Source organism: Kangiella koreensis DSM 16069 (assembly GCF_000024085.1).
Lineage (GTDB): Bacteria > Pseudomonadota > Gammaproteobacteria > Enterobacterales > Kangiellaceae > Kangiella > Kangiella koreensis.
On record NC_013166.1, the window covers coordinates 1,786,529 to 2,247,901 of the forward strand.

At 43.5% G+C, this 461,373-nt stretch carries 425 protein-coding genes, 9 tRNA genes, 1 other RNA gene and 1 pseudogene (2 of these 436 only partly in view); 159 read left to right on the top strand and 277 right to left on the bottom strand.

The features are described 5' to 3' along the window. From KKOR_RS08275 to ribF, 16 genes are all read right to left on the bottom strand, one after another. Positions 1 to 2,850, bottom strand: partial view of a PilC/PilY family type IV pilus protein gene (locus tag KKOR_RS08275; protein WP_015780668.1) — the 5' portion only. Its footprint begins 111 nt before the window's first position; only the first 2,850 of its 2,961 coding nucleotides appear in the window; the start codon lies at positions 2,848 to 2,850; its stop codon lies beyond the left edge, outside the window. Between the two features lie 11 nt (positions 2,851 to 2,861). Further along, positions 2,862 to 3,419 carry a pilus assembly PilX family protein gene (locus KKOR_RS08280; protein WP_015780669.1) on the bottom strand — a complete coding sequence of 186 codons (558 nt, stop codon included), beginning with the start codon at positions 3,417 to 3,419 and terminating at the stop codon, positions 2,862 to 2,864. 4 nt (positions 3,420 to 3,423) lie between these two features. Beyond that, positions 3,424 to 4,191 carry a PilW family protein gene (locus KKOR_RS08285; protein WP_015780670.1) on the bottom strand — a complete coding sequence of 256 codons (768 nt, stop codon included), beginning with the start codon at positions 4,189 to 4,191 and terminating at the stop codon, positions 3,424 to 3,426. Next, positions 4,188 to 4,790 carry a type IV pilus modification protein PilV gene (pilV, locus tag KKOR_RS08290; protein WP_015780671.1) on the bottom strand — a complete coding sequence of 201 codons (603 nt, stop codon included), beginning with the start codon at positions 4,788 to 4,790 and terminating at the stop codon, positions 4,188 to 4,190. The genes KKOR_RS08285 and pilV (KKOR_RS08290) overlap by 4 nt, the downstream gene beginning before the upstream one ends. Next, positions 4,787 to 5,353 (bottom strand): GspH/FimT family pseudopilin, encoded by a 567-nt coding sequence (locus KKOR_RS08295; RefSeq protein ID WP_015780672.1) that lies wholly within the window; start codon positions 5,351 to 5,353, stop codon positions 4,787 to 4,789. Before KKOR_RS08295 ends, pilV (KKOR_RS08290) begins: the two co-directional genes overlap by 4 nt. 169 nt (positions 5,354 to 5,522) lie before the next feature. Then, positions 5,523 to 5,933 carry a type IV pilin protein gene (locus KKOR_RS08300; RefSeq protein ID WP_015780673.1) on the bottom strand — a complete coding sequence of 137 codons (411 nt, stop codon included), beginning with the start codon at positions 5,931 to 5,933 and terminating at the stop codon, positions 5,523 to 5,525. Next, positions 5,927 to 6,427, bottom strand: a complete 501-nt coding sequence (locus KKOR_RS13340; RefSeq protein ID WP_015780674.1) for a GspH/FimT family pseudopilin — start codon at positions 6,425 to 6,427, stop codon at positions 5,927 to 5,929. The genes KKOR_RS08300 and KKOR_RS13340 overlap by 7 nt, the downstream gene beginning before the upstream one ends. Beyond that, positions 6,417 to 9,515, bottom strand: coding sequence for a pilus assembly protein (locus tag KKOR_RS08310; RefSeq protein ID WP_015780675.1), 3,099 nt, complete (start codon positions 9,513 to 9,515; stop codon positions 6,417 to 6,419). The genes KKOR_RS13340 and KKOR_RS08310 overlap by 11 nt, the downstream gene beginning before the upstream one ends. A 9-nt stretch (positions 9,516 to 9,524) precedes the next feature. Beyond that, positions 9,525 to 10,070, bottom strand: coding sequence for a pilus assembly PilX family protein (locus KKOR_RS08315; RefSeq protein WP_015780676.1), 546 nt, complete (start codon positions 10,068 to 10,070; stop codon positions 9,525 to 9,527). 16 nt (positions 10,071 to 10,086) lie between these two features. Then, positions 10,087 to 10,839, bottom strand: a complete 753-nt coding sequence (locus tag KKOR_RS08320) for a PilW family protein (RefSeq protein WP_015780677.1) — start codon at positions 10,837 to 10,839, stop codon at positions 10,087 to 10,089. Positions 10,840 to 10,850: 11 nt separating this feature from the next. Continuing rightward, a complete protein-coding gene (gene pilV, locus KKOR_RS08325) occupies positions 10,851 to 11,510 on the bottom strand; it encodes a type IV pilus modification protein PilV (protein WP_015780678.1) in 660 nt (219 codons plus the stop codon). A gap of 157 nt (positions 11,511 to 11,667) precedes the next feature. Continuing rightward, complete coding sequence (ispH, locus tag KKOR_RS08330; protein WP_015780679.1) at positions 11,668 to 12,603, bottom strand: 4-hydroxy-3-methylbut-2-enyl diphosphate reductase; 936 nt, start codon at positions 12,601 to 12,603, stop codon at positions 11,668 to 11,670. A gap of 3 nt (positions 12,604 to 12,606) precedes the next feature. Beyond that, complete coding sequence (gene fkpB / locus KKOR_RS08335; protein WP_015780680.1) at positions 12,607 to 13,044, bottom strand: FKBP-type peptidyl-prolyl cis-trans isomerase; 438 nt, start codon at positions 13,042 to 13,044, stop codon at positions 12,607 to 12,609. Next, positions 13,044 to 13,577, bottom strand: coding sequence for a signal peptidase II (gene lspA, locus KKOR_RS08340; protein ID WP_015780681.1), 534 nt, complete (start codon positions 13,575 to 13,577; stop codon positions 13,044 to 13,046). The genes fkpB and lspA overlap by 1 nt, the downstream gene beginning before the upstream one ends. 14 nt (positions 13,578 to 13,591) lie before the next feature. Then, positions 13,592 to 16,408, bottom strand: a complete 2,817-nt coding sequence (ileS, locus tag KKOR_RS08345; RefSeq protein WP_015780682.1) for an isoleucine--tRNA ligase — start codon at positions 16,406 to 16,408, stop codon at positions 13,592 to 13,594. Positions 16,409 to 16,461: 53 nt separating this feature from the next. After that, positions 16,462 to 17,403, bottom strand: coding sequence for a bifunctional riboflavin kinase/FAD synthetase (ribF, locus tag KKOR_RS08350; protein WP_015780683.1), 942 nt, complete (start codon positions 17,401 to 17,403; stop codon positions 16,462 to 16,464). A 177-nt stretch (positions 17,404 to 17,580) separates the two neighbouring features. On the opposite strand from ribF, the gene KKOR_RS08355 reads away from it, so the two are divergent. Beyond that, positions 17,581 to 18,159, top strand: coding sequence for a hypothetical protein (locus tag KKOR_RS08355; protein ID WP_015780684.1), 579 nt, complete (start codon positions 17,581 to 17,583; stop codon positions 18,157 to 18,159). 62 nt (positions 18,160 to 18,221) lie between these two features. Here KKOR_RS08355 and murJ read toward each other — a convergent pair whose 3' ends face one another. After that, on the bottom strand, positions 18,222 to 19,754 hold the full coding sequence (gene murJ, locus KKOR_RS08360) for a murein biosynthesis integral membrane protein MurJ (protein WP_015780685.1): 1,533 nt from the start codon (positions 19,752 to 19,754) through the stop codon (positions 18,222 to 18,224). A 205-nt stretch (positions 19,755 to 19,959) separates the two neighbouring features. Between murJ and rpsT the strand changes: the two genes are divergently transcribed. Further along, complete coding sequence (gene rpsT / locus KKOR_RS08365; RefSeq protein WP_015780686.1) at positions 19,960 to 20,220, top strand: 30S ribosomal protein S20; 261 nt, start codon at positions 19,960 to 19,962, stop codon at positions 20,218 to 20,220. 160 nt (positions 20,221 to 20,380) lie between these two features. Here rpsT and KKOR_RS08370 read toward each other — a convergent pair whose 3' ends face one another. Further along, a complete protein-coding gene (locus tag KKOR_RS08370) occupies positions 20,381 to 20,824 on the bottom strand; it encodes a MarR family winged helix-turn-helix transcriptional regulator (protein WP_015780687.1) in 444 nt (147 codons plus the stop codon). Positions 20,825 to 21,076: 252 nt separating this feature from the next. Here KKOR_RS08370 and KKOR_RS08375 point away from each other — a divergent pair, with 252 nt between their 5' ends. Together KKOR_RS08375 and KKOR_RS08380 are read left to right on the top strand one after the other, a co-directional pair. Beyond that, positions 21,077 to 22,423 carry a DUF1329 domain-containing protein gene (locus KKOR_RS08375; protein ID WP_015780688.1) on the top strand — a complete coding sequence of 449 codons (1,347 nt, stop codon included), beginning with the start codon at positions 21,077 to 21,079 and terminating at the stop codon, positions 22,421 to 22,423. Between the two features lie 137 nt (positions 22,424 to 22,560). Continuing rightward, positions 22,561 to 23,112, top strand: a complete 552-nt coding sequence (locus KKOR_RS08380; protein ID WP_015780689.1) for a DsrE family protein — start codon at positions 22,561 to 22,563, stop codon at positions 23,110 to 23,112. 52 nt (positions 23,113 to 23,164) lie between these two features. On the opposite strand, the gene cgtA is transcribed toward KKOR_RS08380, so the two are convergent. The 3 genes from cgtA to rplU all read right to left on the bottom strand — a co-directional run bounded on the left by cgtA (position 23,165) and on the right by rplU (position 25,420). Beyond that, positions 23,165 to 24,439: an Obg family GTPase CgtA gene (gene cgtA, locus KKOR_RS08385; RefSeq protein WP_015780690.1), complete on the bottom strand. Its 1,275-nt coding sequence runs from the start codon at positions 24,437 to 24,439 to the stop codon at positions 23,165 to 23,167. A 129-nt stretch (positions 24,440 to 24,568) separates the two neighbouring features. Beyond that, entirely contained in the window at positions 24,569 to 24,823 is a 255-nt protein-coding gene (gene rpmA, locus KKOR_RS08390) for a 50S ribosomal protein L27 (protein ID WP_015780691.1), read from the bottom strand. Between the two features lie 3 nt (positions 24,824 to 24,826). Continuing rightward, entirely contained in the window at positions 24,827 to 25,420 is a 594-nt protein-coding gene (rplU, locus tag KKOR_RS13785; protein ID WP_015780692.1) for a 50S ribosomal protein L21, read from the bottom strand. Positions 25,421 to 25,700: 280 nt separating this feature from the next. On the opposite strand from rplU, the gene ispB reads away from it, so the two are divergent. Both ispB and pckA read left to right on the top strand, forming a co-directional pair. Then, on the top strand, positions 25,701 to 26,672 hold the full coding sequence (ispB, locus tag KKOR_RS08400; protein ID WP_015780693.1) for an octaprenyl diphosphate synthase: 972 nt from the start codon (positions 25,701 to 25,703) through the stop codon (positions 26,670 to 26,672). A gap of 244 nt (positions 26,673 to 26,916) precedes the next feature. Further along, the gene (pckA, locus tag KKOR_RS08405) at positions 26,917 to 28,518 is read left to right on the top strand and encodes a phosphoenolpyruvate carboxykinase (ATP) (protein ID WP_015780694.1); all 1,602 of its coding nucleotides are present in this window, start codon (positions 26,917 to 26,919) and stop codon (positions 28,516 to 28,518) included. A gap of 81 nt (positions 28,519 to 28,599) precedes the next feature. Here pckA and KKOR_RS08410 read toward each other — a convergent pair whose 3' ends face one another. From KKOR_RS08410 to KKOR_RS08420, 3 genes are read right to left on the bottom strand one after another with little or no spacing between them, the layout of a single operon-like run. Further along, positions 28,600 to 30,951, bottom strand: coding sequence for a sensor domain-containing diguanylate cyclase (locus KKOR_RS08410; protein WP_015780695.1), 2,352 nt, complete (start codon positions 30,949 to 30,951; stop codon positions 28,600 to 28,602). Positions 30,952 to 30,971: 20 nt separating this feature from the next. After that, positions 30,972 to 31,859 carry a TolB family protein gene (locus KKOR_RS08415; protein WP_015780696.1) on the bottom strand — a complete coding sequence of 296 codons (888 nt, stop codon included), beginning with the start codon at positions 31,857 to 31,859 and terminating at the stop codon, positions 30,972 to 30,974. Positions 31,860 to 31,862: 3 nt separating this feature from the next. Further along, the gene (locus KKOR_RS08420; protein ID WP_015780697.1) at positions 31,863 to 33,614 is read right to left on the bottom strand and encodes a pentapeptide repeat-containing protein; all 1,752 of its coding nucleotides are present in this window, start codon (positions 33,612 to 33,614) and stop codon (positions 31,863 to 31,865) included. Positions 33,615 to 33,753: 139 nt separating this feature from the next. On the opposite strand from KKOR_RS08420, the gene KKOR_RS08425 reads away from it, so the two are divergent. Next, positions 33,754 to 34,113 (top strand): carboxymuconolactone decarboxylase family protein, encoded by a 360-nt coding sequence (locus KKOR_RS08425; protein WP_015780698.1) that lies wholly within the window; start codon positions 33,754 to 33,756, stop codon positions 34,111 to 34,113. Positions 34,114 to 34,126: 13 nt separating this feature from the next. On the opposite strand, the gene hda is transcribed toward KKOR_RS08425, so the two are convergent. Genes hda through KKOR_RS08440 form a run of 3 tightly spaced genes read right to left on the bottom strand, consistent with a single transcriptional unit; the run spans position 34,127 to position 36,504 of the window. Next, the gene (hda, locus tag KKOR_RS08430) at positions 34,127 to 34,816 is read right to left on the bottom strand and encodes a DnaA regulatory inactivator Hda (protein WP_015780699.1); all 690 of its coding nucleotides are present in this window, start codon (positions 34,814 to 34,816) and stop codon (positions 34,127 to 34,129) included. Positions 34,817 to 34,840: 24 nt separating this feature from the next. Beyond that, a complete protein-coding gene (locus KKOR_RS08435; RefSeq protein ID WP_015780700.1) occupies positions 34,841 to 35,473 on the bottom strand; it encodes a CDP-alcohol phosphatidyltransferase family protein in 633 nt (210 codons plus the stop codon). Positions 35,474 to 35,499: 26 nt separating this feature from the next. Then, on the bottom strand, positions 35,500 to 36,504 hold the full coding sequence (locus KKOR_RS08440) for a DUF2066 domain-containing protein (protein WP_228638564.1): 1,005 nt from the start codon (positions 36,502 to 36,504) through the stop codon (positions 35,500 to 35,502). Between the two features lie 350 nt (positions 36,505 to 36,854). Here KKOR_RS08440 and KKOR_RS08445 point away from each other — a divergent pair, with 350 nt between their 5' ends. The 6 genes from KKOR_RS08445 (at position 36,855) to KKOR_RS08470 (ending at position 41,304) form a co-directional block, all read left to right on the top strand. After that, the gene (locus KKOR_RS08445; protein ID WP_015780702.1) at positions 36,855 to 37,418 is read left to right on the top strand and encodes a hypoxanthine-guanine phosphoribosyltransferase; all 564 of its coding nucleotides are present in this window, start codon (positions 36,855 to 36,857) and stop codon (positions 37,416 to 37,418) included. Positions 37,419 to 37,586: 168 nt separating this feature from the next. After that, positions 37,587 to 38,252 carry an OmpA family protein gene (locus KKOR_RS08450; RefSeq protein ID WP_015780703.1) on the top strand — a complete coding sequence of 222 codons (666 nt, stop codon included), beginning with the start codon at positions 37,587 to 37,589 and terminating at the stop codon, positions 38,250 to 38,252. Between the two features lie 170 nt (positions 38,253 to 38,422). Further along, positions 38,423 to 39,460: a phosphoribosylformylglycinamidine cyclo-ligase gene (gene purM / locus KKOR_RS08455; protein WP_015780704.1), complete on the top strand. Its 1,038-nt coding sequence runs from the start codon at positions 38,423 to 38,425 to the stop codon at positions 39,458 to 39,460. Positions 39,461 to 39,471: 11 nt separating this feature from the next. After that, positions 39,472 to 40,095: a phosphoribosylglycinamide formyltransferase gene (purN, locus tag KKOR_RS08460; protein ID WP_015780705.1), complete on the top strand. Its 624-nt coding sequence runs from the start codon at positions 39,472 to 39,474 to the stop codon at positions 40,093 to 40,095. A gap of 106 nt (positions 40,096 to 40,201) precedes the next feature. Then, the gene (locus tag KKOR_RS08465; RefSeq protein WP_456152084.1) at positions 40,202 to 40,870 is read left to right on the top strand and encodes a DUF3108 domain-containing protein; all 669 of its coding nucleotides are present in this window, start codon (positions 40,202 to 40,204) and stop codon (positions 40,868 to 40,870) included. 20 nt (positions 40,871 to 40,890) lie between these two features. Beyond that, on the top strand, positions 40,891 to 41,304 hold the full coding sequence (locus tag KKOR_RS08470; RefSeq protein WP_015780707.1) for a hypothetical protein: 414 nt from the start codon (positions 40,891 to 40,893) through the stop codon (positions 41,302 to 41,304). A gap of 82 nt (positions 41,305 to 41,386) precedes the next feature. Here the strand turns inward: KKOR_RS08470 and dcd are convergent, their stop codons facing one another. Together dcd and apbC are read right to left on the bottom strand one after the other, a co-directional pair. Beyond that, positions 41,387 to 41,953 (bottom strand): dCTP deaminase, encoded by a 567-nt coding sequence (dcd, locus tag KKOR_RS08475; protein ID WP_015780708.1) that lies wholly within the window; start codon positions 41,951 to 41,953, stop codon positions 41,387 to 41,389. Between the two features lie 76 nt (positions 41,954 to 42,029). After that, positions 42,030 to 43,118 carry an iron-sulfur cluster carrier protein ApbC gene (apbC, locus tag KKOR_RS08480; RefSeq protein WP_015780709.1) on the bottom strand — a complete coding sequence of 363 codons (1,089 nt, stop codon included), beginning with the start codon at positions 43,116 to 43,118 and terminating at the stop codon, positions 42,030 to 42,032. Between the two features lie 179 nt (positions 43,119 to 43,297). Between apbC and metG the strand changes: the two genes are divergently transcribed. Together metG and KKOR_RS08490 are read left to right on the top strand one after the other, a co-directional pair. After that, entirely contained in the window at positions 43,298 to 45,322 is a 2,025-nt protein-coding gene (gene metG / locus KKOR_RS08485) for a methionine--tRNA ligase (RefSeq protein ID WP_015780710.1), read from the top strand. 39 nt (positions 45,323 to 45,361) lie between these two features. Then, a complete protein-coding gene (locus KKOR_RS08490) occupies positions 45,362 to 45,898 on the top strand; it encodes a toprim domain-containing protein (protein WP_015780711.1) in 537 nt (178 codons plus the stop codon). Positions 45,899 to 46,037: 139 nt separating this feature from the next. Here the strand turns inward: KKOR_RS08490 and KKOR_RS08495 are convergent, their stop codons facing one another. From KKOR_RS08495 to ggt, 4 genes are all read right to left on the bottom strand, one after another. After that, positions 46,038 to 46,997 (bottom strand): hypothetical protein, encoded by a 960-nt coding sequence (locus KKOR_RS08495; RefSeq protein WP_015780712.1) that lies wholly within the window; start codon positions 46,995 to 46,997, stop codon positions 46,038 to 46,040. Between the two features lie 6 nt (positions 46,998 to 47,003). Further along, positions 47,004 to 49,862 carry a toxin VasX gene (locus KKOR_RS08500; RefSeq protein WP_015780713.1) on the bottom strand — a complete coding sequence of 953 codons (2,859 nt, stop codon included), beginning with the start codon at positions 49,860 to 49,862 and terminating at the stop codon, positions 47,004 to 47,006. Positions 49,863 to 49,867: 5 nt separating this feature from the next. Beyond that, a complete protein-coding gene (locus KKOR_RS08505) occupies positions 49,868 to 50,998 on the bottom strand; it encodes a DUF4123 domain-containing protein (RefSeq protein ID WP_015780714.1) in 1,131 nt (376 codons plus the stop codon). A gap of 192 nt (positions 50,999 to 51,190) precedes the next feature. Continuing rightward, positions 51,191 to 52,933 carry a gamma-glutamyltransferase gene (ggt, locus tag KKOR_RS08510; RefSeq protein ID WP_015780715.1) on the bottom strand — a complete coding sequence of 581 codons (1,743 nt, stop codon included), beginning with the start codon at positions 52,931 to 52,933 and terminating at the stop codon, positions 51,191 to 51,193. Between the two features lie 684 nt (positions 52,934 to 53,617). Here ggt and KKOR_RS08515 point away from each other — a divergent pair. The 3 genes from KKOR_RS08515 to KKOR_RS08525 are packed head-to-tail and all read left to right on the top strand — an operon-like array spanning position 53,618 to position 55,799. After that, positions 53,618 to 53,914, top strand: a complete 297-nt coding sequence (locus KKOR_RS08515) for a chorismate mutase (protein ID WP_228638568.1) — start codon at positions 53,618 to 53,620, stop codon at positions 53,912 to 53,914. An 8-nt stretch (positions 53,915 to 53,922) separates the two neighbouring features. Further along, a complete protein-coding gene (gene ubiU, locus KKOR_RS08520; protein WP_015780717.1) occupies positions 53,923 to 54,912 on the top strand; it encodes a ubiquinone anaerobic biosynthesis protein UbiU in 990 nt (329 codons plus the stop codon). 5 nt (positions 54,913 to 54,917) lie between these two features. Continuing rightward, positions 54,918 to 55,799 (top strand): U32 family peptidase, encoded by an 882-nt coding sequence (locus tag KKOR_RS08525; RefSeq protein ID WP_015780718.1) that lies wholly within the window; start codon positions 54,918 to 54,920, stop codon positions 55,797 to 55,799. Here the strand turns inward: KKOR_RS08525 and ubiT are convergent. The 3 genes from ubiT to KKOR_RS08540 all read right to left on the bottom strand — a co-directional run bounded on the left by ubiT (position 55,769) and on the right by KKOR_RS08540 (position 59,388). Then, positions 55,769 to 56,311 carry a ubiquinone anaerobic biosynthesis accessory factor UbiT gene (gene ubiT, locus KKOR_RS08530; protein ID WP_228638571.1) on the bottom strand — a complete coding sequence of 181 codons (543 nt, stop codon included), beginning with the start codon at positions 56,309 to 56,311 and terminating at the stop codon, positions 55,769 to 55,771. The genes KKOR_RS08525 and ubiT overlap by 31 nt on opposite strands. 444 nt (positions 56,312 to 56,755) lie before the next feature. Then, a complete protein-coding gene (locus KKOR_RS08535) occupies positions 56,756 to 58,756 on the bottom strand; it encodes a TonB-dependent receptor domain-containing protein (RefSeq protein WP_228638575.1) in 2,001 nt (666 codons plus the stop codon). Positions 58,757 to 58,932: 176 nt separating this feature from the next. Further along, positions 58,933 to 59,388 carry a very short patch repair endonuclease gene (locus tag KKOR_RS08540; RefSeq protein WP_015780721.1) on the bottom strand — a complete coding sequence of 152 codons (456 nt, stop codon included), beginning with the start codon at positions 59,386 to 59,388 and terminating at the stop codon, positions 58,933 to 58,935. Between the two features lie 216 nt (positions 59,389 to 59,604). On the opposite strand from KKOR_RS08540, the gene KKOR_RS08545 reads away from it, so the two are divergent. Then, positions 59,605 to 60,744, top strand: coding sequence for a phospholipase D-like domain-containing protein (locus tag KKOR_RS08545; RefSeq protein ID WP_015780722.1), 1,140 nt, complete (start codon positions 59,605 to 59,607; stop codon positions 60,742 to 60,744). Positions 60,745 to 60,950: 206 nt separating this feature from the next. On the opposite strand, the gene KKOR_RS08550 is transcribed toward KKOR_RS08545, so the two are convergent. The 13 genes from KKOR_RS08550 to thrS form a co-directional block, all read right to left on the bottom strand. Continuing rightward, the gene (locus KKOR_RS08550) at positions 60,951 to 63,323 is read right to left on the bottom strand and encodes a DUF2357 domain-containing protein (protein ID WP_015780723.1); all 2,373 of its coding nucleotides are present in this window, start codon (positions 63,321 to 63,323) and stop codon (positions 60,951 to 60,953) included. Positions 63,324 to 63,342: 19 nt separating this feature from the next. After that, positions 63,343 to 65,598, bottom strand: a complete 2,256-nt coding sequence (locus tag KKOR_RS13605) for an McrB family protein (protein WP_015780724.1) — start codon at positions 65,596 to 65,598, stop codon at positions 63,343 to 63,345. Position 65,599: 1 nt separating this feature from the next. Then, a complete protein-coding gene (gene dcm, locus KKOR_RS08560; protein ID WP_015780725.1) occupies positions 65,600 to 66,859 on the bottom strand; it encodes a DNA cytosine methyltransferase in 1,260 nt (419 codons plus the stop codon). Between the two features lie 257 nt (positions 66,860 to 67,116). Further along, positions 67,117 to 67,207 (bottom strand) — tRNA-Ser (locus KKOR_RS08565). A gap of 142 nt (positions 67,208 to 67,349) precedes the next feature. Continuing rightward, positions 67,350 to 67,426 (bottom strand) — tRNA-Pro (locus KKOR_RS08570). 96 nt (positions 67,427 to 67,522) lie between these two features. Then, positions 67,523 to 67,873 carry a MerR family transcriptional regulator gene (locus tag KKOR_RS08575; protein ID WP_015780726.1) on the bottom strand — a complete coding sequence of 117 codons (351 nt, stop codon included), beginning with the start codon at positions 67,871 to 67,873 and terminating at the stop codon, positions 67,523 to 67,525. Then, positions 67,851 to 68,153 carry an integration host factor subunit alpha gene (locus tag KKOR_RS08580; protein ID WP_015780727.1) on the bottom strand — a complete coding sequence of 101 codons (303 nt, stop codon included), beginning with the start codon at positions 68,151 to 68,153 and terminating at the stop codon, positions 67,851 to 67,853. Before KKOR_RS08580 ends, KKOR_RS08575 begins: the two co-directional genes overlap by 23 nt. Positions 68,154 to 68,184: 31 nt before the next feature. Beyond that, entirely contained in the window at positions 68,185 to 70,563 is a 2,379-nt protein-coding gene (gene pheT, locus KKOR_RS08585) for a phenylalanine--tRNA ligase subunit beta (protein ID WP_015780728.1), read from the bottom strand. A gap of 146 nt (positions 70,564 to 70,709) precedes the next feature. Continuing rightward, the gene (gene pheS, locus KKOR_RS08590; RefSeq protein WP_015780729.1) at positions 70,710 to 71,756 is read right to left on the bottom strand and encodes a phenylalanine--tRNA ligase subunit alpha; all 1,047 of its coding nucleotides are present in this window, start codon (positions 71,754 to 71,756) and stop codon (positions 70,710 to 70,712) included. Positions 71,757 to 71,898: 142 nt separating this feature from the next. Further along, positions 71,899 to 72,258 carry a 50S ribosomal protein L20 gene (gene rplT / locus KKOR_RS08595; RefSeq protein ID WP_015780730.1) on the bottom strand — a complete coding sequence of 120 codons (360 nt, stop codon included), beginning with the start codon at positions 72,256 to 72,258 and terminating at the stop codon, positions 71,899 to 71,901. 15 nt (positions 72,259 to 72,273) lie between these two features. Next, on the bottom strand, positions 72,274 to 72,471 hold the full coding sequence (rpmI, locus tag KKOR_RS08600) for a 50S ribosomal protein L35 (protein ID WP_015780731.1): 198 nt from the start codon (positions 72,469 to 72,471) through the stop codon (positions 72,274 to 72,276). A 154-nt stretch (positions 72,472 to 72,625) separates the two neighbouring features. Further along, on the bottom strand, positions 72,626 to 73,159 hold the full coding sequence (gene infC, locus KKOR_RS08605) for a translation initiation factor IF-3 (protein ID WP_041296035.1): 534 nt from the start codon (positions 73,157 to 73,159) through the stop codon (positions 72,626 to 72,628). Positions 73,160 to 73,184: 25 nt separating this feature from the next. After that, positions 73,185 to 75,104, bottom strand: coding sequence for a threonine--tRNA ligase (gene thrS / locus KKOR_RS08610; RefSeq protein ID WP_015780733.1), 1,920 nt, complete (start codon positions 75,102 to 75,104; stop codon positions 73,185 to 73,187). Between the two features lie 267 nt (positions 75,105 to 75,371). Here thrS and KKOR_RS08615 point away from each other — a divergent pair, with 267 nt between their 5' ends. Beyond that, the gene (locus tag KKOR_RS08615) at positions 75,372 to 75,824 is read left to right on the top strand and encodes a GFA family protein (RefSeq protein ID WP_015780734.1); all 453 of its coding nucleotides are present in this window, start codon (positions 75,372 to 75,374) and stop codon (positions 75,822 to 75,824) included. A gap of 89 nt (positions 75,825 to 75,913) precedes the next feature. On the opposite strand, the gene KKOR_RS13590 is transcribed toward KKOR_RS08615, so the two are convergent. Further along, positions 75,914 to 76,057 carry a hypothetical protein gene (locus KKOR_RS13590; protein WP_187287319.1) on the bottom strand — a complete coding sequence of 48 codons (144 nt, stop codon included), beginning with the start codon at positions 76,055 to 76,057 and terminating at the stop codon, positions 75,914 to 75,916. 112 nt (positions 76,058 to 76,169) lie between these two features. Between KKOR_RS13590 and KKOR_RS08620 the strand changes: the two genes are divergently transcribed. Next, positions 76,170 to 76,460: a GIY-YIG nuclease family protein gene (locus KKOR_RS08620; protein ID WP_015780735.1), complete on the top strand. Its 291-nt coding sequence runs from the start codon at positions 76,170 to 76,172 to the stop codon at positions 76,458 to 76,460. A 254-nt stretch (positions 76,461 to 76,714) separates the two neighbouring features. Here the strand turns inward: KKOR_RS08620 and KKOR_RS08625 are convergent, their stop codons facing one another. The 13 genes from KKOR_RS08625 to gloA all read right to left on the bottom strand — a co-directional run bounded on the left by KKOR_RS08625 (position 76,715) and on the right by gloA (position 91,021). Continuing rightward, a complete protein-coding gene (locus KKOR_RS08625; RefSeq protein ID WP_015780736.1) occupies positions 76,715 to 77,470 on the bottom strand; it encodes a sulfite exporter TauE/SafE family protein in 756 nt (251 codons plus the stop codon). A gap of 25 nt (positions 77,471 to 77,495) precedes the next feature. Then, on the bottom strand, positions 77,496 to 78,200 hold the full coding sequence (locus tag KKOR_RS08630; RefSeq protein ID WP_015780737.1) for a pirin family protein: 705 nt from the start codon (positions 78,198 to 78,200) through the stop codon (positions 77,496 to 77,498). A gap of 100 nt (positions 78,201 to 78,300) precedes the next feature. After that, positions 78,301 to 78,495: a CPXCG motif-containing cysteine-rich protein gene (locus tag KKOR_RS08635; RefSeq protein ID WP_015780738.1), complete on the bottom strand. Its 195-nt coding sequence runs from the start codon at positions 78,493 to 78,495 to the stop codon at positions 78,301 to 78,303. 36 nt (positions 78,496 to 78,531) lie between these two features. After that, entirely contained in the window at positions 78,532 to 79,563 is a 1,032-nt protein-coding gene (locus tag KKOR_RS08640; RefSeq protein WP_143715058.1) for a diguanylate cyclase, read from the bottom strand. A gap of 257 nt (positions 79,564 to 79,820) precedes the next feature. Next, positions 79,821 to 80,213, bottom strand: coding sequence for a VOC family protein (locus KKOR_RS08645; protein ID WP_015780740.1), 393 nt, complete (start codon positions 80,211 to 80,213; stop codon positions 79,821 to 79,823). Between the two features lie 21 nt (positions 80,214 to 80,234). Further along, a complete protein-coding gene (locus KKOR_RS13430) occupies positions 80,235 to 80,363 on the bottom strand; it encodes a DUF2474 family protein (protein ID WP_015780741.1) in 129 nt (42 codons plus the stop codon). Further along, positions 80,363 to 81,379, bottom strand: coding sequence for a cytochrome d ubiquinol oxidase subunit II (cydB, locus tag KKOR_RS08650; RefSeq protein WP_015780742.1), 1,017 nt, complete (start codon positions 81,377 to 81,379; stop codon positions 80,363 to 80,365). The genes KKOR_RS13430 and cydB overlap by 1 nt, the downstream gene beginning before the upstream one ends. Then, a complete protein-coding gene (locus KKOR_RS08655; RefSeq protein ID WP_015780743.1) occupies positions 81,376 to 82,809 on the bottom strand; it encodes a cytochrome ubiquinol oxidase subunit I in 1,434 nt (477 codons plus the stop codon). Before KKOR_RS08655 ends, cydB begins: the two co-directional genes overlap by 4 nt. A 197-nt stretch (positions 82,810 to 83,006) precedes the next feature. Beyond that, the gene (locus KKOR_RS08660) at positions 83,007 to 83,384 is read right to left on the bottom strand and encodes a hypothetical protein (RefSeq protein ID WP_228638579.1); all 378 of its coding nucleotides are present in this window, start codon (positions 83,382 to 83,384) and stop codon (positions 83,007 to 83,009) included. Between the two features lie 57 nt (positions 83,385 to 83,441). Then, positions 83,442 to 85,394 (bottom strand): TonB-dependent receptor, encoded by a 1,953-nt coding sequence (locus tag KKOR_RS08665; protein WP_143715059.1) that lies wholly within the window; start codon positions 85,392 to 85,394, stop codon positions 83,442 to 83,444. A gap of 83 nt (positions 85,395 to 85,477) precedes the next feature. Beyond that, complete coding sequence (locus tag KKOR_RS08670) at positions 85,478 to 90,073, bottom strand: carboxypeptidase regulatory-like domain-containing protein (protein ID WP_228638583.1); 4,596 nt, start codon at positions 90,071 to 90,073, stop codon at positions 85,478 to 85,480. A gap of 200 nt (positions 90,074 to 90,273) precedes the next feature. Continuing rightward, complete coding sequence (locus KKOR_RS08675; RefSeq protein ID WP_015780747.1) at positions 90,274 to 90,573, bottom strand: hypothetical protein; 300 nt, start codon at positions 90,571 to 90,573, stop codon at positions 90,274 to 90,276. A 55-nt stretch (positions 90,574 to 90,628) separates the two neighbouring features. Next, a complete protein-coding gene (gloA, locus tag KKOR_RS08680) occupies positions 90,629 to 91,021 on the bottom strand; it encodes a lactoylglutathione lyase (RefSeq protein WP_015780748.1) in 393 nt (130 codons plus the stop codon). 111 nt (positions 91,022 to 91,132) lie between these two features. Between gloA and pyrC the strand changes: the two genes are divergently transcribed. Both pyrC and rnt read left to right on the top strand, forming a co-directional pair. Further along, a complete protein-coding gene (gene pyrC / locus KKOR_RS08685; RefSeq protein ID WP_015780749.1) occupies positions 91,133 to 92,173 on the top strand; it encodes a dihydroorotase in 1,041 nt (346 codons plus the stop codon). Beyond that, a complete protein-coding gene (rnt, locus tag KKOR_RS08690; RefSeq protein WP_015780750.1) occupies positions 92,166 to 92,768 on the top strand; it encodes a ribonuclease T in 603 nt (200 codons plus the stop codon). Before pyrC ends, rnt begins: the two co-directional genes overlap by 8 nt. Before the next feature lie 13 nt (positions 92,769 to 92,781). On the opposite strand, the gene KKOR_RS08695 is transcribed toward rnt, so the two are convergent. After that, positions 92,782 to 93,030 carry a hypothetical protein gene (locus tag KKOR_RS08695; protein ID WP_015780751.1) on the bottom strand — a complete coding sequence of 83 codons (249 nt, stop codon included), beginning with the start codon at positions 93,028 to 93,030 and terminating at the stop codon, positions 92,782 to 92,784. A 188-nt stretch (positions 93,031 to 93,218) separates the two neighbouring features. Here KKOR_RS08695 and KKOR_RS08700 point away from each other — a divergent pair, with 188 nt between their 5' ends. The 3 genes from KKOR_RS08700 (at position 93,219) to KKOR_RS08710 (ending at position 96,703) form a co-directional block, all read left to right on the top strand. Further along, on the top strand, positions 93,219 to 94,241 hold the full coding sequence (locus tag KKOR_RS08700; protein ID WP_041296197.1) for an isoaspartyl peptidase/L-asparaginase family protein: 1,023 nt from the start codon (positions 93,219 to 93,221) through the stop codon (positions 94,239 to 94,241). A gap of 30 nt (positions 94,242 to 94,271) precedes the next feature. After that, positions 94,272 to 94,706 carry a hypothetical protein gene (locus KKOR_RS08705; RefSeq protein WP_015780753.1) on the top strand — a complete coding sequence of 145 codons (435 nt, stop codon included), beginning with the start codon at positions 94,272 to 94,274 and terminating at the stop codon, positions 94,704 to 94,706. Positions 94,707 to 94,990: 284 nt separating this feature from the next. Beyond that, positions 94,991 to 96,703: a GMC oxidoreductase gene (locus KKOR_RS08710; protein WP_015780754.1), complete on the top strand. Its 1,713-nt coding sequence runs from the start codon at positions 94,991 to 94,993 to the stop codon at positions 96,701 to 96,703. A 304-nt stretch (positions 96,704 to 97,007) separates the two neighbouring features. Here KKOR_RS08710 and KKOR_RS08715 read toward each other — a convergent pair whose 3' ends face one another. Together KKOR_RS08715 and KKOR_RS08720 are read right to left on the bottom strand one after the other, a co-directional pair. Beyond that, positions 97,008 to 97,613 carry a peroxiredoxin gene (locus tag KKOR_RS08715; protein ID WP_015780755.1) on the bottom strand — a complete coding sequence of 202 codons (606 nt, stop codon included), beginning with the start codon at positions 97,611 to 97,613 and terminating at the stop codon, positions 97,008 to 97,010. Between the two features lie 134 nt (positions 97,614 to 97,747). Next, positions 97,748 to 98,707, bottom strand: coding sequence for a LysR family transcriptional regulator (locus KKOR_RS08720; RefSeq protein ID WP_015780756.1), 960 nt, complete (start codon positions 98,705 to 98,707; stop codon positions 97,748 to 97,750). Positions 98,708 to 98,790: 83 nt separating this feature from the next. Here KKOR_RS08720 and KKOR_RS08725 point away from each other — a divergent pair, with 83 nt between their 5' ends. The 3 genes from KKOR_RS08725 (at position 98,791) to bfr (ending at position 100,641) form a co-directional block, all read left to right on the top strand. After that, positions 98,791 to 99,357, top strand: a complete 567-nt coding sequence (locus tag KKOR_RS08725; protein WP_015780757.1) for a flavodoxin family protein — start codon at positions 98,791 to 98,793, stop codon at positions 99,355 to 99,357. A gap of 332 nt (positions 99,358 to 99,689) precedes the next feature. Further along, entirely contained in the window at positions 99,690 to 99,920 is a 231-nt protein-coding gene (locus KKOR_RS08730; protein ID WP_015780758.1) for a bacterioferritin-associated ferredoxin, read from the top strand. A gap of 241 nt (positions 99,921 to 100,161) precedes the next feature. After that, positions 100,162 to 100,641: a bacterioferritin gene (bfr, locus tag KKOR_RS08735; RefSeq protein ID WP_015780759.1), complete on the top strand. Its 480-nt coding sequence runs from the start codon at positions 100,162 to 100,164 to the stop codon at positions 100,639 to 100,641. Between the two features lie 59 nt (positions 100,642 to 100,700). On the opposite strand, the gene KKOR_RS08740 is transcribed toward bfr, so the two are convergent. The 3 genes from KKOR_RS08740 to grxD form a co-directional block, all read right to left on the bottom strand. Further along, positions 100,701 to 101,381, bottom strand: a complete 681-nt coding sequence (locus KKOR_RS08740) for a glycerophosphodiester phosphodiesterase (RefSeq protein ID WP_015780760.1) — start codon at positions 101,379 to 101,381, stop codon at positions 100,701 to 100,703. A gap of 1 nt (position 101,382) precedes the next feature. Next, complete coding sequence (locus tag KKOR_RS08745; RefSeq protein ID WP_015780761.1) at positions 101,383 to 102,093, bottom strand: NYN domain-containing protein; 711 nt, start codon at positions 102,091 to 102,093, stop codon at positions 101,383 to 101,385. Between the two features lie 73 nt (positions 102,094 to 102,166). Continuing rightward, the gene (grxD, locus tag KKOR_RS08750) at positions 102,167 to 102,496 is read right to left on the bottom strand and encodes a Grx4 family monothiol glutaredoxin (protein ID WP_015780762.1); all 330 of its coding nucleotides are present in this window, start codon (positions 102,494 to 102,496) and stop codon (positions 102,167 to 102,169) included. A gap of 218 nt (positions 102,497 to 102,714) precedes the next feature. Between grxD and KKOR_RS08755 the strand changes: the two genes are divergently transcribed. The 3 genes from KKOR_RS08755 (at position 102,715) to KKOR_RS08765 (ending at position 108,377) form a co-directional block, all read left to right on the top strand. After that, positions 102,715 to 103,785, top strand: a complete 1,071-nt coding sequence (locus KKOR_RS08755) for an ABC transporter ATP-binding protein (RefSeq protein WP_015780763.1) — start codon at positions 102,715 to 102,717, stop codon at positions 103,783 to 103,785. Between the two features lie 305 nt (positions 103,786 to 104,090). Further along, the gene (locus KKOR_RS08760; RefSeq protein WP_015780764.1) at positions 104,091 to 106,964 is read left to right on the top strand and encodes a ribonucleoside-diphosphate reductase subunit alpha; all 2,874 of its coding nucleotides are present in this window, start codon (positions 104,091 to 104,093) and stop codon (positions 106,962 to 106,964) included. A gap of 147 nt (positions 106,965 to 107,111) precedes the next feature. Further along, complete coding sequence (locus tag KKOR_RS08765; RefSeq protein WP_015780765.1) at positions 107,112 to 108,377, top strand: ribonucleotide-diphosphate reductase subunit beta; 1,266 nt, start codon at positions 107,112 to 107,114, stop codon at positions 108,375 to 108,377. Between the two features lie 298 nt (positions 108,378 to 108,675). Here KKOR_RS08765 and KKOR_RS08770 read toward each other — a convergent pair whose 3' ends face one another. From KKOR_RS08770 to KKOR_RS08780, 3 genes are all read right to left on the bottom strand, one after another. After that, the gene (locus tag KKOR_RS08770; protein WP_015780766.1) at positions 108,676 to 109,011 is read right to left on the bottom strand and encodes a hypothetical protein; all 336 of its coding nucleotides are present in this window, start codon (positions 109,009 to 109,011) and stop codon (positions 108,676 to 108,678) included. A 90-nt stretch (positions 109,012 to 109,101) separates the two neighbouring features. After that, positions 109,102 to 110,883 carry an Ig-like domain-containing protein gene (locus tag KKOR_RS08775; RefSeq protein ID WP_015780767.1) on the bottom strand — a complete coding sequence of 594 codons (1,782 nt, stop codon included), beginning with the start codon at positions 110,881 to 110,883 and terminating at the stop codon, positions 109,102 to 109,104. A gap of 138 nt (positions 110,884 to 111,021) precedes the next feature. Next, positions 111,022 to 111,552, bottom strand: coding sequence for a hypothetical protein (locus tag KKOR_RS08780; protein WP_015780768.1), 531 nt, complete (start codon positions 111,550 to 111,552; stop codon positions 111,022 to 111,024). A 422-nt stretch (positions 111,553 to 111,974) separates the two neighbouring features. On the opposite strand from KKOR_RS08780, the gene KKOR_RS08785 reads away from it, so the two are divergent. Beyond that, positions 111,975 to 112,622 carry a nuclease-related domain-containing protein gene (locus KKOR_RS08785; RefSeq protein ID WP_015780769.1) on the top strand — a complete coding sequence of 216 codons (648 nt, stop codon included), beginning with the start codon at positions 111,975 to 111,977 and terminating at the stop codon, positions 112,620 to 112,622. Positions 112,623 to 112,655: 33 nt separating this feature from the next. On the opposite strand, the gene KKOR_RS08790 is transcribed toward KKOR_RS08785, so the two are convergent. Next, entirely contained in the window at positions 112,656 to 113,099 is a 444-nt protein-coding gene (locus tag KKOR_RS08790; protein WP_015780770.1) for a hypothetical protein, read from the bottom strand. Next, a complete protein-coding gene (locus KKOR_RS08795; protein WP_015780771.1) occupies positions 113,096 to 113,644 on the bottom strand; it encodes an RNA polymerase sigma factor in 549 nt (182 codons plus the stop codon). Before KKOR_RS08795 ends, KKOR_RS08790 begins: the two co-directional genes overlap by 4 nt. Before the next feature lie 122 nt (positions 113,645 to 113,766). On the opposite strand from KKOR_RS08795, the gene KKOR_RS08800 reads away from it, so the two are divergent. Then, positions 113,767 to 114,099: a DUF6249 domain-containing protein gene (locus KKOR_RS08800; protein WP_015780772.1), complete on the top strand. Its 333-nt coding sequence runs from the start codon at positions 113,767 to 113,769 to the stop codon at positions 114,097 to 114,099. A 74-nt stretch (positions 114,100 to 114,173) separates the two neighbouring features. After that, entirely contained in the window at positions 114,174 to 115,610 is a 1,437-nt protein-coding gene (locus KKOR_RS13345; protein WP_015780773.1) for a serine hydrolase domain-containing protein, read from the top strand. A gap of 86 nt (positions 115,611 to 115,696) precedes the next feature. Here KKOR_RS13345 and KKOR_RS08810 read toward each other — a convergent pair whose 3' ends face one another. From KKOR_RS08810 to KKOR_RS08825, 4 genes are read right to left on the bottom strand one after another with little or no spacing between them, the layout of a single operon-like run. Further along, positions 115,697 to 117,196: a putative bifunctional diguanylate cyclase/phosphodiesterase gene (locus tag KKOR_RS08810; RefSeq protein WP_015780774.1), complete on the bottom strand. Its 1,500-nt coding sequence runs from the start codon at positions 117,194 to 117,196 to the stop codon at positions 115,697 to 115,699. Positions 117,197 to 117,220: 24 nt separating this feature from the next. Continuing rightward, positions 117,221 to 117,892, bottom strand: coding sequence for a hypothetical protein (locus tag KKOR_RS08815; protein WP_015780775.1), 672 nt, complete (start codon positions 117,890 to 117,892; stop codon positions 117,221 to 117,223). A 21-nt stretch (positions 117,893 to 117,913) separates the two neighbouring features. Continuing rightward, positions 117,914 to 118,477: a GDYXXLXY domain-containing protein gene (locus tag KKOR_RS08820; RefSeq protein WP_015780776.1), complete on the bottom strand. Its 564-nt coding sequence runs from the start codon at positions 118,475 to 118,477 to the stop codon at positions 117,914 to 117,916. Continuing rightward, positions 118,474 to 119,808, bottom strand: a complete 1,335-nt coding sequence (locus KKOR_RS08825; protein WP_015780777.1) for a DUF2157 domain-containing protein — start codon at positions 119,806 to 119,808, stop codon at positions 118,474 to 118,476. The genes KKOR_RS08820 and KKOR_RS08825 overlap by 4 nt, the downstream gene beginning before the upstream one ends. Before the next feature lie 114 nt (positions 119,809 to 119,922). On the opposite strand from KKOR_RS08825, the gene KKOR_RS08830 reads away from it, so the two are divergent. Then, positions 119,923 to 120,369 carry a potassium channel family protein gene (locus KKOR_RS08830; protein WP_015780778.1) on the top strand — a complete coding sequence of 149 codons (447 nt, stop codon included), beginning with the start codon at positions 119,923 to 119,925 and terminating at the stop codon, positions 120,367 to 120,369. A 61-nt stretch (positions 120,370 to 120,430) separates the two neighbouring features. Here the strand turns inward: KKOR_RS08830 and sodB are convergent, their stop codons facing one another. Further along, complete coding sequence (sodB, locus tag KKOR_RS08835; protein WP_015780779.1) at positions 120,431 to 121,012, bottom strand: superoxide dismutase [Fe]; 582 nt, start codon at positions 121,010 to 121,012, stop codon at positions 120,431 to 120,433. A 210-nt stretch (positions 121,013 to 121,222) separates the two neighbouring features. On the opposite strand from sodB, the gene KKOR_RS08840 reads away from it, so the two are divergent. From KKOR_RS08840 to KKOR_RS08850, 3 genes are all read left to right on the top strand, one after another. Beyond that, the gene (locus KKOR_RS08840) at positions 121,223 to 121,846 is read left to right on the top strand and encodes a fused MFS/spermidine synthase (protein WP_015780780.1); all 624 of its coding nucleotides are present in this window, start codon (positions 121,223 to 121,225) and stop codon (positions 121,844 to 121,846) included. 7 nt (positions 121,847 to 121,853) lie between these two features. Further along, a complete protein-coding gene (locus KKOR_RS08845; protein WP_015780781.1) occupies positions 121,854 to 122,765 on the top strand; it encodes a spermidine synthase in 912 nt (303 codons plus the stop codon). Between the two features lie 116 nt (positions 122,766 to 122,881). Further along, positions 122,882 to 123,307, top strand: coding sequence for a helix-turn-helix domain-containing protein (locus tag KKOR_RS08850; RefSeq protein ID WP_015780782.1), 426 nt, complete (start codon positions 122,882 to 122,884; stop codon positions 123,305 to 123,307). A gap of 68 nt (positions 123,308 to 123,375) precedes the next feature. Here the strand turns inward: KKOR_RS08850 and KKOR_RS08855 are convergent, their stop codons facing one another. The 3 genes from KKOR_RS08855 to KKOR_RS08865 are packed head-to-tail and all read right to left on the bottom strand — an operon-like array spanning position 123,376 to position 125,853. After that, positions 123,376 to 124,551, bottom strand: coding sequence for a trans-sulfuration enzyme family protein (locus KKOR_RS08855; RefSeq protein WP_015780783.1), 1,176 nt, complete (start codon positions 124,549 to 124,551; stop codon positions 123,376 to 123,378). 34 nt (positions 124,552 to 124,585) lie between these two features. Beyond that, a complete protein-coding gene (locus KKOR_RS08860) occupies positions 124,586 to 124,888 on the bottom strand; it encodes a hypothetical protein (protein WP_015780784.1) in 303 nt (100 codons plus the stop codon). Further along, positions 124,888 to 125,853 (bottom strand): PLP-dependent cysteine synthase family protein, encoded by a 966-nt coding sequence (locus KKOR_RS08865; RefSeq protein WP_015780785.1) that lies wholly within the window; start codon positions 125,851 to 125,853, stop codon positions 124,888 to 124,890. Before KKOR_RS08865 ends, KKOR_RS08860 begins: the two co-directional genes overlap by 1 nt. 177 nt (positions 125,854 to 126,030) lie before the next feature. On the opposite strand from KKOR_RS08865, the gene KKOR_RS08870 reads away from it, so the two are divergent. Together KKOR_RS08870 and KKOR_RS08875 are read left to right on the top strand one after the other, a co-directional pair. After that, complete coding sequence (locus tag KKOR_RS08870) at positions 126,031 to 128,268, top strand: thiamine pyrophosphate-dependent enzyme (protein ID WP_015780786.1); 2,238 nt, start codon at positions 126,031 to 126,033, stop codon at positions 128,266 to 128,268. 492 nt (positions 128,269 to 128,760) lie between these two features. Next, a complete protein-coding gene (locus tag KKOR_RS08875) occupies positions 128,761 to 130,614 on the top strand; it encodes a S8 family peptidase (RefSeq protein WP_015780787.1) in 1,854 nt (617 codons plus the stop codon). 337 nt (positions 130,615 to 130,951) lie between these two features. On the opposite strand, the gene KKOR_RS08880 is transcribed toward KKOR_RS08875, so the two are convergent. After that, on the bottom strand, positions 130,952 to 132,499 hold the full coding sequence (locus KKOR_RS08880; protein ID WP_015780788.1) for an AbgT family transporter: 1,548 nt from the start codon (positions 132,497 to 132,499) through the stop codon (positions 130,952 to 130,954). Positions 132,500 to 132,676: 177 nt separating this feature from the next. Between KKOR_RS08880 and KKOR_RS08885 the strand changes: the two genes are divergently transcribed. Both KKOR_RS08885 and KKOR_RS08890 read left to right on the top strand, forming a co-directional pair. Further along, entirely contained in the window at positions 132,677 to 133,498 is an 822-nt protein-coding gene (locus KKOR_RS08885; RefSeq protein WP_015780789.1) for a M90 family metallopeptidase, read from the top strand. 220 nt (positions 133,499 to 133,718) lie between these two features. Beyond that, entirely contained in the window at positions 133,719 to 134,273 is a 555-nt protein-coding gene (locus KKOR_RS08890; RefSeq protein ID WP_015780790.1) for a hypothetical protein, read from the top strand. 35 nt (positions 134,274 to 134,308) lie between these two features. On the opposite strand, the gene KKOR_RS08895 is transcribed toward KKOR_RS08890, so the two are convergent. Then, complete coding sequence (locus KKOR_RS08895; protein ID WP_015780791.1) at positions 134,309 to 135,496, bottom strand: BaiN/RdsA family NAD(P)/FAD-dependent oxidoreductase; 1,188 nt, start codon at positions 135,494 to 135,496, stop codon at positions 134,309 to 134,311. Between the two features lie 124 nt (positions 135,497 to 135,620). Here KKOR_RS08895 and KKOR_RS08900 point away from each other — a divergent pair, with 124 nt between their 5' ends. Further along, positions 135,621 to 136,505, top strand: coding sequence for a DMT family transporter (locus KKOR_RS08900; RefSeq protein ID WP_041296201.1), 885 nt, complete (start codon positions 135,621 to 135,623; stop codon positions 136,503 to 136,505). Between the two features lie 10 nt (positions 136,506 to 136,515). Then, positions 136,516 to 136,968, top strand: coding sequence for an OsmC family protein (locus tag KKOR_RS08905; protein ID WP_015780793.1), 453 nt, complete (start codon positions 136,516 to 136,518; stop codon positions 136,966 to 136,968). A gap of 88 nt (positions 136,969 to 137,056) precedes the next feature. On the opposite strand, the gene KKOR_RS08910 is transcribed toward KKOR_RS08905, so the two are convergent. The 12 genes from KKOR_RS08910 to KKOR_RS08965 all read right to left on the bottom strand — a co-directional run bounded on the left by KKOR_RS08910 (position 137,057) and on the right by KKOR_RS08965 (position 148,833). Beyond that, complete coding sequence (locus KKOR_RS08910) at positions 137,057 to 138,946, bottom strand: M14 family zinc carboxypeptidase (RefSeq protein WP_015780794.1); 1,890 nt, start codon at positions 138,944 to 138,946, stop codon at positions 137,057 to 137,059. Beyond that, positions 138,934 to 140,010: a hypothetical protein gene (locus KKOR_RS08915; RefSeq protein ID WP_015780795.1), complete on the bottom strand. Its 1,077-nt coding sequence runs from the start codon at positions 140,008 to 140,010 to the stop codon at positions 138,934 to 138,936. The genes KKOR_RS08910 and KKOR_RS08915 overlap by 13 nt, the downstream gene beginning before the upstream one ends. 64 nt (positions 140,011 to 140,074) lie before the next feature. After that, positions 140,075 to 141,439 carry a class II fumarate hydratase gene (locus KKOR_RS08920; protein ID WP_071818311.1) on the bottom strand — a complete coding sequence of 455 codons (1,365 nt, stop codon included), beginning with the start codon at positions 141,437 to 141,439 and terminating at the stop codon, positions 140,075 to 140,077. 87 nt (positions 141,440 to 141,526) lie between these two features. Further along, entirely contained in the window at positions 141,527 to 141,754 is a 228-nt protein-coding gene (locus KKOR_RS08925) for a SlyX family protein (protein WP_015780797.1), read from the bottom strand. Between the two features lie 62 nt (positions 141,755 to 141,816). Continuing rightward, entirely contained in the window at positions 141,817 to 143,118 is a 1,302-nt protein-coding gene (locus tag KKOR_RS08930) for an ABC transporter permease (protein WP_015780798.1), read from the bottom strand. After that, complete coding sequence (locus tag KKOR_RS08935) at positions 143,118 to 143,963, bottom strand: ABC transporter ATP-binding protein (RefSeq protein ID WP_015780799.1); 846 nt, start codon at positions 143,961 to 143,963, stop codon at positions 143,118 to 143,120. Before KKOR_RS08935 ends, KKOR_RS08930 begins: the two co-directional genes overlap by 1 nt. An 88-nt stretch (positions 143,964 to 144,051) precedes the next feature. After that, complete coding sequence (locus KKOR_RS08940; protein ID WP_015780800.1) at positions 144,052 to 144,537, bottom strand: YchJ family protein; 486 nt, start codon at positions 144,535 to 144,537, stop codon at positions 144,052 to 144,054. Positions 144,538 to 144,568: 31 nt separating this feature from the next. Then, on the bottom strand, positions 144,569 to 144,853 hold the full coding sequence (locus KKOR_RS08945; RefSeq protein WP_015780801.1) for a YdeI/OmpD-associated family protein: 285 nt from the start codon (positions 144,851 to 144,853) through the stop codon (positions 144,569 to 144,571). Positions 144,854 to 144,910: 57 nt separating this feature from the next. Next, entirely contained in the window at positions 144,911 to 145,774 is an 864-nt protein-coding gene (locus KKOR_RS08950) for a prenyltransferase (protein WP_015780802.1), read from the bottom strand. 357 nt (positions 145,775 to 146,131) lie between these two features. Further along, on the bottom strand, positions 146,132 to 146,422 hold the full coding sequence (locus tag KKOR_RS08955) for a GIY-YIG nuclease family protein (RefSeq protein WP_015780803.1): 291 nt from the start codon (positions 146,420 to 146,422) through the stop codon (positions 146,132 to 146,134). Between the two features lie 77 nt (positions 146,423 to 146,499). Then, positions 146,500 to 147,924, bottom strand: coding sequence for a hypothetical protein (locus tag KKOR_RS08960; RefSeq protein ID WP_015780804.1), 1,425 nt, complete (start codon positions 147,922 to 147,924; stop codon positions 146,500 to 146,502). 3 nt (positions 147,925 to 147,927) lie between these two features. Continuing rightward, positions 147,928 to 148,833: a recombination-associated protein RdgC gene (locus KKOR_RS08965; RefSeq protein WP_015780805.1), complete on the bottom strand. Its 906-nt coding sequence runs from the start codon at positions 148,831 to 148,833 to the stop codon at positions 147,928 to 147,930. A gap of 182 nt (positions 148,834 to 149,015) precedes the next feature. Here KKOR_RS08965 and KKOR_RS08970 point away from each other — a divergent pair, with 182 nt between their 5' ends. Beyond that, positions 149,016 to 149,636 carry an FKBP-type peptidyl-prolyl cis-trans isomerase gene (locus tag KKOR_RS08970; RefSeq protein ID WP_015780806.1) on the top strand — a complete coding sequence of 207 codons (621 nt, stop codon included), beginning with the start codon at positions 149,016 to 149,018 and terminating at the stop codon, positions 149,634 to 149,636. 150 nt (positions 149,637 to 149,786) lie between these two features. On the opposite strand, the gene KKOR_RS13735 is transcribed toward KKOR_RS08970, so the two are convergent. Continuing rightward, complete coding sequence (locus tag KKOR_RS13735; protein WP_015780807.1) at positions 149,787 to 151,916, bottom strand: pilin; 2,130 nt, start codon at positions 151,914 to 151,916, stop codon at positions 149,787 to 149,789. 189 nt (positions 151,917 to 152,105) lie between these two features. Here KKOR_RS13735 and KKOR_RS08980 point away from each other — a divergent pair, with 189 nt between their 5' ends. After that, positions 152,106 to 152,957, top strand: coding sequence for a DUF6279 family lipoprotein (locus KKOR_RS08980; RefSeq protein WP_015780808.1), 852 nt, complete (start codon positions 152,106 to 152,108; stop codon positions 152,955 to 152,957). On the opposite strand, the gene KKOR_RS08985 is transcribed toward KKOR_RS08980, so the two are convergent. Continuing rightward, positions 152,954 to 153,691 carry a DUF3307 domain-containing protein gene (locus KKOR_RS08985; RefSeq protein WP_015780809.1) on the bottom strand — a complete coding sequence of 246 codons (738 nt, stop codon included), beginning with the start codon at positions 153,689 to 153,691 and terminating at the stop codon, positions 152,954 to 152,956. The genes KKOR_RS08980 and KKOR_RS08985 overlap by 4 nt on opposite strands. Before the next feature lie 34 nt (positions 153,692 to 153,725). Then, positions 153,726 to 154,355, bottom strand: a complete 630-nt coding sequence (locus KKOR_RS08990) for a hypothetical protein (protein ID WP_015780810.1) — start codon at positions 154,353 to 154,355, stop codon at positions 153,726 to 153,728. Positions 154,356 to 154,852: 497 nt separating this feature from the next. Between KKOR_RS08990 and sugE (KKOR_RS08995) the strand changes: the two genes are divergently transcribed. Further along, positions 154,853 to 155,170 carry a quaternary ammonium compound efflux SMR transporter SugE gene (gene sugE, locus KKOR_RS08995; protein WP_015780811.1) on the top strand — a complete coding sequence of 106 codons (318 nt, stop codon included), beginning with the start codon at positions 154,853 to 154,855 and terminating at the stop codon, positions 155,168 to 155,170. A 99-nt stretch (positions 155,171 to 155,269) separates the two neighbouring features. Here the strand turns inward: sugE (KKOR_RS08995) and KKOR_RS09000 are convergent, their stop codons facing one another. Then, the gene (locus tag KKOR_RS09000; protein ID WP_015780812.1) at positions 155,270 to 156,160 is read right to left on the bottom strand and encodes a LysR family transcriptional regulator; all 891 of its coding nucleotides are present in this window, start codon (positions 156,158 to 156,160) and stop codon (positions 155,270 to 155,272) included. A 109-nt stretch (positions 156,161 to 156,269) separates the two neighbouring features. On the opposite strand from KKOR_RS09000, the gene KKOR_RS09005 reads away from it, so the two are divergent. The 8 genes from KKOR_RS09005 to KKOR_RS09040 all read left to right on the top strand — a co-directional run bounded on the left by KKOR_RS09005 (position 156,270) and on the right by KKOR_RS09040 (position 159,674). Then, positions 156,270 to 156,878 carry a short chain dehydrogenase gene (locus KKOR_RS09005; protein ID WP_015780813.1) on the top strand — a complete coding sequence of 203 codons (609 nt, stop codon included), beginning with the start codon at positions 156,270 to 156,272 and terminating at the stop codon, positions 156,876 to 156,878. A gap of 151 nt (positions 156,879 to 157,029) precedes the next feature. Beyond that, positions 157,030 to 157,461, top strand: a complete 432-nt coding sequence (locus tag KKOR_RS09010) for a hypothetical protein (protein ID WP_015780814.1) — start codon at positions 157,030 to 157,032, stop codon at positions 157,459 to 157,461. Between the two features lie 99 nt (positions 157,462 to 157,560). Beyond that, on the top strand, positions 157,561 to 157,878 hold the full coding sequence (gene sugE / locus KKOR_RS09015; RefSeq protein WP_015780811.1) for a quaternary ammonium compound efflux SMR transporter SugE: 318 nt from the start codon (positions 157,561 to 157,563) through the stop codon (positions 157,876 to 157,878). 75 nt (positions 157,879 to 157,953) lie between these two features. Continuing rightward, the gene (locus tag KKOR_RS09020) at positions 157,954 to 158,310 is read left to right on the top strand and encodes a VOC family protein (protein WP_041296038.1); all 357 of its coding nucleotides are present in this window, start codon (positions 157,954 to 157,956) and stop codon (positions 158,308 to 158,310) included. 1 nt (position 158,311) lies between these two features. Then, positions 158,312 to 158,566, top strand: coding sequence for a hypothetical protein (locus KKOR_RS09025; protein ID WP_015780816.1), 255 nt, complete (start codon positions 158,312 to 158,314; stop codon positions 158,564 to 158,566). A 53-nt stretch (positions 158,567 to 158,619) separates the two neighbouring features. Beyond that, entirely contained in the window at positions 158,620 to 158,895 is a 276-nt protein-coding gene (locus KKOR_RS09030) for a hypothetical protein (RefSeq protein WP_015780817.1), read from the top strand. A gap of 117 nt (positions 158,896 to 159,012) precedes the next feature. Beyond that, on the top strand, positions 159,013 to 159,360 hold the full coding sequence (locus tag KKOR_RS09035) for a hypothetical protein (protein WP_041296039.1): 348 nt from the start codon (positions 159,013 to 159,015) through the stop codon (positions 159,358 to 159,360). Positions 159,361 to 159,425: 65 nt separating this feature from the next. Further along, positions 159,426 to 159,674 carry a TIGR03643 family protein gene (locus tag KKOR_RS09040; RefSeq protein WP_015780818.1) on the top strand — a complete coding sequence of 83 codons (249 nt, stop codon included), beginning with the start codon at positions 159,426 to 159,428 and terminating at the stop codon, positions 159,672 to 159,674. Positions 159,675 to 159,786: 112 nt separating this feature from the next. Here the strand turns inward: KKOR_RS09040 and KKOR_RS09045 are convergent, their stop codons facing one another. Both KKOR_RS09045 and KKOR_RS09050 read right to left on the bottom strand, forming a co-directional pair. Continuing rightward, positions 159,787 to 160,614, bottom strand: coding sequence for a MipA/OmpV family protein (locus KKOR_RS09045; protein ID WP_015780819.1), 828 nt, complete (start codon positions 160,612 to 160,614; stop codon positions 159,787 to 159,789). 179 nt (positions 160,615 to 160,793) lie between these two features. Further along, on the bottom strand, positions 160,794 to 161,444 hold the full coding sequence (locus KKOR_RS09050) for a hypothetical protein (RefSeq protein WP_015780820.1): 651 nt from the start codon (positions 161,442 to 161,444) through the stop codon (positions 160,794 to 160,796). Between the two features lie 296 nt (positions 161,445 to 161,740). Here KKOR_RS09050 and KKOR_RS09055 point away from each other — a divergent pair, with 296 nt between their 5' ends. Beyond that, positions 161,741 to 162,733 carry an OmpA family protein gene (locus KKOR_RS09055; RefSeq protein WP_015780821.1) on the top strand — a complete coding sequence of 331 codons (993 nt, stop codon included), beginning with the start codon at positions 161,741 to 161,743 and terminating at the stop codon, positions 162,731 to 162,733. A gap of 81 nt (positions 162,734 to 162,814) precedes the next feature. On the opposite strand, the gene KKOR_RS09060 is transcribed toward KKOR_RS09055, so the two are convergent. After that, the gene (locus tag KKOR_RS09060) at positions 162,815 to 164,722 is read right to left on the bottom strand and encodes a GGDEF domain-containing protein (protein ID WP_015780822.1); all 1,908 of its coding nucleotides are present in this window, start codon (positions 164,720 to 164,722) and stop codon (positions 162,815 to 162,817) included. Between the two features lie 279 nt (positions 164,723 to 165,001). Between KKOR_RS09060 and KKOR_RS09065 the strand changes: the two genes are divergently transcribed. The 4 genes from KKOR_RS09065 to KKOR_RS09080 all read left to right on the top strand — a co-directional run bounded on the left by KKOR_RS09065 (position 165,002) and on the right by KKOR_RS09080 (position 169,671). Beyond that, the gene (locus tag KKOR_RS09065; protein ID WP_015780823.1) at positions 165,002 to 166,714 is read left to right on the top strand and encodes a L,D-transpeptidase family protein; all 1,713 of its coding nucleotides are present in this window, start codon (positions 165,002 to 165,004) and stop codon (positions 166,712 to 166,714) included. A gap of 95 nt (positions 166,715 to 166,809) precedes the next feature. Next, positions 166,810 to 167,805, top strand: a complete 996-nt coding sequence (locus tag KKOR_RS09070) for a D-Ala-D-Ala carboxypeptidase family metallohydrolase (RefSeq protein WP_015780824.1) — start codon at positions 166,810 to 166,812, stop codon at positions 167,803 to 167,805. A 199-nt stretch (positions 167,806 to 168,004) separates the two neighbouring features. Then, positions 168,005 to 169,003: an amidoligase family protein gene (locus KKOR_RS09075; protein ID WP_015780825.1), complete on the top strand. Its 999-nt coding sequence runs from the start codon at positions 168,005 to 168,007 to the stop codon at positions 169,001 to 169,003. Beyond that, positions 168,988 to 169,671: a gamma-glutamyl-gamma-aminobutyrate hydrolase family protein gene (locus KKOR_RS09080; RefSeq protein ID WP_015780826.1), complete on the top strand. Its 684-nt coding sequence runs from the start codon at positions 168,988 to 168,990 to the stop codon at positions 169,669 to 169,671. Before KKOR_RS09075 ends, KKOR_RS09080 begins: the two co-directional genes overlap by 16 nt. 125 nt (positions 169,672 to 169,796) lie before the next feature. On the opposite strand, the gene KKOR_RS09085 is transcribed toward KKOR_RS09080, so the two are convergent. From KKOR_RS09085 to KKOR_RS09125, 9 genes are all read right to left on the bottom strand, one after another. Then, complete coding sequence (locus KKOR_RS09085) at positions 169,797 to 170,936, bottom strand: DUF4785 domain-containing protein (RefSeq protein WP_015780827.1); 1,140 nt, start codon at positions 170,934 to 170,936, stop codon at positions 169,797 to 169,799. A gap of 10 nt (positions 170,937 to 170,946) precedes the next feature. Then, on the bottom strand, positions 170,947 to 171,762 hold the full coding sequence (locus KKOR_RS09090; RefSeq protein ID WP_407635487.1) for a lipase family protein: 816 nt from the start codon (positions 171,760 to 171,762) through the stop codon (positions 170,947 to 170,949). Between the two features lie 516 nt (positions 171,763 to 172,278). Then, complete coding sequence (locus tag KKOR_RS09095; RefSeq protein WP_015780829.1) at positions 172,279 to 175,284, bottom strand: immune inhibitor A domain-containing protein; 3,006 nt, start codon at positions 175,282 to 175,284, stop codon at positions 172,279 to 172,281. A gap of 1 nt (position 175,285) precedes the next feature. Next, a complete protein-coding gene (locus tag KKOR_RS09100) occupies positions 175,286 to 175,606 on the bottom strand; it encodes a hypothetical protein (protein ID WP_015780830.1) in 321 nt (106 codons plus the stop codon). A 182-nt stretch (positions 175,607 to 175,788) separates the two neighbouring features. After that, positions 175,789 to 175,875: transfer RNA gene (locus KKOR_RS09105), tRNA-Leu, on the bottom strand. Between the two features lie 317 nt (positions 175,876 to 176,192). Next, on the bottom strand, positions 176,193 to 177,608 hold the full coding sequence (locus KKOR_RS09110; protein WP_015780831.1) for an alpha/beta hydrolase family protein: 1,416 nt from the start codon (positions 177,606 to 177,608) through the stop codon (positions 176,193 to 176,195). 161 nt (positions 177,609 to 177,769) lie between these two features. Beyond that, positions 177,770 to 177,982, bottom strand: a complete 213-nt coding sequence (locus KKOR_RS09115) for a helix-turn-helix transcriptional regulator (RefSeq protein ID WP_015780832.1) — start codon at positions 177,980 to 177,982, stop codon at positions 177,770 to 177,772. Positions 177,983 to 177,985: 3 nt separating this feature from the next. After that, positions 177,986 to 178,456 (bottom strand): hypothetical protein, encoded by a 471-nt coding sequence (locus KKOR_RS09120; RefSeq protein ID WP_015780833.1) that lies wholly within the window; start codon positions 178,454 to 178,456, stop codon positions 177,986 to 177,988. A 187-nt stretch (positions 178,457 to 178,643) separates the two neighbouring features. Next, positions 178,644 to 180,440: a DUF885 domain-containing protein gene (locus KKOR_RS09125; protein ID WP_015780834.1), complete on the bottom strand. Its 1,797-nt coding sequence runs from the start codon at positions 180,438 to 180,440 to the stop codon at positions 178,644 to 178,646. A 153-nt stretch (positions 180,441 to 180,593) separates the two neighbouring features. Between KKOR_RS09125 and KKOR_RS09130 the strand changes: the two genes are divergently transcribed. Then, a complete protein-coding gene (locus KKOR_RS09130) occupies positions 180,594 to 181,079 on the top strand; it encodes an RDD family protein (protein WP_015780835.1) in 486 nt (161 codons plus the stop codon). On the opposite strand, the gene KKOR_RS09135 is transcribed toward KKOR_RS09130, so the two are convergent. The 3 genes from KKOR_RS09135 to lptF form a co-directional block, all read right to left on the bottom strand. Continuing rightward, positions 181,076 to 181,738, bottom strand: a complete 663-nt coding sequence (locus tag KKOR_RS09135) for a class I SAM-dependent methyltransferase (protein ID WP_015780836.1) — start codon at positions 181,736 to 181,738, stop codon at positions 181,076 to 181,078. The genes KKOR_RS09130 and KKOR_RS09135 overlap by 4 nt on opposite strands. A 114-nt stretch (positions 181,739 to 181,852) precedes the next feature. Beyond that, the gene (gene lptG, locus KKOR_RS09140; RefSeq protein WP_015780837.1) at positions 181,853 to 182,917 is read right to left on the bottom strand and encodes an LPS export ABC transporter permease LptG; all 1,065 of its coding nucleotides are present in this window, start codon (positions 182,915 to 182,917) and stop codon (positions 181,853 to 181,855) included. After that, the gene (gene lptF / locus KKOR_RS09145) at positions 182,918 to 184,030 is read right to left on the bottom strand and encodes an LPS export ABC transporter permease LptF (protein WP_015780838.1); all 1,113 of its coding nucleotides are present in this window, start codon (positions 184,028 to 184,030) and stop codon (positions 182,918 to 182,920) included. A 137-nt stretch (positions 184,031 to 184,167) separates the two neighbouring features. Between lptF and KKOR_RS09150 the strand changes: the two genes are divergently transcribed. The 5 genes from KKOR_RS09150 to KKOR_RS09170 all read left to right on the top strand — a co-directional run bounded on the left by KKOR_RS09150 (position 184,168) and on the right by KKOR_RS09170 (position 189,955). Continuing rightward, on the top strand, positions 184,168 to 185,658 hold the full coding sequence (locus KKOR_RS09150; protein WP_015780839.1) for a leucyl aminopeptidase: 1,491 nt from the start codon (positions 184,168 to 184,170) through the stop codon (positions 185,656 to 185,658). Positions 185,659 to 185,661: 3 nt separating this feature from the next. After that, the gene (locus KKOR_RS09155) at positions 185,662 to 186,090 is read left to right on the top strand and encodes a DNA polymerase III subunit chi (protein ID WP_015780840.1); all 429 of its coding nucleotides are present in this window, start codon (positions 185,662 to 185,664) and stop codon (positions 186,088 to 186,090) included. A 71-nt stretch (positions 186,091 to 186,161) separates the two neighbouring features. Further along, on the top strand, positions 186,162 to 186,701 hold the full coding sequence (locus KKOR_RS09160) for a class I SAM-dependent methyltransferase (RefSeq protein ID WP_015780841.1): 540 nt from the start codon (positions 186,162 to 186,164) through the stop codon (positions 186,699 to 186,701). A gap of 129 nt (positions 186,702 to 186,830) precedes the next feature. Beyond that, positions 186,831 to 189,602: a valine--tRNA ligase gene (locus KKOR_RS09165; protein ID WP_015780842.1), complete on the top strand. Its 2,772-nt coding sequence runs from the start codon at positions 186,831 to 186,833 to the stop codon at positions 189,600 to 189,602. Continuing rightward, entirely contained in the window at positions 189,599 to 189,955 is a 357-nt protein-coding gene (locus tag KKOR_RS09170) for a hypothetical protein (protein WP_015780843.1), read from the top strand. The genes KKOR_RS09165 and KKOR_RS09170 overlap by 4 nt, the downstream gene beginning before the upstream one ends. A gap of 81 nt (positions 189,956 to 190,036) precedes the next feature. On the opposite strand, the gene KKOR_RS09175 is transcribed toward KKOR_RS09170, so the two are convergent. The 5 genes from KKOR_RS09175 to guaB all read right to left on the bottom strand — a co-directional run bounded on the left by KKOR_RS09175 (position 190,037) and on the right by guaB (position 197,378). Further along, entirely contained in the window at positions 190,037 to 190,462 is a 426-nt protein-coding gene (locus tag KKOR_RS09175) for a phospholipase D-like domain-containing protein (RefSeq protein ID WP_015780844.1), read from the bottom strand. A 90-nt stretch (positions 190,463 to 190,552) separates the two neighbouring features. Next, positions 190,553 to 193,114 carry a bifunctional aspartate kinase/diaminopimelate decarboxylase gene (locus tag KKOR_RS09180; RefSeq protein ID WP_015780845.1) on the bottom strand — a complete coding sequence of 854 codons (2,562 nt, stop codon included), beginning with the start codon at positions 193,112 to 193,114 and terminating at the stop codon, positions 190,553 to 190,555. A gap of 236 nt (positions 193,115 to 193,350) precedes the next feature. Next, positions 193,351 to 193,830, bottom strand: coding sequence for a tRNA adenosine(34) deaminase TadA (tadA, locus tag KKOR_RS09185; protein WP_015780846.1), 480 nt, complete (start codon positions 193,828 to 193,830; stop codon positions 193,351 to 193,353). Positions 193,831 to 194,183: 353 nt separating this feature from the next. After that, complete coding sequence (guaA, locus tag KKOR_RS09190; RefSeq protein ID WP_015780847.1) at positions 194,184 to 195,761, bottom strand: glutamine-hydrolyzing GMP synthase; 1,578 nt, start codon at positions 195,759 to 195,761, stop codon at positions 194,184 to 194,186. Positions 195,762 to 195,914: 153 nt separating this feature from the next. After that, the gene (gene guaB, locus KKOR_RS09195; protein ID WP_015780848.1) at positions 195,915 to 197,378 is read right to left on the bottom strand and encodes an IMP dehydrogenase; all 1,464 of its coding nucleotides are present in this window, start codon (positions 197,376 to 197,378) and stop codon (positions 195,915 to 195,917) included. Between the two features lie 111 nt (positions 197,379 to 197,489). Here guaB and xseA point away from each other — a divergent pair, with 111 nt between their 5' ends. Then, the gene (xseA, locus tag KKOR_RS09200) at positions 197,490 to 198,845 is read left to right on the top strand and encodes an exodeoxyribonuclease VII large subunit (RefSeq protein WP_015780849.1); all 1,356 of its coding nucleotides are present in this window, start codon (positions 197,490 to 197,492) and stop codon (positions 198,843 to 198,845) included. Here xseA and KKOR_RS13350 read toward each other — a convergent pair. The 22 genes from KKOR_RS13350 to KKOR_RS09310 form a co-directional block, all read right to left on the bottom strand. Beyond that, complete coding sequence (locus KKOR_RS13350) at positions 198,842 to 199,354, bottom strand: DUF2846 domain-containing protein (RefSeq protein WP_015780850.1); 513 nt, start codon at positions 199,352 to 199,354, stop codon at positions 198,842 to 198,844. The genes xseA and KKOR_RS13350 overlap by 4 nt on opposite strands. A gap of 9 nt (positions 199,355 to 199,363) precedes the next feature. Continuing rightward, positions 199,364 to 200,767, bottom strand: coding sequence for a ribosome biogenesis GTPase Der (der, locus tag KKOR_RS09210; RefSeq protein ID WP_015780851.1), 1,404 nt, complete (start codon positions 200,765 to 200,767; stop codon positions 199,364 to 199,366). Positions 200,768 to 200,772: 5 nt separating this feature from the next. Then, positions 200,773 to 201,939 (bottom strand): outer membrane protein assembly factor BamB, encoded by a 1,167-nt coding sequence (gene bamB, locus KKOR_RS09215; protein ID WP_015780852.1) that lies wholly within the window; start codon positions 201,937 to 201,939, stop codon positions 200,773 to 200,775. 25 nt (positions 201,940 to 201,964) lie between these two features. Beyond that, entirely contained in the window at positions 201,965 to 202,588 is a 624-nt protein-coding gene (locus KKOR_RS09220; protein ID WP_015780853.1) for a YfgM family protein, read from the bottom strand. A gap of 41 nt (positions 202,589 to 202,629) precedes the next feature. Then, complete coding sequence (gene hisS, locus KKOR_RS09225) at positions 202,630 to 203,901, bottom strand: histidine--tRNA ligase (protein ID WP_015780854.1); 1,272 nt, start codon at positions 203,899 to 203,901, stop codon at positions 202,630 to 202,632. 111 nt (positions 203,902 to 204,012) lie between these two features. After that, positions 204,013 to 205,152, bottom strand: a complete 1,140-nt coding sequence (ispG, locus tag KKOR_RS09230) for a flavodoxin-dependent (E)-4-hydroxy-3-methylbut-2-enyl-diphosphate synthase (protein ID WP_015780855.1) — start codon at positions 205,150 to 205,152, stop codon at positions 204,013 to 204,015. A gap of 46 nt (positions 205,153 to 205,198) precedes the next feature. After that, the gene (locus tag KKOR_RS09235; RefSeq protein ID WP_015780856.1) at positions 205,199 to 206,110 is read right to left on the bottom strand and encodes a RodZ domain-containing protein; all 912 of its coding nucleotides are present in this window, start codon (positions 206,108 to 206,110) and stop codon (positions 205,199 to 205,201) included. A gap of 3 nt (positions 206,111 to 206,113) precedes the next feature. Then, the gene (pilW, locus tag KKOR_RS09240) at positions 206,114 to 206,905 is read right to left on the bottom strand and encodes a type IV pilus biogenesis/stability protein PilW (protein ID WP_015780857.1); all 792 of its coding nucleotides are present in this window, start codon (positions 206,903 to 206,905) and stop codon (positions 206,114 to 206,116) included. A gap of 136 nt (positions 206,906 to 207,041) precedes the next feature. Continuing rightward, on the bottom strand, positions 207,042 to 208,166 hold the full coding sequence (locus tag KKOR_RS09245; protein ID WP_015780858.1) for a bifunctional tRNA (adenosine(37)-C2)-methyltransferase TrmG/ribosomal RNA large subunit methyltransferase RlmN: 1,125 nt from the start codon (positions 208,164 to 208,166) through the stop codon (positions 207,042 to 207,044). 254 nt (positions 208,167 to 208,420) lie between these two features. After that, a complete protein-coding gene (ndk, locus tag KKOR_RS09250; RefSeq protein ID WP_015780859.1) occupies positions 208,421 to 208,852 on the bottom strand; it encodes a nucleoside-diphosphate kinase in 432 nt (143 codons plus the stop codon). Between the two features lie 207 nt (positions 208,853 to 209,059). Then, complete coding sequence (locus KKOR_RS09255) at positions 209,060 to 210,034, bottom strand: BsuPI-related putative proteinase inhibitor (RefSeq protein WP_015780860.1); 975 nt, start codon at positions 210,032 to 210,034, stop codon at positions 209,060 to 209,062. 287 nt (positions 210,035 to 210,321) lie between these two features. Further along, a complete protein-coding gene (queC, locus tag KKOR_RS09260) occupies positions 210,322 to 210,996 on the bottom strand; it encodes a 7-cyano-7-deazaguanine synthase QueC (protein WP_015780861.1) in 675 nt (224 codons plus the stop codon). Positions 210,997 to 211,578: 582 nt separating this feature from the next. Beyond that, a complete protein-coding gene (gene queE, locus KKOR_RS09265) occupies positions 211,579 to 212,220 on the bottom strand; it encodes a 7-carboxy-7-deazaguanine synthase QueE (RefSeq protein ID WP_015780862.1) in 642 nt (213 codons plus the stop codon). 111 nt (positions 212,221 to 212,331) lie between these two features. Continuing rightward, positions 212,332 to 213,063 carry a tol-pal system protein YbgF gene (ybgF, locus tag KKOR_RS09270; protein ID WP_015780863.1) on the bottom strand — a complete coding sequence of 244 codons (732 nt, stop codon included), beginning with the start codon at positions 213,061 to 213,063 and terminating at the stop codon, positions 212,332 to 212,334. Further along, positions 213,063 to 213,581, bottom strand: coding sequence for a peptidoglycan-associated lipoprotein Pal (gene pal / locus KKOR_RS09275; protein ID WP_015780864.1), 519 nt, complete (start codon positions 213,579 to 213,581; stop codon positions 213,063 to 213,065). The genes ybgF and pal overlap by 1 nt, the downstream gene beginning before the upstream one ends. 35 nt (positions 213,582 to 213,616) lie before the next feature. Further along, complete coding sequence (gene tolB, locus KKOR_RS09280) at positions 213,617 to 214,981, bottom strand: Tol-Pal system beta propeller repeat protein TolB (protein WP_015780865.1); 1,365 nt, start codon at positions 214,979 to 214,981, stop codon at positions 213,617 to 213,619. Between the two features lie 40 nt (positions 214,982 to 215,021). Next, a complete protein-coding gene (gene tolA, locus KKOR_RS09285; protein ID WP_015780866.1) occupies positions 215,022 to 215,936 on the bottom strand; it encodes a cell envelope integrity protein TolA in 915 nt (304 codons plus the stop codon). 21 nt (positions 215,937 to 215,957) lie between these two features. After that, on the bottom strand, positions 215,958 to 216,386 hold the full coding sequence (gene tolR / locus KKOR_RS09290) for a protein TolR (protein ID WP_015780867.1): 429 nt from the start codon (positions 216,384 to 216,386) through the stop codon (positions 215,958 to 215,960). An 8-nt stretch (positions 216,387 to 216,394) separates the two neighbouring features. Then, a complete protein-coding gene (gene tolQ / locus KKOR_RS09295; protein WP_015780868.1) occupies positions 216,395 to 217,108 on the bottom strand; it encodes a protein TolQ in 714 nt (237 codons plus the stop codon). Then, positions 217,095 to 217,514, bottom strand: a complete 420-nt coding sequence (gene ybgC, locus KKOR_RS09300; RefSeq protein WP_015780869.1) for a tol-pal system-associated acyl-CoA thioesterase — start codon at positions 217,512 to 217,514, stop codon at positions 217,095 to 217,097. The genes tolQ and ybgC overlap by 14 nt, the downstream gene beginning before the upstream one ends. A 106-nt stretch (positions 217,515 to 217,620) precedes the next feature. Then, the gene (ruvB, locus tag KKOR_RS09305; RefSeq protein ID WP_015780870.1) at positions 217,621 to 218,640 is read right to left on the bottom strand and encodes a Holliday junction branch migration DNA helicase RuvB; all 1,020 of its coding nucleotides are present in this window, start codon (positions 218,638 to 218,640) and stop codon (positions 217,621 to 217,623) included. Positions 218,641 to 218,750: 110 nt separating this feature from the next. Then, complete coding sequence (locus tag KKOR_RS09310; RefSeq protein WP_015780871.1) at positions 218,751 to 220,724, bottom strand: ATP-binding cassette domain-containing protein; 1,974 nt, start codon at positions 220,722 to 220,724, stop codon at positions 218,751 to 218,753. A gap of 186 nt (positions 220,725 to 220,910) precedes the next feature. Between KKOR_RS09310 and KKOR_RS09315 the strand changes: the two genes are divergently transcribed. The 6 genes from KKOR_RS09315 (at position 220,911) to KKOR_RS09340 (ending at position 224,153) form a co-directional block, all read left to right on the top strand. Then, on the top strand, positions 220,911 to 221,333 hold the full coding sequence (locus KKOR_RS09315) for a hypothetical protein (protein ID WP_015780872.1): 423 nt from the start codon (positions 220,911 to 220,913) through the stop codon (positions 221,331 to 221,333). 185 nt (positions 221,334 to 221,518) lie between these two features. After that, on the top strand, positions 221,519 to 221,956 hold the full coding sequence (locus KKOR_RS09320; RefSeq protein ID WP_015780873.1) for a PaaI family thioesterase: 438 nt from the start codon (positions 221,519 to 221,521) through the stop codon (positions 221,954 to 221,956). A gap of 50 nt (positions 221,957 to 222,006) precedes the next feature. After that, complete coding sequence (locus tag KKOR_RS09325; RefSeq protein WP_015780874.1) at positions 222,007 to 222,675, top strand: hypothetical protein; 669 nt, start codon at positions 222,007 to 222,009, stop codon at positions 222,673 to 222,675. A 41-nt stretch (positions 222,676 to 222,716) separates the two neighbouring features. After that, a complete protein-coding gene (locus KKOR_RS09330) occupies positions 222,717 to 222,986 on the top strand; it encodes a hypothetical protein (protein WP_015780875.1) in 270 nt (89 codons plus the stop codon). A 194-nt stretch (positions 222,987 to 223,180) separates the two neighbouring features. Further along, positions 223,181 to 223,435, top strand: a complete 255-nt coding sequence (locus KKOR_RS09335) for an RNA recognition motif domain-containing protein (RefSeq protein ID WP_015780876.1) — start codon at positions 223,181 to 223,183, stop codon at positions 223,433 to 223,435. A 211-nt stretch (positions 223,436 to 223,646) separates the two neighbouring features. Beyond that, the gene (locus tag KKOR_RS09340) at positions 223,647 to 224,153 is read left to right on the top strand and encodes a hypothetical protein (RefSeq protein WP_015780877.1); all 507 of its coding nucleotides are present in this window, start codon (positions 223,647 to 223,649) and stop codon (positions 224,151 to 224,153) included. On the opposite strand, the gene KKOR_RS09345 is transcribed toward KKOR_RS09340, so the two are convergent. Further along, positions 224,137 to 224,619, bottom strand: coding sequence for a hypothetical protein (locus tag KKOR_RS09345; protein WP_228638593.1), 483 nt, complete (start codon positions 224,617 to 224,619; stop codon positions 224,137 to 224,139). The two genes, KKOR_RS09340 and KKOR_RS09345, sit on opposite strands and share 17 nt — an antisense overlap. A gap of 191 nt (positions 224,620 to 224,810) precedes the next feature. Between KKOR_RS09345 and KKOR_RS09350 the strand changes: the two genes are divergently transcribed. Next, positions 224,811 to 225,842, top strand: coding sequence for a sensor domain-containing diguanylate cyclase (locus tag KKOR_RS09350; RefSeq protein ID WP_015780879.1), 1,032 nt, complete (start codon positions 224,811 to 224,813; stop codon positions 225,840 to 225,842). Between the two features lie 26 nt (positions 225,843 to 225,868). Here the strand turns inward: KKOR_RS09350 and ruvA are convergent, their stop codons facing one another. The 4 genes from ruvA to aspS all read right to left on the bottom strand — a co-directional run bounded on the left by ruvA (position 225,869) and on the right by aspS (position 230,414). Then, the gene (gene ruvA, locus KKOR_RS09355) at positions 225,869 to 226,486 is read right to left on the bottom strand and encodes a Holliday junction branch migration protein RuvA (protein ID WP_015780880.1); all 618 of its coding nucleotides are present in this window, start codon (positions 226,484 to 226,486) and stop codon (positions 225,869 to 225,871) included. Further along, a complete protein-coding gene (gene ruvC / locus KKOR_RS09360; RefSeq protein ID WP_015780881.1) occupies positions 226,483 to 227,013 on the bottom strand; it encodes a crossover junction endodeoxyribonuclease RuvC in 531 nt (176 codons plus the stop codon). The genes ruvA and ruvC overlap by 4 nt, the downstream gene beginning before the upstream one ends. A gap of 606 nt (positions 227,014 to 227,619) precedes the next feature. Beyond that, on the bottom strand, positions 227,620 to 228,363 hold the full coding sequence (locus tag KKOR_RS09365) for a YebC/PmpR family DNA-binding transcriptional regulator (protein ID WP_015780882.1): 744 nt from the start codon (positions 228,361 to 228,363) through the stop codon (positions 227,620 to 227,622). Between the two features lie 290 nt (positions 228,364 to 228,653). Then, entirely contained in the window at positions 228,654 to 230,414 is a 1,761-nt protein-coding gene (aspS, locus tag KKOR_RS09370) for an aspartate--tRNA ligase (RefSeq protein WP_041296210.1), read from the bottom strand. Positions 230,415 to 230,700: 286 nt separating this feature from the next. On the opposite strand from aspS, the gene KKOR_RS09375 reads away from it, so the two are divergent. Continuing rightward, positions 230,701 to 232,407 (top strand): lysophospholipid acyltransferase family protein, encoded by a 1,707-nt coding sequence (locus KKOR_RS09375; RefSeq protein WP_015780884.1) that lies wholly within the window; start codon positions 230,701 to 230,703, stop codon positions 232,405 to 232,407. A 40-nt stretch (positions 232,408 to 232,447) separates the two neighbouring features. Here KKOR_RS09375 and KKOR_RS09380 read toward each other — a convergent pair whose 3' ends face one another. Beyond that, complete coding sequence (locus KKOR_RS09380) at positions 232,448 to 234,553, bottom strand: TonB-dependent receptor (RefSeq protein WP_015780885.1); 2,106 nt, start codon at positions 234,551 to 234,553, stop codon at positions 232,448 to 232,450. 83 nt (positions 234,554 to 234,636) lie between these two features. Further along, positions 234,637 to 235,866, bottom strand: coding sequence for a succinyl-diaminopimelate desuccinylase (gene dapE / locus KKOR_RS09385; protein ID WP_015780886.1), 1,230 nt, complete (start codon positions 235,864 to 235,866; stop codon positions 234,637 to 234,639). Between the two features lie 171 nt (positions 235,867 to 236,037). On the opposite strand from dapE (KKOR_RS09385), the gene KKOR_RS09390 reads away from it, so the two are divergent. Beyond that, positions 236,038 to 237,687 (top strand): amidohydrolase, encoded by a 1,650-nt coding sequence (locus KKOR_RS09390; RefSeq protein WP_015780887.1) that lies wholly within the window; start codon positions 236,038 to 236,040, stop codon positions 237,685 to 237,687. Positions 237,688 to 237,815: 128 nt separating this feature from the next. Here the strand turns inward: KKOR_RS09390 and KKOR_RS09395 are convergent, their stop codons facing one another. Continuing rightward, entirely contained in the window at positions 237,816 to 238,058 is a 243-nt protein-coding gene (locus KKOR_RS09395; protein WP_015780888.1) for a hypothetical protein, read from the bottom strand. A gap of 153 nt (positions 238,059 to 238,211) precedes the next feature. Between KKOR_RS09395 and KKOR_RS09400 the strand changes: the two genes are divergently transcribed. Genes KKOR_RS09400 through KKOR_RS09420 form a run of 5 tightly spaced genes read left to right on the top strand, consistent with a single transcriptional unit; the run spans position 238,212 to position 243,408 of the window. Then, positions 238,212 to 239,927 carry a proline--tRNA ligase gene (locus tag KKOR_RS09400; protein WP_015780889.1) on the top strand — a complete coding sequence of 572 codons (1,716 nt, stop codon included), beginning with the start codon at positions 238,212 to 238,214 and terminating at the stop codon, positions 239,925 to 239,927. A gap of 20 nt (positions 239,928 to 239,947) precedes the next feature. Then, positions 239,948 to 240,526: a transglycosylase SLT domain-containing protein gene (locus KKOR_RS09405; RefSeq protein ID WP_228638596.1), complete on the top strand. Its 579-nt coding sequence runs from the start codon at positions 239,948 to 239,950 to the stop codon at positions 240,524 to 240,526. A 5-nt stretch (positions 240,527 to 240,531) separates the two neighbouring features. Continuing rightward, complete coding sequence (locus KKOR_RS09410; RefSeq protein WP_015780891.1) at positions 240,532 to 241,758, top strand: patatin-like phospholipase family protein; 1,227 nt, start codon at positions 240,532 to 240,534, stop codon at positions 241,756 to 241,758. Positions 241,759 to 241,776: 18 nt separating this feature from the next. After that, complete coding sequence (locus KKOR_RS09415; protein WP_015780892.1) at positions 241,777 to 242,832, top strand: Rossmann-fold NAD(P)-binding domain-containing protein; 1,056 nt, start codon at positions 241,777 to 241,779, stop codon at positions 242,830 to 242,832. Between the two features lie 51 nt (positions 242,833 to 242,883). Then, on the top strand, positions 242,884 to 243,408 hold the full coding sequence (locus tag KKOR_RS09420) for a hypothetical protein (RefSeq protein WP_015780893.1): 525 nt from the start codon (positions 242,884 to 242,886) through the stop codon (positions 243,406 to 243,408). 23 nt (positions 243,409 to 243,431) lie between these two features. Here KKOR_RS09420 and tilS read toward each other — a convergent pair whose 3' ends face one another. Further along, complete coding sequence (gene tilS / locus KKOR_RS09425; protein WP_015780894.1) at positions 243,432 to 244,703, bottom strand: tRNA lysidine(34) synthetase TilS; 1,272 nt, start codon at positions 244,701 to 244,703, stop codon at positions 243,432 to 243,434. 9 nt (positions 244,704 to 244,712) lie between these two features. Further along, positions 244,713 to 245,672, bottom strand: coding sequence for an acetyl-CoA carboxylase carboxyl transferase subunit alpha (accA, locus tag KKOR_RS09430; protein ID WP_015780895.1), 960 nt, complete (start codon positions 245,670 to 245,672; stop codon positions 244,713 to 244,715). Positions 245,673 to 245,924: 252 nt separating this feature from the next. Between accA and KKOR_RS09435 the strand changes: the two genes are divergently transcribed. Together KKOR_RS09435 and KKOR_RS09440 are read left to right on the top strand one after the other, a co-directional pair. After that, complete coding sequence (locus KKOR_RS09435; RefSeq protein WP_015780896.1) at positions 245,925 to 247,310, top strand: DNA-3-methyladenine glycosylase 2 family protein; 1,386 nt, start codon at positions 245,925 to 245,927, stop codon at positions 247,308 to 247,310. Between the two features lie 12 nt (positions 247,311 to 247,322). Beyond that, positions 247,323 to 247,805, top strand: coding sequence for a methylated-DNA--[protein]-cysteine S-methyltransferase (locus KKOR_RS09440; RefSeq protein ID WP_015780897.1), 483 nt, complete (start codon positions 247,323 to 247,325; stop codon positions 247,803 to 247,805). A 539-nt stretch (positions 247,806 to 248,344) separates the two neighbouring features. On the opposite strand, the gene KKOR_RS09445 is transcribed toward KKOR_RS09440, so the two are convergent. Further along, a complete protein-coding gene (locus KKOR_RS09445) occupies positions 248,345 to 248,989 on the bottom strand; it encodes a Vat family streptogramin A O-acetyltransferase (protein WP_071818312.1) in 645 nt (214 codons plus the stop codon). 270 nt (positions 248,990 to 249,259) lie between these two features. On the opposite strand from KKOR_RS09445, the gene KKOR_RS09450 reads away from it, so the two are divergent. Both KKOR_RS09450 and KKOR_RS09455 read left to right on the top strand, forming a co-directional pair. Beyond that, positions 249,260 to 249,844, top strand: coding sequence for a putative metal-binding motif-containing protein (locus KKOR_RS09450; RefSeq protein ID WP_015780899.1), 585 nt, complete (start codon positions 249,260 to 249,262; stop codon positions 249,842 to 249,844). A 23-nt stretch (positions 249,845 to 249,867) separates the two neighbouring features. After that, positions 249,868 to 250,470, top strand: a complete 603-nt coding sequence (locus tag KKOR_RS09455) for a putative metal-binding motif-containing protein (RefSeq protein WP_228638599.1) — start codon at positions 249,868 to 249,870, stop codon at positions 250,468 to 250,470. Positions 250,471 to 250,536: 66 nt separating this feature from the next. Here KKOR_RS09455 and KKOR_RS09460 read toward each other — a convergent pair whose 3' ends face one another. The 3 genes from KKOR_RS09460 to KKOR_RS09475 form a co-directional block, all read right to left on the bottom strand. Beyond that, entirely contained in the window at positions 250,537 to 250,809 is a 273-nt protein-coding gene (locus KKOR_RS09460; protein ID WP_015780901.1) for a DUF4242 domain-containing protein, read from the bottom strand. A gap of 255 nt (positions 250,810 to 251,064) precedes the next feature. After that, on the bottom strand, positions 251,065 to 251,742 hold the full coding sequence (locus tag KKOR_RS09465) for a type 1 glutamine amidotransferase domain-containing protein (protein WP_015780902.1): 678 nt from the start codon (positions 251,740 to 251,742) through the stop codon (positions 251,065 to 251,067). Positions 251,743 to 252,330: 588 nt separating this feature from the next. Beyond that, positions 252,331 to 252,711, bottom strand: coding sequence for a VOC family protein (locus KKOR_RS09475; protein WP_015780903.1), 381 nt, complete (start codon positions 252,709 to 252,711; stop codon positions 252,331 to 252,333). A 123-nt stretch (positions 252,712 to 252,834) separates the two neighbouring features. Here KKOR_RS09475 and KKOR_RS09480 point away from each other — a divergent pair, with 123 nt between their 5' ends. Further along, positions 252,835 to 253,518, top strand: coding sequence for a hypothetical protein (locus tag KKOR_RS09480; RefSeq protein ID WP_015780904.1), 684 nt, complete (start codon positions 252,835 to 252,837; stop codon positions 253,516 to 253,518). 17 nt (positions 253,519 to 253,535) lie between these two features. Here KKOR_RS09480 and KKOR_RS09485 read toward each other — a convergent pair whose 3' ends face one another. From KKOR_RS09485 to KKOR_RS09505, 6 genes are all read right to left on the bottom strand, one after another. After that, positions 253,536 to 254,825 carry an amidohydrolase family protein gene (locus KKOR_RS09485; RefSeq protein WP_228638603.1) on the bottom strand — a complete coding sequence of 430 codons (1,290 nt, stop codon included), beginning with the start codon at positions 254,823 to 254,825 and terminating at the stop codon, positions 253,536 to 253,538. A 342-nt stretch (positions 254,826 to 255,167) separates the two neighbouring features. Further along, a complete protein-coding gene (locus KKOR_RS09490; protein ID WP_015780906.1) occupies positions 255,168 to 255,569 on the bottom strand; it encodes a hypothetical protein in 402 nt (133 codons plus the stop codon). 14 nt (positions 255,570 to 255,583) lie between these two features. After that, the gene (locus tag KKOR_RS13790; protein ID WP_083777363.1) at positions 255,584 to 255,763 is read right to left on the bottom strand and encodes an MAPEG family protein; all 180 of its coding nucleotides are present in this window, start codon (positions 255,761 to 255,763) and stop codon (positions 255,584 to 255,586) included. After that, a complete protein-coding gene (locus KKOR_RS09495) occupies positions 255,763 to 256,797 on the bottom strand; it encodes an NADP-dependent oxidoreductase (protein WP_015780907.1) in 1,035 nt (344 codons plus the stop codon). The genes KKOR_RS13790 and KKOR_RS09495 overlap by 1 nt, the downstream gene beginning before the upstream one ends. A 75-nt stretch (positions 256,798 to 256,872) precedes the next feature. After that, positions 256,873 to 257,457 (bottom strand): hypothetical protein, encoded by a 585-nt coding sequence (locus KKOR_RS09500; protein WP_015780908.1) that lies wholly within the window; start codon positions 257,455 to 257,457, stop codon positions 256,873 to 256,875. A 46-nt stretch (positions 257,458 to 257,503) separates the two neighbouring features. Next, positions 257,504 to 257,734, bottom strand: a complete 231-nt coding sequence (locus KKOR_RS09505; RefSeq protein ID WP_015780909.1) for a hypothetical protein — start codon at positions 257,732 to 257,734, stop codon at positions 257,504 to 257,506. A 384-nt stretch (positions 257,735 to 258,118) separates the two neighbouring features. Here KKOR_RS09505 and KKOR_RS09510 point away from each other — a divergent pair, with 384 nt between their 5' ends. Next, positions 258,119 to 258,646, top strand: coding sequence for a helix-turn-helix domain-containing protein (locus KKOR_RS09510; protein WP_015780910.1), 528 nt, complete (start codon positions 258,119 to 258,121; stop codon positions 258,644 to 258,646). Positions 258,647 to 258,702: 56 nt separating this feature from the next. Next, entirely contained in the window at positions 258,703 to 259,089 is a 387-nt protein-coding gene (locus KKOR_RS09515; RefSeq protein WP_015780911.1) for a hypothetical protein, read from the top strand. Positions 259,090 to 259,132: 43 nt separating this feature from the next. Here KKOR_RS09515 and dnaE read toward each other — a convergent pair whose 3' ends face one another. From dnaE to rpsB, 16 genes are all read right to left on the bottom strand, one after another. Further along, positions 259,133 to 262,618, bottom strand: coding sequence for a DNA polymerase III subunit alpha (gene dnaE / locus KKOR_RS09520; protein WP_015780912.1), 3,486 nt, complete (start codon positions 262,616 to 262,618; stop codon positions 259,133 to 259,135). Positions 262,619 to 262,800: 182 nt separating this feature from the next. Beyond that, positions 262,801 to 263,376 (bottom strand): ribonuclease HII, encoded by a 576-nt coding sequence (gene rnhB / locus KKOR_RS09525; RefSeq protein ID WP_015780913.1) that lies wholly within the window; start codon positions 263,374 to 263,376, stop codon positions 262,801 to 262,803. 31 nt (positions 263,377 to 263,407) lie between these two features. Then, positions 263,408 to 264,601 carry a lipid-A-disaccharide synthase gene (gene lpxB / locus KKOR_RS09530; protein ID WP_015780914.1) on the bottom strand — a complete coding sequence of 398 codons (1,194 nt, stop codon included), beginning with the start codon at positions 264,599 to 264,601 and terminating at the stop codon, positions 263,408 to 263,410. Between the two features lie 90 nt (positions 264,602 to 264,691). Next, complete coding sequence (gene lpxA, locus KKOR_RS09535; RefSeq protein WP_015780915.1) at positions 264,692 to 265,450, bottom strand: acyl-ACP--UDP-N-acetylglucosamine O-acyltransferase; 759 nt, start codon at positions 265,448 to 265,450, stop codon at positions 264,692 to 264,694. Continuing rightward, positions 265,447 to 265,917: a 3-hydroxyacyl-ACP dehydratase FabZ gene (fabZ, locus tag KKOR_RS09540; RefSeq protein WP_015780916.1), complete on the bottom strand. Its 471-nt coding sequence runs from the start codon at positions 265,915 to 265,917 to the stop codon at positions 265,447 to 265,449. The genes lpxA and fabZ overlap by 4 nt, the downstream gene beginning before the upstream one ends. Further along, positions 265,907 to 266,956 (bottom strand): UDP-3-O-(3-hydroxymyristoyl)glucosamine N-acyltransferase, encoded by a 1,050-nt coding sequence (gene lpxD / locus KKOR_RS09545; RefSeq protein ID WP_015780917.1) that lies wholly within the window; start codon positions 266,954 to 266,956, stop codon positions 265,907 to 265,909. Before lpxD ends, fabZ begins: the two co-directional genes overlap by 11 nt. Before the next feature lie 84 nt (positions 266,957 to 267,040). Next, positions 267,041 to 267,541 (bottom strand): OmpH family outer membrane protein, encoded by a 501-nt coding sequence (locus tag KKOR_RS09550; protein ID WP_015780918.1) that lies wholly within the window; start codon positions 267,539 to 267,541, stop codon positions 267,041 to 267,043. A 27-nt stretch (positions 267,542 to 267,568) separates the two neighbouring features. Next, positions 267,569 to 270,040, bottom strand: a complete 2,472-nt coding sequence (gene bamA, locus KKOR_RS09555; protein ID WP_015780919.1) for an outer membrane protein assembly factor BamA — start codon at positions 270,038 to 270,040, stop codon at positions 267,569 to 267,571. A 10-nt stretch (positions 270,041 to 270,050) separates the two neighbouring features. Continuing rightward, the gene (gene rseP, locus KKOR_RS09560) at positions 270,051 to 271,388 is read right to left on the bottom strand and encodes an RIP metalloprotease RseP (RefSeq protein ID WP_015780920.1); all 1,338 of its coding nucleotides are present in this window, start codon (positions 271,386 to 271,388) and stop codon (positions 270,051 to 270,053) included. Positions 271,389 to 271,438: 50 nt separating this feature from the next. Then, positions 271,439 to 272,638, bottom strand: coding sequence for a 1-deoxy-D-xylulose-5-phosphate reductoisomerase (ispC, locus tag KKOR_RS09565; protein WP_015780921.1), 1,200 nt, complete (start codon positions 272,636 to 272,638; stop codon positions 271,439 to 271,441). A 2-nt stretch (positions 272,639 to 272,640) separates the two neighbouring features. Beyond that, positions 272,641 to 273,531 carry a phosphatidate cytidylyltransferase gene (locus tag KKOR_RS09570; RefSeq protein WP_015780922.1) on the bottom strand — a complete coding sequence of 297 codons (891 nt, stop codon included), beginning with the start codon at positions 273,529 to 273,531 and terminating at the stop codon, positions 272,641 to 272,643. A gap of 3 nt (positions 273,532 to 273,534) precedes the next feature. Then, the gene (locus tag KKOR_RS09575; RefSeq protein WP_015780923.1) at positions 273,535 to 274,257 is read right to left on the bottom strand and encodes an isoprenyl transferase; all 723 of its coding nucleotides are present in this window, start codon (positions 274,255 to 274,257) and stop codon (positions 273,535 to 273,537) included. 87 nt (positions 274,258 to 274,344) lie between these two features. Next, the gene (gene frr / locus KKOR_RS09580; RefSeq protein WP_015780924.1) at positions 274,345 to 274,902 is read right to left on the bottom strand and encodes a ribosome recycling factor; all 558 of its coding nucleotides are present in this window, start codon (positions 274,900 to 274,902) and stop codon (positions 274,345 to 274,347) included. 102 nt (positions 274,903 to 275,004) lie between these two features. Next, the gene (pyrH, locus tag KKOR_RS09585) at positions 275,005 to 275,721 is read right to left on the bottom strand and encodes a UMP kinase (protein WP_015780925.1); all 717 of its coding nucleotides are present in this window, start codon (positions 275,719 to 275,721) and stop codon (positions 275,005 to 275,007) included. Between the two features lie 59 nt (positions 275,722 to 275,780). Next, positions 275,781 to 276,650 carry a translation elongation factor Ts gene (tsf, locus tag KKOR_RS09590; protein ID WP_015780926.1) on the bottom strand — a complete coding sequence of 290 codons (870 nt, stop codon included), beginning with the start codon at positions 276,648 to 276,650 and terminating at the stop codon, positions 275,781 to 275,783. Positions 276,651 to 276,757: 107 nt separating this feature from the next. Further along, positions 276,758 to 277,492, bottom strand: a complete 735-nt coding sequence (rpsB, locus tag KKOR_RS09595) for a 30S ribosomal protein S2 (protein WP_015780927.1) — start codon at positions 277,490 to 277,492, stop codon at positions 276,758 to 276,760. Positions 277,493 to 277,765: 273 nt separating this feature from the next. Here rpsB and KKOR_RS09600 point away from each other — a divergent pair, with 273 nt between their 5' ends. From KKOR_RS09600 to KKOR_RS09670, 15 genes are all read left to right on the top strand, one after another. Beyond that, complete coding sequence (locus tag KKOR_RS09600; protein ID WP_015780928.1) at positions 277,766 to 278,107, top strand: hypothetical protein; 342 nt, start codon at positions 277,766 to 277,768, stop codon at positions 278,105 to 278,107. Positions 278,108 to 278,245: 138 nt separating this feature from the next. Then, positions 278,246 to 279,145 (top strand): acyl-CoA desaturase, encoded by a 900-nt coding sequence (locus KKOR_RS09605; protein WP_015780929.1) that lies wholly within the window; start codon positions 278,246 to 278,248, stop codon positions 279,143 to 279,145. A 25-nt stretch (positions 279,146 to 279,170) separates the two neighbouring features. After that, positions 279,171 to 279,722 carry a DUF7010 family protein gene (locus tag KKOR_RS09610; protein WP_015780930.1) on the top strand — a complete coding sequence of 184 codons (552 nt, stop codon included), beginning with the start codon at positions 279,171 to 279,173 and terminating at the stop codon, positions 279,720 to 279,722. 52 nt (positions 279,723 to 279,774) lie between these two features. Further along, on the top strand, positions 279,775 to 279,975 hold the full coding sequence (locus KKOR_RS09615; protein WP_015780931.1) for a hypothetical protein: 201 nt from the start codon (positions 279,775 to 279,777) through the stop codon (positions 279,973 to 279,975). 234 nt (positions 279,976 to 280,209) lie between these two features. Further along, positions 280,210 to 280,824 (top strand): toxin-antitoxin system YwqK family antitoxin, encoded by a 615-nt coding sequence (locus KKOR_RS09620; RefSeq protein ID WP_015780932.1) that lies wholly within the window; start codon positions 280,210 to 280,212, stop codon positions 280,822 to 280,824. A gap of 11 nt (positions 280,825 to 280,835) precedes the next feature. Next, the gene (locus KKOR_RS09625; RefSeq protein WP_015780933.1) at positions 280,836 to 281,036 is read left to right on the top strand and encodes a hypothetical protein; all 201 of its coding nucleotides are present in this window, start codon (positions 280,836 to 280,838) and stop codon (positions 281,034 to 281,036) included. Positions 281,037 to 281,115: 79 nt separating this feature from the next. Beyond that, a complete protein-coding gene (locus KKOR_RS09630) occupies positions 281,116 to 281,466 on the top strand; it encodes a DUF1428 domain-containing protein (RefSeq protein WP_015780934.1) in 351 nt (116 codons plus the stop codon). Between the two features lie 194 nt (positions 281,467 to 281,660). Further along, positions 281,661 to 282,497, top strand: coding sequence for a type I methionyl aminopeptidase (gene map / locus KKOR_RS09635; RefSeq protein WP_015780935.1), 837 nt, complete (start codon positions 281,661 to 281,663; stop codon positions 282,495 to 282,497). 3 nt (positions 282,498 to 282,500) lie between these two features. Further along, entirely contained in the window at positions 282,501 to 285,149 is a 2,649-nt protein-coding gene (glnD, locus tag KKOR_RS09640; RefSeq protein WP_015780936.1) for a [protein-PII] uridylyltransferase, read from the top strand. Positions 285,150 to 285,187: 38 nt separating this feature from the next. After that, complete coding sequence (dapD, locus tag KKOR_RS09645; protein WP_015780937.1) at positions 285,188 to 286,012, top strand: 2,3,4,5-tetrahydropyridine-2,6-dicarboxylate N-succinyltransferase; 825 nt, start codon at positions 285,188 to 285,190, stop codon at positions 286,010 to 286,012. 28 nt (positions 286,013 to 286,040) lie between these two features. Then, positions 286,041 to 286,406, top strand: a complete 366-nt coding sequence (locus tag KKOR_RS09650; RefSeq protein ID WP_015780938.1) for a Spx/MgsR family RNA polymerase-binding regulatory protein — start codon at positions 286,041 to 286,043, stop codon at positions 286,404 to 286,406. Positions 286,407 to 286,418: 12 nt separating this feature from the next. Next, the gene (dapE, locus tag KKOR_RS09655; protein WP_015780939.1) at positions 286,419 to 287,564 is read left to right on the top strand and encodes a succinyl-diaminopimelate desuccinylase; all 1,146 of its coding nucleotides are present in this window, start codon (positions 286,419 to 286,421) and stop codon (positions 287,562 to 287,564) included. 21 nt (positions 287,565 to 287,585) lie between these two features. Continuing rightward, on the top strand, positions 287,586 to 288,299 hold the full coding sequence (locus KKOR_RS09660; RefSeq protein WP_015780940.1) for a M15 family metallopeptidase: 714 nt from the start codon (positions 287,586 to 287,588) through the stop codon (positions 288,297 to 288,299). A 43-nt stretch (positions 288,300 to 288,342) separates the two neighbouring features. Continuing rightward, positions 288,343 to 288,573 (top strand): hypothetical protein, encoded by a 231-nt coding sequence (locus KKOR_RS09665; RefSeq protein WP_015780941.1) that lies wholly within the window; start codon positions 288,343 to 288,345, stop codon positions 288,571 to 288,573. A 47-nt stretch (positions 288,574 to 288,620) separates the two neighbouring features. Next, positions 288,621 to 290,015 carry an SLC13 family permease gene (locus tag KKOR_RS09670; RefSeq protein ID WP_015780942.1) on the top strand — a complete coding sequence of 465 codons (1,395 nt, stop codon included), beginning with the start codon at positions 288,621 to 288,623 and terminating at the stop codon, positions 290,013 to 290,015. A 69-nt stretch (positions 290,016 to 290,084) separates the two neighbouring features. Here KKOR_RS09670 and KKOR_RS09675 read toward each other — a convergent pair whose 3' ends face one another. Genes KKOR_RS09675 through KKOR_RS09690 form a run of 4 tightly spaced genes read right to left on the bottom strand, consistent with a single transcriptional unit; the run spans position 290,085 to position 292,711 of the window. Next, on the bottom strand, positions 290,085 to 290,825 hold the full coding sequence (locus tag KKOR_RS09675; protein WP_015780943.1) for an enoyl-CoA hydratase-related protein: 741 nt from the start codon (positions 290,823 to 290,825) through the stop codon (positions 290,085 to 290,087). A gap of 1 nt (position 290,826) precedes the next feature. Beyond that, positions 290,827 to 291,528, bottom strand: coding sequence for a DNA polymerase III subunit epsilon (gene dnaQ / locus KKOR_RS09680; protein ID WP_015780944.1), 702 nt, complete (start codon positions 291,526 to 291,528; stop codon positions 290,827 to 290,829). Positions 291,529 to 291,546: 18 nt separating this feature from the next. After that, positions 291,547 to 291,996, bottom strand: coding sequence for a ribonuclease HI (gene rnhA / locus KKOR_RS09685; RefSeq protein WP_015780945.1), 450 nt, complete (start codon positions 291,994 to 291,996; stop codon positions 291,547 to 291,549). Between the two features lie 4 nt (positions 291,997 to 292,000). Continuing rightward, on the bottom strand, positions 292,001 to 292,711 hold the full coding sequence (locus KKOR_RS09690) for a methyltransferase domain-containing protein (protein WP_015780946.1): 711 nt from the start codon (positions 292,709 to 292,711) through the stop codon (positions 292,001 to 292,003). A 75-nt stretch (positions 292,712 to 292,786) separates the two neighbouring features. Between KKOR_RS09690 and gloB the strand changes: the two genes are divergently transcribed. Both gloB and KKOR_RS09700 read left to right on the top strand, forming a co-directional pair. Next, complete coding sequence (gene gloB / locus KKOR_RS09695) at positions 292,787 to 293,617, top strand: hydroxyacylglutathione hydrolase (protein WP_041296043.1); 831 nt, start codon at positions 292,787 to 292,789, stop codon at positions 293,615 to 293,617. A 9-nt stretch (positions 293,618 to 293,626) separates the two neighbouring features. Next, complete coding sequence (locus KKOR_RS09700) at positions 293,627 to 295,177, top strand: lytic transglycosylase (protein ID WP_015780948.1); 1,551 nt, start codon at positions 293,627 to 293,629, stop codon at positions 295,175 to 295,177. A gap of 106 nt (positions 295,178 to 295,283) precedes the next feature. Here the strand turns inward: KKOR_RS09700 and KKOR_RS09705 are convergent, their stop codons facing one another. From KKOR_RS09705 to KKOR_RS09760, 12 genes are all read right to left on the bottom strand, one after another. Beyond that, the gene (locus KKOR_RS09705; RefSeq protein ID WP_015780949.1) at positions 295,284 to 296,528 is read right to left on the bottom strand and encodes an ABC transporter permease; all 1,245 of its coding nucleotides are present in this window, start codon (positions 296,526 to 296,528) and stop codon (positions 295,284 to 295,286) included. A gap of 1 nt (position 296,529) precedes the next feature. Then, positions 296,530 to 297,324, bottom strand: coding sequence for an ABC transporter ATP-binding protein (locus tag KKOR_RS09710; RefSeq protein WP_015780950.1), 795 nt, complete (start codon positions 297,322 to 297,324; stop codon positions 296,530 to 296,532). Next, positions 297,311 to 298,393 (bottom strand): YcjF family protein, encoded by a 1,083-nt coding sequence (locus tag KKOR_RS09715; protein ID WP_015780951.1) that lies wholly within the window; start codon positions 298,391 to 298,393, stop codon positions 297,311 to 297,313. Before KKOR_RS09715 ends, KKOR_RS09710 begins: the two co-directional genes overlap by 14 nt. Then, entirely contained in the window at positions 298,390 to 299,811 is a 1,422-nt protein-coding gene (locus KKOR_RS09720; RefSeq protein WP_083777364.1) for a YcjX family GTP-binding protein, read from the bottom strand. Before KKOR_RS09720 ends, KKOR_RS09715 begins: the two co-directional genes overlap by 4 nt. Positions 299,812 to 299,930: 119 nt before the next feature. Then, positions 299,931 to 301,808: a hypothetical protein gene (locus KKOR_RS09725; protein ID WP_015780953.1), complete on the bottom strand. Its 1,878-nt coding sequence runs from the start codon at positions 301,806 to 301,808 to the stop codon at positions 299,931 to 299,933. Positions 301,809 to 301,841: 33 nt separating this feature from the next. Beyond that, entirely contained in the window at positions 301,842 to 303,140 is a 1,299-nt protein-coding gene (locus KKOR_RS09730) for a tetratricopeptide repeat protein (RefSeq protein WP_015780954.1), read from the bottom strand. Between the two features lie 20 nt (positions 303,141 to 303,160). Next, on the bottom strand, positions 303,161 to 303,790 hold the full coding sequence (locus tag KKOR_RS09735; RefSeq protein ID WP_015780955.1) for an energy transducer TonB: 630 nt from the start codon (positions 303,788 to 303,790) through the stop codon (positions 303,161 to 303,163). A 1-nt stretch (position 303,791) separates the two neighbouring features. Then, positions 303,792 to 304,193: an ExbD/TolR family protein gene (locus tag KKOR_RS09740; RefSeq protein ID WP_015780956.1), complete on the bottom strand. Its 402-nt coding sequence runs from the start codon at positions 304,191 to 304,193 to the stop codon at positions 303,792 to 303,794. Positions 304,194 to 304,210: 17 nt separating this feature from the next. Further along, positions 304,211 to 304,723 (bottom strand): MotA/TolQ/ExbB proton channel family protein, encoded by a 513-nt coding sequence (locus tag KKOR_RS09745; protein WP_015780957.1) that lies wholly within the window; start codon positions 304,721 to 304,723, stop codon positions 304,211 to 304,213. Positions 304,724 to 304,732: 9 nt separating this feature from the next. After that, positions 304,733 to 306,076: a MotA/TolQ/ExbB proton channel family protein gene (locus KKOR_RS09750; RefSeq protein ID WP_015780958.1), complete on the bottom strand. Its 1,344-nt coding sequence runs from the start codon at positions 306,074 to 306,076 to the stop codon at positions 304,733 to 304,735. Continuing rightward, on the bottom strand, positions 306,073 to 306,849 hold the full coding sequence (locus tag KKOR_RS09755) for a DUF3450 domain-containing protein (protein ID WP_015780959.1): 777 nt from the start codon (positions 306,847 to 306,849) through the stop codon (positions 306,073 to 306,075). The genes KKOR_RS09750 and KKOR_RS09755 overlap by 4 nt, the downstream gene beginning before the upstream one ends. 292 nt (positions 306,850 to 307,141) lie before the next feature. Then, the gene (locus tag KKOR_RS09760; RefSeq protein WP_015780960.1) at positions 307,142 to 308,359 is read right to left on the bottom strand and encodes a TonB-dependent receptor; all 1,218 of its coding nucleotides are present in this window, start codon (positions 308,357 to 308,359) and stop codon (positions 307,142 to 307,144) included. A 297-nt stretch (positions 308,360 to 308,656) separates the two neighbouring features. On the opposite strand from KKOR_RS09760, the gene KKOR_RS09765 reads away from it, so the two are divergent. Genes KKOR_RS09765 through KKOR_RS09785 form a run of 5 tightly spaced genes read left to right on the top strand, consistent with a single transcriptional unit; the run spans position 308,657 to position 313,925 of the window. Beyond that, on the top strand, positions 308,657 to 310,333 hold the full coding sequence (locus tag KKOR_RS09765) for an ABC transporter substrate-binding protein (RefSeq protein ID WP_015780961.1): 1,677 nt from the start codon (positions 308,657 to 308,659) through the stop codon (positions 310,331 to 310,333). Next, complete coding sequence (locus tag KKOR_RS09770; RefSeq protein WP_015780962.1) at positions 310,333 to 311,292, top strand: ABC transporter permease; 960 nt, start codon at positions 310,333 to 310,335, stop codon at positions 311,290 to 311,292. The genes KKOR_RS09765 and KKOR_RS09770 overlap by 1 nt, the downstream gene beginning before the upstream one ends. Further along, the gene (locus tag KKOR_RS09775) at positions 311,289 to 312,152 is read left to right on the top strand and encodes an ABC transporter permease (protein ID WP_015780963.1); all 864 of its coding nucleotides are present in this window, start codon (positions 311,289 to 311,291) and stop codon (positions 312,150 to 312,152) included. The genes KKOR_RS09770 and KKOR_RS09775 overlap by 4 nt, the downstream gene beginning before the upstream one ends. Before the next feature lie 4 nt (positions 312,153 to 312,156). Next, positions 312,157 to 313,137 carry an ABC transporter ATP-binding protein gene (locus KKOR_RS09780; RefSeq protein WP_015780964.1) on the top strand — a complete coding sequence of 327 codons (981 nt, stop codon included), beginning with the start codon at positions 312,157 to 312,159 and terminating at the stop codon, positions 313,135 to 313,137. Then, positions 313,137 to 313,925, top strand: a complete 789-nt coding sequence (locus KKOR_RS09785) for an ATP-binding cassette domain-containing protein (protein ID WP_015780965.1) — start codon at positions 313,137 to 313,139, stop codon at positions 313,923 to 313,925. Before KKOR_RS09780 ends, KKOR_RS09785 begins: the two co-directional genes overlap by 1 nt. A gap of 75 nt (positions 313,926 to 314,000) precedes the next feature. On the opposite strand, the gene KKOR_RS09790 is transcribed toward KKOR_RS09785, so the two are convergent. From KKOR_RS09790 to clpX, 6 genes are all read right to left on the bottom strand, one after another. Continuing rightward, positions 314,001 to 315,917, bottom strand: a complete 1,917-nt coding sequence (locus tag KKOR_RS09790) for a SurA N-terminal domain-containing protein (RefSeq protein ID WP_071818313.1) — start codon at positions 315,915 to 315,917, stop codon at positions 314,001 to 314,003. Positions 315,918 to 316,113: 196 nt separating this feature from the next. Further along, positions 316,114 to 316,190: transfer RNA gene (locus KKOR_RS09795), tRNA-Asp, on the bottom strand. 48 nt (positions 316,191 to 316,238) lie between these two features. After that, positions 316,239 to 316,314 (bottom strand) — tRNA-Val (locus tag KKOR_RS09800). Positions 316,315 to 316,327: 13 nt separating this feature from the next. Then, positions 316,328 to 316,600 (bottom strand): HU family DNA-binding protein, encoded by a 273-nt coding sequence (locus KKOR_RS09805; protein ID WP_015780967.1) that lies wholly within the window; start codon positions 316,598 to 316,600, stop codon positions 316,328 to 316,330. 170 nt (positions 316,601 to 316,770) lie between these two features. Beyond that, the gene (lon, locus tag KKOR_RS09810; protein WP_015780968.1) at positions 316,771 to 319,179 is read right to left on the bottom strand and encodes an endopeptidase La; all 2,409 of its coding nucleotides are present in this window, start codon (positions 319,177 to 319,179) and stop codon (positions 316,771 to 316,773) included. 106 nt (positions 319,180 to 319,285) lie between these two features. Then, entirely contained in the window at positions 319,286 to 320,554 is a 1,269-nt protein-coding gene (gene clpX, locus KKOR_RS09815; protein ID WP_015780969.1) for an ATP-dependent Clp protease ATP-binding subunit ClpX, read from the bottom strand. Positions 320,555 to 320,862: 308 nt separating this feature from the next. Between clpX and KKOR_RS09820 the strand changes: the two genes are divergently transcribed. Further along, positions 320,863 to 322,758 (top strand): metallophosphoesterase, encoded by a 1,896-nt coding sequence (locus tag KKOR_RS09820; protein ID WP_015780970.1) that lies wholly within the window; start codon positions 320,863 to 320,865, stop codon positions 322,756 to 322,758. A 32-nt stretch (positions 322,759 to 322,790) separates the two neighbouring features. Here KKOR_RS09820 and KKOR_RS09825 read toward each other — a convergent pair whose 3' ends face one another. The 7 genes from KKOR_RS09825 to KKOR_RS09855 form a co-directional block, all read right to left on the bottom strand. Next, the gene (locus KKOR_RS09825) at positions 322,791 to 324,125 is read right to left on the bottom strand and encodes an NTP/NDP exchange transporter (RefSeq protein ID WP_015780971.1); all 1,335 of its coding nucleotides are present in this window, start codon (positions 324,123 to 324,125) and stop codon (positions 322,791 to 322,793) included. 207 nt (positions 324,126 to 324,332) lie between these two features. Next, complete coding sequence (gene clpP / locus KKOR_RS09830) at positions 324,333 to 324,950, bottom strand: ATP-dependent Clp endopeptidase proteolytic subunit ClpP (protein WP_015780972.1); 618 nt, start codon at positions 324,948 to 324,950, stop codon at positions 324,333 to 324,335. Positions 324,951 to 325,035: 85 nt separating this feature from the next. After that, complete coding sequence (gene tig / locus KKOR_RS09835) at positions 325,036 to 326,334, bottom strand: trigger factor (RefSeq protein ID WP_015780973.1); 1,299 nt, start codon at positions 326,332 to 326,334, stop codon at positions 325,036 to 325,038. Between the two features lie 158 nt (positions 326,335 to 326,492). Beyond that, positions 326,493 to 326,577 (bottom strand) — tRNA-Leu (locus KKOR_RS09840). Between the two features lie 91 nt (positions 326,578 to 326,668). Beyond that, positions 326,669 to 326,744: transfer RNA gene (locus KKOR_RS09845), tRNA-His, on the bottom strand. 44 nt (positions 326,745 to 326,788) lie between these two features. Continuing rightward, positions 326,789 to 326,865 (bottom strand) — tRNA-Arg (locus KKOR_RS09850). A gap of 33 nt (positions 326,866 to 326,898) precedes the next feature. Beyond that, positions 326,899 to 326,975, bottom strand: a tRNA-Pro gene (locus KKOR_RS09855). Positions 326,976 to 327,153: 178 nt separating this feature from the next. Between KKOR_RS09855 and folD the strand changes: the two genes are divergently transcribed. Continuing rightward, a complete protein-coding gene (folD, locus tag KKOR_RS09860; protein WP_015780974.1) occupies positions 327,154 to 328,008 on the top strand; it encodes a bifunctional methylenetetrahydrofolate dehydrogenase/methenyltetrahydrofolate cyclohydrolase FolD in 855 nt (284 codons plus the stop codon). A gap of 89 nt (positions 328,009 to 328,097) precedes the next feature. Here folD and KKOR_RS09865 read toward each other — a convergent pair whose 3' ends face one another. The 4 genes from KKOR_RS09865 to KKOR_RS09880 are packed head-to-tail and all read right to left on the bottom strand — an operon-like array spanning position 328,098 to position 330,931. Then, entirely contained in the window at positions 328,098 to 328,637 is a 540-nt protein-coding gene (locus KKOR_RS09865) for a hypothetical protein (RefSeq protein ID WP_015780975.1), read from the bottom strand. A 41-nt stretch (positions 328,638 to 328,678) separates the two neighbouring features. Further along, positions 328,679 to 329,329 carry a lysophospholipid acyltransferase family protein gene (locus KKOR_RS09870; protein ID WP_015780976.1) on the bottom strand — a complete coding sequence of 217 codons (651 nt, stop codon included), beginning with the start codon at positions 329,327 to 329,329 and terminating at the stop codon, positions 328,679 to 328,681. 20 nt (positions 329,330 to 329,349) lie between these two features. Beyond that, complete coding sequence (locus KKOR_RS09875) at positions 329,350 to 330,309, bottom strand: phosphatidate cytidylyltransferase (RefSeq protein ID WP_015780977.1); 960 nt, start codon at positions 330,307 to 330,309, stop codon at positions 329,350 to 329,352. A gap of 31 nt (positions 330,310 to 330,340) precedes the next feature. After that, positions 330,341 to 330,931, bottom strand: coding sequence for a CDP-alcohol phosphatidyltransferase family protein (locus KKOR_RS09880; RefSeq protein WP_015780978.1), 591 nt, complete (start codon positions 330,929 to 330,931; stop codon positions 330,341 to 330,343). Between the two features lie 118 nt (positions 330,932 to 331,049). Between KKOR_RS09880 and KKOR_RS09885 the strand changes: the two genes are divergently transcribed. Next, a complete protein-coding gene (locus KKOR_RS09885; protein WP_015780979.1) occupies positions 331,050 to 331,793 on the top strand; it encodes a helix-turn-helix domain-containing protein in 744 nt (247 codons plus the stop codon). A gap of 29 nt (positions 331,794 to 331,822) precedes the next feature. Here KKOR_RS09885 and cysS read toward each other — a convergent pair whose 3' ends face one another. Then, positions 331,823 to 333,220 (bottom strand): cysteine--tRNA ligase, encoded by a 1,398-nt coding sequence (cysS, locus tag KKOR_RS09890; RefSeq protein ID WP_015780980.1) that lies wholly within the window; start codon positions 333,218 to 333,220, stop codon positions 331,823 to 331,825. 167 nt (positions 333,221 to 333,387) lie between these two features. Between cysS and KKOR_RS09895 the strand changes: the two genes are divergently transcribed. After that, positions 333,388 to 333,903 carry a peptidylprolyl isomerase gene (locus KKOR_RS09895; protein ID WP_015780981.1) on the top strand — a complete coding sequence of 172 codons (516 nt, stop codon included), beginning with the start codon at positions 333,388 to 333,390 and terminating at the stop codon, positions 333,901 to 333,903. Between the two features lie 91 nt (positions 333,904 to 333,994). Then, positions 333,995 to 334,711, top strand: a complete 717-nt coding sequence (locus tag KKOR_RS09900; RefSeq protein WP_015780982.1) for a UDP-2,3-diacylglucosamine diphosphatase — start codon at positions 333,995 to 333,997, stop codon at positions 334,709 to 334,711. A gap of 6 nt (positions 334,712 to 334,717) precedes the next feature. Here KKOR_RS09900 and KKOR_RS09905 read toward each other — a convergent pair whose 3' ends face one another. From KKOR_RS09905 to KKOR_RS09935, 7 genes are all read right to left on the bottom strand, one after another. Continuing rightward, positions 334,718 to 335,284, bottom strand: coding sequence for a DUF924 family protein (locus KKOR_RS09905; RefSeq protein WP_015780983.1), 567 nt, complete (start codon positions 335,282 to 335,284; stop codon positions 334,718 to 334,720). A gap of 19 nt (positions 335,285 to 335,303) precedes the next feature. Beyond that, a complete protein-coding gene (locus KKOR_RS09910; protein ID WP_015780984.1) occupies positions 335,304 to 336,830 on the bottom strand; it encodes a hypothetical protein in 1,527 nt (508 codons plus the stop codon). Between the two features lie 194 nt (positions 336,831 to 337,024). Further along, the gene (gene pepE, locus KKOR_RS09915) at positions 337,025 to 337,747 is read right to left on the bottom strand and encodes a dipeptidase PepE (protein ID WP_015780985.1); all 723 of its coding nucleotides are present in this window, start codon (positions 337,745 to 337,747) and stop codon (positions 337,025 to 337,027) included. 33 nt (positions 337,748 to 337,780) lie between these two features. Then, positions 337,781 to 338,392, bottom strand: coding sequence for a tRNA-(ms[2]io[6]A)-hydroxylase (gene miaE, locus KKOR_RS09920; RefSeq protein WP_041296218.1), 612 nt, complete (start codon positions 338,390 to 338,392; stop codon positions 337,781 to 337,783). Positions 338,393 to 338,473: 81 nt separating this feature from the next. Next, on the bottom strand, positions 338,474 to 340,450 hold the full coding sequence (locus tag KKOR_RS09925; protein WP_041296219.1) for a transglutaminase family protein: 1,977 nt from the start codon (positions 340,448 to 340,450) through the stop codon (positions 338,474 to 338,476). A 17-nt stretch (positions 340,451 to 340,467) separates the two neighbouring features. Beyond that, positions 340,468 to 341,418: a DUF58 domain-containing protein gene (locus KKOR_RS09930; RefSeq protein WP_015780988.1), complete on the bottom strand. Its 951-nt coding sequence runs from the start codon at positions 341,416 to 341,418 to the stop codon at positions 340,468 to 340,470. A 10-nt stretch (positions 341,419 to 341,428) separates the two neighbouring features. Beyond that, positions 341,429 to 342,346, bottom strand: coding sequence for an AAA family ATPase (locus tag KKOR_RS09935; protein WP_015780989.1), 918 nt, complete (start codon positions 342,344 to 342,346; stop codon positions 341,429 to 341,431). 126 nt (positions 342,347 to 342,472) lie between these two features. Between KKOR_RS09935 and KKOR_RS09940 the strand changes: the two genes are divergently transcribed. From KKOR_RS09940 to KKOR_RS13595, 3 genes are all read left to right on the top strand, one after another. Then, positions 342,473 to 343,003, top strand: a complete 531-nt coding sequence (locus tag KKOR_RS09940; RefSeq protein ID WP_015780990.1) for a hypothetical protein — start codon at positions 342,473 to 342,475, stop codon at positions 343,001 to 343,003. Positions 343,004 to 343,120: 117 nt separating this feature from the next. Next, a complete protein-coding gene (locus KKOR_RS09945) occupies positions 343,121 to 343,741 on the top strand; it encodes an outer membrane beta-barrel protein (RefSeq protein WP_015780991.1) in 621 nt (206 codons plus the stop codon). A gap of 221 nt (positions 343,742 to 343,962) precedes the next feature. After that, positions 343,963 to 344,121: a hypothetical protein gene (locus tag KKOR_RS13595; RefSeq protein WP_015780992.1), complete on the top strand. Its 159-nt coding sequence runs from the start codon at positions 343,963 to 343,965 to the stop codon at positions 344,119 to 344,121. Positions 344,122 to 344,239: 118 nt separating this feature from the next. On the opposite strand, the gene fadJ is transcribed toward KKOR_RS13595, so the two are convergent. Together fadJ and fadI are read right to left on the bottom strand one after the other, a co-directional pair. Continuing rightward, positions 344,240 to 346,387, bottom strand: coding sequence for a fatty acid oxidation complex subunit alpha FadJ (gene fadJ, locus KKOR_RS09950; RefSeq protein WP_015780993.1), 2,148 nt, complete (start codon positions 346,385 to 346,387; stop codon positions 344,240 to 344,242). After that, positions 346,387 to 347,706 carry an acetyl-CoA C-acyltransferase FadI gene (gene fadI, locus KKOR_RS09955; RefSeq protein WP_015780994.1) on the bottom strand — a complete coding sequence of 440 codons (1,320 nt, stop codon included), beginning with the start codon at positions 347,704 to 347,706 and terminating at the stop codon, positions 346,387 to 346,389. Before fadI ends, fadJ begins: the two co-directional genes overlap by 1 nt. Before the next feature lie 250 nt (positions 347,707 to 347,956). Here fadI and KKOR_RS09960 point away from each other — a divergent pair, with 250 nt between their 5' ends. From KKOR_RS09960 to KKOR_RS09990, 7 genes are all read left to right on the top strand, one after another. Then, a complete protein-coding gene (locus KKOR_RS09960; protein ID WP_015780995.1) occupies positions 347,957 to 348,916 on the top strand; it encodes an AAA family ATPase in 960 nt (319 codons plus the stop codon). A gap of 9 nt (positions 348,917 to 348,925) precedes the next feature. After that, positions 348,926 to 349,909 (top strand): DUF58 domain-containing protein, encoded by a 984-nt coding sequence (locus tag KKOR_RS09965; RefSeq protein ID WP_015780996.1) that lies wholly within the window; start codon positions 348,926 to 348,928, stop codon positions 349,907 to 349,909. A 9-nt stretch (positions 349,910 to 349,918) separates the two neighbouring features. Continuing rightward, positions 349,919 to 350,461 carry a DUF4381 domain-containing protein gene (locus KKOR_RS09970; RefSeq protein ID WP_015780997.1) on the top strand — a complete coding sequence of 181 codons (543 nt, stop codon included), beginning with the start codon at positions 349,919 to 349,921 and terminating at the stop codon, positions 350,459 to 350,461. Further along, entirely contained in the window at positions 350,454 to 351,500 is a 1,047-nt protein-coding gene (locus KKOR_RS09975; protein ID WP_015780998.1) for a vWA domain-containing protein, read from the top strand. Before KKOR_RS09970 ends, KKOR_RS09975 begins: the two co-directional genes overlap by 8 nt. After that, a complete protein-coding gene (locus KKOR_RS09980) occupies positions 351,493 to 353,229 on the top strand; it encodes a VWA domain-containing protein (RefSeq protein ID WP_015780999.1) in 1,737 nt (578 codons plus the stop codon). The genes KKOR_RS09975 and KKOR_RS09980 overlap by 8 nt, the downstream gene beginning before the upstream one ends. A gap of 31 nt (positions 353,230 to 353,260) precedes the next feature. Continuing rightward, positions 353,261 to 354,985 carry a BatD family protein gene (locus tag KKOR_RS09985; protein WP_015781000.1) on the top strand — a complete coding sequence of 575 codons (1,725 nt, stop codon included), beginning with the start codon at positions 353,261 to 353,263 and terminating at the stop codon, positions 354,983 to 354,985. Between the two features lie 93 nt (positions 354,986 to 355,078). Continuing rightward, positions 355,079 to 355,837, top strand: coding sequence for an SDR family NAD(P)-dependent oxidoreductase (locus KKOR_RS09990; RefSeq protein WP_015781001.1), 759 nt, complete (start codon positions 355,079 to 355,081; stop codon positions 355,835 to 355,837). A gap of 53 nt (positions 355,838 to 355,890) precedes the next feature. On the opposite strand, the gene KKOR_RS09995 is transcribed toward KKOR_RS09990, so the two are convergent. From KKOR_RS09995 to KKOR_RS10040, 10 genes are all read right to left on the bottom strand, one after another. Next, entirely contained in the window at positions 355,891 to 356,133 is a 243-nt protein-coding gene (locus tag KKOR_RS09995) for a hypothetical protein (RefSeq protein ID WP_015781002.1), read from the bottom strand. A 181-nt stretch (positions 356,134 to 356,314) separates the two neighbouring features. Continuing rightward, positions 356,315 to 361,153: an NAD-glutamate dehydrogenase gene (locus KKOR_RS10000; protein ID WP_015781003.1), complete on the bottom strand. Its 4,839-nt coding sequence runs from the start codon at positions 361,151 to 361,153 to the stop codon at positions 356,315 to 356,317. Positions 361,154 to 361,307: 154 nt separating this feature from the next. Beyond that, entirely contained in the window at positions 361,308 to 363,956 is a 2,649-nt protein-coding gene (locus KKOR_RS10005; RefSeq protein WP_015781004.1) for an efflux RND transporter permease subunit, read from the bottom strand. 32 nt (positions 363,957 to 363,988) lie between these two features. Then, complete coding sequence (locus tag KKOR_RS10010) at positions 363,989 to 364,996, bottom strand: WD40/YVTN/BNR-like repeat-containing protein (RefSeq protein WP_015781005.1); 1,008 nt, start codon at positions 364,994 to 364,996, stop codon at positions 363,989 to 363,991. A 79-nt stretch (positions 364,997 to 365,075) separates the two neighbouring features. Then, complete coding sequence (locus tag KKOR_RS10015) at positions 365,076 to 366,458, bottom strand: DUF1329 domain-containing protein (protein ID WP_015781006.1); 1,383 nt, start codon at positions 366,456 to 366,458, stop codon at positions 365,076 to 365,078. A gap of 19 nt (positions 366,459 to 366,477) precedes the next feature. Then, entirely contained in the window at positions 366,478 to 368,391 is a 1,914-nt protein-coding gene (locus tag KKOR_RS10020; RefSeq protein ID WP_015781007.1) for a DUF1302 domain-containing protein, read from the bottom strand. Positions 368,392 to 368,707: 316 nt separating this feature from the next. Continuing rightward, a complete protein-coding gene (locus tag KKOR_RS10025; protein WP_015781008.1) occupies positions 368,708 to 368,887 on the bottom strand; it encodes a hypothetical protein in 180 nt (59 codons plus the stop codon). 30 nt (positions 368,888 to 368,917) lie between these two features. Beyond that, on the bottom strand, positions 368,918 to 369,874 hold the full coding sequence (locus tag KKOR_RS10030; protein ID WP_015781009.1) for a hypothetical protein: 957 nt from the start codon (positions 369,872 to 369,874) through the stop codon (positions 368,918 to 368,920). Continuing rightward, complete coding sequence (locus KKOR_RS10035) at positions 369,871 to 370,728, bottom strand: ABC transporter ATP-binding protein (RefSeq protein WP_015781010.1); 858 nt, start codon at positions 370,726 to 370,728, stop codon at positions 369,871 to 369,873. The genes KKOR_RS10030 and KKOR_RS10035 overlap by 4 nt, the downstream gene beginning before the upstream one ends. Beyond that, positions 370,721 to 371,095, bottom strand: a complete 375-nt coding sequence (locus KKOR_RS10040) for a GntR family transcriptional regulator (protein ID WP_015781011.1) — start codon at positions 371,093 to 371,095, stop codon at positions 370,721 to 370,723. Before KKOR_RS10040 ends, KKOR_RS10035 begins: the two co-directional genes overlap by 8 nt. 277 nt (positions 371,096 to 371,372) lie before the next feature. Here KKOR_RS10040 and KKOR_RS10045 point away from each other — a divergent pair, with 277 nt between their 5' ends. The 3 genes from KKOR_RS10045 to KKOR_RS10055 all read left to right on the top strand — a co-directional run bounded on the left by KKOR_RS10045 (position 371,373) and on the right by KKOR_RS10055 (position 373,834). Further along, positions 371,373 to 372,329 carry a YeiH family protein gene (locus tag KKOR_RS10045; protein WP_071818328.1) on the top strand — a complete coding sequence of 319 codons (957 nt, stop codon included), beginning with the start codon at positions 371,373 to 371,375 and terminating at the stop codon, positions 372,327 to 372,329. A 26-nt stretch (positions 372,330 to 372,355) separates the two neighbouring features. Next, positions 372,356 to 373,246 carry an NAD(+) diphosphatase gene (gene nudC, locus KKOR_RS10050; RefSeq protein WP_015781013.1) on the top strand — a complete coding sequence of 297 codons (891 nt, stop codon included), beginning with the start codon at positions 372,356 to 372,358 and terminating at the stop codon, positions 373,244 to 373,246. 228 nt (positions 373,247 to 373,474) lie between these two features. After that, positions 373,475 to 373,834 (top strand): hypothetical protein, encoded by a 360-nt coding sequence (locus tag KKOR_RS10055; RefSeq protein ID WP_015781014.1) that lies wholly within the window; start codon positions 373,475 to 373,477, stop codon positions 373,832 to 373,834. Between the two features lie 27 nt (positions 373,835 to 373,861). Here the strand turns inward: KKOR_RS10055 and epmA are convergent, their stop codons facing one another. Together epmA and efp are read right to left on the bottom strand one after the other, a co-directional pair. Beyond that, positions 373,862 to 374,812 carry an elongation factor P--(R)-beta-lysine ligase gene (gene epmA, locus KKOR_RS10060; RefSeq protein ID WP_015781015.1) on the bottom strand — a complete coding sequence of 317 codons (951 nt, stop codon included), beginning with the start codon at positions 374,810 to 374,812 and terminating at the stop codon, positions 373,862 to 373,864. 376 nt (positions 374,813 to 375,188) lie between these two features. Then, the gene (gene efp, locus KKOR_RS10065) at positions 375,189 to 375,752 is read right to left on the bottom strand and encodes an elongation factor P (protein ID WP_015781016.1); all 564 of its coding nucleotides are present in this window, start codon (positions 375,750 to 375,752) and stop codon (positions 375,189 to 375,191) included. 26 nt (positions 375,753 to 375,778) lie between these two features. On the opposite strand from efp, the gene epmB reads away from it, so the two are divergent. The 3 genes from epmB to KKOR_RS10080 all read left to right on the top strand — a co-directional run bounded on the left by epmB (position 375,779) and on the right by KKOR_RS10080 (position 380,901). Then, positions 375,779 to 376,828 carry an EF-P beta-lysylation protein EpmB gene (gene epmB / locus KKOR_RS10070; protein WP_015781017.1) on the top strand — a complete coding sequence of 350 codons (1,050 nt, stop codon included), beginning with the start codon at positions 375,779 to 375,781 and terminating at the stop codon, positions 376,826 to 376,828. A 110-nt stretch (positions 376,829 to 376,938) separates the two neighbouring features. After that, positions 376,939 to 378,711 (top strand): hypothetical protein, encoded by a 1,773-nt coding sequence (locus tag KKOR_RS10075; RefSeq protein WP_015781018.1) that lies wholly within the window; start codon positions 376,939 to 376,941, stop codon positions 378,709 to 378,711. 120 nt (positions 378,712 to 378,831) lie between these two features. Beyond that, positions 378,832 to 380,901: an EAL domain-containing protein gene (locus KKOR_RS10080; protein WP_015781019.1), complete on the top strand. Its 2,070-nt coding sequence runs from the start codon at positions 378,832 to 378,834 to the stop codon at positions 380,899 to 380,901. An 18-nt stretch (positions 380,902 to 380,919) separates the two neighbouring features. Here KKOR_RS10080 and serB read toward each other — a convergent pair whose 3' ends face one another. Further along, on the bottom strand, positions 380,920 to 381,801 hold the full coding sequence (serB, locus tag KKOR_RS10085; RefSeq protein ID WP_015781020.1) for a phosphoserine phosphatase SerB: 882 nt from the start codon (positions 381,799 to 381,801) through the stop codon (positions 380,920 to 380,922). A 154-nt stretch (positions 381,802 to 381,955) separates the two neighbouring features. Between serB and KKOR_RS10090 the strand changes: the two genes are divergently transcribed. Continuing rightward, positions 381,956 to 383,017, top strand: a complete 1,062-nt coding sequence (locus KKOR_RS10090; protein WP_228638608.1) for a hypothetical protein — start codon at positions 381,956 to 381,958, stop codon at positions 383,015 to 383,017. An 84-nt stretch (positions 383,018 to 383,101) separates the two neighbouring features. Here KKOR_RS10090 and parC read toward each other — a convergent pair whose 3' ends face one another. From parC to KKOR_RS10115, 5 genes are all read right to left on the bottom strand, one after another. Then, positions 383,102 to 385,342 carry a DNA topoisomerase IV subunit A gene (gene parC / locus KKOR_RS10095; RefSeq protein WP_015781022.1) on the bottom strand — a complete coding sequence of 747 codons (2,241 nt, stop codon included), beginning with the start codon at positions 385,340 to 385,342 and terminating at the stop codon, positions 383,102 to 383,104. 27 nt (positions 385,343 to 385,369) lie between these two features. After that, positions 385,370 to 387,259 carry a DNA topoisomerase IV subunit B gene (gene parE, locus KKOR_RS10100; protein WP_015781023.1) on the bottom strand — a complete coding sequence of 630 codons (1,890 nt, stop codon included), beginning with the start codon at positions 387,257 to 387,259 and terminating at the stop codon, positions 385,370 to 385,372. A gap of 148 nt (positions 387,260 to 387,407) precedes the next feature. Beyond that, positions 387,408 to 388,232, bottom strand: coding sequence for a 3',5'-cyclic-AMP phosphodiesterase (cpdA, locus tag KKOR_RS10105; protein WP_015781024.1), 825 nt, complete (start codon positions 388,230 to 388,232; stop codon positions 387,408 to 387,410). A 39-nt stretch (positions 388,233 to 388,271) separates the two neighbouring features. Next, the gene (locus KKOR_RS10110) at positions 388,272 to 388,748 is read right to left on the bottom strand and encodes a DUF1249 domain-containing protein (RefSeq protein WP_015781025.1); all 477 of its coding nucleotides are present in this window, start codon (positions 388,746 to 388,748) and stop codon (positions 388,272 to 388,274) included. A gap of 30 nt (positions 388,749 to 388,778) precedes the next feature. Further along, positions 388,779 to 389,423 (bottom strand): NUDIX domain-containing protein, encoded by a 645-nt coding sequence (locus KKOR_RS10115; RefSeq protein WP_015781026.1) that lies wholly within the window; start codon positions 389,421 to 389,423, stop codon positions 388,779 to 388,781. Positions 389,424 to 389,600: 177 nt separating this feature from the next. Here KKOR_RS10115 and KKOR_RS10120 point away from each other — a divergent pair, with 177 nt between their 5' ends. Both KKOR_RS10120 and KKOR_RS10125 read left to right on the top strand, forming a co-directional pair. Beyond that, a complete protein-coding gene (locus KKOR_RS10120) occupies positions 389,601 to 390,269 on the top strand; it encodes a protein-L-isoaspartate O-methyltransferase family protein (protein ID WP_015781027.1) in 669 nt (222 codons plus the stop codon). A gap of 61 nt (positions 390,270 to 390,330) precedes the next feature. Further along, entirely contained in the window at positions 390,331 to 391,704 is a 1,374-nt protein-coding gene (locus KKOR_RS10125; RefSeq protein ID WP_015781028.1) for a TolC family outer membrane protein, read from the top strand. A 38-nt stretch (positions 391,705 to 391,742) separates the two neighbouring features. On the opposite strand, the gene waaA is transcribed toward KKOR_RS10125, so the two are convergent. The 3 genes from waaA to KKOR_RS10140 are packed head-to-tail and all read right to left on the bottom strand — an operon-like array spanning position 391,743 to position 393,756. Then, positions 391,743 to 392,990, bottom strand: a complete 1,248-nt coding sequence (gene waaA, locus KKOR_RS10130; protein WP_041296045.1) for a lipid IV(A) 3-deoxy-D-manno-octulosonic acid transferase — start codon at positions 392,988 to 392,990, stop codon at positions 391,743 to 391,745. Positions 392,991 to 393,030: 40 nt separating this feature from the next. Further along, positions 393,031 to 393,324 carry an RnfH family protein gene (locus tag KKOR_RS10135; protein WP_015781030.1) on the bottom strand — a complete coding sequence of 98 codons (294 nt, stop codon included), beginning with the start codon at positions 393,322 to 393,324 and terminating at the stop codon, positions 393,031 to 393,033. Then, positions 393,325 to 393,756: a type II toxin-antitoxin system RatA family toxin gene (locus KKOR_RS10140; RefSeq protein WP_015781031.1), complete on the bottom strand. Its 432-nt coding sequence runs from the start codon at positions 393,754 to 393,756 to the stop codon at positions 393,325 to 393,327. 138 nt (positions 393,757 to 393,894) lie between these two features. On the opposite strand from KKOR_RS10140, the gene smpB reads away from it, so the two are divergent. Both smpB and KKOR_RS10150 read left to right on the top strand, forming a co-directional pair. After that, on the top strand, positions 393,895 to 394,368 hold the full coding sequence (gene smpB / locus KKOR_RS10145; protein WP_015781032.1) for an SsrA-binding protein SmpB: 474 nt from the start codon (positions 393,895 to 393,897) through the stop codon (positions 394,366 to 394,368). Between the two features lie 196 nt (positions 394,369 to 394,564). Next, positions 394,565 to 395,509: a LysM peptidoglycan-binding domain-containing protein gene (locus KKOR_RS10150; RefSeq protein WP_143715062.1), complete on the top strand. Its 945-nt coding sequence runs from the start codon at positions 394,565 to 394,567 to the stop codon at positions 395,507 to 395,509. Positions 395,510 to 395,611: 102 nt separating this feature from the next. On the opposite strand, the gene KKOR_RS10155 is transcribed toward KKOR_RS10150, so the two are convergent. Genes KKOR_RS10155 through KKOR_RS10165 form a run of 3 tightly spaced genes read right to left on the bottom strand, consistent with a single transcriptional unit; the run spans position 395,612 to position 398,695 of the window. Further along, a complete protein-coding gene (locus tag KKOR_RS10155) occupies positions 395,612 to 397,324 on the bottom strand; it encodes a serine/threonine protein kinase (protein WP_015781034.1) in 1,713 nt (570 codons plus the stop codon). A 6-nt stretch (positions 397,325 to 397,330) separates the two neighbouring features. Beyond that, positions 397,331 to 397,879, bottom strand: a complete 549-nt coding sequence (locus tag KKOR_RS10160) for an FHA domain-containing protein (RefSeq protein WP_015781035.1) — start codon at positions 397,877 to 397,879, stop codon at positions 397,331 to 397,333. A 12-nt stretch (positions 397,880 to 397,891) separates the two neighbouring features. Continuing rightward, positions 397,892 to 398,695, bottom strand: coding sequence for a PP2C family protein-serine/threonine phosphatase (locus KKOR_RS10165; protein WP_015781036.1), 804 nt, complete (start codon positions 398,693 to 398,695; stop codon positions 397,892 to 397,894). Between the two features lie 136 nt (positions 398,696 to 398,831). Between KKOR_RS10165 and ssrA the strand changes: the two genes are divergently transcribed. Then, positions 398,832 to 399,179, top strand: a transfer-messenger RNA (tmRNA) gene (gene ssrA, locus KKOR_RS13440). Between the two features lie 530 nt (positions 399,180 to 399,709). On the opposite strand, the gene KKOR_RS10170 is transcribed toward ssrA, so the two are convergent. The 5 genes from KKOR_RS10170 to KKOR_RS10190 all read right to left on the bottom strand — a co-directional run bounded on the left by KKOR_RS10170 (position 399,710) and on the right by KKOR_RS10190 (position 406,911). Next, positions 399,710 to 400,282, bottom strand: a complete 573-nt coding sequence (locus KKOR_RS10170) for an SCO family protein (RefSeq protein WP_015781037.1) — start codon at positions 400,280 to 400,282, stop codon at positions 399,710 to 399,712. Positions 400,283 to 400,297: 15 nt separating this feature from the next. Continuing rightward, positions 400,298 to 401,107: a formylglycine-generating enzyme family protein gene (locus KKOR_RS10175; protein ID WP_015781038.1), complete on the bottom strand. Its 810-nt coding sequence runs from the start codon at positions 401,105 to 401,107 to the stop codon at positions 400,298 to 400,300. A 26-nt stretch (positions 401,108 to 401,133) separates the two neighbouring features. Continuing rightward, positions 401,134 to 402,546 (bottom strand): copper-containing nitrite reductase, encoded by a 1,413-nt coding sequence (gene nirK, locus KKOR_RS10180; protein ID WP_015781039.1) that lies wholly within the window; start codon positions 402,544 to 402,546, stop codon positions 401,134 to 401,136. Between the two features lie 384 nt (positions 402,547 to 402,930). After that, positions 402,931 to 405,498 (bottom strand): EAL domain-containing protein, encoded by a 2,568-nt coding sequence (locus KKOR_RS10185; protein ID WP_015781040.1) that lies wholly within the window; start codon positions 405,496 to 405,498, stop codon positions 402,931 to 402,933. Positions 405,499 to 405,501: 3 nt separating this feature from the next. Then, positions 405,502 to 406,911 carry a GGDEF domain-containing protein gene (locus KKOR_RS10190; RefSeq protein ID WP_015781041.1) on the bottom strand — a complete coding sequence of 470 codons (1,410 nt, stop codon included), beginning with the start codon at positions 406,909 to 406,911 and terminating at the stop codon, positions 405,502 to 405,504. 260 nt (positions 406,912 to 407,171) lie between these two features. Here KKOR_RS10190 and KKOR_RS10195 point away from each other — a divergent pair, with 260 nt between their 5' ends. After that, a complete protein-coding gene (locus KKOR_RS10195; RefSeq protein ID WP_015781042.1) occupies positions 407,172 to 408,140 on the top strand; it encodes a calcium/sodium antiporter in 969 nt (322 codons plus the stop codon). Positions 408,141 to 408,142: 2 nt separating this feature from the next. Here KKOR_RS10195 and KKOR_RS10200 read toward each other — a convergent pair whose 3' ends face one another. The 8 genes from KKOR_RS10200 to KKOR_RS10235 all read right to left on the bottom strand — a co-directional run bounded on the left by KKOR_RS10200 (position 408,143) and on the right by KKOR_RS10235 (position 415,055). Next, positions 408,143 to 409,600 carry an efflux transporter outer membrane subunit gene (locus KKOR_RS10200; RefSeq protein ID WP_015781043.1) on the bottom strand — a complete coding sequence of 486 codons (1,458 nt, stop codon included), beginning with the start codon at positions 409,598 to 409,600 and terminating at the stop codon, positions 408,143 to 408,145. 6 nt (positions 409,601 to 409,606) lie between these two features. After that, on the bottom strand, positions 409,607 to 410,083 hold the full coding sequence (locus KKOR_RS10205; RefSeq protein WP_015781044.1) for a cytochrome c: 477 nt from the start codon (positions 410,081 to 410,083) through the stop codon (positions 409,607 to 409,609). Positions 410,084 to 410,100: 17 nt separating this feature from the next. Beyond that, on the bottom strand, positions 410,101 to 410,814 hold the full coding sequence (locus KKOR_RS10210; protein ID WP_015781045.1) for an ABC transporter ATP-binding protein: 714 nt from the start codon (positions 410,812 to 410,814) through the stop codon (positions 410,101 to 410,103). A 1-nt stretch (position 410,815) separates the two neighbouring features. Then, the gene (locus KKOR_RS10215; RefSeq protein WP_015781046.1) at positions 410,816 to 412,018 is read right to left on the bottom strand and encodes an ABC transporter permease; all 1,203 of its coding nucleotides are present in this window, start codon (positions 412,016 to 412,018) and stop codon (positions 410,816 to 410,818) included. Further along, a complete protein-coding gene (locus KKOR_RS10220) occupies positions 412,015 to 413,196 on the bottom strand; it encodes an efflux RND transporter periplasmic adaptor subunit (RefSeq protein WP_015781047.1) in 1,182 nt (393 codons plus the stop codon). Before KKOR_RS10220 ends, KKOR_RS10215 begins: the two co-directional genes overlap by 4 nt. Then, positions 413,193 to 413,801: a TetR/AcrR family transcriptional regulator gene (locus KKOR_RS10225; RefSeq protein WP_015781048.1), complete on the bottom strand. Its 609-nt coding sequence runs from the start codon at positions 413,799 to 413,801 to the stop codon at positions 413,193 to 413,195. The genes KKOR_RS10220 and KKOR_RS10225 overlap by 4 nt, the downstream gene beginning before the upstream one ends. Before the next feature lie 307 nt (positions 413,802 to 414,108). Beyond that, on the bottom strand, positions 414,109 to 414,555 hold the full coding sequence (locus KKOR_RS10230) for an Rrf2 family transcriptional regulator (RefSeq protein WP_015781049.1): 447 nt from the start codon (positions 414,553 to 414,555) through the stop codon (positions 414,109 to 414,111). Positions 414,556 to 414,605: 50 nt separating this feature from the next. Further along, a complete protein-coding gene (locus KKOR_RS10235) occupies positions 414,606 to 415,055 on the bottom strand; it encodes a YbaN family protein (RefSeq protein ID WP_228638614.1) in 450 nt (149 codons plus the stop codon). A gap of 234 nt (positions 415,056 to 415,289) precedes the next feature. Here KKOR_RS10235 and KKOR_RS10240 point away from each other — a divergent pair, with 234 nt between their 5' ends. The 3 genes from KKOR_RS10240 to KKOR_RS10250 are packed head-to-tail and all read left to right on the top strand — an operon-like array spanning position 415,290 to position 419,501. Next, complete coding sequence (locus KKOR_RS10240; protein WP_041296225.1) at positions 415,290 to 416,543, top strand: NnrS family protein; 1,254 nt, start codon at positions 415,290 to 415,292, stop codon at positions 416,541 to 416,543. Then, entirely contained in the window at positions 416,530 to 417,219 is a 690-nt protein-coding gene (gene ytfE, locus KKOR_RS10245) for an iron-sulfur cluster repair protein YtfE (RefSeq protein WP_015781052.1), read from the top strand. Before KKOR_RS10240 ends, ytfE begins: the two co-directional genes overlap by 14 nt. Before the next feature lie 2 nt (positions 417,220 to 417,221). Further along, positions 417,222 to 419,501 carry a nitric-oxide reductase large subunit gene (locus KKOR_RS10250; protein ID WP_015781053.1) on the top strand — a complete coding sequence of 760 codons (2,280 nt, stop codon included), beginning with the start codon at positions 417,222 to 417,224 and terminating at the stop codon, positions 419,499 to 419,501. A 149-nt stretch (positions 419,502 to 419,650) separates the two neighbouring features. Here the strand turns inward: KKOR_RS10250 and KKOR_RS10255 are convergent, their stop codons facing one another. The 5 genes from KKOR_RS10255 to KKOR_RS10275 all read right to left on the bottom strand — a co-directional run bounded on the left by KKOR_RS10255 (position 419,651) and on the right by KKOR_RS10275 (position 427,695). After that, positions 419,651 to 421,813 (bottom strand): TonB-dependent receptor, encoded by a 2,163-nt coding sequence (locus tag KKOR_RS10255; RefSeq protein ID WP_015781054.1) that lies wholly within the window; start codon positions 421,811 to 421,813, stop codon positions 419,651 to 419,653. Positions 421,814 to 422,002: 189 nt separating this feature from the next. Continuing rightward, positions 422,003 to 423,346 (bottom strand): lysine N(6)-hydroxylase/L-ornithine N(5)-oxygenase family protein, encoded by a 1,344-nt coding sequence (locus tag KKOR_RS10260; protein WP_015781055.1) that lies wholly within the window; start codon positions 423,344 to 423,346, stop codon positions 422,003 to 422,005. Between the two features lie 26 nt (positions 423,347 to 423,372). Further along, positions 423,373 to 425,235 (bottom strand): IucA/IucC family protein, encoded by a 1,863-nt coding sequence (locus KKOR_RS10265; RefSeq protein WP_015781056.1) that lies wholly within the window; start codon positions 425,233 to 425,235, stop codon positions 423,373 to 423,375. Beyond that, a complete protein-coding gene (locus tag KKOR_RS10270) occupies positions 425,232 to 425,855 on the bottom strand; it encodes a GNAT family N-acetyltransferase (protein WP_015781057.1) in 624 nt (207 codons plus the stop codon). Before KKOR_RS10270 ends, KKOR_RS10265 begins: the two co-directional genes overlap by 4 nt. A 10-nt stretch (positions 425,856 to 425,865) precedes the next feature. Further along, the gene (locus tag KKOR_RS10275; protein WP_015781058.1) at positions 425,866 to 427,695 is read right to left on the bottom strand and encodes an IucA/IucC family protein; all 1,830 of its coding nucleotides are present in this window, start codon (positions 427,693 to 427,695) and stop codon (positions 425,866 to 425,868) included. A 160-nt stretch (positions 427,696 to 427,855) separates the two neighbouring features. Between KKOR_RS10275 and KKOR_RS10280 the strand changes: the two genes are divergently transcribed. The 3 genes from KKOR_RS10280 to KKOR_RS10290 are packed head-to-tail and all read left to right on the top strand — an operon-like array spanning position 427,856 to position 430,950. Next, on the top strand, positions 427,856 to 429,103 hold the full coding sequence (locus KKOR_RS10280) for an MFS transporter (RefSeq protein ID WP_015781059.1): 1,248 nt from the start codon (positions 427,856 to 427,858) through the stop codon (positions 429,101 to 429,103). A 34-nt stretch (positions 429,104 to 429,137) separates the two neighbouring features. Continuing rightward, positions 429,138 to 429,389 carry a hypothetical protein gene (locus KKOR_RS10285; RefSeq protein WP_015781060.1) on the top strand — a complete coding sequence of 84 codons (252 nt, stop codon included), beginning with the start codon at positions 429,138 to 429,140 and terminating at the stop codon, positions 429,387 to 429,389. Next, positions 429,382 to 430,950 carry a PepSY-associated TM helix domain-containing protein gene (locus KKOR_RS10290; RefSeq protein ID WP_015781061.1) on the top strand — a complete coding sequence of 523 codons (1,569 nt, stop codon included), beginning with the start codon at positions 429,382 to 429,384 and terminating at the stop codon, positions 430,948 to 430,950. The genes KKOR_RS10285 and KKOR_RS10290 overlap by 8 nt, the downstream gene beginning before the upstream one ends. Before the next feature lie 39 nt (positions 430,951 to 430,989). Here KKOR_RS10290 and fghA read toward each other — a convergent pair whose 3' ends face one another. From fghA to KKOR_RS10325, 7 genes are all read right to left on the bottom strand, one after another. Continuing rightward, on the bottom strand, positions 430,990 to 431,841 hold the full coding sequence (gene fghA / locus KKOR_RS10295; protein ID WP_015781062.1) for an S-formylglutathione hydrolase: 852 nt from the start codon (positions 431,839 to 431,841) through the stop codon (positions 430,990 to 430,992). Between the two features lie 9 nt (positions 431,842 to 431,850). Then, positions 431,851 to 432,975 carry an S-(hydroxymethyl)glutathione dehydrogenase/class III alcohol dehydrogenase gene (locus tag KKOR_RS10300; protein WP_015781063.1) on the bottom strand — a complete coding sequence of 375 codons (1,125 nt, stop codon included), beginning with the start codon at positions 432,973 to 432,975 and terminating at the stop codon, positions 431,851 to 431,853. 369 nt (positions 432,976 to 433,344) lie between these two features. Next, a complete protein-coding gene (locus KKOR_RS10305) occupies positions 433,345 to 433,650 on the bottom strand; it encodes a hypothetical protein (RefSeq protein WP_143715063.1) in 306 nt (101 codons plus the stop codon). Positions 433,651 to 433,808: 158 nt separating this feature from the next. Continuing rightward, the gene (gene asnB / locus KKOR_RS10310) at positions 433,809 to 435,821 is read right to left on the bottom strand and encodes an asparagine synthase (glutamine-hydrolyzing) (protein ID WP_015781065.1); all 2,013 of its coding nucleotides are present in this window, start codon (positions 435,819 to 435,821) and stop codon (positions 433,809 to 433,811) included. A gap of 118 nt (positions 435,822 to 435,939) precedes the next feature. Next, complete coding sequence (locus KKOR_RS10315; RefSeq protein WP_015781066.1) at positions 435,940 to 437,010, bottom strand: aspartate/ornithine carbamoyltransferase family protein; 1,071 nt, start codon at positions 437,008 to 437,010, stop codon at positions 435,940 to 435,942. Positions 437,011 to 437,127: 117 nt separating this feature from the next. Beyond that, positions 437,128 to 438,549, bottom strand: a complete 1,422-nt coding sequence (locus tag KKOR_RS10320; RefSeq protein ID WP_015781068.1) for a sodium:solute symporter family protein — start codon at positions 438,547 to 438,549, stop codon at positions 437,128 to 437,130. Between the two features lie 3 nt (positions 438,550 to 438,552). Then, complete coding sequence (locus KKOR_RS10325) at positions 438,553 to 439,068, bottom strand: hypothetical protein (RefSeq protein ID WP_015781069.1); 516 nt, start codon at positions 439,066 to 439,068, stop codon at positions 438,553 to 438,555. Positions 439,069 to 439,213: 145 nt separating this feature from the next. On the opposite strand from KKOR_RS10325, the gene KKOR_RS10330 reads away from it, so the two are divergent. The 7 genes from KKOR_RS10330 (at position 439,214) to KKOR_RS10360 (ending at position 446,561) form a co-directional block, all read left to right on the top strand. Then, the gene (locus KKOR_RS10330) at positions 439,214 to 440,464 is read left to right on the top strand and encodes a Zn-dependent hydrolase (protein WP_041296046.1); all 1,251 of its coding nucleotides are present in this window, start codon (positions 439,214 to 439,216) and stop codon (positions 440,462 to 440,464) included. Positions 440,465 to 440,730: 266 nt separating this feature from the next. Further along, positions 440,731 to 441,279, top strand: a complete 549-nt coding sequence (locus KKOR_RS10335; RefSeq protein WP_015781071.1) for an RNA polymerase sigma factor — start codon at positions 440,731 to 440,733, stop codon at positions 441,277 to 441,279. Further along, entirely contained in the window at positions 441,276 to 441,971 is a 696-nt protein-coding gene (locus KKOR_RS10340; protein ID WP_015781072.1) for an anti-sigma factor, read from the top strand. Before KKOR_RS10335 ends, KKOR_RS10340 begins: the two co-directional genes overlap by 4 nt. 169 nt (positions 441,972 to 442,140) lie before the next feature. Continuing rightward, positions 442,141 to 443,682 carry a DUF4331 domain-containing protein gene (locus KKOR_RS10345; RefSeq protein ID WP_222831918.1) on the top strand — a complete coding sequence of 514 codons (1,542 nt, stop codon included), beginning with the start codon at positions 442,141 to 442,143 and terminating at the stop codon, positions 443,680 to 443,682. A 10-nt stretch (positions 443,683 to 443,692) separates the two neighbouring features. Beyond that, positions 443,693 to 444,223 (top strand): Ig-like domain-containing protein, encoded by a 531-nt coding sequence (locus tag KKOR_RS10350; RefSeq protein WP_015781074.1) that lies wholly within the window; start codon positions 443,693 to 443,695, stop codon positions 444,221 to 444,223. A gap of 3 nt (positions 444,224 to 444,226) precedes the next feature. Further along, the gene (locus tag KKOR_RS10355; RefSeq protein WP_015781075.1) at positions 444,227 to 445,384 is read left to right on the top strand and encodes a tetratricopeptide repeat protein; all 1,158 of its coding nucleotides are present in this window, start codon (positions 444,227 to 444,229) and stop codon (positions 445,382 to 445,384) included. Further along, positions 445,377 to 446,561 (top strand): HupE/UreJ family protein, encoded by a 1,185-nt coding sequence (locus tag KKOR_RS10360; RefSeq protein WP_015781076.1) that lies wholly within the window; start codon positions 445,377 to 445,379, stop codon positions 446,559 to 446,561. Before KKOR_RS10355 ends, KKOR_RS10360 begins: the two co-directional genes overlap by 8 nt. A 129-nt stretch (positions 446,562 to 446,690) precedes the next feature. Here the strand turns inward: KKOR_RS10360 and KKOR_RS10365 are convergent, their stop codons facing one another. From KKOR_RS10365 to tcdA, 3 genes are all read right to left on the bottom strand, one after another. Then, entirely contained in the window at positions 446,691 to 447,170 is a 480-nt protein-coding gene (locus KKOR_RS10365; protein ID WP_015781077.1) for an Hsp20 family protein, read from the bottom strand. A gap of 200 nt (positions 447,171 to 447,370) precedes the next feature. Continuing rightward, positions 447,371 to 449,338, bottom strand: coding sequence for a prolyl oligopeptidase family serine peptidase (locus KKOR_RS10370; protein ID WP_015781078.1), 1,968 nt, complete (start codon positions 449,336 to 449,338; stop codon positions 447,371 to 447,373). A 190-nt stretch (positions 449,339 to 449,528) separates the two neighbouring features. Further along, positions 449,529 to 450,365, bottom strand: a complete 837-nt coding sequence (gene tcdA / locus KKOR_RS10375; RefSeq protein WP_015781079.1) for a tRNA cyclic N6-threonylcarbamoyladenosine(37) synthase TcdA — start codon at positions 450,363 to 450,365, stop codon at positions 449,529 to 449,531. A gap of 83 nt (positions 450,366 to 450,448) precedes the next feature. Here tcdA and KKOR_RS10380 point away from each other — a divergent pair, with 83 nt between their 5' ends. After that, positions 450,449 to 451,216, top strand: a complete 768-nt coding sequence (locus tag KKOR_RS10380) for a TIGR04219 family outer membrane beta-barrel protein (RefSeq protein WP_015781080.1) — start codon at positions 450,449 to 450,451, stop codon at positions 451,214 to 451,216. Positions 451,217 to 451,311: 95 nt separating this feature from the next. Here the strand turns inward: KKOR_RS10380 and KKOR_RS10385 are convergent, their stop codons facing one another. Beyond that, positions 451,312 to 452,649, bottom strand: a complete 1,338-nt coding sequence (locus tag KKOR_RS10385) for an AmpG family muropeptide MFS transporter (RefSeq protein ID WP_015781081.1) — start codon at positions 452,647 to 452,649, stop codon at positions 451,312 to 451,314. A gap of 48 nt (positions 452,650 to 452,697) precedes the next feature. Between KKOR_RS10385 and KKOR_RS13475 the strand changes: the two are divergent. The 3 genes and pseudogenes from KKOR_RS13475 to KKOR_RS10395 all read left to right on the top strand — a co-directional run. Beyond that, a pseudogene (locus KKOR_RS13475) lies at positions 452,698 to 453,579 on the top strand (ketopantoate reductase family protein); the annotation flags it as partial. Positions 453,580 to 453,606: 27 nt separating this feature from the next. Then, the gene (gene msrB / locus KKOR_RS13795) at positions 453,607 to 453,996 is read left to right on the top strand and encodes a peptide-methionine (R)-S-oxide reductase MsrB (RefSeq protein ID WP_049756778.1); all 390 of its coding nucleotides are present in this window, start codon (positions 453,607 to 453,609) and stop codon (positions 453,994 to 453,996) included. Between the two features lie 27 nt (positions 453,997 to 454,023). Next, on the top strand, positions 454,024 to 454,515 hold the full coding sequence (locus KKOR_RS10395) for a thioredoxin family protein (protein WP_015781083.1): 492 nt from the start codon (positions 454,024 to 454,026) through the stop codon (positions 454,513 to 454,515). A gap of 23 nt (positions 454,516 to 454,538) precedes the next feature. Here KKOR_RS10395 and KKOR_RS10400 read toward each other — a convergent pair whose 3' ends face one another. After that, complete coding sequence (locus tag KKOR_RS10400) at positions 454,539 to 455,282, bottom strand: SPOR domain-containing protein (RefSeq protein WP_015781084.1); 744 nt, start codon at positions 455,280 to 455,282, stop codon at positions 454,539 to 454,541. A gap of 83 nt (positions 455,283 to 455,365) precedes the next feature. Then, on the bottom strand, positions 455,366 to 456,184 hold the full coding sequence (locus KKOR_RS10405; RefSeq protein WP_015781085.1) for a tetratricopeptide repeat protein: 819 nt from the start codon (positions 456,182 to 456,184) through the stop codon (positions 455,366 to 455,368). A gap of 140 nt (positions 456,185 to 456,324) precedes the next feature. Between KKOR_RS10405 and KKOR_RS10410 the strand changes: the two genes are divergently transcribed. Both KKOR_RS10410 and KKOR_RS10415 read left to right on the top strand, forming a co-directional pair. Beyond that, positions 456,325 to 456,927, top strand: coding sequence for a malonic semialdehyde reductase (locus KKOR_RS10410; RefSeq protein WP_015781086.1), 603 nt, complete (start codon positions 456,325 to 456,327; stop codon positions 456,925 to 456,927). Between the two features lie 34 nt (positions 456,928 to 456,961). Beyond that, positions 456,962 to 457,849 carry a BPSS1780 family membrane protein gene (locus tag KKOR_RS10415; RefSeq protein WP_015781087.1) on the top strand — a complete coding sequence of 296 codons (888 nt, stop codon included), beginning with the start codon at positions 456,962 to 456,964 and terminating at the stop codon, positions 457,847 to 457,849. 75 nt (positions 457,850 to 457,924) lie between these two features. Here the strand turns inward: KKOR_RS10415 and KKOR_RS10420 are convergent, their stop codons facing one another. Continuing rightward, positions 457,925 to 460,345: a S9 family peptidase gene (locus tag KKOR_RS10420; protein WP_015781088.1), complete on the bottom strand. Its 2,421-nt coding sequence runs from the start codon at positions 460,343 to 460,345 to the stop codon at positions 457,925 to 457,927. Between the two features lie 210 nt (positions 460,346 to 460,555). Here KKOR_RS10420 and KKOR_RS10425 point away from each other — a divergent pair, with 210 nt between their 5' ends. Then, positions 460,556 to 461,373, top strand: partial view of a M28 family metallopeptidase gene (locus KKOR_RS10425; protein ID WP_222831897.1) — the start only. It continues 901 nt past the right edge of the window; the window shows 818 of its 1,719 coding nt (coding positions 1-818); the start codon lies at positions 460,556 to 460,558; its stop codon lies beyond the right edge, outside the window.

A 461,373-nucleotide genomic window follows, 5' to 3' on the forward strand; every position in this document is an offset into this window, starting at 1 on the left:
GACCAATGAAATTGCTTCCCCAGCCTGCCCTTGCCCATCGCTAGGAAATAGAACGGTCAATTCTGGAGCGATACCGACATAGCCAAGCTCTCTTGAGCGAACATATTCAGCTGTCTCGCCTGGCGGCAGTGGATCAGTTTCATCTTGGAAAAATACCGGTTTACCATCCAGAATACTCAATGAATAAAGCTTATTAAGGCCAACCGATGCTTTACAAGTATTGGGCTCATTCTGTGGTGAATAAGTGGTAAAGAAGACACGATAGTTAATGGTACTCGCATCCGCAAGAACCTTCTCACCGCCCGCTAATCTCAAGTACCAACCATTATTTTTTGTCTCATCTTTCAGAATATCAAAGATACCTGCGTAACGCTCTTCACTTAACCCAGTATCGGGGTCTACAACACTAATCTTATCAGTAACATCAAATAGGCCTGACTCTGTGATAACTGTTTCAGGAATACCTTTTGATAAGATGTTTTTATCGTAAAAGACATAGAAGCGATCTGTAATGGCTTCCTCTAAAGGGTGAGCGCGATAACCGGAGCCAATAGCTATAAGTGCCATCGTGTTGCCCGCCAGCCTAACAAAAGATATATCCGGACGATTATAGAATCGTCGATTTCCTTCCACACCTGTACCTTGAATGTCCGCTATTTTGGCACCAAATATTTGGGTATTATCATTAATATCTTTTTGAATGATATCAAAGCGGAATAATTGGCCACCGGTATCTGTAGCATAAAGATGTTCGATCGTACCACTACCAGATAAATCCCCGCCTGAAAGATTTGAAGCGAAGCTGTTGGTTAGCAAACTATCAAAATCGCCGCCACGATAATCAACCGCATCGTCTTTTGCGTTCCAAAGCATCTGCCCAGACACAGCATCAGCTATGAATATGTTATTGCCTATGGTGTCAGAAGCACCCGCTTCAAGTTTTGACTTGTCCTGATTTTGGGCATCGTAACCACCACCAAAAATCATGACGAGTTTCTTACCACCTTTCCATTTTATGTGTCCAACCACTGGCTTCGACCACGTTTGAGCTAGGCCTTCATAATAATGAACCTTGTCCCAACTCAAGCCACCGGTAATTTCTTCGGATGTTTCACGATCACCAGTAATGGTGAACATTAATTGAGGCCTTTCAGAATCCGAAATATCAATAGCATAATAATTACGGCCACCGCGACGCATACCTATATATAAATAAGCCTGCTCTCCATTATCGATTTTTCCATTTTTATTGCCGTCACTATGATAAACCGATATATCACCATCTAAACCGTATACCCTGCTGGATACTGTTGCTAAATTTTTATTTATAACCAGTTCAGCAGTATTCTTCAATAACTGTCGCGGTATAAATGACCACTCTTCAGTGCCACTGTTATCATCTGGGTTTATAGCATGTAAATAACCTTCATTATCGCCCATAAACAGCAAGCTTTTATTCGCATAATTAACTACAACAGGTTTAGAATGAAGCGGGTCCGAAAAACGATTTATATAGGTGTCTAATGTTCCATCATCATCCGTATCAATTTGAACTTTGCCTTGATATAACCAGTTTATATGATTGGTTAATTCTGCATCGCTAGCAGCATTACTCAGTCCTAGGTGTGACTTAGTGATCTTATTGTTTGCTGTAGAGATATGGTTTTTCTGTGTCCACAGATTCTTTTCCAAAATATTAGAATAGACGGTTCGCGGCATAGGCATAACTTGAGCCGCTCCGCCTATTGCCAATTTATTGCCATCATACTGACTCCATGCACTGGAGGCTGTCTCAAAGAATTGTCCATTGCTGTCTACGGCTTCGAATCCATTCTTATCAACAATTTTGCTTCCTTTAACATAGTATTTTTTCAGGTTTCCGTGCCAAAACTGTGTCTGTGCTGGCTGGAACATCGCAAGATACAATTCATTACTGCTGTTCAAGCGGTTGCTCTGGCTCAACGGAACACTCGGGGTCACCATCATGCTCTGCTCAATATCAGTTTGAATAGATGATTTAAACGCATCAACCAGACCATCTGTACTATCAGCAGTGTAACTTTGACCATTACCTGCGTCGGCTACATTTTCAAGGAAAGTTCTGGCGTTATTATCTTCTAGGGCGAATGCAATGGTATGAGTTTTTACTTTTGATGGCGTTAAATCTTCAATCTGATCAACAGTTGACAAAAAGCCAGCTAGCTTTTCGGAACATTCCTTGCCATCATCGCTTCGAGCACAACTACTTCCTGTCATATTTATTATGCTATTACGATAAGAATAGCCATTATAAGACATACTATTCGGCTGACCATCTGTAAGAAAAACAATGTTACTAGCGTTACTACATCCAGGAGTTATCGGTGAAGGAAGGTTGTCATACTGACCACGAAAGTAGCTACCTGCTTCGTATAGCGCGCCCGCGGTTAAAGTACCACCATTAGCTTCAAGACCATCGATTGTTGTTAACAATGTTGCCTTATGATTATTATCGCTCAGTTGCTTTACTTCATGTAGAAGGTCAATATTGTTTCCAGCAGAGTAAGTTAATATTCCAACTTTTACATTATCTGGCAAGTCATCAAGAAAAAGCTCCAAAGCTTCCTTCATAATATCTAATCGAGATTTCTCACCATTACCTGGATAACAACTTGGGTAGGGCTGGCCCCAGCGGTTTAAGCGACATGCGTCGGTAGTCCAAGCCATAGAGCCAGAAACATCCAACACTAGTAATAAGTTTACAGGTTGAGATTGTCCGAAATAAACTTCTGTATCATCCGCATGCAATAAAGCAGGTACTGAGCCAGCAACAATCAATAGGGCTGAAATTAAACATTTTTTAATACACATAAGTCCCTCACTTAAAGCGTTTTATTGCAACTGCGAACAACACTCACCCACTCTTCAATATGGGTCTGTGCTTCGCCAGCGTCTGCTACGTCATTCTTATTAACATCAAGGTTACCTTCTCCGATCAACTGAAAAGAGTGACACCCCAACCCTGTGTTATCCCAGGAGTTCCCAAGACATCTCAATGCGGCTGTTTCACAATCATGATAAAACGCCTCAACTCTTGCTTTTAATATTTTGTCGGATTCAAGCCTTGCATCAGCATTACAGTCAACTAAATCACCTTTTTCATCAACGCACTGCACATAGCCAACCTTGGGAGCTGTCAGAGTATCCCAGTAAGCATTGTTTGCGGTGTCCAACAGGTGTGAAGCATCATAATGATAAGTGCTGACATAGGAACTATTGGCGGTCTGAGCAGCATGAAAAACCATAGTATCCTCCTGGTTAACTACCGCAATTTTCTGCGATGAAATACCTGAGGACATGATTGAAACACCTAGCAAAGCCATAATGGCCAAAATGATAAGGCCCATAATCAAAGAAAAACCGTTCTGATTACTAGTCATATAACTACTCCGAAACCAATAACGAATCTGGCGGTTGATTACCATTGTTGTTAAGAACAATGGTACTTGTGAATACTTTACGATAGCGCCCATCATTAAATGCATATGGCCCTTCGTTTAAAACTCCATTTAAAGTGACGTTTTTGTCGATGACATTTTGTTCATCCGATGCAACCGAAAATGCAATTTGTAGAGTTTGCAATAAAGATATATCTGTTACTTCCCCAGCATCAACATACTGCAAACCATTGCTGTTTAGAACTCCATATCTGACCTGGAAACTTTCTACATTTTTAATAAGGCTAGCGCCATTACAGCGTAGTTCAGGTAACCCTTCTGTAGTCACAAGACTATAAGTATTTTTTACAATGCCATCTGCCGGGGTGTCACCGATGCAGTCTTCCCCTCCATAGTAACGAACAGTCAAACTATCCGATGGTTTTCCGCCTTCTATATCAGTGTTATCAGCCAACTCGTCTAGTGGTATGGACAGGCTCAAACCATCAAGCGTTTCTATATCGCTATCCACCCAGCCAGCTTTTCTTAAGTCACTAACCAAGTAACTCATTGCAAAACGACCATTATCATGAACATGGGTCATACCCGTATTAAGGCGATAGGTATGTTTGCTTGATACGAACAACATAACAATGCCGGCAATAATGATGAGACCTATCAGCATTGCCACCATCATCTCTACCAAGGTAAAAGCTTTGGTATTTGCTTGATTTAATGATCTTACGTTAATTCTTCTCACGGTAGACTTTCTCATGGCACTAGCTCCAACTGCACACAGGCGTACTCATCCGATAAACCAAGCTCACTTTGACAACGTGTATCCTGTGCATACTCAACTTTTCCACTAACATCCTGTCTTTCAGTCCCCTTCCACGCTAAAAACAACGATATGCGGGAGCCGTAACTGCAATTATCAGTATCACCGGTTTCACGGTCAAAACAGCTGGAACCTATAATTCCTGTAGGTATTTTGGTTCCAACCAGACTTGAACAAATCTCATAAATATCATGTTTAGCAAGATCGCTCATAGAGCAATTAGAGCCTGTGCTGCAAGATGCTTCAGGGACAATTCCATTTTCAATATCACACCATGTGTGAATTGAATCCACATCAAAATCTAAATCACCGACATAAGCATTAGGTACACCAGTATCATTACGAAGATACTCTTGGTTGCTTCGTATTCGTGAAGCGGCATCCTGTAAAATGATAGTTGCTTGAGAGCGCGAAAAAGAATCCATTGAGCTATTCAATGCACCCATTTGTAGGGCTGCATAACCTAACAGCCCAATGCTCACCAAAAGAATCGTGATGAGCACTTCCATTAAAGAAAAACCTGTTTGCTTATTCATTGGGATATACCACACTCTTGCTTAATATCAGTTACATGTACCTGACCTGATGCCAGCATGGTCAAATGTCGGCCCTTGCCACCTGGATTACATATTGCCATACCATTTTTACCCAGAGGACTTAAGTTGGTTGTCATGCCATTTGGCATAAAAGTAATTGTTAAATTTTCTTCACCTGTCACGCTTAGCTTTTGTTTTAATTCTACATGTCGGTGGATTAACTCTTTGCTTTCAGCACTATCTAAACCACGAGACGTCACCGTTAATACTTCCCACCCTTCGGACCAGTTGTCATTTACCGGCTTGATAGTAACTTTACTATTGGTATCAATTGCTACCTGTCTGGCGAACTGTAACGAATCAATCAACTGAGAAGCAGTTTGGTCTAATATTTTTGAGGAAAAGAGGGTAAAAAACAGATGACAGCCGCTTAATAAAAAGCCCGTTAAGAAAAGAATACTAAACATAGTTTCCACAAGGCCAAATCCAGATTGTTTGCCCCGAGAAAATGTATCCGTTGCCTTATTAGGCACATTAATGTTTATACCACTACCCCAGCTCATAGCTCCCTCGATTGAAAAGGTTCCACCAATTGCCGGATATATACTATAGAAACAAGGATCGTGTACTATTTGAGATGTGTATTGAAATTGTAGGCTTTTGTATAAAAAACAACCCGTTCACAGAACGGGTTGGATACAATATTGCTTGTGGATATAAAGAGTTTATCGGTTAGTCAGGCCAGCCGGAAGCACCTTTGTATTCTTTTTGCCCAGCTTGATTAATCGTCAGATCACCATCACCTTCCATTGATCCGGTGTCTGCAGCACGAATGGTATAAGTTGTTGCAGATAAATCTTCAAGCGACAAGGTGTAATATGCCGCACCACCATCTACGGGTACTTGAGTATTGAAAAAATTACCCAAAACTGCGCCATCATAGGAAAAGTTAGCTGCTTTATATCGTTCCATAGCCTCTGAAGCAGCAAGCAGTGCTTGCATGGCATCGTTACGCTTACCTTTTTTTATCTGCTCGGTATACGCTGGAACCGCGATGGCTGCCAAAATACCCACGATAGCCACAACTATCATCACTTCCATTAAGGTAAAAGCTTTAGTTTTGTTTCTATTCAAGACTAACATCCCCCAACATTAATTTTACTTACTGTAACATTGCCTGCACCTGCAATATTAATCGAGCGTCCCGCGCCACGGTCATCACAAAGAGTCAATGTTCCCCAGCCACCTAAGTTACTCATAATACCTCTTGAGGTAAACACGATATTAGTGCCTGGCGAAGCATTTTCACTCATGGAACTAGGGTAGGCCTCTATTTCTCTTACAATTTCCTCACCTGCATCGAAGGTTCCACTATCGTTAGCATCGACGAAGACCAGCCAACCTTGTGACCAATCACCACCGCTTGCTTCAATTCCAACCTGTTGGCGAGAGCCAATCGCTTCATTTCTGGCCGCAGATACTGAACTGACAAAATCGTTACTAAAGCCCACAAGGCGATTGTTCATTACAAGATTTCTCATGCCCGGAACAGCAATTGCAGCCATAATTGCTACAATTGCTACTGTTGTCATCAGTTCAATGATTGTAAAGGCTTTTACTGCTTGCTTACTCATCATCAGGTTTCTTCCGCCAATTAACACGTATGACACCATCATACCCCTTGGTCAAGGCTTCAGTAAAGGCGTCGTCTATGACCTCGTTACCAACTAGGCCAATAAATGCAGCTTCATCTCCACCCGAAGTATTTGCACCAGAGGTATACAGTAGCTGGAACATTGGCGGGATGCCGTCACTAATTAAATCGATAGTTCGAGTATTATCATCAAAGAATGAGGTGCCATCAATTAGATTTACACCGTACAACTTACCACTACCAACTACTGGTGAACAGATTAGTTTACTGGTATCAAGAGTCGGCACGTATGATGTGAAAACAATCTTTCCGAACAGGATTCGCGCCTCTGAGATTACCTTCTCACCCGTGAAATTAACACCATCGATCTCCAGCCCTGTCATTTTGATGTACCAACCATTACTGCCTGTTGCAGTTGGATCTGAAGGCTCTTGAGCTTCTACTATATCTGGACTGTTACTTGGATTAACCAGATTAGTAACATCCAGCAAGTCACCGCTTGTCTCCCCTGATTTAAAAGTAATCAAATCATAGGTTGGCGTTTCTTGCAGCACGCCAACATCACGCAACATAAAGAAGTGATCCTGTATCGTTGTATTCAGCGGGTGAGCACGGTAGCCAGTCCCGACAGCAACGGCTACAAAGGAATTACCGTTGGGACGTGGAATAAAGGCAACGGAAGGCGCGTAATAGAATCTAGCCTTATCTTGCTCACTCAATACCCCATAATTAGCATCAAATATCTTACCACCTGCAATCGCGAAGCCATTAGTCTCATCCTCAGAGATGTCTAATCGGAAGATTTGCCCTTCAACATCACTAACATATAAATGATCAACCGTTGTATCGTTATTCAACGAAATGGCACGAATATTGGCAGGTACTGCCGACAAATCAGTGTAAAGAGTTGGCAATTTATCTGATAATCTCCAGATGACAGATTTGCTGTTTATATCATAGATGTAAACATCATTACCTTTTGTAACCTCACCGTTGAAAGCATCGCCATCTTGATCTTGGTCGAAAACATCATCAACCGCAGGATCATAACCCCCACCAAAGATTACAACGGTTCTAACTCCGCTATCTTGACTCGAGTCCTCAATATTAGTCACTAAGGGAGTCGACCAGGTCTGACCTAGTGTTTCAAAGCCAGTTGAGCCGCCTTCAATTTTAAACAAATACTTAGGCTCATTAGGTGTGCTGATATCTAGTACATAGTAATTACCACCACCACGACGCATACCAATGAATAATAGTGCTTTTTCTGCCGTCTCTACAGCTTCTGTTGCAGGATTATCACCCAAGTCTACTCGAGTGTTTCCATTACTATCTGCATGGGCAATAAAGATTTCACCATCCAAGCCATAGTTATGCTTTGTAGGGTCACCATCGATAGGAATATCTACCAGAAATTCCTTCATTTTACCCAGCAACTCGTACGGAATATAGCTCCAGAGTTCACCACCGCTATTGATATTTATGGCGTGTAAGTATCCCAAATTAGTACCCATAAATACGATAGACTTATCCTCTGTCGTGTCATCGTAATCATTATACTGAACAACTTTAGGCACACTATGCAGAGGGTCACCGATTAATCTTTCTGACCGAGCAACATCCTCAATGACATATTGTGTTTCTGCTACTAATACACCATCTGCATCATATATAGGAGTATCTAGTTGGATTGCCACATCTTTACGACTGTACCCTAAAGTTCTATCTTTAATATCTTGATAAGCCTCATCAGTTTCGGCGTCCATCAAGAAGTCACTCTTGGTTGTATCATCTTTTACTGACACAAGCCCACTATCAATGTCGGTGAACAGGTTACGAGTCCAATCTTGATAGGTTTGGTATTGGGGGAAATAAGGGTCCTGATTACTAACCAGAAACTGGTCCAGCTCAGCTGCCGCACCACCAAGCTCCACCTGGTTACCATCAGCAGCCTCAGACCACATACTCCAGGATGTTGTGATTTGATTGGTATCTGGATCTCTTACTTCATTGAATAACCCAGTGTCAGGATTAACAGCTAGATCGCCTGGATCATCCACCAAGTTACCACCGCTAATTTTGTATTTCTTAAGGTTGCCAGGCCAGCGAGCAATGTTATCAGCCTGAAACTGCGCGAAATATAAGTGGTTATCATGATTCAAACGGTTCTGTTGACTCACTGTCACACCCGCCTGAACGAAACTAGTACCTTGTGCTGCAACTTGCTCAATAATATCGCGCAAAATTTGGCACAAACCACCCTCTGCTTCACAAGCCACATTTTCGTTGTAATCAATCGCTTCTTGAGTACCACCTTCCCTTGCCCAATTATCTAAGTTAGCAGCATTTCTACCTGTTGCACCAGGGTCAATAGAGTAAGTTTGAACATTGAGTACTTCACGCATATAACGAACGAGATCGGAGTCATCGCACTCACCACCACAATAAGATTCAGGAACAATACTTGCGACATCTCCAGGCCATTCATTACCATTAATTTGACCTCGAGAAAGAACAACCATTGCATTAGTACACCCAGGGTCGTTACTGCCAGCATATCTACCATCGAAAAGAGCTCTAGAATGCGTCAACTTGGTATCGTACTTAGGGTTGCTTCCAGTAAAGTATCGTGCAATTTCCGACATGCCTTGCACTGTTGGTGTATTACCCGAAATAGTATCTGAGAGAGTTAATGAATCGACTACCTCTTGGAAGGTTGGGCTGGTTGAGGCATTAAAAGCAATAGTAGGATAAACCACGGAAGCTTGAGGCCCTGCGTTACCCTGCCCTTTACCGATTAATGTTAAGCCTAGGTCTACTTTTTCATTGACTGAAGGATCATTGGCTAATGTATTTAAAGCCGACTTCAATTGTTCAAGTAAGCCGCCACCATTCATTGCGGAAGAGTAATCCAGACCAATCATAATTTTTGGCTTTGGCAACGCCAATGAAGCCCCGTCTAGGAAGTAAACTTCCGTATCATCAGCTTGTGCCGATGTAAAAGCAAAAGGTGAAGCTACATAAAGTCCGAGTAGCGCACCTTTAAGCAATTGCGATATAAACTTTTTCATAGCAACACCTTATAGAGTTAATTCTAAATCTTTGCCTGCAGTAAAGCAGCCACCCACTTTTGTGACCCAGCTTTGCACAGCAACATTCGTTTTTTCAGCAACGGTCGCATCACCTGTTATTTTCCAGGCATTACAACCGATACTAGGCGACACACCCAACTCAAAATTGGGGCAAGTACCACAGCCTAAATACTCGACTCGCGAATAGGCAATAACATTTGCATAACCTTCAAACGCCTCTGCACAACTTGCTCCATCATCAACTGGAGTCAGGATGCCACTGTCTCCTAAACAATACTCTTGCCCGACATTTGTCTCTGAAGTATTGGTACCATACAAAGCATTACCAGCAATCTCATCCCAATAGATGGTTGCACTTACAGCACTTTCTGCCACATGGAATGCTTCGTTTTCAAGGTATACGTTTGTGGATGATTTCTGTTGAATCACCGAGTCTGACATACTGGCAACGCCTAACACGGTCAGTATTAATAAGAAGATGAGCACCATTGCTAGTGTGACACCTTGGTTTTTTGGTAACTGTTTTCTCATCATAGCTCTACTCACTATTTTAAGTCGTAATTATGAATTCTGGTTTGTTCGGGACCGATATGGTCGTCGAAAATATTTTACGAGCTTTTTTGTCGCTAACATCATAAGTGTCGTCATGCCCCATAACGCTAAAGCTCTGAGCGCTTGTATCGGGACGAATATCATTGCTGGATGATAAAATCAGCATCACTTTTACAGCAGCTATAGATTCACGTTCGTTAGAAGCGATCTGGTCTGCTCTTATAAACTTATTAGGAACTGTGTCACCATCAGTATCGACACCGTATAAGAAGTGTAATGCATCAACGTTACTGATTAGCGGCTGTGGCGTACCTGCAACACCTTCACACATCAATTGTCCATCTTCGACATAGTAACGATTCTCTACAATTCCTCCGCTAGCATTACCCAAGCAGTCTGCTGGAGCCTCATAGCGAATTTTTATCGAATCACTAGCCGCGGCACTACCTCCGTCGGCTGTCCCGCTAGCAAAATCAAAAGCAGGTGAAGTATAAAAACCGTAACCTTTTTCTTCGACATTAGCCCAACCGGCATATTGAATATCATTGGTTAAATAGTACATAGCAAAGCGCCCACTTTCCTGCATCTGCGCAATGCTTGATTGAGTTTCGTTTGAGCGCTTCATACCAATGAATAAATAAGTTAAACCGCCAAGAAGAATTAAGCCAAGTAAAATAGCAACCATATACTCAATTAAGGTAAATGCCTGCTGCTTACTTTTAAGAGAGTTCATCATTTTAGAATTTGTCATTTGGTGTTTCCTCATGGCATTAAATCAATAACGGTACAGTCAAAGTCATCACCAGGCGCCAATGCGTCACAACGAGCATTCCTGATGATACCCTGAGTTTGCCCTACATCTTCTCTAAGGGCTCCTGCTTGCCAGTAGGTATAAATACTAAATGTTGAACCAGGCGAACAAATGTCTCCATCAAGAGTATCTCTATCTTTACAAGAAACAAGCACTTGACCACCAATCATTGGATTGTTAGCGACAGTATTAGCTGCAGACCCATCAAAGCCACTGAGAGTTGCGCACACTTTCCACACATCAAACTCCGCTTGCTGAGTGGCAGTACAATTTGAACCAGCACCTCCACAAGCCTGAGGTGGCTCTGTAGTACAGTCGTTATACGCATCATTGTTAAGGTAAGGGTTAAGTGTACCGTCAACCTCATTAATGAACTTTCGATTACCACGCATAGATGCGGCCAAATCTTGACCTACTAATGTCGCCTGGGTGCGAGCCATTCCTTCCTGATTGGAGTTGACTGACGCAAGTTGTAAAGAAAGGAAGCCTAACAAACCAATTGCGATAATAATCATTGCAATTAAGACTTCCATTAAACTGAAACCCTGCTGTTTAGAGAAAGCAGGCTTCACTTTGGGGTATCCGGATGTTTTGAGTTTTTTCTTTAACATTAATCTGGTCCAAAATAATTTTTTCACCAGTATGTTATACGAAAATGAAGGAGCAAGAGCACGAACTAATAGACAAACGGTAAGATCTAGCCGATAAACGGTAAACTTATCGGCTCAAAGAAAGGAAAATTATAATAATCAGGAGCTTAAGTACAGGTTACTCTGTTCTTAATTCTGCTGGAAGTACGAATACAATGCTCTCTTCCACGCCTTCAGATTCGAAAGCCGTTGACCCGCCCTGTGACTCAAGATATTTAATCACATCTTGAACCAGTATTTCTGGCGCTGAAGCCCCGGCTGTAACGCCAACCTTGTTAACGCCATTAAGCCAGGATGAATCAATTTCAGTCGCATTATTAATCAAATAAGAACGGCAACCTTGATTCTCCGCGAGCTCTTGCAAACGGCTTGAATTCGAGCTGTTCTGCGCACCAACCACCAAAATGAGATCACACTCTGCAGCTAGCTGTTTAACTGCGTCTTGTCGGTTTTGTGTCGCATAGCAAATATCGTCTTTTTTAGGCCCTTGAATATTCGGGAATTTAGCCTGTAGAGCCTTCACCAAGCGCTGGGTATCGTCAACAGATAACGTCGTCTGAGTCACGTAAAACAAGGAATTAGCATCGTTCACCTCCAGTTGAGCCACATCTTGCTCATCTTCAACCAGGTAGATACCAGCACCTGTGTTGTCATATTGCCCCATAGTACCTTCGACTTCTGGGTGACCTTTATGACCAATTAAGACACACTCTTCGTTACGGCGGCTGTGGCGCGAAACTTCCATATGAACTTTTGTCACTAAGGGACAAGTGGCATCAAATACTTTTAAATTACGCTCTTTAGCTTCATGTCGAACCTGCTGAGAAACACCGTGTGCGCTGAAAATCAAAGTGGCATTTTCAGGCACATCATTCAGATCTTCGATAAAAACCGCACCTTTTTCACGCAGTCCATCCACAACGAATTTATTATGGACAACTTCATGCTTGACATAAATCGGAGCCCCAAAAATCTCAATCGCACGATTAACGATTTCGATGGCTCGGTCTACACCGGCACAAAAACCACGAGGATTAGCTAAAACAATGTCCATCTTTTATTCCTGGTGTCGAATATCGACAACTTCAATTTCTACAATTATGTCCTGGTCAGCTAATGGATGATTAAAATCCACCTTAACTGAATGGCCTTTTACTTCACGAACCATACCAGGTATTGCTCCACCACCCATTTGTTCAAAGGCAATAATAGAGCCTTCTTCCAACTTCAAATCTACCGGAAATTGGTTAATATCCATAAAGTGAACATTGTCAGGGCTGGAAGGACCAAAAAAATCCGAGCCATGAATGTCCAGCTTGCGGGTTTCGCCTTTTTCCGAGCCGAGCAATTTAGACTCAACTTTATCAGTTAAACTACCGTCACCAAAAATAAACCACACTGGTTTACCATCTACACGCGTACTGTCCGCTGCTGAGCCATCCTTAAGCAAAATATTAAAATGCACTAAAGCCTTTGAGTTTGCTTCAATTTTCATTAATTCTTCTCGTCTATTTTAGCTTTGGATTTTTCTTCTGGATTAACGAATGAGTCAATCAATAAAAGCCCAACGCCTATCAGGATTACGCTATCAGCAATGTTAAACGTTGGCCAATGGTAACCGTCTATGGATACATACCAGTCAATAAAATCGACCACATAACCATAAGCCATGCGGTCAATTAAATTACCAAAAGCACCACTCAGAATCAGTGCCATGCCGACATTTGGCAGTTTCTTGCTGGATTCAGTACACCACATCCAGAACAACAACAGTAAGCTGATTCCAATCGCTACCGCAGTAAAAAACCAACGTTGCCAGCCCCCAGCATCGCCGAGAAAGCTGAATGCCGCACCGTAGTTATAGGCAAGGTTTAAATTAAAATGCGGCATCAGCTCAATGATCGGTCCGCCATGAACCGGAGCCAGCGCCGAATTAGCCCAAATTTTGGTTACCTGATCGATAATCAATAAAATCACGGTTAACCACAACCACACCAGGCCTGACTGTTTAAATGGCAATCTTTTCATAGTCGTTAATGGCCTTAAGCGTAATGACGAATTTCGCCATTACCGGCGACGTTTTCAACGCAACGAATACAAATGGTTGGATGCTCAGGATTTTCACCTACATCATGACGATGATGCCAGCAACGTTCGCACTTCTCTGCTTCAGATTTTGTAATGCTCAACTGCAAGCCTTTCATTTCAGTAGGTTCTCCGCCCTCACCTTTTTCAAGACGAGCCTGCGAGGTTATGAATACAAAGCGTAATTCATCTTCCAGTTTAGATAAAACTGCATACAGTTCATCATTGGCATAAAGAGTCACTTCAGCCGCTAACGAGCCACCAATAGCGCCATCTTTACGCTTAGCTTCTAACGCACGGTTCACTTCATCTTTAACTTGCGAAATGAGCGCCCAGTCAGCTTGAGTAATCTTGGCTTGCTCCATCGGGAATAAGTCTTGATACCACTCGGCAATAAACACATTGGACTCGCGCTTACCCTGAGCTGGCTCAGGTAATAAAGGCCATATTTCGTTAGCAGTAAAGCTCAACACAGGTGCCATCCAACGAACGAGTCCTTCGATAATATGATACAGAGCCGTTTGGCAAGAACGCTGCGCACGCGAACCTGTTTTTGCGGTGTATTGGCGATCCTTAATGATATCCAGATAGAAACTGCCCATATCAATTGAACAGAAGTGATGAATTTTTTGCGCCACTAACCAGAAGTTGTATTCGTCATAAGCCTTGATAATTTCCTGTTGCGCCTGATAAGCACAATCCACTGCCCAACGATCCAGTGGCAACAAGTCATCTTTAGCCACCAAGTCCGTAGCTGGGTTAAATCCCTCAAGGTTGGATAACAGGAAGCGCGAGGTATTACGCAAACGACGATAAGTATCACCGGTGCGCTTTAAAATTTCGTCGGAAACCGCCATCTCACCGCGATAGTCCGCAGAAGATACCCAAAGACGCAATACATCAGCACCTAGCTTGTTAATGACATCGTTCGGAGCCATCACGTTGCCTTTGGACTTGGACATTTTTTCGCCTTTACCATCAACCACAAAGCCATGGGTCAAACAGTGCTTGTAAGGCGCATGACCGTACATACCCGTTGCAGTTAATAGCGAAGACTGGAACCAGCCGCGATGCTGATCCGATCCCTCTAGATATAAGTCTGCTGGCTGACGTAAATAATCGCGTGCTTCAAGCACACAATAATGGGTCACGCCTGAATCGAACCAGACGTCCAATGTGTCATCAATTTTTTCGTACTTGTCAGCATCAACAAACTCAGAAGCGTCTAAGTCATACCAGGCCTGAATGCCCTTCTCTTCGATATAAGCAGACACTTTTTCCATCAAGTCAGCCGAGTCTGGATGCGGCTCGCCGGTCTGCTTATCAATGAACAAACACAATGGCACACCCCAGGTACGCTGACGTGAAATACACCAGTCAGGACGTGAGCCAACCATACTTTCGATACGTGCTTCACCCCATTCCGGCACCCACTTCACTTTTTTGATTTCTTCCATGGCTTGCGCCTGCAAACCATTTTGGCTCATCGATATAAACCATTGCGGAGTGGCGCGATAAATCAATGGCGTTTTAGTACGCCAGCAATGCGGATAACTGTGACGCAACTTGTCTTGATGGAGTAAGCGCCCTTTTTCGAGCAAATGGTCAACCACCGGCTGATCAACTTTATAAACATGCTGACCGGCAAACACTGGCGTATCATCGGAGAAAACACCGTTAGCCATCACATAGTTCAATAAGCCAATGCCATACTTCTTTCCCACCACAAAGTCATCAGGACCATGATCCGGTGCAGTATGCACAAGACCCGTACCGGCATCAGTGGTGACATGCTCACCGATGATCACGGGCACTTTTTTGTCGTAGAATGGATGGTTAAGCTCGAGATTTTCAAGTTTAGAACCTTTGCTTGAAGCAAGAATTGTATACTGCTCAATCTCTGCTTCCTTCATAACGCTCTCAACAAGCTCCTGAGCAAGTACAAAGCGTTCTTTACCAGACTCACGCTCAACCTGAACTAACACATAGTCCAAATCTTCGTGAACGGTAACTGCCTGACTAGAAGGCAGCGTCCAAGGAGTTGTTGTCCAGATTACAACTGAAACTTCGCCTTCGCCCTGTTCACCAGCAAAGTCAAATGCCTGTAAAAATTTCTGCTCATCGCTAACCGGATAATTCACATAAACGGAGAATGACGTTTTATCTTGATATTCAACTTCCGCTTCCGCCAAAGAAGAGCCACCGACCACACTCCAATAAACAGGCTTTTCACCTTTAAAAAGGTGTCCATTACGAACCAGTTTTGATAAGGCGCGTACGATATTGGCTTCAAATTTGAAGTCCATAGTCAAATAAGGATTGTCCCACTCACCTAAGACACCGAGGCGAATGAAATCAGTTTTCTGGCCATCAACCTGTTTCGCTGCATAGTCACGACACTTTTGACGAAACTCAGCGTGTGATACTTTTGCGCCAGCTTTACCGACTTTTTTCTCAACATTATTTTCAATCGGCAGACCATGGCAATCCCAGCCAGGAACATAAGGGCTGTCGAAACCACTCAAGGTTTTGCTTTTAACAACGATATCTTTAAGAATTTTATTTACAGAGTGTCCGATGTGAATATTGCCATTCGCATACGGAGGGCCATCGTGCAAAATGAATTGCTCACGACCAGCACGCGCTTTACGAATCTCGCCGTAAAGATCGTTCTTGCTCCATTCGGCCAACATTTTTGGCTCGCGTTGTGGCAAATTTCCACGCATTTCAAAACGTGTTTTCGGTAGGTTTAATGTGTCTTTATAATCGCTCATTTAAGCTACTACTCTGTTTTATGTGAAATTAAATTAATACTTTGTTAATAAGATCAAAGCTGGTTGTTAAAAAGCGCTCTCGCTTTTTCAATATCTCGGTTAATCTGTTCGATCAACTCATCTTTACCATTGAACTTCTGTTCGTCACGAATTTTAGTAATTGGTTCAATAGTCAGATGTTGTCCGTAAACATCACCCTCAAAATCAAATAAATGTATTTCAAGTCGCTCTTTGCGTTCATTCAACGTCGGTTTCTTGCCAACGTTAGCAACGCCATTAATGGCCTTATTCCCAATACCCAGCACCTTAACTGCATAAACACCCTGCAATGGGCTTTTTAAACGTTTTAACGCAATGTTCGCAGTTGGAATACCAATTGTTCTGCCCTGCTTATCACCATGTGCAACTCGTCCACTAAACCGATAAGGACGACCGAGCAACTTTTCAGTTCGTGTAAAGTCACTATCAGCTATAGCCTGTCTTACGAGACTGCTGCTAATACGCACATCACCGCCGTCAACTTCTTGCACAACCGTCTGGTTTGCTTCAACTGGAAAATGACCAGCCTGATTCAATAAAGCAAAGTCACCCTGTCGCTGATAACCAAACTTAAAATCATCACCTATAAATAGATGCTTAACCCGTAAGGTTTCCACCAGCACACGGCGAATAAAATCTTCAGCACTTAACTCTGCCAGCTCTTGATTAAAACGCAAACATAATACGTAATCCACACCTAAGTCTTTCAATGCAAGCAGCTTATCAGTCAGCTTAAACAAACGCGCTGGCGCAGCATCGGGGCGGAAAAATTCTTGCGGGTGAGGCTCAAAAACAATAACAACACTAGGCACGGATAAAGCTTCAGCCTTAACCGTTAATCGCTTGATGATCGCCTGATGGCCTAAGTGAACACCGTCAAAGTTACCAATGGTTGCCACACTGCCCTGCGCAAACAGGTTCGGCGGACAACTGTAAAGACCACGAATTAAGCGCATGAACGCAATGTTCTCCAAGCGACTAGAGCTATTCAAAGCGGGCAATTATAGCGGACTATGGGTCAGGAATTAACCACCTTTCAACAAATTAGGCAATTTTCATTCAATTTGAATCCAAGTAAGGAAAGTGCCAAGATATGGACTATCTTCAAAATTCCATAGGAAGCGCCTAACCTCATGAAAACGCAACTAAAAACTACAACAGTCTTAGCATCGAGCTTATTGCTTGCTAGCTGCGCCTGTTTTTTCTCACCCGATTATGACTTAACCGATGAAGAGGCGGCCTTCTTTGATAACCTTGCCCGTATGTGTGGCAGTCAGTTTATCGGTGAATCCACCTACCCTGATGATCCTGACCATGATTTTGCCGGCAAAAAGCTGGTAGCCACTATTGATGGCTGTGGTCCACGTTACGTTTCTATTCCATTCCATGTTGGAGAAGACAAGTCCAGAACCTGGTTAATCTACAAGACTGATAACGGCTTGAGATTACGCCATGATCACCGTCATGAGGATGGAACCCCAGACGAACAGACCCTTTATGGTGGTTATTCGGCACCGTATAAAGGCGAGAAACCGACCCAGTACAAACAGTTTTTCCATGCCGATGACTATACCTTTGAGATGATTCCTGAAGCTCAAAGCAATGTCTGGATGCTGGAATACAATCCAGAAACCGAAGAGCTAACTTACTACCTGGAGCGCCATCAACAACCACGGTATAAAGCTGTGTTGAAGCTGGTTGAGGAAAAGTAATTTAGCTACAACACCATTAAAAAAGGGAAGCAGAGGCTTCCCTTTTTATTGTAAGGCGGATATCAACCAATCCTAAAATCTTTACGTCTTAGCCCTAATATAACTAAAAGAACGGCGTAAGCGGCGATGGTTGCAGTGATGATAAAACTGATCATGCCGATAGCTTCCATTCGCGACCAGGCTTGCCACTGTTCAACACTAAAGTCTGTATACCAAAGCCCTAATAACAATAAACCGCTGGCCACAATCAGCTTGCCAATCCATAACTTACTTTCTCTGGAAAGCTTTAAGTGGTTATCTTTGCTCAAGTAATGGTACAACAAAATAGCATTAACGAAAGCTGAAACACTGGTTGCCGCAGCCAGTCCCACATGACCAAAAGGCTTAAACAGAGCAAGGTTCAAGACAATATTAGTGACCACCGCCACTACCGCAATTTTGACAGGAGTTTTAGTATCCTGACGCGAATAGAAACCGGTCAAAAACACTTTTACCATCATGAAAGCTATCAAGCCCGAAGAATATGCCTGCAAACTCTGTCCGGCTTTAAACGAGTCGTATTCGGTGAAAGCTCCATGTTGAAACACCGTAATCATAATAGGCTCTGCTAACCAGAAAAGGCCAATGGCTGCTGGAATACCAATCATCAGCACCATTCGCAAGCCCCAGTCCAAAGTCCCTGAATAATGCTGCATATCTTTCTTGGAGAAGAACTTGGACAAAGTCGGCAGTAACACAGTCGCAATGGCTATGCCGAAAATACCCAAAGGAAATTCCAGTAATCGGTCAGAGTAATACAGCCATGAAATACTACCTTCAACCAGCAGCGAAGCAATCTGAGTATCGATTAGCAGATTGATTTGGCTGACAGATGCACCAAATATCACCGGGATCATCAATTTGATAATGCGTTGTACCGCGGTGTCTTTCCAGGCCCATTGCGGTTTTGGCAAATAACCCGCTTTCCACAAAAATGGAAAATGTAAAAACAACTGCAAAGCACCAGCAATAAAAATAGCCCAGGCCAATGCAACGGTTGGTTCTTCCATGGTCGGGGCATAGACTATCGCGGCTGCGATAATCGACAGATTGAGCAGAATAGGCGCAAAAGCAGGCACTGCAAACTTATTCAGCGTATTGAGAACCGAACTGTACATCGCAACCAGCGAGATAAAGAAGATATAAGGGAATGTGATCTTCAACAGGTCGCTGGCCAGGTTAAACTTTTCGGGCTCATCAAGAAAACCGATACCAAAAATGGCAATAACACCTTGCGAACCCAACACACCGACAATGGTGACGATCGCTAGAACACCGCCTAAGGTACCCGACACCTTGCTTAACAGTTGGACCGTTTCTTTTTGGCTTCGATTGGAATAATACTCAGAAAATACCGGTACAAATGCAGTGGCAAAGGCACCCTCACCAAACAACCGGCGTAAAAAGTTAGGGATTTTTTGTGCCACCAGAAAGACATCCGCCTGGAATGAGGCACCTAAAAGATTGGCTAGAACCACATCGCGCACTAAGCCCATAACGCGCGAGATCATAGTCCAAAAACTGACGATGGTACTTGATTTTAGTAAGCCTCCCATCGATTCCCCTAATCTGTTGTTTGTTGTAGAAATTGGCGCAAGTTTAAGGGATAATTAGACCTGCGACCAGACAATCGCTTTAAAAGCCTCCAAATTGCCAGAATTCTGCCGTTTTTGGTGGTTTTTACTTGATAAGGACGTGCAAAGACGGTATATTTCGCGACCTTAAATTTTGAATTAACTATTACGTTGTTAGGAGTTCACCTTGGCTAACATTAAATCTGCCAAAAAACGTGCTCGTCAAGCTGAAGCTCGTCGCCAGCACAACGCTAGCCGCCGCTCTATGTTGCGCAGCTACATTAAAAAAGTTGTTTATGCTATTGATGCAGGCAACAAAACTGACGCGCAAGCTGCTTTCGAGCGTGCTATCCCTGTGATTGATAAAGCCGCAAACAAAGGCATTATCCACAAAAATAAAGCTGCTCGTCATAAGAGCCGCCTTACCGCACGTATCCAAGCTCTATAATTGCTTGGTTTGCTGGTTATTTGAGTCAATTCAACAACCAGTAGTTAGACAGTAAGAATTGTAAAAGCTGCTTCTCTTTTGAGTCGCAGCTTTTTTTGTTGCTGTGTAATATGCCTTCTAGGCAACAAGCGCCTCTATCAATCACGCGCAACACTTTATTTTATAAGACATTATTCACTATTTGTTTTTCCAGAATAATCATTGCTGCCTTCAATTGCTTTAAATCCTCTTCGGCTGCCCCCTCAAGCAAGTGCTCTATTCTATCTACCCTCTTACGCTGCGTTTCATCCAGTAATTGCTGGCTTTTACGGGTCGGTGCAACATAGACAACCCTTTGATCGGTCTTTGATCGAGATTTGATTACATAACCCTGCTTCTCCAGACTTTTCACAGTTCGAGTGATCGCCGGCGCTGATACCTGTTCCATCTCAGCCAGACTGTTTATGGTCTGCGGACCAATGTAGACGAGGATAGAAAGCAAGGAAAGCCTTTCAGGGGTTAAACCGCTTTCCTGATCATGCTTCTTGGTATTTCGAAGTAAATAAATGGCTACGCGATGTAACTTTTCCGCTACTTCGGAATGTTTGTTTATAGAGTCAGGCATTTAGCTTATTATCGTTAAATATTAACATTGGTTAAATATATTCACCTTGGCTGTATATTTCAACAATTCATTCATAAAAAGATAGAAACTAACTATGAGAATGTAAAATCTTCACAGGCATATACGTGCAATATCAGGCAGTTAAAATGCAACCTTATTAGTTTCACTCTATGAGGTATGACCAGTTATTGACTTTATTGATCGGATGAGTAGAATTGCGCCACATTTTCAGTACCTTCTTGAGGCATTTTAATGAGAAAGGTCTTCATATCCGCAGTTGTTACGACCCTTAGTATTCTTTCAATTACTCCAAGCCAGGCCAAAGTTACAGCCGATCAAGCAACGGCTTTGGGTAAAACCCTGAGTCCCATTGGGGCTGAATTAGCAGGCAGTGGGGACGGCACTATCCCAGCCTGGACAGGTGGTATCAAACAAATTCCTCAAGATTATGAGCCAGGCGAACACCATAAAGATCCTTTTGCTGATGAGAAGGCACTACTGATCATTGATAAAAATAATGTCCAGCGTTACGCCGACAAGCTGACTGCCGGTCAGGTTGCGATGGTCAATCAATACCCTGATTACAAAATCAAGGTCTACCCAACTCATAGAACAGCCTCTTTCCCGCAAAAGGTCTATGATTACAGTATTCAAAATGCAACTAGAGCAGAGCTTACTCAAGATGGGGCGGGTTTAGTTAATGCTAAAGTTGGCGCTCCCTTTCCAATCCCCAATAACGGCTTAGAAGCCATCTGGAACCACTTAACCCGCTACCGTGGCGAATATATAACTCGTGAGTACATTCAGGTTACGCCACAACAAGACGGCAGCTATACGCCCGTTAAATTTGAGCAGGAATCTTTACAGTATTACGTTCAGGAAAACCCTGAAAAAGACAATCTGCTGTTCCTTTATAAGCAGCGCATAACAGCACCCTCTAACTTGGCAGGCCAAGTTTTGCTCGTTCACGAAACCTCCAATCAGGTAGAAGATCCTCGCCGTGCCTGGCGTTATGATCCAGGCCGTCGACGCGCAAGCCGCACACCAACAGTAGCTTATGATGCTCCAGCACTGGCTTCGGATGGCTTATCTACAGTTGATAACTTTGATATGTTCAGCGGCTCTCCGGATAAGTACGACTGGGAATTAAAGGGTAAGAAAGAAATCTATGTTCCCTACAACGCCTATAAATTACATAGTGACCAATTAAACTATGACGATATCATTCGTCCAGGTCATATTAATCAGGATTTGGCTAGATATGAGCTACATCGTGTCTGGGTGGTCGAAGCAACCCTTAAAGAAACCGAGCACAACATCTATAGTCGCAGAACATTCTATCTTGATGAAGACAGCTGGCAAGCGCTGCTAGTCGATCACTATGATGAAAATGGCCAACTTTGGCGCGTAGGCGAAGCTCATGCTATCAACTATTACGAAGTTCCCGTCCTTTGGAGCACTCTGGACGTGCTTCATGATCTCAAAGCCAAACGCTATATCGCTTTTGGCCTGGATAACAAAGAAACCATGTACGACTTCGGAACCGAGCTTAACTACAGTAAATTCACAGCCTCAGCACTAAGACGTGAAGGACGCTAATAGAGAAATTAGTCCCCCCTGCTTTATATCCACCTGTGTTTTAGCCACTCTCAAGAGTGGCTTTTTTTTGCCACTTATTGTTATGCTAAGTATAGTTCTTAATGAGCGCCACAGAAAATTCCCAATAGAGGTTTTATATGAAGAAAAGGATCTGCCTTATACTCACCAGTAGCCTGCTCGCCCTTGCAGTGCATGTCTCCAAAGCCAAAAGTGATATCGAAATGGGCCCAGTTATTGAGGGTTATGGACCAACTTCAGCCATCGAAGATAGTGACATCCAATTACCCGAAGGCTTTGTTTATAAAGCGCTGTTTGATATTAGCGCAACCAACCAAAAGCACGATCAATATAATCGTAAAATAGAGTCGGTTGCCCGTTTCTTAAACATGCATGTCAGAAATGGTGTTAAGCCAGAACAGATGAAGCTAGCGGTAGTCATACATGGTGCAGCAGTCAAAGATATCTTAACCGATGAAGCTTATGCCAAACGCCATGGCTTTAAGAACCCAAATACTGACCTGATTCACCAATTAGCTGAGCATGGTGTTGAGTTCTACGTCTGCGGTCAATCAGTTGCCTTTTATGAGGTTAAGAAAAGCGAGTTATCTCCTGACGTGAAACTAGCTTTGTCGGCCATGACCATGGCGGTATTGTTGCAGGAAGACGATTACCAGTTAATTCCGTTTTAAAAAAAAGCGAGCACACGGCTCGCTTTTTAATGTTTCTAATTTTGAGGAAACACTAGGGCTTATCTTTTTCTTGCTCTACTGACTCGTCAGCATCTACTGAGGTTTCATCAGTTTCTGAACCTTCACCATTGAGCTCTTCTTGCTCAGACGGCCCTTCATCCAGCCCCTCATCGCCCTCTGCATCACCCTCTTCATCCCACTCGTCATCGAGGTCATCCCAGACTTCTTGTGGCACTTCATCAATCGCACCTGGCTCAGGCCAGTTGAATGACTGAGCTTGAGTCTCCGCCTCATACTCACGCATTTTGGGATGCTCGATGAGGTAGTCCATGATGTCATTGCAGATTTTTCGAGTTCCTTCCTTCTGAATAGCTGACATACGGTAAACAGGGCCGTCCCACTCCAAACGCTCGAGCATATCGGCAATTTTTTCCTCAACCTCTTCTTCCGATAACAAATCGGTTTTATTGAACACTAACCAGACCGGCTTATCTTTTAAAGATATGTCCTTACTTTCACTGTACTTATACAGCTCATTCATAATCCCATTAAAGTTCTTAACAGGATCCGACTCATCAAATGGCAACAAATCGACTATGTGCAATAAGATTCGAGTACGTGCAAGATGACGCAAGAATCGAATACCAAGACCGGCACCCTCTGCCGCACCTTCAATCACACCGGGAATATCGGCAACCACGAAGCTCGACTCGGTATCCACTCGTACCACACCCAGGTTAGGCACCAAGGTTGTAAAAGGATAATCAGCCACTTTAGGTTTAGCTGATGAGACAGCTCGAATGAAAGTTGATTTACCTGCATTAGGCAAACCCAGCAGACCAACGTCAGCTAATACTTTAAGCTCGAGGCGAAGCTCACGGAATTCACCCGGAGTACCATGCGTAGCCTTGCGTGGAGCACGGTTTATTGAGCTTTTAAAACGTGTGTTACCAAGCCCATGAAAGCCGCCTTTAGCAACTAACACAGCTTGTCCATCACGAACTAGATCACCGACAACCTCACCCGTCTCTTTATCAGTGATTTGTGTACCAACCGGAGCTTTTAAATAAAGTTCTTCTCCTTTACTACCGGTTTTATTACGTCCTTGTCCGTTCTCACCTCGTGTTGCTTGATAAAAACGCACAAAGCGATAATCCACTAAGGTATTAAGCTCAGCATCAGCAACAATATAGACGTTACCGCCGTTGCCACCGTCGCCACCATCAGGGCCGCCACGTGCAACATATTTCTCACGACGAAAACTGACAATGCCGTTACCGCCATCACCTGCTTTCACCTTTATGGATACTTCATCAACAAATTTCATTGCGCTATTCTGCCACTATTACCCTGTTAGACTATCTGTCTATCATACCGTTAAAGCAACAATCCTAAAATTGTCACTTACAAAAAAAAGCCCCAGCGATGGCTGAGGCTTTTTCTTCATCTGATTCGATTAAGCGTCGATAGAAACAAACTTACGGTTGTTTTTACCTTTAACTTCGAATTTCACTTTGCCGTCAACCTTTGCAAACAAAGTGTGATCGCGGCCTAGACCAACACCGTTACCAGCGTGGAATCTAGTACCACGTTGACGAACGATAATGCTGCCTGCGCTTACTTCTTCACCGCCAAAGCGTTTAACACCAAGACGTTTACTTTCGGAATCGCGACCGTTACGAGTACTACCACCAGCTTTCTTGTGAGCCATCGTTTACTCTCCTTTTACCAATTCTTTAGCCTGCTCGATCCAGTTTTCACGTTCGATGCGGCCTTTAAAGTTTAATTCTTCGTCGAATTTAGCAACATCTTCTGCTGTCCATTCGGCGATTTGTTTAAATGTAGAGATACCAGCGTCATTTAATTTACCAACGATAACTGGACCCACACCTGAAAGTTTTGTTAAATCGTCACCCTCAGTTTTAGCGGCTTTCTTAGCTGGAGCTTTTTTGGCTGCTGCTTTTGCAGGAGCTTTTTTAGCTGTTGGCTTAGCACCATCTAGAGCGATACCGTTAATTTTAACTTCAGTATACCACTGACGGTGGCCTTGACGCTTCATGTGGTGTTTACGACGCTTGAACTTAAGAATAGTAACTTTCTTAGCGCGACCGTGATCAACAACTTCTGCTGATACTACAGCACCTTCTACTAAAGGTGTACCAAGTTGAATATTATCACCATCTGCTACCATCAATACTTCACTGAAGTCGATGTTAGCACCAGTTTCCGCTTCGATTTTCTCCAAGCGAACAACTTGGCCTTCTTTAACGCGGTGCTGTTTGCCACCACTTTTTATTACTGCGTACATATTTATTCTCCAGTTTTGACCCTCTCGTATATCTCAACGACAAGGTTAATATGTAATGCGATTACGAATTAAGGGCGCGAATTGTAAGCCAAAGCAGGCGTTGGATCAAGCGAAAAGCCGATGAAACCTGGCTTTTTTACGCTTTTTTCACCTGTTTATGCCTAGCATCGGGCTGTGCTTTGAAAAAACGTCGATAACACTTGACCGAAACGCCTTGCCTCACTAGGATTGCGGTGCATTTTATTGATTTTCCTACAGAATACAAACGCTTTTGATAATTATGATGACCCTAGATGAAATCAGAGACTTGGTTGCAGATGAGTTTGATACGACCAACCAAATCATTATAGACAGACTGCAATCGGACGTGGTTCTTGTGAATCAGGTCGGTCATTATATTGTTGCGGCGGGAGGTAAGCGACTGCGTCCTATGCTCCTTCTTCTAGCCGCTAAGTCGTTAAATTATCAAGGCAAATTCCATCCGAACCTCGCTGCAGTGATTGAGCTTATCCATACCGCCACGCTGCTTCATGATGATGTTGTGGATGAATCTGATCTACGCCGAGGTCGCCAAACCGCCAATGCCATGTTTGGTAATCAAGCCTCGGTACTGGTAGGTGACTATTTATACAGCCGCTCCTTCCAGATGATGGTTGAGGTAGGCGAAATGCGAGTGATGGAAGTACTCTCGGAAACCACTAATGAAGTAGCAGCTGGTGAAGTCCTACAGCTAATGAACGTCAATGATCCTGATGTGGACGAAGCTTCATATTACCAAGTGATTGAACGTAAAACCGCTATTCTATTTGCTGCTGCTACTCAATTAGCCGCCATTCTTGCCGGTGCCAGCAAAGACGTTGAGGAAGGTTTACGTGAATACGGCTTGCAGCTCGGCAATGCTTTCCAGCTAGTGGACGATGCTCTGGATTATGCAGCTGATACCGAAGAGCTCGGTAAGAACGTCGGTGATGATCTGGCGGAAGGTAAGCCTACTCTACCCCTTATTTATGCGATGCAGCATGGGTCTGACACCGATGCGCAAATGATCCGCCAAGCCATCGAACAGGGTGGACTTGATAATATGGATGCCATTTTACGCATTATCCAAGATACAGGCGCGATCGAATACACCTACCAATCAGCAGAGAAAGCGGTTGCTAAAGCCATTAGTGCTCTAAAGCCACTACCAGAGAGTCAGTATAAACAGGCACTGATTGATATTGCCAACCTGTCCCTCAAGCGCAACTCCTAATATCGAACCAATGAGTCTTTACCCATAATTTATACCTTGCCAAAGATGGGCTAACAGACAATGATTCAGACTATCTATTTAAAAAGCTAATCAGTGGCAAAAAAATTGACAATTGATAGCTTTTAGCTCTCGCAAGCGTTTTTAATTTCTGCGATAATAGCGCGCAATTTTAAGCATCCCGAAACGCTTAGCTTAACAGTTGCATTGCAAAGGTTTGAGAGCCTTTGTCCAAGAGGAGTACCTAATGTCTCGCAATCTTGATTTAAGCCAATATGGCATCCACTCAGTTTCAGAAATCGTTTATAACCCGTCTTACGAATTACTATTTGAAGAAGAAACCAAGCCCGGCGCTGAAGGTTATGAAAAAGGCGTGGTTACTGACACGGGTGCGGTTGCTGTAGATACCGGTATCTTCACAGGTCGTTCACCAAAAGATAAATACATCGTTATGGATGACACCTCTCGCGATACTGTGTGGTGGTCAAAAAATGGCGTGAATGATAATAAACCTATTTCTGCTGAAGTCTGGTCTGACTTAAAGCAAGTGGTGACCAATCAACTATCAGAAAGCCGTCTGTTTGTAGTGGATACTTTCTGCGGCGCTGATGAGGAAACTCGCTTAAAAGTACGCTTTATCACTCAGGTTGCATGGCAAGCTCACTTCGTTAAAAACATGTTTATTCGTCCAACTGAAGAAGAGCTGGAAGGTTTCGAGCCAGACTTCGTGGTCATGAATGGTTCAAAAGCAACTAACACTAAGTGGCAGGAGCATGGTCTTAACTCAGAAAATTTTGTGGCCTTCAATCTGACTGAAAAAATTCAGCTCATTGGTGGCACCTGGTATGGTGGCGAAATGAAGAAAGGTATGTTCTCAATGATGAACTACTTGCTTCCGCTAAAAGGCATTGCTTCCATGCACTGCTCTGCTAATGTTGGTCAAAAAGGCGACGTAGCAATCTTCTTCGGTCTGTCTGGTACCGGCAAAACAACCCTTTCAACTGACCCAAAGCGTGCTTTGATTGGTGATGATGAGCATGGCTGGGATGATAATGGTGTCTTTAACTTCGAAGGTGGTTGTTACGCAAAAACCATCAATCTGACTGAAGAAAATGAGCCTGACATTTACCGCGCAATTCGTCGAGACGCTTTACTTGAGAATGTAGTCGTTGATGAAAGCGGTAAAATCGATTTTGACGATGGTAGTAAAACTGAAAACACTCGTGTTTCTTATCCTATTTACCACATCGACAATATTGTAAAACCGGTTTCAATGGCAGGCCACGCTCAGAAAGTCGTGTTCCTGACAGCTGATGCATTTGGCGTACTCCCTCCAGTGGCCAAGCTCACTCCTGACCAAACTCAATACTACTTCCTATCGGGCTTCACAGCTAAACTGGCGGGTACCGAGCGTGGTATTACGGAACCAACTCCAACTTTCTCCTCCTGCTTTGGTGAAGCATTCTTATCCTTACATCCAACTCAATATGCGGAAGTACTAGAAAAACGTATTCAAGATGCCGGCGCAGAAGTGTATTTAGTCAATACTGGCTGGAACGGCACCGGTAAACGTATCTCCATCAAAGATACTCGCGGTATTATCGATGCCATTATGGATGGTTCTATTGAAGAATGTTCATTCGAAAACCTACCTTATTTCAATCTAGCTATCCCAACTGAATTAAAAGGCGTCGATACCAACATCCTAAACCCACAAAACACCTATGAGTCCGCCGCTGAGTGGGAAGAAAAAGCGAAAAAGCTTGCAGCAATGTTCGTTAAGAACTTTGACCGGTTCGCTGATAACGACAAAGCTAAAGCTTTAATTTCAGCTGGTCCATCGCTTTAATAGCAAGTTTAAAGCTCAAAATAAAAGCCGCTCAGAGCGGCTTTTTTTTTTTCTAACTTTTTATAATTGAGTCAGTAGTAATTAAATCAACTTTGGTTTATCGATATGGTAGCCCTGTCCATAATCAAAGCCCATTTCTTTAATTTTATTTAACACCTGCTCGTTCTCGACAAATTCTGCAATGGTCTTAATACCAAGCTGCACACTAATTTCACAAATACTTTTCACAATAGTTTGGTCATAATCATTTTCGAGTATCTGCTTAATGAAGGAGCCATCAACTTTAATAAAGTCTACTGGAATATTCCTGAGGTACCCATAGGATGACATACCACTACCAAAGTCATCCAACGCAAACTTACAACCAAAACGATTAAGACTGTCAATAAACTCTTTTACCAATTCATAATTATTGATAGCCGCAGTCTCAGTAATCTCAAAAACCATATACTGAGCTAACTCCTGGTTCTCTGAAATTTGTTCGACCAAGCTCTCTCTAAACTCTTCACTATTGAGAGACACACCTGACAGATTGATACACCATAAATAATCACTAGCCTGACTATTGGCTTCTAAATATTCCAACACACGGTTTACAACCCAATTGTCGACCTGTGGCATTATATTAAACCGTTCTGCGGCTGGGATAAATTCAATCGGTGGTATCATACCACCATGCTCATCCAACATAACGACAAGCACTTCTTTCAGATCACCATCTCCATTTAAGTCTTTAATGGTTTGAGTTCGTAGGGCAAAGCGATCTTCATCAAGGGCTTTATTGATACGGTTAACCCATAACACCTGTTGGTGAAAATGAATGCTCTCAGGGTCGCTTTTATCGAACACATGGATCCGATTACCACCTTTTTCTTTCGCTATGGTTCGAGCAGATGCAAGCTCCGAAAGCACTTCACTAGGGCCTAATGTGTCTGAGCCAATTGTCGCCATACCGGCACTTGCATCGATGCTGATGTGCATCTCTGTCCAATCAAATACAGTATCGTGTACTGTCATTAGGATATTATGAATTACCTTGAAGGCCGACTCTAAATTAGCCTGGTCAAAAACAATCAAAAACTCATCTGCACTAAGTCGATATGCATGATCTTTTGCCCCAATATTAGTGTGAATAATCTTGGCAAACTGTTTCAGAACAAAGTTACCTGCTTCATGCCCAAAAGAGTCATTAACGAGATTAAACTTGTCAATATCGAGCAAACAGGCAATATGCTTGGCTCCACCACCCTGACTTATTAACTCGTTTAGGAATTTATCCAGAGCAAACCGGTTTTCAAGATCAGTCAGGAAATCGTGATTCGCCTGATACACAAGTTGATTTCGACTCGACTCAAGCTCACTGATGTTTTTCCTTAACTCACCTTTGCTCTCAAGTAAAACCTTATTATTGCGATAGAGCACAAAAACCAGATACATGAAGTAGAACAGGAATATGGTCAGCAACATAACTAGCAGCATCAGCGAATAACGAGCATTGGATAGCGGCAAATAAAACTCTTCTACATTACCGGTAATCGTTAAGTTCCAAACCCTACCACCTAACTCAAATTTTCTATCAATAGTAAATGCATTGTCAGTATCGACTTGCGATTGACCTCTCGAGTGATGCTCAAGTAATAGGGTATTACCCCCATCCGTCACATCATTTATGGTGAGCGACAATCCAAAGCGAGCTAACTCACTTGAAGTCTCGCTAATAAGATCTTCTAAAACAAACACACCTTCGGATACACCGATTATATTTACCTGATTAGTTTCTTTTGCATAACGATATGCCGGAGCGAACACTAGAGCCGCAGATTTTCCTGGATGCTGATGTAACTCCATACGCGAAGTTACTGTCGTTGAGTTGGTGCGAATAGCTCTTTCTAGTGCTTCCTGACGTGCTTCCGCACGATAAGGGTCATAGCCTATGACTTCATCATTTTCTTGATAAGGATAAGCATAAAGGATTGGGTAATAAACTTGCCGATTTAATTGTAAAGGAATTAAGCTTCCGTCAGAGGTTTTTTCAGTTAAGCTAAAATCAGGATACTGCTCACGAGCTGTCTCAAGAAATGACTCTAGATCTTCATGTTTAACAAATTGCACATACTCGAATGCTTGAATACCGCGGTGCTTTATCAGATTACTCTTGGCAAAATGTTCGAATTCAAATCGAGTAACTTTTTCAGACAGTGAAAAAAAAGTGGCTAACTGCTCAACATCATCAATAAACCGTTTAACATCACCAGTAACCCTTAGCACATAGCGAGTTGAAACATCATTGAAGCGCTCCTCAGCATACTGATGTTCGGTTGTCTCTAACCACCGTGCAGCAAGAAATAAAAAAGCAAAACCTAATAGTACAATAATTCCGATTGCAATCAGATTTTTTACCAGAAAAGGTAACGGCTTAGCCTTTTTTATCATTAACACTGCTCCTAGAGAGTTTACTCGTGGACTATAGCAAGTTTCTTTTTATTAGAGTCGAGTGCAAGCCTGCTTATATTATTAATACCTAAATCATTAAGATCGGCTATTTGCTTCTTATTTGTACTACTTATATACCACAATTGACTGCCCTTACCAACAGCCACTCCATCTGAGTCCAACCAAACATAATCCTGCACACCTTCAGGTAGAACAATGCCTGTGGCTTGAATTTCGCCGTGTTGGTTAATCAAAAAAATGTGATGCTGACCATCTATAACCCGAGTGAAACTTACTTTATTCTCTTCTAGTCGCTGCAAGCAACGACCGATATTTTCAACCAATGGATCTGCCTTCCCCTCAGCTTTGAGATCAAATAATTGCAACGTCATCACTTCGCCCAATACAAAGGTAGCAGCTAACTCTGGGTTGAGCCATGCATGATAACCCACGGGTTCAATAGCTGGATTGAGAACTTGTTGGGACGCATCATCAATATTCACCAAGCGCAGATGTTGCTGGCCTTCAGAATTAACCCCTATGACACTCAAGGTTCGATCATCATAAACAGTTGGAGAATATTCACTAACATCATCACTATGGGTAATATTGACGAGTTTTTTATCTGCAAAGTTGTAAGCAAAGATATCCGTTTGTTCGTCCATCATCCGCGTAAAATATAGCAGCTCACCGTTGGCAGAAAAATGAGGCTGGTTGTCATAACCGACATGCTTAAGAGCATTGAGGGCATTACCAGCATCCACTTTCATTGCACTACCAGGAGAGCTCACAGGAATGACAACAATATCAGTAGAAGGGATTGAAGGGGTTTCGTCTTCTGCACGCAAATCTGACACACAGATTAAATGTGCTGACAATACACTTGCCAGCAAGCAAGGAAAGTTCATTTATTATGACTCCGGAGCCTGAACAAAGGCCAATGGCTGCGCCGAATAGCAGACAATTTTATCGCCTGCCTGTTTATCACCAACTGCTTTTTTAAGTGCCAGTCTTTGTTCTTTAAAAGTGAAAGCTGAGTCTGCTTGAATAGCATAATGTCTGACATTTTCTGACACCAATACTTCGCCAGGTTCAGCCATAGATTCCAGTCGTGCTGCAAAATTAATGGCATCGCCTTCAATATCAAGCTGCTCGGTAATTTCGTTATGAGTAATTTTAACTTCGCCAATATCTAAACCGATACGTAAAGCAAAACCAGCTCCTGCCAATACTTTTTGAATCATGGCAGCGCAACTTAAAGCACTTTCAACATTTTGGAAGGTGGCTCTTAATGAGTCACCTTCCATATTTGGATAACTGGCTTGCCATTTTTTAAGTACAGGTTTTAACAGACCTCGGAATAAAGATAGTTTTTCGGTTCGGTCTTCTTCGGTCCAATGCGAAAAGCCTTTTAAGTCAGTAAACAGTACTGCTAAACGGCGTGTTTTGGCATCACTATCAATTTCAGAAAGCTCAAGTAACTTAGGCCAATATTTATCTTTAATTGCTTGTAAAGACTCTCGAATTTCAAACTGTAGTTTACGTTCAGATTGGAGACTAATTTGAATAGATTGTAACTTTTCAGCTTCTTGTCGAAGACTCGCTTCGAGCATCGTTGGATTTAAACCACCCGTATCTTCGACCACGATAATGGCACGAGTATCACCGGGCTCATTACGGATATCTCGAATGCGTAACTTACAACCCCAGTAACTAGCTTCAAGATGTTCAATCAAAAACGGTAATGTTGCTAAATCCTGATAAGACAACATACGCTGGTAACGAAGTGTAAAAGTAATCTTGTCGGCAAAAAGTTTTTCAAATTGATTCTTAGCGTAATGAGTATAATCACGACCACGCTGATCCCAACTTGCATGGCTACAGTCAATGTTTCGAATCGACCAGCCATTCGTTTGTACTTGCCACAATTTAGTTGCACTTAAAATAGCGTTATCAAGGTTTGCTCTGCCCAAATTAGCACTTCGCAGGTCAGCACCTTTAAAATTAACGCCATTTAAATTAAAACCAGATAAATCCAAACCTGAAATGTTGGCATTGCTAAGATTGGCACCTTTTAAAGTAACCCCCTCAATACGGCAGCTAGATAAATCAACATCAGACAAGTTTGCCTTATTGAGATTAGTATCGCGTAAATTAACATTACCCATTTTTGCACCAATTAACTTAGCGCCCTGCATGTCCAAACCTTCTAAGTTTTGGTTACGCAAATCAGCTCCACTCAAGTTTGCTTCGCGCAAATCTTGTCCGCGCAAATCATGGTCGCGCAAATCCACACTGGACAAGTCGGTTCGGAAACAAATGGCAGTTAATAAATTGGCATGAAGCAAATTGGCATGACTAAGATTAGCTTGCTTTAAATTAGCAGCAATTAATTTTGCTCCGGAAAGATTACAATAACAAAGGTTGGCATCGGTGAGATTACTAGCGATTAAAGCAACACCTTGCAAATCGGAATAAGCTAGATTGGCTCCAACAAAACTCATTTCTGAAAGGTCACAACCAGACAGGTCAAGGCCTCGAAGATCCTGTCCGTCAAAATTGGCGTGAGTTTTTGGGTTCTCTTTACGCCATTGATTCCAGACTTTTTCCCCTTGCATTAATATTTTTAATAATTCTTTATTGTCCTCTGATGTCAGAGACATGAGTTTTCCTCTTCAGCCAAGCCGTAGCACTCTATTTATACCATAGAAACTTTATATAAAACAGCATCTAACAGCAGTTTTACTTGAGCTAAAGCCGGTGGTCAGTACAATAGATTCTTTTGCCATTTTGAGGATTATCATGACTCATCCATTTGAAGAGTTTCGCCACAAACGCGAACAAGGCAACGCGAAAGCATTGGATACCGACAGCCTGTTGATTAAGCGTTTCTTTGGACTAGACAAAACTGCCTACGGTGAAGGCACTCTTGACTCAAAAACCAAGGAGTTGCTCGGCCTGGTCGCATCCATGGTTTTGCGTTGTAACGATTGTATTGATTACCATCTGGAACAATGCGTCAAACAAGGTTGGAACAAACAGGAACTCGATGAAGCTATGGGGGTTGCCATGTTGGTAGGTGGTTCGATTGTGATCCCGCATTTGCGTCACGCGAAACTCAGCCTTGAGTTTTTATTCGAAGAACAAGCGCAAAGTGATTAATCTAAGCTAACCCCTATAAACCAAGCACTTCTTTGATAAATGGAATGGTTAACTTTCTCTTGGCTTGCAAGGATGCTTGATCAAGTTTATCCAAAATCCCCAGCAACGTGGGCAAATCACGTTGTTGGCGAGCCAATAGATAGTGAGCGACTTCATTACTAAGTTCCAAGCCTTTTTCTTCAGCTTTTCTTTGCAACAAAATCAGCTTTTCCTCATCATTTAAAGGCTTGATATTGTATATGAACATAGCCGACAGGCGTGACTTAAGATCCTTAAGCTCTAGAGCCAACTGTGATGGCGCATTCAAGCCGGTGATCAGAAAACTCTTGCCCTGCTCCTTGAGCTGGTTATAAAGATTGAAAATCGCAGTTTGCCACTCTTTATCTGCAATCACTTTCTCAATACCATCCAGCGAGACGCAATCAAAAGCCACCAGACCATCCAGCATTTGTGGTACTAACATGCTGTTTTCTAATGGCAAATAGGCAATTAGCTTGTCGGGGTTTTGCTCAGAATAAGCATGAGTTAACGCTTGCAGTAAATGACTCCGGCCATGGCCCTGCTCTGAATAGATATAGATAAAATCACTCTCACCCTGACAAATAGCTTCTAGCTTCTGAAGCAACAGCTGATTTTCGCCAACCATAAAATTGGCAAAGGTAGCATCGGAATGAAGCTCAATATCGAGGGGTAATTGCTGCATGGTTGTTTAAATTATAGGTTATTCTTATTGCTGACCAGGGTCAGTGTGGTTAGTTTCAGCCTTATCTTTAACTGCGTCATGACTGCTTTCAGACAGTGGCTGTTTATTGTTCTTAACCGCTTTGTAATTAACAACGCCTAGCCAGATATAATGAAGTCCGCTAATAATGCAGGTCAATATTACTGTAATTTCAAGACCTTGCAACAATATATCAGGAACAGAATACCAGTCAGCAACTGTCACTAAAACCAATAGCACAAGCAGAATAAGCAGGGCTGTATTCCATTTGGAAATTAAAGACGGGCGCATTTCATAAGGCCCAACGAAATAATGATAGCTGGTTGCACCGCCGACGATAATCACATCTCTGGCGGTTGATACCCAGAATAAGGTCCAGGAAATATGGCCTTTCACCACCAGCAATAGCAAAGCTACCAGTAACAATAATTTATCGGCCAAAGGGTCGGTGATCGAACCAAAACGACTTTGCCAGCGAAATCGCTTGGCCAGCAGCCCATCCAAACCATCGGATAGGCCCGCTATCAGGAAAATAACCAGTGCCAAAGCATATTGTTCGATCATCACATAGTAGGCAAACGGAATAATCAGAATGATCCGCATAATGGTGATGAGGTTTGGCAACACACTTAAGCTCATGATTTTATTATTTATTTCCCTGTTAACTAATCCCGCCAGCGGAAGCTATAACGCCCGCCTAAACCTTGATCGGTCGGAATGCGACGAAGATTATTCCCTATATTAATAGCATCAATCAAGCTTTGTGGCGAAGATTGCACTTTAACTTCAAATAAAACAGCGCTGTCTTTCACCTGAAGCACTCTCACTGACTGAGTCATGCCCAGGCCGTCAAGGTAGCGTCGAGCACCCGCATAAGCATCCAGTGTATTAATATTCTCAACAAAAATTTCTACCGCAAGGACTTGATCAGACAACACAACAGACAATCTTGCCGCCAATTTATCGGCTATTTGGTCAATCAAATCGGCAACAACCTGCTGCTTACTGGATGCAGTGCTGGATATGTTCTCAACATTTCCGCCTAAATCCAAAGACCAACGACCCATCCATTGTCCACCGCTCTGTGACAACTGCCCGGCAACCACATAATCAGCATTATATCGCTCAGAAGCTCTTTTGATGGGCCCTGTAAATCGGCCCCAGACATCACCCACTGAAACTTCGGACTTGTCTTCCAAATCCATCAAGGGCATGACAATCGGCAAGCCTCGACGTGCTGCAGCACGCTTTATAGCGATAGCCACCTGATCCCGACTCTCAGAAACCACTCGGCGTTGCCCGTCCTCTTCAACCGCAATCCAGAAACTACCGGCTGGTCGGTTTTCAGACCATATAGGCTGTTGCGCCTCTTTTAAGATTCTGTGTATTGCCTGGCTATCGAAAGTAGCAACCAGCAATAAGGGTCTTTCGTAGACCATTTGCTCTTCTGCGCTTAACCTTTTGTAGGAATACTGACGCATATAGTTTTGCGCATCCGACAGAACCGCTTGAATTTGCGAATTGTTCACAACAGCTTTATTGCCACTGACTCGAACCAGAACTTCCGCGAAGACATTCTGCATGGCATTTTGACGCACGCCAGTCGACTGATTTTCCACAGGCCAGCTAGCAGAATATAAGTCGGCCACACGCTCAGATTGAGCTGGCATAACCCAACAGAGATTCACTAGCAGGAGTGTCAAATAAAGATATAATTTTGATATATTTCTCATGAACCTAAGTTCCTGTTTTAATTATCTTTTGCTCGCTTTGATACAAAGCTTGCAATGTTTGCACAAGCACCGATAACCTGCCCAATAATGTCGGCATTTTAGCAGTTTTTAATAATCACGCCAGGCAATTAGACCATATCCTAATGATAGTTAAAGTTAACTATCCCTTTTCTTTCTCCTTTTCATTGGTTTTCCCACAAGAAAGGCTCGAATGAGCGTTACACGTTACCTATAATACGCAGCACTTTCTTATTATTTTTAACATCAAACAAAAATAGGCGAATTCAATGGCAAAAGACAACTCAAGTCATTTCCCACAACCGGACCAGGTCTTAAATCATGCGGAAGTTATTGTCAGCGAACAGGATGTGGACAACGCCATCAGCAAACTCGCCGAACAAATCAACAGCCAGCACTACTCAGCTCCTTTGCAGATTTTTTGTATCATGAATGGCGGCCTCTACTTTGCTGGCCAACTATTGCGCCTGTTAACAATACCAGTCACCGTCAACTACCTACATGCCACCCGCTACGGTGATAAAACGCAAGGACAGGAATTGCAATGGCTGGTTAAACCCAAAGCCGAAGATATACATAATCAGCCCATAATGTTGCTGGATGATATTTTTGATGAAGGCATTACTCTGGAAGCCATTGCCAAAGAATGTGAGGCTTTCAAACCATCAAGCCTGCAGTGCGCTGTTCTAGTAGACAAAAATCACCAACGTAAACCTGAATCAGGTTTTAAACCAGAATTTGTTGGCTTAAGTGTGCCGGATCGATACATCTTTGGCTGTGGTATGGATTACAAAGGGTTATGGCGTAATTTGCCGGCAATTTATGCGATATAACACTCATCTCCTTACAAAAGGCGTATACTGAGGAATAATTCACATTTACGTCTTTGTATTAACCGCAAAGCAAAGATACGCTATATAAGTTACTGTTAATTCAGTTAGTATTCATTCTTGTGAGCTATGATGAATCCAAGTTTTTTGGGGAACCCGAGGAGAAATAGTATGAAAATATCGACCCCTTTTATGAAAACCCTTACCGCTGCAGTTGTTGCTGGCGTGATGGGTGTTGGTTGTACAACCCTTAATCCATATACTGGCGAAGAACAAACCAGTAAGACGGTTAAGTATGGCGCGATCGGTGCCATTACCTGTGGTTTGATTGGCGCGACTCGCGACAGTAAAAGTGCTCGTAACGCTGCGCTAGGTTGTGGTGCAATTGGTGCTGGTATCGGTGCTTACATGGATAGCCAGGAAAAAGAATTACGTGAAGAGTTAGCTGGTACTGGTGTAGGCGTTCAACGTGATGGCGAGCAAATTCACTTGATCATGCCTGGTGACATCACTTTTCAGACCGATCGCTACGCGATTGATAGCGGCTTCTACCCGGTTTTAGACTCTGTTTCTAAAGTTTTGTATAAGTTTAAAGATACAAACCTTGAAGTTGCGGGCTTTACCGACTCAGTAGGTAGTGACTCCTATAACCAAGAGCTATCTGAGAAGCGTGCAAACAGCGTAGCTTCTTACTTACGTCAGCGCGAGATTCCGAATAACCGCTTGCGTGTGGTTGGCTATGGAGAACGCTATCCGGTAGCACCAAACGAAACAGAAGCTGGTCGCTCGAAAAACCGTCGTGTTGAGCTAACCATTACTCCAGATCCACAAAACTAAGTGTATCTGTTCTTCTAAAAAGCGGCTTCGGCCGCTTTTTCTTTGTCTGTGGGTAATTTAGTTGATCCTTTTTTAGGGTCACTCCTTTCTATCAATAGCCGCATCTAGTAAAATTAGCGCAATTTTGAAAGGGTCAGTTGACCCGAGCCCACTTTTATCTAGGAATTCAAATGAGCGACAAAAAATCCCTGAGCTACAAAGACGCAGGTGTGGACATTGATGCAGGCAACGCCTTAGTAGACCGTATTAAAGACGTTTGCAAAAAAACGTACCGCCCTGAAGTGATGGGAAATATCGGTGGTTTTGGCGCACTTTTCGATTTGCCTTCAGGTTATGAAGAGCCAGCATTAGTAGCAGGAACGGATGGCGTAGGAACCAAGTTGCGTCTTGCCTTGAATCTGAAAAAGCACGATACCGTTGGGATTGATTTGGTCGCAATGTGTGTCAATGACCTGGTTGTTCAAGGTGCTGAACCTCTGTTCTTCCTGGATTATTACGCTACCGGTAAACTGGATGTTGATATTGCAGCAGACGTTGTCACCGGTATTGCTAAAGGTTGCGAAATTTCAGGTTGCTCATTGATTGGCGGCGAAACTGCTGAAATGCCGGGTATGTATGAAGGCGATGACTACGATTTAGCTGGCTTCTGCGTTGGTATCGTTGACAAGAAAAAGATTATTGATGGCAGCAAAGTGAAAACAGGCGATGTATTGCTAGGACTTGCTTCAAGCGGCCCACACTCAAACGGTTACTCATTGATCCGCAAAATCCTTGAAGTTAGCGGCGCAGATGTTAATGCCGAGTTTGAGAATGGCAAAACCTTGGGCGAAACCCTGTTAGAACCGACCCGAATCTATGTTAAGCCTCTACTTCGCCTGTTCAAGGAAGTGGAAGTTAAAGCTATTTCGCATATCACTGGCGGCGGTCTACAGGAAAACTTGCCACGTGTTATGCCAAAGACATCTAAAGCTATGGTTAACACTAGCGCCTGGCAAATGCCTAAAGTATTCCAATGGCTCCAAACTGAAGGCAATGTCGACCGTCATGAAATGCACCGTACCTTCAACTGTGGCATAGGCATGGTTCTTGTCGTAAGCAAAGAGAACGCAGAAAGAGCCTCTGACTTATTGCAAACACTGGGTGAAACTGTCTATAACATTGGTTATATCGCTGCCCGCGATGGTGATGAAGAACAAGTGGTTCTTTAAACCGTCCTGACATGTCCAACATCGTTGTTCTCATTTCCGGCAACGGAAGCAATCTACAAGCAATTATCGATAGCGTCCAAAACGGCGCTATCGATGGCTGCGTATCTGCCGTAATTAGCAATAAACCTGATGTCTACGGGCTTGAGCGCGCTGAGAAGGCAGGTATTCCGGCAATTGCCGTCGACCATTCCCAATTTTCCAGTCGCTCTGATTTTGAGCAGGCTCTGATACAAACCATTGATCAGTACCAACCGAATTTGGTTGTATTGGCTGGATTTATGCGTATTCTTAGTTCAGAGTTTGTTCAGCATTACTTAGGCACAATGCTTAACATCCATCCCTCTTTATTACCGAAGTATCCAGGACTCAACACACATAAAAGAGTGTTAGAGAATGGTGATAAGGAACACGGAACCAGTGTACACTTTGTAACGGCCGAGCTGGATGGTGGCCCAATCATTGCACAACGGAGTTTCCATGTTACAGCAGATGACAACGAAGAAAGTTTGCAGAAAAAAATTCAACAGCAAGAACACAAGCTATATCCCGAAGTGGTTAGCTGGTTCTGTAGCGGTCGACTGCAATTCAAAGATGGTAAGGCCTGGCTCGACCAACAACCTGTTAGCATTCTATAAGTCACCTGAGGTTGATTCCCCTGCTACATTTTCAAGCTTAATCTTAAGCGTCCTGTTATTTATATTAATCAGTTTCTTATCTTCGACCGTAGCGGCGGAAGATACAGTGCCAGCCGAACACGAAAGCACTTCTCTGAGAGCCGTTAAACCCTACTCTATACAATACAAAGTAATGCATGATGGCGACAAAGTTGGAACCGCGACACGCAAACTCGAGCAGCTAAGTAATGGCCAATGGCAATCCTCTATGGAGTCAGATATCAGTTACTATTTGCTTTCAGACGAACGTCGAGAAACCAGTCGCTTCGAAATAGTAGATGAGATCATTCGTCCACTTCATTACCAAAGTCTGGCTGACACCAGCTTCCGTTCAGACAGAATCCTGATTCAAAAATTTGACTGGGACGCGATGCGTGAACAAGGGTCATATGAGGGTAAAAAGTGGAACATGCAGCTACAGGAAGGCCTGCTCGATCCTCTCACAGAAGTTTTAGCGGTAAGAGAAACTCTGTTGGCCCAAAAGCCTCTGCAAGCAATCGACATCAGCTATCGAGGTGGTATTCGTCATCATGAATTTAAAGTGGTGGGCGAAGAAACTCTGAAATTAAAATCAGGAGACATTCGAACTGCTAAACTACAGCTCATTGAAAAAAATGGTACGCGCATAACTAACTTCTGGTTTGCGATTGACCATGAAATGTTGCTGGTCCAAATCCAACGAATTAAAGATGGTGAAGAAGAAGCAAAGTTAGTAGCGACAAGCTGGGAACTTTAAAACTGTAAGGAAGAAATAGGATGGTGAAAAATATTGTTGTTTTGAGTTTATTGATTGCCTCTACTCAGCCCGGGCTGGCAAGCAACTATACTGAGGAAGATGCATTAAGCATTGATAAAGCCATCACTCAGGACATTCAGTTTCAATTTCCCAATGACAATAACATCCATCCTGACACCAGCGACTTTGAAGTCATCAATTACGTCACTCTAAGCAATGAACAAGGCACGCGTAAAGCAACGGTAACATTGCACAATTCATCCAGTGGCAATCGCATTTTCGTTAGCAAACAGATAATGGCGCTATTTGCTAATGGTGACCGCCTTAGTCCTATCGAGAAAAAAGTCACTTTCAAAGGCAAAGAAACCCAAACCATTACCCTTCATTTTGGTAATCACAGCTACCCAATACTTAGCCTCTATACTCGGCAATAATCGCTGAAATTTTCTTAAACTCAATAAAAAAGCCAAAAGCAATTATGCCTTTGGCTTTTTTTGTTTTGGACTAAACTCTTGCCTAGGTTTTTGGAAGAGTAACCCCACGTTGTCCCTGATACTTGCCTCCGCGATCTTTATATGAGGTTTCGCACACTTCGTCTGACTCGTAGAACAGCATCTGCGCCACACCTTCATTAGCATAAATTTTCGCAGGAAGTGGTGTAGTGTTGGAGAACTCGAGTGTTACATGCCCTTCCCACTCAGGCTCAAGTGGCGTCACGTTAACGATAATACCGCAGCGTGCGTAAGTCGATTTACCCAAACAAATGGTTAAGACATTTCGTGGAATACGGAAATACTCAATCGTGCGTGCCAGTGCAAAGGAGTTGGGTGGAATAATACAAACATCGCTTTTCACATCAACAAAGCTGTTTTGATCAAAGGCTTTCGGATCAACAATCGCGGAGTTAATGTTCGTGAAAATCTTAAACTCGTCAGAGCAACGCACGTCATAGCCATAGCTTGAAGTACCATAAGACACAATACGGTTATCGCCATTGTAACGAACCTGTCCAGGCTCAAACGGTTCAATCATCCCATCGCTCTCCGCCATTCTGCGGATCCACTTATCAGCTTTAATTGTCATAGTCGTTTCTCTTTAATTTCTAATTATTGCTTAATATTGCTCTTAACATTACTGTATCAATATTAAGTGTTTTCAATCAGTTGTTATCAATTGTGATTGTTGGAAAGTCTGCTCTAAACTCTTTCTCTTGTAACGATAATTTAGCAGCAATGCGTTGCGCTATGTCAAGATACAGGTGACTTTCTGCAGTTGATGGGTCGGCAACCACGGTCGGCTTACCACTATCAGCCTGCTCACGAATGGTTAAAGCTAATGGCAAACTGCCCAATAGCTCAACACCAATCTCCTGCGCCAACTTGTCTCCACCACCAGCGCCAAAAATATGTTCCTGATGACCGCAATTTGAGCAGGTATGCATTGCCATATTTTCAACCACACCTAAAACCGGTACTGAAACCTTGTTAAACATAGTCACCGCTTTGCGTGCATCGGCCAGTGCAATATCTTGCGGCGTAGTAACCACAACCGCTGCTGTAACAGGGATTTTCTGTGCCATGGTCAATTGAATATCTCCAGTGCCCGGCGGCAAGTCGATAATCAAGTAATCAAGATCACGCCATTGGGTATCGTTAATCAATTGTTGAAGCGCACCACTGGCCATTGGGCCACGCCACACCATAGCTTGCTCAGGCTTGACCAGGTAGCCAATCGACATGGACTGCAGGCCATGATTTTCAACTGGCAGAATGGTCTTCTTATCGGTACTTTCCGGGTGCTTGCCCTGCAATCCGAGCATAATCGGAATGCTTGGCCCATAGATATCTGCATCTAAAATGCCAACATTAGCGCCCAAATGACTTAAAGCTAACGCCAAGTTGACGGAAGTTGTCGATTTCCCAACACCGCCCTTACCAGACGCCACCGCGATAATATTCTTAATATCAGGCATGGCTTGCACTTTAGCCGGATGAGCGTGGGCTTCTACCCGCCAGGAAACCTTAACTTGAGGTTTAATCTCGGGAAACTGAGCTTTGAGGTATTCAGTGACTTCACGCTCTAATTCTTGCTGATAATTACCCATTGGAAAGCCCAATTTAATGGTCAAAGTAACCTTATCACCATCAATATCGGTCTTTTTTAGTGCATTAGCGCTGATTAAATCGGTATTCAATTGACTGAGCTTGAGTTGGCTCAGGGCATCGTGGATCTGCTGTTCAGTGAGCATTCTGCTGATCTGTCCGGCTTATTTGAAAAAGTGGTTCAAAGTCTAAGTCTTTTAGGCCCGAAAACCAAGCCAGATCATGATATTTGGACGAATTAGTTAATGAAAATTTGACCCAAAACAAGTAGTATTCACGGCTAAGTAAATGATCCACAAAACTAATTTCAGGACTCTATTTCAATATGAGCTCACAACGCAAAATTCTTGTTACCAGCGCCCTTCCCTATGCCAATGGCGATATCCATATTGGTCACCTGCTGGAATATGTGCAAACCGACATTTGGGTTCGCTTCCAGAAGTCTCGTGGACACCAGTGTATCTATGTCTGTGCTGACGATACCCATGGCACCCCGGTCATGCTGCGCGCACAAAAAGAAGGCAAGACACCGGAAGACTTTATTAAAGAAAGTCATCAGGCGCACGAACAGGACTTTGCTGACTGTCTGATTGGTTTTGATAATTTTCACAGCACCCACAGCCCAGAATCGAAAGAACTGACTCAAGGCATATACCTCAAGCTGAAAGAAAATGGTCATATCAGCTCTAAAACCATCAACCAGTTATTCGACCCAGAGAAGGAAATGTTCCTACCGGATCGCTTCGTAAAAGGCACTTGCCCAAAATGTGGCTCGGAAGACCAATACGGCGACAACTGCGATGCATGCGGTGCAACCTATAGCCCGACGGAACTAAAAAATCCAAAATCAGCAGTATCCGGCGCAACGCCAATCCTTAAAGAGTCAGAGCATTTTTTCTTTGACCTGAAAGGCTTCGAAGGCTTCTTGCGCGAATGGTTAGGCGCCGACGGACACGTTCAATCAGAAGTACAGAACAAAATGAACGAATGGCTGGATGATTTGCGCCAATGGGATATTTCTCGCGATGCGCCCTACTTCGGATGGGAAATTCCAGGCGAGAAAGGCAAATACTTCTACGTCTGGCTGGATGCCCCGATTGGTTACATGGCCAGCTTCAAAAACTTGTGTGACAAGCGCGATGATTTGAATTTTGATGAATTCTGGGGTAAAGACAGCGACGCCGAGGTTTATCACTTCATCGGTAAAGACATTATTTATTTCCACACCCTGTTCTGGCCATCGGTTTTAGATGGCGCAGGCTACCGCACACCAAGTGCAGTTTGGGCGCACGGTTTTGTAACCGTTAATGGTCAGAAGATGTCGAAATCTAAAGGCACCTTCATCAAGGCGCGTACTTACCTGAATCACTTCCGTCCCGAGTTTTTACGTTATTACTACGCAGCGAAACTATCGAATCGCATTGATGACTTCGACTTAAATCTCGAAGACTTCGTCCAGCGTGTTAATTCCGACTTGGTTGGAAAATTAGTCAATATCGCCAGCCGCTGCGCAGGCTTTATCACCAAACAGTTCGATAGCAATTTAAGCGACAGCATCATTGAGCCGGAACTTATCAAGCAATTCACTGAAGCATCAGATGAATTAGCTCAGCATTATGAGAACCGTGACTTTGGTCGCGCAGTTAAGCACATCATGGCGCTGGCCGACAAAGCCAATGCATACATCGCCAATGAAGAGCCGTGGAATCTGGTCAAGAATGATGAGACTAAAGAGCGTGCCCATCAGGTGTGCAGTCTTGGCATCAATATGTTTAAAATTCTGACCGCTTACCTTGCCCCCGTGCTTCCAGAGTTAGCGGGTAAAGTGCAAGACTTCTTAAAGCTAGACAGCTTGAAGTGGGCAAGCGCACAAGACGTTTTAACCGGGCACGAAATCAATAAATTCAAACCAATGATGCAACGCATCGATATGAAACAGGTCGAAGCTATGATTGAAGATTCGAAAGAAGATTTGGAAGCTGAAGTAAAACCTGAAGCACAGTTAGATGATCCGATTAAGGACGAAATCCAGTTCGGTGATTTTGATAAGATTGATTTACGTATCGCCAAAATCGCCAAAGCAGAGCACGTGGAAGGTGCGGATAAATTACTTAAGCTACAACTGGACTTAGGCAATGGCGTTACCAAGCAAGTTTTTGCCGGCATTAAAGCCGCCTACGATCCAGCGGATTTACAAGGTAAACTAACCGTGATGGTCGCCAACCTTGCGCCACGCAAGATGAAGTTTGGTATGTCGGAAGGCATGGTATTGGCAGCTGGCCCAGGCGGCAAAGATCTCTGGATCTTGAATCCCGATGAAGGTGCTCAGCCAGGCATGCGTGTAAAATAACGAGAGTAAAGTAGCGCAAGAAAAATAGCAGGATTAATCATGACAGTACCCGCAACAGAAGCAGTGCAAACTGCTGAGACACAAGAAATAGTCACCACCTTTGCCAGCTATGGTTCAACCTGGGCCATCTACATTGGACTGGTTTTGCTGATGATTGGCATCATTTGGTACGCCATACGTAAATGGCACTTCGCCATTAAATGGTTTATTGCATCGGTCATTCTGGCGGGAGCATTAACACCAGGCCATCCGGTGGATTATGCCGAAACCTACTCACCGTTAGTATTGAATTCAGTAGTATTGCTATTTGATGGTGATAGCGCAGGATTTATGGCAGGCATAAAAACCATAATTTGGGTATTTGTCACCGTTTTCTTAGTTGGACTGGCTGCCTGGTTCGGCTTTAAATTTTGGCGTAAGAAACAAGGTCAAAGTAATAATAAATCGGCTACTTCAAAGCCCGCTGAAAAGAGAATGGCAACTCCAGTAGAGCCAACTCTTGGTGATGAAGACTCAGTTACCGAAGAAAGTTCTGACAGCCCAACTGATAATCCAACGAACCCAGAAAAGAGCTAACCTCCTTCCCTCAGATTTAAAGGGCGAGCACCGCTCGCCCTTATCCTTAATCCCAACTCCGGCTCGCTGCTCAAATCTGTACGGACAAGTCATGACTTGTCCCTACTCCTTACTCAAACATATGCACTAGGGATATAGGCTAAGGGTAATCACGAATGATGCCACTTAGGTGACTTTGTTGACCGCCTAAAACGAGGCTCTGTTTTGCAATAGGAACCGGTTTAGCCAATAACTTCCCTTCGCGTTCAAGTTCATCGACATAATGCACCATCCATTCAATAGCAGGACATAACCGAGGGTACTGCTCTTTGTCCCACCAATTATCCAAAGCTTTATTGAGTCGCTTTTCATTTGGAAACTTTCGCATTGGTATCAAGGAGTATTCCAACCAGCCTTTTTTAGGTTTGAAGTCCTCTGGGATGTCAATTTTCCCTTCTATGAACCTTTCAATTAAAGAGTGAATTTCTCTGTTTTGCCCTTCGAACTGAGGGTAATAAAGACCGAGTCTAAGTTTAAGGCCTTTGCGAAGCTTACCCTTTTTTGTGTGAGTTTTACCCGGTCGGTACAGATGGATAATCAATGGACCTGGAGCACGCTCCATTGATGCGGAGTATTGTGGAAACTCAGGTTGAAGTTGATCAAAACGTGCAGCATACAAGCGAAACCAGTGTCGGGTAAAAATGAGCTGCCGTTTCCTATCCACCCGAACAGGTGTACCCACGGGCCAGAATAAAATGAACAACCATGGGAGAAGCGTCACTGCCATACTGCCGTAGATAAAAGCAAATCGGTTGTAATACCTCGGCAATTGCTCCTCATAAAAAACTTCAAAAGGATCCATTTTGTCTCCAAGCTCTTCATAAACATCTACAAGGTGGTTATAGTGACTTCTTATACGCTCCTCGTAATTGAAAACTTCATTACGCTTATTAATATACTCTTCATCAAAAAAGTTATAGAAAATAAATGGAATGGCCAAGACAGCACCTATTAAATATAAGTTCAGACGCTGAAACAGTACCGTAAAGCGCTTGATCTCAAAAATATCATTCGAAACTACTCTTACCGACCCGTTTAGGATATTAAATCTATTCAACATCTAGTTTTACCTTTCATATTCATGTTTCCACATCCAGAAGCTTTGATCAGATTTAAATATCTGATGATCATTAAGCATAAATTTCTTGCCATCCGGATCAATATATTCAATATCAACTTTCACCACTGGTAAGTTCTTCCAAGCTTGTTGAGATAAGTCAACAATGACAATTCGTGAACCGGGCTGATACTGATATTGTTTAGCAAGATGTACCTGCCTAACAGTTTCACCACCATGTCTATCCATACTGAGTAATACCAGCTCCTCTCTAACTCTAATATTTAATGTGAATTGACTTGCTGCGACTGGAGTTCTAGGAAGAACAACTTCAAACTGCCGCCCTTTTCTAGATATATTCTGAACCTTTATCCCAAGAAACAAATTCTCAAAAGATTTCATTTCTTTATTAAAATGATCCAGCATAGTTTGATAACTAGCTTTGTCAGGATAGGCAAGGATTGTGGACTCTTTAATTAATCTATCGAGCTTAGCCCTATCCTTACCTTCCCCCCAATAATAATCTGACTTACCCCAAAAGCAATTATATGCCCAGTCTTCTATTGGGTTTAAAGTTCCAAAATATTCCAGAATTATGCCTGTTATAACCAGTATCACACCAACTATTGCTCCGACAGGACCAAGCACGGTAGTGAGCATCAAAGCTACCGAGCCAACTGCAGCTAGAGCATTGCCCCAGCCTTTGGCTTTTCTGTCGGTTCTAAAACCGTCATATGCCATAAAGGAAGTCAGTAAGATTCCAGCTATGCCTAAAGCCTTACCAGCAAACTTAGATACCTGCGCGCCTGAAATGGCACCAGCCCTGGCTCTGCTGACATTAACACCACTACGAGTCAAAAGGCCGCTCTTGTTAAATTCCTTATAAACATTATTAACAATACTTTTAGAGGCTATCTGGCGAAACTGGCCATTGGCAAATACTCTTCGACATTCATAGACATCATTTACCGAGGAACCAACAGCAACGATAAGATTAATATAAAAATTTTCACCGATTCGACCTAGCGTTGTTCCGGCGCTGCTTTTGTCACGGTTCTCTAGAATATCAAATGCTGAGTAGAGATTAAGAAAAACGGATAGGCCAGCTAGCTTTTGCTGCGATACGCCAACCTCTCCTGCTCTTTTATCAAATCCCGCGGCAGGAACAAGCTCTCCCTCAAGCTGAATGTAAGTCATATCAACAGTTGAAGTTCTATTGCCAGAAGAAACAGTAATGCCTTGTTGAGCCTCTATGCTCGCAGCACCTCCTCTTTGAGAAAAGTTAGCACTAGCAGCATCCACATGACTGGTATCTGGAATAAAGCCTGATTCAAAAACCTTCTTAACGTCATCAATGGTTAAGGGACGCTTACTAAAACCTTTAACATCATACAATTCATTTAAGACACTCATGAAATTCGGATTGTTATAATGCAGTCTTAACTTGGCAAATTCTGGACCGTTGACTAGTAAGAATGAATCAAAGGCCTCAAAAGCTTTTAAAGAATAACTTAACCTTTCTTGTGCCCCAACTTTTACTGCAAGAGCTACTTTTGCCCACTGCGAAATAAGCCCTTCATAAATATTAGCTACCGCTTTATTTCCCTGTTCACGTTTTGAAATAGTCGCTTCAAGATATTGAGATCCTTGAACCGAATTCCCCACACCTTCATACAACTGGGACAATAGTCCTGTGCAATATACTAAAAGTTCACAATCATATTCATCACCAGTCCCGCTGATCAACTCCAAGGTTTGCTTCAGCTGATGATGAATAGAGTAATCCATTTTATGAGCAACACTTTGTTTATGAGTTGCATATAAATTATTTGCTACAGCATCAAACTCCTCAGATTGATTGATATAACTTCGCCACATACTTTGATCTTGTACAATATCGTCATTAAAAAACTTCTTTAAATAATTAGCATCATCAACGACATCATAAATTTGCTCTACGGCCCGAGCTGTTACCAGTGGATATTGATATTCTGCATTATAAATCGTCCGCTCATTATCATTCTTATGAATGCGCTCATTAATATCCAGCACTCGGCCTATTGGATCGTGAAGTGCAATGATGCGGGCACACTCCAGCTCTTTAATACCACTGAGCACATCCTCCGAGTCTTGTGGGAAAATGCCGGTATGTGCATCGGCATAATTAGGGATGAATGAAATGTCTGAGAACAAATCCTTTTTAAAGTCGACTACATGATGTTCTAGCTCTGACATTGGCATGGAGAAGTCTGTTCGTTGTGGCGCTAAATCAATCGGCACCATCAGAGTCTTGCGGAAACTTGCGTCGACTTCTGCTCTTTCAAAAAACTTGGCTGGCCAACGGTGTTCGCTGTAGGCGATTTCTATTTTAGTGACTTGTTTAGGCACATAGACATAGGGATAGATTTTGGAATCGTTAAAGCCCCAACGTCCTGCTGCATAACCGTCTAACCAGCTGTATTGTCTAAATGAATAATCAAGTCCAACATACGGATCCGTATCAGGATTACGGATCGAAAATGGAATGGAACCATAGTCTTCTAAGACATGAGAATTAAAATCATCGAGCTGCGTTTGGTAACGAAACACCATCCAGTAACCATTGCTGGTTTCAGTTCTGCTATCTTCATCTTCAATTTGATTTGGTACAAAAATATAGACGTAACCTTGACGAATGCGGCGAAGCTCATGATCGCCGGTATTAATGATGCTGCTTTCCTGACAGATAGCTCGCGGAGACTTGGACAGTTCGTTCAACACGCTGGGCTTTATAGCAAAACGTGTTGGGAATATCGGTCGAATACCTTTTTCACAAGGCAGTATTGGATCAGTAGCAGATTGTGTCGCAGAGAATTGTTCACGTCCCATGTTAATTATTCTTCCTGTTGATTCATGCGATAGGTGTTGATGGCGTTGAGTAATATTTGCTGCAGCTCTTTGGCTTTTTCTACATCAGAGTCGTCTTTTGCAGCCAGGTAGTCGTTAACCTCAGCCAAATCCAGTTCAAAGTGATGCGCTAGTGCGTGGCTATAAGCGTAATCATAAATGGCTCTTTCTGTGGTGTAATCATGGCGTAATGCCTCTTCACACCAGCCTCCCACTAATTGTCGTTCTAGCTTGCTCTGGAGAAACGGCTCTTCAGATAGTTCTTGTTGCAAGGATTGATAGATTGCTTTTTTGGTACGCTGCCAGCGACTTTGTTGCATCCAGCCAAGTTCTACCTTGGTCAGGCCTATGGGGCTATGATCATTGAGCTGCTCATAATTCTTTGCTTCTATCCGTGTAAAGCTTTGTCCTGCATCGGCCTCAAAGATCAGTGACTGAATCAGAGGCTTACCCTGCTTTATACCAAACCATTTTGCGATTCTAACGCCATCATTCTCCATCCAGCGAAAATAGTCCTGTGCCACACGAGGATCATAAAAGCGAAAGAAAAACCACTGGTCTTGTTCGTCTTTTAGTTTGATAAATTTTTTGCAGTGACGGGCGACTGTATTTAAGTCGGCATAACTATGCAGGAAGATTCCGCAGTGTTTGCCCCAATAGCGTATAAAGACATCACGATGGAAGCTCGGAATATCGCCCTCTTCTAACTGCTGTTGCGACAGAGTCAGGTTGATAAGGTAAGGTGCATAATCTTTGAGGTCTTTTCGCGCCTCGCCGCCAAGCAAACATAGCACCCCCAAGTCTTCGGCTTTGGCCAAACTGAAAACGCCCTCAAGCGCAGATACCTGGGCGGCATCGAGCAATAAATAAGTCTTTAGTTGATGGTTTGGCGATTGGTGGATAGTTGATTCATCGCCTGACGAAACTGTGAATAAAGTGTCTTTTAAGAGAGGACCAATCCAAGGCCTGTCCCAGCTAGGAGCCTTGGATTCTTCTACTGCTATTGGGCTTAACGCTTGAGTTTCAATGCTCAACATTGCTGTCTGATTATCACTATCCTGTGAAACAGCAGTATTACTTATGTCATTGATTAAATAGGTAGAACATCCTTGTTTCATAAAATCCTTTAGCTGGGTAGGCTTAACAAAAACAAGGCGCATTCTATAGATTTAAGGGATATCAGGTAAGACAAAGATGTAGCAAATAGTCCGCATTGCGAACTGATTCGCATATTTTTAGATATATCTTAGAATTGACGGCTTGTAAGCAATAAATATCAGAAAGCTGGCGAGCCAAGGCCCGCCAAAGATCTAGTACCCCGCCGCTTCGGCATTCGGTCTGCGCGGGTCGGCTGAACCGTAGATGTAATCTTCTACCTGAATGGATTGGGTGCTGCCCATAGTGCTGGAGTCATATAACTCATAACCCTTTGCTTTCAACAAGTCTCGCGTATCAGGATTAATCGCGGGCTCAACGAACAAACGGTCAGGCAGCCATTGATGATGGAAGCGTGCGGTATGAGTTGCTTCAGCGACGTTCATTTCATGATCAACGACGTTGACCACCATTTGTAAAACTGTGGTGATAATGCGGCTACCACCAGGACTCCCGGTAACCAGCTTTACTTTGCCATCCTTGAAGACCATGGTCGGCGTCATGGAGCTTAGTGGACGCTTTTGCGGTTCGATTGCATTGGCTTCACCACCAATTAAGCCATAGGCATTAGGTGTGCCTGGTTTTGCAGAAAAGTCATCCATTTCGTTGTTAAGCAATATTCCGGTGCCAGCGGCCACAATTCCTGAGCCGTATGAGAAGTTCAAAGTGTAGGTATTGGATACTGCATTGCCCCATTGATCCACCACCGAGAAGTGCGTGGTGTCAGGGCTTTCATATTTTGGTTTAACACCCGCCTGAATCTCGCTGGATGGAGTGACCTTATCCATCTCGATAGTCTTTGCGAGTTGCTTGGCGTAGTTTTTGCTGGTCAGCCAGTCTAAAGGCACCTCATAAAAGTCTGTGTCTCCAAGGTGCTTGCTACGATCCGCATAAGCCCGCTTCATGCTTTCAGTCATGACATGAATTGTATTGGCAGAATTCACACCCATATCCTTAATCGGGAAATGCTCAAGAACATTGAGCATCTGAATCAGGTGCACACCACCCGAGCTAGACGGCGGCATGGTGACAATCTGATGGTCACGATAATCGCCGGTTAATGCCTTACGTACCACAGGCTTATAATTAGCCAGATCGTCTAACGTTATCAGGCCGCCATGCTTTTCCATATCGGCTGCGATGCGCTTGGCAATTTCGCCTTCATAGAAAGCTTTTGACCCGTGTTTTTGAAGTTGCTTTAACGACCAGGCCAGGTCAGGTTGTTTAAAAATTTCGCCTGCTTGATACGTCGAGCCATCCTCTTTATAAAAAGCCTTACGGGTCGCTTCATTAAGCATACGGCTACGTCGGCGCTCAAGGTTATTCGACAAGTCCCAGCTCACCTCGAAACCATTCTCCGCCAAATCAATCGCTGGCTGAATAATGTCTTTCCATTTCATTGTTCCGTACTGCTTTAAAGCTAGCTCCATGCCCGCAACGGTTCCTGGCACGCCTGACGACAAATGACTAAAACGCGCTTTTATTGGATTGACACTGCCATCAGCATTCAGAAACAGATTTCGGTGCGCCTTAGCTGGTGCCATTTCGCGGTAATCAATCGCTACGGTTTCGCCTTTCTCAGCCAGATGAACCAGCATAAAACCGCCACCACCCAGATTGCCTGCGCGTGGCAAAACCACGGCCAGGGCTAGCGACGTAGCCACCGCAGCATCTACCGCATTGCCGCCTTTCTTCAGAATATCGCGGCCAACTCGACTGGCGATATATTGTTGCGACACCACCATTCCTTTTTCCGCAACCACCGGATGATGAATACTCTGGTAATCAATAATCGCAGGGGCTTCTTTATGCTCAGAGCTGGCATAGGCAGCAAAGCTCACCATAAGCGTTAGTATTAAGCTGGATAAGGTATAGAACACTGGTCGAATAATAGTCATAACAAACGTTAAGTCATTCAAAGATGCGATCAGTGTAAACCATATCAATACAAAGTCGAAGGCTCAGTATGCGCGTTAAAGAAGATAGAGCACTATCGATAAATTCAAATCATACATTACGGTAGGGGCGACCCAATGTGGTCGCACTAGATCCTGAGTCAATTTCTGTCGTAGGTTGGGCCTTGGCCCACCGCAAACAAACCCAAGGAATGACGCCTGCCTATAGATAATAACCTCTTCCAGAGGTATGTCATTCCAAACTAGATTTGGAATCTGCTTTTTTTGCTCTTTAAAGTCACTGGATTCCGGATCAGGTCAGGAATGACGAGCATGATGTGCGGACAAGTCATGACTTGTCCTAGATCCTGAATAAATTTCAGGATGACAAGCCGTTGATGTCAATTCCAATAATCAAATATAGGGACAACTCTTCAATTACCCCGCAAAACTTTGCCCTATCCGCTGGTTCAAATATAAGATGGGTTAGGTCTGGGCCGTAACCCATCAATCAAACAACCGATGGGTTACGCTCAAAGAGCTAACCCATCCTATGAATATAAAAACATCCCTCTTTGTTTGATTCATATCAAGGGCTTTGCCGGAAGCTAGCCATAGAATGAGCTCATTGCCCGACTATGCAGAGTAATATGCAGAACGAAATGCACACTGCTTTGCATAAGTGCTATGGAGAACATAACCATGATGCCGCTTGACCATTTACGTTCACAGATCGACACCATAGATGAGCAGCTTTTAACGTTGCTGAAACAACGCTCTCAGGTGATTGACCAGCTCTCCGATCTGAAAGGCGAGCTTGGCCTGCCTTTACACTGCCCTGAACGCGAACGCCAAATCATCAACAATATCTGTTCGCGTAACCCGACGCTGTATCACCAGTTGGATCTGGTCTGTATTTTCCGCGCAGTTTTTAATGCCAGTTTAAATCTACAGCTTCTAAAAAATACCAAACAAGCAGGTTAACCCAACTCATGGAATTAGTATGTCCAGCGGGTAATTACCCGTCATTAGTCAAAGCCGTTGATCAAGGCGCTGATGCCGTTTATATCGGCTTCAAAAATGCCACCAATGCGCGTCATTTTTCAGGCCTGAACTTTAGCGAAAAACACCTGCACAAAGGCATCGAATACGCTCACCAAAACAACTGCAAAGTCTATTGCGCGATTAATACCTATCCTCGACAGGACGGCTGGCAAACATGGACTTCAAGTGTCGATATGGCGCTTGATATTGGTATCGATAGTCTCATTGTTGCTGACAGCGGCATCATGGATTACATCCGTTCCCGCTCGGATACGTTTCCGATTCACCTATCGGTTCAGGCTTCTGCGACTAACCTTGAAGCCCTCAATTTTTATCATCAGAATTTCGGCATCAAGCGTGCTGTTTTACCGCGTGTTTTATCATTGAAACAAGTCACTCAATTAGCGCAAAAGTCACCGGTAGAAATTGAAGTGTTTGGATTTGGCAGTCTGTGTATCATGGCTGAAGGTCGCTGCTACTTATCGTCTTACCTGACCGGCGAATCGCCCAACACGCAAGGCGTTTGCTCGCCCTCTTCCCACGTGCGCTGGGAAGAAAATGATGGCGTGCTTAAGAGTCGCTTAAATAACCTGCTGATTGACCAATTTGAGGAAGGCGAAAATGCCGGCTACCCGACTTTATGCAAAGGTCGTTTCGAAGTGGAAGGCAATATCGAATACGCGCTGGAAGAACCGACCAGCCTGAACACCATGGATATTTTACCGGAGCTGCATCAAGCAGGCGTCGTGGCGATAAAAATTGAGGGCAGACAACGCAGTCCTGCTTACATTGAAACGGTGGCCAACGTCTGGCGCAAAGTGATTGATGCTGAGCTAAAAAATTCAGCAGCGCCCACCGAACAGGACAAACAGAAACTCACCGCCTTATCAGAAGGTCGCCAAACCACTATTGGCGCTTACGAACGCAGCTGGCAATAACCACTATGAAAATATCACTCGCAGCAGTCCCCTATTTCTGGACCAAACCAGCCTATCAGGATTTTTACCAGCAGGTCGCCGACACCAATATTGATACCGTCTATCTAGGCGAAACCGTCTGCTCAAAACGTCGTAGCATGACGTTGCAAGACTGGATTGAGATTGGCAATTTATTAGCCAGCAAAGGGAAACAAGTAGTCCTTTCAACCATGACCCTGCTCGAAGCAGAGTCTGAATTAAACTACCTGAAAAAAATTGTCCAGCAAGCTGACTTCCTGATCGAAGCCAATGATATGTCCGCAATACAAGTAGCCAATCAAGCTGGCAGACCATTTGCTGCGGGAAATGCTATTAACATCTATAACAACCAATCCTTAAGCCTGTTCCATAAATTGGGCATGAGCCGCTGGAATATTCCGGTGGAACTTGGCCAGGAAGATCTGAAACCAGTCATACCAAAAGCACAGCAACTGGGTGTCGAACTCGAATATCAGGTCTATGGCCGTATGCCACTGGCCTATTCTGCTAGATGCTTTACCGCCCGCCATCATGACCTGCCTAAAGACCGCTGCCAGTTTAAATGCAAAGATGATGTCGAAGGGATTCCGGTTGCCACCCGCGAAGGCGATAGCTTTGCACAAATCAACGGCATTCAGACTCAATCCGGCAAACTCAGCAATCTACTTAATCACTGGCAGAAGCTACAGGCAGCCGGCATCGACTATGCGCGAATAGTCCCAGTAGCGCCGGAAGCGACTTTAGAGGTTATTCAAGCGCTGACTCAAGCCATTAACAGTAACCAGCCGACTGTCGACTTCACCGACCACACACGCGAATACTGCAACGGCTACTGGTTTCAGATGGCAGGCCTGGAAATGATCGCCTGATAGTGCTGCAATAGAATCAGCACCAGTTTTGGAATAGCCTCAGGGTCTAGCGTATCCAGCGTATTTTTAACATGGTGCGCCAACTCTGTGTCGCCGCCAATGGTTAACTTTCGCTGGAAAAACAAGGTATCCGGATCAACCTTGTGCTGCACCATATCAATCGCATCAACCGTCATAACAGACAAATTAGCATTCGCCTCAGACGCCTGCCGCACAACCTCGCGACACACAAACTGACCATTGCGAAAACCAAGCGTCACAAACAAGCGCGCATCCCTGATTTCAACCTGCAACCACTTACCCGTCAGATAATCAAAATCACCATCCGCAACCTGCTCCTGCAACACACGATTTAGCACCGACTCAATCACCTTTCGATTAACCCGCTGCGGCACCCAACCCACGCAAGAACCCACATTATTCGGAGCCAGCAAAGAAGCGAATTTCGGCAATAAAGCCGACTTCAAATGATCAGCAAAAGGAAATTTCAGAACACCAGCAGACTCAGCCATAAACATTAATCAATTGTTGGAATTGACTCATTATAAGAATTGCACAGCAAATAAAGCATGACCTTGATCATGAGCACCCTCATTCGTCGGCTTAGCCTGGACACACCTTCTTTAAGAGAGCAATCAAATCCGAATGTAAGGTAGGGGCGACCCAATGTGGTCGCCCTTTTTGATCGCAGCGGTAACTATATACAATGGGTTAGCTCTCTGAGCGTAACCCATCAATTAAGAGCAGATTCCAAATCGAGTTTGGAATGACAAGCTTTTGTGATTTTGCACTATCCCCAAGGGATGTCATTTGACGCACAGGGATGTGGGGAATGTACCAAAGGTATTCCTTTTAGTCACAAGCAACTCCTGGAGAGTTGTCTGCCTGAACTGGATTCAGGCGACCGAAGGGAATCCCTTTAGGGAATCTGCTCTTTAGCTCTGCTCTTCCTTCTTTTAAAACCTAAACTCAAACCCGACATACACATTCCGACCATTAGCCGACAAGCGCTCGCCAACAGCTATCTCACTTCCAGCGGCGCGATTCACGCCACCGAGATGCTCCACATACTGCTTATCGAACAGGTTCTCGACACCAGCGCGCACCGTCAGGCCATTATCAAACATATAATCGGCCATCCAGTCCCACACCATATACCCTGCAGTTTCGGTTTCATTATTGATGCTCGACACCCGATCCTGATCGGCATAAACCTGCGCAGCAAACTGGGTTGAGAACTGCACGCCCTGATAGCCCCACACAAACCGGGTATTCAAGGGCGCAATACGATACAAGTTAACATCGCTGTCATCGCGCTCACCTCGCACATAACTCACCACCCCGGACATAAAGAAATCCGATGGCATGTCATAGCGCCAGTTGGCATCAAAGCCCCACAAGGTCGCATCAAGATTGGTGAACTGCAATGGCACCGGATCGCCCATCATCCCAGCCACCATAATCACACGCGGGTCTTCGCTTGGGTTCGCTTCGATATAATCCTTGACCTGCGAATAGAACACGCGCGGCGACACCTTGAATCCGCCCTGGCTATAATCAAAACCGGCATCAAGCTGATAAGCGGTTTCTGGATCAAGATTGATATCCCCAATATAGGTTTTACCATCCGCCAGACCGCCCGTAGACTGCATCGGAATCCACAGGTAACGCTGCTGATAACTGGCTGCATGTTGCTTAATGCCCGCGCTGTAATTCCAGATGAAGTTCTCGCTCAACACAGACTTGCCATGATAGGTCACATCATAAGTGGTCTCGTCAACGCTGCGATCCGCCTGGTTAAAGTCATTCTGCAAACCAGCAATCGCAGGACTCATCATCGCCATCGAATGCGCCACCTCGCCTGCATCGGCGCGGTTGTACTTGACCCGAACGCCAAAGGTATCGCTACCTGCTTCTGAACGCTGCCCCCACTGCACATAGGCGCTATGACGGTCGTCCGCAACCTGATTAAAATTAATCACGCTGAAAATCGCATTGTTCGGATTACTGATATCCACATCATGCTCAGACAGATAACCCTGCAGGCCATACACCCAGTCGCCAACCGTCAGTTGCAGCTTGTAGTCAGAGCTCTTCGCCGCAGCATAGGTATATCGCTGCGCAGTAGGATCAAGATTCTCGCGCTGGCTAAAGTTATCCATGCCATGCGTATTATCCGAAGCGCCAAACTGCCACTCCAGCACAGCACCCGCAAACTGATGCTGACCATCAAGACTCCACTGCTCGCCATCCACATAATTAATATCCATCGGCAATGCAGGCGTTCCCGAGAAGCCCGTGTCAGTCTTGCCGTAACGCACTCCAATGCGGCTGTTACCAAACTCATAAGCCATATCCAGCCCTGACTGTTTTTTGTCGTAAGCGGTCGTGATGATGTCACGGCCCAGCGCATCTTCAGCATTATTGGCACTCTGGTCGCTGATAAAGGCATAGACGCCGAAATCATGGGCGCTGACATTGATATCCCCGGCATAGGTCTTGCCGTCATTAATCCCCGAATACCAGCTGCTCAAAGAACCCTCAACCGACAGATCCTCAGACGTGCGCGCCCGCTTCAGATGTACATCCACCGCACCGCCCAGCGTATCGATTCCCGCCGTCACCGGCGCAATCCCGCGATAAACCGTCATCGCCTCAACCGTCATCGGCACGGCATAGGTCAAAGGCGCATCCATCGCATTCGGCCCAGCACCAACCGCCGTACGACCATTCAAACTGACACCCACCCGATCACCAAACATCCCGCGATACTGCGCAATCCCCGTCACCGGGCCATTCTTATTCACATTCGCCCCAGGCACCGTCTTCAACCACTGCGCCACATCCGACTCAACCGGATCCGCATCCGCCACCGACAAATCATCAGAAGAAGCACGCGATGCACTAATGGTAATCACATCAATATGCTCATCCTCAGACGAACCATCTTCAGCCAACGCAACCCCAGATCCACATAACAAACAGCCAGACACAGCGAAAGCCACCGCGCTCACACGAAAAGAATCAAAAGAAAAGAAAGTCATAACGCCCTCAGAAAAGAATCAAATCGGCGCTAATTGTATAGATATGAAAGGAAAAAACACTGCGACAAATTGTCGCAGGAGAAGAGTTATTAGGATGAAATACTTTGGCTTTCGTAATAGTCGGATGAAGATTGAATCCACTCATTAAGCGAATTCATTGTCTTCTCAAAGAGTTCTTTGTCCCTGGTAGCACATTCCCATATGACCGCAATGCGCCAACCCTCTAGTTGAAGCTTAAAATTAACTTTTCTATCTCGCTCCACATTTTTACTAAGCTTCGGCCACCAGTATTCTCTTCGTGTCTTAGGCATTGAAGCATATTTACATCCACTGTGCCTATGCCAAAAACAACCGTGAACAAATATAGCTACACCTTGTTTTCTAAGAACTATGTCTGGCTTGGTACCTTTAACCTTATCTTTAAGAATGTACCTGTAACCTAGATGATATATTGCCTTTCTAACTTTTATCTCCGGTTTAGTATCAAATGATCTGATCCTAGACATCATTTCGGAGCGACTAAGCTTTCCGGACTTTGAACTCATGCTTTACCTTGAGTGATTATCAAATATAAATACACTACTCCTATTGCATAAATTGAACAAATAGCAACCAGCCAATAAGGTCTAAACATCCTCTGATCTAATTACATATTCCTAAATATTCTCTTTGTACAAAATGAAGGTTAGGATAGACTTAAGTATATTAATTGTTTAAATATCCTTACATTTTAGTAATCAGACTATATTGGATTGAAAGTTATGTTTTATAATAATCAAGAAAATGAACTAAAAGAGAAGTATAAAAACTTATTAATTGCACTTGGCTCGCTATCAAAGTTATATTCTTCCAGCATAAAGCCATACCTTCATTACAGAGGACATGAAGGGGTATTCAATTATTCTTTCAAAGCCGTAGATCACTCCAGAAGTGATATATCCTTCGATTCGTCAAAAAACTCAATTGCGCTTGGACTAAAAACCTTTCTACACAATAATGGAAGTACTTTCCAGAAAATTGCTGAGTTTAATACAGTAGATAGTCAAATCAGACAATTTGGTAGCAACCATAAAAAGCTAATCAAATATATATCTGAACAAAGAAACAAACGACTAGAACAGTCACTTGCCATCACGGGCTGTGAGCACATGCTTTATCACTTGCTAACTAGGAGTGATAATGAAATGCACGTCTCTGAGGTTGAAATGACTCCAATAACCTTGAAGAAAATAAAGGGGGTAATTAAGAAAAACAATATTATCCATTTTAGAGATAATTTTTATGAGTATAAATTTTCTCTTTCAAAAAATACTCTTTTCAAAAAATTTGATCTTAGTAATCAAATTGTAGACTCTTTTGAAGTGCGCATAATTGATAACCCTTACGACGTATTAAATGATCTTATCCAACAAGATATATCAACAGATGAAAGTCTAAACGGAGAATTTATTATATTACCTTTATATAATGCTAGAAATGAGGAAGTGTCAAAGGGTACAGGACTTAATAAATGGAACGCTGCGGGACGAAAAAGACATAAAGATGAAGTCTCTATATCAATACCAAGATGGATACATACAACCTTCCCCGATTTCTTTTCATATAACCCAAACAATAATCAGCCATTCAATTTAAAACTACCCAACGGCCTGATATTACCTGCGAAGGTTTGTGAGCAAGGAGGGAAAGCCTTGCAATCTAATCCAAACAGAGCTTTGGGGAACTGGTTATTAAGAGATGTTTTAAAAGTTCCTGCAGGAAAGCTGGTAACACTGAAAATGTTAAGAGAAGCTAATATTGACTCTGTAATGTTAACCAAGGTAGATAAGGACTCTCATCAATACGAGATTGATTTTTTAAAATGTGGTTCCTATCAAGAGTTTTATGATAATAACCAATAAATGAACTTAGATTAAGTTCCATTATAACTTAAGAAAATATTATTTAAACTTAACAAAATTGTATAACTCGTAATTGTAGATATAAGAAGTTGAACCACTAATTTCTTTATCTAAAACAACCTTTAACTTAGTTTGGACTCAATGACAGCTTAAATCACTTCTAAAAAGGAGCTTTGCCTTATAATCATAGTAAAATTAATTTTTGCTTACGTTCGTATTATTTCTGTATATATATTTGGCAAGTAGCTAAAGTGGCGATTCTGATAAATCGCATCCAGCCTAGTTAGCTTCATAGCAGATCTAAACTGCCTGGTAGGCATACCCTGCACTTCTTCTGAAAGTGTTAGGCACTCCCCTAGCTCAAATAAATAATATAACTTTTCGCTATTTGATGCTTTTCCTGCTTGCTCTTTGGTGATATCACAACGCTGTTTTATATCGACGCTCCTAACTTTCCACACTCTTTTTATTGTGCGTGTACTTTGCCCAGGACTAATAGTACCAATAGCTAAATAAGCAACTTCTTTAACCACATGGTTTCCCAACTGCCCTTCGAATACATTTTTGGGAATGTGGTACCAACGAGCAGTACCATCTTCATATTGTTGCTTGTACTCTTTGGAGCGGCCGGGCCCTAAAGCTAGGGTTAGAACTAAGTCAGGATATAGCACCTGCTTCATTCCATAACTTGGTATTCGCATTGAATCTTGAACATATAAAGTATCGGAGTGCTGGTAAGCATCATAGTCCATCGGCTTGCCAATTTGATTAATTAGGAACTCAGCGAGCCATTTTGAACCATCACCGTTTGCTGAGGGCAATAGCGGAAAGGCACCAATACCAATTTCTTTTATGGCTTCTTTGTACGGGTTTTCAGTTTGACCGTTAGCAACGCACCCTGGATAGAGTGCAAACGCGCCACAAACTGGGCGACTCTTTTGTGCTGAATTATCTTTGTTAATATGTATTAACGCATCCCGATAACGATGCATCTGGTTGATGGCATCTTCTGGCACTAACTGATCAGCAAAAGCATCTTCATCATAATCAACCAATCCATCATCACTTTCTCTATCAGGTTTAATACGATACTTCGCATCAAACAGCCAAATAAACTGACGCCCATCAGGAAACGTTACTTCCAACAAAATATCCGGCTTTTGCGGAACCTGCCAAGTTCTGATTGGCTTTGTATTTACTTTAAAGACTGGCTCATGAGCCAATCTAACTTCGATGCTATCATCACGCACAAACTCAAAAGCTCCACCAAGCCCATCCTTTAAATCATATTCAAAGTCTTTAAGCTGTAATTGAGCTTTACGCTTTGCAGATTCTTCAAAACCTAACTCATCAACTAATATTCGTCTTAACTCCAGAAAGCACCAGACTTCGTATATTTCAGCAACGGACTTAATCGAAACTGATGACTGCCCTGCAAATGCATCGAGATAAAACTTAAGCTCCTGCCACACGCGATAGACAGTGCTGTAGCCAGTTTTTTGTTGTAATACCAAAGACTCTTTAGTCAAACCTGAAAAGTCGTCAACATCACTTAAAAAAGACTGACTTTGAATTTTTTTTAGGGGCAAGCTCCATGCTTTTAATGTTTCTAGAAAAGCATCCGATATAACCGGCTGATCGCTTTTTAAGTTATTCAAAGTTAACTTAGAGTAGAAATCATCTAATCGATTCTTGGTAGTTTTAACCACCATCTTAATGAAACGGTTTTCTGGCGTATCAACAGAAAGCTGCTTCCTGTTTTGTTGATACCGCTTTTGGTACAAACCTTGCGCATGGTCTTGCTTAATCTGCTCAACAATCTTGTGGCTTAGTCTACCCTTAAGCCTATCAGCCTTAACCTTATGAGAAATCGTCTGTAATCGACTATGAGGTACATTAGTGATGACTTTTAGGCCAGCCATCATTTTTTCACGTAGCTCTTCAAAGTACGCCAGCCATAGCAGTGGAAAATACCCTCGACCTTCTCCCTTGCTTACATTCTGCTGTGTCTTATTGGCCAAACTGAAACGCCACAGAGGATAATTACTATCGATTGCACGATACATCCCTTCAAGGTCGGTATGTAGATCCATTTTTACGGGAAGCACTTCAAATGAAACTGTTTGCTTATATGACTGACCATTTACCTCATAGCAAAAAGGTAGTCCAAAACAGCCAAGATCATTCCCTGTATTGATTGTTCCGGTAAGGACATGGATATTATTGCGGTTTGAAAATCTAAAGGAGTTATTAATGGCTTTAAGTTTATGGATTAACTTAGCCTGATCAACCTTATTCTTAAAAACCCACTCAAATTGATACTGGCAATTTTCAAAAAATAATGCTTGAGGAAGAGGAATGGAATTTAAGCTTTCATCGTCATTAATATTTAAGTCGTTATCAATTACTGACAGGCTCTTAACCTGGACAGATTGCTCTAGTTTTAAGGTAGATGTAGGAATAACGTCCATTCCACGACGGGCCAGAGTATTATTTAAGGCTCTTTGCCGCCTAATGATATCACTACACCAAACGGTCAGTTCCCAGTCCTTCGTTTCTAGCCTAATTAAATCTGGCATGAATGATAACGCCCTGAACTTATGGCCAGAAACTTGTAAATGTATCTCTTTCTAACCTAGCCTGCATCCAATCAAGTTTGGCTTTACTTCGACATGGAATCCGAATCACCTTGTCATCACCCTCAGTTTTCTCTCTATACAAATCAGGGCGTGCATTTTGTGAATCCTTTTCCTCATCCCAGATTAGACCAAGCATATCCTTATCAGCTAGGCACTGACTCAAAACCTGCAACAAAGACTTACCATCTTCTTTTGATGATAACTTGTCTACGTCGCCTTCTATTCGAGGCAACAATTTACACATTACAAAGTCGTCCCAAACCGCCAACAACTCCCGATCTGTTTTGGGGCTGTTTGCAATAACGCTCAGCAAAATCTCATTCAGTGCACGATAGGCAAGCTTAAAAGGAGTCCCGTCAAGCTTTTCATTGATAGCTTCCATAAACTTGATAGTTCGTTGCCCATCAGGGTCACAAGTATTTGCCAGTGAATCTCTATCAGCATGAGACCAGATTGGGTAGGTCAAAGCCTTTGGGGAACTAGCCTGCTCAAAGAACTCTGAAAAAATATTGGGGAAAAATTCACCAAAATCGAAGCTCAAGGCGCGGTCAATCACCTTTCGCGAGAAACCATGCGTGGTTTCATCCATGTTGACAGTACCGGCAACGATAAGATTAAACGGTATTCCAATGCCATATTTAGAAAAAAGGTCCCAGGCATCATCATAGTCAGTTTTTTCAAAACCAAGCGTCTTACGCAAAGTTACCTGATCCTTAATCTGGTTTATAGTTGAAGACTTCAAAAGAGAATCGCTAGAATAAGTAAAGGCTATATCCTCCCACCCCCACTTAATAGTTTCCAAGACGGAAAGATAGTCTGCAAAGTACTGCTCTACAGGTGCAAGGTTCATTTCATCTAAACAAAGCCAAAAAGGAGATATGTCTTTTAGTTCGTCATGCTCTCCCGCAACAACTAAGGTGTCACCATGACCATCAATAAACTCTACTTTTAATTCTAAACCAGCATCCAAGATTACTCGCCAAGCTTTTGCAATAAACTTTAAAACATCCGTCGTTATATATTCTGCTTTTCCATTTAAACGGGATATATAGCCAAGGAGATCACTTGGTTCATGCCAATCAGGTCGAACTGAGGTAAGGCAATAGCTATCTTTTAATGAACCAGTTGCCTTAGCCTGCTCACGAACAAATCGAGTTTTTCCAGTGCCTGATATGCCGGCAAGGAGAAGAAAAGGTTTAAAAACAAATGATTTGGGTAATTGTTTAGAATTTAAATAGTTAGGAGATGATTTAGCTTTAGTTTTGTTCAGGATTGTCCCTAGTAGTTTGCTAGTTCCTAAACTTGTAATATCTGGATTATCTCTTTTAAACCTTTCAATTCCCTTTGCGAGACAACCGGTCCAGTTTAAATCTTTAAATAACTCAATAGAATTACCCATCAAAGAATTTTGAGCTAAGTACTCAACAAAACCCAAACCTAAGGTTTCATCTAACTCATATAGACCAGCTTGATTAGGCACCCCTTTGGTAATGCAACCTATGTTATCCATAAACTGAGGAAAAAAATACAAGTCCATTTTTGTTATAACACTTTTTAAAGGGTAGCACTTTAAAGTAATATTTTTTTTTGCAACATTCGTATTTAACAATTTTCCAATTGCATACCATCCATTTGTAAATTCTTTATATTCTTCACCAAATTTATTAAAGTATTTTTTTTTCTTACCTGCATCACCCCCCATGTGAATAAAGACTAAGTCACCTTCTTTTGCATCCTCTAAATTTGTTGGGATATTATTTAGCTCTGCCTCTATATTTTTCCCTTTAATAAATGAGTCCATTAAATCTGCAAACTTGGAACCATCTTCAACTGTTGGGCAACTAAGCTTTACATAATAGTACTTCAACATACTTTCACCATTGTTAAGCTTAAAATTTTCTTTAAACCACTGCAGTAAACTATTTTTTTGATCAGCATAAAGATCGTTACAAACATAATAAACTGCTCCCTCAAACTCTACATTTATAGTATTTAGAATATAGTATCTTGGTCGACTTGTACCAGCATTTCTTTGAGTTAGGTCGTCTACATCAGGAAGAACCTTTGTAAGCAAGGAATAGTTTAACCCAAACAAACGACTACACTCTTGCTTACTAGTCAGGATAGATATATGACTACTTTTCCATAAGCCCCTTTCATTTATTATCGAAAGTATATTTCTTACTAATTCACCGACTTGTAATTCTGAGTTCAAATCACTTCCTTATTTTATTCATCACTCTAAGCATTTCATTTGCCAACCGTTCTATCACCGGGACTGTTACAGAGTTTCCAAACTGTTTGTAAAGGTGGCTATTCGCTATATGAGGGAGCTTAAAATCTTCGGGAAAACCTTGTATTCTGGAACACTCTTTCGGTGTCAATTTTCTTATTCGACCATTATCGTCAAGAATTAATGGAACATTATGACCACCGGTTCCCATATTAGCAGTCAAAGTAGGACATACATTATTCTTATTTTCCCTAACGTAAACCCTTCTCCATTGATAAACGGTATCTTTTCTTGTCATTTGCTCTTTTAATTGTTTATAACATGCAAACCTTTCATAAAAGTAATGCTCACTTACTTGCTTATCCAACAAGTCCCTAACTGACTTACTTAGTCGTATTGGCTCAGGCCAACTGAACTCTGAAGTCCTTGTCGCCCCCTTATTATTCTGCCAATTAGCTTCATCCTTAAAGCCAATGATATAAATTCTCTCCCTGTTTTGAGGCACATCACCAAAATCCATCGAGTTCAGTACATTAGATATAACTGAATAACCTGATTCGTGCAGATACTCAACTATTACCTTGAAAGTATTTCCTCCATCATGACCCTGTAGATTTTTTACATTTTCAAGTAAAAAAGCTTCCGGTTTCTTTGTTTTTATAATGTCATGAATTTTGAAAAATAAATTACCACGACCTTTTTTGTCTGAAAAGCCTTCTCTATAACCTGCTACCGAGAAGGCCTGGCATGGAAATCCCCCTAATAAAATATCATGTTTGGGTATATTTTCTGATGGTACAGTCGTTATATCCCCAAAAGGGTGTTCACCAAAATTTTCTTTATATGTATTCTGAGCTGCCTTCTCAAACTCTGAAGAAAATACACAAGCCCCCCCATATTTTTGAAAACCGAGCCTTATTCCACCGATGCCAGCAAATAAATCTATAAAGGTGAAATTTGGTTTGCTCTGGGGTTTTAAGGACAGATTCTCAAAAGCAATGTTATAAAACAGGTCACTACTTTCAAAGTAATTTGCATTTTCGAGGATTTTACAAACTAAGTTCTTTACGCTCTGAGGCTTATAGTTAGAGTTATCGCAATAGAAATCAGTATTAGTAGCAAGTGCATGTATCCACTGATCTACTACTGCCTCAGCATCAGAGCCTTCCGGAGTGTGCCTTTCTGCTTCCTTTAGAAGCAACCCTTTGATTTCTATTAGTATATTTTTAACTGCGACATTCATTGTTGTATTCAATATAGTTGAAAAGGTTAACCTCTAGTAAGGCAAGTCTATCAACTTCATGACGAGATAGAAAGTTGCCTGTAGCTTAAGTATATATTGAGTTTATCGTTCTTGGCGAAAACTCTGATAATAAGCATTCTACTGAGCTACGCGACATAATTTGTCTTTAAAGCTTATTTACAAAAACTAATTTGGAAGAAGTAGGTAGATATATTCCAGGCATAAAAAAAGACGCTAGTTAGCGTCTTTTTAAGATATGGCGGAGAGGGTGGGATTTGAACCCACGGTGGGCTACAAACCCACGCCGGTTTTCAAGACCGGTACATTCAGCCGCTCTGTCACCTCTCCGAATTGCGCGAAATAATACCGTATGAGGTTTCCTTATGGAAGCCTTTTTAGCAAAAAAATCGCTGTTTTTTCTGTTATTTTTCATAACCGGTTAGTTTTGATTACTATTTAATCTAAACTATCTCTATATTTGGTTATGAATTGGTCGGAGCGAGAGGATTTGAACCTCCGACCCCTTGCACCCCATGCAAGTGCGCTACCAAGCTGCGCCACGCTCCGACTAGCATTTTCATTTGGCAATAAAAAATGCGGTGCCAATAGTACCGCATTTTCCTGATATTGCAATGATTTGTTGTTGCTTATTCTCAGCTGGGGTTAGGCGGCTAAGAATTGTTTGAGTTTTTCGAGTTCTTCGATTAACTCATCGATTTGCGCTTTGTTGACTGGAGCTTCTTCGCCGTTGCTTTCGCTCAGGCATTGTCTTGCTCCGCCTATCGTGTAGCCGTGTTCATACAGTAGCGAACGTATTTGACGTACGATAAGCACGTCGTCGCGTTGGTAGTAGCGACGGTTACCACGACGCACCGGATCAAGTTGGTCGAACTCTTGTTCCCAGTATCTTAGGACATGTGGTTTTACTGCGCAAAGGTCGCTGACTTCCCCAATAGTAAAGTAGCGTTTGCCGGGAATAGCCGGCAATTCGTTATTGTTGCTCGGTTCCAACATAGTCGGCGACTTTTCCTCTTAATTTTTGTCCAGGCTTGAAGGTCACTACGCGTCGCGCGCTGATTGGAACTTCTTCTCCGGTTTTAGGGTTACGTCCAGGCCGTTGTGCCTTGTCCCTGAGTTCAAAGTTTCCGAAGCCGGAAAGTTTGACGTTATATCCATCTTCCAGGGCATCACGGATCTGCTCGAAAAACGCTTCTACGATTTCTTTAGACTCACGTTTGTTGAGCCCTAGCTCTTCATACAAACGTTCTGCCATATCAGCTTTGGTCAGTGCCATAATATATCCCCTTTGATTCCAGTCGAAGCCGTTAGTTTCTTAACGCCGCTCCATATTGCTCAGCAAGTCCTGACACGACCTTTTCGACCACAGCGTTGATTTCTGCGTCTTCTAGCGTCTTGTCCGGATGACGGAGTGTCATGGCCAATGCAATACTTTTCTTGCCTGGTTCCAAGTGCTCACCCTTGTATATATCAAAAATATGGGCATCTGTCAGTAAATTCCCACCATTTTTTACAATAAAATCAAGTAATTCGCCACCATTCACAGAATCTTCTACAACTAGCGCAAGGTCGCGTCGAATCGATGGGAACTTGGATAATGGCTTAAATTCAGGCAATTGACGCTCAGAGAGCGGCGCAAGGTCCATCTGGAACACGTATGCGTCCATATCGAGGTCGATTTCCTGCTGCACCTGCGGGTGGATTTTGCCGATATAGCCGACGGCGTGGCCATCGACCGAAATCTCGGCGGCCTGGCCCGGATGCAGGATGTCCATGTGCAGGGTTTCGAAGTCGTATGACTTGTTAGTGGCTTGCAATAAGGCTTCTACGTCGCCTTTCAGGTCGTAGAAATCAACCTTCTCACCATCGGTGTTCCAGCTTTCTTTGTTGCGCAGGCCGCAGACCAGACCGGCGATGGTCGGGATCTGCTGCAAGGTATCGCCTGAGTTGATGAAGCGTAAACCCAGCTCGAAGATACGGATACGGCTTTGCTGGCGGTTGATGTTGAATTTCGCGGTTTGCACCAGACCTGGCAATAAGTTGGTGCGCATCACTGCCATTTCGCTGGAAATCGGGTTCATCAGCGGTAATGGCTCAATGCCCGGGTGCAGTTGCAGTTGGAATTCTGGTTCTACGAAGCTGTAGGTAATGACTTCCTGATAGCCGCGCTTGACCAACACATCGCGCATGTCGTTTTTCCAGACGCGGTTTTCCGGCTGGTCGAACATCGCCATTTCGGCCTGTGGTTTGCGGCTTGGTAGCTTGTTGTAGCCATAAACGCGCACCAGCTCTTCAATCAGACTTTCTTCGTTGTCGATGTCGAAACGGAAGCTTGGCACTACAACGTCCCAACCGTCGGCATTAGCGGTTAGCTTCAGGCCAAGACGGGTCAGAATGTCTTCAACCTGGTCATCGGCGAATGGGAAGCCGACCACGCGTTCGATGCGCTGGCGACGCAAACGCAGGTGGCGCTTAGTTGGCATGGCGTCGTGATCAACTGCTTCGATGATGTCACCCGGCTGACCGCCGACGATTTCAAGTAGAAGCTCGGTAGCGCGCTCCATGGCGGTGCGTTGCAATTCAAAGTCGACGCCACGCTCGTAGCGATGCGATGCGTCAGTGTGCAGGCCGTATTGGCGCGCACGTCCGGCAATCGCGATGGGATCGAAATAAGCACTTTCAAGGAAGATGTTATCGGTTTCGCTATTGATGCCTGAATGCTCGCCGCCCATTACGCCAGCAATGGCCAATGGTTTGTTATGGTCTGCAATCAATAAGGTATCGTCAGTCAGTTCGACTTCCTGGCCATCGAGCAGAGTGAGCTTTTCGCCCTGCTTGGCCATGCGAACGTCAATGCCGCCTTCGATTTGCTTTAAGTCGAATGCGTGCATCGGATGACCCAATTCAAGCAACACGAAATTCGTCACGTCGACCACAGGATCTATCGCACGAACGCCAGAGCGTTCGATGTATTTAACCATCCAGTCAGGCGTTTTGGCCTGTGGGTTGATGCCTTTGATGATGCGGCCCAGGTAACGCGGGCAAGCCTGCGGCGCAGAAAGCTTCACCGGTAAGGTATCGCTAACTTCTGGCGTTAAAGCTTTAGGTTGATGTTCTGTGACGGCGGTTTGCGTTAATACGCCCACTTCGCGCGCGATGCCACGAATACCTAAACAGTCGCCGCGGTTAGGCGTCAGGTCAACTTCAATGACATGGTCATTAAGTTCAAAGTAATCTTTTATGTCCTGGCCTAGCGGAGCCTGGCTGTCCAGCTCAACAATGCCGTCGCCATCTTCGCCGATTTCAAGTTCGGTGGATGAACACAACATGCCGTGCGAGGCTACGCCGCGCAGCTTGGCTTTTTTGATTTTAAAGTCGCCGGGTAACACAGCGCCAATCATGGCGACTGCGACTTTAATGCCAGCGCGCGCGTTTGGCGCACCGCAGATAATTTGTAGGTCTTCGTCGCTGGCTGAGCCGACGGATACTGTACAGACGCGCAGTTTGTCCGCGTCTGGATGTTGCTCGGCTGCAACGATTTCGCCGACCACAACGCCCGAGAATTTGTTGCCCAGGTATTCAAAGCCATCCACTTCCAGGCCAGCCATTGTTAATTTTTCTACTAATTCTTGGGTAGAAATTTCAGGGTTTACCCACTCTCGTAACCACTTTTCACTGAATTTCATAATGCTTTACCTAGTTTGCTACTCTTTGTAGCTTTGCTTATTCGCTTATATATTCGTCACTCCCGCGAAGGCGGGAGTCTATTCTTTTAAAGAGCTATTATGGATTCCCACCTACGTGGGAATGACATAAATCTGAGCCCGTGCAATCAATTAAACTGTTTAAGAAAATTCAAATCATTTTCGAAGAACAACCGCAGGTCATTGACGCCGTAACGCAACATGGTCAGGCGCTCGACGCCCATACCGAATGCGAAGCCGGTGTATTTTTCGCTATCGATTCCGACAGCTTCCAGCACTTTCGGATGGACCATGCCGCAACCGAGAATTTCCAACCAGCCTGTGTGGCTACACACACGGCAACCGTCGCCATTACACATCACACACTGGATATCGACTTCGGCCGATGGCTCTGTGAATGGGAAGTAGGACGGGCGGAATCTAACAGCTAAATCTTTCTCGAAGAAATGCTTCAGAAACTCGTCCAGGATGCCTTTTAGATCGACGAAAGTGGTACTTTCATCAATTAATAAGCCTTCGACCTGATGGAACATTGGAGTGTGCGTTAAATCTGAGTCACAGCGATAAACGCGACCCGGCGCAATAATTCTAAAGGGTGGTTTTTGCTCTTCCATCACGCGAATTTGCACCGGCGAAGTATGAGTGCGCAATAAACGCTCGGCATCGATATAGAAAGTATCGTGCATGGCGCGTGCTGGGTGATGCTCAGGAATATTCAGCGCGGTGAAGTTATGGAAGTTATCTTCCACTTCAGGACCTTCTTCGACCGAGAAGCCCATCTGCGCGAAATAGGATTCGATTCTGTGTAAGGTGCGATTAACCGGGTGGACACCGCCGTCTTGGTTGTTACGACCTGGCAATGTGACATCAATCGTTTCACCGGCTAATTTCTTAGCAATCTCGGCGTCTTTAATTGCTTTTTGTTTTGCTTCGATAATCGCGAAAACTTCTTTTTTCGCTTCGTTTACACGGGCACCAAATTTTGGTTTTTCTTCCGGTGGAAGCTTTGCCATTTGCTGCATTTGAGCTGTTATAAGGCCTTTTTTGCCGACAAAGCGTGCTTTTACCTGCTCTAGATCCGGTAAGCTTTGGACTGCTGAAATCTCTTGTTCAGCCTGCGAAATAATCTCTTGTAAACTGGAGTCTTGTTGACTCGTACCCTGTGTATCGACCATGAGAATTCTCGTTGTTAAATTCGTATCTATTCAAAATGCAAAAAAAAAGGAAGAGCATCTCTGCCCTTCCTTTTTACTTCAATCGCTTGTCGCCCGAGGGCGACTAAAATACTCTTCTCGTTAAAGAACAGTTATCAGCTTATTAAGCTTCAAGGACAGATTTAGCTTGGTCTGCAAAAGCAGCAAAAGCTACTTTATCAAAAACCGCTAATTCTGCTAGCATTTTACGATCAACTTCAATGTTTGATTTCTTCAAACCATTGATAAAACGGCTATAAGACAAACCGTGAACACGAGCTTCAGCATTGATACGCGCAATCCATAAAGCACGGAATTGACGTTTACGCTGACGACGGTCACGATATGCATATTGACCCGCTTTGATAACAGCTTGTTTGGCTACGCGGTATACACGACTACGTGCACCATAATAACCTTTAGCTTGCTTTAATATTTTCTTGTGACGCGCATGGGCAGTCACACCACGTTTTACTCTTGGCATCTCTTAATCCTCACCTTAACCGTTTGGCAACATACGATCGATTGAACGTGTGTCTGCAGCATCAACCAATTTAGCGTGACGCAAATGACGCTTACGCTTCGTTGATTTCTTGGTCAGGATGTGACGCAAGTGTGACTGTTTGTGCTTGTAGCGGCCTGAAGCTGTTTTCTTGAAACGCTTCGATGCACCGCGGTCAGTTTTCATCTTTGGCATATTAAAATACTCGCATTGTTACCCGCCATGGCCATTGCTTTAAATTGTGCAATCGTTTGAGCGCATGACTAGTTACTAAAACGGACAGCTCAGTGGTTACACCGTGCTGCCCAACCTATGAAAAGTGTAAGTGCTCTTGCGAGACTCGTCTTACTTACCTTTTCTTTTTGGGTCCAATCACCATCGTCATTTGACGACCTTCCATTGATGGACGATGTTCAACAGCTCCATATTCTTCCAGGTCTTTTTCGACACGCTTCAATAACTCCATTCCGAGTTCTTGGTGCGCCATCTCACGACCGCGGAAGCGAACTGTTACTTTCGCCTTGTCCCCGTCTTCCAGGAAACGTATCAGGTTGCGTAGTTTTACCTGATAATCCCCTATGTCCGTCCCTGGGCGAAACTTAATTTCCTTCACGTGAGTTACTTTTTGTTTTTTCTTAGCAGCTGCTTTCGCTTTTTTCTGCTCAAAAAGGAACTTACCGAAGTCCATCACTTTACAAACTGGAGGATCCGCATCTGGCGAAACTTCCACTAAGTCCTGGCTAGCTTCTTTAGCCTGAGCCAAGGCTTCTTTGATATCTACTACGCCTACGTTTTCACCGGTGGCGTCTATCAGGCGAACTTCTTTCACCCGGATGTCTTCGTTTATGCGCTGTCTATCGGAGCGCTTATCACCTTTTCTGATGGTAATTTTCCTCTTTAATTAGTGCCTAGTCAGCCTTTCTGGCTCGCTTCGTAACTTCTGCTTCTAGCAACTCAGCAAAGGCTTCAATACTCATGCTACCTAAGTCTTCCCCATCACGAGTACGGACCGCAACATGGTTATTTTCGACTTCTCTATCACCGACCACTAACAAGAATGGCACGCGTGCTAGAGTCTGCTCGCGAATTTTAAAGCCGATCTTCTCATTTCTCAAGTCCGAATTCACTCTAAAACCTTTATTTTTCAAGGATTCGACCACTTTTTGGCAAAAATCGGCCTGTTTGTCGGTAATATTCATGACAACAGCCTGAGTTGGCGCCAACCAAGCAGGGAATTTTCCAGCGAATTCTTCGATCAAAATACCGATAAATCGTTCAAGTGACCCCAAAATAGCTCGGTGCAACATCACCGGAGTTTCGCGCTCGCCACTTTCCGCCACATATTCGGCGTCTAAGCGACCCGGCATTGAGAAGTCAACCTGAATAGTACCACATTGCCAGTGACGCTCGAGACAATCTTTTAGCGTAAATTCAAGTTTGGGGCCATAGAAGGCACCTTCGCCTGGCTGGTATTCAAATTGGATGCTGTTGGCTTTCAACGCATCGGCCAGTGCGGCTTCAGCTTTGTCCCACTCCTGGTCAGTACCAACCCGTTGTTCTGGGCGAGTGGAAAGCTTGACGATTACGTCGGTAAAACCAAAGTCGGCGTAAACGTCGTAGAGCATTGCGATGAACTTGGACACTTCTTCCTGAATCTGATCTTCAGTACAGAAAATGTGTGCATCATCCTGCACAAAGTTGCGCAGACGCATGATACCGTGCAAAGCACCCGATGGTTCATTACGGTGGCAAGAGCCGAACTCTGCCATGCGCAATGGTAGGTCACGGTAACTTTTCAGGCCAACGTTGAAGATTTGTACGTGGCATGGGCAGTTCATTGGCTTAATCGCATAATCACGCTCATCAGACTTGAGCGTAAACATGTCGTCGCCAAACTTGTCCCAGTGGCCCGATTTTTCCCACAAACTGCGGTCAACCATCTGTGGCGTTTTAACTTCTTGGTAGTCGTGTTCTTTCAAGCGCTCACGAATGTATTGCTCTAGCGTTTTATAAATGGTCCAGCCTTTGTCGTGCCAAAAAATCATGCCCGGCGCTTCTTCCTGGATATGGAACAAGTCGAGTGCTTTCGCAATTTTACGGTGGTCGCGCTTTTCCGCTTCTTCGAGGCGGTGCAAATAGGCCTTCAGGTCTTTCTTATTAGTCCAGGCTGTTCCGTAGATACGTTGCAGCATGGCGTTGTTCGAGTCGCCACGCCAATAGGCGCCAGCAACCTTCATCAATTTGAATGCTTTCAGTTTAGAAGTCGAAGGCACGTGTGGGCCACGACACAAGTCGATGAAATCACCCTGACGATACAGGGATAAGGTTTCGTTCTGTGGGATTGATTCGATGATCTCAGCTTTGTACTCTTCGCCCATATTACGGAAGAAAGCCACAGCCTCATCACGGCCCATTTCTGTGCGCTCGACCTGTAAGTTTTCTTTGGTGATTTTTTCCATCTCTTTTTCGATGGCGCGCAAGTCGTCTTCAGAAAACGGCTTTTCAGTCGCAAAATCATAGTAAAAGCCATTATCAATTACTGGCCCGATGGTGACCTGAACATTATCAAACAAACGCTGAACCGCTTGCGCTAATAAGTGGGCGGTCGAGTGACGAATCACTTCCAGACCGTCTTCGTCACGCTCGGTGATAATAGCAAGAGCCGCATCGTTTTCGATAACAAAGCTGGTGTCTACCATGTGACCATCCACTTTGCCAGCTAACGCTGCTTTTGCTAATCCAGGGCCTATGTCGTTTGCAACGTCATAAACTGAAACTGCGTGGTCGAACTCACGCTTACTTCCATCAGGTAATGTAATTACAGGCATTGTTACTCTCTCTTTTGAATATAGCCCCCACGAATGGGCTATTATTCAATCGGTTAGTTAATGGTAAAAAGCAACTGGGTACATTTAAAAACACAGTCGCAAAAAACACCCGTCAACCTGGGTTATGAGGCTGATTGAGGTGTTAAATGTGAAATTATCGGGAAATCCGATCAATATATGCAATAGGATATAGCAAAAAGGCCTATAAAACATTAGGTTTTATGGATATTCTTATCATTTTTCAGGTCAATTAAGGAAATTCCCACTATGAGTTATGCAACTGCCCAATGTCTGTGTGGAAAAACAGGAATCAGCGCGCCAAATCTGGGTGACAGTATTGGTGCTTGCCATTGTGTCATGTGTCGCACCTGGTCAGGCGGCCCCATGCTTGGAGTGGATGGTGGCGAAGGATTAATTCTCGAAAACGAAGCGCATATCAGCGTCTTCAGCTCTTCCGAATGGGCCGAGCGCGGATTTTGTAATGTGTGCGGCACTCACCTCTTCTATCGCCTGATAGACAGCAACAAGTATTACATCCCCGTCGGCCTGTTTGCGGATAGCGATAAGTTTCATTTTGATGAGCAGATCTATGTTGAGCAAAAGCCGCATTACTATGACTTTGCCAACAAAACCAAAATGATGACCGGCGACGAAGTGGTGTCTGAATTTGAGGAACAAAGTCCTGAGAAAACGCCGGATGATTTGAAGAGTTATCCTTAGTTTGACAGGTAATTTTATCGTTGCTTGAAGCAAAGAGCAGATCCTGACTTTCGTCAGGATGACATGTCGGGGGGGGGAGTTATATCGGGTCAAGAGTTAATTGATTCTTGATGGTTAGCGGCTCTTTTGGATAGGTAGTCACCTGAGGTTTGCTCAATCATAGAGCTCGATTCCCGACCCACACTCATGTCATCCTGAACTGGATTCAGGATCTGCTTTTTTCTTTTAATCACGCTAGGAGATTGCCTTAGGGTTGAAACTTTTTCCTACGAGCCCACCTTAAATTTTCCAAGCAAATTCGAACGCTTGGGAACAATGTTAAAAACGGCAGTAAAAGGATTTACTATGAAGGAATATTACGTCTATATCATGGCATCTACAAAAAATGGCGTTCTTTATATCGGGGTAACTGGAAACCTTCTGAAGCGTGTTTATCAGCATCGAGAAGGCATAGTCGAAGGCTTTAGTGAGCAGTATAAAACCAAGCGACTTGTTTATTTTGAATCTTCAACCGATATAACATCATGCATTGAGCGTGAGAAGCAGCTGAAGAACTGGAAGCGTCAATGGAAAAAAGAGCTTATTGAGAAAACGAATCCCCAGTGGGAGGATTTGTGGCATAAAATTGCTTCTTAATGTTTAGTGAAGTTAGGCACAAGACTTTTGGAAAGAGCAGATCCTGAATCCAGTTCAGGATGACATGATCTTGGAATAGGTGTTTTCCTTTTATAGTTGAGAGAATTACAGTCTACAGCTTATAAAAAGAATATTATCTTAAGGTGTATATCACTTCTATGTGCTGTCCACTTTCAAATAAGCCATGCCTTACAGGCTTGTCATCCTGAACTGGATTCAGGATCTGCTCTTTTCTCTTATGTAATAACTAAAGTCTAAAGCAACTCACTCAAGGCTGAATACATCAACTTACACCCTAACCCAAACAGCAGTACATAAATGATGTTAAGGAACATTTTCTGGGATAAATGGGCCTGCAGCCATTTACCTAGCGCAACGCCGATTAATGCAACCGGTATTAGTAGTGCACCTTGCCATAGGATTTGTGTGTTGAATTGTTCAAGCGCGATGTAGGGGTAGAGTTTAAACAGGTTGATAGCGGCGAAGAAGTAAACGGCGGTGGCGAGATATTCTGAGCGCTGTAGTTTTTGTTTGAGCAAGAACATGTTGAGCGGTGGGCCTCCGGCATGGGCGAGGAAGCTGGTGAATCCTGCGCTGGCTCCGGCGACTGCTGCCAACACTGTATTGGGTTTCTTTTGGTTGTTACTTTCCTTGTTGGGCAACAATTGCATCAATACAAATGCGATGGCGATAACGCCCAAAATGAAGCGTATCCAGTCTTCTGACAGTTGATCAGCGGTGGCATAACCGATAGCTACGCCGATGAGGGAAGCTGGAATCAGTGCAATTAACAATTTGCGATTGTATTGTCCCCACCAGAGTTTGACACTGAATCCATCCATGATGATCAGCAATGGCAACATTAAGGCGATGGCTTGCAGGGGTGGCATCACCAGTGACAATAGGGGTACGGCAACCGCGCCTGCACCACCGGCAAATCCCGACTTGGAGATGCCTGTGATGAGGACTGCGATTACCGCGAGGCTCCAGTATAGAATTATTTCAGTCAACGATTGTCCTTAACAAACTGCAACTTTAGTTCAGCGGCGCCATGTCAAAAATCAGCACCTCGGCTTTGTCAGCATCGGCAAGCTCAATAGTGGCCCCGGCTTCGAAACCCGCACCATCACCTTCATTGAGGTCGTGCCCATTAACCTGAACACTGCCACGAGCAACATGTAACCATGCTTTGCGCTTTGCTGACAACTGGTGCGATGCGGATTCTGCGCCGTCAAACAGGCCTGCATACATGTCCACATCCTGTCCGATAGTGACCGAACCATCACGACCGTTCTGCGAGGCAACCAGTTTTAATTGACCACGCTTCTCATCATCGCTGAAGGCTTTTTGCTCATAACCGGGCTCTGTGCCCTGCTCCGCTGGTAAAAACCAGATTTGCAGAAAGCCTGTAGTATTTTCCTGGTCGTGGTTAAATTCGCTGTGGGTGACTCCGGTTCCAGCCGACATCCGTTGTACTTCGCCGGGACGAATGACACCATCATTGCCCATGCTGTCTTTATGGGCTAAGGCGCCCTCTAAAACATAAGAGACAATTTCCATATTCTGATGGCCGTGGGTTTGAAAACCCGCTCCGGCGCGAACCTTGTCATCGTTAATCACCCGCAAGCTTTCATAACCCATAAACTTGGGATCATAATAATGACCAAAGGAAAAGGTGTGCGAGGTATTTAGCCAACCGAAATCAAAGTTTCCACGCTCATTAGCTCGACGAATCAACATAACAAACTCCTTAAATATGGTTTACAGGAGTTAGCTTAGGCCGTGCTTGAAATAACTTCAACGCATAGAAATCGATAGCAGATATACGTGAAATGCATAGTCATTCGTTGTCTGTGCCCGTCACGATACTAACATCTTCGCCGTCAGCGGAAACTTGCACCTGAAACTCAATAGGACGACAGCAAATCTGGCAATCTTCTATGTATGACTGTTGCATAATGGAAGGATCAATAAGAATGGTTTGCGGCTCACCGCAGTAAGGACAATAAATGGTGGATTCGATTTGTCTAAGCATGTGCCATTCTGGATCAGCTAACCGAGCCTTGGCAAGTCAGGAGGCAGGTTTCAGTGCAGCTTTTTCATCAGGTTCATAGCTGACCACTTCAATACGGTTGCGACCGGTTTTCTTGGCTTGATACATGGCAATGTCTGCATCTCGGGTAAACAAGGAAGAGCTGGAATCATAAGGAGGAATGCCGTAGCAAACACCGGTGCTGATTGTTAGATATGGGCTAACCGCTGAATATTGGTTTTCAATTTTGAGATCGATAATAGATTGTCTGAGCTGCTCTAAGTGCTGCAATAAACAATCGACACCATTTTCCAAGGTTGCTACAACCACAAACTCTTCACCACCAAATCGAGCAACCAGGTCGGCTTTTCGTGAGAAGCTTTCTGAAATTTTTTCGGCCACTGCTTTCAAAGCTTTATCACCTTCCAGGTGGCCATAGTGATCGTTGTACAACTTGAAGCTATCAATATCGATAAAGATCACTGCCATGGTTGCTTCGAGTCTTTGATGCACCGCCCACAAGCGATCCAGTTCCTGCCCAAAGTAACGGCGGTTATGTAAACCGGTCAATGAGTCGCGACTGGCCAATTCTTGTAGCTCATCCTTCAAGCTCAACAGACTTTCGTGCCTTTCCTGGATACTTTGCTCTTTTTCGACTCGTTCAGTCACATCTTTTTGCACTGCGATGTAATGCGTTAACTGATCATGAGCAGAGAACACCGGAGAAATACTTAATTCAGTCCAGAAAGGTTCGCCTGACTTTTTATGATTACGGAAAGTGACACGACAAGATTCTTGATTAATAACCGCTTCACGGAGCACTTCAAGTTCAGGTTGTTCTTCAGTGCCTTCAATATAAAACCAGTAATCATTACCAATGACTTCATTTGCTGTATAGCCGGTTAATAATTCAAAGGCGGGATTAACAAAAATGATTTGGCAATCATCACCGGTAATTTCAGATATAACAATGCCATCCACCGTTGCTTTCAAAGCTTCGGCGAGCAGGTCGGATGAAATAGAGCCAGTGCTCTTAGAAACAGTGCCCTTTTGAACAGTGTTCTTTGCCATTACTATATCGATTATGGTTGATAAAGCAGGCTCAAATAAGAAAGGAGAACCCACTATTAACTCATGGCAATTTATCCACAATTGCACTCAATGAGCTCACAATAACACCCCCGAGTCCCTAGGAAGCGCTAGTTTTATAACAGAACTTGGTTAATTTTAACACAGTTATATTGTAGGGTTATTTGTTCACCAGGAAAATATTAGAGAATCTTGATATGCATCAAGAAGTAGGACTTTAGTCATTAAAGTGGCAAAACTTAGCTTATTTCTACTCGCCATGGTGGATTAAGCCTGTTCTCGCCAGCCCAATACAATTTAATCTTGTTGCCACTTGGATCGTAAAGAATGGCTTCCCGCCACAAATAACTCATGTCAGTTGGCAATTGTTCAAACTCAAAACCTTTTTCAATCAGCTCATCAACCCATTCGTCTAAAGCCTCATGCTCAAAGTAAATGGTTGCGCCCGAGCCATTAGTGTCTGGTTCCAGCATTAATGAAAAAGTTGAGGGGGCGACAATATCAGAGCTGACAGGGCACTCAAATCGAGCATAGTGCGGCGAATCAACAATCTGTAAAAAGCCCATACGACGGTAAAATTCTGTCGCTTTCGGTATGTCATTTACGGGTAACGTGACTTGATTGAGGTTCACGGTTTTAAATCCTTATACTTATTAACCAAGAAAAAGTCGAATACCATAGCCAATAGTAGCCAGCGTTAAAACTCCGGCCAGCCACAAACCTACAAACCAGAGGGCTTTTTGCCAGCCTGGTTTATAATTTTGATCCTGCTTTTCACTCATTAGTGATAGGCCTCATTCGCTTTAACTTTCCCGCGGAACACCCAATAAGCATAGGCAGTGTATCCAATAATAATGGGTAGCAATGCTGCGGCACCTACCAACAGAAACTTCAAACTATCATCGGGAGCGGCTGCTTGCCAAATCGTAATCGACGGCGGAACCAGATTCGGATAGAAGCTGATGAGAATGCCGATGTAACTGAGCACAAACAGACCAATCGCATACATAAATGGACTGGTCTCCCGACCTTTGCGCAGACCATTGAGTAATTGAAAACCGCAGAACAGCACTGCTAGTGGCACTATAATCAAATAATACAAGTTGGGCGCATCAAACCAGCGGTGCAAATATTGCTGTTCAATAAATACCATCCATAAACTGATAATGCCAATGAAGAGTAACGTTAACCAGGCTGCGATTTTAGCAAATTGAACGGATTGTTTTTGTAGCTCGCCAGTCGTTTTCATATTGAGCCAGGTCGCGCCCAATAGAACGTAACCCATGGCCAAGGCAATGCCGGTTGTGATGCTAAATGGCGTTAACCAATCCCACCAACCGCCGGCATAGGCACGATCGGCAACGGTAATGCCTTGCACTAATGCGCCAAGCGCTATGCCCTGACATAAAGTGGCAACTAAAGAACCAAGAAAGAAACCCCGATCCCACCAGTCTTGTGAGTTTTTTGTCCGCCAGTGGAACTCAAAAGCCACGCCGCGAAAAATCAAACCGAGCAACATTAAAATAATCGGCATGTACAAGGCGGGCATAATCACCGAATAGGCCAGCGGAAAAACAGCAAAGAGTCCACCGCCACCCAGCACCAACCAGGTTTCGTTACCATCCCAGATCGGTGCCACCGAGTTCATGGCTGTTTCCTGGTCAGTTTTGTTTTTAATAAAGGGAAACAGAATGCCAATACCGAGATCGAAGCCGTCGAGAATAATGTATGCCAAGACCGCAAAGGCAATCAGCCCTGCCCAGATCATCGCATAATCTATGCCAATAGAATCAATCATTGGTCACCCTCCCTTTTTGTGCCATCTGTTATACCATCCGACTTATTCGCCACCCGGTTGGATAGAAATACGGTCGTTTGCGAATCATCATCGACTTCGATCACTTGCGATGGCCGTTTACTCATTAGCCGCATGGTGTACCAGACACCAGCGCCAAACACGATAAAGTAAACAATCATGAATGCGAGTAATGAGGTCGCGACTGCTGGTGCATCCAGCGGTGAGGCCGAATCAGCGGTTTTTAACAAACCGTAAACCGTATAAGGCTGGCGCCCTACTTCAGTCACAAACCAACCAGCAACGGTCGCAATAATACCCGAGGGGGCAAAAATAATGGCTACTCGTAACAGCATAGGGGAATCATAAAGTTTCTTGCGTGCGCGTAAATACAGACTCCACAAACCTATCGCGATCATACCCATTCCAATCGCCAACATGATGCGAAAACTCCAGAAAACGATCGGCACATTCGGCCATTCATCTTTGGGAAATTGATCGAGGCCGACCAGCTCACCATCAGGGTCATGCGTCAAAATCAAGCTGGCTGCTTTAGGGATTTTGATGGCGTAATCGACCGTTTCAGTTTCACTGTTAGGCATCCCAAACAAATAAAGAGGAGCCCCTTTTTGGGTCTGATAGTTACCCTCCATTGCCGCGACTTTTGCTGGCTGATGTTCCAGCGTGTTTAAGCCATGAAAATCACCAATTACCAACTGCAGTGGCGCAACCAATGCCGCCATCCACATCGCCATGGAAAACATTAGGCGCGCCACTTCATTGCGCTCGCCCTTCTTGCGAGCTTGGAACAAATGCCAGGCACCGACACCACCGACCAGGAAAGCTGTGCTTAAGAAAGCGGCCGTCGTCATGTGTGCTAGCCTGTAAGGAAAGGAAGGGTTAAAGATTACTTCGAACCAATTGGCCACTACAAACTGACCAGCTTCATTAATGTCGTAACCGGTTGGGGTTTGCATCCAGCTGTTAACGCTTAAAATCCAGAAGGCCGACATCAGGGTGCCGATTGAAACCATTAGCGTGGCGAAGAAATGTAAGCCCTTGCCTACTTTGTTCATACCAAACAGCATGACGCCTAAGAAACCGGCTTCAAGGAAAAAAGCTGATAGAACTTCATAACCCATGAGCGGACCGAGAACAGGACCGGTTTTATCGGAGAATACGCTCCAATTGGTACCGAACTGATAACTCATCACCACACCGGAGACCACGCCCATACCAAAAATAATGGAAAAGATTTTGAGCCAATATTTAAAGGTAGCGAGATATACAGCCTTGCCGGTTTTTAACCAAAGGCCTTCAAGAACAACGAGATAAGCGGCTAACCCGATGGATAAGCCAGGGAAGATGATATGAAAAGTGATGGTGAAAGCGAACTGAATTCTCGCCAGCAGCACAGCATCGAGCAGCTCCATCCATAACCTCCTTTATTTAAAGAGAGAATTGACCCAGGTCAAGACTAAAACCATCATACCGTGCAGGCTAATGGATACAAGGCACTTTGCATGGTCTTTGCAGGATATTTAGTATGGATAAAGTGAGTTGGGATTAGTTTTTGTATGGATTAAAAAGCCACTAAATTTAGGATGAAGCTAAGCAAATATCGATTTTACTATAGCTCTTCCTCAGTTTTCTTTTTAACATATTTGCCCATAAACCATTCGAAAAACACATGGCTATTCAAATAACCTCGGAAGCCAATTAAATAAACTATCACCACTAAACTGTAAACCATGGCTAAAAAACCAGTCAAGGTTAAAAAGTCTTTGGCGATAATCATTAGATTAAGAGCTTGTAGGAGCACTACCACATACAACATAGCGCGCATAAACTTCCATAAGGGGCGAGCCTTTATGACAATGATTAGATTACTGATCAGCATGCCACCCAGTAAAGTCCAATGGGCTAATGCAGTCAGCATTTCACTGCTGGATTGAACATAAAGACGATACAGTGACCATAAAGCGATCAATATGATCACTGTATTCATTAACAAAACTATTTTTGTACTCTTAGGCATTTGTATAGGTGTTCTCGTAGGTTATAGCTACCATCTTTTTGTGAGCCGGACGCCAAAACTTCGACCTTCGGCATAAGGCGCGACATCATCCGATGACGAAAAGTATTCTTCATCAAAAGCATTGTCAACGAAGATTGATAAATCAAAGTTATCAGCTAAGGCTTTTTTAAAGCCAAGTTTACCGACCCAGGCAGCTGGCGTCGCTTTTTCACCGGAACCGAAGTCATCTTTAGAAAGCCGGTATTGTAGCGAAAAGTCGAGCGACCAGCCATTAGCAAAATACTGGACTCTACTTTGCAAACGATTGGCCGGAATATCAGACAGTGTATTGTTATCCTCATCTTTGCCTTCAACAAACATAGCGCCAAGACCTAATTGCCATTGATCATTGAGCACAAAATTAGAATCAAACTCAGCACCATAAATTATGCCATTGTTAAGATTACGATAAGTTAACGAGCCCGGCGAAACTTCTATTCGTTCAATATAATCACTGACTTTTTGATGATACAGATTCACTTTGATCTGCTTATTCTGATTACCGTACTGTAGTCCCAGATCAAAGCTCAGCGAGCGCTCTTTGCTAAGATCCGGATTGCCAATGACTTCCCCTCGTCCCGTTGTGCCTGTGTAAAACCGCTCACTCACCGTAGCAAATCTTACTCCAGTTCCAATATTGGCAGTCAATAAAACATTGGAAGTTATAGGTTGAGACAAGCCAATAAAGCCGGTAACTGCATGATCGGAGATTGACTCATAGCCTTGGTTAGTTTGATGATTATTAATCAAGCGAGCCCCCATTTGCCATTTGGTTTCTCCCCACAGTCGATTTAAAGTTGCATAGGTTGCAATTTCTCTTTCTGTCGCACCATTAAGACTTTGACTCAAGGTAACGCTACTATCGGAATAGGATAACTCTTGCTCTACTGCATCAATATTAGCTCTTTTAAATCCATCCACTCCCCACAACCCCTCAACAGAGGCAGCTGGTGCCTTCCAGTTGTTTTCAAAGTGGAAGCCGTAATCCTGCGATTTATTGACTACAGAGTTTTCGCGCTGCCCGGGTCTAATGGTTAGGGTTTCAATCTCATTAGGATGTAGATAAATACTGGCCCGCCAGTCTACTCCTTGGGCGCTGAACTGACTTAACAGATGTCTTTCAGAAGGTACCGTTACTAAGCGATCAGGATATTGCGTGCTGGAACGGCCAATGTCATCACCATCGCTGATTAAAAGCATCCACTCATAATCAATTCCGTCTAAACTCCAGTGCTTGATAAAACTACCGGACAGCTGGTTATAAGCATTATTTAACTCATTACCATAAGCATCTTCGCTATTATTTGAATACTGCCTGGCTATTACGGCTGACCAGTCTGTGTCGCCGGTGCCATAGATTTGACTATTTCTATTGCCTTGTGTCTGGTAATCAGCCGAGAAAAATGAACCGTTAAAAAAGCCTGGTGATAGCTTAACCACACCACCCAAACTGCCAGACTGATACAGCGTCGAAGCGGGTCCCCTGGACACTTCAGCATGGTCTAATAATAGAGGATGTAAAAATGAGCTTGCTACGCCAGCTCTTCGTTCCGCTTTAAGCGGTATATCGGACACATAGGTTAACACTCTATGTCTTGAAAGACCGCGTATGGAATACACCTGAAACAATCCAGCCTGACCGTTTTCGGCTACGCCTGGAACTTCTACCAGCATATCTAAAATAGTCGATGGGTCAATGGTTAGTTGAGTTGGCGAGACTAAACTTGAAACAGTGTTCAAGTCAGTGAAATGCTTTGGTGCACGACTTGCCAGAATGGTTATTTTTTCAGGTTGAGATGATTCATCGGAAGCATCAGCAGCGATTGAATCTTCACACAAGTCTGGGCAATTGTTTTTATCGCTGTTTATCGCCTCAGTAGCGCTTGTAAAACAACTATAGAAACTCATGAGCACAAAACTCAATACTAAATTTTTATTCATTTCCAATCACATATCAATAATCAAAGCACAATGAAAAAAGCACTGGTGGAGACCACCAGTGCTTTTTATTTTAGAAAATACGATTAAGAAAGGTATCTTCTACGTCTTGCTAAACCAGCTAATGCTAATAGCGCAAGAATAACCAATCCTGTGCTACCACCACCGCCACGAGAAGGGTCTTTATTAATAGTCAATGTTGCTTGACTCGTTCCCAAATCGGCTTTACCGGCGTTTGATAACTCAAACTCAAAGTCCAGTTTAGAGTCTTGGTCTGTATCAATGGTCTCAATGGTTACAACTTTATCCGCAGTTTCACCATGGGCCCAGGTTAAGGTACCTGATGCTTCATTAAAGTGAGTTCCTGCAATGGCTGTGCCATCGATCGTTGCATAATCAACAGTTACCTGATGATCAGAACCATCAACACGAGATACCGTAACCTGAATTGAATTACCATTTCTCACAGCACCACTGTCACCACTGATACCTAGCTCACCAAATACAGGCTCTCTTACGGTCAAGCTAATAGTCTTAGCAATGGTTCCATATGGAGTATCATTACTTAAAATTGCTTGAGCTTCATAAGTACCAAGAGGCAAGTCTAGAGTTGAAATATTAAACTCCAGATCAACAGCACTATTAGCATTAACTGTACCAGTTGCAGCAGATAGCGTTACCCAGGTTGGTGTTATATCGCACACACCAGTTTCACCAGAAGTGATGCCCACTACGGTTTGTCTGGCTTGGTTAACCGCCCACAAGTTGCCATCACAATCTATGGCAAGACCCGCTTGACCACCATCCATTAAGTCTTCAAGAACATCATCACCATCAGTATCAACCGAAGGGAAAACAATCTGACCAATTGGGTCTAACTCTGGTGTCGAAGCATCAAGAACCACAATGTCAGGCTCAACACTTCCAGCAACATCATTCGACATCACAAATAAATGATTGGTCGATGGGTTTAATGCAAGACCTGAAACCGCTAAGTCAACGTTTATAGAGCGAAGAATATTACCTTCCGCATCAAACTGATGAACCACGCTGTCATTCCAAGAACCGGCATAGAAGGTTCCAGAAATAGGGTCATAAGCTAAACCACGCTGTGATGTGCCAAACTCAGGACAGATTTTGTTGCCCGTTACGGTTTGGGCAACAGGGTCAATTTCATGTATACAGGTGTTATTCGTAACCGAAACCTGCCATAAGGTCTGAGTACGTGCGTTGTATGCAAGATCCGCTGCGTAACCAACAGTAACCGCGCTAGTATCAATTAATTCACCAGTCTTAGTTCCGTCAGTTGTGTATTGATGCAAGGCATCAAGCTCAGCTCCGCCTGCAGTAACGTCACCAACCCAGATATCTGAAGTTGATTTATCGAACCCAATACCCCAGCCCAAAGTCAGATCTGTTGGAAACTGGTCAACAAAATCGACTGCAACTTCAGGAGCACTAGGCGCATATGAACGATAACGAATTTTCTTAGTATCAAACTCCTGTAATGCTTTAGGACCAAATCGACGAGTAGCCTGATCATAAATACCATAAGGTTTACTCACCTCTTCAACGTCACGAGTTAGGAATAACAAAAGTTCGTAGTTGGCGTTTGCATTACCAACATTTTCAAGAGAAACATTTGCTGTTTCCTCAACTTCAGCAGCTACCTCTAAAACGATCTCTCCAACTTCTAACAGGCCCGCATCAAGCATCACAGGCTGTCCTAAATCAAATTGGGTAAGATCAACTGTTTGAGTTTGGTAGTTGTTTGCAGAAACTTCGACTTCAGTAACTCCATCAGAACCGATAAACAATCTGAAGAAACCATCTTCTAAGCTTTCATCATCCGGAGTCGCTACAGAGCTTGCTGCAGATGACGAGCCACTAACACTTGCTCCATTAAGAGCCAGTTGAGTGTTATTATCAACAATGTAACCGCTTGCGTAGTAACCACCATCAGCTATACAGCTAGGGGTTCCAAAAGCTACATTGTCAATGTAAGCGTACCACTCGTAATCAGCTTCATAGGCAAATCGAATCTGGAAACTGGTTGCGCTAGAAAGCTCTGTCGATAAGTCGATAGAAAGACTATCTACAGTATTAGTCGGTACAAAATCATAAACTGATACCCAGCCAGAATCGTCAACATTGATGTCAACTGTATACACATCACTACCAGCAAAAGTTCTAAATAAACTGGTGAAAGAAAGTGTTGTAGACTCAATATCAGCTACATTGATAACAGGAGAGACCAATAGTGAACTTACCAAATTGCCAGCGCCAGCTGCATCACTATCAATTGCTGCGGCTTCACCGTCAACATTCAACAAGTTACCCTTTGGCGCTGTAGAGGCTGCTTGCCACTCCATACCCGAACCAGTGATATCTTGGACGGTCCAACCGGTTGGCGGCACGCCTGCATCGAAACCTTCAAAGAAAGTGTTCCAAACATACCCCTTCGCCGTACAGTTAGAATCTATTTCTAATGCGAAATCTCGAACAGGTGTATTTTCTGGAAGAATGTCATAGCTTTCTTTTAGATAACCTGGGTCAATCGCAGTAGCTCCAATTTTTACTAAGGTACCTTCATAGGCCTCTAACGAATATTGGCCAGTTGCCGGATCAGTAAAGGTAGAAATTGTTGCTCCGGGCGCCGTGATAGTTACTTCAGCATAAAGCGGAGTTCCAAGACCAGAACCATCTGTCACTACACCACTAACAATAACCTCATCAGCTTCATCAAGCGACACATCAACGTCTTCAACTTCATCTTCTGCAAGATCAATATCTGTAACACTTGCCGCAAGATAGCCGTACTTAGTAATCTCAAGGTCATACAAACTGTCAGCAGGCAGTGTTAAAGAATAATTACCATCAGCATCAGTCGTAGCAGTCGCTCCGCCAGTAGCAACTCTAGCACCCTCAACAGGGTTACCAGAACTATCGGTTACTGTGCCTTCAATATAACCTTTTGGACCAGCTACACAATCATCAAACTTGAAGCTACCAATGTAGGTTGACCAACCTGAAGAATTATTATTAGCCGCTTTGTAATACTCAGTGGTATACCAGAAAGTACAGTCGTCCACCGGGTCAACACTTAAGCTACTGTAGTCACCCCAACGATTAGCACCTGACTGAGAACCCTCACCTGCTTTGAGCTCTTGCTCAGCTACGGTTAAAGTATCAGCTGGATCATCTTGATAGCGACCACTAAAACGAATTGAAGGGAATGTTGCTGGACCTGACACACTATAAGCAACACCAATGTTGCCTACCGCATCCATTGCAGCACTACCCATCCAACGTGAGTTACCGTCGTCTAAGTTGAAAGTGCCTTGGTTAGCAACAGAGGCGTCACCAGTAGTGCCATCAATATCAAATTCATACCAACGTACGCCAGCAATATTTGTGTCAGAAGCAGAACCAACCACGGTATGGTTTGCTACTAATTTATGATCGGTACCATTCAAAAAGCGGTAAGCCAAACGGAACATCATACGCTCGCCAATCGCATCGAGTCTTTGAGCATTTGGCTGAACAATACAGTCACGCGAGAAGCCACACACTCCTCCGTTGTAATCTGCAACAGCTAATGTGTTTTTCAGGTTGAAACTTGAATTTGCTGGGTTATCCCAGTCAACATCAAATGTCCAAACATCCATGGTATTTAGAGCCGCGCCTGAAGTGACAAAATAACCAGGCATACCTTCTGGTGGCAAAAAGCTACCATCAATGTCAGCTGGCATTGGCGTGAAGGTGTTTGGATAAGACGTTTCAAGATCAATGATCACCTGTTGTGCAGGCTGACCAGCAAGCATCTTGTCACGCTCATAGGCAACTACACCAGAACCTGCAAAAGACAAACCAGGTGTTGCAAACTGATTAACGCCCATATAATAGGCATCAGTCCATACACCAAAATGAGGATAGTCATTAAACTTGGTTGTACTATAAGCAAAATCATACAGATAATAGGCACCTGTAGGATCGTTTGTTTGAGAGATTGCAATACATTCTCTGTTATCAGTGAATCCATCTGTGAATGCAAATTGACTCAGCATCCATCTATCGGCTGCACTATCATATAAAACAATAGGGTCACCACGATTGGTTGATTCGCACAAACCACCGAAACCTGACCACAGCTGGTTAATTGCAATTGGGCCGGCTAACTGATTGCCTTCTTTGTCCCAAATTGCTAAAGCAGTATTAACCATTTGTACAACATGGTTAGGACCAACATCAGCAACTGTATCTGGCGGAACCGCACCTGTTACGTTACCCATGCCATCGAAACCAGTTTCGACTGAAGGAATTAAAGGAGAGAAAGCATCACGCTTTTGTTGAGTTTGAAGAACAGGATCACCTGCAAAGTCTACATTTTTCTGTAATATTTCTTTTGCAAAAGGATGATTTTGATTGGGAACTTCTCTAATCAAATCGACACCAGGTATTTTCTCACCTGATTGACTTAATTTGTATTTACGAGCGTTGGTAATTTCTGGTAACGGTTTAGCCACAGTAAGCAAAGGCTGACTGAGTTTTGGTTTTGACAATACGACCTTAACAGAATCACGATCTCCTGCCTCGGCAACATTAGCCCCCCCAAAGATAGCAGTGGTACCTAACAAGCCTGCTATGCACAACCTGACCAAAGTTTTATTGGTATTTGACACAATAACTCCTTGAATAGATTTCATTATTTGATGAGTATTAAGCCCCCCCTCCACCACCTGATTTTTGGTTAGGTGATTTTCCTGAGCCACAATTTTATAGCACAACTCCCCAAGACATACTGTAGAGAGTTGTAGTTATTTGTAGCTATCTTGCTGCTAAGTTTATATATATTTGATCAGCCGGGAGGCCTGAATTCAATCTATTGGTCAGACTCTTTATCTTCTTCCTTATATTTCTTATCGATTAATTCTTTTGGGTATTCTGGATTAGGCACTTCGCATACCCCATGTTCATTTTTAAATTGCTCTTCGCAATCCTGCTCTTTTAGCTCTGTCTCTTCAGAGATTTCAGATATGGGTCTGCTTTCTTTTGGGGTTGACGTTTGTTGATTTTCAGTAACATCATTCTCACCATCAACTGAATCTTTTGCGCAACCAGATAATAGAAGAGCGCCACCGGCAATACTGCCCAGGAATACCAACTTTGAAAGCTTATTCATATATTCACTCCTTATAATAACTTTTGCTACTTATATGTTACCTTCCTTTTAGAGCTTACTGATTATGCCTGTCTTCTAATAGTTCAATTTTGTATCCATCGGGATCTTCAGCAAAAGCCAATACCGTAGTGCCATGTTTCATAGGCCCCGGTTCGCGAGTAATATTACCGCCAGCTTGACGAATTTTTTCACAGGCTTCATACACATCGTCCACGGCAATCGCGATATGGCCGAAAGCATTGCCCATATCATAGTCGTCGGTATCCCAGTTATAAGTCAATTCAAGTACGGTATTGTCTTTCTCCTCGCCATAACCGACAAAAGCCAATGTAAAGCGGCCAGACTCGTAATCATGCTTGCGAATCAATTTCATTCCCAGAACATTGGTGTAAAAGTCTAGTGCTTTATCCAGATCTCGAACCCGTAGCATAGTGTGTAAGATTCTCATTATTCCTCCCAAGGTTATTTGCCGGTTACGCTTTAGTTGCAAGCATGACTTGCGTATAATAGCCGGCCATTATAGCAAGTAAATGGTTAAGCGCCTTAAGGCACGAATTTTATGCACAGCATTACAATAACTCGTCCAGACGACTGGCACATCCACCTGCGTTCCGGCGCAGCCTTGCAACATACGGTTAAAGACGTCGCCCGCCAATTTGCGCGCGCGATAGTGATGCCCAATCTTGTACCCCCTGTAACCAATGTTGAGCAGGCGAAAAGTTACCGTGATTGCATCTTGCGCTACAAAGCCGATAACGCTGAATTTGAGCCTTTAATGACTTTGTACCTAACCGATAACACTTCAGTAGAAGACATTGAAGAGGCTGCTCAGTCTGACTTTGTCAAAGCATGTAAGCTTTATCCAGCTGGGGCGACCACCAATTCAGATTCAGGTCTGACCGATATCGAGAAGGCTTACCCAGTTTTCGAGAAAATGGCTGAGCTTGGGATGCCATTATTGGTGCATGGCGAAGTCACATCTCCAGAGATCGATGTATTTGATCGTGAAAAGGTGTTCATTGAGACCAAACTGCGTCCAATCATTGAACAGTTCCCCAATCTCAAAGTCGTGCTGGAGCATATCACCACCAAAGATGCGGTTGAGTTTGTTGCATCGCAAGGCCCAAACGTAGCCGCGACGATTACTGTGCACCATTTAATGCTTAATCGTAATGACATGTTGGTCGGCGGCATTCGCCCTCACCTTTATTGTTTACCTATTCTTAAACGCCAGGAACATCAGGCGGCCTTGATTGCAGCAGCTACTTCAGGATCACCGAAGTTTTTCCTTGGCACTGATAGCGCTCCTCATACTAAAGAGAAGAAAGAAACGGCTTGCGGCTGTGCGGGTGTTTACACCGCTTATTCTGCGATTGAGCTGTATGCTGAAGTGTTCGAAACTCATAATGCACTCGACAAACTAGAAGCATTTGCCAGTTTTTATGGCCCTGATTTTTATGGTCTGCCACGCAACACTGACACTATAACTCTTGTAAAAGAGTCTTGGAAAGTGCCTAAAAAGCTGTGTCTTGGCAACGATACACTGGTTCCATTCCGAGCAGGCGAAACCATCGAATGGAAAATCAGAGACAATGATTAATCTGAGCATGAAGGAGCGATTTCGAGGCTTCTTCCCCGTTATTATCGATGTCGAAACAGGTGGTTTTAATGCAGCAACCGATGCTTTATTAGAGCTGGCTGCAGTTACCACCGGTTTTAATGAGCAAGGTAAGCTTGAAATCAAAAACAGCTATCACTTCAATGTCGAGCCTTTTGAAGGTGCCAACATTGAGCAAAAGGCTTTGGATTTTACCGGCATTGATCCTGATAACCCATTGCGGGGAGCTATTTCAGAACATAAAGCCTTAAAATCCCTGTTTAAAGATCTTCGCACCGAACAAAAAGATGCTGAGTGCAATCGATGCGTTCTGGTCGGCCATAACTCCTGGTTTGACTTGAGTTTTTTGAATGCTGCCAGCGAACGTGTTGATATTAAACGTAATCCTTTCCATCCTTTTACCAGTTTTGATACAGCGTCATTATCAGCTTTAATGCTCGGGCATACCGTGCTCGCCCAAGCCTGCGATTTGGCTGGCATTGAGTTTAGTCAGAAAGAAGCCCACTCAGCATTGTATGACGCGACCAAAACAGCTGAGTTATTCTGCTTGCTGGTTAATCGCGCCAATCAATTTTAAAACGCCTTGTGAACTATTGGCTGTTGTATAAACAACGGCCACAAAGCTCCTCGCAGGTCATCTGCAAAATTAGCGCCTTCTCCACCAGTTTCAGTCGCTCTGGCGTTGCCGCTCTTAGTTCTTCATAACTGACCAGCCCAGAATCAAACAAATCATTCAGCCGCCGACCTTTCCAGCAAGCCACTACAGCTCCAGAATCAGGTTCTACTAATTGCAACTCTGGCTGTGGTTTATCCAGCCATGCATTAATCATATACGTCATTCTTAACCCTTTTTGTTATCGTATCGCTCAAATAATTCCAAACAACTCAAATGAGAATAGTTATCATTCGCGCAATATGCAATAGCCAATCTCCATTTTTATTAAAAAGTTCACAGCTCGGGGTGCATTCCAATTAAATTGCACTTATGCTTAGGGAAATATTTACAACTCGATATGGTTAATTAATGATGATAAAACAAGCGCTTACCGCTGTTACCCTGCTGACTGGATTAGCAGTTGGAGCTCACGCTATGGATAAACCTTCAAGCCCAAAAGCCAAAACAGCCATCGTTATCCATGGTGGTGCCGGAACCATCTTAAAGTCGAAAATGACTCCAGAGATTGAGCAAGCTTATATTGAAGCCTTGGAACATGCGCTAAAAACCGGGCACGCCATTCTGGAAAAAGGCGGTTCGAGTACTGAGGCGGTCAAGGCAACGATTGTGACCATGGAAGACTCTCCGCTGTTTAATGCTGGCAAAGGCGCAGTATTTACCCATGAGGGTAACAATGAACTGGACGCTTCCATCATGGTCAGCAACGATTTATCAGCCGGAGCCATTGCAGGCGTCAGTCATATTAAGAACCCCATTCTGCTGGCGGATAAAGTCCGTACCGATTCAAAGCATGTATTAATGGCTCGCGAAGGCGCTGAAGAATTCGCCAAGGAACAAGGTTTTGAATTAGTTGATCCACAGTACTTCTTTACCCAAAATCGCTGGGACCAGCTGCAAAAAATCATCAAAGAAGATCCAGATAAGATGCAACTGTCAGAAGACGAAGCCAAGAATTCTAAATTCGGTACTGTCGGTGCAGTAGCGCTGGATAAAGATGGCATCATCACCGCAGGCACATCTACCGGTGGCATGACCAACAAGCGCTACGCCCGCATTGGAGATTCTCCGATCATTGGGGCTGGTACATACGCCAATGTACATTGCGGTATTTCAGCAACCGGTCATGGCGAGTACTTTATTAGAGCTGCAGTTGCTTACGACATTTGTGCATTAGTGGAGTACAAAAAAGAAACCATTCAAGGCGCTGCTGACATTGTTATCCTCGACAAACTCAAGAAGATGGGCGGCGACGGTGGCGTGATTGGTCTGGATAAAGACGGTAATATTATGATGAGCTTTAACACGCCCGGTATGTACCGTGGTGCAATCGACGTAGATGGCAACATCACGATTGAAATTTATCAGAAAAAATAAAGCCCATAGCAGGCGCGAATAGGAGTTTTTATGAACACAAAAACACTGGGAATTATCAGCATCTTAATGCTTGCCAGCCTCTTGAGCGCCTGCAATGACGATCCATCAAAAGAGTCAAACAAAGAAAAAACAAAAGCCCAAAATGATGATGAGATTGGGGTTCTGGAACCTTATTTAGAAGAACCCGTTTTAGAGTCACACCACAATGGCGAGCGAAAGTTTGGTCTCTACTACGAAAGCGTTGGGCAAGGGAAGTTTCAGGACTGCAAAACAGGTAAGCAATACATTGTCGATATCAGTGCGGATAACAGCCTACTCCATGCAACCTACCTTGCACTAACCCAACATAGTGAGCAAAGATTACTGATCGAATTAGTCGCTGAAATCGAGACTGATAATAATGATGTCAGCATACTTCAAACACAGAAACTGTTAAGAGTTGTTCATCTAAGCAGCTGCCCTTGATATAACTTTAACCCCATCCGCACCCTTTCTCCCCTAAACCCAAACTAATTATATTCTGACATTTTACAGACCCTTTCCAGATTCTTTCCGGGCTCCATACTTACTCGATCGTTACCGCATCAAGAATGACTTAAATTTCATACACTTTAATGCAGATATGAAGCGGTCATTAATACATTTCTAATGTACTATTAAATCACCCAAGTTAAATCCTAAATCAAAATCAACAATAAGTAACTTGAGTATAACCATAACAATTTCACCATAGCTAAAAGGAACTTCACATGTCATTTAATTATTCTAAATTCTTTAAAGGCACCAACCCAGAGCCTGCTGGCGAGTCCCAAGGATATCCAGTCCCAGGTCGTCAATCTGCAACAGCCGACGAGATAGCTGGCAATGCTTTTTTTGCTTCGCAATGTGACTGGCAAAATGTTGTTAATGAAGAATATGACTACATCGTTATCGGAACCGGCCCAACCGGTGTTGCCTTTATCGAGCAAATCTACTCACTGAATCCAAAAGCCAAAATACTGGTGCTTGAAAGAGGTGGTTTCTGGCTACCCGTGCATTACCAAATGCTGCCCGATGCTTTTGCTCAAACTACTGGCTCACCGCCAACCACCTACCCCTGGTCAAGAACTCGCAAAATGGTCACCACCACACCAGATTTTTTCCAGGCTGGATATATTCCCGTTGTAGGAGGCCGCTCGACTTATTGGAGTGCCTGGAGTCCCTCTCCTACTCCAAACCTGATGCGAGATTGGCCACAGGAAATGATCGACGTTACCTTACAGCCCAATTTTTGGGAAAGGGCCAAAAAGTTTTTGCATGTTACGTCGATGGATAAAATCAATGATGGTGTCTACGGCAATCTGCAATCGCAGCTGGATACCAATATCGCCAATAACTTTAAGCAGTTTGTGCCATCGGCAGAGAATGCTTTTCCGGCACCAATAGCCGTTGCCAACCCAGAATGGAAAACTGTTAAATTTTATAAGTACTCAACGGTAGGCACCTTATTAAACATCCATCAAAAACAAAAAGACTTATCACAGACAGGTGATGGAACAGCTCTCACGATTGCCGACCAATGTGTTGTTGAGCAGTTAGTGCATGATGACGAAGGACAGGTCATAGCCATTAGCACCAGCAGAGGAAGCGTGAATGTTGCCAATGCAAAAATTATTTTAGCCATGGGCGCCATTCCGCCAGCAACACTTCTTATGAACTCTTTCAAAGATAGCCTTCCCAATGCCGGGCAAAGATATACTGGACACTTTATGTCACATGTGACCGCACGTGTTAAACGCTCAGCTTTCGATGACTTATCCGACTTAGAAATAGGTGCAATTTACCTTGAAGGAAAAGCCAGCAATGACCTTCAATACCATGTCCAAGCGAGTGTCTTTGCGGAACAGAATCCTGCCAAGGATAGCACTACGCTGGCTCGCGAATGTCCCGATGCGGCAGCAGCCCCAACCAGCAAGCAGATGCTGGGCTCTGAGGATTATGTTGTTTTTGTCTGTGCCACTTTAGGTGAAGTCAGCGAGAAAAATGACAACAACTGGATAAAGCTCAATCAGAATCAGGACCCAACCACTAACATTAATCTGCAGTTATTACTGGGCGATGAGGATAGACAATTATGGGACGAACTGGACGATGCTACCTATCAGACAATTGCTGCACTATCATCAAAACAATCAACACCCGAGATCGAATACTGGGTTGATAAGCCGGATGGTAGCGGCTATTGGACATCCGATAAGCCACCACAGGAGCAAATTCGACTGAACATCATTGTTCATGAAGCATCTCAGTTGTGGGTGGGAACCGATCCAAATGACTCTGTGGTCGGCCTCGATTACCGCCCTCATGGTGTCAACAATGTCTATGTTACTGGAGCAGGACTTTTCCCCACCTCAGGCTCATGGAATCCCACGCTGACCATGTGTGGATTTGCTCAGGACTTAGCTACAAAACTGGAACAATAACCCGCCCCAATTTTTATTGAACATAAAAAAAGCCCGGCAACTTTGCTGGGCTTTCTGTACCATAATTACGCAGGAAAATGGTTCAAGTTCGAGGCGCCTGCCTGTTTTTTTCGCGGAGGCGACCTATAGGGTCGTTGAACATTAAAAAAGCCTGACGAAAATGCCAGGCTTTCTTTCAAGCAATTACGCAGGAAAATTGTCCAAATTCGAGGCGGTTAATCATTTTTCAGCGGAGGTGACCAACTAGGTCATCGAGCATTAAAAATGATTAACCAACAAAGAAGTTGGGCAATTTAACCAGTAATTATAGTTTGTCAGCTGACTCGGACAAGTACTTCGCCACACCTTCAGGCGTCGCATCCATACCTTTATCACCTTTGTTCCAACCTGCTGGGCAAACTTCGCCGTGCTCTTCGTGGAATTGTAGCGCGTCAACCATACGAATTAATTCGTCAACGTTACGACCTAGTGGTAGATCGTTTACTACTTGGTGACGAACAACGCCATCTTTGTCGATTAGGAATGAACCACGGAAAGCAACGCCTGCTTCTGGATGCTCAACATCAAACGCTTGGCAGATTTCGTGTTTTACGTCAGCGACCAGAGTATAACCAACTTGGCCAATACCACCGTTGTTGATGTCGGTGTTACGCCATGCGTTGTGAGTGAAGTGAGAATCGATTGAAACACCGATTACTTCTACGCCACGCTTTTTGAACTCTTCTAGACGGTGGTCGAATGCGATCAGCTCTGATGGACATACGAATGTGAAGTCTAACGGGTAGAAAAAGACAACAGTTGGCTTGCCTTTAGTTGTTTCGGCAAAGTTAAAGTCTTCTACGATCTCGCCGTTGCCTAATACTGCTGCTGCTGTGAAATCTGGTGCCTTGCGGCCTACTAATACTCCCATTATTTCCTCCAAGAGTGTGTTTATTCAATTTTAGGTGTGCGTATTATACGCTGATATGACAATAATTCTTAAGACCTTTCACAAAAGATTAAAGGTCTTTTTTTAACGGTTCAAAATTTGAACGGTAACTCAATTCAATCACCTGTTGGCTTGCGCGCTCGAATGCCTTTTCGGGTTTGCTCGAAACTTTCTCGCATCAGGGTTCTGAACCATTTGTGCAGTGCCGTTTGGTGTTGCCTTTCATGCCAGTAGAGATATATGTCCAGAAGTGGCAGTTTCAAGGGCATTTCTTTCATAACTACGCCATAACGCTCGCCTTCTTTTTCTGCGACTAGCCGCGGCATCGAAAACATCAGATCGGTTCGACTACAGATATCCAGTGCTAGGTGAAAGGTTGGAACGTATAACGCAATGTTTCGCGATAATCCCTGTTTCTCAAGTGTGCGATCAATAAAGGGTTTTCCTTTACCGGTAACCGTAACCAGCCCATGTCTTTGTTTTAGGTATTCGTCCATACCGATGGCCTTTTGCTTTGCCAGACGGTGCTGTTTGGACATGACTAGAACAAACTCATGCTGGATCAGATGATAATGGTGGTATTTGGTACTTTCTAACGATTTGTCCTCTTCGCTGACCAGAAAATCAATATCCCCCTGCTCCAGTAAAGAAATCCCGTCCGGGCGAATATTAAAAGAACGCAAGGCAACATTCGGGGCCTGTACTTGAAGATCTTGCCACAGATTTGGCATGAACAGGCTCATCTCTAAATCCATCGACATAATACTAATTTCACCTTTGGCTTTGGCTGGCTCAAATTTTTCCGGTTGCATCATACACATGAAATCAGCTAACCAGCTCTTGAGCTTTGGTTGTAGCTCCAGCGCTTTATCAGTCAACTGGTAACCATTCCCCACTCGAATGAGCAAAGGGTCATTAAGCATATCCCTCAGTCGTTGTAGCGAACGACTGACAGCGGGCTGACTCATATGAAGTCGATCTGCCGCATTGGAAATGTGCTTTTCCTCAAGCAGCACATCCAGTAACACCAGCAAATTCATATCTAACGAACGAATATTCTCAACCTGCATAACCATTATCTCTCAAATGCATTTCATGCATAACTATAAACCAGTTACAGTCGCTCCATCAAGTCAGTCGATTTAATTTGGAGTTAATTATGAGTAGGAAACAAGTTGCCGTGGTCTATCACAGTGGTTATGGCCACACTAAAGTACTTGCCGAACAGGTTCACCAAGGTGTGCTGGATGCTAATGCGGATGCCGCACTGGTTTCAGTCAATGATGTCGATGAGCAATGGGATACGCTAGCCAAGGCCGATGCCATCATTTTCGGTAGCCCCACTTATATGGGTAGCGTCAGTGCCGATTTTAAGGCTTTTATGGATAAATCCTCCAAAGTGTGGGCGGAGCAAGGCTGGAAAGACAAGCTAGCGGCAGGCTTCACCAATTCTGGGTCTATGAGCGGCGATAAACTGAATACATTGATTCAAATGTCGGTGTTTGCCGCCCAACAAAGCATGCTATGGGTTAGTTTAGGTCTGATGCCCGGTAACGCCAGTAGCGAAGCTTCCCCTGATGATGTAAACCGAATTGGCGGTTACCTGGGAGCCATGGCGCAGAGCAATACTGATCAGGGCGCGGATGTTGCACCACCACAAAGCGATCGTGAAACAGCGCGATTACTGGGGGTGCGCGTTGCTGAAATAGCCAAAAAATTCAACTAGTTAGTCATTTAAAACTGACTTTCACGTCACCTTCACAAGCATTACGCTAAGGTGACTTCATCAGTTCCCAACTGTGTTGTTGCAAAGCGTGCTGTTGCAATCTTGTTTATTGAAATCTGTATTCAACAGACTCGTCTGAAACATGGAAGTTATTTGTGACACTTCCCCTGGCCACTTTGTGTGGCCTTTTTTTTGCCTATAAGCCAAACAATAGCCCTATTGCTTCTTGTTGATCAGGATCAAATAAATTCTAAATGGCAATGCAAGAGCAGTTGACAATCATTCGCATTTAGATATAATCCTAACTATCGAACACTTTTTACCCAACTATTATGTACGTTTGCCTTTGTAAAGCTATCACAGATAAGCAAATTAAAGACGCCGCTTTTAACGGTGCCGCTAGTATGCGTTGCCTGAATAAAGAGCTCGGCGTTGCTACTCAGTGTGGTAAATGTGCAGTTACTGCAAAGCAGATTTTGCGTGAGCATCATAGCCAAGTCACTCAGTTTGACCCACAGACTACGCCTAATTATGTAGATGCGACTCTTGGTAAAGCCTTGTAGGCTCGTTTAGATTGATACAAAGCCGCTTTTTAGAGCGGCTTTTTTGTGCCTGCTTCCCTTAAATAGCACACCGAAAACAAACTCCCCACTATCAACAACCACTCTCAAATAAGAACAGATACCATTTAGCAATCATTCTAATTTACATTTAAATTCAATAAGTTACGTATCTTCCAACTTGCTTGATCCAGGTCAAAGTCGTACAATCGTTGAATACATTCTTAACTATCGGATTAAAACAATGAAAGGCGACGCAAAAGTTATAGAAATTCTTAACAAGGCATTGGGCAACGAGTTAGTTGCTATTAACCAATACTTTTTACATGCACGCATGTACAAAGACTGGGGCTTAAAAGAGTTGGCCGATCATGAGTACGAAGAATCAATTGATGAAATGAAGCATGCCGATATGCTCATTGAGCGTATTCTGTTTTTAGAAGGTTTACCAAACCTGCAAGACTTGGGCCGTTTACGTATTGGTGAAGATACCAAAGAAATGCTAGAAAGCGATTTGGCGCTTGAACTTGACGCAATTCCAGATTTACGTGACGGCATTAAATACTGCGAAGAAGTTCGTGATTATGTTAGCCGCGATCTTCTTAACCATATTCTTGAAAGTGAAGAAGAACACGTAGATTGGTTGGAAACTCAGTTAAGTTTGATTGATAAAATCGGGATTCAAAATTATCTGGCTGAGAAAATGAAGGAAGGCGGAAACTAAGACGTCTAACTTAACAGCATTCAAGGGCAACATCTGTTGCCCTTTTTTGTGGATTGCTTTTAACCTTGTCTAACTCTATCAGGATAATCAGTAAAGATACCATCAACACCCATCGCTTTCACTTTAGCAATATTATCAGGGTCATTCACAGTATGGACATAAAGCAACATGCCTTCCTCATGTACCTGCTCCACAAGTTCCTTGCTAACCAGACTTAAACTTGGATGAAAACTATAAGCGTTAACATCGCGCGCAAAGCTCAATGCGACATCGGGTAACTCATCAGCGATAACACCAATTTGTATATCTGGATCAAGTTGGCGTACCAAAAATAACTCAGAGTACAAATACGATGAGATAATGAAGTTTTCTTTTTTATAACGGTCTTTATCCAATAACTTAACCAGTTCCATAACCAGACTAGCAGTTCGCAATCCTTTGAGTTCAATATTGATAAACGTATCGATATCAATCAGCTCAATCACATCATGCAAAAAGGGAATCTTCTCGCCCTGCCCTGCATCTAGACTACGCAAATAGTCTATTGAGTGATCGAGCAGTAAGCCTGATCCATTGGTAGTTCTTTCCAGAGTGTCATCATGAAAAACCAGCAAGTTCCCATCAATATTTTGCACATCAAACTCAACACCATCGACTCCAAGCTCTAACGCTTTGCGAAAAGATAATAGAGTATTTTCCGGAGCCAGCCCCATGGCACCGCGATGACCGATGACTTTCATGCTATTTAGCGCTCTTTTGCTTCTTATCCCTAACTTTCAAGTTGGTGCCAAAAGATTTACTCTCAAACAGATCGATAACTTTAATCAGGTCGCTTAACTTCTTATAGCCATAATTGCGGATATCAATGGAAGATTTATTCGCTATGAAGGATCCGATAGGTCCTAATGAGGCCCAGCCATCATCATCCGAAGTCATTTCAATTGCGTTCCTGATCAGCTCGATAAGTTTCGTATCTTGCTTGAGCTTACTCGGAGAGAATTTCGAAACTTCTGTATTATCAAGCTTAGCACCCAACTCTAAAAAGCGGGTACAGGCATTTCGGAAGGCATCCGGTGTTTTGGTTTCGCCATAGCCAAAAACCAGTTTACCTTCGTTGATAAGACGAGTGGCTAAAGGAGTAAAATCGCAATCGGAAGTGACCAGGCAAAAGATATCAACATCCTTTCCATACAGTACATCCATCACATCAATCGCCATAGCCAGATCGGTTGCGTTCTTTCCTTTGGTTAAATCAAATTGCTGAATCGGCTGAATGGCAAACTCTAACAGAATATCTTCCCAGCCTTTCAGGTTAGCATTTTTCCAGTTGCCATAGGCTTTGCGAATAATAACCATGCCATGGTTAGCAAGATCTGACAGAATCAAATCGAAATATTTGCTCGAAGCATTATCAGCATCGACAAATAGTGCTATGTGCTTATTGTGTTCCATATTTTTCCTTCCATAAAAAAATGCCGCATATAGCGGCATTTAATCATATTAGCTGTTTGGGTAAAACGATGTTTTACTCAGGCTGGGTACCATAAGACTCATTAAGAGCTTCTTGTAACTCGCCTTGTTGGAACATCTCAAGGATGATGTCACAACCGCCCAAAAGCTCACCATCAACCCACAACTGTGGGAAAGTTGGCCAATTAGCGTATTTTGGAAGCTCAGCGCGAATGTCTGGATTTTGCAAAATATCAACATAGGCAAATTCATGGCCACACTGCATCAAGGCTTGTACCGCTTGAGCTGAGAAACCACACATTGGCAGTTTTGGTGAACCTTTCATATAAATTAAAACTTTGTTGTCTGCAATTTGTTGTTTGATTTGCTCAATAGTGTCGCTCATGTAAAACCTCGAATTTCGTTAGTGGGGCGCCCGACCCTGTATCAGATGGCGGCGATTATAACGCTTTTCAAGGGCGATGAGCACCGTTAATCGCAAGAAATCTTGATCTGCATCTATGCAATCGGAATTCTTGTCGCTACAATGCGTTACTAAATGAGAATTAGTTTCAATTAGCACTCTTTATTAGCACTATTAAAACGGCAGATAATTCACCATCTATGAGCGAATTTAGCGAGCACCCTATCCTGCAACTGGACAATGTTCAGTGTCGCCACGGCGAACAAGTCATTGTTAACCATATCAGTTTTAAACTCAAAGCAGGTGATAGTGCCTGTCTTTTAGGTCCCAGTGGTTGCGGAAAAACAACTCTATTACGTGCTGTTGCCGGACTCGAGCCGATTTATGAAGGCTTTATCAGTATTCATGGCCAGTTCTGTTCAAAGCCCGACTTCACCCTGCCCCCAGAAAATCGTCATTTAGGTCTGGTATTTCAGGATCATGCTCTTTTCCCTCATTTAGATATCTTCGATAACGTGGCATTCGGTTTGCGCCATCTGAACCGAAAAGAACGCCGTGAGCGAGTTCAGGAATGCTTGGAGCTGGTGGGGCTTGAGACGATGGAAAAGCGTTATCCCCATCAGTTGTCCGGTGGTCAACAACAACGCGTTGCCCTCGCTCGCAGTATCGCCCCGCGTCCTCAATTGATTTTGTTAGACGAACCTTTTTCTAGCCTGGATACACACCTTCGCCGCTCATTGGCACGGGAACTCAAAGGCCTATTAAAAGAGCAGAATATTGCTAGCTTGCTAGTCACTCACGATCAACAAGAAGCGTTTGCCATGGCCGATTACATTGGGGTTATGCACCAAGGCGAATTATTACAGTGGGATACACCCTATAACCTCTACCACAAGCCCGTGGATGCGCAAATCGCTTCCTTTATCGGCGAAGGTCATTTTATCGCAGGCCAAATTTCCGATCATCAGCACGTCAATACCGTGCTCGGTAATTTCACCATTGCCAATGGCCAAAAATTCACGCCCAATGACAGCGTTCTGGTGCTGATGCGCCCCGATGACGTTAAACCCAATATGAACTCCCCACTGCGCGGAAAGGTCACTCACAAAGTCTTTAAAGGCGCGATCATCGAATATGAACTGGAATTGGCGAATAAAGAGCAGTTAAAGGCTATTTTTCCTAGCCACCATGACTATCCCCTATCACAAGATATAGGGTTTGACCTAGATGTGAAGCACTTGATCGTGTATCCAGATCACATTTCTTTGTAAAATTTTTAACCAATTCAAAAAAAATGCAAATATGACTTGAAGCGCTTGACCTAGCGCAAGCCCAAGCCCCGCAAGGCCTCCCGACTTACCCACCATTTACTAACAAATTATCCACAGAAAATTCCCCAAGATATACTCTTGCCAAGCGGCAAAAAACGCACTATCTTGTATCCATTGCGACAGCAACTAACTATATATAGTGAATCAAGAAGTTCGTCTAACTTATTGATTCTCTGTAATCTCAGTCAAAAAATGAACAAAAAACAGCCAATCGGCAATAATGCAAAGAGGTCTGTGGAGGAATAATGGAAACCGAAGTCAGCAAACCTGAACAATCAGCTGCCAAAACACCAACTAATACGCCATCCCGTCCGGAAATCGAAGCTACCAAACCTGGTGAGATTCGTGTTATTCGCCGTAATGGAAAAGTGACGCCTTATGACGACAGCAAGATCGAAGTCGCCATGACCAAAGCGTTTCTAGCCGTCGAAGGTGGAGCAGCAGCAGCTTCCAGCCGTGTGCACGAAACGGTACGTCAATTAACCAAGCAAATCACTGATGCGTTCAAACGCAGAATGCCTGGTGGCGGTATCATCCATATTGAAGACGTCCAGGATCAGGTTGAACTGGCCTTGATGCGCAATGGCGAACAGAAAGTTGCCCGTTCTTACGTGCTATACCGTGAAGAACGTTCGCGCGAACGCGCCGCTCGCGACACAGCCAAGCTTGATGCTCTGGTTGGCGACAATCAGGTCATGGTAACCGTTGAAGACGGTAGTAAACGCCCATTAGATGTTGAACGTTTACATACAGTTGTGGTTGAAGCCTGTAAAGATCTGTCTGACGTTGAGCCAGACCAAATCCTTAAAGATACCATGCGTAACTTGTACGATGGTGTTGCCATTAAAGACGCCTACCAGGCATTGGTCATGACTGCTCGCACCATGATCGAGAAAGAACCAAATTACACTTACGTAACTGCTCGTTTACTGTTGGATAGCATTCGCTCTGAAGCTCTAAGAGAACTCGGTGTTGCAAAACGTGCCACACAAAGTGAAATGAACGCGATCTACCCAGAAGCCTTCAAGGCTTACTTGAGCGTTGGTGTTGAGAATGAATTGTTAAGCCCAGAACTGCTAAGTTTTGATCTCGACAAAATCGCCAATGCAATCAAGCCTGAACGCGACATGCTATTTACTTACCTGGGCATTCAAACGCTATTCGACCGCTACTTCATCCATAAAGACGAAGTGCGTATCGAACTTCCTCAGGTGTTCTGGATGCGTGTGGCGATGGGCTTGGCGGTCAACGAAGATGATCGTGAAGCGCGTGCGATTGAGTTCTATGATGTGTTATCCACATTCCACTACATGAGCTCAACCCCTACTCTATTCAACTCAGGCACTTTGCGTCCTCAGCTTTCAAGCTGCTACCTGACCAATGTTCCTGATGACCTCGACGGCATCTATGGCGCGATTAAAGATAACGCCCTATTGTCTAAGTTTGCCGGTGGTTTAGGTAACGACTGGACGCCAGTACGTGGCCTTGGTGCTTACATCAAAGGCACTAACGGTAAATCTCAAGGTGTTGTTCCCTTCCTGAAAGTAGCGAATGACACTGCAGTCGCAGTCAATCAGGGCGGCAAACGTAAAGGCGCAGTCTGTGCTTACCTTGAAACCTGGCACATTGATATTGAAGAGTTCCTTGAGCTACGTAAAAACACCGGTGATGACCGTCGTCGTACTCACGATATGAACTCTGCCAACTGGGTGCCTGACTTGTTCTTGAAGCGTGTCAGCTCCGATGGCGACTGGACATTATTCAGCCCGAACGAAGTACCTGATTTGCACGATCTGTATGGTAAAGAGTTCGAAGAGCGTTATGAATACTACGAAGAAATGGCCAAATACGGCAAAATCAAAACCGCTAAGACCATTCCTGCGAATGTTCTATGGCGCAAAATGTTATCGATGCTGTTCGAAACAGGCCATCCTTGGATTACTTTCAAAGATCCTTGTAACCTGCGTTCGCCACAACAGCACGTTGGTGTCGTCCACAGCTCTAACCTGTGTACCGAGATCACTTTGAACACCAAAGCTGGTGAAGAAATTGCGGTCTGTAACCTGGGTTCAGTCAACCTGCCAAAGCATATGAAAGACGGCAAATTGGACACTGAGCAGTTGGAAAAAACCGTTTCTACTGCGGTTCGTATGTTGGACAACGTGATTGATATCAACTTCTACCCAGTAGATACCGCACGTAAATCAAACATGCGCCATCGTCCAGTGGGACTAGGCCTGATGGGCTTCCAGGACGCACTGTACTTACAAAACATTCCTTACACCTCAGAAGCAGCGGTTGATTTTGCAGACAATGCGATGGAAGCGATTTCATACTACGCCATTCAAGCATCAACTGACCTTGCTGAAGAGCGCGGTTCTTACGAAAGCTTCGCCGGTTCTCTATGGTCGCAAGGTATTCTGCCGATTGACTCAATTGAGAAGCTAATCGAAGAGCGTGGTGCTGAGTTCATCGAAGTCGATACCAGTTCAACGATGGATTGGGATACATTACGTGAGCGTGTCAAAACAATTGGTATGCGTAACTCTAACGTGATGGCCATTGCACCAACCGCAACTATCTCTAACATCTCTGGTGTTTCTCAATCGATTGAGCCGACTTACCAGAACCTGTACGTGAAATCGAACCTGTCAGGCGAGTTCACAGTGGTTAACCCATACATGGTCAAAGAGCTTAAAGCTCGTAAGTTGTGGGACTCTGTGATGGTTAATGACCTGAAATACTACGAAGGTAGCTTACAGCACATTGACCGCATCCCAAGCGAAATTAAAGAACTGTTTGCAACCGCCTTTGAAGTAGAACCGAAATGGTTAGTAGAAGCAGCAAGCCGCCGCCAGAAATGGATTGACCAGGCGCAATCGCTCAACCTATACATGAGCGAACCGTCCGGTAAGAAACTGGATATGGTCTATCGCATGGCCTGGTTCCGTGGCTTGAAAACCACTTACTACTTGCGCTCACTAGGCGCAACCAGTACTGAGAAATCAACCATCAGTGATGGCAAGCTTAACGCCGTATCCTCTGGTCCAGCAGCCGTTGGCTCGGCAGCACCAAAAGCCTGCGCAATTGATGAGCCAGACTGCGAGGCTTGCCAATAACGGCAAGCTTTTCGCTTAAATGAATAACTAAAAAGAGAAGTGACGACAATGGAATGGGGTCGCAACGAAAGTTCGCCCCTTTTTTCACGAAAATAAAATGGCTATGCAAAGACGTGAAAAGCACAACCAAATTTAAGAGAGGTAAACATGTTCAACTGGGATGATTACAACAAAGAGGAAAAGGCCGAAGCGCCGAAGAAAGCACAACCAGCTCCTGCTCCCGTAGTCGAAGAGCAGCAAGAGCAAGCTGCGCCTGCGCAACAGGCAGCGGCTGAACCAAAAGCGACACAAGAAGAATACGTCGAGCCAGAAGCTTTAGACAATCTTGCTAAAGCACAAGCCGCTTTAGAAGAACTTGACGTAGCGCCTGGTTTGGAAGAATTAGAAATGGGCGCAGCTCGTATTGAAGTTGATGATAAGAAAATGATCAACTGCCGCGCTGACCTTAACCAGTTAGTACCTTTCAAGTACGACTGGGCATGGCAAAAATATCTGGATGGTTGCTCTAACCACTGGATGCCACAAGAAATCAATATGACCAAAGACGTTGCCACCTGGAAAGATCCCAATGGCTTAACTGACGATGAGCGTAAAATTGTTATGCGTTCTTTGGGTTATTTCTCAACTGCTGACTCATTGGTTGCCAACAATTTGGTACTGGCGATTTATCGCTTAATTACCAATCCTGAGTGCCGTCAGTACATTTTGCGTCAAGCATTTGAAGAAGCGATTCACACCCACGCCTACCAGTACTGCGTCGAGTCTTTGGGCATGGATGAAGCAGAAGTCTTCAACATGTACCGCGAAGTACCCAGCATCGCTAAAAAAGCCGCCTGGAGTATCAAGCATACGCAAGGTATCTCTAACCCGACCTTTAAAACGGGAACAGACGAAGCAGACCAGGAATTGCTACGCAACCTTATCGGCTTCTACTGTGTGACCGAAGGCATTTTCTTCTACTGCGGCTTCACTCAGATTCTGTCTATGGGTCGTCGCAATAAAATGACTGGTGTTGCAGAACAGTTCCAGTACATCCTGCGCGATGAATCCATGCACTTAAACTTCGGTGTTGACATCATCAACCAGATTAAACTGGAAAACCCACACTTGTGGACAGCAGAGTTCAAACAAGAAGTCCTGCAAATGATTCTTGAAGGTACTCAGCTCGAAATTGAATACGCACGTGACACAATGCCACGCGGTGTATTAGGCATGAACGCCGGCATGATGGAAGAATACCTACAGTTCATCTGTAACCGTCGTCTTGCTCAATTGGGTCTACCAGAACAATTCAAAAATGTCTCTAATCCATTCCCATGGATGAGCGAAATCATGGACTTGAAGAAAGAGAAAAACTTCTTCGAAACACGCGTGATTGAATATCAAACCGGTGGCGCCCTATCTTGGGATTAATACCTCCTGAGAAATCGCCCAGTTTAACAGTTGGGGGAACAGAGGAGCTAAGAGACGTCTAACTCCTCTTCCAAGAGCCTGGCAAGAAATTGTCAGGCTTTTTTAATGGCATTTATATAATGAGAACTTGAAACAAAACATTGGCAATATCAAGAATAGTATTTGTCAGCAAATTGGCGATGGCGAACTGCATGAAACAAAAATTTAGAGGTTTATACTTTTATATATCAGGAAACGACCTTTCAGCAAGTTAAGTGAATAGTTGAAAATGGTGCCTAATCTCCGTAACCATGTCACTCTAATCAATAAGAATCTCTAGGCTATCATCCTTGGTAATATCCAACGAATGACACTCAAGGCATCGTGGCGATGCCTTGAGTGAGAAACAACCACCGCATGTGCAAGGCCTGATTTTTGCCGTAATCAGCTTTCCTTCATTATCACTCAGCTCAGGCTCCCACTCAAAGTCGAAACTATGATAACCCCATAACTCTATAGGTAAATCATCAGGGGCTAACACTTGCTCCTTTCCACAGTCCTGGCAATGAACAACATGACCGGCCATCATTGGGCCTTTGGTAAACTCAAATTGATTCTTACAACTGTTGCATTGATAGTGATAAAGCTTGCCCATAAATAATCCTAAGCGTCTAAAGACTTACCAGTAAATTGAATCTTGCCCCTTAAGCTAATAAAACAGTGTGTCATTATTGGTGACTGTAGCCTAGTGTGATGTTACCGTTACTGTTACTGTCCCGGAGTCACTGCCTCGCTTCCATACGTTATTAGAAGTATAGATATCCATTATTTCGTACGCAAAAGTATCTTCGCCGGCAAATCCTTCATTTGGCGTGTACCGTACGAAATTGCCTACAACTTTAGCAGTACCATTTTGTGGCTGAGTAACTGAATTTACCTTTATTAGATCACCGTCAACGTCAATGTCATTACTGGTTACATTAATTTCAACGGCTGTTCCGTTAGAAGATACCGAATCATTTATAGCTTGTGGCGGAGTATTGGGCCCATTTTCACAGCCAGCGAAATCCCAGCAGCTATACTGCTTAGAAAAACCTAGACTTTTTATGCGTAAAAACCCTCCCAGATCATTCAAACCATACATTAAAAGATGTTTAGCCTCAATTTTTGAATCTACACCAAGACTAGAGAATTTACTTGCAGGTAGATAGGTTTCAACGGTGTTGTTTCCTAAAGTAAAGGCGACTGGCTGATTACCAAATAATCCCATATCTATACCTTCTTCAGTATAAAACCCAATCGAGTATCCAAAATCACCAACGGGCACAGTGTCAACTTCAAATTTAAAATTCAACCCCTCATAAATATTATTGTTATCTTTGTCTATCGGCTCTTCTGTAAAATTGCCAATATATATCAAGTCATCACGTTCCCACGCGTCTTTCGAGTAGTATTGGGTAGCTTTGAGTTCATGAAATGATTTTAAATACCTGCCATTTAAATCAACCCTTACAAACTCCAGGTTAAAAGTTCCAGAGTAGTCTAGCTCTCTAATCTTCTCACCCTGAAACTTCAGTAATAGCTCCCCGCTTGAAGCTAATATTTTCTCATGTGACTCAAGGTAATCATCCCCAATATTTAACTTGCCATAGAAATAAAAGTAGTCCGATTCTGAAAAGAAGCCTGTATATGGAAAAGAAATAATTAACTCGTCTTTATACCCATCATTGTCTTCATCAGTAACTGTCTCTATAAAGTTCAAGTCAACAAACAGTTTTTCATCTTTTACGCTGACGGTTTCTGTAAACTTTCCTTCATACAACATTCCATTTGAGTTCGTTCCAGATATTTCAACCATAACCCTATACACACCAGCAGATTCAAAATTAGTAATAAGGTCATAATGACCATCTCCACCAGTCATATCGGTATCATTACCATCATCCTTTATACTGAAGCTCTCCACTAAATCAGTGTCCTTATAAATATCAACAAGAACGGTTGCAGTCGTAAGATGGGTATTACTTTCATTTAAATATAAGCTTATGGGAATAGATTTCCCTGAATATACTCCTTTGCCAGGCTCGCCAACAAAAAGCTTGAAATGAATATTGGAATCTAAAATACGAAGTGATATCGGAACACGTGATGCAGCGGATGAGCCTCTTACAGTATATGTCCCAAGGGGAGCATTTGAACTGTCTATAATCCAAGCATCGAAGGGAGCCACAAGAGCTTTCAATTCATGGTCAACTGTATGTGAGGTAAAAGTGAAGCCATGTGATTCAGAATTTAAGCTGTTAACAATTGTTCCATCAGGAAGGGTTACCTCAATATCACTACTCGGAATATCGTCATTGTTCGGTAAAATAATATGTATATCCCTTCCTGTTGTTACTAAGAAATCTTCAGAAAACTCTCCATTAGTTACCTCAGCAGTCTTATTGATTTGAAGGGGTAGAATTACCGCTGCATAAGAGCCTGGATATACAAGAAGTATAAAAATCATCATTACCAACTGCTTCATTGCTTTATTCTCCTACTAAAGAGTCCATTCAATACCCGGCAAGCAATTATAACTTACGCACCGAAGACATTTGAAATTGCAGCATCACCTTTAAAAAGGGCTATTAAACTTAGAACTATATTCTTTAAAAGAATACAACTACTGAGGTTTCCGAGTGAGTTTTGACCAATTTACTTCATAAGAGCTAGTTAACTTACCCTCGCCGAACCGCTCAACATAATAGAAAATGATATGGTTATTATAGCCACGCCCATAAACTTCCACCTCCCAGCGGTTCTCAGCAAAAACATCAAACGCGACCTTTCTCCTATTTCTTATATCGAATCCCAAACTCAGTGGCATCCCAGCTTCATACAATAATGCTCTCACATCCTCTTCAAGTGAATCTGAAGGATAAGAGTATCTGTCAGGTGCACGATACAAATATACAACTAAGGCGATGCCGATAAAGCTAAAGAAGAACATGGAGAAGAAATATTTTTGTTTCTTTCGAAAAAGTAAGAGCCCTGTGGGGATTAGTATGACAAGACTAATGCCAAGAGATATAGCGGCATAGATAGGTTCTTGTATAAATACACCGACTCCCCAGCTATGTGGAGCAGCAATATAGAACACTCCGGCACCAACGAGAAGTGCGATCAAAGCCTGTATTAGAAAGTTCCAATTCAAATACTCATCCTTAGTTACTGTCAACCATCCTTCAAGACTCAATCAGTGTTATCAACCACTGAGCTTTACATTGAGCTGACTTAATTTATTTAACCAATATCTTATCACTCGTATTAATAAATTGTAGGCATATATTAGACATATTGATACCTTAGATATTACATTTTTAAATCAACAAGTTAACAAGAAATTTGCCAGTTTAAAATCTCTTGTTATATGTTGCTTAATCTCACTTTATATGTCGCAAAGGTTCATAACTTGTTAAATGCAAATAAAGGCAATCTAATCTTATGTGTCGGTTTACGAATCGCCCAGTTTAACAGTTGGGGGAACAGAGGAGCTAAGAGACGTCTAACTCCTCTTCCAAGAGCCTGACAAGAAATTGTCAGGCTTTTTTATTGGTTCCAATAGGATAAAATCAAATGGATTTACTAAGTGTTTTATTTAATTCGGCATGGCAAATCTTGATCCACTTTTGGTGGCTATTCCCGATAATAATGTTTCTAGGCTTCCTGCAATCACCCTACATCAAAGGCAAGGTTGGAGAAAGGCGCGTCAAGTCGGTTTCATCTAGGTTAGACCCAAACCAGTATACTATCTTCCATGATGTTACTTTACCGACCACCAATGGAACCACACAAATTGATCACATCATCATTTCGAGGCAAGGTATTTTTGTTATAGAAACAAAAAACTATTCCGGTTGGATCTTTGGCTCAGAAAAGAGTCGCTTCTGGACTCAAGTTATTTATAAAGCCAAAAACAAGTTTCAGAATCCTTTATTGCAAAACTATAAGCACATCAAAACCCTTCAAAAATTGCTACAGCTACCGATTCACTATTTTCACTCTGTAATAGTCTTTGCTGATGATTCAAAATTTAAGACTCAGTTACCTGCCAATATCATCAAGGATTATCAGCTAAAAAACTATATTAGCCGGTTTGAAGAAAACCTATTAGATGCACAGCAGGTGATTGATATTAGATGTAAAGTAGAAGACAACCGCTTACAACAGGGTTTTAGAACCAATCAGGCACACATTCAAAACTTATCCAAGGACAAGCACTAACCTTTCCACCGGCCAAGGGACAGCTAAGTTACACTAATGATTATAAGGTCCATTTTTATTATTGGTCTTTATCAGACCCTTCTGAATTAAAACCACCACGCACACAGCAAACACGACTGCTAACAAGATCGGCAAGGGTATCGATTGACTCAACTGAGTTAGCAACGCAGATTTAGGCAGTAATAGGAAAAATCCGATGACGCTAGCAAGGGCCATTAATGAGCATAGTAGATAGGTTAATAGCTTACTGGCTCGCTGCCTGCTATGACGCTGGCTAATGTGTTTAGTTACTCTGTCTGCAAGCAAGGGCGGTGGTTGTATTTCAGGCTGCTGCTTCAATAACTCATAAAGCTGCTGATATTCCCTTATCTCGTTTTCATCACTCTGCTGTGCTTCATCAACGGATTCACCTGAAGCAGTCTTATCCATGGCCTGTTCTTGAATACGCCACAATTCTTTATCGATGTCGTTACTCATAAATATTCTCTCTTAGCTTTCAGTATTTGTTTTAAGCGGCTCCTGGCTCGAAACAGATGACTTTTGATGGTGCCCTGGGGTAACTCTGTTATTTCGGAAATTTCGGACAAGGTTAGCTCTTCCAGGTGATATAGGCTGATTATCGTTTGCTGGATAACCGGCAGTTGTTTCATTGCAGTGTGCATCTGCTGCTTTAGCTGTCTGTTTTGAAGTTCTTTATGCTGTGAGTTTCCAGTTTCATTTTCTACAGCCTCAGTTTCAATATCAACTTCATCAAGCTGCCTGTCCTGCTTTTGTAAAAAGCGTACTGCAAAATGATAAGCAATTCGGCCAATCCAGGTGGATAGCTGACTCCCCCCTTTATATTGACCCAACTTATTATAGACCTGCAAAAACACCTCCTGACTTAACTCAAGGGTATCTTCAGAATTTTGGACCAGTTTTGAAACAATGTGCCAGACTAACTTTTGATATTGCTTAACCAATTCATCAAAACTTCCCGGTTCATTATTCAAAACTCTTTTGACAAGAGTTAAGTCATTCATACCTAAATAGATGCAGCAAATAGACTATCGGTTGCAATTTATTAAAAAAAAGTGCAACCGAACTCGAATAGATGGTATCTATTATTATAGACATTCATTGAAATCCTTTTTGCGAGGCGTTTATGTTCGACATTATTGCCATACTTATCCCGGTCATACTAGCTATATGTATCGTCATTATTGTGCGAATTATTAATGATACCAGTTTACGAAAACGCCTTGCAGAAACACAAACCGAAAAAGAGGTTGTTGATTCATTACTCGACAGCCAGGCCGAACAAGGCCGCCGCTCGCTATTTTGCTGGGGAATAACCGTTGTCATGGCTGGTGCAGCTATGGTCATCATTGGTCTATTCGAACTTGGCGCAGATGAACCTCTGTCTTATGGCATTATCTTTATTGCTGCGGGACTAGCCCTTTTGTTTTGCCATCAATTCTTGAGAATTAAGCGGTAACCATAACCGCTAACGTTTAACTCGGTTAAACACAACTTCTAACCTTTAACTTCCATCACATTAAGGAACTTACTATGTTTATAAAACATACGCTCGCGCTCGCCTGTATGATATGCACGACAGCCTGCTCGGCCAGTAGCAATCCAGCTAAAACACAAGCGTCGACACAAGACTTTACTGCTCCGCCACAGGTGCAAAAAATCGTCAAGCACTACGCAGAAACAGCTAAGATACCAGGCGTCGCCGTTGCTTACATCAAAGACGGCAAAACTCAATGGGTATCGCTGTATGGCGAGGCCAGTGAGGAAAACCCGGTCAAAGAAACAACACTATTTAACGTGGCCTCACTAACCAAACCAGTATTTAGCATGCTGACCCTGCAATTAGTAGAGGAAGGCAAGCTCACTTTAGATGAATCTCTGTCACAATATTGGGTTGATCCCGATGTTAAGAGCGACCCAAGACATAATGAACTCACAGCAAGGTTGGTGCTTAGCCATCAAACGGGCTTTCCTAATTGGCGTAGAGACAAGCCTCTTGCCTTCATGTTCAGTCCAGGCGAGCGTCACGAATACTCTGGCGAAGGCTTTGATTATTTACGCAAAGCCGTTGAAGTGAACACAGATATGACAATGCCAAAGCTTATGACAGACTACATCACTAAGCCACTGGCAATGAACAACACTTATTTTGGCTGGCAACCTGACAAGGATGCCAGTATAGCGACACGTTATGATGAAGCAGCTCAAGAAATCGAACATAAACCTTTTTATAAAGATAGCTATTCAGCTGCCTGCTGCACCCTGACAACCATCAATGATTATTCAAAGTTCATCGCCTGGGTTGGGCAAGGAGCTGGGCTATCTGATGAGCTATTGTCAGACGTTCAAACATTGCAATCCCAACATGACAATCCAGTAGAGTATTATGGCCTTGGCTGGCGATTGATTAAGTTACCTGAGACAACCTATCTAATGCATGACGGTCGCGAGCCTGGCGTGCGAGCTTTTGCAACGGTCGCACCTGAAACCGGCGAAGGTTTAGTGATTCTTACCAACAGCTCTAATGGTGAACTGCTCTATCGACCTTTGATTGAATCAACACTATCAGTTCAGAATGACTATTTAGCTCAGACTGATAAGGATGCCTGGGTGTATTTGACCTCAGTACCGAAAGAAGTCCAACCAAGAATGATACAGTTTATTGCTAAGTCTCCTTCATTCGTATCAAAAGCCTTATATGCAGCTAACGAGGCAGTGTTTACACAGTCGGGACTACAAGACAAAAATTCATCAACTTTAAAAAAGAAAGCTGAAAATCAGATTGATAATTATGTCTTAGGAATGGTAGATGGGAAGTATGACGGCCAGACCTTTATCAACATTATGAGTGCCTTAAGCCAGTCCTTGGATGATACGGTATTACTAAAACATGATCTCAATGAGGTCGTAACAGTAGATGGATGGGTTGCGTTATTAAAGCAAACGACTGAAGCTAGTAAAGTAAAGTGAGGTGGATACATTAAGTGCAGTATTGCACTTCACAAATCAAAGCAGCGCCCCTATCATCGGTGCTGCTTTACCATTTATAAATATTGTTATCCAAGCTTGCCCTTTAAGTATTTTTCTAAGTCATCAACTCCCATCGGCTTTGCAAAATAATAGCCCTGTGCCTCCTTGCAGCCACATTGTTTAAGAAAGTTAAGCTGGTTTTCATTTTCAACCCCTTCAGCAACAGAATTGATCCCGAAGTTTTTAGCTAAGTCGACGATGGACTTAACTATAATCTGTGAATTATGCTCTGTTTCGATCTTATCAATAAAGGATCGATCAACTTTCAACTCATCTACTGGTAGATTTTTAAGATTTGAAAGTGACGTGAAGCCGGTTCCAAAATCATCAATGGAGAACCGTAGACCTAGTTTCTTTAGACTTTTAATAAATTTCTGACTAGTTGAAATATCATATATCGCTGTAGTTTCAGTAATTTCTAACTGACAAATTTTTGCGAAGCTATGATACTCCTGAAAAATGTCATGCAAGTTTTTTACCTGCTCTTCAATATTTAACTCTTTGGCAGATATATTAATCGAAACTCTGTCAACCCAGCTTGGAATCAACTCTGAGTCGGATAATTCTTTCTTTGCATTTGTGATTACCCATCGCGTAATATCTGGCATCAAGCCAATATCTTCAGCAACAGGGATGAATTGGTCAGGTGGTATGAAGTCTAACTCTGGATGAATCCAGCGTAACAGTACTTCAACTCCAACAACTTTACGGGTTGAAATAGAAAGCTGAGGCTGGTAAACGATATGAAAGTGCTGAAATAATTCTGATTTCTTTAGCTCATTAATTAAGTTTTGTCGAAGCTGTGCAATTTCAGAGAGTTCTCGACTGAAAAATGAGTACTGTTCCTCTCCATGAATTTTAGCGTTATGTAAAGCAACACTGGCAGCCGAGAGGAGTGACTTACTTTGACTTCCATCAGTCGGTGCAATTGCTACGCCCATTGAAAGTTTAAAGGGTATCTGAAGTGTTTCGCTCGCTTTATGGAGCTGCCTGAATACTAGCTCAGGAAGGTTATCTATGATGTCCCGATCATTGTCGATTGTGACTGCCAAGCCAAACTGATCTGAACCTAATCGCCCCATTAGGCTATTGTCGTGAAAATACTCCCAAAGCTGCGAGGTAATTTTTTGTAGCACTCTGTCTCCGGCCTGATGACCAAACTCCTGGTTCAATTGCGAAAAACGATTGATATCAAGATAAATTAGAATGAGAACCTTATTTCCTGGAAGGTTAGATAACTGCTTGTCGAGCAACCGAGTAAACTGATAATGTCTTGGCAGTTGAGTAACGGGGTCTAGAGTCAGTAATTTCTCTGTATCCTCAACAGCTCGCCTCAACAAAATAAATAAAAGTACAGCTGTGACTAGAACATAAAACCATCCTTTGTATGTTTGCATCAGATTTATCATTGTTGAGTCATCGAAAAGTGCTTCAACGGCTTTATCCGAAAATAGAATCCAGAGCCCACCTATAACGGCATAAATCAAAGTCCCTCTAAATGCGGTAACAAACTTCTTTTTTTGCATGCCTATATTTATCCTTTTAACTTTTCAATGTTTACTTCTGTGCTTGAATAATCTTGGATTACTATGAATAAAGGATGACACCCAACGTTCTAGAAATGATCGTTTACGGCTTTTTTTAATGTAAATATAACCTAAGATGGCAATCGTCAAAGCACCTATCGAATCTACGATCAGATCCCACATGGTATCAGTCAAACCTGATGGATCACCGAGCATAGGTTTTTGCATGTTCATGCCGAAGAAACTGTCCATAGCAAACTCAAAGATCTCCCAGATCAACCCGAACCCAACAGCAAAAAGAAAAGCGAAGAATGCTACAAAGCCTGGCTTCATGTGCATGCCTATTTCTTCGGTCTCATTGAGCACATGCACCATCAGGAAGCCGATAATTCCTAGTAAAAATCCAGAGGTGGTATGCAGTGCCATATCCCACCACCAGAAACGTGTGTAATAGTCCCTGATTTCTCCAAGAAATAACGAAGCAAAAATAAAAGCAATCGCCATCAATGAAAATATTGGCGGGATATAAACATCAAAAAATTTACCCAGAAACAATGGCGCAAGCGTAATGGTGATAATTCCTGTCGTAATAACAGCAGTGAACCATTGCTTTGACCATAGCGCCAATATCAACTCTGCAATAAGAATGAGTTGTAGAACAATAGTGATCCGCTTGTGAATAATCTGCTCTTGCATAGTAGCCTAAAAAAATTAAGGTTATTCTTGCTGGTTTTCAATGAATTCTTTAATGGGCATGTCATTAATCATTAGCTCTTCTATCGTGCCCTTTCCTTTATACACACGCACCTTAGCATATACATTTTCAACTTCGTCTCTCTGACGTCGCCACACCGCTGACTCAATTTTTGGAGCATTTTCCTCAGAGGCAAAATAGCGATCAAAAGGTAAACTGACCCGATAACCTCCATCATAACTTCTATAATAGGTTTCAAGGTAGAGATAGTCCTGCTCGCCTTCTGGCTTAACATCAGTTAAACCTTCCAGTACTGCGTAGCCTTCATCATCCACTCCAACTAAAGCGTACACCCAGTCTTCACTTTCAACCTTGGCTCCTTCCATCACAGGGATCACTTCTTGATCAGCGGCATAACTCAAGATGACGTAACGTCCGCGAAAGGGATCATAGGGATCGATGGGCCGCGTTTTAAATTTATGAGCTGTTCCTTCTGTCAGAATCTGGTTTTGCTCAAAAATCATATAGCCTGGAATTGCAAGCTGAACAGCGAATAACACAATGAGAAGTATCAATTTCGGTTTCATGCTGTTTCCTCCTGCTGGTCAGGCTGTTGCTTTTTAAGATTTTTGTTATACCAAATGTTAACGCCAAGAAAAGCGCTACCAATAAAAATAAAGACAATGCCTTTAAGGACAAAAGGGATGTCACTATCAAAGAATCGGAATAACACTAGGAAGGAGAACCAAAGCAGACCGGCATTAAGCAGCATGAGTCTGTGCTGATTAATGCCTTGCGACATTATGACCACTGAAGCAATCAAGACATACACATTAGCAAGAGTGATATAGACCAGTTCAGGCAATTTGATTTGAATGCCTATAACTCCTAATACCGCCAGCAACATGCTGGTGATTAATGCCCACTGATTGAGCCCTAGGAGCTTAAACTTGAGGACGACAAAACCAATCGTTGCCAATATCGATATAGCAAAAACGAACAGAATCAAATAATCATTAAATACAAACCTGGAATCTGAGTCTAACCCACTGTACCTATAAAAATTTTCCCAGGTCAGCATTAAACTAATACTGGCAATACCCATAGCGCCTGCGGACGAAAAAGGATTGGCCCAAAAGCCTTGCCCTTTAAAACCAAAGAGCCATTTACCTAATGAGTAATATAAAACGGATAGGGCAAGCAGGATGTATATCATCCAGTCGTCTATGGGTGACTTCCAGCCGACGCTATAAATCATCGAGAAAGCAATTCCAATGACCACAAACCACAACGCCCACTGGAATAGTACATACCGCTGCTGTTTATAAAGGCTATATAAATAAGGAGCAAGCAACAGATAATAGAGCCAATAAGGTTCGCGCTCCAGACCACACAACCATAATATTAGTGCACAGACCAGAATCAAGACCCCAGCTGAACCAATTAAATAAAGGATTGGAATCCCGATGACCAACCAGGTCACTAAAAACCGCTCCAGATCTCCATAGATGTGATAAGTCTGGCTAATCAGCGCGATGCTGGCCGCAACCGCAAAAAACAATAAAATACCAGCTGCTTCACGCAGGCCTGCTAACTGAGGTTTATAACGTACCGAATACCAGGCAAGGGCTTGTGCCAGAACTAAAGGCAGAATAGAAAGAACTGTGCGCGTTCCCTTACCAAAGTCTTCCCAGTTATGGGCAACTAACAGGATAATCCCACCGCCAATCAGAATGGCTCCCAGCGAGATAAGCAACAAACTACTCCAACTGGAATAAAAACTGTCAACATGGCTGGTAGAATATCGACTCAATATTAGGGCTTGTTGCTGCTGCCCAATGATCCCCTGCTCAACCCAATCTCCTGACTCACGCTCCAGCCAGCTTTTTTGGTTTTTACTACACTGTTTAGGTTCCATGAGGTCCTTCCGTTCATATTTTATCCAACACTATAGCATTGAGATTAACGGATGCCTATTGCCTATTATTTCTGATAAAGTATTGTAAGTTGCTGACAAACATAGGCTTTAACCATGATATTTATCCTTGTTGTAACGGTTCTATTGATCATGCTAACTGTAGGAGTCCACTATCAGGCCCTATATAGCATTTCAATATTTCTCGAACGCATCAAAACAGCCGGCCGCTACAAGGTAATGCTGGGGGTACTACTAGCCTTGATTGCGCACTTCATAGAAATTTGGATATTTGGAATAACCTACTATCTAATCGGTAATTACCACGAAAGCCCCGACCAATTAGTTCATGTTGATGGGCAGCTCATTACCGACTTTTTTAGCTGCATCTACTTTTCCTTTGCTTCATACAGCAGTTTAGGTTTTGGTGATATCGTTCCAGAGGGACCGATTCGATTTATGGCAGGTATTGAAGCGGTTATAGGGCTGGTTTTTATAGCGTGGACTGCATCCCTGCTTTACATTGAGATGCAGAAACATTGGATAAAACCACACTCGAACTAAAAACTATTTAGCATAAAAAAACCGGCAAACGCCGGTTTTTTTATGCTTCAAGTTACTGAGATTATGCGAAGTTTTTCGCTGCAAAGTCCCAATTAACCAATTCCCAGAAATGCTTCAAATATTCCGGGCGAGCGTTACGATAATCAACATAGTAAGCATGTTCCCAAACATCTACGGTCAATAACGGAGTTACGCCTGCATCAGTGATTGGCGTACCGGCATTACTGGTGTTCACAATTTCTAAATTTCCGCTGGAGTTTTTCACTAGCCAAGTCCAACCAGAACCAAAATTACCGGCAGCACTAGCTGTAAATTTCTCTTTAAAGTCTGCGAAAGACCCGAATGCTGAGTTAATCGCGTCCGCTAATGCACCTGACGGTTCACCACCACCATTTGGGCTTAAGCTGTTCCAGTAGAATGTGTGGTTCCATACCTGTGCAGCATTATTGAAAACACCACCTTCAGACGTACGGATAATATCTTCCAATGATTTGCCTGCAAAATCAGTGCCGTCAATCATCTTGTTCAAGTTAGTCACATAGGCTTGATGATGCTTGCCATAGTGATAATTGATCGTTTCTTCTGAAATGTGTGGCGCCAACGCATCACGGTCATAGGGTAATGCAGGAAGTTCAATTGCCATGTTTCTCTCCTGGGTTGAAAATGGGTTACAAAATAAGTTGTTACGCTCACTGTAAAGGGCATATATTCTAACACGTTCAAATCTGCGACCCAATAGAGCCAAGCTATCATAAGACCAAATTTGTCGAATCTGTTGCCCTTTAATTGGCTTTGACATTCCTAGCCATTCCCTTATTATCATTGTTCATTTCATCAATAATAAAAGAAAATTATGCAAATATTCATACTTGCTTGCGCATTTATGTGTGGTTTCCTGATCATGACTATTGAACTGCTTGGCGGTAAAATTCTATCGCCTTATTTTGGCGGTAGCGTCTATGTCTGGGGAAGTATTATTACCGTCTTTATGTTGGCTCTTTCCATAGGCTACCTATTTGGCGGTAAACTGTCGCTAAAAAATCCTAACACACGTAAATATGGCATCATCTTTATGTTGGCTGCACTTACAGTTGTCCCCTTAACTATGGGACACGTGGCAGTTTCCGAGTGGGTGTTCGACGTTACCGATGATCCACGATATGGCTCCTTACTCGCTTCAACCATTCTGTTTCTCATCCCGACCATCATTTTGGGTATGATTGCGCCCTACTCTGTTCGATTACTGGTCAGAACCACTCACAGCAGCGGCCAGACCGCGGGCTTTCTTTACTTCGTATCGACCCTGGGAAGTGCAGGCGGCACTTTAGCGACCTCTTTTTATCTAGTATTATGGTTTAAGATTGATCATATTTTGTACGGTTCTGCGTTAATTTTATTTACCATCGGCTTGATTGCCTTCTTCTTTCCGCAACCGCCGCTATCCGCAACCGTCAATCCAAACGAAAAGGCCGAATAGGATGCTTATGAAATCATTCCTCATAAAAACGATTATGGCAGCGCTGGCAGCCTCTGTGTTTTTTGTCGCAACGCCCGAACAAGCCAAAGCTGAAATCATTGAGCAAGAACGCTCGCTTTATCAGAATGTATACATGGTTGAAGAGTACGGCATGCACTGCATGCGGTTCCGTAAGAAAAATAAGAATGACCTCAGCCAATCCTGCGTATTTCTGGATGCTCCGGAAATATTTGTTTTTGACTATTACAAACAGGCAATGGGTGTAACCTTCTTCGTTCAAGACCCCAAAGAAATTTTGATCATTGGCCTTGGTGGCGGTGTGTTAGCGAATACCTTCGGCGAACTTTATCCTGAAGCTCATATCACCTCAGTGGAAATTGACCCCGTTGTCGCCAAAATGGCTAAGAAATATTTTTCTTATGACGACTCAAAGCCCAACTTCGAAACGCATATTCGCGACGGTCGAGTCTTTGTAAAACGTGCTCTGAAAGACGATAAACGCTATGACTTGATTCTGCTGGATGCTTTTAACAGCGACTATATTCCTGAACACATGATGACCAAGGAATACCTCGAAGAAGTGAAATCTTTAGCCAAGGATGATGGCATCATTATGGCGAACACATTCAGCACTAGCGACCTGTTCCATCACGAGTCAGCCACATACGCTGAAGTTTTTGGCCCCATGTATCAAATCAACTTCAAGGACAAGAAAACCAACAGAGTTATCGTGGTTAGTAAAAAACCATTGCCTGGGAAACGTGAGTTATTGAAAAAAGCCAATCAGATGAAAGGTGTATTGCAAATTTATGGCGTTGATACACTCGCTCTGTTCGATGCAATCAATGATGAAGTGAATTGGGATACAGAGGCCAGAGTCTTAACCGATCAGTATTCACCAGCCAATTTGCTTAAATAATAAGCGGCTTTCACTCATAATTTTAGTTGTCACCTCACTGGCGGGCGTTTGTCGTCACCGTCAGTAGGCGTTTTCTGGATAATCTCTAATCGAAAACACAGCAAACGGAGATATTAATGGTTATCAAAAAACTACGCGAACAAAAGCAATGGTCACAAGAACAATTAGCCACATTGAGTGGTTTAAGCATCCGTACTATTCAGCGGATTGAAAGTGGCAATCGCGCCAGTTTGGAATCACTAAAGTCTCTCGCTGCTGTTTTCGAAACCAATATCGAAACATTACAAAAGGAGATTATCGTGATCGACAAGAAAACAGAAGAGTGGAAAGCACAGCCATGGTGGTTTAGATTAAATATGGTGGGAATTCAGAGCCGTAAGAGCTTAATTTTCATAGAAATACTTTGTGTGAGCCTTGGTGTAGGATTCTGGATAGCTGGCTTTTTCTCAAAAGGCTTTTTAGTTGGTGCATCACCATTGTTCTTTTCTGCTTACATAGCAGCCTGGACGGTGCGTAAAGGCGATAGAGATAAAGTCTGGTAACTGTTACAGTTCTCTGGAATATAAAAAAGGCGCTTATAGCGCCTTTTTTATACTCATTCTTCATTGAGTTAGAACTTCAATGCCTGATCAATATCAGCAATCAGATCTTCAACATCTTCAATGCCCACTGACAAACGCACCAGGTTTTCCAAAATGCCAATTTCCTGACGGATCTCATAAGGCACAGATGCATGGGTCATGATCGCAGGATGGTTAGACAGACTTTCAACACCACCTAAACTTTCAGCCAATGTGAATAGTTTCAGCTTCTCCATAAAAGTGCATGAATTCTTGGCCGCCTGTTCTTCAGTATCGCCTTTAACCAAAACCGAGATCATACCACCGAAGCCTTTCATCTGCTTTTTCGCCAACTCATGTTGCGGATGCGAAGCAAGGCCCGGGAAGTAGACTGCATCAATTTGCGGGTGCTTGGCTAAATGCTCAGCAATGATTTGGCCACTAGCGTTATGCTGCTTCATACGCAGTGCTAACGTTTTGACGCCGCGCAAAGCCAGGTAACTATCGAATGGTCCCTGAATCGCTCCCACTGAGTTATGCAAAAATGCCATTTGCTCACGAAGTTCATCGTTGTCCCCAACCACGGCCATACCGCCAACCATATCAGAATGGCCATTTAAGTATTTAGTCGCTGAGTGCATCACGATATCAAAACCATAATTCAATGGTTGTTGATTGTATGGTGTAGCGAAAGTGTTATCAGCTATAGCAATCAAGTTATGCTTCTTAGCAAAGTCAGCAATCGCCTGCATGTCTACAACTTTCAGCATGGGGTTGGTTGGACTCTCAACCCAGATCATTTTGGTGTTAGGTTTGAGTGCCTTTTCCAGGTTGCTTAGATCGGACAGATCGACAAAGCTAAAATCAAGATTGGCCGTACGCTTACGCACTTTGTCAAACAAACGGAAAGTACCACCATACAAATCATCCATCGCAATAACGTGCGAACCAGCATCCAGTAACTCAAGAATGGTGCTGGTAGCTGCCATGCCAGAAGCAAAGGCATAACCCTGTTTTCCATCTTCTAAATCCGCCACACAGCGCTCATAAGCCATACGCGTTGGGTTCTGACTACGCGAATACTCATAACCTGTATGCTCGCCAGGACTTGGCTGAGCATAGGTTGAAGTGGTGAAAATAGGAGGCATTACCGCGCCAGTAATCGGCTCAGGTGATTGACCTGCGTGAATAACGCGGCTAGCAAATTTCAATTTTTTATCAGACATAGAATTCTTTACCTTTAAACCTTAATAATGACCTCTAAAAGCGAGGGCGGTCTGCTTTAGCCTGCTCTTTCTTGTATTGCTTAACAATGCGATAGGCTTTAAAAATTTGTTTGTGGAATGGGATCATTAGTAAGACTCCGGCCACCATAATGATCCAAGGATAATAGGGCCAGCTGATAGCATTAAGCAACAGACCACCACCCTTCTCATTGTTCATATAGATTTCATAGCCGGCAAACACCACTAGCGCCATGCCGATGATATCCAGCAACAAGGCAACGGCAGAGAGTTTAAAACCTTCGGGTTGCTGTGTTGGCTTTTGTTCTAAGTTGCTCATTACAGAAATCCTTTTTCTTTCATCCATTCATCGTTATACATTTTCGACAGATAACGATTACCGGTATCACAGACTAGCGTGACGACATTCTTTGGCTCAGTTTGCTCCTGACAATAGCGCAAAGCTGCTGCTAACAAAGTACCGGTTGAAGAACCACCCATAACCGCTTCTTTACGCATCAAATCACGCGCCGCCATCAGCGCATCTTTATCAGTGACGGTATAAGCCTTATCAAACAGACTCATATCACAAATGTCAGGGATAAAATCTTCGCCAATACCCTCAATCACCCAGCTGCCGGCTTCTTTAATTTCACCAGTTTTCAGGTAATCAACCAGAATCGAACCTTCTGGATCGGCCAATACCATTTCGATATCCGGATTCTTTTCCTTCATGTAACGGCCAATACCAGTAATGGTGCCGCCAGAACCAACGCCTAATACTACGGCGTCAACTTTACCATCGAGCTGTTCCCAGATTTCAGGTGCCGTAGTTTCATAGTGCGCCTGGATATTGGCATCATTTGAGAATTGATTGATGAAGAACCAGCCGTTTTCTTCCGACAGACGCTTCGCTACATCTTGATAATACTCAGGATGTCCTTTACCCACATCAGAACGGGTACGAATCACTTCCGCACCAAAAGCACGCAAGTTGTATTCTTTCTCCATGCTCATCTTATCCGGCATGACGATTTTCAAGGTATAGCCTTTCTGTGACGCCACTAAAGCTAGGCCTAAGCCTGTATTACCAGCAGTCGCTTCAATCAGCGTATCGCCGGGCTTAATGTGCCCCGCTTTTTCAGCTGCTTCGATCATGCTGACCGCAATGCGATCCTTAATCGAAGCTCCAGGGTTTTGCGATTCCATTTTACCGAATAGACGGCATTTGCCTGTGTCCAGGTTTTGGAATTCCACCATTGGCGTATGGCCAATCATCTCAAGAATATTGCTGTATACCTTCATAAAACCTTCGCGTTTAGGTTATAACAACCGGTTATTTGTCGAATGGCCGCTACTTTACCATATTGCTCAATCGAATAAACCCATTTGATCAGATCCAACCAGTTGCCTCAGCAGTGACATCCTTATAGCCATAAAGCATACTAACCGCCAATTTTTCATCCATATAAAAGCTATAAAATGTTAGATCGCGCCAGTGTCATTGATAACAATTTTCAGATTGCTGTGAAAACAGCAAAATTCCCAGAGAAAGTCAGTAATATCAAGGCGTCGGTGACGCAGCTCTCGCCTAATGAGTTTGTTGAATTATTCGAATCTCAGGTCATCAGCCGCCATCTCGACTTACGCGCGCGAATCCTCAAGGATCAAGGTATTGGCTACTATACTATTGGTAGCAGCGGGCACGAGGGAAATGCCGTTCTGGGTAAGGTGTTCCGCCATACTGATATGGCCTTTTTGCACTACCGTTCCGGCGCTTTAATGACTCAACGTTCGCGCCAGGTGCCCAATATCGACCCGATTCGTGATCAAATTTTATCGCTGGTCGCAGCCAAAGAAGACCCTATCTCACAAGGCCGTCATAAAGTCTTTGGCAGCGCGCCATTATTCGTGCCACCGCAAACCAGCACCATTGCCTCGCACCTGCCAAAAGCAATGGGTGCCGCCTGGTCACTGGGTCGCGCCGAACGTAACAATTTTGATGCCAAGATTCCTGGCGACAGCGTCATTCTGTGTAACTTTGGTGATGCCAGCTTTAACCACGCCACCGCACAGTCCGCATTGAATACTGCACAATACCTCTCCTATAAAGGTGAGCCGTTACCGCTGGTTTACATCTGCGAAGACAATGGCATTGGTATTTCAGTTTCAACTCCGCCGAACTGGGTCGAAAACAACGTTAAAAATCGCCACAGTATCGAATATATTCCCTGTAATGGTCTACACCTCCCTGATGTGTATCTGGCTGCTCTTGAAGCAGAAGAGATTGCCCGCTACGAGCGCCGCCCAGTGTTCCTACACATGAAAACGGTGCGCTTAATGGGACATGCCGGTAATGACACTGAAAGCATTTATCACAGCATCGAACAAATTGAACAAACCGAAGCGCAAGATCCTTTACTTCACTCTGCCCGGATCTGCATCGAAGCTGGCTATCTGTCTACCGAAGACGTGCTCGACATGTACGAAAACACCCGTCTGAAAGTAGAAAAAATAGCCGAGCAGGCGATTACCCTGCCGAAAATCACTACTGCAGAGGAAGTCTGTGCTTCAATCGCGCCTGAACTTCCGGCTAAAGAAAAACCACCAGTCGCTAAAATCACTCGCCGTCAGGAGTTATTCGAGATTGGTCGCCAGTTTAAGTTTCTCGATAAGCCACGTAGTATGGCGCAACTGATTAATTATGCGCTGACTGATTTGATGGAGCAGTATCCAAAATCAATCATGTTCGGCGAAGATGTCGGTAAAAAAGGTGGTGTTTACAGCATTTCTACTAATTTACAGAACCGCTTTGGCGAACACCGTGTCTTTGACACATTGCTGGATGAAACCAGTATTTTAGGCACAGCCATTGGCGCAGCTCACCTGGGTTACCTGCCAGTTCCAGAGATTCAGTTTTTAGCCTATACCCATAACGCCATTGACCAGATCCGCGGCGAAGCTTCCACGCTATCCTTCTTCTCTAACAATCAATTTACCAACCCGATGGTGGTTCGAGTAGCAGGACTGGCTTATCAAAAAGGCTTTGGCGGCCATTTCCACAATGACAATAGCATTGGCTTCCTGCGTGAAATACCTGGTGTCATTCTGGCTTGCCCATCGAATGGATTAGACGCTGCCAAAATGATGCGCGAATCTTTCCGCTTAGCAGACGAGCAAAAACGCGTCGTCATCTTCCTGGAGCCAATTGCGCTGTATCATGCCAAAGACCTGCATGAAACCGGTGACAACGGCTGGTTATTTGAATACCCCGAACCCAACGAAGTGGCTGAATTCGGCGAGCCAGGATTACGTAAACCGGTTAACAGCAAAGGCAAAGAAGTCGATAGCAAAGACATGCTGATCATCAGCTATGGCAATGGCTACTACTTGTCAACCCAGGCTCAGAAAGACTTGAGTGAAAAACATAAGCTCGACGCCACTATTATGGATCTGCGCTGGCTAGCACCACTCAATCACGAGAAAATTGCCGAAATAGCCAGCCAATATAAGAAAGTCTTGATTGTCGACGAATGCCGAAAAACAGGTTCGGTCAGCGAAGAAGTCATCACTGGCCTGGTTGAGCGTCTGGACAAACTGCCTCAGATAAAACGCATTACTGGCCATGACACCTTTATCCCAATCGGTACCTCATGGCAGTATGTCTTGCCCAGCAAAGACGACATTGTCAAAGCCGCAGTTGAATTAAAAGCCAACTGATAATATCGAACTATTGAAAGGTGGTTCCTGCTTTATTCGGAACACCTTTCTCCCCCTCCCTGAAACAGCATATCTCTCAATATTTCAATAATTCAAAAGTGACTTAATAAATGATTACTCAGTAATAAGCGCAAAAATCACCCGCAAGATATTGAATGTCATAGCTCAACGATTAAAACACATTATTTTTTCTAATCAAAACAACTTTCTAACATTCCAAAAAATATAATATTTCGACTCATCTCATACTTTACCACCTCAAACCAATTCAAATATGCATTGAGCAATATGACGCAGAGAAATAGTAAACACTTATTTGATTTTTAAGCACTCTTTGTATCATTTTGTACTAACTTGACTCAGGTCTTATTCTTTCAATGCATTAGATTTATTTTGCATTATTTATATTGATGCGAATGGCTCTATTTTATAGAGTCATTGAGTCCAGAATGAATCTGGATGATTCAAAAACAATACTAAGGGGAATTTTTAATGAAACTAAACCAAATAGTTGCAGGTATTCTGCTAGCTACCGGTGTGACAGGCGCCTATGCTGGTGAATTCAAAACTGCTTCAGTACCAAGCAAAGCTATCAAAGGACAATACATTGTTGTCCTGAAGGATGATGCTGTAGCTCAAAACATGGGGCAATTTTCCAGCAATGCTTCAGAGCAAGCCATTCAAATGATGACTGAAAACTTGAGCCGTAAATACCAGGCACAAGTTCAACGTACTTATACCAAGGCATTAAAAGGTGGTACTTTCACCTTGTCCGAGAAGGCCGCACAAAAGCTTGCTCAGGATCCAAACGTTTTATTGGTTGAGGAAGACCAAATCGTTAGCCTTAATGCTACACAAAACAATGCCACATGGGGCATCGACCGTGTTGATCAACGCAACCTCCCATTAAGCGGCACATACACCTACAACACCACTGCAAGTAATGTTAATGCTTACATTATCGATACCGGTATCCTTAATTCGCATAGTGAATTTGGTGGTCGCTCTGTAAGCGGTATCGATACTGTCGATAATGATAACGACGCAACTGACTGTAATGGTCACGGTACGCACGTTGCTGGTACTGTAGGCGGTTCAACTTATGGTATTGCAAAAAGCGTTAACTTAATCGGTGTTCGCGTATTGAACTGTAGTGGTAGCGGCACCCTGTCTGGCGTGATCGATGGCATCGACTGGGTAGCTAGTAACCATACCAAGCCAGCTGTTGCTAACATGAGTTTAGGTGGCGGCGCTTCATCCTCAATCGATACGGCTGTTGCCAATCTTGTCTCTTCCGGTGTCACAGTAGTCGTGGCTGCTGGTAACGACAACAGCAGTGCTTGTAACTACTCACCAGCACGTGAGCCAAGTGCAATTACAGTAGGCTCAACAACATCAAGCGACTCACGCTCAAGTTTCTCAAACTATGGTTCTTGCCTGGATATCTATGCCCCAGGTTCAAGCATCACTTCAGCCTGGTCAAATGGTGGTACTAACACTATCAGCGGTACATCAATGGCGTCTCCACACGTAGCCGGTGTTGCTGCTCTTTACTTAGCCGACAACCCAAGTGCTACTCCAAGTCAGGTTGATACAGCGATAACCGACTCAGCAACGCCGGGTGTTGTTTCTGATGCTAAATCGGGCTCGCCTAACTTGTTATTATACAGCCTGTTTGATGGTACAAACCCAGACCCTGATCCGGATCCAGAACCAGGTAATGAGCTAGAAAATGGTGTATCGGTAACCTTCTCTGGTGCTCAGTATTCAGAAACTGATTTCACCTTTGAAGTTCCATCCGCTGCTTCTAACGTAAGCTTCGATATGTCTGGCGGTTCAGGTGATGCAGACTTGTACGTTAAGTTCGGTAGCGCACCTACAACTTCTAGCTATGACTGTCGTCCATACCGTAATGGTAACAACGAGTCTTGTGACTTCTCAGCACAAACCGGTACTTACTATGTGATGGTTCGCGGCTACACCAGCTACTCCAATGTGAGCTTGGTAGCAACGCACGATGGTGACGGTTCAGAACCACCTGCAGAAGGCGGTAGCGAAACCTATCCAAACCTTTCAGGCGCTTCAGGTAGCTGGACTCACTACTACGTCGACATTCCTGCTGGCATGAGCAGCTTGGATGTGCAAATGAGCGGTGGTTCAGGTGATGCAGACTTGTATGTTCGTCGCGGTGCACAGCCAACAACATCAAGCTATGACTGCCGTCCTTACAGATGGGGCAACGATGAGACCTGCTCTTTCTCTAACCCAGCACAGGATCGTTGGTACATCAGCATCCGTGGTTACTCTTCTTACTCAGGAGTAACTCTACAGATTGACTGGCAGTAAAAACTGACTCATTAATTGAGTTCATAACAATGCCGTCCTAAGGGGCGGCATTTTTTATGCAGAGAAGAAAAAGACCAAGAGAATAGAATAGCTAAAGCATCATCTCTTAATGACCTGAAGAGTTACGCTCTTTAGAGCTAAAGTTAAGCTATGGACGGATAAACCAAGCCCCCTTAGGCATGTCATCCTGATGAAAATCAGTATCTGGGCGACAGCCTGTGTCCCCCCTCGCGGATCCGCACAGTCTTGAATATATACACATAAAAAAATGCCGCTCAAAAGCGGCATTTTTCATCAACTGACAAATATCAACTGACAAATATCAACTGACAAACAATTATCCAGCTGGATAAATATAGCTTGCCTGCAATCCTAGCGGAATACCAATCCACCAGTAAGCTAACAGGAACAAGCTCCAGCCAATCAGGAATGCAATAGAGAACGGTAGCATCATGGCAACCAATGTGCCGATACCTGTGCCCTTAACGTATTTCTGACAGTAGACCACCACCAGTGGGAAGTATGGCATCAGTGGCGTGATGATGTTCGAGCTTGAGTCACCCACACGATAAGCAGCTTGAGTTAAGTCTGGAGAAATACCCAACTGCATCAACATCGGTATGAAAATTGGCGCTAGCAATGCCCATTTCGCTGAAGCAGAACCTACAAACAAGTTCACGAAAGCAGTCAGGAAGATAATACCGACGATAGTAACAGCACTTGGCAGTGCCATCGCTTTAAGCACCTGAGCACCTTCGATAGCCAATAAGGCGCCTAGATTTGATTGCGAGAAAGCTGCGATGAAAAGTGCGCAGAAGAAGGCCATAACAATGTAGTAAGCCATGCCATGCATCGCCTTACTCATTGCATCAATCATGTCTTTACTGCTTTTAAAGGTTCCTGCTGTGAAACCATAAACTGCGCCCGGAACCCAGAATAATAAGAATATCAAAGGAACAATGGACTTCATCAATGGAGCCTGGAACGAGGTCAAGGAACCATCGTGACGTAGTGAAGAATCAGCCCCTAAGGATGCGTAAATCAATACACCAATACCCGCCAGCATGACTAAAGTAGAGATAACGAATGCCTTTTTCTCTTTACCCGTAATTTCATGGAATTCAGGTAAGTCATCGGTATCTCCATCAACCGGGGTCTTTTGTAGACGCGGTTCAACGATACGCGCCGTAATAAACCAGCCCAGAAGAATAATGAAGACACTCGAAATCCCGGTGAAGAACCAGTTATTCAAAGGATTCACCTGCATACCTGGCTCAATGATATGAGCAGCAGATTGAGTGAAGCTTTGAAGTAAGGGATCAATACCCGATGGAATAAAGTTGGCACTAAAGCCACCGCTCACACCAGCAAATGCCGCAGCGATACCTGCCAATGGATGGCGACCCATTGCATAATAAATCACGCCTGCTAGTGGAATTACCAATACATAACCGGCATCAGTAGCTGTGTGGCTGACAATCGCGATTAAGATAATGGTTGGTGTTAATAAGAACTGTGGCGTTCTCTTGAGCATCAATTTGATACCAGTATTGATATAGCCAGAATGCTCAGCAACCCCAACACCCAGCATAGCCACTAATACAACCCCAAGCGGTGCAAAGCTGGTAAAGGTAACTACCATGTTAGACAGGAAGCTGGCTAACGAGTCACCGGTTAAAAGGTTATTGACGATGATAGTTTCGCCAGTGCGTGGGTCAATCGCGTCAAAACTGATGCCAGAAAGCAGCCATGATAGTACCCAAATAATCAGCATTGCTGATAAGAAGATCATCGCCGGATCAGGCAATTTATTACCGACTCGCTCGATCCCATTCAAAAAACGAGCGATAGCCCCAGTCGGCGCAGCCCCATTGTTATTATCCATCTCATTTCCTCAAATTAAGCCAAGTGCAAAGTTATACCCTATCTGGCAAGACATATTCAAGCAAACTCAGGTCTTATCAGCCAGTTAGAGCCATCTATCTGCTTGAAAAGTATGCGTATGCTTGAAAATTAAACAACCACCCCAATCTTGTTAAAACACAATGAAGAATAAAGACTTATGACCGCTCTCTATATCGTTCTCGCTGCTTCTGCATTTGCCATTATCTGGATTGTCACCTCAAACCAGCGTAAGAAACGCAAAAGACAACAGATAGTTAGCCAACCATTCCCCAAGGAATGGCGCCAGATCCTTCGGAACAATCTCCCCTTCTTCTATAAGATGCCGACAGATTTACAGCTTCAGCTTAAAGACAAGATGCAGATCTTTCTTGCCGAAAAAGATTTTATCGGACGTAAAGGCCAGGACATTACCGATGAAGTCAAAGTCACTATCGCCGCTCAGGCGTGCATGCTACTGCTCAATCGTGCCACCGACTTTTACCCTTTCCTTAAAACCATCGTGGTTTACCCAGCAGCATTTATTACACGCCACAATCACTATGATGCCTCAGGCATCCAAAGCGAAGAACCACGCGTTTTACTGGGAGAGTCATGGAATCGTGGCCAGGTCATTCTGTCCTGGACTGACTCCGCCAATGGTGGTGCCGATTTTGAAGATGGCCATAATCTAGTGATTCATGAGTTCGCCCACCAGTTGGATGGCGAGTCAGGCGTGACCAACGGCGCACCACCCTTGTCAGCGGAACAGGATTATGAGCAATGGGCCAAGATTATGTCTCAGGAGTTTCAGGAGCTACAACGCAAAGCCTCTACAGGCGAAAATACGTTGTTAGATAAATACGGCGCTACCAATCCAGCAGAGTTCTTCGCAGTAGCTACCGAAATCTTTTTTGAAAAGCCTCAGCAGCTTAAAGAACTCCATTCGGAGATCTATCAACAGTTTCAACAGTACTACTGCATCAACCCTGCAGAATGGTAACCAGTCCGCATACTGGTTATTTTTTAATCAAAGCAGTGTCCCATTTGCTATAATCACAGGCTTGGCTGACAAGGATCTGGGCCTGCCAGCGGAATAATAATCAAAACCGCAACAGTATCGACTTTTATTAAGCAAATTTGAGTCGATTGAATTATTTATAGTTCAACCTCTTCCTTGCCAGATCGGTTCCATTTTCTTATTTATATCAGGGAGATATGTTATGAAAGTCCGATCTAGAATGTACAAAGCGTTAACCCTAACCTGTCTATCAACTCTTATACTCGCAACTCATGCCGCAACAGCAAGTGAGCAAAAACGCATTCATCAGGCTCGTTCAGCTGCACCACCTTCCGTAAGCGCCGACGCCACCATTGTAGATGGTGATAAAGTTCTGGTGGAAGGCAATAATGGCTGGACCTGCATGCCGGATACTTTTCCGGATGATAACGCTCCCATTTGTGTGGATGGCGTCTGGATGGAAATGATGCAGGCAATGGGCAAAAAAGAAAGCTTCACGGCTGATAAAATTGGTATTTCCTATATGTTACAAGGAGATGCTGGCTCGGGTGTCAGTAACTCGAATCCTCATCATCATGACCATAAAAATGCAGATGATTACGTAGAAACCGGTCCGCACTTAATGATCATAGTGCCAAAAGACATGTTAGAGGGCATCACTGACGATCCATCGGAGGGTGGGCCTTATGTCATGTGGGGGGACACACCTTATGCTCACATCATGGTTCCGGTAGAAGACTTGAAGAAAAAGAATTAGTAGCAATCAGAAAAAGCCCACTTCAGTGGGCTTTTTTACACATACTGTCCTGCGGCATAACCGCTGGCCCAGGCCCATTGAAAGTTAAAACCACCCAGATGACCCGTAACATCAAGAACTTCACCAATAAAATACAGGCCAGTGACTTTTTTGGCTTCAAAGGTTTTCGATGACACTTCGTCAGTATCAAGGCCACCCATAGTTACCTCAGCGGTGCGATAACCTTCTGTGCCCGTCGGCTTAAGCTGCCAGCTCTGCAGTTGTTCAGCGATAACCTGCAAAATTTCGTTAGATAATTCTGCCAATGGCTTTTGCACATAATCAGCGAACCAGATTTCGCACAATCTATCGGCCAGTTTTTTTGTCAACTGCTCAGCAAGCACTGTGTTGATATGAGCCTTCGGTCTTTCCTGCTGCAATTGCTTTAAGTGTTCATACAAGTCCACATCAGGAAACAAGTTGATTGAGATAGCATCGCCCGGTTGCCAATAGGAAGAGATTTGCAAAATCGATGGGCCGCTTAAGCCGCGATGGGTAAAGAGAATGTTTTCGCGGAAAGACTGTCCATTACAACTAACCAGCGCATCGGCTGATGTGCCGGACAATCCGTCAAATTGCTCAAGTAATTTTGGGGTCAGAGTAAAAGGCACCAGTGCCGCGTAAGTCGGGAAAAGCTTTAAGCCAAATTGCTTAGCAATATCATAACCAAAGCCGGTCGCGCCCATGGTTGGAATTGACAGGCCACCCGTGGCAATTACCAGTGACTGACAGTGCCACTTGCCCTGGCTGGTTTGAATGATAAAACCATCATCCACTTTATCCACTTGTAAAATCGAGCATTCGGTACGAACTTCGACACCAGCCTGCGCACACTCGTCCAGCAACATGTTTACAATATCCTTAGCTTTGTTATCGCAAAATAACTGACCGAGCTTTTTTTCATGATAAGGAATGCCGTGTTTTTCCACTAAAGCAATGAAATCCCATTGGGTATAGCGACTTAAAGCTGATTTACAGAAGTGCTGGTTGTGCGAAAGGAAATTAGTTGGCTCCGCATAATAGTTGGTAAAATTACAACGTCCGCCACCCGACATCAGAATTTTCTTGCCGACTTTATTGGCATGATCAAGAATCGCAACCGAACGGCCACGCTGGCCTGCCGTTATGCCACACATCAAGCCCGCAGCGCCAGCGCCGATGATTATCACGTCTTTCTTTTGCATTCCCCAGCCTTATGAACTCAAACGATAATAAGCATTTACAAAAATCATGCGACAGGATCTTACCACTTATGGCATGATCACGGCATAAATTTCAGAAAAGTAACGCTTCACTATGGCTTTTATTATGAGCACCCCAGTATTGTACGCCCTATGCGTTCTGATCTGGGGCAGCACCTGGTTTGCAATCGAGTTTCAACTCGGCGTTGTGCCTCACGAATACTCTTCGTTTTATCGCTTCGGACTTGCATCCTTATTACTCTTTGCTTTCTGCTGGTTTAAAAAGCTTCCCATGCGTTATGGCTTATTGCAACACGCCTGGCTTGTCCTGATGGGAATCACCTTTTTCGGCCTTAATTACCTGCTGGTTTACGAAGCGCAGGAGTACCTGACTTCGGCAATGGCCTCAGTCATATTCTCAGCGGTCCTGATCGTGAACATCTTCAATTCGTGGCTGTTTTTCAAAGCCAAAATCACCGCACGGGTCATTATCGGTTCAGCTTTAGGCTTGATCGGCATGGTGATGATTTTCTGGAACGAACTGACTGACTTCACGCTGGAAAATGCCAAACTGTATGGCTTATTAATTGCGCTGCTCGGTGTACTTTGCGCATCGATCGGTAATATGGTTTCGGTCCAGACTCAAAAGTACGACATGCCAGTCATTCAAATGAACGCCTATGCCATGGGTTATGGTTCCCTGTTCAGTTTGATTGTTGGCCTAGTTCAAGGCAAAGCTTTGATCTACGACATGGCGTTGGGCTACTCCATTAGTTTAGTCTACCTGTCAGTATTTGGTTCGGTGTTAGCTTTTGGTGCCTACCTGACTTTACTGCGACGTATTGGTATCCATAAGGCCACTTACGCGGTGGTGCTTTTCCCTGCGGTGGCCTTAATTATTTCGACCTTCTTTGAAGACTTTATCTGGACCTGGATTATCGCCACAGGCATTGTGCTAATTGGACTGGGAAATGTGTTTGTGATAAACCGAGAAGACATCAAGAAACAATAAGGGAGTCATCATGCTTGAAGACAGCGTACACAAAGCAACCGTCACCAATACATTAGAAGACGGACTCTTCTGCAATATTGATGCTGATGGTCATAAACTGGTCGGTGATGAACCTGAAGAACGAGGTGGACACGACAAAGGACCGACCCCCTATCATTACTTGGCAACAGCATTAGGCACCTGCACCGTCATGACTTTGAATATGTACGCCAATCGCAAAAAGTGGCCTGTAGACCAGATCAAAGTGGACGTTATTCACAAGAAAATCAAAGCCGAAGACTGCGAGGACTGCGAAACCGAAAAAGGCTTTGTCGATGTTTTGGAGCGCCAGATTAAAGTGACCGGTGATTTAGATCGTGAGCAGCAGGAAAGAATGCTGGAAATTGCCAATAAATGCCCAGTGCATAGAACCTTGATGGGCGAACTGAAAATTCGCTCGAAACTAGTTTGTAAGGTTGGCTAATACGTTTTTGTACGGACAAGTCATGACTTGTCCCTACCATCTTATTTCATATACAAACCTAAGGTTGGTTTAATGATAAAATTCGAGGTTAACTCTTAGGTCGACGCACTAATCCAAAAGCACTCAGCAATAGCAGTAACAACCAGTGCAGAGCCCCACCACCACCGCTAGATTGCGGTTCTGATAATGTCAAATTTTGATTCGACACTTTGAGGCTATATGAGGAATCTGTGCCCCCGGAGTCCCCTTTTTGCCCGTTGGAGTTTTCATAATTGGTCCATGCTCCAGCACTCCAGTCAACCGCAGTTCTAGGATCGGCATCCAATGCTAATCCAGCCAAATCTTGCACCCCGATATTAATCTTGAGATCCGTGGTGCCGCTATTTGAACTAACAGGGATATCAGTTGGTAGTGTAAAGTCGACCTTAAAAGCATCATCGAGATAGTTATCGAAAGTGAAACCCTCAACATCCTCGTTTAACCAATGGTTTCTACTGACACTGATTGTACGCGTAAAATTGCCACTTCCTCCATTGCCGCTTATGCTCACAGAAGGCGCCAAGGTTACTGATTGGCCTGTGTATTGACTGATAGCGCCGGAGGCGTTTCTCACTCGCATGGGCTTACTGAAACTGACATACAAGGAATAGGTTTGCCCCCCTCCAAGTGTATTGTTGGTGGTCACATTCAAGCTTCTGCTTGAACCGCTGGTCCAGGCTGCCGCATAAACATCATTAGCTTCACTATCTACCAACCGAACTTTAGTGACATAAGCCGGACCAGCCTGATGATAAAGCATCAGCATTTGGGCTGGCGCAAGTTGATCTCGAGTACGTGCAATTTCACCATCCGGCATAATAAAACCTGAATGGCTTGCCCCAGTACCACCATAAAAAGCGCCTCCACTAGGTTCGTTAGCAAACCCCTGAGGTGGTTCGAGCTCTAAGGTCCAGGTTGGAATTAAATCAGTAAAGGCAAAATAATCAGCGGTTGATGGAATACCGTTACCAACCTGACTGATTACCGGGAAGTAATCTGCGCCCTGTGCCTTTGTTGTGCTTTGAAATTTTGAAGCCAAGCTTTTAGTAATTGTATTGAGCCTGCTGTTGCTGGGTTGTGGTACAAACAATACTCGTGAAAAAGAATGAGTATCCTGATAAAAGCGAAGACGACTCCTTGGACCTAGCTGAGCTGCAGCTAACAGTGCTTCACTTTCTGCTTCAGACTGTGCTGAAGCCCCACCGTAAATCAAACTGCTAGGACTGCTATTACCAGGCTCAACGCCGAAGAAAACACTGCCATTGCGATTCAAATCCACGCCTTGAAGGCGATCACTTTCGGTTGATAAAACTTCATCAACATTAGGCATATTTTTGCGCCGCATTCGACCATCTCGAGGCTCTGCAAACTTCTGCGAAGGCGTTGAGCTTGAATTGGTTCCGGGAGATTGAGTCACTTCAGTAGGGAACCGCTGGGTTTGCAAAAAACCATCGATATTTAGGACGGGTAAAATAACGATGTTAGTATTATCCAATAAATATTGGACAACACTCAGGTCGTTTTTCCTTTCCGTTAGTTGCTCCATGAGCTCAGTAACCACTTCTGGACTCTGCCACTCACGAGCATGGATCGTGCCGTTAATCAGAAAAGCAGGCTCAGGCAAACCATCAACAGTATGGTTATCGCTATCACTGAAGCGATAGACGTAAATATCACGATTATTCGCGGTTTGACCAACCACACTACTTCTTACTTCAGCATGAGTTACTGCCAAGGCCTGGTGTTGGCTGTGTAAGCTATCATAGGTTCTAAATCCATCGACACCGGTTAAAGAATCAACAGGAATAGGAACGGGATAGCCAATTGCTAATTGATTACTTGAATTAGTATTTTCAGTATAGCTTAAAACCTCTGCTCCAACGCCTGTTGAACCCATGACTAAAGCTGAAGCTATCATGCATCCTGTTAATTTAACCATGAATTCACCTCCGCTTTGATATCTTCAAACTGAATATAATCCTGCTCAAGAATATCTCTCAGATGGGCTTTAGAGTCACGAGTATTAGCCAGCTTTAGGGCTAACAAGCAATTCGCAACTGCATATCGAGAAGAACCATGTTGCCTTAGAAAATCTACGATGTTCGAATAGTCTGAACTCTCTCTAATTAATTCGGATAAGGCAAAAGCACTACTTGAGCCTAAAGTTTCATCTGCAAGATAAGAGTAAAGAATACTTCTATCAAGTACAGTTTGAGGAAGCTTGCCATACTCAATGAGAGCCTGTGGCGCTAACTCTGTTCGATTCAAAATTTGCTCTTTTAATAAAGCCTCTCGCTCATGCTCTGAAAAGTACTGCCCAAGACGGCTTAATAGCTGATGTTTTAAATGGGATTTATGTGGCGAGCTCAATAAGGCTTCAGCTGCTTTGTAACTACCGTTAGTATCAACTATTGACTCTAATAATTGCAAACTATTGGGATTTGCATGAGTTTTATAGCTATCCACCAGTAAATCTGCTGTCGGCATAGACAAAGAAGTCGCCTCTTGTAGCGCGCTTTTGGCTGCTTGCAGATTGACTGAATTGTTGGTGCTTATTTCAGCGAAAAGTATTGGCTGGGTTTGTAGTAAAGTAACAAGCTCTGGCTTCTTAGAATGAACTTCACTCATGAATAACTTATGTTGGGCCAACGATGAAATATCAAAGATGGGCACAGCAATAGGGCCCTCAGGATGCTGCTTATAAGCCGTAACTTTATGGATTGTGGCCTGCTTTAAAAAATTAATATCATGCTCAGACAGTTGCTCCGAATTCATACCACTAATTTTCTTAAAAAGCAGATATTCATTAACTAGGGAATCTTCCCCGCCTCTCTTTAGAACTGCATCACTTTGCCCTTTTACCTGGGCTATGCGCTCCTCTGTATAGACTTGATTCGAGGGGACTTCTGATATTAACAAGGGGCCAGTTTCAGCCGCACTTAAATTGCTACCATAGGATAACCCGATAGCAAAGCAGAGCATAGTTGCTTTAATATTGATCATTTCAACACCTTACCTTGGCAAGTAGATACCAACTAATGTTTAGACCGCAACTGCCCTACTAAGTTTAAGTGAGCTTCATGGGGTCTAATATTTTCTCCAACTCTTTTTGAGAAAGAGATGTTAATTCAACGGCGACCTCTAATATGCTTCTCTCTTCCTTTCTAGCTTTATATACAATTTCAGAGGCTTTTTCATAGCCAATTTCGGGAGCTAGAGCTGTTGCCAGAATAGCATTTTTACTTAACTGAGATTCTAAATATTCTTGATTGACTTCAAAGTGAGTAATAGTCCGTGCTAAATGTTCTGCTGAAGTTGTCGCCAGGTGTAATGACTGCAACAGATTATAAGCAATCACTGGCAACATCACATTAAGCTGAAAATTACCGGACTGAGCGCCGATGGTAATGGTCGTATTGTTTCCCATAATTTGCGCAGCAGCCATCGCCACTGCTTCAGGAATCACTGGGTTGACTTTACCTGGCATGATGCTGCTTCCGGGCTGAATCGCTTTTAGCTTTATTTCACCCAGGCCACTGACTGGCCCACTGTTCATCCAGCGCAAATCATTGCTGATTTTCATCAAGGCCGTAGCCAAAGTATTTAAAACACCTGAAAGCGCCACGCTGGCATCTTGGCCGGCAATGCTGGCAAAAGTGTTTTTAGTTTTGCTAAACGGCAGTCCGCTGTGTGATTTTAATTTCTGAGCAAACAAAGTTCGGAATTTTGCAGAGCTATTAATCCCGGTGCCAATTGCCGTACCGCCTTGAGCGAGTTGTGCAACTGTCGGCACGATTTTTTGACAGGCCTCAACGCTGATCTGAATTTGATGCGCCCAGCCAGACATTTCTTGCTGCAAACTCAAAGGCATCGCATCCATCAAATGAGTACGACCCGTTTTAATCACTTTCTTGTGCAGCTGTGCCTTATTTTCGATAGTCGATTTAAGTGTTAACAAGGCAGGAATTAATTCATGCACTAAAGATTTTGTCGATGAAACAGCAATAGCAGTTGGGATCACATCATTGCTACTCTGCCCCATGTTCACATCATCATTAGGGTGAACTTTAAGTTTTGAATTTGAAGCCAGGTGCGCCACCACCTCATTCACATTCATGTTAGTGCTGGTGCCCGAACCGGTTTGGAAAATATCAAGAGGAAAATGATGGTGATTAACTAATTGGTCTTTACGAATTTTCTTGATGGCTTTAGTAATCGCCTGGAGTTTATTTTTGGCAAGAAGTCCAAGCTCATGGTTGGTTTCTGCTGCTATCAGCTTGATATCAAGAATACTGTCGATAAATGCCAAAGGCATTTTAAGATCACTGATCTTAAAGTTGTCCAAAGCGCGCTGAGTTTGTGCAGCATACAGCGCATCTTCAGCAACCTTAACTTTGCCCATGCTGTCCTTTTCAATGCGAAAGCTCATTATTACTCACCTCGTGTTCATCGGAATCCAGTAATACTTACAAGGTAACAGGCCAGACAGCAAAAATTCAACTCAATTAATCTTTAATGCTTAATAATGCGGTGGGATTTCGTCTGCTGGATTAAAAGGCTTGTCGGGTAATTGCGAACGCATGTCATCAATTTTTTCACCAAGGTGCATAAACCGACGCTCAAGCATACGGATCACTTCATCTTGCTTAGTGACCATTTTATTTAAATGGTCGATAGTATCTTCCTGAAAGGCAACCTTAGATTGCAGATCATGGATTTGTTCTTGTAAATCGTCGATAGAACTCATAGCTGTCTCTTCAAAAAGGGTATTAAAGAGTGCAGCTTAATGCACTCTTTAATCATCCAATGTTATGCCTGCTTCAATTTTAGCATACGGGTTCCGATAAAGAAGGTTACCAGCCCTATTGCAGTCAAAATAGCTAGCGGCGTCATCATTTCAACATAACTAAAGTCACGCCAGATAGCGCCTTCGAACGCCAGAATAGCCCACTTTACAGGACTGACATGACTCACCGATTGCATCCAGCCTGGCATAGCGAATAGCGGAATCATGGCACCACCAATCATCCCCATCAGAATCAGGAAGGCATTGGTCATACCGGCAACCGATTGTTCTGTTTTGGTTATTGATGCAAAAAACATCATGACACCAACGAAACAAATTCCAGCAGCCAAAACCGCTAACACCAGTTTTATAAAATCAAAGCGCACATCCAGTATAAAGTAAGCAATAGTAAACAATAGGGTTACCACCATTGCTTGGGCTGCAAAACAACCCAGCGCCTTGCCCGCCAGGATTTGAGTGCGACTAATTGGCGCCATTGCTAAACGGTCTATAGTACCCAAGGTTTTTTCGCGCACTAGACTGATCGCAAAACCGATCACACAACCCATGATGGCCCAAATTACACCCTGCGGAATAGTAATTGAATAAGCATTGCGGGGTCCTGTTTTTTTCACCATCACTTCTTCTTTGGTGATTTTCAGCGGCATCATCGGATTATCACCATCAGAACCGAAGCTTAATCCCGCGGTTTCAGAACCTTCAGGTTGCTTAGCAAGTTCCTGCTCGGTTAGCTCTTTAAACTTGGGCAAATAATCGCTCAACAATGATCTCCACTCTTCTGGCATATCATCACTTTGCTGAATATCATCTATAGAGAAATCCAGTTGTTTAATCATTTCATTAGCATCCGAGAATGCTAACTCAAAGCGCTTAATACCCAGCTTCATCAAGGAGCCTTCCAAATAGCCAGCTTCGGCTTTTCGTGCCGGATCAATACCAACCAGAATTTCAGGAGGTTCTCCGCTAAAGATCCCACCGTAATTTTCGCCAAAACCTTCAGGCAAAATAATAAATGCAACTTGCTTACCAGTACGAACTAACTCTTTAGCATTTGCTTCATCCGTTTCGGTGACAACAAACTCACTTGCCTCGGTAAGCTGTTGTACAAAAGCTTGCGATTTTTCAGTTTGGTCTAAATCAGTCACAGCAATTTTTAGACCTTGAGAACCACCACCACTAGAGAAAATTGAGCCGAAGAAAAAGGCAAACAGTAAAGGGAAAACAAAAGTAAAAAATACTGCCATCTTGTCCTTGAACAGTAACTTCAAATCTTTTTTCATTAAGGCTATAACAGCTTTCATCATTAATCCCTCAGTTGTTTGCCAGTTAAATTCAAAAAGACGGTTTCAAGGTTGGGTCGTCGTAAACTTAAATTCTCTACCGTATTCATACCTTTCAAACGCTCCATCAGGTCATTAACCGGATTTGCCGTCATAAAGCTCTCATCACCATGCTCCGAGCGGATATTGACGCTTGAGTGACCGCCGTGTTGCTCAATGAGCTCATCAACCGTTCCGAGCGCCAACAACTGACCTTTATCAACAACACCAACACGGTCGCAAAGCTTTTCTGCTTCCTCCATGTAATGGGTGGTATAGATAATCGTTTTGCCTAAATCTTTTAGCTCTAGAACACTTTCAAATAATTTATTCCGTGACTGGGGATCGACACCGGCAGTTGGTTCATCCATAAAAATAAAATCGGGATCATGCAACAAGGAGGCTGCTAAATTTAAGCGACGTTTCATACCGCCGGAATATTCACTTACCGTATCTTTGGCGCGATCCTGCAAGCCCACAAACTGCAATGACCATTCCATACGCTCAATCTTGGTCTTTGCAGATAAGCCATATAAATCCGCAAAAAAGCTCAAGTTGTCTAGTGCCGATAACTCTTCATACAAAGCAATCGATTGTGGGATCAGACCAATCTTGTGTTTAGTCGCTTTATCAGTAGGTTTTTCACCATTGAGCTGGACAGTGCCCATATCAGGGCTAATAAGGCCGCACATCATTGAAATGGTTGTGCTTTTACCGGCGCCGTTAGGTCCTAACAAACCAAATATATGCCCCTTTTCAATGGTAATCGAAAGATTGTCTACAGCTTGCAAATCGCCATAGCGTTTAGAAATACCCCGAACTTCAATCATCCCTTCTCCTAACTTATTGTTTTAGTTGCTTATTAATAGATCGTTAACTTAGTTTAGATGCAGCAAACCAGCAAAAGGTTTAGTGCCATTATAAATTTAAACAACATTTTTTCGCTTTCTTGCCACTGCCGCAAGGACAGGGATCATTTCTAGAAATCTTTACTACAGTTTTTGGCTTAAATTCACCATCGGTATACAGCCATCGGCCAGACTGTCTTACAAAGTTAGAAGCCTCGTGCAGACAGTGCAGCTTATCCTTATCCAGGAAATAAGCTTTAAACTCCACCACACCTGAATCGCCATCCTGCTCCGCTCTGACAACCTCAAGACCACACCATTGAGTAGATTTAGCACTTTGGGTAAAGTCTTCCACCGAAACATTACCTCGAAAATCGGCATGATGCGAATCATAAATATACTGACCCAAGCCATAGTAATAAGCGCTGTACCGCGAACGCATCAACTGCTCAGGTTTTTCCGGCAAAGCATTACCTAAATGAAAAGGCTCACAACAATCACTGTAAGCCAAAAGTTTAGTGTTTTCTTTTATGCGGCAGGGGCAACTAATGGTCATAAGCAATACCAAATTTTAATAATTATAGAATTCATGCCTTGCCGGCCTTTTCCCGGTGTGGGCAACCTGGCCAGCAACAAGGTCTTCGTTTGCCATTTTTAAGATCATTGGCAACGCGTTCAATTCTACGCTGTCTAGTTTCGGTTTTTTTGGCATCCTCCACCCAGCAGATCCATTCATTTCGTGCCAGTTCAGTAATATCTTCCCAAAACGTTAGAGCCTCAAGGTTATTCACCAAGGTATCCAATAAATCGTTAGGAAGCTTATGAACCACTCCACCGGATACTTTTTTATGGGTGGTTGTTTTTGTAGACATACAAAATTCCATTTCAGCTATTGGCAATATATTCGCACTTTAACAGCGAAATAATATTTATCCAATAAACAAGCCGACAGCCAGCAATACAGGTATTAAAAGAGTCACAGCAACATTCATGCCCATTGCAGGAATTAATTGAGAGGCATCCACTTTAAAGTTCTTAGCCCCATGAAACGCTTTCCAGCTCAATGGAACTGTTACTAATGCGAGCAAACAGTACACTGGCAATATTTTTGCCAACACACTTAAAATTACAGTTAGGTAAGCAAGAAGATAAAAGCTACCTAATGCCCAAGCGCTTTTTTCAAAACCTATAACAATGGGTAAGTGTTTGCGCCCAATTGATTTATCGGCTTCAACATCGGGGAACTGATTGAGTAACAGTAAACCACTGACTAGAAAAGTTGCAGGTAGAGATGCAACGAATGCTACTAAGCTGTACTCACCGGTTAAAGCAAAGTGTGTTCCCATAATCATCAAAATACCAAAACCCAGACCTGGTGCAATCAGACACAACCAAGGATTATAAACCCACCAGGTGGTATAAGTGATGAGGAGAAATAATCCCAAAATACCAATCGGTAATAATTTCCAACCAAGTATAGTCGCAAAGTAAAGGCCAACAATGGCAGTTATGAAAAAAGAAACCCAAGCAAGCCACAAGGCCGCTCTGGCCAGATTAGGATTAGCCTGTAATGCACCACTGCCACCACTGAAAGGTGTGCGTATGGTTTTAGAATCTAAACCACTCTTGTAATCAAAATATTCGTTGAACACATTGACACTGATATGTGCAGACAAAGCACCAACAACGACCAACAGCACATGCAAACCATTTAGCGTACCCATTTGCCAATATGCAGTACCAACACCAACCAATACACATGCTGGCGTCAGCAGGAGAAAAGGTAGGCGCATTGTGTTAAGGAGCGTTTTAAGAGTAGTCAAAGCAAGGTCTCAAATTTTCTATTGGGGAAACCATAAGCTGGCCCCTAAAAGATTGCAATGAAATATTAAAGCTATGAAGAGCAGATCCTGAATCAAGTTCAGGATGACAAGATATTAGAGTTAATTCTTTAGATTGTAATCTAAATAGTGTCATTGACTGCCGATCCAAAAATTACTTAACGGAAGTTAGAAAGTATGCTCTTTACAAATTCGTGGGCTACAGATCACAAGCAGTATCAGAAATCGTTTGAACTCACAGATATGTCATCCTGAACTTGATTCAGGATCTGCTCTTTCCTTCAGGGTTAAACCTGCCTTCACAACTGACTAAGAGGCGATATCAATCCAAAGGTCTTCCCATTCAGGATTAACAGTCTCAATCAGCCCTATCTTCCACTGGCGTTTCCAGCCTTTAAGCTGTTTTTCACGCTCAATACATAATTTTATATCGATGGATGACTCAAAGTAGACAAGCCGTTTAGTTTTATATTGCTTACTGAATCCATCAACTAAACCTTCTCGGTGTTGATGTACTCTCTTTATGAGATTACCTGTTACACCAATATAAATTACACCACCCTTTCTCGACGCCATTATATAGACGTAATATTGCTTCATAGTAAGTCCTTTTACTATTGCGTATTTATAATTGTTTATTAATATCTTTTGAAAAATCCTTCCTTCAGGAAAATCACCTACTTCTCCGGCAATTCACAATAACCAAACATGCAGCGGGCTTTAATTTCATCGCGTATGGGATCCGGTAGTTGCTTTTCCCAATCTCCTTGCCCTAGCGGGATTTCTTTGGCGATGTTACGCGCGGAGATATGAAGGTTTTCATCGTTCCAGGTTTTGGTAGCGACGAGGTGTTTGTTTTCGGTCAGGTGTTTTAATAAGTATTGAGTATTGTCTGCAACTTCGACGTTGTCGAGAGTGACTAACTTGCCACCAATTCGAGTTGGGTACACATAGACATTGGTGTTGCCTGAAAATAATTTACCCATGGCTTCGAGAATACCGCCTTCAAGACCATCATAATAGGACTCATTAAATAGCTGATCGAAGTCGAGGATACTCAATACGATACCAATTCTATTTTGCGTGTAACGGCGCATCCAGGAACGCAAACGGAAGAAACGTAGGTAATCGGAAATCAGTACGTTGTAACCAAGTTTATTGAGCAAGTCGACTCGTGCCAGAAAACCCGTATCATCCGTTTCACCATCATTGGCCAGCTCTGCCATGGTGATTTCCGCAACCGTGAACACTTCATCGCCCTGCACGCCTTCTTCTTCCAGAAACTGCTTCATGGCAGCCTGAGTCATATCCACATGTACTTTGGTTGGTGGCTTAAAGGATCCACGAATGACCAATACGTCTTTTTTACGCAACATGCTGCCAGGAACTTCTGAACTGCCTTTTGCATCGAACATTACCGCTCGGCAACACCAGGAGCGAACCAGGTGTAAGTTCATCAGACGGTTTTCGACTGTTTCAAAGGTGTGGCCAGCAAAGTGAATGAGATCGACTTCGATACGTTTCTGACCAAAGTCATTGACCAGATTGTCGAGTAAGGATTCGATAAAAACTTTTGGGTCTTTGTGGTAATGAAAAGCGCCATAAACCACATTAACACCGAAAATACCCAGTGCCTCAGATTGCTCTTTATTGGTTTCATCAAGCATTCGAACGTGCATAACGATTTCGCTGGGCGGTGCTTTGGGCTCCAACTGCATGCGAATTCCAATCCAGCCATGACATTCATTCTTCTGGCTGTAACTGCGGGCAGTTACTGTTGCCGCATAACTGAAATACTGGGTATCTTCAGAGCGCACTTCATCCAGTCGCGAATGCAAAAGATCATATTCATGCACCAGCATCTGCTCAACGCGCTCACGACTAACATAGCGCCCCGCCTTACCATAAATATCATCGCTGACCTGCATATCGTAAGCAGACATGGTTTTGGCAATGGTACCTGCCGCAGCGCCCGCTGAGAAAAACTGACGCGCGACTTCCTGACCCGCGCCAATTTCAACAATGGTTCCGTACTGAGTAGGATTCAGATTGACCGCCAGGGCCTTCTGTTCGGTCGTTAGGGTTTTATCGTGTTCAACCACAATTTATTCCTTCTCGGTAATCACTTTAAATTCGGTTTTCAGTTCTGCGATAAATTCTGCCAGCGTCTGGCTCATTAAAACTAAATCGGCGTCCAATCTGGCGTAAGGTTCGATATCGTCGATCTCTTCGTTTTCTTTAAGCAATTCATCGTCGAACTTAATGCTTTTTATCAGCATATCAGACTGAATCACTGCATTAAATTGATCTTTATAGCGAATGCCGAGCTTTTCTACCCAGTATCCATCTTCCAGTAAATCATCAATCAGCGGATTCGACTCTTCGCTGTCCTTGAATTTTGCCACGCGGTCATTCTGTGGATCTTTAAACTCGTACTGTCCGGTTAAGGTCCAGTCATACGGCAGGCCATCTTTCAACCAACGATTCATAATTGCTGAAGGACTTTCTTCGCCCATCAACCGAACGGCGCCCAGCGTGCCGAGGCTATCAATCAATAACTCGATAAAGCTATCCGCAACCGCATTACTGCCTGCGTTGATGACCAATAAATTATTACGCGGGTCAATATAGCCATAAGTATGGCTTGATTTGCTCAAGGCTTTCGGCTTTAACAAACTGAGAATATCGTCTTTCAGCGCGGTTTTTTCCTTGCCGAACACCTTACGCCCTTCTTCCGCCTCAATCGTTGAGACACGCTCTTCCAGGGTTTCTTTGACCATGCTGGCCGGAATCACCTTCTGCTCTTTGCGCAGGCACAGCAAGATACAGCCATTGGCTGAATGAACCAGGTGCTCAAACTGACGATTGAGCGGAGAAATCCAGCCTAAAGTTTCGGTATCCTGCCTGCCAACCGAGCTAAAGCGTTGATTTTCAAGAAGCTCTGCAAGCTCTTCGGGTGAATGTTGAAACGATGATGTGAGGTGATAAATATAACAATTACGAAACCACATGAGGACTACATTTGCGCAAGAATTAGGGGGCGTATTATGGCGAAGTTCGACCCTATCCGCCAGAGTTAGCAACAGGCAAATTGCTGATTCAGGGGACTCAAATCAAGGAATTGGCCGAAAAGCCTTTAATTTCAACAATCCATCCCCACATAGCTAATTGATTCGCAATTTAGGAAATTACAATGTCTACTCCAGACTTCACGTCAACAGAAGCCAAAGCCTCCTACGGTATTGGCCTACAAATGGGTCAGCAAGTGAAAGGTGCTTTTGAAGGTGTATCAATCGACGCCGTTGTTAGCGGTATCCAAGACGCTTTCGCTGGCCAAAACCCTCAAATTCCAGCCGACGACATTAACGCTGCTTTCATGGAAATTCAGGAACGTCTTCAGGCCCAACAAGCTGAAATGGCGAAAAAGTACGCAGCAGAAGGCGAAACCTTCTTAGCAGAAAATGCCAAGCGCGATGAAGTGACTGTGCTTGAAAGCGGTTTGCAATACGAAGTTATCACTGAAGGTTCTGGCGAAAAGCCAACTGCTGACTCAACCGTTCGTACTCATTATGCAGGTACTTTGGTTGATGGTCAGGAATTCGACAGCTCATACAAGCGTGGCGAACCGGCTGAATTTCCGGTCGGCGGCGTGATTAAAGGCTGGACTGAAGCATTACAAATGATGCCTGTTGGTTCTAAGTGGAAACTTTATGTTCCATACCAGCTAGCTTATGGCGAACAAGGTGCTGGCGGCGCAATTGGCCCGTTCCAGGCTTTGATATTCGAGATTGAGTTACTTGATATCGTTTCATAAACGGCTGTAATTCTCTCTCTCTTTCTTCATTAGCAAGAAAGCAGAAAGAAACAAAAAAGCCCGCAAGACCATCAGGTTCTGCGGGCTTTTTGTTTTTGTAGGGGCGATTCATGAATCGCCCGTACGTCAATATCAATCAAAACTGCCGAATCAAAACCCACACACTCTTTCGCGGAATTTGTAGTCTAGATTAGAGTCACAATTCCAGCCGACAATGATATCTTTCTCAACGATTGGCTCATACTTCGCATAGACGTCACTATAGCCATTACCAAAAGTCATCGGATTAAGATATATAGTAACCACGCCATCTTCCACATCAACATACTCGATTGCTTCTGCTGTCGACAAATCAGCACCGATGCCGTGCTTGCCTAAATCCAACTCTTCGAACGACTCACCCATCGCTTGCGCGTAAGCAACCTGACTTTTCAAACTATTGGCAGTCACTGTTGCCTGAGCCAGTTTGGCACGCTTGGTGTAGTCCTGATAAGCAGGAATCGCTACTGCAGCTAAAATACCGGTTACCGCAACAGTTTGCATGCCACCACCCGCAAATAAAATATCGCTGGCGCTTTGCTCGAAAGTCAATTCTACGCCCAAATACTTATCGCTCGAATCCAGTTTGAAACCGACAGCGCCATATTCAGCAAAATCCATCTGATCAGCGGTTGGTAAAGCCATGATGTCAAAATCAGCCTCAGTTAGATCCGCCACCATCAGCAAAGCTTCTAAATAATAGTGATAAGAGTTACGCGACAAATCGCGAACCGAAGTCGTTGCCGCAAACAGCGAATGAGTCACATCCTGGCCCTGCTTCTCTTTAACCCACTCAGCTAAAGAAACACTTGGTCTACGACTAGCTCTCTCCATCAAAGGCTGTGGCACAGACGAGTAAATCAGATAGCCGTTTTCAATAGTCCAGTAAAGACGTGAATTAATTTTAGAAAGAGTTTTTTCAAAACTTAATGGCGTTGCGTTGGAAAGATCAGCAAACTTATCATTTGTAATTGTTTTAAATTCTAATAAATGGATCTCTTTACCTTGATGCTTAGTCACTTGATAGTTGCCCTCGGCATTTTTGACCAAGCTATCAATCATCTGTTGCATCAGTTCAGGATCATTAACTTTAGTAGCGGTAAAACCACCAACGTCATCTCGGAAATAGATCAGCTCTGGCCCAAACACACTGGCCAATTGCTCAACACTAAAGCCCAGTTTCTCAACCACCTGTTGATTCAGTTCTTCCAGACTGGCGTTATCGCCTTTGGCTTTGTTGATGCTGTTGAATAAACGCACCTGCTCTTCGTATGTCGGGATCGATAACAGCGCCATAGTTCGCGGTGTGCCCACGGTCTTTATATCAAAATCATTATTAACCGCAGGAATAAAGTCGCGAATCCCCACCTTTGGCATATCAACCAGCATGGTTAAGCGCGTTTTGCCTTCGCTGACGCCATAACCAAAACCGATAGCGTTCATCTGATCGAGACCATAATCCTGAAGCTCTGCTAGTTGCTGAGGCGGCAAGCTCATAGTCAACATCGGCATAATCTGCTTGGTATTAACCCAGCCGAACAAACCTTTGCCGCTACTATCAATCTGACTTTCAATATCTTGCATAGCATGTTGCGGATTGTCTTTTATCGACTCCATAACGTTGCTCAACACGGTAAATGAAGTGGCGAAACCTGTTGCCATCACAAACTGCTGAGTTTTCGCATCATATTGATAACGCGCCATAGCGCCCGGCATGGAGAAAGAACCAGTGCCATCATCGTTAGCCGTATGATTAATACCTTGTGCTTTCAAGTCTGCCGTTAAAGCCACCAAAGTATCGTTAAATGTCTTGTTGTCTGCAAAGTTAAAACGCGTTGCATACACCATAATCGGCATCGGCTTACCCGCTGACTCTTGAACAAAGGCTACTTCAAGCGGTGAGGTCATGTGTTCAACAAACAGTTTAGAGATAGCATCCACTGGTGCTTCCAGGTGAGTCAGGATGTTTTGGTTAAGCGCTGCTTGAATGGCTTTAACCTGCTCATTATGAGCTTCATTGTTTTGCGCTAACTTAAAACCGTTATCTTGTCCCGTGAACAGGAACCAGGCGGTTGGTACACGCACGTAAGCAACGGTGCTGTCTGGAAGCGATGACTGCAACCAGGCTGATTGAACTAATGGTTTGTCGGCTGGCTTAACCGTCTCTTTTTTATCGTCCGAACAAGCTACAATAAAAAACATTAAACTTGCCGTTAGAAAGGCCCCAATAAAACGCTTCATTCCATTCCCTCTTCTGTTATTGTCATTAAGTCTTTAATTTGTGATTCAAAAAACACGCGTATTCTACCCCATAGCTTAATTAACTGAAACATGGAACTAATTGACGAGTTATTCACTCGAATCGCTTATAGTGGGTAGATTAGTTAACCTCATGAGGTTAACTAACAATAAAACAAACCAAGGAACAATATGACCAATTTAAATAAAAGCTCACGAATACTTATCGTGCTTTTAGGTGTTTTCTTTATTCAGGCCTGCGGTATTAAATTCTGGTACAACCGCCTGGACTGGGTCGTGCCCTGGTATCTTGACGATTACGTTGAACTCAACAGCCAGCAGGAAGATACGCTGGAACAACTGCTTGAACTGAAAACAGAGTGGCATCGCTCGAATGAACTCCCTAAATACGTTTCAATGCTTAACCGCATGGAAGCTGACATAAAATCAGGCGCTATTCATCAGACCTATGACCGTTATCAACGTGATATGCGCGGCTTCTACAATACCCTGCTTGATGAAATGAGCGACAATTTAGTCGCACAGACTGCCAGCCTGACCGATGAACAGGTTAAGCAGTTAATGGATAACCTCGACAAAGAGGCCAAAAAACAATACGAAGAATTCAAAGAAAAAACCGATGAAGAGCGACAGGAAGAGAGACTGGAACGACTCGAAGATAGCTTTGATGAATGGATTGGAAGCCTTAACGATGACCAAGAAGAACTGATCAAAGAAATGGCCAGCCTGCTTAAATCATCAGGAGAAGTAACCTACCAATATCGAGCCAAATGGCGCGATGCTTTTAGAACAGCGCTAGCAGAAAGAAAAACCGAAGGCGGCAAAGCAGCCATTAAAAGCCTGATCACCGATCCCTATCAAGTAGGTGGCGAAGAACTTAACAAGATTCGCGAGTACAACGGCAATATCTACAAAGAATATCAGCTCAAAATCTTCCGCACATTAAGCGCTAAACAAAAACGCCATTTGCTCGAAGAAATTGCAGACTACCGCGAAGACTTTGAAGATCTGATAGATGATTAAATCAGGTACAAATAGGCTAAGCCAACCGCTATTGCTAAACCAAAGCTAATCAAAGTACCAATCAAAATATACTCAGTCAGCTTGCGATCATGCGCCTCTTTTAAGTCGCCAAAGCGGAATACCGATTTGGCGGCAAGCAGGAAGCCAATGCCATGCCAGTTACCCGAAAGAATAAAGACGAATATAAACAGACGTTCCAACATACCGATAAAGCTACCCGCATTAGCCAGCGAATGATCACCATCGTAAACATTCAATGGCGCCCAGCGTGAAATCAGCACTTTGATGATAATCGATGAAACGCGAGTTAAAAGAAGAACCGCAATGATAAGCGCCAGAATTTTTTCCTGTGGAATAACCCACTCGCTTATACCGGTAAAATACAACGACACCACAAAGGCAATAATCGCCAGATGTAATACCTGATCGATAACAAAGAAAGTACGGCGATTGATAAATGACTCGGGAAGACTGTAGTTATCAGCATAACGCCCTGCCATGCACTTAAAACCATCAATCAGATAGTGAGAAACCACCAAAATAGCAAAGCCTAACCAGTAATCAGGATTGAATGAAAAAGCAATGGCGTAGAGCACAGCATGAACGCTCGCATGCAAGATTAATCCAGTCGAAGCAAAAGCTTTTTGCTCCTTATCCTTAATCCACTTTAACGGTTGGATAACAAAATCCGCGACCAGGTGCGCGAGCAATAATTTTAAGAAGAGTAATGTCATAGGCTTCCCACAAATTCCTTAGAATACGGTGAAATTACAGGTGTCGCTTAATCAGCTTTTGACTGTAAGCCAACATCTCCATAATAGCATCGAACCCCGACCGATTCTGTCGCTCACTGACCCGACTTTGAGTAACACCTAACATTTCAGCAATTTCAGTCTGCGTCGCATTGGTATTTTGCATACTGGCGCGCACCACCTCGGCAACTGTCACCGACCAGCCATCCATCGTCAGCAAAGCCAACTTCAGATTCAGATTCAACAGCTCATCCACCTCATCCCACGGCGTCTTAATTGCTAAAGTACGTTTTTTCAGCTCATCAAACAGATCGCCGGAATTCACAAAAGCCGAACCATTCGACTCCAATACCGAATCCGCCTTATGGGTCATATCACCGATCCCCACCGCCATACGCACATCCAACCCCTTTGTCGAACGCACAACCGCCTTCAGCCAGACCGCAATATCCAACGCATATTCAGGCTTATCCAACCGCAGCTGAAAACTGTCTCCACGATAGACCTGCCACTGACGAGGCGATTCCCCAAGCGTAGCCAACGCCTTTTTTAAAGGCTCAAGCCAATCCTTAGAGTCCTTCTTGGCCCTGGAATTGATTATGTCACCGGTAATAACCGCGACAGTCGGTATATTTTTTGTACTCATAAATCAATTTATACGCCTTAAAGTGTATATTGTCAATTATACGCATTATTCAAAATATCTGTAGGTTGGTTATGAGCGCTATTTGAGAGCGCCTTACACAAGGCATGTCATTCTGAACTGGATTCAGAATCTGCTCTTATGTGATTCAGACGACCGAAGGAAGTACCTTTAGGTGATCTGATCTTTGGCATTTTAAGCTTTACCCCATCGGCAACCAATCCCACAAACCCATTGCAATCACCAAAAACCTAACTATTATAAGACCTTATGGTTTCTCAACAGCCAATAACTGACTGTAAAGTGAAGCAGATACCAGAACAAAAATGTCCGGTTTTATATGGTATTAGCCGAAAAAACGGACATTGAAAATAATTAATTTAAAATCAAAAGGTTATCGGCGTTGTCCGGTAATATAATGTTAGGCATTCTGAAGTGAGGACGACCTCACCTCTCAATTTCGTTAGGGGACGGCCCCCAGAGCTAATTGAGAGGTGTTTATGAGTTGGGTAATTTTGTTTGTAGCTGGTCTTTTGGAGATTGGCTGGGCCATTGGATTGAAGTACACAGACGGCTTTACGAAGCTTTGGCCTACTATTGGTACGGTGATTTCGTTGGTTGCAAGTTTTCTATTGCTCGGTTTGGCTTTGAAAACGTTGCCTGTCGGTACAGCCTATGCGATATGGGTGGGTATTGGTGCAGTAGGCACGGCGCTTCTAGGAATATTGTTGTTCGGCGAGTCAGCTGACGTCCTTAAATTAGTCAGTTTAGGGCTGATTTGCGCGGGTATTGTTGGTCTTAAATTGGCCCATGCCTAACAAGGCGCTGCACTCGGATAAATTACTCGCTGTGCTCCCAATTTACCGGTGAGCGCGGCGTTATAGGGTAAGGATAGTTCTGCTATTACGCCTGCAGTATTAATCCAATCCACTACGCAAAAAATCAACAACCCAATTATGCAAGGGGTCATTGTTCGAGCGTGGATGCCAAGCTGTTATTACATCAAAACTTACAGGGCTCTCCCTCAAGTCGATGATAGATAAACCACTATCGTCCAATGCTCGTGAGGGTAAAAAGGCAATCGCATCGGTGGCGTTCAAGTACAACGGCACGATCGAAAAGCAGGGAGCTGAGATCACTACGTTGCGCTTAAGGCCGAACTCCTCAAACCATGAATCAATTGAGCCACGAAAATTGGGTCTAGACGGTGAGGTAATAATCTGTGGGTGATGTGCAATCGCTTCGAGGCTTAGTTTTTTTCCTGCTAGGGGTGAATCTTTAGGCGCAACACATACGTGGTGTTCGGTAAATAAAGTGAGGCAAGGATAGCTGTTAGGTACAAAGTCTGGGAATGCCACTACCAGGTTAATTTTCCCGGCTGCCATAGCGTCAGCCAAATTATCAATATCCAAGTCTTGAATAATAATCCTCAATTTCGGTGCTTGCTGTCTCATCTTAGAGAGAAGCTCGGGTAGGACAACCTGCTGAGCATAGTCTGTTGCTGCGATGACATAGGTACTATCAATAAGGCTAGGTTCGAATGACTCTGGTACCAATAGTTGCTCAAACCCTTGCAGTAATGTGTCGACCTTATCACCTAGTTGTAGGGCCAGCGGTGTTGGTATCAGGCCATTGCTTTTACGCAAGAATAGGCGATCATCAAAAATATCTCGCAGCTTTCTCAACTGATCGCTAACTGCTTGCTGGGTTAAGCCTACCTGTTGTGCGACACGGGAGACATTCTGTTCGCGTAATAGCGCCTGAAGTAACCTTAACTGGCGTATTTCCAATCTATCAATCTTGCTCATACTTGTATCTCTAACAAGTGATATCTGTTTCTAATTGTATCTCCTTATCTCTACTATAGCCACTGAAACGTCGAGAGACACAATCATTGATAAAAACAGGGTATTTTAAATGAAGAAAGTTATTGTTATTGGCGCATCAGGAAAAATCGGTCAGGCGGCATTAAGTGGGCTGGGGCACCATGACATAGTTACCGCTAGCGGCTCTGGAAAGGGCGCTGATTATCAGGTCGATATTGGCAGTGAAGAGTCGATCAGAGAACTGTTCAAGCAAGTAGGGTCTTTTGACGCTGTAGTGAATACCGTGGGTGTTTGCGAGTACGCCGACTTTAGTGACATGACCGAGCAGCAGTGGATGACGACGGTATTGAGCAAGATGATGGGGCAGATCAATTTAGTACGTATTGGGCAAGAATACGTCAATGATGGCGGTTCATTCTCACTGATCACAGGTATTCTCAGCTCCAAGCCAATTCCGATGGCAATTGCAGATGCGACTACCAGTGGAGCTATTGATACCTTTGTGAAATGCGTAGCCTATGAATTACCACGAGGGATTCGCGTGAATTCAATTAACCCAACGGTTATTGAAGAAGCTTGGGATGTATATGGTGAGATGATGTCGGGCTTTCAACCTGTGCCGGGTAGTTTGGTAGGTAAGGCCTTTGCTCGCTCTGTTGATGGCTTTATTACCGGTGAGGTCATTACAGTCGACGCCTAATGATTTCTGTAAAACTCTAGGCTACGATTGGCACCGGGAATTTTTATGTCCTTGCTGACAAATCTCCATATCTCCGCGTGTTACCCCCTATAACAATTTAAGCAAGCGGGACTGCCTTACAGGCAGCCCCTTCTTAAGGCGTTAAATAACTATGTATAGAAAAGTCGCTACAGTCTTCTTCGCAGCAATACCTGGCACGGTGCTATGTATACCTGCGGCATCATTTGGTGTGGCTGGCGTGGAAAAATTGTTTGGTGCATACCAATACCCATTGGAAGGTGTTTTGGGTATAGCTATATCACTACTTGCATTTTTGGGTACTGCTGGCCTATGGCTTGTATCATTCAAAGAACATTATAAAACGGCTTTAAACTTTGCCCTCATAAGTTGCAGCGTCCTAGTAGCGAGCATTGTTCTTATTTGGACCCTAATTGAAAAGTCTTCATGGTTTTTACCAACTAGTTTAGGTAAAGATGCCTTGGAGTTAATGGTAATATCAAGTGTATTTTTAATAGGGCTTTATTATTGGGTAACAATATCAAGCTCGTTATTTAACAAGGCAAAGCAGGCATGGACGCGCTAACGCGCGCGCCTGTTTGCAGCGTTAGGCATTCTGAAGTGAGGACGACCTCACCTCTCAATTTCGTTAGGGGACGGCCCCAGAGCTAATTGAGAGGTGTTTATGAGTTGGGTAATTTTGTTTGTAGCTGGTCTTTTGGAGATTGGCTGGGCCATTGGATTGAAGTACACAGACGGCTTTACGAAGCTTTGGCCTACTATTGGTACGGTGATTTCGTTGGTTGCAAGTTTTCTATTGCTCGGTTTGGCTTTGAAAACGTTGCCTGTCGGTACAGCCTATGCGATATGGGTGGGTATTGGTGCAGTAGGCACGGCGCTTCTAGGAATATTGTTGTTCGGCGAGTCAGCTGACGTCCTTAAATTAGTCAGTTTAGGGCTGATTTGCGCGGGTATTGTTGGTCTTAAATTGGCCCATGCCTAACAAGGCGCTGCACTCGGATAAATTACTCGCTGTGCTCCCAATTTACCGGTGAGCGCGGCGTTAATAAGAATCAATATGAATAAACCAGCAAAAAATGGAGCTTTAATCCACTCCAACGATATTAAAGCTCTAACAAACTTTTATAAGGAATTATTCTCGATGGAAGTCACTCGAGAAATATCAGATTTTATTAGTTTGGAAAGAGATGGATTTAATATCATTATTCACATCCCACCAATTGAAATGCCGCAAACCAATTTCAATCCGATTAAGCTGTTTATGACAGTCGATAATCTTGATACAGCAAAAGTAAGAGCTCAAGAGTTAGGCGGTCAATCATTTGAAGGCGAATGGTCAAATCCACTATTCACTGTTTGCAACATTGCAGACTCAGACGGCAATCATATTCAGTTAAGAGAGTTTAAGGAATAAAATGACGAAACTCCCTTTGCTTCTATTGGTTATTTTTCTGCTATTCACTTCTGAAATAAGTGCGGCGAAGTATTGTAAGTATTACCGCTCATGCGCTGAAGTTATTGCGGATCATCCTGATGGCAAGTTCGGAAAAAGAGATGGTGATAATGACGATATTCCCTGCGAGAACGTTTGTCGTTCAAGACAACAGGTTGAAGATTTGCTCAACCAAATGGCACGATCCAAAAAATCAAAAACGGGTAAGAATCAATAACTCGATCGGTCATTTAACACAACTCTAAAGTCATTATTATTTTCGAGGAAGTCATGATTGTCACTTCAGTACCGATTAACGAAGTCATCAAAGTTAACCAAGTCGCCACATTACAAGAGCCGCTCAATCTTTCGTTTGGGTTACATAAAATCTCCTCAGACCTACAACAGAACCTATCCGGACCTGGTTTATACTTAATACGATTTGATGACGAAGTGATTTACTTAGGTAAGTACCAACCCATTGGTGGGAAAATCCTTGGAGATCGCTGGTTAAGACACCTTGAGACCATTACGCTACGTGGTTCTAGGGTAGGATTCGGAGCATAGAAAAATCCGGCAAATAAACTTCAAACCATTTTCAAGCAGGTTAGCCACCCTCACCTTCAGAGGTCATTAACTGACATCTTCACCAACAACTCTGAACAGCGCGTTAAAGATACAGGTGTGGTGACCGGCAAAAACCGAATTGGATTTTCCGATGAGTATTGGGATTATCTTTCCTCTCGCTCAGACAATTCTATTTTGGAGAGGTTTTCCTTCAATCTTCTGCGCTTGGCAGGCTCGTTCGAGCAGAATGAAGCCAAGACGATAGTATCTGCATTAGAGAAACAGGCGTTAGTCAATATTAAGCCTCGATGTAACAAGGAATTTTCTCTAAACAAGCATCAAGCTCTTAGAGCAAACAACACGATTGATAACGTAATAGAAACCCTACGAAATATCGCCGAAGAGCATTCAGCATCCTATTCGCACTTCACACAACTTATTGGTAACAATCACCGCAACTTTTGATTTCATGCTTTTTTGACGAGCTAACCCTCACAATGGCTTATCAATTAACAACAATATAATTCAGCATGAAAGAAAGTGATGTATCACGAGTCATTGAGATGGCTTGGGAAGATCGAACGCCTTTCGAGGCTATTGAAACCTTATACGGCTTACCGGAACAGGCAGTCATAGAGTTAATGCGAAAAGAGTTAAAACCTTCAAGTTTTCGTCTATGGCGCAAACGAGTTTCTGGAAGGAAAACGAAACATCTAAAACTACGCAGTCCAGAAGTTGACCGTGGGTACTGCCCTACTCAATATAAGCAGCAAATGTAGCCTCGAACGAACGATAGTGACTTCGAGGTTTTGTAAACCTACCTCCATCACGATTGAAGTAAGCAGGACACGCTGAAGCGTGCCCTGCTTGAGGTGTTAGTCGATCTAGGATCTAGAATAGATAAATAAATCCAACGCTTACTTCGGCTTCGTAGTTGCTGCGAGCGATTGGGCTATCCTGAACGTCGCTGCTGAAATGCTCATAGAGTGCTTCGCCGAAAATCTGCCAGTTATCGTTGAGGTAATAGCGATAAGTGTAATCAATCCCAATCGAACGGAATCCGCCACTTAAGTTGGTTTCGGGCAATCCCGATGCAGCCGACTGCTCTGCGTTGATACCGAAACCTTTATTGGCATATTCACTATCGTGAAATACCCCAACCAAGTTAATTTCAGAGCCGGTTCCATCAAGTTGATCGCCGAAGCGGTACCCTACTCCGAATAGACCTAGATTTCCGCTGCCTCCAGTCACTACTCGACCAACCAGCCAATAGCGCCAATCGGCGTCGAGAGCGTAACGTGTTTGAAGAACTAACTCAGTATCCTCTTCTTGATCACCGAGTCCATCCAAATAGCCGTCATCGGAATCACCTTCTTCACGCCCTTCGTCGAAGGCCACAGCGGCATCGAATAGCCAGGTATCAGCGCGGAGACCACGCCAACCCAGCGCTTCACCCGCAAAGTAGAAAATATCATCACCACTGCGCCATTGTACGGCACCAGCAGGCTGGGCTTCGAAACCAAATTCGTCCGAACCTTCGTAGGCAGACTCGTACTCAATACCAAGGCCAAGCCCGAAAGCCCAGCCATCTTCACCCTTGGTGAAGTCATCGACCGAAGGTAAAGGTACTAAAGCCGTTTTTTCATCTTGCGCCAGTGCGGTTTGATAGAAAAGACCCTGTATGAACATAATTGACAATAAACTGGTAAGCTTTTTCATGGGGAAACTCTTTCAAGAATGTGTTTGTATAAGGTTAGTTTGGGTGGGCAGTCGTGAAACTTTCGTCAAGAGATCGCATTTTAGCGATTTTTTTATGTTAGGTTCGTACTGATTTTTTGAAGTCCCTATGCATTACCACTCTCTGGCAATGCATAGAAAATAAAACCTTCGGTGATTCCTTAATAATTCTTATTCAATGACTCATTCACAATAGTTGCGATCTTATTGTATTGCTCTTTGGTTAAACTCTGCTTAAGCCCTCGTCCGTCGCTAATCGCAATTGTCCAACCTTTGTCTGACTTAACCCCTATCTCATAACCAACGGTAGTGGTTGAGGTTTCTTTTTTAAAGGCAGGAAAGTCGAGTCCTTCATAATCCTCATTTATTTCCGAACCAAACCCAGTGCTCATTCGGTGATAAGAATTTTCTCCAAAAAAGACGGTAACCGATGGACCATTCCAGGAGCAGGCAGCCTTTGGACCAAATGAGGCATTTTCTCTCACTCTGCCACCGCTATATTCTTTATTAAAAACCTTCCCTACCTCAGCAAGCTGAGTACAAAAAGTTTCAGCGTCTACCGACACTTTAGGCGTTTCATTAACCACTTGGCTGGGTTGCGTTGTTTGTTCGGAAATGTCTTGTTTTAAGCTTTCTTGCTTCGATAATTCGGTGCTTTTCGCAACACTGATATTATCCATTTCCGGTGAGCTGTCATTACTGAGTGCATAGTAGGTAACGCCTGCACCAATTGCGGCAACTGCAATGATAGTGATAATAGCTGAAGAAGATATACCGGATTGCTTATTTATAAAACGATTGTATTTCGTCATAGTTAAACTCCTTTTTATTATAGGCTTGGTTGTTTACGTCTATATTTCTATACTTAATTTCGGGCTTGATTTTATCATAAAACTGCAGGCTAACGATGTGCCGTTGTTTGCACAAAATTAGAACATCCCTCAGTGCAATACCCTAGTAGGGGGTTATCAGGCTGAATCAATAGTATTATATGAGTCTTTGTACCTGTTTTTGAGGTTCTATTTTGATAGGTTATGGGTTGTCTTAGAGCCTTAAGTTTTGGACAAATCAAGAATAAAGAACGGAATTAGCGTAAAGGAGTCATGAAATGATACGTATATTTGCAATAACCCTAAGTATATTATGCTGGACAGTTGGAAGCCATGCAGCTGATGTTGAGAATGCTCAAGATCACCCCTTAACAGGACGTTTTGAAGGCGCTGAAATCATTGAATATAGCTACAGTAATTTTGATGAATTTCAGTTTATTGTTGAACCTTTAACGTCACGAGTAAAGAAAGACAATGCTAAGCATATGGTCACCAAGGAAGGAAAATTAACACGAATAACTTACCGGGCTCCGAAAGGAACCAGTAGTCTGGCAGTCTTTCGGGCGTATAAAGATGCTCTAACGAATAACAATGCCGACATCGTTTTTGAGTGTAGCGGTAATAGTGGGCCAGAATCCTGCACCACTCAAGGCAGTGGTAATAATTTCAAATATGTTGCTCCCGGCTATAGTGTTTTCACCCTGATTTTTGGTAATGCTCAGAATGATAAAACTCGTTATTTAGTGGCTAAAATTTCACGCCCAGAAGGCGATGCTTATGTCTCACTACATGTCATCCATAATGCTCGTACTAACAGCGAGGACACCAGTGAACGAGTGTTTGCGCAAGTTGATGTGGTTGAGGAAAAAGCACAAGAAAGTAAAGTGGTTATGGTAAAGGCCAGTGAGATGGCACAAGAGATAGACTTGAACGGAAAAGTCGCCTTGTATGGCTTGTACTTCGATACGAATAAGGCAAGCATTAAAGCAGAATCCAAGCCGACTTTAGATGAAATCGCCAAACTATTGAAAGACAACCCTGACTTAAAATTATTAGTCGTTGGCCATAGCGATAACCAGGGAGATTTCGACTATAACATTGACTTATCGAAGCGCCGCGCAGAATCCGTTAAACAAGCTTTGGTTAGTGATTATGGTGTTAATGCTGCTCGCTTAAAGCCTTGGGGAGTTGGCTATGCCGCACCTGTGGCGAGTAATAAAGCGGAACAGGGACGCGCGAAAAATAGACGAGTGGAACTTGTTAAGCAATAGCAATTTTCACAAGTAAAAAAAAAGAAACAACAAAGGTCACCAGCTTCTTAAGCAATTCTAGGTGGCCTTTTATCTTTGCGCTTAAGGGGAAGAGGAAAAGTAAACCAGATTCCCACCAGCGGCTTTAGCTTTATACAGCTGTTGGTCAGCGCGCTTAATAGCCTGTTGCGGTGAATCGTTGGCTGCTATAACTGCGGCTCCGATGCTGATCGAAAGAAAATCACCGCCTTTCTTGCCGTAGTCATGTTTGATCTGCAGATCATTAATACCGTGAACGATTGACTCCAACTCTGACTCAATGTCTTCAAGCTGACCCAGCTTCAACAAGATTGCCAGCTCTTCCCCACCATAGCGATAGCACTTACCGCTTGATTTATTGATCAAGAATGCAGCAACCGCTTTCAATGCATTGTCACCTGCTTCATGGCCGTAGTTATCATTGTAGAGTTTAAAGTCGTCGATATCGGCAATGGCCAGTACGTAGCGTTCTTCCGGTGTCCTGATAACTTCGTCAAGATCCCGGTCGAAGGAACGGCGATTGAGTAAGCCTGTCAGTCCATCCGAATGAGCCAGCTCTTCCAATCTTCGATTAGCCTGTGCCAACTCTGCTGTTCTTTGCTCAACTTTAGCTTCGAGTTCATGTTGGGCTCCGATAAATCGCTGGGCCATGGTCTTGAATGCTTCGATAGCTCTTCGCACTTCACCATGTGTTTTCGAGTCGGCGATATCGCTAGAAACAACATCTTCATAGTTTTTTGAGCCCATCATTGAGGCGACCTTTGCCACCATACGCAAAGGCTTTGAAACCTCCGCCCTAATCCGCCAATAGACCATTAATAAAATCAATCCGACGAGTGCGATGCCAGCCAGAGTTAACTTGAGTGGGAAGATAATCGCCTGTTTCTGAATTTCTGATCGTGGGTAGACGGTGAAGTACCACCAATTAAGACTTTCGGTCTTATTGACGATAACAAGATGCTCTTCAATCCCTTCATCTAAAACCATACCGTCTTTTAAATCCGGTTGTTCCTGTAGTAGCCGAAAAATAGCTTCATACAATGGTTCCTGATAGTTATCCGGTGTCAAAACCTGATGGGTATTCAGCGCACTCATAGACATGTTTGATGCAGCAATTAATCCGCCGTTGTTGTTCAACACAAGGTGCTCTGAATTGGGTTGCTTCTTTTCAATAAGCTCTTGCAACAAATTCGAGAGCCCTACATCAAAGCTGGCATTGACCAGATGCTTACCATTCAAATCTACCGGCTTTTGATAGGTTATGGCCCAGAAGTCAGCAGAAATGTCGTAATACAAGCCCGTCCATAAAGACTCACGGTCAGGATTAAATTCCTGCAAGGTTGATTTCACCACCGAAAAGTCAGTTATCACCAAATCTTTATCAGCGAGCAGACCCCATGGCTCTTTTTGCGAATACATGACGATGATATTTTCTGGGAAAGAAAAATGACTGTTAGCAACCTGGTGCTGCCAAGCTGGGCCTAATTCATTCAGGGTATATTGGGCGGCAATGATGCGAACTTTCAGCTCATCGTCAATTGGATGCTTGCGAAGGCCTGCAAACGTGGAAATATCTTCGAACAGGTCAAAATCAACAGCCCTACCACGATTGAACTCAGCTTTAAGACGCAAAACACCGGGTGAGGTTTCTTCATACCACTTATCAAAAGCAGCAATACTTGCCTCCGGGTTTGCCATTAGTTGTTGGTAGCGCTCTAAAAATTGTTCGCCGAGAATATCTGCCTGGGATTGCACCTGATCAAACTGCCAGCGCTTCTTTTCAAGCTTAGGCGCTATACCCTGCTTTAATAACTGGATGTATTGTTCGCGAGTAGATTGGTAGGTAGTAAGAAAGGTCACGATAGATGCCAGAATCACAATCGACAGCGCCCATAAACTGATATGAACCAGAAGCGCGGTTGTCAGCTTCTCGCGTGCTCTTAATCGCCTGTCTTGATTCCGTCTATCCATGCAGTTAGCTACTCATAAAGATTGAAACTAAATTAGCATGTTCTAAATCATAATGCAGTTAGTTTCTGAGCTGGTGGTTATCGAATGGCTTTTAGAGTCCTGAAGTTCATAAGTGCATTGGCAAATACTCTTCCACTTCCCACTATATTAACTCATCTAATTTCAATTCTGCTCCGAACCAATTTTTTACGAAATGAGTCCTGTGTCTGTTCGAAAAACAACCAGAATAGTTCTATACTGAACAATAGCTAGGATGCTTATTGTTAACTGGAGTTTGTTATGTGGTTTTGGCCGTTGGGTTGCATTAGACGCTGTTACTTTTATATTAAAGTATCCGTTTTCTGTGTAGCGGGTATTTACTGCCAGACGCTATCAGCTGAAACGCCTCCGTACCTATTGTTAGAACCTGACATTAACGCTGCTTATGACTCCACTGCCGACACGGAGATTAGAGCCAAGCTTGAGTTCCACAAACAAAATGGGCACCTGCCTCAATTGGGTGTTGCGCTTGTTAATAGCACCACTCTCTATAATTTCTACAGCTTCAGAGGCTTTAGGCGTCTTTGGAATCCGCTATATCGCGACCAGGATCCATTGCAGGAGCTTTTGGCCTATTTACAGCAGATTCATTGGCACGGTCTGTTAGCCAATGATTACCACTTTCAGACCTTGATGGAGCGCTGCCAAATTCCCACACTTGAATTGGTGGCCGAATGCGATTTGCTGCAAAGCGATGCAATTCTAACACTGTCTCAACACCTGCAAATTGGAAAAGTTAACCCAAACCTCATTTTCAAGGATACTGAAGTCACCAAACCTGCTATCAATCTTTCTGAGCTTCTATCCAAAGCAGTCAATATGCCGAACCTTTTTGACTACTTCAGAGCGCTTGCACCCAGCTCCCAGGAGTACATTGAGCTTAGAAAATATCTAGCAGAGTTGAGAAGTCGCACCGTATCGCCTTGGCCTGCGATTGACTTACAACCTTCAATTAAACCGCAGATGGCAGATCCTCGCTTAGAGGCCATCGCTGTACGATTGATGTTTTGGGGCGATCTGCCCGCAGACTGGGCATATTTAGCGCCCTTCCCAATGAGATATGAGGATGGCTTAATCCGTGCAGTTGAGCATTTTCAGTTACGCCACGGACTGGTAGCAGATGGTGTTCTGGGTAAAAAGACCATAGCGGCCTTAAATATCACACCACAGCAACGGATCGAGCAGCTGGTGGTCAATCTAGAACAAATACGCTGGCATGAACTTAAGCCAGCCAGCCGATTAATTAAAGTGAACATTCCCAGCTTTGAACTATTAGCCCTAGAGAATGGCGAAGTCAGACTCAGGATGCCTGTAATCGTGGGACAGCTCAAACGTAAAACCCCGATATTTGAAGAAAAAATTCAGTACCTGGTACTGAATCCAACCTGGGTGGTGCCCTGGGAACTGGCAACCAAAGATAAGCTGCCGCTAATCCAGCAAAACCCTCAATACCTGCTCGATAACCAATTTAGTGTCTATTTGCAGGACTTCAAAATCGAAGATCCTACCCGAATTGACTGGGCTCAGGTCACAAGAGCAAACTTTCCCTATCGTTTAGTGCAGGCTCCGGGAAGCGGAAATGCACTCGGCCAGGTTAAGTTCATGTTCCCCAATCCATATGAAGTTTACCTCCATGACACACCTGATAAGTCATTATTTAACAATGAGTTAAGAGCATTTAGCTCAGGCTGCATTCGGATTCAGAGACCTTTAGATTTATTATGGTGGATCCTACGAACTAATGGATTCAGCGATATCGATATAGAAAATCAATTGAACAAAAAACATACAAATACGATAAGCTTAACGTCGCCTGTGCCAATAAGACTGGAATATCGAACCGCTTATTGGGGGCTGGATCAGACGATTCAGTTCAGAGCAGACATATATCAACGTGATACAAAACTGTATCAAGCACTACAGCAACCAGCGACAAGAATTCTCTTGCGCTAACCCCCAAAGGACTACACTTCAAAGGGCCAACTGGACGGTCTAGGGCATAATTTTGTTTTTATATTTAGTTCACTGTAATCAGTGAAGGAGTTTATGTGCCAAAGATTTTACTGAATGACTTGTACAAAGGGCGATTGATGATGGCGTTATTGCTAATCGCTAGCCTAATCATCTTAACCCCGAATCTAAGCCAGGCAGTTACCCAGGTAAAGGACTATCAAAGCGGTAAAGCCCAGTTTGATCTAACCGTTAATAACAAAGGTATTCCCTACAACATATTTTTTCATACCGTAATGCCGGAACAAACATTACAGTTAAAGTCGAGCCGTGAGCAATTGTCCAGCCGAGTTCAGGTTGAGCAACAGTGGTTGACACTAAACTGGAACAAAGGTGATTTAAAGTGGAAGGCTCCCAAAGCTCCGGGGCTTTATGCATTGGAAACCACTGACGCAGAAACTGGTCATCAGATTTCAGTATCCGTTTTTGTATTGCGCCCTGCTTCTGAAATGAAAAATGGCGTACTCAACGGCTACAAGATTGGTACTTACCCGAAGCCATTAAAAGGCTTGCCTACCTACGCAGCGCCGAAAGGTTTCATTGAAGTCACAGCAGAGAACATGGCCACCAAAATCACCCCGCACTTTACGCTGGGACAATTTCTATGCAAGCAGCCAGGTGGCTTCCCCAAGTACATGGTACTAAGACAGAACCTGCTGGAAAATTTGGAAAACCTACTGACCGATGTGAATGATAAAGGAATCCGTACCGATAGCTTTGTCATTATGAGCGGCTACCGCACACCAGCCTATAACAAAGCCATCGGCAACGTCGCCAACAGCCGCCATGTTTACGGTGATGCATCGGATATTTTTATTGATACTCTGGCCAACGGTAGAATGGATGACATCAATGGCGATGGCAAAGTGAATGAAAAAGATGCGTTTCGCCTATATGAGTTTGCTAATAACCCAGAGACTCACGACCATCGCGATGATCTTATTGGCGGCATCGGCGTCTATAAGCCTAACGCCGTACGCGGCCCATTCGTACACGTTGATGTGAGAGGCACCAAAGCGCGCTGGGGAATCTAGTTATAATTGGTTAATTTAAAGGCCATCAGTTGATGGCCTTTTTTATTGCAAGAACAGTTGCGAAGTTTGCTGGTGTCCAATATTTCTATTAACCATATTCACTCTCATCCGGTAAGTTTGTGGAAAGCCAATGCTTTGTGGTATGTATAAAGTAACTTGATGACAATCATTATTACCGACACTTATTCAAGGATATTGAATGCCTGATGCAGATCGACAATTAAAATCACCGCCCTGGCTTGAGAATGCCGATGGCGATGCCCGTCGCATTGGCGTAGAGCTTGAAGTGAGTGGGCTTGAACTTGACGAAATGGCTTCACTGGTTGCCAGTCACTTTAATCTCACGACCTCCTCTGATGGTCGCTATGTGCGAACTTTAGAGGGCGATAGTGCTGGTGAGTGGACTGTCGAATTAGACTACGCTCTGATAAAAAAAATGGGCCGCGAACAGCTGTCTGACGAAACATTTGCAGACAAGGTCAATCGCTCATCGGAAGAGTTATTGGCATGGGCGGCAAAAGCGCTGGTGCCGGTAGAAATCATCAGCCCACCTCTGCCTTTGGACAGATTAAAAGAAGTTGAAGAGCTGGTTATATTTTTACGCGGTAAAGGTGCTAAAGGTACAGCGGATAGTCCTGTCAATGCTTTCGGTATGCAACTTAATCCTGAGTTGGCCAGTCACGAAGCACAACATATTACCGCTTGTTTGAAAGCTTTTATGTGCCTTTATGACTGGCTGTACAAGCGTGCAGATATTGACCTTACGCGATGGATAACCAGCTATGTCGATCCCTTTCCTGCGGCCTATGTTAAGAAAGTCATCAAAACCGATTATTGGCCTGATCGTGCGGATCTGATTGACGACTACCTGATTGATAACCCCACTCGTAACCGTGCCCTGGATATGTTGCCGTTGTTTAAGCTTCTCGATAAGCAGCGGGTACTGGATAAAACGAACGATGAACTGATTAAGGCGCGCCCTACTTTCCATTATCGATTACCTGACTGTGACATTGATAACCCGAAATGGGGAATATATATAGCATGGAACGATTGGGTTGAAGTTGAACGGCTGGCTGCCGATGAAAGCCGCTTGCAAGCTTGCTGCCAGGCTTATAGCAATTATCTGCGTAGCCCCTGGAAGCGACTCTTTAGTGATTGGTATAAGACAGTGGAGGAACAGTGGCTAAACCGGTAATTGCGATTACAGGACCCAATAAAGGGGCTTTTGGTCCCAGATTACTGGTTGCCTGGGCAGTTCGCTTCTATGGTGGGCGCCCGCTACAGCTACGCCCGGGTGACGAACAAGCTCAACATGAATATGATGGAGTGGTGATCACTGGCGGGCATGATGTTGAGCCTGTGTTGTATGCTACCGAGCCGGAAGTCGAACCCAAATACGATAGCGCTCGCGATGCCTTTGAAATGAAAATCATTAAAGATGCCTTGAAGCGAAACCTGCCGTTGCTAGGAATATGCCGGGGAGCGCAACTGCTTAATGTTGCTTGTGGCGGAACACTGTTTCAGCAGCTGCATCTGCATCGAAAAAAAACCTCAAACAGATGGACCATTTTTCCACTTAAAACGTTATATAAAGCAGATACCGAAGAGGCAAGCGACAGCTTGCTCCTTTCAATTACCGGAAGTGATCCTTCTAAAATTAACAGCCTGCACAATCAGGGTATTGATAAGATCGGTGATAATTTGATCGTTACCGGCAGAGATGCGGATGACATTGTTCAGGCGATTGAAGCACCTGCTATACCTTTTGTGCTGGGGGTACAATGGCACCCCGAGTTTTTGATTTATATGAAATCACAGCGAGCTTTCTTTAAAGCCGTGGTAAAAAATGCCGTTAACAATTAACCCTGACACTCCAAAAAATAACGACAGAAACCTCTCGATATTAAACAAGGCTGCTGCTTGTAAATAATTCATCCAGACAAAAAAAAGGCAGCCGAAGCTGCCTGAATTAATCAAAACATAAGTTACTATTTTAGAATTGCCATCTGGCTTTGATCTCGTAGCTCAACATTTCTCAGCTCATAAGGTGCGCTCAAGCCACTCTTCGCTAAGATACTTGAGTCGAACTCCATCGTGATTTGACCGGCACCACGGCTTAGGTTATCCGCAGTATGCGTCACCATGATAGGTTTCATATTGCCCACTTTATCAGTACCGTATAATACGCCACGCACTTCAAAACGGCTGTCTTTTTTGACACTAACAGGAACCATAGCTTTAAGGTTCTTGTCGCCACCGACGACTTGTACATTGCTGCCTGCTGATGCGGTCATCTGGTCATAAGAGAAAGGTACGCGACCATTACGTTGAACCAATTTCCCGTTTACATGAGCTTTGACTTCGGTGTGTAGCTCCCATAAAGCACCAGGAACATTATCCACCGCCATTTTCATAGGCATTTTGACCTGATAGCCATCGCCTGATTTTTTGAAAATCACTGGATAGCTTTGACCGGTTGGTGAGACTAGCTGTCCTTTAATGTTGCGGATAGTTTGCGCCTGACCTTGGTCGAAAACTTGAGCATCAACCTTCAAAGTTTCGCCTTTGAAGTAGCTGCCACTTTTTGATTTAAGATATAAAGCAGTGTCGCTATTTTTCTCGAACACATTGATGAGGTATTTGCCATTCGGGTTGATCTTTTGATTAGTTTGCAAAGTAAATTCACCTTTACCTAACTCATCAGCGAGCTTAAAGCCGGTTGTTCCACGTTGGAAACCGATACCTTGAGCTTGCATGGAGTTGCTATCGACCAGCATGTCGAAACCGCTACCCTTTGCGAAGCTTTTGCCCCCCTTCTGGCTGATGTTCATCATCTGTGGCTCAACGGCTGAGCGGCCATCTGCGGCTGAGATACGAACCAAAGCACCTGGCGCGCTGGTGGTTAATGACACACCGCGTTGTAATGATTGACCATTGACGTCCAGACTGTATTCGCGGCTTTGCGTTGCAGGGATATGCTGGCTTTGAGTGATGGCAAACTTGCTATCTGCACCAATGGAAAAGCTGTAGCTTGCGGCATCAGTATTTCTGGTATTAGTGTTGGCGTTAACCGCTGAACTCAAGACAAGAGCCAGCGTTGTTGAAGTAATTAATACGATATTCTTCATGGCGGGCTCCTTAAATACGGTTACGTAGGTATGAATCTAAGTAGAAACAATTGCGACGGCTTTGCGCGTGACTGAGCGGCTCACCACCTTTGGTGTACCATTTGTCATAGAACCAAACTGAACCGGCTGCACTTTGTGAACTGCAATTCAGGAAACCGTCAGAACAGCTATCTAGCCAATTTTGCGTGAATTCAAGACCCACATTTTGCGAGTAGCCTCCGCAATAGCTGTCACCATCCCAGATCGCTGACTCAACATCGGTGCCCACAACATTAACAAAAGGCTTAGGTAGGCTTGGACGCCCTGCTGTACCGTATAACCAGTTAGCGTTATAACTCGCCATCCAGGACTCCTGCTGCATACGAACCGCATCATTCTGGTAGCCTAACAACCAGCCAAGCGATTGCTCGAAAGCATTACCGCTTAATACTGCTTCGGCTAAAGGCGTGCCGCCACTTGATGGAGCTAAGGCAATCACCTCTTTAGTCTTATTGATGATATTGGGGAAACGGCTATCCCAGGTTGGATTGGACAGAATCCAGCGAACCACATTACCACCATTAGAATGGGTGATCAGGGTCATCTGGGTGATGCCTTTATTGTTGATGAAGTTAGTGAGTTGGCCGGCCAAACAACCTGACGCACGGCTGTCCCACATGTATTGAGTGAAGTCACAGTTAATGACGGTGTAATTACTTGAGTTTGGAAGCCCCTGAATGACCGATTGAATCATCGAGCCGGTCCAGTAATCGTTATAGGCATCGCTTTGCTGGCCTGTGCCATGAACAAAAGCAACGCCGACATTGGCACTCGCGGAAGCTGCCATAAAGGAACCGCCAATCAAAGACGCCCCCAACAACAACTTGTTTAGGAAAGATATCTTCAGCATATGCTACCCCCTAGGTTTTTAAGCTGACTGCACACTTATAGCCTTTTTATAGTTAGTGCAGGGCTACAAGCATTCCTCTCTTTGCCTTGAATTAGTTTTTATAAGGCAAGAAGGTTATAGCATCAGTTTTACTAATTGTAAAAAACACTAGTTTTAAACACGGAGATACGAAGTGAGGCAAGACTTTCATACCGAAAGATAGATATAACTCATTGTTACTTAACGGGATTCCAGCCAATTTCAAACGGCCGATTAAAATAATCGCGACCATATTCAAACAACTAATTTAAATTAATAAGCCATTAGCAGAAGTAACTCGCTCGAAAAGCGTTATAGCAAGTCATTAATGACTTATGAATTTGATCATTTTGTGATTTGGGTCACTAATCATATGGACAAAAAAACCGCGCATAAGCACGGCTTCTTCGTTGGAGCTGTAAAACTTAAGTGGTATTAACGTCTTCTGTATAAAACTAAGCCTAGCAACATAAGCAGCAACCAGTTAATGCTACCACCACCGCCACCACTTGATGGGGGCGAAGTTACTGTGACCGATTTAGTTATTTCCTTTTCTACACCGGCTCCATCAGTTGCCTTAAAAGTCACGTCATAGGTACCTGCCTCAGAATAGTCATGCGAAGGCTCTTTCGCTGTACTGCTACTGCCATCACCAAAGTCCCACTCATAGGTATAGCTACCGTCACCACCTGTTGCTGTGCTTGAAAATGCTACAGTCAGGTTATTTCGGTTAGATGTAAAGTTCACATTTAGAGGCGCTACAATGCTAACTTGCTTACTTGTTTGAGCTTGCTGATTATCATCACTGGTGACTGTCATGCTGATAGTATAGGTTCCGGTTAATCCGTAGGAGTGGTTTACACTCCCCCCCGTTCCTTGATTGCCATCGCCAAAATCCCACTCTACAGTGTAATCTTCCACACCACCTGCAATAACAGCCTGTAGATCAATTGAGGCGTTGCTAATGGTTTCGTTAAAGTCAACAGAAAGCTCTTCAGCTATGGTTACCTCTTTCTCAGTCTGGGTAACAGTGCTGTCCTGATCAGTAACGGTCAATGTAACTGTATAGCTTCCACTTGTAGCGTAAGTATGAACTGGAGATTGTTCAGAAGAGATTGCAGAACCATCACCAAAGTCCCACTCGTAAGTATAATCAGGAGTTCCGCCCGCAGTTTGATTAATAAAAGAAACTTCTCGGAAATTGCGTTGATATTCAAAACCCGCTGTTAACTCTAGAGGCGCAACACTTAGTTTAACCGTTGCGGTGCTAGAGTTAGATGCTAGCTCAATCACTTCCATCTTGAAACCGTGCTCAGGCAACACAAGCCCTGAAGCTGGCTGCTCTGGAGATGAGTAATCATTTGAGTCATAAAATACTGGATTCGCGCTTAAATGATTATCGCTACTAGTCGACTTTTGATTATAAATGCTAAATGCCGCATCTCGAATTTGAGTCAGGGTGCTACCTGGATTTGAGCCATCCATAATAATATTTTGATCAGCGTCAACAACACCTGTGAAGCCATAACCAGGGTGGCCGTCTTCAGTATCTCCGACCTTGTTGTCGCTGTAATTTTCATTACTAAACCAAACTAAAACACCCGGGCTGTTAAATGTATTGTCAAAACCTGCATCACGCCCATTGTGGCTTCTTAGCTGAATCCAATAGTTTTGTGGCAAGCCAGGAGCTTTATCAGACGCTCGAGAAAAACCGTCCATAGTTACAGCGTTATCTGTTTCTGCACCATCGGTATAGATCGTAGCACTAGATTGTTTAACAGCGATATCATCGGCAACGAAACCATAACCACCAACACTTTGGTCTGTTTCATAGTTCAAACTGAAAGTTACACTCTGACCGGCGTAGGCTGTCACGTCAAAAATCAAGTTAACCCAGCCCTCAGTGCCCTCAGCACCAGCAACATCGAGAGATGTTCCAGTGATAAAGTTAGTAACACTTGGATGTTCAGAATTAGTCACCTTTGTATGATTACCAGCCAGCGCATTACCATTGGCTTTTACTAGAAGGTAGTCCCAATCAACCTCAATATCCCAATGAGCCTTCATGCTCAGCTCAAGAGTTCCGGTTGTTGGTAAGTCAACGGTAAAGCTCATACTGTTGGACTTCATATCACCTTTGCCTGAGTAATACTGATATGAACCTGTATACGGGGGCATAAAGTCAAGAAGAGGGGCTGGAAGATCGACTCTGATTTGATTATAAGTTCCAGAATGATCAGAGGCTTCTACTAAATCAACATCTTGCGAAGCACCCATTAGTTCATCAAGGTTCACAGCCAATTCATCGATCCAGTTACCACCATAAGTTGCTTGTAGGAATGAGCGAGCATAGGGGCTAAAACCAGTAGGCTTGGTACCGGCAGGGCTTCCCACCCAGCTACCCGAGGCCATAACTGACCAGATACCGACCGGTGAACCCTCTTCAGAACCGTCTATGTCATATTCATCAGGCAGGCCTAGGTCATGACCGAACTCATGGACTACAACACCGGTAGCTGCATCAATTGGTTGAATAGTGTAACCAAATAAGTTTTTACTAGTACCAGGAATGGGATAACCGCCTTGCTGTCCATCAACAAAGAAACGGTGCGACCAAATAGCATCATCTCCTAATACACCACCACCGGCTTCTTCACCAACACTTGAGTGATAAATCATGACGTGATCAATAAGGCCGTCCGCCTCTGCAATATTACCGTCACCATCTAAGTCATAAGGATCTTCTAAGTCATAGTCAGCAAGATTAATTCCATGCTCCTGCACAGCCTTGGTAACCGCCTCTTTAACGAGTGCTGTAACATTCTTATCATTCTCAGTATCCACATCATTTTCACCATAATGAGCGGCATTATTATCAGCAGTTACCCAGCCATAGGTCGTCCCTTCGAAGTAGAAAGTGCCGCCAGATTCATCCTGGTAAAAGTTATAACCTGATTCCAAGTTTTGACCAGAAGGCCCTGTAAAGCCTGATGGTGAAAACATTAAATTTTGGTAGTGCGATACTGGGTATGAACTGTAGAACATATCTGTATCGTCAGAACTTAGTTGATTATCATCATGTGCTAAGTCTGGAAAGTCGATTAATACGGCAAGAACTTTAACAGTTTTGTTGTTAATCGTTTTTTGCTCCGTAGTAACACCTTTAATAACCGACTGGCGTTTTTGCTTTAAGCTGTTAACCACCAAAGCGGGCTGCTTGGGCCGAATACTCAAACTGTTGCCCAGGTACTGTTTCACAGCCAGTTCTTTTTCAGACTCGCTGGCATTAGCCTTAATCTCACCACGCTTTTCAAGCCAGTATAAAATTCTTTCATGATTAACCAAAGCTGGATCTTTTGGTGTAGCTGACTCCTTGGCGGCTTGAGCCATTGGAGTGGCAAGCGCAAGAGCAAATAAACTATAAATAACTGAGTGCTTCATCTTAACTACCTTTTAAACATTGATCGTATGCTGAATTTTTCTTTTTAATATATTCTCTAATGACAGTTTCCCGTTGTTCCTTATCCATACTCTCAGTAATTAAGCCCTTATCAATAAGCATCGGCTCAAGTTTCCAGATATCTTGAATTGGAGCGGGAGCGCTACAGATAGGTTGAACGGGGCCTTTGTGTGGATTGAATTGTAGTTTCGAGTCAGTAGCTTGCTGCTCTTCAAGCACCTCAACTTCAGACTGAACATCACTCTTGCAAGCCACAAGGTTCAAGGCTAGCAATAAACAAATTAGAGGCAAATAAGTACGCATTTGTCTACCTAAATATAAACTAAGCTAAGTATTAGAAAGTAGTTTAGCCAAGGCTTCAAGTAGATTTACCAAACTCAGCAGCTTGGATACAAATGCATACAGTTTCGATACTTTTAGAGGATTTTATACGCAAAAAGAGACAATAAAAGAAAAAGCCCTTGTAAAAACAAGGGCTTTTGATGTGGTACCAGAGGCCGGACTCGAACCGGCACGCTTTTAAGGGCGCGGGATTTTGAATCCCGTGTGTCTACCAATTTCACCACTCTGGCGTTAAACCTGCTTGTAAGCTTCGAAGTTGTTCTGAAGCATTTTGTAGCGCTTTGCGCTACTCCCGTGTGCACTACTCCTAGCATCTGACTCACATGGATGTGAGGAATACAAAACTATATCGGGAATATAGTTTGCCTACTAGTCGGTCACTCTCGGACTCCTGTCCTTCGTGACACTTGTACATCCTGTACTTCGTCGTACCAATTTCATTCTCTCAAATGAGCATCTGGCGTTAAACTTTTTATTGAGGCAGCGCCCCAAAAGTGAGGCGCATTATAAACTAACAGACTGTTTTTGCAATACTACCGGACAGCATTTACTCTACATTCTTTAATATCCATTCCGAAATAGTGTTTAAGGCCACCGGAGAAAAAGTTTGTTCAATCCTAGCGTACTCATTCATTTGACCCGTATCAGCTTCTTGAAACAGATGGTTCAACCCAGGGAATTTCACAATCGCATAACGTGTATTCCCGCCCTCTTTTAAAGCTTGCTCTATTGCAGTTAAATTACTATCAGCTAAAACCTGGAAGTCTTTTTCACCATTGATAGCCAATACCGGTGACTTAACTTTCCGTAACCACTCTTGGGGTTTATGGAAAGCAAAATAACGATACCAAGGCGATAATAATAGCTCAAACTGCTGCTCAGTTAATTGAAGACCGCCCATCGCCTTTAACTCTTCTTTTACAGATGGACTTAATTCTTGCCAGGCAAGGTCAAAAGAACCCTGAATCATTTCCTTTGTGGCACTTTCATCCAATAGCGTTTCTATATAAGCACGATTCAAACTAACAGCCCCATCAATCCCAGCTTCAGACAAGCCTGAAGCTGACAATATAGCTCTAGCCTGAGCTAACGAAATGTCCATACCACTGATTCCTGGTCCTGCCATTAGCACGGAATAAGCAACGTCTTGGTTATTTGCTGCAACTATAGGAGCAATAAGTCCGCCCTCACTGTGTCCGATCAAGCCAATTCGTTTGGCATCAATAAACTGTTGGCTTTGCAAAAACTTTAAGCCTGCCTCAACATCTGTTGAGAAATCCAGACTAGTCGCTTGGCTAAAGTCACCAGTGGACTCTCCGACACCTCTGTCATCAAATCTCAACACTGCAATCCCCTGACGTGTCAGATGATCAGCCAACACTAAAAATGGCTTATGTCCCATAATCATTTGGTTACGATCTTGAGGACCTGATCCAGAAATTAAAATCGCCGCTGGGAATGGCCCCTTGCCTTGAGGGATAGTCAAGGTACCCGCTAAAGTAATACCGGCTTCAGTGTTTGGGTAAGACACCTCCTGCGACTTATAAGGATATGGCTTTTTAGGCTCCTGAGGTCTTTGCGGTACTTTTAGCTCTTGATTCTTCTTTAAGACCAGCGGAAAATTATGACCCTGAACCCAGCTTCCCTCTATAGATTTTCCATCAGAACTTAATTTTCCTTCAAAAAAGCCTTGAGCAATAGCAACCTCAAGTCTCACCACATTATTATTAAAATCTACCTTTGATACCTGGATACCACTCGCACCTTGATCAGGACTATCCATAGTAGCGGTATATTCATTATTGTTTTCTTGTTTGATATGGAAGACCAAACTCATTGGAGTACCTTGAATATCCAAAGTCCCCGACCAATCACCTACAATAGATTCTTTAGCCAGTAGCGCTTTAGATCCCAACATGGTTAATAAAATAATTGTCATTAATACTTTATACGTACGTCTCATCAGGTCCTCCGGATGAATTGTTTAGGTCCTAAAGTAATCATCTAGGACATTTTTTAAGCACACCAATCCCGTTAAGCCATATTTTTTGATGACTCTATATTGGTAGCTTTCTATTAGGTATAACGCTAAAGCGTCAAGAAAATTCCTCTGAAGCTTAGTGCTTAAGCTTCAGATTTAAGAATGAATACTTCTTCAACAGGGACTTTAAAGTACTCCGCAATTTTAAGGGCTATAATGGTTGAAGGAACGAATTTTCCAACCTCAATGGTGCTGATGGTTTTTCTTGAAACACCAATTGCTTCGGCTAATTCACCCTGGCTCATTCGATGCTCAGCTCTAAACACACGGATTCTATTATCGAGTTCGGGATGCATAATCTACTCCTCCATGTTTTCCAGATCATCCTCACGAGTAAGCCAGAAGAAGCTGAGGCTAGCAGAAAGAACTGCAATGGCAAATAATGAAGTAAAGTAGAACCTTAAGGGCAGTTCCAGCAGCTCAAGTCGAGAGGAGAAACTTAATAATATTGTGATGCTTAATGTTGTCACTATCCAACCATTCTTGAAACTTACTAGCATTGCCCCCGACACAAAACCTTCTGGTTCCTTTGGTCCAATAAGTTGTCCACCGAGTTTTTGTTTTAGGGCGGGCCACATCGCAACCAGGGTGACTGCCATAGTAATGACGACCCCTCCCATGGTAATCATATCCAGTACATTGTTGAGTGTACCCTTAGGAGTTAACTCTTCTGCAATGATGAATAAATAGGTAATACCACATAGCAGCATGCCCCAGGCAACACCTCGTTGCATCCTATCGACCGTTTCCGCACAGTTATTTTGTTTCATTGATCATTTCTCCATAATGTTGAATTGAAAGTGTCAAAAGGATAATCAAGCAACCCTTTTTGATACCCATAGGTGTCATTATGGTAATTTTGACGCCCAAGTCAAGTATTTTTCATTGCTCATAAAAAAACCCAGCTTTTAAAGCTGGGTTCTGAGGTTACAGATTACGGCTGATGATAATGGTCGCCTATTTCGAATGGTTTTTCTCTATTAACACTTTCTCATCCTTAATAAACTGCTCTATTTGATCTTCCAGGACACTTAATGGAATTGAGCCATTGGCTAACACAGCATCATGGAATTTGCGGAGATCAAAGTCTGACCCCAACTCTTTCTCGGCTTTTGCTCGCAATTCCAGAATTTTCAGCTCGCCCAACTTATAAGACAGTGCTTGCGCCGGCCAGCTGATATAGCGGTCTATTTCGGTGCGCACATTATGAGTTGAAAGCGCGGTATTTTCTTCCATCATTTTGATGGCTTGTTCACGTGTCCAGCCTTTAGTGTGCATACCGGTATCAACAACTAGGCGTATTGCACGCCACATTTCATAGGTTAAACGCCCGAAATTGCTATAGGGATCTTGGTAAAAGCCAGCTTCAAGTCCTAACTTTTCGCTGTATAAACCCCACCCTTCGCCAAAAGCTGAAATATAAGTGTTCTGGCGGAAGCTTGGTAAGTGCTCGAGCTCTTTAGCTAATGCGGTTTGTAAATGGTGTCCCGGCACAGCTTCATGCAAGGTTAGCGCTTCAAGGTTATACAAAGGACGCTTATCCAATGCATAAGTGTTCACCCAGTATTCGCCTGCGCGAGTGCTGTCTAGAGGCGCGCCAGAATAACGGCCGGTAGTATATTTTGGTGCAATCGCTTCTGGCACTGGTACAACGCCGTAGGGTTGACGCGGCAGTTTGCCAAAAAATTGCGGCAACTTATGATCCATGCGTTTTGAGATATAAGAGGCTTCCTTGATCAGCTCTTCTGGAGTTTTAGCGTAAAACTGCGGATCGGTGCGTAAGAAGTCCAGAAACTCGGCAAAAGTACCTTCGAAACCACTGTCCTTTATAACTTGCTCCATTTCAGCACGAATACGCTTAACCTCTGACAGACCAATCTCATGAATTTCATCAGGCGTCATATCCAAAGTGGTATAGAGTTTTAACTGATTCTGGTAATAGGCTTTACCCTCAGGAAAATCGTACGCAGCAATGGTTTTCTTGGCGTTTGGATAATAGTCTTCTTCGAAGAACTTCAGATAGTTTTGATACTCTGGTATCACCACCTGACCGATGATAGTGGTCACCCTTTTGATCAAACCCTGCTTCTGCTCTTCAGTGAAGTGCTTGGGGAAATTATTGAAGGGTGTAAACCAGGCTGTGTCGGAAGCACTATCTTTAATGTATGCCTTAATTCCATCGCTATAACCTTCCAGCACAGCTTTTGACACGCTGAAACCTCGTGCCTGACCAGCTTTCATGTTGCTGATATTTTGCTGGAAGAAACCTGGAATTTGCGTCAACAATGTCAGGTAATTTTCGTAATCCTCATAGGTTCTGAAACTCACTCGCTGCGCCAGACCTGCTGCTTCAATATGAAAGCCCCATTCTGAATTAAGTGGCATTTCATAAGTCTTAAAATCAATTTCAGCAACCTGCTGTTCAAGTTGCGACTTCATCATGTCGTAACTGATTTGATCCTCGGCGGAAAGATCAAAGCGCTTAATGCTATTCAACTCATCTATCAGCTCATGCAACTGCTGCTTGCGCGCCTCATAGGCTTCAGGACTCACATCACGCAGTTTGCCTTTGGCCGATTCATCGCCACGACTGGCGGCCCATAGAGGATTCTGCTTAAGATTGTATTCTTCAACCTTATCAAAAAACTCATGTAACCACTGGGTGTAATCTTCGCCAGCATTAACGGCCATACTGCTGACTAGCAAACTGCTGGAGATTATGGTTGAAATAAAAAGGGCTTTAATTAGTTTCATTATCATTACCAAGAAATGTTCGTGCACCTTTTATAGCAAGATTTGCTGGCTGGATAAAGCAGATACAACCACGAATGTTAGATATGGAGTCAAAGTGTAGCTTTTGATAGACTAGCGCCACTTTAAATAGGTATCACCGACGAGCCTTTTACTATGTCCAAACCCAAGTCTACATCAGCATCAGAACCATTAGTCACGACACCAGCACCGCTGACCAAGAAATTAGGAGCTTGGCTTTATGATGCGCTTATTTGTGTGGCCATCTGGTTTTTATGGGGTTTGTTTACTTTCCCGTTGATCCGCTGGTTGCTGGGCGTTGAAGACATGCAAATTGATACCGGCTGGCAGGATACACTGACCTATAAAATCTACTCAGTTCTACCAACCTTCTTAATTCTATTTTACTTTGTCGGTTCACACGTCCGTTTTGGCCAAACTGTTGGCATGAGTTCGTGGAAACTGATGCTGGTACAAAATAATGGTAAACCGGTGACACTGGGGCAAGCGATGCTTCGTGATGTCACGGCCGTATTTGGCATTGGCATGTTACTTAGTCTGTTTAATAGTAAAAAGCTCGGTTGGCATGACATGCTCAGTGGTACTCGAGTTGTTGCCTTGCCTGACAAGCAAAAAGACTAACTCCGCTCGTAGCGTAGAACCTGACCTTTATAGCCTTTGGCGACGGCTTCATTGGGTATCGCGGCAGTTTGGGTGTGCTGATAACCTAAGCCAACCATTTTGCGGCTAAATTTCGCATGATGACCACGGCCCGGATCGATCAATATCACTTCACACTGTAGCTTGGCATGTTGATCAATAAAGTCTGACAAAAGCTCAACATGTTCATCTTCATATAACAAATCACTGCCAATAATCAGATCAAACTGCCCTATTCCACAGTCATCATCGGCCCAGCCAGTGCGTACAAAAGGAATCACTGCATCATTATTCAATAAGGCATTGGTATTAAGAAAGTTCTCAACTTCAGGGTGATAATCGGTTGCGGTGATGTTAGCGCGACGTTTATTCAAAACCAAACTTGCCAAGCCAATACCACACCCCACTTCCAGTATGCGTTTACCCTGAATATCAAAGTCATGCATGATATCGGCCAACACGCGGCTTGAATCCCAGACCACTCCGAAGATCGGCCAGCTTGCTGAGCTAATCCCAAGATTTTCAGCAACTTGTTGTCGATCGGAAAATTGTTGTTTGTCACGCAAGGTTCGCAAGTGAATATCCATTTCACCACGATCACCAAATTCAATCGTTTGGTAACGAAAACGTAAGGAAGGCATAATAAGGTCTCAGTAGGAAGGTCTGGTGACCTTTGCAGTTACTTTAACCGATCTTCAGCACAATAACGATAAAAACTCTTTGTATAGAGTTGAGGAGGAAGGAAAAATTCAGAGCTAGCCTGCCTTTCGAAGCAGATACCAGGCACCAGCCGCAAATATCGCCGGTGGCAAAATAGCCCCAAAAAAGGCGGGCATACCGAATACCAAGCTAACTGGACCAAAGGTTCTCACTGCAAAAAAGTAAGCCATTCCGGTTAGCACGCCAACTAAAACTCTGGCGCCCATAGAAACACTGCGCATCGGTCCAAACACAAACGAAGCGGCCAGCACAATCATAATAGCAGTGCTCAACGGTTGAATAATTTTGCGCCAAAAAGCCAGATCATAACTCTGGGTATCCAGACCATTGTTGGCCAGATATTCACGGTAACGATATAAACTCATAATATCCAGAGTTTCCGGGTCATCGCTTAAAACCGATAAGTTATCCATCTGAATATTGGTGCGCCACTCCATAGCATCGAAGCGTTCTCGATTGATGCCAGTGTCAGTCAGGTAGGACTGGTAACCATTTTGTAGTCGCCACACACCTTCCGAAATCAGTGCGCTTGGAGCATGGATAATCGACTCAAGCTTTTGTTGAGAATCGAATTGATATATTGACACACCATCCATCCGATCACTTCCCAGCATTTCATCGATATGAACCATTTTGCTCCCGTCTTTAACCCAAACCCCTTGCTCGGCTTTAAGCAACTGCTCACCTAAAATGGCACGATTTCGAATGTCTTCCGCCATACGGGTGGTTTTTGGTGCGACGTATTCACCGAGAAAAATTGCAAAAGCGATTAGGATCAAACCATAACTCAAAGCAGAGCCAACGATTTGCATGGTCGTCTTGCCTGCGGCACGCATAACCGTCAACTCACTATGAGAAGCCAGTAAGCCGAGGCCAGCGATTGAGCCAATCAAAATCGCCATCGGGAAAAACTCATAAATATACTGGGGCGAAAGTAATAACGAATACGCTAACCCATCGACAAATTGATAACTGCCTTTACCGAAATCGCCGCTCTCATCAATCAATGAAAACAATACACGAATGATCGCCAAGGTGAACAAGGTCATCACTGAGGTGGCTAATATGGTTTTACCAATATAAAAGCGAAGAATATTCATTTATTTCGCCACCTCATCATTGGTTTCCTGGTTTTTGGCTTTGGGAGAATTAGACCTGCCATGCAGATAGAGCAACCTTGCCGCTAAAAATGCCATCACCAAATAAATGGGGATAAAGCCGAGCCAGCCAGGAATTTGTTCGGATTCAAGTGCGCGTCGGAAAACAACAATCAGCACGATATAACCAATGTATACCATTAGTGCGGGAAGCATTTTGGCGAACTTGCCCTCTCTTGGGCGCACACGGCTTAGCGGAATAGCCAGAAACATAAATAATGGTACTGAGATGGGAACGGCCAAACGCCAATGAAACTCAGCCCAACTGGCGCCATCACCACTGGCTAATAGCTCCGGAGTGGAAGTTGCACTGATTTTACGACGAGAAACAATACTGCGCTCAGCATCAAGACGGGCAAAATAGCGCTCGAAGCGGGTTACCTTGCTTACTTGCTGATTGCCATCAAGCTCATACACATGCCCATCATTCAGCTGCAGGAAGTTTTTATCGAGTGACTCATCATAAAAACGCTCGGCGCTTTGCGCTGAGATAATACGTGTATTGGGATTCATTTCACTTGGCATTTCAGCCAGAAAAAAGTTACCTAACTTGGTTGAGCGCTCCGAAGAATCGGCATATACCACCCCTTGACCTTGCTGGAACATCTGAAAGTGGCCTGGTGTCAACATACTGAGTTCTAACTTGCTGGCGTGCTCATCACGAATTTGGTAGGTCAGCTCATTGGCTTGAGGCGATAGCCATAGAGTGACGGCGCCCCCAACGACGGCAATAAAAAGAGCAGCTGGCGCAAGCATCCTGATTAAAAAACGTTCGCTAACACCAACCGAACGTAACACTGCCATTTCGCTGTCGACATATAAGCGGCTGAACGCCAGTAAGCAACCGAGGAAAAAAGCCAGTGGTAACAGGAAACCGATCAAGATCGGACTATATAGACCAACCATTTGCCAGACCATTGAGCCAGAAATATCACCAGCCGCTGCCTGCGCCAGATATTTCACGATGCGCTGACTCATAAAAATGGCGAAGAGCACCCCCAGAATGGCGGTGGTGCTGGTTAACACTTCGCGATTTAAATAACGACTTAAAATCAAAGGGAATCCTTGGTTTTACTGGCGATGCTGGAACTTTAATACCCTGCCAAACAGCAAGATGCCGTGCTGGTATTAATTCTCATATCGGTTAAACTATGGCGCATTATAAACCAAAATCAACGATTTGCAGGTGATCTATGGAATTCTTTGTAAAAAGTGGCAGCCCAGAAAAACAAAAAACCGGTTGTCTTATTGTTGGCGTGTTTGAATCACGCAAATTATCCGCTCAAGCGCAGCACATTGACGAAATCAGTGACGGCTATATCAGTGCCATCGTTCGTCGTGGCGACATGGAAGGAAAATTTGGCCAAACCCTTTTACTGCACAACGTCCCTCACACCAGTTGTGAGCGTGTTTTACTCGTTGGTTGTGGCAAAGAGCGCGAATTCGATGGTTCTCAATACAAAAAACTCTCCAGCAAAACCATCAAGTTTTTGCACGAGACTGGCACCACAGATGCCATTAGCTGCCTACCATTATTAAATGTTAAAGGTCAGGATTTATATTGGAAAGTTCGTTTTGCTGTCGAAGCAGCTAACGACAGCCTGTACCAATTTGAAGAGCTGAAAAGCAAGAAGTCCGAAACGCGTCGCCCTCTTCGTAAAATTACTCTATTTGTTGAGTCTCGCGCTGACCTGCCTGAAGGCGAAAAAGCGATTTTACACGCACAAGCGATTAGTATTGGTCAGTCACTAACCAAAGACCTCGCCAACCTGCCCGGCAATATTTGTAACCCAAGCTATCTTGCAAAGCGTGCTGAAGATTTAGCTAAGCACTATAGTGCGATGAAAACCACTATATTGGATGAGTCTGAATTGGAAGACATGGGTGCAGGCGCTTTCGTATCGGTTTCACAAGGCTCAGACCAACCTGGCAAGCTGATTTGTATGGAATATATGGCTGGCGGTAAAGATGAAAAGCCGGTGGTTTTTGTCGGTAAAGGTATTACCTTTGATACAGGCGGTATTTCAATCAAGCCATCGGCATCTATGGATGAAATGAAGTTTGATATGGGCGGAGCCGCTTCTGTATTTGGTGTGATGCAAGCTATCGCCGAAATGAACCTTCCAGTGAATGTAGTGGGCGTAGTAGCTGCTGCAGAAAACATGCCTAGTGGTCGCGCGACTCGTCCTGGCGACGTAGTGACATCCTTGTCTGGTCAGACTATCGAAATCTTAAATACTGATGCAGAAGGTCGTCTGGTTTTATGTGATGCGCTAACCTATATCGAGCGTTATGACCCTGACATTGTGATCGACATTGCAACTCTTACTGGCGCAGTGATTATTGCTCTTGGTCATGAGGCGTCTGGCATGATGAGTAATCACAATGGCCTGGCCAATGAAATTGAATCGGCCAGTGAAGTGACCAATGATCGAGTATGGCGTTTACCGATTTGGGAAGAATATCATCAGCAACTTAAGAGTCCCGTAGCAGACTTTACCAACCTTGGTGGTCGTGCAGCAGGTTCGATTACTGCGGCCTGTTTCTTAGCTAAATTCACCAAGAAATATCGCTGGGCGCATTTGGATATCGCTGGTACTGCCTGGAATAGCGGTGCGAAAAAAGGCGCTACAGGTCGTCCTGTACCACTACTATCCCAAATCGTTCTAAATCGTAGTAAATAAACAATGACCCAGGTCGAGTTTCATATACTTGAAAGCCAACCAGGCGAAGAAGCTTATCTTCGTTTGGTTGGCCAATGTGTCAAAAGCCTTTATAAACAAGGCCGAAAAGTTTATATCCATGCTCATGATGAAAAGCAGGCGCATGCCGTTGACGAATATTTATGGGCATTGGATCTAAATGAGTTTATTCCTCATAACATGGTAGGCGAAGGTCCTGCAAAAGCACCGCCGGTTCAGATAGGTTTTAACCAGCCTCCCGAGGAACAACATGACTGTCTGATCAATCTTTCGCGTGACGTGCAGCCATTTTTCAGTTATTTTCTGAAGTGCTACGAAATAGTCCCGAACGAAGACGAGCATAAAGAAAGCGCTAGAGAGCGTTACAAATACTATCGCGGCCACGGCTATCCTTTGCAGCATAAAAAACATTAGTGATTCACTGTTCGACTTAATAGGTCACTGAATTAAATAATAACTCTAATAATTTAAACGAGATTATTGATATGAACGGGTTTACCCGATACGCCCTGAAAAATTTGAAAAGTACAGGAAGCATTGCGCCGAGCTCCCGCTTTCTGGCTAAAAAAATTGCCAAAAGTATTCCACCCACAGCTAAAACCCTGATTGAGTTAGGTGCAGGTGACGGTGTTATTACTCGCCATTTATTAGCTACCATGAATCCTGATGCTCAGCTGACTGCCTACGAACTATCAGACCAATTACTCCCTCTACTCCAGGGAATTCAACATCCTGGCTTTAGCATCAACAATCATTCCGCCCTTGAGCTAACCAATGACTTTGCCGCAGACAGCGTCGATTTTGTGCTTTCCTGTCTGCCAATTGCTTTGTTCGATGAAAAAATGAAGCGCGACCTATTGCAGCAGATTCATCAAGTGCTGTCGCCGAATGGATTGTTTGTGCAATATCAGTACCTGCCCAAAGATAGGAAACTGATCAGAGAGTATTTCCCAGAGACGAAGTCCAAGTGGACTGCACTCAATATCCCGCCCTCATTCGTCTATATCGCCAAACCGGCAAAATAACACCTCAATTCCAGGATTTGTTGTCATAAAAACCCTCCGAAAGTTCAACAAATCCTAGATATCTAAGCTACAGACGCTATAATTCAGGGCTTCACTTCGAATTACGTTCAACCGGCTAAGACCAATATCATGGAAAAAGCATACGACCCGAAATCGATCGAACAAAACTTGTACAAAACTTGGGAAGAAAGCGATTACTTTTCCCCGAAAGGTGGTGACGATAGCTACTGCATAATGATCCCACCGCCCAATGTCACGGGTAGTTTGCACATGGGTCATGCTTTCCAGCATACGATTATGGATGCGCTGACTCGCTATCACCGCATGAAAGGCGACAATACCTTGTGGCAGCCTGGTTCTGACCATGCAGGTATTGCGACTCAGATGGTGGTCGAACGCTTACTGGATAAGGAAGGTAAAAGCCGTCATGACTTAGGTCGAGAAGCTTTTATCGACAAAGTCTGGGAATGGAAAGAAGAATCTGGTGGTACCATTTCCCGCCAAATGCGTCGCTTGGGCGACTCCTGCGATTGGTCACGCGAAGCATTCACTATGGATGACGACCTTTCCAATGCCGTTTTAGAGGTTTTTGTTCGTCTGCACGAAGAAGGTTTAATTTACCGCGGCCAACGTCTGGTCAACTGGGATCCTAAACTGCTCACCGCAGTATCCGATCTGGAAGTAGAGTCCCACGAAGAAGATGGTCACTTGTGGCACCTCAAGTACCCACTGTCTGATGGTTCCGGTCATTTAGTGGTTGCGACCACCCGCCCAGAAACCATGTTAGGTGATACCGCTGTTGCGGTTCATCCGGAAGATGAGCGCTATCAACATTTGATTGGCAAAACGATTAAACTGCCTTTGACCGATCGGGAAATACCAATCATTGCCGATGATTATGTTGAAAAAGATTTTGGTTCTGGCTGTGTAAAAATCACGCCGGCTCATGACTTTAATGATTATGAGATGGGTCAACGCCATAATCTAGAAATGATCAATATTCTTACACCAACCGCTCACATTAGTGATGCCGCACCAGAAGCTTATCGCGGCATGGATCGCTATGAAGCGCGTAAGAAAATCGTTGAAGATTTTGAGCAACTAGGCTTACTGGAAAAAATCGAGCCTCATAAATTAAAAGTGCCACGTGGCGACCGAAGCGGTGTTGTCATTGAACCTTATCTAACGGATCAATGGTACGTCAAAATTGCACCACTGGCTGAACCTGCTCTAAAAGCGGTTAAAGATGGCGATATCAAATTCGTTCCGGATAACTGGTCTAACACTTATTACCACTGGATGGAAAACATTCAGGACTGGTGTATCAGTCGCCAGCTTTGGTGGGGACATCAAATCCCGGCCTGGTATGACAAAGACGATAATGTTTACGTCGGACGCAGCGAAGAAGAAGTTCGTCAGAAACATAACCTTGGTGATATCGAATTACGTCGCGACGAAGACGTGCTTGATACCTGGTTCTCCTCTGCCCTTTGGCCATTCGCTACATTAGGTTGGCCACAGGAGACTCCAGAGCTTAAAACCTTCCTGCCGACCAGTGTTCTGGTAACCGGTTTCGACATTATTTTCTTCTGGGTTGCCCGCATGATTATGATGGGCTTGAAGTTTACTGGCGAAGTGCCTTTCAAAGAAATCTATATCACTGGCCTGATCCGTGATGAACACGGCCAGAAGATGTCAAAATCTAAAGGCAATGTACTCGACCCTATCGATATCATTGATGGCATTGATATCGATTCATTGGTGGCAAAGCGCACTACCGGCATGATGAACCCTAAAGATGCCGAGAAAGTTTCCAAACGTACCCGCAAACAATTTCCAGAAGGCATTGCTCCTTATGGCACAGACGCGATGCGTTTTACTTTCTGCGCCATGGCCTCCACTTCACGCGATATCAACTTTGATCTTAATCGTGTAGAGGGTTACCGTAACTTCTGTAACAAGATCTGGAATGCTGCCCGCTATGTTCTGATGAACACTGAGGAGCAGGATACTGGCGTTAATGGTGGCGAGATAACTTTAAGCGTTGCAGACCGTTGGATTCAAAGCGAACTCCAAAAGACCATTACCGAATATGAAAAAGCTATTGTTAATTATCGTTTCGACCTGGCCTCTAACGCGCTTTATGAATTCACCTGGAATACTTATTGTGACTGGTACTTAGAGTTATCAAAGCCAATCCTTTATGGCGATGAATACAGTGAAGCTGAAAAGCGTGGCACCCGCCATACTTTAGTTTCAGTGCTCGAAAGCCTGATGCGCTTGCTGCATCCTTTCATGCCATTTATCACTGAAGAAATCTGGCAGCGCGTCGCACCATTGACAGGTATCAATACCAAAGAACAGACTAGTATAATGTTGCAACCATTCCCTGAAGTTCAGACCAACTTGGTTGATGAACAGTCTGATCAAGATATCGAATGGTTAAAAAAGATTATTGTTGGCGTGCGTAACATTCGTGGTGAAATGAATATTGCACCAGGTAAGCCACTTACAGTTTTATTCCGCAATGGTTCAGAACAAGACAAAACACGCTTAGAAAGCTATCAGAACTTCCTAAGCAAACTGGCAAAACTAGAGTCAATTGAATGGCTCCAAGCGGGCCAGGAAGCGCCAATGTCAGCCACTGCTCTAGCCGGAAAAATGGAAATATTGATTCCAATGGCTGGTTTGATTGATGTTGAGCAGGAAATGGCTCGCCTCAATAAAGAGAAAGAAAAACTTGGGAAAGAGCAGCAACGTATCAGTGGCAAACTGTCTAACAAAAACTTTACCGACAAAGCACCTGAAGCAGTAGTCAACAAAGAGAAGGAAAAGCTTGAGGACATAGAATCAACCTTGAGCAAAGTCGCTGAACAAATGAAACAACTGGAGTCATTATGAAATCACTAACTTTTTCTCTTCTTACTGTCTTCGCCCTAATTAGTACAACAGCTTTGGCTACTAATGAACCACAAAAACATTTTGGGTATTTTCAAGTGGGCAAAGCTCAAATCGGCGAAGCCTGCCCAGAACTTAAAGTAGGACAGCAATTAACTTACAAGGTTAAAAGTAATAAACCTATTCAATTTAACTTTCATTTTCATCAGGGTGAAGAAGTCACCTACCCGGTAGAAGAGCATGAAACACAGTTAATTGAGAAAACCTTTATCGTCGAAATAGACGAAACCTATTGCTTAATGTGGACGGGCCTGGAGGATAACTCCACAGTTGAGATGGAGTATTTCATACATTAGTGGTGCTCACATTAAACAACTACGAAACATAAAAGGCGCTTATAAATAGCGCCTTTTTCATGAGTATTGAGACATAAACTGTCAGAATAAACTCGGGCGATACTTGAAATGTTTTTTAACGGTTTCGATAATTTGTGTTTCTGTCATTTTATCGGCCGCTTCAATTTCAACTTTTAGCTTACTGTTGTTCTGGTGACTTTCGAGGTATTTAGCAAACTCTTTCTTTGCTTCTGCTGGCCCAAAAATATACAAGCTTTCAGCATTACTAATTCCAGAAGCCACTTCGGAGTAAAACTGATTGAGTATTTGCTGGTCACGCCTGTCAGCTTTATCTTCAGCAAAAACGCCCTGTGGCCCATAAGGTGTTGCAGAGCGGGAACCACGTTTTTCGTCAATATGCTCTTCCACACCCGACTGAAAAAAACGTGTGCTGATTCCTTTTTCACTAACGCCAACCAGCACAGCTTCTCTATGATCTATCCAAACACCCATTTGAGAGTGAGCCATAAACACCTCCATATCTCATGACATACTCTCATCATACTACTCAGCAAGAATTTTTAAAGTCGATCTCATCAAGATCTAACACCTGATTAATCATGGTAAACACACCTCCTCGGCAGGTGCTCGCATATTGTAATGGGTCGACATTACATGTCCATAAGCACCTGCATTTTCAATCAGTATCAGATCACCTTCAAAGGTGTCAGGGAAAGGAATTTCAATACCTAGCTTATCGGTACTTTCGCAAATCGGCCCAACAACTGTTGCTAAATGGTTTTTACTTTCAGTCATCCTGCTTAAATTTACAATGTTATGGTAAGAACCATAAAGTGCAGGCCGCATCAGTGAATTCATACCAGTATTAATACCTACGTAGTAATAATTCTGTTTTTGTTTGACCTGCGTGACTTTAGAGACAAGAACCCCTGTATTGGCCACGATATAACGCCCAGGCTCGATCCATAATTGATGGTCAGGATATTGTGCTTTTACTTCTAACAGGCTTTGGTTAATTTGCTCCATCGTTAGCTCTGTTTGTTGTGCTCGCTCTTTAATCCCGAAACCGCCTCCCAGGTTGAGATATTTCACATCAGGGAACTGCTTCGCAACACTTGCCAGAAGACGAGCGTGCTCAGCCCAATGTTCATTCGTTAAAATCCCACTTCCGGCATGAGCATGCAAGCCGAGCACTTTAATATTATGCTCTTTAATAATGGGCAGCAATTCTTCTAACTCCTGAATGGGAATACCAAACTTCGAAGTAGCCCCGGCTGTCCGAACATTCTCATGGTGACCTTTGCCAACATTAGGATCAATACGAAGGAAAATAGTCTTATTAGCAAAAGTCTTCGCCCAGTATTTCAAGGGATAACTACTATCAAGTGACAGCATGACTCCATAATCCAGTGCCTTTTGATATTCGTTATGGCTGGCAAAGTTAGGCGTAAAAAATATTCGGTTAGTATCAATAGCTGGGAACAATTCTTTAATTCGCTCCACCTCAAAGATCGATACAGTTTCAAAGCCAATACCTTGCTCATAAGCGGTGGTTAACACTTGTGGGTGATTATTTGCTTTTACCGCAAAGAAAATTTGATCGACTGCACTGATGCTTTGTAAATTTTTAATATTCTCTGCCACAGCGGCTAGATTATAGATATACGCATTTTCTCGTGATTCAAGACACTGCTCGATTTCACCGCGTCGCTGCTGCCACCATTTTTCTACAACAACTTCTGTAGCTGGCTTTTTAAGTTCTTTAGCAGTCGGTCCAAGAATTTCACTGTTTGGGTTATTGCTGATGAGTAACTCATGCAGAGCCGCGATAACCTTATCGCAATGCTCATCGTCGATAACAAAGGTTAGATTCAGATCCGATGCAGCCTGCGATAACAGATACACTTTGTAGGTTTCAAAGATCGCAAAGGCGGGGGCAATTTTATGCAGTATAGCTCGCACGTTCTGACCAACAATAGAAACTGCTGAACAGTTTTTCATTACATTGACTCGACAGATGGTCGCCAGTTCTTCAACCAGATTTTTAAGTCTTCGCTCACTGACCACCTGAGTCAAACTGTCCAAACTAATAGTCACGTTAGTCTCAGACGTCGACACTAAATCCACTGACACCTGATGCTTTTTAAAGATAGCAAATAAGTCAGCCAAAAAACCCGCCTGCTGCCACATGCCCTGGCTTTCCATGGATATTAAGGTGATACCATTCTTAGCTGTAATTGCTTTAACCATGCCCCAACGGTTGTCAAAATGATGGATCTGAGTTCCAGCCAACTCGGAGTCAATGGTCGATCGAATAAAAATGGGGATATCCGATAATTGCGCCGGACGTATTGCTCTGGGATGCAAGACCTTGGCTCCAGCCGATGCCATCTCCTGTGCTTCATCATAATTAAGATGATTCAGCAAGCGGGCATTAGGTACATGGTTTGGGTTTGCCGTAAAAATACCCGGCACATCTGTCCAGATTTCAAGCCTTGAAGCAGCCAACTTGGCTGCAAAATAAGCTGCAGAGGTATCAGAACCACCACGCCCAAGTAGCACTGTATCCTGCTCATCATTGCTGGCAATAAAACCTTGTGTAATGACCACTGGCGCAGCTTGAGTTGCGCTAATTAAGTCTTGATCAAGATCGCAAACACAACCCGCGGACAGATAATCATTCTGGCTGTGTGGGTTAGCGTATAAATAATTCCGAGCGTCCAACCACAATGGTTTATCATCAAGCACTTCCGATAGGTAATCAGCCCCAATTTTAGTTGCCCAAAGCTCACCCTGAGCCATAATCAGGGCGCGAGTGCGATCACTCACCTCGCCCAGTAAATTGATCCCATCTAACAGCCTCTTTAAATACAGATACTCTTCTTCAAGCAGATTCTCAGCTACCCCTAAGGAGTCAATGAGCTGATTATGGAGTGTTACGATCGCCTGGTAACCCTCAACATAGTCACCACCAATAGCTTGGGCGATCAATTGTTCGAGACGATTAGAGACAGTGCTTATTGCCGAATGAACAATAAACACCTTGATGCCTTTAGCACGTTTACGTTTGACAATCTTGGCAATGGTGTCCCAATTACTGCGTGATGAGACGCTGGTACCACCAAATTTCAAAACGTGCACTGTGCTAGTTGTTGTCATCGCTAATCTCCAAGTCTGTTATGCGAATTGTGTTAAATAAAATCATGAGCCATAAAAAAACCCGCAGAGGATGTCCTGTGCGGGCTTTGGAATAGAAAACAATTTAACTTTTCTTTCACCCACAATCATAAAGGACACGTTTTTTAAGTGCCTTCTTGGTATGTTTCTTGAAAGAAAAAGTCATATTCATAATGCGGAATATAAGTGATTTAGCGGATAAGTCAAATAATAACTGGTTATTTATTATCCTTGCCCGCTCTTTTGTTACGGAAGAAACGCTTTAATTGCTCACTGCAATCTTCCTGCAATAATCCAGATTCAACAACACATTGGTGATTAAAGCTTGGATTCTGCAAAATATTCAGTACAGAACCAGCAGCACCCGTACGTGGATCAGTTGTAGCAAAAACCACCCGCGACACTCTTGCATGAACCATTGCCATCGCGCACATTGCGCAGGGCTCAAGAGTCACATATAGCGTGGTATCCACTAGACGATAATTATCGAGTTTTTGCCCAGCAGCTCGCAAGACAACCATTTCAGCATGAGCCGTAGGATCATGGTTAAAAATGGGTTGATTAAAGCCTTCCGTTTTTATCTCACCATCTTTTGCTAGCACAGCACCCACAGGCACTTCGCCCTTCTCTTCAGCGATAGACGCCAAATCAAAAGCTCGTTGCATACAGTGTTGGTCAAAATCAGTAAAGTCAGTCATAAATGATAATGCAGTACTTTTGATGGTTAAATGTCGCTAAGAGCGGTGCGTTATGGCGCACCCGCAATGCCTACACAAAAACCTTTATAAATTAGCGAGAAGAAATATTGGATTTTTCTACTACTGCAAGGCGTAAGTTCACGCAAAGAGGGAGTGGACATATATTCCATGACCGATTGAGCAAACTTACAACACAGCAGAAGAAGAAAAAGGCTTATTTATTCCGCTCAACCTGTAGACGCAGGATTTTTGCGATCTCTACGCGGCAAAAACAGATTGTAGCGCGGAATGGACACCTAGTCCCTGAGCACTACAATCTGTTTTTAACAAAGTAGAATCGCAAAAAGACAAGTCTACTCCCATTCGATGGTAGCTGGGGGTTTACTCGAAATATCATAAGTAACTCGCGATATCCCATCCACCTCATTAATAATTCGACCGGACACATGCTCCAGGAACTCATACGGCAAGTGTGCCCAACGTGCTGTCATGAAATCTATCGTTTCTACTGCACGAAGCGCTACCACATAATCGTATTTTCTGCCGTCGCCCATAACGCCTACCGAACGCACAGGCAGGAACACGGTAAATGCCTGGCTGGTTTTGTTGTAGAGGTCATGTTTGTACAGCTCTTCTATGAAGATAGCATCAGCACGACGAAGTAGATCGGCGTATTCTTTTTTCACTTCTCCAAGAATTCGTACACCTAAGCCTGGACCTGGGAATGGATGGCGATAGAGCATGTCGTATGGCAGACCTAGTTCTAAACCAATTTTACGAACTTCATCTTTAAACAGTTCGCGTAATGGCTCAACCAGCTTTAAATTCATTTTTTCAGGTAGACCACCAACGTTGTGGTGTGACTTAATGACATGCGCCTTGCCAGTTTTAGCACCCGCTGATTCAATCACATCTGGATAGATAGTACCTTGTGCTAACCATTGTGCATTAGTTAATTTTTTAGATTCTTCATCGAAAATATCAATAAACACTTTACCAATGATTTTGCGTTTTGCTTCAGGTTCATCAGTACCTTTTAACTCATCTAAGAAGCGATCTTCTGCATCAATGCGAATAATGTTCAAACCAAAGTTATCACCAAACATGGCCATAACTTGATCGGCTTCATTTAGACGCAACAGGCCATTATCGACAAACACACAGGTTAACTGTTTGCCGATGGCACGGTGCAACAACATCGCAGTTACAGATGAGTCAACACCACCGGATAAACCTAACACAACTTCATCATCACCGACCTGCTCTTTAATTTGCTCAATAGCGTCGTCAATAATGTTTTCAGCCGTCCATAATTTTTCACAATTACAAATATCATCAACAAAACGCTCAAGTATACGACCACCTTGTTTGGTGTGGGTTACTTCGGCGTGGAATTGAATGCCATAGAAAGGTTTTTCTTTATGCGCAATGGCCGCAATAGGCGCATTGTCACTAGATGCGATGACCACAAAATCCTCTGGTACTGAAAGAACTTTATCGCCATGACTCATCCAAACATCAAGTACGGGATGGCCTTCTTTGTTGAAGCGATCTTCTATTCCTTCAAACAAAGCACTATGGGTTTGAGTAAACACTTCAGCGTAGCCAAATTCGCGTTTCTCCGAGCCACCGACGCGGCCACCAAACTGATGCGCCATAGTTTGCATGCCGTAGCAAATACCTAATACAGGAACACCTTGTTCAAATACACACTGCGGTGCGCGAGGCGTATTTTCAGCAGCTACTGACTCTGGGCCGCCTGATAAGATAATTCCTTTAGGATTAAACTCACGAATGAACTCCTCTTCAACATCGAATGGTACTAACTCACAATAGACACCAATCTCGCGCACACGGCGGGCAATTAGCTGAGTATATTGCGAACCAAAATCCAAAATAAGAATTCGATGTTCATGAATATTTGCTTGCATTGTCATTACCTTTAATCAAGTTAGGTATAAAGAAACACTTTAATAAAAAAATCAAAAAGCCGCAGACTGATTCTGCGGCTTTAAATCTATCCATCTCTTTTTAATCTCGAGACACTGAGGGTTGGTTATAAAGACCAACTTTCAGAATGTAGATTATTTCACACGATAGTTTGGCGCTTCTTTTGTAATCGCAACATCATGCACATGACTCTCGTTCATGCCCGCATTAGTTACTCGTACAAACTCCGCTTTGTTCTGCATTTCTTCAATGGTTGAACAACCCGTTAGGCCCATGCTAGAACGTAAGCCACCCATCATCTGATGAATAATCTGTGTCATTGAACCTTTATAAGGAACACGACCCTCGATACCTTCTGGAACCAATTTGTCAGCGGCGTTTGAGCTTTGGAAATAACGGTCACTTGAGCCCTGTTTCTGTGACATGGCGCCTAATGAGCCCATACCACGATAAGACTTGTAAGAACGTCCCTGGAATAGCTCAACTTCGCCCGGAGCTTCTTCAGTTCCTGCAAGCATTGAACCAACCATTACGCTGTAAGCTCCAGCAGCTATCGCCTTACAAATATCACCGGAGAAGCGTATTCCGCCGTCTGCAATAAATGGGATACCTGAGCCTTTAAGCTCTTTTGCAACACTGGCTACCGCAGAGATTTGTGGGACGCCAACACCAGTTACGATCCGTGTTGTACAGATTGAACCAGGGCCGATCCCCACTTTGACACCATCCGCACCAGCATCAACCAAAGCGCGAGCGCCTGCAGCAGTAGCAACATTACCACCCATCACTTGTTTGTCCGGGTAGTTTTGCTTAATCCATTTGATGCGGTCTAATACACCTTGCGAATGACCATGCGATGTATCAACTAAGATAATATCGACTCCAGCGGCAACAATCGCAGCGACGCGATCTGGTGTTTCAGTGCCAGTTCCCACGGCAGCTCCAACACGCAAATGGCCATAGCGATCTTTGCAGGCATTAGGCTTAGTTTCAGCATTATTAATGTCTTTAACTGTGATCAGCCCTTTCAATTCAAAGTTGTCGTTTACCACTAACAGTTTTTCAATGCGAAATTCATGCAGCTTGTCGTAAATTTCTTCTTGGCTAGCTTCTTCTTTAACAGTCACTAAACGCTCTTTGGGCGTCATGACTTTCGATACAGGCTTATCAAGATTGGTTTCGAATCGAATGTCGCGGTTAGTCACAATACCCACGAGCTGATTGCCATCAACTACCGGCATACCTGAGATACCATGCTCACGGGTCATTTGCTTGACTTGGCCGATGGTGATATCTGGAGTGATCGTAATTGGATCACTGACAATTCCGCTCTCGAATTTTTTAACGCGGCGAACATGCTCAGCTTGTTGCTCGATGGTCATGTTCTTGTGAATAAAGCCCATACCACCTTCTTGTGCTAAAGCAATAGCTAAACGCGATTCAGTGACCGTGTCCATTGCAGCAGAAACAAGGGGGATGTTGAGGGTATACTCGCTGGTAATCTTAGTGCGCAGGTCTGCGTCAGCAGGCAAAATGTTGGAGTGTGCCGGCACTAATAAAACGTCGTCAAAGGTAAGAGCTTCCTCTATAATGCGCATATTGTGTTCCACGTATTATTCCGCCAATGCGAAAGGCACTGGCTTGATGAAGCGCGTTATTATAACGCCTTAGCCATTGCAAGGTAAATAACTATTTAATTCGATTTGTCTATGATTAAACCCATTCTTGAGCCCCAACAAACAGGCGAAACCCGCAAAATTTACTCTGTGAGCGAATTAGCCTTCAAAGTTCGAAAACAACTAGAAGATGCTATTGGGCAAATCTGGATTACTGGAGAGATATCAAACCTTGCCTTGCCTGCTTCTGGGCACTGGTACTTCACCTTAAAAGATAACGGTGCTCAACTACGTTGCGCTATATTCAAAAACCGCAATCGTAGCGCACGTTTCACGCCCGAAGATGGCCAGCAGGTTTTGTTACGAGCCAAGTTGAGCTTGTACGAGCCTCGTGGCGATATTCAGCTAATCGGAGAATATATAGAGCCAGCGGGCGAAGGGGCGCTACAAATTGCTTTCAACCGCCTGAAAGAAAAATTACAGGCCGAAGGCTTGTTTGCTCCAGAATTAAAACGCCCTATTCCTAAATTCCCAAACAAGATAGGGATTATCACCTCGCCAAGTGGTGCAGCGATAAGAGACGTGTTAACCGTGCTCAAGCGCCGCATGCCACAAATTCCTGTCATTATTTACCCAAGCCAGGTTCAGGGTGAAAAAGCCGCAAAAAGCCTTATTAAGCAGTTAGAGGTCGCCAACCAGCATAACCAATGTGATGTGCTGCTAGTCACGCGTGGCGGTGGCTCATTGGAAGATATGTGGTGCTTTAACGACGAAACGCTGGCTCGCAACATTCGCGACAGTCGTATACCCGTGGTGTCAGCAGTAGGTCATGAAGTTGATACCTCTATCAGTGACTGGGTAGCTGACTTAAGAGCACCAACACCTTCTGCAGCAGCGGAACTTCTGGTTCCGGATCAAGCCGAGTTACAGCACAAACTGGTGCAGCTTGAACGTCGTTTAACAGGCGAGTTTGAACACAGACTACAAGTCGCGCAATCCAAGCTGGATACGCTAATCGCTCGTATTATTCATCCAAAGCAACAACTCAACAGCTATAAAGTTGAACTTCAGTCGCTCAATAAAAGCTTGCTAGGCACACAAAAATATTTGTTACAGAGTAAGCAAGCTGAATATAAAGAATTAGATTCTAGACTGCATAGCTACAACCCTAAATTACAGCTTAGCCAGGCTAAAAACTCATTAAAACAAACTAACAAAAGCTTGATGCAATCATGGAAGTATTTACTGAAACAGAAACAACAGATGTTGGCACTAAAGGCACAAAAACTGAATAACATCAGTCCATTAGCAACACTCGAAAGAGGTTATACGATAACGGAAGATGAAACGGGGAAAGCCATCACTTCAATGAAACAGGCTCAAAAATCACAAGAATTAACTACTCGTTTTGTGGATGGTAAAGTGAAAAGTAAAATTTTTAAAAACTAATTACTAAGCTTTGTTTTTTTTATTTCCACTAAAGCCTGAGTGCTTTCAACTTCTTCTAATGTCACAGCAGCAGTAGCCCCTTTGACTGGAACTACCATATTACCAACAACCTCAATGGTTGCTCCATCACCACCAGATAACATTATCATTTTATAAAATTTTGGCTCGCCCGCTACCATACGAAGATCAAACGCGTAAGGGGCAGGTGCCCAATTCCAATTGCTATCAGGACCATCAAGACTCCCCAGTGTTACTTCATAGTTCCCCTCAGGGAGGTGAAAATACAAATATCCGCCCGTTTTTAACTTTCCTTTATATTTACCGTCAATATAAATATATGGAGAAGCAGCGGAACCTAGAGCACTGTAAACCCTGTAAAAGTATACTGTCCCTTGATTAACCTCTGTTGCTGTTTGCTGCTGAAATGCTGGCCCGCTCGCTGCACAGCCCGTCAGTGCTATCAGACCAACAAAAAAAACAGTTCTTAAAAATCTAATCACGAACTCCATCTTTTATTACTACCTTCCACCCCATTTTTTGATTGCGCGTTTACGCTTTAGGCGTTGACGGCGTGTGATTTCGTTTTTCTTGCCTTTGAAAGGATTATCACCCTCTTTCAGCTCTAATCGAATGGGGGTGCCGATCAGTTTCAATTTGTCGCGGAAAAAGTTAATCAAGAAACGTTTATAGCTTTCGGGAAGCTTGCTGCACTGATTTCCGTGAATCACAATCAAGGGTGGGTTATGACCACCTGGATGTGCGTAACGCAATTTAACACGACGACCACGAACAGTGGGAGGTTGATGCTTTTCGCTAGCTTCTTCAAGCAAGCGCGTCAATTTCGAAGCACTCATTTCTACTTGAGCACTGGCCCAAGCTTCATCTACTGACTCCCAAAGGTGGCCGACATTTGAGCCATGTAACGCAGAAATAAAGTGAATACGAGCAAAATCAATAAAGCCTAAACGACGATCAATTTCATGTTTGACAGTATCGCGTTGCTCTTCGGTCATGCCATCCCACTTGTTGATCGCAATCACCATTGAGCGCCCAGAATCAATAATGTAGCTAATCAGACTCAAGTCCTGATCAGTAATCGGTTCACGCGCATCCATCACCATAATAGAAACATTGGAGTCATCGATAGCTTGAAGGGTTTTCAGAACTGAAAACTTCTCGACGGTCTCTTTCACTTTACCACGACGTCTAACCCCGGCCGTATCGATCAAGGTATACTTTTTGTCGCGTCTCTCCATTTCAATATAGATACTGTCGCGAGTGGTGCCGGGCAAGTCATACACCACGACACGCTCTTCACCCAGAAAGCGATTAACCAATGTGGATTTTCCCACATTCGGACGACCAACAATGGCCAGCTTTAATCCTTGGGCTTTCTCATAACCAATCAACTGATCTTCATCGTTAGATTCTAGATGAAGTTCATCAAAAATTGTATCAACCAAAGTGTTAACGCCACGACCATGAGCGGCAGCCAAGGGTAGGACTGTTTGATAACCCAGACTGTAGTAATCCGACAAAGCAGCATCGGCGTGAATGCCATCAACTTTGTTAACTAATACAATGATTGGCTTGTTTTGACGTCTTAGATGATCTGCTACAAACTCGTCAGCAGCTGTCATGCCTGTTCTGGCATCGACAAGAAATAAAACAATATTGGCCTCAGTAATTGCCAGCAATGACTGACCAGCCATCAGGCCATCAATACCTTCTTCATCACCAGCAATACCACCGGTATCAACGACAATAAACTTTTGCCCTTTTAAGGTTGCCTGCCCATATTGACGGTCACGTGTTAGACCAGGCAGGTTAGCTACCAATGCATCGCGTGATTTTGTTAATCGATTAAATAATGTTGACTTACCTACATTGGGGCGACCAACGAGAGCGATAACTGGTAACATGAATATTACTCTTCAGAAGATGTTGCAAGAGGGTTTTCCAGAACGTGGATATACCCATAACGTGTTGTTGCGATTACATGCTCATCAGTAACAATAGGTGTACCACCTATGCCATAGCGATCCAGATGAATTCGAGCAACAAACTCACCGGTGCTTTTATCTAACCAATGCAAGTAACCTTCAAAATCTCCCACAACGACATAATCCTGATTATCGGCTGCACCTGTTGGTTTACGGTATAGAAGACCTTCCTGAGTCCACACTTCTTCGCCTGTAATGCGATCTAATGCCACAATTCGGCCTTTAGTATCGACCAAATATACACGTCTGGCATCAACCAATAACTCCTCAGTGACCGAAGCATCCTCACGCCATAAGTAGCGGCCATTAGTCAAATCCATGGCAATGGCAAAACCATTAAAGCCAGCCGCGTACAAGTAATTTGAGTAAACAACAGGAGTCGAGTCTACGTCAACAATGCGAGAAATTTCAGAGCTTCCTCTAGGTGCTGAGATGCTTTGCTCCCATAGCATGTCGCCCGTTCGCAAGTTAAAAGCGGCCATTTTACCGTTTGCAAAACCAGTAATGACAACACCACTGGTCGCTACCGCAGCAGAGGTGCCACGCAACGTCAGGTTAGGGATAATACGGTCATAGAACCATTCTTGTTTTTGGGTGGCCAACGAGTAAGCAAAAATTCGACCATCCGGAGTACGCACGACCAATCGGCCATCGCTAATTGCAGGCTTGGCCAAAACTTCAGTAGTTACATTTACGTGCCACAATTGTTTCCCATCATTAACATCAAGCACATGAACCTGGGCATTTTTAGTTCCTACAGCTACCAGGCCCGCATTTGCAGTAACGCCGCCCGATAAAGGCTGCTTAAGGTTGGTTTCCCAAATCACTTTACCTGATTTAATATCAAAAGCTGTTATAAGGCCATCAACATCAGCCGTTATAATTTTATCCTGCCAAAGTGCAGGTGATAAACTGTTAAACTTTTCTTCATCACCCTGCCCAATGACTTCAACCCAGCTAGATTGTACAGAGAATTTTTCCTCAATATCAGCAAGTTCTTTTGGAGGGTTGACCACCTCATCGGCGCAAGCCGCTAATAATGTAACGACTACCAATAAAGTGAAAATTCGTTGTGTCCAACCTAAAATCATAAGTATATCCCGTTAAAAGTATCTATTATTTATCAATGCCAAGCTGGCCTAAACGCATTTGGAGTAACGGGTTCACCGTGCCGTCTTCAGCATCGCGAGCTTCAATTAAGACACTTTTAGCTTGCTCTGTTTCGCCTTGTGCTAACAAAGCTTCAGCTTTAACCAATAATGCATTTGCTTGATAAGCCTGTTCATCAATCGCCTCAACTGTGGCAATAGCTTCGCCGTATTGCTCAAGCTGTAACTGCACGCGAGCTAGTCGCAATTGTGCAATGGATTCAAAAGTGTCGTTAGATTGGTCAACAACCCACTTCAATTGTTCCGTAGCTTCAACAAATTTATTGTCATTAACTAACTGCTCTGCATAAGTCAGCACCGCCAATGAAGCATAACTTGAGGCTGCATGCTCAGTCTTAAGCCCATCAACCTTGCCTACCATTGCTGTTGAGTTTGCCGCATCAGACAAAGATAAGACTTCAGAATAAGCCATTGATGCCTGCGCACTTTGACTTTCTTTATGATCTTGATAATAGTTCCAACCAAATAAAGCACCAAAACCAATAACAGCACCCAAGACAATCGAGGTACCATTTTCCTTCCAAAATTGCTTTATCGCTTCGACCTGTTGTTCTTCTGTTTCGTAAGCCACTGTCGGCCTCCTCAATAATCGATGTAATCTATAATAACTATTTAAACCAAGTACTGTTCAAGCAATTGGCTGATATCACGTTGCGACACTACCAGCTGCTCTTTATGTTCACGCAGGTATTTCACCCCAACGGTGCCATCCTGAACTTCTTGCTCGCCAATAACGAGAGCAATTTTGGCACCGCTCTTATCAGCACGCTTAAATTGCTTTTTAAAATTGCCAGCACCACAGTTCATTCGAACTCTAATCGCAGGCCACTGGTCACGCAACTGCTCGGCTAACTGCAGGGCGCTTAATTCAGCGTGTTCGCCAAGAGCCACCATATAAACATCAGCAGTGGCCACTTCTTCAGGAGCCATCTCTTGAATAAGAGCCACAATACGCTCAAGCCCCATCGCAAAGCCACTGGCTGGCGTTGAATGACCACCTAGCTGTTCGGTTAAACCATCATAACGGCCACCGGCACAAATCGTGCCTTGTGCACCTAGCTTATCAGTCACCCACTCAAATACTGTTCTGTTGTAGTAATCTAAACCACGCACCAAGTTTGTGTTGATAGTATAAGGGATATTATTAGTATCAAGAATCTGACAAAGGCGCTCAAAGTGTTGCTCTGACTCTTCGTCTAAATGCTCATTTAATTTTGGTGCATCTTTGACCAGCTTCTGAACCTCTGGATTTTTACTGTCCAGAATTCGTAGCGGGTTTGTTGTTAAACGACGTTGGCTATCTTCGTCCAGCAAATCTTTTATCGGCTCCAAAAAAGCAACCAGTTTATCGCGATACTCAGCACGCGCTTCATTCGAGCCTAGTGAATTGATCTCAAGATGCACTGAGCTGTGAATACCAATCATCTTCCATAGACGCGCGGTCATTAGAATAAGTTCCGCATCCACATCCGGCGTGCTAACGCCAAAAGTTTCGACGCCAAGCTGATGGAACTGACGGTAGCGACCCTTTTGTGGTCTTTCATGACGGAACATCGGCCCCATGTACCACAGGCGTTGCTCCTGATTGTAAAGCAACCCGTGCTCAATTCCTGCGCGCACACAACTGGCTGTTCCCTCGGGGCGCAAAGTCAGACTGTCTCCGTTACGGTCCTCAAAGGTATACATCTCTTTTTCAACAATATCAGTCACTTCGCCGATAGAGCGCTTGAAAAGATGAGTCTTTTCAACAACTGGCATGCGAATTTCATTGTAGCCATAACTGGCCATCAGTTGCCTAAGCACTGACTCTAATTTTTGCCAATGTGGTGTTGAATCCGGCAAGATATCATTCATGCCTCGGACTGCTTGTATTTTATCCGCCAAAACTAGCCTGGCTCCGTCAGTTGTAAAATTGGATTAAAGTGCGAGATTATAGCGAATCTGGCGGAAAACAGTAGCTTTTTCCGCCAAAAGTAGCCTAACGAAATGATTTTACTATCTGACCTGGGTGACAGGAACCTGCTTAGCTCCCTTGGTGATTTCTTGGGTTTTTTCGTGCTTTTCAGCCAGCTTACGTCTGATCTGCGCCTCGAGCTCATCCACCAAAGCTTCATTATCGACTTTGTGGCTCTTTTCACCATTCTCATACAGCATACTTTTCTTGAAACCGCCAGTCAGCCCAATCGACACTTCTTTAGCTTCACCTGGACCATTGACCACACAACCTATCACAGCCACATCAATATGTTCATTAACGTCTTCAAGGCGTTGCTCAAGCTCATTAACGGTTTTTATTACATCAAATTGCTGACGCGAACAGGAAGGACAGGCAATCAAGTTAATGCCACGTTGACGCAGTCCCAAGCTCTTTAAAATATCGTAACCAACTTTAACTTCTTCAACTGGATCAGCCGCTAACGATACGCGGATAGTATCGCCAATACCCTCTGCTAATAACATTCCTAGCCCGACAGCTGACTTCACTGCGCCTGAGCGAAAGCTTCCCGCTTCGGTAATACCTAAATGTAGTGGATTATCAATTTCTTTCGCTAAAATACGGTAAGCCGCAACAGTCATAAACACATCAGAGGCTTTAAGGCTGATTTTATAGTCTTTAAAGTTATGACGTTCCAGCATTTCGATATGACGATAAGCAGACTCCACCAAAGCTTCTGGGGTCGGCTCGCCATACTTTTCTTGTAAATCTTTCTCTAACGAACCAGCATTAACACCGATACGAATAGGAATATTACGTGCTCTTGCCGCTTCAACAACCGCTTTTACACGTTCTTCCGAACCAATGTTGCCAGGATTGATTCTTAAGCAATCAACGCCATATTCAGCCACTTTCAAGGCAATTCTATAATCGAAATGGATATCGGCGACTAAAGGCACTGGCGATTGCTGCTTGATAAATTTAAAAGCTTCGGCAGCTTTCATGGTGGGCACAGAAACACGGACAATGTCGGCACCAGTATCTGCCAGCGCACGAATCTGCGCTACAGTCGCGCCCACATCACACGTTTCGGTGTTGGTCATACTTTGCACTGCAATAGGCGCATCACCGCCAACAGGCACATTACCAACCATAATTTGACGCGATTTGCGTCGCTTAATCCATGATCGACCGTTCATAATATTTCACGTATAAGTTATTGAATCTAGAGGCTAAGCCGAATGACTAGTTACCCAAGATTAGTCGCGCTGCTCGCGTGTCGGGATAACTCGACAAATCAACAGGCTCATTTTGATAGGACAATTGTACAGCAGATGGCTTACCAAGTGTTAGCTCAATGGGAGTTGGACCTGATAGACTCATCGAGGTGCCACCCTGTTTTATTCCCAAGGCCAGTACTTTACCGTTGGCATCCGTAATTCTCACCCAGCAATCGTCAGAAAAAACCAGCACAACCTCACCACCTGTGTTAGAGACAATAGTGGCAGCTTCTGCCGTTGGCTCTTCAACAACCATTGACTCAGATAGAAGTTCTTTATCATCCAATGCAGCTGTCGCCTGGTCTTGTGGGTCCGTTATGTTAGCTGACAAATTATTCGTTGAGTCAGCAATTACTGGCTCAGGAGTTAATAAATCTCCTTCCTCACTTTGCCCTAAAGTTAGAGTGGTCTCTTGTTCAGACGCACTTTCTGTTGAAGCAGTAAACTCTTGCCAAATCTTCTTTTCAACCAATAAATAATAAATAGCAAATAGCAGCGCAAGTACAACAAGTGTAGTGATGGCTTTTATAAACCAATTACTGGAAGTGATAGGTTTTTCTAACTCGATCGTGGCTAGAGATTGCTCATTTTGAGTGAATAGATTATTTCGCTTACAATAGTTATCAAAGTTTTCGACGAGATCGTCATCGTCCATTTTTAATAACTCAGCATAATTTCGCAAGTATCCTCGATAAAAGGTTGCCGGAAGGTCTGCGGAATAATCATCAGCTTCAATTGAAACTACGGTTTGACGCGTCAACTTTAATTTTTGCATCACATCTTCAATAGAAACACCAGCCTGCTCTCTAGCCTGCTTTAACAGACTACCAGGACTGAATTGAACGTCTTTTTCTAGAGTTTGATCGGTTTCTGACATTAATTATCTAATTCTAATATATTCTTGAGCCTCATCTGAATCCGGATAAAGCTTCATTAACTTCTCTCCATACCCTCGCATATTACTACTTGCCTGTAGGCTTTTAGCTATTTTATAACCCAGCAATAATGACTTTGGAGTTGAATTGGTTTTAGCCTCAAATCGGAACATATAAGCTTCTGCCAAGCGGTAGTTTCCTGTTGCATAATTAACTTCAGACATACCATACAAAGATCGCGCTAAGCTGGGGTTAAAAGACAAGGCTTTCTCAAAATACTGTTTTGCAAGCTCATATTTCTCTGCTCTTATGGCACAGAAACCTGCGTTTTCGTAGGCAGCTCCAACTGAGGTATAATTCGGTTGCTCAACAGCTTTTAAGAAAAAGCGGATACCTTCTTCATATTTCTTGCGAGAATCACACAAAAAGACTCCATAAGCATTGAGATAGTCCGCATTTTTCGGAGATTCTTTGATTGCTCTTTTATAATAATCTTCGGCTGTATCATATTCATATACTGTTTGATAGTAGTAAGCCAGCCCATACAACACATCAGGCATATCTGGATCATGCTCGTATGCTTTTAAAAGATTTTGCTTAGCCCACTCCATATGACCCGCTTGAAGATATTGCAAACCTAATGATAATCGTTTAGCCGCGGCTTCTTTAGGTTCGTACTTGGTTCTCTGAACAGCTCCATCTTGTGTCGCAGCATTAGTAGTTGCGGTGGTTGTAGTTTCACAGCCCACCAAAACTACTGTTAAAAATACCACCACCCACTTGGCATAATTTGTCATTGCTTACTTCCTATCAATTTCTACTATCAATTTATAGCAACTTTGTTCTAAGAATAATGATGTCTAAATATAATTTGTTGAATAAATCAGTCAGTTGGACAAGAATCAAACCACAATAGTTCACCACTTTGTTGAACTAGTGTGCCACATTATCAACTAGAATCTCTTTCTTGTACTCTTGACGACGTTCTTGGCGCTTAGTTTTGTCATTGATCTTGCCTGCCAACTGGCCACAAGCCGCATCAATATCATCGCCTCGAGTGCGTCGAGTTACCACAACATAACCTTTCTTAATCAAATAATCACTAAATAAATCAATCGCTTCCTGAGTTGACGTTTGATAGTTAGCTTGTGGGAAAGGATTGAATGGTATCAAGTTGATTTTGCACGGTGTATTCTTCAGTAACTCCGCCAGCTCTTTGGCATGCTGCAAAGTGTCATTCACATCTTTAAGCATGACGTATTCAATGGTCGCTTTACGAGCAGCATTAGAGCGATCCAGGTAACGATGTACGCTGGCCATTAATTCTTTAATCGGGTACTTCTTATTAATAGGTACTAACACATCGCGCAATGCATCATTTGGAGCATGTAAAGATATCGCCAACGCCACATCAACTTCATCTATTAACCGATCCAGTTGAGGCACCATCCCCGAAGTACTTAGAGTGACACGACGCTTGGATAAACCATAAGCCAGATCATCCATCATAAGCTGCATTGATTTAACGACGGGATCAAAGTTTGCCAAAGGCTCGCCCATTCCCATCATCACGACGTTGGTTACCACGCGCTCATCACTTTTATGCTTTCCATGCAGATAGCGGGCTGCCAACCAGACCTGGCCAATGATTTCTGCAGTCGTCAGATTACGGTTGAAGCCTTGGTAGCCGGTAGAACAGAAGGTGCACTCTAAAGCACAACCTACTTGGGAAGAAACACACAGAGTTCCGCGATGACGTTCAGGTATAAAGACCATCTCCACAGCCTGACCGCCAGGGATTTTCAAAGCCCATTTAACAGTACCGTCTTTGGATTCTTGAACACTTAGAACTTCAGGACCTTTAATCTCAGCAACGTCTTTTAGACGCTCACGGCACACTTTGCTGATATTAGTCATTTCGTCGAAGTCTTCGACACCGAATTGATGAACCCACTTCATAACCTGTTGGGCACGGAATGGCTTTTCACCAAGTTCCACGAAGAACTCGACCATTTCATCGCGCGTCAGGTTGAGTAGATTGGTTTTCTCATTACTCATTACAGGACACCTTTACACGATTAATAGCTATCAGGAGGACAGCTACAATCAAAATTTTGTACATTTTATGCGCAATTGCATCGAATAGCAAAAGCGCTCTCATAAACAATAAACTCAACGATTAAAAAAGGGATGAACGAATCACCCCTTTTATATTTTAACTTACTTGCCTTGCCGCCACTCTTTGAGCATGTTGAGCATGTTGAGCATGAAAATCAGTCAAGCAACAAAGAAATGGAACAAAATAGCAATTTTTATCGAGTGCGAGGGCAAATTTCATCAGCACCGAAAAAGTAACTGATCTCACGCTCAGCAGACTCTGGGCTGTCAGAACCGTGTGCAGCATTTTCATCTACAGAAACAGCATAGTCCGCACGGATAGTACCGCGTAGCGCTTCAGCTGGGTTAGTAGCACCCATGATTTCACGGTTTGCTTTAATTGCGTTCTCGCCTTCTAAAACCTGAACCATTACTGGGCCAGAAGTCATGAAATCAACCAATGCGCCAAAGAAAGGACGTTCTTTGTGTTCTGCGTAGAAGCCTTCAGCTTTTTCGCGAGAAAGGTGGATCATTTTTGATGCTACGATGCGAAGACCAGCGCGCTCGAAACGGCTGTAGATTTCGCCAATAACGTTTTTAGCAACTGCGTCAGGTTTTACGATAGAAAAAGTACGTTCGATAGCCATTTCGGACTCCATTAGTATTCAGTCAAATGCTTTCTCAGCTTTAAGTCAGCAAGGTATTAAGAGTTCTTGTTTTAGAACTCAAATTAAAAGGATAAGGGGTTAGCACTCGATCAATTGATCTTTAACTAACCCCTTAAAATCGCGCGCATTATACTGAATGTCTATTATTTGGGCAATGCGCTTCGGTTTATTTTGCCGGCTTTCGGTTTAATAGTGGTTCATCATACTATCCAGGTTTAGCTGCCCTTCTGCTTCAAACGGAATCAATTGGAACAGCTGATCCGAGGCTTTGGTGGAGGTTTTCACTTCGATCTTCAGCTTATAAGAACCAATATCTAATTGATTTCCATCCAGATCCTTTAAGTCGAGCTCATCACCAAAGCGTTGCTTCTGGCCAGGCTCTAACGTGATAGTCTGGAACGCCTGGGTAAACATACGTCCGTTTGACCACTGATTGACGAGATTATCATTGCTGTCGTAAAGATAGATATCAAAAAGCTGGCCACTATTGAAAGTGAGTTCAATCGGCTCTGACGTTTGATTGGTTAAAGTGATATAAGCTTCAACGCTATCAGTTTCGTTGAGCATTACTGTCTCAGCTGGAAAATTTGCCGAAACTTCTATGCCTTCATATTCAGGATAATTCATGCCAGCCAGCTTAGCATACTCAAGTTCATAGTCCACCGCACCGGCGATGGTTTGCTCGGTCCATTTGATAAGTCCTGCTTCCGGTGAAAACCAGGCTGAGACTAAACCTGCATTGTTGCAATATCCGTCGAAGTCCACCCGCACCACCGAGTCGAAGCTTGCCGCTAAGGTGGTCATTGATTGGACTTTCTCAGCCAAAGTTGCTGACTGCGAACAAGAGTCCAGGTTGACACTATATGTTGTACCAATGGGGTCATTAAAATTAACCAGATTTACTGAGCGGTTGTGTTGAGATAGGACTGAAATTGAGTTGGCAGAAGTTTTAAGCCACATTACCTCTTTCCCTAGATAGTTACTGACTTGCTTCCACTGCGAACCAAAACGATCCGACAGAGCAACTGTTTTGCTTTGACCGTAATTCGAAGTAAATTCTTTATAGTCATTAAAGCTGTCCACATCACTCGCTTTAGTGGCGCTAACGGCCAGAATTGAAGTTGCAAACAATAAATTAATGATGTTGTTTTGTGTGTTCATGGTATTACTCCTTTAACAATTGAATGGTGGTTAAAAACAATTCCATTGTGTTCAGAATAAGAACATAAACAAATGAATATAACTAAAGTTTCGAATCAATTATTTTTATAATAATCAATGTGTTATTTGTTTTCAGGAAGTTAGTAGCGCTTTTCATCAAGCTGTAAAACAGTGAACAATTTATGACAAATCAGATATGACTTATTGTGTGTAAAAGTGATGAAATTTTCTTGAAAGATCTTTGTCGGTAATGCGACTGTTTGATGACAGCCACGGAAAATTTATCGTTAAATGTATCGCGTTGGGTCAGCAAAACCCTGACTCTCAAACCCCTGTTTACGCAGGCGGCAAGAGTCACAAACACCACAGGCTTTTCCATCATCAGTGGCTTTGTAGCAAGAAACGGTTTGGCTGTAGTCAACACCTAACGTCATACCTTCAGCAATAATTTGAGCTTTCGTGAGGTTGATAAGAGGAGCTTCAATAGTCAGCTTTTGCCCTTCAACTCCGGCTTTGGTGGCAAGATTAGCCATTGTTTCAAATGCTTTTATAAACTCGGGACGACAGTCAGGATAACCAGAATAATCCACCGCATTGACGCCGATAAATATATGATCAGCTTTAAGCACTTCTGCCCAGCCTAGAGCAATCGATAAAAATACGGTATTACGCGCAGGTACATAGGTGACAGGAATCCCCTCTTCCAGACCTTCAGTGGGAACATCTATTGAATGATCCGTTAAAGCAGAACCGCCAATTTGGCTCATATCAAGATTAACAACAATATGTTCCTTGGCATCCAATGATTGTGCAATTTTTTTGGCAGCATTGAGTTCAGCCAAACTACGTTGGCCGTAATTAAAACTCATGGCATAACAGTCATAGCCTTGCGACTTAGCCATCGCTAAAGCTGTTGTTGAATCTAAACCACCGGAAAGTAATACTACTGCTCGTTTTTGCATAGTTATCCATCGTGCTTACAACAGTTATTTTCTGAAAATTATTGTTTCGCCCCTCGGCGAGCCCCTTTTCTTTGCACCACAGGCACTCCCTACGGTCGCTTTCCAAAGAAAAGGGGCGAAAAGAAAAGACACCCCGTGATTGAGGTTTCGCTTTGCTCAACTTCCTTCGTCTCCGCCAAGTCACTTAACGCAGGGTCTGCCCCCTTGGGTACCGTAAAATACGTTCCATCTCCCTAAAGGGATTCCCTATGGTCACTTACCCGAATTTTACTATTCAAAACGTCCTGTTTTGAATTGCTATGTCTTGGCTACTACTCAGCTCAATCAAATGGGGTTATTGTTGCTCGCTGTTAGCCATATAAAAGTTTATCAAACCAAGAAACGGCTAAACACATATTAATCTTACTAAGGCTGAGAAAATGCTTTTGGCAAGGCTTCTACCCTCCCATATGCCGATTGGAAGGAGCGAAAATGCTCACTATGCGAGGCATTCAATCTTTAAAAATAAGGAGCTTACTGAAGCTAAGTGACTTATTTTTACAGATTTAATAACAAAGCAGATGAGTATTTTAGCCCTTCCAATTAGACGCCGGTTTTCTCACCCCAAATAATCTTATGAAGCTGCACCTGCATTCTCACCTTCAATCTATCTTTGAGTATCCACTCGGCTAAATCAGCATACTCTACCTGGCCATAACTGGGCGAAAATAAGACTTCGCACTTACTGGTTATATCGTATTGCTCTACAGTCATTTTGCACCATTCGTAGTCTTTACGGCTACAAATCACAAATTTTACCTGATCAGTTGGTTTTAGTAATTCGATGTTGGAATACAGATTACGTGCCATTTCTTGCGAGTCTGGGGTTTTTAAATCCATGACCACCATAACCCTCTTATCAACAGGACTGATATCATGGGCACCCCCAGTCTCTGTTGAGACCTTATAACCTTCATCACCAAGCAGCTTAAAGAACTCAAAAACTCTCTTTTGAGCAAGAGGTTCACCACCTGTGATACAGACATGCTCACATCCGTATTGTTTAATTTCGGCAAGGATCTCTTCAAACCTCATCCACTCACCACCACCGAATGCATAATCAGTATCACAATAGACACAACGCAGAGGGCAGCCTGTCAAACGAACAAACACTGTAGGCACGCCAACAGTAAGGCTTTCGCCCTGCAACGAATGGAATATTTCGGTGATCCGTAATTTACTCATAGAGCAAGCTCAAACCTGGCTGGGATGGGAATGATGAAAATATGCGCGGATTGTAGCAAAAGCTGCCTTTAAAGACAGCTTTTAGCGATTATTTGATGATTCTTGAGGGTTTTATAGAGTGTCGAGCTTGGCTTTAGCTAATCGGCCGGCTGTAGTATTTGGGAACAGCTTGCTGACTTGTTGATAGGTCGCTTTAGCAGCAGCCTTATCACCTTTGAGCTCCTGAACCTGAGCAAGCTTTAGCATAGCTTTATCCTTGATACTGGTATCAGGGAACTGCTCATATACTGCTTTGAATTGGTTTTCCGCTTCAGCATACTCTTTATCACTGAAGTGCAACTGACCTAATAAATAATGCGCGTTAGACGCTAGAGAATCCTTAGGATAGTCGCTGACAAAAGTTTTAAAAGCGCTTTTGGCTTGCGGATACTTTTGTTCATTGAATAATGTGAAAGCTTGATTATAAGCCTGTTGGGCCCGATTGCTTGCGCCATTATTACTTGTATTGGCATTGTCAGAGCTCAGCTCTTCAGTTTCTGAAGTAGACAATGTAGCTCCACCTTGCAATCGACGATCTAAATCAAGATAAAGTTCACGCTGCTGTTTGGTGAGCTGGTTGATTCTGTAATCTTGCTGTTCAACTTGACCACGAAGTTGGCGAACTTCTTGCTGGAGTTGATTCACTTGCATAATCAACTCAGCCATAATTTGGCTTTGTTGGCTGGTTTGCTGCTGTTGAACGGCTGAAATATCTCGGGCGTCAACAACTGGTGCAGCGGCATTACTCACAGCCGAAGCTGTGAGTAATGTTACACCTAATAGATTAAATACAACGTTTTTCATTACTGATATTTAATCTCTACACGACGATTTTCTTGCCATGCTGACTCGTTATGAGCTGGGTTTGCTGGAGACTCTTCACCAAAGCTAATCACTTCAATGTTTGAATCAGACACACCATAAGTTCTCATTAATTGAGCAACTGATTTTGCACGACGCTCACCCAATGCCAAGTTGTATTCTGGAGTACCGCGCTCATCAGCGTGGCCTTCTAGAACAACACTTTTACCACTGCTTTGGATATACATAGCGTGTGCTTCAAGAACTTCTACATATTCGCTACGGATAGAATCATCATCAAAATCAAAGTAGATGACATTGTTATCAAGTAAAGCAGCGATACGTTGTCTTTCAGCTTCTTCAGCAGCGCGTTGACGAGCTAAGGCTTCTGCTTCAGCTTGTGCTGCTGCATCTTCCTGAGCGGTTGTATCAACTTGCTCTTCTTCTGGTTTAGTAGTGCTACATGCAGCCAACGTCAAGGCAGCTGTAAGAGCTAGTAGTAATTGAACCGAACGTTTCATTGTTATCCTCCGGGATTGTTGTCACTGTTATTAACTTATAAAATAAAAGGCGACCAGGCTGGTGCTTTAACTTCCCCAACCGTCGCTGGCAACCTTGCTTTAAAACGTCCATCCATTGAAACCGCGCTAAGAACTTTTTGCCCACCATCAACAGTAGAGAAAATAATCATACTGCCATTGGGTGCAATTGATAGCGACTCGTCGAGTGTGGTCTTTGTTAAGACCGTCAACTGTCCAGTCACTAAATCCTGAGCTGCGATATGGTAAGAGCCATTGGCTTGATGAACCATGACAATACTTTTACCATCCGGTGTAAACTCCGCACCTGCATTGTGAATACCTTCAAAGGTTACCCTGTCTACCTTCTTATCTGCAAGTCTAATACGATAAATTTGTGGTCTACCTCCTCGATCTGAGGTAAAGATCAAACTTTTTCCGTCCGGAGCCCACGATGGCTCTGTATCAATCGCATAATGTCGGGTAAGTCTTTGTAATTGTTTAGTTGCCAGTTCTAGCAAATATAGCTCCGGATTTCCGTCTTTTGACAACACAACCACCATTTTTGATCCATCTGGCGACCAGGCAGGAGCACTGTTGAAGCCTTTATAGCTAGCAACAATTTCTCTTTGCCCTGATGCAATATCTTGAATCACAATTTCCGAACGACCATTCTCAAAAGTCACGTAACTTAATTGCGAAGAATCAGGCGACCAGGTTGGCGACATAATAGGGCTTCGTGATGCAAAAATTCTCTTGCCATTAAACCCATCACTATCCGCAACAAATAATTGATATGGACGGGGATCGTTGCGGTTAACTTCAACATAGGCGATCTGGGTTGCAAAAGCACCTCGCTCACCCGTCAAGGCTTCGTAAATCTCATCCGCTGCAATATGCGCGCCCCAACGGAAGTTATCGTTATCAACAACCTTTGTTTTCAATACCATCAAGTGGGATGAACTTGGAATCAAAGGATAACTCCCGTCTTCGATATCAGCGCTAAAAATGGCCTTATCGTTAAAAGGGTCAATCAAATCGTATGACACCATGTAGTTGCCGGATGCCGTTTGGCTCACCGTGCCATAGACCACTCCATCAACACCCAGTTTACGCCACTCTTCGAGGTTTACCTGGTCAATAGAGTAAGGGTGTTGAGGTAATTTTGATATTTCAGTTGGGTTAAATTTACCGCTACGACGCAAGTCATCCGCTATTATTTTGGCAAAATCAAACGGAGGTTGTCCTTGCACCGCAGATTCAGATTCAAACTTAAAAGGAACAACCGCAATAGGTCGTGCATCAGAGCGCCCTTCGGTAATATAAATTTGAATTTCAGCCTTGCTGGCCAAAGCCATAAGGCTGATGCTGATAATTGCTAGCGTTTTAAAAATATAATTCATGCTTTAGCCTTAATTTTTTTTAAACTTTACTCATTGAGCTTTAATCTTTAAAGCTGGGATCAAAGACAATGGTCATTTCACGCAACTCTTTCATGACCTCTGGGTCATCCGAAGCTGGTAATGGCGACGAACGCGTAATGGCCGTTTTACCGGTCTCACAATAATCGTAATCACCACCCAAAGCCTCAGTTTGTAACACAACACCACCTGGTCCCATTGAGATTTTTATGGAGCAGGCTCCTGATGTTTTTGGAGGATACCAATTACGCTTAATTTTAGCGGTAATTAATGCGGTCAACTTCTCAACTTCAGACATTATTTGTCCTCGACGAACCGTATCACGCTGCGCTTCAAAGAACTCGTCATCCATTGCAGCCATTTCTTCTTCCAACTTTCTGAGCTCTTCTTCTTTGCGCTTTTGCTCTGCTTCAGCCTCTTTACGTTTACGCTCTTCTTCTTCCTTACGCTTACGTTCAGCCTCTGCTTTCTTACGTTTTTCTTCTTCAAGGCGCTGCTTTTCTTCAGCCTCTTTACGTTGTTGCTCTTCTAGTTCTTCCTTCTTTTTCTCTTCTTCAAGCTTTTTCTGCTTCTCGGCAGCCAGTTGTTTTTGTTTCTCTTGCTCTAACTTCTCTTGCTTTTCCTGCTCAACTTTTTCTTGTAGCTGACGTTGTTTTTCAGCTTCAAGACGCTTTTGTTCCTGTTCTTTTGCGAGCTGTTTCTTACGCTCTTCTTCCAAGCGTTTCTTCTCAGCTTCCTGTTGCTTCTTGATGGCATTCGCATCAGGTTTTGGTAGCTCTTTGGCTGTCACTATTTTGGCGTTTATCGGAGCGTCCACATATTCATGCTTAACATCCACCTCATCATCCCAGGCAAAATTAAATACCAATAGCCCAATAACAATCACATGGACTGCTATTGATAAAACAATCGGAACAATGTTCTTTTTTTCTGACACCAATTAATACCTAATCGTTTATTACAATGAATCGGTCATTAAACCGACATTTTCCACACCAAACTGTTGCCTCAATTCATCCATCAACTCAACCACGGTCCCATAAGGAACTCTGCGATCACCCTTGATCATAATCGGCGAATTGGGAGAGTTCTCACGCTCTCTGGCAATCAAGGTCATCAACTCATCCAGGGTTAAGTCTCGAAATTGTCGCGAACCAATATCCATGTGAAAAGATTCATCGGCTTTAATACCCACCACAAACGGGTCATACTCATCCGGTGAAATGGGCTCCGCATGAGCACTCGGTAGCTCAACATCAATACCTGCAGTAATCAGCGGTGCGGTAATCATAAAGATCACCAGCAACACCAGCATCACGTCGATATAAGGCACGACGTTAATTTCAGCATTGGGCCGGCGACGCTCTCTACGCACTAGTTGATTCATGATGACTCCTAGCTATGCGCTTTACGATGCAGTACACCCGAGAATTCTTCCAGGAAATTCTCATACTGAGTTTCGATGCGTTGCAAACGATTGGTAAAGCGATTGTAGGCAATAACCGCTGGAATTGCCGCGAACAAACCCATCGCTGTCGCAATCAAGGCTTCGGCAATACCTGGAGCAACCATCGCTAAAGTAGCCTGCTTCACTGCACCAAGCGCAATAAAGGAATTCATAATGCCCCATACGGTACCAAATAAACCAATGTATGGTGTCACTGAACCCACTGTCGCCAGGAATGATAAATTGCGCTCAAGTTTTTCCACTTCGCGGCTATGAGCCACTCGCATCGCACGGTGCGTTCCATCCATCACTGCCTCAGGGCTGACACCACTTTGCTGACGCAAGCGCATAAATTCACGATAACCCGCCTGAAACAAGGACTCCAAACCGGTAACCGGCTTTTGACGCTGAGATAAATCAGTAGAAAGCTTGCCTAAATCAATGCCAGACCAGAACCGGTCTTCAAACTTTTTACTTTCTCTGGAAGCACTGTTCAAAACGCTGGAGCGCTGGAAAATCATTGCCCAGGAAATAACCGATATTACCAATAACAAAACCATGATGGCCTGTACCGGAATACTGGCATGTAAAAACAAGTTGGCAATCGACATCGGGTCTTCAGACGTTGACAGAACTGTCGTCGTTGTTTCAGCACCAGTCACGAGCTATCTCCTCTTTTAAATAGTCAGGCATGGCAGCAGGTTTCATGGTTTTCATATCAACGCAAGCCACGCGTATTGTTGCTTTATTCACTACTAATTGTTGTTCATCATCAGTGACCACTTCCTGCTCGAAAATCACGCTGGTTCTACGAACGCCAGCGATTCGAGTTTTGATCAGAAGCTTGTCATTAAACCGGGCCGGAAGGAGGTATTTGGCATCCACATGAGCCACAGCAAAAGCTAAGCCCTTGTCGATCAAGATATCCTGTTCCCACCCCAAAGAACGAAGCCATTCTGTACGACCACGCTCATAAAACTTCAAATAATTGGCGTAAAAAACCACGCCCGCCACATCAGTGTCTTCGTAATAGACTCTAACTGGCCAAATAAATTCACGCACACTCATTGTTTTTGCGACTCAGTATTATAACGATTGAATTTGTAAAAAGTGTTAATAGCATCTCGAAAAATCTGCAACGGCATTGGCAAATTTCCCTTATATATTCAGTAAATTAGTTAAAAAGGTCGGGATCTTGAGGAATAATCTCGAAATGCTGATAGGCAAGCTTGGTAGCGATTCGACCGCGTGGCGTACGTTGAATAAAGCCCTGCTGGATCAAAAATGGCTCCAACACTTCATCAATGGTATCGCGCTCTTCTCCAATAGCGGCTGCCAATGTATCAAGCCCCACCGGACCGCCAGCAAACTTTTCTATAATGGTCAGCAATAATTTGCGGTCCATCATGTCAAAGCCTTTGTGATCAACGTCGAGCATATCCAGGGCACGGTCTGAAATGTCTTGGGTAATCACGCCATCAGATTTGATTTCCGCATAATCTCGAACTCGTCGTAACAGACGATTAGCAATCCGTGGCGTGCCGCGAGAACGACGGGCAATTTCAAGCGCGCCCTTCTCTTCAATCGGCAAATCCAGAATGCGCGCAGAGCGCATCACAATATGTGTTAAATCTTTTAAGTTGTAGAACTCTAACCTTTGCACAATGCCAAAACGATCACGCAATGGCGAGGTCAAAAGACCAGCGCGAGTGGTCGCTCCCACTAACGTAAAAGGTGGCAGATCAATTTTAATTGAACGTGCCGCCGGGCCTTCGCCAATCATGATATCCAGCTGATAGTCTTCCATCGCCGGATAGAGTACTTCTTCGATGTGCGGACTTAAGCGATGGATTTCGTCGATGAATAGAACGTCATTAGGCTCAAGATTAGTCAGCATGGCGGCTAAATCGCCTGCTTTTTCCAGCACTGGGCCGGAAGTGTGCTTGATGCCCACGCCCATTTCATTGGCGATAATATTGGAAAGCGTTGTTTTACCTAAGCCGGGAGGGCCAAAGATCAAGACATGGTCCAATGCTTCCTGACGCTTTTTAGCAGCGCCTAAGAAGATTTCCATCTGTTCGCGGACTTTTTCCTGTCCAACATATTCACCTAACGTGGTTGGGCGAATAGCGCGGTCAAACTGCTCTTCGTCAGCAAACTCAGATGGTGCGATGATGCGGTCATGCTCAATCATTGGATTTTATGCAAAGGCACTACGGATAAATAACGTGAAGCTAGTCTACCAAGTGTCTGTAACTTATGGAACCACGCCATTCGCGATTTCCATAATTGGTCATAATTGGCCTAAACCAGTTGTTCTAGCTGGTCTTGCAGCTCCAGCCACTCTTCCTCTGTTTGCTCCAGCTGGGACTTCACTGCCGAATAATCGCCAGTCAATTGAGTCAGCTTGTCCTTATTGCTTTCTTCATACAAAGTCGGATCGGCCATAACCTCATCAAGCTTTGCTTTACGCTGATTCAAGTCCTCTAACTGTTGTTCCAGTTTTTTGAGCTTGTTCTTGAGCGGTTGCAACTGTTTGCGCTTTTCTGCTTCTAGCTGTCGCTGTTCTTTACGCGACAGTTCGTTTTCAACATCATTGGATTTAGCCGGCGAGCTTTCTTCCTCAGCACTGACAGAGTCTGTTTTGCCCTGGCTGGCTTTCTTTTGTTGCAAAGTGTCTTCCAGCGACCAGCGCGCATAATCATCCAGGTCACCCTTGAACGGCTCAACCTTACCACCAGCAACCAGATACAAATCATCACACACCGTTCGCAGCATATGTCGATCGTGCGAGACCAGCACCATTGCGCCTTCAAAGCTTTGAAACGCCATAGTCATAGCAAGGCGCATTTCTAAATCAAGGTGGTTGGTCGGCTCATCCAGCAATAACAGATTCGGTTTTGAATAAACCAGCATGGCTAACACCAGCCTCGCCTTTTCGCCGCCAGAAAACGGTGCCACCGGCTCCAGCGCTTTGTCACCATTAAAGTCAAAACCGCCTAAAAAGTTGCGCAACTCTTGCTCGGTCGCTTTAGGGTAATCGCGTTGCAGGTGCTGTATCGGCGACATCTGCGGATGCAGTTGTTCCAATTGGTGCTGAGCAAAATAACCAATCTTGAGCGTTTTGGCAGATACTTTTTCGCCCGCCAATAACTCCAGTTCATCAGCCAGAACTTTTATCAATGTCGATTTACCGGCACCGTTCTTTCCAAGCAGACCAATCCGGTCACCCGGCATCAACGAAAAGCCAACGCCGGATAAAATCTTCTTAACACCACCATCAACTTGATAGCCTGCATCAGCGGATTTGAGCTGCAATAAAGGACTCGGCAAATGACCCAGCTCAGGAAACTCAAAGTGAAATGGCGAATCGATGTGTGCCGGAGCAATCTTCTCCATCCGCTCCAAAGCCTTGAGGCGGCTCTGTGCCTGCTTGGCCTTGGAAGCCTTAGCCTTAAATCGATCGACAAAGGATTGCATGTGGGTAATTTCTTTTTGCTGACGCTCGAATTGCGCCTGCTGCTGCGCTAACTGCTCAGCTCGTTGTAGCTCAAAATCAGAATAATTGCCGCTATACAGCGTCACTTTCTGCTGTTCGATATGGGCAATGCGATTTATGGTGCGATCGAGAAAATCACGGTCGTGTGAAATTAGCAGAACAGCGCCCTGATAAGCCTTCAGCCAGTTTTCCAGCCAAATTACCGCCTCCATATCCAGGTGGTTAGTCGGCTCATCCAACAATAATAGATTGGAGCGACACATCAACGCCTGCGCCAGATTCAAACGCATCCGCCAACCGCCGGAAAAACTCGAGACCGGAAGCTGTTCCTGCTCAGCGTTGAAACCCAGACCATGCATCAAAGAGCCAGCGCGAGCACGCGCCGAATAACCATCAATCTCATCCAGCTTTTGATGCAACTTAGCAATTCGCTGACCGTCCGCGTCATTATGGTCGCCCTGCGCAGCCCTCTCTTCCAAACGAGACAACTCCGCCTCAACCGCACACAATTCTTCATCGCCCTGCAACACATACTCCAATGCAGGCGCCTCAACTGAAGGCGTTTCCTGACGCACGCTGGAAATCGTAATACCACCCGCCATCGAGAAATTACCAGCATCCTCCTCCAGCTCTCCACGGATCAAACCAAACAGCGACGACTTACCGGTACCATTAGCCCCCGTCACCCCCACCTTATCGCGAGGGTTGATGATAAAACTGGCATCTTCAAAAAGAACCTTCTTGCCACGGCGTAGCGCCATGTTCTCGAAAAACAGCATGTGGAATTAAGCCTTAGAAAAATTGCAGCCATTATAAAGGTTAGCCAAAGCAGTACAATCAGAATCAGCAGAGATAGCCAGATCTAGGCAGCCAAGTATCATTTCCTATAATCTATGGGGTTTGCTAGTATCAAACGAAATCAAGGTTATCAGTAATGGCTGGTAATATTATATCAGGGTAAAAACATGTCGCTTGAGACACGATTAAAAGAAACTTTAGTAAATCACTATGCTTGGCCTGTTGGGCGAGAACACGTCCAGAGATATTTAGAAGAAGTTTTACCTAGAGAGCCCTGTTCACTATGTTATCGAATACCAAAAAAAGGCTATTCCTTGCCCTTTTTCAAAGATAACAATATTCAACCACTAGCTGTTCTTTTGATTGATACAAAATTAAAAAGCTATCCATACGCATTTGAAGATGATGCAACAATACTACCTTGCACAATTGAAGTTTTTGCGGTTCCAAAAAATGAAGTAGAGAAAACAAAGAAAGTGTTTGATGAAAGTTTACTGTCTAAACTAGGAAAAAGAATAAAAAACAGAGTTACTTGTACCGTTTGGTTTGGTCTAGATCAGTACGGTAAAGTCATTGAGAAACAAGCTTAGCCTCGAAAACAAAATGACTTCGAGAATAAAAATTGGAGCACAACCCAATGTAGGATACCCCTAGGGAAGGGTCTGCGTCGCGACGCACCCTACCTGCTAATGGAGAGAACTAATAGGCTCAGAGTAAATTAAGAAGCTCTGCTTACTCTGCCCCTTAGAAGTAGCGGCACTACAGGAGCCGGTTTATGACAATTGATGAGATGTCTGGTTTGGAGATTATGCAAGCGCTAGCCTTAGAGAAGCTTGCGATGCCGACCATGTGCGAAACCATGCCGATGAAAGTAGTCGAAGCTACCGAAGGCAAGATTGTTTTTGAGGTACACGCTGATGATCGACATCTCAATGTATTGGGCGGCGTTCACGGCGGCTTCGCGACCACGGTCTTGGACTCAATCACTGGATGTGCGGTTCATACCATGCTGGCGGCAAGCGATGCATACGCCACCGTTGACCTTAACGTAAAGATGGTAAGGCCTGTGCCTGTAAATACACTACTTTTGGCCGAGGGGATCGTTATCAATATGTCGAAATCCCTTGGTATTTCGCAAGGCGAGTTGCGGGATCAAGCTGGAAAGCTCTATGCTCATGCTACAGCCACCTGTATGCTCATGCGAAAAGTTTAATTAGTTTAGTAGTGGCTGAGTAAATCAATAAACACAAAGGACATAACAGAATGAAAATAAAAATTGGGATAGCAGTTATTCTCATCGCCATTTCTCTCGGCGGATTTTACCTCTATTCAAAAGAGTCAGCTCCAAAACAGGAAGAAGTGGTTACTAAAGAGAATAAAGGAATTAAGGTTGAGGATGTCATTGCAGATCCACAGCCGTATAACAATGTCAGCGATGATAAAGCCACCACCAAAAACTCTTCAGAAGCCACAACTGAATCAGAAACAGTCAAAAACACAGACGAAAACATTGTGGAGTTAATTGATTCAATTGAACAGAACGGTGCTCTAAGTACCAATGAGATTCACAAGTTGATGACTAATTCTGAAGGCTTCGATAAGGCTTTATATAAACTTGAAGAGTCATATTATGAGCCGGAATATAGCTACGAAACTAAGGTTAAGTATCAGCATTTTTTCAATACCAGTCCGTTTCATCTCCAAGGTAAAGCACAACTCAATAATTTGCAATGTTCCCCAAAAATGTGTCTAGCTAAAGTTACAGGAGTTAAAAATGAGGAACTAGCAAAGTACGCTCAAAGTATCCAGTCATCTAAGGACTTACCTATCAAGGCTCTGGCAATAGGTGTAAATGGTACTCAGGTATTGCTGGCCTTCTCCACTGATCCTGAAGTCAATGCATTTATCACTCGGAAAGAAACTGATGAATAAGACCGAGATTCTGACTAACCTATAAAGTAACAGGCATTATTATGAACACGAAAACAATACAAATCACATACTGGATTATTGCAGCACTTCTGATGATGTCAGCGGTAATAGCCAACCAATTTAGCGATGAGTTTAGCTGGGATAAGTTTGATTTTCTGGTGCTTGGTATTATGTTGCTGGGTGCTGGCTTTGCTGTTGAGTTGGTGCTTCGATTTGCCAAAAAGCCACAATATCGATTGGGCCTTTTCATAATCATTGCTGCGGCTTTCCTGCTGATATGGGCTGAATTGGCGGTGGGCATTTTTAGTTAATAACAATGAAGCCTATTAACTTGCGTATATCTTCATAAGTAAGTAGGGGTACCATTGAGATCAATGGCGAGTTCAAAGGTAACCCTACTAAAGAGCAACCACTGACTAAAGCTAAGACTAGCCCACCGAACCTATAGTAAACACTGGGTTCTCAATGGTACAATGCGGCGCATACACACCAACAAACTCTCCCTATGAAATTATTAGTTCGTAATTTGGACCGTGGCACCACCGAAGAGCAAGTTAAAGCTTTGTTCGAAGAATACGGTACCGTTCAGTGGTGCAATTTGATTATGGATAAGGCTACTGGCAAGTCTAAAGGCTTTGGTTTTGTGGAAATGCCTAAAATTGGCGATGCGAAGGCTGCGACCAAGAATCTTAATGGTCGTAACGTTGACGGCAGTAAAATCCGCGTTAAAAAAGCAGAAGACAAGCAAGATACTGAATAAGCATAGCCTCGAAGGAGCAAAGTGACTTCGAGGTTTATTCGCTCCCCTCAATTCAAGCCCCCTTTATTCAATCCTCCTTGTCGAAGCCATCCCTGATTACACCAAGCTAATTTTCTAAAGCCACAGGTGGCAAACTCCTTATTTCCATGCCCCGTTTCCAGTGCTAGACTGAGCGACATTAATATTTCAAAAGAATTAACTTGGGGGTTATATGTCTTTTCGTAAAAGCGCCATTAAATTGGTCCTTCTTGGCTTTGTTGTTTTATTTAGTGGTTCTTCGATCGCCGCAGACTCCAATAAAGATAAGCTCAAGCAGATGCTGGATGGAACGAGTAAACAACAAACCGTATCCAGCCTATCTGATGAGTTAATGACTGGGCATTGGATTGGCGTCTATGATTACAACAATCGAACTGCGGATACGCCACCAGCCAACTCCTTTACATTGGTTATGGAGAAAGTGTCTAATGACATTGCTGGCATAATTTTAGAACCTGACTTAAACCCTGGCTATTACGCACAAATTGCTGAAGTCATAAACCCTAGAGTCAGTGGCAAAACATTCAGTTTTACTAAAAAGTATAACAGCGGTACCACTATCGATTACTCACTTGAGGTAGATGTTGATAGCCGCGCTATGATCGGAACTTGGAGCATCAAAAATGGACCGTCAGGCCTTGTTCAAATGGTGAAATTTGACACTAAAGACTTTCAGTAGCCGCATGCTCATAACGCAATGCTTCTTTTAAGGAAGAGGCATTGTCCGTTGTTATAACCAGAGTTCGCTTTTGGTCTTTTATTGTTAATTCGATGGCTGCTTTGCCACGACCAATATATCCCAGCTGCTTGAGTTTAACTCGATACCCATAACCTAAGAACTCAGCAGCTGGATTTCCTTTTTTATCTTCAACAGACTCAATATCTTTTAGAGCTACTTTGGTTTTACCAAACTTGCCTAGACTGACGAAAAGATGTTCATCTTCAACCTTGGTAATAATGGCTATCTTAGAAACATACCAGGCTACTAATGCAGTGACAGCACAAATTAAGAGTGCCCAGTGGCTGGCCATAGCATTAGCCGGTACTGGCTTATCCATAAACTCCTGTTCATAGAACGAATATCCAAATAGTGCGGATAGAAAGATTAAAATAATGGTAACTACCACCATTAACTTTTTTGGCATGATGGGTTGTTTCTCAAAATAGTTCACTACTGAATACCTGTTTTTTGTTTGTTGATATTGATTCTAAATTGGCCTGACCCGGTATGCAATTAGTGAACCATATTTTGTATTCGGACTTACTAATTTGACACTGATATTCGCTTTGTTCCATAGTGTTAGTGTAGATTTTGTAATTACTTAAGGAGCTACGGATGGAGTTCCAATGTAACGACGCAACCATTGAAAGCACGTTGCTTCCCCATAAGAAGCTTGAAGAAATCATTCATGCTCAGACCTCTATTGCTCGTCTAGGCATTAACTTTGGAGCTATTCTCAAAGAAGCCGCTCAACAGTCTCAAAAGCTGACTAACGCCGATGGCGCAGTCATTGAGCTTATAGAAGGTGATGAAATGGTCATCCGTGCCGCCTCTGGTATTGCCTCGGATTACTACGGCGTTAGACGAAATAGCGCCAACAACATGTCATCTATCACCATCAAAAGCAAACAGGCATTAATTGCCAATAATACCGAAAATGACTCAAGAGTCGATCAAGTTTCCCGAGCAGCCATTGGTCACCGTTCGATGATTGTCTTCCCGTTATTCCATGAAAATAAAGTGGTAGGAGTTTTGAAGGTTGTCTCTAAGAAAGCCAGCTTTTTTTCGATGGCAGAACTCAAAATCATTGCTTACATGTCAGAGCTAGTTGCGAGCACCATGTTTCATGCTCAATATTATGCACAAGATGAATTATTCCGTCGTGCCACTCAGGATGAGCTCACAGGTATAGCCAACCGTGCTTTATTTATGGATCATCTACAGCAGAATATCGCACACGCTAGACGCGATGATAGCAAGGTAGCTGTTATTGCTATTGATATGGATGACCTTAAAGTCTTGAATGACAATTACGGGCATCATATTGGTGATAAAGCTTTACAAACACTGGCTGCAAGGTTTCTAGACAAGGTAAGAAGTTCCGATACAGTAGCTCGCTTAGGGGGAGATGAGTTTGCTATTACCTTATCTCCAGTCGATGGAAAACAATCTGCGGAGACAGTTGTTACTAACTTAATCAACTCTCTTGATCAGCCTATGCAAGAAGACGGGAAAGAATTCAAACTTGGAGCCAGTTTTGGTATAGCAGTTTACCCTGATGATACAGATGATCTGGATGAGTTACTTGAAATAGCCGATCAGAATATGTTTACCAATAAACGTGCTCGTAAAAAAGCCAGAATTTAGCTATTCAACGATACTCCAAAGCGCTACTAACTCGCCAACTGTCTCAAGGCCAAACGAATAAGTTCTTCGCTCTTAGCATCATCGTGAGCAACCTGAGTTACGGCCTTGCTGGCGATTTGTGGTTTATAGCCTAAAGCAATCAAAGCACTGACCGCCTCTTGCGACGCATCAGTTTTTGCTGTTTGCGCAATACTTGCTTCAGATGGTTGGCTAGATGGTAAGCCTGCAGATATTGACCAGTCCTTCAAGCGATCAGACATTTCAACTAATAGGCGTTCTGCAGTTTTCTTACCGACACCTGGTAACTTTACTAACCTATCCACATTGCCATCATGCACCGTCATCACAAATTCATCTGTTTCCATACCTGATAAAATGGCCAGTGCTAGCTTAGGCCCAACACCATTCACTTTAATCAACTCACGAAACAAGGCCCTATCTTTAGTACTGATAAAACCATAGAGCGCATGTAAGTTTTCAGCTATCGACATATGTGTTGAAAGAATGGCTTGCTCACCCTCTTCCGGCAACTGATAAAAAGTCGTCATCGGCACCTGAATTTCGTAACCGACACCGGCAGTGGTTTCGATGATGACAAAGGGAGGGATTTTTTCGATTAATGTACCGCGTATTCTTCCGATCAACGTAAACGTCCTCTAGTTATCGTTTTTGCACCTTTCAATAAAGCCAACCCTTGAGAGGTGTTGGCATGGCATAAAGCCACCGCCAAAGCATCAGCAGCATCAGCCTGAGGGCTGGTAGGTAATTTTAATAGCGTCTTAACCATGTGCTGAACTTGACTCTTATCCGCGCCGCCTGTGCCAACCACAGATTGTTTAACCTTTGTTGCAGGATATTCAGACACCGGCAATGCATAATGGCTTGCCGCCACAATAGCGGCACCGCGCGCCTGGCCTAGCTTTAAAGCAGAATCCGCATTTTTCGACAAAAACACCGACTCAATGGCAAACTCATCAGGCTTAAACTCCTGAATCAATTCACACACACTATCAAAAATCTGCTTAAGCTTTAAATCCAAGGTTTCATCTTTAATTCTAATGCAACCGCTTGTTATATAACGCGGTCGATTCGCTGGAATTTGACCACCTACTTCGATTATTCCGAAGCCCGTAAGGCGAGAACCTGGGTCAATTCCAAGGATAATAGGCATTCAAGCTCCAAACAGATCAAAAAATTCTTATATTTAATCGCCTATTAGACTTTTTCTAGGAGCAATGGTCAAGGCGGTAAGAAAGGGACATTGTTAGTAGGCTGGGGATGCCTGGGAATTTTAAAAATATATCGGGCGCACACATAGGTACGCCCCTACCAACTTATTCCGAAGTTCCGATTGTTTCGAGGTTTACCTTACCAATTGTAAAATATTAGGTAGGGGCAGACCTACGTGTCTGCCCAGTTCATTAAATATATGACAAAAGCAGATTCTGAATCGAGTTCAGAATGACAAAACTTGGGGCCTTTCTATAAAAGACTCATCGAATATAACTCCCTATCATTAGAAGCTCTCTAGACGATGGCGAGACGAGGTAAATTTATTTTTGCGATGATGAGTTTACGAGTTGTAAATACCCAAGGGGGCAGACCCTGATTTTGAGCAAAAATAAATTTAACAAAGTATCGTAAAGTAAAAGTGCGTAGAAATGATTTAGATGAAGATGAGGCGCGGCGAAAGCACATTAAAAGAGAGGCGTTCACATATAGTGAATAACGAGCTTTTAATGTGCTTTCAACAAAGCCTCACCAAGTATAAACATTTCTAGACTAGATCGTAGGATTCAGAAGGAATATCCGCGTTCGTATAAACATTTTGCGTATCGTCCAACTCTTCCAGTCGGTCAACTAGGCGAATCACTTTGGCACCATCGTTAACGTCCAATTCCGCTTGGGTTGACGGTAACATTGAAACTTCTGCATTTTCTGGCTCAAAGCCTGCTTTGACTAACGCTTCTTTAATATCAAGAAAATCTTCAGGTGTGGTTTGCAGCTCAAAGGAGCCATCATTGTGAGCGACAAAATCTTCGGCGCCGGCTTCTAACGCAGCTTCCATCAGCGCTTCTTCTTCCACATTGTCACCAAAAATAAACTGACCTTTTTTCTCGAAAAGGTAAGCAACCGAACCATTAGTACCGAGATTTCCACCATGTTTGGTAAACGCATGTCGAACTTCGCCCACAGTACGGTTTTTGTTGTCGGTCATACATTCGACAAGAATCGCGACACCACCAGGACCATAACCTTCATAGGTGAGCTCTTCGTAATTGTCACCTTCAGCATTACCGGTACCACGTTCGATCGCTTTCTCGATGGTATCTTTCTTCATGTTAGCGCCGAGCGCTTTATCCATGGCGGCTCTTAGTCTTGGGTTATCATTGGGATCGCCACCACCTTCTTTCGCGGCAACTACGAGCTCGCGAATGATTTTAGTAAAGATTTTTCCGCGCTTGGCATCTTGTGCTGCTTTGCGGTGTTTGATGTTTGCCCATTTGCTGTGACCAGCCATAATTTACCTCTCGATTCGAAGGCTCATTCTTTACTCTAACTTTGTTAAATTGAAATTTTATCTGCTCACGGATTGTTAATACGCTCCGCTATAAAATTTCAATTTGCCGCGTTAGAGTTTTGTCTAATCCTTCTCTTACACGTTTTGATCTTTTTCATACTTAAGTTTGTTCAAGCTTGTCATTTAGCAAATGTAAAATCCGCACTTTCTCAAACTTTATACCGCGAAATTGTTTAGCCCAAAGCGTTCTTTCTAAATACAATGTCACTTTAGGCTACTTTATTAATTCCTTACTTTTCTTTCTTCTTAACTTGAATACCTAACTCATCCAGCTGCTTTTCCTCAACAACACTTGGTGCTTGCGTCAACGGACAGCTCGCTGTGGTAGTTTTCGGGAATGCTATAACATCACGAATTGAGTCCGCACCAACCATTAACATTACCAGACGATCAAGACCGAAGGCCAAACCACCATGTGGAGGACAACCGAATTTCAGTGCATCCAATAAGAAGCCGAACTTTTCTTTCTGTTCAGTTTCATCAATACCCAGAATATCGAAAACAGTTTCCTGCATATCCTGATTATGAATACGAATCGAGCCACCACCAACTTCGCTGCCGTTTAGAACCATGTCATACGCTTTAGACAGGGTCTCTGTTGGATTAGCTTTAACCGCTGCGGCGTCGTTGTCTTTCGGTGCGGTAAACGGATGGTGTAGTGCATGAATTTCACCATCAATCTCTTCAAACATTGGGAAGTCGACTACCCACAATGGCTTCCACTCGTCACGAATCAGTTCAAGGTCCGCTGCAACTTTCAATCGCAACGCGCCCATGGCATCAGCAACCACTCGCTTGGTGTCTGAGCCGAAGAAGATAATGTCACCTTCCTGTGCTCCTACTTTTTCAACAATCGCTAATGCTTTGTCGTCGCCTAGGAATTTCAGGATTGGGCTTTGTAAGTTTTCAGCACCTTGACCATTGACCTTCATCCAGGCCAAACCTTTGGCGCCATAAATACCAACAAAGTTGGTGTATTCGTCAATTTGCTTACGACTTAGTTTCGCACCACCAGAAACACGAAGCGCGGCCACACGGCTTTGCTCGTCTTTGGCTGGGCCCGCGAATACTTTAAACTCTACGTCCTTAACGATTTCATCAACGGTTACCAATTCCATATCGGTGCGCAAGTCAGGCTTATCAGAACCATAACGTTCCATCGCTTCGGCATAGCTCATGCGTGGGAATGCCGGCAGTTCGATTGCCATTAATTCTTGGAACAAGTGACGAATCAAACCTTCCATCAACTGCATCACTTCTTCCTGATCGAGGAACGAAGTTTCGATATCCAATTGAGTAAATTCAGGCTGGCGATCAGCACGCAAATCTTCATCACGGAAACATTTAACAATCTGGTAATAACGATCAAAGCCAGACATCATCAGCAACTGCTTAAACAGCTGAGGTGATTGTGGCAAGGCGTAGAATGAGCCTTTATGTACCCGACTCGGTACCAGATAGTCACGCGCACCTTCTGGCGTCGCCTTGGTCAAAATGGGTGTTTCCACATCAATAAAACCATGCTCATCCATATAACGGCGCATGGCGCTGGTGACTTTATGACGGAAAATCATGTTCTGCGCCATTTCTGGACGACGCAAATCAAGGTAACGGTATTTCAGGCGTTGTTCTTCAGATGCTTCCAGATTCTCATCAATTGGAATAGCCGGCGGCTGTGCTTTGTTGAGAATAGTCAGCTCCTGCGCCAACACCTCAATCTCGCCAGTGGTCATGTTTTTATTGACCATCTCATCCGGACGCGCACGTACCTGGCCTTTGACCTGAATCACAAACTCATTACGAAGCTGCTCTGCGGTAGCAAACAACTCTTTAAAGTCAGGATCAATCACCACCTGTATCAAACCGCTGCGATCACGCACCTGAAGGAAAATAAGCCCTCCAAGGTCACGGCGACGATGCACCCAGCCCGACAATGTAACCGATTGATTTACTTCGTTTTTTGATAGTTCGCCACAGTAGTGGCTTCGCATTTTGCTTGTCATAGGTATTTCTGCCTGAAACCTGAATAATTTAAGAAGGGAAAAACCCCGAAAAAACGCAGTATGGTACGCCACAGCTTGCCGAGTAGCAAGCTGCGAGCCCTTGAATTGCTGAATTGTAACCCAGTTCCTGAGCACAGATTAAGCGTTTTTCTGTAATAAAAGTTACTAACCAATGCCACACTCTTGTCACCTTGTACTGACAAAATAGCCAGCATGAAAAAGTATTTATTTGAAGCGACATCACGAAAGTCCAATTCATTGGGAGTAGCAGCTTATGATTAATAGCAACAACCTGGTGGAACAATTCTTACCCAAGCTGGAAAAATCACCGCGCATAAAATCAGGAGTATCGCGTCTTATCGCCAATTTGTTCCATGAGCAAGAAATCAATCGATTCATCGAACAGAACCAGCATCTCTCTCCCTGCGACTTTCTGGAAAAGGTCAACGAGCATCTTGGGCTGAGCTATGCCGTCAGTAATTCTTCATTGGAAAATATCCCCGTGTTCGGGCGCGTGGTGATCATTGCCAACCACCCGTTAGGCTCATTGGATGGGCTTGCGTTACTAGCCTTAGTACATTCGGTTCGCAAGGATGCCAAAATCGTGGTTAACGAACTGTTAGGGTCATTGGCACCACTGCGCCCCTTCTTCTTAGGCGTCAACAATCTTACCGGACAGAGCAGCCGCGATAAGATTCAGCAAATCCACCAATCACTGGAGGATGAACAGGCGGTCATATTCTTCCCTGCGGGTGAGGTTTCGCGCTTGTCCATCAAAGGTGTGCGCGATAGCAAATGGCACTCAGGTTTCCTGCGCATGGCAAAGCATGTAAAAGCACCCGTTTTGCCGATTCATGTTGGTGGCAAAAACTCAAAATTCTTTTATGGCTTATCGCTGATAGCCAAACCAGTCAGCGCTCTTTTACTGGTTCGTGAAATGTTCAAAAATGTCTCACTGACACTACCGATCAAAGTTGGCAAATTGATTCCATACGCTTCATTTAGCGGCATGTCACCTGCCAGCAAAGACAGCATTGCTCGCTTCAAAGAGCACCTATACGGCTTAAAGAAAGACAAGAGTGGGTTTTTTGAGACAGAGCAATCGATTGCTCACCCAGAAAAGAAGCAACTGCTCAAAGAAGAACTAAGCAGCTGTCGACTGATTGGTCAAACCCATGACAGCAAAAAGATTTACCTACTTGAAAATACCATCGACTCGGTATTACTTCGTGAAATTGGTCGCCTTCGAGAAGTCGCTTTCCGCAAAGTTGGTGAGGGTACTGGCAATCGTCGTGATATCGATAAATTTGATTACTACTATAAGCACATCGTGCTGTGGGATGAGCAGGATCTAGAAATTGTCGGTAGCTACCGTATAGCCGACATCAACCGTCTTCAAACTGATCAAGAACTTTATTCGGAAACCCTGTTTGGATACGAAGATCAACTGCGAAAGAAATTCCCGATGGCCATGGAGTTAGGCAGAAGCTTTGTGCAACCACGCTATTGGGGAAAACGCAGTCTTGACTATTTATGGTTTGGAATCGGTGCTTACTTACGTGAGAATCCGCATGTACGGTATTTGTTTGGCCCCATCAGTCTCAGCAATGATTATCCGGCCTTTGCCAAAGATCTCATTATTTATTTCTACCATAAGTTTTATGGTGCGCCGTTGCTATTAGCACGCTCCTTCAATGCTTATCGCATTAAGCCGGTACAGAAAGCCAAGCTAGAGAAACTGTTCAGTCATCAGGATGAGAAAGAGTCCTTTGCCATTCTTAAATCAGAATTGGCGAAACTTAGTTGCAGCGTACCGACACTTTTTAAACAATACAGCGACCTGTGTATTGAAGGCGGCGTAGAGTTTCACGACTTTGGTTCCGACCCAGCTTTTGGCGATTGTATTGATAGTGTGGTTTGGATTGACCTGCTTAAATTAAAAGAAAAGAAGCGTAAGCGTTATATCAGTGAGTTAGTATAACGACTGTTTATATTATTTAACTTAGTTAATACTAAACTATCTAAAAATTGTACGTTACTGAGACTCGTAGAGTTCTTGGTTCAAGCACATGATAATGAAGATCGTCTATCTCGGCCCCTGTTGGCTCGCTGTTTAATCTTGATGCATAAAAGTAATCAATATCATGGTCGTTGCTATCAAGTGCATTTAAAATATCAGTAGTAATAACCCAATGATCGAAGCGGTAGCCGAGACGTAGATTGACCAAACTTGTTGAGTCTGAAAAGACACTGCCCGCTTCGTCTAAAGGACGCTCGCCAAAGTATCGCAACCGAGCACTGCCGAACCAACCGTTGGTGAAATTGGCATTAACGCCGGCTTGGATAACTTCTTTTACAGCCCCAGGAACGAACCTGCCCTCACTTGTGTTAACAAACTCTGCATCGGTATAGGCATATTCAAGATCAAATGCCCAGTCTTTAGTGAGTCTGTAGTAAGCCGTTATCTCAATCCCTTTTCGCTTCGATGCGCCAGCGGGCTCAGTATTGCCGGCATCACCCACAAACAACAATTCGCTATCCAACTCAAGGTTCCATAACGCAACAGAAGTATTCAACTGCTCGTTCCAAAAACCCCGAACGCCCAGCTCATAACCAAAGGAACGAACCAGTGGATCGACCTTCTCAACAGGCTGACCACTGACAGGATCAACCTTAATCGTTGTACCTCTGGCGTCGTTAGAATGAAATCCCTGGCCCATTGACCAATAGGATTCCCACTCATCACTCAAAGCGTAAACCAGACTTGCTTTTGTAGAAAATATGCCATCATCAGTTGTTCCACCGTTCTGACTTACATCGACTCCATAAGTATTAGTATTTACCAAACTGCTGACATCAAACTGGTAGTAGTCATAACGAAAACCGACAATGGTTTTTAAGTTTTCTGTCCAGGAAATGCTATTCTCAAAAAAGCTCGCCACACTCAACTCTTCGACTTTATCACTGCGAACCGTTCCATTACGTATTCTGTTAATGGAGCGATGGAGACCGACTTCGCCGATATCATCGTAACGAGCTTCAATGCCTACTTTATTTTTTATCGCAAGGCCATTCTGCTCACGGCTAAAATCACGAACAATTCTTCCGCCATAAACGCTTCGAGAATCTACCTGCTGAAATTGATCGCCATCAATTTCAGCATCCAAAAAATAAGTGAAGTTGGACCATAGATTTAAGTCGTACTGGATAGCATATAAACTAGCTAGATAGTTATCATTTTGCCAATTGAGGCTTAAGCTATAACGGTTTGACTCTCCACCTACCGATGTATCAATCGAGCCGAGCTCATCAATAATACCGGCTTGCACGGCGCGCTGAGGTATTTGGTCAGCACTGTTCCAGCTGTTGTCGTAAAGCATAGCGGTCACTTCAAATATTCCACCGCCAACTTCACGACTGTTTTTTAACAAAACACTGGTTTTATTCAAGTCCTCATTAATATCCGTCCAAGGTCCATCTCTTGTGTTGATATTAACAGCATATATCCAGCTGTCTTCGACATTATCGAATCCATCGAGTATTGTGAAATTATAGTAAGCGTTCTCGCCGACTGTAAATTCGGCTACTCCATGGTTGACCTGGTTGACCGTTTTGATTTCAGCAGCGCCCGCCCCACTAAAATCACCAACATCAGCGTAATAAGCACCTTTTTTATAACTAATTGAATCAACAGATTTGTCGATAATAAAATTTAAATCAGTATAGCCCTGACCATGTCCATGAGTTCTTAAATTGATGGGCATGCCATCAATAGAAGTAGCAAAATCTGTTCCGTGATCAAGATTAAAACCGCGCAAGAAGTATTGGTTAGCTTTGCCTGTACCGCTATGCTGAGTAACCACCATGCCTGGAACAAACTCTAAAATCTCACCGGTTCGTGACATTGGTCTTTGTTGAATTTCTTCTCGACTCACCACCCCTTGCGATGCTGATTGCGCAACGCCAATAAGATTTTCTCTTTCTCCCAAAATAAGAACAACATCATCAATGTCTTGCTGCTCACTTTCAGTTATATTATTTTGTTCTTCGCTAAGACCTTCAGCTCGGGACTGAGTTTCGATTAACAAAAGAAGCACCGAAACGATACAGAGAACGTTATTCTTCATAGCATTGCCTTTTATAATATTTATTTCACTATGAAGAACCTATCAGCAAAATTGTCGATTTAATGTGAACACCTGATTTTGTCCTAAAGGAGTTCAACAGGTCTTGCTGCTTTCTTGCTTTGCAAAAGCTCTTCCAATATTTTGAAATAGAGTTGACGCAACCGATCGAGCTCTTTGATGCTGACTCTTTCATTAGCTTGATGAATGGTTTTATTGCTTGGTCCAAGTTCTATGACTTGTTTGGCGATTTGTTTAATAAATCGCCCGTCGGAAATACCGCCGCCGGTAGTTAATTTCGGCTTTATACCGCACTCCTTTTGAATTGCTGACTGGACACTTTTACGCAATGAACCACGCTTAGTAATGTAGGGGGCTGCTTCATGATCCCATTCTATATCTGCTTTCAAGCCATACTTGGTTATTTTCTTTTCGACATAAGCTTTGATTTTTGAAAAGCTGTTTCTGGGTGAATAACGAAAATTGAACCATAGCTCCAGATCCGCTGGAGTCACATTCATGGCTCCACTTTCGGAATGTACTTTGACAAGTTGACAGCTGGTAGATGGGAAAAAACGACTCGGCATATCCCAGCGTTTGGAAGACAGTTTATGAATTAGACGTGATGATTTATGGATAGGATTGATGAGCTGCTCAGGGTACCCAACATGTCCTTGCTTGCCGTGTAGGGTAATTTTGCAGTTAATGGAGCCTCGACGGCCGATACGAATCGAATCACCCAAAAGCTTCTCAGTAGTTGGTTCACCCACAATTGCACAGTCAATCACTTCATTGCGTGCCAGCAAGCTATCAACTATATGTTTTGTGCCTTCGACTGCGATGCCTTCTTCGTCACTGGTCAGCATAAAGCCAATTGCCCCCTGGTGTTCAGGATAAAGGAAAACAAACTGCTCCACCGCCACCACCATTGCCGCCAGACTCCCTTTCATATCTGATGCGCCTCGGCCATGCAGGTAGTCATCTTTAATGACCGGGATGAAAGCCGGCGTATCCCACTTTGCATTCTGCCCAGGTGGCACCACATCGGTATGCCCAGCAAACACCACCACCGGATGTCTCTCTCCGCGTTTTGCCCAAAGGTTGGACACCCGATTTTGATTCATGAACTCAAGTTTGAAGCCAATCGCTTCTAATCGCTCACCAATCAGATCACAACAGCCTTGGTCGGAGGGAGTAATTGACGGTTTTCGAATGAGATTCTGTGCCAGCTCCAACATCACGGACTGGTAATCCAACTCTATTTTGCTATGTGCTTGTGTCGTTTGCTCTTTAATAACCGTTGTTTGCTTCAGCATAATCCACCTCTTTTAATCTATCATTGTTGTAACAATGGCTAATGACAGGCCGGCGACATAAAGATGAAGCTTTTGCGACAACAGTCAGCAGACCCTTGCTCATAGACTCTTTATTGCGTTCTAAAAATAGACTAAAGTGCTACTACCCTAATTGACCCATGTAATATTAATATGCGTATGACCAAATGGATTGTGGGCTTTGCCCTGTTAATAACTTCAAGTCTCTTCACCGTGGCTCAGGCTCTTCCGACCCTGATTCATAACGTTAAAGGCTATACTTTTGCTGATGGCGAGTTGGTGCAATTCGATAGCCTGTTATTTGAAAAAGATACCGTTATCGCTTATGGCTCCCATAAAGACCTGGCCGATACTGCCAAGGTCAGCATTGCTATTGATGGCAAAGGCGCGACTTTATTACCAGGCTTAACCGATGCCCATGGCCATGTTCTAGGCCTAGGCCTGAATTTAATGCGTGTCGATTTACGCGGTATTGATTCACTGGATCAAACCTTACAAACAATCAAAGACTACGCCAAAGCCAATTCAGAGCTGCGCTGGATTCAGGGGCGTGGCTGGAATCAGGTACTGTGGGCCAAAAAAGAGTTTCCAACCAAGCAAATGCTAGACCCCATAATTAACGACCGTCCTGTTTGGCTAAGCCGTATTGATGGTCATGCTGGCTGGGCTAACTCAAAAGCATTAGAGCTTGCCGGCATTACTAAAGACACCGTTGACCCCGCAGGTGGCAAAATCATAAAAGATGCCAATGGCGAGCCAACAGGCGTGTTAGTTGATGCAGCCATGGGGCTGGTTGAAAGTAAAATTCCTGAATTGAATAGCATGGAGCGTCGAACAGCTTTGGAGCTGGCTTTTGATCACATGCTTAAATTGGGTATCACTTCGGTACACGATGCTGGTGTTGACTTTGAAACTTATAAATTGATGCTGGAAATGGCCAAACAGAATCAAATCCCGGTTCGCTTGTATGGCATGTTAAGTGGCAGTGATACATATCTCAAAACCATGCTGGAGTTGGGCAAAGTCGAGCTTCCTTTTTTAAAATTCCGCTCCGTAAAACTCTACAGCGACGGTGCTTTAGGAAGTCGTGGTGCCGCATTACTGGCACCTTACTCTGACGATCCCGATAACAAAGGGCTTTTACTGACCACTGAAAAGAAACTTGCAGCAGATTTAAGTCTAATTACACAATACGGCTTTCAGGCAAATGTGCATGCGATTGGTGATGCAGCCAATCGCTTAGTGCTGGATGCTTTTGCCAAATTGCCCGAAGAGCAATCTGCTGATGTGCTTCGTCATCGCATCGAACATGCTCAAGTAGTGGCACTCGATGATATCCCACGCTTTGCTGAGTTGAATATTATTGCCTCTATGCAACCAACCCATGCTACCAGCGATATGAATATGGCCGGTGATCGTTTAGGCAATGAGCGTTTAAAAGGTGCTTATGCGTGGCGCAAGATGCGTGAGCATGATGTACTGATTGCCGCTGGTTCGGACTTTCCTGTTGAGCTAGCCAACCCTTTTCTGGGTATTCATGCTGCTGTAACTCGCCAGAGCAGTGATAACCAACCTGAAGGTGGCTGGTTGCCTGGTGAAAAGCTTGACCGAGCCGAGACTTTAAAAGCATTTACCATCGATGCTGCCTATTCTGGCTTTTGGGAAGATGAGATTGGTAGTCTTGAGACTGGCAAAAAAGCAGACTTTATTCTGATTGACAGGGATATTTTCTCAGTTGAACCAGAGTTGCTGGATGATGTGAACGTTTTGCAGACTTGGGTGGGCGGTAAACGTTTGCACTGATACGAAGCGCTAACTTTTAATGAGTTAAAATCTCCCCTGCGTGAGCAAATGCTCGCGCAGCCTGTATCAATAATCTTAACGAAATTCTATTTGCAAAAGATGCTAAATATCATTCGTTTCTCGGACTACTATTGTTTACTCGCCAAATCGCTCTTCTTAACACGCTTTTTAGGATAGTTAATCCAAACAGTATCCACATTAGCATTACCTTCACGCGCCGCTTTTTCGACCAGATAAACTTTCTGCCAGTCAACCACATAAACATATTCGTCATCATCAGACGAAGCAGCATAACGGGAAGAGGTAGAGTTACACCCTGTTGCCAATACTGCAAATGCAGTAACAGCCAGAGCTAAAGGTAGTGTTTTCATACAAGCCTCCTATAAAAGACCTACCACCATAATAGTACGTTTTTTGAACAATTGGCAATTCACTTTATCTATCAAAGGCGCTTTTGAGCCCCATTAAAGCTTGCTACAATAGACGCCCTCTATGATTTTGATAATGACAACAACGAGATACTGATGCGTAGTAGCCAATACTTACTTTCCACACAAAGAGAAGATCCAAGCGACGCTGAGCTGATCAGCCATAAGTTAATGCTCAGAGCAGGTATGATCCGCAAGATTGCCTCAGGCATGTACACCTGGCTACCTACTGGTTTACGTGTTTTACGTAAAGTAGAGGCCATTGTTCGAGAAGAAATGAACAAGGCTGGTGCCATTGAGATGTTAATGCCGAGCGTGCAACCCTCAGAATTATGGGAAGAATCAGGCCGCTGGGACCAGTTTGGTCCAGAATTACTGCGTTTTAAAGATCGTCATGGTCGTGACTTCTGCCTGGGTCCAACCCACGAAGAAATTATCACGGCAGTCATACGCGACGAGATAAATAGCTACAAGCAACTGCCAGCAAGTTTTTATCAAATCCAGACTAAATTCCGAGATGAGGTACGTCCTCGCTTCGGCGTTATGCGCGCTCGCGAGTTCTTGATGAAAGACGCCTATTCTTTTCACGTTGATGAAGAATCATTATCAGAAACCTACCAGGTTATGCATCAAGCCTACTGCAATATTTTCGAGCGTATTGGTCTGGATTACCGTCCGGTGTTGGCAGATACCGGAGCAATAGGTGGTAGTAACTCGCATGAATTCCACGTATTGGCAGAGTCTGGCGAAGACGCGATTGCTTTCAGTAGTGAGGGTGATTACGCAGCCAATATCGAAAAAGCACAGAGTCTGGCACCTCAAAACGAAGCACAAGCGCCGACCCAAAACTTAATTAAAGTTGAAACACCCAATACCAAATCTATAAAGCAAGTCTGTGAGTTACTGAAAGTTAAAGCGCAACAGACGGTTAAAACCTTATTGGTGGTGGGTGAAGATGAAAGCAATCCGGTGGTAGCTTTATGTTTACGTGGTGATCACGAGCTGAATGAAATTAAAGCTGGCAAACATCCTTTAGTCGCAGAACCGGTGCAGTTAATTTCTGATGAAGAGGTTAAGTCTGTAGCAGGGTGCGATGTCGGCTCTGTTGGGCCATCTGGTTTAGATATCCCTATCATTGTGGATCGTGATGCTGCAGTACTCAGTGACTTTGTCTGTGGTGCCAATGACACTGGCTTCCATTTCACAGGCGCTAACTGGCAACGTGATGCGCAAATATCCGAAGTGATGGATATTCGTAATGTAGTTGCTGGCGATCCAAGTCCAGATGGTAAAGGTATTCTGGAAATCAAACGCGGTATCGAAGTTGGGCATATTTTCCAGCTTGGTAACAAATATTCAGAGGCCATGAACTGCAAGGTACTCGACCAAAATGGCAAAGCAGTGACATTAGCCATGGGGTGTTACGGTGTCGGTGTGTCGCGCATCGTTGCCGCGGCCATTGAACAGAATTATGACAATAACGGTATTATCTGGCCACAAGCCATTGCACCATTTCAGGTTGCTATTATCCCAATGAATATGCACCGCTCGGAGCAAGTGCAGCAAATTGCTGACAAGCTCTATCAAGATCTACAACAACAGGGGATCGACGTGATTTTTGATGATCGCAAAGAGCGTCCCGGCGTTATGTTCTCAGACATGGAACTGATTGGTGTTCCTCATCGACTAGTGGTAAGCGAACGTGGTTTGGAAAACGGTACTATCGAATATAAGAACCGCCAAAACACCGCTAAAGATGACGTCAGTGTAGAAAATGTTGTAGATTATATTAAAGGGTTGTTACAACAATAAGTGCTATGGCGTTAAGCAATATGACACCGAGTAGAAATTTTATAATTATTGTTCTTGTCGCTTTGGCTGGTTTCACTGGAACCAGTCGGGCTCAAGAGCGACCAAACCAAGCTTTCTATGATGAGCTAAAAGCTTTGATGGAAGCTGAAAATCATTTTGTTGATCGCTATGATGCCGAAGTCTGGATGAAAGACATGTCAGGGCGTCTTGCTCGCCGCGCACCTCATATTCCCGAAGATGAACGTTTGAAAATTCTGACTTTAGTACACCGTTATGCTAATTCTTCTGGTGTTGATCCACAGCTGGTGCTCGCCATTATGGAAGTGGAAAGTAACTTTGACCGTTATGCCCTTTCAGTGGCTAATGCACGTGGTTTAATGCAGATCATGCCTTTCTGGAAAGATGAAATCGGACATCAAAAAGATTCCCTATTTGATATGGAGACCAATGTCAGGTACGGCTGTTATATTTTAAAACTGTATCTGGATATGGAAAAAGGTAACCTGACTTATGCACTAGGGCGTTACAATGGTTCTCGTGGCAGAGCTAAGTATCCCAATAAAGTTTACGCTGCACTGCGAAAGCGCTGGGCGCTATAAGACCAATGACTGAACGCCCTTCAATTCCAGGACTGATTCTTAGTGGTGGCGGTGCACGTGCCGCTTATCAAGTGGGTGTCCTCAAAGCTGTTTCACAAATACTAGAACATCCAGAACAGTCTCCCTTTAGAATTGTCTCAGGTACCTCTGCTGGTGCTATTAATTCCTGCGCGGTCGCAGAGCATAGCCACCGTTTTAACGAAGGTATCAAACGACTGGAGCAGCTCTGGGCCAACCTAACGCCGGAGCAAATTTACCATACTAAGCTACGTCAGTTGTCGAGCAATGCTTTGCGTTGGATATGGAATATTTTACGTCCAGCCAGCCAACTCAAGAAACCACTGGCACTGCTTGATAACGCACCACTACGTAAACTGCTAACCAAAGCTATTCGCTTTGATGATATTCGTGAAAATATCGACAATGGCTTCCTAGATGCAGCCTGCATCACTGCATACAACTACAATACAGGTGATTCAGTCAGCTTCTTTCAAGGAATACCAGACTTGGTTGAGTGGCAACGCTTTCGTCGTTTTGGTAAAGCGGAAGACTTAACTTTGTCGCACCTGATGGGCTCAACTGCTATTCCCATGATATTTCCCTCCGAGCCTATCAATGATATTCACTTCGGTGACGGCTCGATGCGCTTTTTAACGCCGCTAAGCCCTACGCTGCACTTAGGCGCGAATAAACTGTTTGTGGTGACTGTTGAGCCATTGCGCGGCGAGGTAGATCACAACATCAAAATCCCTTCTATTGGTGACATCAGCGGTCACTTATTGGACAGTATTTTCATCGACAGTCTGGAAAGTGATATCGAACGCATGATGCGTGTTAATGAATTGATGGCACATATTCCCGAACGCGATATTGTGCGTGAGCAATTAACGCTCAAACAGGTGGATACCTTTATTATTTCGCCGAGTATTGATCCGATGGAACTTGCCGGCCAGTATTTCAAAAACTTACCACGCGGTCTGCGCTTTTTCTTTAAACGTATTGGTGTTGACGACGAAAATGGTGAAAGTATTTTGAGCTATCTGCTTTTTGATAAGTCTTTCACCAACCACTTAATCGAGCTTGGCTATCAAGATGCGATGAAGCAGGAACATAACATTTTAGACTTCTTCAACTACCAGCAAACTCAGCAGACAGATGAACCAGAGCAGAAAGATGAATCTGAGAAGAAAGAGACGCCTCAACAAAAAAAACTATCTCCGCAAGATCTATAATTTCTAAGAGCAGCCTCTATGAACAGCTTTGATGATTTTTTTGCACATTACCCACCGGAAGTTGCGCCTTTTTTGCATCAAATGCTGGCCGACTATCAAGCAACTCAACCCTATAAAGGATTCTCAATCGTCCATAATGTTCCACTAACTCAAACTACCCTGCTAAAGATTGCCTGCCTCAAGGCTGCTGGCGCCGATCTCATCGTAACTAATCCAAGTTTCATGAACGAAGACCAAGATGCGATACAAATTTTAGAGAATGAAAAGGTTTCTTATGTACCGCTTGAGCAAGTCAAAGGTGAATTTGATTTCCTACTCGACTGTGGTGCTGAGCTGGTCGACTCCTGTTATGCACGTAAGGGCATTGTCGAGCTTACACGAACTGGTGCCATGCGTTACCAACAGCACAAAGAATTTCATGTTCCAATTGTGTCAGTGGATGATACTCGATTAAAGTGTCTGGAAACTTGCCTGGGTACTGGTGAAGGGGTTTACCGTGCGATTACACAAATCGCCAATATAGACCTAACTAACAAGAATATTTTGATTTTTGGTTACGGTAAAGTTGGTATTGGCATCGCTTATTATTTCTCAAAGATCACACCCAACATCATTATTGCTGAAGCCGACAGAGAGCGTTTAACACTCATAGAGCACCGCGGTCATCAAAGTGTTGATGCCAAGCAATCTCAATTGATTGAACATGCCGCAGAAGCTAGCGACCTGATTATTACCGCCACAGGACTGAAAGATATCATTAGTGATAACTATCACACAGGGGCATTTAAAGACAAACTCCTTGCCAATGCTGGAGCAGAAGATGAATTCGGCTTTGCTTTTGAAGCAAGCGAAGTATTAGCTGATAAAAAACCGGTTAATTTTATTCTCAAAGAACCGACTCTGATGGAGTTTCTTGATCCGATTTTCTATGCTCATAATATTGCTATAGACGACGCGCTGAGTAATAAGAAAACAGGATTTAGAGCTTTAGATAGCAAGACTGATCAAGCCATTGTTTCACAATGGGCAGAGCATCATGATTGGACGCTAGACCAGTTGAATGCAATCTTTTAATGATTATGTTTTAATTTTATAACACCATAGACAATGTAATAACGGGACATCATGCAAAAACCAAAACTAATACTGCCTATTCTATGCTTTGCGATAATTTTTGCAGGAATACTTTATTCTCTTTACCCTGATGCAGAGTTAAATAAAGATGTCCAGAACCACTCTCAAAGCAAGCTGACAATACCTATTCAAACCGTGACTAATAATAGTTCATCAACAGAAAGTGATATTGAGGTTGAGGTGACACAATCAACTCAAGTGATACCAACTCAAGTGAATGAGCTATCTGGTGAAAATGATGAAAGCCAAGTCACTGATGATTTATACGCTAAAGAGGTTGCGTTAAGAGACGTGCTATACAAAATCATGGAAGAGTACCCCAATATAACAATAGATAAGGTCAACTGTGAAATTAAAGAGTGTACACTCAAATACACATCTTATGACCAATCAAGCAAAGCGGTCACAAATCAGGTATTAAAAGAATATATAGATACCTATGGTGAAAATGTTCAGTTGAAAAATGTACTTGAAAACAATGGAAAAACTTTAGTTGAAATAGTCATTAAGAACTAAGTTAAGTCACTTTATGCAAGCGCTTATCTCGCCAAGAATATCGCGCGAAGCTCACCCTCAAACTCTAATAACAAAACCTGATCTCGCTGCCACGGTGGGATGCCCTGCTCCTGAAAATAATTCTTTAATGAGATGCTCGGCTTACTTGGCTCAAATCGAATACGCTCGCCACCTTGTCGTCCTTTGACCATTAATTCTTTACCAACCAGGTGTGGGTGATTCTGTTGCAACCAGTTCAGCGGAATCAACAACTGTTCATTATGAGTCAAGTCACGGTCAGTAAGCCAAATGAGTTCAAATTCCGCATAATCCACGCCCGTTTCGGTGACCCAATAAAGGCCATCACGATATCGTCTGATTGAGCCACTGCTCATTTCAATAGCAGGATTAGCATCTTCTTTGGCATCGAGCATTTGCGTCTGGATTTGCTGTAATACTGCTTGGCTTGGCATATCCGCACCACAGCCTTCTAACCAGTAGCGGAGAAGATTTCTAACTCGTTGCGGGCTTAACTGTCTTACTTCTGCTAACACCAATGAGTTTTGCTTTACTTCATAACAGTTTTCGAAATCAATCGCCGCCAGTTCATCCAATAGTTGCTGATTGTCAGCTTGAATCTCACTCGCCGAAGCTATCACTTTTGATGCCTGCGGCCATTTCTGTTCAACCAATGGCATCACTTGATGACGCACAAAATTACGCCTTATATCTGTATCTTGATTGGTGGGGTCTTCGATGGCTTGTAATCCATTAGAATTACAGTAACTCTCTAGTGCTTTTCTGGACACGGTCAATAATGGGCGAGCCAGATAGCCTTGCGCAAAGTCTGTAAGCTTTGGCATAGACGCCAGACCTTTACTGCCTGCACCACGAAACAGCTGCAACAGGAACGTCTCAGCCTGATCATTCAAATGCTGACCAGTTACTAAACACGTCTGAGGATTCGGCACAAATTCAGATAGCGCCTGATAACGCGCTTTACGGGCGGTGCTTTCAAGGCTTGCTAAATCCTTATCGACTTCAACTTGGACCGACTGAAAAGGAATGTCTAAGGACTCACAGAAGCGTTGGTTTTGCTTTGCCCAATCTGAAGATGGCGCTTGCAATTGATGATCAATATACACAGCCGACAACGAATAGCTGGAATCAGATGTTCTAGCCAAATGCAGTGCATGCAATAAGCTCAGCGAATCAACACCACCACTTAATGCAACAACGATATGATTTATAGATTTAGAAATGCAAAGAGCCAGAAACTCATCGATCGCTTGAGAAACTGGCTCTGATTTTGTCATAAGAAAAGATTATTCTTCGCTGACAGTACCGAACGACATCAGCTTGTTGTAACGCTTGGCGAGCAATTGATCAACGCTCAATTTTTCAAGGTCGTCCATATCTTTCACTAAACGCTCTTTTAAGCTTTTACCCATCGCAAAATAATCACGATGACCGCCGCCTAATGGTTCAGCAACGATATTGTCGATCAGGCCAAGGCTCTTGATACGCTCAGCAGTAATCCCCATCGCTTGCGCCGCTTCTTCTGCTTTCTCAGCACTCTTCCAAAGAATCGAGGCACAGCCTTCAGGTGAAATCACCGAGTAAGTCGAATATTGAAGCATGTTAACACGGTCACCAACACCAATCGCCAATGCACCACCGGAACCACCTTCACCAATCACAGTAGCGATAATAGGGACTTCAAGGCGCGACATCACTTTTAGGTTTCGAGCAATCGCTTCACTCTGACCACGTTCTTCAGCACCCACGCCTGGAAATGCCCCTGGCGTATCAATGAAGGTGAATACTGGTAGCGAGAAACGCTCAGCAAGCTCCATGATGCGCTTGGCTTTACGATAGCCTTCCGGACGTGACATACCAAAGTTATGCTTAATTTTCTCTTTGGTATCACGACCCTTTTGATGGCCAATGACTACCACGGGCTTATCATTCAATCGCGCGAGTCCACCGACAATTGACGCATCATCGGAATAGGCTCTGTCGCCTGCCAACTCATCAAAGTCAGTGAATATGTGCTCAATATAATCACGAGTGTAAGGACGCTGCGGGTGACGCGCTAATTGCGCAACCTGCCACGGCGTTAGGTCAGAAAAGATTTGCTTAGTGAGGTCTTTCGACTTCTTTTTTAAACGCTCAATCTCTTCGCTAATATTGATTTCAGTATCTTCGCCCATCATGCGCAATTCGTCGATTTGCGCTTCTAATTCTGCGATAGGACGTTCAAAGTCTAGAAAATTCAAACTCATGCCTTATAAAACGGTTAGTTAGTGGCGTATAAGGGGCAATATTCTACCCTTATTTGCTTTGATAATGAATGGTAACTTGACTGGTCTAAACTGTCAGCCTTTATCGTCGCAAAACATTAATAATTGGGCATTTCTTCTCTATTAAGCCCAAATAAACAAAGCAATCCTGATATTGATTCAGTTCCGAATATGGCTATTCAGGTTACATTATCCTGCTAAGATAGTGACACTTTGAACCAATAATCACTATTTATGCTGACAACGGCAACTATCAAAACCTACCAACAAGCCCGTCTGGCTCGCGATCCGCGCTTCGACGGCACTTTTTTTGTCGCTGTCAAAACCACAGGCATCTACTGTCGCCCCATATGCCCTGCACCAGCGCCCAAAGAAGAAAATGTCAGTTATTATTCCAGTTCCGTGCAGGCGCAAGAAGCAGGCTTTCGGCCCTGCTTACGCTGTCGTCCCGAAACCGCCCCGCTTTCAGCAGCCTGGCTCGGCAATCAGGCAGTGCTAACAAAAGCGGTAACACGGATACAGGCAGGAGCTTTGAACCAGACCTCATTACAGGATTTCAGCGAATCCATGGGCATCACTGATCGCTACCTGCGCAAATTGTTCCAACAGTATCTTGGTGTTTCACCGATAACCTATGCCAATCACTTGCGCCTGATGTTTGCTAAACAGCTGCTCCATCAAACCCAACTGCCTATTACTGATATTGCATTCATCGCTGGCTTTAACAGCGTGCGTCGCTTTAATGACAGCTTTAAGGCCACCATGAAACTGAGCCCCAGTAACTTACGAAATAAATTAAACAAGCAACAAGCCCTGCAAGAATCGCAAGCTATTCAATTAAAACTACATTATCGCCCACCCTATGACTGGTCGCTGATGCAAGACTTTTTAAAACAACGAGAGCTGTCTGCCATCGAAACCGTTACTGACAACTGCTACGGTCGTACTTTCAGCATAGACAGCAGCAAGGGTCATTTTAGCGCAGAGATTGATCCGTCAAGATCATCGTTCAATGTCACCATTGAAATGGACGATATGAGCAAACTGCTAACCGCCACGCACCACATCCGTCGCGTATTGGATCTCAACAGTGATCTGGAAGTAATAGAAAATTCACTGGCACAGGACGTGAATATAAAACCTGTACTGAAATCAGGGCTGAGACTCCCCGCCACCTGGGATACCTTTGAAGCCGGCGTTAAAGCGATCCTAGGACAACAAGTTTCCGTCAAAGCTGCTTATACGCATACCGCCAGCGTCATCGAACAATTAGGCAGCAAATACAACGACCAATACAAACTGTTCCCCACCGCCAAGCAAATCGTCAATGGTGATTTAACTTTCCTAAAAATGCCCAATAGTCGTAAACAGACACTGCATGATTTTGCCCAGTGGTATCTCAGCACCAGTGGTGAAGATTTAGCATCGATACTGGACATCAAAGGTATAGGCCCCTGGACTTACGAATACATCAAACTACGCAGCGGCATGGATAGTGATGCCTTCCCTGAAAAAGATCTTGGGGTCATCAAAGCCATGGAGCAATATAACCTCACCAATAGCGAGCAATGGCAACCTTGGCGCAGTTACGCAACCTTGCAACTTTGGCATAGCCTTTAACAGAGCAATTTCATGAAAACACAAATCTATTATCAGCAATCATCCTGTCCATTTGGAACAGTGCACATTTACGCAAACGAGCACCACCTCAAAGCGGTTTTATTTAAACCATGGGACAAAATTGCGACCAATGATCTGATCAATAAAAGTAATGACATAGTTGAACAAACTCGCCATCAGTTACAAGAATATTTTCAGGGCAAACGTCAAGAATTCGACCTACCCCTAAAAGCAGACGGCACCGACTTTCAACAAACCGTCTGGCAAGCCCTCTGTAAAATCCCTTTTGGTGAAACCTGGAACTATGGCCAACTCGCCCAAGCCATCGGCAACAAAAATGCCAGCCGCGCCGTCGGCGCAGCCAACGGTAAAAATCCGATATCCATAATTGTTCCTTGCCACCGCGTTATCGGCGCCAATGGCACCCTAACAGGCTACGCAGGAGGATTAACAATAAAAGAATGGCTGTTAAAACATGAAGGGATAATTGAATAACGATAGTGGGTGTCTTGGCCAGAAATAAGCCCCTCACCAGCTTGTCATTGTCGGGCTTGACCCGACAATCCAGTGACTTTAAAAAAGGGGTACACTTAAATTATACCACCCAAAGAGGTCGGACCTCTTGACAGTGGAAATAAAATGACCTATAAAAGAGGAAGATTTAATGGAGCCCGCAGGAGCGGATACCTTTATTAAATTTAGAGAGTTAATATAGTTTATCGAGGTTCGGTAGTAATAAGAGCAGTGCTCAAGTTACAAAACTATGTTAGGCAAACTTTCGCTGACAACCAGCCTGTTGTCTTTGAGCATACTCAATGGCGCAAAAGGGTATGCTCCCGTCCTGTCAACGACGTTAAATTTAGGATTAACTCCTAAGCTGGCTTGGGAACTACTTGGAGAACTATTATGTTCACCTTGAAAACCCCAAAAATAGAATTAACCATAGATTTGGCATCAATATTTAAAGCTTTATCTCCTTTGTTAATTTTATTTCTTTAGAGAAAGGGCGGCCCTGCCGCCCAATCTTTCTTCAATTACAGATCACCAGCTTTACTCAGTGCTTCAATATCGCTATTAACGATAGCTTCAAGATTCTCGGTAATTTTCTCAGCGCTCCAATTCCACCAAGCAATCGATAATAACTTTTCGATGGTCGCCTCATCGAATCGCAGCTTAAGAACCTTTGCAGGATTACCACCAACGATGCTGTAAGCTGGTACATCAGCCGTTACCACAGACTTACTCGCAACAATCGCACCATCACCAATAGAAACGCCAGGCATGATCGTAGACTCATATCCAAGCCAAACGTCATGACCGATGACAGTATCGCCTTTGTATGGCAACTCACCTTCACCCGGTAAAACTTTCTCCCAACCGTTGCCAAAGATATAAAATGGATAAGTAGAAAACCCAGACACCTTATGGTTTGCACCATTCATAATAAACTTTACGCCTTTTGCAATGGCACAAAACTTGCCAATCTTTAACTTATCTCCAATAAAAGGGAAATGATAAAGCACATTAGCTTCAAAGTTCTCAGGCCCGTCAGGATCATCGTAATAAGTATAGTCGCCCACCTCAATATTCGGTGAGCTTATAAAATTCTTAAGAAAACCAACCTGAGGAAAACCCTTCAAGGGCTCTTTATCATTAGGATTAGGACCGTTCAAATGCACCTCCGAAAAATTATTGTTGTAACGCGGAACGCTTTTTACCCCTATTAATGCAAAGAGGCAATACTGTTAGGTGATGTGCAGTCTGTTCTTTATAACCTGATCAGAAACACAGATTCAATCCAGAGAATCATAACTTAAGCCATACAACCACACAGAAACAATGGATAAATAGGCCTATTGTGACGTTTTTATAAGTACCTTTCCCATTATTATGCTAGATTTTCTTAGTGTTAAACAACACACAACAGGGACAGAAGAAGGATTTATATTATGAATATTAGAATTTTTCAGGGGTTAGGATACATTTCCATTATCCTACTAGCACTCTCGCTAAATAGCGCAAGCGCTTCACAAATCAAGAAAACATCCGTTCAATCGATCAAACCATCTGCAACACTAAACACAAAAGCGATCAAAGATATTCAAAAGGTTCAAATGATAAGTGACACTGAATATCAGAAAAAGATTAAAGCTCATAATCTGAAAATTAAATCCACTGCTGTTAAGCCACAAGCACAGGCTAATACTCGGCTAGCAAGTCAGAATAATCGCTTTAGAGGGCCTTATGATTGTGATGACAATAACAGAGCCGTAAAACCAGGGTCGGTGGAAGCTTGCGACGGAATCGACAACGACTGTGATGGCGATATTGATGAGGGCGTTACTGGTACTTATTTCTTAGATGCTGACGGTGATGGCTGGGGCGACAGCAGTAAACCTTGGAAGGCCTGCAAACAACAACCGGGGTATGCACCGCGTGGAAATGACTGTAACGATAAAAGCTTGCAGATTTATCCAGGCGCGCGTGATACACCAAACAATGGCATTGATGAGAACTGTGACGGACAACAGTAAGGAGAAGGAATATGAATAAAATAATGACACTGATAATAGCTTCGATAACTTTATTGATAGCTTCGACTTTTACTTCTTCACCTGTTTATGCTGATGCTGTTTCAGACGCCATCAAGTTCTGTAATAAGTATGAACGAGAAACTGGTGTTCGATGCGGGCAGCAAAGATGCCCTTGCGGCAGAAGTACCAAAGAAGTTGAGCGTTGGGATAGAGGCGGTCTTAGGTTTTCTATTTGCGCCTGTGTATCAAAAGCCGATCTCAAAGCAGCAGCCAATGCGGAACCGGAAATCCAGTGCCGAAGAGATTCAGACTGTGACGATGGCGTTTTCTGTAACGGAAAAGAAATGTGCCGCTCTGGTCAATGTCAACAAGGCACTAGCCCCTGCAAAGGAGTAAAGTGCTATGAGCGTGAAAAAATGTGTGAGAAGACCTGTGAAGATAAAGACGGCGATGGCTTCGAAGCTATCCACTGTGGCGGAAATGACTGTGATGACAATAACCCCAACCGCTTTCCAGGTAATAAAGAAGTTTGTGACTCAAAAGGCATTGATGAAGATTGCGATGCTACTACAGTAGGCGATCTTGATGCTGACGGAGATGGATTTATCTCCGCCAGTTGCCGCTAATATGTCAATGAAACTACAAAAAAAGGTGCTCAATTGAGCGCCTTTTTTATTACACTGTCGGTAATGTCACTCCGCAGTTGTCGGATCAATAATGGTGGCAACCTCTGAGATTTTATTAGCAGGAAAGCCACCTTGTTGAGCATGGTCTTTAACTGCCTGTTCATTCGGTGCGATATAGACACAATATACCTTATCACCAGTGACATAACTTTGTTGCCATTGGATTTGAGGCCCCATATCAGTAAGAACCGCACAGGACTTTTGCGAAATACCTTTAAGATCATCTGCGGATAGTTGGCCCGCGCCAGGAATGTCACGTTCAATAATGTATTTAGGCATACCATTCTCCTTAATTTCTTCAATTAATAGACTACCCCTTTATATACCAAGCACAAGATTAGCGTGTTTTTATAACATTAAAAAATCATTCCAACATTTAGTATCATCCTTGCTGTGCGATTCTGTCAAACGTAATACAACACAACCAATCAAATTAAATGTAAAATGAAATAAAAGTGATAAGTAAGTTATAAAATAGCCAGAGACATTATATGAATAATGCTCTGACTGAATATAAAGTGACGCAGGTTGTATCTAACGAATCGCTTTAATTAATTCATCCGCAACCGCGGCAGATGATGCAGGATTCTGTCCAGTTATTAATTGCCCATCTACAACGGCTAGTGAATTCCAGTCATCGACTTTTTCGTATACACCACCCTGTTCAACAAGCTGATCCTCTAAGAGATAAGGAACAACTTTGGTAAGGCCTACCGCAGACTCTTCTGAATTACTGAAGCCAGTAACTTTTTTGCCTTTAACCAGCGGTTCACCATTAGCATCTTTAGCTTTGAGTAGAACAGCTGGAGCATGACAGACAGCGGCCACTATTTTTCCGGCCTTTATAAAGCTTTCGATGAGCTTTATAGAATGGTCATCATTATGCAGATCCCATAATGGTCCATGACCACCTGGATAAAAGACTGCATCATAATCATCAGCATTCACGTCTGGCAAGCGAGTGGTATTGGCCAGTTGGTTACGCACTTCCTGATCATTTTCAAAACGTTCAGTATCTTCCGTCTGAGCATCCGCCTCATGGCTTTTTGGATCAAGCGGTGGTTGACCGCCACGAGGCGAAGCAAGCGTAATATCCGCACCAGCATCTTTAAGACGATAATAAGGACTGGCAAACTCCTCCAGCCAGAATCCTGTTTTTTCACCAGTATCACCCAGTTGGTCATGCGAGGTTAATACAAAAAGTATTTTCATTTGGTCGCTCCTTAGGGTTTAAGTTCAAACACACAAACAGATCATACAGAGCAGCGCGTGAAAAACAAATGAGTATACTCAATAGTAAGTATTCGATAGCTTAATAGTAATGAATCTAGCGAATGAATTTTAACTTGTTATAGATTGGGTTAGAGCTTGCCTCGTAACCCAACTATTGCTTTTGGAGTTATTTTTTTTATGGCTCTGCAACCAGAGATATTTCGCAGGCATAAAGAACACGTAAACGACCGCTATAAACACCTTAAATCGTATTAAAATTGAGCCTCCCTTTAATTTGGCCTCTCCACCAGATGGAACATTGACTGTGACTTTGTTCGAACGACACCAATCAATTTTCAAATAGATTTCCTTTTAGCCGGGTGGAGTTCCAAACTCAATGGTATCGCCATTTCCTATTTCTACTTTTTCTCCATTACAGATAACTTTGTACTTTCGAACTCTATCTGCATAGCCACTGTCGCGGGTTATTGTTATTTACTCATTAAGTTTCCTTTAAATAATAATTTGTTGGGTACGATGTATGAATACACGGTTCTTGACCTGTACCTTACACAAACCAATTATGCATCAGTCCACCACATTAGTTCCAGGTGGGTAATAACTGACTTCGAATCGGATTCCATCGGGATCTTTCATAAACAGTGCAGTAACGCCACCTAAATTTTGAATTTCAGGGGCCTCGAAACCAGCTTTGCGCATTGAGATTTGTATAGACTCAACATGCTCCTTTGTAGGAGCGCTGAAACCTAAATGGTTCATGCCAGCTCCATACCTTTCGTATTCGGAAGTATCAGGCTTGGCTTGTAAAAACTGAAAAAAGAATCCATCACCATCAGTCCACACATGGTCTCTTTGTTTGGTAAAACCGACTAGCGGAAGTAGTTGCTCATAATAAGGCATACTGCGTTCCAGCGATGTTACAAGTATAGTAACGTGATCAAGCTTCATAAGAGTCCTATCCATTATTTTGTATAAGAATTATTGATGCATATTAATCTATGGGCATTTACTATTAATACAAGCTTGAACTGTTTATCTGTTCAGCCCTATGATTACTATTAGTATTTACTTATGGAGTTCATCATCCGCCCATATCATATCGCCTGGCTAGTCTGTCTTGTCCCGATCATTGCCGCGCATGGAGCCTATTTTATTGGCTTATGGCAAGGCGTCGCCAATGAGTGTATGCCGTACTTTGAAGGATGCACTTCGATCAGCCGTGCAGCGCGCAATGGTGATGCGATATTTTTGTTTCGCGGCTTGATGATGCCAACAGCGGCTTTCCTGATTGTGTTTTGGTACTTGCAATGTGTCTGGCTTAAAGTGCTTACTCAAAAACCTCATAATAGCATTTTTGTTCTCGGTACTATTGGTGCGGTATTTTTAGTTTTGTATGCAGATTTTCTTGGCACAGAAGGTGAGTTCTATGAGTTTATGCGTCACTACGGTATCACCCTCTATTTTGCCATGACCATTCTCGCGCAGATGTTAAGTATTCGAAGCTTGCAAAAAATTACAGGTTCACTGGACAGTAAAGTTAAACGCTATTTAACCATTCAATTCATTATGATGGCGCTGTACTGGGTATTAGGCATCGCAAACGTCGTAATAAAAGCTACCGGCGTGGGTTGGGCAGACCAATCCGAGAATGTCATCGAGTGGAATTTTGCCTTATTGATGTCGCTCTACTTTGGATTAGCCGCCATGATGTGGAAGCGAAGTGGATTTGGGTTTCAGTTTAGAATTAAAAGATAATCATCAAATCGCCTTAATCAACGCTCTCTTATTTTGCTCCAAAGAAACTCATCTTTACCGATATTTTCTGAGTTTTTTTTTGCTAGATTTTCAAGCATGATATCAATCTGATGTTTATCAACCCAACGTCCATTAAAAAACACACCGGATATCTTGCTAGTGTTATTAATATCTAGCAAAGGGTTTTCATCTAGCAGAATAAGGTCGGCAAATTTACCAACTTCAACAGTCCCAACTTTATCATCAATTCCTAACCACGTAGCTGCCAATATTGTTGCAGAAGCCAAGGTTTCCTCTGTAGTTAACCCAGCATCGACTAACAAAGCCAGCTCATCATGCAACGAATATCCCCAAACGATTCCCGAAGTACCTGCATCTGTACCCGCTACCATGGGAACGCCAAGATCTTTAAATGCTTTTACCAGCTCGACATGAAAATCAACCAACTTATCGTAGTAAGCAACTCTCTTAGGGGTGGTTCCCTTGTTGTATTGATTGGAGCTAATCCATTTGTCCTGCATTAATGGATGTACATATTTAAAACTAGGTAGATCTCGAACTGCATCCAAAGAGCGGGCCTGAGCAGCAATTCTTACTAGGTTTGATAGGTTAGGAATAACCCAAGTGCCATTTTCCTTAGCCATTCTTGCAAGCTTATATGCTTCTTCTTGTGTGAACTCATTAGCATGCTTTGAAAACTCCTCAGCATGAGCTACTAGGCTGAAATGAGGCATAAAAGCATCTTCGGTCTTACCTTCAAAGGCATTGGCTATATGCCCAACCACTTTCAACCCTTGTATATTTGCTTCATCAATGATGGCTTTATAAGTTTCAACATTAAGCCGAGAATAAACCTTAATAAACTCATACCCATCACCTTTTGCGATTCGAACAGCCTGGCGCCCCTCGGACGGAGTAGTTGCCACCCTATTAGCATTGCTTCCATCAATTAACGCCGCCAATGCAATCCTGGGACCAATGACATTACCCTTAATAATTTCGTTTCTTTGCCCGAAGTGCTCAACTCTACCGCTAAGTTCAAATGTGGTAGTAACACCATTAGCAACGTATAGCAGCATAATATCCTGGTTATCGAAGAAAATTGATGCACCCTTGGTTGGGTAGTTATTTCCTGGGCTTCCATCTACCAGATTGTGAACGTGCATGTCTATCAGACCTGGTATAAGCCACTTACCTTCACCATCAATAATCATGACATCATTTGGTATTTTTCCACCAATGGCTGAAATTTTGTTATCCACAATTACAACATTGGTGTCCTTAATGACTTTATTTTCAATTGTCATCGGTATGATATTCACATTAGTCAGAACAATTCTATTATCTTCATTCTGTCTTTCCTGACCGTAATACTGTGAGTTACTACAGCCTGAAAGCAATACTAATACGATGGATAAACGGCTTAATAATCGATAGTTCGCCATCCCGGACTCCTAATTATAATTTCTAAAAAGCATGTGTTTTTTTTCAATCTACGCATTTAAGGCTGCTTTTGATACAAGGAGCGGATTTCTAAATGTAAGATATTATTTTAGTTGAGTGTTTTGAGGTAAAAACGAGGTGGCTTCCAATTTCAGTTAAAATATCTAATTAAGCATAATGATTAGGATATCGGTAATATAGTTCGTTCAAGAATCATCCTTTTTGAAAGCATCATATACAAAAGCTATTCCTGTCATTACTAAACCAGGACCGGCCCCAACCTGTAGAAAACTACCTGAATATTGAGGCATCGTCTCCCAGAAAGAGTTGTAAATAACCCAGCCAATAATACCAAGTCCCATAGCAATACACACCATTCCTAGTAGTGCCTGAGGCACTCCCATGACCAGGCCTAAGAAATATTTTGGCTTATTCTTAGCATGCGCTTTTCTTAATTCACGGCCAAGATCAATCCACCATAAGATGATGAGGGGGAAAGTAACGACAGCACCGATACCAAACCAACCATCAAAGCGTAGAGTCATAATAGAAAGTATAAAAATAACAATTGCCGCCAGAAGCTTATACTTAGTTTTCATATTAACCATTGTAAATTTTCTGCCTAAAAAAACATCTTAAACCACATCGCCAACACTGCTAAAAAGTTGATGGTATAAACCAACCCTCTTAAGCGAATATTATTCGTTAGTATCTGCACTGCGCTATGAATTAATCGACCTGCCACAAATATCCAGGCCAGCCATAATTGAACAGGATCAGTGAGGTGGCCTTGTACCGGTATTAATTGATCGGCTCATTAACTTTAACCACTAGCTTGCCAAAGTTCTTACCTTCCAGCATGCCGATGAATGCTTGTGGTGCTTGCTCAAGACCTTCGATCATCTGCTCGCGATAATGTATTTTTCCTTCCTTCAGCCACTGTGACATAGCTTGAGCAAACTCGTTATAACGGTCAGCGTAATCATCGAAGATAATAAACCCCTGCATCTTAATTCGTTTGGTTAAGATCGTTCCCATCAACATGCCCATTCTGTCTGGTCCACTGGGTAATGCTGTGGCGTTATATTGTGAGACTAAACCACATACAGGAATTCTTGCACTCGTATTGAGAAGAGGCAGCACCGCATCAAACACTTTACCGCCAACGTTTTCATAATAAACATCAATGCCATCGGTACACGCATTGGCTAACTGCTCGGCAAAGTTATCAGCTTTGCGATCGATACAAGCATCAAAACCTAACGTCTCAACAGCATAGCGACACTTCTCTGCGCCGCCAGCAATCCCCATCGCCTTGCATCCTTTAATCTTCGCGATTTGTCCCACCGTTGCGCCCACCGGCCCAGTAGCAGCAGCGACCACCACAGTCTCCCCTGCTTGCGGCTTACCAATATCCAACAGTCCCATAAAAGCGGTAAAACCCGGCATTCCCATAATGCCCAAGGCATAAGAAGGATGGCGGGGATTCTTTCCAAGCGGCATGACATCTTTACCGTTAGAAACACTGTAATCCTGCCAACCACTCTGATTCAGCACCCAATCGCCAACCGCAAACTTATCATGATGAGACACCTCTACTTGAGCCACAGTGCCGCCGACCATCACTTGATTTAACGCAACGGGGTCAGCGTAAGACTTGGCGTCACTCATGCGCCCACGCATGTATGGGTCTAAAGAAAGATAAATGGTTTTTAGCAGAATTTCGCCGTCTTTTGGCTCTGGCTTAGTCGATTCCACTAGACGGAAATTGTTATCGGTAGGAGCCCCTTTAGGGCGTGATGCTAATAGAATCTGTCTGTTGCTTGAGTTCGACATAAGTCATCCTCTAATTATTTGATATGACGCCTAAAGTATAAGCACTACTTTGCGGTGTCCGACTGCCTGTATTTATTATGTGTCATTTTTCGCCTCTATAAACACAGCTAGAAACTCATCTGATTGGAAGTAAGTAAGCAATTCATTTTTCATTTGATTAAAGGTCTCCCAAATATCTTTAAGCTGGTGAAGTTTATCTAACACTCTACTGTTCTGTTCATCAAGCTCCGAAATCAGCTTGCGGCAGCTTTTTACACAGTTGAAATCAATACTCGCCAGGTCTTTGTGAATTAGTTGGTTTCGCTCACTCACCAATCTTTTTAACTCTATTTTTTCTTTAGCAACATCCTCAGCATCCATATCCAGGTAAAATCGAGTGGATATCTGAAGCTCAGAAGAATGAAGTTCTTCATTTTCAGCAACTCTATTATCAATTAGGTTTTTTAAAAACTTAGAGACAACTTCTCCTAACGGCCTATTCTGAATAAGCTTCTCATTAAACGAGTGAGTGACTTCATTATCTCTAGTTTGCGAATCGACACTACTGTATAAAACTAAAACTTTCAATAAAGCTTCTATTTTTTGGAAGTTGACAACATTCCGGCCAATTTTTCGGAGAGCTTCATCACGTAGATTATCCTTATTATCAAGACTAGTCATAATACATAAAACCCAATTTAAAATTCAGGTTGGCTTTTTGCCTCGGTTACTTTTTTGATGTGTAGCTAAATTTTTTATTGTATTCGATGGCGTCAATTTTACATCTTTCAATTAGCTCTAATTCATCAGAACCCTCATAACTCAAAGTCAGCCCAAATAAACTAGCGGCTTTGAGTTGCCAGTGACAGCTTGTTAGCTCTTCCAATCTATAGTACCAATCATCAACACCAAGTTTTGATGGGTAATCTCTGCTGATTTGAGACTTGTCTATAAGCACAACGCTTCCTCTAGATAAATATAGCCGTTTATTGCCCGAATGAGTTCGTATGACTTTATAGTTGCACGTCTTCTTTTACAAGCGTCGATTTGAATCAGTAACATGCAAGTTCTCCAATTTGCCAACATGGGTATTAGTTAAATGTTTAAGAGCAGATTACCTAAAGGTACTTCCTTCGGTCGCCTGAATACAGTTCAAGATGACAGTCTAAAAAGACATTGCAACACATATAACCCATTGATTGTTAATAACCTGTCACCTTTATGTCGCCTCAATGTCGCTAATCCTTCGCCGACATGTCGTGTTATACTTTTCGGTAGTTTTTCATAATTCAGGCTCACCGCTGTATCAACGAGCATCAATAAACACACAAACGGATTGATTATGATTGTTAGAAAATTAAGATTGAAAAGAGGTTGGTCACAAGAGCAATTAGCCGAGTTAACGGGGGTAAGCACTCGTACGATTCAGCGCATTGAGCGTGGCCAGACCAAGCCCAGTCTTGAAACTCAAAAATCTTTAGCCGCTGTTTTCGAGGTTGATATTGCAACATTTGAACCGTCCTTATCAATGGACAGCACAGGAGAGCCTGATATGAGCACAACAGATACGAATGCAACAGAACCTAAGCAACAGCCTGATAAGCCAGCAATAGAGACTGTAAGCCATGAAGAAGCAGAAGCCATGGAGTACGTCAAAGGAATTAAAGAGTTTTATTCACACCTGCTGATTTTTATTATTTTCACCGTTATGTTTATCTTTACCGGTAAGATCAATGATATGTTAATTGCCTGGTCTGCATGGACTTTCGGCTTAATTATTCACGGTCTGCAGGCTTTTGAAGTGATTAATCTTTTCAAAATCAATTGGGAAAAGAAGATGGTGGAAAAGCGCTTGAAGAAAAAGTTGTAATTGGCAGTCATATTGAGCAGACTCTGAAGTCTGCTCAATACTATAAGTAACTCCAGATGGATTGGATTTTTAGTTTAATCATTCTAATCGCAGCCATATTTCTTGTAGGCTTCGCATTCATAGCTTTTATCAAACCAGCTCTCGCAAAGCACTTCCTGCAACAGTTTGCCGTATCGGCTAAAGCCCATTACACCGAACAACTGATTCGGATTGTATTTGGCTTGTCCTTGATTCTTTACTCGCCCCGGATGTTATACAGCGAAGTCTTTTTTTATTTCGGTTGGTTGCTGGTAATTACCAGCATGGGATTGATGTGTGTTCCCTGGTGGTGGCATAAGAAGTTTGCCGACAAGGTTATTCCATGGGTGATTCAATTGCTTCCGGTTTATGCCATTGGGTGTTTGCTGTTGGGAGGAGTTTTGGTTTATGGGGTTTTGGGTTGAACGGTGCGTCTCGACGCACCCTACTTTCCTACGAAGCCTTAAACTAATATTCCACTCTCGCATCAACGCAACCAGGAATATGCTTGAGGCTAAATACTAAGGCATCGACGGGTTGTACGCACCAGTCTTCGCTCATGATGAAGTCACCGGCGATTTGCTTTTGTTGGTACTGGAAGTTGATAACCACTGGGCAGGCGCCGTCTCGGTTATGGCTGATTTTTTCTTCCAGCTCAACCATTGTGTCTGGCCCAATGACAGAGTCGGAGATGGTGATAACAATTTTCTTGCAGTATTGCTCGCGAGCCTGTTCGAATGACATAACGCTGTTGGCGCTGACGCTGGTGCCACCGGAATAGTCATCATGGCGCGCTTCACCGTCGACTACGATGACGTTATCACGGCTCAATAGATGGCGATAGGTTTCAAAAGTTTCAGCGTACACCGTAACGTCACAACGGCCGGACTTATCGTCCAGAGTCAAAATTGCCATCTTATCGCCGCGTTTGGTGTTCATAACACGCATACCAACAATCAAACCTACCACTCTTGCCGAGTTGCCGCGTCCTGTCGGTTGCAGGTTTCGCAGGCGGGTGATGCTCATTTGTTTGATTTCTGGGATGTAGCGATCGATGGGATGTCCGGTTAAATACAGACCCAGCGTTTCTTTTTCACCTTGCAGTACCTGTTCATCGGTCCACGGCTTAACGCGAATATATTGATGCTGCTCCGTTGCCGTGGTCGCAACCACGCTACCGAATAAATCATCCTGGCCTGCGGCCTGGCTTTTATTAAACTGTTCTGCGGCTTTTACCGCTTCATCTAAAGAAGCCATTAAGGTTGCACGATTCGGTCCTATGAGATCCATTGCACCGGCGCGAATCAAGGCCTCTAAAGTTCTTCGGTTAGCTTTTTTCAGATCGACTCGACTACAGAAATCGAATAAGTCTTTGTAAGGTCCGTTGGCTTCGCGCTCATTGACGATGCTTTCAATGGCACCTTCACCAACGCCTTTAATCGCCCCGATACCATAAACAATGCGCCCTTCTTCATCGACCGAAAAGCGATACTGTCCTTTATTAACATCTGGAGGCGTGATGGTTAAATTACTATTTGCCGCGTCTTCAACGTAAGTCACCACCTTGTCGGTGTTGTCCATGTCCGAAGACATTACCGCGGCCATAAAAGCTGCTGGATGATGGGTTTTGAGCCATGCTGTTTGATAGGCGACTAACGCATAGGCGGCCGAGTGTGATTTGTTGAAACCATAACCGGCAAACTTTTCCACCAGATCGAAAATTTTCATGGCGAGATCGCCATCGACGTTATTTTTAATCGCGCCTTCTTTAAAGATGCTGCGCTGTTTTTCCATCTCTTCAGGCTTTTTCTTACCCATCGCACGACGCAAAATATCCGCGCCGCCCAGCGTATAGCCAGCCAACACCTGCGCAATCTGCATCACCTGCTCCTGATAGAGAATGATGCCGTAGGTTGGCTCAAGAATTTCTTTCAAGGATTCATGTTGGTAGTTCGCATCAGGATAAGAAACAATCTCACGACCATGCTTACGATTAATGAAGTTGTCGACCATACCTGATTGCAAAGGACCGGGGCGGAACAGTGCAACCAAGGCGATGATGTCTTCAAAACGATTCGGCTTTAGGCGCTTAATCAAATCTTTCATGCCGCGCGATTCGAGCTGGAATACCGCAGTGGTATCAGCACGCTGCAACAAATCGAAAACCTGTTGATCTTCGGTATCGATGGCAGTGATATCAATCGGTTCTTCGCCTTTCTTGGCGATGATTCCGTTAGCGGTTTCAATTGCCCAGTCGATAATGGTCAAGGTTCTCAGTCCCAAGAAATCGAACTTCACCAGACCCGCACTTTCTACATCGTCTTTATCAAATTGAGTAACGATGTTGTGGCCAGTTTCGTCGCAATACAGCGGGGCGAATTCTTCCAGATCATTCGGTGCGATAACCACACCACCAGCGTGCTTACCGGCATTTCTGGTCACCCCTTCAAGCTTGCGCGCCAAGTCCCACAACTCGCGGACATCTTCGTCTTCTTCGTACAAACGGGGTAATTCAGGTTCTTGCTCAAAGGCTTTTTCCAGCGTCATACCCACTTCGAAAGGAATCAACTTGGCCAGCTTGTCGACGAAACCATAAGGATGGCTGAACACACGCCCTACGTCTCGAATCACCGCTTTGGCAGCCATGGTTCCGAAAGTGATGATCTGCGATACACTGTTACGGCCATAACGCTCGGCCACATAATCAATCACTCGATCGCGTCCTTCCATACAGAAGTCGACGTCAAAGTCAGGCATCGAAACCCGCTCAGGATTGAGGAATCGCTCGAAAAGCAGGTCGTATTCAAGAGGGTCCAGATCAGTAATTTTCATCGCGTACGCAACCAATGAACCGGCACCAGAACCACGACCGGGACCAACCGGCACGCCATTGTTTTTTGACCACTGAATGAAGTCAGCAACGATTAAGAAGTAGCCCGGGAAACCCATGTCGTTGATAACGTCCAGCTCAATCTGTAAACGTTCATCGTAAGCTTTGCGAATCTCGGCGAAATCGTCCGCATTACGATCAAACAGCTGATCAAGCCGCTCTTCAAGACCATCTTTTGAAACTTTCTCAAAGTATTGAGCAATCGTCATACCTTCAGGAATGGGGAATTCTGGTAAAAAATATTCGCCAAGTCGCATTTCCAGATTGCAACGCTTAGCAATTTCTACGCTGTTTTCCAGTGCTTCAGGAATATCCTCAAACAGCTCGACCATTTCTTGTTCGCTACGCAAATACTGCTGTTCGCTGTATTCGCGCGGACGACGCGGATCGGCTAATACACGGCCCTGATTAATGCAAACCCGAGCTTCATGTGCATCGAAATCTTCTTTGTCGATGAAGCGTACATCATTAGTAGCCACAACCGGCGTACTGGCGCCCTGCGCCAAACCAATGACCTGATGAATGTATTCGTTTTCCTGTGGGCGGCCGGTGCGCTGTAACTCCAGATAAAACCTGTCTTTGAAGTGATGATTCCAGAAACCTAGATTTGAGGCGGCCTGATCCATATTGCCGGCCAGCAATGCTTTTCCCACATCCCCTTGTCGTCCACCGGACAGAATGATTAAACCTTCGGCATATTCAGGCAACCATTCCTTTTTAACCAAGGGCAAACCACGATGCTGGTTCTTAAGGTATGCACGCGAAATCACGTATTTGAGATTGAGGTAACCGGTATTGTTCATGCACAGAGCTGTGACACGAAAATGCTCATCCTCATCATTAGGGTTCTGAATTAATAAGTCAGCGCCTGCTATCGGTTTAATGCCTGCTGAGACGGACTGAGAATAGAACTTAACCAGACCACACATGTTCATCTGGTCGGTCATGGCGATAGCCGGAATCTGATGTTCCTTGCAGGTCGCAATCAGTGGCTTAATACGCACAACACTATCCACCATAGAGTATTCGGTATGCATTTTGAGGTGAATAAAGCGTGGTGTCATAGTGTTTATGGATTAGCTCTTATGGTTAGTTTTTGTGATTACTTCTGATGATTAGTTCTTATACTGTAAATCAGGATATATGGCTCTAATCTGACTTATTATAAAAGCCCGCAAAATTGTTTCCAGTGTTTTAATGCTTTTGATAATTTTAATTATAATTTCAATAAGTTAGCTATGGTTTGCTAGAAATCGAGCATTCGTTGCACAGGAGCATATGAGCGGCGATGAATCGGCGTAATACCGAGCTGCATAATGGCCTCACGATGTTGTTGGGTTGGATAGCCTTTGTGTTTGGCAAAACCATACCCGGGATAAGTCTGCTCCATCTCAACCATCTCCGTATCGCGTGCCACCTTCGCCAAAATCGAGGCCGCACTAATTGCAGGCTCTTTACTGTCACCTTTGATGATAGCCTCCATACGGCAATCCAGTTCAGGACAGTGGTTACCATCAATCAGAGCCAACTCCGGCGAATGACTTAAGGTTTCAACCGCACGCTTCATGGCCAGCAAACTGGCCTGCAGAATATTAATCCGGTCAATTTCTTCAACCTCTGCTCGCGCTATCGACCAAGCCAGAGCTTTCTCTTTAATTTCAATAGACAAAGCCTCGCGGCGTTTTTCGGTCAATTTTTTTGAATCCGCCAAACCAACAATAGGATTTGCTGGATCGAGAATCACGGCAGCCGCAACAACTGGCCCAGCCAATGGACCTCGCCCAACTTCATCCACACCTGCAATTAAAATTGTTTGCTCCATAGCTTTCTCTTTTTATAGTTTAAATATGCTTTTATCGTGCGTTATCCAGCCACCATTGTGTGATCGAATTAGCAGCATACACATCCGCATCTTTGCGTAGCTTGTCATGCCATTCATCAAAGACCGCTTTTGTTTGTTGCCAACGATGACCATCATCTTCCAGCCAGGCGCGAACCTCAGCAAAAATATTGTCAGGAGTGCACTCGTCCTGGATCAACTCGGGAATTAAAGGCTTCTTAGCCAGCAAATTGGGAATAGCAAAGGTATCAATGATCAACAATCGTTTAAATATCTGATAACTAAAGCCTCCGACTTTATAGGCAACCACGGTTGGGCGTTTGATGAGCATCGCTTCTAAGGTTGCGGTACCGGATGCCATCACCAATAAATCGCTGGCAGCCATGCAATCTCTTGATTGGCCATCAACTAACTGAATATCTGGCGCATTGGTTGTCTCTTGTAATAGAGTTTCAAATTGCTGGCGACGAGCCTGATTGGCCATTGGCACTATGAATTGTGTGTCCGGATAATAATCCTGAATCAGTTTGGCTGTTTCGATAAAGTCCTGACCGAGGAACTTCATTTCAGACCCTCGACTACCGGGCATGATACATATAACTCTATCATTGCCACTCGATAAGCCTAATCGTTGTCTCGCTTCTGATTTATCCATATCCATAGGGATCTGGTCCGCTAACGGATGGCCGACACAGAAATTATCAATAGCATGCCGCTGATAGATGTCTTGCTCAAAAGGAAACAGGCAAAGCATTAGATCGGTAGACTTTCGAATCTTAAAGATGCGCTTTGGACGCCAGGCCCACACTGAAGGGCTGACATAGTGAATGGTTTTGATGTTTTGAGCTTTTAATTTCTTTTCCAGACCAATATTAAACTCAGGCGCATCAATGCCAATAAACATATCGGGTGGCGACTCAATCCAACGCTTAGCCAATTCACGACGCATTTTAAGTAATTCTGGAAGACGTTTCAGGATAGGTACGATGCCCATAACCGCTAGAGATTCCATGGGATAAAGGCTTTTGCAACCTTCGGCCTGCATCAAATCGCCAGCAATGCCCTCAAACTCAGCATTGGGAAAGTGTTTTTTAAGCTCTTTAATTAAACCGGCACCTAAAATATCGCCGGATGACTCTCCGGCGATAATGGCAATCTTGGTTACTGATTCTGCTACGGTATTGTCAGCAAAAGGCGATGTTTGCATCGCTATTCCCCTTTATTCTTTTGTACTCAAGCATATACTTAAGCATGCGCTTAGGCAGACCTAGGGTTTGCAGTAGTTTTAACAACTACCTTAGCGCAAAATACCACGGTTCGCGTTCTGCAAAAATTCTACCATTTGTTGCACATGGGGATCGGAACTTTCCGACAATTCAGCAATGGCCTCTTCAATTTTAAGTGACTTCCGATAAATGGTGCGGTAAGCACGCTTTAACTCACTAATAGTCTCTGAGGAGAAGCCACGACGCTTCAAGCCTTCTGAATTAAGGCCATAGGGTGCGTTTTCTGCAACTAGCACAAAGGGAGGGATATCTTTGCTAATCGCGCAATCCATACCAATAAAGGCATGATCACCGATTTTGCAGAACTGATGGATTTTAGCAAAACCGGACATAATAACGTGATCACCAACATGAACATGACCCGCTAGCGTCGCATTGTTAGACATAATGGTGTTGTCACCCAACACACAATCGTGTGCGATGTGGGTATATGCCATGAACCAGCCATTATTACCTATTCGAGTTTCCGAGCCGTCCTGCACAGTGCCGCGATGCACCGTACAACACTCTCTGAACACGTTACCATCACCAATGATGGTTCGAGTAGGTTCGCCCGCATACTTTTTATCCTGATTTTCTTCACCAATTGAAGAAAACTGGAAAAAACGATTGTTTTTACCAATGGTGGTATAGCTTCCAATCACTACATGAGGACCGACTACAGTCCCTGAATCGATGGAAACATCTTTACCAATAATTGAATACGGGCCAATTTCTACGTCGTCAGCAATCTTTGCTGATGGGTCAATAATGGCGGTTGAATGGATCACGCAATATCCTTCTTAGCACACATGAGTTCAGCGGAGCAGACCACTTTGCCATCTACGGTGGCAACTGCAGAAAACTTCCACATATCGCGCTTTCGTTTCAAGACAGTAACTTCCATCACCACTTGATCACCTGGCTCAACTGGTTTCTTGAAACGAGCATCATCAATACCAACAAAATAGAATAATGAGTCATCGGTTGGCAGAGATTCGGTTGTTTTAAATGCCAAAATGCCACTGGCCTGCGCCATAGCTTCAAGCATCAAAACTCCTGGGAACACTGGGCGATGTGGAAAGTGGCCCGGGAAAAAAGGCTCATTGACGGTAACATTCTTTATTGCCTTCAAATATTCCCCAGCCTTAAAGTCGACCACACGGTCAACCAATAAAAAAGGATAGCGATGCGGTAGATGTTTCATCACCTCATAGATATCCATAGAATTCATCTCTGTTACGTCATTATCGCTCATCATTATCGTCTCTTGAGTCTTTTAGCTGCCCTAGTTCTTTTTCCAGCTGTTTTAGTTTACGCCACATTTCATCCAGTTGTCTGAAACGTACTGCACTTTTATGCCATTCCTTATTGGTCTGGAATGTCGTACCTGAAGAATAGGCTCCAGGCTCAGTAATTGATTTATTAACAAAGGTTGTTGCCGTGATATGTGCTTTATCACATACCTCAAGGTGGCCAATTATACTCACTCTGCCCGCGATTGTGCAGTGCTTTCCAATAGTTGTGCTACCTGCAATCGCTGTACAGCCCGCAATTGCCGTGTAATCCCCAATCACAACGTTGTGTGCGATATGGATATGATTATCTAATTTAACGCCAGTTCCAATGATAGTGTTCTCTAGTGCGCCACGGTCTATCGCGGTATGCGCGCCGATTTCTACCGAGTCACCAATAATGACACTGCCTACTTGTGGAATTTTCACCCATTGCCCTTGGTCATTGGCATAGCCAAATCCATCTGAGCCGAGTACAACGTTGGCGTGAATGATACAGTCCCTACCAATTTCTACAGCATGATAAATCACTGTGTTAGGGTAAATAAGCGTATTAGCGCCGATTTTAACATTCTCACCAATAACAACCCCAGCGCCGATGATAGCGTTATCATCGATTATGGCACCATCTTTGATAACTGCATGTGCGTCTACCGTTACATTAGAGCCCAATTGAGCTGTTTCAGAGATGGCCGCACTTGTGGCTATGCCCTTTTCGGGACGAGGTGTGGTATCAAATATCTGGGCAGCCTTTGCATATCCTAAATAAGGATCTTTCATCACCAACAGGTTTCCACTTAATTGCTCAGCAACGGCAGGGTTCACTATTAATGCAGAGGCTTGACTGCTTTCAAGGTGGTCTAGATATTTTTTATCACTGATGAAGCTGAGCTCACCTTTTTGCGCTTTATTTAACGGCGAAACCGCAGTTATCACTAACTGCGGTTCACCTTTAAGCTCTGCGCCAATAAGCTCAGCAATGTCTTGAAGTGTTTTTTGCAAACCTTGACTACCTGAATGTACCGTTTAAAGAATAATACTACTCACTTATCAACAGGTTGCAATATTTTTAAAATACTTATTCTCTTATTTTGATAACTCAGATAGTACCTGAGCAGTCACGTCTGGAACAGAAGCATCAATATAAGGCGCAGACTGACGGTCAAGCAGTATATTATAACCACCCTTTTTCGCCACAACTTCTACTGCATCACGAATTTGTCCACCAAGTTTCGATTGCTCTTCACGGCTACGCTTTTCTAAGTCTTCTTTGAAAGCTGCTTCTTTCAACTTGTAGTCAGACATCTTTTGCTGAATGCTACGCTTCTTTTCTGTTGCTTGAGATTCAGACATGGTGGCAACATTATTAACGTAGTCAGTTCGAGCTGCTTCAATCTCTTCACCTAAACGCTTTAGCTCATCTTCCCTACCTGAAAACTCTTTTTGCAAAGTTTGGTTGATTGCATCTTTTTGTGGGACTTTTGCCATGACTTCGCCGAAGTTGATGATGCCAACTTTTAACTCGGCACTAGCCATTGATGGTGTGCTTACTAAGATAAATAAGAATAGTGCTAATAACTTTTTCAAAATATTTCTCCAATAACTTTTAATTAATTAAAATGTTTGACCAATTGAGAAAGTGAAAGTTTCCGTATCATCATACGGTTCACTCTTCAGAGGCCTAGATAAACTAAATTGTAATGGTCCCATTGCAGAGTACCACTGCAATGAAATTCCGTAAGAAGCTCTATAGTCTTTATAATCACTATAGTCAGGCACAAACGGTAAAATACTGTTTGGCTCGATACTTAACCCCTGAAATTTTGCCGGGTCAAACTTTGTGTCCCAAACATTGCCTACATCAACAAAGAAACTAGTTCTTACATTTGAGGTATCTTCAATAAACGGAGTTGGGAAAATCAACTCAAAAGAGTTCAAGAAGCGCGCATTACCACCAACTGAGTATCGACCTATGTACAAGCTGTCATACTCACTGGGTAGAACAATTGTAGTGTTGCCAGCTCCAGGGATTGGACTCGGAACACTTTGAGTAGACCGTACCCTCTGAAGATCTCTTGGCCCAACAGTATTAGTTTCAAAGCCTCTCAATGATGAACTGCCACCACCATAAAAGTTTTGAAAGTAAGGTAAGTCCTCTGTATCCCCATAACCATCGCCATAACCAAGGCCGCCTCGAATGGAGAAAATCCAACCATTATCGGACAATGGAAAGTAATAGTCATAATCATAAGTAGCTTTATAAAACTCTAGATCACCAACATCAGTCCCAACTTCCAAACCATAGCGGTGACGACTACCATTAGATGGGAAGATTGAGCGATTTAACGAGTTAATACTATAGCCTAAATTTACAGAGAAATTATCAAAGTCAACTACTGAGTCCAGTCTGGCGTCATAACCTAATAAATCAAAGAAATCGATCACTCGTTGTGTGTTAGTGATCGGTGATGTGATGGTGTTTTTTGAAGCATTAAAACCAAGACTGAATGTTGAATATTCTCCCATTGGTATGTATACAGTTGAACCAAGTCCAAGTGTATCCATACTTTGTGCAACAAGATTTAATTTACCGTAATCAGTTTCACTATAGTTCAAACTAGTTGATAAGCCGATTCCATCCTGAGTAAAGTAGTTGTCAGTATAATTTAATCGGGCACTTTTGATTGCTTTGTTAATATTTAACGCCAAACCAACCGAGTTGCCGGACCCTAAAAAATTACTATGAGACAACTCACCATTAACAGTCATCCCATAAAAGTCATTATATCCAAGTCCGCCACTGATTTGGGCTGCGCTACGCTCCTTTACTTTAAACATCACATCGGCACGATCTGTAGTTCCCTCTTTCTTGATCGTTTCAACTTGGACATTCTCAATGTAGGGAAGTCGTTGTAACCGAATTTTAGAGCGCTCAACTAATGTCGATGAAAGACTTCCACCTTCTTGAACTCGAACTTCTCTTCTTAACACATTTTCATTTGTGGAAGTATTACCCTCAAAGCTAATGCGATCGACGTAGTGTCTCTCTCCAGGCTCAACTAAAACTATCAACTTCGCTTCGGGAGTATCTTTCGACACTTCAGGGATGGTTCTAACCTCTGCAAAAGCATAACCATAAACTCCTAATAATGATTTAATTTGCTCTTCGGCAAACGCCATTGCTGCAGCAGAATAGGTATCGCCAGCTTTTAAAGGTATCATGCTTCTAATCATATCCACATCAAGCGTGAAATCACCAATGATATCTATCCCAGAAATAGTATAAATTTCACCTTCGTCTACAACAATTGTGATATAAATATCTTCTTCATTATTAGCTAAAGAAATTTCAGTGGAGTTGATTTTAAACTCAAGATAGCCTCGATCTTTATAATAAGAGGTTAATGTTTCAAGATCTTTTTCTAGGGTATCGCTGTTGTATTTATTATCATCAGTAAAGAAGGTGAACATACCACCAGTTGTTAATTCAAATTGAGACAGTAGTTTTTTATCTGTGAAGAGGTCATTTCCAACAATATTAAACTCTTTAATTTTTGCAGAGCCGCCTTCATTGATTGTGATATGCAATTGCACACGATTCCGAGATAGCTCAGCCAACTTTTTTTCGACACTAATATGGTAATGGCCATTGGAATAATACTGTTTTGCAATTTCCTGCTCAATTTTCTCAAGGACAAAACTATCGAGAACCTCGCCCTTAGAAATGCCAGCATTTTCCATCCCCTCTAGTAACTGTTCCGTTTTAAGAACTTTATTACCTTTTAAAATAATATCAGTAATAACTGGACGTTCAACTACAGTTACTTTGAGGACATTGCCCTCTTTTTCCAGTTTTACAAAGTCAAAGTTTCCTGTTTGGTGAATGGCTCGAATTATACTCGGAGCTCGAGCATCATCTAACTTCTCTCCCACACGAATCGGTAATTCAGTAAAAAATGTTCCCAGCTCAACTCGTTGTAAACCTTCCACTTGAATGTCTTCTACAACAAAAGGCTCGATTGCGCCTGCTTTGGAAAAAAGTGCAGAAAATACTAAAGCCGTAACTGTTTTTGTTATCAAACGCATTGATTGTTCTCTATTGGTTTATTCGGTTTATGTCGAAAAATAGCGCAATCGCCATGATTGTCAGCACTAGTATGATGCCAACTCTCATACCAAGTTCCATAATTTTTTCAGAGACAGGCTTGCCACGAACAAGCTCGACAAGATAGTACATTAAATGACCACCGTCTAACATTGGGATTGGCAGAAGGTTCACGAAGCCTAAATTGACGCTTATCATAGCGAGATAAAGCAAGAATGCAACCATTCCAGCCTGTGCAGTCTGCCCCGCACCTTGGGCAATTCCAACCGGTCCGCCCAAGTTTTTAATTGATAACTTCCCTGTAATCAATTTCCCGAGGAAGCTACCGATTCTTTCAACCATCACCCAGGTCTGCTCCGCACCTTTACCAAAAGACTCGAAGAAGCCGTAGTTTATGACGTTATAGCCTTGAAAAGCTGGTGAGATCCCAAGATAACCTATGGTTCGATCACGCTCATTGGCTTCTGGCGTTACTACAAGCGGTTGCTGATATCCGTCACGGGCTACGATTAACTCAAGCGGTTTTCCCGGGTTATTTTCTATGAAGGAAACAAATTCGCTCCACAGGCTTATTGACTCGCCATTGACCGAAACAACCGTATCTCCAACTTTCAACCCACCCTTCTCTGCTGGGGAATCTTTTGCAACCAATCCTAAAGACGGCTCTCCATTAACACGCCCAAAACCTAAACCCAGACTATCAAAAATAGTACCCTCATCAGGCTCTTGCCACTGACTTACGTCTAATACTACTGTGGTTGGCTCCTGATTCAGCGGTTTAACTACAACTTTAATAGTTTTGTCATCATCAATATGATCAACAAAGGCAAAAATCGCATCTTCCAGACTTTTAACTTGCACCCCATCAACTGAAAGGATTTCGCTGTTCTCTGGAAAATTTGCTTGAGCGGCAACTGTATTAGGAAGAACATTAGTCACAAACGGCTTGCCGACGGCAATACCCATCATATAAACAGCCGCATAAACCACTATCGCCAACAAGAAGTTTGCCATTGGGCCAGCTAAAACAATCAATATCCGCTTCCAGACTTGCTGACGATTAAAAGCAAAAGGTAAATCTGCCTCAGCAACTTCACCCTCACGCTCATCGACAAATCGTACATAACCACCCAAGGGTATAGGTGCAATAACAAACTCAGTGCCGTGCTTATTGGTCCGTCCCCAGATAGGTTTACCAAACCCAACCGAGAAACGAAGGGCTTTCACACCGAGTTTCTTAGCGACCCAGTAGTGTCCCCACTCGTGAAAAGTGACTAAAACTCCTAACAGAATTAGCAAGCCAAAAATACTGTATAAAAAATCAGTCATTAAATGAATATTCTCAATATATAGTTAACTTTTCCGGTTATATTAAGCTTTTAATCCGTGCTTAACGCCTCGACAATCTGCTGTGCGTGCTCTCTTGCCACTCTATCCGCTGCGAGCACAGACTTTAAATCCACCACCCCAGCATACTCAGTTTCGGTTAATGTCTGCTGAATCACCGAAGCGATTTGGTCAAAATTAATTTTTTCATCCAAAAAGGCCGCCACTGCCACTTCATTGGCGGCATTAAGTCGCGCAGGAGTGTTCCCCCCTTCAGTCATCGCTTCTTTGGCCAACTTTAAGCACGGATAACGTTCATAACTGGGCTGCTCAAAAGTAAGCTGACTAATTTGCATAAAGTCTAATGGCTCTACACCTGCGCTAATTCTTTCAGGGAAGGCCATTGCATGAGCAATTGGCGTTCGCATATCAGGATTCCCCATCTGAGCTAGCACCGAGCCATCCTGATAGCGAACCATGGAATGAATGATACTTTGCGGGTGTAATATCACTTCGACCTGTTCGGGCTGGACATCAAATAACCAACAGGCTTCAATCAACTCCAAACCTTTATTCATCATAGTTGCTGAATCGACCGAAATCTTTCGCCCCATTGACCAGTTTGGATGCGCGCAGGCCTCGTCAGGGCTAATCATCGGAAACTCTGCCAGTGGTTTTTTCAAGAAAGGTCCACCCGAGCCAGTCAAGACGATACTGTGAATACCGCAGGATTGGATGCCTTGCGAAACGAAATGTTCCGGTAAACACTGAAAGATTGCATTGTGCTCACTATCAATGGGTAATAATGTTGCGCCACTTTCGCTGACTGCCTGCATAAAAATAGCCCCAGACATCACTAGAGCTTCTTTATTGGCTAACAACACTTTTTTGGAGGCTTTGACCGCAGCTAAGGTTGGTATTAAACCAGCAGCCCCAACAATCGCCGCCATGACAGTATCCACATCCTTATGACTTGCCACCCAGGCAAGTTCCTCAATACCAATTAATAGCTTGGTAGATATATTCTCTGCATTGAACTTGGCTTGTAATAATTCGGCATGTTCTTCACTGGTCAAAACCGCGTATTCAGGCTCAAATTCTAAGCACTGTTTAAAGAGCAAGTCGATATTCTGATTCGCCGTTAACGCAAATACATGGTAGCGCTCTGGATGACGTCGAATCACATCCAGCGTATTAGTACCGATTGAACCGGTTGCTCCGAGAATGCAAATTGACTGACGTTGAATGGACATATTTATAAACTAATGCTCAGGCCATGCTCAAAGAGCAGCAAAGCAACTATAAAGAAAGGAGCAACTGAAAGTGTACTATCCAGGCGGTCCAGCAGACCACCATGACCAGGTAAAATCTGGCTGCTATCCTTAATCCCCGCCTGACGCTTGAGCATACTTTCAAACAAGTCACCAATAACGGAAACGACCACCAGAACCATTGCTAATAAAACAAACCATGTTAGCGAGAACGACAAACCAATATAAAAAGCCGCAATGGTTGATAACACCGTAGCGGTGATCAAGCCACCTATCGCACCTTCCCAGGTTTTATTAGGGCTGACTACCGGCGCCAACTTACGCTTACCCATTGCTTTACCAAAGGCATAAGCACCAACATCTGCGCCCCAAATGATCACAAACATCAGTAACAGTAACCAACCACCATAATAATGATTTTGGCCAATGTCAGTACTGCGGATTAAAACCACCGCGAGCCAGGTGCTAACCAGGAAAATCAGGCCAAATAAAGCACGAATCCAAGGACCACGCAGCCAGACACGCCCCATCTTGGGGTACAGTAGAATTAACACAAAGGCGACAACCCAGGCCATAATCGAGACGATTAATAGTTTAAACGGGTGGGTTTCGGCCCAATTAACAGGGATAGCTGGATAAGCAAAGAATTCACTTTGACTCAGCCAATAATAGATACCACAAAGACTGGCAACCGCTAATAAGATAAATAGCGTGCTGATAACTTTATTAGTTTGTAGTAGCCGACTCCACTCCCAAGCAATAATGGCAAAGACTGGAATCAATATTAGAGAGAATACTTTCAGGCCCGGGTAAAACAACAGCACCATCGCCAACGGCAATAACACTAGCGCAGTTATGATTCTTAGTTTTAACATAGTTTACCCTGTTACCTGTTCACCTGTTTTGCCAAAACGGCGCTGTCTTTGAGCATAATCAGCCAAAGCTAATTTTAATTGCTCACCGTCAAAATCTGGCCATAGCACATCACTAAAATACAATTCTGAATAAGCAGCCTGCCACAATAGAAAATTGCTAATTCTTTTTTCGCCACCGGTTCTAATCAGCAAATCAGGCTCTGGTGCAGTTCCTGTCGCTAAATATTTAACGAGATTAGCTTCAGTCAGCTCTCGTCCGCTTGTTAGCAGTTGTTGGCTAGCCTGCATGATGTCCCAACGGCCACCATAGTTGGCCGCGATGTTTAAAGTCAGACCATCATTATCAGCCGTTAAAGCCTCTGCTTTATCAATGGCCTTCTGCAAGCCTTTATCAAATCCAGCCTTGTCACCAATAACTTTCAACTTTACGTTATTCTTATTGAGTTTCTTAGACTCATTTTTGAGGCTTGTGGCAAATAAATCCATCAAAAAGCTGACTTCTTCAGCTGGACGATTCCAGTTTTCGCTACTGAACGCAAATAAGGTCAGGAATTTAACTCCTAGCTCGCCACAGGTCTCTGCCATCTCGCGCGCCCGTTCCATACCCGCTTTATGCCCAAACACACGCTTTTTCCCTCGTGCCTGCGCCCAGCGTCCGTTACCATCCATAATGATAGCAATATGCTGCGGCAACTTATCTGTTGTAACTGGTTCGTTATCCGACACCCACTTCCACCCTAAATTTCAAAGACTTAAATACAAGAACGCCGCGAAGCATAAGCCCACGGCGTTCATGAAATAGCATTATGGGGATTAAATCTCCATCAATTCTGTTTCTTTCTCCGCCAAAATTTCATCAATGCGCGCTATTTTGGTATCAGTCAACTTCTGGATTAAATCCTCAGCACGACGCAAATCATCTTCAGAGATTTCTTTTTCTTTCTCTAGTTCTTTCAATGAGTTATTAGCATCGCGACGAATATTACGCACCGCAACTTTTGCATTTTCGGCTTCCATTTTAACCACTTTAATGAACTCTTTGCGACGCTCTTCGCTCAGTGGCGGTAATGCAATCCGAATCACCTGACCAGCAACGTTAGGCGTTAAGCCTAAATCCGACTTAAGAATCGCTTTCTCGGTAGCTTCAATCGCACCTTTATCGAAAATTTGCAACACTAAAGTACGGCCTTCTTGCACGCCAATACTGGCAACCTGACTGATTGGTGTGTCTACACCATAATAAGGCACCATAATGTGCTCAAGCAAACTAGGATGAGCACGACCAGTACGAACCTTTGCCAAGTCACCTTTATAGGACTCAATACTTTTATCCATACGCTGGTCAGCGTCTTTTTGAATGTCGTTAATCACAGAATACTCTCCTATTTTGCTTGTTTTTTATTAGCTAGGGCTATTATGCCCAATTTCGGGCTGGGATCAACGGCCGGTTTGTCTCCGGACGCATAGGTTATATCAAGGATGAATTAATGTGCCTTCGGCATGACCTAGAACCGCTTTTTCAAGGTTCCCTGGTTTTGTCATATCAAAAACACGAATATTTTTGTTGTGGTCACGAGCCAGACAAAACGCTGTTAAGTCCATAACCGCAAGCTCTTTATCAAGCGCTTCTTTATAGCTTAGTTGCTCATAACGCACCGCATTCTTGTCTTTGGCCGGATCCGCCGAGTAAACGCCGTCAACTTTAGTCGCTTTCAAAATCAGGTCCGCATCAATTTCAATGCCTCGCAAACAAGCAGCGGTATCCGTTGTAAAGAAAGGACTGCCGGTACCGGCACAGAAAATTACGACACGACCTTTTTCAAGGGAGTTGATGGCACCACGACGAGAAAAGCCTTGGCAAACACCATCGATAGGCATTGCCGACAAGACTTTCGCTGGCTGACCAACACGCTCGAAAGCATCTTGTAGAGCCAGCGAATTCATTACTGTTGCCAGCATGCCCATGTGATCACCAGTCACACGGTTCATGCCGGCTTCGGATAGCTTCTGGCCACGGTAAATATTACCGCCACCAAGAACCACTCCAATTTCGATTCCCTGCTCACTCAACCCTTTAATTTCTTTTGCCATACGCTCCAGAATCGAAGGGTCGATTCCAAACGCCTCCTGCCCCATTAGTGCTTCACCACTTAATTTCAACAAGATTCGTTTGTAAGCCGGGTTTGTCATGCGCGGTTCCTCTTTAACTATCGCGACTATCGAGAACTGTTACCTAAGCTAATTCTAGCTTATTTTTTACCCATTTGAGCAGCAACTTCAGAAGCGAAATCTTCTGATTTCTTCTCGATACCTTCACCCACTTCGAAACGAGTGAATGAAACAACTTCAGCACCTTTAGATTTAACTAAAGCTCCAACAGTTGTTGATGGATCTTTAACAAAGTTTTGACCTTCAAGAGTGATTTCACCAACAAATTTCTTGATACGGCCAACCATCATTTTCTCAACGATCTCTTCAGGCTTGCCTTCCATATCAGGTTGAGCTTTGATGATTTCTTTCTCTTTTTCAATAACTTCTGGAGCAACGTCATCAGCTTTATTGAACTGTGGGTTGCTTGCTGCAACGTGCATAGCCACGTCTTTAGCTAACTCTTCGTCACCACCTTTCATAGAAACTAAAACACCGATACGGCCGCCGTGGATGTATGCACCCAAGTTGTCGCCTTCGATTTTAGTGACACGACGAACTGTCATGTTTTCACCAATTTTAGCAACCAAGTTCGCACGAGTGACTTCTACTGTTTCGCCTGAAGCCATTTCAGTGTTGTTCAAAGTCTCAACATCGCCGATACCTTTTTCCAACGCTAGATCAGCAACTGCGTTGGCAAAACCCAGGAAATTCTCGTCACGAGCAACGAAGTCAGTTTCAGAGTTGATTTCAACCAAAACACCAACGCCACCGTTAGATTTTGCCAAGATAACACCTTCAGCAGCGATACGGCCCGCTTTTTTAGCCGCTTTCGCCTGACCTGATTTACGCATGTTATCAATTGCTAACTCGATATCGCCGTCAGCTTCAACTAGAGCTTTCTTACACTCCATCATGCCAGCGGCGGTGCGCTCACGTAATTCTTTAACTAATGCTGCAGTAATAGCCATGATTTCTCTCCGCATATCTTTCGTTGCCAGGATTCCGCAACGAATATCAGTAAATAGTTCAAAAAAGGGGGCATTGCCCCCTTAGAATAGCTTATGTAGCCTGCTGATTAAGCTTCGTCAGCTTCTACAAACTCGTCGCTTTGATCGGCAGTAGTAGCGCTGCTCTGCTTACCGTCAAGGACCGCATCAGCAACCGCTGCGCAGTATAAACGAATTGCACGAATCGCATCATCGTTACCTGGAATGATGTAATCCACGCCTTTAGGATTAGAGTTGGTATCAACAACCGCAACAACTGGGATACCCATTTTGTTAGCTTCTGCGATAGCAATGTTTTCATGGTCAGCGTCGATCACGAACAATACATCAGGCAAACCGCCCATGTTCTTGATACCACCGATAGAAGCTTCCAATTTTTCCATCTCACGACGGCGCATCAAAGCTTCTTTCTTAGTCAAACGCTCAAAAGTGCCATCTTCAGACTGTTTTTCTAAGTCTTTCAAACGGTTAATTGAACCACGAATAGTTTTGTAGTTAGTCAACATACCGCCCAACCAGCGCTTATCAACGAAGAACTGACCTGAACGAGTCGCTTCTTCTTTAACAATTTCGCTAGCTGCACGCTTAGTGCCAACAAACAGAATTTTACCTTTATTAGAAGCAACTTTACCTAGGTAATTCAACGCATCGTTGAACATAGGAACAGTTTCTTCAAGGTTGATGATATGGATCTTGTTACGCGCACCAAAGATATATGGACGCATTTGAGGGTTCCAGAAACGGGTTTTGTGACCGAAGTGCACGCCCGCCTGTAGCATGTCACGCATACTAACTTTAGACATAATATATTCTCCGAATTTCGGGTTAAGCCTCCGCAAATCCCATTTCCCGACCCAAGCCAGCTTTAATCCGACTGAGCACCCCGGCAAATGTGTCGATTTGCGTGTGTAGTTTAGGTTTATGACTCAAAAAGACATCTAAAAAAGACGCACTTACGAGCCACGGCGCGCTTTATACCATTTTTAAGGGTTTGAAGCAACATTTTCACTAATTTGTATTGCTTATATTAATCCGCTTATTATGGGGTAATTAGCTTAGTATTAAGGGGGATACTAATGATTGTTCAAAAAGAGAGGGAGTTGACCCAGGAAGAAGTAAATATAGTGAATTTCGTGCTGGAAGATTTCGAAAACTCACTTAAAAACTATGAACCTGACTCGAAAGAAGCCCTTGCACTGACTATTTTTATTAATTCATGTGTTGATAGAGCTACTTTCCAACCCAATAAACTTAGTGCCTTAGTACATTACAGTAAAGCACGAACAAGCGCTTTAATACTAGAAGGATTACTAGAGCGTAAAGATGGGGATATACTATTTAACCGGGGTATTCGATGTGCTCAGGCCGTATTACGCAATTCTTTGTTATTAAATGTCGATTTTTTCAGTTACTCATAATTGAATAGTCATCAACCATATGAAGCTTTATAAATACATGACTCCGACCACTGGACAAAGCTTTCTAAAAGAACCATTTCTTAGCAACCGTAGGGGGCGTCGTGACGCACCTCTTTTAGATAAATAGAGAATAAACGCATGATGGAACCCGTCCTTCGAATCAATGGAAAGAACGCTAACCCCAATGAGGGTAACGTGATAGTTGATTGGCCCAAAGCCATTTGGAATCTGGGGATGGTTCTCGCTTCCATTGTTTTAATACCCTTTTATACCACTCTCGGCTCAGTTTTACTTTTTCTTATATTGACCTACTTTACTCTGCTTATTGGACATAGTGCCGGTATGCATAGGATGATGATTCATCGTTCGTTTAAAGCTATTAAACCCGTTGAGCGGCTATTGATTTATATCGGTGTGTTAGTCGGAATGTCTGGCCCCTTTGGGGTGATAAAAATTCATGACTTACGAGACTGGGCACAGCGCCAAAATAAGTGTCACGATTTTTTCTCGCACAGACAAGCCTATTGGAAAGATCTATGGTGGCAGCTAACGTCACGCTTTGAGTTCACTCATCCCCCACAGATTCAAATAGAAGCTCATCTACAGAATGATCGCTTCTACCAATTTCTTGAGAAAACTTGGCGGCTTCATCAAATTCCTTTGGCGTTATTTCTTTACTATTTCGGTGGGATGCCTTTTATCGTTTGGGGGATATTTGCCAGAGTTTCAGTCAGCGTCGTTGGTCACTGGACAATAACCTACTTTTGTCACAATCCCGGGCAAGGCAGGTGGAAGGTTAAAGATGCTTACGTTCAGGCTTCAAACTTACCTGGTTTGGGGATTTTGACTTACGGAGAATGTTGGCATAATAACCATCACGCATTTCCAGAATCAGCTAGAATTGGGATTGAGAAAGGCCAGTCTGATCCAACTTGGCGCTTTATTCAGCTGCTAAAATCTTTTGGGTGGGTTATAAGCATTAGACTTCCACGGCCAGCAGACTCAAGAGAAGATTTACAAGAGATGACCAAACAATAAAAACTTCTAATTAAGGAAAAACAAGATGATGACAATCAATGATGCACAACAAAACATGCGACGCTCATACTATGACGGTGCACCAGGTGTCGTAACGTCTGGTTTAGTTTGGCTTGCGGCAGGACTTATAGCGCTTTTCTCTACTCCCAAAGCAGCAATCATCGCACTGCTTATTGGCGGTATGTTTATTTTTCCTATCTCTATCCTACTTTGTAAGCTTTTCGGCGCCTCTGGGAAACATGACAAAAACAATCCTTTAGGACCATTAGCAATGGAAGGCACTTACTGGATGTTGGTTTCGATACCAATTGCAATTGCCGCATCTTTGTACAAAATTGAATGGTTCTTCCCTGCGATGTTGCTGATTATCGGCGGACGTTATTTAACCTTTAGGACCTTATATGGCATGAAAATATTCTGGGTCTTTGGTGGCACATTGGTTGCGGCGGGGTTTGCGTTGTATTACTTCAATGCGCCAGTAATGTTCGGAGCCTTTACAGGAGCAATCATTGAACTCGTTTTTGGTTTAGTGATTTTTGTGTCGCATAAAGAGGAACTTGTGACATCTTCGAGCTGATTTGATATACCTGTAGATATGTCTCACCACCTAACTTTTTAGAGAGAACACTATGGACAACAAACAACCTGATCAGAATGATCAGAAGAAAGAGCCGCAAACCTTTGTTGGAGCATTTATGGCAATCGGCGTCGGTGTTGGCGCCGCTTTAGGCGTTGCTTTGGATAATATTGCTCTGGGTATTCCGATTGGTATAGCAGTAGGCTTTGCCATTGGTCTGGCGATTGATGCCAAGAATAGAAAGTCGAAGTAATCCTTTTCGTTTAATAGTTCGAACTGTCGGCATTGAGCCAACGAAAGTCACCGCATTACGCGCTTAAAGCGCGTAATGCCATTGTCTCCAGAAGACTAAGGGATAATGATATCCATCTGATTTCAAGCATTAGACTTGTTCAAAAATCATACTAGCCATTCCTTTAATTATGTTTTATAACTAGTTTGAGCCTTTGGGGAGGCTGCATCCTAACTAGAATTTAAGGGAGTCATTATGAAGTTTTTAATTATTGTTCTTTCTATTTTTTTAATCTCAGCAACACACGCCGCAGAGCAATCAGAACCTTTCGATTACACCAAGATCAAGCCTGAACATTTCGATAAACTTGAAGACGATCAACAGTTCACCGATGAGCAGGGGCTGACCTTTAAAATTGAAAACACGAAATATGCTAGAGGCATTTATATTCAACATGAAGTAAATGGCAAAAAGCGCTGGAAGAAACATGGTGCCTTTTATCGCCTGTATGAAGGACGTGTTACTGAAATGCAGGAGTATGTATTGGGTGAAAAGCATGGTTTACGAGAAACCTACCGTAAAGATGGAAAAGTCCAATTCCGCGAGCATTACCAGCGCGATAAAAAGCATGGGCTATGGGAGCAATTTAACGATAAAGGTAACAAAGTAGCTCAGTGCGATTATGTTGATAACCAAAAGCATGGCAAGTGCTACGACTACCACTCCAATGGTGAAATCAACTTCGACAAGGATTATGTCAATGGTAAGCGCCACGGCCAGGTTTTACAGTACAGAAGTAATGGCAAGCTAGTCGGCAGATCAACTTATACTGAAGGTAAAAAAGTGGGGAAAACCGTATGGACTCATTAAAAGGAGTAAAAATGACAGCATCATTAAAAACTATCAGCGCGGTTTTTCTGGTTGTGCTACTTTCAGCCTGCTCAGATTACTCAACCTATAACGAGTGCTATGCCTACAAAATTGAACAGGGTAAAAGTGACATGATTGCCAGCCTCGACTGTGAGCGCGAAGTTAGGCAAAAGAAAATAAAGTGTGACAACTCCTTTTGTTTGGCGATGTAGGCCAATAGGTAATATTGCATTCTAGAATGGTAGGCGCATACTAAAATGAGCCAGTTGCCCCATGACCAAGGAGACTCAAATGTACGTTGATGGATTTGTTGCAGCGGTACCTGTTGCTAATCGACAGGCTTACAAAGAGCACGCCGAATATGCCGGCAATATTTTTAAGGAGTATGGCGCTTTAAAAATAGTCGAATGTTGGGGCGATGATGTTCCCGACGGCAAAGTAACTTCCTTCCCGATGGCGGTAAAATGTAAGGATGACGAGAAAGTTATCTTCTCCTGGGTGACTTGGCCTTCTAAAACAGTGCGCGATAAAGGCTGGGAATCGATTATGAAAGACTCACGACTCGATCCTGAAAAAAGTCCGATGCCATTTGATGGTAAACGAATGATATATGGTGGTTTTGATGTTTTGCTGGAGTTATAGCTTTCTCTACCGGTTCTAAATTTCCTACAGCTCTAATCCCTGAAAACCATCAATATTTGTTGATGGTTTTGTTTATCCAGTTTCCCTTGTTTCCTACAATTCGTTAGAATAGAGCGCAAATTACGAGTTACCGTTTTAACTTTCACTAACCTATTGAATATTAAGGTTTTGTGCGAGTACCACTTGGGCAGAAGATGACGATTAAGATTAAAACTCCTGAAGAGATTGAAAAAATGCGTGTTGCCGGGCGTCTGGCGGCGGAAGTATTAGAAATGATTGGTGAGCACGTCAAGAAAGGCGTGACGACCGAAGAGCTTAATGACATCTGTCATGAGCACATTGTTAAGGTGCAAGGTTGTTACCCTGCGCCTCTCTATTATGGTGGCGCCCCCTACCCTGTGACTTTGGGTGAAGATGGCCAGCCAACTGCGCCTGTGCGTAATGGTGGCTTTCCGAAATCGGTCTGCACCTCGGTCAATGATGTGGTGTGTCATGGCATTCCAAGCAAGAAACCTCTGCGTAATGGCGATATCGTCAATATAGATGTAACGGTCATTAAAGACGGTTATCACGGCGATACCAGCAAGATGTTTGTAGTTGGTGAGCCAACACCACAGGCTAAAAAGTTAATTGATACCACTCAGGAAGCGCTGTATCTGGCAATTGATATGGTTAAGCCTGGCGCTCGCTTGGGTGACATTGGTGCCGCTATTCAGAAGTTTGCAGAAGGTAAAGGCTATTCGATTGTTCGTGAGTATTGCGGTCACGGTATTGGCGATACTTTCCACGAAGAACCACAGGTCACTCACTATGGTCGACCCGGTACCGGCCTTGAGCTCAAAGAAGGCATGACTTTCACAATTGAGCCGATGGTTAATGCCGGTAAACGTTTCGTGAAACACCACAAAAAAGACGGCTGGACAGTAATGACCAAGGATAAGTCTTTGTCTGCGCAGTGGGAGCACACTTTATTGGTCACTGCGGATGGTGTTGAAGTTTTAACGCGCCGTAGCGATGAGCCTTTCAAATAAATCGTGGCCAGTCCTGATAAATACAATTATCTGCCAAAAGCTGCGGAGCTTCTTAAAAGTGCCGACTCGCGCGATCCTGGTGCGCGATTAAAAAGTTATAAACGTTATTTGCAGGCTGGTCTTGATGCGTTGGTTAAGCAATTTCAAAAAGGCACCCGCATCAACCAACTGCTAAAAGCTCGTAGCGCGTTACTGGATCATATTTTGATTTCCAGCTGGCAACAGTTTCAGGTCAATGGCCATTCAGCTCTAGTTGCGGTCGGCGGTTATGGTCGAGAAGAATTACAGCCCTATTCCGATCTCGATATTCTGGTTTTATTAAACGAAGATTCTAGCTCTGAGCATACACAGGAGTTAGAGGCCTGGTTAGCGTTCCTATGGGATATCGGGCTTGAAGTCGGTCATAGTGTTCGCACCGTCAGCCAATGCGAAGAATTATCTCGTACCGAAATTTCGGTTGCCACCAATCTCATCGAGTCACGTTTCTTATGTGGCGAAAATGTATTGTTCAAAGATCTGCTCAGAGTCATTAAATCTGACACTTTCTGGCCATCAGAAGAATTCTTTCAAGCAAAGGTCAGCGAGCAGCGTGTGCGCCACGCCAAGTTTAAAGATACCTCGTTTAATCTTGAACCCAATATTAAATCGAACCCAGGTGGCCTGCGCGACTTGCAGGTCATGCAATGGATTACTTTAAAGCACTTTAAGACCAGCAGCTTGCATGACTTAATCGTTCATGGGATTTTTACTCGTCGCGAATACAAGAGCCTGATCAATCATCAGCAATACCTCAATCGAGTGCGCTTTGCTTTGCACGTGCTGTGTGACAAGCGGGAAGATCGCCTGCTATTTGAGCATCAAAAGAAAGTGGCGGAATGGCTCGGTTATGAAGACGATTCGCACAAGCTTGCTGTCGAGCATATGATGCAACGCTATTATCGGGCTGTGATGTCGATTCGAAACTTGAATGAACTCTTTATTCAGGTATTTGAGCAAGAGCATTTACGTTCTGACGAGCGTCAGCAAGTGATTGATCTGGATGATGACTTTTATATTTATAAAGGACGTATTGGTGCTAACGACCCGGATCTGTTTTATAAAAAACCTCACTGCCTTATTAAGATCTTTCGTCATATTTCTCTACACCCAGAAATTAATGAAATCGAAGCTCGAACGTTACGTATTATCCGTTCCAGCCAACAGATTATTAATGAGCAATACCGAAAAGATCCGATTAACATTAGTTTTTTCAAAGAGTTTCTATCAACCAAGCAGCTGACCAGTCGTGGCTTTGCATTGATGAAACGCACCAATGTTTTGGGTTCATTGATTCCTTTGTTCGCAAAAATTGAAGGACAAATGCAGTTCGACTTGTTCCATGCCTACACTGTCGATGAGCACACACTGTTTTTACTGCGACATATCATTCGCTATAACAGAGCGGAGTTTCAACAAGAGTTTCCGCTGTGCAGCAAGATCATGAAAACTCTGGTCGATCCAACGCCTTTATATCTGGCTGCGATTTTCCATGATATCGGTAAAGGCCGTGGTGGTGACCATTCGGAACTTGGTGCGGTTGATGCACTGGACTATGCACAAGGTATTGGCCTTGAGCCACACATTTGCGAACTGATTTCATGGCTGGTCAAAAACCATCTGATCATGTCGTTAGTGGCGCAACGAAAAGATATTAGCGATCCGGATGTTATCGAAACCTTCGGTAAGCAGATCCCTTCAATTTTACATCTCGAATTGCTGTATGTATTAACCGTATCGGATATCCGCGCGACCAATCCAACACTCTGGAACTCATGGAAAGAATCTTTGCTGAAAGAGCTTTTTTTAGCCACCAAGCAATACCTGACTCAGTCCACTCCCCGCGCCAATCAAAGCGAAATGGTACAGGACACGCGTCAGCAGGTACTGGAGCAGTTTGGTAAGGTCGGCGATTCGATTGAGCCGATTAGAGAGTTGTTGGATGAATTAGGTGACGAATACTTATTGCGCTACCACCCAGAACAAATCATCTGGCAAACCGAGCAATTGATGTCGCAACCTGAACTGCCTTATGTGGCGATTAAGAATCATCGCTCACAAGCCGGCACAGAAGTTTTTATTGCGATTGAAGATCAGCGCGACTTATTTGCTGCTATCACGGCAGTGCTGAGTCAAAATCACCTGAATATTCAGGCAGCGACTCTTTACACCTCGCCCAAAGGCTTATGTCTTGATACCTTTATTGTATTGGATGAGCAAGGACACCCCCTTTCATACGAGCGCCGCATTCAAGAGATTCAAGATAACTTGATTGAGGGCTTATCGGATCTGGACCACCGCAAACTGGATGTCAGCCGTGCGGTACCGAGTCGCTTGAAGCACTTCAACGTCAAAACCCGTATAGCTTTTAGTTATGATGAAAACTCCAATCTCACTACTTTGGAAATTACCGCTTTGGATCGTCCGGCACTTTTGGCAAAATTAGGCCAGGCATTCATGGAGTGCGAGCTTAAAGTTCACTCGGCCAAAATTGTGACCCTCGGTGAGCGAGTTGAAGATACTTTCACCTTGAGTCGCCGCGACAATCAGCCGTTAAAAGACAAAGCCGACTTGAAACAAGTTAAACAGAAAATTCTAGAAGCCATTGCTAGCTAACCGAATAAACCCTTATTTGATTGTAAAAGAGAATCACTATGTCATTACAAACTACTATTGAACAAGCTTTTGAAAACCGTGACCAATTATCGCCTGGATCCGCCCCGCAAGATGTTAAAGAAGCGGTCAGCGAAGCATTAAACCTGCTCGACTCAGGCAAGGCTCGCGTTGCCGAAAAGATTGATGGCGACTGGGTTGTCCATCAATGGTTGAAAAAAGCGGTGTTGTTATCCTTCCGTTTGAATGACAACAAAGTGATTGATACTGGTCTGGCCCAGTTCTACGACAAGGTACCAATGAAGTACCAGAATATGACCGAAGAAGAATTCAAAGCTGGCGGTACACGCGTAGTACCACACGCGATTGCCCGTCATGGCTCATTCATCGCTAAGAATGTTGTTTTGATGCCAAGCTATACCAACATCGGTGCTTACATTGATGAAGGCGCCATGATTGATACCTGGGCCACTGTCGGTTCGTGCGCACAGATTGGCAAGAATGTTCACCTCTCCGGCGGCGCTGGCATTGGTGGCGTGTTAGAGCCATTACAGGCAGGCCCAACCATCATTGAAGACAACTGCTTCATTGGTGCCCGTTCTGAAGTGGTTGAAGGTATTATCGTTGAAGAAGGCTCTGTACTTTCGATGGGCGTTTTCCTTGGCCAAAGTACTAAAATTTATAACCGCCTGACTGATGAAGTGACCTATGGTCGAGTTCCTGCTGGCTCTGTAGTTGTGCCAGGTAGCTTGCCTTCAGATTGTGGTAAATACAATTTGAACTGCGCCGTCATCGTTAAACAGGTCGATGCGAAAACGCGTGCCAAAACGAGCATCAACGATTTACTGCGTATGGATAAGTTTTAATTAAAAGTTTCAGTATGAGGTTTAAGTTATGAGCAAGGCAGTTACGATCTACGGAATCCCCAATTGCGATACCGTGCGTAAAGCGGTTAAATGGTTGGAAGCTAACGACATCAAACATGAGTTTGTGGATTATCGTAAAAATCCATTGCCACGAAAAGAAATAGAAAGTTGGGACAAAGCGATTGGCTGGGAAACCTTTTTAAATAAACGCAGCACTGCCTGGAAACCGCTTGACCAATCGGTCAAAGATAATATCGACCGTGACTCAGCTTTAGACTTAATGTTGGAAAAAGTCACTTTGATCAAACGTCCAGTACTAGTGCTGAAAGACGGCAGCAATATTGATGTCCATTTGAGCTTTAAACCTGAGCAGTATCAGGCAATCTTCAACTAACGGAACACATCCATGAGCGAAACGCTGGCACTCAGTAAAGACTTGATTAACCGTCCTTCCGTAACACCGGAAGATGCTGGCTGCCAGCAAATGATGATGGAATATCTGCAAGCGCTTGGTTTCGACAACGAAATCATGAACTTTGAAGATACCAGTAACTTCTGGTCATTACGCCACGGAAAAACAGAAGGTCCCGTCTTTGTTTTCGCTGGCCACACTGATGTTGTTCCTGCTGGACCATTAGAAAAGTGGAACACTCCACCTTTCGAAGCAACCGAAAAAGGTGGCTACCTGTTTGGTCGTGGTGCAGCGGATATGAAATCCAGTCTGGCTGCCATGCTGGTTGCCACCAAGCGTTTCGTCAATGACTATCCAAATCATAATGGTTCAATTGGTTATTTGATCACTAGCGATGAAGAAGGCCCTTTTATTAATGGTACTGTTCGCGTGATCGAAGAATTGATGAAACGTAACCAGCCCCTTGATTATTGTGTAGTGGGCGAGCCATCCAGTAGCGAGCAGTTTGGCGATGTCATAAAGAATGGACGGCGCGGCTCATTAACTGGCTTTTTAAACTTAAAGGGCACACAAGGTCATGTCGCCTACCCGCATCTGGCAGATAATGCCATCCATAAATCCCTCAAAGCGTTAGATGAGCTAGCTCATACCGAATGGGATCAGGGTAATGATTTTTTTCCAGCAACCAGTTTTCAGATTGCCATTATAAAAGCTGGCACAGCAGGAAACGTCATTCCAGGCGAAAAGTATGTTGAGTTCAATTTCCGCTACTCCACAGAAACAACCCATGAAGAATTGCAGCAAAGAGTCATTGCCATTTTGGATAAATATAACCTTGAGTATGACCTGGACTGGAAACTGAATGGCGAACCATTTTTAACCGACCATGGCCACCTTCTGGTTGCTGCCCGCAACGCCATCAAAACAGTCTGCCAAATAGATACAGCACCATTAACCACTGGTGGAACATCGGATGGTCGCTTTATTGCTAAGACCGGCGCTGAGATTGTAGAAATAGGCCCCATAAACAAAACTATCCACCAAATTAATGAGTCAGTGAAAATTGAAGACCTCGACAAGCTCACTGAAGTTTATTATCAGATTTTGGTAGAGTTACTAACTGGTCCAGAGACATTTTAATACGCAACTATAAGGCACTCTATGCACTCTTCTATGATGACAGCCGAACAAATTATTGGTCTCAATCAGGATCACCTTTTGCATATTGCCGATAATAGCGAATTGCTTGGACAAAAATTTCAATGTCATCATGAAGTACTCGTTCCAATCGCCAAGCTGATTCGACGTTCTGAACTTGACGGTATTCCACTCCGCATTGTCAGCAGTTATCGTTCTTTTGAACATCAACTGGCCATTTGGAACAAAAAATATTATCAGGAAGTAACTCTTAATTTACGCGATGGTTCAAGCGTCAACTCCCAAGATCTGGATGGCCAGGAAAGAGTTAACGCGATATTGCATTACTCAGCACTGCCCGGTGCTAGTCGCCACCATTGGGGCACAGATTTCGATGTGTTTGATGCAGGTGCTATCGACATGGGGCATGATGTTGAACTCACTGAACAGGAGTTCGACAAGAACGGGCCTTGCGGCCTTCTAAACGACTGGTTAGAAGACTACTTAAGTGAGTATGATTTTTTTAAGCCCTATGCGGAAGATATTGGTGGCGTAGCCTGCGAACCCTGGCATATCAGTTATAAGCCGGTAGCAGAAAAAGCACTTGAAGAATTCCCACTGGAGCTTTTACGTACCACATTGGAGAAGTGTGATATTGGCGGTAAACAATTCATCATGCCCAAGCTTGATTCCTTGGTTCAAAAGTACGTTATGCGGATCTGTAAGGAACAGCCATAGTAAATAGCTCGGCTTTTCAAAAATACATTAAAGAGGTTCAAAAATGCTCAAAGCCATAATCGTAACCTTCATCATTTTTGCCATACTGTTTTCAGGAATTATTGCGTTAAAACGATCAGCTGACCATTGGAAAGTGCCAAAGGGTGTAAAACCTAAGCCATATGACGATGACAATGAAGGTGAGGAAGATTTAGAAAACAAGAATCAAAGAAAAACACCTCAATTAGAAGATAAATCGAAACAGAAAACTGACTCGAACGATACTAATTCATAAGAAACAACCGTGATCAGAATCGCTTAACAAAACGGGGGCGTTAAGCAATGCAACAGCAGTTACAAAAACTGGCTTTATTTTTTGGACCCATTCTTACAGTGTTGGTTTATTTTTTAATGGTCAGCGCCAATTTTTCTCATCCTGCTTCAATCACTGCGGCGATAGCTACGCTGTGCGCGGTCTGGTGGATATTTGAGCCTATCCCCATTCCTGCCACATCTTTAATACCCATTGCAGCTTTCCCTGCCTTTGATGTGCTTAGTGCCAAACAAGTTGCTGAAGCTTACGGTCATTGGCTAATTCTGTTACTGATGGGTGGTTTTATATTATCAACAGCTTTAGAAAAAAGTGGTACTCACAGAAGACTTGCACTCGGCATGATCAAATTGGTGGGCTCGCACTCAGAAAAACGGATTGTGCTTGGTTTTATGATCGCCAGTGCCAGCTTGAGTATGTGGATTTCCAATACAGCCACAACGCTTATGCTATTGCCGGTGGCAATGGCGATTGTCCAATGTGGTCCCGATAATGAAAATACACGAAAGTTTGCTATAGCCTTACTGCTTGGGCTTGGCTACGCCGCCAATATTGGTGGCGTAGGCACACCGATCGGCACGCCACCCAATTTACTATTTATGAACTTTTACGCCCAGGCAACTGGCGAAGTAATCAGCTTTATTGACTGGATGATATGGGCGTTACCGATTGTCATTCTATTTGTTCCTGTGATGTGGCTGTGGTTGACCCGAAAGCTCGAAGCCAATCAAAGTTATGACCTACCTCCAGTTGGAAAATGGCGCTCAGAAGAAAAACGTACTTTAGCAGTATTCGCGGTAGTCGCTTTTCTCTGGGTATTCAGAACAGGGCCTTTTGGCGGCTGGAGTCAGTTATTAGGCCTTACCCAGGCCAATGATGCCTCAGTTGCGTTACTTGGCGTCATCGCCATGTTTATGATCCCGAATGGTAAAGGTGGCAAACTTCTGGACTGGGAAACTGCCAATAAAATACCTTGGGGAGTTTTACTTCTATTTGCAGGTGGTATTGCCATTGCCTCAGCTTTCACTGCTTCCGGACTCAGTGAAATTTTAGGTCATTCAATGGGCTTTTTGACAGACTTGCCACCCATTTTATTGATCGTATCAATCTGCCTGATTGTAACTTTCATCACTGAGTTAACGAGTAACACTGCGACTGCTGCACTACTGATGCCGATACTCGCTGCCGCAGGCGTTGCGGCCAATATGGATCCAGCCATATTAATGTTTCCAGCAGCAATAAGTGCCAGTTGTGCCTTTATGCTACCGGTTGCAACAGGGCCGAATGCTGTTATTTTTTCCAGCAATAAATTATCGGTCGAAATAATGGTAAGAAATGGCTTTATTATGAACCTGGCTGGTGCTGTCATTATCACCTTGGTGGTTTATTTCATGGTTGGGCATTAACATTATTCAAACAAATTTAATGCATAAAAAAACGGACTCAGTGTCCGTTTTTTATTAACGATACGAAAACTATTTCTCTAGGAACTTTTTAAATATCGATTTTGCTTCATCGCTCTTAAGAAGCTCAGAAAAACTTCGTGCTTCGCGCTCAATCGCCTGCCCAACCATATCCGCATTTGAGCGTATCAATTGGCGACTCATCTGTAATGCCTGAGCTGGTTTTTTGGCTAATATTTCAGCTTTCTCCTGAGCAAACTGCCAATAGTTATCCTGATCAATAATATCATTGATAATGCCCCACTCTTTTGCTTTCGCTGCGTTAAATGGCTCTGCTAACAATAACAGTTCAGCAGCTCGAGCATAGCCGATTTGGCGCGGTAATAAATAACTGGAACCAGCTTCTGGGCATAGGCCTAAATCAACAAAAGGCAAACTAAAGTAAGTTTGCTCAGTGGCATAGATTAAATCACAGTGAAGTAAGAAGGTGGTACCAATACCAACTGCAGGACCGGAAACAGCTGCCACAATTGGTTTATTGAAACTGTACAACGCTTTCAAAAAAGACAGTACTGGACTGCCGCTATCTAAAACGGGTTGTTGTAAGAAATCAGCGATATCATTACCTGCACAAAAACAATCTTTTGCCCCTTTAAAAAGTACTACATGGATATCGGGATTACTTTTAGCTGATATAAATTCTTTAGTCAGCGCTGTGTACATATCCGATGTTAAGGCGTTCTTCTTACCAACACGGTTTAGCTCAATATGTAAGACTTTATTCTCAATAAAACTGGATACAAATTCTGACATTCTACCCTTCCTGTTGATTCCAAATGGCATCATTCAACGATGATAGTTTTTGCTGATGTTCTTTGGATTCTTGCTCAGTTGCTTTAATCACTTTAAGCGGTTGCCGGTTTGCAGAAATTCGACGAACCGTCGTTTCTGTCGTTTGCTGGTTGGCTGCGTTCTGACGCCCTAGGGTCAAGCTTGTTTGACCACCGGTCATGCGCAAATAAACATCTGCTAAAATTTCCGAGTCGAGCAAAGCGCCGTGCAATTCACGGTGGCTATTATCAATTTCATAGCGCTTACAGAGCGCATCCAAACTGTTGCGCTGCCCTGGATGCATCTGTCGTGCTAAAACAAGAGTATCGAGCACAGTACAGTAATCTGAAAGCTTGCCTTTGCTTGAATCAAGCATGCTTAATTCATGATCAAGAAAGCCTACATCAAACGGTGCATTATGGATAACCAGTTCAGCGCCTTCAATAAACTCCAGAAACTCGTCGACGACATCTACAAATCTTGGCTTATCTTCCAGAAACTCATTGGTTATACCATGCACTTCCATCGCACCTTGATCAATCTCACGATCCGGCTGTAAGTATTGATGGTAGTGATTACCGGTAAACTTTCGATTCACAAGTTCTACACAACCAATCTCGATGATTCTATGTCCATCGTAGGGTTCAAGACCTGTGGTTTCGGTGTCTAATACAATTTGTCTCATGTGATTATTGTTCTCACTTTATACGCCAGAGGACTGCAACACTTTCTCAACACCTTTATTGGCCAGCTCATCAGCAATATCATTTTCAGGATGCCCGCTGTGACCTTTCACCCAATGCCAGGTAACATTATGTCTGGCTACCTGTTGGTCGAGTTGCTGCCATAAGTCCTGATTCTTAACCGGTTTTCTGTTTGCTGTTTTCCAGCCTTTTGCTTTCCAGTTTTCCAGCCATTGGTTAATGCCGTTTTTTACATAGACCGAGTCTGTGGTCAGATCGACCTGACACTTATCTTTTAAAGCTTTTAAGGCTTCAATAGCGGCCATTAATTCCATACGATTATTGGTAGTATTTAATTCACCACCAAATAGATGCTTCTCATGTTTATTGTATCTTAATAAAGCTCCCCAACCTCCTGGGCCGGGATTGCCTTTACAGGCGCCATCAGTATAAATTTCTATTTTTTTCACAAGCTCATTCTTCTAGTTGTTTGGTTGATATATTAGCCAGATTTCCAGCCATTGCCACTGACATTTTCTCTTCTAATGGTCGGATAGGTGTCATGGTTGAAACCTTTTTCTGCACTTTCACCATGTAAGCAATCGGCGCTGAAAGCCAAGCTTTATTCATTTCACTTTTTCTTTGGAAGTTTTTAAAACCCCGCCACCATGGGCAGCCAATAGTTTCTACTTCCAAGACTTTAAATCCGAGCAAATTAAACCAGTCAGTATAGCGGCTCAAAGTAAGCCGATGTATAGGTAAGTTTCGTCGCTTTGGTGCGAGACGCAACTTGCCCTGCCAATACCAGGGATTATCAGGTGCATAGATTAATGCATATAAATAGCCTTGGGGCGCCAAGCTGCGATGAATTTCCCGTAATAGGACACTCGGGTTCTCAGTGTATTCCAGGGCATGGCTAATCGCCACGCTTTGCAGTGAGTCAGTCATAAAAGGCAACTGCTCTGGATCAGCTTCAACACAATGCTCCAGGCTTTTACCCAAGCGAATTTCACATTCAAATACTTTATCCGGCAGGCTTAAACATTGGGTCAGGCTGTCAAGCGTCAGCAAGTAACCACCATGATAGTCTTCAAAATGGTCTTGCAGCCACTCCTGCCAGATATAACGAATACGATTGCCTGCGGGTAATTCCGGCCAACTGAGTTCAGACAGTTTCTTGGTCATCGTTTTCTCATCTTCCTAAAAGAAGCATTGTACGGCAGGTTGCCAGCCAATAGTGGGTTATGTACATTAGAAGCCATGCTAACCCGACAATTGGACTCAAGCAAGCCAGTGCGTATTATTCCTTTAAAAGCCTTTAGCGATAACTATATCTGGGTAATTTATTCACCTGATGGCAGTAAAGTAGCTGTTGTCGATCCCGGTGACAGTCGCCCCGTTATTGAATTCCTTGAGGAAAATGAGCTTTCCTTAGACAGCATATTAGTCACCCATTATCACAATGATCATATTGGCGGTGTCCAGGAACTCAAAAACCGTTATCACTGCCATGTCTATGCATCCAGGCACGACCAGCTCAGCTTTACCGATACCGAACTTGATGAGGACGATACAGTCAGTCTGTTTGACGACAGCTACCAGTTTTCTATCCTGCATCTACCCGGCCATACCATGGGTCATATAGGCTATTTTTGTCAACACCTGTCTGGTCATGACTTACAAGGCCAAAGCCTGGTGTTCTGTGGTGATACCCTGTTCCGGGCAGGTTGCGGACGTATGTTCGAAGGTACACCGGACATCTTTCATCATTCTCTGCAAAAGCTGGCACAGCTACCCCCGAGTACTCTGGTTTACTGTACCCACGAATACACTATGGCCAATATTGCATTTGCTAAAACGGTAGAGCCTGATAATGCAGATTTATTGGAGCTGGAGCAGAATTGCCAGAAATTACGTGAGCAGGATCTTGAAACTCTCCCCTCCACCATCGACAGTGAACTTAGAACTAACCCCTTTCTACGGTGCACAGAATCAACCGTGATTAAGACCGCAGAACGAGCAGAACACAAAAGTCTCTCTGATCCAGTGGAAACTTTTGCTACAATCAGACAACTAAAAGATAATTTTTAATAAATAATAATGCCTATGAAGCGCTTGCTATTGATAAGTTGTTTGAGTTTGACCGCCTGTAGTTCTCTTGTAAAACAAGAGGATACGGTAGTTGATCGCCGTTTTGATGACCAGAAAACTACCGAGGATGGTGCTCCGCTACCCGCTCCTGAGCTCGATAGCGAGAATCCACTATTATTGGCAGATCCTAATGAAATACCTTTTGTTCCCAATTTGTGGGAACACTTAGCAACCCAACAAACTTTCGATAATATCAAGCACCCACGGATTGATACCTTTAAAAAACAATACCTTAAGAGTCCACATTTATTATTAAAGCGTGCCGATAAAGCAGCCCCTTATCTGTATTACATCATTACCGAGTTGGAAAATCGTAATATGCCCGTCGAACTGGCGTTTACGCCTATGGTCGAGAGTAATTTCGACCCGCTAGCACACTCGGTAGTACAAGCCGCTGGAATGTGGCAATTCATGCCTAAAACTGCCAAAGGTTTTGGTATAACTATTGATGAATGGTACGACGGACGACGTGATATCGTTGCTTCCACTCATGCTGCGCTCGATTACTATCAATATCTGAATGAAATGTTTAATGGCGATTGGTTACTAACAGTGGCAGCTTATAATGTCGGCCCAGGCAATGTTAGAAAAGCGATTCACAAGAACAAAAGTCAAGGTAAAGCTACTGATTACTGGTCTTTGCAATTACCCAAAGAAACCATGCGTCATATTCCTAAGTGGCTGGCTCTTTCAGACATTTTCTTAAACGCCCCTCAGTATCAGGTAGATCTGCCGTTAATCGACAATCAACCCGCATTCGTTGAGGTGGAAGTTGACGCTCCAGCAAACCTGATGGAGCTAGCCAAGATCGCTAAAATCGATAAGGACACTTTCTATCGACTTAACCCAGCATACAATCGCTTGTTCGTTCCTGACCACCATAAAAAAGCGACTATTCTGGTTCCTGCAGAGACCGTTGATCATTTCAATCAAGGGCTACTCGAAATTGATCCAAAACAGCTGATGGCATCCGTAAGCTATAAAGTTAAATCAGGCGACAATTTGAGCTTAATTGCCAAGCGTCATAACACCTCGGTAAAAACGATTAAGCAACTTAACAGCCTTCAGTCTGACTTCTTAAAGCTAGGCCAGGAGCTCAAGATGCCGGGGATTATTAATGCCACAGAGTATGAGAAGAACTTTTTTGCCACTCTCAGTAAAAATCAACAACGTCGGCGTTATCAAGTATATAAAGTTCGTTCAGGTGATAGCTTATGGACAATTTCTAGAAAGTTTGGTGTCAGTACTCGCCAACTTGCCAGCTGGAATGGCATCGCCCAGAATAGCACTATCCGAATTGGTCAGAGCTTGAAAGTGTGGCCTCGCGGTTATGCTAACTATGCGTCTAACAAGACGTCTTATCAGGTAAAAAGTGGTGACTCTTTATACACCATCGCCAGACGTTTTAATGTTAAAGTCAGTGACTTGAATAAATGGAACGGTTTGAAAAACTCATCCCTCATTAAACCAGGCCAGACACTCACCATTTATAGTAAATAATAGCTTAATCAAGTAATAAAAAAGGGGCTAAAAGCCCCTTTTTTATTTATGTAACACTTTCTAAGTACTGTCCAAATAGGGCTAAGTACTACCAGAAAGTTATTTGTTAACTTCTAAACAATACCTTTTCTTTCTTGAAGAATACCGTAGTCCAGTAAAGCAGTCCTCCAGCCAATACTGCGGTAGAAACCAATAGGATGGTTATCAGACCATAATCTACTGTTCCTTTAATCAAGTCCTTCATAGCTAAAGCAACATTAGTCACTGGTATCATGGCTGTTTTAACATTTAGTTCCATTCCGGGAACAAAAGCTACAATGACCGGCATGAAACCAATCATAAAAATCGGCGACATATAAGCCTGGGCTTCTTTCATGTTTTTAGCATAGATCGAAGCGCTCAACATAATCGAAGCAAAGATACTGGTGAGCGGCACCAACAATACAGCGATCAATAAAAGATCAAGGCCTGAGATATTGGATAAAAAGTCCAAACCACCGCTTGATTGTTTTCCCGTTAAACTATCAGGATCAGCTGCAACTCCGGAGGGCTCGAAGGCAAAACTAAATATCCAGACCCAGAACAAATAACTGAGCAAGGTGACTATGACCGTAAAAAAGCTGGCGGTAAAGATTACCCCGAACTTCGCCATCACAATTTGACCTTTGGACATCGGAGTTAGCAAAAGTGTTTCCAGCGTTCCGCGCTCTTTCTCTCCTACCCCGAGCTCCAGAGCTGGATACATAGCACCTGATACGGCCAGAGCAATCAACAAATAAGCCAGCATCGGTCCAGCAAACTCACCCACTTTCTCACGCTCTGATGCAAAGTTGTTTTCTTCAATCAAGATCGGCTTATTGAAAGCTTTAACATTATCAGTAGTAAGATTGAAGTTTCGGCCCAACTCCATACGCTGCGTATTATTAAATGCATCTACCACATCATCCACACGACTTCCCAAGATATTATCAAGCCTCGTTGATTCCTTTGAATAAACCTTTAGGACCTCTTGTTTTTGAGAGTTTGATGGCAAATCGATACCCTCAGGAGCTTCAAAAATATAGTCGACCTTTTTATCTAAGATTGCTGACTTATAATCGTTGGATTCAAGCTCCACTTTGATGAAACCTTTTTCACGTGTAAATAAATCTGCAAAACCTGGTAGAACTTCGCTATTTACAAAAGAGACTTTGATTTCTTTGTTTTCTGCTTCTTCTGTTTTGGTCGCAGTAAACTTACCAATTGCAAAAAATAAAACTGGGAAAATTAACGTCGGTAATAAGATTGAAAATATGAGTGTTTTTTTATCACGTAGAATTTCTAGTAATTCTTTTTTATATACTAACCACATCTCAAGCAACCTCTTTTTTATTTACGCTGGCCAAGAAAGCATCATACAGTGAGCCTGATTCAGTACTCGCAGCAAACTCTTTTGTTGGGCCAAAGAACTTTGTTTCACCCAGGTCAATCAGACAAACTCTGTCACACAACTTTTCGACCTCATGCAAGTGGTGGGTCGAAAAAATCACTGCCATTTCACTGCCTTTGTAGCTATCAATAAAATCGAGTACTGTTTTTGCTGAAATCACATCGAGGCCTGTAGTAGGCTCATCGAATACCAATACTTTTGGCTCATGAATGACAGCTCGCGCAATCGAAGCCCGCTGCATCATACCGGTAGATAAATCATCAGCACGCTTGCCAGAAAAAGAATGCATATCAAGCATGGTGAATATCTTTTCAATTCGCTCGTCAATTTGCTGGCGTGATAGACCATGCATACGTCCAAAATAGGCAACATTTTCTCTAACACTTAAGCGATGATATAAACCCGTTTTGCCTGACAAGAAACCAATCTGCTTTTGAGCATAACGTGGTTCTTTTGTCACATCATGACCATTAATCAGAATATGACCCGCAGTCGGCTGAATGGCCGTTGATAACATGCGCAATGTAGTGGTCTTTCCAGCTCCGTTTGGCCCCAATAAACCTAAGACTTCCCCAGCATTACAGTTGAATGAGACATTTTTCACGGCATGAAAAACACCATCACCTTCTCGTGGATCGGTAACCGCCTTTCCTTTCTTTTTCTTTGCTTCTTTTTTATCGTAGGCAAAGGTCTTGGCGAGATCTTTAATCTCTATCATGTTGCTCCCCTTTTGACTTAACAGCGTCCTGTGACGGCTCGCTTTTCTTTAGAATAGATGTAATCTTGCTATATAAAGATTTTCGAATGTAGCTAAGTTTTGGCTTATTGTCATTAGTAAACTCAACCGGACGACATAATTTCATAGTTTGGATACCCATCCGGGCTATTAACAGCCCCACACCAATACCCTGTGCCACCTTGGTCGATACTGTTGCAGTGAGACTTTTACCCAATAGCTCTGCTCCTGCATCAGCAAGCATATCACTGGCACCGGCCAACATCATATTGGTCATAACCTGTTTGGTCAGGCCAATACGCCCCAGTGTGGTCTGTGGGCACCCATAAATACGTGATACTTCTTGTAGCATCTTGCTACTACGCCAGGCCACTAAGGCCATGTCAGCAGCAGCTAGCGGGCTTAATGCAACCATAACGGCAGACTCAGTAGCATGCTTACTAATGGCTTGCAAAGCCAGCTCATCCATTCCTTCTAATACAGTTTGTGAATAAATCTGGATTAACTCTCTGTCATTATGCACTTGTTGTTTCTGTCTGTTATATACCGACATAGGACCTGAGATATCGAGATGCTGACTGATTTCAGCATTCACCTCATCAATCATCTTCTGTCCCTCACCGTAAGTATTTTCGGCTATGAGCTGGTTAAAAACCTGCTGTTTATCTTTACGACGCTGCAATTTACGACGACTTAACCAGCCCTTTATCACTCCGACGACACCACTGACCAAAGCAAGGCCTGCCACCACCATTGCGGCCCCACCGACTACAACATTAAAAGTAAACAGGTTTTCTATGAAAAGATAACTTTCATAAATAGCAGCGCCAGCGACAAATGTGAATAGTGAAGGCCAGAACAGTTTTCTCAATCCCTTCTTTGGTCTCTTGACCAGTAGACTTGGCTTTGGGCTTACAGACATTGAACCTTGGCCACCGTTAGCTTCTCTGACTATTGATTTACTTGCTTGCTCTTCAAATAGTTTATCATCAATTTTTTCAACGTTGACATTGGTGTTTTTAACACTAATTTTGACTGGTTTATCCTTCATCGGAATTTATCTCCAATTAAAAACTGCAGAACTTTATCCATCCGGATATGGGGTAAGATACCATTCGTTAAATTTTCTGGTACGGCAAAGTTGATAAAGTCATATTGATGCTCCTGCCAGTCATTTCTTGTAATAAGTTCCTCGCTAAGCTTTCCAGGATAGTTAATCACTTCTTCTCCTGACTCTAACTCAATGCCTTTAACACACATCAATTTTTGACCTTTGTGCTCCGCCATAACCGCCTCTGTGGTTTTGACCGAGCTAATGACCATAGTTTCTAACTCAATGCCTTGATACTGAATATCATTTCTAGCTTCCTGCAGCATTGCTTGCAAAAAGCCCTCTAAAGGACGATGTTGCTCAGGAGGGACATGGTCCGCCTTAGTCGCTGCAATCAACAGCTTATCGATTGATGGATTAAACATTCTCTTGAGCCAATTGGACTGTCCATAATGGAAGCTTTTCAACAATTCAATCAAAGTGAACTGCATATTACTGTAGTTTTGGTAGCCACCATTTAGCACCTCAAGACAGTCGACTAGCAAGATTTGCCGATCTACTTTCTCAAAGTATTCTTTAAAAAACGGCTTGACGATTTTTTTCTTGTAATAGTTGTATCGTTTCTCTAAAGTTTTAACCAAGCTATCTTGAGCCAGCGAATCCCAGTCAGAGTGTAGAATATTTGAGTCCGTGACCGGAAAAAAATCGAGCACAGGTGCACCCTCAAGCTCTCCTGGCAGTATAAAGCGACCTGGCTGAAGCAAGTTATAGGTGTGATCATTAGTGAAACTAGTTTTGATAAAGGCTTTATATCCATTAGAGATTTCTGCAATATTCTCATCAGATAAAGCTTGCTGATAAACAAGTTGTGCTGACTCCTCCTGCCAAGCGGTGGTTGAGGTAGATATATTTTGTTTTATCAACTCAAGACATTGTGAAGACCATTCCTTGTATGAAAGTCTCAATAAGGGTAAATCAAGTAGCCACTCCCCAGGATAGTCGATGATATCAATGGTTAGATGACTTTTCTTCTGTACCTTTCTAATCCACTCATTCTTTATACGATAACGAACGTCAAGTTGCGCTTGTGAAATGCCGGTTGTTGAAGGAGGCCATTCTGGCTGGTCATTAACTAAATAACCTATGGACTGCTTGTATTTAAACTCAGGGATATGTAGCTCATCATATGAACTAACTTTAGTTGCTAAGAGTCGCCCCTCTTTGACTGGTTTAAAAAAAGGCAGCGGATCATTATCAGTCACATGTAACAACTGATTCATAAAAGAGGTAATAAAAGCAGTCTTACCCGCCTTGCTCAAACCCGTAACGGCGATTCTTACACGCTTATCGATACCGCGCTCAACAAGCTGCTCTGCGGTATTAAATAGACGCTTCAATGTACTTTTATCAGTGCTCATAGGCTTGATTGGTGATTTTTAACTTATTATAAGGAATAGGAGGAGCAAAGTTTATAACGAATCGTAAACAGATATGTCGAGGCTTCTAACAATGGCACAAGAGATAGTAGTTCAGATAACTAATTTTGAATGAAGTTAGCCACCTTGTCCTTAAAATCTTTGCTCAAATCCTGCTCTGACGAAATATTAAAGCGAGCATTTACTAACGTATTACTCACAAAAGATTGGTACTGTTCAAAGCTCAAAGGGTCCAACTTTTCCAAAAGTAATGACTGCGGATTGTCGATATCAAACAAAAGAGAAATTCGTCTATAAGACTGATGTCCAGCTTCAATTAAGCGTAAGTTTGTCTGGAGACTAGATTTATAACCTACGAAGTCATTTCTGGATAGCTCATTAACCTGCTCTTGTATTAGCTCTATAGCACTGGCAAAATCTTCCTCTAACTTATTTTGCTCCTTAGAACCAAAACTCATATAAATGGTAGAACCATCAAACTGGCTATAGCTAAAGTTAGACACAGATGTCCGAACCAATGTATTAGATTTAGATAAACTGGCTTTAGGAATCTTGGCAGCGAGTTGGTTGACTAGAATAAAGTAAAAAAGCTCAGACTCTGACCAGCCTTCTCCACCAGGTAAAGTTACCAGCTTGATCTCAAGTAGGTTAACATCCGGATCTCCTGTGTACGGTCCGACCAAATGGTTACTACTATGCGGATAATCCAAGTTTGCCTTTACAACCGGTAACTGGGCAATCAGTCTAAAGCTTTCATCATAAGCTTCAAGCAAATAGCCTCCAGTCAAAGAAATAGACACGTTCTCTTGAGCAATACCCTTAGCCGTAGACAAAGGTATAAACAATACTTTATTTAACTCATCAATAACGGTTGTTTCATTGCTACTAGAATACTTTACTGCAAAAACATGCGTATCTGCAGAATTGCTATAGTTGATATAAGGAATTACGGCAAGGCTTTCACAATTTAGTTGCAGGCAAGTCGTGGCACTATTAATCATCAACTCTAACTGGATCACGGTAGTGCGGGAGAGTGTCATTTTTGACTTGGACTTAAGCTCTAGAGGCATTTGATAAGTAGTATCAATTGAATTGATGTTGGCTACTACTTTGTCATTGTTTGACTTTCTCAATAAATATCTATATTGATATGCCAAAATATTGTCTATACCGATACTAGGTATATTGACATAGAAGCTTTGCGACTGCTCTATTCTGGTTTCTGCTTTGAAAGAACTTATATACAATAAGAAACTTTCTGGTGACTCTACCGCTAGCTGTATTTTTGCGTACAAATCATCACGCAAGTTTGCTACATCTTTATCTGTAAGAGATGCCTTAGGATGATAGTCACTACAAGACATTGAATCAGGATAATAATTGAAGACAAGATGATTTGTACTGGAGAACCCACAGTTCAATAAGGCTGTAGTTAAGCCCAGTCGCCAGTCGGATGTCTCCTGAATGGTGGCAAAAGGTTCAAATTTCGGCAGGTTTTGCTGATATGAGTAGAAACCAAGCTCTTCTTTGCCTGCACCAAACCTTATATCAGATGCTTTAAAAGAACGATTAATACTACCCAACAAGCGTTGTTGATTAATTTCACCAAACACGATCAACTCTAAATCAATAAAAGTTGTACCTGAAAACTGGGCTATAAAACTATTTAAGACTGACTCTGTTCCACCTATTGGGAATTTAGCCAATGCGACAAAAGAAGAATCAATAGTGACCACATCAACTAAGTATCCTTGTTTTGTGAGGCTATATTTAAATTCGTCATATCCACTCCTTAAGATATCAGGACTACGAGCCTTAACTAAAAGATAATTATGCGCCGTATCTGCATGAATTAGTTGGACATTAAGGCCTTCAGTAATCGTTTCAAAGAGCGAGGATTTTATAGATGTATAGTAGTCAACAGCATAAGCTGCACCACTACTGATGATTAGTATAAGGGATAATAGTAGTTTAGACATAAAAAAGGCCTCTTTAGAGGCCTTTATAAAGGATTAGTCGTTTAAAGCCAACTCTTTTTTCATGCTTTCTATCTGATTGATATAATTGATATACGCAGTAGCATTTTTTGATACATTTCGGTAATTCGTTGCCTGCTGAAGAGCATTCACCGCCTGTTCTGGTTGACCTAGGCGTTGGTAAGCTACGCCCATCTGTAAATAAGCATATCCAGCATCACCATCTCGCAAACTGCCTTTTCTGATAGCTGTACGGAAGGCATCAATAGCCTTCGTGTACTCTTCATCAGAAAAATAAATAGTTGCAATGTCATAATCATAACGACCATTGCTAGTATAGTTGGAAGCTTTTCTGTAAGCAGCTATAGCTTTGTTGCTTACTTTAGCGTATTTATAGCTATTAGCAATATTACGCCAAATATCTTCATCCGCCTCGACAATACCTTTATTAACGCCTTCTTCTAATCGTTCTGCTGCAAGAAGAGGGATTTGGTTGTTTGAATATAAGGCAGACAATTGCTTATAGTTTGTCTCCGTATCCCACATACCATTCATGTAAGCCAATTCTGCAAGTGCTAACATGTCAGAAGTTTTGCCGCGCTGGCTTAATACTGCAAATAAATTATTATAAACAGACTTCTCGTCAGGGAAAAACTCCACCATATCACGTCCAACAACCTCAGCGCCTGGTAGATCCTTCAATTCAATGTGAGCAGCGAATAACATACTATACAATGGCTTGGTTGCTTTGCTGCCTTCTTGGAGAGCTAAATATGCTGGACAGATGCTCGCCCGATAATCTTGATTCTGATAGAACAAGCTTGCGTATTGTGCATAAGAAGAAGCTGGTGGGTTAATAACCTCATCAAAGTATTCCTTCATCCAGCGTAGTGCTTCAGTATAATTTTCTTGTGCAGCATCGATATTAGCTAGCGCGAGCCTTAGATTTACTTCGTTTTGTTTACCCAAAACACCAGTGCCCATCGCTCGGATAAACTCTCTTTTTGCAGCACCGTACTGCGACTGTTCACGATAGTTTAGTCCTAGCAGGTAGATTGCACGACCTTTAGCCGCTTTATCGCCTGAATTAGCGATCAAATCCTGCAGGATAGTAATTGATTCTGCATATTTTGCATCAGCATATGCTTCGTTTGCAGCAGTAATTTTTTTGTAAGCTGATTCGGAAGTGATTGTCGGAACCTTCTCTTCATCATACTCACCTTGTTTTGGGGCAAGTAGCTTACAGGAGCTTGTGTATTTAGTCTGTGGCAATGCATTAGCCACAGTACCAAATGTTAAAGCAATGACTCCGACAACATATGAAATTTTAGTCATAATTATTACTTTACTCAGAGTTAGTTATCCAGCTGGAAGTCAAGTTTGTACTTCATGTCACGCTGATGAATAGGCTGTCCATTTACGATACGTGGTTTAAATTTCCACTTACGAATAGCGCGTAAGGCTTCCCTACGAAACATGCCTCTAGGATTTTCATCTATTACATTAATATTTGAAGGCGAACCATCAGGTGCGATATCAAACTGAAATGTAACATAGCCTTCTATGCCTTCTAAGGCGGCTTTTTGTGGATACTCTGGAGGAACTGTTACTAAAGGAATTGCCTCACCATCACCCATCCCAGAAAAATCAGTCGTTCCCAAGCCACCAATGAAAATACCTCCACCATCCATGGTTGCATCAATATTATCGATTCGAATATCGACTAAGGCAGTAACCACTTGTTTCTGGTCAGGTACGTCTTGTTGTTGTGGAGGCGGCGGTTCTTTTGGTGGTGGTGGCTTTTTAGGAGGTGTACGTTCCTTACGTTGAACGTCTTTTTCCTCTTCAATAAAACCGATATCCACATTAACATTTTCTCGATCTCTATCTTGATCGCCTGCAGTATCGATCAAAGCATTCATCAACAAGAAAATACCAAGTACTATGCCAAAAGCTAAAAGTGCACTTAAAAATGTTCTTGCCATATTATTCAACCCTTTCCGTTGCTACAGATACATTTGCTCCGGAGTTTTTTGCAATATCTAAGACTTCCAAAACTAATCCAGCTCGGGCCTTTTTATCTGCCTGGATAACCACTTCACCTTCTAGGTTTTCCGTTCTTAGAGACTGTATTTTTGCCTTAATTTCAGATGGTTGAAGCATATCTTTGTCGATAAAGATTTGATTTTTATCGTCAATAGCCACGAAAATATAGGCATTCTTTCGCTCTTCAGCAGAAAGCGCTGACGGCTTATCTACGTCTACACCTGCCTGCTTTACGAACACAGTTGTTACAATAAAGAAGATTAGCATGATAAACACGATGTCTAACATCGGGGTCATATCAATTTCTACATCTTCTTGTTTCTTTCGAGTCTGAATAGCCATTAAGGTTCACCAAATTTCTAGTGATGCGGAAGATTATCGGCTAATTGATGTGATTTCATATAGGCTGTTTGCTCAAGTCGGCTACTAAAAAATATTCCTGATAAAGCTGAGACCATACCAGCCATTGTAGGAATTGTAGCCTTAAAAATACCTCCAGCCATTTGACGAGCACTACCAGACCCTTGGCCTGACATACTCTCAAAAACATCAATCATACCGGTTACGGTACCTAACAAACCAAGCAGTGGACAAATAGCAATCAAAGTCTTAATCAGCAACATACGTTGGTTAAGTGCTTCTCGGGCAATGGATACCCAGGTTTCTCTGATCCTATGAGCTTGCCATGACTTAGTATCCTCACGAGCATTCCATTGAGCTATCATCATTCTAGCTTCTTTTGGAAATTGCCCATAAATGTACCAGTACCTTTCGATAATCAAGGTCCACATTAAGAAGAGAACGAGTCCTATCCACCATAGGACCCATCCACCTTTATTAATAAAACCAAGTATCGTATAGATTAATTCCATAAGAATTACCTAGCTGTTGCTTTCTTCGTGTTGAGCCATCAAGCCAGTGCTTTGCTCTTCAAGAACGTGAATGATGCTCTTACTCTTACCAGCAACTACCGCATGTAAGAAAGTTAAAGGAATTGCTGCCAATAAACCCCAAACTGTTGTTACCAATGCCTGAGAAATACCATCTGCCATTGTTTTCGGGTCCCCAGTACCATATAAGGTAATTGACTGGAATACTTCAATCATACCTACAACTGTACCTAATAGACCAAGTAACGGGCCAAGAGCTGCAATAACCTTGATAAGGTTTACACCACGCTCAATTCTTGGTGTTTCTTTTAGAACTGCTTCATCAAGCTTCAACTCTAAGTTCTCAACATCTTCATTACGATTTGCTTGGTACACCTTCATGATACGACCAAGTGGGTTGTTACCAGGCGTAGATGACTTTTTCTGAGACTGAACCTTTGGACCAGTAACAAAATAAAGAGTAAAGATACGCTCCAGAGCAATCAACAAGCCAATCACAAGTAAAACCATAACAGTTTTGCCAGCGAAACCACTGAATTCCCATAAACGATCAGGTAAGCTCATTTTTTGCTTTTCAAGCTGCAAAATCGCGCCTTTACTTGGATCAAGGAACAAGCCTGCATAACCTGAGTTAGTAGAAGCAAAATCTTCAACCTGGCTTAATACGCGAGAATCTGGTTGAACTTGAAGAGTTTTAATAACCCCTTTATCAAAGAACAGGTATTCACCGCCTGAGATCAAGTTGAATGTACCGACACGTGTGACAGTTTGCTGCTCAGAACGACCACCTTCATTAACAACATCAGCAGTAAAGGTAGTTGTTTCACCCTGCTCGGACATTTCTTGTAGCATTAGTACCCAAAATGCACGAAGCTGCTCCATTTTTGGTAGAGAATCTGCTTCTGTTAGTGTGTTTAGTAAGCCTTCACGGCCTGGATATTGCGCACTTACAAGCGATGTACCAATATCGCCAGTCAAACTGTTCGCCGCTTGACGTACAACACCGAACAACTCACCTAAGTTACCTTGTTTGATTCGCAAATCTTCTGCGATCTCAGTTAGTTGCTTCTCATTTTCATCGAACTGCTCTTTCAAGCGCTCACTCTTAGCTTCTTCTTCAGCTAAACGTCTTCTCGCATCAGCTAATAACTGATCTTGACGGCTACGCTGCGAACGAAACTGTTGAACTCGCTGCTCATTTAACTGTTCTTGAATGCGTTCCTTATCACGAACTTTTTTCAACAGATCTGAATGCGATAAACTTTCTGCAGCATTAGTTGCAACAGATGCTAGCGCGAAGACGCCAGCTAATGTGATAGCTAGAATATTTCTCATTGTGCTGCCTCCGCTACAGGAACTGGGACTTTAAATAGAACTGGCTGTGAGATTCCACGAGAAAACTTAACAGCGTTATTTACTGAATCCAAGAATTCATCAGGAAGAACTTCCCATTTGCGCTCTAATTTATTCCAGTATGCACCACTTTTACCGTCTAGCGTCAGGTATACATAAGTCAATCGACCAACACGCAGGAATTCAACTTCTAGTATTTCACCATTAGCATCAATCTTGCCTGTATCTACCGACACAGCATTACCATATTGCATTTCAATCTGGTAAGCCTCTAAGATTTTACGGTACTTTTCAGAGACCGATACATTCGCATCGTCCATCAAAGCATAAAGGTTTTCAACACGACTTTGACGAGCATCGATATTGAAAGGGATATCAAGTTGAACAAACTCATCTAAAGTTGTGATCATCTCTTCCATCAATGGTAAAACACCTTTTTCAGTTTCATCGATGCTTTCCATTTCTTGCACGCTATCAACGATTTGCTTTTCCTGACTAGCGATCTGCTTCTCAAGTTGAGCATTGTAGATGCGTAAACTATCTACTCTTTGTAGAGTATTGCGATATTCAAGAGATAAATCAGTTGCCTCTTCTGCCAACTTGTTTACCGTTGACTGAGTGCTGGCAGCTGCGCGATCGATACGCTTCTCAATATTCATTGATGATTCAAATTGGCCAGCTGCATATGCACTGCCCATGACAGCAGTTGCCATAATGGCCACGGCTGTTTTCTTCAAAAATAGTTGTTTTTTCATAAACTTACCCAAATTTCTGTTCAGAAATCTTTGCTTTTGATTGCCAATGTTTTTGAAAACTAGAGCTTTCAGACAAAAAAATCAAGTGATTTATTGTCCAGTAAAAAGCCTTTATTTTAAAAGCATTAACGCCAGCCTTTCGGCCTAAACTTGTGGACAAAGAGGCCAACTATAAAGACAAAGCCGGAAAGGGTCAACAAATGTCTCGGGCTAATTAACAATTCGTTATGCAACAGATAACTTTAACTTATATATTCATACGAGCCGTTAAATAGCTTTAGAAACTCCGTAATTAAAAGTTGATACTACCGCTTAACTTTATGTATTTTGGGCTTTGGAAAGTATATGGAACCAAGCCCCTAGCATCTAAATCCATGGATTGAGACAAAGAATCTTCAAGGTGTGCAGCACCCAGTAAATTCATTAAATCAATACGTATAACTAATCCGGTTTTATTCCACTTAGTCTGATATTGAAGACCAATATCAAGTGTTGTGTCCTCAAATTTGAAATTGCTAGCAGGTGACGACTCGAATGCAAACTGACTTTCTTGTTTATTCACATTAGCACCTACAGTCCAATCCTCAGCAAAACGCATTCCACCGTATAGTGAGTAAGAGTTGGTTTCAAACGGCGTTACTTGTTTACTTAAATCAATAGCTTGTTGCTGATAAAGGCCTTTACTCTGCTCCACAGAAGCACCAAGAGCAAAGTTACTACTTAGCTGGCGGCTTATCTTGATTTCAATACCTTCAAGATTTTGCTGGAACCCTTCAATCCCAGAAAGGTTAGACATTAGGTTAATCGCTTCAGGCGCACCGTCTTGGTTAAAATCATAAAAAAAGCGATAGCTGCTAGAGCTACTCTTATCTTGCATTTGAGCAAGAGCTGATTCAGTAGTTACCAGATCAAAGTCAGACTTAAGGTAGCTGATAGTTACATCCCAGCCATCATGAACTTCTTGGTTAAAACCAAAGGCTAAAGAGCTTGCATCCAGTTGCTTACCATTCAGTATTGAATTAACAGGGTTCTCAAAACTTACTGATACAGGCAGAGTTTGCCTGCCATAATTAACAAAAAACTGTGATGTTTGGTTGGGCAAGTCATAGCCCGCTGATATGTTTGTATTGGGCGACTCAGATGCCCCAGAGCTTGATAAGTCTAAGGAGACTAGCCATTCACCTTGGGCATCATTTTTAATGCTGAAGGAAACTGGGTCACTTTTTGTCAAGCTTGTACCTAACACGCCAAACTCATTATTAGGTAATAAACTAACGCTAATATCGTTTGCAGACACACGAATACTTTGGTCATCAATTACAAAAGGCGACTTCCCCAGCGACCTTGGAGATGCTGTAGGGCTCAATGTCAATAAGTCTTGGCTCATGATTGAATCACCAGGCAGAACCTCTTTCGCATAGTTACTTGACGCAAAAGAAGCCACTAACGCTATAACCATGCCGCTCACCACAGGCGTACGAAACGGTTTAGATTTTCGACTTATAATCATTGCACAACTCTTTATTAAGTATTTGTAGACTAGCTAAAACTCCCCGCACGACCTAAAAACCCTTTTGGATTCAATAGGTTAAGCTAGAATAATCTGGTTAAAGCTTATTCATTAGGCCGTAGTCCAGTATAGGTAAATGCTTGATTCCTTTCAACTTCCAGAGTTGTAAAATTAGGTAAACCTCACATGTTTAATGTCTAACTTGCTGTATTTCGTCAGATTATTCATTCACTTGCCTATTCATGCCAATTTAACATTGGTATGATTGTCATTATCTACACAGGGCATTCTTGCTGCATGAGCATAAAGCAAACCACAAAATCAATAACTAGCGCGCTATTTTGCGGCCTTATATGCTGGTCTTGTCAGCCAAATCCTGCCCCCCAGCAGGCAAAAAACAATAATGATTTGTTGGTCTATTGCTCAGAGGGAAGTCCGGATGCTTTTAACCCTCAGTTAGTCAGCTCAGGCACATCCTATGATGCAACTGCTCATACCATATACAACCAGCTCGTTACCTACACTCCAGGCACAACTGACATTGCCCCAGGCCTTGCTGCCTCTTGGCAGATTAGTGACGATGGCACCCGCTATCGCTTTCAGCTTAAAAGGGATGTGTTCTTTCATGGCAATGACGTTTTCACACCAACTCGCCCGTTAAACGCTGATGACGTCATTTTCAGCTTTAATCGCCAACGCTTAAGCGAACATCCGTTTCATTCCGTATCCGGAGGTCGCTATCCGTACTTTTATTCTCAAGGACTTGATCAGCTAATTCTGGATATTCAAAAAGTCGACGAGTATCAGGTAGATTTTATTCTTTCGCGACCAGAAAGCCCTTTTCTTGCAATCTTAGCCACTCCCTTTGCCTCGATATTATCCGCTGAATATGCTGGTTTGCTACTGGCCCAAGGTAGGCCAGAATGGATAGATAGCAAGCCAATAGGAACAGGACCATACCGACTTAAACGTTACGAGCCTGACTCACATATCCGTTATGAGGCGTTTGATAACTATTTTGCTGGACCAGCAAAGATTGAAAATCTGGTCTACTCCATAACTCCTGATGCGGCGATGCGCTTTGCCAGATTCAGTGCCGGTGAATGCGATATCATGAGCAACCCTTTACCAGTGCACTTAAGAATTGCACGCCAAAACAAATTCTCTATTTTGGAAGTGCCAGGCCTTAATGTTGCCTACTGGGCCTTTAATGTGGAAAAGCCACCCTTCCATGACCCAAAAGTTCGTAAAGCACTATCTATGGCTATAAATCGCGATGCGATTTTGAAAGCCGTCTACGACAGACAGGCCCAACTCGCAACCAGCCCTATTCCACCCTCCTCCTGGGCCTACAATAAACAGGTCACCAGAGTGCGCCATAACAGCCAGCAGGCTAAGCAACTTTTGGCAGAAGCTGGTTATGAAAACGGCTTTTCTATAGACATCTGGGCAATGCCTATCCAGAGAGCCTATAACCCTAATGCACGCAAAATGGCTGAAATGATGCAGCAGGATTTAGAAAAAATTGGCGTTAAGGCACGGATCATAAGCTATGAATGGGGAACCTTTCTTGCTCGTGTTAGCCAAGGACTACACCACAGTGTTTTGTTAGGCTGGAACGCTGATAATGGCGACCCCAGTAACTTCCTCAACCCATTACTCAGTTGTGCCTCAGCCAGAAGCGGCAATAATTACGCAAAATGGTGTCATCCAGAATTTGATCAGCTTATATTGAATGCCAGCAAATCATCAGACCTTGAGCAACGCAAAGAGTATTACTTTAAAGCTCAAACTTTATTCAAAGAAGAGTCTCCCTGGCTGACTATTGCGCACGCTAATAAAAGTTTGCTGAGCCAACAGAACATCAAGGGGTTAGTCATATCTCCGGTTGGCAATATTGAATTTGATAAAGTATCACTGGAATTCACACCCTCTACATCCAGTTTGCCAGCTCCAGAAGAGGAGACTAACTGATGTTAAAGCTCCTGTTCAGACATGGCACAACATTGATCGTCAGTCTATTTGGTTTAACTTTGCTGACGTTTATACTCAGCCAGCAAGGAGATGAAGCACTTCATCGCTATCAAAGCGAGCATTTCTTTGGCCAGTATAGTGAATACCTTCAATTCTTATTCGCTGGCGACTGGGGTTATTCCAGTATCCATAACCGCGATGTATTAAGCGACTTCCTTATCCATTTCCCGGCAACCATTGAGCTGGTTTTATTGGCGTTATTATTTGCGGTAGTGCTGGGATTGACTCTTGGCATCATGGCTGCCAATCGACGTGGTAAGTGGTTAGACAACGGCTTAATGGGAATGACTCTAGTTGGTTACTCGATGCCCATTTATTGGTGGGGAATGTTGCTAGTGCTACTGTTCTCTCTTACTTTAGGTTGGACACCGGTGGCAGGGCGAATTGATTATGCATACGACATAACGCCTATAACTCGTTTTATGTTGATCGACACCTTATTGAACCAAGCTGAGTATGGGCTCAATGCATTTTTTAACGCATTACTACATCTAATACTCCCGGCCATTACCTTAAGCACTATCCCGATGGCCATTATCGCCAGAATGACTCGCTCTTCGCTGCTAGGCGTGCTTAAAGCAGAATATATCAGAACAGCCCGCTCTAAAGGTTTAACTCAACAAAGGATCGTTTGGGTGCACGCCCTTCGAAACGCGGTGTTGCCGATTTTAACGATCAGCGGTGTGCAAATAAGTATCATCATGTCTGGGGTAATTATCACTGAATACATCTTTGCCTGGCCGGGCGTGGGAAAATGGTTACTTGAAGCGGTATCCCGTCGCGACTTTGCCAGCATTCAAGCAGGTATATTAGCCCTCTCCCTAATGGTTATTGCTTTTAACCTAGCACTGGATCTGTTGGCAAGTTACATGAATCCTCGGCTAAGGAGGCCTTCATGACGCTTTCCAATACCAAGCTGGCCTGGAATGTTTTCAGTCATAATAAAAGTGCGATGACGGGTAGCTTGATTTTACTTATTATATTATTGATGAGCTTGGTCGGCCCCTGGTTTGCTCCACATGATCCAGCCCAGCAGTTTGGCGACAAAATACTAACCCCACCGCTTTGGTACGAAAATGGCGATTTTGTATCGCCACTAGGTACTGATGACCTAGGCCGCGACATGCTATCACGCCTGCTTCATGGCGCTCGCCTATCGTTAAAGTTAACCCTTATGGTGGTATTCGCAGCTGCGTTTATCGGTATCCTGCTCGGTGCAGCCGCAGCCTTTATTAATTCTGGCCTACGTGCCTTGCTCATGCGCTTTATGGATCTACTGCTATCGCTCCCATCCTTATTGTTGGCAATCGCCATTGTGGCCATCATAGGTCCAGGCCTACCCAATGCAGTTTATGCAGTTGTTATTGTCTTGATCCCACAGTTTGTCAAAGTGACGCAAAGCGCCATATCCGAGGAGCTCGGAAAGGATTATGTGATGGCGGCAAAACTGGATGGTGCGAGGCATTTACGCTTATTGCTCCATCATGTCTGGCCCAATATAGTTCCAGCCATTATTGTTCAGTTAACTTTTAGTTTTTCAACCGCACTTTTAGATATTGCTGCGTTAGGTTTTCTGGGGCTTGGCGCGCAACCACCAATGGCCGAATGGGGAACCATGCTTTCAGAAGCTAGAGCATTCATACAGTTTGCACCCTGGACGATGACTTTGCCGGGCCTGGCCATTTTCTTAACGGTACTTTCTATCAATCTGGTGGGTGACGGGCTTCGTGATGCCTTTGATCCGCGTCTTAATAGGTAAATTGATGAGCTTATTGCAAATTGAAAACCTCAATGTTGACTTCGTTACCGACGATGGGTTAGTCATGGCTGTTGACCATGTCAAATTAAACATCAATGAAGGTCAGGTTGTGGGGGTTATCGGTGAGTCTGGCTCAGGAAAAAGCGTTATGGCACTGGCAATTGCCGGGTTACTCTCGCCAGCAGCAAGAATGCAAGCTGACTTATTTACCCTGGACGGCCACGATTTAACTCGCATGTCAGTGGCTGAGCGGCAAAAACACATAACAAGTAACATTTCAATTATTTTTCAGGAACCCACATCAAGTTTAAATCCCGCCTTAACTATCGGCTATCAACTCGATGAGACTATTCGCTTTCATGAAGGCGGAACACCGAAGCAACGTACAGAGCGTGCGCTAGAATTATTAACCCAAGTTGGGATAATGGACGCCAAGCGGCGTTATAAAGAATACCCCCATCAATTGTCAGGGGGCCTGAATCAGAGGGTTATGATAGCCATCGCTCTTGCTTGCCAGCCAAAGCTGTTAATTGCTGATGAACCCACCACCGCCCTTGACGTTACAATTCAGTCGCAAATTCTGGATCTGCTATTAAAAGTTAAAGATGAGCATAATATGGCATTAATGCTGATCACCCATGACTTTTCAATCTTGGCAGAAACCACTTCCAAAGTTCACGTCATGTATTGTGGGGAAATAGTTGAGTCGGGAAGAACTTACAATCTATTAAGCCAACCGTACCACCCTTATACTAAAGCGCTGCTGGATAGCGTTCCACATTTTGGTATGCGCTATAAAAAAGGACGCCGCCTGTTTAACCTTCCGGGTTCAACACCACCCATGACCCACTTACCTGTTGGCTGTTATCTTGGACCTCGTTGCCCCTATGCAGGCAAGAAGTGCGTTCAACATCCTGAATTGACTAATATCAAAGGCCGTCAGGTGCGCTGCCACTTTCCTCTAATTGAAGAGGATGAATCCTGATGCCTAGCCTGTTGTCTGCAAAGCTCATTCGCAAATCTTATAAGGTTTCTAATAACCCTTTTAAACAACGCTATCTTGAAATTTTAAAAGGCGTTAGCTTCACTTTGAACCCAGGACAAACTCTGGCAGTAGTTGGCGAGTCAGGCTCGGGTAAATCAACTCTAGCTAGAATTCTGGTTGGGGCCGAAAAACCAGACAGTGGTGAACTATTATTTGAAGGTAATAATATACTGAAAGACTCATCCTTCAGCTGGTATCAAAATATTCGGATGATCTTTCAGAATCCAGCGGCATCATTGAACCCAAGAGCCAGCATACGGCAAAGCCTTGAAGAACCGCTTATCAACGCCAGAGTCGGGAGCAGCCAAACCCGAAAGGAACGTATAGCTGAAGTGCTTGAGCTAGTTGGCCTCAGACCCGAATATGCAGATCGATATCCGCATACCTTCTCAGGCGGCCAAAGGCAGCGTATCGCTATTGCTAGAGCCTTAATGCTCAACCCCAAGGTGATCATTGCTGACGAGCCAGTCTCAGCACTCGATGTTTCTGTCCAGGCACAAATCATTAACCTACTTCTAGATTTGCAGGATCAGTTAGATTTAGCTTATGTGTTTATTTCTCACGATCTCGGATTGGTCCAACACTTTAGCGATAAAGTACTGGTTATGCATAACGGTGAGCAAAAAGAGTATGGGCGTGTGGGAGAAGTATTCAGCCAGCCTCAGTCTAAATACACCATAGAACTCTTAAACGCTTCCGCGACCTATCGAAGAGCTATCGAAAGATAGACAGGAACTGGACTGGAGTATCCAGAGACAAAAAAAGCCACTCAAATAGAGTGGCTTTTAACGTGCTTCAAAATATTACTCTGAAATTTCAGACTTTTCTCTAAAGGTTTTCATTAAACCTTGAAGTTCGGCTTGAGCATTAACATTTGCTAAGCGCTGAGCAATTTGCTTACGAGTTGCTTCATCCATAGTGCTAGGGTCTGGATATTGAACTGCCTGCACTTCAATAACAGCATAATCACCATTGAATAATGGTTCAACGGCTCGTATAACCTCGCCTTCTTTGGGAGGCTGTAAAGCAAAAATTGCGTTAGAGAGATCAAACTGCACAGAAGAACCACGAGCCTTCAATGCTTCACTTTCAGTCCAGCTTAACTCTTTGGTCGCTAACAACTGCTCAGCAGAACCGCCAGCTTCCAACTCAGCTAACACCTGTTCAGCATAAGCTTTTGTGGCCTCGGCAATTTTTTCTTCTTTTAAGGTATCAACGACAATTTGTTTAACTTCTTCCAAAGGTTGAACTTGCGAAGGCTGATAGTCTTTAACAGTCAGGTAAACTATATCATCCTGGCTTAGCTCTATCATGTCGCTGACCTCTGTCGACTCTAGGATAGATGCTGAAAAAGCCTTCTCAAGAAACACTGGGTTATCAGCAATACCTGTCGCAGAATCTTTACTAAACAATCCTGTCTCTTGAATCTCAAGCTCGACTTGCTCAGCAAACTTTTCCAGGTCATCGCCATACTCAAACAATTTTTCGTTTAAGATTGCCTGCTTTTCAAAGAATATTTTTTGAGCCTGCTCAAGGGCCAATTGCTGGCGAATCTCATCTTGTACATTTTCAAGTGGTGATACATCAGCTGCCTTCTTATCCACTAACTTAATAATGTGATACCCAAATTGAGATTCAACCAAATCGGTGACATCGCCTACATTCTCTAAAGCTAAAGCGGCAGCTTCGAACTCAGGCACCCAACCCGTACCGGTTGGGTTGTCATCAGATGTTGGAACGGCATCGACCCAATCTAATTGGCCACCGTTTTCGCCACTGAAGGTGTCACTGGAGTGCTCCTTTGCCAGCTCAGCAAAATCAGCACCCTGTTCAATATCACTTAGCAAGCTTTGAGCTTTACTCTGAGCATCCTCGACAGAGCTATCAATCAAAATATGAGCCACGAGAATCTCGGCTGGATCCTGGTAGTTAGCTTTATTCTGCTCATAAAATGAAGTTATTTGCTCGTTGGAAACATCAGCCATAAGATCTTGGCTCAGCTCAGTCAGAGACAAGCGAACATAACGCAAGTTAACCATCTCTGGTTGTTCAAATTGAGTTTGATTTTGCTCGTAATACTCTTTCACTTCACTATCGGAGACATCTACCGAATCAGAAAATGCCTCACGGGCCACTCGTACATAACCAACATCGCGAGTTTGTTCCTGAAGCTGATAATATGCTTCAACTTCAAAGTTCAGCGCAAAGTTACTGGCCCCAACTCCTTGCTCAAGTTGTTCCTGAGCAATTTGCTGACGTGCAAACTGGCGAAAACGTTCCTCAGACCAACCTTGCTGAGCCAGAATCATTTTTGCCTGATCTGCTGAATAGACCCCACCGATCTGGAATGCTGGGAACTCTCTGGCCCATGCCTTAATCTGCTGCTCCGAAGCCGTCAGTCCTGCTTTCGTTAAATTGGCTCGTAGCACTTGTTCAGAAATAAGCTGCTCTTTGATTTGTTGACGTAGTAACTGCTGACTGGCTTCTGTTGCATATTGCTGCTCAAACTGGTCACCCATTTGACGGCGAACGTTGTCTACTCTTTGCTGAATCTGGGCATTAGTAATCTCCGCCCCTTCAACTTCAGCGACTTTATCTGGGTTACCGCTAAACAAAGTACCTGTGAAATAGCCTGCGAAGATAAAGAAAATGATGATAACAAACAACACCACCTTCATTATTGGCCCTTGCATGCTTTGCTGTATTCTTTCCAACATCATGGCTGAAATTACCTATTTGTTAAATCTTCAGTCCGAACTGTAATCTTTAATTGTTATTCAAACAACGGAGTTTAGCAAAGATTATAACTGTTATTATTGCTTCAGTTAATCCTCTGCGATGAGAGCTCACTTACTTACAGCAAGCCCATAGACATCAAGATAAAAAAAACGCGCCTTGAAAGGCGCGTTTAGTTTCTGGCGGAGCGGACGGGACTCGAACCCGCGACCCCCGGCGTGACAGGCCGGTATTCTAACCAGCTGAACTACCGCTCCTAAATTGTCGTTTTACGGACGCCATGCCCTAAAGTAGCTCAAGAAACATGGTGGGTGGTACTGGGCTCGAACCAGTGACCCTCGCCTTGTAAGGGCGATGCTCTCCCAACTGAGCTAACCACCCGTAAAAACGGCGGCTAGTTTACCGCGTCTTTAAGAGCTTTGCCAGCTTTAAAACCAGGAACTTTTGCAGCCTTAATCTGAATAGTTTCACCTGTTTTTGGGTTACGGCCTGTACGAGCAGCACGTTCTTTAACAGCGAAAGTACCGAAACCAACTAGAGATACCTGCTCGCCTTTTTGTAATGAATCTGTTATTGCGCCTAACATAGAGTCTAGTGCACGACCTGCAGCTGCTTTAGAGATATCCGCGCCGGCTGCGATAGCGTCGATTAGTTCTGATTTATTCACTCACTTTCCCCTTTTATTTCGAGTAATTAGATGTACAAAAAATAAGCAGTAATTATTAGCGTTCTACTGCACAACTCAAGGTCTGCTGTTATATCAACTGAGCCTTTTATGTGTCAAGAAAATTTCCGACAATCGGCTAAAAAGCCCACTAATTGCGGGCTTTTTGAGCATTAGTGAGCATGTAGCTTGTCTTGTTCTTCGCCTTTTGCTGTTTCTGCATCAGCTGTTTCTGCGACCGTTCTGGTGATTGGCTCGGGTGGACGCTCTAAAGCAATATCAATAACCTCATCAATCCACTTGACACAAACTATCTTCAAATCCTTCTTAATATTCTCTGGAATATCAGCAAGGTTACGTTCATTCTCTTTAGGGATAATTACCGTTTTAATGCCACCTCTATGGGCTGCCAACAGCTTCTCCTTGAGTCCACCAATCGGTAGCACCTCTCCTCTCAAAGTGATTTCACCAGTCATGGCTACATCCTTTCTAACCGGGATATCAGTCAAGCTGGAAATCAGAGCTGTACACATTCCAATACCTGCACTTGGACCATCTTTAGGAGTAGCTCCTTCGGGAACGTGGATGTGAAGATCCTTTTTTTCATAAAAGTCGGGCTCAATACCTAATGCTAGACAACGACTTCTGACAACCGTCAAAGCAGCCTGAATCGACTCCTTCATTACATCACCCAGCTGTCCAGTATAGGTTGTTTTACCTTTGCCATTCACGACAACAGACTCAATAGTAAGCAACTCACCTCCGACCGACGTCCACGCAAGTCCAGTGACTTGGCCCACCTTATTTGACTCACCAGCTCGGCCATAATCGAATGTTTTAACTCCTAGATATTGATCGAGATTTTTCTCATCAACCTTTACCGTTTTCTCGGGCTTATCTGCTAACAACTGTTGCTTGACTGTTTTACGGCACACCTTAGAAATTTCACGCTCCAGATTCCGAACCCCAGCTTCACGGGTGTAGTAACGAATGATACCTGTAATAGCTGAGTCATCCATCTTCAGCTCGCCTTTCTTAAGACCAGCATTTTTCATCTGCTTAGGTACTAGATAACGCTTTGCAATTTCGAGCTTTTCAGCTTCGGTATAACCAGGAATACGAATAACTTCCATCCTATCCAATAAAGGCGCTGGAATATTCATAGAGTTCGATGTTGCAACAAACATCACCTCAGACAAATCGTAATCAACCTCTAGATAATGATCATTGAAAGTATGATTCTGTTCAGGATCAAGTACTTCTAACAATGCAGAAGAAGGATCACCGCGCATGTCCATGGACATCTTATCAATTTCATCCAGCAAGAATAGTGGGTTTTTAACGCCAACTTTACTCATTTTCTGCATTAGCTTGCCGGGCATGGCACCAATATAGGTACGACGGTGACCTCGTACTTCAGCTTCATCACGAACGCCACCTAGAGCCATACGAACATATTTACGCCCTGTAGCGCGCGCAATTGATTGCCCTAGTGAGGTTTTACCAACACCAGGAGGGCCAACCAAACAAAGAACTGGCCCTTTCAGCTTTTTAACCCTTTGTTGAACGGCTAAATATTCAAGGATGCGATCCTTAATTTTTTCTAAACCATAGTGATCTGCATCCAACGTCTCTTCAGCGTGCCTCAAATTATGCTTAACACGCGTCCGTTTCTTCCAAGGCATACCTAGCAACCAATCGATGTAACCTCGCACTACGGTAGCCTCAGCAGACATGGGAGACATCATTTTCAGTTTCTTCAATTCAGCTTCAGCTTTTTCCTTCGCTTCCTTGGACATTCCGGATTCTTCTATTCGCTGCGCAATTTCTTCATGCTCAGAAACCGTTTCCTCGCCCTCGCCTAATTCTTTCTGAATCGCCTTAATCTGTTCATTCAAATAATATTCACGTTGATTTTTTTCCATCTGCCCTTTAACACGGCCACGAATACGCTTTTCTACTTCCAATAAATCCATCTCACTTTCCATCTTGGCCATCAATTGTTCAAGACGGTCAGAAACATTTTCCATTTCAAGGATTTGTTGTTTGTCTTCGATTTTTAGTGACATATGTGCAGCGATACTGTCAGCCAAGCGACTCGGGTTTTCAATTCCAGAAAGTGTCGTTAAAATTTCACCTGGGACTTTTTTATTCAACTTTACATATTTATCAAAGCTACTTAAGGCTGCTCGGGACAAAGCATCTGCCTCATCATTATGTTCCGCATCCGATGGGATTAGCTCTATCTCAGCGACAAACATGGGGTCGGTATCAACGTACCGCTTCACTTTCGCTCGCTGCACACCCTCGACCAAAACTTTAACATTACCATCTGGCAGTTTAAGCATCTGTAAAATTGTCGCCACACAGCCATAATCATAGATTTGCTCAGTATCAGGCATATCTTCAGTGGCTTCACGTTGAGCAACCAGCATAACCTGCTTGTCGCCATTGGTTGCCTCTTCCAAGGCCAGGATTGACTTCTCGCGACCAACAAACAGTGGAATCACCATATGTGGAAAAACCACGACATCTCGCAGTGGTAGCAGAGGAAGTTGTTTGGTAGTAGTTTCTGTTTGCATGAATGTTTAATCCTGAATAAGTAATAAAAAAGGGGCGAAGTTAAACTCCTCCCCTTTACTCAGCTATATTTGTTCACCATCAAGCTCTGTTGCTTGATACTGAAGGCTACTCAGCAGCTGCTTGTTGCTGATTGTCATAAATTAGTAGAGGCTCAGCCTCACCTTTTACAACAGCCGCATCAATACACACTTTGCTGACGCCTTCGAGGGAAGGTAAGTTATACATGGTGTCTAATAAAATTTCTTCAAGGATTGAACGTAATCCACGAGCCCCGGTTCTTCGTTGCATTGCCTTATGAGCAATCGCAACCAGCGCATCTTTTCGGAACTCAAGATCAACATTCTCCAATGAAAACAACTTACTATACTGCTTGGTCAATGCGTTTTTAGGTTCAATAAGAATTCGAACAAGCGCCTCTTCATCAAGCTCCTGTAAAGTTGTAACAATTGGTAAACGACCAATAAACTCAGGAATCAAACCGAATTTGACCAAATCATCAGGCTCGACTGCTTTTAGCATTTCGCCAATTGCCCTGCCTTCTTTAACCTGCTTAACGTCAGCACCGAAACCAATACCACCCTTTTCGGTTCTCTCTTGTATGATTTTTTCCAGACCAGCAAAGGCGCCGCCACAAACAAACAAGATATTTCCAGTATCTACCTGTAGAAACTCTTGCTGCGGATGCTTGCGCCCGCCTTGCGGAGGAACTGACGCAACAGTACCTTCAATTAGTTTAAGCAAGGCCTGCTGAACACCTTCACCTGACACATCACGAGTAATAGAAGGGTTATCCGATTTACGAGAAATCTTATCGATTTCATCAATGTAAACGATTCCGCGCTGTGCTTTTTCAACATCATAATCACATTTTTGCAGCAGTTTTTGAATGATGTTCTCTACGTCTTCACCGACATAACCAGCTTCGGTTAAAGTGGTTGCATCAGCCATAGTGAAAGGAACTTCAAGCATCCTGGCCAAAGTTTCAGCTAATAGGGTTTTACCACTACCAGTTGGACCGATTAGCAGAATATTACTTTTCCCTAGTTCAACATCTTTATGCTCACTAGAGGCAGGTTCACTTTCCAATCGTTTGTAATGGTTATAAACAGCTACCGACAATACTTTCTTGGCGCGATCCTGACCTATGACATATTGCTCAAGAAACTCAGCTATTTCTTGTGGCTTAGGTAAATGACTGCGCGATTCTTTTGCCGCAATCTCCTGAATTTCTTCAATAATAATATCATTGCACAGATCCACGCATTCATTACAAATGAACACTCTTGGACCGGCAATAAGCTTTTTCACTTCATGTTGGCTTTTACCACAGAAAGAGCAATATAACGTTTTGTTGTCTGAGTTATCGCTACTCATCGCTACCTCAAAAGACTGTCGTTACAGTCTGTTAGACATTTTCCACTAGCCGTAAAACGGCATTTCTTGAGCTGTTTAGTATGGCCGAACCTTGAAAATTCAAGGCGTAACGCCCCTTTTATTTCTCATTACTAATTACAGTATCAAAATAATTACTTCAACAAAAGCACAAATCCCTCTACTTAGTGTCTAATCCATAATAAATACAGTACCTTTAGCGAAGGTATCGATAGTTTTCCAATATGCTAATATCATTAAATATATTTTAACGTACTCCTTATAAATAAGAGATACCAAGAGGCAGACCAATGGGCCATATTACCCCTACATTATTCAAGGCATTTTTGTTTTTAACTCTGGTGTTCGGCGGCATGCTTCACGCCCAGCCCGGACAGAGTAAAACAGTAGTTTTAACTGATGTTCATGGCGACTTTAATACCTTGGTCAATCTTCTAAAGTCCACCGATGTCGTAAACAATGAGTTAAACTGGACCGGTAGCACTACTACCCTCATCAGCCTGGGAGATAATCTTGACCGAGGTGCTGAATCGCGCAAGGTCGTAGACCTGTTCATGCGGCTTGAACAAGAAGCTTCAAAGAGTGGAGGCAATGTTATTGTCTTACTTGGCAACCATGAAATCATGAATATCATTGCAGATCTTCGTTATGTCTCTGATCAGGAGTTCCTTGCTTTCAAACCCGAAGAGTCAGCCAGCTACCGAAAATCGGTCTACGAAGACTTTCTAAATTACTCTAAACTTGCTCATTCTGATGGCAGTCAGGAAAGCTTTAATAAGCTGTATCCACCCGGTTATTTTGGTTTGGTTGAAGCCTTCTCACCTTCGGGAAAATATGGCAAATGGCTACTTGAAAAGGACACTATTAAAGTATTTAAAGATCGGCTTTATCTACACGCAGGAATATCTGAGGAGCTACTCGGCCTAGGTTTAACAGAGCAACAAATCAATAATCAAATTCGCCAAACTGTTAGGTTATACGCAGAACTCTATCACGAATTTATAGGGTTGGGATTATTTAAGCATTATTTCAATAAGCGACAAAGAATCGAAGTTCTGGAAGCGCTCCTGGCGGGAAAGATTAAACAGGATAGATTTTCCAAAAGAAGCATACTGAAAAAAGCCGAAGAGTTTATTCAGCTCTCTCAATCACTATTAATTACCACCCAGGGACCAGTTTGGTATCGTGGAAATATCTATTGCCATGAATATATGGAAAGCAAAACAATAGAAAAAGCCTTTGATCACTTTCAAGTTAATCAAATTCTAGTTGGTCATACACCAGATGATAGCCGGGAAGCCCGCTCTCGATTTAATGGGAAATTGATTCTTCTGGATACGGGTATGCTGCAAACCCATTATAAAGGGCATCCCACAGCAGCAGTCATTGAAAAAGATAAACTACGTTTAGTAAACTTGGATGATCCCAATAATACAGAACCAAAGCCCGACCCTGTTAGGAAACCACTCTTCCCAAACCAACTAAGTGATCAATACCTGTCTCAGTATTTTGAAAGCGCAAATGTAGTTTCAGAAATACCGTTAGAAGACTTCTTCAGTAAGCCTTTAAAGCTAACTTTTGAGCATCAAGGCTTACAACATAGTGTGATATTTAAATATCTTGATAGCGACCCAAAGCTGGAAAGTAAAAGGAAGTATTCTCGACAAGATAACTTTGCAGATCGTTTCTTGTATGATTTGGCTGCTTATAAGCTGGACCGACTATTAGGCCTTTACTTGGTTCCCTATACGGCACCCTTTAAATACAAAGGACAGAGTGGCGTGATTCAATACTGGATTGAGGATTCGATTAGCAAAACAGAGTTAATCCAAAACAAGCAGCAACTTCAAAGCTATTGTTCTGCTAAAGATGAACAAGCATTAATGCATGTTTTTGATTTGTTAATCCATAATGATGACAGAAATACGGGCAACGAACTTTATAGTCTAGACACTGGCTACCTATGGCTTATTGATCATTCAAGAAGTTTTCGAAATCAATATATGTTACCAAAATATGATCTTCCCCCGCTGAGCAGTCTCTCGCTGCAATTTGAGCAGGCCTTGAAGTCCTTATCTAAGCAATCACTCGAAGAAGAATTAGGCTCACTTTTGAACGCGAAGCAAATTGCTGCCCTGCTCAAAAGAAGAGACAAAATATTAGAAACTTATAGTAAAAACCAATAACTTTGAGGAATTACAATCCACTCATTGTCGCCTTATTTTAATGAATCCATTTCATCTTCTAGGTTTCTGTAATGATTACGAATTTTAAAAGCAACTATAGTGCAACAAAATGCAAGCATTGCATTTAGCATGATGAAGCCCATCTTATCGACACCATAAAAGGTTATCCCAATCGCAACAACCCCACCATAAAGCATATCTCCGAATCGATAAAAAAAGCCTTCAATAACATTTTTACCAATATATTTATCCTCGCGGGAGATAGGCAAGAAAAGTGCATGTCGTGTAGTATTTTGAATCGAGTAATTAACACTATTCTCAGCTACTAGGGTCCACTTAATTACACTAAACATAGGGATGTATAACACAAATGTATAATTGAACATCATTATAATTGGTAAGATTAGAATAGACGCTCCAACCCCAACCCATTTAAATAGTTTAACTACCACAAATATCTGTAAGATTAACCCAAAAAGAGTAATCCAAGCTATATAATCAGCGTAAAACTCCGTCATATATAACTGCTTATCCTCACCTGCTAGCTCCAGTTCCATTGCAAAATCCACGACGAATTTTGCCAAGATATACTCCCCCATAGAGTTAATAAAATTAATCAGGATGATGAAAGTAGCAATCAGTAATAAGTAAGGTTTTTTAAAGATTTTTAATATCGCTAAACGCCAGTTGTCCTGGTTGGCAATTACTGCTGGAGTTCTCGATTTTGAGCGACTTGGGACTGACTGATAACACACTCCAGTAAGAATGGCGGCAGTCATAAGTAAAACAGATGATAGCCCCATAATTCCGCTCACACCTATTAACTGATAACTCCATCCCGCACATTGTGAGCCCACCCAAGCTCCTATTGCTCCGCCTACAGCAATAAATATAAAAAGTCGGCTACCGGCATCCGTACTATAGCAGTCAGCACAAAAAGCCCAGTACAGCGCCACCACCACCACACTGAAGATACCTAGCCAAATATAGAAAACGATACCAATTGCAAGACCTAAAAAATACAACAATGCGAATAACAACAAATTAGTACTGAAAAACAACATCACAACTCTGATGAATCGTGAGTGGTCACTATGCTGTGAGAATGTGAAATACAATTTACTAAAAAGTGGCAACAGCACTAACAACAAACATGCTTGTACAGACGTAGAGTAACTTTTAACTTCAGCGGTACTTTCAGACAAAATCAAAGGGTCCCTGATAACTTTCAAAAGGTAATATGAAAACATCAAGATAAAAAGTGTAACGAAGTGCAGAGCAATACTTTTGCCTTCACCCATCCGGATCTTCACAACTCGAGTCAGTTGAGACTCTAGCCAGCTGTATTTTCCTTTAATATTGCCCATAAAAGCCCCCACGAATATGGGATTTCCTGCTTATAAAGTCAAAAGACCGCTAGTTTAAAGCGTACCTTTTGCCTGCCTAATCACTATTAGACAATATAGTTGGCGAAAAACTGCACAGAAGTGATTTATATGGAAAATTAAAAGAGAGGGAAAAGTAAGCTCCTACATCATAGTAAGAGCTTAGAAGTGGAACTATTTGAAATTGGGTTAGCTTTGCTTTCTAGAGCTAATAATTGAATCTACCAGACCGTACTCAACGGCCTCGTCAGCGGTCAAGAAATTGTCGCGATCAGTGTCGCGCTCTACCTCTTCAACAGTTTTACCACAATGGTGCGCCATGATTGAATTTAGCCTGTGCTTCAACTCAGTAATTTCTTGAGCATGAATCGCAATATCAGATGCCTGGCCCTGGAAACCACCTAGAGGTTGATGAATCATCATACGTGAATTAGGCAAGGTATGCCGCTTCCCCTTGGCACCACCTGTTAACAATAAAGCACCCATACTGGCTGCCTGCCCAACGCAAACTGTAGAAACGTCGGGGCGAATAAACTGCATAGTGTCATAAATTGAAAGGCCTGCAGTTACTACGCCACCTGGAGAATTGATATAGAGGTAAATATCTTTGTCTGGATTATCAGACTCAAGAAATAACATTTGAGCAACAATTGAGTTAGCCATGTAGTCTTCAACCTGGCCAACACAAAAAATGACTCGCTCTTTCAGTAATCGGGAATAAATGTCGTATGAACGCTCACCTCGAGAGGTTTGCTCAACGACCATAGGGATCAGGCCAGATGCCTGAGTTTCTATAATTTTACTCATGTTGTATTTTCCTTGCCTGAAAACAAAAGAAGCGGAACAAGTCCGCTTCTTTTTTGAGAATAAACGCTAATTAATCGCGTCGCTTTTAACCCTGTTTGTTATCAGGATTTAAAAGTTCATCGAAGCTTACTGATTTATCAGTTACTTTAGCTTTTTCCAGCACCAAGTCAACTACTGTATCTTCTAATACTAGAGACTCAACTTCACGTAAGCGGCCTGGGTCACCATAGTACCAATCAACAACTTCTTTCGGGTCTTCATAAACACCGGCTAAATCTTCAACTTGAGCACGTACTTTATCTTCGTCTGCTTTCAAGCCTTCGGCTTTAATGATTTCAGATACAATCAAACCAAGTTTAACGCGACGGGTTGCCTGCTCTTCAAACAATGATGCTGGCAAGTCTGGAGTTTGACCTTCTGGTGCCCGCATCTGCTGAGCCATTTCCTGACGCATACGCTCAATTTCTTGATCAAGCATTGCCTTAGGAACCTCAACGTCATGCTTATCAACCAACTGCGTCATCACTTGGCCTTTAACGCGAGACTTAATGGCGTTACGAAGCTCGCGCTCCATGTTTTGCTTAACATCAGCTTTTAAACTGCTGATATCTTCAGCACCAAGTTGCTCTGCTAACTCAGTTACTGTAGGAAGTTCTTTTTTATTTACCGCATGTACATGCGTTTCAAACTTAGCTTCTTTACCTTTCAAATCATCAACATGATAATCTTCTGGGAAAGTTACTGTAACTTCGACATCATCACCAGCAGAAGCACCCACTAGTTGCTCTTCAAAGCCTGGAATCATGTTGCCAGCACCAAGCTCCAATGGGAATTCTTTAGCTTCGCCACCTTTAAATGCTTCACCATCGATGAAACCTTTAAAGTCGATAACCACTTGATCGCCATCTTTAGCTTTACGCTTAACTTCAACCCAGCTAGCTCTTTGGCCACGCAAGGTATCCATCATTTTGGTCAAATCTTCATCGGAAACTTCAGATGTCGCTTTTTCGATTTCAATAGCGTTTAGATCAGCTAGTTTAACTTCTGGATAAACTTCAAAAATTGCTGAAAACTTAAGGTTCGCGCCATCATTATTTTCAATCAACTCTAATTGAGGATAGCCAGCAGGCATCAATTTTTCTTGCTGTACCGCTTCAAAGTAGTGGCGTTGCATAACATCACCCAGCACTTCTTGACGTACTGATGAGCCATAACGTTTCTTAACTACGCTGAATGGGACTTTGCCTGGGCGAAAGCCGTTCATTTTAACGTTACGAGCCAAGTCCTGTAGACGCTTTTGAACTGCGCCATCAATATTCTCGGCTGGAACATCAATAATTAGCTTTCTTTCTAAACCGTTGGTGGTTTCAACTGAAACTTGCATTCGCTGATCTCCAATAGGCTATCGTTAGCAATAGCTATTCTTTACATAAAATGAATATGATAAGGCTTTTGGATGAAGACTTGAAGGGAATACCATTTAATCTCTGGTCTGACTACTACTCTGCTATAAAGCAATTATGTTAAGCACCGAGATTAAAATGGTGCGAAAGGAGAGACTCGAACTCTCACGCCTCGCGGCACTGGAACCTAAATCCAGCGTGTCTACCAATTCCACCACTTTCGCATTTTTGAATGCGGGCCCTAAGCCCTCATCGAACCATATTGTTATTCTAACTGCTTGATTCTTAGAATCATAATACATCACAGATAGAATCTGGGGTGGACGATGGGACTTGAACCCACGACAACCGGAATCACAATCCGGGGCTCTACCAACTGAGCTACGCCCACCATCAACCTTTAAATCCTTCCCTCTTACCGCCCATCTGTGAAAATGGCGCGTCCGGCAGGATTCGAACCTGCGACCCACGGCTTAGAAGGCCGTTGCTCTATCCAACTGAGCTACGGACGCATGTGAATCCAGACGTTCGAGGCAAGAAAAAATTGGTCGGAGATGAGGGATTTGAACCCCCGACATCCTGCACCCAAAGCAGGCGCGCTACCAGACTGCGCTAATCTCCGAAGCTACGCAAGGGCTTGCCCCTGCGAGACGCGCATATTACTGATTTCCCCCATTACCGTCAACACTTTTTCTTGTGTTTTTTTTCAAACTAGAGGCTTCTTATAAAAGCATTGAGCCTATAGCTAAATATTGCGACAATAGCGCCTTTCAAACGCTCATTTGAATTTAATACACCTTATGTCTGCTCAAATTCTTGATGGCAAAGCCATTTCCGAAAAAGTTAAGTTACAACTGGCCGAAAAAGTCAAAGCACGCCTTGATAAAGGGCTACGCGCACCGGGCTTGGCGGTAATCCTAGTGGGTGTTGACCCCGCATCACAAATCTACGTTAACAAAAAGGTAGAAGCTTGTGAAAAGGTCGGCTTTATTTCTCGCAAAATTGTCCTCGAAGCAACAACCACTCAGGAAGAACTATTAAAGCATATTGACCAATTAAATGCTGATCCAGCCATTGATGGTATTTTGGTGCAACTGCCACTTCCTGAACACCTTGACTCTAATGTCATCTTAGAACGCATTAAGGCTGATAAAGATGTGGACGGTTTCCACCCTTACAATATGGGCCGTTTAGCACAAAAGATGCCAACCATGCGCCCTTGCACGCCTTATGGTGTCATGGTCATGCTTAAAGAAACGGGCATCGATTTAGTCGGCAAAGATGCTGTTGTAGTCGGTGTATCCAATATTGTCGGTCGTCCGATGGGTTTAGAGCTATTAATGGAACGCTGTACCGTTACTTTCTGCCACAGTAAAACCAAAGACTTACCGAAAAAAGTCTCTGAAGCAGATATTGTGGTGGTTGGTGTTGGCATTCCGGAAATGGTTAAAGGTGACTGGATCAAACAAGGCGCCATCGTCATTGATGTAGGCATCAACCGTTTAGAAAGCGGTAAACTAGTCGGTGATGTGGAATTTGATGTGGCTAAAGAAAAGGCTTCATGGATTACCCCGGTTCCAGGCGGCGTTGGCCCAATGACCGTTGCCATGTTGATGACTAATACTTTATACGCTTGTGAGAACTTACACGATTAACAACACAACGCTGTATTAGTTAGTCTGAAAGCCATGCCTTTGCGCATGGCTTTTATTATCTATGATGGAAAATCCTATGATGAAAAGCTCTAGGATGGAAAGTGGTAGAAATACAAACCATACACTACTAGCCAGACTCCACCCCACACAGCAATTAAATGCCGTCGCTGTAGCTGCTTCAACAAATTGGAGGATATCCAACGGGCTATATAGGCAATCGCTAGAAACCGCACTAACCTTGCCGGAATACTTATTAATAAAAACTCTATGATTGAGATATGTGCAGCAGACGCCTGTACTGCAAACGTCTTGTAGGGCAATCCTTGCAGTGGCCCTGTAAAAATTGCGAGCACACCTGAAGATTTCATCTGCTCACTCACTTTGGCCATTAATTCATTGTTAATCGCAGGAACCGATTCAACTAAGTGATACGCAGTAGCAAAATTATACTGTCCCCAGCAGTACATCAAACCACCACCTATTAAAGCACCTAATAAAGTGATACAACACAAACGAGTCAGATTATGTTTTTTATCCAGCGCGTAATAACTAAGCAATACATCTGGCAGGATAAAAAAGAGGGTCGCCTCAGCAAATCCCCAGGTCCCACTTAGCCAGCTTTTTTTCATAGTCTTCTACCCCGATGCCTTTCAGTTAGACAAAACAATCATCAATCCCACTTTGGCAACTTGACTGACGACTGCATCTCATCGAATCGAGTTTTGATTTGCTCAAAGAAATTGTCTTGATGAGCTTGATAGTGCAGTGGCTCTGAAAAAACCACATCACAGAAGAAAGGCACCAGTAAGGTATCACCTTTCGGCAGACTCTTACCCAGCCCATGCATATAGATCGGATACACTGGAACCTCTGGGCACTTTTCTGCAAGCTTCACCACTCCATACTTAAGTTCGGACATACTCTCAGGCTCTCCACGCGAACCTTCAGGAAAGAAAATCAGTATCTTGCCCTGCTTTAAGGATTCAGCACACTGTTCAACAGGACTTTTGGTTTGTCGTTCAGACTGACGCTCAATCGGTAAGATGCCAATAATATTCAGGGCAAACCAGGCGAGAAATTTATTCTTCAAGAAATAATCGGCAGCAGCTACTGGTTGTACTTTGTGCAACACTTTTAATGGCAACAGTGATATCAACACCATGGTATCCAGGTGACTGTTATGGTTAGCGATAATCAGGGCTGGCCCATCCGCTGGAAGAATGGGCTTATTCTGATAACGAAGACCTATCACTAATTTCACTATCGGTTTGATAATGATAGCGAAAAACAACCAACGTAATGCTTTATTGATAATTTTCATGTTTTTGCTCCTTATCCAACCTAGTAATAACAGTAACGAATGACATGGAAAAATAGTGGTGCGGTAAAGGTCAGGCTGTCCAGGCGATCTAGAATACCGCCGTGTCCTGGAATGAGCTGACCGCAATCCTTGATACCAATATCACGCTTGATGGCTGACAAAGACACATCACCAATAAAGCCCGCAATGCCAATACCCAGGCCAACCAACAGACCATGCCACCACAACATTGGGGTTAATATTTCTGCTAAAGCCATGGCCAATAAGCCGGTGGTCAGGACACCACCAATCAAACCTTCGCGAGTTTTGTTCGGGCTGATGGCCGGAGCGATTTTGTTCTTACCGTATAACTTTCCCCAAACGTACTGGCTAACATCATTCAGTTGAGTCAGTAGCACCAGATACAACAGTAATGCTGCGCCAGAGCCTGAGACCATCAGGTTTTTGACTTCTGCTTCGTTCGGCAACACCACCAGATAAGCCAGGTGACTTAAAGTAAATACTGTCAGCATCAATCCCCAATGGATATTACCGACCGCTCGCAGATAGTTTTTGGTTTCGCCGGCCAGCACCATACGGAACGGAATAAATAGAAAAGCATAGACCGGAATGAAAATAATGAACATGCCGTACCAACCGATAGAAATAAAGTAGTACTGCAACGGTATGGTCAGGTAAGCCCAAAACAGTACTCGACGATCGACCAGTCGTGTTGGTGTCATGGAAAAATATTCTTTGAGCGCGATAAAGCTCAACATGGCGAACATTAGAATCGTCACCATCGGTCCCATGTAAAGTGACAGTGCAAATACACCCATCATGATCCACCAGGAATTGATGCGCTGCGTAAGTTCCGTGTAATTAGTTTGTGGTTTTGCGCGGCTAAGTAAAAATGACACTAGTGTCGCCACCAATAACAGTAAGAACAAACTACCAAAAACTTGAGTGACTGGTTGTAAGCTACTTATATCGAAAAACATATCCATATCCTCTGGTTAAATTTGCTAACGCTTACAGCGCAGCACGAATTCGGTTAATCACAGTCCACACTGACAAAATGATGGCAACAGTCAGAGCAGCATTTAAATAAACAGTTGGCAAAGCAAACAATGGCACCAGCAGGCCAATCAGCCCCAATACCAATGCCCGATCACTTTTCCCCATTGGGCCCTGATACTGACGTTCAGCCTCGACCAAGACACCCAGAACACCTGCGAACTCGGTTAGTAACGCAACAAAGGCGAAAGTCGCTAGTAACCACAAGTTAATGTCAGGAATAATGAGTAAAGGAAGAATTAAGAAGAGATCGGAAATCACGTCACCGATTTCATTAAGGTAAGCGCCCAGCTTAGACTGCTGGTTATGCTCTCTGGCTAACATGCCATCGATTGCGTTAAGTGCCATACGGGTTAATAAAACAATTGGCAGAGCCAGTAAGGCCAGTAAGCTGTTACTGATAACAATGGCTGTACCTGTAACAACACTCAGCAGCATTGCAAAGACCGTAACTTCATTAGCGGTAGCGCCTTTGTTGGCTAAACCGTTAACCAGCGGTCTGAGAAGTTGCTGAAATTTTGGTTTAAGTTGATAAACGCTAATCATTGTATTTCCTTGTGAATCGTTGTTTTGATGAGGCTAAGTTGTCACAGGAGCTACCTTTAATCTACTTTTAATGCTAAAGTCGTGCAAAAGTGGCTTTTTGGTATACAAATAATAGACTATGAGCAATCAAACGCTGGAGATTCTAGAGGCTCTGAAACAAGAGCTTAGAAAAGAAGGGATTACCTATAAGGCCCTGAGCGAGGCTTTAGACATGAGTGAAGCCAATATCAAGCGCATGTTTTCACAGCACAAAATTAGCCTCGACCGCCTGGAAAAAATTTGTGATCTACTGCATCTGGATATTCTGCAGTTAGCTCAATCCGCTCATCAACAACGCAAGCAAATCTCACAACTGACCCTAGAACAGGAAAACCAGCTGATTAGCGATCAACGACTTTTACTGGTCGCACAATTATGTCTGTCGGATTGGAAATTCGATGAGATGTTAGAGCGCTATAGCTTTACTGAGCCTCAGCTGATCAAATATCTGGTGCAACTGGATAAGATTGCTTTTATAGAATTGTTACCTGGCAATAGAATACGCAAACGCGTCAGTCCGCACTTTAAATGGCACCCCAAAGGGCCGGTTCAGAATTTCTTTGCGGAGCATATCCAGAATGAATTCTTTCGCTCCAGCTTTACTGAAAAGAATGAAAAGGTGTTGTTTATTTCGGGCATGTTAAGCGACAAATCCAATCACAAGATTCAGGAACTGATCGATGAACTGGGCACTGCCTATCGCCAGCAATTGCGTGAAGACAAGAATGTTGCGCTGGCAGAGAAAAAAGGAACCAGCCTGGTGGTTGGTTTAAGGAACTGGGAATTGTCAGTGTTTAATGAATTAAGAAGAAAGCCGCTTTAGCGACTTTCTTCTTTTATGTTAGCTTTAGATTACTTCCGACGCCAACTGGTACCGCCCGCTGCGTCTTCAAGCTCAATGTTCATAGCATGCAGCTTATCGCGGATCTCATCTGCCAGATCCCAGTTTTTATCGGCACGCGCCTGCAGACGTTGTTGAATCAAACTATCAATGTCCTCATCGGACACGTCGCTGTCGCCCGCACCGGACTTGAGGAAGCTCTCAGGATCCTGTTGCAATAGACTCAAAACGCCTGCCAGCTCTTTTATCTTAACCGCAATGGTTGCTGCTGTAGCCATATCGGTGGCTTTCAGGCGGTTAACCTCTTTTGCCAAATCAAACAATACGGGCATGGCTTCAGGCACATTGAAGTCGTCATCCATGGCTTCCGTGAAGCGCAACTGGGCCTGTTCTAGAATACCCAGCTTGTCATCAGTTGCCCGATTAAAATCCACACCTCTAAGTGAAGTGTACAAACGCTCGAGGCTGGCATCAGCTGATTCCAGATTAGCTTGCGTGTAACTGAGCTGACTACGGTAATGTCCGCTCATCAGGAAGTAACGTACGGACTCAGGGCGGTACTGTTTTAATACGTCGCGAATGGTGAAGAAATTGCCTAGGGACTTGGACATCTTTTCTTTATCCACCTGCACCATTCCAGTATGAATCCAGACTCGGGCGAAGGTGCAATCGTTAGCACATTCCGATTGAGCAATTTCATTTTCATGGTGTGGAAACTGTAAGTCAGAACCACCACCATGAATATCAAAAGTATCACCCAGGCATTTTTTACTCATGGCTGAACATTCAATATGCCAGCCGGGACGACCTTTACCCCATGGGGAATCCCAAGAAGGTTCACCCGGCTTAGAAGATTTCCATAGGGCAAAATCCATCGGGTCTTTTTTGATGTCATTTACATCGACACGCTCACCAGCATTAAGCTGAGTCAGATCCTGCTTACTGAGTTTGCCGTAGTCTTTAAAGGCTGGCACGTGAAAATACACATCGCCATTATCAGTTGCATAAGCTGCACCCTTCTCGATCAGGGTTTGCGTCATTTGGATAATTTCATCCATGGTCTGGGTTGCGCGCGGCTCGATATCTGGGCGCTGCAGACCAATCGCGTCAAAATCTTGATACATTTCCTGAATGAAGCGCTCAGTAAGTTCGCTAAAGTCTTCACCATTCTCATTAGCACGATTGATGATCTTGTCATCGATATCGGTGATATTACGCACATAGGTGACGTCATAACCGCTAAACTTTAGAAAACGGTTAATCACATCAAATGCCGCATAGGTTCGAGCATGACCAATATGGCACAGATCATAAGTTGTCACACCGCACACATACATGGAAACCTTGCCTTCTTCCATGGGCTTGAAAGGTTCTTTCTGACGGGTCAAATTATTGTAGATCTGTAACATAAGTATCTTTTCTCGGTTTTGAATTTAGCTTTTAGCGATAAAAAACATTATCATATGCGCAAACTTAGAAGCCCGATATTGTAACCATCATCAGGCCTACAGGCTAGCTCAATGCGAAATATGGGCCCGGTGATAGTTTAAAAACAGGCAAAAATTAGGATTAAATCATGAGCAATGCACATCCAAAAGTCACTTTAACCACCAATCATGGTGATATCGTTATCGAGCTTAATGCTCGCAAAGCCCCTAAAACCGTGCAAAACTTCATCAATTACGCGGAAAAAGGTCAGTATGACGGCACTATATTCCATCGAGTTATTTCTAACTTTATGGTTCAAGGTGGTGGCTTTTCTACCGATATGGAGCAGCTTCCTACCGATAGTCCGATTGAGAACGAAGCCAACAATGGGCTGACCAATGCCCGCGGCACGGTCGCCATGGCTCGAACCATGGATCCCCATTCAGCCACCTGCCAATTCTTCATCAATGTAAAAGATAACGACTTCCTGAACTTCTCTCAGGAATCCATGCAAGGCTGGGGCTACTGTGTGTTTGGTAAAGTGGTCGAAGGCATGGACGTGGTAGACGCCATCAAAGAAGTTGAAACGGGCAGCTATAGCGTCCACCAGGATGTTCCTGTAGAGCCAGTCATCATTGAAAAAGCAGTTATTGACCAGGAATAAGATCCCAAGTTAGTCAAATAAGCTGTATTGGCACCAAGCTGATACAGCTTTTTCATTCAACCTAATTCAACATCCAATAAAAGATAATTCTATGATTCATATCATTTCCGATTTACACCTTTGCGAAGAACGCCCTGATCTGACCGCCCTTTTCACTCAATACATGAATGATATAGCTCCCAAGTCGGATGCTCTGTATGTGCTGGGGGATTTATTTGAAAGCTGGATTGGTGACGATGATGATTCGGAATTTGTTAAAAGTATCATAGCCAAGTTTAAAGCCTATTCGGACTCAGGCAAGCCACTGTATTTTCAGCACGGCAATCGCGATTTTTTATTGGGCGATGAATTTGCCAAAGCCACTGGCGGTGTCATAGTCAGAGAAGTTCATCCAGTAACGATTGGGGACAAAGAAGCCATCCTGATGCATGGCGATAGCCTATGCTGGGACGATAAAGAATATATGCAGTTTCGCCAGATGGTTCGCTCACAAGAGTGGCAACAGCAATTATTATCACAACCTTTAGCCGTGCGCCGAGGAATTGCAGCCGACTTGCGCCAGAAAAGCCGTGAAGCTCAGGCCAACAAAGCCAGCGCCATCACAGATGTGCATCCTGATGCAGTTAAAGAAGTTCTGCAAAAGCATAATGCAGATATCCTGATTCATGGCCACACTCACCGCCCTGATTTTCACGACATTGAAGTCGATGGCAACCATTGCCAACGCATCGTACTGAGCGACTGGGGCGATAAAGGTCACTACCTCACCATTGCAGGTGACGAGATCGACAGTCATTATTTTGAGTAAAGCCTTTTAACAAAAAGGATTCTTTAAGAAAGCTTCTTCTGCTGGAGTGCTTTTTATACCCAACGCCTGATTTCGGCCAGGGAATCTTCCAAAGCGTATAATCTGGTCGCGATGACACAAAGCAAATTTAAGTGTGTTGGGATCACCTAGTTTAATAAACAGCTCAATACTTTTTTCCTGAAGCTTAAGATCTTCGGCATGCATAAAAGGCATGTAGAAGAATTTCCGCTCAACCGTCAATAAGCCTTGACCAAAATCATTCTTTAAAGCAGCTTCGGCATACTGCTGAGCCTGCAAGTCAGTGGCAAAAGCCTGCCCCTGATTACGGTAAATATTGCGCGAAAATTGATCAAGAATAATAATTAAAGCTAAAGCTCCTTTTTGGGTTTGCATCAGGTCATCCAGTTTGCCCTCTGCGGCAAGCTGATGAGCTTCACCAAATTGATCGCGAACCTCTTGGTCGAATTCTGGATCGGATTGAAACCAGATGGCGCGGTCAGCGCCTAACTCAGCAGAGTCAGGCGCGCCGAACCAGAAGTCCAACACATGGCGTGTTAAATCATCTAAGTTCATAGTGATACAATTTCCTTTACTACTTTCTTTTTAAGGATGGTTTAGTAGCATTTTCTGCTTCAATCGCTTTAAGCGCTGCCTGCCACATTGGAATGGCTTTAAATGAAGTAACCATATCATAATCCAGGCCAATGCTGTCTTGGTCAGAATCCATGGCTTCAGTACCTGAACGGCTTTGGAACCACTTCATCCATCCTGTTGAGCCCGGGTCGTTGAGTACCAATGCTTGCTTGGTACTTGAACCAGGGGCATTAGTCACTTGAGGCGGATAGGTGGTAGACGGCAACAAGAATGACTTTTGTGGATACTGAGCACTACTATGGCAGCCTAAGCAACCAGCTGATGCTAAACCTTTTGGATAGTAATGGCTACCAGCCCAGGCAGGCGTCACTACAGCTCCGTCGTTCGGACCAGACAGGCGTCCATCCCAGCCCAACGTTGCCGTTGCATAGACGGGGGCCTGAGGATTAACCGAATTCTGCTTGAGATTGGTATTTACCGTAACTGGTGGCGTTAGTGCGGTGCTTGCGGTATTGATGATATCCGGATCACCACCCCAGGTAGCGCCCAGTGGAATCATTTTATCCCACACGTCTTTACCCGGTGCATTTTTGTCATAGATCAAAGTGGAGAATACCCAGCCCGTTTCCGGAGCTGCCACGCTGTCTTTGACAATGATGTCAAACTGCATCAAGTAGACATTGGTCAATGTCGGATCCGCTGTCGACCCATCAGATCCATTGTTTGGACATTTCGACACGCTTGGACTATTGCCTGAACCGTTACTTTCATTCAGAGTCGAATAAATCGGCCATGACAAGGTGCCATCCATCGGTGCCCAGTCAGCCCCACAAGGAGTAACAAAAGCAAACTTCACGATGACACTGCCTTCGGCATATTGTGCTGCAGGATTAGTCAGGTTTGGATTATAAGCCTGATCTTCAGTAGTGCCCCAGATATTACCCAGAGTCACCGCTGCGGTTTCATCGTATAGGGTTAACACGTAAGTAGTTAAATCGAGAGTTTGTTCAGGCATGGTACCGGCAGGGAAACCTGAGCCGACGTAAAACCCATGAATAGGCTCACGCTCGGTTCCCAACCAGATGGATTGCCACCAAGGTTCACTTTGTGGCTCCCACTTATCATAGCTGTAGAGAAGTTTTCGCATGTCATCAGAAACATACGTTTTCAAAGCTTCAACATAGGCCATTGAGTTCTGAGTCGTAATCAGGCCGTTATTAGTTACCTTCTTCCAGGGAAAGCTTTGTCCTGAAGGAACTTGAGATGGATAGTCATGACGCAGTTGAAACAGCGGTCCTGAATAGACATCTTGTGGAGGATTGGGTAATGCTGAGTTAAGAAAAGGGTGAATCGGTGAATTGGCGTAATTTAAGTTCTGAGCGGTAGAAGTCAGAAATGGTACTTTGCCGTGCAATTCATCATCGTGTTGAGGCTGTTGTGGCTCGGAGGCGTGCGCGGATGATACTAATGATCCAGCAACTATGATCCCTCCTAACCATGAACTTAACTTTGGAAAGTTGTTCATTGTTAGATCTCCTTGGTGCTATATGGTTAAGTTTTAAATTACCACCAAGGAGGCCTTTGAAATTATGGTTTGAATAAGTTATCCATCCTTGGCTAACTTTAATCCTATATCAATCGATAACCAATTGATACTAAAAGATTATTTGGTCTTACCAGCACATTATATCAGGTCAAATTTGCATTAATTGTATAGCCTTATAATAGCCAGCTTATATCACTATCCGCTTTAATGGTTTTGATGCCTTCGCCATCACGGAAAATCAGACCATCTTTCTGGCCACGCAAGAATAACTTATCACCCTGACGTTCTAGTGCCGTACCTTCTTTAATTCCCACCACATACCGGTGCGGGTTAGCGCGAGTGTATTCATAGATACGTTCCGCACGAGTTTCGCCATTATGATTAGGTGGCTGATAATCGGTGTAATGTGGATTGATCTGGAAAGGAACTAAAGACAAGGCATTGAAACTGCGCGGCTGTACGATAGGCATGTCATTGGTAGTACAGATAGTCAGCCCCGCCATATTGGAGCCTGCGCTCCAGCCCATATAAGGCGTTCCTGCATTTACTTTTGTTCTAATCGCATCCACCAATTCATTGTCATAAAGCTGTTTTAATAGGTAGAAAGTGTTACCGCCACCGATGGCAATTGATTGAGCATCTTCGATAGCTTTAACCGGATCATCAAACTGATGAATCGAAACCACTTTACGGTTTATGCTTTTTAACGCTTCAGCTACTTTGGCTTCATAAGCATCGTAACCCATGGCAAAACCCGCATAAGGTATAAAAAGTATTTCTTTCACTGACGAGGGTAAAAACGAACTCATCATGGGTAATGCATGTTCAAGATACTCGGTCTGCCCTTCTCTTGAAGCGCTGAGTAATAATAATTTCTGTTGTGATGTGTGTGACATAAAGGGTCTCTCCATCAAGTCATTAAGATAAGTTTACGCAGGTACGCCGGAATGAAAACGAAACTGTTTGTCGGGACTTTCTATAAGTTCTTGTTCTTTTTCAAGAAAGAACTGAACACGCTCATCAATAGGATCTTTGGCATAACTTTGCGCCAACTCAAGATAGTCTGCAAAATGGCGTGATTCGGATTTCAATAAAAAACGATAGTATTTTGAGAGCTCAGGTTCGCTATCTTTAAAATAAGGAGCCAAGGCGTGAAAGCGCTCACAGGAGCGTGCCTCGATAATGGCTCCAATAATCAGACCATCTATTAAACGTTGAGGCTCATCTTTACTGGCATGCTTGTGCAGGCCAGCTGCATAACGCGAAGGCTTAATAGCACGATAACGAATATTGCGCTGTTCCATAAACTCCAGCACCTGCTCAAAGTGCAGCACTTCTTCGCGAGTCAGTTGCGACAGTTTTTTTAGCAGGTCAATGCGATCAGGATAACGAAACATCAACTTAACCGCTGTGGCAGCAGCCTTTTTTTCGCAATGAGCATGGTCAATCAACAAGGTTTCTATTTCCTGAGTTGCCCGCTCCAACCACAAGGAGGGAGTTTTACAAAGAAGAAAATCGTGGATTGGCGTAATGTCAGCCATGATCATGTTCGTCGGTAGCCAAATGTGGCCGCATTATACCCACTTACCCTGTGCTTGTCAGTCAGCAGCCCTTGTACCAACTCAATGATAAGCTTTAGCAGCTTTAATAAAACTCTGCTGACTTCTCACTGATGATTTTTCTTTCTGATAACGTATCGAAATATAGCGCTTAATCACAGGCACAGCTTTTGCATAATGCTCAGGATGCTCTTTCTTAATACGAATCAATAAATCTTTCGGGCCTTCGTTTAATTTAACCTCGACACCTTTTTTGGCCAGAGTCTGCTGGAAATACCGGTAGGCGCGCTCCACCTTGTCTCGACTTTTGGCTTGGCTCAAAATCCACAAGCCGAAACCAGCACCTGCCAGCAGAATAGTGGCTAAGAGAGCATAACCTAGATAACGCCACTGATTTTTCTTGACCCCTAAATCAGACAGCCAACTAAATTGCATATCCTTGTCGTAACCCATCAGGCTCTCGTTCCAGAAACTTTGCATGGCATCCCATCGCAGACTAATTTGTTGCCAGACATTTCTGGCAATTTCACTATCAGTAGTGGTCAAACTATCAAAATCAGCAAACCAATCATCACGCGAACTGGTTTGATTTAGCAGAGAGTCATCAACGCGAGATGGATGGATTGCTGCGGTCGGATCAACTCTGCGCCAGCCTTCTCCTTCCAACCAAACTTCAGTCCAGGCATGCGCATCTTTTTGTCGAATAATATAGTAGTCGCCATAAGGGTTATATTCCCCTCCTTGATAGCCAGTGACAACCCGGGAAGGGATTCCAGCAGCTCGCATAATAAACACAAATGCACTGGCATAATGCTCACAATATCCCTCTCGGCTATTAAGCCAGAAACCATCAACAACGTTCTGCTCAATTACCTCAGGCAACAAGGTGTAATGATAGTTCTGTTGCCGGATGTAGCTTAAGACATATCGAATGAACTCTTCTGGATCTCCAACTTTCTCATATTCACTAATAGCCCATTCTTTGGTTTGATCGTTGCCGTTGCCTGGTAATTGAGTATTAAGCTGTCTTTGCCATTGCGACATATCAACCTTACTATAATCTAATTGATAAGACTGAGCTTGATATAACAACCTCTGAGTGACCCTTTGTGCTCTTCGCCAGGTATAGTTATTAAACAAATAGACCCTTTCCTTTGGTGGTTCAATGAGGTCCTCCAAGCCAAAAATCCAGCGCCGATTATGTGGCTCTAACTGCACTCTATAAGAGTAGGTAGGTTCGCCTGTAGGATAGCTTTCACCACGAATTGGCGACTCAACACCAATCTTCCATGCAATACCATCAAACTCGGATAAAACTAAACCGCGCCAATACATTTGATTAATGGGTGGAGCTTTCCCATCAAAATCCACACGGAATGAAATATCGTCAAAACCGTATAAAGTACTAATAGCTCCAGGACTCATCTCGTCATCAATACCCATGCCCGCTTCAAGGTTTGAAGGCATAGCCCACAGTGGTCCTGACAGCCTTGGGAAAAGAAAAAACAATATCAGCATGATGGGTAATGCTTGCAGTAGGGCAACACCGGAGACTTTCCCAAGATGGCGAATCCCTGCCACACCTTTAACACTATTTAAAGCAATCAGCCCCATCAAAATGGCCATCATAGAAATGAGCAAATAGGCACCCATTAAAATGGACTCGTCATATAAAAATGCAGTAACTAAGATGAAAAATGAGATGAACAGAATGAGCGCGCCATCACGATAGTTTTTAGCTTCAAGTAACTTAAAGGTATACATCAAACAGATCAAACCCACACCAGCCTCGCGCCCGCTGATTGTTCGGAAGTAGAGAAAAACGCCACCAAGTGCACACAACGCAAGCATCAAAATTAGCCAGGACGGCAATTTAAGAGATTTTTTATAAATAACATAACGGGTCAACAGCAAGGCAATAGTCGAAGCAGAAATCCAAGCCGGCAAATGAAACCATAGTGGCATAAGAACCACGGCTTGCACCATAATTAATAATGGAACGATTCCATGGCGAGTCAGTGGTAATGATTGTGTATTCATAATTGGTAGCTCACTGATTACTCCATCAACGCCAAAGCACTTAAACATTGATGCAGGTGCTCTGCACCCTGCCCTTTTCCAATGAGGATATGCGGTAACTCAAGTCCATACAATGTTCCTGCTTGCTCAGCTTTGATAACCGCATCAGTTAAATAGGAAATCGCCAGTTCTTTATCATATTGGTTAACGCTTTCCCAGGTCAGCAAATGTTGTTCACCAACTTGCTCTTCAAACTCTTTAGTCAATAAACCACGTTCTCGTGCAAAAGCTTTCCACATCACCTGTTTAATGGGATCACCTGACTGATAATCTCTTAAGCTATGGAAGTCTTCCGAGCCTTTTTGTGCGAAAGCACCCTGTTCCTGCCCTTGAGACTGTGGTGCTAAGACTTGAGGACACTCTATTGGCTTTGGATAAATCAATGCCACATGAGAAGGTTTAAACCAGGACCAGACCTGAAAAATCCCAAAGGGGAAAATACTGGTGCAAACCAATCGTTCTGGCTTTAGAAGCCCTCTCTTTGCCGCATGAATTGAAACCATGAAAACTTCTTTATGATGAGGCTGAATATCAAAATAACGAACCTTTTTTTTACTTTGACCGACACCTACTGATGAACGATAAGTCTCCGATGAGTTGCTGAACTCGAATGGAAACAGACACTCCTGCCCCACATAAACAGATTGAGGTTTCAGTGCCCTAACTCTTAGTCCTCGAATATTACGATAGGTGTAAAAAATCGACAGCATACCAATAGCTAATAGAATAAACCCAGCCATGAACCCCATATTATTTTGATAGTTTGTTGAAGCTACTAATATCAAGATTAAGATCACTAACATTAACCAGCCATAGCGGGTAGGTAAGATATATATATTCCTTTGCCGTAAGTGCACAACATTCTGTTCAGGACTACGACTATCAACCCAGGAAAAGAATTTCTGACGAACGGCACTGACTAGTTTCATTTATTTTTCTTTATGCTGAAATTGGAGTGTCATGAACAATTTGCTCAACCAAAACTTCTATTTTCTCACTAGAGGTCTTTACCGACTGCAGTCGGTGAGCCACGGTTGGCACAAAAACTTTCTGAATGTCTTCGGGTAATACATATTCTCGCTCATCTAGAAATGCCCAGGCTTTTGCTGCACCGATTAACGCTAAACCTCCCCGAGGAGATAGGCCATGAGCAAAGTCAGGACTTTGACGTGTGGCATTGATTAAATCCATCACATAACTCAACAGGTGATCACTGATGGTTATAGTTTGAACGAAACTTTGAATTTCACTCAATTCAGAAAGCTCCAATAAAGTTTCGATTTTGTTCATTTGTACGCGTCCAGATTCACCGCGCAGTAACACTTTTTCAAAACCAGCTTCAGGGTATCCTAATTGAACTCTAAATAAGAAACGATCAAGTTGCGACTCTGGCAAAGAGTAAGTCCCAATTTGATAAGAAGGGTTTTGTGTAGCAATCACAAAAAAGGGTTGTGGTAGAGGATAGGTTTTGCCTTCTATGGTAACCTGCTGCTCTTCCATTGCTTCAAGCAAAGCACTTTGCGCTTTGGGAGTTGCTCGATTAATTTCATCGGCCAGTACTAACTGCGAGAAGATTGGACCAGGATGAAATTCAAAGCTTCCTTTTTCGCGATCATAGATATTAGCCCCAACGATATCACCAGGCAGAATATCACTTGTGAATTGAACCCGTTGAAACTCTAAGCCGAACACTTTGGCAACGGCCTGTCCCAAAGTAGTCTTACCCATGCCTGGTAAGTCTTCTATCAACAGATGCCCTTTGGCCAATAAACAAGCAACTGCCAGCTTAACTTGATGAGGCTTACCCAAAACCACCTTATTTAACTGGTCAAGGACAGGGTTCAATTTTTTACGCATAGATTTTCCTGATGTTAGTTCTGTGAACCTATTAATATTTAACAAACAAGGGTTCAGTTATCGTTCAGATACTTTCGAGGATAATTGACCTCGCATTATTTAACAAGAATACATGAGGAGATAATAATGTCATTAACAAAATTGTTCGTTGCCACTACGATCGCACTTTCATCAGGTCTAGCAATGGCGAACAACGTCAGCTATGACTACGTTCAAGGTGGTCTTATTGATTATGACCAAGTTGACGGTGTTAATTTCAAGTTTTCAAAAAGCTTTACTGACAACTTCTACGGTAAAGTGGACTACAGCGACTTAGAAAATGGTGGCTTTGATATCAGCATCTTGCGTCTCAATGCAGGATTTAACATGGAACTTACCAACAGTACTGACTTTGTTGCCGAGTTAGGCTATGAAGACTTTGATGCAGACTTTGGTATTGATGATAACGGCTATAATATTATGGCTGGTGTTAGAAGTATGTTCACCAATGACTTGGAAGTCGGTGCCTACGTTTCGCATTCAGACGTATTAGAATCTACAGACATCACTTTTGAAGGTCGTTATCACTTTGACCGCAACATGTCTGTTGCTCTTGAGATTGGTAACGATGACGAGCTAGATGAGCATATTGGTGTCAACTTCCGTTATAGCTTCTAAGTTCTGCTCAATACTGTCTAAAAAGCCACTTGATTTAAGTGGCTTTTTATTTTCTCTTCCGGATTTGGTTATAGTATGATGGCCGGTGAAATTTTATAGATATATGGAATGATAACGATGAAAAAAGCTTTATTCTTCGCACTAATGGCTTCTTTAGGCTTGTCAGCACAAGCAAACGAAAAACTGAGCTATGATTACTGGCAATTTGGGTATATACACAGCGCTGGTGAAAAGACCAGCGACAAAACTGGTTTGAAAATTGATCTTGTGGGTAGCTTTAACGACTCAACTTATCTGCGCTACCTTATTCAGGAGCAATCTGCCGATGTGTGGAATACGGTATCTGGTGAAATAACGGCCAAAGAATATTCACTCGCCCTTGGTTGGCACTCCCCATTGGGACGCAGTACCGATTTTTTTACAGAAATAGGCTATTTAAAGCAAGACGGTGAAGGCATCCTTCCTGGTGATATCTATGGCAATGACGAAGATGGTTATTTGGCTAATATAGGTATCCGCAGCCGTTTCTCCGCTAACTGGGAGTATAAACTAACAGCAGGATACCGTGATGTAGACTTTTCCCCCTATCTGGATGAAATCAATCACGAAGATGATAACGATACAGTATACGGCTTTGAGACTCACTACTACTTCTCAAAGCTATGGTCAGTGGGCATTGCGGTTTCTGAAGAGGCGACAGGCCTAACTTCCGGGCTATTCCTACGCTTCACACCATAGTGGTATTTGAGCCAAGTCTTTCAAACCAATGATGGCGCTTGGCTCATTCTTTAAACCCTGATATTCCAACCAATGATTAGCCTGTAAAGATTTCTGACGTTTTTTGCAAACTGTTTCACACTAGCCCCCGATGCAGTGAGAATCAGAACACAGATCATTTCTACAATATCTCTAGAATACAAACCATACTGATGTAATCAACATAGACGTAGGAAGTAATGATGAAATATATACTTGTTATTGTAGCTGCTTTAGCAGGTATCAAGTTTTTGGCAGACACTCCGTACTTTGCACAGCTTTTTGCTGAAAATAAAGAGTTGTTTGTTGCATTGGTCCTAACTTTAGCTGCTAAACCATTGTTAAAGAGAATCTTTGAGTAATAACTCCTCCCTGTAGTTTTTCAAGGCGACCTCGGTCGCCTTTTATTTTTATAGTACCTAGTAACACGAATAAAAAAGCCGAGCCCGCAGCTCGGCTTTTTTATTGCAACTCAGAGAGTTAATAAAAGCCATCCTGATTTTGTTTCATCTTAACCAAGACATCGGCTGGTTTGAAGCGCGCTCCATAAAGCTCTTGATAATGCTCCAATCTATCCACAACGGTAGCAATTCCACGCTTATCCATATAACGGAAAGGGCCACCCTGGAATGGTGGAAAACCGATACCAAAGATAGCACCCACATCCCCATCACGAGCACTGCGAATAACACCCTCATCCAAACAACGAGCAGCTTCATTTGCCATCAATAACATGCCTCGTTCAGCAATTTCGGCAGAACTGACTTCTTTGCCTGGCTCAACACCAAGCACTCGATAAACAGATTCATCCACCTGCTTCTTTTTACCTTTAGCGGGGTATTGATAGAAACCGCGATTGTTTTTACGACCTTTGCGATCATCATCGAGCAGTTTGCTGAATGCCTTTGGTGGTTCCATGCGTTCGCCAAAAGCATCTTGAAGGATTGGCGCGACCTTGGTTGCCACATCAATCCCCACCTCATCCAGCAAAGTTATAGGCCCTACAGGGAAGCCCGCTTTAACCATCGCTTTGTCGAGCTTCTCAATAGCCACGCCTTCGCTCAACAGAATCCCAGCTTCGTTCACATAAGGCGCCAAAATACGATTAACATAAAAACCCGCCCCATCATTTACCACGATAGGTGTTTTGCCTTGCTGTTTGCCTAAAGCGACACAGGTTGCGATCACCCAGTCTGCCGTCTTGTCAGTTTTAATAATTTCTAATAAAGGCATCTTTTCAACAGGTGAAAAATAATGCAGTCCTACGACATGCTCCGGACGTTTTGCACCCTCTGCAATTTTGCTAATTGGAATTGAAGAAGTGTTGGTGGCAAAAATAGTCTTCTCAGAGCAATTCTCTTCTACGTCCTTTACCATTTGATGCTTCAAATCCAAATCTTCAAACACCGCCTCAATGACCATATCGCAATCTTTGAATCCTTTGTAGTCAGTGGAGCCGGTCAAAAAAGACATGGCATTGCGCGCGTCGCTGGGCGAAATAATACGTCGCTTCATTTTTTTGCTGATAATTTTCCAGCTGTAATTGAGCGCACCATTAACACCTTTTGCGCTAACATCTTTAACGCGAACCTGCTTACCTGCTTTATCCACTGAAACGTAAGCAATGCCCGAGCCCATCAGGCCACCGCCCAACACGCCCACTTTGTCGACGGTTATCGCCTCAACATCACCATCAACGCCTTTGTCTTTCTTCAGCTCAGTTGTTGCAAAGAAAATACTGATTAGTGCTTTAGCCTCCGGCGTCACTACTAGCTGGCCAAAGTTTTTAGCTTCTATCGCCAGACCGGCATCGAACCCTTGGCTATAACCTTTTTCCACACACTCAATAATTTTATGAGGTGCAGGATAATTGCCCTTAGTTTTACTATCGACAGTTTTACGAGCCTGATTGAAAACCAGATTTCGCCCCAGTGGATTAGCTTCTAATAACAGCTCCTTGATACCAGCCAAAGACAGATAATAAGTCCAGGGCTTCTTCTTCGAGCGGTCTTTGCGTAATTCATGCAAACGTCTGTACGCCGCTTTCATCAAGTTCGCTGCTGGAACAACCTCATCCACTAAGCCCAGCTTTTTAGCCTGCTTCGGGAACAGCTGCTTTCCGGTCAGCATCATATCTAACGCTGATGGTATTCCCACTAAACGTGGCAAACGCTGTGTTCCGCCACTACCCGGTAGCAAGCCTAACTGCACTTCTGGCAATCCCAACTTTGATTTTGGGCTATCACTCACCACACGGCCATGACAGGCTAACGCCAACTCTAAACCGCCACCCAAACAAGCGCCGTCAATCGCCGCAACAATTGGCACTTTAAACTTTTCCAGTTGAGCAAATAGTCGCTGTCCTGTTTTAGCAATTTCTTCGGCTTGTTGTGCGGTATCAGCGCTTTTGAGAACGCTGATATCAGCTCCAGCAATAAAGCTCCCTTCCTTGCCGCTGCGAATAATCACGCCTTTAACACTGATGTCATCGGATAGCTTTTCAAGGATCTCGCCAACCTGTTCACCAAACTCAGGCTTCAAAACATTCTGCGCTTCGCCTGGCAGGTCGATAGTTATGACAGCAATACCATCATCTTGCATTTCTAATTCAAAAATTGACTCAGACATTATTCAACCTCCAGGATCATTGCTGCACCAAGACCGCCAGCAGCACAGGCAGTTGTTAAACCAACCCCTCCGCCACGGCGCTTTAGTTCTCTCAATGTTTGCGTAATCATTCTTGTACCGGTTGCGGCAAACGGATGGCCATAAGCCAACGAGCCACCCAGCACATTGAATTTATCCATATCAATGTCACCAATTTTGGTACGCTGACCGAGCTTTTCTTTGGCGAATTCAGTGGAACCAAAAGCCTGAATATTTGAAATGGTCTGCGCTGCAAAGGCTTCATGCATATCAATCAAGTCTAAATCCTTTAGCTGCATTTTGGCTTTCTTCAATGCCATAGGCGTTGCATAGGACGGGCCCATCAGCATGTCATGAGTGGCTTCGATTGCAGCAAAGGCATAACTCTTAATATATCCTAATGGCTCGTAGCCTAATGCTTTGGCTTGTGATTCTTTCATCATCAAGACAGCTGATGCGCCATCGCTTAGTGGCGTAGAATTGGCTGCCGTCAAAGTACCGTACTTGCGGTCAAAGGCTGGACGCAACTTGGCGTAACCTTCAAGCGTCGAATCAAATCGAACGATATTATCACGGTGTAGCGGGTCTTTTGTGTAGGACTCTGCATAAGCGGTCATCACTTCATCATCCAGCTTGCCCTCTTCCCAGGCTTGCGCGGCCAAAGAGTGCGAACGATGGGCTAAAGCATCCTGTTCTTCACGAGTAATACCACGATCACGCGCCATTTGCTCGGCGTTCTCGCCCATCGTCATACCTGTTGAATATTCTTTGATTGCAGGCGGAACCGGTAACAAGTCTTTAAAACGCAGGCCTTTGATAATAGAAAGCTTTTGGCCGACTGTTTTCGCTTTCTGCAAGTCGACTAAGGCTAACTGTAGCTTACGACTGACTCCTATCGGCACCACAGATGAAGAATCAGCACCACCGGCAATACCAATGGTGATATCACCTAAGGCAATCGAATCAGCCATGCTGGCAACGGTTTGGAAGCTGGTGGCACAGGCTCGCGAGACAGAATAGGCATCGGTGTGAACATTCATCGGTGTGCCCAGCACAATTTCTCGTGCGATGTTCGGTGCTTCCGGCAGAATAACCACCTGGCCAAAAATAACACGTTCAATTAACTTAGGATCAAGCTCGCTGCGTACCATCAGCTCATTGACCACCATTTTACCCAACTCAATAGCATTGATGCCTCTGAAATGAGTCGCCTGTTTGGCAAACGGTGTTCTCAAGCCTGAAACGATGGCAACACGATCTTGCTTAGACCGTGCTTTTTTACCTGCTGATGTTTCACTCATGCCTGTCTCCTGATCAAGAGTCTTTAAAATGATTATTCCTTCGATTGTACCTGAACAGCCCAACTTTTCAAACGAACGTTTGAATACCGTATCGCAAGCCACTCCAATTCACTTCATTAGTTTTCGGCGAAGAAACAATTAGTTGCATTTTTAAAGTGTTTTTTGATACAACTCAGGGAGCTTTTTTTATACATTGAACTATTCATCAGTTCGGCTTACAAAGCATTACCACAACTGGATACCCCATAACATGAGTATCAAACAACAATTTATTGAATTAGAACAATTCCTTAAGTCACGAATTATAGGTCAGCATGAGCTCGTTCATAAAATGCTGATCGCCTTACTTGCCGATGGCCATTTGCTGGTAGAAGGCGCACCAGGTTTAGCCAAAACCCGTGCTATTAAAGAACTTTCGACCGCCGTTGAAGGTGACTTCCACCGCATTCAGTTCACTCCAGATTTATTACCAGCAGATTTAACCGGTACCGAAATTTATCGCCCACAGGAAGGGACCTTCCATTTTCAGAAAGGCCCACTGTTTCATAACATGATTCTGGCCGACGAAATTAACCGTGCGCCAGCCAAGGTCCAATCGGCTCTGTTAGAGGCCATGGCAGAACGCCAGATTACTGTGGGTAGTCATAGCTTTGCACTTCCGGAGCTTTTCTTAGTCATGGCTACGCAAAACCCGATTGAGCAGGAAGGAACCTACCCATTGCCCGAGGCCCAACTGGATCGTTTCTTAATGCAGGTTATTGTTGATTATCCTGACACAGAAGCTGAGGCCGAAATTCTAGCATTGAATCGTCAAGAAGCTTTAACTGGTGAGTCAACGCCCATTAACCCACTTAGCCAGCAAGATTTATTTGTAGCGCGCAAAGAAGTTCTCTCTACTTATATGGCACCAGAAATTGAAGAGTATCTGGTACAACTGATTATCAGCACCCGTCAACCAGAAAAACTGGGCGGAGCTTTAGCCAGCTATATTGAGTACGGCGCAAGCCCTCGTGCGACCATAGCTCTGGATCGTTGCGCACGCGCAAATGCGTGGCTGAATAATCGAGACTATGTTACGCCTGGCGATGTGCAAACCGTATTGTTTGATATCCTGCGCCATCGCATTATTCTAAGTTACCAAGCCGAAGCCGAAGGTGTTACTGCTGATGCCATCATTGATGAGTTAATCAAACAAGTTCCAACACCTTAAGATCAGTTCATGACACATAAGCCAATTACCTCACAGCAAGCAGGCTCAAACTCTATTGAATTAAGTTTGGAACAACTGATTGCCTGCCAATATTGGGCTCGCGAAAGCATTCCGCTGCCCAATAAAAAATCTAAAGCTCATTTAGTGGGTGGTCACTTATCACCTTATAAAGGTCGAGGTATGGAGTTTTCTGAGGTACGTCAGTATCAACCTGGTGATGATATTAGAACTATTGACTGGAAAGTAACCGCACGCACTGGTGAAGTACATACCAAAATATTTCAGGAAGAACGGGAAAGACCTGTATTCCTGTTGCTGGATTTACAGGACTCCATGTTTTTTGGTTCCAAAAAGCGATTCAAATCAACTCTGGCCTGTTTGCAGGCGGCGCGAGTATTCTGGACCGCGCATAACTCTGGCAACCGAGTAGGAGCGTTATTAAATACCGCTGATGAACACGTTGAGCTAAAACCTTCTAACCGCCGCAAAAATGGCCTGCGACTCTTGCAACATATGCTGGAGTTGCACAACCAGCGGCTGCAAGCGATTTATCAGCAGGAAAAGCCCTTCACCATTAACAGCAATGCTCTGTCGGATGCATTATCACGGCTTCGTCATTTGGTTAAAGGTGGTAGTTTGATTTATATTTTCAGTGACTTTTCCAATCTCTCTGAAGCATGCAAGCAAGATCTCATCCATCTTGCACAACATAACGACATTCATGCGGTCATGATGACCGACCCACTGGAGCAGTCGATCCCGGTTGCAGGAGAATTTCTACTGACTGATGGTGATAGTACTATCGCTTTAAATTCAGCAAGACCCGGTTTTAAAAATCGCTACCAGGAAATGTTTCATGACAAGCTGATAAAGACGCAAAGATTTTTCCAGGAAGCTCAGTGTAGTTTTGTCGAATACAGCACCTCACAAGAACTTAGCGACTTTGCAATCAATCCATACCGCAATCGTTCAACATCCAGTAAAAGAGCATAAACAGAGACTATGGCGAATCCTCAACAGGCTCAATTGTTAGAACAACTACGCGATATCCATCTCCCGGATGATGTCAGCTGGTGGCCATTGGCTATTGGCTGGTGGGTTGTTTTAGCGATCATAATAGCTGTGATTACTTTACTGATCGCTAAAGCCATTGTGCAGCAACGTCGTAAACGCTATGCCCGTTTTGCGCTGATTGAGCTTGAAGATATCAAGCACAGCGATAATAAAGATTGGCTCATTCAGACGCACCAGATTATGCGTCGTGCCAGTTTATGTTATTTCCCTAAATCGCAAGTAGCCTCGATGGATACCAAGCACTGGGTCATATTGTTGTATCAAACTGGTAGCGATATCTGGACACAACAGAACCTGCAACTGTTAGAAGAAGGCGTCTATCGAAATCCAGACACTATTGATTCCGAGCATAAAGAGCAGTTCTTGCAAGAAGCCAGTTTGTGGCTAAATAACTTACCCCATTTAAAGCAATTGCCAGCCTTTACAGAGTCTTTCGCCATGGAAGCTCAAGGAGGACAGTCTCATGTTTGAGTTTGTCTGGCCTTGGACCTGGGTACTATTACCTCTTCCCCTGTTGATCTGGTGGCTGGCGGAACGCAAGCGTCAAAAGCAAGCCTTAAGAGCTCCACTATTTTTGTACTGGCGCAGCATTCAGGAACAGCAAGGTAAATCAACTAAACGCTTTCCCTGGCTGACCTTTTTAATCTGGGCCTTAATGATAACTGCCTTAGCCCGCCCACAATGGGTCGGCGATACCATGGACTTGCCGGCTACTGGCCGCGATCTGATGATCAGCATTGATATTTCAGGCTCAATGGAAATGCCGGACATGGTCATTGAAGACAAAGAAGTTGATCGCTTGGTAGCAGTTAAAGCTTTACTCACTGACTTTATTGCGCGCCGCAAAGGTGACCGCGTCGGCATGATATTATTTGGCGAACAAGCCTACCTGCAAACACCACTGACTTTTGATTTAAAAACCGTGCAAACCATGCTGGATGAAACAACTATCGGTTTAGCAGGCTCATCACGCACAGCTATCGGTGATGGCATTGGCCTGGCAGTAAAGCGTTTGCGCGAACGTGATGCCAATAATCGCGTGCTCATTCTATTAACTGACGGCCAGAATAACACCGGAGCGCTAAATCCGCTTCAAGCGGCCGAACTCGCCGAACATGCAGGAATTACCATTTACACTATCGGTGTTGGTGCCGATGAGATGATTGTGAAAAATCGATTCTTTGGTAATCGTCGTATAAACCCATCGCTGGAACTGGATGAAGAAAGCTTGATTGCAGTTGCCGAAAAAACCGGTGGTCGTTATTTCCGAGCTCGTGACACCAAGGAGATGGAAGAGATTTACCAAATTATTGATGAACTAGAGCCGGTGGAAGATGACTACCAGAGTTATCGTCCTATCAAGGCTTTGTTTTATATTCCTCTTTCTTTAGCGTTGTTGATTTCATTACTATCAATTTTGATTCGAACATTAATCAGCTGGCGCATGCACTCAAGTGCTATCACCCAAACGAAAGTTGGCAGTACTAATCAGGAGGATACTCATGTTTGATTTCCTCCCTGACATACACCTACTACATTTCGTTCGCCCCTGGGCATGGTTATTGTTAATACCAGTTTTTATTTTTTGGTGGCTCTACCGAACCCGAGGTCAACAAGCCAGCGGTTGGGCAAAGCTGATTGACCAACACCTTTTAAGCTGGCTAATGCCTAAATCACAATTAGGCAAGAGCATTCAATGGCAAAAGAATCTACTTCTCGCTTTCTGGATTTTAGCCGTGGCCGCTTTATCCGGGCCAAGCTGGAAGAAGCTTCCTCAACCAGTCTTCTCAAACCTTGCATCACGAGTCTTAGTACTCGACCTTTCGGCTTCAATGGATTCTCCCGATGTGAAACCCAGTCGTTTGGCTCGAGCCAAGTTCAAACTTACAGACATCCTGAAAGCGATTAAAGATGGACAAACTGGCTTTGTAGTCTATGCCGGCGACGGTTTTGTATTAAGCCCTTTAACCACTGATACTGACACTATTGATAATATGGTGGGAGTTCTTGCGACCAATCTAATGCCCCTCGTCGGTAGCCAGCCCAGCAAAGGTATCGAAAAAGCAATAGAGCTTTTAGACAATGGCGCGGCAGGTGAAGGTGATATTATCTGGATCACTGATGGCGCCAGTGATCGTGAGCTTTCCAACATTGAAAGTCTAATGAGTAAAACGCCTTACAACCTTAATATTCTGGCTATTGGAACCGAACAAGGTGCCCCTATCCCGATGCCAAATGGTTCCGGATTTATTAAAGATTCCAAGGGCAACATCGTTATTCCCAAACTTAACTATGACGAGCTGGCAAGCCTTGCCGATGATATAGGCGCAACCTTAACGCCAATGACCGCGGGCAATGATGATATTGATTTGTTACTTGAGCGGGAGCAACTCACTATCGATGAAAAGCTTGAGAAACAGGATATTATGGCAGACAGCTGGGAAGATGCTGGATTCTGGCTACTATTTTTAGTGCTACCGATTTTATTGCTCGGCTTTAAACACCGTTCAATGTTCGCGGTTATTGTTATCATGTCATTCAGTCTGACCATTAGCCCAGATGTACAAGCAAACCCGCTTGAGAAAATGTTCCTCAATAAAGATCAGCAAGCAAAAAAGCTACTCAATAAAGAACAATATGATGAAGCTTACAAAACGTTTGAAGACCCACAGTGGAAAGCGGTAGCAGCTTATCGGAATGAGGAATATAAAACAGCACAAGATTTCTTCGAAAAAGGTGAGCAGTTAAAACCAGCGGACCAGCATTATAATAAAGCCAATGCTCAAGCCTTGGCTGGTGATCTAGAAGCAGCCATTGAATCGTATAATCAAGCACTCAACCTTGACGCCCATCATGAAGATGCTCAGCATAATAAGCAGATAGTGGAAGACTTATTAAAGCAACAACAGGAGCAGGAGCAGGAGCAGAATCAACAAAAAGATGAGCCCTCTGAGTCTGAGCAGGAACAAAATGATCAGCAACAAGAGCAACAACAGAATGAAAACTCGCAAAATGACGAGAGTAGCGAACAACAACAAGAGTCAAGCGAGCAACAGCAGCAAGAACCAGAATTAACTGAAGAAGAACTGCAGCAGCAGTTTAAAGAAGAAGAGAAAGATCAGGAATTAGAGCAGTGGCTCAAACGACTGCCGGACGACCCCGGCGGCTTGTTGCGTCGCAAGATGTATCAAGAGTATCGGAAACGTGGCCATAGACAGCATGTTTATGAAACATGGTAGAGATACCTTAAACGGGTTTACTGGAATGAAAATGATTAGGCAAATATCCCTTTACTGCTTTTTAACCATCGGCCTTATGTTTGCTCAAGCACTTGAGGCCAAAGTTGAATACAGTTTAGATCGCGGAGAGATTCGCGAGAATGAAACCTTTCGCTTAAAAATTGTGGTCCAGAACCCTTCGACTTTGGCCAACGCGTTACGTCTTGATTTTCTTCCCGAGGAGCTTGAGCGCCTTAGTCTGCAACAGTTTAATAACAGCACAATGGTTAATGGTCAATTTCAAAGCGAGATGGGCTGGGAAGTTAAGTTACTGGCGAGGCAAGCCGGAACTTATACGATACCAGCAAGAAAGTTTGATAACGAAACTGCTGACTCCTATACCATTCGTGTTTTGCCAGCCATTGATGAACTGAAAGATGATGACAGTCCCGCCAAAGTAAAATTACGTGCTGCATTAAACCTTGAAGATGTCTATGTACAACAACAACTTATCCTAACGGTCAGAATCTATCGCTCGGTGGTGACTCGCCATGAAAGTTTAACGTTACCGAAAGCTACAGGAGCGCTACTGGAACAACTGGGGGGTGACCGAACTTTCGAAATGGTACAAGGCAATACCAGTTACCGAGTAGTCGAACGCCAGTTCGCTCTCTTTCCACAGCAAAGTGGTGAGCTTCTAATTGAACCGATGACTTACACCGCAACGATACTCGATGATAGTCAATCGTCAAATCCGTGGGGGCTAAGTCGCACCAAACCGATTTCATTGAGTACGCCCCAATATAAAGTTAACGTCAAACCTAAACCTGGTGAGGCGGAAGAGCCTTGGTTGCCTGCAACCAACCTTAAGATAGAAGCTATATGGCAACCAGGTAATCCGACTTTTGAGGTTGGCGCTCCTGCAACCTTAGAGTTCAAAGTTAAAGGCACTGGCCTGCTACAAACTCAGTTGCCTAATATTACTTTCCCAGAAATGAATGGGGTAAAAATATATCGTGACAGTCCTGAGTATCAACAACTGTTTAATCGACTGGGAGTTACTAGCCATCACATAGAAAAACTTGCCATAGTTCCAAGTCAATCTGGCTCGGTAACCATCCCTGAACTGCGCATTCCTTGGTGGAACACCATTTCAGATAAACAAGACTACGCAGTGTTACCAGCGATGACTATTGAGGTAAAGCCTCAAGCACTTTCAGGCCAATCCAGCAGCATTGAGCCGGTAGTATCCAAAAACCTGAACGACGAAACGGCAACCTCAAATTTAATTTCAGAATCTTCTTCCTCATATACTTCTGAACAAGGTAATGCCACTCTCTGGCAAATCATTAGCATAGTGCTTGCTGCACTCTGGTTACTTACGCTTATCCTTTGGCGTTTTACCAAACCTAAAGCAATCGTTGGTCATGTTGCTGATTCAAATATAACTGTTAGCCAGACCGAGCAGGTGTTCAAATCCAGTTTGTCTGAAATTGAAAAGGCTTGTAGCAATAATCAACCGAAACTCACTCAGCAGTTACTCTTACAATGGTGTCGAAATCAGCCTCACTTAAAGCACATTCGTAACCTTAATCAGCTCAAACAAACCGTCGAGCATATTCATCTTTCTGAGCAGTTAGATGAACTGCAGGAGGCGTTGTATTCACCACAAAGCGAACAAGATTGGCAAGGCCAATCCTTAGCAGCCGCTCTCCAATACTTGCCAAAACCTGAGGCGTCCCATAGAAAGCAAGGCTTACCCAGACTCTACTCTTAATCGACTTGACTATCAGTCGACCGGATTGGAGCCAAGATTGGCACTCTGGTCGACTGTTGCTACAATGCCCCTTTTTGGTCATGAGATATCACTATGCAACTCAATCAATCGAAAGCAATTATCAGTGGCGGAGCCTCAGGCTTAGGCTTCGCAACAGCAAAAAATATCATAGAGAAAGGCGGTAAAGTCGTTTTACTCGACATCAATGAAGAACAAGGGCAAAAGGCTGTACAGGAACTGGGCAGCAATGCACTTTTTGTTAAAACCGACATCAGTAATGAGAGTGATGTCGAGTCAGCGGCAGATAAAGCAGCTGATTTTATGGGTGGTATCAATTTAGCGGTTGGATGCGCTGGGGTGTTGGGGGCAGGCCTAATCCATAGCAAGAAAGGTCCAATGCCTGCTGATTATTTTCAGAATGTGGTCAATATTAACCTTGTTGGTTCTTTCTTGTTAACTCGTGCAGCTTCACGTCACATGCAAAATAACGAACCGGTAGATGGCGAGCGTGGCGTCATTATTCATACTGCATCTATCGCGGCTTATGAAGGTCAGATTGGTCAGACTGCATATTCTGCTACTAAATCCGCTATTGTCGGCATGGTTTTGCCTTTGGCTCGTGAGTTTGCCCGTATCAATGTGCGAGTAATGGCTATCGCTCCAGGCGTATTCGAAACTCCGATGATGGAAAAGATTACCCCTGAGATCTGCGAACAAATCGCAGCCGGCATTCCTAATCCATCACGCTTTGGTAAGCCTTCTGAGTTTGCCTTAACGGTAGAGCAAGTGGTTGAAAATCAATACTTAAATGGCTCAACCATTCGCCTTGATGCAGCAGCCCGCCTGCAATAAGGAACCGTTCCAAAGAATATCAGCACTAGCTGTAGGCAATTCTTTGAGAGAGCCTACAACTGGTGCTGGTCTTTAACCATAGTTAAAAAACCGCGATCTTGACGTCTTTCAGCGATCACCAGGTTATCTTCAACGTCCAGCTCCTGCTTAATCGCTTCATCAATCTTCTTTTGATCGGCAGGCTCTTGTTTAATATAGGTTTCTTTGTCTTTGGACTGATAATTCCAAAAGGCCTCAAATTCCTTTGCAAAACGGGCCGGTTCTTTAAGCTCTTCTGATAATACTAATGTACACATGGCTTTTTCCTCTTTGTTTATTTGACGATTCCATTACACCACTTAATTCTGAATGTTATATGAGTCAATTATGACGAATTATGGCAATTACTTTATTTTTGTTTTTTTAGCTTGGCTTTAATCATACAGCTCAAAGGTTGTAGGCAAAAAAATACCCAGCTTACGCTGGGTATTTAAAAGGTTACTTAATCAAGCGATGACTTCGTTGTACCAAAATTTGCAGTTCGCGGAGAGCTACCGAAAACTTGGAGAACTCATGCGTACTACTCTGCCTAAAATCAGTCACCATTTCTTGCCAACGAGACAGCAGATCATCATGCTCAGCCAGGAAGTGCTTAATTCTGGTATCCGCAGACTTATACTTGTTGGTCAGAGGCAAGACCGCTTCAATCAGATTTCGTTGTTGATAATCAAGCTCTTCTCTGAAAGCCGAACGAGCAAATGCCTGCCAATGGTTCAATACAGGTTGTGCAATGATTTGTGTTAAGAACCAATGTAGATTAATTTCCGCACCAAGTTTGTAGTAGACTTCAGCCACTAACAGAATCGGTAAATCATACTGTTTCGCCAATTCAATAATATCCATGGCCGAGAACATAGTGCTCAATAATGAAACCTTACGCGCAAGCTTCTCGGGAACTCCCTGAGCAATAAGTTGCTGCGCTTCTCTTTCAATACCTTGAGCTTCTTTTGATTCCAACGTTTTATGGACATTACGCTGTAACTCAACAACGCCATCGCGGAAGTACTCCACAACCTCTGCAATCGTCTGATCCTTACGGCGGTTACGCACAAACCAGCGTGTTGCCCGGCGCACGATTCGACGTGCCTGGAACATCATCTGAATTTGGACATTGGCCGGAACCTTGTTATCAAGTGCTTCAATGCTGCTCCAAAGCCCTTGCATATCGAATGTTTCTTTAGCCATCGCATAGCATTGAGCAACTTCACCAATATTTGCGCCTACTTCATCAATGACACGAAAAGCAAAGTTAGTGCCCATCAGGTTGACCATTTCATTGGCCACACACATGGCAATAATTTCGTCACGTAGAGGATGTTTAGCCATGACATCGGCGTATTTCGCGCGCAAAGGCTTAGGGAAATACTCAACTAAATAACGCTCGAAATATTTTTCTTCGCTGACTTCAGGAATACGCAATGAATCTTTAAGCTGCATTTTACCGTATGCAAGTAATACCGACAGTTCAGCCCTTGTAAGCCCCTGTCCTTTTGACTCACGCTCAAGCATTTCCTCATCGCTCGGCAAATACTCCAGTTCGCGATCTAGCTGAACATCTTTTTCGAGGGCATTAACAAAGCGCATATGCTCTTTAACCATGCTTGGTGCACGTGACTCTGTAATACTTATCGACTGAATCTGGCGGTAATTATCTTCAATCACGATCTCCGACACTTCATCAGTCATTTTTGCCAATAACGTATTGCGCTGCTTTTCAGTCATGTTATGTTCAGCCATAACACCATTAAGCAGAATCTTGATGTTGACTTCATTATCTGAACAGTTCACACCGCCCGCATTATCAATAAAATCGGTGTTAGCTCGACCACCATTAAGCATATACTCAATTCGGCCAAGCTGAGTGCAACCTAAGTTACCACCCTCACCCACCACCCTCGCCTTCATTTCAGAGCCATTAACGCGCACACTATCATTGGCTCTATCACCAACATCAGCGTGAGTCTCTTTTGAGGATTTCAGGTAAGTGCCAATACCACCATTCCAGAATAAATCGACTTTCATTTTTAAGGCGGCATGGATAAATTCATTTGGAGACAATGCCTTAGCTTTAACACCCAGCATTTCTTTCATTTCTGGAGTTAAACTGATGGACTTGGCACTTCGCTCAAAGACACCACCACCCTTAGAAATTAAGGATGAGTTATAGTCATTCCAACCAGATCGAGGCAAATTGAATAGGCGCTCACGCTCTTTATATGAGGCTGCCGCATCTGGATTAGGGTCAACAAAAATATGCATGTGGTTAAAGGCGACCTGCAAGCGAATATGCTTGGAGAGCAGCATACCATTACCGAACACATCACCCGACATATCGCCACAGCCGACTACTGTAAAGTCTTCGCTCTGGCAATCAATTCCCATCTCGCGGAAATTACGTTTTACTGACTCCCAGGCCCCCTTGGCGGTAATACCCATAGCCTTATGGTCATAACCATTACTGCCGCCCGAAGCAAATGCATCGCCTAGCCAGTGGCCGTACTCAAGTGAAATACCGTTGGCAATATCAGAGAAGGTTGCAGTTCCTTTATCCGCCGCTACAACTAAGTAAGGATCTGGTTCATCATGAATCACAACATCCTTCGGCTGAACCAGCTTGTCAGACACATAGTTATCAGTAATATCCAACAAAGCTCTAATAAAGGTTTTATAGCACTCTACGCCTTCTGCAAAGAATGCATCACGGCCGCCAGTTGTAGGTAACTGCTTACAAACAAAGCCACCTTTAGCACCTACTGGGACAATTACTGAATTTTTTACTTGCTGGGCTTTGACCAGCCCTAAGACTTCGGTACGGAAATCTTCTCGACGATCTGACCAGCGCAAACCACCGCGAGCCACTTTACCACCACGCAAGTGAACACCTTCTACACGTGGCGAGTAGACAAAGATTTCAAACATAGGCACCGGCTTTGGGATACCAGTAATAATAGAGGGTTTTAATTTGAAGGAGATATAGCTCTTATCTTTACCATCTTCTGCTTTCTGATAGAAGTTAGTACGTAAGGTCGCATCAATCACTTCAAGATATTTGTTAACAATTTTATCCTGATCAAGATTGCTGACCTGCTCGAAAATTTTGCGCAGTTCTCGTTTATGAGCACTGTATTTACGTTCATTAAACTCTTGCTCAGGATTAAAGCGAAGCTCAAATAACTCAACAAGACCATGAGCGATATTCGAGTATTGCGATAGGGTTTGTTCAATATAAGTTTGGCTAAAAGTAAAACCTATTTGCCACATGTACTTAGCATAAGCTCGTAACATGGCAACCTGACGCCAATTTAAACCTGTCGCAATGATAAGGCGGTTAAAGCCATCTTTCTCTGCCTGGTTAGTCCAGGCTTTAGCAAAGGCTGTCTGGAAGTTATCCCGAATCGCTTCGACATCAATTTCCTGGTGGTGACGGACACTAAAGTCCATGATCCAGATGGTGCCAAGCGCCTCAGATGAAATCTTATAAGGCGTTTCATCAATTACCGTCAGGCCCATATTTTCCAAAAGTGGCAATACTTCGGATAATGGAATCGGTTGTTCGCGATTAAATAGTTTAAAGCGTAATAAGCCACCTTCAATCTGTTTCTTGTAAAGTAACATATCAAAAGGACGCTCTTCACTGAGGCGCTCAATATGCTTAATATCCGCTATCGCCGACAAAACACTTTGCTGATTTTGATAACCGGGTGAAAAGGCATTAGCATACTTCTTATGCAATTTGATAGATTCGGACGGCTCATAGTGATGCTCAATGGTATCCATCAACACATCTTCCCAGCTCAACGCAGCTTCCTGTAAGTCCGCTTGAAGCTTCTGCAAGTCATACTCAATTGCTTCAGCATTTTCAACCGGAACACGGAAGTGTGTGCGTACCAGGTTTGACTCTGAGAAATGTGTATTAAATTCAATTTCACCTTTACTACCAAATGCATCAGACAGAATTTCTGTCATACGAAGACGTACTTTAGTATTGTAGGTATCTCTTGGCACGAAACACAAAACTGAAAAATATCTTCCAAAAGGATCGCGGCGCACGAAGGCTCTAACTTGTCGGCGCTCCTGGATATGTAGAATACCCATCGCTACATTAAGTAACTTTAATGTTGGGATCTGGAATAATTCATCTCTTGGATAAGTTTCCAAAATATTTTTTAGTGCTTTGTAATCATGACCACCTTCTTTCAAACCTGACTCAGCCAAGACATTGTGAATCTTCTTGCGTAGAACAGGAATAAACTGCGGATCCATATTGTAGGCAGCAGAAGTGAACAAGCCGAAGAAACGGTATTCGCCGATCACTTCACCTTGATTGTTAAAGCGCTTAATTCCAATGTAATCAATATGGCTCGGCCTATGAACAGATGAAACAGTGCTTGTTTTGGTCAGTACTAAAATATGTTCATTGGACAGTGCCAGTTTCTGAGCACCCTTAGGAGACTGCGACAACCGATATTGAAGGTGTTTGCTTTCATCAGATAAAGTACCCAGGCCACTATCTTTTACTGATTTCAAAACCAAATCGTCTTTAGTCTTTTTCAAGTCATAAGTGCGCGATCCCATTAAGACGAAATGATTAGCTTTCACCCAGCGTAAAAAGTCTAGAGCCTCATCAATTCTGTCCTTACGCAAAGGGGGCGGTGTTGTTTCTAACTCATTAATGATACTTGCAAGCCTGTCACGCATTGGCTGCCAGTCGCGAACAGTAGCTCTTACATCAGCCAAAATTCTCAACAAATCAGCTTCAACCTGTTTAACAGTTTCATCATCAAGCTGCTTATCGATTTCGAGATACATCGGAGTTTCAATATGAGAACTTTCGACACACTCTCCATCAACACACAAATTAAGCGATTTTACTTTGCCATTTTTATCGCGCAGTACTTCAATCGGAACATGGATATGCAAATGGACATCAATCCCATGTCGATTCAACTCCATTCTAATTGAGTCAACCAGAAACGGCATATCGGCATGATTAAGCTCAATAATAGTATGCTTGGTTTTCCAGTTATTATCATCAGTTAGTGGGTTATGCACACGCAACTTGCAAGTCCCATCAAAATCCTGAATAAACTGCCACAGACTATATATTGAATTGAAAATTTGCTCAGGAGTGCGCTCATTGAACTCATCTTCAGAGACACTGCTATATATAATGTCAGCAAATTGTTTTACGAGCTCAGATTGACGTTTTGGTGCTTTTGTTTCGATCAGCTGCTTAACATCGTTTAACAGCTTTGAAGAAGTGTTTGAACTGGCCATTATCCTTTCCAAATACGCTTGAAATAGGTGAAAAAATCAAAAAATAAATTGAGTCAATTCTAGGCCATTTGAAACAAAAATGGCACCTAAATTTCACTTTAGATGCCATTATTTCTAACTGGTACGCCCTGTTGGCGTATTGATATTTTTTTACTTAGCGACGATATAACAGAGCCGCTAAAGCAGGTAGAAGTATAATTGCCCCTAACATGTTCACTAAGAACATGAACGTCAGCATTATGCCCATATCTGCTTGGAACTGCAGATCAGACATTAACCAGGTGCTAACACCAATTGCCAGGGTAAGACCTGTAAACAGAACCGCGTTGCCGGTTAGCTTTAAGGTCTCAAAATAAGCATCAGCAACACTCATACCCGAACGGATAAAGCCGACCATTCGCGAGAAGATGTAAATACCATAATCAACACCAATACCGACCCCAAGTGCAATAACTGGTAAGGTAGCAACGGTCAACCCAATGTTTAGCCAGGACATCAATGCCTGTGCCAGGAAAGAAACCACAACCAACGGCAGTATCACACAAATGGTCCCGCGCACTGAGCGGAAACTAATTAAACATAACAACGTCACCGCCAAATAAACCCATATCATCATAGGGATCTGGGCTTCTGAAACCGCTTCATTAGTCGCAGCCATAACCCCTACAGGGCCAGTTGCCAGTAAGAAATTAAGATCTAATACTCCAGCATCAAGTATCTGCTCGTTTAGTTTAATAAGTAGTATATTGGCTTGCTCCGCCCCAAGTCCCGTCTTGGAACTTAAGACTGATGGATAATCATTAGATGTATCACCGCTAACTTCCGATTCACTATTATCTGTTTCTTCGGAAGAGTTAGGCTCGGAAGGGAGTACCAACTCTCCTCCTCTAGATAAGCTATATAGATAGTCATTAACTTCCGAAATGATTACTGATTCATTAGCACCATCAATCTCGTCTATAAGAGGTTGAATTTGAGTTAACACCTCTTCTTTCTTTGGTTCAAAGATTGATTGTTGGAACTCTTTAACCGCCGACACCAACCGCTCAATTGTCTCTGCTTTATGATCATCAAGGAAGACCATGACTGGCATAATGCTACAGTTGGAGTTCAGCAAACCAGTGCCGGTCTCAACACGACTAATCGACTGAACCAGCACCGCTTCATCTTTCGGTAAGATTTTCCACTTCAAATTACCTTCGCTCAGCATGCCATTCACTACTTTGGCGACCTGCGGTAAGCTGATAGTGGACTGAACACCTTTAACATTGTTCATTTCCCACTGGAACTGATCAATGTTGTTCATGATATCGAAGTAGGTACAGCCATCAGCCTTTGTCTTCGCTAAGACATAAATGACATCAGTACCTATAGCGTAGGTTTCAGTGATATATTTATTGTCTTGGTTATAGGTTGAATCTTGTCTTAATGTAGGTGCGCCAGCCTGCAAATCACCAACTTTCATATTAAGTGACTGCCAATAACCTATAATACCTAACAAAAGCCCAACTACTATAACAATGGTTGATACTGGCTTACGGGCAAATCCTGCAATTATTTTCCACCACTTTTCACGAGCTTGTTCACGCTTTCTAACACCTTGCACAAACTTGTCAGAGAAATGGGTATATGACAACAGAAGGGGTAGCAGAAGCAGGTTGGTCAAGATTAACACTGCAACACCAATGCTGGCAGTTACTGCTAACTCACGAATGATATCAATTTCGATCAATTGTAGGGTTAAGAAGCCCACCGTATCACTGATCAAGGCAACGCCGCCTGGAACAATTAACGTGGCACATGCTGCAATAGCAGCATTGTAGGTTTTCATGCCATGGGCAACATTATGCTGTACACCATTGATCATCTGCACGCCATGGCTGACACCGATGGCAAAAATCAAAAATGGAACCAGAATCGACATTGGATCGATGCCGTAGCCTAAAGCAGTTAAAATACCTAATTGCCATACCACTGCAATAATCGATGTCAGAATCGGTAGTAGAGTTAACTTTAGGGAGCGAGAATACCAATAAACAAGCAAAGCGGTAATTGCCAGCGCAATCAGGAAGAATACAATCACACCACCTGCAGCGTCACTCACATCACCAATCATTTTAGAGAAGCCAATAATATGCACTTCTACATTAGGATATTTTGCTTCAATATCGGTTCTAATTTGCTCTAAATCGTGAGCCACACGGACAAAGTCAGTCTGTACCATCTGATCACCATCGTCCGCAGTAACTTCGTCACCGGTTGGATTATATTCAGATAGTAGTTGAGCAGAGACCATTGCCGATTCAAACTCATTGGAAACGAGTCGGCCGACAATCCCTGCTTTTAAAATATTTTCACGAACCTGGTTTAGCGCACGCTCAGAACCATCAAAACGTGCTGGAATGACAGGCCCACCTTCAAGTCCCTGCTCGCTCGCTTCAATATATCTAATATTCGGAGTAAATAGAGATTCAACTTGAGGTTGGTTAACCCCAGATATACCAGCCACCCGACCGGTTGTTTCATTTAACGCCTCGAAGAAAGTGGTATTGAATATATTCCCACTCTTATCTTCAAGCGCTACCAGCACACGGTTCGCTCCCCCGAACTGCTCTTGATATTCAAGGTAAGTTTGCATGTACTCATGTTTTAAGGGGATGTTTTTCTCAAAACTGGCATCCACTCGCAACTGCGTCACAAAATACGCCATGATCACTGTGAAGACTGCAAACAAGCTAATCCACAGCGTTCGCTTTGAGAAGAAAATCTTTGAAACTAATGTTTCTAATTTGTTCTTTGTCATTCTAAATAACCTTTAACGAATACTATGGCCAATTACTGTTGAGTGAGACTTAAGCGCTCAACACCACCCTCGCCAACAATAATCAGAGTGTCCTCATCTACAAAAACCACCGCAGTACGCCCCTTCAAATCACGGCGCTTTTTAATATCTGTTGAGGTTAATGTTTTATAAACAAGAACACCGCCAGTTCCTACGAGCACCCAACGATCAGTGTCGATAATGGCCATGTCGTGGAATCCGGAAGCAGTACTCAAAAACTGGCCCTGCCAAGATTGTCCCTGGTCTTTTGAAATGTAGAGATTGCCCCGAAGGCCATACACATAAAGGTTACCAGCGTCATCTAATTGAACTCCAAAAAATGAACCATCATAAGGAGTGGCTAATTTTTGCCAAGTCTCGCCACCATCACGGGTTTCAGCGACTAATGCAGAACTTGTTTCAAAGCCATCATCATCGATGCTATCGATGTACTTCTCACCCGCAATAACCCAATAATCTTCAGTGACTTTCTTAAACGAATAAAAATGGCTGAAATAACCATAATAATCGGCTAGGCCTTCTATTTCACGGGGTTCCCAAGACTCACCAGCATCAGCTGACTCCAGGTATAAACCATATGAACCAACCGCAACAATCAAATCTTCAGTAATAAACTGTACATCAAATAGTGCGGGCTGTTCGTAAGACTCTTCCTGATGGCTTAACTGCCAACTTTCACCGCCATCGTTGGTTAACAAAACAGTTTGGCTAAACCCTACAGCAATACCATGCTTATCATCTAAAAAGTCGACTGCCGTTAGAGGCTCACGAGTTGGCACAGGCACTTGTCGCCATTCAACGCCGCTGTCATCTGATAGAAGAATGTGACCACGCTCTCCTACCGTTACTAAACGACCGGATGGTAGCTTTACAATATCCAACAACAATGACTTTGCTGCTTTATCAGCGATTAACGCAGGTTTAGCTTCCAAGCACGAAGAAGCAAAAGCTGTGATGACCAATAGCACCAAAGGAAATGCATACTTAGTGATAGCTTTCATACAGAACAGAATTCTCTGGTTATAATAATCAAGTAAAAATAAAAAAGCGGCCGAAGAAACGGCCGCTTGGATTGTCGAACTAGCGTCTACCGGCGCGACGTAGTGCCGAAGGAGTAAAGTGTGAGCCACTAAACTCAGCATTGAAGTTATACATATTCTCCTGATTATCTAGACCAATCACCAAATAACGGCCTGATGGAAGATCATAATATGCTTCAAGAGTTGACCATAATGTTGGAACATCATAGTAGTTAACCAAGTATGCTTGAGCAACACGCCATAACTCTCCACGCTCGTCATACATTTCTTCAGCAGCTATCTGCCAGCTATCTTCATCAATATAGAAAACACGCTTCTTGTATTGATGGCGGGTATCATCTTTCAGGTTAGCTTCTAAAACCCACACACGGTGTTTTTCATAGCGAACCAGATCAGAGTTAATGACACCAGGCTTGATAATCTCATCATAAGTCACTTCATCGGAATGCAACTTATAAGTGTTATACGGAATATAGATTTCTTTTTTGCCTTTAATCGTCCAGTTATAACGATCTGGTGCACCGTTGAACATATCAAAGTCATCAGTAGTACGTAGACCATCAGAAGCAGTACCTGGTGCATCATAAGCTACATTCGGAGCACGACGAACACGACGCTGACCCGTATTATAAGTCCAAGCCTTACGCGGCTCTTTCACCTGGTCCATAGTTTCGTGAACCAATAATGCGGTACCAGCTAAGCGCGCTGGAGCTGTTACGTTTTGACGGAACAAGAATAGAACGTTACCCTCTTCCAACTTCTCCGGAGTCATATCAGGCTCGTTATAAATATGGTGAAGCTCATCTCTAAGTTTAACCAACACATAACTACCGTCCGGAAGCGGTGCAGCTTGACCTACTTCACGCTCAACAGAAACACCACGATAACGTGTAATAGAGTTCCAGATTAACTGCAGGCCATTCTCAGGAAATGGGAATGGGATACCGACTGAAGCACCTTTAATACCATTACCCTCTTGAATTAACTCCGCACGAGTCGCATTAGCTTTAACAGCATCAAGAACATGCTGAGGGTAAGAAGCACTACGACGAGTAGGGTAAACGTGCATTTTGAAACGGTCTGGATAAGCTTTTAATAAAGCTACTTGACCAACCGTTAAATGCTCTTGGTATTGCTGATAATTAGAAGCATCAATTGTAAACAGCTTTTCATCGTCTGCGAATGGGTCAGGGTGATGATCACCAACCTGATAGCCTTCTGGAATCATGTCTTCAGTGATACCACCCGCCCATGCAGGAATCGAACCATCTTCATTGCCTGCACGAATTGAGCCCATGGGTGTATAGACATCTCCGCCTAATTGCGCAGCCTTATCTGCTGAAACTTTAGCTGATGCAACGCTTGAGCATAAAGCCGAAACGACTGCACCTGCCAATAACCATTTATTCATCATTTTAGCCATATCTTATACAACCCTTTTATTAGAACGAATAACTTAAAGCTAACGAAACATGATCTCGGTCAGAAATCAGGTTTGCTGAACCACCGCCAAAGTAACTGTTATAGGCGAAATCCCACTTCCAGGCACTTAGAGTGCTCAAGCTAACACCTAGCGACAGCGACTTACGACCTTCAAGGAAGTTCGAAATCGGTGCAGGAGTATTACCACTAACATCATGCTGGAACACCACTCGTGGCGACATATTCCAACCACTAAAGATATTGTTGTAATCCCAACGCATTGCCATACGGTACCCCCATGAAAACTCATCAGCGAATCCATTTTCAGTCATGCCTTCACATTCTGTACGAATTCTTTGATTAGTGACTGGATGATTAAACCCGCAAGGAGATGTACCAGTTGGGTCTAATGCAAATAGGCCCTCAATAGTACCATTCATGTTGTAATCAATAGCACGGTTAGGATTTCCTGAACGGAAGGTACCTTCAGATTCGAAACGTAACTCATCTTGACTTGGCATATCCAAAATCTGGTTTGCACCAACTTCAACTAAAAAAGCAGTTTGATCGGAACCAAAGACAGGACCTAGCAACGAAGTAACCGTCATCTGGGCTTGAACTGTATCGAGTAAGCGATAACCAGATATCTCTTCACCTAAACCAACACCACTTGCCACCTGACTCGTTCCGACTGGAATCTGGCCAATTGGTTCAAGAGTTGCGAATAGTAACTCTACATCATCAACTTGCAGTGGTTCATCGACACGGTAAGAAATTTCACCTGCAACCGAAAGACCACTATCTGTCGCAGTATTAAAGCTCATACCATACATTTGAATATCTTCTGGATACTCAAGGAAACCTGTTACGACACCTTGTGAGTTTGCTGCGTTGGCTGAGATAATTGGTCGTCGATTATGATAGTTCATGTAGTAGAAGCCCAACTCAGTACCATAATCTGTAAAGTAACCTAGCTTGATACCAAATTGCCCTTGGTCATCAGCAAACCGAGTTTCATCTCTTAGCGCCACGGTTCCAGGCTGACCCTCGGAGTATTGAGCGAAACCAAGATGCACTTCTTCACCCTTCAAACCTAAAAAGTCACGAGTTGAAAAAAATGTACCTGGCTCATCAAACTTCACTTCTTCAAATTCGAATTGATATAGAGCTTCGATATTCCAACTTTCACTTAAATCAATCGAAGTCCAGATCATGCTGGTTGGAATAAATGCCTCTTTAAGTTCAGCACCCGGATTTCTTAAAACACGTAAGTCAACCGCATTTGCTTCGGCCAAGCTGTGCTGAATAAAGGTGCTTTCACCCCAGCTAACAACCTGTTCACCAAGACGAACCTGCATGACATTGCCACTATCAAACTCAAATGTTTTCCAGACATACACGTCCAACATACGAGCATCGTATCCTTGTTCGGTTCTGGCAGTGTTTCTACCATCATCACCGCCATAACTGTCTAGATTACGGAAAGGTAATTCAGTATCCATCAAGATGCGGTCGTAGTACCAAAGGCCCCGGGCAAACAAACCTTGATCGCCATCTTTATGACGAACATCCAGTTCATGGACACCTTTAACTACTTGTGAGAAAAAGTCGCCTTTATCGAAGTTCAAGTTGCCGTCATCTGAGTTATTCGACCAAGCACCAGCTGGTACGGTACCTGAGCCGTATAAGTTTGAAATCGGTTGACCAGTTTCTAGTTCATAAAGGTTTGCCTTACCGACTAGATTACGATCTCGTTCCTCAACTCGAATGCCAACTCCCACGGACAAAGTGGTATCAAAGTTAACATCGTAATTTTCTGTATCCCAGTTGACCGCCTGACTACTGGCAGCTGATACAGCTAAAGCAACACCCGCTGCAATCTTAGACAAGCGCGTCATTGGAGAGTTGTTATGGTTTAACCCTGTATTTTTCATACAATTCCTTCCCCCATCGATAGGAATTTACTGTTCGCTATAAACAAAAGTAAACGGAAGACGGTAAGACGTCATACCACTTATAAATGGCATACTATCAATAATTTCTACTTATAAGCAAGCAATATAACCATGCTAATTTGTCAAGATTTTTTGCAGTAGGTTTGAGGTATGAAGTTGCTATTTTGGCTAGTAAACAACCAGTCTGTAAGGATTCGGTGAATGAACCGCCTGACATTTGTTCAATATTTAAGCAGAAACAGGGGTGGCTGCGTCGTTAAGAATAAAGAAAGAGCTGAATAGCAGCTCTTTCCTATTATTTAAAAAAGTTCTTGATACTGAGCTGAATCTTGTTCACTGTCTCCAGAGAATTGAGCACCTCAATCTCTGGTACTGAGTGATTCCATTGAATGGCTACAATCGTCAACAGTGCTCCAATTCCAATATAAAGACACACTCGACTTAACCATTGTGTACTGCGTTTATTGTAAACCATAATCTTTCTCCTTTCGTGCGTGATGAGCTCTTAAAGAGCCTCATCACGGTAACGTCGAATCATAATTGCGCCGATGACAAATGCTGCGCCGACGACAATCCCTAACCATAAATCCATATCCATCAAATGCTTGCTGAAACTTAAAGGAATCCAGTCCTCTTGAATAAACTCTGAAGCATCACTCTGAAGCACATCACTAAAGTCACCAGCAATATTGGCCACTGGCGTCACAAAGGCGGCCCAGATCATGCCAATACGCTCACCTATATAAGAGGCAACATGCCATGTGTTAGTGACAATACTTTCAGCAATAATCACCAGCACTACTGGTACTGTAGAAACCAGAAATGGGACCTTTTTAGTCCAGCTAGATACCAACAACAGGTAACCAATAATTGGAGCAGCCCATAAGGTTGCTACATAAAAGGCCTGTAGCTGATAAAAAGCAATCACGAACAGGTTAGATGGTTGCCAGATATTGCTCCAGGCGCTTGCGTCCGAGACCCAGGCAAAGATAGTAGCTAATAGCATGATTGCCAGGGTGGTTATCTGTAATATGACCCAGAAGAACAATGGTGCTACTAGCATAGCTGTCACCACTTTCGACACAACTGTCATAGTGTCCGAAATGGGCATCGATTTCCAAAACAGAATGCTGCGATCTTTACGGTCATCGTATAGCGCACCCAGACAGTAGAAGAAGCCGACTATTGCCAGTACAAAGCCGAAGCTGAAGATGCCGCTATACATGCCCATCTGTACACCAATTGCCTTGGTGCGAGAGTCGACACTGACGTCATACAGCTTGAACAGGCTGGTCAAGTCATGACTGCCAACGCCATTAATCTGCACATTGCTGGTACTGAACACAAAGACGCCAAGGAAAACACCGAATACTGCAATACCACCAATAATCAAAGGTACCCACTGTAGACCGGTCTTATTTTCCCAGTATTCTCTCTTTAATAAGGTTAGAAATGTTTTCATGCGGCCTCTCCTTTCATTTTGGCAACAAACAGATCGGCTACGCTTGGTTTGCGAACCTTACCTAATTCTTGAAGTTGCTCCTTAGCGACACCACTAAACAGACAAACCTTCTGTCCAAAGACTTCCCTGACATTCAGTGGCTTCATCGCTAAGGCAGCTTCCTCAAACTCCTTCTCAACCATCACTTCAAAATACGAGTCTGCTATTGCGTCCATCGAATCATCCAGCACAATCTTTCCATCCTGGATAAAAATGAGGTCACTCAAAATGTGCTCAATTTCTTCTACCTGATGCGTAGTTATTATTATGGTTCGATTATCATCGAAATAATCGTTTAGCAGTTGCTCATAAAATGATTTGCGGAACAGAATATCCAGTCCTAACGTCGGTTCATCCAGAATCAACAAGTCCGCATCAATCGCCATAATTAAGGCCAGGTGCAATTGCACCACCATTCCTTTGGATAAGGCCTTAACCCGGCTGTTCCTTTTTATTTTTGTTTGTCCCAAGTACTTCTCACACAGCTCACGACTAAAGCGAGGATGTACCCCCTCTACAAAGTCGATTGCCTGACTTACTTTAATCCAGCGAGGTAATACGGCCACATCAGCAATAAAGCACACGCGTTTCATCAACTCATCGCGTTGCTTATGCGGATCCAGACCGAAAATATTAAGCTCGCCTTCGAAGGGAGTTAATCCCAACACTGATTTTAGTAATGTTGTTTTTCCCGCACCATTTGGGCCGATTAAGCCCAAAATCCGTCCTGGCGCTAGCTCAAAGCTGACATTATCCAAAGCTTTGAAGCTGCCATATCTTTTATTGAGTCCTTTAGCTTCAAGGATATTACTCATGATCGCTCTCCTCGTCCTTTGTACGCTTGAACAACTCATCCAATGAAATCTGTAAACGTTCAATCTTCTGTAATAATGCAGGCCATTCCACAGTTAAAAACTGTTCACGCTCTTGCTTCAATAATTTTGCTTTCGCACCTTCTGTTACGAACATGCCTAATCCCCTTCGTTTTTCAGCTAATTCACTTTCAACCAATAATTGATAGGCCTTGGATACGGTTATCGGGTTCAACTGATACTCCGCTGAAATGTTCCGAACCGAGGGCAAAGCATCACCTTCCTGCAGGCTGCCATCGAGGATCATATTCAAGACCCTGTCGCGCAGTTGCAGGTAAATTGGCTGTGTGTCATCCCAATGTATTTGCATATTTAGCTACCTGTTGGCAGTTATCTAATGCTAATTTAATATAAGCATATTAAAATCAGCAACTTAACCTAGCAAGACTTCAGATCTCATGTTCAGTGTCTTGCTGACATGGTGTTATACTAAGATATAACACCGGCTCTGTAAAACACTTTTTGCGAATTTTTTATAAAAAGCCTGTTACAAAGTGTGTCGCAAATAGTTATATTAAAAATATCTAATGAAGTATCAGGCAAAGGCTAGTAAACTCTTAACTCATGTTTTTCAGTTAATTATCAACGTGCAAAACACAAAATTATTCCCTTTCACACCGGCCAACGTGCTGTTACTAGTGCTCAGCTTGGCTTGTATATTCAGTTTGTTACCCGCCAGCTATGCTTTGGCAGCGGGTCTGGTTTGGGGCTGGTTTTTTGCCGATCAGCAAGCTTTACCGCTCTCCAGCTGGGCAAGTCTGTTACTAAAAATCGCTATTGTGCTACTGGGGTTCAGTCTTCCTTTGACTGAGTTATGGGGGACCGCCAAAGACAGCTTCGTATTAACGGTCAGTGTTATAGGCAGCACTTTATTGGTCGGCTTGCTATTGGCCAGGCTGTTTAAACTGGATCAACAACAAGGCTTGCTGATCAGCTCCGGTACTGCGATTTGTGGCGGCAGCGCAATTGCCGCAGTTGGTTCATCAATTAAAGCAAATAGCCATAATATGGTTATTTCCTTAGCCATTGTATTTATCTTAAATGCTGTGGCTTTGTTTGTTTTTCCGGCAATTGGTCATTGGCTGGACCTTACCCAGAGCCAGTTTGGACTTTGGGCAGCGTTAGGTATTCACGACACCAGTAGCGTGGTCGGTGCCGCAGCAGTCTATGGCGAAGAAGCCTTGGATGTCGCAACAACAACCAAACTATCGCGAGCTTTATGGATCATTCCGCTGGCTATCATTGCTTCTGTGTCGCAACATTCAGGTAAAATCAAATTCAGCCTGCCACTGTTTATTGTATTTTTCTTGCTTGCTAGCTCTGTTAGTAGTTTTCTTATGTCACCAGAGCTTATGGCGCAAGTGGGCACTTACATCAAGCCTGCATCAAAAAACCTATTTGCATTGAGCCTGCTGTGGATGGGAACCAGCTTAAACAGAGCTGCGATCAAGGCAATCCCCATTCGCTCAATGCTACTGGGCATCATTCTTTGGCTTGCGGTATCCATCAGCTCACTGTACGTTGTCATGCAATGGTACCCATAACCCAATAGTAAAATAAAGAGAACATCATGTTTGCACTGCAGTTTGATCAGCTGGATCGCCAGGCTGAGCTAAGAATCAATCCCGCACAACTTCGACAAATTGCGCAAAAGGCAAATAGCACTATCCTGCCGGTCCACCGGCAGCAATTGCTGACTCAGGGTGACAGCCTCCTATGGCTAACCTGGAACGAATTATCCGATGTATTCGAGGATGTTCAAGATAAGCACTTGATCTATCTGGGGCAAGTTGGAGAACAGTACTACTTCAGTTATCGGCTAACCGAACCCGAATATCTTATCAAACAGTTTCAATCAGTCTCATTGAAAGGCTTAAGAGAACTGATACCCGTATTATCAGAGGCTGATTCATTTTTAGCTAACGTGGCGATTGGTATTGAACACTGGCACAACACGCACCAGTATTGTGGCTTTTGTGGCCATGCCACCTACTCAACATTAGCTGGCTTTGTCCGCCAATGCAGCAATCCAGAATGTGCCAAAGAGCACTATCCACGAACCGATGCTGCGGTGATTTGTGCTATAACTTATCAGGATAAGATTTTATTGGTCCGCCAGGCTCAGTGGCCGGAAAACCGCTATTCTGTCATTGCAGGGTTTGTCGAGCCGGGTGAGAGCTTGGAGCAAGCTGTAGCACGCGAAGCTAACGAAGAAGCAGGACTAACGGTGACCAATATTCAGTATTTCGGCTCGCAACCATGGCCTTTTCCTCAATCATTAATGACCGGCTTTACCGCTGAAGCAACTCACCCTTCTATTGAGCTGAAAGATGATGAGTTGGAGCATGCAAGCTGGTTTACCCGTTCTCAAATCAATGAGTTAGTTGACACTGGGCAGCTTATCCTACCCTATCAATACTCTATTTCACGCACTCTGATCGAGCACTGGCGAAATAGCTAACTGTTTGATAGTTCATCATTAATGTGCTTTTAACACTTATTTGTCGTATATTTTTTAAACAATTATTGACGAATAATCCTTTCTCAAGTACAAATAGAAGCAATCCTTATAACTATCGCTTATAAAAGCAGGTGGTAAGGAGATACAGGATGTTTAGGAAACTGCTAACTTTTTTCTCAAGTTCACATTGTTGGGAAGTTAGCCAGATTTAGGAAACAAGGAGTTCTTATGTCTAAGATCACAATTCTCGCCGGCGACTTTCCAAGTGGCAACGGTCATTTTTCATTTCGTAATTTCACCCTTCCCGGAGACAGTAACCACTACCTCTGCGAGACGGTAAATATTAACCAGCTTGAATCCTTCAATAAAATCAACAAAGAAATGGTCACTATGTTAGGAGTCAGCGAGCGAACTGAGCGTATTCTGGATGATTTAACGCAAGACCAGGTGTTGTTTATGGTGCGGTTGAAGGATAAAAGACGATTTGTTGGCTTGGCCGATAAACGAACGTTTGACAAGATGAATATGGCGAGACGAATTGAAGGCAATAAAAATCAACCAATGACTAAAGCGCCTTCAGCGGCTTAGGCAATCTGTTGGTGAGTTAGTTGTTAGTTAGGCTCGGTCCCAAGGAAAAGCAATGACGTCTTGAATCTCCTTGGTATCGAGTTTGATCATCAATAAACGATCCAGCCCTAAAGCAACACCAGAGCAATCAGGCAAACCGTATTCCAATGCTGCAATAAAGTGTTGGTCAATGGCTATTTCTGCTAACCCATTGTTTTTACGCCAACTATTATCCGCTTCAAAGCGAGCTAGCTGCTGGGAACTGTCAGCCAGCTCATAAAAGCCATTGGCCAACTCTATACCCTCAATGTACAGCTCAAAACGATGAGCAACTCGTGGATCCAACTTTGAAATTCGCGCCAAAGCAGCCTGGCTGGCTGGGTAATCATAGATAAAGCAAACAGATCCATTCAATCCTAACTGAGGTTCAATCTTGTCCTCGAACAATAGACTTAGAAAGTCATCTCTTTCCAACTCATTAGGAAGACTCCCCAGATTAGAACGAGCAAATAGCTCAAGCGCTTCATCAGTAATGGATAATGGATCGAAATCAAGGAACTCAATAAAAGCCTGCTGATAGCTCAGATCTCGCCGCTTCTTCAGCCCCAGCACCTCGGAAACGAGCTCAAAGACATCATCCATCAATTGAAAATGATCAAAGCCCAATCGATACCATTCCAGCATGGTGAATTCTGGGTTGTGCTTAGCCCCGACCTCATCCTGCCGAAAGGCTTTACATATTTGATAGATTGAACCGGAACCATCTGCCAATAAACGTTTCATGGCATATTCTGGTGAAGTTTGAAGAAATCCTGACTCTGTTGAGCTAACCTCTGCGGTCATTGACCGCATGTAACGATCGGTCACTCCATGATGAGATAAAGCAGGTGTATCCACCTCAAGCACACCACGCTCAGCAAAAAAGTGACGGACAGTGGCCATCAACACTGCTCGGTTTTTAAGGTTTTGTAGTGAAGCTGAAGGTTTCCAGTCGGTCATAGGGCTGAGTCAAAGATTAACTTTAGGGATTGATGGGTTGCGCTTTTGAAGCTAACCCATCCTATAATCGAACCTATCATTTATTAAAACAGGGCAAGCATATTGGCCTGCCCCTACCATCCTGTTTGTTCCACTCCCTCTAGCGAGGATTCACCAACTCCTAGCGCCGGAAAAATAGTCTTAGGCGCGGCATCAGGACTGCGAGGACGCGCAGTCAACAACTAGACAGCAAACTCTCTATCCGTCCCACTTCTACCTAGCGCAGGGAAATTCTTGCTAGACAAGGCTTGTTGATTTTTAAATAGAGGGAATTTAGATCCACTAAACGAGCTTTTTTAAAAATCAACGTAACGCAGTATAGCGAGAATTTACCAAGCTAGGCGCGTGAAACGTAATCGCCAGTGCGCGTATCAACTTTCAATTTATCACCAATATTCACAAACAAAGGCACTTTCACTACTGCGCCTGTATGCATGGTGGCTGGTTTTGAACCACCGCCTGAAGTGTCGCCACGCAAGCCTGGGTCGGTATCGGTAACTTCAAGTACTACAAAGTTTGGTGGTGTTACATCAATTGGATTACCGTTCCATAATGTAATTGAGCATTTATCTTGCTCGATCAGGTATACAGCTTTGTCGCTAACGGCATTTTTATCGGCTGATACTTGCTCGAAGGTATTTGGGTCCATGAAGTACCAGAACTCACCATCGTTGTAGAGGTATTCCATCTCGGTATCCATAACGTCTGCTGTTTCGATGCTTTCACCGGATTTAAAAGTTTTTTCGACGGTGCGGCCTGTTAGCAAGTATAATACTTTGGTTTTACTGAAGGCTTGGCCTTTACCTGGACGGACGAATTGGTTGTCGACAACCGTACAAGGTTCGCCGTCTAGCATTATTTTTGTACCATTTCGTATGTCGTTAGTGGTAATTGTTCCCATGTGTTCCTCTGGATATCAATGAGTTTATGATTCAAAACCTGCAGATTCTACCGCGAAATGATTCATATTGGCAGGAGCGAGAGTGGAAAAAGTTGCTGTCTCAGGCAATTTCTTCGCCTTTTGAGCTCTTGTCTCGATTAAATCTTACAACAGACGATCTTCCCTATACGGTTTTGGCTGAGCACCAATTTATGCAAAAAGTGCCGGCTCCTTTTGTCGAATGCATGGAAAAAGGCAATCCAAATGATCCTCTGTTACGGCAGGTTTTAGCTGTAAGTGATGAAAATCAGGAGGTTGCCGGCTTTGTGCCGGATCCTCTACAGGAGCAAAACTCTGAGGTGCCGGGACTTCTACATAAGTACCGTTCACGGGTTCTAGTAATGTTATCCACCGCCTGTGCGATCAATTGTCGCTATTGCTTTAGACGTGAGTTTCCTTATCAAGAACACCAAGCGGGTCGCAATGGCTGGCAGCCTATTTTCGACTATTTAACCGCGCACCCTGAAATTAACGAGGTCATTCTGAGCGGTGGCGACCCTTTAGCCGTCAATGACTCTTACTTGAAAGACTTTATTCAGCAGCTAGAAAGAATTCCTTCTATAATTCGCCTACGCATCCACACTCGCCTGCCACTGGTAATTCCACAACGTGTTACTCAAGGCTTGATTGACGCACTGCTCCAAACTCGCCTGCAAACTGTTGTAGTGCTCCATATCAACCACCCCAATGAAATGGGTGAGCTTTTTGCTCAAGCAGTAAGAAGATTACATCAAAACGGCATCCACCTCTTGAACCAAAGCGTCCTTTTGGACGGAGTTAACAACAATAGCTCTACTTTGGCAGAACTTAGTGAGAAGTTATTTGCTCACCATATACTACCTTATTATCTACATCAGCTTGACAAGGTAAGAGGTGCTCACCATTTTGCCGTTGAAGAAGCACAAGCCATAAAGATTATGCAGGAGCTCAATACTCGCCTTGCGGGATTTCTGGTGCCCAAACTGGTTCGAGAAGAAGCCGGCAAAACCAGCAAAACCCCTATTGATTTGGGCTTATTAACTTTAGATAATCAATAACTTAGTTAGAAATAAAACTGGCGCAATGTGTGCCTATTCGCTAATATAAAACCATCACTTCATGCAATAATAAAAGCTAAATTGCCGGCACTAGGCTAAGGAGAAAGGAAGTGGCCTTAACTCAAGGACAACTGGGGCTCACAGTTCGAGTCAGAAATGAAACCATGGTCGCTGATATACCGTCCAGCGTCAAAGCCGCTGAACAGTGGCTGGATCAGTTACCAATTGCAGATATGGGGGAAACAGCCTCCAAGGTTTTTCATTATCTGTACGATTTAAATCAATCGCCACTGTCCCCTAAAGATCGCCTTCAGATTCTGGAAACGATTGTCCCGACTTGTGAAACACTCATTGATTCACTCTCCGAAGTTTACGTTCATAGCCCTTTAAAATACTCACATAAACTACAGTCAGCTTCTGAGCTAGTGCATGCGCTTGCTTCCGAGTTAGTTTTTGGCTTTAACGCGATCATTGAAGATTTAAACAACGCACCTGAATTACTAGAAAAGTACAACAAAACCATTTTGCCAGCGGCTTGCGCCAATAGCCTGCATTATCTTGGTGAAATTCAACTACAGCGATATCAGTTATACAAATCGGTTGGTAGTAAGATTTGGCGTCAGCAAAATATCATTTTTAAGTTGGCAACTACTAATGACTTTCTAGAGCATAAATTAAAAAAATCTTCGAGCGAGCTGGTTAGCGTCAAAAAACAATTACTCATCAATTTAGTGTTGTCAATTTGCAACCCGTACCAGATGAAACATGGTGAGGCGAGCGATATTTATAATGCTCTGCAAGCTTTGTCTAATCACATTCAGCTACTACCCACTCTTAATAACGACACTTTGTTTGCTTATTTACCGGATACTGAAATCCCGCCACAGCCGGCAAACGCCATCGAAAATGAATCGCAGAAGAAATATGGCATTGACTTAACCCAAGCTATTGGCATGCTTGAAAACAGTATGATGGAGAAGAAAGGTGGATTATTTGGCCGGTTTAAGAAAACAGCCGAAATCAAGCTGGACGACGACCTAAAGGCACAAGTTTTAGAGAGTTGGAATAGCGTAAAAACTCGTAACTTTATCCGTATCAACTCTAATCAAAGCACGCAGGTTGCAGTAGGATTAGCCAGCTCACATCACTTTCTAGTAGACCGTGGCGGACAAAGACTACATGACCGCTTTTTCGGTAAATCCAAAAAGAATGTAGCTTTCCAGGTCGAATCATTGGAGCTTGAGCAGGAAGAGAGCCAACATGGATTTGTCTGGAAAACTTCAAAGCCTCGGGGCATGGATATACAAGATAAACGTAAAAACGAAGATGCATTTGCTTCAATTTATAAACCCAGAACCTTTGATGAAAGAAAACTGGACAAGGAAGATCATCCCTACAAAGAACTTAAGACCAGAGTAAAGTATCAGTGGATCAGTGGTGTCGTTAAAGATGTGAGTCCAGCGGGTTTTTGTGTAGCTTTTGAGAAAGCCCCTTCGCAATATGCCGAAACCAACGAACTGGTTACTGTAAAAAACTTTAAAAGTGGTCAAGAAATGTACAACCTAGGCTTGATTCGCTGGAATCGCTGGCAAGGCCATGATATTTTCTTGATCGGAGTCGAGCTAATTTCACCCGAAGCAATGCCTGTCCGCGCAACACTGGACTGGGATTATGCAAAGCCCGCATATCATCATAATGGTCTATTGCTTCCTGAAATGCCAAATGCAGGAGTTGACTCGAGTATCATTTTGCCACCACTAGGCTATCGTTCTGGACAAACAGTCGCTATTATGACGCCCGAAGAAGAATATAAAATTGAGCTCACTCGCAAAGTCATCGAGACGGATAACTTTATCCAGTTTCACTTTTGCAAAAGGCCTTGATTAGATTAAAAACAGAGGCTTGGGTATCAATCTTAGTTAATGTTAAATTTGTGGGGCAGTTAAATCATTTTCTTATAAAAACGGATACCATAAAGGATCCTCAAGGTAACTCGATTTCTGATGAAAAAACAGAGCACTAATTCACCAATTAATACCCTGATTTTCTCAAGCTCGGCTAATGAGAGTGAGCAGCTCGCCAGTCACTTGAAAAATCAAGGTCTCCCTATTCGACATCAAGTTGTTGCTAACAGCGAACAGCTCAAAGCTGCAATTGATGAAAAACAATGGCAACAAGCTTTATTTCTGGATGAGCTTGATAACTTACCCATTCAGCAAGCTTTAACACTTCTAAAAAGTCAAAAGCACTCAGTACCAGCCATTCTCCTCAGCAGTGATTATTCTGAACAGCAGCGTTTTGATGCCATTGCGAAAGGTGTAAGAGATTGTATTCCAAGTAGTGCTAAAGATTTACTGACGCTCATCATAAAGCGAGAGCAGGCGCTCGTTAATGCTGAAGCTAAAGTAGCAGAATCCAGTAAAATGCTTTCCGAGACCAGCAAGCGAAACCAGCTACTGCTCGAGAGCTCAAAAGATGCTATCGCCTACATTCATGACGGTATGCATATCTATACTAATCCAACTTATCTCGATCGTTTTGGTTATGAAGAAGATGACATCATCGTTATGACCATTATGGATCTAATCGATTCCGAAGATACCGATAAAATAAAAACATTACTCAAAGAGCAGACTAAATCCGGCGAAGAAGTCAGTCAGGTACTTAAAGGCAAAAATGCTAACGGTGAGACTTTTGAAGCTGACTTTATAGTTTCTTCTGCAATCTATGACGATGAGCATTGTGTGCAGCTAGTTGTGCGCGAAGTCAGTGACCAAACTGAATTACTTAAAAAATTAAAAGAGGTCAGTGAGATCGATCAGGTAACAGGACTGTTTAATCGTCCTGCATTTATGGACAGACTAGAAGATATTACTAACAAGTCTCGAGACACCAAAATCGATACAGTGCTCTACCTGGTTGAGATAGATAAGTTCTCAAAGTACCGCTCTGAGTTCGGCATAGCAGCCTGTGATGACTTATTAAAAGATGTTGCTGACTGGATGAAGGCACACGTCAGTGATAAATCTATAGTCGCTAGAATCAGCGATAGCAGCTTCGGTATCATTTCGTTTGGAAAAGGAATGTCTGCCAACGAACTGCCGAAGAAGTTGCTTTCAGAAATTAGTTCACACCTTTTTGAAGTATCTGAACAAACCCTGCACATCACCTTCAGCATTGGCGGCGTAACCTGTCATGACAGTGATCTTGAGCCTGATAAGCTAGTGCTCCACGCAACAGCGGTCAGTCATAAAGTTCAGGATAATGGCGGTAACGGCTATGAGTTATTCAATCCTTCAATTGATAGCTTATTAACCGACGAAGAAAAAATCCTGTATGATGAGTTTGCTCAGGCCAGAGATGAAGGTCACATGACCCTCTTCTACCAACCTATGATGAGTCTACAAGGAAGTCCTGAACAGCAATATATATGCTACTTCCGATACAAGATGCAAGATGGAAAGTGGGGCCTCGGTAAAGGTATATTCCCAATCTTCGAGAAGGTTGGCATTGATGCCGAGATTGATAAAATTACTTTTACTCATAGCTTGAAAATGCTTGCCAAAGAAAAAGAAGAAGGCAAACCAACGAAACTCTTCCTGACATTACATCCCAATACCCTATTGAGAGAAGATGCAAGTCGCTGGGTTCGTCAAAGCATCGCTAAGGCAGGCATAGATAGCAAAAGCCTCATTCTTACGCTTAAAAGTCACTTTGCTGCGACTTACCTGAAAAAAGCCATAGAGCTAAAGGATATCTTTAACAAAGATGGCATTCAGTTCTGTCTATCTGGGGTGCAAGCTGACGAGCTAGAGCTGATTCAATCGGTACGACCTAACTATGTTGCTTTCGATGGACGCATGATTGAAGTCTTGAAAGAGCAAGGAACCGACAAGATTGCACCACTGATAACAGCAGCTCACAGTGTGGAAGCCAAAGCCATTATCACAAACCTTGAGGAAGCTTCATCCTTAGCGCAAATCTGGCCTCTCGGCGTCGATTTTGTTACAGGTAACTACATCTCTAAACCAATGTCCAAGTTGAATTATGACTTTGCTGATAACGATTTCTAGACATTAGGATCTGTAAGATTAGACGCGATGACGCTGCTCTATCAGGGGCAGCAAATCCACCAAACTGTTTAAGTAGCCTACATTTAATACGCAATCAGCCAACTTTCCCAAAGTTGGCTTTGCTTTGTAGGCAACCCCAATTCCAGCCTCTTGTAGCATCTTTAAGTCATTAGCACCGTCACCAACGGCAATACACTGTTGCGCCTTAAACCCAAGTACTGATGCCCATTCCTGTAAACTTTCAGTTTTCACAGCCGCATTAACAATCGGATACTCAACCTCGCCAGTCAGAACACCATTAGCATCAATCAGCCGGTTAGCCTTTACCTGATAAAAAGGCAACCTTCTCGCCAGCTCTTCTGCAAAAGGCATAAAACCACCGGAAGCAATCGCAATTTTTCCACTTTGCCGTATAAAGTACTGACAAAATGCCTCAACACCAGGGTTAAACTCCAACTGATTTTTTACGGCATTGATCGCTTCTACAGACAAGCCTTTGAGCTGTCTCACTCTTTGCTCAAGACTTTGATTAAAATCCAATTCACCACGCATCGCCGACTCTGTAATTTTCGAGACTTCCTCGCCAACCCCTGCCTGCACTGCTAATTCATCAATGACCTCAATGGGTATTAAGGTGGAATCCATGTCAAATACTGCTAGCCTAAAAGGCCCAAAGGACTGACTTTTAGGTAACAGACAATAATCAAATCCGTGTAACAAACTTTTCTCATATAAAGCAGACTTTAAACCACTTTCACTACCTGATACTGTATACAAGCCAATGGTTGGCTGTTCATGCTCTTCCTTCTGTAAAGATTTAAATATGTCATCACGCGATAAGTGATTAAGGGTATATTCAGAGTCTTTTTGATTAAATAAATAACAATAATAGTCAGGCATAACAAGCTTCAAATTGAGTTATCGGGATAGAGACGTATCTATTCAGACGAAAAAACTATGGTATATTAACCCTCAAGAAAAGCCCATTGTAATTTATAGAATAAGAGATATTGGCATCAAACCGACATTCTTCAAAAGCCCTAATACAAAGGCATTGATATTTTCTGCTATTGTTCTGGCTATTTCCAGCAGCCTGCTTCAGTTGTGGCTCAACGAGCAACAGTATCAGCAGCAACAGAATTATATTAACAACTATACTGAAATGCTCACCACTGCATCATCCAGTCAGTTGGGTAGCTTTATCCATACCCAGGATAAAGATTCCTTAGAGGCCGTTGCTAAAGGCCTGTATGAAAATGATAGCATCTTTAAAGTTTCTATTTATAAGCGCGATGGAAATCTGATGTCAACGCTGGAAGCCGATGAGCTACCAGATGACTTACGCTCTGTAGTTTCTGATATCTATTACCAGGATGAAAAGAATGGTTATTTAACCTTGTATTTCAGTCCCGCCGTTCAATCATCACTAATCTCGCAAGTAGTCGCACAGCCTGTCATGATATGGATTATTAGCGGATTTAGCTGGCTGATTCTTTTATTCGTGGTATCTTTCAGCAAAATCCGTAAATGGTGGAAGAACCGTAAGCCCAAAGATAACGCAGCGATTACGGGCAAAGAGCTACCTAGCCAAAACCAATTACTGCGCCAACTACTCAAGCATAGTAATGGCAAAAAATCGCAGCAAGAAGGTGGCTGCCAATATGTCATTAAAGCCAATTGGGAGCGGCTTAATGGGCAAACTACCCATCAACTATTAACCGTCTTTAATCGCTGGTTGCCCAAAAATCATATTTGGTTTTTAAGTTTTAAACAATCATTACTCATACTGGGCAAAGATTCACAAAAGCTGGAGGCAAATCAGTTAATTCAGCTACAGGTACTTGTAAGAGCAATGCGACAACTGAAGCTTAATCCTTCGATATTAATTCATAACCTGAGTTTTGACCGTGATATCTATGAAACTTTTTTTGAGGTCATGGAGCCCGGAATCTGGCTTGAGTCAGATATCAAGCATCAGTCATTTATTGATAGTGAGCAGCATATTGAGCTTGAGATCGAATCAATCGGTGAAGTTGAATTAACTCGTGTGCCCGATATCGATGCACAACAACGCAGTGGTATAGAACGCCAAGCTCGCTTCTTGCTAGGTAGTTAATGTAAGAGTTTCAACCAAACAAAAGGCCATCGCATGACGGCCTTTTGTTTAACTCAGTTTCACATAGTAAAGTAACCCAAAAGCCTAACCTTTGGCGTCCACTTCGATACGCTCCACTCGCTGGAAGCCTCGCGGTAATTTATGACCCCGGCGACCTCTTTCTCCTCGATAATGTTCCAAATCTTTTGGCTTCAAAGTTAAATGTCGTTTCCCAGAATGGATTACAAGGCTATCGTCTTCGCCAATTGCAGTGACTGCAATCATAAACTCTTCACGTAGTTTAAGTTTAGCCGTTGGAATACTGATGATTTTATTGCCTTTACCCTTTGCCAACTCCGGCAGATCCGCCAATGGGAAGACCAGCATTCTACCTTCATTAGATACAGCAACACAGAACTGACTCGCTGAGTCTTTGACACTGCAAGGTTTAACGACCTTAGAGCCTGAAGGAAGATTTAGGAAAGCTTTACCGTTTCGAGTTTTAGTAACCAAATCGCTGAACTTAGCCACGAAGCCATAACCGGCATCGGTTGCAAATAAGAATTTATCATCATCCTCACCCATCATTGTCGCCATAAACTCGGCGCCAGCAATAGGATTTACCCGACCAGTGACTGGCTCTCCCAATCCTCGTGCAGAGGGCAAGGTATTGGCTAATAAAGAAAATGTACGTCCAGTTGAGTCGAGGAACACTGCATATTGATTACTTTTGCCTTGTGCTGAATCGAGATACTTATCACCAGAACGATAATTCATTCCCACAGCATCAACATCATGCCCCTTGGCGCAACGAACCCAGCCCTTTTCCGAGAGAATCACAGTAACCGGTTCTGTTGGCAACAGCTCAGTTTCAGATAAGGCTTTTGCTTCTTTTCGCTCCACAATCGGTGAACGACGATCATCACCATATTGCTCAATGACCTCTTCGATCTCTTTCTTTATCAAGGTCTTCATACGCTGTTTTGAGCCGAGCGTTAGTTGCAACCAGTCCGCTTCATCTTCAAGCTCCGACTGCTCGCCTTTGATTTTCATCTCTTCAAGCTTTGCCAAGTGGCGTAACTTCAACTCAAGAATAGATTCTGCTTGACGATCCGATAAATCAAAACGCTCCATTAATTTTAGCTTTGGTTTATCTTCGGTTCGAATAATATGAATGACTTCATCAATATTCAGATAAGCAATCAATAAACCATCTAAAATATGCAGGCGATCCATCACCTTATCTAAACGATGTTGTAAGCGACGACGCACTGTTTCGTGGCGGAATTCAAGCCACTCTTTCAACATCACGCGAAGGTTTTTCACTTGCGGACGACCATCGATGCCAATCATATTCATATTGACGCGATAGGTACGCTCCAAGTCAGTTGTGGCAAACAGGTGACGCATTAACTCTTCTATATCAACCCTATTGGAACGCGGCTCAATAACTAAACGAGTCGGATTTTCATGATCTGACTCATCACGTAAATCACTAACCATCGGCAGTTTCTTAGCCTGCATTTGAGCAGCAATCTGCTCAAGAATTTTGGAGCCAGATGCCTGATGCGGTAGTGAAGTAATGACAATATCGCCGTCCTCTTTCTCAAAGCGCGCTCGCATACGAATCGAGCCGCGACCTTTTTCATATAGCTCAAGAATGTCAGCCCTTGGCGTAATGATTTCTGCATCGGTGGGGAAGTCTGGGCCTTGAATAAACTCTAATAAGTCCGGCAGCTCAGCTTTAGGATTTTCTAGCAGATGGACACAGGCTTTACCCACTTCAGCCAAATTATGTGGCGGAATATCCGTTGCCATACCAACCGCGATACCTGTGGTGCCATTGAGCAACAAGTTTGGGATGCGCGCCGGCAATACTTCAGGCTCATCCATAGTGCCGTCAAAGTTAGGCGTCCAATTAACCGTCCCCTGCCCCAGCTCACTGAGTAATAGTTCAGAATAAGCCGCTAAACGTGATTCAGTATAACGCATCGCCGCGAATGACTTAGGATCATCCGGAGCGCCCCAGTTACCTTGGCCATCGACCAATGGATAACGATAGGAAAAAGGCTGCGCCATCAAGACCATGGCCTCATAACAGGCCGAATCACCGTGCGGGTGAAACTTACCCAGTACGTCACCGACGGTACGTGCTGACTTTTTATATTTTGCCGTCGCTTTTAAACCCAGCTCACTCATCGCATACACAATACGACGCTGCACGGGTTTTAAGCCATCACCAATATGCGGCAAGGCACGGTCCATGATCACATACATGGAGTAATTCAAATAAGCCTGTTCGGTAAACTCCGCCAGCGACTTTTTCTCAATACCTTCGTAATTCATTTCTTCCACGATAGTTCACTTCTCGTTTTAAATTTCTGCTTTATTGCCTTTCAACTCTAACCATTCTTTACGATCAGAAGCGCGTTTTTTCGACAACAACATATCCATAATATGCTCGGCCTCTCCATCACCACCTAAGGTCAGCTGTACCAAGCGGCGAGTTTCACGAGCCATAGTGGTTTCACGCAATTGCTTGGGGTTCATTTCACCCAAACCTTTAAAGCGCTGCACCTGAATTTTGCCACGTTTATTTTCAGCTTTAATGCGATCCAACAAACCCTGCTTTTCATCTTCATCAAGGGCATAAAATACTTCTTTACCCACATCGATTCGATACAGCGGCGGCATGGCAACAAACACATGACCGGCACGAACCAATGGTCTAAAGTGGCGAACAAATAAGGCACACAACAAAGTAGCAATATGCAGACCATCCGAATCAGCATCCGCCAGGATACAAACTTTGCCGTACCTTAGTTTGCTTAAATCATCAGAGCTTGGATCAAGGCCAATCGCTACCGAAATGTCGTGCACTTCCTGCGAAGCCAGAATCTGATTGGAGTCCACCTCCCAGGTATTCAGGATTTTGCCTCGTAATGGCATAATCGCCTGATACTCTTTATCGCGCGCCTGCTTGGCTGAACCACCCGCTGAATCACCCTCGACCAGAAACAGCTCACTGCTCATGGCATCGGTGCCAGCGCAATCGGCTAACTTACCCGGCAATGCAGGACCTTGGGTGACTTTTTTACGGACAATCTTTTTGCTGGCACGCATTCGCTTGTGGGCATTACTGATGGCGCGCTCGGCGAGTGCATCACCAATTACTGGGTTTTGATTGAGCCACAAGCTAAAGGCATCTTTGACCACGCCCGCAACGAAGGTTGCGCACTGGCGAGAGGATAAACGCTCTTTAGTCTGGCCGGAGAACTGCGGGTCATCCAGTTTGACCGACAATACGTAACTAATACGATCCCACACGTCTTCCGCACTCAGCTTAACACCACGTGGCAATAAATTTCTGAATTCACAAAACTCACGCATGGCATCTAATAAGCCATTGCGCAAACCATTGACGTGCGTGCCGCCTTGCGGTGTTGGAATCAGGTTAACGTAACTTTCAGCGAGACATTCGCCACCTTCGGGCAACCACATAAAGGCCCAGTCAACGGCTTCAGCTTCACCCTGCAAAGAACCGGTAAAAGGCTCTTCGGGTAACCTTTCAAAACCACCCGCCTGCTCTAGTAAATAAGCGGTTAGGCCATCTTCATACAACCACTCATCCTGCTCTCCTGCAGCCTTGTTATCAAAGACTACCTTTAAACCAGGGCATAGGATTGCTTTGGCTTTAAGCAAATGTTTAAGACGTGAAATGGAGAATTTATCGCTATCGAAGTATTTGCTGTCGGGCCAGAACTTAACGCTGGTTCCGGTATTACGCTTACCGACTTCAGCCACCACCTCTAGATCTTTAACCTTAAAGCCATCTTCAAAGGCCATGAAGTATTGATTACCATCGCGCTTAACGGTTACTTCAACACGTTTAGATAAGGCATTCACCACCGAGATACCGACACCGTGAAGACCGCCTGAGAATTGATAGTTTTTGTTCGAAAACTTACCACCTGCATGCAGCTTGCTCATAATGAGCTCAACGCCCGGGATACCTTCCTCAGGATGGATATCAACCGGCATTCCACGCCCATCGTCCTCAACCTCAAGGCTGCTATCTTTGTGTAGAGTCACCTTGATGGTTTTGGCATGTCCTGCTAAAGCTTCATCCACACTGTTATCGATCACCTCTTGCCCAAGATGATTTGGACGGCTGGTGTCGGTATACATACCGGGACGCTTTTTAACTGGATCAAGGCCGCTGAGAACCTCAATGGATTCAGCTGTATATTGATTATTCGCCATAAGTAAATTATTGATTTTGTGTTAGGAGAGTCAAATTGACTCAATATATAGTTATTCGGCCCTTATCCTATAAAGGCCGATCAGCAAGTGCAAGTAAAATTATTGAATGGAATAAGGTGCTTTCAACAGAGACTAATTAAGCCGCTGATTAATAGCCAGAAATGGCAAAATTGACACTGGGCAAATAATGATCAACCCGGTAATTTTGCTTATCGATCACTCCATCAGCATGGCATTGATAGACTGCATAGCCGGGAGTCTCTCCGCTGGCGGCAAAATCAGCTGAATGGCGTTTAAATTGGACACAGGTAGAAGGAACCGAACAATAGACTGCATTATCGATCTTATATTCGGAGAATTGATGTACATGACCAAATCCACATAATTTCACTTGAGGGTGTTCGGTCACTAATTCCAGTAGCTCGTCTTTATTACTGACACCAATTTCATCCAGCCAGTCACTACCCACGGGAACGGGGTGGTGATGCATATAGATCATGGTAGGTAAATCAGAATTTTCTTCGAGGCAACGTCGAGCCCACTTTAATTCAGATGGATCAATCCGCCCATGCACTTCGTCTTCAATATGACTACTGATCATTAAAATCTGCCAATGATCTGTAAGAATTTGTTTATGGTTAAACAGCGGGGCTTCTGATAGAAAACTGGTTAAATACTCAACTTCGTCATGGTTGCCTGCAAGCGTAAAGACTGGTTTGCCAAATTTAGCCATCTGCTTGGCAAAGAACTGATAGGAGTCTTTTGAATAGTCTTGGGAAATATCCCCGGTAACGATAATTACATCAGGATCAATCGCTCGAGCACGAATATCTTCCAATACCGCGCAGAAGCTTTCTTGTGTATTAACACCCAGCAGACTACCTTGGTCATCAGCAAACAAATGTGGATCTGAAAGGTGCAAAACAGTCATTTCAGGTCGCCCAATAAATAGGCGTTTGCAGTCGTTAGTCAAATCAATCTCCTATCTGTTATTAGTATTATCGCTTATATGCTACTGCAAAAACGCTAAGTGGGTCGTATTCGCAGTGTGAGATTGACCAAATTGTAGACAAAAGTTAAGCCATTCGCCCAAGAATCTATTCAACTGGAGCTTTTCGTCGGGTTGTTTCATCTCGATATTGGGGTAAATATAAACTGGAGGTAGCATCCCTTCGTTCAGCCCTGACAAAACTTCAGCCATCTGAGCGTCGTGGTATAGGCGAACTAGGAACTCGCGATTAACAGCTGCAGCATAGGGAGCCGAGCTATCGCAATACTGTTTCAGCCGATATGTGACGGTGTAACGACTCATTTGTTCCAGTGTTATTACCACATCAGGTTGTTTTTCAATGCTTAGGCAAACCACGTCAGACTCATGGCATAGTATCTTACCAGCGCTACCAACCAGTTTATTCAACTTAAGGTAGTTGCTGGCGCACAACGCCATAAACTCTTTCAGGTCTGGAACATACTTTCTTGCTGAAGGCATAAGCACCCTTGCTAAACGCACACAAGTACATCAAAAACTGTCCATGATACGAGGGTCTGTTGACCTTTCATCAGCAAGTTCCAGTTGCTGCTCATTCAATAAAAACCACTGGACGGCAATTAAAGCCATTGCATTACTAATACCGCCATTAGCCAGAAGTTGCAACATTTCTTGTCGCGTGACTGCTAACACCTTGATATCTTCATGCTCATCGTCCAAACCGGCATAGTCTACCAAGTTTGAGCTATCAACCAAACCCAGAAATAGATCCACGTATTCCGAGGTACCGCCCGGGCTTACCCAGTAACTCGGCATTTCAAGCAGTTTATAAATGCTGCAGCGTGCCTCTTCCTCAGCTTCTCGGTGTGCCACTTCATGCGGGTATTCCCCCTCTTCCACCATCCCAGCAATGATTTCCAGTAGCCAAGGAGAATGCTTATCGTCTAATGCTCCTGGCCGACATTGCTCAATCATGACAAAGCGATCAAGACGTGGATCAAATAACAAAACACCAACTGCATTCCCGCGCTCAAATATTTCACGCTGAATGATAGGACTCCAGCCGCCTAGATATTGCTTATGCCGATAACGATATTTTTCCATGCGAAAGAAACCTTCATACAAAGGTTCCCGACTTACAATTTCCACATCCTGAGGGCCAAATTTTTTGTCCAAAATGTCACCTTATATTCACATAATCATTGTTGAACTAAACAGCGCCGCACCTGTACTGAGACTAAGTCATCCTGCCACAGAGTTGGCACCATGTTAACACTTCATAATCTGTTACACTTACTGTATTGTTTGAAATACCAATAATTACTATGCTTTAGCCAACCAAGAGAGGTGTCCATGGAGCAGCCGATATTTGATTTGGAACAGGCTCGACAAAATATGGTTGAACAGCAAATCCGTCCATGGAATGTGCTGGATAATCAGTTACTGGATTTGATTTCTGGCTTACCGCGCGACAGATTTGTACCTGAAGAATTTCGCTCGCTGGCCTACGCAGACACACAGATTCCACTTGGTCATAGCCAATGCATGATGCCTCCTCGTGAAGAAGCTAGAATGTTACAGGCATTACGTATTCAGCCCAGTGATATAGTGTTAGAAATAGGTACCGGCACAGGCTACTGCACTGCCTTGATGGCACAATTGGCGCACAAAGTTTATAGCGTGGACATCATTGGCGAGTTTATTGAACAGGCAAAAGAGCGTACCCAAGAATTAGGACTCGATAATATTGAGTTTGAAGAAGGTGATGCGGCAGCTGGCTGGCCTCATTACAAGCCTTATGATGTTATTGCCATTACCGGTAGCTTTTATAAATTACCCAAAGCACTCAAGCGCCACCTGCCTATCGGTGGCCGCCTGTTTTGCGTAGTCGGTCAGGAGCCTGCGATGAAGGCAGAACTCATCACCCGAATTGGTGATGATGAATGGCACGAAGAAGTATTGTTCGAAACCGTTTTGCCCTATTTAATCAACGCAAAACGTGCCGAACAGTTTGAGTTTTAAATAATAAAGATAAGCACTGAAACATTAGTGCTTATCGCAACAATCAATTTTGGAATATGGTATGAAGCCTAAAGCAAAGATTAAATTAGTCACTCTGGCAATCTTGTCACTGAGTGGCTTAACTGCAAATGCAAATACAGATCTTCTGGATGTTTATCAAGATGCTCTGAAAAATGATCCGCAATACAAGATCAGTGATGCCAACTTAAGAGCTACCGAACAAGGTGTTCGCATCAATCGTTCAAGCTTATTACCCCAAGTCAGCGCTTCAGCGACAAAAGGCAGAAGTGATTACGACTATTCAGGCCAAGGCCTTGACGGTAGTCCCTCAGACCCTTTTAACAACTCTGTAGACTCAACAACTTACCGTGTTCAACTTAACCAGTCACTATTTGACTGGAATCTGTGGGTTGCTTTGGAACAAGCAGAAATGCGCGTTCGTGTCGCGGAACTAAACCACGCAGCTAATTTACAGGACCTAATGCTTCGCACAGCGCAAGCTTACTTTAGACTGTTAAGTACAGAAGAGGTGCTTGCTGCCACTCGTTCTGAAAAAGAAGCTTTGCAAAGTCAACTTGATATGACTCGTGAACAATTTGAGTCAGGCCTGTCAACTGCTACTGATTATTTGGATGCACAAGCAAACTTTGACCAGGCACAAATCAGCGAGCTTCAATCTGAGAATGAATACTACAACGCCAAAGAAAACTTGCGTGAAATCACTGGACAATATTACGCTGAGCTTGAAGCTACTGGCAATAGTATTAAATTAACACCGCCAACCCCAGAAAACATTGATGACTGGATGCGTGCAGCGCGTGAAGCCAATCTAAACCTTAAAGCAAAGCAGTTTGAAGTAAGAGTTGCTCGCGAAGAAGTCAAGCGTAATCGAAGCGGTCATTATCCCACCGCCGATCTAAGCGTCAGTTACTCTGATCAGGAAACTGAAACAGATCGTTTCTTCCCTGTCCAAAACATTGGTCAAAACACGTTAAATATGCAAGATGGTTATCAAGCCGGTATTACAGTTACTATACCACTGTTTTCTGGTTTAAGGACTTCAGCTCAAACTGAGCAGGCCAAGCAAAATTACCTGCGTACAACGCACGAGCTTGACCAAAGCGATAGGTTGGTTCAGAAAAATGCTCGTATGGCTTACACTAATCTACAAACTGCTATCAAGTCGTTCGAGGCTAACAAACGTGCCTACCAATCAAGTTCGAGTTCATTAGAGTCTACCCAGGAAGGGTATCAGGCAGGTACCAGAAATATTGTCGATGTCTTAATTGCTACTCGGAGCACCTATTCGTCGCAGCGTAATATGATTCGTGCAAAATATGACTACCTTATCAGTAGCTTACAACTAAAGGCAGCGGCAGGAACCTTAACTGAAAATGACTTGGAAATTGTCAATAACTGGTTGGAGCAATACTAACTTAGTGTAATCTCGGTGTTATTGGGCGACTACCTTTATCATAAGTAGGACTCAATAACACTGACTGTTTCATCCAGAGCACCACGGTTAGTGTTAATAACTTCAGCAGCTTTGGCGCCCATATTGAATGCTCTAGCTTTATCTTCAAATAACTGGATGACCACACTGGCTAAATCTTTCTCATCAACCACCATTTGTGCACCACCAGCCTCAATTAAATCAGCAAAAATTTCATTGAAATTATGAATATGGGGACCTGTTAAGACAGGTTTTCCCAACACCGCTGGCTCAATCGGATTGTGCCCACCGATTTCAGCAAAGCTACCGCCTATCCAACAAATATCCGATATATTAAAGGCTTTCATAAGTTCACCCATAGTATCGCCCAATAAGACGTCTGCATTATTGGACCAAGTATCCGGGCAAGAACGACGAGCCACACTATACCCTTCATTTTCAATTAAATGGGCCACGGCTTCAAAGCGTTCAGGATGGCGAGGCACTAGTATTAATTTAGCTCGAGGGATTATATTACATACTATTTTATGTGCCCTTAGTACCGCCTCATCTTCCCCCTTATGAGTGCTTGCAGCAATCCAGACAGGAGCGTCTTTCCAATTAGGATAATACTCATGGTCAGTAAAGGTTGGCACATCCATATCAAACTTTATATTGCCCGTTACTAGCGACCTTTCTTTTGACAACCCAAGTCGAATATAACGCTCTGCATCTTGCTCATTAACTGCTAGCACCTTGACGAAGGCATCCATCATTTCGTTCGCTAGCGACGCAATCTTTTCGTATTTATTGGCCGAACGGCCAGACAAACGCGCATTAGCTAAAATAACAGGGATATTATTGCTTTTAAGATGATGAAGCCAGTTAGGCCACAATTCAGTTTCCATTATGACTAATAATCGTGGCTTAGCACGACGAATGAAGCGCTTAATGGTTCCAGGTAAATCACAGGGTGAGTAGTGGTGTTTCACACGATTACCGAGACCATTGTATATTTGTCGCGCACCGGTGGGGGTTGTTGTGGTTACAATAATATTAAGTTCGGGATATTTAAACAGCAGCTTTTTAATGATAGCAATTGCAGCATTAGATTCACCCATTGAAACTGCATGAAACCAAATACTCTGCTTATACTCTTTACTAACAATTCCAAAACGCTCACGCAATGGCTCACGGTACTGTGGTGGTTTGAAACTTTTGTAAACCCAGCGTACGCATAATAAGGGTGCTGCCAGAATATATAACAATGTATAAAGATAACGTAACAAGTATTTGTCTTCCCTTATGACCAAGGCCTATTAGCCTTATTTATGATTTACTTTTTTCTGCTCTTTGCTTTCGAACTTCTTTGGGGTCGGCAATTAAAGGGCGATAAATCTCAACTCTATCTCCATCGTGCAAAGTGTCTGTTAACTTTGCTAATTTGCTGAAAACTCCAACTTTAGTTTGAGTTAAATCGATCTCAGAGTATAACTCAAGGATGCCAGACTGCCTGATAATCTCTTCAATAGTAGCCGATGCTTCAACCTCAAGCGATAACAATGTCTGCTTTTCAGGAAGTGCATAACAAACTTCCACTGTAATTCTTTCAATTTGGGACATCTAGATATATACCTCTCTCGCCCTCTTTGAAAAAGCATCCACAAATGACTCTGCCATCTGATTAAATACGGCGCCAAAAGCCAAGTTTGTGAGAGGGTTTGAAAACTCAAACTCAACCACTAACTCTATTTTGCAGGCAGAATCACCCAACCCATCAAATGTCCACTGACCAGTCAAGTGCTTAAAAGGCCCCATCACTAACTGCATAGCAATACTTTGATAGGGGTTATTAGTATTTCGAGTGGTGAATTCTTTTGCAAAACCACCTTTTGCTACCGAGAGCATAGCAGTTACTGTATCCTCTGTTCTCTCTAGAACCTTAGCATCATTACAGTTTGGCAAAAACTCAGGATATTTCTCGATATCATCCACTAAATCAAACATTTGTTTTGCCGAAAAAGGTAAAAGCGCTTGTCGCCGAATGGTTTTCATTGCAAAAAAAGGGATAGTAAGGTTAAAAAGTGCGGCAATTGTAACACTCCCATCCCCTGAAATACCAACTATTGAGCAATGGCAGTCAGACACCTATAATGCGGTCTAACTTTGCAATAATTCCAAACAGGATTTACTTTGGCTAAAAAAAAGGGCAAGCCCTCTGGCAATACCATTGCGCTGAACAAGCGCGCGCGTCATGACTATTTCATCGAAGATACCTACGAAGCGGGCCTGGTTTTACAGGGCTGGGAAGTAAAAAGCATACGTGCTGGCAAAGTAAACCTGGCGGAAAGTTATGTTCTACTCAAAGACGGTGAGGCTTTCCTTTTTGGCTGCCACATTACACCATTAATTTCTGCCTCCACTCATGTTGTTGCCGATCCTACACGTACTCGAAAACTTCTGTTACATGATCGTGAGCTAGCACAATTATTCCGTGGTGTTGAGCAACAAGGCTATACAGTCGTTGCACTTGCAATGTACTGGAAGCAACACCGCGTTAAGCTAGAAATTGGATGCGCTAAAGGTAAAAAGCTACACGATAAGCGAGCCACGGAGAAAGAACGCGAGTGGAACAAGTCAAAAGAACGCATAATGAAGCGTCATTAGCGATGGCTATTCATACCCGAAGAATTAAGGTATAAAGTTAAGAGATGCCTCAAGTGTGGTCTACGCCACATCGCGCCATATAGCGCTTTGCTAGTATTTGTTGCACTGTATAGCACATTGATTTTAAACAACTTAATTAAAAGCTCTCAGCTTTCAGACAGATAAGTTGAGCGGCATTGAACATAAGGTAACTCACTTGAAACGTTACACCACAATTTTTCTAGCAATGACTTTAACAGGTTGCTCTTTTATCGAAGATAGAAGCCAAGAACCGGTTGAAATCATAGACATTAGCGATGGCACTCGCTCGAGCTATAAGGGTGGTTCTAATCAGCAGTCAGATACGATTGAATATACTGTTCGCACTGGCGATACTTTAGGCTCAATCGCCAAAAAGATGCTTGGTAATGCCCAACGTTACCTTGAGATTGCTAAGCTGAACAGTATAGAACCACAAGCTCCCATTTACGTTGGCCAAAAGTTGAAGCTTCCAAGCAAAGGCTTAATTTTGGTACAACCAAGAACCACGAAACAGGCTGAAATCAAACCAGAACAGACAACCAATGTAGAAGAGCAGCGTTCAGAAATGGATGCGTTACTGTCCGAGCAACGCTACTACGAAGCTATCGAACATGCTCGTGCCCAAGAAGATTTGTCTGATAATAATGAGTTACAAGAGCAACTTATTATTGCCACACAGAATCAAGTTCGCCTGTTCCGCGAAGAAGGCTTAACTGGCGAAGCAGAAGGCTTGTTACAGATATTAATTGACGATGGACGCCTATCTGACTCGAGCCAACAGATTTTGCTATCTAATCTTGCAGCCCTGAATGTTGAACAGGATCTGGCCGAAGCAAAACAACTGGCTGACCAGCAAGAATTCGATAAGTCTTATGATATCCTACTTAGTGCTTGGCAGGTGTCAGGAGCTCGGTTAGAGTCTAATGCCTTATTCACTGGAACTCGCAATAAAGTTAGCGAGAACTATCATCAAAAAGCACTTCGACTTTATCGTAATCAGGAGCTAGATGAGGCTTTGATTTACTGGGATAAAGTTTTAACTATTAATCCCTCTGATGATCTGGCTCTCGTTTATAAAGACCGAGTTAAATCCTTAAAAGAGCGCCTAGACTCACTATAAATATCACCTGTTATTGAAAACTAAAAAGGCTATCTCTCGATAGCCTTTTTAGTTCAAACATACATCTAACACATTATTTTGTTACGTCAGCTAATCTTTTTCTCAGCCTGAGTCTTTTCCTATTTCTGAGTCAGCTTCATCTTGAGAAATTATCAAGGTTTTATCCAAGTCAGTTATAGTTTCCAGCAAACTGGGATCGGGGGACGTGCTTATATACTGAGTTTGAGTTAAACCTGCCAACTTCTGGGAAAGATCGTTGACCTCCTGTTGCAAGCGGCCTACCTCATCATGAGTATCCACCTTAAGTATATCCGCTTCCCCATGATTTCTCAGTTCTCTTATCACATGCCGCGTCTCATTGACTCGCTGGATAAAGCGGTTGGCTAGCCAATAAACCCCTGAGAAGACTGCCAGCATAATTAAAAACATCCAGATAATCATCGCCAGCAGTGATGACTGAGTGGCACTTTTCAAATTGCTTCGGCTGATAGCAATAAATGCATTGCCAATAACTTTATCCTGATACTTAATCTGCGAGTCGAAAAGAACCACTTCCTGGTCATAATCCGTTAAATTAGAGTATATTTGAGCATCTGATGTCTTCTGCTGTATTTGGCTTGCAGGAGGCAATGAGAATGGCTTACTAATTTGCTCAGGCTGACTGCTACTCTGTACGATCCCATCCTTGTCACGGATTGAAAGATGGCGAATTTGGGAGTTACCAGCAATATCCCGTGTCAACTCCTGCAATGTAATACGCTCCTCAAGCAATAAAGGCTCTCTTGTCTCCTGAGAAATGATTTGTACCATCGAGTTGCCATAATCAAACACCAACTGATTCATTAGTTTATTCTGTTTGTTGTAAACCCAAACCATGCCAAGAATCATGACCAGTAAAACCACAGCGGATAAGCTAATAGCCCAACGTGCCCGCATCGAAACAAAACGAATGCCAGCTAATCCTTCTTTATTCTGAGTCAACTCCTTAGTCAGAGTCTCAATTTCTTCTAACAACTCATCACTGGTAGGGTAACGATGGTCAGGGTTTTTCTGTAGCAAACGGAATATTATACTTTGCCACATGAAACCCTGTTCAGAAACAATATTGATCGGCTGTGGGTTTAAATGAAGAACAGCCTGCATCATGGCAGCATAATTTGGTGCTTGGAATGGAAGTTCGCCTTTGGTGACCTGATAAAGTATCACACCGAGCGAATAGAGATCCGTTTTAAAGTCGACGCCATGTCCGGTAATTTGCTCAGGTGACATATAAGCAGGTGTGCCCATAATTTTATCTTTGCTTTTACCACCTTCATCTTCAAGAAAAAGGTGCTCAACATGAGCAATACCAAAGTCAGTGATTTTAAATCGACGCCCGCCATCTAATACCAAAATATTATCAGGTTTAAGATCGCGGTGAATAACACCGTTTTGGTGAGCGTAATCAAGAGCCAAGGCCAGTTGTTTAGCAAGATCAGATGCTTGCTCTAAACTAAAAGTACCGTTTTGCTGTAAATATTCATCAAGGTTTTGTCCTTCCAATAACTCCATCGCAATGAAAGGACGCTCTTGCCAAATCCCAACATCATAAATAGTCACAATACCAGGATGTCCCAGGCGGCCAGCAGCTTTTGCCTCACGCAAAAAAAGCTCGCGATACTCCTCTTTTTCCACCAGTTCGTGTTTTAAGAGTTTTATCGCGAGCATTCGACCGATTTCTGGATCTTCTGCCTGATAAACCACAGACATAGCTCCTCGGCCAATTTCTTTTACAAGCTTGTAGCGCCCGATGCGCAGGTCGTTATCTTGAGTCATTGATGATTACAGGAATAGCCAGGCAAGAACTCCCAACAGAATAATCGCTGCCACACCCAATGAGCCAATCAGCATCCAGTTCATTTCTTCTTTATCTTCTTGTACCTGAGCTTCATTGCTATCAACTAATGTAAAGAGAAACTCAGTATGACCAACTTGGATTCGATCACCGAATGACAGGATTCGCTCGGAAACCTTCTCACCATTCACAATAGTACCGTTAGAAGACAATAAGTTTAGAATTCGCCACTGGCCATCAGAGAAAGTGATTTGCGCATGAGTTGAAGATGCTGCCGGATCGTATAAGGTCACACTATTGCCCTTACCGCGCCCAATAACATTCTTCCCATATTCGAGCAAAAAAGCCTGTCCAGCATGAGGCTTAGTGGTTGCAAGTAAAGCTGGAACCTTGGTTCCATCATCTTCCAACTTTTGAATTTCCTCTTTAATCATCCTTTCTACTTGACTCGAATCGAAGACCAATGTTCCTTGTGGTCCCGCTTTATCTTCACGAAATTCAGACTTATGTTGTGAAGGATTTTTCTCAGAAGACATACCTACCTCACATTAACCTATTTTAAGGATTGTTTTGATTTTTGTTATAAACTTTTCAAGCGGAGTTTCTTGCTTTTTTGGCTTTGGCTCAGTAACCGGTGATGAAATTAGCATTAAAGAAATATTATCGCTACCCCCATTCTTACATGCTAACTCAACCAAATATTCCACCTTAGCCTGATTATCACGAGGAAGTTTCAAAGCTGCAACGATTTCTTGTCTTGAAAGTTCCTCATACAAACCATCACTGGCAAGCAACAATGACTCTCCATAATCCCACTCACGTTTCAAAGAACCAATATTCAGCTGATTTTCGTTCTCTATACCCAAACATTGGGTAATCACATGGCGCTTTGGATGGTTTTTAACTTCAGTTTGCTCCAATAAGCCAGCATTCACTAGCTTCTGAACCAAAGTATGATCTTCGGTCAACTGAGTCAAATCACCCGTTTCCTGACTCCATAGATAAGCACGACTATCACCTACCCAGGCTATTTCATATTCAGAACCATTAGATTGCACAGCAACCACAGTCGCACCGCGATCTTCCTGCTCATGACGATTATACGCCTTAATCACAGAATGCGCAGAATGCACCGCGTTATGTAAGTTAAAACCTTTAGAAATCGATTTAGAAATCTCTTCAACAGCGTATTGACTCGCTTGTTCGCCTTGCTTAAGACCACCGACACCATCAGACAAAAGCCATAGCCCCAATTCAGCGGAAGCAAAAACCTTGTCATCATTGTTCTGGCGCGACATCCCCTTATGCGAAAGCATGGCAAACTGTATTTTGGACGTTTGTAGACTGCTCATTGCCCCTCCTGTTATTCCAATGGAGTGTAGCCGTTTGTTCTCAAAATGAATGTTAACCAAGCCACAAAATATCTTGAGCTATACCCTTGATATTAATGTACTTACCCCCATTATGCACTATAATGGACAAGAATCTGGGGACGATTTGGATTCGACGTGGATTACGAAACTCCAGGTGCATGCCGAGATGTCAGCGAATCTCGTAAAATCAAAGCTGAAACTTAATAGTTGCAAACGAAGACAACTACGCTTTAGCCGCTTAAGGCTAACTGTCTACTCTGAGCGTCCTTGGTAGGAGCTAGACAGTCAATACAGGGACTCGCAGGTAACTGTGCTCGGCAGCCAACTGTTAAACTTTCCTCGAGACCGTCTTTGAATGCCTGCCCATCGGCACGTCAAAGATTAAAATAATGATGGACCTAAGCATGTAGACCCTCGAGCAGAGGATTCGCGGACGCGGGTTCAATTCCCGCCGTCTCCACCAAACAATAGAAAAGGTCACTTTTAAGTGGCCTTTTTTATTGTTCGTGTGAAATGTAGGTGTTGAGCCCGCGGAGCGGGTTCGACCAATTTGTCAGGAACACATTGGAACATCGGAGCTTGCGACGATGGCCCCAAAGGGGTGAGCACCAGGGATGGTGCGAATAATTCCCGCCGTCTCCACCAATACAAAACCTCAACTCGCAAGAGTTGGGGTTTTGTATTGGCTATAGATTACGGATTTAGAAGCCGCGTAGCGGGCGACCGCCAAGGATGGCGGAAGTGCAGAAAATGCAGGAGCAATTTTCTGGGCGCTGATATCTAGCTCAAAACAATTTTTGACAGCCTTAGCTGGCCTGAGCGTAGCGAAGGCGACGCTCAAGGATGAGCCGAGCTATTCCCGCCTTTCAATTCAAACCCTATGATGGATTAAGGCTAGTGCCTAGCCCATCTATAAAAACTGTATAGCCATAAAAAAGGGCGAACACAGTTCGCCCCCAACAATTGATATTCTCTAATTCGAAGTAAGTATTATCAGCGACTCACAATCTTCGCTACCGTCTCATCAACTTTGTTAATATCGCCGACTTCCTGAAAAACAATGCGCCCCTGCTCGTCTAACAAGGTGAAAACATTAGAATGCGCAACTTCGTTATCTTCGCTTTTCTTATAACGAATATTCAGCGCCATTGCGAGACTTCTTACATCTTGTTTATCACCCGTTAGTAGAGTCCAGCGCTCTGGATTTAACTTTCTTTTTTCAGCGAACTCTTTAAGTACTTTCGCCGTATCACTCGCTGGAGTCAAAGATATCAAAACAAACTCCGTGTTATCCAAGACGTCTTGAGGTAATTTTTTCTCGATGTTCTGCATGGTTGCCACAATAGTCGGGCAGGTATGCATGCAGTGTGTGTATATCAAGCTGACTACTTGTTGTTTACCGGAAAGTGATTGGATATTAATAGTCTGCTCGTCTTGTGTCACCCACTCACTATTTAGGTGATAAATAGAGTCGTCTGGTAAACTTGCTTTACCGTCCTCTGCGTAAGCCTGCCCGCTTAATGCGAGCATCAGAATTACGGAACTAATCTGAAGCCATTGTTTCATGATTGCCTCTCTTGTTTATTGCTGATCGATATCAGCAGCGCAGCGAAATCCTAAATTTGGTAGTGCAAATTTAGCTTCTAAACTGCTTCTAAATCCATAGCGCATAAAAGCAGCATAATCACCCGGGTCTACCGCACCACTTGCTCCACCGGCACAGAATAGCTTGGTATCGATGGTGCTATCGCCACGTGATTCACCCGTTACTAACGCTGAGTTGAAATCTTCAGTCCATTCCCAGATTAAGCCATGCATATCGTACAGGCCCCAATAATTGGGTTGGTTTTGTCCGACTGCTGACAGTTGTTTCTGGCTTGGCCTGCTGTACCACATCAATATCTTTTGCTTATACCCTTCTTCAACACTACCGTCAGCTTGTGTTTCGCTGGCTAAAGCGGCCAGTTCCCACTCACTCACTCGCGGTAAACGTTTGCCTTGCGCCTGGCAGTACGCATCCGCAGCAAACCAGGAAACATTGGTCACTGGGCTGAAGTTTATCTCTTTCGGATAATCTGTATCCGATTGCCAGTGCTGTAAATAATGCTTCTCTACAAACACTTTAGGAGCCTGGGTTTTAGACCAGGCAGGGTTATCATTGATGAATGCCTGAAAGTTCTGATTGGTCACTGGGTGTTGGTCAAGGTAAAAATCATCCACCACCTGAATCGGGCTGTCCTTACTCATATACAACGGACGATACTGCCCCCCTTCTACCAACTCCATTCCTTCTGGAGCCTTGGCAACATCTTTCGCATACAACAAGCTACTGTCACTGACTCCCAAAAGAGCCAGTGACACAGCCAGTAGTTTTAGTTGATGATTAAGCATAGTGCTTTAACCTTTAATAACAGTGATTAGTGAGGCTTTTGTGCTCTAACTTTTTTCACTTGCTCTACAGTGATTTCACCACCATTGTTATCCCAGCTGTTAAGCAGATAAGTCATGACATTGGCAATCTCGTCATCGCTTAATTGCATAGCAGGCATAACGCTGTTAAATGATTCACCGTTGACTTTAATAGGACCTTCAAGACCATGAACAATGGCGTGGACACCTCGCAACGGATCTTCATTTAAGTAATCAGACTTGGCAACCGGCGGGAATGCTGAAGGAATACCTTGGCCATTCGGTTGGTGACAAGCCATGCAGTTCGCATCGTAAACACGTTTACCAAACTTGATTTTCTCTTCTAGATTGGTTGCTTTTACCTCAACTACTTTTTTGTCGACGCTTTGTACTGCTGAACCTTCTGGACGATAAATACGGTCATCGATTTTGCCTGAATAAATGGCCTTGTCTTCTTTACCAGAAACAGCCAGCATACCTAGAGCACCCTTGTTGAAAGCACGGAATATTGAGTGATCAACAAGAATCAGATTTCCCGGAACCTCTACTTTAAACTCAACAATAGCTGAGCCGCCTGCAGGAACTAGAGTTGTCTGAATGTTTTCATTCACAAGATTGCCACCTTCAACATACACTTTGTCAAAGATTTCACCGATCACGTGGAATGAAGATACTAAATTAGGACCACCATTACCGACATATAGACGCACTGTTTCGCCGACATTGGCTTTTAGTGATTTGTCACCGGTCAAGCTTCCAACCGCACCGTTGAACACAACATAATCAGCGTGCTCATCAATCGCTTTTTGCATGTCAAAAGGCTGTAGACCAGGATCGCCATACTTACCTTTAGTATAGAAGTCGCCTTGCATTACATAATATTCGCGATCAACTTTAGGCAAACCTTCTTTAGGTTCAACCAAGATCAAACCGTACATACCATTAGCAATGTGCATACCAACAGGCGCCGTTGCGCAGTGATAAACATATAGGCCAGGGTTCAGTGCTTTAAACGCAAATGTTGAAGTATGGCCAGGAGCTGTAAAAGATGAAGTCGCGCCACCACCCGGGCCTGTTACTGCGTGTAAATCAATGTTGTGTGGCATTTTAGAAGAGGGATGGTTAGAAAGGTGGAACTCAATCTCGTCACCTTCTTTAACCCGGATAAAGCTACCCGGTACAGTGCCGCCAAACGACCAATAAACATACTCAACACCATCTGCCATGGTGCCAACTTTCTCTACTGTTTCCAGCTCTACCACTACCTTGGCATTGTGCTCACGCTCAATTGCCGGCGGAACCTCTGGAGGTGATGTTAAAATTGCCTGCTCAGTTGGTAGATCTTTTGCCATTGCACTGTTTATTAAGCTTAAAGTTGCTAAACCCAATAAAGTTTTCTTAAACAATTTATTCTTCAACATGGAATAATCTCCTAGAATTGCTTTTTAACCAATATAACAAATACTTATTTTGAGGTTAGTATGAAGCAATGGTTAATCTGCTAATTGATCTGGATCAGTATAATTACCGATGCCAATAAATAGCCCCTCCATTGCTTCTTCGCTTGATATGCCATACTAGACATATGTCCCTTAATACAAACTAACTTATTGATTGTTTTAACGAAAAAAGAGGCTTAAAACTGTGAACAAGCTCACTGGATGAGAATAAACCCTAAGGTTTATAGGGTTATATTAAACAAAGAACGATCGTTCAAAAAGGGAAAATGATTCATTAATAGAGCTTATCAGAAGCAGGGCATCTTAAAGTCACATATTAGACATACCTTATATGAGTGATTCAGTTTATTTCTTTTTCCAACTAGCAGTTAGCTCCAGTGCAGGAACTGGTTTGCTGTATAGATATCCCTGGGCTACATCGCAGCCAAGACCTTTTAAAAACTCAGCTTGTGACTCCTCCTCAACACCTTCAGCAACGGTTTCAAGCCCAAGTGATTTAGCTAATTGCACAATAGCTTTGCATATTACTTCGTCATTTGTATCAGCCCCTATATCCTTGATAAAAGAGCGATCAATTTTAAGACGATCGAGTGGTAACCGCTTGAGATAAGCCATACTGGAATATCCAGTACCAAAATCATCTACCGCAAGTTTAACCCCCATCTTTTGAAATTCAGTCATTGCCAAAGAGGCTTGCTGCGGGTCCTGCATAATGGTGGACTCCGTAAGCTCCAAGTAAAGGCGCTCTGCTGCAAGTCCAGTCTCTTTCAAAACGCTCTCAACTTGCTTTGGCAAGAGGCCTGTTTCAATTTGCTGAACCGAAATATTGACAGAAGCACGGGCTACGTTTAAGCCAGCTTTATCCCACTCAACCATCTGCCGACAAGCTTCGCGCAACACCCATAGGCCAATATCTCCAATAATTCCCGTCTCTTCTGCCAGAGGGATAAACTTATAGGGAGGAATGAGTCCCTGAATTGGATGCTGCCACCTGATCAGAGCTTCAACTCCTACCACGGTAAAATCATTGAAGGAAACGAGTGGCTGATAGTGAAGTACCAACTCGTTACGCTCTACAGCCATCCGGAGTGCACTCTCTAACATTAAATTCTCATGCATTCCTTCAGACAGTTGGTCATTGAAAAACTCAAAACTATTCCTTCCTTTGTCTTTTGCAGAATATCGAGCAATCTCTGCATTTTTTAGCAGTGTATCTGGATCACGTCCATCCTCTGGGAACATTGCGATACCAATACTTGCCGTAACCATCAATTCATGCTCATCAATCCTCAAAGGAACGGCAAACCGTTTAAGAACTTTACGTGCAATACTAGATACTTTCTTAACATCGACTTTATCGTTAATGACAAACACAAAATCATCACCACCTACCCGTGCCAGTACATCATCAACGTTCAAAATATGCTTTAAGCGTTCCGCGATCCTTGCGATAACTGCATCGCCCACTTGATAACTCAAGGTTTCATTAATCTTTTTAAAGCGGTCGATATCTATACTTAAAATTGCAAAGCATTCTTTCAGCTCATCACTCCGTTCTATTGACTCTTCGATCCGCTCCTCTAACTTTTGTCGGTTTGGCAAATGCGTTAAAGGGTCATAGTGAGATAAGAATTTAAGCTCATCTTCCCGTTCATAAACATCGGTTAAATCACTCCAAGTACCGACAATTTCGTTTTCGCTATGATTACTTTGAGGAATCAATTGTCGCTCATCTCGAATATAGCGAGTATTACCTTCAGCATCACGAACCCGATACTCGTGTACCATGTGTCCCGTAATGAAGATTTCTTTAAATTGGTCTAAGGTTTTTTGCCGGTCTTCTTCGTACAAAACACCAATCCACCAGTCATGACTGTATAACTGTTCAGGTTCATAGCCAAACAATCGTTTGACATTCTTACTCACCCAAACTGGTTTGTAGCCGACACCATCTTGCTTGAGCTGGTAAAGAACCACCGGACTGGCCTTGAGCAAATGATTAAAGCGCACATTAGTTTCTACTAACAATCTAGTGCGCTTTCTAACCTGCCATCTTAAAATCCCGTTAATACAAAGCATTAACACTATCATGCCCAAGCCAATGATTAAGGCCCACTTCCATAACTTTGGAAGCCTAGGCTGCTGAACCGGTACCATCGTACTTTTAAGAGCCTCATAATAGACCGAATCCGGTTCTGTTCTCCATGTCTCAATATGTTTATCAATGGCTTTTAATAGATCATGATTGAGTCCTGCTGCAGTTGCATAAAATAGTCTGGCTGGATTAAGCATGACAGGGGTTTCCCTCAAATCAAACTGAGTTCCATGTATATCAGCAAACTGAACATTGGTAATCACAGCATCAGCTTTTCCAGCCTTAACGGCTTGAAAGCCTTCGGTATAAGTGTTAACGGGAACAGGCTTAAATCCAAGGCCATAACCCATCATCATTTTTTGCAAAGCAACTTCCTGTACAGACTCCCGTAAAACTGCAATTCGCATCCCTTGCAAGTCCGGAAGCCCCAGGATTTTTAAATCCTTTCTGACCCAAACTTCTGACCAGCTGTGCGTAACAGCAATGGAATGGAAGTCGAAACGGTGGGCGCGTTCATCAGTAATAGCGACATCAGGCATCAGGTCAATTGCATTGTTCGATAACAGGTTTAAACACTCACTCCATTCACAGTCAACATAGCTCAATTGCCAGGACTCTTCTTCAGCTATGGCTTCAATCAGTTTGATAAAAAGGCCATCAGGTTGGCCTTGGGAGTTACGGTATATTTTAGGAGAGTTTTGATAGAGGCCGACTCTAACGTCTCGAGCATTATCTGAACTCGAACCTTGAAAGTTCCAAACCATCGCAAGCGTTAATAAAATGACAAAGGTTGCGCTGATACCTATTTTATAAGCCATATTCTATTCCCGCCCATCCGCATCAAAGGCTTCAACCACAACTCGGTTTCGTCCTTTATCTTTAGCCTGATATAAGAATTCGTCAGCCCTATGAAGCCATTTTTTCACTGTGTCCACTTTAGGTTGATATTCAGCAACACCGATACTGATAGTTAGCTTAATGCGCTTACTGCCAATGACAATGCTCTCTTCTTCGATATGCTGGCGTAACCTTTCTGCAACTTTCACAGCTGACCGAATATTCGTTTCTGGCAATAATAATGCAAACTCTTCACCACCAATACGCCCGAGCAAATCAGACGGTCGCATGACCTCTTTCGCAAGCTTCACAAAATCTTTTAAAACTTTATCTCCAGCTTGATGGCCATATTGATCATTAATTTCTTTGAAGTGGTCAAAATCAATAACCATTAAACATAAGTCAGTACTATTGCGTGAAGAACGCGACATTTCCTCTTCAGAGCGCTTCATAAATTCACGACGGTTTGCAACACGAGTGAGCGAATCAGTCGCCGCCAGCTCTTCGAGCTTCTGATTGACCGCTTTTAACTCAATCAATGCTCGCTCTGATTTTTTCTTTTCCCGAATGATTTGCTGAAATAGTTCTGTTTGACTATATATCGTTTTAAAAGAACCAGTTGTCAGGAATGCTTGTACAACCCCAAAGCTCAAGAGTAAAAATCCTGAGGCAAATATAATATGTGCCAGCCACCATTGATGATCCCATACGGTTCCAATGCTGAATGACAAACATGACAACGCAAACCAAATCATGGCTATTCCATACTGTAATGGCATATAACCACGAATATTCTGCACTAACATCCAAAGGACAGCGCCTAAAAATAGACTAATGGAAAGGTACTCAGTTAACAGACGCCACCAGTTCAAATCAAATTGAGTTAAATGTGCCGCTTGATAGACCAACAAAGCGATAATCAAAAATATAATAATCGCTATTATGAACCCCTTGTTTCGGATTGCGCCTGGTTCAGTCATCTCACCATATTTCAACATGGCAATCAGGAAACAAAAAGCAAGGACCAACCTTGAAGCGGGGCCAAACAAAACGAATACCCAGAGATTTTCTGCGCCATGATGAGTCAAAAAACCATGAGGAGCATAGATGATGGTGAAACCTAGAAAACCATAAACCAACCAGCGTAACAATACCTCACCGGTGGCAACATAACATCGCCAGGTGATATAACTAAGAAATGCGCTAAATAAGGTAGCGAATGCTATGGCTACCACATGAAAATTATGTGCAACAAAAGCATCTTTCGAAGAGGTTTCATAATCAATGTAGAGAATTAAAGATAAGGGTAGGAAAGCTAAGAAAACGATTATGAGTCGACTGTACCAGACGGCGAACAACCTGACTGCTTCATTTTTTATTTGTTCACGCTCCAATAGTGACTCCTTTTAGCCGCTGAGGGTTGCGACTTAGCTTAATATTGTCTTAAATCTCTATACAACCTCTAAAATACTACCACTAGTAACAGTTAGCGCAAAGTCATTGTTTTATATGGCCATTGTAGCATTAGCATCCTCTAAAGCACGCTCTCTTACAATTACCTTTGTGACTTTTTTTATGAAATAGCTACAATAGGCACCATTCGAATGCTCTTACCAAAATGAGCAAATAAAAAAACACACACATAGGAACATTAATGCTTGTTGCGATTCTAGCCGTAATTTCAGGATTAGCTTTGTTAGTCTGGAGTGCCGACAAGTTTGTTGATGGCGCAGCCTCAACCGCTCGTTATTTCGGCATGCCGTCCTTATTAATTGGCATGGTTATTGTCGGCTTCGGAACCTCAGCACCTGAAATGGTGGTTTCTGCGCTAGCCGCCACCCAAGGAAACCCAGGGATCGCCTTAGGTAACGCACTTGGCTCAAACATTACTAATATAGCGCTAATCTTAGGTTTAACGGCAGTCATTAGCCCTATTGCCGTGCAATCTAAAATTCTGCGTAAAGAGCTTCCGCTTTTAATGGGAGTGACCTTACTGGCCATAGGCTTATTGTGGAATCTGGATATTTCAAAATGGGATGCCATTATTTTGTTAGCAGGATTTGCCGCCTTTATGGGCTGGTCCATTTGGCAGGGCATGCAAAAAAAACCGGACTCCCTTGCTACCGAAGTCGAACAGGAAGTCAGCCAACATACAATGCCTCTAAAAACAGCGATACTATGGCTGGTGCTAGGTTTAATTCTGCTAGTTGCCAGTTCCCGACTACTGGTTTGGGGTGCAGTTGAAATTGCTCAAGCCTTTGGTGTCAGCGACATTATTATTGGCTTAACCATCATTGCAGTAGGCACATCACTACCTGAACTCGCCTCGTCCATTATTGCCATCCGCAAAAATGAACACGACCTGGCACTGGGTAATGTTATTGGCTCAAACCTGTTTAACACCCTTGCTGTTATCGGTATTGCAGGTGCTATTCATCCACTGACCATCGAATCAGAAGTGCTATGGCGCGATGCCATGTTTATGGGAGTATTGACTCTTTCGTTATTTATCGTTAGTTATGGCTTCAAAGGACAGGGACGAATTAACCGAGTGGAAGGTTCGATACTCCTGTTGTCGTACATCGCTTATACCGCCTATCTGATCCGCTCAGTATTTTTATAATCTCACTGAACGTCAGGCTGCGACAGGCTGGGCTTGGCACCCATTGCCAAATAGAGAGAAACACTGTTGATTAGTTGTTGTGATTGAGCATCAATCAACTGCATTCTGGTCGATAAGTATTGTTGTTGCGCTAACAGCAGTTCAATATAACTAGCAGCACCCAGCTCATGGCGCCTTGCTGTAATCTGCATGGCTTCTTCTGAACTTTGGTTAGAATCGCTTAACGCATTTAACTTTTGCGCGTCATTCTCAAGCTGACGTAATGTGTCTGCAACTTCTCGCAACGCCTCCAGGACGACATATTGATAGTTGCTGGTAGCCGCCTCAAATTCAGCAAGAGCCGCCCGCTTTTCGGCCGGCAAACCTGGATCAAACAATGGCTGGGTTAATTGTCCTATTAAAGACCAGACAGCAGATTCACTGCTGAACAGGGAGCCAGCGGATAAAGCCTGCGAACCTATTTGTCCATTCAAATTAATACTTGGGTACATATTGGCAATGGCTACCCCATACTCCGCATTAGCGGCCTGTATAAGTGATTCAGCAGCCTGAATATCAGGCCTTTGCCGAACCAGTTCTGACGGAATAATCAATGGCAGACTTTCAGGTAATCCAAAGTCCTGCATGTTAAAGTCAGGAATATTTTCTGAGTCAGGGGTTTCACCAGCCATGGTGGCCAACAGATGCTCCGTCTTTTGAATTTGATTTCGAAAAACGGGAATATTGGCACGTGTGAGTTCAACTTCAGACTGCAGCATCAACACCTCATGTTTTGAAACCTGCCCTAGCTCAAGTTGTTGCTTAACGATATCAAGTTGCTGCTCTTGCTTTGCCACCAGCTGCTCAGTAACTTCCAGCTGACTTCTTAACTTAGCCTGATTGAATGCGGTATTGAGCACCGTTGCCACCAAGGCTAGCTGCGTTCCTTCCAACTCATAACGCTGATAATCCACTCGAGAAGCCAGGCCTTCCAGGGCACGACTGTTGCCACCCGACAAATCCAGTTGGTAGCTTACATCCACGCCAGCATTGTAAATACTAAATTCCTGCGGCGTAGCCTGCTGCCCAAAAACTCCGGGGTTAAACCTTTGTCTTTGTGCGCTGACATCCGCACTGACTTTAGGATAACGGGTAGTGCCCACTCGTGCCTGATACAACTCTTCGGCACTGCGTAATTGTGCGCTGGCAGCTAATAAACTTGGGTTTTGAGTTAATACTTTTTCGACTAAAAGATTTAGCGAATCTGATTGAAATTGCTGCCACCACTGCTGGTCAGTGGCGTCAACCCACTGCAAAGTTTGACCGGTGGCCAGTTTTTTATTGCTACCAATCACAACTGCATCATCACTACCTGTGTATTGAGATACCGATGGTGGCTCAGGCTCTTTAAAGTCTGGAGTTACAGCACAGGAAGCCACCGTTGATAGTAGCAGTAAAGCAAATGGAAAGCGTATACTCATCAGCGGCTACCTATAAAAATGATTCACAAAAGGCTGTTTAAATTTTTGATGACAGGCGACGCAAGACTGCAATAAATCTGCATAGGTTTTAATCACTGCATCACCATCATTTTTTTCTGCAACCTCCTTTAACATCATTGCAGTATCGTGCGTCACCCCATCCAGACTTTTGAAAGTTCCAGCTTCAGTCCCCATAAAAGATAAGATGCGCATTTTTTCGGTCATAGGCGGCTGTTCGTGATCAGCAACCAACGGCGCAAGCTCAGCAACAGCAGCCAAATCTTCGCGAATTATCGCGCTGGCAATGCGCTGCATATTAAGTTCTAAATCCTGCATAATTAAGCGTAATGCCATTGGCTCCGCATCACTTTTCTCGTCAACCTGTGTTTCTGCTGCATTCAACTGCAAGGGAATACTGCTTAGGCCAATCGTCACACTTAGCAGCAATGTTTTTATGGTCGTTGCTAAATTTCGTTTATTCATATTACTGTCCTCATAGTTTATAGTTCAAAGGCTCTGCCCTCGCCTTTTTCTTCATAAGTCACTCCATCACGAATGTGATAGATTCGTTTAAATGTTGGAATGATTTTTTCATCATGGGTTACAACAATAATGGCAGTTTCGAACTTCTTTGCCATGTCATTGAGAATTTTTATTACTGCCAATGCTCGCTCACTGTCCAGAGGCGCTGTTGGCTCGTCAGCTAGAATCACCGGCGGACGATTGACCAACCCTCTGGCGATGGCAACCCTCTGCTGTTCTCCGCCTGATAGTTGTGAAGGCATGGCCTTCGCTCTATGTTGAACATCAAGTGCTTCTAGCAATGCTAAGGCACTACTTCGAGCTTGCTTATTTGCCACTCCTCCCAGCATGGGTGGCAGGGCAACATTATCAGTGACGTCCAGAAATGGAATCAGATATGGAGCTTGAAACACAAAGCCAATTTTGTCTCGGCGCAAAGCGCGAATATCTTTAACTTTCCACTGTCCATCGTAGATCGTTTCATCACCCAGAATCATTGTTCCCGCCGATGGTTCGATCACTGCTCCTAAGCATTTCAGTAAAGTACTTTTACCAGAGCCTGACGGACCGATTAGCCCAACTACTTCACCAGGCGCGACCACCATGTTGACTTCTTTTAAGGCATCAACCGCGGTATCACCCGAGCCATATCGCTTTCTTAATCCTTCAATGCGAATACCTTTACCGCTCATATCAGCCTCCCACCGCTTCAGCAGGATCAACTTTCAATGCAGCCCGAATCGCAATAATACTGGATAAAATACAGATAATGATTACAGCCACAAATCCAGCTGCCGAATCCATCGGTTCCAACAACACATATTTTGGAAAAGCCGGAGCACCAAAAGTCGCCGAAATTTTTCCTACCACAAAACCAATAATTCCCAGCGCAATTGCCTGCTGTAAGATCATTCCAGCAATAGTTCTATTTCTTGTACCGATCAATTTTAATACTGCAATTTCTCGAATCTTTCCCAGCGTCAGCGTGTAAATAATGAAGGCTACAATAGCGGCACTGACTACCGCCAGGATTGCAAGGAACATACCGATCTGTTTAGCTGAGGTTGCGATCATTTTTCCAATCAAGATTTCCTCCATGTCCTGTCGAGTGTAAACGGTTAAACGTTTCCATTGCTCAATAGACTGCGCAACCTCTTGTGATGAATAGCCTTTTTTAACCTGTACCAGTACAGAATTAACGTATGGATTATTGGTTTGCGAACTATTAAGTGCATCCAGCAATCCTGGTGCACCCGGTTGAGAAAATTCAGGGTTTTGTGCGTTACGGCGGCGTTGCTCGAGGATGGCATCATTGTCCTTTAAGAACTGGGCTTCCTGTGCATCTTTAAGGGGAATAAAGACCATCGGGTCACCATTTGATGACACCATCCTGCGAGTCAAGCCTACAACCTTATATTGATTACGACGAATCTGTAAGGTATCGCCCACTTTGAAACCCGTTGCTACATCAGCCACAGCCTCATAATGACCTCGGGTAATTTGTCGACCATCAATTAAATATGGCGGCCACCCTGGCTGACCAGGTTGCCCTGCAGCAATACCAGAAATCATGCTACGCACATCCCGATCACCATGCCTGACCTGCATGGTTAAGTAAGTAACATTGGCAGTGCGTTCGACTCCGGGCATACCTTGAATGCCGCGCCATTCATCATCATAAATGCTTGAAGATTCCGCATAGGGACCAAGAGTATTTTTCTGTACCACCCAGAGATCAGCACCACTGTTATCCAACAATACTTTGGCGTCATCAACCATACCGCGATAGACACCAGCCATGATTAAAGTAACGCCAATCAATAATCCTAGCCCAAAACCCGTGAACACGAACTTGCCCCAGGAGTGCAATATGTCGCGACCAGCCAGACTGATCATTTCTCTTCACCTACGAGGCTTTCGACCAATTTAATCCGGCTATTAGGCGATAGTGCTTTTTCACTATGCAGCACCACTGAGTCACCCACCGACAGTCCGCTTTTAATCTCAACCAGACCGTCTAAATCTGTGGCGCCAATAGAAACAGGAGCATACTCAAGATCACCATCAACAATTTTCCAGACACCTAGTACACCATCAATACGTTTCAGAGCAGCGTTGGGAATAACCGAGCTTGCAGCTAAACTTTCCAATTCAATGGTCACTTCTGCCAGCTCTCCTATTGACGGGAGTGGATCTGGCAAATGGTCAAAAGTCACTTTAGCCAGAAATTCCTCGGTCACAGCGTCTGCAATTGGTTCGACACGATAAATTTCTCCTGGCAATTCCTGGTTGGATTTAGAGCGTAACTTGATATGAGCTTTTAGGCCTGCATTTAGTCCAGTTGCGTGAATCTGATCAAAGCGGACATTAATCCAGATATCCGAATGATTAATGATTTCTAAAACTGACTGCCCAGCCACCACCGTTGTTCCTTGTTCTGCATTACGGTTTACAATAATTCCATCTACCGGACTTATCAGCTCCAGGTTGTGCTGCTGAGCCAGCATTGCTTTTTGCTCTGCCTCTTGTCGCAACAGCTCCTGTTTTGCAGCTGCTAATGCCGATTCGGTAATACGTAACTCCTGTTGCTTAACATCAAACTGCTCTTCACTAATTGAACTTGCAGCTAATAATTTTTGGTATCTTTTAAATTGATCCTGTGCAAACTGATAACGCGTTTGCGCCTCACCCAGCTTCGCTTTGGCTTGCATCAATGCGGATTGTTGGGCTTGCATACGCTCCTCAAGATCAACCGGGTCCATCACACCTAATAACTGCCCTTTTTTTACCTGCTCACCAATATCCACGTGTAACGTTTTAACTCTACCAGGCACTGTCGGGCCCACTTTATAACGATAACGCGCTTCAACGGTTCCAATGCCGAATAAGGCTGGCGATAGGCTGGCCTGAGTCACTTTGGTCTCGGTGACCAAAATAGGTGACAAAGGACCGGAACGAAGAATCACATAGAAAAATAGCAGTGCTAACGGCAGCATGATCGCTAACAATGCCATTGTGCGTTTGTGCTCAAATAGCTTTTTAAGCGACAAGCCTTTAATCAATTTCTGCTTCATTTGTCACCTCGTATACCGCGCTGATAAATGGCGAATACCCCTGGGGCATCCTTACGCATTTTTTTCACGTCACCAGCTAATAATGACTGCATCACCAGGCCTTGTATTGTTCCGATAAATAGCAATGAAGCTGACTGTGTATCCAGTTCTGCATCAAAGTCACCGGTTTGAATTCCCTCATCTAGCAGTGCTTTCAACTTAACGCTATAACCTTCAATCATCAGCTGCACCATGCGCTTAGGTGCACTATCATTAGCAGCCTGTAACTCACCAAAAAGCATTCGAGGTACGCCCGGATGTTTACAGACAAAATCAACATGAGCCATAAACATAGCCTCAAGCGCCGCCATAGGAGATGATTGCTTGCTGATGGCTTTATCGATACGCGCCAACAGGCGTTTTGAAACCCACTCCATGACTGATGAAAGTATCGCTTCTTTGTTCGGGAAATGGCGAAACAAAGCCCCTTGAGTCACACCCATACGCTTTGCAATCGCTGCGGTAGTAATCTCGCTAGGGTTTTGCTCCCCCGCTAATTCAACCACTGTTTCAACAGTGACTTCACGGCGCTCATCAGCTCGCAGATTTTTTGAAGAAGTTTTCACAACTCAACCTCAGGTAAAAAGATAGTAATTGATTACTATCCTTTCTGAATTTATGATTGTCGTCAAGTGAAATTTAACAGAATCTAATATAAGGACAGTAACCTGCTGATTTATTTAGCATCAGCCAGTCTTTAACAAATTGAAATGAATGGTTGTCCGGACGCTATGTCATGCATAAAGTACTAAAAATATTACGCTATATAAGCATAAACTTGCCTGATTCGGGCAAATTTACCAACTCACCTTGCACATTAAGAATATGGCATATTCAGGAATTGATGAGTCTGTTTGCAGTGCCCGTAACTCACTAGGAAACTTCGGTAATCTTCAACAACCTGGCCAGTTGAGGCTTGTATTCCTGCGGCAGCATATCGGCCAGCGTATATTTATCTAATGTCGCCAGGAAGTTTTTTAGAGCTTCACCGAGGACAGCTTTAAGACCACACACTGGGGTAATGACGCACTTGTTATCCGGCGAGAAACATTCCACCAGACTCATATCGGGTTCCATTTCTCTAACCAGCACGCCAATACGAATGTCTTCAGGATCCATCCGTAAACGCATACCGCCATTTTTACCGCGTACGGTTTCGATATAGCCCTTTTTGTTCAGTGCATGTACTACCTTCATCAAGTGGTTACTAGAGATATTGTAGCTGTCTGATATTTCCTGAATCGTAGACAGCCGATCTTTTTCCAGTGCCAGGAATAGCAGAACACGCAGTGAATAATCGGTATAACGGGTAATATGCATCTATTGTCTCCGGAGTCAGCTCAAAGCCCTATTCGTTTGCAAATAACAGCTTAAGCATTAGGTCGGCTGATTATATAGGTCATTAGCGCCGAGAAAAACACTGCTAAAAAGATTAATACGCCAGTTTTCATACTGAGCAGCCACAAAACAGTCCAACTTAAAGTCAACATAAGCCCAGCAAGGTATTTCGCAAACACTGGAATAGCGCCACGCTCGTGCCAACTTTTCAGGACTGGTCCAAATTGACGGTGATTGAGCAACCAATGCTGCATTCGAGGCGAGCTTTTACCTGCTGCCCAAACCGCTACGATTAAAAAAGGAGTTGTTGGCAACAAAGGCAACACCACACCAATCATTCCTAAACCCGTTGTCACTATCGCTAAAGTCCGATAAGCCAAAGCACGATAGGCCCATCGTTGGTTCGAATAATTGCTCACTTCTGAATCACAAGTAGAAATGGTGACTTTCATGCCTGCTACCCTGTCATCTCGTATTGCCATAGTCTTATTCTAGATCAGATAACATATATTTGTCATGTATCTTTCAATATTTATCAAGTCTATTGATCCAGATCATGGTTTTAAAGGTATTTATCAGTACCATAGGCTCCAAGAAAGGCGGACCAACCATAAAAGATGCATTTATAATATATTTTTTGGTTGACGCTTTATTTTTTAGATCTTAATATGCACTTGAAATACATCTTTAAGACAATTCACGATCAGGGCAAATCAGTGAACAAAGTTAGCGCACAGAATCTATTCTTTCCCGCGGCCTGCATACATGCAGCGATTACCGCGGTTTTAACGGTGCTTGCCTATCAGTTTAGCTCGGAATGGTTGGTGGCTTTTGTTGGATTAGGCCATGCCCATGAGATGTTGTTTGGTTTTGCCTTGGCATTAATTGCTGGTTATACGCTAGGACAAATCGAAGCACACTGGTTGTGGATTTTATTTGGTTTATGGCTTTTTGCCCGCATTGGCTACTGGCTCGATCCAGCAGGAGCTATCGGTCAATGGTCGAGCCCTCTATTTGCATTGGCGCTGGCCTGGAAAATCGTGCCACGCTTTTTCGCAGCAAAAAAATGGCGAAACCGCATGATTAGCCCTTTGTTGTTGGCTATTTGTAGTGTGCCTTTAGCATGGTTGTTGCTACGCGAAATGGGTTGGCCAATCGCACCAAGGCAACTATCACAATCTATGATTCTATTATTGGTCATGTTAATGGCTTTCATCGGAGGGCGGATAATTGCTCCAGCGGTTGCCGGTGAAATGCAGAAACGTGGCATCACTCAACAAGCTCGTGTGCAACCACGTCTTGAAGCTTTAATACTTCTGCTACTGCCTGCAAGTGCCATATCTGCCCTGATCCCAGGTGCTTCGCAGGTAGCAGGAGTATTATCTATTATCGTTGCAATCGTTATTGCAATCCGCCTTGTTCGCTGGAAAATCTGGCGTTGCGGCGACCGTGCCGACCTGATCGGTCTTGGCATTGGTTACAGCTGGTTAGCGATTGGAACTTTTGCATTGGGTTTTGCCATCTTCTTTGATCTGGCGACCTATGTGTTATTGCACTTCATCACTGTTGGCGCTCTTGGCACCCTTTCAGCCTCAGTCATGATGAAATCAAACTTGCATCAATTTAAACACCTTCCTCAACCCAAAATCATGATCGTCAATATTTTGGGGCTTCTGTGTTTAGCAACCCTATTTAGAGTTTTGGCCGGAGCCATGTTTGACTCCTCTCCTGGTCTGACAGGACCTAACTTGTTGTGGCTCTCGGCCCTTTCTTGGTCAGCGGCATATTTTGCGCTGGCGGTATTCCTAATGACTACACAAAAAACGTCTAAGCAACCGTTTATGAAACACCGGTCTTTAACAAAACAAACATCACTGGAAAAAGCATCTGCGGTTAAAGCTACAAAAATCACTCATGCCTCTTCAGTGGTTACTCAAAGCAAACGAGGTCAATGCCATGACAGCATTTGATATAAATCTATTGGATAAGTCGCTCGGCGAAATTGCCCGTGATCTTCCCGGCGCCAGTGCCGTGTTCTTTAAACATGGTATGAACTTCTGCTGTAAAGGTCACCAAGCACTTGCCAACAGTATCCACGAAAAAAAACTGGATGTTGAAGAAGTTCTGGAACAGCTCAATCAATTGATACCCGCTGAGTCGGCAGACTTTAGCGAGAAGTTTGTACCGAATGATGAACTCATCAACCATATTCTTGAACGCTATCATGAGGTGCATCGTGAACAGTTGCCTGAGCTGATTCGTTTGGCGCAGCGAGTTGAAACGGTTCATGGCCGCCATCCTGAATGCCCTACCGGACTTGCCAGTTTCTTAAGTGATGTTGAGCAGGAAATGGAAGCGCACATGCAGAAAGAAGAACAGATTTTATTTCCCATGATTCAGCGTGGCATGGGCGGTTTGGCGAAAAGCCCCGTCGCTGTGATGCGCATGGAACATGATGATCATGGCGAGTCGTTAGCTCGTCTGGAACAACTTGCACATAACTTCCAGCTACCGGCGGAAGCCTGCAATACCTGGCAAGCACTTTACACTGGGCTGGCCGCCTTCAAGGAAGATCTGATGAACCATATTCACCTAGAAAACAATATTTTATTTGAACGCATTGATAACTACCTTGGAGGACACTAACTATGGGTAAATATCGCAAACTCTGGTTTACCCTGATAGGCGTATTAGCGGTAACTTTCACTATTCTCGGTTATTTTGGCCGTGAAGTGTATCGCGAAGCACCCCCTATCCCAGAGAACATTGTAACGACCGATGGTCGTGTTTTAATGACCAACGAATCGATTCTTGATGGTCAAACTGCCTGGCAATCTATTGGCGGTATGCAGTTAGGTTCGATTTGGGGCCACGGTGCTTATCAGGCGCCTGACTGGACAGCTGACTGGCTACACCGCGAGTTGGAAGCCTGGCTTGAATTGGCTGCGCAAGAAGAGTTCGGCGTGAGCTACGCTGATCTTGATGGCGAAAAGCAACAAACATTGCAGTATCGCTTGAAACAAGATTACCGTACTAACACATATGATCTCGCCACTGACACCGCAGTAGTATCTGAGCGTCGTGCCAAGGCAATGGCAGAGGTTAACGCTTACTATCACAAACTGTTTAGTGATGCTCCAGAGTATCGTCAGCGTCGTGACAACTATGCGATGAAAGAAAATACTTTGCCAAAAGCAGAGCGTCGCGAAGTCATGAACCAGTTCTTCTTCTGGACTGCATGGGCAGCCTCTACTAACCGTCCCGGTAGTGAAGCAACCTACACCAACAACTGGCCACATGAACCATTGATTGATAACGTACCAACGTCTGAAAATATTGTTTGGTCGATCATCAGTGTCATCCTGTTAATCGCAGGGATCGGTGGTCTGGTTTGGGGTTGGGCCTTCATGCGTAAACACGATGAAGAAGATCCGCCTGCTCCAGAGCAAGATCCAATCACCACTTTCAAGCTAACTCCTTCGCAGAAAGCATTGGGTAAATACTTGTTCGTGGTCGTTGCGCTATTTACCTTCCAGGTGTTAGTCGGTGGTCTCACCGCGCACTACACGGTTGAAGGTCAAGGTTTCTATGGTTTCGAAATTTCTAAGTGGATTCCTTACTCATTGTCACGTACCTGGCATATTCAAGCAGCCATGTTCTGGATTGCTACTGGCTTCCTGGCCGCAGGTTTATTCCTGGTGCCGATTATTAATGGCGGCAAAGATCCAAAACACCAGAAACTTGGCGTCAACATTCTGTTCTGGGCGTTGGTTGCAGTAGTCGCAGGTACCTTCATTGGTAACTACTTAGCTATCGCACAAATCATGCCTGAGAACTTAAGCTTCTGGTTAGGCCACCAAGGTTACGAGTATGTCGACCTGGGTCGCCTGTGGCAGTGGGGTAAATTCCTTGGCATCGTCTTCTGGCTGTTCTTAATGATGCGTGGTATCACTCCAGCATTGAAAAAACCCGGCGATAAAAACTTACTGGTGCTATTAACTGCTTCAGTGGTTGCCATCGGTTTATTCTACGGTGCAGGCTTCTTCTACGGTGAAAGAACTCACATCTCTGTGATGGAATTCTGGCGCTGGTGGATCGTTCACTTGTGGGTTGAAGGCTTCTTCGAAGTATTCGCTACAGTGTCGCTAGCCTTTATTTTCCACAGCATGGGCTTGGTCAATCGCTCAACAGCAACCGCTGCAAGTATTGCTTCAGCTTCATTGTTCTTGCTCGGCGGTGTTCCAGGTACGTTCCACCACTTGTACTTCTCAGGTACCACAACACCTGTGATGGCAGTGGGCGCAACCTTCTCTGCGCTGGAAGTTGTACCATTGATTGTGCTGGGTTATGAAGCATGGGAAAACTATCGCTTGAAAACTCGTGCAGCCTGGATGGACAACATCCGTTGGCCACTAATGTGCTTTGTCGCGGTTGCCTTCTGGAACATGTTTGGCGCAGGCGTACTCGGCTTCATGATCAACCCACCTGTATCGCTCTATTATGTACAGGGTTTGAACATGACACCAACTCACGCCCACGCGGCACTGTTCGGAGTTTACGGATTCCTGGCACTAGGCTTTGCTCTGCTTATCCTGCGCTACATCCGTCCACACATGGTGTTCGACGAAAGGCTAATGAAAACAGGTTTCTGGTGGTTAAATATTGGTTTGATGATGATGTTGCTAACCAGCTTGCTACCTGTTGGCCTGATTCAGTTCTACGCCAGCGTCAGCGAAGGTTTCTGGTATGCGCGTAGCGAAGCCGTTATGCAAAGTGACATCCTTTATACCTTACGTTGGGTCAGAACCATTGGTGACGTCGTCTTCATCGTCGGTGCTCTAGCAGTTACCTGGCAGGTGATTAAAGGCTTGCGTGAGCCAGCTGAAGGTCGTAAGCCAGTTGGAAAGCCTATTGAAGAAGGCGCATAGATGTTAAATTAAAAAACATTCTTCAAAAAACTTGAGGTGCCAATTGGCACCTCTTTTTTTGCCTGATTTCTATGTCTCTCATTTCCAGACATAAAAAACGCCTAACCAAAATGATTAAGCGTTTTCATAACATATAAAGACTAGGTTTATTAGTAGCTAACCGTCCAGTTCAGAGTATAGGTTCTACCGCGTCCCTGGAAGTTAAATAAATACTCAGGGCCATAAGCCGGCGAATAAAATGCCGTAGCACGTTGCCCCCATACAGTGGTGTATTCTTTATCCAACAGATTGGTAATCCCCAGACTGAATTTACCGTATTGGGTTTCAGTGTTAAGGCTAACGTCAAAAGTTGTATAACCGACTAGTTCACGACCCGTATCATCTTCCATGTTAAATGCATGATTAGCCTGCAGCCGAGCGGTGTAATCGACGTTGCTCCATCCGAAATACGCCGTAGCAGAAGGTACTGAAGCATATCGAACATCTCGCTTCATCCAATCACCACTCGCATCTTCCTGCTCTGAACGAACCCAGTTCAAGGTTGCACCAGTCTCAAAACCATCATCAAAGTAACGAGTAATAGCTCCCTCAAAACCGTAATCACGAGTTTTGTTATCTACCACAATCACATTGAGGTTTGCATCATTGGTCACGGCTTTATCTGACCATGAATAATACAGTGAGGTCTGCGCCTGCCAGTTATCGCCCAGCAAACGCCAGCCCAGTTCAAACTGATCCGTTTCAACCGCTGTTAACGGATTATCGTTGACGTTAACATCCGGGCTTTTACCGTAGTATTTCGCCGGATCAGGAAGCTCGAAGCCCTGGCTGAAACGGAACCAGGTTTGGTGTTCATCCAGACGATACATAACACTGGCATTGAACAGGCTGGCATCATAGTCATTGCTACCGCCCGGGATTAAAACACTCACCCGTTGACCCATTGCGTCATAGCTGTATTTATTAAAATCTTTTACCGTGACGTCCATTCGTTGCTGGCGTAAACCTGCTGCCAGTTTCCAGTGCTCATTAAGACTCCAGTCTGTCTGCACAAAGCCTGATAGACCATCCACTTCGTAGCTTGGATAACGTGGTTCAATACGTGACTGATTTTGCACTAGGCCACCTGAAGCGTCTGTAGTCGGCAAATCAAAGAACATCTGGTTAGCATCAAACTCTTCGGCATCAAAATCCACACCATAAGTCATACGCAAGCTGTCGCTAACTTCGGCATCAAACAAAGCTTTAAAACCTGATAGCTGTGTGTTCTGTTTGGATGCACCAAACTCAATAGCATAGCGCATTTCTGCTGGCATCAGTCGAGGGTAAGGGAAAGCGCTGAAGCTCGATTCCTCGTTACGATAAAATGCCTGCAGATAAAAATTCTGGCTCAATAAATCGGCATGATGATACTGAGCATTAAACATTTCACGGTCAGTTGCCGGTGCACGATCTGAGTCAAAACCATCACGAATCCGTGCACCATCCAGACTGCCCACTGGTGCTGCATCAATATTAGGAAAGAAGACACCGCGATCACCGTCGAACTGTGAGCGATAAACCTGTGCATCTAAATCCAATGACTGCTGTTCATCCAATGTAAAGTTCAGACTACCAAGCACATCAATGGTACGGTTATCCTGTAAATCGGTTTGCGTAATATCCGGGAATACCTCAACACCTTTGCCATCATAGAAGCGACCGTTATCTTCATATGCAACACCCAGATAACCCTGCACATCCTGACTGCCACCGCTAACCGATTGCTTAATGCGATGCGTCATGTCATTACTATCGTTAAAGCCAGTGGTAAAACCCACTTGAGTGGTCATTTCAAGACCATTGCTTGAACCTTGTCGGGTAACAATATTGATGATACCGCCAGTCGCACCACCACCGTATAAGCTGCTGGCACCAGAGATCACTTCGATACGCTCAACGTTAAACGGGTCAATAGAATCAAACTGACGCGACAGCCCTCGTGAATTGTTCAGAGAGACACCGTTAATAAGCACCTGCACGCCACGACCACGCAAATTCTGCCCATAGTTAGTACGCCCTTGTGGCGCCAGATCAAGACCTGGAACTAATTTGCCCAGCATGGTTTTAAGATCAACACCGGTTTCCAGTTGCTGCTCAATGCTGGAACGATCGATAACCCATACCGAACTTGGGATCTCGCTGATGCTGGTTGGTGTACGCGAACCGACTACCACCATGACTTCATCAGCTGAAGTTGTCTCATTAGCCTGCAAACCTGTCGATACACTGATTGCCACTGCCGCCAATGCAAAGCCTTTTATCACTTTCATGTTGTTACCCTGTATCACTTTATTATGAATGTGGCGCGCATTTTACAGACATACCTGCCTCATGTAAATGATAGTGATTCGCATTAGCGTTAATATTTAGAGTGATACCGTGGAGTACCCTGGAAACAACAAAAGGCACCAACTGGTACCTTTTATTATGAAGAGTGAAACGCTATGTGAAATAAGGAGTTAAGCCGTTAACCTTTTCTCCAGTGCGCTAACTGGTCGTGAATCGCCCCACTCTACAAACGAGCAGTTATCGTTCAGATCAAAAATGTCACGTCCCAGCAGATCGTTAACAATGGTTGCTGAACGCCAACACATCAGGCTCATCTGTGGTTCTGATATGCCATGCGAATAACGCCCAGCATTAACAGCATAGATTTTATTCTGACTCGGTCCATCCCACTCGATAGAATAATCCCGATTTAAAATAAACTGCTGATCCTGAGTGATCTGTAAGCGGTCCTTCATAGACTCAAGATAAGAAGGAATGACATTCTCGAAGCCGGTGGCCAATATAATCACATCACTACGAAATTCTTCGTGGCTACCATCAAATTTGTTATGAGCCTCAAGCCGATAACCCTTGTCCTTCTGCGCAGCAATCAAGTCACGATTCGGACACAAACGATAGTGTTGATTCTCACCAGCAACCTGTTTTTCGTAAAGCGTTTCATAAATAGCCTGTAACGTAGTTCCCGAAATCCCATCAGAAGCCAGTTTTTGCTCGCCAACAATATCGTGCTTAGTCGTGGACGGTAATGGGAAGAAACTATCAATATAGTTTGGCGAAAACCATTCATTGGTAAAACAGGTTTCATCCATCGGCAGGAAATTACTGCGACGTGATATCCAGTTGATTTCAGCGGGCATCCCGTCCTGTCCCTGTAGCAAATGCAGGAATATCTCTGCCCCACTTTGGCCACCGCCAATCACTGTCACCCGCTTACCACTGAAATCACGCGGTAGATTTGCCATGTTGATGGCATGGAAGCAGCTGTACTGGTCATGCAAATGATTAACAGCTTGGGGAATGTGTGGCCGCTTACCAGTACCAAGGCACAGATTATTGGCTGCCACCACTTCTCCACTATCGGCTAAGGCCACCTCAAAATGGTCGTCTTTAAAATCAACAGACTCGATCCCTTGATTAAAATGTAGATACTCAATCTGCCGACTAACCCACTGCAGATAGTCATTGTATTCATGACGGCTGATAGCAGGCCGCTCGTTATTTAAGAAAGCATAAAAACGCTTTTTGCTGACTAAATAAGAGAGGAAGCTAAATGGACTTTGCGGATTAACTGCAGTGACCAGATCTTTCAAGAAGGATGTTTGTAAATAGGTATTAGGCAACATCATTCCCGGATGCCAACAGAAATCCTTCTTTTGATCGAAAAATGCAACATCCAGTTCAGGGATGTCATGGCATAAAGCGGCAATGGATAAATTAAAGGGGCCAATGCCAATTCCAACTAAGTCTTTTCTTTTCATCTTGTTATCTGTCTGCTTGTGAGTCTGTGTATTCATGGTGGTATTCCTGTAATGCTTTAGCTTTATTGTTGATGTTGAGCGCTATGATTAGTATGAGTATTGGCACTCGCAGTGGGTTGTAAGGGCTGAAAATTCTGAGCTGCAGATTTGAGTAATGCTTCATGCAGCGGGTTGTTAAGATCTTTAGCTAACGCCGGAAGTGGTCGCTCGGCATTGTCCTGATAACCAATCTTGAATCGCACAGAGTTTAAGCAAATGCGTTCGATGGTTGGTCGAAGCAGATTAAACCACTCAAATCGTTCTGCGTATTGAGGATATAAAGCCTGGTAATCAGCAATAACCTGCGCCAATAACCTATAAAAATCCTGTTCAGAAAAATCAAGTTGTTGCTCAACTATCGGCGATAAGAAACGATAGACGCTAATAAAGTGTCCGGTTAACAAATCGTGAACAAGGTGCTCTTTTGGCAAGTGAGTCAGTAATGATTTTACGTCCTCTGCAAGAGCCGATTGCTCAGGAATATTCTGCTCCAACAATCTGAGATCACCGTGAAAATCTTTAATCGCTATGGCCTGCGGAATCCAGTTCTTTAAATAGACAACCACATTCTGACCATGAGCAATAACGCCCACGCCATACTTCACCATCAGGTGATAAAGAGGTACCGACATGACTTCAAACAATCGCTGCAACCACTCTGCTGTGCTTAAGCCACTTGCCTGAATCATTTCTCGAATCAACGAATTTCCTTCACAATCCTTTTGCAGCAATGCTGATAATAAAAAGTGCTGTTCTGTCGATGACTCTTTTTTGCTGACAGAAGATTCGCGCCAGATACAGCCGAGCATTTCATGATAGCGATACGGCGCTTGTTCAATTTGCTGTTGATAGTGATGTCTGACAAAACACCCAGCACTTTCCTGTTGAATGCGGAACCGTCTATCACTGAACAATGGATCGCTTGCAGTGATATCCGTTAACCATTGTGAGATATGATGACCGGCAGCAATAAACCGCTCCGGAACACCACGATAGCAGGAGGTATTCAGTATGGTGATGGCCAATTTAACATCGAACATTTGTGGGCGACTGATATTGGACAGGGTTCTGATCGATTGCTGCGGCTGAAAATGATCACCGACCGGCCCAAGGTTGACTAACAATTTCTGTTGAATCGCCCACTGAAATTGAGGTTGGATTTTGTGGTGATACTGCCATGGATGACAGGGGACTAATTGATAATCATCTGACTTCTGATCTGTGCCGAGTTTGATTTTCAGATGCTCGAGCAGTGTCTGATAATCCTGCTCACTCATCATAGAAAGCAGTAGTTCACGATGGTTTATTCCATTGCCATAACCTGTAACCAACACACTGCTATGGACCGCCAGATATTCTAGCTGGAATGATTGAAGTGACTCTGGTGCATATTGGCGATTATCGTCAATCCCCCAGCCCAGGCGACCTCTGTTAGCAATGATTTTAGGATGCGCATCAAGCAAGCCCTGTAACTTAATCTCGTCCAGCTGCAACAATTCTTTTGCACTATAGTTTTGTAGCTTAATCAGTCGCTCATATTCATTACTCAAGGTATTCTGCACATCTTCCAACCAGTTGGCAGCAACAATATCGTCAACCTGCAAAGCATGCTTTAAGTCCAGGCACAGTTGTAACGCATCAAAAGTATAAACTCCATTTCGGGTGATACTTTGATAATCAATGACCAACGAATCCCACACTGTAAGCTTGGCTTGAAAATCATAAACAATGTCACCTAATGTAGCTCGATAACTCCCCTCTTCAACAGCACAAGCTTGCAGTTCCTGCTCGTAGATTAACTCTGAAAGCGCGCGAGCCATTAATTGGCCATTGGTCATTTTCCATAGAGCATGTTCGTCCTTATTATCTAAGCCAAACAGAATCATAAATTAACCTCCTTATAAAATTGCCCACGCTCACACACTAACAAGGCGGCTCGCTTATGAGGGAAGTCAAACTCTTTGATTTTTTCAAAGGGGGTATGCTCAAGATATTTTAGGATCCCCACATTATCGGCTCTAGGTTCACCAACAATTCTTTGTGTTCTTGGGTCATCTTTAAAAATAAAGTCATTGACCAGATTCAGCCAAAGAATAGTGTTATTCATGCCCAGATAGCGCTTGTTACCGATTAAAAGATGATAACCACGATCATAGAGTGTCGCGTCACAATAGGGAGCGATTCGATCATAGTAGGCCCAATAGATTTCAAAGTAGGCGCAAGGCTCATCGTTGATATAGCCAATGACCGGCTCAACCTGCGGCTCAGTTTCCAGTTTTTGCAGATACTGTTTTAGCTCATCCTTGGTTTGGTTCAATTCCCAGAACTCATAAACGTAAGGCTGATTATGCCATTGATAGAAAAGATCCAGATGCTCTTCGATGGTCAATTTTTTTAGCTTAAAAGTATTAGCTGTTTTGCCATCGGTGTATTCATAGAGCCATTCATTCAGATAGCTTTTAAATGGTTTTTCAATATGCTCCGCAGTATTATTCATGGTGTTCATTTCAGCTCCTCTATGCAGCATTTGTATTTATCTTTTCCGCAGACAGCATTTTCTCAACCAACCTTTTCTCAGTCAGCAATGGATTGTTGAGCTTGTGGTAAATCATGAAGGGATCAGACATGGTGTTTTCATTAATCGCGTGCAAGTTGCAGAAGAAGTTGCCTTTCGACCAGATGTCAGTGCTGGTCAATAAATAATTAACCACACGAGGGTCGGGCAATTTTTCGCGCTCAAGTTGCAACAGAAAGTCATGATAGAGTGATTGAGCTTTGTCTTCTGATACTAGGTCGGTAAGGGTTAAACTACTGATTGTATTAAAGCAGGCATTGACCATCAGATAGTAGGCGAATAGATAAATCACCATATCGTCTTCAAATAAGTTTGCGCTGCTGGCGGTGTCATTGAGTAAAGTTTCACCATAAAGCTTTTTCGACAGTGTCGAAAACCCAGTGCCCTGACAATCTCTGAAATAAGTTTTCATCGGCATCAAATGATCATCAAGCTGCAGTACGATATTTTGTTGATGCGCCCCAAACAGTAAGCCGTACTTTGCCTGCGCGACAATAATGGGACGAATGGTACGCTGTAAAAATTTCTCCAGAAATTGCTCGGCAATAGTGCTCGCATCTTGCCCTTTTGACGCAGCGACCTTTTTAATCCGTAAGCTGAGTCGATTGTCCGGACTATCTGCACAATCCTGCAACAAACCGGACAACACTTCGACATTGTCACCTGAGACAGACGGATCATAAAAAGGATTTTGCCGCCAGATAATGGCGGTGCTATCCAGCACTTTTCCAGATGGAGCCTGCAGTGCAATACTGATAGGTTCACGCATCACTGAGAATGTATCCAGTTCCTGCTCCATCTGTTGCGCCTGCGGTGTAGATAAGACTTTTTCGATGACTTGCCCACGGATCATTTCTTCGGGCTGTAAATGACGAATCGAATTGGTCAGCTGGGTTGTTAGCGAAAACTTCAGCATCCATGGTGAATCATCCTGGTATAAACTGCGTAAGGAAGATGTGGCGCGCCACTGCTTGCCCTTCTCGCCAAGATATACCAATGATTTATCGTCTATGTAACTTTTCAGCTCTGGGTTATTGAGCCATTGCTTCGCCTGCCACGGATGACAAGGGATCAGCAAATAATTCTTATCAAGATTATTCAGTAATAGGGTTAACTCAAAATTATCTCCGATCAATTCCTCACAGTATTTCTCAATCGGTTTTGGGTTCCCGGCAAAGACATACAAGATGTCCCGACTCACGGCAAACCAAGATAATTGAAAACCATTACCATATTCGGGCACATAGATTTCTTCATCGAGTTCACTAAAACCACTGCGCGACTTCGGGCACGGATGGATCGAATGACCAATCAACAGGCTCTGCTCACTTTCGATGAAGCTCAAGCTATCGTTATAGATTTTGTTGAGGTCATTACCTCGATAGGACACCACCTTCAGGATATTGTGCTGGCTCTCTTGGGCTCGCTGCAATATTTTTTCTAAGTTTTCCTGCTCAGGCTGACCCAATTTGCTGTCTACAAAAACTTCCGGGTAACTGGCCAGGCGAGTCAAGATGTCATCAAATGAAAGCTCGATGACTTCTTGCTTCTCCTCATTAACAATGAATCCCTGAGCATAGAAATAACTTCTTCCAAATCGGGAATACTTCATTAATGGTAGATATAGGATCTGCTGACTATCGAGCTTACAATAGTAGCCTTGATGGCAATGGGTCTTAGCAGATATATCTGCAGGCAAGTTCACAGGGTGCCATGATTCAAATTCTCGGACTAAGGCGTTCAAGAAACAGTTGGCGCCAGAATCAAACATAATTTTTCCTTTTCTTCAGCTAAGTTTTGTTCAGTGATATTCTTATTCTGGCGCACACGATAAAACGAATGAGAACCATTATCAATAGCAAATGATTACTATTTGTGATAAATTCCCACTTTCTTTGAAGCCATTCAAATTTGATTTCAACTAAAGAACCATGACATCTGTAGACTCTAAAACGACTCCACTGACAAAGCCGGTTTGGCTATTGCTGCCTATTTTGATGGGACTTTTCCAAAGCTCATTGATAGCGGCAACCCCAACTTTCATCAGCGTCACCGGGCTCAGCACACTTCAATGGTCACTGCTGTTATCCATGCCTACCTTGCTGTTCCTGCTGTTGTCACCGCTCTGGGGAAAATGGGCAGACCAGGTTGGAGCAGGCTACCTCATTCGATATTCCGCCTTTGGTCTTGGTTTATCCATCATCAGCCTGGCAACAGTCTGGTGGCTGGGACTTACCTTCGCCTTTGCTCCCGCCTTGTGGTTCATCGCTATAGCAGTTAGCCGCATCCTTTATGGTTTGAGTGCCAGCGGTGTTATGCCCTTATGTCAGTCTTTAGCCATTAATGACATCCAAATCCCGGCTAATAAAGCTGAGCGAGGCGATAGCTCACTCAAAAACCTGGGCTTAGTGTCTGCTTCACTTTCTATGGGACGACTTGTAGGTCCATTAGTCTTGATTGCAGTGCTCTCGCAGCTAGATTGGTTATTGGCTCTGTATAGCCTGGTTGCGATTCCGCTGGTGTTCTTCGTTATCCAATACAGTCGTAGACACTCAAACAAACAGACTCAGAAAACAAACCATACCGAAACAATCCAGCTAGAACTGGCTCCAGTTTTACCCTATCTGGTGATGGCTTTTTGTGTCACTTTGTTTGTTGGCTACCTGCAATTCGTACTGGGCCCATTGCTGCTGGATTGGTTAGGTGATGACAAACAGGCGACGCTAAGTTTGAGTTTAATTTTAACTGTAGTAGCTACTAGCGCTTTACTCTGCCAATTGCTAATCGTTAAGCGGTTAAACTGGCGGTCGCCTTTTCTGTTAGCGGGAATAGCGTTGACCATGCTGGGAGCAACGCTGGTTTTATCGTTGATTGATGACGTGCTGATCTTGATGCTAATGATGATTCCAGTTGCCGTAGTTATCGCTTTGATGACCCCACTCTACACTCGAGCAGCCATGGCACAGTGTGACCAGGGAAAGGGACAAATTAGCGGCAAGCTGGCCGTCTGCCATACCGCGGGATACCCACTTGGCAGTCTATTGGCGGGTTTGTACTATCCTGCATTTGAGATGTGGTGGTTACCCTTAGCGCTGATAGCCTTTGTGCTGGTGTGCGTGACTTTAATCCTCTTATGGTCATCACAATCAAAAATCAAACTCATTGCTGAATGCGAATAAACAACACCATTATTAAATATTGGGAATATTCATCATGTTAAGAACCATAAATACCAGCTTGCTGGCTTTTCTGATTGCGATAGCTATCTGTATACTGATGGTGCTGTATCTGCCGGTGGGATTGCATAATCGATTATTACTGACCGTGGTATTTGTCGTGCCGATTTGGTTGGCCATCGCTTTATGGGTAACGCAGAAAAATAATATGAAACGCGTTTTGGTGACTCAAATAGCTTCACTGGTTGTGTTATCACTCCTTATTACTCTGGGGCTTCTCTATGGTTAATCAATCAAAACACAATAAAAACCAAAACAGTAAACCGCAGAAGTTTTCACTTAATATTCAAAACTTCACTCGCGTGCACCGTCAGGTCGGTATTCTGTTCATGCCGCTACTTCTTATCATTGTGATTACCGGCGGCTGGTCATTGTTTCGCGCTGAATTGATGGAATGGCAATTCCCGAAGTTTGAACTAGCGGAAACCAGTTTCGAAAACAATCAAAAAGAAACCGAGCTTCCCTCTAGCGAAACGATAGAGCGCAAAAGTTTGCAGGAGCTGGTGGATATCGCTCGAAATGAACACGGCTTTAACTTTTCAGACTTCAGTATTCACGACAAAGAGCGCTTCGGAAATTTCCTATTATTCTTCAATAAAACCGATGGCCAGGAAAACCTACTGTTTATGGATCCGGTAACGGGGGAAGCATTGGATTCCAGCCAAGCCAGCTTTAGTGAAACGGTTTATGATCTGCATTTAAAATTATTACTGCCCAGTTCATTTGGCAAATATCTGGTCGGGCTGATGGGGCTTTTATTGACCTACCTGATTGCGACCGGTTTTCTGGCACACAAAAACATTGGCAAAAATTTCTATCAATTGAGACTCCATAAGGGCAGACAGATTTTTACCACTGACCTGCATAAGTTACTCGGCAACTGGAGTTTAGTGTTTACTGCACTGATGTCCATAACCGGAGCTCTGCTGGGCATTTTCATGCTTATCCTTCTTGTGCTCGCGCTTGCTGCCTATGGCGGTGATGTCAAAGCATTGTTTGCCGACTTCCTGGGTACACAACCACAACCAGTTGGCGGCATTGTTGACTATATGTCACTGGACTCACTGTATCAGTTAGCGCTACAGCAATGGGAGGGCTACAAAATCAGTGTTATAGAAATTCATAACTATGCCGATCCGGCCATGCGCGTCACTTTTGAAGGTGAGCTGATGAATGGTTTTCTGACGCAGCAGCACGTTACTTTCGATGCCATCAATGGTGGCGTCACCTTTATCACCGACTTTACCGATAAAGGTGCTGGCGGTTATATGTATAGCGCCCTACCCAGCTTGCACTTCGCCAGTTACGGCGGATTATGGCTGAAACTAATCTACTGGTTCTTAACCCTAATCTTACTGCTGGTGATGGTTACAGGCATCACCATCAAATCGTTACGCTTAAAGCAGCAGCCCTTTTCAATTGCCGATAGAATAGTCATTGCGTTAAGTCAGGCCGTTGTGCTTACCGCTTCAATTGCAGTTTTATTTGGCACCACAATCACTTCGACAGCAAACCCTGGTGACTATCAGACACTTGGCATCTTGACCTTAATTGCCCTGCTATACACCATCATTCAACGAATCTGGCTTGCACAATACACATGGTTGAACAGTGTTGCCCTTGCAGGATATATCCTTGTGTTAACCGGTATCATCGCCTTAATTCAAGGAAAAATACTGGTAATGACTTTGTGTGTTAGTCTTGGATTTTTATGGCTGTTCAGTCAGAAACTTTCAACATTAGTCGCCAGTGCAGCCGATAGGAAAAGCAGTCGTAGAAAGTCACTGTAAACAATTAAAAAAGGTGCTCTGAATGAGCACCTTTATCCATTAAACCAAATGCTCTGCATGAAACTTCAAATGCTGCTCAATGAAGCTGGCAATAAAGTAGTAGCTATGATCATAACCTTGATGATATTCAAGGATTAGGGGATATGATTTTTTGCTGGCAACGGCTTGCAATGCTTCGGGTTTGAGTTGTTCAGCTAAAAACTGATCGGCTTCGCCCTGTGACACCAGCATAGGAATTTTTTGATCAGTTTGCTCCATCAAATAATTCTCCATCAAGTAACAGGTGTCGTATTCTTTCCACACCTCTTTGTCATCACCTAAGTAAGCAGTAAAGGCTTTTTCGCCCCAGGGACAGTTCATTGGATTGACGATGGGGCTGAACGCCGAAGCCGAAACAAACATCTGAGGATTACGCAACGCAATCATCAGTGCGCCATGTCCGCCCATCGAGTGCCCAGCAATTGCTTTTTGCTCGGTTACGGAAAAATTACCTTCGATGATCTGTGGCAACTCATGCGTAATGTAGTCATACATCTGATAGTGCTTTGCCCACGGTTCCTGCGTGGCGTTGACATAAAAGCCAGCTCCTTTGCCCAAGTCGTATCCCTCATCATCCGCCACATCATCACCCCGCGGACTGGTGTCAGGTGCGACAATCATCATGCCCAGCTCTGCGGCCATGCGATGCGCGCCCGCTTTTTGCATAAAGTTTTCATCGGTGCAAGTCAGGCCTGACAACCAATATAAAACTGGCACCTTTTTGCCCTGCTCCATCTGCGGTGGCAAATAAACCGCAAATCGCATCTCACAATTCAACGCCGAAGAAGTATGGGTAAACTGCTTATGCCAGCCAGAAAAACTTTTATTGGCTGAAATTTCATTGATACTCATACCGCCTCCTTAATAATGAATCACGCTACGAATACTCTTGCCTTCATGCATCAGATCAAAGGCATCATTAATTTTTTCAAGCGGCATGGTATGGGTAATAAAGTCATCCAGCTTGAACTCACCAGCAAGATAGCGCTCCACATAATCAGGCAGCTCGGAGCGACCTTTGACGCCACCAAAAGCTGTACCTTTCCAAACACGCCCCGTTACCAATTGGAAAGGACGGGTTGAGATTTCCTGCCCAGCACCGGCAACCCCAATAATCACCGACTCGCCCCAGCCTTTATGACAACACTCAAGCGCTGAGCGCATGACGTTCACATTACCGATACACTCGAATGAATAATCCACGCCGCCATCCGTCATCTCAACAATCACTTCCTGAATCGGCTTGTCATAATCTTTTGGATTGACGCAATCCGTTGCACCGAGTTTTTTAGCCAGCTCAAATTTTGATTCGTTAATGTCTATGGCAATGATCCGACTGGCTTTTGCCATCACGGCACCAATCACAGCGGATAAGCCAATTCCGCCCAGTCCAAAAATAGCAACGGTTGCGCCCTCTTCGACCTTGGCCGTATTCATCACAGCGCCCATGCCGGTAGTCACCCCACAACCTAACAAACACACTTCTTCAAGTGGTGCTTTAGGATTCACTTTGGCTAAGGATATTTCAGGAAGAACGGTATATTCTGAGAAAGTCGAAGTGCCCATATAATGATAGATTGGCTTGCCATTTATTGAAAAACGCGTAGTGCCATCAGGCATCAGACCTTTACCCTGGGTTTCGCGGATTTTCTGACACAGATTGGTTTTACCGGACAGACAGAATTTACAGTCACCACATTCAGGTGTGTACAGCGGAATCACATGATCACCCGGCTTAACGCTGGTCACCCCCTCACCCACCGACTCAACAATACCGCCGCCTTCGTGACCCAGAATACTCGGGAACACACCTTCCGGATCGTCGCCCGACAGTGTGAAGGCATCGGTGTGGCACACGCCGGTCGCCACAATCTTAACCCGCACCTCACCTTTCTGCGGTGGCTGCACCTCGACCTCTTCTATAGACAACGGCTTACCCGCTTCCCAGGCCACAGCAGCTTTACATTTAATCACTTCGTTCGACATAAGACTTTCCTTCATGAATCAATTTTATTAGCAAACCTTACAACAGTCCCCAATAATTGCAATCGAAGCTTTATGTTGGCGTGATACAAAACAACTATGGGATACAAGAATAGGATGGTAAGTGTTGGATTGTAAGCATGGCGGCGGACAGCTTTTTATTAGGTTGCCACTTTAGGCATAAGCGACGAGGCCTAATTCATGTGCTTTTCCGCTACCATCATTTTGGGGTTTATTTACACTGACCCCATTAGTTCTGATCTATTAACCAGTGTTTGATAAAACCGCTTCTGTTTAAAAGCTAAATTAAAAAAAGCTTACTTAAACAGAAGCTCATCACTCAACCAGTTATAAATGTGGGTGTCCAAGATTTTATCCAGGCTGTGCAAGGTAAGCTAGAAAAGCAAGAAAAACAAACATAAATATTAAGAAAAAATATTCTGAAGGTCTCTCCAAAATCTCTTGTCCTGAAAACACATTTGCCCCAGAAACTGAAAGACCCAGCCCAACAGCAGATATAATATGTACGATTTTCTTCTTTTTAATCTGCTCTTTTTCTCTAGTATCACTTTCTTCTAATAGAAAAAACAAGTTAGCCACCACTAAAAATAGCAAAATGACTATATTTATATATATCATAAATTTTAAGTCTCTTTTATTTACAATAATATTGGACACCCACAAACTTTTAGCAAAGATTACCAGATAATGGTCACTGCCCTTAGTTATTTATTCTTAAGCTAACCGCCCACTCTGTGCCCTACTTTTTGAGATTAGCAAAAAAAAACGGCAGCTCATAAGCTGCCGTTTTTGGTTTAACCAGTTAATTTTAATCTTTAAGCAACCCAACCCAGTTCATGGGCTTTTGCCGCTGCCATTTTGGGCACGTCATTTTCAATGAAATGATGATGCAATAGTTGTACACCCAGTACGTGATTGAGGATGGCGTCCATCTGTACTTTATCTTCGCGCGGAACAGTTGGATCATCATTTTTCTTGATCATATCCTGCAATACACCGTAATCAATCAATCCTGCTTCTGCGACTTTTTCTTCGCTGGCAAACTCTTCCATCAGCTCCATAAGTGCATTCCATTTTTTCTTGTCGGTATGCGCAGGCGGTGCCATGAAGGCGAACTTTTGACGCTTGTATAATGTTTCAGGCAGCAAACCTTTCATCGCTTCTTTCAGCACATATTTCTCGACAGGACCTTTGATACGCATTTGTGGTGGAATATTGACTGCGTAGGCTGCGAGGTGATGATCAAGGAATGGTGGGCGCGCTTCCATTGAGTTGGCCATATCTACACGATCACCACCCCAGGTTAGAATCTGACCTTCGAGCATAGTTTTAATCCAGACGTATTGCGCCTTATCCAGCGGATGACGACCTTCCAGCTGGCTTTCATCAAATTGTTCGGCCATTGCTGTGCCTGGGTCATAGTCGTTGATATTGGCTTGATGATCTTTATTCATTAAGTTACGCGCATATCCATCACAGCCCATCCAATTCTGGATACAGGTTGGTGTGAAGCCAACTTTCGAGTCAATCGCATCTGAGCGGAATGCTTCTCGCGGCAACATGGCGCCCTTGAATAACTTGTTTGATTCGGCCAGAGTTGATTGCATCTCTTTGCGCAGGTTTTCCGGCAGGTCATCTAAACCATATAAGAACATGTCATTTCGGAATGCAGGATAGCCAGCAAATAATTCATCACTGCCCTCGCCGGTCAAGACCACTTTATAGCCCTGTTCACGAACCTTCTGACTCATCAATAATTTGGCCACACCCAGCGTATTGTAGATGGTTCGTTCCGTATGCCAGATAGTACGCTCGAAATGGTCATACAGATGTTCAGCTGACAGTGGCAGAATGATTTGTTCTGCGCCTGTCATCTCCGCCATTTCGCGGGCGATCGGTGTTTCATCATAATCAGCATCATCAAAGCCAATTGTAAAAGCTTTTACCGGATCCTGACGCACCGAGGCAGACAAACCAAGAATCGAACAGGAATCGATACCACCGGATAAATAAGCACCAACGGGAACGTCTGCATTCAAGCGATGTTGAACTGCTTCAAGTAGATTCTCACGCACACCATCAATGTATTCCTGCTCATCTTTGACATTCAAATGAGCTTCAGCTTGTGGGAAATCTATGTCCCAATATTTATGCTCGGATATTTCCAGCTTGCCATTACGACGTTGGATTTTGATCCAGTGACCCGGAGGAACTTGTTTAACACCTTTGAAAGCGGTAGAACCGGGAATCATCACCTGAATCAGCTGATGGTATAAACCTTCAGAGTCAATTTCACGCTTTACTTCAGGATGTGCGAACAGAACTTTCAGTTCAGAACCAAACACTACGCCGTGTTCAGTTTCAGTCCAATACAAAGGCTTGATACCGAAACGGTCACGTACCAGATACATGGTTTCTTCTTCGCGGTCATATATTGAAAAAGCAAACTCACCACGCAAGTTTTCTACCGTTTTTTCAATGCCATAGTGCGGATACATTTGCAGCACCAGTTCAGAGTCACTCTTAGTTTGATAACGAGCGCCCTGTGCGGTCATATCGGCACGAATGCGCTGGAAGTCATAGAACTCACCGTTATGCACCATCATGTAACGTTGGTCATCACTGACCAATGGCTGGCGCCCGCGTTCTTCATCCAGATCGATAATAGTCAGTCGCGCATGGCTCATACCAACGCCAACACCTTCGGGATTGTAATAACCGAAGTTATCAGGGCCTCGGTGATATTGAATGGCCGCCATGTTGACGAGCGTTTGTGCATCAATAGTTCGATCTTTGTCACGATGAATTACACCGGCAATACCGCACATATAAAAATTCTCCTTGGAATCTTATCTATAAATTTTTTGAAATCAGGTTTAAACGCTTCCTCTGGTGGGACAACCCTGTGTTTAGTAGCAGAAGTTGTGGCCAGAGACTATTTAATACCTATATAACATCCATCACCATTTCGGTTCTTTCCACCATGCAGGTCAATAAAGCCATACGCAAAAAGACTGCGCCGCGCGCCTGCGAAAAATACCAGTTGTGTGGAGTGCCATCCAAATCAGTGGCTAACTCATCACCTCGTGCCAGTGGATGTAATATAATGGCATCATCTTTTAACGGCGACTGGGCATTTAATACAAACTTTTCGCCATGGGATTCAAAACCATTGTCTACCCAGGCAATTGCATTAATGTAAACTACATCTAATTCTGGCAGTTCTTTATTGAGACGATTAGTTAAACGCAACTTTAAGCCCGCTTTCTCTAATTGTTCTCTTTGCCCCTCTGTGAAAATCTTATCTTCTTCTTGATCATGGATAATGACAATTTCTTCGAAAATTTCAGGGAAGTGCGCAAAGATCTTTAACAGACTTCTAACTGTGCGCATATAACTTGGCACACCCACTACACCGATTCGTATTTTCTTAGGATTGTCTAATAATAACTCGGGGCGCCATTTGAAAATGGTATAGAGATCGGCCATTGCCTGGGTCGGATGTTCATCCGTTCCATTACCAGCATTGATAATCGGAATGCGCAGGGTCGACGTCATTTCTTTAACTGAGTCTTCATTCGATTCACGTAACACAACACAATCGCCATAGTTATTAAACATTTCGCCAATATCAGAAAGCGATTCGCCTTTTGCTATGCCGGTTGTTGAGCGATCGGTGATCGACATGATGTCGCCACCTAAACGATGCCATGCACTTTCAAATGACAAGCGAGTACGCGTGCTGGGTTCATAAAACGCACTGATTAATATTTTTCCCTGCAACGGATTATTGTAACGCTTAGGATTACTTTCATACTTACTGGCCAAACGGAATAACTGTAGAATCGTTTGGCGATCAAATTGATCACAAGTAATAATGTGCTGATTGGCTAATTTCTTTAGCGCATCACCATCTTCCTGGATCGTTTTCAGCAATGCCTTTGGATGAGCATCGCCACATACATCAGGTTTCACTCTGGAAAATACCAGATCTTCATCTTTCATTTGGTCTACCATAATTGGTCCTTTAACCAGTCTCTAACGAGTAACACTATGAGGATGATTGGCGATAAGCAGGTCACTGCCATCGCCGCGAGAATTAAGAATTGAAGTGCATCAAAAGACATCAGCATATTACTTCTCCATATTCGCCAGTCGGTTCCAATCGAAACGTTCGTCTTCGAGCAAGAGTCCTAGCATACAGACAATAAATGAAATGCAACAACTAATAAGCGCGCCAACGTAGAAGCCTATTGAGAAATAGCCTATCAGTCCACAAATCGTACCTAATGCCATCGCACTACCAGCGAATTTTCCCGACAGTCGCTGTTGATACAACCCTAAAATAATGGGCCAGATAGCACTCGCTACAAAAGCACCCGCCAGGTTTAACACCTCGCCCAAAGTGCCTACTCTTGGTAAGCAGATCAGCCAGGTGGCAAAGCCTAAAAGTAAAATGGCATTGCGACTGATTTTCTCGAGTTTTTTATTGTCCGCCTGCTTATTGATAAAGCCTTTATAAATATCTTTAGTGATTAAATCACTGGTTGCTGCCAACAATGAATCAAGACTGGAAGCCAGCGCTGAAAAGACCACAATAAATACAAAAACGGCACCAATAGAACCTAACAACTTAGCGGCTACCATTGGACCGACCATATCTGCCTCTGCAGGATAAATACCTAAAGCAGGTGCAGCTAATGCAATAAAACCTGTCACAATTGGAATGGGCAACCACAACAAACCCGCCATTAAATAAGCGCGTTTACCAATGCCTTCGCGGAATGCTAAAGCCCGCGACCACCAGACGTTGGAATGGAAAATCTCACCAATACCAAAAAAGATATTGTTAAATAAAAACATGATGGCTGCAGGAAACAGTAAATTGAGAAGCTGCGGATGTTCTTGTTTGGCCGACTCATACACTTCTTCCAGGCCAACGGTTTGATAACAGACAAAACCAATCACTAAAACACCGACAATAATAATCAATGTCTGCACATAGTCCGTTGCGATAACCGCTCTGAGCCCACCGAGCAAGGTATAGCCGACACAGATGATTAAAATAGCAGTCATCCCAAGGTGATAACTCAAGCCACTCAAGGTGGACAGCAAAACACCACCGGCCATGCCCAGACTGACTAACCAACCTAGCGCATAACAAAAAGATACCACCAAGAAAATGATCCAGGCCGGTTTACCATATCGCACGCGAATGAAGTCACCGCAGGTATAACCTTGCGGCATCAATTCTTTGATGCGTTTCGCCATAGGCGCGAACAGAATTAAACCCAGTGCGGCCATTGAATAACCGACCATGCCCCAGATACCAAACTGATAGGTTAACTGCGGTGCAACTAAGGTCGTATTACTGGTGATCCAGGTGGCCATTGCTGTTGCTGAGGCAAAAGCAAAACCCACATTACGTCCGGCCAGCATAAAGTCATCCAAATCTTTATTTTTTCGGCCTAGCCACCAGCCGAAGAAAATCCAGATCACACCGAAAGCCACCAATAGGCTTGCCGCCATCGTTATTGAAATAGGATTAAAGTCCATGATTTAGCCTTCTGTTGAAGTCTCTTTTGATCGAAAAGCTCTAGAAATCATGTAACCAATAAGAATGACAAACATTAAAGCGCCAATTCCAAACACTAACCAGACACGCGCCAAAGGGTGGTGTGTCACGGTAACACTGGCTACATTGCTTAAGACGTTCTGCTGTTCATCCAGCAGACGAAGGAAGTAGGTCCCATCATCGTAACCCGTCAGATGAATCTTATCCTGATGAGTCACATCTAATAGTTGCAACTGCGGAGAGAAACTCTCATTGGTCGATAACTGAAGATATAAGGGAGATTTGTCTGCAGAGTCGATTAAGACTCGCTGAGGATCAATTTGATTGGTATTCGAACTATTCCATTCGACACTAAAATAACCTGCATTAGAGTCTTGCTCGGACGGCTCTAATTTCAGTTCACAGTTAACTCCTTCACAAACTGAAGAGCTTTCTGCGCTTAAGGCTGCGCTATTTAGTGAAAAAACGAAAAAAATGACCGCAATCAGTTGTAAGGCCATAAAAATTTACATTGTCTTTGCAAAGACAAGTAACCTTAGCAAAGCTAACTACTGAGATCAAATTAGCTGTACGAAGATTAAACACTTACAATAACCTATAGGAATTTGCTAAGGTAAAACAACAACTCAAAGAGAGGTACAGCTTATCTATTCCGTTAATATCGAAAGAATCGAAAAAGATTTGTATGAGCTGGCTAACTTTGGCTTTAACGAAAAAGACAAAGGTATTTATCGACAAGGTCTGACCGATATCGATATGCAAGCGCGTCGTTGGGTCATGCAGCGTTTTGAAGAAAGTGGCTTAACAACCCACATGGATGGTGTTGGCAATGTATGTGGTCGTTATGGTGACCCCAACAAGCCTGCCATTCTGATTGGATCGCATCTTGATTCAGTTCCAGCCGGCGGTATGTTCGATGGCACTCTTGGTGTCATTGCTGGTCTCGAATGTATTCGCGTCTTGCGTGAAAATAATATTGAGCCCAAACATCCCATTGAAATTATCGGCACCAGCGAAGAAGAAGGACGCTTTGGCGGCATGCTAGGTGCGCAAGCGCTTAGCGGCAACTTAAATTTCCAATGGTTGGAAAGTGCAAAAGATCCTAAAGGTGAGCTTCTAAAAGACGCCATGCAAAAGTGTGGCCTTGATATTCACAATGCCCTGCACTGTCGTCGCGATCCCAGTAGTATTAAAGCGTTTTTAGAATTACACATTGAACAGGGACCAGTGCTTGAAAAACAACAGAAAACGATTGGCGTGGTCGATGGTATTTCCGGTGTTTTTAAATGGCTGGTCAAGCTAAAAGGCAAAGCAGACCATGCAGGCACAGCACCGATGGATATGCGCAGTGATGCCTTTATGGGGGTTGCCGACTTTGCACATGAGATTCATCGTATCATTGATGAAGAAGGTACCGACAAAAGTCGGTTAACCATAGGGCGTGTAGATTTAAAACCTGGTTATGCTCACACCATTCCCGGCGAAGCGCACTTTACTTTAGTAGGTCGTGATATGAGTGAAGAAGTCATGCAACAGGTCGCCAATAGCTGCGGCAAGGTCCTGTCGTCAATTGCCCGTAAACACAAGCTTCGATTTGAATACGAACAAATGAGCTGGTTGGAACCAAAATATTTTAGCCCCAAGCTTGTCGATTTAATTGAACAACAAGCAGAGGCTCTTGGTTACTCCCACATTCGTATGCCCAGTGGCGCAGGACATGACATTCAGTTCTTTACTGATATCACTCCAACCGGCCTAATCTTCATCCCAAGTATCGGTGGCGTCAGCCACGCCCCTGATGAGTGGTCACATTGGCAAGATGTTGAACAAGGTTCTAATTTGCTACTGGCTACTCTTTTGGAAATAGCCAACGATAAGGTCTCACTGGAAAGTTAAATAGCTTTATTTGCAATAGAGTCATTGGTTTATCAGGTAGTCTTAGCGGGCTACCTGAGCGTTATATTTCATCTCCTTCAATTGTGAGTATTATTTTTATCCCTCGTTTTTTGTCCCTTCTTTGTGACGCCTTTATCTGGTCAGTCCATAATTTGCACATAAAATTCACATCGCAAAGCGTAGCTTCAACCTCATAAGTGCAAAAACTGCATCCAAAACGACCAAATAAACGTAACAGTAATGTTACTCAAACAAATGGGGTATACATGTCTGAGCAACGGAATAGTGACCAGCAACATCTTGACTGGTTGAACGATATGTCGATGGGAAGCCGACAGGCGTTTCAAAGCTTGTACGAAAACTCATCGGGAAAGTTACTGGCCATAGCAACTAAATTGCTCGGGCGTAAAGATTTGGCGGAAGAAGTTTTGCAAGAAGTCTATATTAAAGTTTGGCACAATCCAGAAGTGTATCACTCGGAGCGAGGCAGTGTGATGACCTGGTTGATCAGTATTCTACGTAACCAATGTATTGATCAACTGCGTCATTCTAAAGTGAAACAAAAGCACCAGCACAAGATGCCCGAGCCTGCCGACATTAGTCCGCAGCTTGATTTAGACATGAGTGCTTCCAATCAAAAGCTTGATGAATGTATGCGTCAGCTGAATGGCGAACAAAGAAACACTATCCAACTGGCTTTTCTATACGGTTATACCCATCAAGAAATCACTCGTCATTTAACCGCTCCCCTCGGCTCAATCAAGAGCTGGATAAGACGCGGTCTTGAGGCTCTGAAAAGGTGCCTTATGTCATGAGATATCATAATGAAGAACTCTCAAACGAACTGGCCAAACACTATGTCATAGGCACTATGAGTCCATTAGCTCGTCGTCGCTTCAAAAAGCTAATGGTCAGACATAGTCACTTACAGCAGGCAGTATGGCATTGGGAACAGATCTTAAATCCAATGGCCGAAGAGCTTGCTCCAGTAGAACCTGACTCACAGGTTTGGCAGAGTATAACGGAAAGACTTGGCTGGAATAGCAAATCCAAAGCTTCAACCTGGTGGACAATATCGGGCTGGTTAGCGACAGCTGCAAGTCTGTTAGTAGTCGCCTACCTTTGGACTGCTCAGCCGCTTATCTCTCCACAACCAGTGTCTTCACAACAATCTCAGGCTTTGGCTATTCTGCAAGTAGATCAAAACCAGCCTGCATGGGTCGTTCAGAAAACTGGCGATAGCTTATCGGTTACTGTTAAAACCTTGCCTGACATTCAAGCCGATCAAGACTTCGAACTTTGGATGTTGCCAACCAGTGGACAAGCGCCTATTTCCTTAGGCTTGTTACCTAAAACGGGTAATAAAGAGCTAGTTGTATCAACACAACTTCCGGATCTAATTCAATCAGGACTGGCTGTTAGTATCGAGCCTGAAAATGGTTCTCCAACTGGTGCACCGACTGGCCCCGTTATTCTTACTGCACAGTGGATAGATATTAGTGGATAGCGATTAAAGGTTAGGTATTTTATCTGGATACAAAAAAAATATTATTTTTTTTGCATCCAACTCAACCCTTCAGCCGTATACGAGTTACATACACAAAAAAGGTAGGTAACTCGTTATGAAAAGACAACTAATAACCAGTGCTGTTTGCTTCACACTAGCCAGCACATTCATGTATCAAGCCGCGGAGGCATCCAGCCACCGTGAGGCTCCCAACATCACCCGTTATCCAACGGTTGATTCAACTGACTTTTATCTCTTTAACAGTTATGAAACTGATCGAACTGGATATGTCACCATATTAGCAAACTACATCCCGCTGCAAGACGCTTACGGCGGCCCTAATTATTTTGCTATGGACCCCGCTGCTGCATACAACATTCATATTGATAGTGATGGTGATGCGATTGAAGACCTAACTTATCAATTCAAATTTACCAATTCGTTAGCTGCCAATGGTGAAGGCATTAAACTCACTATCGGACCTGATGGTAACCAAAGGCAAGTCGCTATTCCGTTGAAAAACGCAGGTGGCATCGCCGCAGGTGACAGCTCTGCTTTGAACTTTATTGAGACCTATAACCTGACGCAAATTGAAGGTCCTGTTCGTTCAGGTACCCGCACTGCTCTTAACAGTGATATGGGAAGCTCAACCTTTACCAAGCCATGGGATTATATTGGCGACAAAACTTTCTCATCTACTGCTGATTATCAAGCCTACGCAGACCAATACGTTTACAACGTCACTTTACCAAACTGCTCTCAGCCCGGCCGCGTGTTTGTTGGCCAACGCAAAGACCCTTTTGCTGTCAACCTGGGTGAAAGCTTTGACTTAGTGAACTATGTTCCGGTTGAAGGCGATAGTGAGCCAGGTGCTGGTGATGGCGGTGGTTTCCCCGGCGGTATCACTCAGGACGTAGCTAACGACGACCTTAGAGATAAGAATGTCACAACACTGGCATTAGAATTACCAGCCAGCTGTTTAGTCGGCGATGGTAATGGTGTTATCGGTGCATGGACTACAGCCAGCTTGCCGCAAGCACGCATCCAGAATCCAAACGCTTCATTCGATAAACCTGAAGTGAATGGTGGCGCCATGGTGCAAATCTCTCGTTTAAGTGCGCCATTAGTCAACGAAGTGGTTATCGGCTTACCGGATAAAGATACATTCTCTACCGCTGCGCCAACTTCGGATATTCAGTTTGCAGATTATGTAACGCATCCTAGTTTCCCAGCACTTCTTGACCTGTTATTCCGTGATGCGGTCAATGCGACATTAGGGACTAACTTTGAAACTATCGCACCGACCAACTTCCCCCGTAATGATCTGGTCGCTGCCTTCCTGACCGGTTTTGCAGGCGTCAATCAACAGGCAACTGTGACTCCTTCCGAGATGCTACGTTTGAATACTGCGATTCCAGCTACACCAGCTGCTAATCAATCTCCATTAGGTGTTATCGGTGATGACCTGGCAGGGTTCCCAAATGGTCGCCGTCCTGGTGATGACGTAGTGGATATTGCTTTACGTGTTGTTATGGGTCGTTTGTGTCATGAGATTCCAGTAGGTGGCGCTCCAACCAATCTTGGTTTATGTCAACCTGAAGATGCCAATGTCGGTACAGCTCCATTCACCGATGGCGCGCCTTTATCAGCCTCGGACATTGATGAGCAATTCCCTTACTTACGTACGCCATTAGCTGGCTCACCAAACTAAGGAGGAACTGATGAATATTGCAAAATATATGCAGCCCATACCTTTACTGAGTGTGCTGTTACTAAGCGCACTCATATTGGGCGGCTGTGATAACGATGGGCCCAATAGATCTGAGCCTCCGGTAAATACTAAGCCGGAAGCGATTGCTCAAAGTGTTATGACCGAAACGGATACCACCGTAAATGGGCAGCTTGAAGGCTCTGATGCTGATGGTGATAGTCTCACATTCAGTCTATCTCAGGATGTGATGTACGGTGTCTTAACGGTTAACTCTGATGGTAGTTTCAGCTACACACCTGACAACGGTTTTACCGGAACGGATCAGTTCAGTTTTGTTGTGAGCGATGGCAGTGCAACATCTGATCCAGCTATCGTTGATATCACTATCAATGTGAAGCAGGAAATGTTCGGTTCTTACAGCCGGGCCTCTTACTCCAAATCAGAAACGGATGAACCATCAGGTGTCAATGGCCGTGAGTTCATATTCGATGTCGATAGTACCGACTACTATCAAGACTTAATCATTGAAGGAGAACAATGATCAATGAACCACTCAGTTCTTAAAACTAGTCTTAACATTTCTCTAAAAACAGTACTGTCAGGGCTTCTTGCCCTGCCAGTACTTCTAATATCAAGCAAAGGGTATACTGACAATAATACCTGGGTTCCTGAGAATACTAATGAGCTAGTACTCAGTTATCAACCCAGTCCTAGAATACCTCTTAAATCAAACCTTGAAGTCTACTCCAGTGACAACTGGCAGCAGTTACAACCTGAAATAAACAATTTATTAAGTCAATCAAGTTATCCTGGAAAAAGCCAACTCGAGCAACAAGCTCAAGCTTATATCTCTGAGTGGATGAGTGTTGTTGAAAAAAATAACCATTCATTAACGCCGAAGGATATCTCCCAGCTGAAGTTATTCAATGCACAGCTGTTACAAAAAAAACATCGATTCAATGAAGCATTACAGGAATTAAATTCGATACCTGCGCACCACCAACTGTTTGCTCAGGCGCTACTAATTGAATCGCGCATACATCATATTCAAGGTCATAATGACAAAGCCCGACAGTCATGTGGTCAATTATTAAATCAAAAACTTCCTCTTTTTGCTCAGCTGTGCCTGATTGAAACAGAAGCACTTTCAGGTCAACCTGAAAAGGCCTATCAACTTATAAAAACTTTTGATAAACAATATCAAAATAGTTCGGACAGTGTTTTGACCTGGTATCACCAGGTTGCAGGATCCATTGCCAGAATATTAAACAAAACAACCGAAGCCGAGCAGCACTTCTCATTCAATTTAAATCAGGCCCCTAATAGTCAATGGTTTCAATGGGCAGACATGGCTCTAAACAATGGCAATGCAGATTTAGTTATGACAAAAATGAAACAGCTAGAAGCTCCTGAGCTTTCGCTTGAGGACGGCCTAATCATCAGAATGGCCAGAGCTGAAAAGGTGCTTGGTAACAAAAACACATTACAAAAATTAGTCAAACAGCGAATTGAATTAAGAGTTAAAAGAAGCGATCAACTGCATGCTGCAGATATTGCTTATTACTATATCTATATCGCACCACAGCCAGAACAAGCGTTATATTGGGCAGAAAAAAACTGGCTGTCCGTAAAAGAGCCAGCAGATCGCGAATTGTTAACCCTTGCTCAACAGCTCAATCAAAAAGGAGTTGCTCATGAGTAGGATAAACTATTGGAGATTCGAACGACCACTTAAGTTATGGTCATTAAGTATCATGCTTCTATTAAGTGTATTTATTCTGTTGAATTCACCCACTAGCTCTGCCCATCAATTTAGTACAGCCCACGCAAAACTTGAGCCTAACGGTGAGAATCAATATCAAGGATATTTGGCATTATCTTTACAAGATATCCAGCAGGCACTCTCTATCGATCCCAATAACGACGGAAAGCTGTTATGGCAAGAAGTCATTAATAGCATGCCAAACATAGAAGGCTACTTAACTAATAACCTTACTATTTGGCACAAGCCCCTTAACCCTCAAGATACCGCTGTAACCTGTCAAATAAACTGGTCAAAGGCACCGAAACTATCAGAGCTGTATGGAGAAACCTTACTGCAAATCCCTTTAACTGCAGTATGCCCTGAGCAGGAAGCTGCAGTTGACCAATTGTCTCTACAGTACAGTGCTTTTTTTGACATACTTAATGATCATAAGTTACTACTGACCTGGAGTTTTAATGAGGGCGAAACCTACTTCATTGTTGATAATGCGAAACAGATAACTAGCTTACCTTTTGTAACCAGTAGCGTGCTTGATACCATTCATTTTTATTTATACCAAGGCGTGATCCATATTTGGTTTGGCCTTGATCATGTTCTGTTTGTATTTGCGCTGATTCTACCTTTCGCCTGGTTACGGTTTCGTCAAGGTAGATACTCCGGAACGAAAAGCCTAGCACTTAAAGATTTACTGGTATTAATCACCAGCTTCACGCTAGCCCATTCAATTACACTGACATTGACCGCATTGAATGTTCTTTCAATTCCCTCGCAATGGGCGGAAATTGGCATTGCAATTTCGGTTGCCTTTACTGCAATTAATATTATTACTCACTGGGTCAAACGACTTGGGATCATCACTTTCTTATTTGGCTTACTGCACGGCATGGGATTTGCTGGAGCTCTATCTGAACTGGGTTTAAGTAAAACTTATAAAATCTCCAGTATTGTGGCTTTCAATCTAGGTGTAGAAATTGGACAAGTAGCTATCATTTTTCTGCTCTATCCACTACTGACTCGATTAAGAAAAACGCAAGTCTTGCAATATCGATTGGTGCCGACACTTGCAGTGCTAATTGCAATCATGGGAGGCTATTGGATTGTGGAGCGCTTATAAACTTATATCGTAAGCAAACAAAAAAAGCAGTAGCCAGTGACTACTGCTTTTTTAATGACTAACGGTTTTGTCATAGAGACAATTTCTTGCACCGCTTACCAATACAGTGCTAAAGATTTGTATCAAGAATTAAGCAGCGGCTTCCGCTTTATTCTTGTGCTCTAAGACTTGCTCAGACTTCTTCTCTGAAGTTCCAATCTCGATAGTACGAGGCTTCATCGCTTCAGGTATTTCCTGCTTCAAGTTAATGGTTAACAAACCGTTGTTCATATCAGCTGATACCACTTCAATATGATCAGCTAAATTAAATTTACGTTCAAAGGCACGATAAGCTATGCCTTGATGCAAGAACTTACGCTCTTCATCGGTTTTCTCTTTACGGCCACGAATAGTTAGCACACCCTTTTCAACCTGGATGTCCAGCTCATGGCGGCCAAAACCGGCAACTGCAATAGTTACTGCATATTTGTTTTCATCAAGAACTTCGATGTCGTAAGGTGGGTAGCCGTTAGAAGACTGCTCGCCACGTAATGAGCTATCCAATAAAGATGCCATACGATCGAAACCAACACTACTACGGTATAGTGGACTTAAATCTATTCTATTCATAATCATATCCTCCAATAGAAGCAATATATTGTTAAAGTTAATGAGCTCTAATCTCTCAGAGACTTAGTGCTCACGATCCTATTTGGGGATATGCGGTAAAGATTTCAAGTTTTCGGATGAAAAAATATGACCGATAACTTTGTTCATAAAAAAAGCCACCCGAGGGTGGCTTTCTAATAAAGCTTGAACAAACAGTAAATCTACTTACCAATATGCTCATCCAGAAAGTCTAGAATCTTTTCAAATGATTCAATGCGATATTCAACCTTCTGGAATCCATGACCATCTTCACGATAAAAAGTATCATACTCTTTACCAGCTTCCTTCAGTTTTTCTTCAAGCAGGTAGGCATTGTCGATAGGTACTCGAACATCCTCTTCACCGTGAACAATCAACAGAGCTGCCTTCAACTTATCAACGTGATAGACCGGAGAACGCTCATGAGTTACACCCTCTTCAGAGCCGAATGAATAACGCTTATAGTTTTCACCAGCTTTTGAATTATTTCTGAAACTATCAGCTTTGGCCCACTGCAAGTCTATCTCATAAGGACCCGCTTCGGGAATTGAACACTTGTACAAATCAGGCTCTTTAACTACAGCTTGCATTGAAGCATAACCACCATAACTAATACCATGGATACAGATCCTGTTTTTGTCAGCAAGCCCTTTATTAATAGCCCAATGAGTAGCGTCAGTAATATCATCCTGCATTTTTGCACCCCACTCACCAGAACCAGCTTCTTCAAAGTCCTTACCATAGCCACCAGAGCCACGATAATTCAGTTGCAGCACTAAATAGCCACGATTAGCTAATAGTTGCGCTCTCCAATCAAAACCCCAACGGTCAGTAGCACCGTATGGTCCCCCATGAGGGAAAATAATTAATGGGAGATCTTTAGGTTTAACACCATTAGGGATAGTTAATTGCCCATACATTTTCAGGCCGTCACGAGCAGTCATAATAAATGGTTCAACTGATGCCATAATCTCTGGCTTGATATGCGGCAAAGAGCTGGCGATATATTTTGCCTTATTATTTTCACGATTAAAGAGGAAGAAGTCACCAGGATTTCTATCGCTGTAGGTTCTCACCATGGCTAACTTATTATCATCACTGTAGGCAGTCATAATAATATCTTGTCCCTGGAAACTCGCTCTAAGTGATTTATGAAAAGCTACTTCCTTGGCAACTGAGTCATCACTTAAATAAAAATACTCTGGGTAACCTGGCTCATAAGTGACCCCGACAACTTCACCTTGAGCGCCATATAGCCCACCATTGATATCCACATCAGGGTGACGATGTAAGAACTTTATCTTACGTGTTTTTAAATCAAGCTCAAACAGCCCTGTGACACCTTCATGATCAAGATCATGATTTGAAACAAAGTAAAATTTGTCATTAGTTAAGTTAAAACCAATACCGCCAACGACGGGGATACCTTCATGTTTTACTGGTAGTTTCAGAGTTGTCCAGTTGCCCTGTAAATCTTTAATATGGATTGTTGAGACATCGTCGCTTATATTATTCCTGTCCACAGGGTCATGTTCGATAGCAACACGAGGCACCTCGTTTAAATCCACATCAATCGAGCGAATTCTTGCATCAGGGCCACCTATAGGTTTAGGAGAGTCAGTGTTATAAAGCAACTGCCCCGTATAAACATCCATTCGGTGCAATTTAACCCCGCCTTTTTCAGACCAGTGTGATTTACCCACTAAAATTCTTCTATCATCATCTTTCAAGGGGCTGATAAAACTAATCCAAGAACGCTGAAAATCCCATAATTGAATTCGTTTGGTACCGTCAATGTTGCCAGCAACCAGTCTGTAATCCTTATCAGCACCATCTAACCATCCAGTAATATTGGCGGCTAACATCAGCACTCGCTCATTGTTAACCCAATGAAAACTGACAACTTCTCGCTCATCACCTACTTCAAAAGAAGTCAGGATTTTGTTATCAGCAACATTCATTACTGCTAACTTTACTTCGGAGCCATCTTCATAGGTAAAGGCAATATGCTCACCATCAGGAGAAACCTTAGCACTTTTAAATTGCGACTTTTTTGCAAAGTCTTCGATTGGAATAACTTTTGATTGAGCAACACCAGATAAAAAAAGCGCAATTGCCAAAGTGATAATTAAATTAAAAAGCTGTTTCATGACATTCCTCTAGTCATTATTTGAATTATAAAAACTCACCCACAATAAAGAGAATGAGTGCATTTGTATAGCTTCCTTTTGTATCAGTTCAAGATAATTTTATGTCTAATACCTACAATGATAGAAACATTGTGGAATTCTTTTTCAAAGTAATCTATCTAAGATTTTTCTTGTAAACACAATTCTTTTGTTACGTTTTCTTTTCTGCAAGCTTTTGCAGAACTAAACCTACCGCAAAATTACCAAATGTTGCCGTGATATGGGTAGCAGATCCCATACCCACGTCACAGGCCATTCGCAGGGCTCTTTCCGAATCGGGCTTAGCTTGCGTGATTCCACCATCAGGTAGTGGATAAGAAAGTTGTTCCGTAGAGTAGACGCAGGGAACCTGATACTTACGTTTGACGTTACTTGAAAAGCCATAGTCATAACGCAGAATGGAGCGTGTTTTAGCCAGCAAGGGGTCGTTATGGGTGCGTGTCAGATCGGCGATGGTAATTTGCGTTGGATCGACTTGTCCACCAGCGCCACCCACACAGACAATGCGAATTTTATTACGCTTACAAAAACGAATCAGAGCCGCTTTGCTTCGTGCGCTATCAATCGCATCAATAACATAGTCATAATCCGTTGAAATATAGTCTCGAACGTTCTCCGGTTTCAACAAATCTTCGATGATAGTGACCTGGCAGTCAGCGTTAATGTGGGCGATGCGCTCTTTTAAAACCTCGGCTTTACCCAGACCCACCGTATTTTCAAGCGCCACCAACTGACGGTTAATGTTAGACTCGCTCACTTCATCAGGATCGATCATGGTGATTTTACCAATTCCAGAGCGAGCCAATGACTCAACTACCCAGGAACCAACACCACCGACACCGATAACACAGACGTGAGATTGCTGAAAGTTTTCCAATGCTTTTTGCCCGTACAGCCGAGCAATGCCACCAAATCGATTGTCCACAAAAGTAGTTGGTATAAGAATGATGCCACGATTATAGCAAGTGATGCGTCGATTAGTTAACACACTGATAGCCTTATCAGTGGGCTTTCGACAATAAAATGCTTAGAATAGCGCCAACTTACAACCATAGGTTTAGAGGGTAAACTATGAAACTGAATAAACTATTCGTTGCAACCACCATTTTAGCTGCCTCAAGCATCGCATCTGCCGATGTGGTTGGTGTCTATGCCGGTGCTCAAAAGTGGAACTATGATATTGATGGTTATGTCAGTACTGGCTCTGAAAATATCGACTTTAATAATGATCTTGGGTATGACGATGGTGATGACAACAGTTATTTTGTTGCCTTAGAGCACCCAATCCCTGTATTACCTAATATTAAAATCCAGCAGAACAATCTTGAAGGCAATGCCAGAGGTACTGCCAGTCAGGACTATACTTTTGGTTCTGTTCCTTTCATCGCGGGCACTCCAACGGTTTCAAGCTACGATTTTAGCAACATCGATTACACACTCTACTATGAAATCCTGGATAACTGGGTCAATTTAGATTTGGGTATTACGGGTAAGCAGTTTGATGGCTATATGGATGTGGGTGTTGAAGTAACTACTGGCGGTCCAATCACATCACGTGTGGACTTCACAGGCACAGTCCCTATGCTTTACGGTAAAGCACAGTTTGACTTCCCGTTATCAGGCTTCAGTGTTGGTTCAACCTTAAACATTGGGCAAACTACCGATGACAAAATCAACGATTACACTATATTCCTCGGATACAATAGCGATAAAGATCAAACGGGCTTTGGCTTTGAAGTAGGTTACCGTAACTTCACGGTTGAATTTGATGACTTTGATGATTTATCCAGTGATTTTACCTTTGACGGTTACTACGCCAGCTTAAACTTCCACTTTTAGTTAGCAAAATAACCTATAAATAAAGGGGCATTATGCCCCTTTATTTATTTCTACATCACTTTAAGGTGACTATTTTATTCGGTAGATTTCATTGATTACTTGCCCAGCTTGTCCAATACACTGGTATCACCATTCCATGGCGCAACCCAAAATAGCATCACCATGCCTGGAATTGCTGCAAAAAAACTAAAGTAAAAATAATTTTCCCAACCAAACCCTTCCATCGGAATATGAAACCATCGAAATGCCGTTTCGATCCAGGGAGCGGTTTCCTCATTCAGTCCTTCTACCAGATAGCCAGACGAAGCGCTGGCCAATACACGAGGCAGGGTTGCCAGTGTCGACAATAGTGCAAATTGGGTTGCCGTAAACTGACGATTCGAAATTTTTGCCATAAAAGCCATTAGGGCAACGGTACCCAGCCCCACTCCGATGTATTCGAAGCTAATTACCCAGAACAGGACAGTGGTGTCATTTCCGGCTCGTGCCAACCATGCGAAACCTAGAATGGACACGATTTGAACTACACCAAAAACCCATAATGAACGGTAGATACCCAAAGGGATCATTAAAAATCCACCCACTATCGATCCAGCAATAGATGCCCACAAGCCAGCAAATTTAGCGACCGTACCTATTTCAGTTTTAGTAAAGCCTAAGTCCAGATAAAAAGGGGTAGATAAAGCTACCGCAAAATTATCGCCAAGTTTATAAAAGAAAAGAAACGCTAAGATGACTAAGGCAGGCTTCCAGCCACTGCGCCTGAAGAACTCTTGAAATGCTCCTACTGTAGCTTCGCGAATCGAAACTGGCGTGGCAAATGTCTGCTCCGGCTCTGGAATAATAATGGTCACAAGAGCTGCCAGCACCATAAAACCAGCCAACACCCAGTGTACAAGCCCCCATGCAAAGTGATCGGCTAATGTTAGTCCAAGCGTTACGGGGATTAGAACCGATAATCGATAGGCATTAACATGAAACGATGAACCCAGACCAAGCTCTTCGTCTGGTAATAACTCTCTACGGTAAGCATCAATGACAATATCCTGACTGGCGCTAAAGAACGCGATACCAACACACAAAACAACAATAGCAGTAAGCCCAGTATTTGGCGTGAAGAAACTCAAGCCAGCAAGCATCACCGCCACTGCCAGCTGAGTGACGAATAGCCAACCCTTACGCCGTCCAAGGAAAGGTAGTACAAAGCGGTCCATTGCAGGTGCCCACACAAACTTCCAGACGTAAGGCAGCTGAATAAACGCCATCAAACCAATGGTTTTTAAATCAATACCTTCATCACGAAACCAGGCCGGCATGTATTGAAATAACACATACAAGGGCATTCCCGAAGCCATACCGGTAAATACACATACCAGCATTCTCTTATTAGCAAGGTGCGTCCAAATGTTAATGAGGTTTTGTTTGATATTCATTGATAAAGGCTTTATGTTTTGCTTATTAACAGTTGTTTGAATATGCCCATGAAATTTACTGTAAGCATTCTTGGCGCTGGCGCTATCGGTCAGCTGCTAGCCCATAAACTAACTGATGCCTCAGTTGAATGCCAGCTTATTGTGAGCGATTCTGACAAATACGACTCTCCCGACTGGCAGTTTCGCGATCTTAACCAGAAAGTCAGTTCTCAGCAGTTGCAAAGCACCGCCCACAGCTCTAGTCGAAAGGACTCATCACCACTGGTTCTGGTCTTTGTCTGCGTTAAGGCGCCGCAACTAGAGTCCGCGTTAGACTCTATCAAGCATCGTTTACACGACCAAAGCCAGTTAGTGCTGTTTCAAAATGGCATGGGCCATGAGAATGTGGCCAGCCACTATGTGTCTGAACAAAACATATTCTTTGCCAGCAATACTCATGGCGCCTATCGGGAGTCGAGTCAAAGCCTGGTTTATGCAGGAGCGGGCAAGATTATCGTCGGAGCATTTGAGCAGCAATCAACTCCTGAGTGGTTCAATCAACTACAGCAAACTAGCACCGGGCTAACTTTTGAATGGAGTGCTGATATCCAGCCAATTCTCTGGCGCAAACTACTGATCAATGCGGTGGTTAATCCATTAACAGCCATACATCGCTGTAAAAATGGTGAGCTGCTCAAAGAAGAATACAGGACTCAACTGTTAGCGTTAATCAATGAAAGCCGCCAGTTTGCACAAGCCATGCAGTTTGATTTTGCAGACGATCTAAAAACCATCATTCTCGAGGTCATAGAACAAACGGCCGATAACTATTCTTCGATGTATCAGGATGCGATGGCTGAGCGAATGACTGAAATTAATGCTATCAACGGTTATTTATTGGATCAGATCCAGGCAAAGGCATTTCATGCACCCCATCATTGGGCACTGTGGAGTCAGTTTCACATCCAGTATCCGCCACTGAAAAAGCTGACCGAAACCAAAGCCAAGAATTTTGATGAGGTGACTTATCATGTCACCCAAGAGCACGGCACTGAGCGCCCTTTTACCGGCCAATATAATATGCATCAGGAAAAAGGTGTTTATCGCTGCGTGTGTTGCAACTCTGTATTATTTGACGACAGTGGTAAATTCGATTCAGGCTGCGGTTGGCCAAGTTTCGACCGCGCGCAAAATAATAAAGCCATCGCTTACCTCGTTGATACCAGCCATAATATGCAGCGCGTGGAAATTCGTTGCGCACAATGCGGCTCTCATCTTGGGCATGTCTTTAACGACGGTCCGACAGATACAGGACAGCGTTATTGCGTTAACTCAGTCAGTCTGGACTTCGAGCCAGCAGACCATTAATTAAACTTCACTAAAGTGACAATAAGCATGAAACATATTACTCAAGTATCGCTCTTCTGTGCCATTTCTTTACTCATGTTAAGTGCTTGCCAGACCACCGACAGTCACCAAAAACCAACCATTCTGGTAGGTGATATTAGCTACTCAGAAGTGGTGAAAACTTATCCCTACTTTCAAGCAGCCAGTTCCAAAACCCAAGAATCGGTGGAGTCTATTGAGAAGCTTAAAACTGTTTCCCAGGCAACACAGCTTACCGTCTACTTTGGTGTCTGGTGCCATGACAGTATTCGCGAAGTTCCTCAATTGGTTAAGCTACTGGAAGAGGTCAAGAACCCCAATATCAGTTATCAATTAATTTCACTGGATAAAACCAAACAAGAACCTCAAGGACGCGCCAGAGCCAATAATATTCTGTACACTCCGACGATTGTGGTGTCTCAGGCAGGTAAAGAACTGGGCCGCATTATTGAAAAACCTGAGCAGGATCTGGCGACTGATTTGATCAATATCTTACATTAAAGTGATGCATCAACAGGCAAGTATTAATCTGCGCGCAAAGCTAGAAAACCAGATCGACTTCTTAACCAGGGTTGTATTGAAGGAAAAGACTCTGCCAGTTCAGTGATAAGTTGCTCCGCTTCCTGTTGAGAGTTTAGTTGATCAAAAACAACGGTGTAATAAATCTGACCATTGACCCTTGTTCTAACGAGATTTGGTGTTTTAGACAAGGTCTCATCGAGTGAATCAGCAAATGAGCGTGCCTGATTTTGTGAGTGGTAAGCTGCTAGCTGAAGAACTTTACCATAAGCCGACTTAGTCTCTGTGACAGCCGAATCGAACATCTCTGAATTAGATACATCTTGTGCCGGAGGTTGTTGGCTAATCAACTCTTCAGTTAACTCACCATCTAAGCTTTTCTCATCTGTTTCGTAAGAGAGATTCGCCGCTGTTTCATCGGCGACTTCTGCCGATAATTCCTCGACAACTGAGACCTTTGCACCCTGAACCATAATCGGGTCATCAGCACTTTGTTCAGATTCTTCTAGCTTCAACTGCTCAACTTCGAGATCAGGAGTTGGTTTTTGTGGGCGATAATAGCTTAATCCAGGGGCTTCATCGTCCTCAGCACAACGCCAGGCTCTCTGGTCGCCTGGTGCACAATACCAGTAATGCTCATTATTTTCGGGGTTATTAGAACCTAGATTAGAGGTGCTTGCACAGGATGTAATCAGTAAGGTCAAGCTTAAGGTTGCTAGGGTTAGTATTAGCGGTGAATTCTTTGACATAGTGTATCGCTTAAATCCTTGCTTTACTGATGACTTTATAATATCCCTTAAGACTAACCTAACTTGGTTCTATCTACAAAGTCCTAATGTTCAAATGACTTAACAACTGGCTTGTTATTTAAATAACCCTGCAAACGGATTTGATAGTAATCAACTAGCCTGTCGCATTTTTGACAGTCATCGTGGGAAGCCAACTCTATGACTTTTAACTGAGTGGCGGCTGCTTTATCGAATTGCTGATTAGCAGCATAGGCCGCAGCCAGCGTATCGAGATATCCATGATTGTCGGGGTATTTCGCCACAGCTTGCTCGGCCAATTTAAGCCCCTGCTCGGGATCAAATAACTCAGAGCCTTGGCTAACCACTTTTATCCAGGCCAAATTATTCATCGCTTGATAACTTCCTTGCTCAACCGCCAACTGATACCAGTAAACCGCCTCATTGTAACTCTTGCGATCATCGATATAGCCAAAGTAAAAAGTATTACCCATCCAGTACTGAGCGACCTTGTCACCGTTTTCCGCAAAGGTTTGCATAGTTTTCAGAGCTCGTTCTTTTTGTTTGATACTAACACTTTGATCTTTACTGGTTAGGTGAGAAATAGCTTGATGAAATACCGCCTTTTCGTAGCCCTGATTTGCTGAACGAGACATCCACTGAGTAGCTTCATCACTATCGATTTCAACGCCTAACCCGCGAAATAACATCATGGCGTAGAAATACTGAGCCTGTTCATCACCGGATTTTGCCGCTTTCTTACAGTATTGCTCAGCAACTATAAAGCTTTTTGCATGGTAGTGCTGCTCGCAACGCACTATATCCTCTTCGGACGCGCTACAGGCAACAAGAATTCCCGCTGACAGGAAAACCAGCAGTGACTTAAGGTTTGACAACATCTTCATCGAGGTAAAATTACCATGCTCACAAATGACTCAATCAGGGGTTAGCCACAAAACCTGTGGCACAAAATAGCAAATCGGACTGTATTATCGACAAACAATGCGTAAAATGCACCCCATACACAGTAAATCACGAGGATTTTATGTCACGAAATATTAATGAACCGCTTTCTCAAGAAGCATTAAATACCCTTTTCTTCGACGCCCGCACTTACAACGCTTGGCAAGACAAAGACGTTTCAGACGAATTAATTCACAAGCTTGATGACTTGGTAAAAATGGGCCCGACCTCTGCCAACTGTTGCCCAATGCGTGTGATTTACGTAAAAAGCAAAGAAGCTAAAGAAAAGCTAAAACCTTGCCTGATGGAAGGTAACCAGGAAAAAACCATGTCAGCTCCTGTCTGCGCCATTATCGGTATGGATATGGAGTTCTACGAAAAACTGCCTCAGCTGTTCCCGCATACTGATGCCAAAAGCTGGTTTGTTGGCAAAGAAAAATTCATTGAGTCTACCGCTTTTCGTAACAGCTCATTGCAGGGTGGCTACTTTATTATGGCGGCACGCGCGCTTGGTTTAGACTGCGGCCCAATGTCTGGCTTTAACCAGAAAATGGTCAATGAAACCTTCTTTGCTGGCACCAGCATCAAAGTGAACTTTATCTGCAACATTGGTTATGGCTCAGAAAAAGACCTGTTCCCACGTAGCCCGCGCCTGGACTTTGATGAAGCCAACAAAATAATCTAAAACTAATATCATCTGATAGAAACAAGGAAAAACGATGGATAATAACAACGAATTTATTCATGTTGATGATGAGCAATCACCTCCACCATCGAGTGGCCAGGCTCAAGTAGTATCGCCTGGCCGCGGTTATCACTGGGTTGAGCGCTCTCTATCTGAAATTTTTGTGCCACACTTTGGTAAATGGTTTTTAGCCGGATTAATTTACAGCATTGTGACTACCATAGTTCCAATGCTGGGCGTGGCTTTGGCCATGCTTGTATTAATATTAAATCCGCTGTTTTTTGCAGGTGGTTTTATCGGTGCTAATAAAGTCCAAGAAAAAACTGGTGATATAACCCCACAACAATTTTTTGAGGGGTTTGGTCACATTCGGAAATTCGGCTTACTTATTTACTGCGTTATTTTTGCCGTTCTAGGTGGTGGCATTGCCTATGTGATTTTCAGTTCCATCGGTGTAGAAGAGCTAGCGGCAATTGATTGGGCAACGCTACAAGCCGGAACGGACCCACAAGCTGTGCAAGCTGAGCTAGAAGGCTTTGCCGAGTTAATCAGTCCCTACCTTCTGTGGATATTCCTCAGTTTCATAGCCTTGTCGCTAGCCAACTGGTTTGCACCAAATCTGATCTTATTCCAGCAGCAGAGTCCTATATCAGCACTCTTAAATAGCTTTATCGCTGGCATCAAAAACCTACTACCAATGATTGTTTTGGTATTGGTGTTAATAGGGCTTGGTATCGCTGTTGGGTTAATAGCAATGATCATTGGAGCGCTTGTTTCAGCAGTGCTGCCACCGGTTGCTGCAGATCTATTATTAAGCACATTGCTGGCAGCAGTGCTTATGCCGGTGATGGTGGGTATCGGTTATATTTCGTATCGTGAAATTTATTTAGGTGACGTTAAAAAGTCAGAAAACACTTTATAATTCTACCCTTTAAGCAAAGGGTCATTGCACCATAAAAAAGGCTTCCGATTGGAAGCCTTTTTTATACTTAACCATCTACTTCAAGTGACGTTCAAACAGGAAGTAAATCCGTTTGTATTCATCCAGCCAGCTTGATGGCTCAGTAAAGCCATGCGGCTCAATTGGATAAATCGCTGTTTCAAAATACTCGGTCTTTTCCAATTCAATTAAGCGCTGCACCAGACGAACCGTATCTTTAAAGAATACATTGTCGTCAACCATGCCGTGCGCAATCAATAATGGCTTGCTCAAACCTTCGGCAAACTCAATCGGTGAGCTGCGTTCATAAGCTACTGGATCAACCTCAGGCGTATTCAAAATATTCGAAGTATAAGGATGATTATAATGAGCCCAGTCAGTAACCGGACGCAAGGAAGCACCAGCAGCGAACTCATCAGGCGCAGTAAATAAGGCCATAAAGGTCAGGAAGCCACCATAAGAGCCGCCATAAATACCCACTTTACTGCGGTCCACATTGGCATTGCTGGCCATCCAGTTTGCACCGTCCTGTAAATCTACCACCTCAGGCGTGCCCATCTGGCGATAAATCGCAGTACGCCAATCACGTCCGTAATTAGCTGAGCCACGATAGTCGAGATCGAGCACCACATACCCCTGCTGGTTCAAGAAACTGTGGAACATAAACTCACGGAAGTAATTTGACCAACCCTGATGGGCGTTTTGCAAATAGCCAGCGCCATGAATAAAAATCACTGCAGGATATTGCTCGGCACGCTCAGCATCGAAATTTGCGGGCTTATATAAACGCGCATGGATAGGCATATCTGCTTCACGCGATGGAATTTCGATGTATTCAGGTTCGCTCCAGGCGATAGTCTTAAATTCTTCCGATACCGTATCGGTCAACTGAGCCACATCACCACCAGTTACTGCGGTCAAATACAAATCCTTTGGCTTTAAAGCTTCAGAATGCTCGATGATGACTTGGCTGCCATCTGGGGATAGCACATAGTCGTTCAAACCACCCATGTCCGTGACCGCCTGCGAATCACCACCGCCCACCGCAACACGATAAACTTCAAAAATACCCGGATGCTTTTTATTGGCCCGATAGTAGAAGAATTTTTTATCCGGTGACAAAGTAACCGAGTTCACCACATAGCGACCTTTGGTCAGCGCATCGTCACCTCGATTTAGTGTCTTGGTGTAAAGATGACTAAAGCCAGTCTGTTCCGAAGTGTAATAAATGGTTTTATTATCCACCCAACCAAAATCATTAAAGTTCCAGTCATTAACCCACGCCTTATCCCGCATATGATGCTGGTTCTCTAACTCCTTATCATCAAAGTCGATAGTCGCAATCCAGCGATCTTTGTTATCACCGGAATACAACATCAACAAGGCATTGTTACCATCTGGCGACCATTGAATACCACGACTTGGAATCCAGTCGAATAGTGAAACACTACGAATACCTTTATGCGCTTCATATTCCTTATCTAACTTACGTGCAGTGTCACGTTTAATATCCGCTAATGGGTCATCTTCGATATAAGGCAAATCTTCATAACTTAATTCAGATTTTTCGCGAGTGTTGAGATCCAGCAAATAAAGCGTTTCATGACGTGGTTCAGAAGTACCAACAAGCGCTCTAACTTCATCATTTTTAACGTAACCATCTTCAGTCACAAAACGAGGCATGTTATCTGCCTTGCCATTGTCTTCAGACTTATCATAGGTGCCAACAATGACATAGCGACCATTGGGCGACAGACTTAAAGTATGAATCTCTTTTTTCTTGCCAAGATACCAAGGCTTCGGAGCTCCGCGCTCAGAGCTTTCAGCAATTTGCTGTTTACGTTTTTTGTCATGCTCGCGTTGGTCTTGTTGCTGACGGATATAATCAAAGTAGCGAGTTTGTTGCTCTTCCAGATAACCTTTGTCCTCATCCTTGTCTGGGTCATCTTCTAAACGAATATCCACCAGATGACTGATCAGGCCATCATTTAAATTGATGCTGTAGAAACTGTTGCTCTCTCGAAAAGCCACACTCTGATTACCAATAAACATTGGCTGACCTTCATTGGCCAAAGTTTTAGTCAACTGACGAACTTCACCCGACTCCAGATAGCGAACGTATAAATCACCATTCAGGTTATAAGCCTTTAAACTTTTATTCGGACTTAAAACACCCTTATCGCCATCACGCTCAAGTAGCTCTTTATCACTAAGCTTTTGTGCTTGCTTGGTGGCCAGCTCCAGCTGATACCAGGCACGCTCTTTATTACCGACAATCTTCTGTTGGTAATAGATGCTCTGCCCGTCAGCGTGCCAATACACATTCTCAGGCGCATTACCAATCCAGTCGGGGTCTGACATGACCTTATTTAAGGTAAGGGGCTGGGCCTGAATGGCTGCCGATGCCGCTACCGATGCAAATAATGCGCAACCCAATAATGACTTCAGCAGTCTATGGGGGGTTAACTGTTTTTTCATGAATGAGACTCTCTACTCTACAATACAAGTGCAACTAGCTTACCGAGCCGTGCCAGCCAGTCAAGTCTTGCGATGTAACCGAAAGTTACCCAGGCCTATCTTTAAGCGACTATCAATGGCGGTAAGCGGCTTGAAGTTGAGTTAATCCCTCGGCATGGGTAATATGATGCCCACTTGTAACCTTAATAACAGCTCAAAGAGTAGGACCAGATGATGAAGAAATCTCTATTAACTCTGTCGTTAGCTGCACTTTTCCTCAGCGCTTGCGACGACAAGCCTCAGGAATCAGCGCAGCCCGCTTCTGAAACAGCAGAGGTCGAAGCAAAACCGGCTCAGCCACACCCTAGTGGCAAACCTCAGAATAGCTTCTTAACCGCTTATGACAATATCGATTTAGCGCAATATAAAGATCGCGTTAAATTCATGTCTACCGATGACTTTCAGGGTCGCAGCCCAGCTACAGAAGGTGGTCGCAAAACTACCGAGTTTCTTGCCAGCGAATTCAAAAAGCTGGGGTTAGAGCCTGGCAACGGTGACAGCTATCTACAGCAAGTGCCACTGACCAGCATCGAAGCCGATGCCAACATGGAGCTGCAGCTGGGTGATAACACTCTGAAATTCCCAGAGGATTTCGTTGCTAACAGCAGTAAACTTGAAGATAGCATCACCCTTGATAAGTCAGAATTAGTATTCGTAGGTTTTGGTATTGTCGCTCCAGAATATAACTGGAATGACTACCAAGGTCTTGATATGGAAGGCAAAACAGCCGTGATTCTGGTCAATGACCCAGGCTTCCACACTCAAGACCCAGAAGTATTTCAGGGCAAGGCCATGACCTATTACGGTCGCTGGACTTACAAATATGAAGAAGCTGCTCGTCAAGGTGCTTCTAGCGCAATCATTATTCACGATACGGCCCCGGCATCTTATGGCTGGAACGTAGTGTCAAATAGCTGGTCTGGCCCACAATATCACCTTGCTGAAGCTGGCGATGACCCCAAGCTTGATGTGGAAATGTGGATTACCTA

Coding starts and splice junctions, on each gene's coding strand:
- KKOR_RS08280 (WP_015780669.1), bottom strand. CDS start 3,419: ATGACTAGTAATCAGAACGGTTTTTCTTTGATTATGGGCCTTATCATT.
- KKOR_RS08285 (WP_015780670.1), bottom strand. CDS start 4,191: ATGAGAAAGTCTACCGTGAGAAGAATTAACGTAAGATCATTAAATCAA.
- pilV (WP_015780671.1), bottom strand. CDS start 4,790: ATGAATAAGCAAACAGGTTTTTCTTTAATGGAAGTGCTCATCACGATT.
- KKOR_RS08295 (WP_015780672.1), bottom strand. CDS start 5,353: ATGAGCTGGGGTAGTGGTATAAACATTAATGTGCCTAATAAGGCAACG.
- KKOR_RS08300 (WP_015780673.1), bottom strand. CDS start 5,933: ATGTTAGTCTTGAATAGAAACAAAACTAAAGCTTTTACCTTAATGGAA.
- KKOR_RS13340 (WP_015780674.1), bottom strand. CDS start 6,427: ATGATGAGTAAGCAAGCAGTAAAAGCCTTTACAATCATTGAACTGATG.
- KKOR_RS08310 (WP_015780675.1), bottom strand. CDS start 9,515: ATGAAAAAGTTTATATCGCAATTGCTTAAAGGTGCGCTACTCGGACTT.
- KKOR_RS08315 (WP_015780676.1), bottom strand. CDS start 10,070: ATGATGAGAAAACAGTTACCAAAAAACCAAGGTGTCACACTAGCAATG.
- KKOR_RS08320 (WP_015780677.1), bottom strand. CDS start 10,839: ATGACAAATTCTAAAATGATGAACTCTCTTAAAAGTAAGCAGCAGGCA.
- pilV (WP_015780678.1), bottom strand. CDS start 11,510: ATGTTAAAGAAAAAACTCAAAACATCCGGATACCCCAAAGTGAAGCCT.
- ispH (WP_015780679.1), bottom strand. CDS start 12,603: ATGGACATTGTTTTAGCTAATCCTCGTGGTTTTTGTGCCGGTGTAGAC.
- fkpB (WP_015780680.1), bottom strand. CDS start 13,044: ATGAAAATTGAAGCAAACTCAAAGGCTTTAGTGCATTTTAATATTTTG.
- lspA (WP_015780681.1), bottom strand. CDS start 13,577: ATGAAAAGATTGCCATTTAAACAGTCAGGCCTGGTGTGGTTGTGGTTA.
- ileS (WP_015780682.1), bottom strand. CDS start 16,408: ATGAGCGATTATAAAGACACATTAAACCTACCGAAAACACGTTTTGAA.
- ribF (WP_015780683.1), bottom strand. CDS start 17,403: ATGCGCTTAATTCGTGGTCTTTACAGTTGTCCGCCGAACCTGTTTGCG.
- KKOR_RS08355 (WP_015780684.1), top strand. CDS start 17,581: ATGAAAACGCAACTAAAAACTACAACAGTCTTAGCATCGAGCTTATTG.
- murJ (WP_015780685.1), bottom strand. CDS start 19,754: ATGGGAGGCTTACTAAAATCAAGTACCATCGTCAGTTTTTGGACTATG.
- KKOR_RS08370 (WP_015780687.1), bottom strand. CDS start 20,824: ATGCCTGACTCTATAAACAAACATTCCGAAGTAGCGGAAAAGTTACAT.
- KKOR_RS08375 (WP_015780688.1), top strand. CDS start 21,077: ATGAGAAAGGTCTTCATATCCGCAGTTGTTACGACCCTTAGTATTCTT.
- KKOR_RS08380 (WP_015780689.1), top strand. CDS start 22,561: ATGAAGAAAAGGATCTGCCTTATACTCACCAGTAGCCTGCTCGCCCTT.
- cgtA (WP_015780690.1), bottom strand. CDS start 24,439: ATGAAATTTGTTGATGAAGTATCCATAAAGGTGAAAGCAGGTGATGGC.
- rpmA (WP_015780691.1), bottom strand. CDS start 24,823: ATGGCTCACAAGAAAGCTGGTGGTAGTACTCGTAACGGTCGCGATTCC.
- rplU (WP_015780692.1), bottom strand. CDS start 25,420: ATGTACGCAGTAATAAAAAGTGGTGGCAAACAGCACCGCGTTAAAGAA.
- ispB (WP_015780693.1), top strand. CDS start 25,701: ATGATGACCCTAGATGAAATCAGAGACTTGGTTGCAGATGAGTTTGAT.
- pckA (WP_015780694.1), top strand. CDS start 26,917: ATGTCTCGCAATCTTGATTTAAGCCAATATGGCATCCACTCAGTTTCA.
- KKOR_RS08410 (WP_015780695.1), bottom strand. CDS start 30,951: ATGATAAAAAAGGCTAAGCCGTTACCTTTTCTGGTAAAAAATCTGATT.
- KKOR_RS08415 (WP_015780696.1), bottom strand. CDS start 31,859: ATGAACTTTCCTTGCTTGCTGGCAAGTGTATTGTCAGCACATTTAATC.
- KKOR_RS08420 (WP_015780697.1), bottom strand. CDS start 33,614: ATGTCTCTGACATCAGAGGACAATAAAGAATTATTAAAAATATTAATG.
- KKOR_RS08425 (WP_015780698.1), top strand. CDS start 33,754: ATGACTCATCCATTTGAAGAGTTTCGCCACAAACGCGAACAAGGCAAC.
- hda (WP_015780699.1), bottom strand. CDS start 34,816: ATGCAGCAATTACCCCTCGATATTGAGCTTCATTCCGATGCTACCTTT.
- KKOR_RS08435 (WP_015780700.1), bottom strand. CDS start 35,473: ATGAGCTTAAGTGTGTTGCCAAACCTCATCACCATTATGCGGATCATT.
- KKOR_RS08440 (WP_228638564.1), bottom strand. CDS start 36,504: ATGCCAGCTCAATCTGAGCGTGTGGCCGACTTATATTCTGCTAGCTGG.
- KKOR_RS08445 (WP_015780702.1), top strand. CDS start 36,855: ATGGCAAAAGACAACTCAAGTCATTTCCCACAACCGGACCAGGTCTTA.
- KKOR_RS08450 (WP_015780703.1), top strand. CDS start 37,587: ATGAAAATATCGACCCCTTTTATGAAAACCCTTACCGCTGCAGTTGTT.
- purM (WP_015780704.1), top strand. CDS start 38,423: ATGAGCGACAAAAAATCCCTGAGCTACAAAGACGCAGGTGTGGACATT.
- purN (WP_015780705.1), top strand. CDS start 39,472: ATGTCCAACATCGTTGTTCTCATTTCCGGCAACGGAAGCAATCTACAA.
- KKOR_RS08470 (WP_015780707.1), top strand. CDS start 40,891: ATGGTGAAAAATATTGTTGTTTTGAGTTTATTGATTGCCTCTACTCAG.
- dcd (WP_015780708.1), bottom strand. CDS start 41,953: ATGACAATTAAAGCTGATAAGTGGATCCGCAGAATGGCGGAGAGCGAT.
- apbC (WP_015780709.1), bottom strand. CDS start 43,118: ATGCTCACTGAACAGCAGATCCACGATGCCCTGAGCCAACTCAAGCTC.
- metG (WP_015780710.1), top strand. CDS start 43,298: ATGAGCTCACAACGCAAAATTCTTGTTACCAGCGCCCTTCCCTATGCC.
- KKOR_RS08490 (WP_015780711.1), top strand. CDS start 45,362: ATGACAGTACCCGCAACAGAAGCAGTGCAAACTGCTGAGACACAAGAA.
- KKOR_RS08495 (WP_015780712.1), bottom strand. CDS start 46,997: ATGTTGAATAGATTTAATATCCTAAACGGGTCGGTAAGAGTAGTTTCG.
- KKOR_RS08500 (WP_015780713.1), bottom strand. CDS start 49,862: ATGGGACGTGAACAATTCTCTGCGACACAATCTGCTACTGATCCAATA.
- KKOR_RS08505 (WP_015780714.1), bottom strand. CDS start 50,998: ATGAAACAAGGATGTTCTACCTATTTAATCAATGACATAAGTAATACT.
- ggt (WP_015780715.1), bottom strand. CDS start 52,933: ATGACTATTATTCGACCAGTGTTCTATACCTTATCCAGCTTAATACTA.
- KKOR_RS08515 (WP_228638568.1), top strand. CDS start 53,618: ATGGAGAACATAACCATGATGCCGCTTGACCATTTACGTTCACAGATC.
- ubiU (WP_015780717.1), top strand. CDS start 53,923: ATGGAATTAGTATGTCCAGCGGGTAATTACCCGTCATTAGTCAAAGCC.
- KKOR_RS08525 (WP_015780718.1), top strand. CDS start 54,918: ATGAAAATATCACTCGCAGCAGTCCCCTATTTCTGGACCAAACCAGCC.
- ubiT (WP_228638571.1), bottom strand. CDS start 56,311: ATGGCTGAGTCTGCTGGTGTTCTGAAATTTCCTTTTGCTGATCATTTG.
- KKOR_RS08540 (WP_015780721.1), bottom strand. CDS start 59,388: ATGAGTTCAAAGTCCGGAAAGCTTAGTCGCTCCGAAATGATGTCTAGG.
- KKOR_RS08545 (WP_015780722.1), top strand. CDS start 59,605: ATGTTTTATAATAATCAAGAAAATGAACTAAAAGAGAAGTATAAAAAC.
- KKOR_RS08550 (WP_015780723.1), bottom strand. CDS start 63,323: ATGCCAGATTTAATTAGGCTAGAAACGAAGGACTGGGAACTGACCGTT.
- dcm (WP_015780725.1), bottom strand. CDS start 66,859: ATGAATGTCGCAGTTAAAAATATACTAATAGAAATCAAAGGGTTGCTT.
- KKOR_RS08575 (WP_015780726.1), bottom strand. CDS start 67,873: ATGTTGGAACCGAGCAACAATAACGAATTGCCGGCTATTCCCGGCAAA.
- KKOR_RS08580 (WP_015780727.1), bottom strand. CDS start 68,153: ATGGCACTGACCAAAGCTGATATGGCAGAACGTTTGTATGAAGAGCTA.
- pheT (WP_015780728.1), bottom strand. CDS start 70,563: ATGAAATTCAGTGAAAAGTGGTTACGAGAGTGGGTAAACCCTGAAATT.
- pheS (WP_015780729.1), bottom strand. CDS start 71,756: ATGGTCGATACACAGGGTACGAGTCAACAAGACTCCAGTTTACAAGAG.
- rplT (WP_015780730.1), bottom strand. CDS start 72,258: ATGCCAAGAGTAAAACGTGGTGTGACTGCCCATGCGCGTCACAAGAAA.
- rpmI (WP_015780731.1), bottom strand. CDS start 72,471: ATGCCAAAGATGAAAACTGACCGCGGTGCATCGAAGCGTTTCAAGAAA.
- thrS (WP_015780733.1), bottom strand. CDS start 75,104: ATGCCTGTAATTACATTACCTGATGGAAGTAAGCGTGAGTTCGACCAC.
- KKOR_RS08615 (WP_015780734.1), top strand. CDS start 75,372: ATGAGTTATGCAACTGCCCAATGTCTGTGTGGAAAAACAGGAATCAGC.
- KKOR_RS08620 (WP_015780735.1), top strand. CDS start 76,170: ATGAAGGAATATTACGTCTATATCATGGCATCTACAAAAAATGGCGTT.
- KKOR_RS08630 (WP_015780737.1), bottom strand. CDS start 78,200: ATGTTGATTCGTCGAGCTAATGAGCGTGGAAACTTTGATTTCGGTTGG.
- KKOR_RS08635 (WP_015780738.1), bottom strand. CDS start 78,495: ATGCTTAGACAAATCGAATCCACCATTTATTGTCCTTACTGCGGTGAG.
- KKOR_RS08640 (WP_143715058.1), bottom strand. CDS start 79,563: ATGGCAAAGAACACTGTTCAAAAGGGCACTGTTTCTAAGAGCACTGGC.
- KKOR_RS13430 (WP_015780741.1), bottom strand. CDS start 80,363: ATGAGTGAAAAGCAGGATCAAAATTATAAACCAGGCTGGCAAAAAGCC.
- cydB (WP_015780742.1), bottom strand. CDS start 81,379: ATGATTGATTCTATTGGCATAGATTATGCGATGATCTGGGCAGGGCTG.
- KKOR_RS08655 (WP_015780743.1), bottom strand. CDS start 82,809: ATGGAGCTGCTCGATGCTGTGCTGCTGGCGAGAATTCAGTTCGCTTTC.
- KKOR_RS08660 (WP_228638579.1), bottom strand. CDS start 83,384: ATGAATACAGTGATCATATTGATCGCTTTATGGTCACTGTATCGTCTT.
- KKOR_RS08665 (WP_143715059.1), bottom strand. CDS start 85,394: ATGAATAAAAATTTAGTATTGAGTTTTGTGCTCATGAGTTTCTATAGT.
- KKOR_RS08675 (WP_015780747.1), bottom strand. CDS start 90,573: ATGAATAAGCTTTCAAAGTTGGTATTCCTGGGCAGTATTGCCGGTGGC.
- gloA (WP_015780748.1), bottom strand. CDS start 91,021: ATGAGAATCTTACACACTATGCTACGGGTTCGAGATCTGGATAAAGCA.
- pyrC (WP_015780749.1), top strand. CDS start 91,133: ATGCACAGCATTACAATAACTCGTCCAGACGACTGGCACATCCACCTG.
- rnt (WP_015780750.1), top strand. CDS start 92,166: ATGATTAATCTGAGCATGAAGGAGCGATTTCGAGGCTTCTTCCCCGTT.
- KKOR_RS08695 (WP_015780751.1), bottom strand. CDS start 93,030: ATGACGTATATGATTAATGCATGGCTGGATAAACCACAGCCAGAGTTG.
- KKOR_RS08700 (WP_041296197.1), top strand. CDS start 93,219: ATGATAAAACAAGCGCTTACCGCTGTTACCCTGCTGACTGGATTAGCA.
- KKOR_RS08705 (WP_015780753.1), top strand. CDS start 94,272: ATGAACACAAAAACACTGGGAATTATCAGCATCTTAATGCTTGCCAGC.
- KKOR_RS08710 (WP_015780754.1), top strand. CDS start 94,991: ATGTCATTTAATTATTCTAAATTCTTTAAAGGCACCAACCCAGAGCCT.
- KKOR_RS08715 (WP_015780755.1), bottom strand. CDS start 97,613: ATGGGAGTATTAGTAGGCCGCAAGGCACCAGATTTCACAGCAGCAGCA.
- KKOR_RS08720 (WP_015780756.1), bottom strand. CDS start 98,707: ATGGTTATGCAGGTTGAGAATATTCGTTCGTTAGATATGAATTTGCTG.
- KKOR_RS08725 (WP_015780757.1), top strand. CDS start 98,791: ATGAGTAGGAAACAAGTTGCCGTGGTCTATCACAGTGGTTATGGCCAC.
- KKOR_RS08730 (WP_015780758.1), top strand. CDS start 99,690: ATGTACGTTTGCCTTTGTAAAGCTATCACAGATAAGCAAATTAAAGAC.
- bfr (WP_015780759.1), top strand. CDS start 100,162: ATGAAAGGCGACGCAAAAGTTATAGAAATTCTTAACAAGGCATTGGGC.
- KKOR_RS08740 (WP_015780760.1), bottom strand. CDS start 101,381: ATGAAAGTCATCGGTCATCGCGGTGCCATGGGGCTGGCTCCGGAAAAT.
- KKOR_RS08745 (WP_015780761.1), bottom strand. CDS start 102,093: ATGGAACACAATAAGCACATAGCACTATTTGTCGATGCTGATAATGCT.
- grxD (WP_015780762.1), bottom strand. CDS start 102,496: ATGAGCGACACTATTGAGCAAATCAAACAACAAATTGCAGACAACAAA.
- KKOR_RS08755 (WP_015780763.1), top strand. CDS start 102,715: ATGAGCGAATTTAGCGAGCACCCTATCCTGCAACTGGACAATGTTCAG.
- KKOR_RS08760 (WP_015780764.1), top strand. CDS start 104,091: ATGGAAACCGAAGTCAGCAAACCTGAACAATCAGCTGCCAAAACACCA.
- KKOR_RS08765 (WP_015780765.1), top strand. CDS start 107,112: ATGTTCAACTGGGATGATTACAACAAAGAGGAAAAGGCCGAAGCGCCG.
- KKOR_RS08770 (WP_015780766.1), bottom strand. CDS start 109,011: ATGGGCAAGCTTTATCACTATCAATGCAACAGTTGTAAGAATCAATTT.
- KKOR_RS08775 (WP_015780767.1), bottom strand. CDS start 110,883: ATGAAGCAGTTGGTAATGATGATTTTTATACTTCTTGTATATCCAGGC.
- KKOR_RS08785 (WP_015780769.1), top strand. CDS start 111,975: ATGGATTTACTAAGTGTTTTATTTAATTCGGCATGGCAAATCTTGATC.
- KKOR_RS08790 (WP_015780770.1), bottom strand. CDS start 113,099: ATGAGTAACGACATCGATAAAGAATTGTGGCGTATTCAAGAACAGGCC.
- KKOR_RS08795 (WP_015780771.1), bottom strand. CDS start 113,644: ATGAATGACTTAACTCTTGTCAAAAGAGTTTTGAATAATGAACCGGGA.
- KKOR_RS08800 (WP_015780772.1), top strand. CDS start 113,767: ATGTTCGACATTATTGCCATACTTATCCCGGTCATACTAGCTATATGT.
- KKOR_RS13345 (WP_015780773.1), top strand. CDS start 114,174: ATGTTTATAAAACATACGCTCGCGCTCGCCTGTATGATATGCACGACA.
- KKOR_RS08810 (WP_015780774.1), bottom strand. CDS start 117,196: ATGCAAAAAAAGAAGTTTGTTACCGCATTTAGAGGGACTTTGATTTAT.
- KKOR_RS08815 (WP_015780775.1), bottom strand. CDS start 117,892: ATGCAAGAGCAGATTATTCACAAGCGGATCACTATTGTTCTACAACTC.
- KKOR_RS08820 (WP_015780776.1), bottom strand. CDS start 118,477: ATGAAACCGAAATTGATACTTCTCATTGTGTTATTCGCTGTTCAGCTT.
- KKOR_RS08825 (WP_015780777.1), bottom strand. CDS start 119,808: ATGGAACCTAAACAGTGTAGTAAAAACCAAAAAAGCTGGCTGGAGCGT.
- KKOR_RS08830 (WP_015780778.1), top strand. CDS start 119,923: ATGATATTTATCCTTGTTGTAACGGTTCTATTGATCATGCTAACTGTA.
- sodB (WP_015780779.1), bottom strand. CDS start 121,012: ATGGCAATTGAACTTCCTGCATTACCCTATGACCGTGATGCGTTGGCG.
- KKOR_RS08840 (WP_015780780.1), top strand. CDS start 121,223: ATGCAAATATTCATACTTGCTTGCGCATTTATGTGTGGTTTCCTGATC.
- KKOR_RS08845 (WP_015780781.1), top strand. CDS start 121,854: ATGAAATCATTCCTCATAAAAACGATTATGGCAGCGCTGGCAGCCTCT.
- KKOR_RS08850 (WP_015780782.1), top strand. CDS start 122,882: ATGGTTATCAAAAAACTACGCGAACAAAAGCAATGGTCACAAGAACAA.
- KKOR_RS08855 (WP_015780783.1), bottom strand. CDS start 124,551: ATGTCTGATAAAAAATTGAAATTTGCTAGCCGCGTTATTCACGCAGGT.
- KKOR_RS08860 (WP_015780784.1), bottom strand. CDS start 124,888: ATGAGCAACTTAGAACAAAAGCCAACACAGCAACCCGAAGGTTTTAAA.
- KKOR_RS08865 (WP_015780785.1), bottom strand. CDS start 125,853: ATGAAGGTATACAGCAATATTCTTGAGATGATTGGCCATACGCCAATG.
- KKOR_RS08870 (WP_015780786.1), top strand. CDS start 126,031: ATGTTAGATCGCGCCAGTGTCATTGATAACAATTTTCAGATTGCTGTG.
- KKOR_RS08875 (WP_015780787.1), top strand. CDS start 128,761: ATGAAACTAAACCAAATAGTTGCAGGTATTCTGCTAGCTACCGGTGTG.
- KKOR_RS08880 (WP_015780788.1), bottom strand. CDS start 132,499: ATGGATAATAACAATGGGGCTGCGCCGACTGGGGCTATCGCTCGTTTT.
- KKOR_RS08885 (WP_015780789.1), top strand. CDS start 132,677: ATGACCGCTCTCTATATCGTTCTCGCTGCTTCTGCATTTGCCATTATC.
- KKOR_RS08890 (WP_015780790.1), top strand. CDS start 133,719: ATGAAAGTCCGATCTAGAATGTACAAAGCGTTAACCCTAACCTGTCTA.
- KKOR_RS08895 (WP_015780791.1), bottom strand. CDS start 135,496: ATGCAAAAGAAAGACGTGATAATCATCGGCGCTGGCGCTGCGGGCTTG.
- KKOR_RS08900 (WP_041296201.1), top strand. CDS start 135,621: ATGAGCACCCCAGTATTGTACGCCCTATGCGTTCTGATCTGGGGCAGC.
- KKOR_RS08905 (WP_015780793.1), top strand. CDS start 136,516: ATGCTTGAAGACAGCGTACACAAAGCAACCGTCACCAATACATTAGAA.
- KKOR_RS08910 (WP_015780794.1), bottom strand. CDS start 138,946: ATGGTTAAATTAACAGGATGCATGATAGCTTCAGCTTTAGTCATGGGT.
- KKOR_RS08915 (WP_015780795.1), bottom strand. CDS start 140,010: ATGATCAATATTAAAGCAACTATGCTCTGCTTTGCTATCGGGTTATCC.
- KKOR_RS08925 (WP_015780797.1), bottom strand. CDS start 141,754: ATGAGTTCTATCGACGATTTACAAGAACAAATCCATGATCTGCAATCT.
- KKOR_RS08930 (WP_015780798.1), bottom strand. CDS start 143,118: ATGATGAAAGCTGTTATAGCCTTAATGAAAAAAGATTTGAAGTTACTG.
- KKOR_RS08935 (WP_015780799.1), bottom strand. CDS start 143,963: ATGATTGAAGTTCGGGGTATTTCTAAACGCTATGGCGATTTGCAAGCT.
- KKOR_RS08940 (WP_015780800.1), bottom strand. CDS start 144,537: ATGACCATTAGTTGCCCCTGCCGCATAAAAGAAAACACTAAACTTTTG.
- KKOR_RS08945 (WP_015780801.1), bottom strand. CDS start 144,853: ATGTCTACAAAAACAACCACCCATAAAAAAGTATCCGGTGGAGTGGTT.
- KKOR_RS08950 (WP_015780802.1), bottom strand. CDS start 145,774: ATGCGCCTACCTTTTCTCCTGCTGACGCCAGCATGTGTATTGGTTGGT.
- KKOR_RS08955 (WP_015780803.1), bottom strand. CDS start 146,422: ATGAAGCAATATTACGTCTATATAATGGCGTCGAGAAAGGGTGGTGTA.
- KKOR_RS08965 (WP_015780805.1), bottom strand. CDS start 148,833: ATGTGGTTTCGTAATTGTTATATTTATCACCTCACATCATCGTTTCAA.
- KKOR_RS08970 (WP_015780806.1), top strand. CDS start 149,016: ATGTCTACTCCAGACTTCACGTCAACAGAAGCCAAAGCCTCCTACGGT.
- KKOR_RS13735 (WP_015780807.1), bottom strand. CDS start 151,916: ATGAAGCGTTTTATTGGGGCCTTTCTAACGGCAAGTTTAATGTTTTTT.
- KKOR_RS08980 (WP_015780808.1), top strand. CDS start 152,106: ATGACCAATTTAAATAAAAGCTCACGAATACTTATCGTGCTTTTAGGT.
- KKOR_RS08985 (WP_015780809.1), bottom strand. CDS start 153,691: ATGACATTACTCTTCTTAAAATTATTGCTCGCGCACCTGGTCGCGGAT.
- KKOR_RS08990 (WP_015780810.1), bottom strand. CDS start 154,355: ATGAGTACAAAAAATATACCGACTGTCGCGGTTATTACCGGTGACATA.
- sugE (WP_015780811.1), top strand. CDS start 154,853: ATGAGTTGGGTAATTTTGTTTGTAGCTGGTCTTTTGGAGATTGGCTGG.
- KKOR_RS09000 (WP_015780812.1), bottom strand. CDS start 156,160: ATGAGCAAGATTGATAGATTGGAAATACGCCAGTTAAGGTTACTTCAG.
- KKOR_RS09005 (WP_015780813.1), top strand. CDS start 156,270: ATGAAGAAAGTTATTGTTATTGGCGCATCAGGAAAAATCGGTCAGGCG.
- KKOR_RS09010 (WP_015780814.1), top strand. CDS start 157,030: ATGTATAGAAAAGTCGCTACAGTCTTCTTCGCAGCAATACCTGGCACG.
- sugE (WP_015780811.1), top strand. CDS start 157,561: ATGAGTTGGGTAATTTTGTTTGTAGCTGGTCTTTTGGAGATTGGCTGG.
- KKOR_RS09020 (WP_041296038.1), top strand. CDS start 157,954: ATGAATAAACCAGCAAAAAATGGAGCTTTAATCCACTCCAACGATATT.
- KKOR_RS09025 (WP_015780816.1), top strand. CDS start 158,312: ATGACGAAACTCCCTTTGCTTCTATTGGTTATTTTTCTGCTATTCACT.
- KKOR_RS09030 (WP_015780817.1), top strand. CDS start 158,620: ATGATTGTCACTTCAGTACCGATTAACGAAGTCATCAAAGTTAACCAA.
- KKOR_RS09040 (WP_015780818.1), top strand. CDS start 159,426: ATGAAAGAAAGTGATGTATCACGAGTCATTGAGATGGCTTGGGAAGAT.
- KKOR_RS09045 (WP_015780819.1), bottom strand. CDS start 160,614: ATGAAAAAGCTTACCAGTTTATTGTCAATTATGTTCATACAGGGTCTT.
- KKOR_RS09050 (WP_015780820.1), bottom strand. CDS start 161,444: ATGACGAAATACAATCGTTTTATAAATAAGCAATCCGGTATATCTTCT.
- KKOR_RS09055 (WP_015780821.1), top strand. CDS start 161,741: ATGATACGTATATTTGCAATAACCCTAAGTATATTATGCTGGACAGTT.
- KKOR_RS09060 (WP_015780822.1), bottom strand. CDS start 164,722: ATGGATAGACGGAATCAAGACAGGCGATTAAGAGCACGCGAGAAGCTG.
- KKOR_RS09065 (WP_015780823.1), top strand. CDS start 165,002: ATGTGGTTTTGGCCGTTGGGTTGCATTAGACGCTGTTACTTTTATATT.
- KKOR_RS09075 (WP_015780825.1), top strand. CDS start 168,005: ATGCCTGATGCAGATCGACAATTAAAATCACCGCCCTGGCTTGAGAAT.
- KKOR_RS09085 (WP_015780827.1), bottom strand. CDS start 170,936: ATGAAGAATATCGTATTAATTACTTCAACAACGCTGGCTCTTGTCTTG.
- KKOR_RS09090 (WP_407635487.1), bottom strand. CDS start 171,762: ATGGCAGCTTCCGCGAGTGCCAATGTCGGCGTTGCTTTTGTTCATGGC.
- KKOR_RS09095 (WP_015780829.1), bottom strand. CDS start 175,284: ATGAAGCACTCAGTTATTTATAGTTTATTTGCTCTTGCGCTTGCCACT.
- KKOR_RS09100 (WP_015780830.1), bottom strand. CDS start 175,606: ATGCGTACTTATTTGCCTCTAATTTGTTTATTGCTAGCCTTGAACCTT.
- KKOR_RS09110 (WP_015780831.1), bottom strand. CDS start 177,608: ATGAGACGTACGTATAAAGTATTAATGACAATTATTTTATTAACCATG.
- KKOR_RS09115 (WP_015780832.1), bottom strand. CDS start 177,982: ATGCATCCCGAACTCGATAATAGAATCCGTGTGTTTAGAGCTGAGCAT.
- KKOR_RS09120 (WP_015780833.1), bottom strand. CDS start 178,456: ATGAAACAAAATAACTGTGCGGAAACGGTCGATAGGATGCAACGAGGT.
- KKOR_RS09125 (WP_015780834.1), bottom strand. CDS start 180,440: ATGAAACTAATTAAAGCCCTTTTTATTTCAACCATAATCTCCAGCAGT.
- KKOR_RS09130 (WP_015780835.1), top strand. CDS start 180,594: ATGTCCAAACCCAAGTCTACATCAGCATCAGAACCATTAGTCACGACA.
- KKOR_RS09135 (WP_015780836.1), bottom strand. CDS start 181,738: ATGCCTTCCTTACGTTTTCGTTACCAAACGATTGAATTTGGTGATCGT.
- lptG (WP_015780837.1), bottom strand. CDS start 182,917: ATGAATATTCTTCGCTTTTATATTGGTAAAACCATATTAGCCACCTCA.
- KKOR_RS09150 (WP_015780839.1), top strand. CDS start 184,168: ATGGAATTCTTTGTAAAAAGTGGCAGCCCAGAAAAACAAAAAACCGGT.
- KKOR_RS09155 (WP_015780840.1), top strand. CDS start 185,662: ATGACCCAGGTCGAGTTTCATATACTTGAAAGCCAACCAGGCGAAGAA.
- KKOR_RS09160 (WP_015780841.1), top strand. CDS start 186,162: ATGAACGGGTTTACCCGATACGCCCTGAAAAATTTGAAAAGTACAGGA.
- KKOR_RS09165 (WP_015780842.1), top strand. CDS start 186,831: ATGGAAAAAGCATACGACCCGAAATCGATCGAACAAAACTTGTACAAA.
- KKOR_RS09170 (WP_015780843.1), top strand. CDS start 189,599: ATGAAATCACTAACTTTTTCTCTTCTTACTGTCTTCGCCCTAATTAGT.
- KKOR_RS09175 (WP_015780844.1), bottom strand. CDS start 190,462: ATGGCTCACTCTCAAATGGGTGTTTGGATAGATCATAGAGAAGCTGTG.
- KKOR_RS09180 (WP_015780845.1), bottom strand. CDS start 193,114: ATGACAACAACTAGCACAGTGCACGTTTTGAAATTTGGTGGTACCAGC.
- tadA (WP_015780846.1), bottom strand. CDS start 193,830: ATGACTGACTTTACTGATTTTGACCAACACTGTATGCAACGAGCTTTT.
- guaA (WP_015780847.1), bottom strand. CDS start 195,761: ATGCAAGCAAATATTCATGAACATCGAATTCTTATTTTGGATTTTGGT.
- guaB (WP_015780848.1), bottom strand. CDS start 197,378: ATGCGCATTATAGAGGAAGCTCTTACCTTTGACGACGTTTTATTAGTG.
- xseA (WP_015780849.1), top strand. CDS start 197,490: ATGATTAAACCCATTCTTGAGCCCCAACAAACAGGCGAAACCCGCAAA.
- KKOR_RS13350 (WP_015780850.1), bottom strand. CDS start 199,354: ATGGAGTTCGTGATTAGATTTTTAAGAACTGTTTTTTTTGTTGGTCTG.
- der (WP_015780851.1), bottom strand. CDS start 200,767: ATGTTACCAGTTATCGCTCTCGTTGGTCGCCCCAATGTAGGTAAGTCA.
- bamB (WP_015780852.1), bottom strand. CDS start 201,939: ATGATTTTAGGTTGGACACAACGAATTTTCACTTTATTGGTAGTCGTT.
- ispG (WP_015780855.1), bottom strand. CDS start 205,152: ATGAACGGTCGATCATGGATTAAGCGACGCAAATCGCGTCAAATTATG.
- KKOR_RS09235 (WP_015780856.1), bottom strand. CDS start 206,110: ATGTCAGAAACCGATCAAACTCTAGAAAAAGACGTTCAATTCAGTCCT.
- pilW (WP_015780857.1), bottom strand. CDS start 206,905: ATGACAAATTATGCCAAGTGGGTGGTGGTATTTTTAACAGTAGTTTTG.
- KKOR_RS09245 (WP_015780858.1), bottom strand. CDS start 208,166: ATGAGTAATGAGAAAACCAATCTACTCAACCTGACGCGCGATGAAATG.
- ndk (WP_015780859.1), bottom strand. CDS start 208,852: ATGGCTATCGAACGTACTTTTTCTATCGTAAAACCTGACGCAGTTGCT.
- KKOR_RS09255 (WP_015780860.1), bottom strand. CDS start 210,034: ATGAACACACAAAACAACATCATTAATTTATTGTTTGCAACTTCAATT.
- queC (WP_015780861.1), bottom strand. CDS start 210,996: ATGCAAAAACGAGCAGTAGTATTACTTTCCGGTGGTTTAGATTCAACA.
- queE (WP_015780862.1), bottom strand. CDS start 212,220: ATGAGTAAATTACGGATCACCGAAATATTCCATTCGTTGCAGGGCGAA.
- ybgF (WP_015780863.1), bottom strand. CDS start 213,063: ATGAAAAACGTTGTATTTAATCTATTAGGTGTAACATTACTCACAGCT.
- pal (WP_015780864.1), bottom strand. CDS start 213,581: ATGAAACGTTCGGTTCAATTACTACTAGCTCTTACAGCTGCCTTGACG.
- tolB (WP_015780865.1), bottom strand. CDS start 214,981: ATGAATTATATTTTTAAAACGCTAGCAATTATCAGCATCAGCCTTATG.
- tolR (WP_015780867.1), bottom strand. CDS start 216,386: ATGAATCAACTAGTGCGTAGAGAGCGTCGCCGGCCCAATGCTGAAATT.
- ybgC (WP_015780869.1), bottom strand. CDS start 217,514: ATGAGTGTGCGTGAATTTATTTGGCCAGTTAGAGTCTATTACGAAGAC.
- ruvB (WP_015780870.1), bottom strand. CDS start 218,640: ATGATTGAGCATGACCGCATCATCGCACCATCTGAGTTTGCTGACGAA.
- KKOR_RS09310 (WP_015780871.1), bottom strand. CDS start 220,724: ATGCTGTTTTTCGAGAACATGGCGCTACGCCGTGGCAAGAAGGTTCTT.
- KKOR_RS09315 (WP_015780872.1), top strand. CDS start 220,911: ATGTCGCTTGAGACACGATTAAAAGAAACTTTAGTAAATCACTATGCT.
- KKOR_RS09320 (WP_015780873.1), top strand. CDS start 221,519: ATGACAATTGATGAGATGTCTGGTTTGGAGATTATGCAAGCGCTAGCC.
- KKOR_RS09325 (WP_015780874.1), top strand. CDS start 222,007: ATGAAAATAAAAATTGGGATAGCAGTTATTCTCATCGCCATTTCTCTC.
- KKOR_RS09330 (WP_015780875.1), top strand. CDS start 222,717: ATGAACACGAAAACAATACAAATCACATACTGGATTATTGCAGCACTT.
- KKOR_RS09335 (WP_015780876.1), top strand. CDS start 223,181: ATGAAATTATTAGTTCGTAATTTGGACCGTGGCACCACCGAAGAGCAA.
- KKOR_RS09340 (WP_015780877.1), top strand. CDS start 223,647: ATGTCTTTTCGTAAAAGCGCCATTAAATTGGTCCTTCTTGGCTTTGTT.
- KKOR_RS09345 (WP_228638593.1), bottom strand. CDS start 224,619: ATGCCAAAAAAGTTAATGGTGGTAGTTACCATTATTTTAATCTTTCTA.
- KKOR_RS09350 (WP_015780879.1), top strand. CDS start 224,811: ATGGAGTTCCAATGTAACGACGCAACCATTGAAAGCACGTTGCTTCCC.
- ruvC (WP_015780881.1), bottom strand. CDS start 227,013: ATGCCTATTATCCTTGGAATTGACCCAGGTTCTCGCCTTACGGGCTTC.
- KKOR_RS09365 (WP_015780882.1), bottom strand. CDS start 228,363: ATGGCTGGTCACAGCAAATGGGCAAACATCAAACACCGCAAAGCAGCA.
- aspS (WP_041296210.1), bottom strand. CDS start 230,414: ATGCGAAGCCACTACTGTGGCGAACTATCAAAAAACGAAGTAAATCAA.
- KKOR_RS09375 (WP_015780884.1), top strand. CDS start 230,701: ATGATTAATAGCAACAACCTGGTGGAACAATTCTTACCCAAGCTGGAA.
- KKOR_RS09380 (WP_015780885.1), bottom strand. CDS start 234,553: ATGAAGAATAACGTTCTCTGTATCGTTTCGGTGCTTCTTTTGTTAATC.
- dapE (WP_015780886.1), bottom strand. CDS start 235,866: ATGCTGAAGCAAACAACGGTTATTAAAGAGCAAACGACACAAGCACAT.
- KKOR_RS09390 (WP_015780887.1), top strand. CDS start 236,038: ATGCGTATGACCAAATGGATTGTGGGCTTTGCCCTGTTAATAACTTCA.
- KKOR_RS09395 (WP_015780888.1), bottom strand. CDS start 238,058: ATGAAAACACTACCTTTAGCTCTGGCTGTTACTGCATTTGCAGTATTG.
- KKOR_RS09400 (WP_015780889.1), top strand. CDS start 238,212: ATGCGTAGTAGCCAATACTTACTTTCCACACAAAGAGAAGATCCAAGC.
- KKOR_RS09405 (WP_228638596.1), top strand. CDS start 239,948: ATGACACCGAGTAGAAATTTTATAATTATTGTTCTTGTCGCTTTGGCT.
- KKOR_RS09410 (WP_015780891.1), top strand. CDS start 240,532: ATGACTGAACGCCCTTCAATTCCAGGACTGATTCTTAGTGGTGGCGGT.
- KKOR_RS09415 (WP_015780892.1), top strand. CDS start 241,777: ATGAACAGCTTTGATGATTTTTTTGCACATTACCCACCGGAAGTTGCG.
- KKOR_RS09420 (WP_015780893.1), top strand. CDS start 242,884: ATGCAAAAACCAAAACTAATACTGCCTATTCTATGCTTTGCGATAATT.
- tilS (WP_015780894.1), bottom strand. CDS start 244,703: ATGACAAAATCAGAGCCAGTTTCTCAAGCGATCGATGAGTTTCTGGCT.
- accA (WP_015780895.1), bottom strand. CDS start 245,672: ATGAGTTTGAATTTTCTAGACTTTGAACGTCCTATCGCAGAATTAGAA.
- KKOR_RS09435 (WP_015780896.1), top strand. CDS start 245,925: ATGCTGACAACGGCAACTATCAAAACCTACCAACAAGCCCGTCTGGCT.
- KKOR_RS09440 (WP_015780897.1), top strand. CDS start 247,323: ATGAAAACACAAATCTATTATCAGCAATCATCCTGTCCATTTGGAACA.
- KKOR_RS09450 (WP_015780899.1), top strand. CDS start 249,260: ATGAATATTAGAATTTTTCAGGGGTTAGGATACATTTCCATTATCCTA.
- KKOR_RS09455 (WP_228638599.1), top strand. CDS start 249,868: ATGACACTGATAATAGCTTCGATAACTTTATTGATAGCTTCGACTTTT.
- KKOR_RS09460 (WP_015780901.1), bottom strand. CDS start 250,809: ATGCCTAAATACATTATTGAACGTGACATTCCTGGCGCGGGCCAACTA.
- KKOR_RS09465 (WP_015780902.1), bottom strand. CDS start 251,742: ATGAAAATACTTTTTGTATTAACCTCGCATGACCAACTGGGTGATACT.
- KKOR_RS09475 (WP_015780903.1), bottom strand. CDS start 252,711: ATGAAGCTTGATCACGTTACTATACTTGTAACATCGCTGGAACGCAGT.
- KKOR_RS09480 (WP_015780904.1), top strand. CDS start 252,835: ATGGAGTTCATCATCCGCCCATATCATATCGCCTGGCTAGTCTGTCTT.
- KKOR_RS09485 (WP_228638603.1), bottom strand. CDS start 254,825: ATGACAATTGAAAATAAAGTCATTAAGGACACCAATGTTGTAATTGTG.
- KKOR_RS09490 (WP_015780906.1), bottom strand. CDS start 255,569: ATGGTTAATATGAAAACTAAGTATAAGCTTCTGGCGGCAATTGTTATT.
- KKOR_RS09495 (WP_015780907.1), bottom strand. CDS start 256,797: ATGTCGAACTCAAGCAACAGACAGATTCTATTAGCATCACGCCCTAAA.
- KKOR_RS09500 (WP_015780908.1), bottom strand. CDS start 257,457: ATGACTAGTCTTGATAATAAGGATAATCTACGTGATGAAGCTCTCCGA.
- KKOR_RS09510 (WP_015780910.1), top strand. CDS start 258,119: ATGATTGTTAGAAAATTAAGATTGAAAAGAGGTTGGTCACAAGAGCAA.
- KKOR_RS09515 (WP_015780911.1), top strand. CDS start 258,703: ATGGATTGGATTTTTAGTTTAATCATTCTAATCGCAGCCATATTTCTT.
- dnaE (WP_015780912.1), bottom strand. CDS start 262,618: ATGACACCACGCTTTATTCACCTCAAAATGCATACCGAATACTCTATG.
- rnhB (WP_015780913.1), bottom strand. CDS start 263,376: ATGGAGCAAACAATTTTAATTGCAGGTGTGGATGAAGTTGGGCGAGGT.
- lpxB (WP_015780914.1), bottom strand. CDS start 264,601: ATGCAAACATCGCCTTTTGCTGACAATACCGTAGCAGAATCAGTAACC.
- fabZ (WP_015780916.1), bottom strand. CDS start 265,917: ATGAGCGATAATGACGTAACAGAGATGAATTCTATGGATATCTATGAG.
- bamA (WP_015780919.1), bottom strand. CDS start 270,040: ATGCGTTTGATAACAAAAACAGTTACGGCTTTAGTATTTTCTGCACTT.
- rseP (WP_015780920.1), bottom strand. CDS start 271,388: ATGACTGATTTTTTATACAGTATTTTTGGCTTGCTAATTCTGTTAGGA.
- ispC (WP_015780921.1), bottom strand. CDS start 272,638: ATGTCCATTCAACGTCAGTCAATTTGCATTCTCGGAGCAACCGGTTCA.
- KKOR_RS09570 (WP_015780922.1), bottom strand. CDS start 273,531: ATGTTAAAACTAAGAATCATAACTGCGCTAGTGTTATTGCCGTTGGCG.
- pyrH (WP_015780925.1), bottom strand. CDS start 275,721: ATGACAAACCCGGCTTACAAACGAATCTTGTTGAAATTAAGTGGTGAA.
- tsf (WP_015780926.1), bottom strand. CDS start 276,650: ATGGCTATTACTGCAGCATTAGTTAAAGAATTACGTGAGCGCACCGCC.
- rpsB (WP_015780927.1), bottom strand. CDS start 277,492: ATGTCTAAAGTTAGTATGCGTGACATGCTACAGGCGGGCGTGCACTTC.
- KKOR_RS09600 (WP_015780928.1), top strand. CDS start 277,766: ATGATTGTTCAAAAAGAGAGGGAGTTGACCCAGGAAGAAGTAAATATA.
- KKOR_RS09605 (WP_015780929.1), top strand. CDS start 278,246: ATGATGGAACCCGTCCTTCGAATCAATGGAAAGAACGCTAACCCCAAT.
- KKOR_RS09610 (WP_015780930.1), top strand. CDS start 279,171: ATGATGACAATCAATGATGCACAACAAAACATGCGACGCTCATACTAT.
- KKOR_RS09615 (WP_015780931.1), top strand. CDS start 279,775: ATGGACAACAAACAACCTGATCAGAATGATCAGAAGAAAGAGCCGCAA.
- KKOR_RS09620 (WP_015780932.1), top strand. CDS start 280,210: ATGAAGTTTTTAATTATTGTTCTTTCTATTTTTTTAATCTCAGCAACA.
- KKOR_RS09625 (WP_015780933.1), top strand. CDS start 280,836: ATGACAGCATCATTAAAAACTATCAGCGCGGTTTTTCTGGTTGTGCTA.
- KKOR_RS09630 (WP_015780934.1), top strand. CDS start 281,116: ATGTACGTTGATGGATTTGTTGCAGCGGTACCTGTTGCTAATCGACAG.
- map (WP_015780935.1), top strand. CDS start 281,661: ATGACGATTAAGATTAAAACTCCTGAAGAGATTGAAAAAATGCGTGTT.
- dapD (WP_015780937.1), top strand. CDS start 285,188: ATGTCATTACAAACTACTATTGAACAAGCTTTTGAAAACCGTGACCAA.
- KKOR_RS09650 (WP_015780938.1), top strand. CDS start 286,041: ATGAGCAAGGCAGTTACGATCTACGGAATCCCCAATTGCGATACCGTG.
- dapE (WP_015780939.1), top strand. CDS start 286,419: ATGAGCGAAACGCTGGCACTCAGTAAAGACTTGATTAACCGTCCTTCC.
- KKOR_RS09660 (WP_015780940.1), top strand. CDS start 287,586: ATGCACTCTTCTATGATGACAGCCGAACAAATTATTGGTCTCAATCAG.
- KKOR_RS09665 (WP_015780941.1), top strand. CDS start 288,343: ATGCTCAAAGCCATAATCGTAACCTTCATCATTTTTGCCATACTGTTT.
- KKOR_RS09670 (WP_015780942.1), top strand. CDS start 288,621: ATGCAACAGCAGTTACAAAAACTGGCTTTATTTTTTGGACCCATTCTT.
- KKOR_RS09675 (WP_015780943.1), bottom strand. CDS start 290,825: ATGTCAGAATTTGTATCCAGTTTTATTGAGAATAAAGTCTTACATATT.
- dnaQ (WP_015780944.1), bottom strand. CDS start 291,528: ATGAGACAAATTGTATTAGACACCGAAACCACAGGTCTTGAACCCTAC.
- KKOR_RS09690 (WP_015780946.1), bottom strand. CDS start 292,711: ATGACCAAGAAACTGTCTGAACTCAGTTGGCCGGAATTACCCGCAGGC.
- gloB (WP_041296043.1), top strand. CDS start 292,787: ATGCTAACCCGACAATTGGACTCAAGCAAGCCAGTGCGTATTATTCCT.
- KKOR_RS09700 (WP_015780948.1), top strand. CDS start 293,627: ATGCCTATGAAGCGCTTGCTATTGATAAGTTGTTTGAGTTTGACCGCC.
- KKOR_RS09705 (WP_015780949.1), bottom strand. CDS start 296,528: ATGTGGTTAGTATATAAAAAAGAATTACTAGAAATTCTACGTGATAAA.
- KKOR_RS09710 (WP_015780950.1), bottom strand. CDS start 297,324: ATGATAGAGATTAAAGATCTCGCCAAGACCTTTGCCTACGATAAAAAA.
- KKOR_RS09715 (WP_015780951.1), bottom strand. CDS start 298,393: ATGAAGGATAAACCAGTCAAAATTAGTGTTAAAAACACCAATGTCAAC.
- KKOR_RS09720 (WP_083777364.1), bottom strand. CDS start 299,811: ATGAGCACTGATAAAAGTACATTGAAGCGTCTATTTAATACCGCAGAG.
- KKOR_RS09725 (WP_015780953.1), bottom strand. CDS start 301,808: ATGTCTAAACTACTATTATCCCTTATACTAATCATCAGTAGTGGTGCA.
- KKOR_RS09730 (WP_015780954.1), bottom strand. CDS start 303,140: ATGACTAAAATTTCATATGTTGTCGGAGTCATTGCTTTAACATTTGGT.
- KKOR_RS09735 (WP_015780955.1), bottom strand. CDS start 303,790: ATGGCAAGAACATTTTTAAGTGCACTTTTAGCTTTTGGCATAGTACTT.
- KKOR_RS09740 (WP_015780956.1), bottom strand. CDS start 304,193: ATGGCTATTCAGACTCGAAAGAAACAAGAAGATGTAGAAATTGATATG.
- KKOR_RS09745 (WP_015780957.1), bottom strand. CDS start 304,723: ATGGAATTAATCTATACGATACTTGGTTTTATTAATAAAGGTGGATGG.
- KKOR_RS09750 (WP_015780958.1), bottom strand. CDS start 306,076: ATGAGAAATATTCTAGCTATCACATTAGCTGGCGTCTTCGCGCTAGCA.
- KKOR_RS09755 (WP_015780959.1), bottom strand. CDS start 306,849: ATGAAAAAACAACTATTTTTGAAGAAAACAGCCGTGGCCATTATGGCA.
- KKOR_RS09760 (WP_015780960.1), bottom strand. CDS start 308,359: ATGATTATAAGTCGAAAATCTAAACCGTTTCGTACGCCTGTGGTGAGC.
- KKOR_RS09765 (WP_015780961.1), top strand. CDS start 308,657: ATGAGCATAAAGCAAACCACAAAATCAATAACTAGCGCGCTATTTTGC.
- KKOR_RS09770 (WP_015780962.1), top strand. CDS start 310,333: ATGTTAAAGCTCCTGTTCAGACATGGCACAACATTGATCGTCAGTCTA.
- KKOR_RS09775 (WP_015780963.1), top strand. CDS start 311,289: ATGACGCTTTCCAATACCAAGCTGGCCTGGAATGTTTTCAGTCATAAT.
- KKOR_RS09780 (WP_015780964.1), top strand. CDS start 312,157: ATGAGCTTATTGCAAATTGAAAACCTCAATGTTGACTTCGTTACCGAC.
- KKOR_RS09785 (WP_015780965.1), top strand. CDS start 313,137: ATGCCTAGCCTGTTGTCTGCAAAGCTCATTCGCAAATCTTATAAGGTT.
- KKOR_RS09790 (WP_071818313.1), bottom strand. CDS start 315,917: ATGATGTTGGAAAGAATACAGCAAAGCATGCAAGGGCCAATAATGAAG.
- lon (WP_015780968.1), bottom strand. CDS start 319,179: ATGCAAACAGAAACTACTACCAAACAACTTCCTCTGCTACCACTGCGA.
- clpX (WP_015780969.1), bottom strand. CDS start 320,554: ATGAGTAGCGATAACTCAGACAACAAAACGTTATATTGCTCTTTCTGT.
- KKOR_RS09820 (WP_015780970.1), top strand. CDS start 320,863: ATGGGCCATATTACCCCTACATTATTCAAGGCATTTTTGTTTTTAACT.
- KKOR_RS09825 (WP_015780971.1), bottom strand. CDS start 324,125: ATGGGCAATATTAAAGGAAAATACAGCTGGCTAGAGTCTCAACTGACT.
- clpP (WP_015780972.1), bottom strand. CDS start 324,950: ATGAGTAAAATTATAGAAACTCAGGCATCTGGCCTGATCCCTATGGTC.
- tig (WP_015780973.1), bottom strand. CDS start 326,334: ATGCAAGTTTCAGTTGAAACCACCAACGGTTTAGAAAGAAAGCTAATT.
- folD (WP_015780974.1), top strand. CDS start 327,154: ATGTCTGCTCAAATTCTTGATGGCAAAGCCATTTCCGAAAAAGTTAAG.
- KKOR_RS09865 (WP_015780975.1), bottom strand. CDS start 328,637: ATGAAAAAAAGCTGGCTAAGTGGGACCTGGGGATTTGCTGAGGCGACC.
- KKOR_RS09870 (WP_015780976.1), bottom strand. CDS start 329,329: ATGAAAATTATCAATAAAGCATTACGTTGGTTGTTTTTCGCTATCATT.
- KKOR_RS09875 (WP_015780977.1), bottom strand. CDS start 330,309: ATGTTTTTCGATATAAGTAGCTTACAACCAGTCACTCAAGTTTTTGGT.
- KKOR_RS09880 (WP_015780978.1), bottom strand. CDS start 330,931: ATGATTAGCGTTTATCAACTTAAACCAAAATTTCAGCAACTTCTCAGA.
- KKOR_RS09885 (WP_015780979.1), top strand. CDS start 331,050: ATGAGCAATCAAACGCTGGAGATTCTAGAGGCTCTGAAACAAGAGCTT.
- cysS (WP_015780980.1), bottom strand. CDS start 333,220: ATGTTACAGATCTACAATAATTTGACCCGTCAGAAAGAACCTTTCAAG.
- KKOR_RS09895 (WP_015780981.1), top strand. CDS start 333,388: ATGAGCAATGCACATCCAAAAGTCACTTTAACCACCAATCATGGTGAT.
- KKOR_RS09900 (WP_015780982.1), top strand. CDS start 333,995: ATGATTCATATCATTTCCGATTTACACCTTTGCGAAGAACGCCCTGAT.
- KKOR_RS09905 (WP_015780983.1), bottom strand. CDS start 335,284: ATGAACTTAGATGATTTAACACGCCATGTGTTGGACTTCTGGTTCGGC.
- KKOR_RS09910 (WP_015780984.1), bottom strand. CDS start 336,830: ATGAACAACTTTCCAAAGTTAAGTTCATGGTTAGGAGGGATCATAGTT.
- pepE (WP_015780985.1), bottom strand. CDS start 337,747: ATGTCACACACATCACAACAGAAATTATTATTACTCAGCGCTTCAAGA.
- miaE (WP_041296218.1), bottom strand. CDS start 338,392: ATGGCTGACATTACGCCAATCCACGATTTTCTTCTTTGTAAAACTCCC.
- KKOR_RS09925 (WP_041296219.1), bottom strand. CDS start 340,450: ATGAATACACAATCATTACCACTGACTCGCCATGGAATCGTTCCATTA.
- KKOR_RS09930 (WP_015780988.1), bottom strand. CDS start 341,418: ATGAAACTAGTCAGTGCCGTTCGTCAGAAATTCTTTTCCTGGGTTGAT.
- KKOR_RS09935 (WP_015780989.1), bottom strand. CDS start 342,346: ATGCGTAAAAAATTGAACCCTGTCCTTGACCAGTTAAATAAGGTGGTT.
- KKOR_RS09940 (WP_015780990.1), top strand. CDS start 342,473: ATGTCATTAACAAAATTGTTCGTTGCCACTACGATCGCACTTTCATCA.
- KKOR_RS09945 (WP_015780991.1), top strand. CDS start 343,121: ATGAAAAAAGCTTTATTCTTCGCACTAATGGCTTCTTTAGGCTTGTCA.
- KKOR_RS13595 (WP_015780992.1), top strand. CDS start 343,963: ATGAAATATATACTTGTTATTGTAGCTGCTTTAGCAGGTATCAAGTTT.
- fadJ (WP_015780993.1), bottom strand. CDS start 346,387: ATGTCTGAGTCAATTTTTGAATTAGAAATGCAAGATGATGGTATTGCT.
- fadI (WP_015780994.1), bottom strand. CDS start 347,706: ATGAGTGAAACATCAGCAGGTAAAAAAGCACGGTCTAAGCAAGATCGT.
- KKOR_RS09960 (WP_015780995.1), top strand. CDS start 347,957: ATGAGTATCAAACAACAATTTATTGAATTAGAACAATTCCTTAAGTCA.
- KKOR_RS09965 (WP_015780996.1), top strand. CDS start 348,926: ATGACACATAAGCCAATTACCTCACAGCAAGCAGGCTCAAACTCTATT.
- KKOR_RS09970 (WP_015780997.1), top strand. CDS start 349,919: ATGGCGAATCCTCAACAGGCTCAATTGTTAGAACAACTACGCGATATC.
- KKOR_RS09975 (WP_015780998.1), top strand. CDS start 350,454: ATGTTTGAGTTTGTCTGGCCTTGGACCTGGGTACTATTACCTCTTCCC.
- KKOR_RS09980 (WP_015780999.1), top strand. CDS start 351,493: ATGTTTGATTTCCTCCCTGACATACACCTACTACATTTCGTTCGCCCC.
- KKOR_RS09985 (WP_015781000.1), top strand. CDS start 353,261: ATGATTAGGCAAATATCCCTTTACTGCTTTTTAACCATCGGCCTTATG.
- KKOR_RS09990 (WP_015781001.1), top strand. CDS start 355,079: ATGCAACTCAATCAATCGAAAGCAATTATCAGTGGCGGAGCCTCAGGC.
- KKOR_RS09995 (WP_015781002.1), bottom strand. CDS start 356,133: ATGTGTACATTAGTATTATCAGAAGAGCTTAAAGAACCGGCCCGTTTT.
- KKOR_RS10000 (WP_015781003.1), bottom strand. CDS start 361,153: ATGGCCAGTTCAAACACTTCTTCAAAGCTGTTAAACGATGTTAAGCAG.
- KKOR_RS10005 (WP_015781004.1), bottom strand. CDS start 363,956: ATGACAAAGAACAAATTAGAAACATTAGTTTCAAAGATTTTCTTCTCA.
- KKOR_RS10010 (WP_015781005.1), bottom strand. CDS start 364,996: ATGAAAGCTATCACTAAGTATGCATTTCCTTTGGTGCTATTGGTCATC.
- KKOR_RS10015 (WP_015781006.1), bottom strand. CDS start 366,458: ATGGCTAAAATGATGAATAAATGGTTATTGGCAGGTGCAGTCGTTTCG.
- KKOR_RS10020 (WP_015781007.1), bottom strand. CDS start 368,391: ATGAAAAATACAGGGTTAAACCATAACAACTCTCCAATGACGCGCTTG.
- KKOR_RS10025 (WP_015781008.1), bottom strand. CDS start 368,887: ATGGTTTACAATAAACGCAGTACACAATGGTTAAGTCGAGTGTGTCTT.
- KKOR_RS10030 (WP_015781009.1), bottom strand. CDS start 369,874: ATGAAAACATTTCTAACCTTATTAAAGAGAGAATACTGGGAAAATAAG.
- KKOR_RS10035 (WP_015781010.1), bottom strand. CDS start 370,728: ATGAGTAATATCCTTGAAGCTAAAGGACTCAATAAAAGATATGGCAGC.
- KKOR_RS10040 (WP_015781011.1), bottom strand. CDS start 371,095: ATGCAAATACATTGGGATGACACACAGCCAATTTACCTGCAACTGCGC.
- nudC (WP_015781013.1), top strand. CDS start 372,356: ATGTTTGCACTGCAGTTTGATCAGCTGGATCGCCAGGCTGAGCTAAGA.
- KKOR_RS10055 (WP_015781014.1), top strand. CDS start 373,475: ATGTCTAAGATCACAATTCTCGCCGGCGACTTTCCAAGTGGCAACGGT.
- epmA (WP_015781015.1), bottom strand. CDS start 374,812: ATGACCGACTGGAAACCTTCAGCTTCACTACAAAACCTTAAAAACCGA.
- efp (WP_015781016.1), bottom strand. CDS start 375,752: ATGGGAACAATTACCACTAACGACATACGAAATGGTACAAAAATAATG.
- epmB (WP_015781017.1), top strand. CDS start 375,779: ATGATTCAAAACCTGCAGATTCTACCGCGAAATGATTCATATTGGCAG.
- KKOR_RS10080 (WP_015781019.1), top strand. CDS start 378,832: ATGAAAAAACAGAGCACTAATTCACCAATTAATACCCTGATTTTCTCA.
- serB (WP_015781020.1), bottom strand. CDS start 381,801: ATGCCTGACTATTATTGTTATTTATTTAATCAAAAAGACTCTGAATAT.
- parC (WP_015781022.1), bottom strand. CDS start 385,342: ATGAATTACGAAGGTATTGAGAAAAAGTCGCTGGCGGAGTTTACCGAA.
- parE (WP_015781023.1), bottom strand. CDS start 387,259: ATGGCGAATAATCAATATACAGCTGAATCCATTGAGGTTCTCAGCGGC.
- KKOR_RS10110 (WP_015781025.1), bottom strand. CDS start 388,748: ATGCCTTCAGCAAGAAAGTATGTTCCAGACCTGAAAGAGTTTATGGCG.
- KKOR_RS10120 (WP_015781027.1), top strand. CDS start 389,601: ATGGAGCAGCCGATATTTGATTTGGAACAGGCTCGACAAAATATGGTT.
- KKOR_RS10125 (WP_015781028.1), top strand. CDS start 390,331: ATGAAGCCTAAAGCAAAGATTAAATTAGTCACTCTGGCAATCTTGTCA.
- KKOR_RS10135 (WP_015781030.1), bottom strand. CDS start 393,324: ATGTCCCAAATTGAAAGAATTACAGTGGAAGTTTGTTATGCACTTCCT.
- KKOR_RS10140 (WP_015781031.1), bottom strand. CDS start 393,756: ATGAAAACCATTCGGCGACAAGCGCTTTTACCTTTTTCGGCAAAACAA.
- KKOR_RS10155 (WP_015781034.1), bottom strand. CDS start 397,324: ATGACTCAAGATAACGACCTGCGCATCGGGCGCTACAAGCTTGTAAAA.
- KKOR_RS10160 (WP_015781035.1), bottom strand. CDS start 397,879: ATGTCTTCTGAGAAAAATCCTTCACAACATAAGTCTGAATTTCGTGAA.
- KKOR_RS10165 (WP_015781036.1), bottom strand. CDS start 398,695: ATGAGCAGTCTACAAACGTCCAAAATACAGTTTGCCATGCTTTCGCAT.
- KKOR_RS10170 (WP_015781037.1), bottom strand. CDS start 400,282: ATGAAACAATGGCTTCAGATTAGTTCCGTAATTCTGATGCTCGCATTA.
- KKOR_RS10175 (WP_015781038.1), bottom strand. CDS start 401,107: ATGCTTAATCATCAACTAAAACTACTGGCTGTGTCACTGGCTCTTTTG.
- nirK (WP_015781039.1), bottom strand. CDS start 402,546: ATGTTGAAGAATAAATTGTTTAAGAAAACTTTATTGGGTTTAGCAACT.
- KKOR_RS10185 (WP_015781040.1), bottom strand. CDS start 405,498: ATGGCTTATAAAATAGGTATCAGCGCAACCTTTGTCATTTTATTAACG.
- KKOR_RS10195 (WP_015781042.1), top strand. CDS start 407,172: ATGCTTGTTGCGATTCTAGCCGTAATTTCAGGATTAGCTTTGTTAGTC.
- KKOR_RS10200 (WP_015781043.1), bottom strand. CDS start 409,600: ATGAGTATACGCTTTCCATTTGCTTTACTGCTACTATCAACGGTGGCT.
- KKOR_RS10205 (WP_015781044.1), bottom strand. CDS start 410,083: ATGAATAAACGAAATTTAGCAACGACCATAAAAACATTGCTGCTAAGT.
- KKOR_RS10210 (WP_015781045.1), bottom strand. CDS start 410,814: ATGAGCGGTAAAGGTATTCGCATTGAAGGATTAAGAAAGCGATATGGC.
- KKOR_RS10215 (WP_015781046.1), bottom strand. CDS start 412,018: ATGATCAGTCTGGCTGGTCGCGACATATTGCACTCCTGGGGCAAGTTC.
- KKOR_RS10220 (WP_015781047.1), bottom strand. CDS start 413,196: ATGAAGCAGAAATTGATTAAAGGCTTGTCGCTTAAAAAGCTATTTGAG.
- KKOR_RS10230 (WP_015781049.1), bottom strand. CDS start 414,555: ATGCATATTACCCGTTATACCGATTATTCACTGCGTGTTCTGCTATTC.
- KKOR_RS10235 (WP_228638614.1), bottom strand. CDS start 415,055: ATGGCAATACGAGATGACAGGGTAGCAGGCATGAAAGTCACCATTTCT.
- ytfE (WP_015781052.1), top strand. CDS start 416,530: ATGACAGCATTTGATATAAATCTATTGGATAAGTCGCTCGGCGAAATT.
- KKOR_RS10250 (WP_015781053.1), top strand. CDS start 417,222: ATGGGTAAATATCGCAAACTCTGGTTTACCCTGATAGGCGTATTAGCG.
- KKOR_RS10255 (WP_015781054.1), bottom strand. CDS start 421,813: ATGAAAGTGATAAAAGGCTTTGCATTGGCGGCAGTGGCAATCAGTGTA.
- KKOR_RS10260 (WP_015781055.1), bottom strand. CDS start 423,346: ATGAATACACAGACTCACAAGCAGACAGATAACAAGATGAAAAGAAAA.
- KKOR_RS10265 (WP_015781056.1), bottom strand. CDS start 425,235: ATGATTCTGTTTGGCTTAGATAATAAGGACGAACATGCTCTATGGAAA.
- KKOR_RS10270 (WP_015781057.1), bottom strand. CDS start 425,855: ATGAACACCATGAATAATACTGCGGAGCATATTGAAAAACCATTTAAA.
- KKOR_RS10275 (WP_015781058.1), bottom strand. CDS start 427,695: ATGTTTGATTCTGGCGCCAACTGTTTCTTGAACGCCTTAGTCCGAGAA.
- KKOR_RS10280 (WP_015781059.1), top strand. CDS start 427,856: ATGACATCTGTAGACTCTAAAACGACTCCACTGACAAAGCCGGTTTGG.
- KKOR_RS10285 (WP_015781060.1), top strand. CDS start 429,138: ATGTTAAGAACCATAAATACCAGCTTGCTGGCTTTTCTGATTGCGATA.
- KKOR_RS10290 (WP_015781061.1), top strand. CDS start 429,382: ATGGTTAATCAATCAAAACACAATAAAAACCAAAACAGTAAACCGCAG.
- fghA (WP_015781062.1), bottom strand. CDS start 431,841: ATGAGTATCAATGAAATTTCAGCCAATAAAAGTTTTTCTGGCTGGCAT.
- KKOR_RS10300 (WP_015781063.1), bottom strand. CDS start 432,975: ATGTCGAACGAAGTGATTAAATGTAAAGCTGCTGTGGCCTGGGAAGCG.
- asnB (WP_015781065.1), bottom strand. CDS start 435,821: ATGTGCGGTATTGCCGGTGTAATTCATCGTGACAAAGATCGAACTATT.
- KKOR_RS10315 (WP_015781066.1), bottom strand. CDS start 437,010: ATGGTAGACCAAATGAAAGATGAAGATCTGGTATTTTCCAGAGTGAAA.
- KKOR_RS10320 (WP_015781068.1), bottom strand. CDS start 438,549: ATGGACTTTAATCCTATTTCAATAACGATGGCGGCAAGCCTATTGGTG.
- KKOR_RS10325 (WP_015781069.1), bottom strand. CDS start 439,068: ATGGCCTTACAACTGATTGCGGTCATTTTTTTCGTTTTTTCACTAAAT.
- KKOR_RS10335 (WP_015781071.1), top strand. CDS start 440,731: ATGTCTGAGCAACGGAATAGTGACCAGCAACATCTTGACTGGTTGAAC.
- KKOR_RS10340 (WP_015781072.1), top strand. CDS start 441,276: ATGAGATATCATAATGAAGAACTCTCAAACGAACTGGCCAAACACTAT.
- KKOR_RS10345 (WP_222831918.1), top strand. CDS start 442,141: ATGTATCAAGCCGCGGAGGCATCCAGCCACCGTGAGGCTCCCAACATC.
- KKOR_RS10350 (WP_015781074.1), top strand. CDS start 443,693: ATGAATATTGCAAAATATATGCAGCCCATACCTTTACTGAGTGTGCTG.
- KKOR_RS10355 (WP_015781075.1), top strand. CDS start 444,227: ATGAACCACTCAGTTCTTAAAACTAGTCTTAACATTTCTCTAAAAACA.
- KKOR_RS10360 (WP_015781076.1), top strand. CDS start 445,377: ATGAGTAGGATAAACTATTGGAGATTCGAACGACCACTTAAGTTATGG.
- KKOR_RS10365 (WP_015781077.1), bottom strand. CDS start 447,170: ATGAATAGAATAGATTTAAGTCCACTATACCGTAGTAGTGTTGGTTTC.
- KKOR_RS10370 (WP_015781078.1), bottom strand. CDS start 449,338: ATGAAACAGCTTTTTAATTTAATTATCACTTTGGCAATTGCGCTTTTT.
- KKOR_RS10380 (WP_015781080.1), top strand. CDS start 450,449: ATGAAACTGAATAAACTATTCGTTGCAACCACCATTTTAGCTGCCTCA.
- KKOR_RS10385 (WP_015781081.1), bottom strand. CDS start 452,649: ATGAATATCAAACAAAACCTCATTAACATTTGGACGCACCTTGCTAAT.
- KKOR_RS10395 (WP_015781083.1), top strand. CDS start 454,024: ATGAAACATATTACTCAAGTATCGCTCTTCTGTGCCATTTCTTTACTC.
- KKOR_RS10400 (WP_015781084.1), bottom strand. CDS start 455,282: ATGTCAAAGAATTCACCGCTAATACTAACCCTAGCAACCTTAAGCTTG.
- KKOR_RS10405 (WP_015781085.1), bottom strand. CDS start 456,184: ATGAAGATGTTGTCAAACCTTAAGTCACTGCTGGTTTTCCTGTCAGCG.
- KKOR_RS10410 (WP_015781086.1), top strand. CDS start 456,325: ATGTCACGAAATATTAATGAACCGCTTTCTCAAGAAGCATTAAATACC.
- KKOR_RS10415 (WP_015781087.1), top strand. CDS start 456,962: ATGGATAATAACAACGAATTTATTCATGTTGATGATGAGCAATCACCT.
- KKOR_RS10420 (WP_015781088.1), bottom strand. CDS start 460,345: ATGAAAAAACAGTTAACCCCCCATAGACTGCTGAAGTCATTATTGGGT.